This is a genomic window from Sporosarcina sp. resist, from assembly GCF_014302295.1.
Classification (GTDB): Bacteria; Bacillota; Bacilli; order Bacillales_A; family Planococcaceae; genus Sporosarcina; species Sporosarcina psychrophila.
In genome coordinates, this window is record NZ_CP060287.1 from 3,199,304 (window position 1) to 3,660,676 (window position 461,373).

Annotated in this window: 430 protein-coding genes, 6 pseudogenes and 1 other annotated feature (1 of these 437 running past the window's edge); of the genes and pseudogenes, 71 read left to right on the forward strand and 365 right to left on the reverse strand. The window is 40.7% G+C overall.

Going from position 1 to position 461,373, the window contains the following annotated elements; translation table 11 throughout:
• Positions 1-71, reverse strand: the beginning of a protein-coding gene (locus tag H7992_RS15750; RefSeq protein ID WP_187045212.1) for a helix-turn-helix domain-containing protein. Its footprint begins 2,026 nt before the window's first position; the window shows 71 of its 2,097 coding nt (coding positions 1-71); the start codon lies at positions 69-71; its stop codon lies beyond the left edge, outside the window.
• Positions 72-475: 404 nt separating this feature from the next.
• Here H7992_RS15750 and H7992_RS15755 point away from each other — a divergent pair, with 404 nt between their 5' ends.
• From H7992_RS15755 to nagE, 4 genes are all read left to right on the forward strand, one after another.
• On the forward strand, positions 476-739 hold the full coding sequence (locus H7992_RS15755; protein ID WP_067213988.1) for a YqhV family protein: 264 nt from the start codon (positions 476-478) through the stop codon (positions 737-739).
• 292 nt (positions 740-1,031) lie between these two features.
• On the forward strand, positions 1,032-1,514 hold the full coding sequence (locus H7992_RS15760; RefSeq protein WP_187045213.1) for a PTS sugar transporter subunit IIA: 483 nt from the start codon (positions 1,032-1,034) through the stop codon (positions 1,512-1,514).
• Positions 1,515-1,554: 40 nt separating this feature from the next.
• Positions 1,555-2,373 carry a PRD domain-containing protein gene (locus H7992_RS15765; protein WP_187045214.1) on the forward strand — a complete coding sequence of 273 codons (819 nt, stop codon included), beginning with the start codon at positions 1,555-1,557 and terminating at the stop codon, positions 2,371-2,373.
• Positions 2,374-2,448: 75 nt separating this feature from the next.
• Positions 2,449-3,909, forward strand: a complete 1,461-nt coding sequence (gene nagE / locus H7992_RS15770; protein WP_187045215.1) for an N-acetylglucosamine-specific PTS transporter subunit IIBC — start codon at positions 2,449-2,451, stop codon at positions 3,907-3,909.
• Positions 3,910-4,608: 699 nt separating this feature from the next.
• Here nagE and H7992_RS15775 read toward each other — a convergent pair.
• The 6 genes from H7992_RS15775 to H7992_RS15800 all read right to left on the reverse strand — a co-directional run bounded on the left by H7992_RS15775 (position 4,609) and on the right by H7992_RS15800 (position 12,108).
• Entirely contained in the window at positions 4,609-5,904 is a 1,296-nt protein-coding gene (locus H7992_RS15775) for a serine hydrolase domain-containing protein (protein WP_187047920.1), read from the reverse strand.
• A 304-nt stretch (positions 5,905-6,208) separates the two neighbouring features.
• Positions 6,209-7,222 (reverse strand): ABC transporter ATP-binding protein, encoded by a 1,014-nt coding sequence (locus tag H7992_RS15780; RefSeq protein WP_067213990.1) that lies wholly within the window; start codon positions 7,220-7,222, stop codon positions 6,209-6,211.
• Between the two features lie 5 nt (positions 7,223-7,227).
• Entirely contained in the window at positions 7,228-8,247 is a 1,020-nt protein-coding gene (locus H7992_RS15785; protein ID WP_187045216.1) for an ABC transporter ATP-binding protein, read from the reverse strand.
• 14 nt (positions 8,248-8,261) lie between these two features.
• Positions 8,262-9,263 (reverse strand): oligopeptide ABC transporter permease, encoded by a 1,002-nt coding sequence (gene opp3C / locus H7992_RS15790; protein WP_067213991.1) that lies wholly within the window; start codon positions 9,261-9,263, stop codon positions 8,262-8,264.
• A gap of 53 nt (positions 9,264-9,316) precedes the next feature.
• Positions 9,317-10,249, reverse strand: a complete 933-nt coding sequence (locus H7992_RS15795; protein ID WP_067210678.1) for an ABC transporter permease — start codon at positions 10,247-10,249, stop codon at positions 9,317-9,319.
• Between the two features lie 209 nt (positions 10,250-10,458).
• Positions 10,459-12,108 carry a peptide ABC transporter substrate-binding protein gene (locus tag H7992_RS15800; RefSeq protein ID WP_067210680.1) on the reverse strand — a complete coding sequence of 550 codons (1,650 nt, stop codon included), beginning with the start codon at positions 12,106-12,108 and terminating at the stop codon, positions 10,459-10,461.
• 134 nt (positions 12,109-12,242) lie between these two features.
• Here H7992_RS15800 and H7992_RS15805 point away from each other — a divergent pair, with 134 nt between their 5' ends.
• Complete coding sequence (locus H7992_RS15805) at positions 12,243-12,620, forward strand: DUF3899 domain-containing protein (RefSeq protein ID WP_187045218.1); 378 nt, start codon at positions 12,243-12,245, stop codon at positions 12,618-12,620.
• On the opposite strand, the gene H7992_RS15810 is transcribed toward H7992_RS15805, so the two are convergent.
• Entirely contained in the window at positions 12,605-13,531 is a 927-nt protein-coding gene (locus tag H7992_RS15810; protein WP_067210685.1) for a dipeptidase, read from the reverse strand. The two genes, H7992_RS15805 and H7992_RS15810, sit on opposite strands and share 16 nt — an antisense overlap.
• A gap of 343 nt (positions 13,532-13,874) precedes the next feature.
• Here H7992_RS15810 and H7992_RS15815 point away from each other — a divergent pair, with 343 nt between their 5' ends.
• Positions 13,875-14,444 carry a biotin transporter BioY gene (locus H7992_RS15815; RefSeq protein ID WP_067210688.1) on the forward strand — a complete coding sequence of 190 codons (570 nt, stop codon included), beginning with the start codon at positions 13,875-13,877 and terminating at the stop codon, positions 14,442-14,444.
• A 288-nt stretch (positions 14,445-14,732) separates the two neighbouring features.
• Positions 14,733-14,957, forward strand: coding sequence for a small, acid-soluble spore protein tlp (locus tag H7992_RS15820; RefSeq protein ID WP_067210690.1), 225 nt, complete (start codon positions 14,733-14,735; stop codon positions 14,955-14,957).
• 559 nt (positions 14,958-15,516) lie between these two features.
• Here the strand turns inward: H7992_RS15820 and H7992_RS15825 are convergent.
• The 5 genes and pseudogenes from H7992_RS15825 to H7992_RS15845 form a co-directional block, all read right to left on the reverse strand.
• On the reverse strand, positions 15,517-16,626 hold the full coding sequence (locus H7992_RS15825) for a GerAB/ArcD/ProY family transporter (protein ID WP_255428451.1): 1,110 nt from the start codon (positions 16,624-16,626) through the stop codon (positions 15,517-15,519).
• Positions 16,627-16,664: 38 nt separating this feature from the next.
• Positions 16,665-16,889, reverse strand: coding sequence for a hypothetical protein (locus H7992_RS15830; protein WP_187045220.1), 225 nt, complete (start codon positions 16,887-16,889; stop codon positions 16,665-16,667).
• Between the two features lie 6 nt (positions 16,890-16,895).
• Positions 16,896-18,083, reverse strand: coding sequence for a Ger(x)C family spore germination protein (locus H7992_RS15835; protein ID WP_067210697.1), 1,188 nt, complete (start codon positions 18,081-18,083; stop codon positions 16,896-16,898).
• 14 nt (positions 18,084-18,097) lie between these two features.
• Complete coding sequence (locus H7992_RS15840; RefSeq protein WP_067210700.1) at positions 18,098-19,705, reverse strand: spore germination protein; 1,608 nt, start codon at positions 19,703-19,705, stop codon at positions 18,098-18,100.
• A gap of 231 nt (positions 19,706-19,936) precedes the next feature.
• A pseudogene (locus H7992_RS15845) lies at positions 19,937-20,077 on the reverse strand (hypothetical protein); the annotation flags it as partial.
• 802 nt (positions 20,078-20,879) lie between these two features.
• Between H7992_RS15845 and H7992_RS15850 the strand changes: the two are divergent.
• Complete coding sequence (locus H7992_RS15850; RefSeq protein ID WP_187045222.1) at positions 20,880-21,542, forward strand: ribonuclease H family protein; 663 nt, start codon at positions 20,880-20,882, stop codon at positions 21,540-21,542.
• An 89-nt stretch (positions 21,543-21,631) separates the two neighbouring features.
• Here the strand turns inward: H7992_RS15850 and H7992_RS15855 are convergent, their stop codons facing one another.
• From H7992_RS15855 to xylF, 4 genes are all read right to left on the reverse strand, one after another.
• Positions 21,632-22,624: a Gfo/Idh/MocA family protein gene (locus H7992_RS15855; RefSeq protein WP_187045223.1), complete on the reverse strand. Its 993-nt coding sequence runs from the start codon at positions 22,622-22,624 to the stop codon at positions 21,632-21,634.
• A gap of 203 nt (positions 22,625-22,827) precedes the next feature.
• Positions 22,828-23,925: a sugar ABC transporter permease gene (locus H7992_RS15860; protein WP_187047921.1), complete on the reverse strand. Its 1,098-nt coding sequence runs from the start codon at positions 23,923-23,925 to the stop codon at positions 22,828-22,830.
• 68 nt (positions 23,926-23,993) lie between these two features.
• A complete protein-coding gene (locus H7992_RS15865) occupies positions 23,994-25,514 on the reverse strand; it encodes a xylose ABC transporter ATP-binding protein (protein ID WP_187045224.1) in 1,521 nt (506 codons plus the stop codon).
• A gap of 71 nt (positions 25,515-25,585) precedes the next feature.
• The gene (gene xylF / locus H7992_RS15870; protein WP_187045225.1) at positions 25,586-26,683 is read right to left on the reverse strand and encodes a D-xylose ABC transporter substrate-binding protein; all 1,098 of its coding nucleotides are present in this window, start codon (positions 26,681-26,683) and stop codon (positions 25,586-25,588) included.
• 413 nt (positions 26,684-27,096) lie between these two features.
• Here xylF and H7992_RS15875 point away from each other — a divergent pair, with 413 nt between their 5' ends.
• On the forward strand, positions 27,097-27,594 hold the full coding sequence (locus H7992_RS15875; protein WP_187045226.1) for a hypothetical protein: 498 nt from the start codon (positions 27,097-27,099) through the stop codon (positions 27,592-27,594).
• A 192-nt stretch (positions 27,595-27,786) separates the two neighbouring features.
• Entirely contained in the window at positions 27,787-28,848 is a 1,062-nt protein-coding gene (cobT, locus tag H7992_RS15880) for a nicotinate-nucleotide--dimethylbenzimidazole phosphoribosyltransferase (protein WP_370569890.1), read from the forward strand.
• A gap of 257 nt (positions 28,849-29,105) precedes the next feature.
• Here the strand turns inward: cobT and H7992_RS15885 are convergent, their stop codons facing one another.
• The 3 genes from H7992_RS15885 to H7992_RS15895 all read right to left on the reverse strand — a co-directional run bounded on the left by H7992_RS15885 (position 29,106) and on the right by H7992_RS15895 (position 32,760).
• Positions 29,106-29,606 (reverse strand): GNAT family N-acetyltransferase, encoded by a 501-nt coding sequence (locus H7992_RS15885; RefSeq protein ID WP_255428453.1) that lies wholly within the window; start codon positions 29,604-29,606, stop codon positions 29,106-29,108.
• A gap of 93 nt (positions 29,607-29,699) precedes the next feature.
• Positions 29,700-31,148 (reverse strand): DEAD/DEAH box helicase, encoded by a 1,449-nt coding sequence (locus H7992_RS15890; protein ID WP_187045228.1) that lies wholly within the window; start codon positions 31,146-31,148, stop codon positions 29,700-29,702.
• Positions 31,149-31,284: 136 nt separating this feature from the next.
• Positions 31,285-32,760, reverse strand: a complete 1,476-nt coding sequence (locus H7992_RS15895) for a protein adenylyltransferase SelO (protein ID WP_187047923.1) — start codon at positions 32,758-32,760, stop codon at positions 31,285-31,287.
• Between the two features lie 495 nt (positions 32,761-33,255).
• On the opposite strand from H7992_RS15895, the gene H7992_RS15900 reads away from it, so the two are divergent.
• Entirely contained in the window at positions 33,256-34,203 is a 948-nt protein-coding gene (locus tag H7992_RS15900; RefSeq protein WP_187045229.1) for a nucleoside hydrolase, read from the forward strand.
• Between the two features lie 12 nt (positions 34,204-34,215).
• On the opposite strand, the gene H7992_RS15905 is transcribed toward H7992_RS15900, so the two are convergent.
• The 3 genes from H7992_RS15905 to H7992_RS15915 are packed head-to-tail and all read right to left on the reverse strand — an operon-like array spanning position 34,216 to position 37,946.
• On the reverse strand, positions 34,216-35,340 hold the full coding sequence (locus H7992_RS15905; RefSeq protein ID WP_187045230.1) for a Ger(x)C family spore germination protein: 1,125 nt from the start codon (positions 35,338-35,340) through the stop codon (positions 34,216-34,218).
• A complete protein-coding gene (locus H7992_RS15910; RefSeq protein WP_187045231.1) occupies positions 35,337-36,449 on the reverse strand; it encodes a GerAB/ArcD/ProY family transporter in 1,113 nt (370 codons plus the stop codon). Before H7992_RS15910 ends, H7992_RS15905 begins: the two co-directional genes overlap by 4 nt.
• Complete coding sequence (locus H7992_RS15915) at positions 36,450-37,946, reverse strand: spore germination protein (RefSeq protein WP_255428454.1); 1,497 nt, start codon at positions 37,944-37,946, stop codon at positions 36,450-36,452.
• A gap of 149 nt (positions 37,947-38,095) precedes the next feature.
• Between H7992_RS15915 and H7992_RS15920 the strand changes: the two genes are divergently transcribed.
• Positions 38,096-38,278 carry a hypothetical protein gene (locus H7992_RS15920; protein ID WP_187045232.1) on the forward strand — a complete coding sequence of 61 codons (183 nt, stop codon included), beginning with the start codon at positions 38,096-38,098 and terminating at the stop codon, positions 38,276-38,278.
• Positions 38,279-38,552: 274 nt separating this feature from the next.
• On the forward strand, positions 38,553-39,173 hold the full coding sequence (locus H7992_RS15925) for a hypothetical protein (protein WP_187045233.1): 621 nt from the start codon (positions 38,553-38,555) through the stop codon (positions 39,171-39,173).
• 236 nt (positions 39,174-39,409) lie between these two features.
• Here the strand turns inward: H7992_RS15925 and H7992_RS15930 are convergent, their stop codons facing one another.
• From H7992_RS15930 to H7992_RS15955, 6 genes are all read right to left on the reverse strand, one after another.
• Positions 39,410-39,613 carry a hypothetical protein gene (locus tag H7992_RS15930; RefSeq protein ID WP_067210720.1) on the reverse strand — a complete coding sequence of 68 codons (204 nt, stop codon included), beginning with the start codon at positions 39,611-39,613 and terminating at the stop codon, positions 39,410-39,412.
• 18 nt (positions 39,614-39,631) lie between these two features.
• Entirely contained in the window at positions 39,632-41,089 is a 1,458-nt protein-coding gene (locus tag H7992_RS15935; protein ID WP_067210723.1) for an NCS1 family transporter, read from the reverse strand.
• A 310-nt stretch (positions 41,090-41,399) separates the two neighbouring features.
• On the reverse strand, positions 41,400-42,662 hold the full coding sequence (gene preA, locus H7992_RS15940) for an NAD-dependent dihydropyrimidine dehydrogenase subunit PreA (protein ID WP_187045234.1): 1,263 nt from the start codon (positions 42,660-42,662) through the stop codon (positions 41,400-41,402).
• A gap of 12 nt (positions 42,663-42,674) precedes the next feature.
• On the reverse strand, positions 42,675-44,018 hold the full coding sequence (locus H7992_RS15945; protein ID WP_255428455.1) for an NAD(P)-dependent oxidoreductase: 1,344 nt from the start codon (positions 44,016-44,018) through the stop codon (positions 42,675-42,677).
• Between the two features lie 28 nt (positions 44,019-44,046).
• On the reverse strand, positions 44,047-45,450 hold the full coding sequence (gene hydA, locus H7992_RS15950) for a dihydropyrimidinase (RefSeq protein ID WP_067210730.1): 1,404 nt from the start codon (positions 45,448-45,450) through the stop codon (positions 44,047-44,049).
• Between the two features lie 223 nt (positions 45,451-45,673).
• Entirely contained in the window at positions 45,674-46,921 is a 1,248-nt protein-coding gene (locus H7992_RS15955) for a Zn-dependent hydrolase (RefSeq protein ID WP_067210732.1), read from the reverse strand.
• A 194-nt stretch (positions 46,922-47,115) separates the two neighbouring features.
• Between H7992_RS15955 and H7992_RS15960 the strand changes: the two genes are divergently transcribed.
• From H7992_RS15960 to H7992_RS15975, 4 genes are all read left to right on the forward strand, one after another.
• Positions 47,116-48,285 (forward strand): PucR family transcriptional regulator, encoded by a 1,170-nt coding sequence (locus H7992_RS15960; RefSeq protein ID WP_187045235.1) that lies wholly within the window; start codon positions 47,116-47,118, stop codon positions 48,283-48,285.
• Between the two features lie 22 nt (positions 48,286-48,307).
• Entirely contained in the window at positions 48,308-49,858 is a 1,551-nt protein-coding gene (locus H7992_RS15965) for a PucR family transcriptional regulator (RefSeq protein WP_187045236.1), read from the forward strand.
• Positions 49,859-50,261: 403 nt separating this feature from the next.
• A complete protein-coding gene (locus H7992_RS15970; protein ID WP_187045237.1) occupies positions 50,262-51,623 on the forward strand; it encodes an aspartate aminotransferase family protein in 1,362 nt (453 codons plus the stop codon).
• A gap of 22 nt (positions 51,624-51,645) precedes the next feature.
• Complete coding sequence (locus H7992_RS15975) at positions 51,646-53,166, forward strand: CoA-acylating methylmalonate-semialdehyde dehydrogenase (RefSeq protein ID WP_187045238.1); 1,521 nt, start codon at positions 51,646-51,648, stop codon at positions 53,164-53,166.
• Positions 53,167-53,609: 443 nt separating this feature from the next.
• Here H7992_RS15975 and H7992_RS15980 read toward each other — a convergent pair whose 3' ends face one another.
• The 3 genes from H7992_RS15980 to H7992_RS15990 form a co-directional block, all read right to left on the reverse strand.
• Complete coding sequence (locus H7992_RS15980) at positions 53,610-54,908, reverse strand: MFS transporter (RefSeq protein WP_187045239.1); 1,299 nt, start codon at positions 54,906-54,908, stop codon at positions 53,610-53,612.
• A 396-nt stretch (positions 54,909-55,304) separates the two neighbouring features.
• Entirely contained in the window at positions 55,305-55,718 is a 414-nt protein-coding gene (locus H7992_RS15985; protein ID WP_187045240.1) for a universal stress protein, read from the reverse strand.
• 13 nt (positions 55,719-55,731) lie between these two features.
• On the reverse strand, positions 55,732-57,141 hold the full coding sequence (locus H7992_RS15990; RefSeq protein WP_187045241.1) for a SulP family inorganic anion transporter: 1,410 nt from the start codon (positions 57,139-57,141) through the stop codon (positions 55,732-55,734).
• A gap of 119 nt (positions 57,142-57,260) precedes the next feature.
• Here H7992_RS15990 and H7992_RS15995 point away from each other — a divergent pair, with 119 nt between their 5' ends.
• Positions 57,261-57,824, forward strand: a complete 564-nt coding sequence (locus H7992_RS15995) for a recombinase family protein (RefSeq protein WP_187045242.1) — start codon at positions 57,261-57,263, stop codon at positions 57,822-57,824.
• 383 nt (positions 57,825-58,207) lie between these two features.
• On the opposite strand, the gene H7992_RS24810 is transcribed toward H7992_RS15995, so the two are convergent.
• Positions 58,208-58,558, reverse strand: coding sequence for a hypothetical protein (locus tag H7992_RS24810; RefSeq protein WP_255428456.1), 351 nt, complete (start codon positions 58,556-58,558; stop codon positions 58,208-58,210).
• Positions 58,559-58,712: 154 nt separating this feature from the next.
• Here H7992_RS24810 and H7992_RS24815 point away from each other — a divergent pair, with 154 nt between their 5' ends.
• Entirely contained in the window at positions 58,713-58,961 is a 249-nt protein-coding gene (locus H7992_RS24815; protein WP_340742402.1) for a tyrosine-type recombinase/integrase, read from the forward strand.
• A gap of 245 nt (positions 58,962-59,206) precedes the next feature.
• Here H7992_RS24815 and H7992_RS16005 read toward each other — a convergent pair whose 3' ends face one another.
• Together H7992_RS16005 and H7992_RS16010 are read right to left on the reverse strand one after the other, a co-directional pair.
• Positions 59,207-59,545 (reverse strand): hypothetical protein, encoded by a 339-nt coding sequence (locus H7992_RS16005; RefSeq protein ID WP_187045243.1) that lies wholly within the window; start codon positions 59,543-59,545, stop codon positions 59,207-59,209.
• A 301-nt stretch (positions 59,546-59,846) separates the two neighbouring features.
• The gene (locus tag H7992_RS16010; RefSeq protein ID WP_187045244.1) at positions 59,847-60,398 is read right to left on the reverse strand and encodes a hypothetical protein; all 552 of its coding nucleotides are present in this window, start codon (positions 60,396-60,398) and stop codon (positions 59,847-59,849) included.
• A gap of 642 nt (positions 60,399-61,040) precedes the next feature.
• Here H7992_RS16010 and H7992_RS16015 point away from each other — a divergent pair.
• Positions 61,041-61,358, forward strand: a complete 318-nt coding sequence (locus tag H7992_RS16015) for a pPIWI-associating nuclease domain-containing protein (protein ID WP_187045245.1) — start codon at positions 61,041-61,043, stop codon at positions 61,356-61,358.
• Positions 61,359-61,513: 155 nt separating this feature from the next.
• Positions 61,514-63,304, forward strand: coding sequence for a DUF4365 domain-containing protein (locus H7992_RS16020; RefSeq protein ID WP_187045246.1), 1,791 nt, complete (start codon positions 61,514-61,516; stop codon positions 63,302-63,304).
• A 222-nt stretch (positions 63,305-63,526) separates the two neighbouring features.
• Here H7992_RS16020 and H7992_RS16025 read toward each other — a convergent pair whose 3' ends face one another.
• The 5 genes and pseudogenes from H7992_RS16025 to H7992_RS16045 all read right to left on the reverse strand — a co-directional run bounded on the left by H7992_RS16025 (position 63,527) and on the right by H7992_RS16045 (position 67,676).
• Complete coding sequence (locus H7992_RS16025; protein ID WP_187045247.1) at positions 63,527-63,811, reverse strand: hypothetical protein; 285 nt, start codon at positions 63,809-63,811, stop codon at positions 63,527-63,529.
• Complete coding sequence (locus H7992_RS16030) at positions 63,808-64,251, reverse strand: ATP-dependent DNA ligase (protein ID WP_187045248.1); 444 nt, start codon at positions 64,249-64,251, stop codon at positions 63,808-63,810. The genes H7992_RS16025 and H7992_RS16030 overlap by 4 nt, the downstream gene beginning before the upstream one ends.
• Positions 64,248-65,023 (reverse strand): annotated as a pseudogene (locus tag H7992_RS25125) (Ku protein). Before H7992_RS25125 ends, H7992_RS16030 begins: the two are co-directional and overlap by 4 nt.
• A gap of 40 nt (positions 65,024-65,063) precedes the next feature.
• Positions 65,064-66,485 (reverse strand): vWA domain-containing protein, encoded by a 1,422-nt coding sequence (locus H7992_RS16040; protein ID WP_187045249.1) that lies wholly within the window; start codon positions 66,483-66,485, stop codon positions 65,064-65,066.
• 15 nt (positions 66,486-66,500) lie between these two features.
• On the reverse strand, positions 66,501-67,676 hold the full coding sequence (locus H7992_RS16045; protein WP_187045250.1) for an AAA family ATPase: 1,176 nt from the start codon (positions 67,674-67,676) through the stop codon (positions 66,501-66,503).
• A 485-nt stretch (positions 67,677-68,161) separates the two neighbouring features.
• Between H7992_RS16045 and H7992_RS16050 the strand changes: the two genes are divergently transcribed.
• A complete protein-coding gene (locus tag H7992_RS16050; protein ID WP_187045251.1) occupies positions 68,162-68,758 on the forward strand; it encodes a hypothetical protein in 597 nt (198 codons plus the stop codon).
• A 260-nt stretch (positions 68,759-69,018) separates the two neighbouring features.
• Here H7992_RS16050 and H7992_RS16055 read toward each other — a convergent pair whose 3' ends face one another.
• The 12 genes from H7992_RS16055 to H7992_RS16110 form a co-directional block, all read right to left on the reverse strand.
• Positions 69,019-69,657, reverse strand: a complete 639-nt coding sequence (locus H7992_RS16055) for an O-methyltransferase (RefSeq protein WP_187045252.1) — start codon at positions 69,655-69,657, stop codon at positions 69,019-69,021.
• Complete coding sequence (locus H7992_RS16060) at positions 69,644-69,979, reverse strand: hypothetical protein (protein WP_187045253.1); 336 nt, start codon at positions 69,977-69,979, stop codon at positions 69,644-69,646. The genes H7992_RS16055 and H7992_RS16060 overlap by 14 nt, the downstream gene beginning before the upstream one ends.
• Positions 69,980-70,686: 707 nt before the next feature.
• Positions 70,687-71,118, reverse strand: a complete 432-nt coding sequence (locus H7992_RS16065; RefSeq protein ID WP_255428459.1) for a MarR family winged helix-turn-helix transcriptional regulator — start codon at positions 71,116-71,118, stop codon at positions 70,687-70,689.
• A gap of 14 nt (positions 71,119-71,132) precedes the next feature.
• Positions 71,133-71,612: a glutathione peroxidase gene (locus H7992_RS16070; protein WP_187045255.1), complete on the reverse strand. Its 480-nt coding sequence runs from the start codon at positions 71,610-71,612 to the stop codon at positions 71,133-71,135.
• Between the two features lie 13 nt (positions 71,613-71,625).
• On the reverse strand, positions 71,626-72,045 hold the full coding sequence (locus tag H7992_RS16075; protein WP_067210774.1) for an organic hydroperoxide resistance protein: 420 nt from the start codon (positions 72,043-72,045) through the stop codon (positions 71,626-71,628).
• Positions 72,046-72,384: 339 nt separating this feature from the next.
• Positions 72,385-74,991, reverse strand: coding sequence for a cation-translocating P-type ATPase (locus H7992_RS16080; protein WP_187045256.1), 2,607 nt, complete (start codon positions 74,989-74,991; stop codon positions 72,385-72,387).
• 681 nt (positions 74,992-75,672) lie between these two features.
• Positions 75,673-76,359, reverse strand: coding sequence for a VCBS repeat-containing protein (locus H7992_RS16085; RefSeq protein WP_255428460.1), 687 nt, complete (start codon positions 76,357-76,359; stop codon positions 75,673-75,675).
• Between the two features lie 110 nt (positions 76,360-76,469).
• On the reverse strand, positions 76,470-76,991 hold the full coding sequence (locus H7992_RS16090; protein ID WP_187045257.1) for a hypothetical protein: 522 nt from the start codon (positions 76,989-76,991) through the stop codon (positions 76,470-76,472).
• A 38-nt stretch (positions 76,992-77,029) separates the two neighbouring features.
• Positions 77,030-78,418, reverse strand: a complete 1,389-nt coding sequence (locus H7992_RS16095) for a plasmid pRiA4b ORF-3 family protein (RefSeq protein ID WP_187045258.1) — start codon at positions 78,416-78,418, stop codon at positions 77,030-77,032.
• A gap of 157 nt (positions 78,419-78,575) precedes the next feature.
• On the reverse strand, positions 78,576-79,358 hold the full coding sequence (locus H7992_RS16100; protein ID WP_187045259.1) for a YqhG family protein: 783 nt from the start codon (positions 79,356-79,358) through the stop codon (positions 78,576-78,578).
• Positions 79,359-79,392: 34 nt separating this feature from the next.
• Positions 79,393-80,925 carry a DEAD/DEAH box helicase gene (locus H7992_RS16105; protein ID WP_187045260.1) on the reverse strand — a complete coding sequence of 511 codons (1,533 nt, stop codon included), beginning with the start codon at positions 80,923-80,925 and terminating at the stop codon, positions 79,393-79,395.
• A gap of 241 nt (positions 80,926-81,166) precedes the next feature.
• Entirely contained in the window at positions 81,167-81,967 is an 801-nt protein-coding gene (locus H7992_RS16110; RefSeq protein ID WP_187045261.1) for a SurA N-terminal domain-containing protein, read from the reverse strand.
• A 1,017-nt stretch (positions 81,968-82,984) separates the two neighbouring features.
• On the opposite strand from H7992_RS16110, the gene H7992_RS16115 reads away from it, so the two are divergent.
• A complete protein-coding gene (locus H7992_RS16115) occupies positions 82,985-83,356 on the forward strand; it encodes a VOC family protein (protein WP_067210794.1) in 372 nt (123 codons plus the stop codon).
• Between the two features lie 274 nt (positions 83,357-83,630).
• Here H7992_RS16115 and H7992_RS16120 read toward each other — a convergent pair whose 3' ends face one another.
• From H7992_RS16120 to H7992_RS16270, 31 genes are all read right to left on the reverse strand, one after another.
• Positions 83,631-84,554, reverse strand: coding sequence for a 2-hydroxyacid dehydrogenase (locus H7992_RS16120; RefSeq protein WP_187047928.1), 924 nt, complete (start codon positions 84,552-84,554; stop codon positions 83,631-83,633).
• A gap of 750 nt (positions 84,555-85,304) precedes the next feature.
• Positions 85,305-86,306, reverse strand: coding sequence for an ABC transporter substrate-binding protein (locus tag H7992_RS16125; protein ID WP_187045262.1), 1,002 nt, complete (start codon positions 86,304-86,306; stop codon positions 85,305-85,307).
• 86 nt (positions 86,307-86,392) lie between these two features.
• Complete coding sequence (locus H7992_RS16130; RefSeq protein WP_067210805.1) at positions 86,393-87,451, reverse strand: NAD(P)/FAD-dependent oxidoreductase; 1,059 nt, start codon at positions 87,449-87,451, stop codon at positions 86,393-86,395.
• 295 nt (positions 87,452-87,746) lie between these two features.
• Positions 87,747-88,721, reverse strand: a complete 975-nt coding sequence (locus H7992_RS16135) for an iron-hydroxamate ABC transporter substrate-binding protein (protein ID WP_370570006.1) — start codon at positions 88,719-88,721, stop codon at positions 87,747-87,749.
• A 513-nt stretch (positions 88,722-89,234) separates the two neighbouring features.
• A complete protein-coding gene (locus H7992_RS16140) occupies positions 89,235-90,233 on the reverse strand; it encodes an ABC transporter substrate-binding protein (protein WP_187045263.1) in 999 nt (332 codons plus the stop codon).
• Positions 90,234-90,334: 101 nt separating this feature from the next.
• A complete protein-coding gene (locus H7992_RS16145; protein ID WP_187045264.1) occupies positions 90,335-91,930 on the reverse strand; it encodes an AraC family transcriptional regulator in 1,596 nt (531 codons plus the stop codon).
• A 561-nt stretch (positions 91,931-92,491) separates the two neighbouring features.
• Positions 92,492-94,207, reverse strand: a complete 1,716-nt coding sequence (locus H7992_RS16150; RefSeq protein ID WP_187045265.1) for an ABC transporter ATP-binding protein — start codon at positions 94,205-94,207, stop codon at positions 92,492-92,494.
• Between the two features lie 125 nt (positions 94,208-94,332).
• Entirely contained in the window at positions 94,333-95,319 is a 987-nt protein-coding gene (locus H7992_RS16155; protein ID WP_187045266.1) for an ABC transporter substrate-binding protein, read from the reverse strand.
• A gap of 126 nt (positions 95,320-95,445) precedes the next feature.
• On the reverse strand, positions 95,446-96,429 hold the full coding sequence (locus tag H7992_RS16160; protein WP_187045267.1) for an iron-hydroxamate ABC transporter substrate-binding protein: 984 nt from the start codon (positions 96,427-96,429) through the stop codon (positions 95,446-95,448).
• Between the two features lie 102 nt (positions 96,430-96,531).
• The gene (locus tag H7992_RS16165; RefSeq protein WP_370570007.1) at positions 96,532-97,551 is read right to left on the reverse strand and encodes a FecCD family ABC transporter permease; all 1,020 of its coding nucleotides are present in this window, start codon (positions 97,549-97,551) and stop codon (positions 96,532-96,534) included.
• A 14-nt stretch (positions 97,552-97,565) separates the two neighbouring features.
• Positions 97,566-98,621: a FecCD family ABC transporter permease gene (locus H7992_RS16170; protein ID WP_187045269.1), complete on the reverse strand. Its 1,056-nt coding sequence runs from the start codon at positions 98,619-98,621 to the stop codon at positions 97,566-97,568.
• A gap of 55 nt (positions 98,622-98,676) precedes the next feature.
• Positions 98,677-99,471: an ABC transporter ATP-binding protein gene (locus tag H7992_RS16175; protein ID WP_067210822.1), complete on the reverse strand. Its 795-nt coding sequence runs from the start codon at positions 99,469-99,471 to the stop codon at positions 98,677-98,679.
• Positions 99,472-100,349: 878 nt separating this feature from the next.
• Positions 100,350-100,574, reverse strand: coding sequence for a helix-turn-helix domain-containing protein (locus tag H7992_RS16180; protein WP_067210825.1), 225 nt, complete (start codon positions 100,572-100,574; stop codon positions 100,350-100,352).
• 10 nt (positions 100,575-100,584) lie between these two features.
• Positions 100,585-101,061, reverse strand: coding sequence for a DUF2975 domain-containing protein (locus H7992_RS16185; RefSeq protein WP_187045270.1), 477 nt, complete (start codon positions 101,059-101,061; stop codon positions 100,585-100,587).
• A 1,302-nt stretch (positions 101,062-102,363) separates the two neighbouring features.
• The gene (locus H7992_RS16190) at positions 102,364-102,582 is read right to left on the reverse strand and encodes a hypothetical protein (protein WP_187045271.1); all 219 of its coding nucleotides are present in this window, start codon (positions 102,580-102,582) and stop codon (positions 102,364-102,366) included.
• Between the two features lie 18 nt (positions 102,583-102,600).
• Positions 102,601-103,134, reverse strand: a complete 534-nt coding sequence (locus tag H7992_RS16195) for a hypothetical protein (protein ID WP_255428462.1) — start codon at positions 103,132-103,134, stop codon at positions 102,601-102,603.
• A 12-nt stretch (positions 103,135-103,146) separates the two neighbouring features.
• The gene (locus tag H7992_RS16200; protein WP_187045272.1) at positions 103,147-103,524 is read right to left on the reverse strand and encodes a hypothetical protein; all 378 of its coding nucleotides are present in this window, start codon (positions 103,522-103,524) and stop codon (positions 103,147-103,149) included.
• Positions 103,525-103,560: 36 nt separating this feature from the next.
• Complete coding sequence (locus H7992_RS16205; protein ID WP_187045273.1) at positions 103,561-104,016, reverse strand: hypothetical protein; 456 nt, start codon at positions 104,014-104,016, stop codon at positions 103,561-103,563.
• Positions 104,017-104,197: 181 nt separating this feature from the next.
• Entirely contained in the window at positions 104,198-104,632 is a 435-nt protein-coding gene (locus H7992_RS16210) for an SMI1/KNR4 family protein (RefSeq protein ID WP_187045274.1), read from the reverse strand.
• Positions 104,633-104,643: 11 nt separating this feature from the next.
• A complete protein-coding gene (locus tag H7992_RS16215) occupies positions 104,644-106,002 on the reverse strand; it encodes a T7SS effector LXG polymorphic toxin (protein ID WP_187045275.1) in 1,359 nt (452 codons plus the stop codon).
• 278 nt (positions 106,003-106,280) lie between these two features.
• The gene (locus H7992_RS16220; RefSeq protein WP_187045276.1) at positions 106,281-106,856 is read right to left on the reverse strand and encodes a suppressor of fused domain protein; all 576 of its coding nucleotides are present in this window, start codon (positions 106,854-106,856) and stop codon (positions 106,281-106,283) included.
• A gap of 29 nt (positions 106,857-106,885) precedes the next feature.
• Positions 106,886-107,089: an HNH/ENDO VII family nuclease gene (locus H7992_RS16225; RefSeq protein WP_187045277.1), complete on the reverse strand. Its 204-nt coding sequence runs from the start codon at positions 107,087-107,089 to the stop codon at positions 106,886-106,888.
• A 23-nt stretch (positions 107,090-107,112) separates the two neighbouring features.
• Entirely contained in the window at positions 107,113-107,640 is a 528-nt protein-coding gene (locus H7992_RS16230; RefSeq protein ID WP_187045278.1) for a hypothetical protein, read from the reverse strand.
• Entirely contained in the window at positions 107,615-108,268 is a 654-nt protein-coding gene (locus H7992_RS16235; protein WP_255428463.1) for a ribonuclease YeeF family protein, read from the reverse strand. The genes H7992_RS16230 and H7992_RS16235 overlap by 26 nt, the downstream gene beginning before the upstream one ends.
• A gap of 674 nt (positions 108,269-108,942) precedes the next feature.
• Positions 108,943-109,380, reverse strand: coding sequence for an SMI1/KNR4 family protein (locus tag H7992_RS16240; RefSeq protein WP_187045280.1), 438 nt, complete (start codon positions 109,378-109,380; stop codon positions 108,943-108,945).
• 4 nt (positions 109,381-109,384) lie between these two features.
• Entirely contained in the window at positions 109,385-109,657 is a 273-nt protein-coding gene (locus H7992_RS16245; protein WP_187045281.1) for a hypothetical protein, read from the reverse strand.
• Between the two features lie 508 nt (positions 109,658-110,165).
• A complete protein-coding gene (locus H7992_RS16250) occupies positions 110,166-110,669 on the reverse strand; it encodes an immunity protein YezG family protein (RefSeq protein WP_255428464.1) in 504 nt (167 codons plus the stop codon).
• A gap of 285 nt (positions 110,670-110,954) precedes the next feature.
• Positions 110,955-112,091 carry an ankyrin repeat domain-containing protein gene (locus H7992_RS16255; protein WP_067210848.1) on the reverse strand — a complete coding sequence of 379 codons (1,137 nt, stop codon included), beginning with the start codon at positions 112,089-112,091 and terminating at the stop codon, positions 110,955-110,957.
• Positions 112,092-112,098: 7 nt separating this feature from the next.
• Complete coding sequence (locus tag H7992_RS16260; RefSeq protein ID WP_187045282.1) at positions 112,099-113,664, reverse strand: T7SS effector LXG polymorphic toxin; 1,566 nt, start codon at positions 113,662-113,664, stop codon at positions 112,099-112,101.
• Entirely contained in the window at positions 113,664-113,966 is a 303-nt protein-coding gene (locus H7992_RS16265) for a YwqI/YxiC family protein (protein ID WP_067210851.1), read from the reverse strand. The genes H7992_RS16260 and H7992_RS16265 overlap by 1 nt, the downstream gene beginning before the upstream one ends.
• Before the next feature lie 20 nt (positions 113,967-113,986).
• The gene (locus H7992_RS16270; RefSeq protein ID WP_067210853.1) at positions 113,987-114,355 is read right to left on the reverse strand and encodes a YwqH-like family protein; all 369 of its coding nucleotides are present in this window, start codon (positions 114,353-114,355) and stop codon (positions 113,987-113,989) included.
• Between the two features lie 1,069 nt (positions 114,356-115,424).
• Between H7992_RS16270 and H7992_RS16275 the strand changes: the two genes are divergently transcribed.
• Entirely contained in the window at positions 115,425-115,979 is a 555-nt protein-coding gene (locus tag H7992_RS16275) for a DoxX family protein (protein WP_187045283.1), read from the forward strand.
• Between the two features lie 250 nt (positions 115,980-116,229).
• On the opposite strand, the gene cydC is transcribed toward H7992_RS16275, so the two are convergent.
• The 3 genes and pseudogenes from cydC to H7992_RS16290 all read right to left on the reverse strand — a co-directional run.
• A complete protein-coding gene (gene cydC / locus H7992_RS16280; RefSeq protein ID WP_187045284.1) occupies positions 116,230-117,957 on the reverse strand; it encodes a thiol reductant ABC exporter subunit CydC in 1,728 nt (575 codons plus the stop codon).
• Positions 117,954-119,684, reverse strand: coding sequence for a thiol reductant ABC exporter subunit CydD (cydD, locus tag H7992_RS16285; RefSeq protein ID WP_187045285.1), 1,731 nt, complete (start codon positions 119,682-119,684; stop codon positions 117,954-117,956). The genes cydC and cydD overlap by 4 nt, the downstream gene beginning before the upstream one ends.
• Before the next feature lie 329 nt (positions 119,685-120,013).
• Positions 120,014-120,303, reverse strand: a pseudogene (locus tag H7992_RS16290) (cytochrome ubiquinol oxidase subunit I); the annotation flags it as partial.
• A gap of 272 nt (positions 120,304-120,575) precedes the next feature.
• Between H7992_RS16290 and H7992_RS16295 the strand changes: the two are divergent.
• Positions 120,576-122,402: an ATP-binding protein gene (locus tag H7992_RS16295; protein ID WP_187045286.1), complete on the forward strand. Its 1,827-nt coding sequence runs from the start codon at positions 120,576-120,578 to the stop codon at positions 122,400-122,402.
• A 246-nt stretch (positions 122,403-122,648) separates the two neighbouring features.
• Here H7992_RS16295 and H7992_RS16300 read toward each other — a convergent pair whose 3' ends face one another.
• The 3 genes from H7992_RS16300 to H7992_RS16310 all read right to left on the reverse strand — a co-directional run bounded on the left by H7992_RS16300 (position 122,649) and on the right by H7992_RS16310 (position 127,481).
• Positions 122,649-124,385 carry a sulfate adenylyltransferase gene (locus tag H7992_RS16300; RefSeq protein ID WP_187045287.1) on the reverse strand — a complete coding sequence of 579 codons (1,737 nt, stop codon included), beginning with the start codon at positions 124,383-124,385 and terminating at the stop codon, positions 122,649-122,651.
• A 264-nt stretch (positions 124,386-124,649) separates the two neighbouring features.
• Positions 124,650-124,793 (reverse strand): 3D domain-containing protein, encoded by a 144-nt coding sequence (locus tag H7992_RS24835; RefSeq protein WP_340767547.1) that lies wholly within the window; start codon positions 124,791-124,793, stop codon positions 124,650-124,652.
• A 561-nt stretch (positions 124,794-125,354) separates the two neighbouring features.
• Complete coding sequence (locus tag H7992_RS16310; RefSeq protein WP_187045288.1) at positions 125,355-127,481, reverse strand: ATP-dependent Clp protease ATP-binding subunit; 2,127 nt, start codon at positions 127,479-127,481, stop codon at positions 125,355-125,357.
• A 308-nt stretch (positions 127,482-127,789) separates the two neighbouring features.
• On the opposite strand from H7992_RS16310, the gene H7992_RS16315 reads away from it, so the two are divergent.
• Positions 127,790-128,086: a DUF3219 family protein gene (locus H7992_RS16315; RefSeq protein ID WP_187045289.1), complete on the forward strand. Its 297-nt coding sequence runs from the start codon at positions 127,790-127,792 to the stop codon at positions 128,084-128,086.
• A 228-nt stretch (positions 128,087-128,314) separates the two neighbouring features.
• Here the strand turns inward: H7992_RS16315 and H7992_RS16320 are convergent, their stop codons facing one another.
• The 10 genes from H7992_RS16320 to H7992_RS16365 all read right to left on the reverse strand — a co-directional run bounded on the left by H7992_RS16320 (position 128,315) and on the right by H7992_RS16365 (position 140,946).
• Positions 128,315-129,493 (reverse strand): MalY/PatB family protein, encoded by a 1,179-nt coding sequence (locus H7992_RS16320; RefSeq protein ID WP_187045290.1) that lies wholly within the window; start codon positions 129,491-129,493, stop codon positions 128,315-128,317.
• Positions 129,494-130,015: 522 nt separating this feature from the next.
• Positions 130,016-130,660: a TVP38/TMEM64 family protein gene (locus H7992_RS16325; RefSeq protein ID WP_187045291.1), complete on the reverse strand. Its 645-nt coding sequence runs from the start codon at positions 130,658-130,660 to the stop codon at positions 130,016-130,018.
• A 363-nt stretch (positions 130,661-131,023) separates the two neighbouring features.
• Entirely contained in the window at positions 131,024-131,401 is a 378-nt protein-coding gene (locus H7992_RS16330) for a PH domain-containing protein (protein WP_187045292.1), read from the reverse strand.
• A 494-nt stretch (positions 131,402-131,895) separates the two neighbouring features.
• Positions 131,896-133,338 carry an S-layer homology domain-containing protein gene (locus tag H7992_RS16335; protein WP_187045293.1) on the reverse strand — a complete coding sequence of 481 codons (1,443 nt, stop codon included), beginning with the start codon at positions 133,336-133,338 and terminating at the stop codon, positions 131,896-131,898.
• A 458-nt stretch (positions 133,339-133,796) separates the two neighbouring features.
• Complete coding sequence (locus H7992_RS16340; RefSeq protein ID WP_187045294.1) at positions 133,797-135,161, reverse strand: S-layer homology domain-containing protein; 1,365 nt, start codon at positions 135,159-135,161, stop codon at positions 133,797-133,799.
• A 194-nt stretch (positions 135,162-135,355) separates the two neighbouring features.
• Positions 135,356-136,834 (reverse strand): S-layer homology domain-containing protein, encoded by a 1,479-nt coding sequence (locus H7992_RS16345; protein WP_187045295.1) that lies wholly within the window; start codon positions 136,832-136,834, stop codon positions 135,356-135,358.
• A gap of 203 nt (positions 136,835-137,037) precedes the next feature.
• A complete protein-coding gene (locus tag H7992_RS16350) occupies positions 137,038-138,111 on the reverse strand; it encodes a S26 family signal peptidase (RefSeq protein WP_187045296.1) in 1,074 nt (357 codons plus the stop codon).
• A complete protein-coding gene (locus H7992_RS16355) occupies positions 138,108-138,611 on the reverse strand; it encodes a sigma-70 family RNA polymerase sigma factor (protein ID WP_067210890.1) in 504 nt (167 codons plus the stop codon). Before H7992_RS16355 ends, H7992_RS16350 begins: the two co-directional genes overlap by 4 nt.
• 20 nt (positions 138,612-138,631) lie before the next feature.
• Complete coding sequence (locus H7992_RS16360; RefSeq protein ID WP_187045297.1) at positions 138,632-139,903, reverse strand: polysaccharide deacetylase family protein; 1,272 nt, start codon at positions 139,901-139,903, stop codon at positions 138,632-138,634.
• A gap of 332 nt (positions 139,904-140,235) precedes the next feature.
• On the reverse strand, positions 140,236-140,946 hold the full coding sequence (locus tag H7992_RS16365; RefSeq protein ID WP_187045298.1) for a LysM peptidoglycan-binding and 3D domain-containing protein: 711 nt from the start codon (positions 140,944-140,946) through the stop codon (positions 140,236-140,238).
• A 593-nt stretch (positions 140,947-141,539) separates the two neighbouring features.
• Between H7992_RS16365 and H7992_RS16370 the strand changes: the two genes are divergently transcribed.
• Positions 141,540-142,742: an AI-2E family transporter gene (locus H7992_RS16370; RefSeq protein ID WP_187045299.1), complete on the forward strand. Its 1,203-nt coding sequence runs from the start codon at positions 141,540-141,542 to the stop codon at positions 142,740-142,742.
• A 420-nt stretch (positions 142,743-143,162) separates the two neighbouring features.
• Here H7992_RS16370 and H7992_RS16375 read toward each other — a convergent pair whose 3' ends face one another.
• From H7992_RS16375 to H7992_RS16395, 5 genes are all read right to left on the reverse strand, one after another.
• A complete protein-coding gene (locus H7992_RS16375) occupies positions 143,163-143,489 on the reverse strand; it encodes an MmyB family transcriptional regulator (RefSeq protein ID WP_187045300.1) in 327 nt (108 codons plus the stop codon).
• 85 nt (positions 143,490-143,574) lie between these two features.
• A complete protein-coding gene (locus H7992_RS16380; RefSeq protein WP_025783429.1) occupies positions 143,575-143,775 on the reverse strand; it encodes a cold-shock protein in 201 nt (66 codons plus the stop codon).
• 248 nt (positions 143,776-144,023) lie between these two features.
• Positions 144,024-145,262, reverse strand: a complete 1,239-nt coding sequence (locus tag H7992_RS16385; RefSeq protein WP_187045301.1) for an NADH:flavin oxidoreductase/NADH oxidase family protein — start codon at positions 145,260-145,262, stop codon at positions 144,024-144,026.
• Between the two features lie 183 nt (positions 145,263-145,445).
• Positions 145,446-148,478: an efflux RND transporter permease subunit gene (locus tag H7992_RS16390; protein ID WP_187045302.1), complete on the reverse strand. Its 3,033-nt coding sequence runs from the start codon at positions 148,476-148,478 to the stop codon at positions 145,446-145,448.
• A gap of 401 nt (positions 148,479-148,879) precedes the next feature.
• A complete protein-coding gene (locus H7992_RS16395) occupies positions 148,880-149,728 on the reverse strand; it encodes a pyridoxamine kinase (protein ID WP_067214003.1) in 849 nt (282 codons plus the stop codon).
• A gap of 203 nt (positions 149,729-149,931) precedes the next feature.
• Between H7992_RS16395 and H7992_RS16400 the strand changes: the two genes are divergently transcribed.
• Positions 149,932-150,480 carry an ECF transporter S component gene (locus tag H7992_RS16400; protein WP_067210922.1) on the forward strand — a complete coding sequence of 183 codons (549 nt, stop codon included), beginning with the start codon at positions 149,932-149,934 and terminating at the stop codon, positions 150,478-150,480.
• A 103-nt stretch (positions 150,481-150,583) separates the two neighbouring features.
• On the opposite strand, the pseudogene H7992_RS16405 reads toward H7992_RS16400, so the two are convergent.
• Positions 150,584-151,971: pseudogene (locus H7992_RS16405) on the reverse strand (DHA2 family efflux MFS transporter permease subunit).
• A gap of 358 nt (positions 151,972-152,329) precedes the next feature.
• Here H7992_RS16405 and H7992_RS16410 point away from each other — a divergent pair.
• Complete coding sequence (locus H7992_RS16410; protein ID WP_067210925.1) at positions 152,330-153,346, forward strand: DUF2268 domain-containing putative Zn-dependent protease; 1,017 nt, start codon at positions 152,330-152,332, stop codon at positions 153,344-153,346.
• Between the two features lie 157 nt (positions 153,347-153,503).
• Here the strand turns inward: H7992_RS16410 and H7992_RS16415 are convergent, their stop codons facing one another.
• Positions 153,504-154,526, reverse strand: a complete 1,023-nt coding sequence (locus H7992_RS16415) for an IS1595-like element ISSpps1 family transposase (RefSeq protein WP_067210926.1) — start codon at positions 154,524-154,526, stop codon at positions 153,504-153,506.
• A 109-nt stretch (positions 154,527-154,635) separates the two neighbouring features.
• Between H7992_RS16415 and H7992_RS16420 the strand changes: the two genes are divergently transcribed.
• From H7992_RS16420 to H7992_RS16430, 3 genes are all read left to right on the forward strand, one after another.
• The gene (locus H7992_RS16420) at positions 154,636-155,175 is read left to right on the forward strand and encodes a TetR/AcrR family transcriptional regulator (protein WP_187045303.1); all 540 of its coding nucleotides are present in this window, start codon (positions 154,636-154,638) and stop codon (positions 155,173-155,175) included.
• A gap of 234 nt (positions 155,176-155,409) precedes the next feature.
• Positions 155,410-156,369 (forward strand): glycine-rich domain-containing protein, encoded by a 960-nt coding sequence (locus H7992_RS16425; protein ID WP_187045304.1) that lies wholly within the window; start codon positions 155,410-155,412, stop codon positions 156,367-156,369.
• A gap of 184 nt (positions 156,370-156,553) precedes the next feature.
• Entirely contained in the window at positions 156,554-157,252 is a 699-nt protein-coding gene (locus tag H7992_RS16430; protein WP_187045305.1) for an ankyrin repeat domain-containing protein, read from the forward strand.
• A gap of 897 nt (positions 157,253-158,149) precedes the next feature.
• On the opposite strand, the gene H7992_RS16435 is transcribed toward H7992_RS16430, so the two are convergent.
• Complete coding sequence (locus H7992_RS16435) at positions 158,150-158,680, reverse strand: DUF1572 family protein (protein ID WP_187045306.1); 531 nt, start codon at positions 158,678-158,680, stop codon at positions 158,150-158,152.
• A gap of 187 nt (positions 158,681-158,867) precedes the next feature.
• On the reverse strand, positions 158,868-159,239 hold the full coding sequence (locus H7992_RS16440) for a nuclear transport factor 2 family protein (protein WP_067210937.1): 372 nt from the start codon (positions 159,237-159,239) through the stop codon (positions 158,868-158,870).
• A 393-nt stretch (positions 159,240-159,632) separates the two neighbouring features.
• On the opposite strand from H7992_RS16440, the gene H7992_RS16445 reads away from it, so the two are divergent.
• Entirely contained in the window at positions 159,633-160,214 is a 582-nt protein-coding gene (locus H7992_RS16445; protein WP_187045307.1) for a protein-L-isoaspartate(D-aspartate) O-methyltransferase, read from the forward strand.
• 335 nt (positions 160,215-160,549) lie between these two features.
• Here H7992_RS16445 and H7992_RS16450 read toward each other — a convergent pair whose 3' ends face one another.
• From H7992_RS16450 to H7992_RS16460, 3 genes are all read right to left on the reverse strand, one after another.
• Positions 160,550-160,846 (reverse strand): SRPBCC family protein, encoded by a 297-nt coding sequence (locus tag H7992_RS16450; protein ID WP_370569892.1) that lies wholly within the window; start codon positions 160,844-160,846, stop codon positions 160,550-160,552.
• A gap of 317 nt (positions 160,847-161,163) precedes the next feature.
• A complete protein-coding gene (locus tag H7992_RS24840; protein WP_187045308.1) occupies positions 161,164-162,054 on the reverse strand; it encodes an NERD domain-containing protein in 891 nt (296 codons plus the stop codon).
• 18 nt (positions 162,055-162,072) lie between these two features.
• Positions 162,073-162,294 carry a hypothetical protein gene (locus H7992_RS16460; protein ID WP_187045309.1) on the reverse strand — a complete coding sequence of 74 codons (222 nt, stop codon included), beginning with the start codon at positions 162,292-162,294 and terminating at the stop codon, positions 162,073-162,075.
• A 236-nt stretch (positions 162,295-162,530) separates the two neighbouring features.
• On the opposite strand from H7992_RS16460, the gene H7992_RS16465 reads away from it, so the two are divergent.
• The 3 genes from H7992_RS16465 to H7992_RS16475 all read left to right on the forward strand — a co-directional run bounded on the left by H7992_RS16465 (position 162,531) and on the right by H7992_RS16475 (position 164,577).
• Complete coding sequence (locus H7992_RS16465) at positions 162,531-163,319, forward strand: helix-turn-helix domain-containing protein (RefSeq protein WP_187045310.1); 789 nt, start codon at positions 162,531-162,533, stop codon at positions 163,317-163,319.
• A 219-nt stretch (positions 163,320-163,538) separates the two neighbouring features.
• Positions 163,539-163,898, forward strand: coding sequence for a hypothetical protein (locus tag H7992_RS16470; RefSeq protein ID WP_187045311.1), 360 nt, complete (start codon positions 163,539-163,541; stop codon positions 163,896-163,898).
• A 223-nt stretch (positions 163,899-164,121) separates the two neighbouring features.
• Positions 164,122-164,577, forward strand: a complete 456-nt coding sequence (locus H7992_RS16475; RefSeq protein WP_187045312.1) for a YehR family lipoprotein — start codon at positions 164,122-164,124, stop codon at positions 164,575-164,577.
• 285 nt (positions 164,578-164,862) lie between these two features.
• On the opposite strand, the gene H7992_RS16480 is transcribed toward H7992_RS16475, so the two are convergent.
• On the reverse strand, positions 164,863-165,216 hold the full coding sequence (locus H7992_RS16480) for a hypothetical protein (RefSeq protein ID WP_187045313.1): 354 nt from the start codon (positions 165,214-165,216) through the stop codon (positions 164,863-164,865).
• Positions 165,217-165,637: 421 nt separating this feature from the next.
• Between H7992_RS16480 and H7992_RS16485 the strand changes: the two genes are divergently transcribed.
• From H7992_RS16485 to H7992_RS16495, 3 genes are all read left to right on the forward strand, one after another.
• On the forward strand, positions 165,638-165,922 hold the full coding sequence (locus tag H7992_RS16485; protein ID WP_187045314.1) for a nucleoside triphosphate pyrophosphohydrolase: 285 nt from the start codon (positions 165,638-165,640) through the stop codon (positions 165,920-165,922).
• Positions 165,923-166,172: 250 nt separating this feature from the next.
• Positions 166,173-166,514, forward strand: coding sequence for a transposase (locus H7992_RS16490; RefSeq protein ID WP_187045315.1), 342 nt, complete (start codon positions 166,173-166,175; stop codon positions 166,512-166,514).
• A 5-nt stretch (positions 166,515-166,519) separates the two neighbouring features.
• Positions 166,520-167,371, forward strand: a complete 852-nt coding sequence (locus H7992_RS16495) for an IS3 family transposase (protein ID WP_187045316.1) — start codon at positions 166,520-166,522, stop codon at positions 167,369-167,371.
• Between the two features lie 176 nt (positions 167,372-167,547).
• On the opposite strand, the gene H7992_RS16500 is transcribed toward H7992_RS16495, so the two are convergent.
• From H7992_RS16500 to H7992_RS16550, 11 genes are all read right to left on the reverse strand, one after another.
• Complete coding sequence (locus tag H7992_RS16500) at positions 167,548-168,402, reverse strand: Cof-type HAD-IIB family hydrolase (RefSeq protein ID WP_187045317.1); 855 nt, start codon at positions 168,400-168,402, stop codon at positions 167,548-167,550.
• A 72-nt stretch (positions 168,403-168,474) separates the two neighbouring features.
• Positions 168,475-169,344, reverse strand: coding sequence for a class II fructose-bisphosphate aldolase (locus tag H7992_RS16505; RefSeq protein ID WP_187045318.1), 870 nt, complete (start codon positions 169,342-169,344; stop codon positions 168,475-168,477).
• A 2-nt stretch (positions 169,345-169,346) separates the two neighbouring features.
• A complete protein-coding gene (locus H7992_RS16510; protein WP_255428465.1) occupies positions 169,347-169,814 on the reverse strand; it encodes a PTS sugar transporter subunit IIA in 468 nt (155 codons plus the stop codon).
• Between the two features lie 6 nt (positions 169,815-169,820).
• Positions 169,821-171,254, reverse strand: a complete 1,434-nt coding sequence (locus tag H7992_RS16515; protein ID WP_187045319.1) for a PTS fructose transporter subunit IIC — start codon at positions 171,252-171,254, stop codon at positions 169,821-169,823.
• A 5-nt stretch (positions 171,255-171,259) separates the two neighbouring features.
• Positions 171,260-172,180 (reverse strand): 1-phosphofructokinase, encoded by a 921-nt coding sequence (gene pfkB, locus H7992_RS16520; protein ID WP_187047933.1) that lies wholly within the window; start codon positions 172,178-172,180, stop codon positions 171,260-171,262.
• Between the two features lie 256 nt (positions 172,181-172,436).
• The gene (locus H7992_RS16525; protein ID WP_187045320.1) at positions 172,437-173,216 is read right to left on the reverse strand and encodes a MurR/RpiR family transcriptional regulator; all 780 of its coding nucleotides are present in this window, start codon (positions 173,214-173,216) and stop codon (positions 172,437-172,439) included.
• A gap of 112 nt (positions 173,217-173,328) precedes the next feature.
• On the reverse strand, positions 173,329-173,958 hold the full coding sequence (locus tag H7992_RS16530) for a hypothetical protein (RefSeq protein WP_187045321.1): 630 nt from the start codon (positions 173,956-173,958) through the stop codon (positions 173,329-173,331).
• Between the two features lie 115 nt (positions 173,959-174,073).
• The gene (locus H7992_RS16535) at positions 174,074-175,633 is read right to left on the reverse strand and encodes a PTS sugar transporter (RefSeq protein ID WP_187045322.1); all 1,560 of its coding nucleotides are present in this window, start codon (positions 175,631-175,633) and stop codon (positions 174,074-174,076) included.
• 336 nt (positions 175,634-175,969) lie between these two features.
• Positions 175,970-176,170, reverse strand: coding sequence for a hypothetical protein (locus tag H7992_RS16540; RefSeq protein WP_187045323.1), 201 nt, complete (start codon positions 176,168-176,170; stop codon positions 175,970-175,972).
• A gap of 14 nt (positions 176,171-176,184) precedes the next feature.
• Positions 176,185-177,555 carry an NAD(P)-binding domain-containing protein gene (locus H7992_RS16545; protein ID WP_187045324.1) on the reverse strand — a complete coding sequence of 457 codons (1,371 nt, stop codon included), beginning with the start codon at positions 177,553-177,555 and terminating at the stop codon, positions 176,185-176,187.
• 207 nt (positions 177,556-177,762) lie between these two features.
• Entirely contained in the window at positions 177,763-178,071 is a 309-nt protein-coding gene (locus H7992_RS16550; protein WP_187045325.1) for an ArsR/SmtB family transcription factor, read from the reverse strand.
• A 986-nt stretch (positions 178,072-179,057) separates the two neighbouring features.
• Between H7992_RS16550 and H7992_RS16555 the strand changes: the two genes are divergently transcribed.
• Both H7992_RS16555 and H7992_RS16560 read left to right on the forward strand, forming a co-directional pair.
• Positions 179,058-179,732, forward strand: a complete 675-nt coding sequence (locus H7992_RS16555) for a response regulator transcription factor (RefSeq protein WP_187045326.1) — start codon at positions 179,058-179,060, stop codon at positions 179,730-179,732.
• Positions 179,729-181,075: a HAMP domain-containing sensor histidine kinase gene (locus H7992_RS16560; protein ID WP_187045327.1), complete on the forward strand. Its 1,347-nt coding sequence runs from the start codon at positions 179,729-179,731 to the stop codon at positions 181,073-181,075. Before H7992_RS16555 ends, H7992_RS16560 begins: the two co-directional genes overlap by 4 nt.
• 65 nt (positions 181,076-181,140) lie before the next feature.
• Here the strand turns inward: H7992_RS16560 and H7992_RS16565 are convergent, their stop codons facing one another.
• Both H7992_RS16565 and H7992_RS16570 read right to left on the reverse strand, forming a co-directional pair.
• Positions 181,141-181,629: a GyrI-like domain-containing protein gene (locus H7992_RS16565; RefSeq protein ID WP_187045328.1), complete on the reverse strand. Its 489-nt coding sequence runs from the start codon at positions 181,627-181,629 to the stop codon at positions 181,141-181,143.
• Between the two features lie 63 nt (positions 181,630-181,692).
• Entirely contained in the window at positions 181,693-182,625 is a 933-nt protein-coding gene (locus H7992_RS16570) for a helix-turn-helix transcriptional regulator (RefSeq protein ID WP_187045329.1), read from the reverse strand.
• 139 nt (positions 182,626-182,764) lie between these two features.
• Here H7992_RS16570 and H7992_RS16575 point away from each other — a divergent pair, with 139 nt between their 5' ends.
• The 3 genes from H7992_RS16575 to H7992_RS16585 are packed head-to-tail and all read left to right on the forward strand — an operon-like array spanning position 182,765 to position 185,124.
• On the forward strand, positions 182,765-183,679 hold the full coding sequence (locus H7992_RS16575; protein WP_187045330.1) for an ABC transporter ATP-binding protein: 915 nt from the start codon (positions 182,765-182,767) through the stop codon (positions 183,677-183,679).
• Positions 183,679-184,389, forward strand: a complete 711-nt coding sequence (locus H7992_RS16580) for an ABC transporter permease (protein ID WP_187047934.1) — start codon at positions 183,679-183,681, stop codon at positions 184,387-184,389. Before H7992_RS16575 ends, H7992_RS16580 begins: the two co-directional genes overlap by 1 nt.
• The gene (locus tag H7992_RS16585) at positions 184,390-185,124 is read left to right on the forward strand and encodes an ABC transporter permease (protein ID WP_187045331.1); all 735 of its coding nucleotides are present in this window, start codon (positions 184,390-184,392) and stop codon (positions 185,122-185,124) included.
• 180 nt (positions 185,125-185,304) lie between these two features.
• Here H7992_RS16585 and H7992_RS16590 read toward each other — a convergent pair whose 3' ends face one another.
• Entirely contained in the window at positions 185,305-186,147 is an 843-nt protein-coding gene (locus H7992_RS16590; protein WP_187045332.1) for a YwqG family protein, read from the reverse strand.
• Between the two features lie 360 nt (positions 186,148-186,507).
• Positions 186,508-188,679, reverse strand: a complete 2,172-nt coding sequence (locus tag H7992_RS16595; protein ID WP_187047935.1) for a transglycosylase domain-containing protein — start codon at positions 188,677-188,679, stop codon at positions 186,508-186,510.
• Positions 188,680-189,169: 490 nt separating this feature from the next.
• On the opposite strand from H7992_RS16595, the gene H7992_RS16600 reads away from it, so the two are divergent.
• Positions 189,170-189,397, forward strand: a complete 228-nt coding sequence (locus H7992_RS16600; protein ID WP_187045333.1) for a helix-turn-helix transcriptional regulator — start codon at positions 189,170-189,172, stop codon at positions 189,395-189,397.
• Position 189,398: 1 nt separating this feature from the next.
• Positions 189,399-189,746 carry a DUF2178 domain-containing protein gene (locus H7992_RS16605; RefSeq protein ID WP_187045334.1) on the forward strand — a complete coding sequence of 116 codons (348 nt, stop codon included), beginning with the start codon at positions 189,399-189,401 and terminating at the stop codon, positions 189,744-189,746.
• A 114-nt stretch (positions 189,747-189,860) separates the two neighbouring features.
• Here the strand turns inward: H7992_RS16605 and H7992_RS16610 are convergent.
• Together H7992_RS16610 and H7992_RS16615 are read right to left on the reverse strand one after the other, a co-directional pair.
• A pseudogene (locus H7992_RS16610) lies at positions 189,861-190,093 on the reverse strand (polysaccharide deacetylase family protein); the annotation flags it as partial.
• Between the two features lie 159 nt (positions 190,094-190,252).
• Positions 190,253-190,732, reverse strand: coding sequence for a hypothetical protein (locus H7992_RS16615; RefSeq protein ID WP_187045335.1), 480 nt, complete (start codon positions 190,730-190,732; stop codon positions 190,253-190,255).
• Positions 190,733-190,997: 265 nt separating this feature from the next.
• Between H7992_RS16615 and H7992_RS16620 the strand changes: the two are divergent.
• Positions 190,998-191,966: pseudogene (locus H7992_RS16620) on the forward strand (NAD(P)-dependent alcohol dehydrogenase).
• Positions 191,967-192,390: 424 nt separating this feature from the next.
• Here the strand turns inward: H7992_RS16620 and H7992_RS16625 are convergent.
• The gene (locus tag H7992_RS16625; RefSeq protein ID WP_187045336.1) at positions 192,391-193,428 is read right to left on the reverse strand and encodes a serine hydrolase domain-containing protein; all 1,038 of its coding nucleotides are present in this window, start codon (positions 193,426-193,428) and stop codon (positions 192,391-192,393) included.
• A gap of 319 nt (positions 193,429-193,747) precedes the next feature.
• Here H7992_RS16625 and sspO point away from each other — a divergent pair, with 319 nt between their 5' ends.
• Positions 193,748-193,903, forward strand: a complete 156-nt coding sequence (sspO, locus tag H7992_RS16630; RefSeq protein ID WP_255428466.1) for a small acid-soluble spore protein SspO — start codon at positions 193,748-193,750, stop codon at positions 193,901-193,903.
• Between the two features lie 551 nt (positions 193,904-194,454).
• Here sspO and H7992_RS16635 read toward each other — a convergent pair.
• The 5 genes from H7992_RS16635 to H7992_RS16655 all read right to left on the reverse strand — a co-directional run bounded on the left by H7992_RS16635 (position 194,455) and on the right by H7992_RS16655 (position 199,019).
• Positions 194,455-195,450, reverse strand: a complete 996-nt coding sequence (locus H7992_RS16635; protein ID WP_187045338.1) for a DUF2268 domain-containing putative Zn-dependent protease — start codon at positions 195,448-195,450, stop codon at positions 194,455-194,457.
• Positions 195,451-196,282: 832 nt separating this feature from the next.
• A complete protein-coding gene (locus H7992_RS16640) occupies positions 196,283-196,723 on the reverse strand; it encodes an ASCH domain-containing protein (RefSeq protein ID WP_187045339.1) in 441 nt (146 codons plus the stop codon).
• A gap of 132 nt (positions 196,724-196,855) precedes the next feature.
• Positions 196,856-197,161 (reverse strand): hypothetical protein, encoded by a 306-nt coding sequence (locus H7992_RS16645; RefSeq protein WP_255428467.1) that lies wholly within the window; start codon positions 197,159-197,161, stop codon positions 196,856-196,858.
• 609 nt (positions 197,162-197,770) lie between these two features.
• A complete protein-coding gene (locus tag H7992_RS16650; protein ID WP_187045340.1) occupies positions 197,771-198,394 on the reverse strand; it encodes a DEAD/DEAH box helicase family protein in 624 nt (207 codons plus the stop codon).
• Positions 198,395-198,590: 196 nt separating this feature from the next.
• Complete coding sequence (locus tag H7992_RS16655) at positions 198,591-199,019, reverse strand: DUF4229 domain-containing protein (protein WP_187045341.1); 429 nt, start codon at positions 199,017-199,019, stop codon at positions 198,591-198,593.
• 440 nt (positions 199,020-199,459) lie between these two features.
• Here H7992_RS16655 and H7992_RS16660 point away from each other — a divergent pair, with 440 nt between their 5' ends.
• Complete coding sequence (locus tag H7992_RS16660; RefSeq protein WP_067211008.1) at positions 199,460-200,275, forward strand: STAS domain-containing protein; 816 nt, start codon at positions 199,460-199,462, stop codon at positions 200,273-200,275.
• 958 nt (positions 200,276-201,233) lie between these two features.
• Here H7992_RS16660 and H7992_RS16665 read toward each other — a convergent pair.
• From H7992_RS16665 to H7992_RS16710, 10 genes are all read right to left on the reverse strand, one after another.
• Complete coding sequence (locus H7992_RS16665; protein ID WP_067211010.1) at positions 201,234-202,586, reverse strand: gluconate:H+ symporter; 1,353 nt, start codon at positions 202,584-202,586, stop codon at positions 201,234-201,236.
• Between the two features lie 175 nt (positions 202,587-202,761).
• Positions 202,762-203,763 (reverse strand): LacI family DNA-binding transcriptional regulator, encoded by a 1,002-nt coding sequence (locus tag H7992_RS16670; protein ID WP_187045342.1) that lies wholly within the window; start codon positions 203,761-203,763, stop codon positions 202,762-202,764.
• Between the two features lie 32 nt (positions 203,764-203,795).
• The gene (locus tag H7992_RS16675; RefSeq protein ID WP_187045343.1) at positions 203,796-204,632 is read right to left on the reverse strand and encodes an SDR family oxidoreductase; all 837 of its coding nucleotides are present in this window, start codon (positions 204,630-204,632) and stop codon (positions 203,796-203,798) included.
• Positions 204,629-205,705, reverse strand: coding sequence for a mannonate dehydratase (gene uxuA / locus H7992_RS16680; protein ID WP_187045344.1), 1,077 nt, complete (start codon positions 205,703-205,705; stop codon positions 204,629-204,631). The genes H7992_RS16675 and uxuA overlap by 4 nt, the downstream gene beginning before the upstream one ends.
• A gap of 13 nt (positions 205,706-205,718) precedes the next feature.
• Positions 205,719-206,339: a bifunctional 2-keto-4-hydroxyglutarate aldolase/2-keto-3-deoxy-6-phosphogluconate aldolase gene (locus H7992_RS16685; RefSeq protein ID WP_187045345.1), complete on the reverse strand. Its 621-nt coding sequence runs from the start codon at positions 206,337-206,339 to the stop codon at positions 205,719-205,721.
• A gap of 15 nt (positions 206,340-206,354) precedes the next feature.
• Positions 206,355-207,374, reverse strand: coding sequence for a zinc-binding alcohol dehydrogenase family protein (locus tag H7992_RS16690; RefSeq protein ID WP_187045346.1), 1,020 nt, complete (start codon positions 207,372-207,374; stop codon positions 206,355-206,357).
• Positions 207,375-207,384: 10 nt separating this feature from the next.
• Positions 207,385-208,341, reverse strand: coding sequence for a sugar kinase (locus H7992_RS16695; protein ID WP_187045347.1), 957 nt, complete (start codon positions 208,339-208,341; stop codon positions 207,385-207,387).
• Between the two features lie 750 nt (positions 208,342-209,091).
• Positions 209,092-210,372 carry a cation:dicarboxylate symporter family transporter gene (locus tag H7992_RS16700; protein WP_067211029.1) on the reverse strand — a complete coding sequence of 427 codons (1,281 nt, stop codon included), beginning with the start codon at positions 210,370-210,372 and terminating at the stop codon, positions 209,092-209,094.
• Positions 210,373-210,554: 182 nt separating this feature from the next.
• Positions 210,555-211,445 (reverse strand): response regulator, encoded by an 891-nt coding sequence (locus H7992_RS16705; protein WP_067211031.1) that lies wholly within the window; start codon positions 211,443-211,445, stop codon positions 210,555-210,557.
• An 11-nt stretch (positions 211,446-211,456) separates the two neighbouring features.
• Positions 211,457-212,719 carry an ATP-binding protein gene (locus tag H7992_RS16710; protein WP_231885692.1) on the reverse strand — a complete coding sequence of 421 codons (1,263 nt, stop codon included), beginning with the start codon at positions 212,717-212,719 and terminating at the stop codon, positions 211,457-211,459.
• A gap of 174 nt (positions 212,720-212,893) precedes the next feature.
• On the opposite strand from H7992_RS16710, the gene H7992_RS16715 reads away from it, so the two are divergent.
• A complete protein-coding gene (locus H7992_RS16715; protein ID WP_187045348.1) occupies positions 212,894-213,166 on the forward strand; it encodes an alpha/beta-type small acid-soluble spore protein in 273 nt (90 codons plus the stop codon).
• Positions 213,167-213,203: 37 nt separating this feature from the next.
• The gene (locus H7992_RS16720; protein ID WP_187045349.1) at positions 213,204-213,362 is read left to right on the forward strand and encodes a hypothetical protein; all 159 of its coding nucleotides are present in this window, start codon (positions 213,204-213,206) and stop codon (positions 213,360-213,362) included.
• 99 nt (positions 213,363-213,461) lie between these two features.
• Here the strand turns inward: H7992_RS16720 and H7992_RS16725 are convergent, their stop codons facing one another.
• Together H7992_RS16725 and H7992_RS16730 are read right to left on the reverse strand one after the other, a co-directional pair.
• On the reverse strand, positions 213,462-213,713 hold the full coding sequence (locus H7992_RS16725) for a DUF3886 domain-containing protein (protein WP_067211039.1): 252 nt from the start codon (positions 213,711-213,713) through the stop codon (positions 213,462-213,464).
• 19 nt (positions 213,714-213,732) lie between these two features.
• Positions 213,733-214,917, reverse strand: coding sequence for an acetyl-CoA C-acetyltransferase (locus tag H7992_RS16730; protein WP_187045350.1), 1,185 nt, complete (start codon positions 214,915-214,917; stop codon positions 213,733-213,735).
• Positions 214,918-214,993: 76 nt separating this feature from the next.
• Between H7992_RS16730 and H7992_RS16735 the strand changes: the two genes are divergently transcribed.
• Both H7992_RS16735 and H7992_RS16740 read left to right on the forward strand, forming a co-directional pair.
• The gene (locus H7992_RS16735; RefSeq protein WP_187045351.1) at positions 214,994-215,896 is read left to right on the forward strand and encodes a hydroxymethylglutaryl-CoA lyase; all 903 of its coding nucleotides are present in this window, start codon (positions 214,994-214,996) and stop codon (positions 215,894-215,896) included.
• A 15-nt stretch (positions 215,897-215,911) separates the two neighbouring features.
• Entirely contained in the window at positions 215,912-216,838 is a 927-nt protein-coding gene (locus H7992_RS16740; RefSeq protein ID WP_067211046.1) for an alpha/beta hydrolase, read from the forward strand.
• Between the two features lie 748 nt (positions 216,839-217,586).
• On the opposite strand, the gene H7992_RS16745 is transcribed toward H7992_RS16740, so the two are convergent.
• The 6 genes from H7992_RS16745 to H7992_RS16770 all read right to left on the reverse strand — a co-directional run bounded on the left by H7992_RS16745 (position 217,587) and on the right by H7992_RS16770 (position 222,015).
• Entirely contained in the window at positions 217,587-217,829 is a 243-nt protein-coding gene (locus H7992_RS16745) for a YneF family protein (RefSeq protein WP_067211048.1), read from the reverse strand.
• 206 nt (positions 217,830-218,035) lie between these two features.
• Entirely contained in the window at positions 218,036-218,485 is a 450-nt protein-coding gene (sirA, locus tag H7992_RS16750; RefSeq protein ID WP_067211050.1) for a sporulation inhibitor of replication protein SirA, read from the reverse strand.
• 180 nt (positions 218,486-218,665) lie between these two features.
• Entirely contained in the window at positions 218,666-220,672 is a 2,007-nt protein-coding gene (gene tkt / locus H7992_RS16755; RefSeq protein ID WP_067211052.1) for a transketolase, read from the reverse strand.
• Positions 220,673-220,746: 74 nt separating this feature from the next.
• Positions 220,747-220,980 carry a DUF896 domain-containing protein gene (locus H7992_RS16760; protein ID WP_067211055.1) on the reverse strand — a complete coding sequence of 78 codons (234 nt, stop codon included), beginning with the start codon at positions 220,978-220,980 and terminating at the stop codon, positions 220,747-220,749.
• Between the two features lie 64 nt (positions 220,981-221,044).
• Positions 221,045-221,707 (reverse strand): YneB family resolvase-like protein, encoded by a 663-nt coding sequence (locus H7992_RS16765; protein ID WP_067211058.1) that lies wholly within the window; start codon positions 221,705-221,707, stop codon positions 221,045-221,047.
• Positions 221,704-222,015: a cell division suppressor protein YneA gene (locus tag H7992_RS16770; RefSeq protein WP_187045352.1), complete on the reverse strand. Its 312-nt coding sequence runs from the start codon at positions 222,013-222,015 to the stop codon at positions 221,704-221,706. Before H7992_RS16770 ends, H7992_RS16765 begins: the two co-directional genes overlap by 4 nt.
• Positions 222,016-222,216: 201 nt before the next feature.
• Here H7992_RS16770 and lexA point away from each other — a divergent pair, with 201 nt between their 5' ends.
• A complete protein-coding gene (gene lexA / locus H7992_RS16775; RefSeq protein WP_067211062.1) occupies positions 222,217-222,837 on the forward strand; it encodes a transcriptional repressor LexA in 621 nt (206 codons plus the stop codon).
• 329 nt (positions 222,838-223,166) lie between these two features.
• On the opposite strand, the gene H7992_RS16780 is transcribed toward lexA, so the two are convergent.
• Positions 223,167-224,429, reverse strand: a complete 1,263-nt coding sequence (locus tag H7992_RS16780) for a methionine gamma-lyase family protein (RefSeq protein WP_187045353.1) — start codon at positions 224,427-224,429, stop codon at positions 223,167-223,169.
• Positions 224,430-224,574: 145 nt separating this feature from the next.
• Here H7992_RS16780 and H7992_RS16785 point away from each other — a divergent pair, with 145 nt between their 5' ends.
• Entirely contained in the window at positions 224,575-225,174 is a 600-nt protein-coding gene (locus H7992_RS16785; protein ID WP_067211066.1) for a trimeric intracellular cation channel family protein, read from the forward strand.
• Positions 225,175-225,340: 166 nt separating this feature from the next.
• On the opposite strand, the gene hfq is transcribed toward H7992_RS16785, so the two are convergent.
• The 121 genes from hfq to H7992_RS17390 all read right to left on the reverse strand — a co-directional run bounded on the left by hfq (position 225,341) and on the right by H7992_RS17390 (position 352,520).
• On the reverse strand, positions 225,341-225,568 hold the full coding sequence (gene hfq / locus H7992_RS16790; protein ID WP_067211068.1) for an RNA chaperone Hfq: 228 nt from the start codon (positions 225,566-225,568) through the stop codon (positions 225,341-225,343).
• Between the two features lie 45 nt (positions 225,569-225,613).
• Positions 225,614-226,561, reverse strand: coding sequence for a tRNA (adenosine(37)-N6)-dimethylallyltransferase MiaA (gene miaA / locus H7992_RS16795; RefSeq protein WP_187045354.1), 948 nt, complete (start codon positions 226,559-226,561; stop codon positions 225,614-225,616).
• Positions 226,545-227,471, reverse strand: coding sequence for an alpha/beta fold hydrolase (locus tag H7992_RS16800; RefSeq protein ID WP_187045355.1), 927 nt, complete (start codon positions 227,469-227,471; stop codon positions 226,545-226,547). The genes miaA and H7992_RS16800 overlap by 17 nt, the downstream gene beginning before the upstream one ends.
• 235 nt (positions 227,472-227,706) lie before the next feature.
• Positions 227,707-229,530, reverse strand: a complete 1,824-nt coding sequence (gene mutL, locus H7992_RS16805) for a DNA mismatch repair endonuclease MutL (RefSeq protein WP_187047937.1) — start codon at positions 229,528-229,530, stop codon at positions 227,707-227,709.
• Positions 229,531-229,535: 5 nt separating this feature from the next.
• A complete protein-coding gene (gene mutS, locus H7992_RS16810; RefSeq protein ID WP_187045356.1) occupies positions 229,536-232,103 on the reverse strand; it encodes a DNA mismatch repair protein MutS in 2,568 nt (855 codons plus the stop codon).
• A 365-nt stretch (positions 232,104-232,468) separates the two neighbouring features.
• Entirely contained in the window at positions 232,469-233,035 is a 567-nt protein-coding gene (cotE, locus tag H7992_RS16815) for an outer spore coat protein CotE (RefSeq protein ID WP_231885693.1), read from the reverse strand.
• Between the two features lie 123 nt (positions 233,036-233,158).
• Positions 233,159-233,590 carry a YlbF/YmcA family competence regulator gene (locus tag H7992_RS16820; protein ID WP_067211076.1) on the reverse strand — a complete coding sequence of 144 codons (432 nt, stop codon included), beginning with the start codon at positions 233,588-233,590 and terminating at the stop codon, positions 233,159-233,161.
• Positions 233,590-235,131: a tRNA (N6-isopentenyl adenosine(37)-C2)-methylthiotransferase MiaB gene (gene miaB, locus H7992_RS16825; protein WP_187045357.1), complete on the reverse strand. Its 1,542-nt coding sequence runs from the start codon at positions 235,129-235,131 to the stop codon at positions 233,590-233,592. The genes H7992_RS16820 and miaB overlap by 1 nt, the downstream gene beginning before the upstream one ends.
• Before the next feature lie 410 nt (positions 235,132-235,541).
• Positions 235,542-235,814, reverse strand: coding sequence for a stage V sporulation protein S (locus tag H7992_RS16830; RefSeq protein WP_067211081.1), 273 nt, complete (start codon positions 235,812-235,814; stop codon positions 235,542-235,544).
• 86 nt (positions 235,815-235,900) lie between these two features.
• On the reverse strand, positions 235,901-236,698 hold the full coding sequence (locus H7992_RS16835; RefSeq protein WP_067214009.1) for a TIGR00282 family metallophosphoesterase: 798 nt from the start codon (positions 236,696-236,698) through the stop codon (positions 235,901-235,903).
• A gap of 64 nt (positions 236,699-236,762) precedes the next feature.
• Positions 236,763-238,322 carry a ribonuclease Y gene (gene rny, locus H7992_RS16840; RefSeq protein ID WP_187045358.1) on the reverse strand — a complete coding sequence of 520 codons (1,560 nt, stop codon included), beginning with the start codon at positions 238,320-238,322 and terminating at the stop codon, positions 236,763-236,765.
• A gap of 246 nt (positions 238,323-238,568) precedes the next feature.
• Positions 238,569-239,627 carry a recombinase RecA gene (gene recA / locus H7992_RS16845; RefSeq protein ID WP_067211085.1) on the reverse strand — a complete coding sequence of 353 codons (1,059 nt, stop codon included), beginning with the start codon at positions 239,625-239,627 and terminating at the stop codon, positions 238,569-238,571.
• A gap of 176 nt (positions 239,628-239,803) precedes the next feature.
• The gene (locus H7992_RS16850) at positions 239,804-241,057 is read right to left on the reverse strand and encodes a competence/damage-inducible protein A (protein WP_187045359.1); all 1,254 of its coding nucleotides are present in this window, start codon (positions 241,055-241,057) and stop codon (positions 239,804-239,806) included.
• Positions 241,058-241,071: 14 nt separating this feature from the next.
• Positions 241,072-241,650: a CDP-diacylglycerol--glycerol-3-phosphate 3-phosphatidyltransferase gene (gene pgsA, locus H7992_RS16855; RefSeq protein ID WP_067211090.1), complete on the reverse strand. Its 579-nt coding sequence runs from the start codon at positions 241,648-241,650 to the stop codon at positions 241,072-241,074.
• Positions 241,651-241,700: 50 nt separating this feature from the next.
• Complete coding sequence (locus H7992_RS16860) at positions 241,701-242,567, reverse strand: helix-turn-helix domain-containing protein (RefSeq protein ID WP_082786632.1); 867 nt, start codon at positions 242,565-242,567, stop codon at positions 241,701-241,703.
• Positions 242,568-242,583: 16 nt separating this feature from the next.
• Positions 242,584-243,381, reverse strand: coding sequence for a DUF3388 domain-containing protein (locus H7992_RS16865; RefSeq protein ID WP_067211096.1), 798 nt, complete (start codon positions 243,379-243,381; stop codon positions 242,584-242,586).
• A 285-nt stretch (positions 243,382-243,666) separates the two neighbouring features.
• Positions 243,667-244,401, reverse strand: coding sequence for an elongation factor P 5-aminopentanone reductase (gene ymfI / locus H7992_RS16870; RefSeq protein WP_067211097.1), 735 nt, complete (start codon positions 244,399-244,401; stop codon positions 243,667-243,669).
• A complete protein-coding gene (yfmH, locus tag H7992_RS16875) occupies positions 244,398-245,696 on the reverse strand; it encodes an EF-P 5-aminopentanol modification-associated protein YfmH (RefSeq protein ID WP_067214010.1) in 1,299 nt (432 codons plus the stop codon). The genes ymfI and yfmH overlap by 4 nt, the downstream gene beginning before the upstream one ends.
• A 2-nt stretch (positions 245,697-245,698) precedes the next feature.
• Positions 245,699-246,973 (reverse strand): EF-P 5-aminopentanol modification-associated protein YfmF, encoded by a 1,275-nt coding sequence (yfmF, locus tag H7992_RS16880; protein WP_187045360.1) that lies wholly within the window; start codon positions 246,971-246,973, stop codon positions 245,699-245,701.
• A 175-nt stretch (positions 246,974-247,148) separates the two neighbouring features.
• Complete coding sequence (locus tag H7992_RS16885) at positions 247,149-248,108, reverse strand: ABC transporter permease (protein WP_187045361.1); 960 nt, start codon at positions 248,106-248,108, stop codon at positions 247,149-247,151.
• A 1-nt stretch (position 248,109) separates the two neighbouring features.
• Positions 248,110-249,156 (reverse strand): ABC transporter permease, encoded by a 1,047-nt coding sequence (locus H7992_RS16890; RefSeq protein WP_187045362.1) that lies wholly within the window; start codon positions 249,154-249,156, stop codon positions 248,110-248,112.
• The gene (locus H7992_RS16895) at positions 249,146-250,702 is read right to left on the reverse strand and encodes an ABC transporter ATP-binding protein (RefSeq protein ID WP_187045363.1); all 1,557 of its coding nucleotides are present in this window, start codon (positions 250,700-250,702) and stop codon (positions 249,146-249,148) included. The genes H7992_RS16890 and H7992_RS16895 overlap by 11 nt, the downstream gene beginning before the upstream one ends.
• 365 nt (positions 250,703-251,067) lie before the next feature.
• Positions 251,068-252,138 carry a BMP family lipoprotein gene (locus tag H7992_RS16900; RefSeq protein ID WP_187045364.1) on the reverse strand — a complete coding sequence of 357 codons (1,071 nt, stop codon included), beginning with the start codon at positions 252,136-252,138 and terminating at the stop codon, positions 251,068-251,070.
• 48 nt (positions 252,139-252,186) lie between these two features.
• Positions 252,187-252,915: a GntR family transcriptional regulator gene (locus tag H7992_RS16905; protein ID WP_067211112.1), complete on the reverse strand. Its 729-nt coding sequence runs from the start codon at positions 252,913-252,915 to the stop codon at positions 252,187-252,189.
• Positions 252,916-253,079: 164 nt separating this feature from the next.
• Entirely contained in the window at positions 253,080-255,413 is a 2,334-nt protein-coding gene (locus tag H7992_RS16910) for an FtsK/SpoIIIE family DNA translocase (RefSeq protein ID WP_187045365.1), read from the reverse strand.
• Between the two features lie 209 nt (positions 255,414-255,622).
• The gene (locus tag H7992_RS16915; RefSeq protein ID WP_187045366.1) at positions 255,623-257,290 is read right to left on the reverse strand and encodes a ribonuclease J; all 1,668 of its coding nucleotides are present in this window, start codon (positions 257,288-257,290) and stop codon (positions 255,623-255,625) included.
• A 108-nt stretch (positions 257,291-257,398) separates the two neighbouring features.
• The gene (gene dapA / locus H7992_RS16920) at positions 257,399-258,289 is read right to left on the reverse strand and encodes a 4-hydroxy-tetrahydrodipicolinate synthase (RefSeq protein ID WP_187045367.1); all 891 of its coding nucleotides are present in this window, start codon (positions 258,287-258,289) and stop codon (positions 257,399-257,401) included.
• Between the two features lie 26 nt (positions 258,290-258,315).
• A complete protein-coding gene (locus H7992_RS16925; protein ID WP_067211122.1) occupies positions 258,316-259,341 on the reverse strand; it encodes an aspartate-semialdehyde dehydrogenase in 1,026 nt (341 codons plus the stop codon).
• A gap of 177 nt (positions 259,342-259,518) precedes the next feature.
• Entirely contained in the window at positions 259,519-260,109 is a 591-nt protein-coding gene (locus H7992_RS16930; protein WP_187045368.1) for a dipicolinate synthase subunit B, read from the reverse strand.
• Between the two features lie 12 nt (positions 260,110-260,121).
• Positions 260,122-260,895 carry a dipicolinate synthase gene (locus H7992_RS16935; protein ID WP_187045369.1) on the reverse strand — a complete coding sequence of 258 codons (774 nt, stop codon included), beginning with the start codon at positions 260,893-260,895 and terminating at the stop codon, positions 260,122-260,124.
• Positions 260,885-261,160, reverse strand: coding sequence for a YlmC/YmxH family sporulation protein (locus tag H7992_RS16940; protein ID WP_067211130.1), 276 nt, complete (start codon positions 261,158-261,160; stop codon positions 260,885-260,887). The genes H7992_RS16935 and H7992_RS16940 overlap by 11 nt, the downstream gene beginning before the upstream one ends.
• A 71-nt stretch (positions 261,161-261,231) precedes the next feature.
• Entirely contained in the window at positions 261,232-262,479 is a 1,248-nt protein-coding gene (locus tag H7992_RS16945) for a M16 family metallopeptidase (protein ID WP_187045370.1), read from the reverse strand.
• 279 nt (positions 262,480-262,758) lie between these two features.
• Entirely contained in the window at positions 262,759-264,876 is a 2,118-nt protein-coding gene (gene pnp / locus H7992_RS16950) for a polyribonucleotide nucleotidyltransferase (protein ID WP_067211135.1), read from the reverse strand.
• A gap of 474 nt (positions 264,877-265,350) precedes the next feature.
• Complete coding sequence (rpsO, locus tag H7992_RS16955; protein ID WP_067211137.1) at positions 265,351-265,620, reverse strand: 30S ribosomal protein S15; 270 nt, start codon at positions 265,618-265,620, stop codon at positions 265,351-265,353.
• A 129-nt stretch (positions 265,621-265,749) separates the two neighbouring features.
• Positions 265,750-266,697, reverse strand: a complete 948-nt coding sequence (locus H7992_RS16960; protein WP_187045371.1) for a bifunctional riboflavin kinase/FAD synthetase — start codon at positions 266,695-266,697, stop codon at positions 265,750-265,752.
• 12 nt (positions 266,698-266,709) lie between these two features.
• Positions 266,710-267,621, reverse strand: coding sequence for a tRNA pseudouridine(55) synthase TruB (gene truB / locus H7992_RS16965; RefSeq protein WP_187045372.1), 912 nt, complete (start codon positions 267,619-267,621; stop codon positions 266,710-266,712).
• 195 nt (positions 267,622-267,816) lie between these two features.
• Positions 267,817-268,179 (reverse strand): 30S ribosome-binding factor RbfA, encoded by a 363-nt coding sequence (gene rbfA / locus H7992_RS16970; protein WP_067211145.1) that lies wholly within the window; start codon positions 268,177-268,179, stop codon positions 267,817-267,819.
• Positions 268,180-268,201: 22 nt separating this feature from the next.
• Positions 268,202-268,432, reverse strand: a complete 231-nt coding sequence (locus tag H7992_RS16975) for a DUF503 domain-containing protein (RefSeq protein WP_370569893.1) — start codon at positions 268,430-268,432, stop codon at positions 268,202-268,204.
• 44 nt (positions 268,433-268,476) lie between these two features.
• Positions 268,477-270,918, reverse strand: coding sequence for a translation initiation factor IF-2 (infB, locus tag H7992_RS16980; RefSeq protein WP_187045373.1), 2,442 nt, complete (start codon positions 270,916-270,918; stop codon positions 268,477-268,479).
• On the reverse strand, positions 270,866-271,243 hold the full coding sequence (locus tag H7992_RS16985) for a YlxQ family RNA-binding protein (RefSeq protein WP_067211153.1): 378 nt from the start codon (positions 271,241-271,243) through the stop codon (positions 270,866-270,868). Before H7992_RS16985 ends, infB begins: the two co-directional genes overlap by 53 nt.
• Complete coding sequence (gene rnpM / locus H7992_RS16990) at positions 271,240-271,518, reverse strand: RNase P modulator RnpM (RefSeq protein WP_067211155.1); 279 nt, start codon at positions 271,516-271,518, stop codon at positions 271,240-271,242. Before rnpM ends, H7992_RS16985 begins: the two co-directional genes overlap by 4 nt.
• A gap of 19 nt (positions 271,519-271,537) precedes the next feature.
• A complete protein-coding gene (nusA, locus tag H7992_RS16995; protein WP_187045374.1) occupies positions 271,538-272,734 on the reverse strand; it encodes a transcription termination factor NusA in 1,197 nt (398 codons plus the stop codon).
• Positions 272,735-272,756: 22 nt separating this feature from the next.
• Positions 272,757-273,233 (reverse strand): ribosome maturation factor RimP, encoded by a 477-nt coding sequence (gene rimP / locus H7992_RS17000; protein ID WP_067211160.1) that lies wholly within the window; start codon positions 273,231-273,233, stop codon positions 272,757-272,759.
• A 368-nt stretch (positions 273,234-273,601) separates the two neighbouring features.
• Positions 273,602-277,924, reverse strand: coding sequence for a PolC-type DNA polymerase III (locus tag H7992_RS17005; protein ID WP_370569894.1), 4,323 nt, complete (start codon positions 277,922-277,924; stop codon positions 273,602-273,604).
• A gap of 214 nt (positions 277,925-278,138) precedes the next feature.
• Positions 278,139-279,845 (reverse strand): proline--tRNA ligase, encoded by a 1,707-nt coding sequence (locus H7992_RS17010; RefSeq protein ID WP_187045375.1) that lies wholly within the window; start codon positions 279,843-279,845, stop codon positions 278,139-278,141.
• A 180-nt stretch (positions 279,846-280,025) separates the two neighbouring features.
• Positions 280,026-281,285, reverse strand: a complete 1,260-nt coding sequence (gene rseP / locus H7992_RS17015; protein WP_187045376.1) for an RIP metalloprotease RseP — start codon at positions 281,283-281,285, stop codon at positions 280,026-280,028.
• A gap of 43 nt (positions 281,286-281,328) precedes the next feature.
• Positions 281,329-282,477, reverse strand: a complete 1,149-nt coding sequence (locus H7992_RS17020) for a 1-deoxy-D-xylulose-5-phosphate reductoisomerase (RefSeq protein WP_187045377.1) — start codon at positions 282,475-282,477, stop codon at positions 281,329-281,331.
• Between the two features lie 16 nt (positions 282,478-282,493).
• Positions 282,494-283,288 (reverse strand): phosphatidate cytidylyltransferase, encoded by a 795-nt coding sequence (locus tag H7992_RS17025; protein ID WP_187045378.1) that lies wholly within the window; start codon positions 283,286-283,288, stop codon positions 282,494-282,496.
• Complete coding sequence (locus tag H7992_RS17030; protein WP_187045379.1) at positions 283,285-284,079, reverse strand: undecaprenyl pyrophosphate synthase; 795 nt, start codon at positions 284,077-284,079, stop codon at positions 283,285-283,287. The genes H7992_RS17025 and H7992_RS17030 overlap by 4 nt, the downstream gene beginning before the upstream one ends.
• A 249-nt stretch (positions 284,080-284,328) precedes the next feature.
• Positions 284,329-284,886, reverse strand: a complete 558-nt coding sequence (gene frr, locus H7992_RS17035; RefSeq protein WP_067211177.1) for a ribosome recycling factor — start codon at positions 284,884-284,886, stop codon at positions 284,329-284,331.
• The gene (pyrH, locus tag H7992_RS17040; RefSeq protein WP_067211178.1) at positions 284,886-285,611 is read right to left on the reverse strand and encodes a UMP kinase; all 726 of its coding nucleotides are present in this window, start codon (positions 285,609-285,611) and stop codon (positions 284,886-284,888) included. The genes frr and pyrH overlap by 1 nt, the downstream gene beginning before the upstream one ends.
• 261 nt (positions 285,612-285,872) lie before the next feature.
• Entirely contained in the window at positions 285,873-286,757 is an 885-nt protein-coding gene (gene tsf, locus H7992_RS17045) for a translation elongation factor Ts (protein ID WP_067211181.1), read from the reverse strand.
• An 87-nt stretch (positions 286,758-286,844) separates the two neighbouring features.
• Positions 286,845-287,570: a 30S ribosomal protein S2 gene (gene rpsB, locus H7992_RS17050; protein ID WP_067211184.1), complete on the reverse strand. Its 726-nt coding sequence runs from the start codon at positions 287,568-287,570 to the stop codon at positions 286,845-286,847.
• 244 nt (positions 287,571-287,814) lie between these two features.
• A complete protein-coding gene (locus H7992_RS17055) occupies positions 287,815-288,315 on the reverse strand; it encodes a DUF6115 domain-containing protein (RefSeq protein ID WP_187045380.1) in 501 nt (166 codons plus the stop codon).
• Between the two features lie 5 nt (positions 288,316-288,320).
• Positions 288,321-288,626 carry an RNA polymerase subunit sigma gene (locus H7992_RS17060; RefSeq protein WP_187045381.1) on the reverse strand — a complete coding sequence of 102 codons (306 nt, stop codon included), beginning with the start codon at positions 288,624-288,626 and terminating at the stop codon, positions 288,321-288,323.
• Complete coding sequence (locus H7992_RS17065) at positions 288,623-289,405, reverse strand: FliA/WhiG family RNA polymerase sigma factor (RefSeq protein WP_187045382.1); 783 nt, start codon at positions 289,403-289,405, stop codon at positions 288,623-288,625. Before H7992_RS17065 ends, H7992_RS17060 begins: the two co-directional genes overlap by 4 nt.
• 131 nt (positions 289,406-289,536) lie before the next feature.
• Positions 289,537-290,031, reverse strand: a complete 495-nt coding sequence (locus tag H7992_RS17070; RefSeq protein ID WP_187045383.1) for a chemotaxis protein CheD — start codon at positions 290,029-290,031, stop codon at positions 289,537-289,539.
• A 1-nt stretch (position 290,032) separates the two neighbouring features.
• Entirely contained in the window at positions 290,033-290,665 is a 633-nt protein-coding gene (locus H7992_RS17075) for a chemotaxis protein CheC (protein WP_187045384.1), read from the reverse strand.
• Entirely contained in the window at positions 290,655-291,122 is a 468-nt protein-coding gene (locus tag H7992_RS17080) for a chemotaxis protein CheW (protein WP_187045385.1), read from the reverse strand. The genes H7992_RS17075 and H7992_RS17080 overlap by 11 nt, the downstream gene beginning before the upstream one ends.
• Positions 291,123-291,137: 15 nt before the next feature.
• Positions 291,138-293,177 carry a chemotaxis protein CheA gene (locus tag H7992_RS17085; RefSeq protein WP_187045386.1) on the reverse strand — a complete coding sequence of 680 codons (2,040 nt, stop codon included), beginning with the start codon at positions 293,175-293,177 and terminating at the stop codon, positions 291,138-291,140.
• Between the two features lie 13 nt (positions 293,178-293,190).
• The gene (locus H7992_RS17090) at positions 293,191-294,288 is read right to left on the reverse strand and encodes a protein-glutamate methylesterase/protein-glutamine glutaminase (protein ID WP_255428704.1); all 1,098 of its coding nucleotides are present in this window, start codon (positions 294,286-294,288) and stop codon (positions 293,191-293,193) included.
• A 52-nt stretch (positions 294,289-294,340) separates the two neighbouring features.
• Positions 294,341-295,210 carry a MinD/ParA family protein gene (locus tag H7992_RS17095; RefSeq protein WP_255428468.1) on the reverse strand — a complete coding sequence of 290 codons (870 nt, stop codon included), beginning with the start codon at positions 295,208-295,210 and terminating at the stop codon, positions 294,341-294,343.
• Complete coding sequence (gene flhF, locus H7992_RS17100) at positions 295,200-296,312, reverse strand: flagellar biosynthesis GTPase FlhF (RefSeq protein ID WP_187045388.1); 1,113 nt, start codon at positions 296,310-296,312, stop codon at positions 295,200-295,202. The genes H7992_RS17095 and flhF overlap by 11 nt, the downstream gene beginning before the upstream one ends.
• Positions 296,312-298,342, reverse strand: a complete 2,031-nt coding sequence (gene flhA, locus H7992_RS17105; RefSeq protein WP_187045389.1) for a flagellar biosynthesis protein FlhA — start codon at positions 298,340-298,342, stop codon at positions 296,312-296,314. Before flhA ends, flhF begins: the two co-directional genes overlap by 1 nt.
• 25 nt (positions 298,343-298,367) lie before the next feature.
• Entirely contained in the window at positions 298,368-299,450 is a 1,083-nt protein-coding gene (gene flhB / locus H7992_RS17110) for a flagellar biosynthesis protein FlhB (protein ID WP_187045390.1), read from the reverse strand.
• Between the two features lies 1 nt (position 299,451).
• Positions 299,452-300,228 carry a flagellar biosynthetic protein FliR gene (gene fliR, locus H7992_RS17115; RefSeq protein WP_187045391.1) on the reverse strand — a complete coding sequence of 259 codons (777 nt, stop codon included), beginning with the start codon at positions 300,226-300,228 and terminating at the stop codon, positions 299,452-299,454.
• A gap of 4 nt (positions 300,229-300,232) precedes the next feature.
• On the reverse strand, positions 300,233-300,502 hold the full coding sequence (fliQ, locus tag H7992_RS17120) for a flagellar biosynthesis protein FliQ (protein ID WP_187045392.1): 270 nt from the start codon (positions 300,500-300,502) through the stop codon (positions 300,233-300,235).
• A 12-nt stretch (positions 300,503-300,514) separates the two neighbouring features.
• Entirely contained in the window at positions 300,515-301,180 is a 666-nt protein-coding gene (gene fliP, locus H7992_RS17125) for a flagellar type III secretion system pore protein FliP (protein WP_067211217.1), read from the reverse strand.
• On the reverse strand, positions 301,173-301,877 hold the full coding sequence (locus H7992_RS17130) for a flagellar biosynthetic protein FliO (protein ID WP_187045393.1): 705 nt from the start codon (positions 301,875-301,877) through the stop codon (positions 301,173-301,175). Before H7992_RS17130 ends, fliP begins: the two co-directional genes overlap by 8 nt.
• Before the next feature lie 7 nt (positions 301,878-301,884).
• Positions 301,885-302,247 carry a response regulator gene (locus H7992_RS17135; protein WP_067211221.1) on the reverse strand — a complete coding sequence of 121 codons (363 nt, stop codon included), beginning with the start codon at positions 302,245-302,247 and terminating at the stop codon, positions 301,885-301,887.
• Between the two features lie 19 nt (positions 302,248-302,266).
• Positions 302,267-303,493: a flagellar motor switch phosphatase FliY gene (fliY, locus tag H7992_RS17140; protein WP_187047939.1), complete on the reverse strand. Its 1,227-nt coding sequence runs from the start codon at positions 303,491-303,493 to the stop codon at positions 302,267-302,269.
• Complete coding sequence (gene fliM / locus H7992_RS17145) at positions 303,486-304,484, reverse strand: flagellar motor switch protein FliM (protein ID WP_187045394.1); 999 nt, start codon at positions 304,482-304,484, stop codon at positions 303,486-303,488. Before fliM ends, fliY begins: the two co-directional genes overlap by 8 nt.
• Positions 304,485-304,600: 116 nt before the next feature.
• A complete protein-coding gene (fliL, locus tag H7992_RS17150) occupies positions 304,601-305,026 on the reverse strand; it encodes a flagellar basal body-associated protein FliL (protein ID WP_187045395.1) in 426 nt (141 codons plus the stop codon).
• The gene (locus tag H7992_RS17155) at positions 305,016-305,237 is read right to left on the reverse strand and encodes a flagellar FlbD family protein (RefSeq protein WP_187045396.1); all 222 of its coding nucleotides are present in this window, start codon (positions 305,235-305,237) and stop codon (positions 305,016-305,018) included. Before H7992_RS17155 ends, fliL begins: the two co-directional genes overlap by 11 nt.
• An 80-nt stretch (positions 305,238-305,317) precedes the next feature.
• On the reverse strand, positions 305,318-306,394 hold the full coding sequence (locus H7992_RS17160; RefSeq protein ID WP_187045397.1) for a flagellar hook-basal body complex protein: 1,077 nt from the start codon (positions 306,392-306,394) through the stop codon (positions 305,318-305,320).
• Between the two features lie 83 nt (positions 306,395-306,477).
• On the reverse strand, positions 306,478-306,858 hold the full coding sequence (locus H7992_RS17165; protein ID WP_187045398.1) for a TIGR02530 family flagellar biosynthesis protein: 381 nt from the start codon (positions 306,856-306,858) through the stop codon (positions 306,478-306,480).
• 4 nt (positions 306,859-306,862) lie between these two features.
• Positions 306,863-307,549 carry a flagellar hook assembly protein FlgD gene (gene flgD, locus H7992_RS17170; protein WP_187045399.1) on the reverse strand — a complete coding sequence of 229 codons (687 nt, stop codon included), beginning with the start codon at positions 307,547-307,549 and terminating at the stop codon, positions 306,863-306,865.
• A gap of 3 nt (positions 307,550-307,552) precedes the next feature.
• Entirely contained in the window at positions 307,553-308,869 is a 1,317-nt protein-coding gene (locus tag H7992_RS17175) for a flagellar hook-length control protein FliK (protein WP_187045400.1), read from the reverse strand.
• Between the two features lie 40 nt (positions 308,870-308,909).
• A complete protein-coding gene (locus tag H7992_RS17180) occupies positions 308,910-309,512 on the reverse strand; it encodes a MotE family protein (protein ID WP_187045401.1) in 603 nt (200 codons plus the stop codon).
• Positions 309,513-309,519: 7 nt separating this feature from the next.
• Entirely contained in the window at positions 309,520-309,969 is a 450-nt protein-coding gene (gene fliJ, locus H7992_RS17185) for a flagellar export protein FliJ (RefSeq protein WP_187045402.1), read from the reverse strand.
• Complete coding sequence (gene fliI, locus H7992_RS17190; RefSeq protein ID WP_187045403.1) at positions 309,966-311,297, reverse strand: flagellar protein export ATPase FliI; 1,332 nt, start codon at positions 311,295-311,297, stop codon at positions 309,966-309,968. The genes fliJ and fliI overlap by 4 nt, the downstream gene beginning before the upstream one ends.
• A gap of 2 nt (positions 311,298-311,299) precedes the next feature.
• The gene (gene fliH / locus H7992_RS17195) at positions 311,300-312,070 is read right to left on the reverse strand and encodes a flagellar assembly protein FliH (protein WP_255428469.1); all 771 of its coding nucleotides are present in this window, start codon (positions 312,068-312,070) and stop codon (positions 311,300-311,302) included.
• Positions 312,063-313,076: a flagellar motor switch protein FliG gene (gene fliG / locus H7992_RS17200; RefSeq protein ID WP_187045405.1), complete on the reverse strand. Its 1,014-nt coding sequence runs from the start codon at positions 313,074-313,076 to the stop codon at positions 312,063-312,065. Before fliG ends, fliH begins: the two co-directional genes overlap by 8 nt.
• Before the next feature lie 14 nt (positions 313,077-313,090).
• Positions 313,091-314,683 (reverse strand): flagellar basal-body MS-ring/collar protein FliF, encoded by a 1,593-nt coding sequence (gene fliF / locus H7992_RS17205; RefSeq protein WP_187045406.1) that lies wholly within the window; start codon positions 314,681-314,683, stop codon positions 313,091-313,093.
• Positions 314,684-314,742: 59 nt separating this feature from the next.
• The gene (fliE, locus tag H7992_RS17210) at positions 314,743-315,057 is read right to left on the reverse strand and encodes a flagellar hook-basal body complex protein FliE (RefSeq protein WP_187045407.1); all 315 of its coding nucleotides are present in this window, start codon (positions 315,055-315,057) and stop codon (positions 314,743-314,745) included.
• Between the two features lie 24 nt (positions 315,058-315,081).
• A complete protein-coding gene (gene flgC / locus H7992_RS17215; RefSeq protein ID WP_187045408.1) occupies positions 315,082-315,543 on the reverse strand; it encodes a flagellar basal body rod protein FlgC in 462 nt (153 codons plus the stop codon).
• A gap of 2 nt (positions 315,544-315,545) precedes the next feature.
• Complete coding sequence (gene flgB, locus H7992_RS17220) at positions 315,546-315,938, reverse strand: flagellar basal body rod protein FlgB (protein ID WP_187045409.1); 393 nt, start codon at positions 315,936-315,938, stop codon at positions 315,546-315,548.
• Between the two features lie 340 nt (positions 315,939-316,278).
• Positions 316,279-317,055: a GTP-sensing pleiotropic transcriptional regulator CodY gene (gene codY / locus H7992_RS17225; protein WP_067211258.1), complete on the reverse strand. Its 777-nt coding sequence runs from the start codon at positions 317,053-317,055 to the stop codon at positions 316,279-316,281.
• Between the two features lie 87 nt (positions 317,056-317,142).
• The gene (gene hslU, locus H7992_RS17230) at positions 317,143-318,543 is read right to left on the reverse strand and encodes an ATP-dependent protease ATPase subunit HslU (RefSeq protein WP_187045410.1); all 1,401 of its coding nucleotides are present in this window, start codon (positions 318,541-318,543) and stop codon (positions 317,143-317,145) included.
• The gene (gene hslV, locus H7992_RS17235; RefSeq protein ID WP_156476072.1) at positions 318,540-319,085 is read right to left on the reverse strand and encodes an ATP-dependent protease subunit HslV; all 546 of its coding nucleotides are present in this window, start codon (positions 319,083-319,085) and stop codon (positions 318,540-318,542) included. Before hslV ends, hslU begins: the two co-directional genes overlap by 4 nt.
• Positions 319,086-319,094: 9 nt before the next feature.
• Positions 319,095-319,994 carry a tyrosine recombinase XerC gene (gene xerC, locus H7992_RS17240; RefSeq protein ID WP_187045411.1) on the reverse strand — a complete coding sequence of 300 codons (900 nt, stop codon included), beginning with the start codon at positions 319,992-319,994 and terminating at the stop codon, positions 319,095-319,097.
• Positions 319,995-320,466: 472 nt separating this feature from the next.
• The gene (trmFO, locus tag H7992_RS17245) at positions 320,467-321,777 is read right to left on the reverse strand and encodes an FADH(2)-oxidizing methylenetetrahydrofolate--tRNA-(uracil(54)-C(5))-methyltransferase TrmFO (protein ID WP_067211268.1); all 1,311 of its coding nucleotides are present in this window, start codon (positions 321,775-321,777) and stop codon (positions 320,467-320,469) included.
• Positions 321,778-322,175: 398 nt separating this feature from the next.
• The gene (gene topA, locus H7992_RS17250; protein WP_187045412.1) at positions 322,176-324,251 is read right to left on the reverse strand and encodes a type I DNA topoisomerase; all 2,076 of its coding nucleotides are present in this window, start codon (positions 324,249-324,251) and stop codon (positions 322,176-322,178) included.
• Positions 324,252-324,643: 392 nt separating this feature from the next.
• Positions 324,644-325,531 (reverse strand): DNA-processing protein DprA, encoded by an 888-nt coding sequence (dprA, locus tag H7992_RS17255; protein WP_187045413.1) that lies wholly within the window; start codon positions 325,529-325,531, stop codon positions 324,644-324,646.
• A gap of 65 nt (positions 325,532-325,596) precedes the next feature.
• The gene (gene sucD, locus H7992_RS17260) at positions 325,597-326,499 is read right to left on the reverse strand and encodes a succinate--CoA ligase subunit alpha (RefSeq protein ID WP_067211276.1); all 903 of its coding nucleotides are present in this window, start codon (positions 326,497-326,499) and stop codon (positions 325,597-325,599) included.
• A gap of 18 nt (positions 326,500-326,517) precedes the next feature.
• Complete coding sequence (gene sucC, locus H7992_RS17265; RefSeq protein WP_187045414.1) at positions 326,518-327,678, reverse strand: ADP-forming succinate--CoA ligase subunit beta; 1,161 nt, start codon at positions 327,676-327,678, stop codon at positions 326,518-326,520.
• Positions 327,679-327,795: 117 nt separating this feature from the next.
• Complete coding sequence (locus tag H7992_RS17270) at positions 327,796-328,092, reverse strand: EscU/YscU/HrcU family type III secretion system export apparatus switch protein (RefSeq protein ID WP_067211281.1); 297 nt, start codon at positions 328,090-328,092, stop codon at positions 327,796-327,798.
• The gene (locus H7992_RS17275) at positions 328,089-330,089 is read right to left on the reverse strand and encodes a hypothetical protein (RefSeq protein WP_187045415.1); all 2,001 of its coding nucleotides are present in this window, start codon (positions 330,087-330,089) and stop codon (positions 328,089-328,091) included. Before H7992_RS17275 ends, H7992_RS17270 begins: the two co-directional genes overlap by 4 nt.
• Positions 330,089-330,877 (reverse strand): ribonuclease HII, encoded by a 789-nt coding sequence (locus H7992_RS17280; protein ID WP_370569898.1) that lies wholly within the window; start codon positions 330,875-330,877, stop codon positions 330,089-330,091. Before H7992_RS17280 ends, H7992_RS17275 begins: the two co-directional genes overlap by 1 nt.
• A gap of 124 nt (positions 330,878-331,001) precedes the next feature.
• Positions 331,002-331,865 carry a ribosome biogenesis GTPase YlqF gene (gene ylqF / locus H7992_RS17285; protein ID WP_187045417.1) on the reverse strand — a complete coding sequence of 288 codons (864 nt, stop codon included), beginning with the start codon at positions 331,863-331,865 and terminating at the stop codon, positions 331,002-331,004.
• 17 nt (positions 331,866-331,882) lie between these two features.
• Positions 331,883-332,443: a signal peptidase I gene (gene lepB / locus H7992_RS17290; protein WP_067211292.1), complete on the reverse strand. Its 561-nt coding sequence runs from the start codon at positions 332,441-332,443 to the stop codon at positions 331,883-331,885.
• A 95-nt stretch (positions 332,444-332,538) separates the two neighbouring features.
• Positions 332,539-332,883 (reverse strand): 50S ribosomal protein L19, encoded by a 345-nt coding sequence (gene rplS / locus H7992_RS17295; RefSeq protein WP_067211295.1) that lies wholly within the window; start codon positions 332,881-332,883, stop codon positions 332,539-332,541.
• 132 nt (positions 332,884-333,015) lie between these two features.
• On the reverse strand, positions 333,016-333,753 hold the full coding sequence (trmD, locus tag H7992_RS17300) for a tRNA (guanosine(37)-N1)-methyltransferase TrmD (protein ID WP_067214015.1): 738 nt from the start codon (positions 333,751-333,753) through the stop codon (positions 333,016-333,018).
• Positions 333,753-334,268, reverse strand: a complete 516-nt coding sequence (gene rimM, locus H7992_RS17305; RefSeq protein ID WP_067214014.1) for a ribosome maturation factor RimM — start codon at positions 334,266-334,268, stop codon at positions 333,753-333,755. The genes trmD and rimM overlap by 1 nt, the downstream gene beginning before the upstream one ends.
• 239 nt (positions 334,269-334,507) lie before the next feature.
• Positions 334,508-334,741 carry a KH domain-containing protein gene (locus H7992_RS17310; RefSeq protein ID WP_067211298.1) on the reverse strand — a complete coding sequence of 78 codons (234 nt, stop codon included), beginning with the start codon at positions 334,739-334,741 and terminating at the stop codon, positions 334,508-334,510.
• 15 nt (positions 334,742-334,756) lie between these two features.
• Positions 334,757-335,029: a 30S ribosomal protein S16 gene (gene rpsP / locus H7992_RS17315; protein ID WP_067211301.1), complete on the reverse strand. Its 273-nt coding sequence runs from the start codon at positions 335,027-335,029 to the stop codon at positions 334,757-334,759.
• 112 nt (positions 335,030-335,141) lie between these two features.
• On the reverse strand, positions 335,142-336,497 hold the full coding sequence (gene ffh, locus H7992_RS17320; RefSeq protein WP_187045418.1) for a signal recognition particle protein: 1,356 nt from the start codon (positions 336,495-336,497) through the stop codon (positions 335,142-335,144).
• A 12-nt stretch (positions 336,498-336,509) separates the two neighbouring features.
• A complete protein-coding gene (locus H7992_RS17325) occupies positions 336,510-336,845 on the reverse strand; it encodes a putative DNA-binding protein (RefSeq protein WP_067211307.1) in 336 nt (111 codons plus the stop codon).
• 99 nt (positions 336,846-336,944) lie between these two features.
• The gene (gene ftsY / locus H7992_RS17330; protein WP_067211310.1) at positions 336,945-337,937 is read right to left on the reverse strand and encodes a signal recognition particle-docking protein FtsY; all 993 of its coding nucleotides are present in this window, start codon (positions 337,935-337,937) and stop codon (positions 336,945-336,947) included.
• A 14-nt stretch (positions 337,938-337,951) separates the two neighbouring features.
• Positions 337,952-341,509: a chromosome segregation protein SMC gene (smc, locus tag H7992_RS17335; protein ID WP_187045419.1), complete on the reverse strand. Its 3,558-nt coding sequence runs from the start codon at positions 341,507-341,509 to the stop codon at positions 337,952-337,954.
• A gap of 2 nt (positions 341,510-341,511) precedes the next feature.
• Positions 341,512-342,279 carry a ribonuclease III gene (gene rnc, locus H7992_RS17340; RefSeq protein WP_067214016.1) on the reverse strand — a complete coding sequence of 256 codons (768 nt, stop codon included), beginning with the start codon at positions 342,277-342,279 and terminating at the stop codon, positions 341,512-341,514.
• Between the two features lie 146 nt (positions 342,280-342,425).
• Positions 342,426-342,662: an acyl carrier protein gene (locus H7992_RS17345; protein ID WP_067211315.1), complete on the reverse strand. Its 237-nt coding sequence runs from the start codon at positions 342,660-342,662 to the stop codon at positions 342,426-342,428.
• Positions 342,663-342,911: 249 nt separating this feature from the next.
• Positions 342,912-343,658 (reverse strand): 3-oxoacyl-[acyl-carrier-protein] reductase, encoded by a 747-nt coding sequence (fabG, locus tag H7992_RS17350; protein WP_067211318.1) that lies wholly within the window; start codon positions 343,656-343,658, stop codon positions 342,912-342,914.
• The gene (gene fabD, locus H7992_RS17355) at positions 343,658-344,602 is read right to left on the reverse strand and encodes an ACP S-malonyltransferase (protein WP_187045420.1); all 945 of its coding nucleotides are present in this window, start codon (positions 344,600-344,602) and stop codon (positions 343,658-343,660) included. Before fabD ends, fabG begins: the two co-directional genes overlap by 1 nt.
• On the reverse strand, positions 344,602-345,591 hold the full coding sequence (gene plsX, locus H7992_RS17360; RefSeq protein ID WP_067211322.1) for a phosphate acyltransferase PlsX: 990 nt from the start codon (positions 345,589-345,591) through the stop codon (positions 344,602-344,604). Before plsX ends, fabD begins: the two co-directional genes overlap by 1 nt.
• A complete protein-coding gene (gene fapR / locus H7992_RS17365) occupies positions 345,588-346,172 on the reverse strand; it encodes a transcription factor FapR (RefSeq protein WP_067211325.1) in 585 nt (194 codons plus the stop codon). Before fapR ends, plsX begins: the two co-directional genes overlap by 4 nt.
• A 532-nt stretch (positions 346,173-346,704) precedes the next feature.
• Positions 346,705-348,747: an ATP-dependent DNA helicase RecG gene (recG, locus tag H7992_RS17370; protein WP_187047940.1), complete on the reverse strand. Its 2,043-nt coding sequence runs from the start codon at positions 348,745-348,747 to the stop codon at positions 346,705-346,707.
• Positions 348,734-349,642 (reverse strand): L-serine ammonia-lyase, iron-sulfur-dependent, subunit alpha, encoded by a 909-nt coding sequence (gene sdaAA / locus H7992_RS17375; RefSeq protein WP_186671272.1) that lies wholly within the window; start codon positions 349,640-349,642, stop codon positions 348,734-348,736. Before sdaAA ends, recG begins: the two co-directional genes overlap by 14 nt.
• 28 nt (positions 349,643-349,670) lie before the next feature.
• Positions 349,671-350,333, reverse strand: a complete 663-nt coding sequence (gene sdaAB, locus H7992_RS17380) for an L-serine ammonia-lyase, iron-sulfur-dependent subunit beta (protein WP_187045421.1) — start codon at positions 350,331-350,333, stop codon at positions 349,671-349,673.
• A 138-nt stretch (positions 350,334-350,471) separates the two neighbouring features.
• Positions 350,472-352,139 (reverse strand): DAK2 domain-containing protein, encoded by a 1,668-nt coding sequence (locus H7992_RS17385; RefSeq protein ID WP_187045422.1) that lies wholly within the window; start codon positions 352,137-352,139, stop codon positions 350,472-350,474.
• 18 nt (positions 352,140-352,157) lie between these two features.
• Positions 352,158-352,520 carry an Asp23/Gls24 family envelope stress response protein gene (locus H7992_RS17390; protein WP_067211331.1) on the reverse strand — a complete coding sequence of 121 codons (363 nt, stop codon included), beginning with the start codon at positions 352,518-352,520 and terminating at the stop codon, positions 352,158-352,160.
• Between the two features lie 217 nt (positions 352,521-352,737).
• Between H7992_RS17390 and rpmB the strand changes: the two genes are divergently transcribed.
• Entirely contained in the window at positions 352,738-352,926 is a 189-nt protein-coding gene (gene rpmB, locus H7992_RS17395; RefSeq protein WP_067211334.1) for a 50S ribosomal protein L28, read from the forward strand.
• A 232-nt stretch (positions 352,927-353,158) separates the two neighbouring features.
• Here rpmB and H7992_RS17400 read toward each other — a convergent pair whose 3' ends face one another.
• The 12 genes from H7992_RS17400 to gmk form a co-directional block, all read right to left on the reverse strand.
• Complete coding sequence (locus tag H7992_RS17400; RefSeq protein WP_067211337.1) at positions 353,159-353,812, reverse strand: thiamine diphosphokinase; 654 nt, start codon at positions 353,810-353,812, stop codon at positions 353,159-353,161.
• Positions 353,809-354,477 carry a ribulose-phosphate 3-epimerase gene (gene rpe, locus H7992_RS17405; RefSeq protein WP_067214018.1) on the reverse strand — a complete coding sequence of 223 codons (669 nt, stop codon included), beginning with the start codon at positions 354,475-354,477 and terminating at the stop codon, positions 353,809-353,811. Before rpe ends, H7992_RS17400 begins: the two co-directional genes overlap by 4 nt.
• Complete coding sequence (gene rsgA / locus H7992_RS17410; protein ID WP_187045423.1) at positions 354,470-355,363, reverse strand: ribosome small subunit-dependent GTPase A; 894 nt, start codon at positions 355,361-355,363, stop codon at positions 354,470-354,472. The genes rpe and rsgA overlap by 8 nt, the downstream gene beginning before the upstream one ends.
• A gap of 28 nt (positions 355,364-355,391) precedes the next feature.
• The gene (gene pknB / locus H7992_RS17415) at positions 355,392-357,407 is read right to left on the reverse strand and encodes a Stk1 family PASTA domain-containing Ser/Thr kinase (protein WP_187045424.1); all 2,016 of its coding nucleotides are present in this window, start codon (positions 357,405-357,407) and stop codon (positions 355,392-355,394) included.
• The gene (locus H7992_RS17420) at positions 357,404-358,162 is read right to left on the reverse strand and encodes a Stp1/IreP family PP2C-type Ser/Thr phosphatase (RefSeq protein ID WP_067211345.1); all 759 of its coding nucleotides are present in this window, start codon (positions 358,160-358,162) and stop codon (positions 357,404-357,406) included. Before H7992_RS17420 ends, pknB begins: the two co-directional genes overlap by 4 nt.
• Positions 358,163-358,195: 33 nt before the next feature.
• Complete coding sequence (rsmB, locus tag H7992_RS17425; RefSeq protein WP_067211347.1) at positions 358,196-359,560, reverse strand: 16S rRNA (cytosine(967)-C(5))-methyltransferase RsmB; 1,365 nt, start codon at positions 359,558-359,560, stop codon at positions 358,196-358,198.
• Positions 359,557-360,498, reverse strand: a complete 942-nt coding sequence (gene fmt, locus H7992_RS17430; RefSeq protein WP_187045425.1) for a methionyl-tRNA formyltransferase — start codon at positions 360,496-360,498, stop codon at positions 359,557-359,559. The genes rsmB and fmt overlap by 4 nt, the downstream gene beginning before the upstream one ends.
• A complete protein-coding gene (def, locus tag H7992_RS17435) occupies positions 360,495-361,016 on the reverse strand; it encodes a peptide deformylase (RefSeq protein ID WP_067211352.1) in 522 nt (173 codons plus the stop codon). The genes fmt and def overlap by 4 nt, the downstream gene beginning before the upstream one ends.
• A 104-nt stretch (positions 361,017-361,120) precedes the next feature.
• Positions 361,121-363,532 (reverse strand): primosomal protein N', encoded by a 2,412-nt coding sequence (gene priA / locus H7992_RS17440; RefSeq protein WP_187045426.1) that lies wholly within the window; start codon positions 363,530-363,532, stop codon positions 361,121-361,123.
• Positions 363,522-364,739 (reverse strand): bifunctional phosphopantothenoylcysteine decarboxylase/phosphopantothenate--cysteine ligase CoaBC, encoded by a 1,218-nt coding sequence (coaBC, locus tag H7992_RS17445; RefSeq protein WP_187045427.1) that lies wholly within the window; start codon positions 364,737-364,739, stop codon positions 363,522-363,524. The genes priA and coaBC overlap by 11 nt, the downstream gene beginning before the upstream one ends.
• Before the next feature lie 253 nt (positions 364,740-364,992).
• Entirely contained in the window at positions 364,993-365,217 is a 225-nt protein-coding gene (rpoZ, locus tag H7992_RS17450) for a DNA-directed RNA polymerase subunit omega (protein ID WP_067211360.1), read from the reverse strand.
• Between the two features lie 3 nt (positions 365,218-365,220).
• A complete protein-coding gene (gene gmk / locus H7992_RS17455) occupies positions 365,221-365,838 on the reverse strand; it encodes a guanylate kinase (RefSeq protein ID WP_067211363.1) in 618 nt (205 codons plus the stop codon).
• A 157-nt stretch (positions 365,839-365,995) separates the two neighbouring features.
• Here gmk and H7992_RS17460 point away from each other — a divergent pair, with 157 nt between their 5' ends.
• Positions 365,996-367,687 carry an Rqc2 family fibronectin-binding protein gene (locus tag H7992_RS17460; RefSeq protein WP_067211365.1) on the forward strand — a complete coding sequence of 564 codons (1,692 nt, stop codon included), beginning with the start codon at positions 365,996-365,998 and terminating at the stop codon, positions 367,685-367,687.
• Positions 367,688-368,323: 636 nt separating this feature from the next.
• Here the strand turns inward: H7992_RS17460 and H7992_RS17465 are convergent.
• Positions 368,324-368,977, reverse strand: coding sequence for an XRE family transcriptional regulator (locus H7992_RS17465; protein ID WP_187045428.1), 654 nt, complete (start codon positions 368,975-368,977; stop codon positions 368,324-368,326).
• 156 nt (positions 368,978-369,133) lie between these two features.
• Here H7992_RS17465 and H7992_RS17470 point away from each other — a divergent pair, with 156 nt between their 5' ends.
• Positions 369,134-369,394 carry a helix-turn-helix transcriptional regulator gene (locus H7992_RS17470; protein ID WP_067211370.1) on the forward strand — a complete coding sequence of 87 codons (261 nt, stop codon included), beginning with the start codon at positions 369,134-369,136 and terminating at the stop codon, positions 369,392-369,394.
• A 725-nt stretch (positions 369,395-370,119) separates the two neighbouring features.
• On the opposite strand, the gene H7992_RS17475 is transcribed toward H7992_RS17470, so the two are convergent.
• The gene (locus tag H7992_RS17475; protein WP_187045429.1) at positions 370,120-370,350 is read right to left on the reverse strand and encodes a hypothetical protein; all 231 of its coding nucleotides are present in this window, start codon (positions 370,348-370,350) and stop codon (positions 370,120-370,122) included.
• A 609-nt stretch (positions 370,351-370,959) separates the two neighbouring features.
• Here H7992_RS17475 and H7992_RS17480 point away from each other — a divergent pair.
• The gene (locus H7992_RS17480; RefSeq protein WP_187045430.1) at positions 370,960-371,874 is read left to right on the forward strand and encodes a glycine betaine ABC transporter substrate-binding protein; all 915 of its coding nucleotides are present in this window, start codon (positions 370,960-370,962) and stop codon (positions 371,872-371,874) included.
• 144 nt (positions 371,875-372,018) lie between these two features.
• Entirely contained in the window at positions 372,019-372,696 is a 678-nt protein-coding gene (locus H7992_RS17485) for an MOSC domain-containing protein (RefSeq protein WP_187045431.1), read from the forward strand.
• A 704-nt stretch (positions 372,697-373,400) separates the two neighbouring features.
• Here H7992_RS17485 and H7992_RS17490 read toward each other — a convergent pair.
• The 54 genes from H7992_RS17490 to H7992_RS17755 all read right to left on the reverse strand — a co-directional run bounded on the left by H7992_RS17490 (position 373,401) and on the right by H7992_RS17755 (position 428,465).
• Positions 373,401-374,120, reverse strand: coding sequence for a KDGP aldolase (locus H7992_RS17490; RefSeq protein ID WP_067211384.1), 720 nt, complete (start codon positions 374,118-374,120; stop codon positions 373,401-373,403).
• Positions 374,120-375,229: a DgaE family pyridoxal phosphate-dependent ammonia lyase gene (locus H7992_RS17495; protein WP_187045432.1), complete on the reverse strand. Its 1,110-nt coding sequence runs from the start codon at positions 375,227-375,229 to the stop codon at positions 374,120-374,122. The genes H7992_RS17490 and H7992_RS17495 overlap by 1 nt, the downstream gene beginning before the upstream one ends.
• Before the next feature lie 10 nt (positions 375,230-375,239).
• On the reverse strand, positions 375,240-375,875 hold the full coding sequence (locus tag H7992_RS17500) for a DUF4310 family protein (protein ID WP_067214019.1): 636 nt from the start codon (positions 375,873-375,875) through the stop codon (positions 375,240-375,242).
• Between the two features lie 24 nt (positions 375,876-375,899).
• Entirely contained in the window at positions 375,900-376,685 is a 786-nt protein-coding gene (locus H7992_RS17505; RefSeq protein ID WP_067211390.1) for a DUF4311 domain-containing protein, read from the reverse strand.
• 13 nt (positions 376,686-376,698) lie between these two features.
• Complete coding sequence (locus H7992_RS17510) at positions 376,699-377,049, reverse strand: DUF4312 family protein (RefSeq protein ID WP_082786640.1); 351 nt, start codon at positions 377,047-377,049, stop codon at positions 376,699-376,701.
• Positions 377,050-377,053: 4 nt separating this feature from the next.
• Entirely contained in the window at positions 377,054-377,413 is a 360-nt protein-coding gene (locus H7992_RS17515; RefSeq protein WP_187045433.1) for an SFCGS family glycine-rich protein, read from the reverse strand.
• Positions 377,414-377,431: 18 nt separating this feature from the next.
• Entirely contained in the window at positions 377,432-377,770 is a 339-nt protein-coding gene (locus H7992_RS17520; protein WP_067211395.1) for a PRD domain-containing protein, read from the reverse strand.
• The gene (locus H7992_RS17525; RefSeq protein ID WP_187045434.1) at positions 377,727-378,881 is read right to left on the reverse strand and encodes an amidohydrolase/deacetylase family metallohydrolase; all 1,155 of its coding nucleotides are present in this window, start codon (positions 378,879-378,881) and stop codon (positions 377,727-377,729) included. Before H7992_RS17525 ends, H7992_RS17520 begins: the two co-directional genes overlap by 44 nt.
• Positions 378,882-378,895: 14 nt before the next feature.
• Positions 378,896-380,716, reverse strand: coding sequence for a BglG family transcription antiterminator (locus tag H7992_RS17530; RefSeq protein WP_187045435.1), 1,821 nt, complete (start codon positions 380,714-380,716; stop codon positions 378,896-378,898).
• A 705-nt stretch (positions 380,717-381,421) separates the two neighbouring features.
• Complete coding sequence (gene pyrE / locus H7992_RS17535; protein ID WP_187045436.1) at positions 381,422-382,051, reverse strand: orotate phosphoribosyltransferase; 630 nt, start codon at positions 382,049-382,051, stop codon at positions 381,422-381,424.
• A gap of 2 nt (positions 382,052-382,053) precedes the next feature.
• Positions 382,054-382,764, reverse strand: a complete 711-nt coding sequence (pyrF, locus tag H7992_RS17540) for an orotidine-5'-phosphate decarboxylase (RefSeq protein WP_187045437.1) — start codon at positions 382,762-382,764, stop codon at positions 382,054-382,056.
• A complete protein-coding gene (locus tag H7992_RS17545) occupies positions 382,761-383,675 on the reverse strand; it encodes a dihydroorotate dehydrogenase (RefSeq protein ID WP_067211409.1) in 915 nt (304 codons plus the stop codon). Before H7992_RS17545 ends, pyrF begins: the two co-directional genes overlap by 4 nt.
• A complete protein-coding gene (locus tag H7992_RS17550; protein WP_187045438.1) occupies positions 383,672-384,448 on the reverse strand; it encodes a dihydroorotate dehydrogenase electron transfer subunit in 777 nt (258 codons plus the stop codon). Before H7992_RS17550 ends, H7992_RS17545 begins: the two co-directional genes overlap by 4 nt.
• Positions 384,445-387,642, reverse strand: coding sequence for a carbamoyl-phosphate synthase large subunit (gene carB, locus H7992_RS17555; RefSeq protein ID WP_067211414.1), 3,198 nt, complete (start codon positions 387,640-387,642; stop codon positions 384,445-384,447). Before carB ends, H7992_RS17550 begins: the two co-directional genes overlap by 4 nt.
• Entirely contained in the window at positions 387,635-388,735 is a 1,101-nt protein-coding gene (locus H7992_RS17560) for a carbamoyl phosphate synthase small subunit (RefSeq protein WP_187047941.1), read from the reverse strand. Before H7992_RS17560 ends, carB begins: the two co-directional genes overlap by 8 nt.
• Positions 388,735-390,012 carry a dihydroorotase gene (locus H7992_RS17565; protein WP_187045439.1) on the reverse strand — a complete coding sequence of 426 codons (1,278 nt, stop codon included), beginning with the start codon at positions 390,010-390,012 and terminating at the stop codon, positions 388,735-388,737. Before H7992_RS17565 ends, H7992_RS17560 begins: the two co-directional genes overlap by 1 nt.
• Position 390,013: 1 nt before the next feature.
• Positions 390,014-390,892, reverse strand: a complete 879-nt coding sequence (locus tag H7992_RS17570) for an aspartate carbamoyltransferase catalytic subunit (protein ID WP_067211425.1) — start codon at positions 390,890-390,892, stop codon at positions 390,014-390,016.
• Positions 390,893-391,080: 188 nt separating this feature from the next.
• The gene (locus H7992_RS17575; protein ID WP_067211428.1) at positions 391,081-392,367 is read right to left on the reverse strand and encodes a uracil-xanthine permease family protein; all 1,287 of its coding nucleotides are present in this window, start codon (positions 392,365-392,367) and stop codon (positions 391,081-391,083) included.
• An 83-nt stretch (positions 392,368-392,450) separates the two neighbouring features.
• Positions 392,451-392,993, reverse strand: coding sequence for a bifunctional pyr operon transcriptional regulator/uracil phosphoribosyltransferase PyrR (gene pyrR / locus H7992_RS17580; protein ID WP_067211431.1), 543 nt, complete (start codon positions 392,991-392,993; stop codon positions 392,451-392,453).
• A gap of 429 nt (positions 392,994-393,422) precedes the next feature.
• Complete coding sequence (locus tag H7992_RS17585; RefSeq protein ID WP_067211434.1) at positions 393,423-394,349, reverse strand: RluA family pseudouridine synthase; 927 nt, start codon at positions 394,347-394,349, stop codon at positions 393,423-393,425.
• Positions 394,349-394,825, reverse strand: a complete 477-nt coding sequence (gene lspA, locus H7992_RS17590; RefSeq protein ID WP_067211436.1) for a signal peptidase II — start codon at positions 394,823-394,825, stop codon at positions 394,349-394,351. Before lspA ends, H7992_RS17585 begins: the two co-directional genes overlap by 1 nt.
• Before the next feature lie 368 nt (positions 394,826-395,193).
• Positions 395,194-397,956 (reverse strand): isoleucine--tRNA ligase, encoded by a 2,763-nt coding sequence (gene ileS / locus H7992_RS17595; protein ID WP_187045440.1) that lies wholly within the window; start codon positions 397,954-397,956, stop codon positions 395,194-395,196.
• A gap of 129 nt (positions 397,957-398,085) precedes the next feature.
• Positions 398,086-398,303, reverse strand: a binding site (T-box leader).
• Between the two features lie 52 nt (positions 398,304-398,355).
• Positions 398,356-398,865: a DivIVA domain-containing protein gene (locus tag H7992_RS17600; RefSeq protein WP_067211441.1), complete on the reverse strand. Its 510-nt coding sequence runs from the start codon at positions 398,863-398,865 to the stop codon at positions 398,356-398,358.
• Between the two features lie 90 nt (positions 398,866-398,955).
• Positions 398,956-399,732: a YlmH family RNA-binding protein gene (locus tag H7992_RS17605; RefSeq protein WP_187045441.1), complete on the reverse strand. Its 777-nt coding sequence runs from the start codon at positions 399,730-399,732 to the stop codon at positions 398,956-398,958.
• 54 nt (positions 399,733-399,786) lie between these two features.
• Positions 399,787-400,062 carry a YggT family protein gene (locus H7992_RS17610; protein ID WP_187045442.1) on the reverse strand — a complete coding sequence of 92 codons (276 nt, stop codon included), beginning with the start codon at positions 400,060-400,062 and terminating at the stop codon, positions 399,787-399,789.
• Between the two features lie 25 nt (positions 400,063-400,087).
• The gene (locus tag H7992_RS17615) at positions 400,088-400,537 is read right to left on the reverse strand and encodes a cell division protein SepF (protein ID WP_067211448.1); all 450 of its coding nucleotides are present in this window, start codon (positions 400,535-400,537) and stop codon (positions 400,088-400,090) included.
• Positions 400,534-401,226 (reverse strand): YggS family pyridoxal phosphate-dependent enzyme, encoded by a 693-nt coding sequence (locus H7992_RS17620; protein ID WP_187045443.1) that lies wholly within the window; start codon positions 401,224-401,226, stop codon positions 400,534-400,536. The genes H7992_RS17615 and H7992_RS17620 overlap by 4 nt, the downstream gene beginning before the upstream one ends.
• Positions 401,227-401,295: 69 nt before the next feature.
• Positions 401,296-401,541 (reverse strand): PRC-barrel domain-containing protein, encoded by a 246-nt coding sequence (locus H7992_RS17625; protein ID WP_067211451.1) that lies wholly within the window; start codon positions 401,539-401,541, stop codon positions 401,296-401,298.
• 82 nt (positions 401,542-401,623) lie between these two features.
• Complete coding sequence (gene sigG / locus H7992_RS17630; protein ID WP_067211453.1) at positions 401,624-402,403, reverse strand: RNA polymerase sporulation sigma factor SigG; 780 nt, start codon at positions 402,401-402,403, stop codon at positions 401,624-401,626.
• 94 nt (positions 402,404-402,497) lie between these two features.
• Positions 402,498-403,208: an RNA polymerase sporulation sigma factor SigE gene (gene sigE, locus H7992_RS17635; RefSeq protein ID WP_082786644.1), complete on the reverse strand. Its 711-nt coding sequence runs from the start codon at positions 403,206-403,208 to the stop codon at positions 402,498-402,500.
• The gene (locus tag H7992_RS17640) at positions 403,198-404,052 is read right to left on the reverse strand and encodes a sigma-E processing peptidase SpoIIGA (protein ID WP_067211455.1); all 855 of its coding nucleotides are present in this window, start codon (positions 404,050-404,052) and stop codon (positions 403,198-403,200) included. Before H7992_RS17640 ends, sigE begins: the two co-directional genes overlap by 11 nt.
• A 384-nt stretch (positions 404,053-404,436) precedes the next feature.
• Positions 404,437-405,615, reverse strand: a complete 1,179-nt coding sequence (ftsZ, locus tag H7992_RS17645) for a cell division protein FtsZ (RefSeq protein ID WP_067211458.1) — start codon at positions 405,613-405,615, stop codon at positions 404,437-404,439.
• A 41-nt stretch (positions 405,616-405,656) separates the two neighbouring features.
• Positions 405,657-406,940, reverse strand: a complete 1,284-nt coding sequence (gene ftsA / locus H7992_RS17650) for a cell division protein FtsA (protein WP_067211461.1) — start codon at positions 406,938-406,940, stop codon at positions 405,657-405,659.
• A gap of 97 nt (positions 406,941-407,037) precedes the next feature.
• Positions 407,038-407,406, reverse strand: coding sequence for a small basic family protein (locus H7992_RS17655; RefSeq protein ID WP_067211463.1), 369 nt, complete (start codon positions 407,404-407,406; stop codon positions 407,038-407,040).
• Between the two features lie 3 nt (positions 407,407-407,409).
• Positions 407,410-408,129: a DUF881 domain-containing protein gene (locus tag H7992_RS17660; RefSeq protein WP_067211465.1), complete on the reverse strand. Its 720-nt coding sequence runs from the start codon at positions 408,127-408,129 to the stop codon at positions 407,410-407,412.
• A 24-nt stretch (positions 408,130-408,153) separates the two neighbouring features.
• Complete coding sequence (locus tag H7992_RS17665) at positions 408,154-408,873, reverse strand: DUF881 domain-containing protein (RefSeq protein WP_067214023.1); 720 nt, start codon at positions 408,871-408,873, stop codon at positions 408,154-408,156.
• Entirely contained in the window at positions 408,857-409,648 is a 792-nt protein-coding gene (locus tag H7992_RS17670; protein WP_187045444.1) for a cell division protein FtsQ/DivIB, read from the reverse strand. The genes H7992_RS17665 and H7992_RS17670 overlap by 17 nt, the downstream gene beginning before the upstream one ends.
• Positions 409,649-409,663: 15 nt before the next feature.
• Positions 409,664-410,755 (reverse strand): putative lipid II flippase FtsW, encoded by a 1,092-nt coding sequence (ftsW, locus tag H7992_RS17675; protein WP_067211470.1) that lies wholly within the window; start codon positions 410,753-410,755, stop codon positions 409,664-409,666.
• A 199-nt stretch (positions 410,756-410,954) separates the two neighbouring features.
• Entirely contained in the window at positions 410,955-412,304 is a 1,350-nt protein-coding gene (murD, locus tag H7992_RS17680; RefSeq protein ID WP_187045445.1) for a UDP-N-acetylmuramoyl-L-alanine--D-glutamate ligase, read from the reverse strand.
• The gene (gene mraY / locus H7992_RS17685; RefSeq protein WP_067211472.1) at positions 412,305-413,276 is read right to left on the reverse strand and encodes a phospho-N-acetylmuramoyl-pentapeptide-transferase; all 972 of its coding nucleotides are present in this window, start codon (positions 413,274-413,276) and stop codon (positions 412,305-412,307) included.
• 70 nt (positions 413,277-413,346) lie between these two features.
• Positions 413,347-415,185 (reverse strand): penicillin-binding transpeptidase domain-containing protein, encoded by a 1,839-nt coding sequence (locus H7992_RS17690; protein ID WP_187047942.1) that lies wholly within the window; start codon positions 415,183-415,185, stop codon positions 413,347-413,349.
• A gap of 132 nt (positions 415,186-415,317) precedes the next feature.
• A complete protein-coding gene (locus H7992_RS17695; protein ID WP_255428470.1) occupies positions 415,318-417,519 on the reverse strand; it encodes a penicillin-binding protein in 2,202 nt (733 codons plus the stop codon).
• Complete coding sequence (gene ftsL, locus H7992_RS17700) at positions 417,516-417,887, reverse strand: cell division protein FtsL (RefSeq protein WP_067211479.1); 372 nt, start codon at positions 417,885-417,887, stop codon at positions 417,516-417,518. Before ftsL ends, H7992_RS17695 begins: the two co-directional genes overlap by 4 nt.
• A 16-nt stretch (positions 417,888-417,903) precedes the next feature.
• On the reverse strand, positions 417,904-418,836 hold the full coding sequence (rsmH, locus tag H7992_RS17705; RefSeq protein ID WP_187047944.1) for a 16S rRNA (cytosine(1402)-N(4))-methyltransferase RsmH: 933 nt from the start codon (positions 418,834-418,836) through the stop codon (positions 417,904-417,906).
• Positions 418,837-418,868: 32 nt separating this feature from the next.
• The gene (gene mraZ / locus H7992_RS17710; protein ID WP_067211481.1) at positions 418,869-419,300 is read right to left on the reverse strand and encodes a division/cell wall cluster transcriptional repressor MraZ; all 432 of its coding nucleotides are present in this window, start codon (positions 419,298-419,300) and stop codon (positions 418,869-418,871) included.
• Between the two features lie 192 nt (positions 419,301-419,492).
• Positions 419,493-421,109 (reverse strand): bacillithiol biosynthesis cysteine-adding enzyme BshC, encoded by a 1,617-nt coding sequence (bshC, locus tag H7992_RS17715; RefSeq protein WP_187045446.1) that lies wholly within the window; start codon positions 421,107-421,109, stop codon positions 419,493-419,495.
• Positions 421,110-421,204: 95 nt separating this feature from the next.
• Positions 421,205-421,594, reverse strand: coding sequence for a DUF3397 domain-containing protein (locus tag H7992_RS17720; RefSeq protein ID WP_187045447.1), 390 nt, complete (start codon positions 421,592-421,594; stop codon positions 421,205-421,207).
• Positions 421,591-422,493: a ketopantoate reductase family protein gene (locus H7992_RS17725; RefSeq protein WP_187045448.1), complete on the reverse strand. Its 903-nt coding sequence runs from the start codon at positions 422,491-422,493 to the stop codon at positions 421,591-421,593. The genes H7992_RS17720 and H7992_RS17725 overlap by 4 nt, the downstream gene beginning before the upstream one ends.
• A 228-nt stretch (positions 422,494-422,721) precedes the next feature.
• On the reverse strand, positions 422,722-424,272 hold the full coding sequence (locus H7992_RS17730) for an acyl-CoA carboxylase subunit beta (protein ID WP_187045449.1): 1,551 nt from the start codon (positions 424,270-424,272) through the stop codon (positions 422,722-422,724).
• A gap of 385 nt (positions 424,273-424,657) precedes the next feature.
• Positions 424,658-424,873 (reverse strand): biotin/lipoyl-binding carrier protein, encoded by a 216-nt coding sequence (locus tag H7992_RS17735; protein WP_067211496.1) that lies wholly within the window; start codon positions 424,871-424,873, stop codon positions 424,658-424,660.
• Positions 424,870-426,231: an acetyl-CoA carboxylase biotin carboxylase subunit gene (locus H7992_RS17740; protein WP_187045450.1), complete on the reverse strand. Its 1,362-nt coding sequence runs from the start codon at positions 426,229-426,231 to the stop codon at positions 424,870-424,872. Before H7992_RS17740 ends, H7992_RS17735 begins: the two co-directional genes overlap by 4 nt.
• Before the next feature lie 349 nt (positions 426,232-426,580).
• Positions 426,581-427,339: an enoyl-CoA hydratase/isomerase family protein gene (locus H7992_RS17745; RefSeq protein ID WP_187045451.1), complete on the reverse strand. Its 759-nt coding sequence runs from the start codon at positions 427,337-427,339 to the stop codon at positions 426,581-426,583.
• Positions 427,340-427,734: 395 nt separating this feature from the next.
• Positions 427,735-427,908 carry a 50S ribosomal protein L32 gene (gene rpmF / locus H7992_RS17750; protein ID WP_067211505.1) on the reverse strand — a complete coding sequence of 58 codons (174 nt, stop codon included), beginning with the start codon at positions 427,906-427,908 and terminating at the stop codon, positions 427,735-427,737.
• A gap of 23 nt (positions 427,909-427,931) precedes the next feature.
• Positions 427,932-428,465, reverse strand: a complete 534-nt coding sequence (locus tag H7992_RS17755; RefSeq protein WP_067211507.1) for a YceD family protein — start codon at positions 428,463-428,465, stop codon at positions 427,932-427,934.
• A gap of 117 nt (positions 428,466-428,582) precedes the next feature.
• Between H7992_RS17755 and H7992_RS17760 the strand changes: the two genes are divergently transcribed.
• Positions 428,583-429,812 (forward strand): nucleotidyltransferase, encoded by a 1,230-nt coding sequence (locus H7992_RS17760; protein ID WP_340740447.1) that lies wholly within the window; start codon positions 428,583-428,585, stop codon positions 429,810-429,812.
• Between the two features lie 145 nt (positions 429,813-429,957).
• Here the strand turns inward: H7992_RS17760 and H7992_RS17765 are convergent, their stop codons facing one another.
• A complete protein-coding gene (locus H7992_RS17765; protein WP_187045453.1) occupies positions 429,958-431,004 on the reverse strand; it encodes a SepM family pheromone-processing serine protease in 1,047 nt (348 codons plus the stop codon).
• A 129-nt stretch (positions 431,005-431,133) separates the two neighbouring features.
• On the opposite strand from H7992_RS17765, the gene H7992_RS17770 reads away from it, so the two are divergent.
• Entirely contained in the window at positions 431,134-432,054 is a 921-nt protein-coding gene (locus H7992_RS17770; protein ID WP_067211514.1) for a hypothetical protein, read from the forward strand.
• 49 nt (positions 432,055-432,103) lie between these two features.
• On the opposite strand, the gene coaD is transcribed toward H7992_RS17770, so the two are convergent.
• Genes coaD through H7992_RS17785 form a run of 3 tightly spaced genes read right to left on the reverse strand, consistent with a single transcriptional unit; the run spans position 432,104 to position 434,584 of the window.
• A complete protein-coding gene (gene coaD / locus H7992_RS17775) occupies positions 432,104-432,589 on the reverse strand; it encodes a pantetheine-phosphate adenylyltransferase (protein WP_067211517.1) in 486 nt (161 codons plus the stop codon).
• A gap of 10 nt (positions 432,590-432,599) precedes the next feature.
• The gene (gene rsmD, locus H7992_RS17780) at positions 432,600-433,148 is read right to left on the reverse strand and encodes a 16S rRNA (guanine(966)-N(2))-methyltransferase RsmD (RefSeq protein ID WP_187045454.1); all 549 of its coding nucleotides are present in this window, start codon (positions 433,146-433,148) and stop codon (positions 432,600-432,602) included.
• Positions 433,145-434,584 carry a hypothetical protein gene (locus H7992_RS17785; RefSeq protein ID WP_187045455.1) on the reverse strand — a complete coding sequence of 480 codons (1,440 nt, stop codon included), beginning with the start codon at positions 434,582-434,584 and terminating at the stop codon, positions 433,145-433,147. Before H7992_RS17785 ends, rsmD begins: the two co-directional genes overlap by 4 nt.
• 96 nt (positions 434,585-434,680) lie before the next feature.
• Between H7992_RS17785 and H7992_RS17790 the strand changes: the two genes are divergently transcribed.
• A complete protein-coding gene (locus tag H7992_RS17790) occupies positions 434,681-435,076 on the forward strand; it encodes a DUF7147 family protein (RefSeq protein ID WP_067211524.1) in 396 nt (131 codons plus the stop codon).
• A gap of 3 nt (positions 435,077-435,079) precedes the next feature.
• On the opposite strand, the gene H7992_RS17795 is transcribed toward H7992_RS17790, so the two are convergent.
• On the reverse strand, positions 435,080-435,352 hold the full coding sequence (locus H7992_RS17795; RefSeq protein ID WP_067211526.1) for a YlbG family protein: 273 nt from the start codon (positions 435,350-435,352) through the stop codon (positions 435,080-435,082).
• Between the two features lie 401 nt (positions 435,353-435,753).
• Here H7992_RS17795 and H7992_RS17800 point away from each other — a divergent pair, with 401 nt between their 5' ends.
• Complete coding sequence (locus H7992_RS17800; protein WP_187045456.1) at positions 435,754-436,665, forward strand: glycerophosphodiester phosphodiesterase family protein; 912 nt, start codon at positions 435,754-435,756, stop codon at positions 436,663-436,665.
• A 329-nt stretch (positions 436,666-436,994) separates the two neighbouring features.
• Here the strand turns inward: H7992_RS17800 and H7992_RS17805 are convergent, their stop codons facing one another.
• Positions 436,995-437,435 (reverse strand): YlbF/YmcA family competence regulator, encoded by a 441-nt coding sequence (locus H7992_RS17805; RefSeq protein WP_255428471.1) that lies wholly within the window; start codon positions 437,433-437,435, stop codon positions 436,995-436,997.
• Between the two features lie 57 nt (positions 437,436-437,492).
• Complete coding sequence (locus H7992_RS17810; protein ID WP_187045457.1) at positions 437,493-438,932, reverse strand: UDP-N-acetylmuramoyl-L-alanyl-D-glutamate--2,6-diaminopimelate ligase; 1,440 nt, start codon at positions 438,930-438,932, stop codon at positions 437,493-437,495.
• Between the two features lie 110 nt (positions 438,933-439,042).
• Here H7992_RS17810 and H7992_RS17815 point away from each other — a divergent pair, with 110 nt between their 5' ends.
• Positions 439,043-439,774: an amino acid kinase family protein gene (locus tag H7992_RS17815; RefSeq protein ID WP_067214025.1), complete on the forward strand. Its 732-nt coding sequence runs from the start codon at positions 439,043-439,045 to the stop codon at positions 439,772-439,774.
• Between the two features lie 13 nt (positions 439,775-439,787).
• On the opposite strand, the gene H7992_RS17820 is transcribed toward H7992_RS17815, so the two are convergent.
• A complete protein-coding gene (locus tag H7992_RS17820; RefSeq protein ID WP_187045458.1) occupies positions 439,788-440,858 on the reverse strand; it encodes a CAP domain-containing protein in 1,071 nt (356 codons plus the stop codon).
• 234 nt (positions 440,859-441,092) lie between these two features.
• Between H7992_RS17820 and H7992_RS17825 the strand changes: the two genes are divergently transcribed.
• Together H7992_RS17825 and ytvI are read left to right on the forward strand one after the other, a co-directional pair.
• On the forward strand, positions 441,093-441,458 hold the full coding sequence (locus tag H7992_RS17825; protein WP_067211539.1) for a YugN family protein: 366 nt from the start codon (positions 441,093-441,095) through the stop codon (positions 441,456-441,458).
• A gap of 135 nt (positions 441,459-441,593) precedes the next feature.
• On the forward strand, positions 441,594-442,652 hold the full coding sequence (gene ytvI, locus H7992_RS17830) for a sporulation integral membrane protein YtvI (RefSeq protein WP_187045459.1): 1,059 nt from the start codon (positions 441,594-441,596) through the stop codon (positions 442,650-442,652).
• A gap of 40 nt (positions 442,653-442,692) precedes the next feature.
• On the opposite strand, the gene H7992_RS17835 is transcribed toward ytvI, so the two are convergent.
• The 7 genes from H7992_RS17835 to cyoE all read right to left on the reverse strand — a co-directional run bounded on the left by H7992_RS17835 (position 442,693) and on the right by cyoE (position 449,606).
• Positions 442,693-443,154, reverse strand: coding sequence for a DUF420 domain-containing protein (locus H7992_RS17835; protein ID WP_067211545.1), 462 nt, complete (start codon positions 443,152-443,154; stop codon positions 442,693-442,695).
• 146 nt (positions 443,155-443,300) lie between these two features.
• Entirely contained in the window at positions 443,301-444,224 is a 924-nt protein-coding gene (gene ctaG / locus H7992_RS17840; protein WP_067211548.1) for a cytochrome c oxidase assembly factor CtaG, read from the reverse strand.
• 406 nt (positions 444,225-444,630) lie between these two features.
• Positions 444,631-444,978, reverse strand: a complete 348-nt coding sequence (locus H7992_RS17845) for a cytochrome C oxidase subunit IV family protein (protein ID WP_067211550.1) — start codon at positions 444,976-444,978, stop codon at positions 444,631-444,633.
• 1 nt (position 444,979) lies between these two features.
• Complete coding sequence (locus H7992_RS17850; RefSeq protein WP_067211552.1) at positions 444,980-445,606, reverse strand: cytochrome c oxidase subunit 3; 627 nt, start codon at positions 445,604-445,606, stop codon at positions 444,980-444,982.
• Entirely contained in the window at positions 445,606-447,480 is a 1,875-nt protein-coding gene (gene ctaD / locus H7992_RS17855) for a cytochrome c oxidase subunit I (protein WP_187045460.1), read from the reverse strand. Before ctaD ends, H7992_RS17850 begins: the two co-directional genes overlap by 1 nt.
• A gap of 34 nt (positions 447,481-447,514) precedes the next feature.
• Positions 447,515-448,588, reverse strand: coding sequence for a cytochrome c oxidase subunit II (coxB, locus tag H7992_RS17860; RefSeq protein ID WP_187045461.1), 1,074 nt, complete (start codon positions 448,586-448,588; stop codon positions 447,515-447,517).
• Positions 448,589-448,688: 100 nt separating this feature from the next.
• Positions 448,689-449,606 (reverse strand): heme o synthase, encoded by a 918-nt coding sequence (cyoE, locus tag H7992_RS17865; RefSeq protein WP_187045462.1) that lies wholly within the window; start codon positions 449,604-449,606, stop codon positions 448,689-448,691.
• Between the two features lie 325 nt (positions 449,607-449,931).
• Here cyoE and H7992_RS17870 point away from each other — a divergent pair, with 325 nt between their 5' ends.
• Positions 449,932-450,843 carry a COX15/CtaA family protein gene (locus H7992_RS17870; RefSeq protein WP_067214026.1) on the forward strand — a complete coding sequence of 304 codons (912 nt, stop codon included), beginning with the start codon at positions 449,932-449,934 and terminating at the stop codon, positions 450,841-450,843.
• 105 nt (positions 450,844-450,948) lie between these two features.
• On the opposite strand, the gene pyc is transcribed toward H7992_RS17870, so the two are convergent.
• The 3 genes from pyc to H7992_RS17885 form a co-directional block, all read right to left on the reverse strand.
• Positions 450,949-454,386, reverse strand: a complete 3,438-nt coding sequence (gene pyc / locus H7992_RS17875) for a pyruvate carboxylase (RefSeq protein WP_187045464.1) — start codon at positions 454,384-454,386, stop codon at positions 450,949-450,951.
• A gap of 18 nt (positions 454,387-454,404) precedes the next feature.
• Positions 454,405-455,568 carry an FtsW/RodA/SpoVE family cell cycle protein gene (locus tag H7992_RS17880; RefSeq protein WP_067211561.1) on the reverse strand — a complete coding sequence of 388 codons (1,164 nt, stop codon included), beginning with the start codon at positions 455,566-455,568 and terminating at the stop codon, positions 454,405-454,407.
• 62 nt (positions 455,569-455,630) lie between these two features.
• Positions 455,631-455,924, reverse strand: a complete 294-nt coding sequence (locus tag H7992_RS17885; RefSeq protein ID WP_067211564.1) for an Fpa/YlaN family protein — start codon at positions 455,922-455,924, stop codon at positions 455,631-455,633.
• Positions 455,925-456,320: 396 nt separating this feature from the next.
• Between H7992_RS17885 and H7992_RS17890 the strand changes: the two genes are divergently transcribed.
• Positions 456,321-456,821, forward strand: a complete 501-nt coding sequence (locus H7992_RS17890; protein WP_187045465.1) for a molybdopterin-binding protein — start codon at positions 456,321-456,323, stop codon at positions 456,819-456,821.
• A 13-nt stretch (positions 456,822-456,834) separates the two neighbouring features.
• On the forward strand, positions 456,835-457,038 hold the full coding sequence (locus H7992_RS17895; protein ID WP_067211571.1) for a YlaI family protein: 204 nt from the start codon (positions 456,835-456,837) through the stop codon (positions 457,036-457,038).
• Positions 457,039-457,141: 103 nt separating this feature from the next.
• On the opposite strand, the gene H7992_RS17900 is transcribed toward H7992_RS17895, so the two are convergent.
• The 3 genes from H7992_RS17900 to typA form a co-directional block, all read right to left on the reverse strand.
• Complete coding sequence (locus H7992_RS17900) at positions 457,142-457,279, reverse strand: hypothetical protein (protein WP_156476076.1); 138 nt, start codon at positions 457,277-457,279, stop codon at positions 457,142-457,144.
• Between the two features lie 572 nt (positions 457,280-457,851).
• Complete coding sequence (locus tag H7992_RS17905; protein WP_067211573.1) at positions 457,852-458,199, reverse strand: YlaH-like family protein; 348 nt, start codon at positions 458,197-458,199, stop codon at positions 457,852-457,854.
• A 169-nt stretch (positions 458,200-458,368) separates the two neighbouring features.
• Entirely contained in the window at positions 458,369-460,198 is a 1,830-nt protein-coding gene (gene typA, locus H7992_RS17910) for a translational GTPase TypA (RefSeq protein WP_067211576.1), read from the reverse strand.
• Positions 460,199-460,297: 99 nt separating this feature from the next.
• Between typA and H7992_RS17915 the strand changes: the two genes are divergently transcribed.
• Positions 460,298-460,483, forward strand: a complete 186-nt coding sequence (locus H7992_RS17915; protein ID WP_067211578.1) for a YlaF family protein — start codon at positions 460,298-460,300, stop codon at positions 460,481-460,483.
• A 66-nt stretch (positions 460,484-460,549) separates the two neighbouring features.
• Here the strand turns inward: H7992_RS17915 and H7992_RS17920 are convergent, their stop codons facing one another.
• Positions 460,550-461,344 (reverse strand): inositol monophosphatase family protein, encoded by a 795-nt coding sequence (locus tag H7992_RS17920; RefSeq protein WP_067211581.1) that lies wholly within the window; start codon positions 461,342-461,344, stop codon positions 460,550-460,552.
• Positions 461,345-461,373: the final 29 nt, after the last annotated feature.

Genomic DNA, 461,373 nt, shown 5'->3' on the forward strand with positions numbered 1-461,373 from the left:
CCAGATAAGGACTTATTTCTATTAGTTGAAGGAACAATGTCATCTATCTCAAACCCATTAAAATTTCTCAATTTGGAGACCCCCTAGCAAGCTAATTCTATTTAGCTTACCACAAAATATTTATTAATTCAGCATTTTCAAATTACCATTACTTTCTTTGCAAGAATCGCTCAGACTTCCAGCTTCATGAGTATATGTAATGTAAGCATTTTGATAGATAGGTACTAATTCTGATACTTGTCCAAGCCGAGAATATACACCTTATTACTTTGAAACATCCAGGGGTTCTTCAAAAAAACCTCTCTAATTCAAGGTGGTGAAAATAGAAAGATTCTAATCTCAGCCGTAAAGCCTGTCTAAGAGCTTTTCATATTTCTCTACTAATAGAAGGAAAGCAGACATACACTTTAGTAACTACGATAAGGGGCAGGCTAATATAGCTGGATAACAAAGGGTGGAGGCGTCTTATTCATTGATGGAAAAAGCACTTATTTTCATAATTTTATTGAGAATTTTATCAGGAAGTATTGATATTACAGCGGCAATGTTTATGTTTAAATTTAATGATTTAGAAAAAGCCTTTTATATCAACACCCTACTGGCCTTAGTAGGTCCATGTATTTTAATTATTACGACAGGAATAGCATTGGTTGGACTAACTGAAAAAATTTCATTCGTAAGGATGATTTGCCTCTTTGGCGGAATTTTACTCATCCTTATCAGCTTAAAATCTAAATAAAAAAAGCATAAGTCCCTTCGGTGAATAAACCAATAGGACTATAAGATTGCAACCTTGTAAAAAAAAGTTTATTTTTCTATTGCATTATAATTAATTAAATGTTATTATCCGAATAGAAGTTTAATAGCGGATCACATGTTACTGACTCGATCAGGCGTGGTGGTAAACTTAGAAGGTTTTTTTAAAATCTTCTTTTTTACCCCATGCCTTTTCTTGTTTGCTCGTTGTGATTGCACAATATAAATCGAGGGATACGAGCCCTACATCACCGACAATAAAGGAGTCCACAGACATGCTATCAAAATTATTCAAGAAGAGTAAATTACAGATATTCGCACCTATTAATGGAGAAATAATCCCACTTGACCAAGTTCCGGACCCAGTCTTTAGCCAAAAAATGTTGGGCGAAGGAGTCGCTATCATGCCAAAGCAGGGTAGTATTCATGCTCCTATAGAAGGAACTGTCATCTTAGTATCCGATACAAAGCACGCCATTGGCCTCCGTTCAAGTGATGGGACAGAAATTCTTATTCACGTCGGATTGGAAACGGTTTCATTAAAAGGAAATGGCTTTACAGTATTAGTCAAAGCAGGCGACGCAGTTTCAGTCGGTCAATCACTTATTGAAGTAGATTGGGATTATATTCGCGAACATGCAAAAAGCATTATAACACCCATCGTGATTACAAATAGTGCGGAACGGAATGTAAAGTGCGAAGTTGCAAAAGAAGGCATCATGGGAGAAACAGTGTTAATGACAATTTCCACTAAGTAATGCATGAGTATATCCAGTGAAAAGAAGGCGGTGACTTTCGATGAAAATAACAAAGATTCTCAATAATAACGCTGTCGTCGTACTAGATGGCCAGCATGAGAAGATTGCTGTTGGCACTGGGATTGCTTTTAATAAGAAACGCAACGATATTGTGAATGTCAAAAAAATCGAAAAGTTATTTGTTATGAGGGAGAATGACAAGTTACAGCAGCTTCTAAGTCGAATTCCAGAAGAGCATTTCACCATCTCAGAAGAAATTATTACATACGCAGAGGCGTATATGGGCACGAAATTAAACGAGCATATTCACATCGTCCTTACTGATCATCTGTCATTTGCAATCGAAAGAATTAGAGATGGTATTCATCTAAATAATAAGTTATTGCATGAAATAAAAATACTTTATAGAAGAGAATTTGAAATTGGGCTTTGGGCAATCCAACATATAAAAGAAAGATGTCAAGTGGACATGCCTGAGGATGAAGCCGCTTATATTGCCCTTCATATCCATACCATGAAACCGCAAGGAGGTGATTTGCATCAAACCGTAAGACAAACGGCGATTATTAGAGACATGGTCCAAACAATCAAGGAACACTTAATGATCACGATTGAAGAGGACGATATTTCTTATCATCGCCTAATTACGCATCTTCGCTCCACCCTAACAAGAATGAATCAGTATGGGCTTCACACGATGGATGAGGAAATGTTGGTCATGATTAAAAAGAAGTTTCCTCTTTCATATAATTGTGCAACCGAGGTTGCAAAGGAATTAGTTGTGTTACATGCAGTCGAGCTGCATGAACAAGAGTTGGGCTATATCGCACTTCATATTGAACGATTAAGAAAGCAATAAAGTCAACATGAGTCGTCATCATATATATTCTTCCGAACAAACTATCTAAAAACTATGAATAGGGGTGAGTTTAACATGATGAAATACCTTCAAAAGCTTGGCCGTTCTTTGATGTTACCTGTAGCTGTATTACCTGCTGCGGCAATTTTAATGGGGATCGGGTATTGGATTGACCATGATGGTTGGGGTTCAGGAAACGTATTAGCTGCCTTCTTAATCAAAGCCGGGTCTTCGATTCTCGACAGCCAAAATATGTCTATTCTTTTCGCAGTCGGGGTAGCACTGGGTATGTCCAAAGATAAGGATGGCTCTGCCGCGTTAAGTGGTTTGGTCGCTTTCCTCGTAACTACGACATTGCTATCAACAGATTCGGTAGCTATGTTACTTAGCACGGATATTGCTAATGTAAATCCTGCATTTGAAAAAATTGAAAACCAATTTATCGGGATATTGTCTGGAATTATCGCATCCATTATGTACAATCGTTTTAGTCATGTACAGTTACCGGATGCACTTGCCTTCTTTAGTGGAAAACGCTTAGTTCCCATTATGACAGCTGCCGCTATGTTAGTCGCTTCAGCAGCATTATTCTTTATCTGGCCTATTGTATACACAGCTTTAGTTAGTTTTGGTGAAGGTATTAGTGGATTAGGTGCTACTGGTGCAGGATTATACGGCTTCTTTAACCGACTATTGATCCCTACCGGATTACACCATGCATTGAACTCCGTATTTTGGTTTGATGTTGCTGGTATTAATGACATTGGTAACTTCTGGGCTGGAACAGGCACGAAGGGTGTTACCGGTATGTATCAGGCAGGTTTCTTCCCAATTATGATGTTTGGGCTACCAGCTGCAGCACTTGCAATGTATCATACAGCTAAAACAAAAAGAAAAAAACAAGCAGCATCTTTGATGTTAGCAGCAGGTTTCGCTGCATTCTTTACAGGTGTTACAGAACCACTTGAATTTGCATTTATGTTCTTGGCACCAGCTCTTTATGTTGTTCATGCTGCGTTAACAGGTTTATCGTTGTTTATTGCCGCTACTTTCCACTGGACAGCAGGATTTGGATTTAGTGCTGGTTTTGTCGATTTAGTCTTGAGTTTCAGATTACCACTTGCTAACCAACCCTATATGTTAATCGTTCAAGGTTTAGTCTTTGCAGTCATTTACTACTTCCTATTCCGTTTCTTAATCGTGAAATTCAACTTGAAAACACCAGGTAGAGAAGACGATGAGGATGTAGCAGATGAGGACGTAGACGGAGTAGCAAGTACTACAACAGGTAATAAATTCTCAGGCATGGCCGCTACGATTTTTGAGGGGTTAGGCGGAGACGCTAACGTAACTTCCGTTGACTACTGTGCAACACGCTTACGTGTAGAAGTAAAAGATATGAATGCGGTCAACCAAAAGAAAATTAAAGATACAGGCGTACCAGGGATAAACGTGGTAGGGCCACAAAGTATTCAAGTTATTGTTGGCACAAATGTACAATTCGTTGCGGATGAAATCGAAAAAATCCGCAAATGATAACATGCGATTATGAATGGACCAGGTCTCTGCAGACCTGGTCTTTTTGTATTTTAAAAACAACTATATATGTCGAACAAATGAATACGGCGTATACGCTTTACAAAGGCTTTTGGGTGGCCACTGAAAAAGCCCCACTACATAGAGCAAATTAGAATTCCTGCCAATACCGCTTCGACGCTTTGTGGATGCCTCCCGCGATAAGCCAGAAAGAAGACCACTTTCAGTCTCATCGCTCCGGCTACCACGAAGACGCACCTTCGCTGGATGGACTATGTGAGAAAGAGCATTTCGTTACCGGAATGAGACCTGCAATCTCTAGTGCGTCTTTCTTGAATTAAATCACTATCAAAAAATAATCACATTATAATCTCGGCATATACACTCCGAATCATAACTCTCTTCAATAATGAACAACGCTAGCGTAGGCGCGGCAAAGGTGTAGCCGAAGCCGTGATACTGGATGCGAAGCGCCAATCCAGGCTTAGGGCGAGAGGCATCCCCAAAGCGCCAAGCGTTCTACAATCCACTCCCCGAATTACACCTCTCTCATTATTGAGCGCCACAACAGATTCAATAGTATTTTTTAATTCAACATATATACTTATGAATACCTGTATAAATTGAGCGTATGCGCCTTACAAGAGGTAGCCGATGCGTGTTTGATGGAATATTTCACTATATACATACTCGCGATTACTACCTACTCTTTACTAGCATTCTTAGCCCAATAAATAGTGCCCATGCATCATTCTTTTCATCAATAAAGAACCGAATCGGCTTCTCGAGCGGCATAATTATTAGTGTTGTCTCGTTACTTGCGCGAAGTGTGTAGGTTTTATTATCAATTGTTGCCATGACGGTTTGATCTTCTAATGAAATATCAACTTGGGACCCTTCAGCTGATATATATGTCCCGAGTACACGCTGTTTTTGTTCTTTAGTCATTTCAAATTCAGGCTCTGTGTTTCTCTTTTGGTCGATTGGGATACCTAATGCAGTATTCACAGCCGCAAGCCAAATTGCGTCGGCACTTACACCGCTCATATTCGCTAAAACGACAGCAACAATTCCCTTTTCTGGAATGAAACCGAAATTAGAAGATACACCCGGCTGGCCTCCGCCATGTTCGACTAATGTAACCGCTGAGTAATTTGGAGTCGTTTGAAGGGCAAACCCATAAAAACTCTTGCCATTCGTTTGATGAACGGGTTGTGCCATTTGTGAAGTATACGCCCTACTGACAATATTCCTTTCAAGTACATCCACATAGATGTTTCCGTATTTCAACAAATCAACTACCGTCGACCGAATACCACCCCCAACGGCATAATTTCCTAACGTCGGCCACGGACATGCTACCGGCTTACCATCCTCCAGCACATATGGTGTTGTGACATTTTCAAAACTCTGTAATCCAAGAAGATTATATGTCGTTCTGGTCATTTGTAAGGGGTTTATAATTTGATTATTGATATATGCCTGATAATTTTCGCCAGTTATTTTTTCAATAATTGCGCCCAGTAAGAGAAACATATCATTGTTATAGCACATATATTCCCCAGGTTTCCCTACCCAGCTCCATGCTTTTTCGTTTAAATAATGAAGATGTTCATCGAATTTCGTGAGTTGTTCCTTTCGCTCCATTGTTGCAAGACCTGTTGTGTGAGAAAGGAGGTGACGTATTTTTATATCCTCCATATCGGCATAATCGACTAATTGAAATTCAGGAAGATGCTCGATCACCGTGTCTTCAACTTGTAAACGTCCTTCTTCTGCCAGTTTCATAATAGCAAGTGCGGTAAATGATTTTGTGATTGATGCGATTCCGAAAATCGTTTCTGGGGTGACCGGCTCATTCGTTTCAAAATTCCTTGTCCCAAATCCTCGCTCATAAATGGGTTGTCCGTTTTTCGAAAGTGCAACTGCAACACCCGGTATTTGTTCCTTTTCCATTACTTCCTCTATAAACTTTTCAAATTGTTCCCACTGCATCAATTGTATCAATCCCTTCGTAAGTTTATTGTTATTAAGTAGATAGGTAGTATTAGACAGGAAATGATTGTGTTAATAATAAGACTGTATAGGTTGAAATCTAGAACACCATTGAATCCGCTGCGGCAATCGGGGATGCCTCCCGCCATAAGCCAAGCAGCTTTGCTGCCAGTCTTAGGGCTTCGGCTACCCCTTTTAAGGCGCCTTCGCTTAATTAATTATAGATATTACATTTATAGGGATTATGCTAGTATATAACGTTATCTTAAACGATCTTTAGAAAACAAAAAAGTTGCCCTGCTAATCAGGACAACTCTACATTAATTGGAACTGCATCTTGTCGGGACATTACTTTTTCATCGTGCAAATGACAGGCGACATAGTGGCCCTTCTCTACTTCCATAAACGCCGGTTCAAGCTCCGCACAAACTTTCATCGCTTTCGGGCATCTCGTCCGGAACCTACATCCACTTGGAATGTCGATTGGACTAGGGACGTCACCTTTCAGGACAATTTGTTTTCTAGAGCGCTCCAGGTTCGGATCGGGCAATGGGATAGCTGAAAGTAGAGCCTCAGTATAAGGATGCAATGGTTTCTCATAAAGCGTTTCACTTTCCGTTAACTCCACAATTTTCCCTAAATACATAACTGCAATTCGGTCGCTTATGTATTTCACCATTGATAAATCATGCGCAATGAATAAAAAAGTAAGCTCTTTTTCTTTTTGGAGTTTCTTCAATAAGTTGACGATTTGGGCCTGTATCGATACATCCAGTGCAGCGATTGGTTCATCTGCGACAATAAATTCTGGCTCAACGGCCAATGCACGTGCAATACCGATACGTTGCCTTTGCCCTCCGCTGAATTCATGGGGATACCTTTGCGAATGTTTTTTGTTCAAGCCCACGAGCTCTAACAGCTCATTCACTTTTACTTCTCGTTCTTTCAATGATAACTCGGCTGAATGAATGACTAGCCCCTCTGAAATGATTTCCATAACAGTCATACGCGGATTCAATGAAGAATAGGGATCTTGGAAAATCATTTGCATATTGCGCTTCTTCTTTTTTTGCTCTTGTTTACCGCGTTTTGAATGGACTACTTCATTAGCAAAAAGAATTTGGCCACTCGAAGGCTCATAAATTTGAGTAATGGTTCTCCCGACTGTCGATTTCCCACATCCTGACTCACCAACAAGACCCAGCGTCTCCCCTCTTTTTATCGTAAAACTAATTCCATCAACGGCTTTTAATGTACTATTCTTATTAAGCTTGAAATGTTTTTTCAATTCTGTAACGACTAATAAATCTTCATTCATATTCATTATTTTACACTCCTAACTTTTTCCGGGACATGTTCGGCCGGCGTTCGCACATCTTGCAGCCAACATAAAACTGAGTGACTTTCACCAAGCTGCGTCGTTTCTGGATGGAAGTCATGACAGACCTTCATCGTATACGGACAACGGGCAGCAAATGGACAGCCTGTACCAAGTGTTGCTAAGTCTGGCGGTGAACCCGGAATAGGAATAAGTGGCTCGGATCGACTGGCATTCAAGTTAGGCATGGAATGAAGAAGTCCTAACGTATACGGGTGTTGTGGTTTATAAAAAATTTCATCTAGCGTCCCTTGCTCCACGATTTCACCCGCATACATGACAGCAACTCGATTAGCCATGTTTGCGACAACGCCAAGATCATGCGTAATTAAAACAATTGCCGTATCCATTTTTTCTTGCAAGTCCTTCATCAACCGCAGGATTTGCGCTTGAATTGTTACATCGAGAGCTGTTGTCGGCTCGTCAGCTATTAATACTTTGGGATTACAAGCAAGCGCCATTGCTATGACAACACGCTGCCTCATTCCACCTGAAAACTGATGCGGATATCCATCTAGGCGTTCTTCAGCATTCGGTATACCGACCATTTTAAGCATTTGAAATGCTCTTTGTTTGGCCTCTTTTTTTGTCATCTTCTGATGTTTTATGAGGCCCTCCATAATTTGTTTCCCGATTTTCATCGTCGGATTCAAGGAAGTCATTGGATCTTGGAACACCATTGATATTTCTGAGCCTCTTACCTTCTGCATATCACTTAACGATAGTTTTAAAAGATCCCGCCCCTCGTAAGTGATGTCCCCTTGTGGAATTAATGTATTATGCTTTGGTAAAAGACGCATAATTGATTTTGCGGTAACAGATTTCCCTGAACCTGATTCACCAACAATCGCCAACGTTTCACCTTTGTTTAACTTGAAATTCACACCTCTTACCGCCTTAACCGCACCTGTTTGGGTCTGGAAGGAAATGTGTAAGTTATTGACTGACAATATTTCTTCATTCATTAAAGACCCACTCCCTATTTTCTCATTTTCGGATCTAACGCATCACGTAATCCATCAGCGAGTAGATTGAAGCAAATCATAATCGTACTTATTACAAGTGCTGGGAATAGTAGCTTGTATGCGAAATACCTCATAGATTTATAGCCATCTTCAATTAACACACCAAGCGATGCTTGTGGCGCCTGCAATCCTAAGCCTATGAAACTTAAAAAGGCTTCGAAGAATATGGCTGTAGGAATTGTAAACATGATGGTAACGATAATCGGCCCCATTACGTTTGGCAATAAATGCCTCCAAATCAATCTAGAATTTGATGCACCGAGCGTTTGGGAGGCTAGGACAAATTCTTGACTTTTCAATTGCAAAATTTGTCCGCGTACAACACGTGCCATTCCTACCCACCCGGTTATCACCATCGCTAAAATAATGGACGTAATACCCGGTTCAAGAATGAGTATGAATAAGATAATGATAATCAAATTCGGTATTCCCATTAATACTTCAATTATTCGTTGCATAACATTATCTACTCTGCCTCCGTAGAAGGAGGAGATACCGCCATAAACGACACCAATAACTAAATCTAAAGCCGCAGCAACAAGCGCAATGAAGAGTGAGATTTGCGTTCCTTTCCATACCCTTGTCCATAAATCCCGGCCAAATTCATCTGTCCCGAACCAGTAATTTGCTTCTATATTTCTTTTTTCATAAACATCTACACCTTTTATATCTGTTCCATCAAAACCAAGCCACCCAAGTCCAGGGACTTTTGCAGGTAAATTAGAGTGAACCAAGTTTTGACTTCGGTACGTATGTTCATTCATTAAGGGACCTATTAGAGCCAAAATGATTAGCAATACGAGTAAAACCAGTGAAATAACTGCTCCCTTATTCTTAAATAATCGGTGGAATGCCTCTTGCCAAAATGAGACAGATGGCGAGTTGATGTCTTCCAGTTCCATTGGATCCAGCGGTGCGGGCACGAATAGATCAGCTGTAATTCCATCTGTATTCATTTTAAAGTTACCCGTAGATTTGCTTTGAATGGACGAATCTTTTTCGATTTTGTTCATGCCTGTCCCCCCTGTTTATAATCAATCCGAGGATCCAGAAGACCATATAAAATATCAACAATAAAGACAACGAATATGAACAACGCACTATAAAACAAGGTAATTCCCATAATTACGCTATAATCGAGGACCATAATTGACAATGTGAACTGTTCCCCGAGACCAGGTACTGAAAATATCTTTTCAATAACTAATGTTCCTGTCATGATCGATACCGCTAACGGACCGAGCATCGTAACAACAGGGATTAGCGCATTTCGAATGACATGTTTCGCCATAACCGTGGATTCGTGCAAGCCTTTTGCTCTTGCTGTCGTCACATAATCCTGTCCTAATACTTCGAGCATTTCACTTCGGATGAAACGTGCGACCGTTGCGATAACTGTTACTGAAAGTGCGAACGACGGTAAAATGGTACTCGCATAACTTTCCCATAAAGCAACAGGTAATAATTCATACTTCACCCCAATGAAGTATTGTAGCAATGCTGCAAAAACGAACGATGGGATAGACATCCCGAGTACTGCAAGTGTAACAGCACCATAGTCAAGAAGTGTATTATGTCGTAATGCAGAAATAATACCGAGTACTAGCCCTACAATCGTCCCAAATACAAGTGCTTGTAAACCAATGAGCGCAGAAGGGCCAATACGATTAACGATCATACTTTTTACAGTTCGACCTTCATATTGGAATGAATAGCCAAGATCGCCTTGTACTAAATTCCCTAAATAGCGAATGTATTGGATTGCTGCCGGTTGATCTAATCCATATTTGGCATTTAAAATAACGAGTTGCTTATCAGATAACTTTTCCGGGTTTGTAAACGGCGTTCCCGGAAGGAATTGCATAAGAAAGAACGTTGCTGTGATAATGATAAACAATGTAATAATCATAAACCCGAATCTTTTTACTATGTAGCGCTTCAAATCGGACACCCCAATTCCTTAAAAAGCTCTTGATTTTCCTTCTATAAATGTTGATATAAAATATCCCATTGAATTCGCTTCGGCTAACCCTTGTAAGGCGCCTTCGCTCAGATTAAATAGATATTCTTTTCTCAAGTTATTTATCAATCAGAAAACGAAGATGCTCCAGTTGGATACACCTTCGCTTATCTGTTGCTTAAATCATATGTTTATTCGATGTGAGCCCATTTGTAAGTGAATTCAGCACCCGTTGGATGTTTAGCTAAATCTTTGATTTTATCACGTACAAGAATTGCAGACCCTCGTTGATAAAGAGGCGCAACTGCTGCATCTTCTTCCAACAAAACCTTTTCAATACCAAGCAACATCTCGTAACGCTTGCTTAAATCCGTCTCACCGCGTGCATCATGAACTAATGCATCTAATTTTGGATTGCTATAATCCATACGGTTTGAAGAACTGCCTTTTACCCACATATCTAAATAGGTCATCGGGTCACTATAATCTGGTCCCCATGTAGAAAGAGAAAGTTCATAGTCGACTGCTTTTTCAATTTCAAGACGCTGAGCGAATGGTACAGCTTTAATATCAAGCTTAAATCCAGGAAGATTGTCTTCAAGCTGCGCTTGTAAGTACTCAGCTACTTTTTTCATTTCATCCGAGTCAGCAATATTGAGTGACACTGTCAATTCTGTTTGTCCAACTTCAGCTAAAGCTTTTTCCCATATTGCTTTTGCTTCTTCAGGAGTCCCTTTATTGAAGTCTCCATTTAACTCTCGGTAATCCTTATTCTCAGGCGAGAAGTAAAATCCTTCTCCAACTACTCCGTAAATTGGTGAAGAACCGTCTTTCAAAATAACATCTGTCAAACCTTGACGGTCAACTGCCATTCCAATCGCACGGCGAATTTCTGAATTCTTAAGCACTGGATGGTTGTGATTAAAGCGTAAGAAGACAATACCTGAGTCTTTTTCAACTTTAAAGTTTTTATCCTCAACATATTGGTCGATAAGTGCAGAAGTTAATTTGACGCGGTCAATTTTCTCTGTCTCATATAAATTCGCCCCGGCAGACGGGTCTTTAACGACAAATACATTTACCTCTTCAATTTTCACTGTTCCTGCATCCCAATAATCTTCATTTTTAACAAGTTTCCAGCTTTGTTCTTGTGACCAGTTATCAAGTTTGAATGGACCATTTGCTAAAATGTTGTCAGCTTCGAGTGCATACTGATCTCCAAGCTCTTCTACAAACTTTTGATTTTGCGGTAAGAATGTCGGGAATGCCAGTAATGTTTCAAATAATGGATTTGCACTTTCAAGTGTCACTTCAAGCGTTTTTTCTCCTGTTGCCTTAATACCAAGTTCTGCAGCATCCATTTCTTCGTTCATGATAGCTTCGGAATTCTTGATGCCTGCAGTAACAAGCATGTAATTATATGCACCAGCTTCTTTCATAACACGTTTCCACGCGTATTCAAAATCGGCAGCTGTTACAGGTTCGCCGTTGCTCCACTTCGCGTCTCTAATTGTAAATGTATGAACGATGCCATCTTCACTTTTCTCATGCTTCTCTGCGAGCGCGGGAACAGATTGGTTACTTTGATCCTGACGATACAGCCCCTCATTCACGTTATTCAAAACGTCAAATGCAATAGCGTCATGCGCTTTTGTTGAATCCAATGTTGGAATATCAGCCGTTGCACTCAAATTAAGTACTTGTGCAACCTTGCCGTCTGCTTCTTTTTCATCCTCTTTCTTGTCGTCTTTCTCTTCAGTTGATGAGCTGAAATTACAACCCGAAACAATCAAAGAAAAAATGGCCAAGAAAATTAAGCCTAACCATGTTTTTTTCTTCATTTCCCATTCCCCCCTTGTACTATTCTAGTAACTATATATAATTGTAAGTGCTTACAATCACAATAGCAATAATATTTTTAATTAATAGATATATCCCTATTAATCTATAAATAAGGTAGGAGTTGTTAACCTCTATGAAAAAGAAAAGCTTACTTCTTTCTTTTTGCATCACATCTTTCGTTATTTTATTCTCTACTGTATTTATGGCCCCAAAGTATATCATTATTTTACTTGATTTATTTTTCTATATCGGCATCATCATGTTACTAATCGGCAGTGTATTACTCATCATCCAAGATGGTTTTTTCACTAGATTTATCAACAACTCGAGACGTTTCTATTCAACCCTTAGCAAACGCGAGCAAGTTATACAGGACGTAGAAGGTAAAAACGGAGAAAACCCGAGTTATTTAAAACAGTTTCCCTTACTAGCCTATATTTTACCCCTCGGCGCTTTCTACTTATCACTCAGCTTGATTGGCTCTCTTATTACCGTTCAATTAGGACGATGATCCATAAAGTTTTGGTAGGCAAAACCTTTGACCGTCTCTTCACTGTATTTTTTTAGCAACTCATTTAGTAAATTCGGATGCATAGATGCATCTTCCAAATTAACAATCTTCGACGAGATACCATCGAAGTCTGAGCCTAACCCAATTTGTTTCTCTCCGCCTAAAGAACAGAAATGGTCAATATGTTCGATTAGGTCTGTTATCACAACTTCCCCTTGTTCCTTCACAAACGGCGGATTGTAGACAACATGGACGAGCCCATTTTTTTCAAACAGTGTTCTTGCCTGATCATCTGTCAGATTACGAACATGATTGCATAATGCTCTGGCATTCGAATGGCTCGCAATTGGATAGTTTGCTTCTTCCATGACATCCCAAAAAGCCTTTTCACACAAATGGGAGACATCGGTCAAAATTTTATGTTCATTATTGAAATGAACAATCTCTTTGCCAAACGACGTCAGTCCCGCTCCACGTGGTTCTCCCGCTCCGTCTGCTGCCAAGTTGGCATTATTCCAAGTAAGACCAATCGAATGGACTCCCAATTGATGAAGAATAGTTAGCTTTTGTAGATCGTTTCCGATTGCATCCACACCTTCAAGCGTCAACATCGCTCCAATTTCTCCGTCTTTTAACTGATCGAAATCGCTCCACTCCTTGATCAGTTTCATATTCGGATTGTTCCCAAGCACATCTGTATAGAAATAATGGATTTGATCTAAAGCAGCTTGAAATTTCTGATCTGACTTCATTTCCGGATACACGAATATAGCAAATGCTTGTACTTTTACTCCACCCTTTATTAGTTTTTCATAACTCGTATCGAGTTCCAAAGAATCTTGAAACTTCATTTCCCCTTTTGATTCATACAATCTAAGCAATACATCACAATGCAAGTCGATAATTTTCAATTTATTTGCCCCTTTCAGATACACAAATAGAATCAACAATTAGAACTATCTGTTAATAAAAATAGTAGCAAACAACTAGTTGGATTTCAACTTCATATTCGCAAAAATAAATCCATCACCTGTATAGTCCAAGTGATGAATTTCGAGTATCTATTCGATAAACAGTCATGAAGGTTTCACAACTCACACTAATCCCTTACAAAGGTACTGTATGTTTAGTCAATACCTAAACAATACATTTCATTTTAAAATAATCGTGTTGACGAAAGCAGTTGGGTTACTATACAATTAATGAGTCAACTATTATTATATTTCAGTTAACACAAAAGGGGATTTGCACACTATGACTGAGTCAAGTTACAAACTACGAATGATGATTATTTCAGCACTATTCGCAGCAATTATTGGTGTATTAGCGCAAGTTACAGTTCCATTACCACTTGTACCAATTACTGGACAAACGCTTGCCATCGGACTTGCTGCGACAATATTGGGCGCACGATATGGTACATTGTCAGTACTCATTTATTTATGCATGGGCGCAATAGGGATACCGGTATTCGCACAGATGTCTGGGGGTTTAGGGATTCTAGTCGGGCCAACTGGTGGGTATTTGATCGGGTTCATCCCAACTGCACTTATCATTGGCTTTTTTCTTGAAAAAACGAGTTTTACAGTTAAAAACGCAATCATCGCAAACGTAATCGGAATGTTTATTGCATTAACTTTTGGAACGGTTTGGTTAAAAGTCATTGCAAATCTTTCTTGGACCGCAGCATTTTCAGGTGGATTTGCACCGTTTCTTCTTGTTGGCTTCATTAAAGCGACACTGGCAGCATGGGCTGGCATTACTGTTAGAAATAGGTTGAAATCAACAAATCTAATATATGCATGGAACGCTGAAGTAAAATAAATCATACCGGATTCCAAAACGGCTAGTAATTGTTTTGGAATTTGGTATTTCACACTTTTCATCTGCTATCCAACCTACTTTCTACCCCAATAAAACTCTAGTAGATTAACGTCCCATTCCACTATTTCATACATATTCTAAACGCCAGATATGAGGATTCTTTGCCATACGGAAAATATCATTGTAGTAATCGTCTTCTTCCCGAGAACTGTAATCGACAAATAATTATTGTGAATTTGGGAACGCTATCTCTTGAAGGTTTTTAAAAAAGTTGAAGGAGGAAGTATAATGACTAACATCAAACCGAATGATTCAGATGACAATGTAAATAGGCTAAAGAAAACCATCAGTAATATGGAAGCAGCCGAAGCAGCGATGGAATTCGCCGAGGGGAAAGAACTTGCTGCAATCAAGGAGAAAAACGAGCGACGTAAAGAAAGCATTGAAGGATTACAAACTGAAATAAGTGCAGAAGAAGAATCACGAATTAACGGGTATAAAAAAAGAATGTAAGTATAGATTTAGGCGATATTGTGCCTAGTTGTGCATTTCTACTACGTATGTATGCTTCGCACAATTTCTTAGCTATATGTTTAGTATCGACAATAGAACCCACCATGCCTCTTACAATGCGGACCATGGTGGGTTATTTTTATATTGAATATTTTTCCACAGATAAAGCCTAGGACTATTCCTATACTGATTAATAATAATTGCCAGACAGACAATCGAGCAATTTATGTATCTAAATATATATAAATAAGTATCCTTCAATTATTACAACGTTTCAATTAACCGTTTCTCATCAAGTTCTGTCGATTTAACAACGGATTCAGTTATATAATAGTCCGATCTTGAATGGTAGAATTTTTACCATTAGATATCGTCGTGATCGTTCTATCATAAGGTCTGGTGCCCAGATTTTTTAAAAATAGTGAAACAAAAACCAGTACAAAATCAATTTAGTATACAAATATCTAAATATCAAATAAACGTACCCGCCTAACCAGAGTTGATCATCTTACCCCCTAGTAAAATACTTACGCTACAAATTTATTCGTTACGTATCTTGTTATTTTGTAACTTCTTTCTTCAAACCCTTCCTTCGTATTCCGTAAACGATAACTAACAATAAGGGAAATATAATTCCAACTACTAATGTAAGAGAATTTCCCGTCGTATTATCCCAATTCTGTTTATAGATAATATTAGGATATATAACAAGGGAAAGAACCACGGTAATTATCCCTATTGGCATTATTAAAGGGCGATAATCTTTCAAATTTAAAATTTGTGCAATCGCTAAAACAGTAGCGTAAAAATAAAGAATCATTTTAAAATAGAGAGAAAGAATCCATAGTAAAGCCATTAATACTTCAATTCTTTCTATGAAATTTCCAACATTAATTCTTTTGGCCAATTCATAGCTTGGATAAATTTCGTTCGCCGTTTTTCCTGCTCCTAACACAGAAATACTCAAAAATGTAATGAGAATAATAATAAGTCCACCAATTAAATTTCCAAGTAGAAAGGATTTTTTTGCATGTTTAACATCATTTACAAATGCGGGGAAAATCATTAATAAAACAATTGCATTTCCAGAAGACATAAGGACATAAAAGATGGAGGATTTGATCATCGTTTTCGGTTCTGCCTCAAACACAGGCTTTAGGTGGTCAACCTGGATATCGGGTGCAATTAAAACGGTAAATATAATAAAGATGATGATGAAAAAGGCACCAAAGATTTCTGCAGAACGTGCGATGGTCTCTAACCCAAGGTAAACGCCCATTACCACAACTCCAGCCATCAGAATATTAAGCGCTGACAAGGGCGTATTCGGCATGATATGGGTATTAAAAAAATTACCTGATTGAAATAAAAGAGTTGAAGCATAAAGAAGTGACATCATTGCAAATAAAACTGAAACGGCATTACCAATCAATTTTCCAAATACTTTTTCATTCATTTGAACATAGGTGAGGTGAGGAAACCAAAGTGCTATCGCGGTGAAAAGCCATACCACCAATAACCCGATTCCCGTACCAATTATAGCTGTAATCCAGGCATCTTGGTTCGTTTTTGCTGCTAAAACTGACGGAACTTCTAAGATGCTCGTCCCAATCGTAAAAAAGATAACTAACACTAGAAATTGATTTGAATTTATTTTAATATTATGCATCATTTCAACTCTTCACCCTCCTTACCTCTCTAATTCAACTAATGGAAGAGCGTTTCATTTATTGGTCTTAGAATGAAAGTTAGTAAGTCCATTGGATTTGGAATGGGTTTTCCTAATACTTGAGCAATCCCTAAGCCTGTCCCAATAGAAAGAAAGAGTAAAAAGACAACCAATTCTTTTTTATTTTTCTTTCGTAATAGGGATGGAACTTCAAACCGTACGATTGCCGCTACTATCAACAGGAGTCCAATAATTTTCAGCATGATTCTTTATTCCTCTAACTTTTGTAAGAATGAATTGCTTACTGTACCCGTATCACGTATTTTCATATCAACCTCAACGTTCACTGTTAATTCCGTAAACTCTTCATCCCACTGATTTTTAATTTTTTTCCATGTTTTCGGATTGGATCGATGAATAGCTTGTCCAAATCCAAAAATATCTGAATTATATTGTTTTTGTAGCGTTTCAATTGTTTGATGAACGATTTCCTTCAATTCTTTTTCATAACTTTTTTCTAACGCATCTATTGTTTTTGTGTCTTTCATATCGATGTGACATTCCACTTCTCCCACATTCCCCTCTACTTCGATAGTTACATTTACTTCAGGCTCCCCTTTGTTAATCTTTCCTTTCAATTCAGATTTAGAATTAATTACCTCTATCGAAACTTTCCCTTCCTCGGGACATGAAATTGATGCTACTGTCGATTTAACGGAGTCGATAATATAGTTATATCCCTTACTTTCACTTTCATTTAACCATCCCACTAGTTTATCTTGCCTAAATACCGCCAAATAATCATATTGAATTTGGGCAGCAGGCGTAATTGACTCCACATTCTGCTTGCTTGAACCTACTTCCTGATTTCCAAACACCTGAATACCCGTTAAAACTGCATCCTTTCCATCTGTTATAAAATCGCCTAACAGCTCATCTAATGTAACCCCTTTCGTCACAGCCCAGTTTTCCTCAGACGTTTTAAGCGTATTAAACATTTTATTTGCAGGTATGCTTTCAATCGGTGTTGTAACATTCAGTATTTCTGCAGCAGTCTTATCCTTTGCAACAACAACATAGAAATCTGACCTTAGTTCCCAATCTCTTGATAGTAAATCCAATGACTCACCTACACCTGCTTTAGCTAATTCCTCGCCAATCACAAGCATTCGAAGATGACCGGGATATATCTTTCTGGGTGAGTCGATTGTCATTTTTCGAAAGGCTTCAAATATTGTTTCACCGGTAGCTTGGAATAAGGTTACTGTTGAACGACCAGAACTTTGTTTCATGGATACTTCCGACGGTACAACTACTTGAGCAGTTAATTGAAATTCTTCATCCACTTTGTCAATTCCTAGCGCTAAAGTGATCGCAATCTCATTTAATTCCCTCCTGTCCCAACATCCCGTTAAAACAAGACTCAGAATTAGGAGCACAAAAGTATATTTTTTCATCGTTTAAGCTCCTTTTACTCCTCATTTTTTGGTGGCTTTGGTTTTGCAGAAGCTGAATCTTGTTGCCTAACTATATTTTGTTGATTGATAAGACGAGGTCGAGTAATCATTGCCCATCTAGGCAATCGAATAAATGTATCCTTTTGATCGGAAATATTAAATGGACCCAATGGAGACATGTAGGGAATGCCAAAAGAACGAATACTACATAAATGGAGTACGAGGGCAATTAAACCCACCATAATTCCAAATAAACCGAACGAGGCAGCTATTCCCATAAAACCAAAACGCAGTAATCTTACAGCAATCGCTATATCATAGGTTGGAGAAACAAAGCTCGCGATAGCAGTTATTGAAACAATAATTACCATCGCCGCAGAAATCACACCTGCTTCGACAGCTGCCGTCCCTATGACGAATGCACCTACAATAGACATGGCAGATCCAATCGATCGAGGCATTCTTACGCCTGCTTCACGTAATATTTCAAAGGTCAATTCCATTAGCAATGCTTCAAAGAATGCAGGAAATGGAACACCTTCTCGTTGGGCAGTCAGACTAATTAGCAGTGCTGGTGGCAGCATCGTCTGATGAAAAGTTGTGATTGCAATAAAAAACGCCGGCGCCAGCAAAGAAATACCAAAAGAGCCAAAACGAAGGAGTCGAATAAAACTCGAAATATCCGCACGTTGATAATAGTCCTCAGAAGACTGGAAAAATTGAATGAACAACGCAGGAACGATAAGTACAAATGGCGTTCCATCTACCAAAATGGCTATTCTTCCTTCCAGTAGTGCTGCAGCTACTACATCTGGGCGTTCTGTATTGAAAATAGTGGGAAAAGGTGAATGAGGTGAATCCTCAATTAATTCTTCGATATATCCACTTTCTAGAATTCCATCAATTTCGATATTATCCAAACGCAAATGGACTTCTTTCACTATTTTTTCATCTGCAACACCGTTGATGTACATCAACGCAATATCCGTTTTCGTCCGTGTTCCAATTACCTTAGACTCCACCCAAAGATTAGGATCTTTAAGTTTCCGTCGAACTAATGCCGTATTTACGCGTAAGTTTTCGGAGAATCCTTCACGAGGTCCTCTCACTACCGTTTGAGCAACTGGTTCCGTTACCCCACGCTCAATCCAGTGCTTATTTGAAATGACTAATCCTTGTGAATAGCCATCGATTAGTATTATTGTATCGCCCGACAAAAGACCATTATAAAGTACTTCAAAAGTAGTGAAATCTTTTATCTCTCCTACTGTCATGGAAAAATCTTTTAAAATGCTAATAATACTTTGCCCAGTTGACAACTTTACCTGTAATTCAATATCTTTAGTATCCAACATAAGTGTTTCTAAAATGAATTCTTGTAACGAAGTTGTATTTGTTAACCCATCAGTGTATATAATGCCCGCTTTAATGCTTCCTTCTTTTCCAATTCGAATTTCTCGAAAGACAATATCCGTACTTTTCCCAAGTGTATCTTTTAAGATTTGTATATTTTCCTGAAGACTAACTTTCAGACCATCTTTTTTATTTGGATCCACCATTTGACTTTGTGAGGGAACAGCTTTATTTGATTCGTTTGTTTTTTTCTTTTTAAAAAACCGCATACTCTCTGTCCCTCACTTTCTATTATGAATACGATTATATTCTGCTAATAAAAATTACATTATTCGGCGGGTCAAGTCCCTTTTATAGTATTCAGCATGAGCTATTTCTCTTTTTTTCATACGTTTGTTATGTCGTAGTCCATAGGTATTCTTGTAAGCTTAAACTAACTCCGTTGTGATTTTAAACCACTGCTTATCCATCAATACTTACTTTATTAGACAATAGACATTTCAGTTTCGCTGCAAAAAACACCTCGCATCTGGATGAGCGAATACCATCGCAGATACGCATACTTTGGATTCCACCAGCAATCCTTCTGTTAACTGCATGCCAATATCTTCAGGTCTTTTCAAATTAAATAACTTGGCTTGTTTCTAGTAAAATCACGTCACTTTCGCTTGTATCTAAAAATCATGTCTTACTTAAGAGAACCTATTTTCCCATGTGACAAGCAGCTTTTTCGTCGTAGGTCCAATTGCTCCAGCACAAAACTTGGCCACTGGTGTAATGATTTCTTCTGTATATTCCCTCACAAATTATAATCTCAGAAATTAATGTCATGTACTTTGTCTCCATGATGATAGTCATTCAACACAACTGGCTTTCCATCGAACGTAATCATTTAAATGAAATCGGAGCCCATTCCTAAATAACCTCGATGACTATTTTCAATAACCTCTCGATTGCTGATTAAATTCATTGCCAAATAAATTACACGTATATTGTACAGCATGCAAAATACGCTCCATACTATTGCGTGAGCAATCGAAACACCTCAGTATTATTTCTGTAGATGAAATAATACATGGGATTAATTTCGCCTTCTTTGCCACTACTATATTTGCGATTAGTAGTCTATTTGCCGAGATTTTGTTGGCCATTTAAATACGAAGAAAATCAAGAAATGGTTATCGGTAAAAATCACCTTAAGAGTTTCCACGTAAGAGGAGCAAAATAAGTAATTCACATATCTCAATACACATTAAAAAAACCAGACATTGAGCTGCCTGGTTTTCTTGCTATGCTCATGCAATTGTAGTGTCCCGCTTAGGTACCTAATAAATTGGGTCGTTTCATAAATATAGCCTGAATTGGGTATACTCATATTGTATCTGCATTTTTGAGAGAGATAGAAGATGAATACATAGACTTACTGATACAGGAGGATTAGCGATGAATATACTAATCGAATGGATTTACAAATCTCCAAAAGGAGCAGAAACCGTCTTCCGCTCCGAGGAGATGCCGGCAGCACAAGCCATACTAGTTGCGGAAGACTTGGCACGGACCGGACGTACCAAAAATGTACTATTCATTGACCAGTTCGACAGCACGTGGACGGTCAAAGAGATGAAAGGTTATTTGAAAGGAATTGAAACCGAACCACATAACATCACGGTTTATTTCGACGGCGGCTTCGATCTTACAACACGTAAATCAGGATTAGGCTGCGTCATCTATTATGAACAAAGCGGGAAATCGTATAGGTTACGGCAAAATGCACCTTCTGCCGAACTCTCATCGAATAACGAGGCAGAATATGCAGCACTCTACCTTGGCCTACAGGAGCTCGAGCATTTGAATGTCCATCATCTACCTGTCCGCTTCATCGGGGATTCACAGGTGGTCATCAACCAGCTGACCGGGGAATGGCCAGCGCTCGAAAATAATTTGTCCAACTGGGCAGACCGGATAGAAGATAAGCTGAAAGACCTCGGCATCCAACCAGAATACAAACTGGTACAGCGGAAATTAAATTCAGAAGCGGATCGGCTGGCAACACAAGCGCTGAATGGAGTCTCGATTACGGCCACGAGCGAAGTTACAGTGGATTAGTAAGTGTGGAAAATTAAGGTAAAATACATCTGTGCGACAAACAGTTATGATTGTCGCACAGCGTTTCTATAAGATTTCCAATAAATATGTTACTTCACTTCTACAAAGCTCCCTGTTCGAATTGATTGATAACAGGCCTCTATTACACGCATATTATTAATAGTAGATTGCCCAGTAATTACAGGACTCGTATTATTTAAAATAGCTGCGGAAAAGTGTTCAACTTCTAGTCGATAAATATCACCATATATTTTTTCTTCTCGGGTTATTCCACTTCCCTCTACAATAATAGAACCTATACCGCCACTCGTATCTGGACGAAAAGCCAATGGCACTTTAATAGTGCCTTTTGTCCCCACAATCTCATATTCATTTCTTTCAGTCATATCGAAGCTACAATCAAAAGTAGCAGTCAAGCCATTATCCAACTTTAAATATCCATAGGTGCTCATATCAACCCCTGATTTAGGATCAATTTCTGCAATAGCGTGTACTTCCACAGGTTCTGCACCTGATATATGGCGAATTACTTGGATAGAATAACAACCAACATCATATAGACTACCCCCGCCCATATCCTTTTCCATTCTAATATCATAGTCACGGTTTTTTAAATTAAAGGAGTGGCTTGATTTTATTAGTTTAAGATTACCGATTTCTCCGGAAGCTATAATTTCTTTCACCCGCTCATGTTGTGGATGCAACTGGTACATAAACCCTTCCATGAACTTCACTTTTTGCTCACGACATACTTCAACCATTTCGGCAGCCTCAATAGATGTTAGAGCTGCTGGCTTCTCGCAAAGTATGTGTTTACCTTGCCTCGCTGCCTTATACACCCACTCCTTATGTAAGTGATTCGGAAGAGGAATATAAACTGCATCTATTTCAGGATCATTCAGAAGCTCCTCATAACTTTCGTATGCTTTAGGTATATTTAGTGCAGATGCAATTGCATGTACTTTACTCCCTCGACTTGAAATTGCAACTACTTCTGCATTCCTCGCACGAAACATAGCAGGAATCACCTGTGTTTGAGCGATATTTGCCGTACTTAAAACTCCCCAACGAATTTTATCCATCGTAACATTCTCCATTACCAAATCTCAAAGTCTCTTCAATAGTCTTACCTGCCACTTTTTCCGCGGAGTTATTATGTTTATATGCAAGTGAATTAGCAGATTTTCGTCCTTCATATTTGATTTGATTGATATTTTTGAAATAAATTATGGAAAACTCCTCCAGAAAATTTATATTTTAAAAACTATATCACTATGATACTTCCTTACTTTTTACTAGCAATATCAATCCAGACAGCAACAATTAAGATTAACCCCTTAACGATGTATTGCCAGAACGTTTCAATATTCATCATACTCATCCCATTATCGATACTGGCCATAATTAATGCACCAATAAGGGCACCAACGACTTTCCCTTTACCACCCATTAAACTCGTTCCACCAATAACACATGCCGCAATTGCGTCAAGCTCATACATATTACCCGCATTTACTGTAGCCGCATTTAGTCGGCTTGTTAAAATCACACCTGCAACTCCTGCTAGCGCGCCCATTGATATAAAAACCCATAATGTATTTCGCTTAATGTTTATACCCGAAAGGGCTGCTGCTTCTGGGTTTCCACCGATTGCATAAACGTATCTACCAAACGCAGTTTTATTAGAAATAAAGATAAAGATAGCCGCTAATAAAACAACAATTAATATTGGCGTCGGAATCCCATGGTAACGATTTAACATATATGTAGCTAATAAAATGAAAAACGAATAGACTCCAATCTTGCCATAATCTATTAACTGCGTTGGAAGTAACAAGCCCATATCTTTTCTTTTAGATCGATTTCGAACCGTCCAAAAATACAACATTCCAATACTAACTAACGCTAATAAATAGCCTAGACCAAATGGGAAATAACTATTACTAATATCCTTAAAACTATTACTCATCGGGGCTATCGTTTGCCCTTTGCTTAATCCAATAAGGATACCACGGAAAATAAGCATTCCACCTAGCGTAACGATAAATGCTGGAACCGCTCTGTACGCAACCCACCATCCCTGCCATGCTCCCAAAATTGCACCAACTACAATCGCGGCAACGAAAACAGCAAAAGTATTCCAGTCGTACCAAACATGTAAAATCGCCGTAACACCACCGGTTAAACCTACTAAGGAACCGACAGATAAATCAATATGCCCCGCTACGATAATCAATGTCATTCCAATTGCTAAAACAGCAACTACAGACATTTGAGAGAATAAATTGGACAAATTACGTGAAGATAAAAATTCACCGCCAGTGAAAAAACCAAATATAACGGCAATTAACACCAGCGCAATAATAAGTGTGTACGCCTGCATATCCAGCTTAAAACTTAAACCTCTTTTTTCGTCAGTAACTGTATCAGTATCAGTAGTTGGTTGAGTGTTCACGATATCTTCCCTCCCGTTGCACAGGTCATAATTTTCTCTTGGGTTGCTTCTTCTCTTAAGAATTCCCCGGTAATTTCTCCTTCTGCCATCACAATAATTCTATCTGACATACCCAGCACTTCTGGTAGCTCAGATGAAATAATCACGATTCCAACCCCTTGATTTGCCAACTCATTTATTATTTTGTAAATTTCATACTTCGCCCCAACATCAATTCCTCTTGTCGGTTCATCCAAAATCAAAACTTTGGGATTAGTTAATAACCATTTACTAAGTACAACCTTTTGCTGATTACCACCACTTAATTGACCTACTAACGCTTCTAAATTCGGGGCTTTCAGATTCATTTCATATGTAATATCCCCGGCACTCTTCACTTCTAAAGCATTATCGATGACCTTTATTTTCATCATTTTATTCAAAGCAGCAAGCGTTGTATTTTTAGTAATATCCATTCCTAAAACTAGACCATAACGCTTTCTATCTTCAGAAACATATGCAAGCCCGTTCTTAATAGCATCTGCTGGGCTTTTTATATTCGTTTCTTGACCATCAATCAAAACTGTGCCCGTTCGATTGCCTTTTAATCCTCCAAACAAGCTGATAAATAGTTCCGTTCTACCAGCACCCATTAACCCGGAAAATCCAAGAATTTCACCTTTTTTAAGAGTAAATGAAACATTGTTGATCACTTTTTTCCCCACACTATTAGTAACAGAGTAGTCCTTTACGTCAACTATATTTTCACGGCTTATAGCACGAACTTCATATGGAAAAAGCTCAGTTAATTCGCGTCCTACCATCTTCGTAATAATTTTTTCCTCAGTTAGTTCTTCAATTGAATCTGTACTAACAGATTGCCCATCTCTTATTATCGTGACAGAATTCGCTAACGCCATCACCTCACCAAGCTTATGGGAAATATAGATGCAAGTAACTCCTTTTTTACGAAGGTCATTTAAAAGATTCATTAAAATGTCGACGTCGCTTTCCGTTAATGCCGCTGTTGGCTCATCTAATATAAGAATATCCGTTTTTCGAGTCAATGCCTTCGCAATTTCAATAAGCTGTTGTTTTCCAACTGTTAATTCTCTTACTTTTGTTTGAGGATCGACATCCAATCCTATATGATCTAACCACTTTTGGGCTTCTGCATAAATTTTATTCCAGTCAATAATTTTCGCTCTCATTAAGTCATGACTTAAAAATAAGTTTTCTGCGACTGTCATTTCCTCTACAAGTGCAAGCTCTTGATAAATTATTGCAACACCTGCGTTTTGAGATTCTTTAATTGACTTAAATTGCACATTTTCACCATTGATTAGGATTTCTCCGTCATATGTTCCTTGTGGATAAACTCCACTTAATATTTTCATTAAGGTCGATTTTCCAGCACCATTTTCACCACATAAAGCATGTATTTCTCCTTTACGCACAGAAAATGTAACATTATCTAGAGCACGAACACCTGGAAACTCTTTTGTAATTGCCTTCATTTGAAGCGCATAATTTCCCATTACAGATTATCACCTCTTAATATAGGTAAATTTAAAGGGGGACTCACTCCCCCACTTTCAATAAAGTTAACTTATGGTCGTGCTGGACGCTCGCTCTCTGGAACGTTTTTATAAACTTCGTCATACGTATGGAAACCATCCTTGATCACTGTATCAATGATATTTTCCTTACCCACTTTAATTGGATCAAGCTTAATAAAGGGCACATCAATTTTGCCGTTATTTACAGTCGAATCTGATGAGATTTTTTCTCCTTTTGCCAGTTGCACTGCCACTTCTGCAGATTTAATCGCAATCGCTTTAATAGGTTTATAAACTGTCATTGTTTGAATTCCTTCTGCAATACGTTGTACGCCAGCTAGATCGGCATCTTGCCCTGAGATAACTACTTTTCCAGCCAATTCTTGAGCATCCAGCGCCTGAATTGCTCCACCGGCTGTATTATCATTAGAAGCAACAATTGCATCAATATCATTTTTGTTCGCTGTTAAAGCATTTTCCATTATTTTTAGTGCCTCACTTGCATCCCAGCCCTTGGCCCATTGATCGCCGATAATTTGAATGTCACCACTATCAACAAGTGGTTGAATAATATTCATTTGTCCTTCTCTGAACATTTTGGCATTATTATCTGTTGGAGATCCGCCCATTAGGAAGTAATTCCCCTTAGAAACTTTTTCCACCAGGTATTCAGCCTGCATTTCACCTACTCGTACGTTATCAAAAGAAACATAGGCATCGACATCTGACCCATTCACTAGACGATCATAGGCTAATACAGGAATCCCTTCACTTTTGGCTTTGTCAACAACGGGTGATAAAGCATCCGAGTTAATCGCGATGATGACTAATACATCAATTTCTTGTGATAACATATTTTGAATTTGTGACAATTGTTTTTCCTCATCACCATTTGCAGATTGAACGATTACTTCTGCACCAAGTTCTTCGGCTTTCTCAACGAAGAAATCACGGTCATGTTGCCAACGTTCTAACGTCAAATCGGATACTGAAAGACCAATTTTGAGTTTTGAATCGGACTTTTCCGTTTTGCCAGGCTTACTACTACTCTCATTTCCACTACCTGCATCTTGACCACAAGCCGCCAATAAAAGCAGCACCAATAAAATAGAAAAGACATAATGTAACCCCTTACATTTACCAACCATAAACAAATCCCCCTTTTTCTAAATTGTCTAATAATAGACTGTATTGAAATACTACCACCACGAACTTAGTTTGTCTATTAGGTAAACTAAGATTATTGTATAACTCACTACAAATACCTTTTCTGCTATCCCCACTCATTGGATTGCATGAGGTTCTTCTTATTTGATGATTTGTAAGTTAAGCAAAAGGTATAATACATTTTTAATATCGTGAGAGCCATATATGTATATTCCGGATTGAATTACGAGCAAAAACAACCTCCCCATGGCCTGCTTCTATTGTTAATGAGTGCTCCAATTTTGATGAAAGTCATTATTCCCGGAAAATAAATTTCTGGAAATCGGGACAACTTGTAACACTTTCCAACAATTTTAATATATTAGTAATAGCTTATATAAAAGGAGGTGATAAAATGCGTGATTATAGAAACGAAGACAAATGTAAGTATTACCATGAATACGGATGTGAAGACAAGCGAAAAGATAAATGCAAATGTGACGACAAACGTAAAGATAAATGCAAATGTGAAGATAAACATAAAGATGATCATAGGTTAAAACCTATGGTATTATCAACAGGTGTATTGAATACGGTTGTTGGCCAAACTGCAGCTCATATTGAAGTAGCTAACCTTGATCCAACTAGAACCTTTCAAGTAAGGGTACAAGTTATCAATTGGAATAGTGGTGGTCCAGAAGTCCTACTCAATCAATTAGTGACTCTTTTACCGAATCAACACATCAACTTAAGTCAATTCGTTGAACCATTCCACTATGAAGTTAGAATCTTTCATCCTGGAAGTCCGAATGTTATTGCGAATACTTTTGCAATAAATGCAGGGACTTTCACTCTTCCTGGTTTAACCTTCAACCAAAAAGACCTTATGAAGTTAGATGTATCTTTCATTTAATTTCAAATTCCCCCAATAAATAACCCAGAAGCACCTCATGCTTTTGGGTTATTTTTCTATTACCTGTACATCTAAACATTCACAAGTGTTTCTTACACAGCATACTTCAAACTAGTATAATGGTTTACAAGACTGTTTTCACACGGTCCTATAGCCCCCTTACTAAAATCGAAAAGAGAGTTGGGACAAACAATGATGAATATAGACATACCTTTGTTGAATAAAGCAGCGGGAGAAAAAGCAACTTCTTACATAGCAACATTAACAAAACCTTTAGGTAGTTTGGGCAGGTTGGAAGAAATCGCAATTAGTCTGGCAGAAATGACAGGTAATTTGACTCTAGAGATTACACCACCAGGCATCATCGTATTTGCTGCCGATCATGGCATTGTAAAAGAAGGTGTTTCCGCTTATCCACAGGAAGTGACGCTCCAAATGGTAGCAAATATTGTAAATGGCGGAGCCGCTATCAATGTATTTGGTAGACAAATCGGTGCAAAATTCAAAGTCGTCGACGTAGGTGTAGCGGGAGATGTAACAGAGGTGCAAGTTATTCATAAGAAAATTCGTCAGGGCACTGGAAGCTTCCTCACCGAATTAGCAATGACACGAGAAGAAGCAGAAAAAGCGGTACTCATCGGTTATGAAGAAGGGATTCAGATTATAGAAAGTGGGATCAAATGTCTGATTATCGGTGAAGTCGGTATCGGCAACACGACAGCAAGTAGCGCTGTTCTAGCATCGATTACTGGTGCAGACCCCGCTGCAATTGTCGGATTTGGGACTGGTATTTCCACTGAACAGCATAATCGGAAAGTTGCGGTTGTTCGTGATGCAATCAGCTTACATCAGCCGAAACCGACGGATGCCATTGATATCCTGTCGAAAGTGGGCGGACTTGAAATGGCGGCAATGGCTGGTGCAATGCTCGCCGCTGCAGAAAAGCGGGTACCTATCCTTGTCGATGGTTTTATCTGTACGGTTTCCGCTTGTCTAGCTAAATTGATGGCTCCTACTGTAGTAGATTATATGATTTTATCGCATCAATCAGTAGAACCTGGACATACAACGGCAGTCAAACATTTGCAAAAAGAGCCGTTACTCCAACTAAATATGCGTCTCGGCGAAGGGACCGGTGCAGCCGTCGCTTTCCCGATTCTACAATCCGCAGTCAATATGATCAATGAGATGGCTACATTCGAAAATTCCGGTGTATCGGGCAAAGACGAGACAGAAGTGATAATGAATTCATAACAACGCAATATTCATAGAACAATTTTAAAACCTGACGCATAAGTGAATGGTGGTCAAAAAAATAGCAAAAACGCCAAGTTCACTCCGAACTTGGCGTTTTCATTAAATATATCTAGACATTCCCACAGTTACTCCCAACAAGCCAAGAACTGAAGAAGACCATCTCCTATAATTTTCGGATGCATATATATGCACTGATCAATCATGATCGTTTATACTTTCAAGTTCATTTGAAAAATATGACAGCATCCATGCAATTAACTTTCTATCCAAAAACGTCTAACCACCGTTCCATCTTCTTCAATAAAGCTCTTGTCTTCAATGCCGCCATTCTTCTCTATCGTTTTTGCTGATCCAATATTGTCTTCATTACAAGTTACCAGTACCCGATCGATTCCGAGTTCACCGCATTTCTTCAATGCCTCTGCAAGAATCCATGTCGCATAGCCTTTCCTTCTTTCCGCAGGTCTCACACCATACCCGATATGCCCGCCGACATTGTGTAAGTAATCTGTCAGATCGTGCCTGATGTCGACCATCGCTAATATCCGGTCATTATAACCCACCAAAAAATAATTCGTACTAGGCACCCATTTTCCGTCTCCGCTTTCTCGGATTTGCAGTGCTTCTAAATACGTTTCATAGTCCTCGTGACCAGCTACATTAAAACTGCTGGGCGTTATCCGGGATTCATCCCACTCTTTCATGTAATTTTCATGCTCGTTTTTCCATTCAATGGATGGTCTCACTAATCGCATAGCCATTTCCCCATTCCCTGTTTTTATAAGTTACCTGTTAAAGACTCAAAAACAAACAATTCATTCGCCGACTTAAATTTGCGGATTGCAGCTTCAAATGCTTTTAGCCTGGCTAACTTTTAATTTCTTTCCTTTGATTGTCGTTTCTTTCATTGCCTGCATAACTAATGAACCTTTGTCATTCAGAATATCAACATAAGTCAACTCATCCTGAATGGTAATAATACCGATATCATCTGCTGTTACTCCAGGAATCTTCGCAATCGTGCCAACAAAATCTACGGCTCGAAGCTTCTTCTTTTTTCCACCATTGAAATGGAGTTTCATGACATCCTTGTTTGGTTGCACATGTATAGTATTTTTGGTTTTCTGACGACCACTGACTTTTTCATCGAAAGCATTTTTTCCAACAGCTACTTTCTGCTGCGTCGGCGCTTCCAAAACAGGTATCTCAAAGCCAATGTATGCTTCAATTGCTTTAATGAGTTTGCTGTCATTTGGAGTTGCAAACGTAATTGCTTTTCCTTTATTACCAGCACGACCGGTTCTGCCAGTTCGATGAACATAGCTCTCTTTTTCCACGGGAACGTCAAAGTTGATGACAAGTGTTATTTTAGCTACATCAATTCCCCTTGCAGCTACATCGGTCGCCACAAGATAACGAAAATTCCCCATTTTGAAGCCTTCCATAACCGCAAATCGGTCCTCCTGTACAATTCCACCATGAATCTTTTCACAAGAATAGTTAGACCTTTCCAATTCCGCAAAAACTGTGTCAACTTGCCCCTTAGTTCTGCAGAAGATAATACAGCTATCTGGGTTTTCAACAACAGTAATGTTTTTCAGCAATGCCATTTTCCCTGCTTCTTTCACTTCAATTACGCTATGTTCAATTGTACTCGTCGTGACTCCCGTAGAAGCGATTTGAATAGATATAGGTTTTTTCATATAGGTATGGCAAAGATTCTCAACCTTTTTAGGCAACGTAGCGGAAAATACCATCGTTACTCTAGTAAGCGGAAGTTTTTGTATGATAGCTTCTACTTGGGCAACAAAACCCATAGTCAACATTTCATCAGCTTCATCTATAATCAAGTATTTTATTTCATCTACACAAAACGTTCCTCTCTCAATATGGTCCATCACACGCCCAGGAGTACCGACGACTATATGTGTTTTTTGTTCCAACTCTTCCTCTTGTTTATTAAAGGATTCTTTGCCGTAAACCGCTAGGGCTTTAATTCTTTTAAAACGCCCAATAGCTGTTACATCCTCTTGAACTTGAACAGCAAGCTCTCGAGTCGGCGTAAGAATTAATGCCTGTGGATTTTCCTTCTCCCAATCAATCATTTCGCAAAGAGGGATACCAAAAGATGCCGTCTTGCCACTGCCTGTTTGAGATTTCACGATGAGATCCTGATTTTCCAGTGCTCTCGGTATGACTTCACTTTGAACCTCCGTCGGCCTTTCAAATTTCAACAAGGCAAGTGCTCTTGTTATTTCATCGCTTAAATTATAATCCTCAAAACTTCTTTCATTCATATAAGTAACCTCATTTATTATTATTTGACCCCGTTTTTTTCTGATCAAGTGTAGTCATCCCTAAAATAAAATAATGCTACCCAATACATAAGGTAGCATTATTTTGTACTGCTAGCAAACCATGAAAAGCCAATTATTAAGTCCCACAAAATGTTTGGTAAGGCCTTGTTGATTGCGCGGGAAGTGTGGAATAATCATCCTTCCCAGGAGTGTACGCATACGGATTTGATAGAACTTCTAATAGCCTTTCCATCACACTGTAATCACCTTGATTCACCGCGGCTTCTAGCGCAGCTTCTACCCGATGGTTCCGTGGGATTAGTACAGGATTACTATCCCGCATTAACTGCTGTGAGCTGATCTTTGATTCTTGCTGTCTGCCTAGTCTTGACTGCCACAGTGCATACCAGTTGGTAAATTCCGGAGTCCCAAAAAGGACATTATCTTCTAAATTATCATACGTTAACGCGCGAAAAGTATTGGTAAAGTCAGCGCGATGTTTCTGCATTAGTCGAAGAAGGTCTTCAATAAAGGATTCATCCTGTTTCTCTTCATTAAATAGTCCTAGTTTCGCTCTCATTCCCGCGAGCCAATTCGCATGATAGTGCTCAGGGAAATCGGAAATGGCATCTTGCGCCAGTTTGGCACCCTCTGCATAATCTTCATGCAGTAATGGTATTAGGGTTTCAGCAAATCGCGCAAGATTCCACCCGACGATATTCGGCTGATTGCCGTAAGAGTAGCGACCTTGAATGTCAATGGAACTGAAGACCGTTGCTGGGTCATAGGTATCCATGAAGGCACACGGACCATAATCGATGGTCTCCCCACTTATCGTCATGTTATCGGTATTCATTACTCCATGGATAAAACCAACCATTTGCCATTGTGCAACCAAGGCGGCCTGACGCTTGATCACTCCCTGAAGCAACGCAAGATAGCGCCTTTCATCAGTTTCAACTTCAGGAAAATGGCGCTGTAGTGCGTAGTCGGCCAAAACTTGTAGTTCCTCATCCGTTCCCCATTTTGCAGCGTATTGAAAGGTTCCGAAGCGTAGATGACTGACGGCCACACGAGTCATAATGGCACCTGGAAGATCGGTTTCACGGATGATAAATTCACCGGTTGTCACTACTGCTAGACTTCGAGTAGTAGGAATACCAAGCGCATGCATGGCTTCACTGATGATGTATTCGCGTAACATTGGTCCAAGTGCCGCGCGACCATCTCCCCCGCGGGAATAGGGTGTTCGGCCCGAACCCTTAAGCTGAATATCAAACCGTTCACCTAAAGGGTTTATCTGTTCGCCAATTAACATAGCCCGGCCGTCCCCTAACATCGCAAAGTGCCCAAATTGATGGCCCGCATACGCTTGAGCAAGCGGCAAAGCGCCTTCAGGAATTCGATTCCCAGCAAGCACTGCCACTCCATCTTCGCTTTCCAACTCATGGACATCCAATCCCAAGGAAATTGCCAAGGAATCATTGAAAATGATCAACTTCGGTGACTGTACAGGGTTAGGACTGAGGTTTGTAAAAAATGATTTTGGCAGACGGGCATAACTATTATCTAAATTCCAGCCTGATTCTATTAGTTCTTTTCGGTTTGTCATCGTATCTTCTATCTTCCTTTCGTCTGTTTGCCTGATTTTTTTATATAAGACATAAATCACGGTATCCCTATCCATAAGGTAGTCCTTCGTAGTGTCTTCTTCTGTTAATTTAGTATACCCTTTCCACACGTTGGTAACTCCCTTAGTTTTTCGCTAACTATGCAGGGTGCACTAATGTGTTTCCCATAAGTGTCGTATACAATGACCGACAGCGTAACTACACCAACATTCTCAGTTCTTTATCATAGATTTTTGTCGTTTAGATGCGCGTGTATTTCAAGCATCACTCAATATTCACGCCACATTTTAACACGATATTTGAACCATCAGGTCAGTGTGATATACCCGGCCATTTCACCATAATATAGTATAAATGGATTTAACTGAAATCCCGTGTGGATAAGAACTTTCCTGCGACACATACTTTAGTAATACACAAATTGAGCACAGTTTTTTCAGTTCAGTAAATAATTACACTGAAAGAGGGGTATTCTATTGGCAAAAAAAGTTCTTTTATTTGGTGATATTGGAATAGATGACACAGTGGCCCTTATCTACGCCCACTTTAATGACGAGATTGATATCGTCGGAGTGGTAGCCGATTATGGGAATGTATCAAGAGAAGATGCAATGTCAAATATTCGCTATTTGTTTAACCTATTTAATTTCCCCAATAACATTCCAGTCATAAGTGGTGCAGAAATGCCGCTGACTGCCGAACTCCCCACCTACTATCCGGAAATCCATGGCGTACATGGTCTCGGACCCATAGTACCGGATGACTTTGAATTCGTGATAGAAAACTTCCTGGAGATTGTAAATATAATTAAAATGTATAAGGATGAGCTGATTATCGTAAATATTGGCCGCCTGACTTCACTTGCTACATTGTTTATTCTTTATAAAGAATTAATGGGCAACGTGAAGGAATTTTATATTATGGGGGGAGCATTCGGGGTACCTGGAAATGTAACACCTGTCGCGGAAGCAAACTTCCATGCAGATCCTGTAGCGGTGAAAATCGTCCTTTCTTATGCCAATAATGTCACAATAATACCTTTAAACGCAACACAAAAAGCAATTGTCACACCTGAAATGGTCGATTATATAGATCACTTTGGAAAAACCGCAATCTTTAAATCGTTAATGAACTTTTACACCGAATTTTATCAAGAACGGGATCCAACTCTTCAAGGAAGCCCCGTGCATGACGCACTTACACTGATGGCGGTCATACACCCTGAAATGTTCACGTTCAATTCGCGTTCTATCGAAATCGGGCAGCATTTGGAAGGACCTGCAAGGGGGCAAAGTATTGCTGATATACGGCCAGGTGACCAATTTTATGACAACGAAAAAAATCACCGCATTGCATTTGACTTGGACTACGAGACATTTTTCCACAACTTCCTGTCTGTCATGACAGGTAAACAGTCAAAATAAGGTGAGTACTAATCATTCAAAGACTCCACTTCTAAGCAGTGTAAAGTCAACATGGACGTTAACTTTCATTTCCTTGTACAACTCATCCCATTTCTCTTCCGTCAATTCAGAATGACGTACAGAGCTTCTATAATACTCACCAAAGCCATAAACATCCGAGCCAACGTTTTGGCAATAGGCAATTACCCTTGATATCTCACTCGACAGACTCTTACTGATCGCTTTTTCAAGTGTTTCCACTTTTTTAGAATTTCCAACATTAACGTTAGGTTTTATTTCTAATAATCTTGCTTGCACTGTAAGGTGTAGGTCAAATTCAGGAGTTTTTGAATTAACTAACTTCACATCTTTATGCGTTTTTATCGGATCGAATACCAGATTAATTTCATCAGGAGGATCCTTCAGTAAAGATGAAGGTAAATCATCCCCTTTAATTTTCAATTCATATACTCCAGCATGATAATCATCTCGACTTAACTTCACATAAAAGCTATCATCAACTGAAAGTTTACCTATCATTTTGTCCTTTTTAAATAAAGCGATTCCAGAAATTTCTATTAGCTCCTCATCTCTTCTTATAATAGGCATCGCTATGTCCCTGCCCATGAAATAATAATCTTTGGCTACGTCATGCAGAGTGGATGAAACCACTTGCTCACTTTTAATATTTTGCTCTACCAGCTTATAAATATGTTCCCCAATATCCTCTATATCTGGGTATTGGTATTCCAGTAAGGCTTTCGTTTCACCTTCAACAACTGCCATAATAATATCCCCACTCATTGCAGGATTTTTCAACAAATTTTCAATGTAATGACCAATACCTCCTTGGGTAAACTCTTCACCGAATAAGACCCCCCTCAATTGTCCGCTCATTATTTTTTCAGCAGCTCTGCGATTGATTTTTGCACGTGTCCCTTGACTTGTTTCGTTTTCAGCAGTAATAACTGCAACTTTACTTTCTAACTCTGTGCTCACTTGGCGAACAACCGCTGTAGTCTCTACGCCTTCCTCTTTACCTAAGTCATAGCCAATTAAAGTGACTAAACCTACCCTTTCAAGGAGTTTTGTTTCTGCACATCCTACCAAAGCAATGCAAAGAAATAGCAGTAGTAAAAAATAACGAAATTTTTTCATTCTATTTGCTCCTTACGTGATTTAAATTTCCTTTTCGCCACTGCTAAGACATACAAGATGATAGGATAAACAAAAACAATATAAAACGCCACCTGGCCAAAATAATTATTAAACGAATTTATTTGAGGTCGAGTTTTAAGCATTAAACTAACAATGAATATGATGAACGAGAATACCCAGACGAATTTATTCGTACTTACCTTTACTAGTCGTCTGGTTCCGCGAAAAGCAGCCCATAGAAATAGACAAAGATTCGGCAAAATAATCAACATCCAAAAACAAACCGCTATATACTCAAATCGTTCAATGAACGGAAATTTAACAATACTAAACAGAGACAAAGTCGCCCAAATTGTTTTAGTTAATTGTTCTCCGCTGAAATACGTTAGCGTAACCAACATGATGGCAAGGTAAATCAAGGTCGTCATGAGCAAACCAAGATGAATATGTTTTTTTGCATTCTTTTTATCCTTTACAAAGGGATAAATCACATATAATATTTCAAAACCAACAATTGTAAAGGTCATGGACTTTACACCTTTCAGTATTCCGCTCATATCGGCCTCTAAAATAGGAAGAAGACTTCTCAATTCCATATATTTCATTGGATAAGCCAACATGGGAAAAAGCCATATGGAAAGTACAAAACTAAAAAAAGAAACGCCCACAATTACCCGTAGACCGCCCGTAAACGTATAAATTACGATTAGCAGCAATGAAGCTGCTAAAAACCAAGTATTCAAATCCGGAAAAACCCATGTTTGAACGACCTCAATATAGTTTCTCAAAACAGAGAAAAAGGCACCTGAACAATAAAAAATATAAATGATATTTAATAAATTCCCTATCCATTTACCAAATACATCTTGATGAATACCGTATAAATCATTTGAACCGTATATTTCCAACGTTTTAAGCATGAAAATTGCGATAATATGCGTGGCGAGACCTGCGAGTAGTACAGAAATCCATGCATCATGTTTTGCATCCTGGTATATAATTCGTTGAAATCCCTGTATCCCGATTCCTATTTGAGCAGTATGAATGATGAAAAAAAGTAGAAAAGCGTTAATTGTATCAGTGGGACCAATTTGTATGGAATTTTTCACTTATTTCACCTTCTGTTCATTTTTCTCAGGATTTATCGGTTGCGGCTCATATTTATCTTCATCCTCCGGTCTGGTATTTGAAGGTCTCTTAAATGTAAACGGCAACGGCAACCTGACAAGACTATCCCGCCAATCAAGCAAGCGAGGAGGATAAAAAGGCGCTGTATACGGCGAACCTAGGCTTGTTTGACGCAAAAGGTGGATTAGGATAAAACAAAGCCCTAGCATAATGCCGTAAAATCCCCAAAGTCCTGCTAATACAATTAACGGAAATCGAATGATTCTGATGACATTACCCATCATGTAACTTGGTGTTGTGAAGGATGCCAATGCCCCTAAGGCGACAATAATAATTAAAATATTACTCGTAATCCCTGCTTGTACGGCTGCAGTTCCAATGACAATACCGCCAACAATACCAATGGTTTGACCAACCTTCGACGGTAATCTAACTCCAGCTTCTCTAAGTAGCTCAATAATGAGTTCTAAAAGTAGGGCTTCAAATAAAGGTGGGAAAGGAACCAATGCTCTTGATTCACTTAGCGGGACTAAAAGCGATTGCGGAATTACTTCATAATGAAATGTCAATGCTGCTACATATAAAGGGGATAAAAAAACAGATAAGACGACTGCACTAAATCTTAATAACCGGGTAAATGTAGCTATCTGCCATCGTAGATTTTGATCTTCCTGACTTTGGAAGAATTCAAGAAATGAGTGTGGGCAAACGATTGCAAGGGAACTTCCATCCACGATGACGCCCAATTTACCATTCAAAAGTTCAGCACAAAGCTTGTCCGGCCTTTCTGTTAGTAACATTTGTGGAAAAATCGATAATGAGTTGTCATCTATCAGTTGCTCAAGAATCGAGCTATCTAATACCGAATCAACATTAAGGTCGGCAATCCTTTGTCTTAGCGTGTTCACCATTTCATCGGAAGCAACGCCTTTAATGTATAACATCGCAATCGTTGTCTTCGATTGTTTTCCAATTTCTAATCCTTCATTGCAAAGGTTTGGATTTTTAATATACCTTCGAATCAAGGAAACATTTGTTGACAGACTTTCAGTAAACCCAACTTGGGCACCGATTACCTGGGATTCATTTTCCGGTGCTGATAATGCCCGTGATTCATTAGTGGAGATATTAGCCATTACAATTTGCGAGTAGCCTTCGACATGAATAAGTACCGTTCCATCCATCATTGCAATTACTGCTTCTCCTATTTCATTAGCCATTTTCACCTGCGCTATTGTCAGGGTGGATATTATATTTTCTGGTGATTCATTTGTATGCTTCAACAGGTCCTTAAGGATATGATTATTTAACGTCGGGACATCTACTAGGTTCTCTATATATATGAGCGTAAGATTCGGTAATATCGATTTAGTGATTAAATCAGATGAATTGTGAGTAGCATCTTTTATGGACTGAATAAAAATATCACCAGAAGTTGAAATCTGTATTTGTATTTCTTCTGTGTTTTCTTCAGCCACAACTGTTTCCTGTTTTTCTTTTGAAGATCGTTTGGACTTTTTGTTAAACAGTAGACTCACCTCATTTGTATCTTTGTCCCTATAATAGCCTTTTGAGGGAGAATCTATACCCTTCTTATGTCTTCAGTTAACGGGAAGAGATGGGGTTAATGGGGTTAATGGGGTTAATGGGGTTAATGGGGTTAATGGGGTTAATGGGGTTAATGGGGTTAATGGGGTTAATGGGGTTAATGGGGTTAATGAGGCGTACGCACTCTGTCTCCCCATTTTTCAAGGCGTTGTTTTTTCAAAGTATCCTGGAATTGGTCATTCCAATCAACCACAGTTATTAGCAGATTTGGAAATACTTCAGTCAAAAGAGCGTACGAATTCCCGTTCCACTTCCGTATATAAAATTTTCAGTTCATGTTCTCTAGCTATATTCACCAATGAAAATGCTTTTATGTTGAACACTCACTACTAAGTGGTAGTCTAGCAAAAACTACCTAAAACCAACCTCTATACCAATCCCTTCCAGACACTTCGTATTTCAACATAAAGGGTTCAGCTCTTCCCTCTGCGGGTATCACAAGTTGTGAAGCTTGTTTTACAGAAGGGGATATATATATGTTTGGACTCAAAGATTTACTGTCATTGATTACTTCAGCATTTATCATCTTGCCTCTTGTCATTTTTTTGAGGGAGTCTGGTTACTTTATTGTCAGTGGCATTTTCGGTGTTAAGAACCCAAGGTTGACCATTGGATCAGGTCCTCGGATTTTCAAAATCGGATTCTTTGATGTGCGAAAATATTATCATGTGTATAGTTGGTTTTCCTATGACTCGTTGAAAAGAAAAAATAATTTTGCATATATATGTGTTTACTTGGGACCGATTCTTTCCAATCTTGTATTTGCTGTTACTATAAATGCACTTCTAGCCAATGGGATGCTTCACGAGTATAGAACATTTTGGGAGCGATTTATTTTCTATGCGTTCTATTATGTACTTTTTGACGCCATTCCCATGATAACTGTAAACGGTAAGCCGAATAACGGAATGATTATTTATGAAATGCTACGGCATGGTAAACGAACCGACTACAATAACGAGCCTTTTATCCCAGCGACTAGCGACGTAGAAGAGCAATATCAGAAAGAAATGGAAGGTATTCAAGAACTGGACGAGGATAAAAAAAAGGCTAAACAAAGTATTATAAAGGAAATCCAAGACTTAAAGAAGAAATGAATGAATACACTCCTATCCCATCACGTGTATGAAATGTTTAACAAAAGAGGAAGTGAACCAAAACTTATTGGTGAACTTCCTCTTTCTTGGTTGCAACGTCATACATTTTCCACAAAGTTTATACCTTCATATTGGCCCCCCTTTGCTAATGAAGATCATTGTACAACTTTAAAACTCTATTCTAGTAAGTAATAGAATAGAGTTTTAACCGCATCATATTAAATTGACATGCCTTCTTACAACTGCGTTTGTTCTTGGAGCTTTGCCGCGAGATATTTACGCGCGTCGGCGGTCAGAATCTGCAACCGAACTTCTTCCTGCCGTTCAAACTCGACAAACATCCCGCTTAAATTTTCATACACATAATGGACTTTAAAGCCCCTATCTAAATAGTCATCTACTTTTTTCATTTCATCCATGCTTAGTAAATGATCAGACATACACACACCTCGCTTTTCTTATTCTTCACCTTTTGCTTCGATTTCTTGCACGACAATATCGTCCCAATCGTGACCAACTGTAATACCTAAATACTTGGCGTCACTAGGATCGTCAAGTTCGGCTTGCGGGTACTTTTTAAACCACCAATATTTCGCCAAGACATAGTACACGAGTGCCCCCACGAAAAAGCCCACCAATGAAGAATACGTTGGGAACATATTCGCTAAGACACCACCAATCACCCAAGCGATTAGCCCCGCTAAGTTAAAGCCATTCATATACTTATATTGGCCGTCTAACTCGTACAGATCTTTTACGTTCACACGACGTTTACGGATTAAATAATAATCGGCGAATAATATCCCCACAATTGCTGTTAAAATACCACCAATGATTAATAGCGCATTGACTAAGACGCCAAATAAGCTCCACGGCTGTGCTAAAATCCCAATAATTCCCGCAATGATAACCCCAGCCCAGAACGGTACTCTGGGTCCACCAATGTTTGAGAAAATCGTGGCCGCAGGAATCACGTTTGCGGACGTATTTGTCGACCATTGCGCTAACACAATCATCAGCAATAAAATTCCTAACGCAATTCCACTTGCACTTTGCTGCAAGGCATTTATCGGATCAGCAGATGCCACGGCCATATAACATACTGCACCAATGGCTACGATAAATGTGTTGGTAATCGGCATCACGATTAAAGAACCAACTAACTGTGTTTTATTGCGTTTGAACCAATTGCGCTCATTTTTTGGCGCTTTAAAGAAACGTGATAGTGTTGGCATATCAGCTGCTAACGTTGCCCAGAATCCCATGTTCGCCATCATCACGACCATGAAAGCAGTAAAAGCTGCCATCCCAGTCGTTGGTGATTCCACCCATGCCCACACGTCTTTCCCTTGTGCCGTTGCTTTATCGGCAAGCGTATAGTACATCCAGCACGATATTAAAATAATAACCGGCGCCGCAAAATCCGCAAAGCGCTCAATGGATTTAATGCCAAGCGATGTGTTAATTAACTGCAATGCCGCAAAAATAAGGAAACATAAAAACCAATTATTAAAGTCGAATAATAAATTCAAAATCCCATTGATGGCCATTGCACCAAAATAGGTGTTAAGACCGAACCAACAAGCCGCTGTCACCCCACGAACGAGCGATGGTATATGCGTGCCAATTGTACCAAATGGGGCACGCATATAAACCGGGAAGGACAAGCCGTGCTCAATACCAATATCACCGATTAATGTCATAAATACGCCAATTAAAACGGAACCTATCATTGTCGCTAAAATCACCATCGGCAATGGCAAACTTATAATAGCAGATCCGCCAATTGCAAAGGCGGCTAAGACGATGGCCATGCCTACCCAAATCACTGCAAAACCAAATGTCCCGATACTTCTTTTTTGATGTGTAACTGGAAGTAAATCTGGTGATTTTAAATAATCCCCACCATTCGCCATTCATGTCTCTCCCTTATAGTAGATTTCCAGTTAACAATGAAAAGCGGCTGGCGGCTGGAGCCTGGACACAATGAATAGCGGAAGGCGCCTTGATAGACCCGAAGAGCGCTGGATGACCTTAAGATAAAGGCGCTCTTTGCCCCTTTAACTTAGGACTGAAGCGACTCGAGCGGCTAGGCGCTTCAGTCTAGACACTGCTCCAAGTCTAAAAACGTATACTTTCTTACCTGCAAACAATTGACCTCTTTTTATGGCTCTACACCAAAATCTGTACTTGAGAGCATATTCCACTACTGGTGAACTTTACTTTTTAACGAGCAAAACTGCTGATTAGTGATTGACGGTCGTTCCAAGTCATTGGCGCAATAGAGGACATTCTTTCGACCATCGAAATCGCACCGTCTACTGGGCACACAATCGAGCATAAATTACAGCCTACACAATCTTCTTCACGCACCTTTAGCATCGGACGACCACTCTCTGTGTACATGTCAATACATTGATGTGACGTATCTTCACACGCAATATGGCATTTATTGCAATTAATACAGACATCATTATTAATTTCAGCAACAACTTTGTAGTTTAAATCTAAGTCACCCCAGTTAGAATAACGTTGTACCGACTGACCAACAATATCCATCACCGAGGCAATGCCCTTCTCATCCAGATAATTATTAAGACCGTCAATCATATCTTCGACAATACTAAACCCGTGGTGCATCGCTGCAGTACAAACTTGTACGCCTGTTGCACCCATCAGCAGAAATTCCGCAGCATCCTGCCAATTTGAAATCCCACCAATGCCTGAAATTGGTACATTGACGAAAGGATTTCGCGCACATTCTGCGACCATATTTAGTGAAATCGGTTTGACAGCAGGCCCACAATATCCGCCATGTGCCCCCTTCCCTCCAACATGTGGAACCGTATTCCATGAATCTAAATCGACACCCGCTAAGCTGTTAATCGTATTAATCATACTAACGGCATCTGCCCCGCCACGCACTGCCGCTTCCGCCGTCATCGTAATATCCGTAATGTTTGGCGTTAACTTGACGATAACAGGTGTACGTGCAACTTCCTTCGCCCAGTGCGTTTGCTTTTCAACCAATTCAGGGACTTGACCAGAAGCAGCCCCCATTCCTCGTTCTGCCATCCCATGTGGACAACCAAAATTAAGCTCAAGACCATCAACCCCGACAGCTTCTACTTTTTTAACAATCTCATGCCACTTTTCCTGCTGTGGCTCTACCATTAATGAAGCGATAATGGCATGATTAGGAAACCTTTTTTTCGTTTCAAGAATTTCCTGTAAATTAACCTCTAACGGACGATCTGTAATGAGCTCAATATTATTAAAGCCCGCTACTCTCTGTCCGTTAAAGCTGACAGCCGCAAAGCGCGATGAAACATTTAAAATTGGTTCACCCAATGTTTTCCAGACTGCGCCACCCCAGCCCGCTTCAAATGCACGTTGCACTTGATAGCCCGAATTAGTCGGTGGTGCAGATGCTAACCAAAATGGATTCGGTGATTTAATCCCCGCTAAGTCAATTCGTAAGTCCGCCATGCTCCATCCCCCCTATGCGATCTCGCTCGGTTTTCTTAAACGCTCATGAATGATGTAAGCAGCATCTTTACCTTGCTGTGCAGCTGTTACCACCATTGCTTCCCCTTGGCCATTACCAAACACGACATCTCCACAGGCAAACACTTTGTCATTCGATGTTTGCATAGTCGTTTCTTCAATGTCTACTACTCCATTCGTATGTTGTAATCCAAACGCTTCAATGAGTGAGACAAAGCGCGTTTGTCCAATTGCTTTAATGACCGCGTCCACCTCTATAACAAACTCAGACCCTTTGATTACTTCAGGTCGTTGCCTGCCGTCTACACCCGCCTCTCCAAGTTTCATCTTGACGCATTCAAGTCCCACTACTTTCCCTGCCTCATCACCGATAATTTGTTTCGGCGCTGTCAGCCACTTAAATCCAACGCCATCCTGCTTGGCAAATTCATATTCAAACTGATAGGCAGTCATCTCTTTTTCTGTTCTTCTATAGAGAATGTCTACCTGCTCCGCACCTAGTCGCACAGCACAGGTTGCACCATCGATAGCTGTGTTACCAGCACCGATGACCGCAACACGTTTACCGATTAAGTCTTCTGTCAGTGCACCCATTTTCGTGTGCTTTACAAACTCAATGGCATCATGAACGCCAGCTAGTTCCTCACCTTTAATGCCAAGATTAGGCACGGCCCCCATACCAACCGCTAAAATAACACTGTCATATTGCGCTAAAATTTCTGCAGCAGAAATATCCACGCCTACTGTTGTGTTTGTTTTAATGTCAACACCAAGCTTTACAACTTGCGCCACTTCCCAATCCACTACATCATTCGGTAATCGGAATGACACGATGCCGTAGTTGCCCAAGCCACCCGCCTTTGCTTCTGCTTCAAAAATTGTGACACTATAACCAAAGCGACTAAGCTCACGTGCTGCCGATAAACCAGCTGGACCAGCGCCAACGATCGCTACCTTTTGTCCATTTGATTGACCTTTTTTAAATAGCTCGACGTCTGATTCCATCGCCCAATCTGTTGCATAACGTTGCAAGTGCCCTATTTTAATAGGCTTTGTCGAGGAATTTAACACACATGCACCTTCACATAATTCCTCGGTCGGGCATACTCGCGCACAGCTTGCACCAATCGGGTTGGCCTCCATAATCGTCATGGCCGAACCTTTCATATTACTGGAAGCAATTTTCTTGATGAAATTCGGTATTTGAATACTTGTCGGACAAGCTGTAATGCAAGGTGCGTCATAGCAGTACAGACAACGATTAGCCTCTTCTTGTGCTTCATTTTTTGTCATCCTGCTAGTCATTTCCACAAAATTCCGTTCGAGTTGCGAAGTCATTGAAACATTCCTCCTCATGGATTGATGTTTACACGTTGATTGTTTGCGCGGTCGTCGGTTGTAGTGCACGCTTGATATATCGGCCACTGCCTAATGCTCCTACAAATTGTTTGTTTTTAATGACGTATTCTCCACGCACAAGTACACTGATTGGCTCTCCAGTCACTTCCCAGCCCTCATACGGGTTGTAGTCTACATTCATATGATGGGTATTCGCTGAAATTTCACGTTTTACCGTAGGATCAAAAATTACGATATCGGCGTCAGAACCAATAGCAATCGTTCCTTTTTGTGGATATAAGCCGAAAATTTTTGCGGCACTTGTCGAAATCATATCGACAAAGTCATAGATGGAAATTCGCCCTTTCGCCACACCTTCAGAAAATAAAATGCTGAAACGATCTTCGATAAACGGTCCACCATTTGGTATTTTAGAAAAGTCATTTAACCCTAATTGCTTTTTCCCGTTAAAGCTAAATGAACATTGGTCCGAACCAATTGTTTGCAGTTGCTTGGCTTTTAAAGCATTCCACAAATGCTCTTGATGATATTTCGGGCGAAGTGGCGGTGACCAAACATATTTCGCCCCCTCGAAGCCTGGCTGTGCTAACGCTGACTGATCGAGCGTTAAATAAGGTGGACATGTTTCGCCATACACGTCATAGCCCTTTTCACGTGCTGCGATAATTTCATCCAAAGCCTCTTTACACGTCACATGTACAACATACAGCTTGGCACCTGCGATATGCGCTAGTTCAATGGCCCGTTTCGTCGCCTCACCCTCTAATTCCGCGGGACGTGTCAGTGCGTGATAAATTGGCGCCGTCTGACCAGCTTGCTTCGCCTCCTCAACTAATTCATCGATGACTGAGCCATTTTCACAGTGCACCATGACAACAGCGCCAATGTCTTTTGCAATTTTAAAGGCTTTGAACAGCGTACGGTCTGTCGCCTGGAATTCTTTCGCGTAAGCCATGAACACCTTGACAGACGTAATCCCTTCCTGCTCTAGTAACAACGGTAACTCGGCCTCTGTTTCAGGCGTTAAATCACCAATCATTAAATGGAAACCGTAGTCAATGGCTGATTTGCCCTTTGCTTTTACATGCCACTTTGCCACAGCCGTCGCAAGTTTTTCTTCACCCGCAGATAAGCAAAAATCTAAAATGGTCGTCGTCCCACCAAATGCTGCCGCAACTGTTCCCGACTTCCAATCATCGTCTGTCACCGTGTTGTTGAACGGCATATCCAAATGCGTATGCGGATCAATTCCCCCAGGCATCACGTATTTACCCGTAGCATCTACAATTTCCGCTCCATAAGCTGATAAGTTTTTGCCGATTTGCACGATTTTGCCGTTCTCTATTAAAATATCTGCCTCATACATATCTGTTGCTGTCACAATGAGTCCACCTGTAATCACTTTTTTCACACTACCCTCACCCTTCGATTAATTAATGTAAAGTTTGTCAATATCCATTAATACGCTAGCTCTCCACCGTGGAGGGGAGGTTAATTTCCGTCCAGCTGGGGTCGTCCAACCTTCACTCCAATCAACCCGCATTCTAATGATATGCAGTTTAATCCAACGTCATCTCTAACTTTTAGTGATGAACCAATGTGCTAGCGAATTATAGTATTTCAACCTGCACTCATCATGAGTTAAGTGTGTATTTTTCGCCCATGCTGAACTTCTTTTGTAGTGTCAACACGGTTTCCAGTAACACGTCTGCCCCCTTTGCACAGTCTTCAAATGTTGTTTCTTCCTCCTCGCAATGACTTTTCCCCTTGATACTTGGAACAAAAATCATTGCCGATGGGATGAAGCTCGCGATATACTGTGCATCGTGCCCCGCCCCGCTGAACATACGTTGGAAGGAATAACCAAAGTCATGACATGATTTTTCCACTTCATTGCATATAGCTGCATCAAATAATACGGTCTCCCGCCCCCATAGCTTGACCGGGCTAATGTGGCAACCGCTTTCCTCTGAAGCTAGACCTTTCAATAGCTTTTCTACTTTGAGCATCACCGCTGGATTTTGATGACGCGAATCCATAGTAAACACTACTTCGTTCGGAATGACTGTATGAATATTAGGTGCCACGTGCATACGCCCAAATGTGAACACAAGCGCTTCGTCGATTTTACTTAGCTGCTCATGCAAAGATGAAATTATACGAGACGCCACAATCATCGGGTCTTTACGCATCGACATTGGCGTTGTGCCAGCGTGATTTGATTCACCTGTCACGGTAATTTCATAGCACACCATGCCTAAAACGCCTTCTACCACCCCAATGTCACGTTGCTTTGCTGCTAATACCGGTCCTTGTTCAATATGCAGCTCAATATATGCAAGGGCTTCTGTTAAGCGATTTCCTTGCTCCCCCGCGTAGCCACTCGCCTGTAATGCTTCTTGAAAAGTAATACCATTTTTATCGATAGATTCTAGCATTTTTTCTTTACTGAATTTTGAAGCAATGACACCGGAACTCATCATCGCCGGATCGAAGCGCGCACCTTCTTCATTCGTAAAATTCACAAGCATTAATGGGATCTCGAGCTCAATGTCGTTTTCCTTTAACGTTCGTATCGCCTCTATTGCGGTTAAAATACCTAAGACACCATCAAACCTGCCACCTTTTTCAACCGAATCTAAATGTGATCCCATTACGATGGGTGGGCACTCTTTTTTTCCTGGTAGAATCGCATAGATATTTGCCATATCGTCTACTTGAATGTCCATGCCTAACTCTATGCATATTTCACAAAAATAGTCTCTCGCTAATACATCCTCTTTTGAAAGGGACAAACGGGTTACGCCTCCATTGGCAGTTGCACCAAATTGACTAAATTGTTCAATTAACCCCTGTAATCTACTACTATTACATTTATACATATGCAAGTCCTCTCTTTCACAGTAATAAAATAGTGGTTGTTTACGAAAATTCTAAATTAATAGTTATAAATAAGTGGTTGTTTATGACAATCATAAAATAGAAACTATTTGGAAGATATGGATATAAAACTAAGAAAGTATGTGCAAGTGCACAATATTTATGGTACGTTATTTGTATAATAAGGGGGGCTGTTATGGGAACGATTGGCAAAATCCTAGAGGGGGCTCTATTCCCGATGCTGACATTAGTAGCTGGAGAAAGCGGTTTGTATCGAAAAGTTTCAGGTATTAACGTAGTAGAAAGCATTGATTTAATCACGTTTTGCCGACCAAATGAATTAGTTGTAACAACAGGCATTAACTTTCCACACCAAAATACATCCTTAGAACAACTCGTTAAACTGGCGTACACTAAAAAAATAGCTGGTATTATCGTGAATACGGGACCTTATATTCCTGACATTTCCGAATCGGTCATCTCGTTTGCCAATGAGCATGAATTGCCCGTTTTCCAAATGCCTTGGGACCGCCGTGTAGCCGACCTTTTAAAAATGACATTTCAATTTATCGCCACCCACGAGCAAGAACAATCCACCGAAGACCAAGTCCTTTACAACTTACTGTTTCATTACAAACAGCACGTCGATTCCACAAGGCAAAATTTAACCCAACTTGGATTTCCACAAGGCGCAGAATTGGCCATCATCACTTGTACAACAACAGATGCACGCAGTAGCATTGGCCGTTACGAGGTCCTCATTCAGTTCGCATTCCAAAATAGATATAAACGATTTTTAAGACTCAAGCACAAAAACCACCTCATCTTTCTCATCAATCGAACACAGATCACTACATCCAATAGTCCTTTCTCAAAAACAGTTGAAGACATCTACGACAAGATCACCCAGAAAAGCGGCAGCTTAAATGTCATCATCGGCAAAGGGAATTTTTATGAAGACTACGAAAACATCCATAAAAGCTACGAGGAATCACTCACTGTCATTCAATTAGCACAGTTGCACAACAACCGCTTCTTATACAAATATAAAGAAATTGGAGCCTATAAAATTATTATGGGTGTGCAAAACCGGACATTAATTGAATCTTTTAGCCAGGATATACTTGGACAACTTTATCGATATGATGATTTACACAACACCGATTACGTGTCATTTTTACGTATTTTCCTTGAAGAAAACGGCAGTACGAGTAAAATTAGTGAACGTCTATTCATTCATCGCAACACTGTCCTATATAAAATCAAAAAAGTTGAACTGCTATTAGATATAGACGCCACCAACCCTTTTACAAAAACCAATTTGTATATGGCCTTTTTAATAGAAGATGTGTTGACGCATCAATAATTATGCGTGATAGGAGGACACTATGAATGAATTTCCACTCACTATAGCAGATGTACTGACGAAAAAGTTATTCAGTAGCGCGAAGCTTCTTGCTGGTGCAGAGGGGCAACTCAATATCATCAAATGGGTGCATATCGTCGAAACTATGGATGCTGCCAAATTATTAAAGGGCAATGAATTAATTTTGACTACGGGTATTCATTTGAAAAACAATGATGATGACTTCCATCACTTTATTCACCAATTAATAGCATCCAAATCAGCTGGGCTGTGCATTGAGCTCGGTAGCGTCATTCAAGAAATTCCTGATTGCATACAGCAACTGGCGACGGACTACCAATTCCCTCTCATCATCTTTCATCAGGAGGTAGCCTTTGTCGAAATCACACAAGAAATACACAGTATCCTCATCAATCAGCAATATGGCATGGTGAAAAACCTAGAGAACTACGCACAGCAAATTAATAAATATACACTGACCGCCAACAATTACGAGCAAATTTTAATGCACCTCTATAAACATCTTGGCTTGCAGGTCATCTTTACATTTAATGGGCAAAAGCCTGTGTTTATTCCCAATATTCAGCAGGACAAGTATGATAAGATGCAACAACAGTCAAGCCCTGATTATGTGGAAAAACATGTTATTCGCTGTGAGGTGAATATTTTCAACCAATATTATGGGGAGGTTTGTTTGTTTTCCCCACAGCGCGTCGTCAATGAATACGATGCACTGATTTTAGATCGCACGGTTATTGCACTTTCACACTATTTATTGCGGGTTTTGTATAGCGAGGAAAAAAAGGCTGTGGAGGATCGTGAAGTTCTAGAGCAATGGCTGAATGGGTTATCCAATATGGAGGAATTGACGCATTTCCTGCAAGACCATCATGCAGATATCACAACAAGTAATTGGCTGGTCATGATTCTTCAAATCCACAAAAGCAAAAGCAGTGATTTAACGTACTATAAGCTGTTTACGCGCAATGTCTTAGTGAAGTTAGAATTCTATCCGTTTATCATAGAAAAGCAACAACAGCTTATTTTTATTTTAGCGAATATACATGCGCAAGAAACATATAAGCAACGTATCGAACAAGCCATTACACAAATCCATGACAATCAGCAAAAATATAAATATGGTGACTTTAAAACTTCAGTCGCTGTAGGAAAATACGTGACTCATTTCCAAGCTCTCAATACTAGCTTTCTAACAGCCAAAGACACCTTACACATTCGATGGAAAGATCCACAGCTTTCGTATTTTTACGAGGATTTACACCTCCATCATTTAATTTTGCAATTACAAAAAAATCCATATATTATGGACATGATGACCGAATATATACAGCCCGTTATTGACTATGACCGCAAGCATAGCAGTAAATTAGTCGAAACGTTAAAAGTATATTTACACACCAATGGTCAAAAAAAAGACACTGCCGAACGCCTGTTTATCGTTAGACAAACACTGTACCATCGTTTGGAAAAAATTGAGCAGTTGCTAGGCTCAGATTTTATGCAAACAGAAAAGCGATTAGCACTAGAGTTAATACTGTTTAGCGACAACTAACCATTCTCTTCACTCACCTTATGTGAAAAGCAACAGCCTATTTATTTTACATTGTGTATAATGCTATTTTCACCGAAAAATCGGATAATAGATTTATAGCATGACACTAGCGTCGCATTAATTCTACCCACTCGCTCTAAATACTCAAAATATTCGTTATTTTTTGCAAACTAAAAGTTCTTTTATAATGGATAAAGCCAGCTGGTACCCTTCCAAATCCAAATGAAAACGAACTTGTCGCACAAGTATAATTGTAAATAAAAACCAAATAGATGGAATCACCTCTATTGAAGTGTTTCCCTTTTTGGCTCTGAACTGTGAAATTTAATAGAGTGAATTTTCTGCCTGTATTTATGCAACGCTAGTGATAGCATGATGATAAATGAAGGAGTGATGATGCTCGATGACGAATTTAACGAGTCAAAATTGGCAAGTAAAAGATGAACAATATGTATGGCATTCCATGAAGCCCTACAACCCAAACGCGACGACAATCATTCAGAAATCGAAGGGCGCTTGGATAACGGACATTGATGGGAAACGTTATTTAGATGCCATGTCTGGTTTATGGTGTGTGAACGTTGGCTACGGGCGAGAGGAACTCGCCAAAGTCGCTTACGAGCAATTACTGGAAAATGCCTATACTCCTCTATCCGTTGGGCACATCCCTGCCATTCAACTGAGCGAAAAAATCAGCGAATTATTAGGCGATGATTATGTTGTGTTTTTCTCTAATAGTGGTTCAGAGGCGAATGAAGCCGCTTTCAAAATCGCACGTCAATACCATCAGCAAAAAGGTCATACAAATCGCACCAAATTTATTTCCCGCTATCGTGCCTACCACGGCAATACGATGGGGGCATTAGCGGCAACAGGGCAAGCACAACGTAAATATAAGTACGAACCGTTAGCACCTGGTTTCCTCCATGTTGCACCACCAGATGCCTACCGTGCAAACGAAGATCATATTACAGAGCCAACTGCCCTACCGTCTGTTCAGGCAATCGATAATGTCATGACTTGGGAATCATCCGAGACGATTGCCGGCGTAATACTTGAGCCTATTATTACCGGTGGAGGCGTGATTATGCCCCATGAGGACTATTTGCGTGGGGTAAAAGCAGTTTGTGAAAAGCATGGGGCCCTGCTCATTGTCGATGAAGTAATTTGCGGCTTCGGACGTACAGGCAAAGCATTTGGCTTCCAAAACTATGGCATTCAGCCGGATATTGTCACAATGGCAAAAGGCTTAACAAGTGCTTATATGCCGTTATCTGCTACAGCTGTGCGTCGCGAAATTTATGAGGCTTTCAATGGGAGTGAGGAGTACGACTTTTTCCGCCACGTCAACACATTCGGAGGTTCTCCAGCAGCTTGTGCAGTTGCCCTCAAAAATATCGAAATCATGGAAAATGAAAATTTATTTGCTCGCTCAGAAGAAATGGGCGCAATTATCCATGCGGAACTACAAGAACGCTTAAAGAATCATCCAAATGTCGGCAACATCCGCGGTAAAGGCTTACTGATTGGCATTGAGCTTGTGAGTGACAAAAACAGCAAAGCGCCACTTGATGTAACTGCTGTCAACAAAGTCATCGCTTTATGTAAAGAACAAGGGTTAATCATTGGGAAAAATGGTGTCACGGTTGCAGGCTTTAACAATACTTTAACACTCGCTCCACCACTGATTATTTCATTAGCAGAAAAAGATGTGATTGTTGAAAAACTTACGCACGCTTTAAATGAACTACTGCCAAAAGCGTAAAACACAAGGGGGAAATGAATGTATGGTAACAAATACAGAGGTAAAAGAACTAGGGCATTTTATTAATGGTGAAATCGTTGCAGGCACAAGTGGTCACTTCTCAGATGTTTTCAATCCGAGTTTAGGGGCAGTGATTGCACGCGTCCCTATTGCAACGAAAGAGGAAGTGCAAAGCGCAATTGCAACAGCTAAAGCAGCCTTTCCGGCATGGCGCGCCCTATCGATTGGCAAACGCGTTGAAATTGTCATGAAGTTTCGTCAATTGATGACCGCACGTATCGATACGCTCATCGACATCATTTGTATCGAAAGCGGGAAAACAATCGAGGATGCCAAGGGTGAAATCACACGTGGTTTAGAATCCGTCGACTTAGCCATCAATGCGCCTCACCTATTAAAAGGTGAGTACTCCGTCAATGTTGGTGGGAATATTAATGCTTATTCCGTAAAAGCACCACTTGGCGTTGTTGCAGCGATTTCCCCATTCAACTTTCCAGTGATGGTGCCACTTGCCATTACAACTATGGCGGTCGCAGTCGGCAATTCCGTCATTTTAAAGCCGTCCGAGCGCGTGCCCTGCTCCGCATTATTTTTATCGGAACTGTGGAAAGAAGCGGGTTTACCTGATGGTGTTTGGACAGTCATCAATGGCGACAAGGATGCGGTCAACGAGCTATTAGAAAACCCTGCTGTTGAAGCCATTTCGTTTGTCGGCTCCACAGCTGTCGCTGATTATATTTACACAACCGGTTCAAAATACGGCAAGCGCGTTACGGCATTAGGTGGCGGTAAAAACAATATGATTGTCATGCCAGATGCAGATTTAGAACAGGTCGCAAACGCATTTTTAGGCGCGGCCTATGGTGCCGCTTCCCAACGCTGTATGGCCATTTCCACAATCATTCCCGTCGGCGAAGAAACAGCGAATAAACTCGTCAAAGTATTGGCTGATAAAATCGCAAAATTAAAAGTAGGGCCATACACAGATTCAGACGTTGATTTTGGGCCTGTTATTACAAAGCAATCAATGGACGCGATCATTGGCTTTATCGACCGTAGCCTAGAAGAAGGTGCTACACTCGTATGCGATGGTCGCAATCCAGACATCGCTAAAAATTCCAATGGCTTCTATCTAGGTCCTACCTTATTAGATAACGTCAAACCTGGCATGGAGATTTATGAGCAAGAGGTATTTGGACCTGCTCGTAATGTCGTTCGGGTAGATACATTAGAGCAAGCAATCGACTTAATCAATGCACATGAGCTCGGTAACGGTGTCACAATTTTCACAAATAACGGAGCAGCCTCTCGCAAATTTATAACGGAGATTGACGTCGGCATGGTTGGGGTAAACGTGCCAATTCCAATTCCTGTTGGTTATCATAACTTTGGCGGTTGGAAACGCTCGAGATTCGGTGAGGGGCATATGTTTGGGCCTGACCAAGCCCGCTTCTTCACCAAGACTAAAACCATTTCAGAAAAGTGGTTTGAAGAGAACAGTGAATCCGCGTCAACATTTGCTTTTCCAAGTAACAACGACTGATGGTTCACGTAAAATAAACTACTATATATGTTGAACAAATGAATACCTATAGGAACTGAGTGAAGGCGCGTTACTAGGGGTAGCCAACCGAACAACGAAGAGTTCGGTTGGTATAATTTCTGCATTCTCCGCAGAAATTATACCGTTAATGCCAAGAGGCTATTCCATATAGTTTAAAGGATACCTCATCTGGCTAAGGGCTGGAGGCATCCCCGAGCGCCGTAACGGATTTGATGGGAGTCTTTATTTCAACTTATATAGTTACTCTTGGTAAATCAACAGAAGTGTTGATTTACACAAAAATAATACCGGAATCCCGCCGAGTTTTGGTCGATGGATTTCCGGTGTTTTCTATTCAATAGAATGAAGTGTAATTCTCTCATTTTTCTTTTCATATCACATGTGCTAACTGCTGCAGGATCATTATTTTCTTGCTTCTGTCATTAAGTTTTGTGATGTTCTTTTTTCTCTTTAAACCGTTTCCAAACAATAAGTGGTATCAAAAGTAACGAAAGGTACATGCCGAGAAAGCCTAAAACAGCATAGCTTGAGTAGGCAACAATGATTCCTGACAATATACTGCCTGCTGTTCCAGCTAAAGCAACCCACACATCAACAGAACCTTGTGTTTTTGCACGTGTTGTCATATCAGTTGAATCAATGATGATTGCTGTTCCGCTGATTAAGCCAAAATTCCATCCAAGGCCTAGCACTATTAGTGCAATCGTCAACCAGACGAGGGAATCACCTGGAGAAAAGGCTGCTAGTAATCCCGCAATTGATAACGTGACACCCGAAGCAATGACCATTACTGTACGACCGAATTTATCGACTAATAGACCTGTACCAAGCGATGGCAAATACATCGCCGCAATATGTAGACTGATCACCAATCCAACGACCGTCAGTCCAGATCCATGGTTTTGCATATGGATTGGGGTCATTGTCATGATCGCAACCATGACGAGATGAGACAAGACGAGAACCATCGCACCGACAAAAATACCGATTCGGTTTACTTTACTCTGTCGTGTTTTATTTACTGTTGTAGTATTTGAATCAACTTGTTTTTCCTGCTTTACCGCAATTGCTCTTGCAACTAGAAATGGATCAGGACGCAAATAGAAGAACAACGTTAGTCCAGCTACGAGGTACGCCGCCGCTGCTAATATGAATGGCCCCGCTAAAGCTGGTATACCTAGCGTCATTGCGAAGTTCCCCATCGGCGTCACTAAATTAGGTCCCGCCACCGCACCTATCGTAGTTGAAACCATTGCGATGCTAATGGCAGTCGCACGCTGCTTGTCACTAGCCAAATCTGTTCCGGCGTAACGCGCCTGTAGATTCGTCGAAGTCCCTGCACCATAAACAAATAGCGAAATAAATAATAACAACACATTGTCCATAGTCGTTGCGAAGATGACACCTATCGCACCGATTCCACCTGTGATGAACCCAAGTGACAATCCGTACCGACGACCAAAACGCTGCGAAATCCTGCCCACTAAGAACGCTGCAAGCGCAGATCCAAGTGTAAACAATGCAGCCGGCAACCCTGCAAAGCTTGCAGTTCCTAACATATCCCTAGCAATTAATGCCCCCACAGTAATCCCAGCTGCAAGTCCCGCCCCACCAAAAATCTGGGACATCACGACAACAAATAGCGACCGCTTATATAGCTTTTGTTGTGCTTCAATTGAATCTACATAGTGCGCTAGCCCTAACGAGTCTTTTTTTCTCATATGGAAATCCCCCTTTACCAACTCAAAGAAACCGATAGGACCAAATTTAAGGGTAGTCGTCTAACATACTATCCGTGACTTTATTTTAACACCCCCGTACACTACAAGGGATTTTTATAATAAATTACCTATTTACGTGATTCAATATCCCATTTGATGGTTTATTGTGCTATTAAAAAATCCCGCTTTGGTACGCATTATGAAATGGCGTAGCGGGTGAAGTTGTTATTTGTTTCTGCGCAGACACTTTATTATTGAGTACGGTACAGGAAGTTTTATTTTACCCATTAAAAAAGTATCTGTGTTACACAAATTTCAGTGTTCATTGTTGGACAGGCACTCTTTACACAATTTCTCACCAGTCACGCATCAGATAGCATTGGGAATGAAGGCCCTTTATTTAACAATCGTAATCGGACAATTTACATGCTTCATTACTTTGTGACTGACGCTGCCGATTATCATTTCTTGAAAAGTATTTAAGCCGCGACTTCCGATGACAAGGTGGTCAATTCCTTCTGAATTCACATACTTTATTATTTCTTGACTTGGATTCCCTTTCAACATGGTAGTCTTCGTCTTCACTCCGACATCTTTTGCTAGTTCTAAAATAGGATGCATTTTTTGCTCTCGTTTTAATGTTAAGCTCTCTGGACTTTGCGATAACAGCCGCTCATCTTTTGCCTTATTATAGTCCGAGACATAAATAACTTCTAACTGCGCATCAGGTAAGTAACGGACGATCGTAATAGCATGTTTTGCTGCACGTAAAGCATTTTCTGACCCATCAATTGCTACAGCAATCTTCATGTGAATTCCTCCCTTATGTTAATCGTTTGTACAATTGTTCACTTGAAGAATTTAACCCTTGAATCTGTACCTTCACACCTTTTTGCTCAAGCTTCTGTTTCACTTTATATATTGCACCGACTGCAGATTCATCCCACAGCTGACTGTTTTCAAAATTAATGACGATTTCATTTTCTGTAACATTGTCGAATGACTGAATAAATTTCGTAGTTGATGCAAAAAACAAAGGTCCTTTCACCTTATATCCATCCAAATCATGCGTTACTGTCACACGAGAAATTTTTGCAACAAAGAATAGCGCACTTAATATAACACCACTAACAACACCAATCGCTAAATTATGTGTATATAAAATAATCGCAATTGTAATGAGCATAACAAGTGATTCCGATTTAGGTGCTTGTTTCAAAAACTTAAACGAACCCCAATTAAATGTTGTAATACTAACCATAATCATCACCCCGACAAGAACGGGCATCGGAATTTTGATAACTATATCACCTAAAACGATAATTAAAAACAGTAGAAATACACCCGCGGTTAATGTTGATAAGCGTCCTCGTCCACCTGATTTAATATTGATGATTGATTGACCAATTAAAGCACAACCTGCCATCCCACCGAAAAAACCAGTGATAAAGTTGGCGATCCCTTGTCCACGTGCTTCTTTATTTTTATTACTCGACGTATCAGTCATATCATCCAATACTTGGGAAGTAAGTAATGATTCCAATAAACCAACAATCGATAAAGCCAAAGCATAAGGGAATATGATTTTTAACGTTTCAAAGTTAAGTGGAATATCTGGAAGGAAAAAAACCGGCAATGAATTTGGCATCGTCCCTAGATCACCAATCGTCTGTAACTTCACACCACTTATGAGCGCAATACAAGTCATAACGACAATCGCAACAAGAGGTGCAGGAATAGCCGTGAAAAATCGTGGAATCGCGTACACTAAAATTAATGTAACAATCGCAAATAGATAGGTCATACTATTTGAACCCAGTAAATAAGGCAATTGTGTAATGAAAATCATAATCCCTAGTGCATTCACAAATCCAAGCATGACGGAGTTTGGGATGAAGCGCATTAAATTCGCAACACCAAGTCCCCCGAGTATTAATTGAATAATTCCTGTTAAAATTGTGGCTGCAAGTACATATTGTAGACCATGATTTGCCATTAAGCTGACGAGCACTAAAGCCATTGCACCTGTCGCAGCTGAAATTAAACCAGGTCGGCCACCTACAAACGAAATAATGACCGCAATTGTAAATGAAGCATATAACGCGACACGGGGATCTACACCCACAATGAACGCAAAAGCCAATGCTTCAGGAATGAGTGCAAGTCCTACAACCATACCTGCTAAAAGATCGGCACGCATATTCCCAAACCACTGTTGTTTTAAAGTATACATACGGTTCCCCTTTCATGATGTCTAAAATTATAAAAAAGCTTATGCCAATGTTAGAATGTTAATATCATATCATTTTTAGTCCCATAAGGTAATACTTTTGGGAAGTTAGGAGCGAAAAAATGAAATACGGATATATCCGTCCGATTGTCTTGGATCAACATTGCGCCAACCAATTAAATGAACTTTTCATTGATACATTATGTAAAGAGACACATGGACTTGCCAGGAAAAGAACAGAGCTTGAACACTTATTAATGGCACTTAAAAAAGATGATGAACTATTCGTCCAAAATATTGTAGTATTAGCTGATTCCCTGCAGCAGCTTTTAGATATTTTACGACTAGCAGAACGAGATCAAATCGCCATTCACTTCCTCGATGAACAATTATCCAATCAAACAATACAAAAAGCTTCACTACTTCAAAGTGCTACTTTTTTCGCTGATTTACAATCTAAATTTCTAAGCCATTCTTCTACATTTACGCTACAAGCTGCTAAACAACAGGGTAAATCGATTGGTCGTCCACGAAAACCAGATGACAATTTACAACTGGCTTTTTCAATGTATGACAGTAAGAATTATACGTTATATGACATAAAAGAAGCGACTGGAATTAGTAAGTCTACTTTATATCGCTATTTGGATGATCGTTCTACATCGTTATCCGATGAGACAGAATAAAAGATATAAAACTAGATATGTTGCAATAAAGAATCCTACCAACAACGCTTGGCGCTAGGGGGTGCCTCCCAATTGGTCTTCTTTCTGGCTTATCGCGGGAGGCATCCACAAAGCGTCAAAGCGGTATTGGCAGGAATTCTAATTAGTTCTAAGTATTAGAACTTTTTCAACGACTTCCAAAAAGAGTGGAGCTCCTCGCCTCGCAATCTAGCCAAACCACTCAGGATGAATCCGGCCGGCATCTCCTACTTCTTTGGATCCGCTGACAAAGATGTATGTTTTTGACCGGGCGTACGTGGATTATAAGCCCTCGATCTCTTCACAGACGATGGCATCTTTTTCGTTTGTAGATTGAAGAAAAACGTCCGCTTTTAAAAACTATTTCACCATTTTATTGTTAGGTTATCACCAGCATGAAATATACTTGTGCCTTTGATATCAATAGTATTACCAGTTGTTTTTGATTTAGAAATAGCACTACTGAATTCATTTCCTTTTAATAGGAAACCTAACTCTTTTATTACTTTATGCGTCTCATTAATCTTATTCAGATCCCATACCATCACACTCTTAGATCCTGCATAGTATCGGTATATCAATTTATTTTTTGTTTCACCTCCTATTTTAATACTTACTGATTCGGTACCTACATTATACTCATATCCATTCCCAAACACAGCCTTAAACTCATCTCTCACACTATCCAGTGTCTTATTCACTATAGGAGCAGTCACAGGCGTTTTAACTACTGGAGGCGTAATAACAGGTGTAGTAACTACAAAACCCTTACCTTTTACCCTAGCATCTACCTTACTTATACCACTTTCTAATCACCTTTTCACTACGAATACAGGACGCGCTTATACCCCTTCGTATTTGTCACAATACGTGAAGAAAGAGATTACTAGCCTAGACCAATTGAACTTATCTGATCAAACGATGAAAGTCACACCTCACGTTTTTCGACATGTATTTGCGATCATATCAAAGATTAACCGAGGGGATATATACGACATTATGCGTTCTCTTGGTCACGAGAAGTTCGAAACAACAATGATCTATTTAGAGAAAATCTTCGAGAAAGAACGTCATGCGATTCATGCATGGAAGCCAGACATATTTGGGGATTATATCTAATTGACATAAAAAAACTCACGTAACAGGACTAAAACCGTAGTTTTAGAGCTGCTGCGCGAGGGTACTCCTCTTAAGTCGTCGTCACAAATCAAGACATATAAAAAGGGTTACAAGGGCTTCACATCGTGAGAAGCCCTTGTAACCCTTCAATTTCTACCACAAAGGTTCATCTTTATTACTTAACTTTAAGAATGGAAGAATACACAACACTCGGAAAAGGAAACTTTGGATAAACTCAGTTAATGCTATTTATCTGCACGTCTTCTCGCAAATGTAGATGGGGAAAATGAAACTTTATATTTGTCTTCAAGTTCTCCCCTTAATTTCTCTGTTAAATACATACCCTGTTTATTATGTTCTTCTTCTAGTTCAATCCCATTTGGAAATACTCCATCTTTATCCCAATCAATCCATTTGCCATATTTCCATACCCATTCCATTAATTCTGATTTCAACGCAAGTGAAATTGGAATATCTTCTATATCCAAGTTACATCCACATTGATTACACCATATAGGGTCGGCTCCTATATCTCCTTCGACTTTTAAGTCATGTACTTCTTTTTGTTTACATAAACATTTCATATTTTTTAGACTCCTTTCTAATATATTGGCCCAGTTAGTCCCCATGCTATTTTGAGAATTGCCGATTCTCCCTTATCACGCAAATAATTGTATGTATACTTAAGTGAAGGTTATTTCGTCAATCAAAACTACGATCCTTTGTCCGATATTCTGTTTAAAGGCGCGAAAACTTAGGATACAGCTTTGCAATCACTGTACCCGAAGTCTCCTAATCCAGCAACTAATATGAACAATTAACTAGTTGCTTTACTCTTATATTAGAGCAATCGTTTTATATGTGAACTCTTCTGTTATCTGAGAGCTATTTCACATCCCCAAACCATTCCCAGTTTTTACGTACCCAACTTGCTTTTGGTGCGGGCTGTAAATAAACTGTACTAACTTCATCTGTAGTTTTCTTAAGTAAGACAGCAGTTTGATTACCTCTATACCAAGTAATACGTTCCCCACTAAATTTATCTACATATTTCAAGCCTGAACTCAGACTTTTATCCATCATTTGCGCAGAAATCTTCCTAGTTACTGCTTGTTCAGCAGCATGTGCTGATACTCTAACTACATTACCGGCTGCGGTTCTTGCAACAAATGAAACCCCAAATCTAATAGTAACACCCACTAATAATGGAACAATAGGGAATATAAACTGCGGCTGTACTTCTGATTCCAAATTAATTCTAGGACCATTAAAACTTTCTGTGGGTAATTGATTTATATCATTTAATTCAACATTCAAGATTTTTTCTTGTGTGCTTTCTAAACTTTCAGCTGCAAAACCCGTTGTACCTCCAATTGTTGTAAATAGAAGGATACATGCTGTAACAATTGGTATTATTTTATATATTAGTTTTTTCAACTTAACCACTCCAATTTATTTTTTAGTGTTCAAAAATATTGCAATACGATTTTTCCACCTCGAGGTAATGCAATACTAACATGTAATTATACAGTAATCTACTAAAATAGTATTTTTTGTAGTTTTATGGTTTTTTTTGCTAATAATACTTATTCAATGACGACAATTTTCAAAGGTGACTTCCGTCATTTTATTATACGTAACTCAGCAGGATTTCCCACTAACTATGGAGGGGCTACATTAAGCGGAAGTGGGCAACTAACGGTTAGAAATAAAGCTCAACCACAGGTACGTCTATTCACTACGAATACAGGAAGCGCTAATTCCCCATCGTATTGAATGAATCACATGACGTTCTTTCACAAAGGTTTTCTCTAAATAGATCGTGACAATACGTGAAAAAAGAGATTGCGAAGCTGGAGCAGCCGAACCTATCAGAACAAACGGCGTACACAATGGCGCAGAATACATAATAACCCGCGGTAAAAGATTCTGTTACATGTATTTGTTAAACTGTTTTACTATTGACTATTAGGAACTAATTGGATGGACATAGTAATAATAAAATCTTAAACTATTTATTCCGATTACCCAATGCCTTAGTAAAAGAGTATACGAAGGAAAGGGAATCACTAAAAATCCTTGAGATGTGCGAAACAGGATTACGCTGTATTAAAGATTCGGAATGTGTCGAAGAATATAGAACATTCTACTATCATTTCGACGTTTATAAAGCGCTGCATAGTGACAGTAATTTTATTACTTGCTAATATTGCTGGCATAGTAGACGTTGAACATCAGTATGGTTCTAACCGTGATTTTAGAAATGGGGATGGGATAAGGATGAGTATGTCCCATCCATTCAATATCGAATTGCAAATTGATGTAATTACTCCTTTAGAAATAGATATTGAAATTGATGATATTAAAGTAGATAATTCAAGCTTCTATGATGAGTGAATTTAAAGGGGCAAACTCCATTATTGGAAGTTTTTGAGTACGCTTAAAACGTATACCCAGTGCATAGCCCCACCCCTATCCTCAAGTCCATTAGGTTCCTTCATGGATGAATGCCTTCGATAATATACATATTAATCATTAGAAAATGAGAATCAATGATTAAACTAGATAACAGTAGAATTGAACGTTTAGCTGTTCAGGCGATTGTAAATGAAGCTAATAGACCTGGTAATCATTTACTCCCAAATATCCCTATTGGGGACAAAGGAATTTCATTTGACGGAGATATTCAAGTATTTGAAAACGAGAATGAAACAATACAATCGCTATTAGGAAGAGTCCCTATACAAGTAAAAGGCACCCAAGTTAATAAGTTTACAGAAGGATTAATTTCATTTACTTTTTCAATGGAACACTATAAAAATTATTACCAAAATAATGGTGTTTTACTATTTGTCGTTGAAGTCCAGCAAGATGGAAGTACAAAAACCTTTTATAAGAACTTGTTGCCTCTCGAATTAAAAAAATTAATTACCCATTTCGGAGAAAATAAAAAGCAAAAAAGTCGAGTTGTTTACCTAAGAGAATTAGAGGAAACAAACATTCAAACTATCTGTGAAAACTTCCTTTCGGAAAGTCCTAAGCAATCAATTGGTCTAGGCGACTACTGTCCTATTGAAATAAATGAATTCGATTCATTTAGCTTTAAAAGTTTAACCTTTAATCCGAATAATATTTCAGATAATATATTCGAACATGACTTTTATATATATGGTACAAAAAAGGACTTCGACTACCCTATTGGATTTGGAGTAATTGGAAAAATGACTAGGGAAGGAAAAGAAGATTTCGAGGTTGATGGGGTACCTTTCAATTTCCACTTAAAAGTTGAAGAGCGGGAAAACTTTATAAAAGTAACGTTAGAAAATTCATTGGAAGTCATTTTTGATATTAATGACTCGGAACAACAAATTAAGTTTAATCTCTTTAATTTTCACTCCATTGCATCGCAACTAAAAGTACTTCCCTTCTTAGAGCTCATATTAGCTGGGAAAACCGTCAGTTTTAGAGGTGTTTTCATCGAAATGAATGACCTTGATACAAAAGAAATGATCGAAAACTCGAAACATAACTTTAAATTATTAAATGAGGTCAAGCCTGTTTTTGAAGAATTGAGTATTCCTAACGAAACAATTATAATTGGAAATATTAAGGACATCTATTTAAAGATCCAACTGATTGCAGATATATTTGTGAATCATGATTATTCGAGAATAAATAAAGAGAGTCTTGAAAAAGGGGGTCTACTAAACCTATATGTAGGTGATTTAAGAATACTCGTCTACTATAATCCAAATGAGAAAAAACTATTAATCAATGCATTCTCTGAAACTTATAGTAAGTTTGAAACAGTTTTGCACTTTTGGGAAACAGATGAAAGATTTGCAATTAGCCCATTTATATTTTTAACTTCGAATGAGCTAGAAACATGTGCTAATATCAACTTAAGAATAATTCAGGATTCCTTCATGGACCCTGTTAGGGTATTGAACAATGTGACCTTTCTATGGATAAATAAATTTTGTTTAAGTTGCATAACTTCTTATGATAATACACAAAATACACAGTTCCTTGAATTAGCAGAATATGTTTATATGCAATTGAAGGTAACTGAATTAGATGCGGATTATGAAATGCAAATTGAGATCAATGTACTCCAGGTTTATTATCGTTTGAATGGAAGTCTGAATAAAGAACAAATTGAAGTACTCATTAAAATGAAATACAGTGCAGAATTCCGCGAAAATATTGCAGCGATGTTTAGCTGTAACGTATTGTTAAATAGTAAAACCGAAGCGGAGCACTTCTTTAACCGCTTAACTATAGAAGAAAGAACAGATTACTTGGTGCTTCCAATATATCAATTATATCTAAATATGAATTAGAGTAAGTACGGTAATATTAGTAATTGATTTATAAAATGGTATTATTTAATATATTAGTTTTTTCAATTCAACCACTCCACCTCCAGTCGATACCTTGAATATATTGTAAATACCATGAACTGTAAATCTAATAAAAGTGATTAGGGCAAGGACTTATTGTCCTTGCCCTAATCACTTTTATTCTTATTTCACCTTAATTATTTGGGGTAATCGTAGTTTACCTCAACTTGTCCACCCCCGCGATTTAACCATAACGGAAAAAGGGGGAGCCAATGATTTTAACATCTGCCTTATCTCTTTGGTGAATCCAATAACAACGCTCCCCAAATAATCTCCCTCTGAACTATGTAACTGAACAGTTAGCGGCCCAAGCGTTACCTTCGTAACAACCACATCATGATAACTCCAATTAATGATTTTTCGCCAATCATCCGAACGGGTGCCAGGAATGTAAGGTGTCCCCAATCGCTTGGCAACCATGCCTTCCATTCTGTTTTCTTTCATCACGCAAAAAGTGCTGCCCCTTCGGTGTAAACGTAGGGAATTAAATTAATGTAAGGCGAATCAATTCCAGCTATACATTCTGTTAATATTGCTTTTCTTTCTTCGAGTGGGTAACGAATGACTGATTTATTTTTATATGAAAGAACATCAAATCCCATCAATGAGATTGATTGATTTTTATTTCCACCGAAGCGAGACATAGATCCTGCGAAGTCGTCGGGGGCATTCGTGCTGGGTGCAATAAACTCACCGTCTAATAAAACCTCTTGACCAACAAATATAAGCTCAGGGAAGCGACTGGTGGTTATTGTTCCATGACGAGTATATGAATGGTCATTTCCAACTAACAGCCGGATACCATCAAACTTCGGTTCGTATAACCATCCCTCATCAGAACGTACTTCCTCTTGAGACTCCAATAGCATAGGCTTAACTAACTTCATGCCCGCTTCTTTTGTTCCTCGATTGTTGCAATGCTTTTCTCCATTGCCTCCATTAAATTAATAACATTCGATGGTTGTTCTGCATTCTTAGGTATTTTACTCTTAAGCAATTTTACTAAGCGTTCACGATATTCGTCGTGGTATTTAGTCGGATCAAATTCTGCTGTTAGTTGTTCGATTAAAGATAATGCAATTTCTTTTTCTTTTGCAGTTAATTTGACGTTAGTGATTTGTGGAAGGTCAATTGTAGACCTAACTTCATCTGGGAAATGTAACGTCTCTAGAACTAGATGGTTATCAAGTACCCGTACAGCTGCAAGACGTTCCTTAGAACGTATCGTTATCTTTGCAATGCCAATCTTTTTCGACTTGGCTAACGATTCCCTTAACAATGCGTACGCTTTTGAACCGTTGCTATCTGCAGCCAAGTAATAAGTTTATCAAAATATACCGGATCAATTTCTTTCAACTTCACGAACTCTACAATTTCAACTGATTTTTCTTCTATATCACTCTTCAAGCCCTCTAATTCAGCATCTGTAATAACTACAAATCGGTCAGTCGCATACTCGTAGCGCTTCACAAGTGACTTGGAATCCACATCCTCGTTACAAATAGGACATACCTTTTCCTGTTTAATCGGTTTCTTACATTTATCATGAATCTGCCTTAGCTTAATCCCTTTATCCTCTGTTGCCGAGTGTAACTTTACTGGAATTGTAACTAGTCCAAACGAGATAAATCCTTTCCAAACAGTGTTCACATCAATCACCTCACTCCTACGCCTGATTCATTTGTTCAACATATATAGTTTATATTTCAAAAGCAGTAAAACTGCCTGCGTCATCAAAATCATAAACTTGAATAACCCTGTCTGAAAATTGTTCTACTATATGTATGCTGCTTCCGAGCACTAGGGAAAGAACGTTGAAATCCTTTTCTTTTTTCTTTTTGTTGAATTCTAGTAGAAATGAATCGTTTAAAGTGTCCTCACCATCCGTAACGAAAACCAAATCGGCTTGTTTAAACCGACTTTCATTGATTACATTCATCGCTTCATCAAGCGGAAGTGCAAAATTCGTACCCCCACCTAGAAAGGTTCGAGCCAAACTAACCATATCAGACCCTTTAATTTTCCCTTTTTCATATTTATGAATTTCTGTCAGAGTAGAGAATAATATTAAGCAAAAATCCCTTCGCTGCCTTCTCGCAATGGACATTAGGGTTAATATAAAACCTTTGGATTGTGTATCCAGTTTGTACATACTGCCTGACTGATCTAGACAAAGTACGATTGGCCCCTTCTCCAATACCTCACGCCCTTTCTGTTCATATTGCATGGTTTGGCCTTCCACAAAGCGACGAAGAAAATCGTTCTTCGATATTGGATGCATGTATAAGCCAAATTCCATCGGGAGTAACCTCTCGATATCGTTGCCTAACGTAACTCCCCTTCTTCCCATAGACTCTTTATGTATGGATTTCTGCTTTTTACGGGCTATCTGTTTGAATCTACCCGCCCACTCCGCTATTTCTTTCATCGTTTTATCAGAAGCCATTTTTTCAGCTAATGCTAGTTGGTCGCGTAAAGGAACCTTTTTTAATTCCGCATCACCACTCCCTGCACTACAGCCGCCAAGCAAAGACTTTAGACCGTCTTTCACTTGTTTTGTTTCTTGCATGGCTTGAGCCAATGCTTGTGAAAAGCTATGACTGTTATTTTGAAGCAACTGTTGCAATTTCTTATCAAATTTAGTCATCATTTCATTAAAAATCTCTTCTAACACCCGACTTCCACTTCCTGGATCTTCTTGCCAATCCTGCTCTTGAAGTCGCCTTTGCATTGCGTGAATTTCCTGAATCTGTTTTTGAAAGTCTTCATCTTCCTCTTTTTGGTCAGCCAGCCATTGATTCGTCTTTTCTCCGAATTTCACCGTGCCGATAGCTGACAATAAATCATTCAATCGGGTGAAGCTTCGGTAGTGTACAAAGGATTCATCCGCCATGATTCTGTCCATGAGTGTTTTATTCACCTTAAGTACACTGTCTACGTCCTTTGCCAAAATTTCTGGTTTCATCTTATATAAGGAAGCCCAAATATCAGCCAGCAATGGTTCGAACATTGGCAACGCACCTTCACCTCTTACCTTTTGAAGACCCAGAGACATGTCGAAAATTTCTTTGAAACGTCTTTTATCGTATGCGTCCGTATTCAAGACTGAACGATTCTTCATAAAGAATACCCCCTTTCACATATTAAAAAAGGTGCTGGTGGAGCCCCTCTTGTCATTTTGGGATTCAAAATACCACGGTTCTAAAATACTATCCAGGATTTCATGTTCCATCGAGGTCACTTTATCAAGTAATGGGCCAATATCAGCCTTCCGACTTTGATTGTTACTTTGGAGATTCTTCAAATCAGCCACTAAAGCTTTCATTTTTTGAGTTGCTTCCATTCCTGCTTCTGGCGAATGATCCTGCAGTATGGCGTAGAATACTTCATTTGCTTCATTTTGTATGGAGTAGAGGATCTGAGTAACAACATCTTGTGAATGGTTGCGAATAATGGAAGACACGGTATCTTTTTGATCCACCGTTTCCCAGAGTACATTTTCCAGGATGACAATATCATCTATCTTCACAACTTGCCTTTGGTTTATCAACGCCTTCGCTTGAAGGACTGAAAGCGACTGTTGAAACCGCCTGTCAGAAGGCCGAATTCCCTCGTCACGCAAATTAGTACGAATTTCCGAAAGAATTTCATACACTTCATCCGGTATTGTAACCCTGTCCGTCAAAAACTGGAGTTGAATCAATTCATCCATCGTCAAGGAAGGCATGGCCTGATTTTGACCGGTCCCCTTCATCATAGAAACAAAATTCGTATCATCCGCAATATAGTCTAGCTCGAACCGAAGTAAAAACCTGTCGAAAAGAGCTTCAAGCCCTTCTCCTTCTTCAGGATATTCGTTCGAAGCACCAATAACTGACATTAAAGGGACCTTTACTGGCGTTCCGTTATTATAGAAGAGTCTTTCGTTGATAAGCGTCAGTAAACTATTCAAGATTGCCGAGTTTGCTTTGAATATTTCGTCAAGGAAAACTAGATTAGCTTCTGGCATTTTAGTTGCTGTATTCCTCTTGTACACACCTTGTTCAAGGTCTTTTAACGACAACGGGCCAAAAACTTCTTCGGGTGTACTGAACCTTGTCAGCAACCATTGGAAGTATTCTGTTCCTTGTACGATTTTTGCTACCTCAAACGCCAATGCGGATTTCGCAGTTCCGGCAGGTCCAATCATGAGCATATGCTGTCTAGAGAGCAGAGCGACAAGAATCCCCTCAACTTCGTTCTCCCGTTCGAAAAACTTTGAATTGAGTGCCTGTCTGATTTCCTCTAATTTTTTAAAATTAGTAATTGTCATTTTATATAACTCCTAACTTTGGAATGTAATTAAAAAAGGTATTCGGCTTCAAATGCATCTTGCTTTCCTTTACAAAGAACATGTCGAATTTGCCTCTTAAAGATTCTTGTTCTACATAACAGTTTGATGGATACTCAGTCATTTTAATCATCCAATTACTATATTTTCACCATAGATGTCTTTGCACCAACTATTCTTATAGGTAACGTCATACTACTGTTGAGTAACTCATTCAGTTGGCGCTGGAAATCCGATGAATCATCCCATTTAAATAGAAGGCATCTGTCGGGAAATAAACAGCGCCTACAGTTTACAACGAGGGGTCTTCAATATCTGACAGTGGTATAGACAATGATTATCATATGAAAGGCAGTGACTGGCGCCAGTCACTGCCTTTCATAATAGTTAGAAAAATGAAACTTTTATAACATACTTTCCGTATAAGAAGTAGATAAAAAATAAAAAAAGAGGAGGTGGTTGAGACTATGTACCATAATAAATCACGTTCGAATCGTATTTCTTTCTTCATAGAGAAGGTCTTTCGAGGGAAGACTGGCGTTGTCATATCTGCAGCTCTTACATTCCTATTACTTGTAGGCTGCACTCAAGACGAACCACAAGACAAAAACATAGAACTTATTCAAGGCTATCTGGAGTATGAATTGACTACTCCAAATAAAGAAGCAATACAAGCACACAATGAACTGTGGAAGTGGGTTGAGAAACAGAACCAGGGGAGCGTACCATTCAGTAAAGAGTATAGCGCATATTTAAAGGATAGCTACGGACCTTATTTTTCCGAAAGTGGTTACGATAAATTAGTGAGAACTTATGTATTAATGTTCCACTTAGCGGCGGACAAATACGATTATCAGACAACTGTTAGTAAAATCGTTATAGAGCAAAATAAAGACACCCCAACGAATTATTACTTTACTGTTTATATTGAATATGAAAAAAAAGGGGAAGATAAAGTGGATGCAGAAATAACAGGGATAGCGATTCTTCGCCCAGGTGGAATAGAGGAGATTAAGTACCTTGGTGATAAGAAAATGTTGAGAACGCTTCTATCAGACGATTAAGAAGGAAAAGTAGATAATGAAATTTCAAAAGAAATCACCCAACTAATGGATGCTTATAGTTGTAGTTGATAAGTTGTCGTAAAGTGTCTATCATAACTCACAAAAAAATATATAAAAAGAGCGCTTATAGGGCGCCCTTTTTTAATGCTTTTATCGATGATAGTCTTCTCTTTAACGTTCTGAGTAAAGTACGATTTCCATTGTTATTTGTTTATTCCCCCAAAAGAGACCCCGTTAGTTATGTCACTGAAATTCTTCTGTTATCTCTTCACTCGTGAAATCGTCATCCCATCCCCGATTGGAATAAGAAGCGATTCCAATTTGGGATGATTTGCTACCGTTTCATTGAATGTTTTCATTAATTCTGTATAACGTTTTGGTTTCGCCTCCGGATCCACTACACTACCGCCAGCCAGTACGTTATCCGTCACGATTAACGCACCCGCCTCCGCAAGTCGAATGCAATAGTCTAAGTAATTTTCATAGTTTTCTTTATCTGCATCGATAAAGAAAAAATCAAATCGCTGCCCCTCGTCAACTAATCCTTCAAGGCTTTTCAAAGCTGGCCCCGTCCTATAAGATACTTGATCACCAAAGCCAGCCTTCGCTAAATTGCTAGCTGCTAACGTTGCATATCTCTCCTCTAATTCAAGGGAAGTTAATTTCCCTTCACTACCAAACCCTTTGGCAAGACAAATTCCACTATAGCCGCCAAGCGCCCCGATTTCCAGCACATTATTCGCCCCTGAAATGGCTGTCAGCATCGTAAGTAGCTTGCCAGAAGAAGGTGAAACCGATATGGCAGGCATACCGTTTCCTTCAATCGATGCAATCACCTCCTCCATCAGAGTATCTTGCTTCGTAAACACTGAATCGATATATCCGTTAATTTTTTTCATCCAACTCAATCCCTTCCTCATTAGCATCTACCATTGGCTTGCGATCCGACATTTCATCTACATTGATTTCAAATAGTTGAATAAACTCATTAATGATCATATCAATCGCTTTTAATTCACCGACTAAAATCGGCTGGATTGATAGAAACTCGGGTTGATCTAACTGTTGCATAATAGTTGAACGCTTCAGATGCATACGCTCTAAAAACGCAATTGCTCTTCCTCGACGAAAGGTTTTCGCACCACGCTGATGCACGCCCTCTTCCCCTCCGTGGCGTCTGCCGCGATGACGACCTTCTCCCTTGATATGTTCTTCTCTCATTTGTATTCTCCTCCCTTTGTATACATTTGTATACTCAGTGTTATTATCTTAATTGTATACAAACGTATACACACTGTCAATATTAAGTTGTTTGTGTTTATTATAGAAAATAGAGGCTTAGGACTGTTCTTAATCATTTCCCTTTGTTGAATGGATCAAGGCTCGTTAACTCATCGATTGTTATCTTCAGTAAATCTTTCCACATGTCAAATCCATCCCGTTTGGGTAAGCATGCTGTAAACTCTTTGATTTCAGAATTGCCTTGGAGCAGACGCTATATAGAAAGTGACAATGACTTAAATTCAAAACGATATGTTATAAAGATAGAGTAAGTAGTTATTCACTCGTTCCCAAAATCTTTAGCACTTCGTGTACCTGTACCTTCGGAAAGCGACGGATCAAAGACCACCATACAATTAACGAAAATAGCTGTTTAGGGGTGCGACTTTATCGCACCCCTAAACAGCTATAAATCCCGATAATGATGCAGTAGTCGTTCAATCCAAAGCGATCCGCAAGCACGTGTACATGGGGTGTCTAGTATTCACCGCAAAAGTAAGCAGTAATTTAATGGTTAAATTTAGTTGATTACTATTTGTACAATTAACTCTTTTACTTTCCCTAAAATATAGACTTAATATCACATCCATACCGCGCCAATGAATAATAAAAGGGTGAATGCTACTAAGGGACTGTCCTTCTACGCTTTACGCACCAGAGGAATTTGACCGTTCTTTCATTTTTTGATGCAGCTCATTCAGCCGCATCATCAGCTCATCATATTCAGACAAGCTGATGTTACAGAGTTGGATTTCTTCTGCGACTCGTTTCGTGATTGGCCCCTGATCGCGGTGCGCTTTTTCTTCTAAATAAATATACACTTTTCGTTCATCTTCTTGTGAGCGTTCTTTTCGTACCCAGCCGTTTTCCTGCATACGTTTAATCATCGGCGTCAGCGTTCCGGTTCCGAGGTCGAGTCGTGTACCAAGTTCTTTCATCGATACTTCATCTTTTTCCCATAACGCTAAAAGCACCAAGTATTGCGGATACGTCAAACCAAACGGCTGCAATACACTTGTATACAGCTTATTAAACTCTCCAGCCGTTTCGTATACAGCGAAACAAAGCTGGCTGTTCAATGACAGAAAATCCTTCATGATAAAATCTTGTTCAAATCTTCTTCGATTTTTCCAGGTTCAGTTTGCGGCGAATATCGCTTTACAACCTCTCCTTGTTGATTCACTAAAAACTTCGTAAAGTTCCACTTGATTTTTTTCGAAAACAACCCTTTTTTCTCTGTCGTTAAGTGTGTGAAAAGTGGATCCGCATCGTCACCGTTCACGTCAATTTTCGCAAAAATGGGGAACGTGACACCATAATTCACTTGGCAGAATTCTGTTGTTTCATTAATATCGTCAAACTCTTGATTATTAAACTGGTCGCAAGGAAATCCCAAAACCGTCAGCCCTTCATCTTTGTACTTTTCATAAAGCGACTGCAATCCGCCATACTGAGGGGTTAATCCACATTTACTAGCTGTATTTACAATAATTAGAGGCTTGCCTTCATATTCTTTCAGTGACGTGATTTCCCCATTTGTTTTTTTTACTTCAAAATCATAAACTGATACCATTTTAAGTCTCCTTTTAGTTAATCACTATTTCAACATCAACGTTACCATTGAGTGCTTTTGAGTACGGACAGTAGTGGTGCGCTTTATTCACATATTCTTCCGCGACGGAATGGTCAACGCCCTCAATTGTTACTTTGAGCTTGACGCCAAGTTTAACACCTTTATCTTCTTTATCTGGGTAAAGAGAAACAGTCGCTATTACTTCACTGCTTAAAAAGTCAACTTTCCCCTTCTCCAACTGTAACTCAAGCGCACTGTTAAAGCATGCGCTGTAACCTGCAGCAAATAGCTGCTCCGGATTCGTTGCAGTTGTGACATCGCCCCCTAGTGCTGCTGGTTTTGCAACATCCAAATTGAAAATATTGTCCGGTGAATAGACATACCCATCACGTCCGCCTGTGTTAATAATCGTCGTTTCATAAAGTGCTTTCATGTCAAAAACTCCTTTTTCTTTTATTTAAATCGCTCACAACTAAATCGTACACAATTTATATTAAAAATGCAAATATAATCTAATTTCTCTTTTTATTATTTCTACGTTGTGACACCCCATAGATAATTACCAAAAGAACAAAGCCTGTTTATGATGGAATTCGTCAGTGGATCGCTAATTCGGGGTTTTGAATGCTGAAGCATAAAAAAAATTAAAAATCCCTTTGGATACTAGTACCCAAAGGGATAAACCGCTGTAACTTTTAATAAACAGTACGACTTTATTTCAGATGTGTATGGTTTCTGACACTCATACAACTGGAGCCAGTTTATATTAGCATTATTTACTTCTTACGAATAACACTTTATACCACTGATTAACTAGAAACGGCATACAGGACAAGCAATAAATATAACCTAATTGTATCCCACTTAATGTTGCGACTTCAAACACACCCGTAAGCGATGGAACAAATAACACTAAATGTAAACATATAAAACCTATTAAAAATGCTAGCCAAGTATAGAGATTCGAAAACACACCTATTGTGAAGATCGATTCTTTAGATCTAGAATTGAAGCCATGTACTAATCTTGACAAACATAATGTTGCAAATGCCATTGTGCTTGCTGTTTGCGTATCCCCCGTTGACAATCCTATTCGAAAAGCAATGATCGTAGCTATAGCAATTAATAAGCCTTCAAGTATCACTTGAGTCGTAAATGTTTTATTTAATAATGGAGTGTGAATATCCCTTGGCTTGTCCTTCATTGTGTTTTTATTATGCGGCTCTAAACCTATTGCAATTGCCGGCAAACTATCGGTAAGTAAGTTAATAAATAATAGATGCACGGGTGCAAAAGGGACGGGTAAACCTAATACTGTTGCATATAAAACAACAAAAATAGCACCTGCATTCCCTGATAATAAAAATAGAATGGCGTTTTTAATATTCGTATAGAGGCTTCTTCCATTCGAAATAGCTTTGACAATCGTTGAAAAATTATCATCCGTTAAGATCATAGAGGATGCATCTTTCGCTACCTCAGTACCGGTTATCCCCATCGCCACACCGATATCGGCTTGTTTTAAGGCAGGACCATCATTGACACCATCTCCCGTCATCGCAACTACATTTCCTTTTTCCTGCCAAGCTTTAACGATGCGAATTTTATGCTCTGGTGTTACACGAGCATAGACAGAGAAATCTTGAACCTTTTCTTGTAGTTGTTGATCAGTTAATCCTTCAATTTCATGTCCTTCGATCGCTTCTGATGGATCGTTTAAAATACCAATTTGTTTGGCTATAGCAGTTGCTGTTATTTTATGGTCACCTGTAATCATAACTGGTTTAATACCTGCTTTTATACAGCTTTCAACCGCTGATTTTGACTCTTTTCTCGGAGGATCCATCATCGCTATTAATCCGACAAAAATTAAATCTTTTTCGACTTCGACATCGATTAGTTGATTTTTCGATATCTCTTTGTAAGCAATTGCAAGTACTCTTAAACCATTCATAGAAAAGTCACGATTCACTTCTTCAATTTTATTACGATGTTCATCCGTAATATAAAGTACACCTTCTGAGGTTTCAATTTTCGCAATTTTGGATAGAAGAACATCTATTGCTCCCTTTGTAATCAAAGTATAGCGCTGATTGAACTGATGTACTGTACTCATTAGCTTTCTGTCTGAATCAAAAGGTATTTCGGCCAGCCTTGGATAGTGATTTCTTACGATTAATTCGTCAAGATTGTACTGCTTCCCCAATTTCACAAGTGCAATTTCAGTTGGATCACCAATTTCTTTACCATCTCTTTCCAAGGCGTCATTACACAATAGTGCCTTTAAGATAAGATTTTTCTCAATCGCATTTTCTGTATGTAGTTCATCATGCGAAATGACTTTTTGATCAATATATACTTGTTGAACACTCATTTTGTTTTCCGTTAATGTTCCCGTTTTATCTGAACAAATAACGGAAATACTTCCCAGACTTTCAACAGCATAGAGTTTACGTATAATGGCATTTTCCTTCGCCATTTTTTGTGTCCCAAATGCCAGCACAATGGTAATAATCGAACTTAACGCTTCCGGAATTGCTGCAACCGCCAGCGAAACAGCAAACATAAACGAGTCTACTAACTCGCGTCCTCGAAAAAGATCAATAATGAAAATGGCTAAACAGATCATCGTAATTCCTAAAGCTAATTTTTCCCCAAAACGATCTAAATTTACTTGTAAAGGCGTTTTCTTCTCTTTCGCAGTATCCAGTAAATTTGCGATTTTCCCGATTTCCGTTTCCATACCAATGGATGTAACAATGACGGTACCACGTCCATTGGTGACAAAGCTTCCAGTGAACACCATATTCTTTTTATCGCCAATCGTTACACGATCTTCTTTGATGGGCGCAGTACTTTTCGCAACAGCCAATGATTCACCTGTTAGCGAACTTTCATTAATATGCAAATTATGGCTTTCTGCTAATCTGCCATCAGCACTTATATAGTCACCAGCCTCTAAATAGAGAAGATCTCCAACTACTATATCTTCTGAAGAAATCTCTACTATCTGTTTATCTCGCATCACTTTTGCAACTGGAGAGGTCAAAGCTTTCAGATTATCCAAAGACTGTTCTGCCTTCACATGCTGCACAGTGCCCAGGATTGCGTTTAAAATAACGACAATCATAATCACAATCGTGCTTTCTACTTCACCTAATAGAAATGAAATGAAAGCGGCAATCAATAATATAATGACTAATAAATCTTTAAACTGTCCAAAGAAAACGGAGAATGTACTTGTCCTTTTTCCTTCCAGCAATTCATTATAACCGTATACTTCTTGCCTATTTTGGACGTCATAATCGCTCAATCCTTGATTTGTCACGTCCAACATCTCCATGACTTCAACTGATGATTGTTGATGAAATTCTGACATTCGATTCCCCTTCCAGCGTAAATTTAGTAGACAATACAATAGCACTAAAGCCTAGAAGTGAAATCTCTATGAATTATATTCAGTAGAAAAAATACTTCTATTTAATAATCTTTCTGTTAGCAAATCTCGATTCCCGACGAGCAGACCTCTTATGGATTGTCCTATCTTACGTAGGGAGTGAATCCACTTGAATATATTCCAGAAAACAGCATTCGATAATAAGCTTTTCAATTTTGTCTCCAATCTACTCCACCTCCATAATACTCTACCAATACTATTCCTAGTTCTGTTCCAGTATGCTAATAATCGATATACAAATTAAGTTATTTATTGTATCGGTGAAAACATAAAATAGATTCACTATTACTCTTTAGTTGATTTTAATTATATTAGTTTGGTCCACAAAAAAATAACACCTGAATTCCACCGACGTTTGGTCAATGGATTTCAGGTGTTTTCTATTCTAAATACGGTACTTATTCACTAAACCAATCAGGTGTGGAAAATACAGTTTTGTTTGAAATATAGAATAGACAACTTTCTATAGGGATTGTAAATGCCCGAAGATGCAATTTTGCACGTTATACAATGCGTTCTTTGCTTACTAGTAGCAAAGAGTATACACGTACCGCCTAAATAGGTAATCATGTTATTCACTAATCATCAGGTGTGGAAGTGCTACTAATTTGTGCTTGGTATAGAAACAGCCAACCGATTAGAAATTAATTGAGTGTCTTTCCATGTCAAAAGGTTTTCAACATATCCTAATGTATCTGCATTTGTTGGTCCAATAATGCGCTGTAGGGCCAATAGATCATAATTGTAACTTTCGTTAGTTGTAATGATTGGATGTAAAGCTCCTAAGGCAAGAACTTCACCTTTTAACGGATTTTTTAGTAGTCCATTATCATCGTAATACTGTGCTAAATAATCATGGCCTTTGTTGCTGATATCTATGGTGAACAATAGGTTTTGCCGAGAACTTTCAACACGCACTTTATAGAAATCCTCATAATTTACTTGGAATGTGTATTTTTCATTGTAGCTATCGACATTAAAGAGTTCATGTAAACTGTTATTTCTAAAGGAATAGATATAAAAGATGCCATATCCCCCACTCCCACCCGTATCAATACTTACCATTATGTCAGGTACAAGATCGTTGTCAAAATCGCCAAGGAACAACCGTGCATTATATCCCGCGTTGTTTTTGAGATGTACGGTTGTACTTTTATAAGACTTTCCATCTTGAATAATAAGTGTAATATTGTCAGCAAAGATACCCGGTGGTCCAGCGACTTGACCATATAAATAAACCGTGTCTAGAATACCGTCTCCGTTTACATCTCCTGTCTTCAAGTCCAACAATGTACGATTCCCGTAAAACGCAATCCCTCCTGTTCAAATTCAATTGTTGTCCTTGCACTATATGCTGAAATTAGCTAGAGGATTTCCTTCCAGCAAAACGGAGCCCGACATTATGCTTCTATATCATTTAAGACTTCCAACGATTCCAACACATGATCTAGAAATTCTGAAATGTCACCCATATGTTCCTCGTTAATTTTAGATTTGAATTTCACTTCAATAAGGTTCTGGTAACTTGACGCTTCTTGTTCATACACGAAGCTTACTGTTTGCGTTAACTGAATATCAGTTTCCCAAATGATATTTAATGCTTGCTCAATTCGCTTGCATTGTACGGCTACATTTTGAACACGTTTGTTAAAGCGTACTACTAATAAACAACCTAGATTTTTACTAGGCAGCTCTAAAATCTCCCCTGCCAAATCTTTTACGGATGCCCGTAATACAATCTCTGCTGTCACATGGGGGTGATCTGCTAGCGTAAATTGAATAGCAAAATCTCGAGCCATAATGGCAAAATCCATTCGGTCGACCCGGTTAGTAATCATGATTTTTCGATCTACATTATCTAAATCATACACCTGATTTTCAAATGCTACTTTTAGATTTTCAAAAATTGTGGGATCATACAAATTGCTTCCTCCAAGTAACAACCGATTTTAGTTGTGCTTTATTTTCCGCAACATTTTTTATGTTTTTTCCCACTGCCACATGGGCAAGGTTCATTCCGGCCCGTTCTCCCACCCTCAATTACGCTAAATGGGGTGCTAGGTAGCGGCATTAAATGGTGTTTCTCCATTTGTGCAAGTTCATGAGGTGTATGACCTCTATTTTCCCAAATGCGCGTGGTGTTCGCAATCATGGTGATAACTTGCATATATTCATTCATTTGCTTCATATCTTTACATTTAAAACGCCCTAAAAAATTCTGCACTACTCCTTGGAAATTAACGTGCACACCTTGTAATTGACCGACCAATTCATCAATTTCATCTTTAATCATGAGCGTACTACCACCATAAAAGTCTTTCGCAAGCATATTTCCAAGCTTTTCTTGATGGCTTGTCTTTTCATAATATAAATCATCTGCGTAGCGCAGTAGCTCTTCTTTTGTAGGTACATAAAATGGATTTCCTATGGTTCCTTCTAAAAACGCAGAATAATTCTCGACATATTCAATGGCTTCATGGATCAATGCTCTCTTATGTGTAAACACACTTTCTTTCGCTAGCTGTTTTGCGGAATGAGTATCTGCTAACAGTGCCTGTAGTTCACTACTCGATACAGCTGGCTCATTTTGAGAATTATAAATCTCCAAAAACTTTGGATACTCAATCAATCCATATAAATTAGTACATGCTATAGCATACTGGACGATAAGGTTTTTGTTAGGCAGTAAGTCAGGATTTACCGACTTTGCACCGCGATATTTATCAGATAGCACATGATAATTTTCATGATCGATATATTGCCATTCGGTCTTTTTGTATTTCACATATTTTAAACGATCATTCAGCCAAGCAATGTCCAAAGGTAAGTAGAACTGCTCCTCCGCCCATGCATATGTGGATAAATAATCTGGATGTGTCGAATCTTGATACACTTCTAGAAAAGCTTCATATCCTGGGGGACCGCCAACATCCTCCGGTGGCGCCGTTCCTTCTCCATTAAGTAATGTGGGATAGCCAAAATAATAATCCTCTACTATTTCTTCAAGCTCCACAAGAATCCGCCAGTCGTCACCAAAATCATAGTTATAAATGAAATGACTGTGTTTTTCAAGATACGAATCGATTTTTATACTCGCTGGCTGCTTGACCGTTTTACCATAATAGGTCTTCCCTTTATAGTCGTCTAAAATCGATTCATTATTTGTGATAAAATAATCATCTATCTCCACTCCAAAGGTATGGTACGGCTCAAGTGTGCTTTGAAAATTTGTGACGTTCTGGATTGTTTCATGTAAACGGTTAAATGTCGCACCTGCGGGTAAAATAATGCGCCTCCAGATATGCGGCTTTATGTCTTCAAAGGAAAGTTTTAAAATATATGCTTTCATATGTCACCCTCGTCATTTATTTTCATCTAACGTTATGGCTACTACCTATTTTAACGTAATTAATCCACAACATCGAAGAAAAGACCTTTCGCATGTTCAGTAAACTTGCGAAAGGTCTTACCTATTTGGGATAGTTTCTCACAGAAATACTTCAAATTCATTTCAAATAAAATAATCCGCCATTGATGATGTCAATTTTAATTCTCGCTTCGTATTGTTGGTCCATCGCTTCTTTCTCAATCTCATAACAATCCGGTTTATTTTCCACCCCTTCATAGAAGTATTCTAATACCCTGCGATCCTTTTGCCATCTTAACTTCGCTTCTTCAGCCCATGTATGATCTGCTTTTTGTATAAAGTTGTCAATTATCCCATCCAATCGTTCGAGGGCACGAATGGGTTTGATAATATAGGGCAAATTAAAGGTGTTTTCTGACATAGCCGTATCTAAGTCCACTGTGCTTAACAATTCCTGAAACCCCTCTTTCACCTGGCCCGTCATTAAGTTTATACCTAACGAATAAAGAATTTCCTTCGTTTGATCGCTGTAATATGATATTTTATAATTAACAGCTAACCAAGGTGTTAATATGGTTTGCGTTCCAAGTTTATCTGCTACCCGTTCATACATCTGTACAAATGAACCCATCTCTTTTGTTGCTTCAAACAGTTGACTGAGCCGTGGGGAACCGAAGTGTATAACTTCCCCTTTAACGTCTTCAACAAGCCTGTTTTTATCAGTGATAAAAGTTAGTTGTGCTGGACTGGGCTCGCCATCTGTACTCTCTAAGTATTTCCAATAATATGGTCTATTCATAATTTTTTTATCCATATCAACCGTTAATTGAACGTTGATATAATGATCATTGTCATTTAATATTTGGCAATGGTTTTCATTAAAAAACTGCAGTAAATAACTGTGAATTTGTTGTGGGTACATGTACTTCCTCCTTCAATTCCCCAAGACTTTCACCTCAAATGGACTCTTTAAAAGCAGATAAAATATCATCCAACTCACCCACCACTTGTTCAAAGACCCCAATTTTAACATGAAGTAAATCCAGTATTTGGTCTTCGATTGTATTCTGAATGGCTAAATTATAAATATGAACGTCATGCTCTTGCCCTAACCGATGGACACGTCCAATGCGTTGCTCTAACTTCATGGGGTTCCAAGGTAAATCATAGTTAATGACGTGATGACAAAATTGTAGATTAATCCCTTCACTGCCGGATTCCGTCGCAATTAGCACCTGCGCTTGTTCTTTAAACAGCTGCTTCATCCACTCCCGTTTATTCTTGTTGAATTGTCCGTTAAAAGGGACGCTTGTGATTCCTTTTGACTGTAAATACCATTGCAAATAGGTTTGACTTGCTCGATATTCGGTAAAGAGTATAACCTTATCATTTGCCTGAGTAATAATTTCATAAGCTTTTTCTGCTTTTGAATTTATGTCTAGTCCCATCAACTTTTGAATAATTCCTTCCATATAAGAAATGTCTTCTGGTTTAATGCATTTTTGAAGCATGTTAGTTAACGTTAAGCATGTAGCTTCCTTACTGCTGCACATTTCCCTTTGCAGCGTTATCATAGAGAAGGCATCCGAAAAAACGGGACAAACATTTTTAAGTTCTGAAATCAGATCGTATACTTCTTGTTCTTCTTTCGTAAAATCAATCGGTATTATTTGAACACGACGATTTGTCCATTCAATTCCAGTATCCTGCCTTCTATTTCTTACCATCACTTGATTAACCAATTCTTTTAAATAATCGTCGTGTTCCACATTGTGCTTACTCGCGGAAAAAGACGATTGAAAGGTCTCGTAATTTCCTAAGTGCCCTGGTTTTAGTAATGAAATGAGATAGAAGAGTTCAAATACATCATTTTGAATTGGCGTGGCAGTCAACAACAAACAAAACTTTTTCTTTAAGTTTTGTACAAACTCATAATTTTTAGTTTTGTGGTTCTTTAATTTATGAGCTTCATCAATGATGATTAAATCATACTCTTGATCATAGATGTTTTCTTTATGCGGGCTTCTTTTTGCCATATCTATACTCATAACGACAATCGTACAATGGTTTAAATCGTAGTTTTTTTTATATTGCATCGCTGGAATATGAAATTTTTGGTTCAGTTCTTCAATCCATTGATTGACAAGTGATGCTGGAACCAAAATTAACGCCTTCTTCACAAGGCCTCTGATTAAATACTCTTTCAAGATCAAACCAGCTTCGATGGTTTTACCAAGTCCCACTTCATCTGCAAGAATCGCTTTTCCATTCATCCTTTCAATGACCGTTTCCGCCACTTTCAATTGATGGGCTAGGGGTGTAAGATTGGGTAAATATTTAGGTGATTGAAGGCCATTAAAATCTGTAATCAAGTTCGTTTTTACCGCCTCATAACTCATCCTATATAATGTCCAATTATCCCATGCCTCCCGATTCTCCAGTCGCTCTGTAAAGCCTTCTTTCCACTCAGACGACCTTTCAATTATCATAACCATCACCTCATTATCACTTTTTCTTTCTCATTAGGTTGTCCCAAAAAGAAGTTCCTATGTTTATTGAATTGAAGTTCGAATTTCAGACGTAATTTTTATTGAAAATTCAAAAAGACATGAAACGCTTAACCCTAAAGGTCAAACATTCCATGTCCTATTGTTTTATTCATAAAGGTTTCCGAAGTATACACCTGGTTCGTGAATCCTTTTTATCAGTACTTGTTTACACCTAAATGAGTTAAATTTTTAACTCTATTTTAGCATCTTCTTTTAGCTCTTCAACATGTTTAGCAAGTAACTTCTGTTGTTGTTCTTGATTAATCATTTCTTGGATTTGTTCACTTACTTCTTTAAGCGGTGGCATCTCTTGTCCCGCTTCTTTTGATGAAGACGCAGCTTGATCGTAGTATTCTTTAATTTCTTTATCCGATACTTTTTTCGCTGGAGCTATCTTATCTTGGTACTTTTTATAGATGATGGAATCTGCGATTTGTTCTTTCAATGTTTTTACATCCATGCTTTGAGCTTTGAGCGCTTTCTTCATTTCTTTTTCGCCGCCAAATTGCTTTTCAAATACTGAATACTCTTTATCAATTTCAGATGCAGATGCTTTTATTTCAGCTTCCTTTGCTTTTTGAAGAATCAATGCCTGATTAACAAGCATATCAAGTGCTTGCATTTTTACTTGTTCCGCTGATTCTTTGCTCGATGGGTCTTGTCCCACTTGTTGCATTTGACCTTGAATTGACGTCACCGCTGCATTATAGTTCTCACCTTTAAGTTCTTCCTTATTTACAACAGCCACAATCTTCTTGTCGTCCACTTGCTGTTCAGCTAGCTTCTCTTGCATCTCTTTTGCAGATGCTTGTTGCTCTTTTGTAGCTTCTGGTTCCTTAGTATCTTCTTGTTTAGTATCTTCTTGTTTGGTTTCTTCTTGAGGCTTTTTATCAGTTGCCGCTTTATCTTCGCCACCGCAAGCAGCTAAACTTAATGCTAGTGCACCTGCTATAAATGGAACTAGTACTTTTTTGATCTTCATATCATGTAAACCCCTCTCAAATCTGCCGCTCTTTATTTCTAAAGCTTAGTTTGTATCTTAACGAACATTCATCAAAAGATAAACCCATATCCCTCCACGACACCGAATTGTCACCTGCATGTCATTTAGCAATCACTACAAACGCCTATTAGACACAGATCTATCGAAATACTGTCATTGAATTATTACAAGGTCAAGTTACGTAAAGTTTGCACATTTTCAATCTAATTTGCTCTATTCAGTGGACTTTCGCTACAGAGTTAGAGTACACCTACTCCAGAAATTGGGGATTTAACTATATATGTTGGATTAAAGAGTCCCATTGAATCTGCTGTGGTGCTCAATAATGAGAGAGTTGTAATTCAGGGTGTGGATTGTAGAACGCTTGGCGCTTTGGGGATGTCTTACGGCTTCGGCAACCCCTTTGCCGCGCCTGCGCTAGGGTGTTCATTATCGAGAGAAATGTGATTTTGAGATGTATATGGAGAGACTTTAATGTGATTACTATTTCATACTAATTATAGTCAAGAAATCCGCAATCTGGGTTGCAGACTTCATCACAGCTAATGAAATGCGCTTTCTCACATAAACCATCCAGCGAAGGCGCGTCTTCGTGGTAGCCGGAGCGATAAGACTGAAAGCGTTCTTCTTTCTGGCTTATCGCGGGAGGCATCCACAAAGCGTCGAAGCGGTATTAGTGGTAATCCTAATTCATTCCAAATACTAAGGCTTTTTCAGTGGCCTCCCAAAAGCCCTTATAAAGCGCAAACGCCGTATTCATTTGTTCAACATATATAGCACAAAATAAAAACCATGAACATGAAGAAAAATACACACTAACAGTTACTGACACCATTCATCCTCTCCGGGTTGTGGTTGTGGTTGAAGCTGCCCCCATACTTCATATGGTGAATATTGTGTATTTCAAAGTACTCATTTATAATTAACTTATGCAAATTTTTACTTACCCATAAAAACTACAATCTGATTTTTTTCAAATTGTTAAGAGGAGGAAATATGAAACTAGGAGCATTCTCTTCAAGTCTAAGTGTAAAAGACATTCATAAATCAAAAGCATTTTACGAAAACCTGGGATTTCAAGTGTTTGGAGGGGATATAACCCACAACTGGCTTATTATGAAGAATGAAAGTTGCATAATAGGACTATTCCAAGGAATGTTTGAAAAAAACATTCTGACTTTTAATCCAGGCTGGAATGAAAATGCCGAAAATCTCGATTCGTTTACGGATATACGAGACCTTCAAAAACATCTTAAAGCAAAAGGAATTAAAATGTTGACTGAAGCAGATGAGTCAAGCGTAGGTCCTGCGAGTTTTACAATTGAAGATCCAGATGGGAATTCCATTCTTGTAGATCAACACGTTTAGTGAAGAGCTAATAACGTTTCAAGGAACTTTAGACTGATTTTATGACCACCCGTTTCACTTCTTATATAGACACTTAAAACGAAAAAGGATACATCGAATAATTATTTCTTAAGCTCAAAAAAACACTGGAAACCCATCTATGTTCTGCCGATGGATTTCCAGTGTTTTTTTCGGAACATCAGTAAAGTGAAATGATGATGTGTTCCTTTGTAAAGTAAATTCATTATGGGTTGAACTTTCAGGATGCTCCTCTTGCACACAACATACCCAAAATTTATTTTCCGACGGGATCTATTGGTTCTTTCCCCGTTAAAACAGCTACTAAATTCTCTGCCGCTCGCATCGCCATTGCCGCTTCCGTTCTCGCTGTAGCAGATCCGATGTGAGGGACTGTCACGACATTCGACATTTGAAGTAATGGATTAGTTGGATCCACAGGCTCTTTTTCGAATACATCCAGTCCTGCTCCATGAATTTCTCCGTTTTGCAAAGCATGAATAAGCGCTTGTTCATCGACAGTCTGACCGCGAGATATATTTATGAAAACAGCAGATTTCTTCATCAATTTGAATTCCTCTTTACCAATGATTTGGAACGTTTCAGGCGTAAGAGGTGTCATCAACACAATGTAGTCGGAACGTGTTAACAGTGAGGTCAAATCGCAATACTCCGCACCATACTTCTCTTCAGCTGCCTGTTTTCTATTCCGATTAAAATAAAGAACATCCATATTAAATCCGAATTTTGCTCTTCTCGCAATCGCTTCTCCAATTCGCCCCATCCCAATGATGCCTAACGTGGTACTATGTACATCTTTCCCATAGATTTCGCGATAATTTGTCGTCGGTTTCCAGCTTCCCTCTTTGACGAATCGATCCAACTCAGTGATACGTCTAGCTGTGGATAAAATGAGGGCAAATGCTAAATCTGCAACCGTTTCATCCAATACATATGGCGTATTGGTTCCAATTACATTTCGTTTAGTCATAGCGTCTACATCAAAATTATTGTAACCAACAGATACGTTACTAATGACTTTTAGGTGAGGGGCGTGATTCAGTAACTCCTCATCAATTCTTCCAACCATACTGCTACCCCCAGTATATAACCCTTCAACATCAGCAATTTCCTCTAACAGAATATCCCTCGGAGTTCGCCCATCGCCATGCCATTCACGAATATCACAATACTGAGCCATATAGTCTTTCACTTGGTCAGGTATTGAATATGTTGAATAAATTTTTGGTTTCACTTTTCATTCCCCCTACTATTCACTACCTTCTAACTCCATTGTGCCATAGTTTACAATCTTCGGCACGTGAAATTCCATAGTGTCAGTTTCCTTTGCAAGAATCTATCGTAACTATCTAAACTTTCATGATTTATTACTGTAGGTACCTACAATAGTTCGAATTATGATCGCAACTTCAGTAATTCTGCATCATCTCCGGAAAGTTTTGCCATGATAACTGCATTTTTCACTTGAATAGTGTAGGAACGCGACAGGCTACTAGCCACAATAAGACTCCTTAGTAAATATGTCATGAATAGGTAGTCGAAAGCGGGCCGAAAATAGTGCAGTGAAAATGAAGGTCATCAAGCCCCACTCACCAGTTTTTTATGCGAATAAATGGTTAACCAACAGACGTGATGTTGTAATAAAGAATCCTCCCAACAAAGCTTGGCCCCAGTAGACGTCTTCGCTGGACATTATATAGAATTAGTAGTTCAATTTATGTAGAATAGTCGCATGAACAAATTTATACACTATAATAATATCTATTCATCGATATATTTCCCATTTTAGATAAAAAGAACTGTCTTCCTAAGTCTGTAAAAAGACCGTAAAGACAGTTCCCTTTCTTCTTACGAATTAAAATGGCATTCAGAAGATTTTTTATATCACGTCTCGTTTAGACGTTGACCTCTCCTGCTTCTCTTTTCTCCGTTACTCAGACAAGAGTTTAATTGCTTCGTCTAATGATTTCTCGATTGCAATCGGAGCATATGTAAACCACGGATCATCACCAATATAATAGACATCATTATTTTTTACAGCGTCAATACTTTTCCACAAAGAACTTTCTTCGATTTGAGAAAGCATACTATCCTTCTGCTGTGTTTCTTCCCCATACGTTAACATGATAATTTTGTCCCCTGCATAATCCGGCAACTTCTCCATTGATATATCTTCGTAAACAAACTCTTCAAAATCAGGGTCTTTTGCCAGCTTTTCTTGAATGAACGAAGGCGGAGTTAATTGTAATGATCGATAAAGGACATGACCAATGTTTCGTGCGCCATAAAGTCTAAGTGTATCTTTCTCATATGTCATAAAAATCGATACGACTTGATCTTTACCTATTTTACCAGCAATTTTTTCTCTTCCTTCAGCAGCTTTATCATCTAATCTGGCGATCCACTCATCGGCTTCTTTCTCTTTACCCAAGACATTAGCTACCTCTTTAAATTGAGTGAAAACATCTCCATACATCCATGGAATGACAATCGTAGGCGCAATTTTACTTAGTTGCTCCACTTCTTCAGGATCTGCTGAAATAATTAAGTCCGGTGCCATTTCCAGCACTTTCTCGATGCTGAATGGACTTCCAAGGTCTTCTACCCCAGCTTGTAATTCGCCTAAATAGTTATTGTCCAATACATGTGTTGGTGCGCCAATCGGCTTCACACCAAGCGCAAGCATCGCATCTAAATATTGAGTCGTCACAACACGCTGTGGATTGACGGGGATCTCTACTTCTCTTCCGGTTACATCCTTATAGATTCTTGTAGATGTATTCATTTCTTTGCTTTCACTTGATTTTGCTTCTTTTTCAGATTGTTTTGTTTCAGAATCTGTTTTATTAGTTTCTTGTTCGCTACATCCCACCAGCGCTAAGGATAGAAGCGTTATTATAAATAATGTGTGAAATAATAGTTTTGGTTTCATCTTTTGTTACTCCTTTTTCCTCTGCAATTCAACGCTTCTCGATACTATTTTAGAAAGATACGCTGGTATGCCACTATTAAAATAAGTTAGTTTTTCACTGCATACAAATGTTTGACCAATTCACGATTTTTCTCTTTAAAGATGTCATTATGTGAAGAGACCATTCCGTGCCCATAAGCATCTGGCGCGATATATTGTTTCGCTTTATTCACAGCATTAGCCGCGTCCTGAAACGCCCCTGCTATTAAATGAAGCTTCCCTTCGTGATTCAAAATATCTCCTGCTGCAAAGAGCCCTGGTACAGATGTTTCACTCATGGGACTGCCTGCAACACTGTATTCATTCGCCATTTCTATATCTAACCCACTATTCGAAGTCAATTCTTTATCACGATCATAGCCATGATTAATAATCACTTCATCAACAGACAGCTGAATCAGATCTCCATCTTCTCCGTTAACTAACTCCACCTTCTCAATCGTTTCGTGGTCACTTGCTGCAATGAGTTTTTGGATTGATGTATTCAATAAGCACTCGACAGAACTATTGAATAGCTTCGATACTTCTGCCTCATGCCCTTTCAACATATCTTTCCGGTAAGTTAAATAGACTTTTTCCGCAATCGGTTCCAACTCATTCGCCCAGTCAACAGCGGCATTACCGCCTCCGGAAATCAATACGGTTTTCCCTTTAAAACGTGCAAGAGATTTCACTGTATAATGCAAATTTGCAACTTCAAAACGTTCTGCGCCTTCAATTTCTAATTTTGTTGGTTTCAAGATTCCCCCACCAACAGCTAAAATGACTGTTTTGGACAAATGCTTTTGGTTTGTAGATGTCTGAATAACAAAATTTCCATCCTCATTTTTGTTAATCGAAGTTACTTTTTCCCCTAATACAAGCTCGGGCTCAAAAGTTAATCCTTGCTGAATTACTTGTTCAATCAGTCGTTCTCCTGTAACCGGTGTGAGCCCGCCAATATCCCAAATCATTTTCTCCGGATAGACATGCACTTTTCCGCCCAAATAAGGTTGGAACTCGATGATCTTAGTTTTCATTTCCCTTAGACCACTATAAAAAGCGGAAAAAAGTCCCGCTGGGCCACCACCAATAATTGTTACATCATATAACTGTTCTGAATTCATCATCCATGCTCCTTTTTCATTTAGTCATTATGCAGCGCGAGAAAGCCAAACTAGTACCCAAAATACAATCTGTCGCCACGATATCTATTATCAATTTTCTTTATAGGCGAAATACCTTCTCTACGCCTAGCTAAACGTAAAAATTTACCTGAAATGATCTTTCCACATCTTTTTGATAATGATAATCATTCTCACTATTTAACAGTATAAATCATTGTGGAATCGTTTTCAATACTTAACTAACAATCACAACGATATTGTTAAAATACGCTCACGTAGCACTACCATGAAAAAATTACTTCGTTGGATTTTCAATCAGCATGTCTACAAACAAGTCTATTTGCTCATAAATCGCAATCGGATCGTATCGGTAATATGTATCAAAGTCGTTATAAAACACTCGATTATTCTTCATCGCATCCAATCCTTGCCAAACAGACGAATCCTTTAAGTTCTTTAAAGCCTCTCCTTTTTTCTCAGGATCGTAGGTTGTCAAAAACATATAGTCTGCGGCGTACTCTGGTAATACTTCCATTGACAGCTGGAGTGTTTGTTCTTCATTGTTGTTTTCATGTGGCATGTTAAGTTCCAACGCATTATACAGTGCTTGCCCCCCGCGTCCTGCATTGTCTCCAAAGATCCAAAGATCACCTTTGTCCGTTAATTCATAAATACCGAATGTTGCATCTGCATCAATAACGGCTGAAAGCTTTTCCCTTCCTTCTTTTGCTTTCTGGTCAAATTTGCTAATGAATTTATCTGCTTCCTCATGATTTCCGGTAATATCTGCAAACAATTTGATTGTTTCTTGAATATTTGTTGCCGTTCCATATGGAATATGAATTGTTGGTGCAATTTTCGAAAGTTGCTCGTAATTTTCATCATACATAACAACAATTAAATCAGGTTTTAGTTCTAATACCTTTTCAATATTCACTGGCGTTCCAATCTCGACGGCATCTTTTAATAAATCCTTAATAAATGGATTGTCAAAAGCTGTTGGCTCAACACCTACGACATTTGCGTCAACAGAAAGCAACTCTCCTCCGTAATAATCTGTAACAATTCGCAATGGCTTTGTCGGGATTTCAACGGTACCTCTTTCGGTCTCGAACGACCGAGTTTCTGCGGTTTGTTGCTCTACTTCTGCTTTTTCTGTCTCATTCTCTGTTTCTGAAGGTTTTGTCGTTGATTTATTACACGCAATTAGTATTGAAGCCAGCAAGAATAGCATTGCAGTCATGATCATTAATTTGTTTTTCTTCACAATCGGTTAACCCCTTTTCTAAATAACTTTTTTACTCAAGTTAATCAACACAAGTGAGAATGAGAATCATTTTCACTAACTAAGTGTATACGACAAAATCGAAAAATACAATAACTTATTTTCACGTCTGTTGATTAACCATTTATTCGCATAAAATACTAGGGAGTAGGGCTTGATGACCTTCATTTTCACTGCACTATTTTCGGCCCGCTTTCGACTAACTATTCGTGACAGATTTACTGTTGGGTCCTACTATGGCTAGAAGTCATTCAATCCGAAGCAATCGAAAAATGCAACTATACAAGTAGCGCCTAGTAGGAGATTATGTTATTCACTGGTTACTTTTAGTTAATAAACAGATGTGACTTATTTTATTAATCCTAAATAGACATCCATCAAATTCGATGTTGAAAAATAAAGAAGCCCTTATAAAGCCAACCTACTTTGAGTAATCAAATAATATCGCAAAGAAAAGATGCTCCTTAAGCCATACAACAGGCTGTGGAGCACCTTTTTCTATTTTTCTAAACTAGTGAGCCAAGTTACAAGCTCTTTTGTCTGAGCAAGGACAGCAATCGGATCATAATACCATGAACGTTCCTCTGGCCATACATAGAGGTGACCATTCTTGACCGCTGGCAGGCTGCCCCAAACAGGATCTGCTTCAAAATCGGCAACTGTTCGACTGTTGGAAGTCAAAATGATATAATCACCTGCGTAACTTTCTAACATTTCCGCCGAGAGTTCCGCCCATTGCTTCTCCATAATTTCATCGGCAATAACGCTAGGTGGTTTGCGTCCTAGTGCTTGGTAGACTGGCTGTCCGCCACGGCCGAAATTATCACCGTATACATATGTTGATTTGTCAATGTCCTCCATAATCGAGAAACTTGCATCTTTGCCGATAGCTGCATCAACCTTAGCTTTAGCGTCTGCAATTTGCTGGTCATAATTATTTAGCCAAACTTCTGCTTCCTTTTCTTTACCAAGTAGTTGACCGAAAAAGGTCAGTTCCTCGTGAGCATTTTTCAGATCACCATATGGAATAACGATTGTTGGAGCGATTTTGCTTAAAATCTCATAGCTCTCTCCATTTCCAGTAATAATAAGATCCGGGTTAAGGGCAAGAATACTTTCAGCAGACGGACTTCCGTAAACTCCAGTATCAGAAACACCCAAAAGTTCATCTTCATAATAATAGTTATTAATTGTCAGTTCCGGTGCTCCCACTGGAATAACATCTAAGGCAATCAGACTGCCAAGGTATTCCTCTGCTACAATACGTTGCGGTTTGACAGGAATTTCAATCTCTCCATTTACTGTAGCAATGGTTTTCGTAGTGCTGTTCGTGTTAGCTCCTGAATTTTGGTCCGATTCCACTTTATCGGCCGCTCCGCTATTTGAAGCTTTCTCTGTCGCTCCGCAAGCGGAAAGGACTATCAAGATTAGAAATAATACTAACGGAACAATTAGCCTCAGCCTCTGCCCCCAATGATGGTTTTCTTGTGTATACAACTTTAAATCCCCCTTAATTAATAATGATAATCATTATCACTTATAATATTAAGGGGTCTGGATAGAATTGTCTATGCACTAAAATGATCTAATCCCCTTCATTATTGTGATATTAGCACCCTCATAAGCTCATGCAACTGAGCTTGGGAGGACAGCGGGTCATAGCCATAAAACAAATCTGGCTGTTCAATTAAGTACATCCGATTTTGTTTGATTGCCTCCATCTTCAGCCAAGACTCTGACTGAAATAAGCGCTTCATTCGTTTCTTTGTCCCTGGATTTGAAGGTATCCCAGTAATAAAGATATGGTCAGCTGGGTGGTCTGCAATAGCTTCAATCTCTTCCTCTACAAACCCCCGTTGTTCAATACCATGCTTAAGCAAAGAGCCTGGAGGACGAAAGCCGATATCTTCATACAAGATTTGGCTTCCTCTTCCATGGCTACTATGAATGCTGTAAGCAGAACTTGTACCGATCTCCCACAATACTGCCGTTCCCCGTTTTCCAATCTGCTGGTCCAGTTTCTGATTAAAGGCCCATATTTGTTCATCGTAATGGGCGAGCCATTCCTCTACCTGCTGTTGTCTTTCTACAACGTCAGCAATGTGGCGAAATTGCTCTCTCCAGCTCATGTCCATGAAAGGAAGGCCAAGCACGGGAGCCAGCGGTAGAAGTTCTTTGCTCCCCTTCACAGTATAATAATCAATGATTAAATCAGGCCGAGTGGAAGCAATGGTGTTATAAAAAGAGGATGTACTTATTCCAAATTCATAGAGTTTTTGCAAGGGATTCACTGGATTTACACTTTCCATCCAGGAGGAATATACGCCTAGCTCTGGCGTGATACCTAATGCCAGTAAGCATGCAGTATGGTTACTATTAAGAGCAACCACACGTTTTTTCTTTTGATGATAGGCGGTAGGTGATAAACCGACCAATTGCTTAAATTTCCGACTTAAATAAGCACCTTCTTTATAGCCCACTTCCTGTGCCAATTTCTCTAGTTTTGGCATATCGTATAGCAGCCTATTCTGAGATGCACGAATCCGTAGCAAGGCAAGGTAATCACTGAAGGTTTGAGAAGTATGTCTGCGAAATGCACGCGAGAAATGTTCAGGGCTTACTTGTGCGATTGTTGCCATTTGCTCACGCGTCACATCCTCATGAAAATGTGTGTCTACATAATGAAGAACTTGTTCCATCCACGCGTTATTTTTCTGTTGTTGTCCCTCTAGTTCATCATATAGCACCGCTAATAGCTCAACGAATAATTGTTGAAATTGAAACGGTTTACGTTCACTTAGTTGTTTCGAAGCCCTTTCTAGCTCGGCCGTCAGACTTAATATGTTCAAAGAACAGTTCCGAAGAGGTTCAGGATGCTTTAATACATTCGGTTGAATACCATCAGACGTTAAGCAACGGTAGCTAATCAATGTCCCCTTAAAACTTGTATGCAATTGTGTAAACACCTTCAATTCATGGGAATTATGCCATAGCATTACACAACCACGTGACAATTCGTATTGCTGTTCTTGAAGATCTAGTAAACCGCTTCCATTTATAATAACGAGAATACAAGGGAATCGTGTCATTTCTTCATCAATACAAGGTAAAGAACCTTCCCAGTTAGCTATGCTTACAGGGTAATAATATGTATGAGATAATGAGATATTATGCTTAGATAAATGATTAGCCATCACTACATCCCCTCTTAATCACTTAATTTCCAACTAGTAACAGTACAATTGACTATACCTAAGTATCTCAATTATATAGAAATCATTTCCTCACATAAAATCACACATGTGCTGATTAACCAACAAAAACAGTAAATAACTGAACCAACACTAGGTGCTTCGTGTACAGTATAATTGGATCGCTTTTGGATTAAACGACCTCTATACGATTACCAAGATGTCTTGATGTGTAGGAATGCGAGTTCATCACATCCCTACACATTTTTTTGATAATCGTATGGTGTTTATTCATCCTTCGCGCTCCAAATGCATACGTACACAAAGTGCTAACGTTTTTCCGGACGAGAGAATAGCTGGGCTTCTAATCTGTGTAAAAGCCGCCAAAGATACAATTTTGGCGGCTGATGTCTTCTCCAGAGTCTTGTCTTTTTTATTTAAGAAAGAGTCTCTTTCTTATAGTCCATTGCATGATAAGATGCATACTCTTTTTTAAAAGTAAGTAAGGTACACACTGTAGAAAGTGCTAGAGTGTCATTTTCTTTCCATAGCTTGGGTTCTCTTTTACACACCAAATTGTGCTTCGTGTAGTCTATTATAAGCCCCTTTTAGATCGAGTAACTCTTGATGACTGCCTTGTTCTGTAATACCTTCCTCTGTCACAACAATTATCCGATCTGCATTTTTAATCGTTGCTAATCGATGTGCAATCACAAGTGTTGTACGCCCAATAGATAACTCAGTTAAGGCCTGTTGAATTGCGACCTCAGTTTCAGTATCAAGTGCTGATGTAGCTTCATCCAAAATGAGGATAGATGGATTTTTCAGGAACATTCGAGCTATAGATAGACGCTGTTTTTGTCCACCTGAAAGTTTAACACCACGCTCCCCTATCATCGTATCCATTCCTTCTGATTGAGAAAGAATAATATCTTCCAACTGAGCTCTTTTCGCCGCTTCCCATATCTCTTCTTCTGAAGCATCTAGATCGCCATATGCGATATTCTCTCGAATCGATCCGTCAAATAGAAATACATCTTGTTGAACAATTCCAATTTGGGCACGGAGAGAGGCAAGGGTCATTTTTCTAGTTTCAATTCCATCAATCAGTAAAGAACCTTCCTTTATATCGTAAAAACGAGGTAATAGACTACAAATCGTCGTTTTTCCAGCACCTGATGGTCCAACAAGGGCTACTGTTTCTCCAGCACGAATCGTTAAATTAATATGCTCCAACACATTATCTTTACCTTCATACCCAAACGATACGTCCTGGAACTTTATATTTCCTTCCAAATGTCCGACATCCATTGCATCCGGAGCATCTGCTACATCTGGCTCTGTATCTAGCATTTCAGTAAATCGCTTGAATCCAGCAATTCCTTTGGGATACATTTCAATAACACCATTGATTTGCTGAATCGGTCCTAAAAACACATTCGACAGTAGGATAAAGGCAAGGAACTCTCCGTACGTCATGTTTTTATTGATAACAAACCATGTTCCGCATAGTAGAACAAACAATGTGACAATTTTCATGAGAATATAGCTAATCGATGAATTCCAAGCCATAACACGATAAGCGATTAACTTTGAATCACGAAAACGAATGTTGTTTTTATTGAATTGAGCAATTTCATGATCTTCATTGGAAAATGCTTGAACAACGCGCATTCCACTCACATTATTTTCTACACGTGCATTAAAATCTGCAATATCCGTAAAGAAGCGGCTAAATGCTACAGACATTTTCTTACTGAAGTACAAAGAAAGACTAATAATAAGTGGAACAATAATAAAAGTGAGTACAGCTAATTCTGGGTTTATCGTGAACATAATTGCAAATGCACCAGTGAGTGTCATAAGTGCTATGAAGAAATCCTCCGGTCCATGATGCGCGATTTCACCAATATCCATTAAATCGTTTGTCATTCTAGAAACTAAATGACCTGTTTTATTATTATCAAAAAATCGGAACGATAACTTCTGTACATGCGTAAAGAGATCTTTTCGCATATCCGATTCTATATTAATGCCCAGCTTATGACCCCAGTAAGTGACAACATAATGGAGAGCTGCACTGATAATATAAATTCCAAGTAACGAGACACACCCCCATAGAATCCAGGTCCAGTTTGAGCTTGGTAATAAATCATCCACTACACGATGGACCGCTAGTGGAAAAGCTAACTCTAGTAATGCGGCAATGACTGCACAGGAAAAGTCCAAAATGAAAAGTTTTTTATATGGTTTATAATAAGAGAAAAAACGTTTTAGCAATAGGTATCACGTTCCTTACATTATTGTTTTTGTGTGGGGCCTTCATCAACTATTCACTTGGTGAAAATGTTAAGAGGCTAGGTCTGACATCAAGCCCCATACAGAACTAGCCTACCCTTTATGAATTATTTTTCGTTCTGTTTCTTAGCGACAAGCATATCCGCTACTTCTTCCGCTTGTGCTAACACAGCAATCGGATCATATGGCCAAAACCGTTTTCCATCAAGATAGAAAACATTATTCTTTTTGACTGCATCTACAGATTCCCAAACAGGATCCTCTTTATCTAACGTACCACCATGTGATTGATCGAAAAAGATATAATCACCAGCATAATCAGTCAGTACTTCAAAGGAAACTTGTTTGAATGTCTCCCCAGCATCTATTAACTCTGTTTTAATACGCTCCTGCGGAGTTAACTGAAGATGCTTGTAGATTGCTTGTCCGCCTCGATAAATGCCATCACCATAGATGTACGAGTCTTTACCGAATGCGCCGAAGATAGAAACTGTTTCTCCCGCTCCCATTACCGCCTTGACTTTATCTCTTTGTTGTTGAATTTTCTCATCAAAAGAAGTCAGCCATTCTTCTGCTTCTTTGCTTTTGCCTAGCATCTCCCCAATTGCTCTTACTTCCTCGTAAGCATCGCTATATGTTTCGTAGGGAATAATCACAGTAGGTGCCATTTTGGAAAACTTCTCAAATGTGTTTTTTTCAGAATCCGCACTAATAATCAAATCTGGATTTAAACCCAATATTGTTTCCACAGCACTCTCGCCGGTACTCTCAATACCAGTTATCAAATCCTGTATATGTACGTTCTCAAGATCTGTTTTTGTTGCACCAACAGGTTTTTCTCCAAGGATAAGTAGTGTAGGTAAATAGCTATCTACAACAATCCTTTTTGCGTTTGCCGGTATTTCAATATCGCCGTGAATTGTTTTAACAATTCTTGTTTCTGGTTGTTCACTTTCAGCCTTATCATTCTTTGCTTCTTCCGTACCTTTCTTAGTATCTGATGTTTGACTGCTCGAACTTCCACAAGCAGCAATCATTATAGTAAGTATAACGAGTAATAGACTAAAGATAAGTTGAGATTTATTCTTAAACATTGATATCCTCCTTATTGATAACGATTTTCATTCTCAATGACATATAAAAAAATATAGCCAACTACGTCAATTTTAACGTGTTATTGTTTAAAATTGGAGTTGATTATATTCTCTTCTATACGAGTTTTACTTGGTAAGTGATTCTACAACACCATCAATAATTTGAGTATTAGCAATCGGTCCTGAATATAACCAGCTAGTCTCAGCGGCATATTCATAAATATGTCCATTTTTCACGGCCGGTATATTTTTCCATACTGGATCCAGTAACATTTCTGCGCCATTTCCTTTATCACTATTAATCAAGAAGATATGATCTGCATCTAGTTCAGCTAATCGTTCTAAGGAAATCTCCGACCAATTTCCTGTAGCGGTGCTTGAAATTTCTTTGACCACATTTGGAGTTGAAAGACCAAGATCACCGTATAAGACAGCTCCACTGGATACATTTTCGCTAACTATAAAGAATGTATTATTAACGAGCCAAACAGCTGCAGCTGATTCAGAGCCAATCGAATCCTGTATAATCTTCTTTGAGTCCGTTGCTTTTTTCTCATATTCTTCTAATACCTGTTTTGCTTCATCCGTTTTCTCGAAAATCTCACCTACTTTTAATAATTTTTCGCGCCAATCACTGTTATTCTCTACTTCAAGCACATATGTAGGCGCAATTTTTGAATACTGCTCGTATTTCCCCCCCTCCACTGCTTCCGCAGAGCTCATAACGAGTAAATCCGGAGAAAAGCTTGTCACGACTTCAAATGGAAGGTCATATGGAATTGTCGGTACGTCTTTTAAATAGTCTTGTAAATAATTTTGAATCGATGCGCCGTCATTTACTGTCCACTGTGCAAGAGGCGTAATATCGAGTGCTACTAAATTATCTTCTAAATAAGAAGCAATAATACGCTCAGGTTTTGCAGGTATTGTCACTTCATGCCCCATTGCATCTGTTAGTATTCGTTCCGTTGAAAGCTCTTCAGCTGCCTGTTCTGTTTTGGTATCTTTGGTTTTGGCACCATTTTCACTAGTGTCGCCACACCCAACTAAAGTTAGTGATAGTGCTATAAAACTAGACATGATTACAGTTCTTTTTTTATTAGTTAACATCGATTCATTCTCCTACTATTCGTTTTTTTATCAAAGAAATAACAATTCTATAGAGTACAATAACTTCATAAGGATTTTTACACAGACGAAGGCTCAGATACATCAATCTTTCAAGCGTGACAATAGGTAAAGGAAGTATGGTGCCCCAATAACAGCGACGACAATTCCTGCTGGTATCTCTGATGGCTGTAGTATCCAACGACCAAGTGTATCCGCAACAAGGACTAACAACCCCCCGGTCAAAGCTGCAGCTGGTATTAAAAATTGATGTCTAGATCCGACTAGTTGACGTGCCAAATGAGGACCAATCAGCCCTACAAATCCGATACCACCACTAACTGACACGCTAGCTCCCGCTAATCCAACAGCTGCAGCAAGTAATATACGCCGCTCTTTTTCAATCGAGGCACCTAAGCCAGCTGCTGTTAAATCTCCTAAATTTAGTACGTTTAATACACGTGCTTTCGAAAATACAAATGGTATTAAAACGAGGATCCAGGGCAACAAGGACAGCACAAATTTCCAATTTGACCCCCAAATACTGCCCGCTAACCAAGTAGCAACAAATTGATAATTCTCTGGACTTAAGCGCAGTGTTAAAACAATCATGACCGAACTAATACCGGCCGCTACTGCCACACCCGTGAGCAGTAGCCGCATAGGTGAAATTCCCTCATGTCGTTTATAAGCTAACGAATAAATGATCACCGCTGTTATTCCTGCTCCTAAAAACGCTAAAACAGGAAGTAAAAAGACAGGTGTAGCTGTAGTTGATGGGAAAAATGATATAAATAGCATGACAGCTAGCCCAGCACCTGCGTTAATCCCCAATATGCCCGGATCCGCCAAAGCATTACGGGATATCCCTTGTAGCACACAGCCCGAAACTGCTAGTCCCATCCCTACCAATACTGCAATAACTATACGAGGTAATCGAAATTCAAATAGAATGAGGTGTTGCTTCTCCGTTCCAAACCCAAACAACGTTCGGATCACTTCAAGCGGTGTCAATTTAATAAAACCGGTATTCATGCTAATCATGAAAGCAACGACAATGAGCAATCCAAGAACACCGATAATCATCAGATTTTTAGTCTTTGCCCGATGTTGGTTCTTTGTCATATTAATCTTTTCTTTCATAGTTCTTTTCCTCCTTTTCGTGCAAGATACAGGAAGAACGGAACCCCAATTAAAGCAATCAATGCGCCAATTGGTGTTTCATATGGAGGATTAATCATTCGTGCTCCGAGATCCGCCAAAACTACTAAAAGACCACCCAGCACAATTGAACAAGGAATAATCCAACGATAATCATGACCAACTAGAAAACGAGTGAGATGAGGAACGATTAATCCAACAAAACCAACTGCCCCTACTACAGAAACAGCAGCTCCAGCTAGGATTAGCACAATAATCATCCCAACTAGTTTAATCGTCTTTGTTCGTTGTCCTAGTCCAATTGCTACTTCTTCTCCAAGGCTTAAGAGTGTGATTGAACGTGAAAGAATCAGTGCACCGATCATTGCAACGATAATCCATGGGGTCATGATTTGGAGATGAACCCATTTCGTTCCCGATACACCGCCAGCATACCAAAAGGCTAAATCTTGCCCAATACGGAAATAAAGGGCAACTCCTTCGCTAAGTGCTCCTAACAATGCGCTTACTGCAGCCCCAGCAAGGACAAGTCGCATTGAAGTCAAACCGCCTCGTGACATCGAGCCGACTCCATACACGATTCCAACACCTAGACCAGCACCTAAAAAGGAATACATGATTAAGTACATATATGGTAGGCCGGGCAAAAAAGCAAAACAGAGTGCCAGCATAAATGCAGCACCTGCATTTAAGCCCAAAAGACCGGAATCCGCTAGTGGATTCCGAGTCATCCCCTGCATAAGTGCACCAGCTACAGCAAAACACGATCCAACCATTGCAGCACCAAGAACGCGCGGCATGCGTATTTCTCGAATAATTTGATGCTGTGTTAGATCAGGATCAAAATGAAACACAGCCGTCCAAACAGTTGCTAACTTTATGTCTGCAGCTCCAAATGAAATGGATAGACCAATTGCAACAAGTAATGCAAACATACCTCCGAATAAAACAACAACAGCCACAATTGGATGTGAGTGTTTCTTAATTTCTGTTAGCTTTTCTATCTCGGCAGAAACCTCCGCTGAAGCAGACATACATTTTCCTCCCCAAAACGAACTTACAAGCGGCATACCTCATTGAGAAAAAGGTTTACCGTTCCTTCTGACACAATTGATACGATAGACAAATTGGATTTTCACTAAATGGACAAGTTGTTATCCTGGCGTCTATGTTAAATACAAGCTGTAAATTAGCGCAAGTCATCACCTCTTCTGGTGTCCCCTCTTTTACTAATGTGCCATCTTTCATGGCAATCAAATAATCAGAAAAACGGGATGCATGATTCAAATCGTGTAGAACCATGACGATTGTCCGGCCTTCCTCCTCATTAAGTCGCTGTAGGAGAAGTAGGATATCGAGTTGATGCGCTAAATCTAAATATGTAGTCGGTTCGTCGAGAATTAGAATTTCAGTGTCCTGCGCAAGCGCCATCGCAATCCACACGCGTTGCCTTTGTCCACCTGATAATGCTTCAACAGGGCGATCCTTAAACTCATTTAATCCGGTTACTTCAATCGCCCAGTAAATATACTCATAATCTTCCTTCTTTAATGAACCAAAGCCACTTTGGTGTGGGAAACGGCCATAGGAAACCAATTCAAATACAGTAAGTCCCCCTGGAGCGTTAGCTGACTGTGGCAAAATCGCCATCTTCTTGGCTACTTCTTTCGTTTCTAACTGATGGATTGCACGTCCATCAAGATAGACCGCACCGCTTTTCGTTTTCAATACGCGCGAAATCGCTTTCAATAAAGTAGATTTCCCACAGCCATTCGGACCAATGATCGTAGTTATCTTTTTTTCAGGAATAGACACACTTAATTCATCAATTATTAGTGTGCTTGAATAACCAATCGCAACTTGATCTACTGTAATAGCTGACATTTTCAGTACTTCCTTTCTATATGTAATCGTATCGATTGATTAAGGTTTCTTTCCTTCTTTTACTTTTCTAAGGATTAGTTATACGTTAAATTTAATTGATAACGATTATCACTCTCATTTATATATTAGATACTTTTTAGAAGATTGTCAACAGCTTACAGAAGTTAAAGTGAGATTAGTTTTTTTGTGCAGTATTTGATTGTAGTGGACCTTCAATAATCGCATCGTTACGGGAGGTGGAGGGCAACGTTGATTGTCTTAAATTTGGATTTTTTTTATAAATGAATACGGCGTATGCGCTTTACAAGGACTTTTGGGAGATCACTGAAAAAATCCCGATACTTAGAACTAATTAGAATTCCCGCCAATACCGCTTGGACGCTTTGTGGATGCCTCCCGCGATAAGCCAGAAAGAAGACCCCTTTCAGTCTTATCGCTCCGGCTACCACGAAGTCGCGCCTTCGCTGGATGGGTCTATGTGAGAAAGAGCATTTCATAATTTGTGATGAGCTCTGCAACCTGGAGTGCGTCTTTCTTGAATATAATTAATAACAACTAGTAATCACCTTATAATCTCAGCATGTACATCTCAAAATCACATTTCTCTCGATAATGAACACCCTAGCGAAGGCGCGGTAAAGACATCCCAAAGCGCAAAGCGTTCTACAATCCACACCCCGAATTACAACTCTCTCCTTATTGAGCGCCACAGCTTCAATGGGATTCTTTAATTCAACAAATATAGTATATTTTCTTTAATATAAATAAGGATAACCTTGCCGATATAGCAAGGTTATCCTTATTTAAATATATGCAATTACCATCAATTCGTCTATATGACGGTGACAGCGGGAGTCCTCCAGCGTCCAGAGGCTCTATCAATTAAGCATCGTGTCTTCATCACTTTTGTATTCTAAAACATCTCCAGGCTGACAGTCTAAAGCCTTACAAATCGCCTCTAAAGTCGATAGTCGAACCGCCTTTGCCTTTCCATTTTTCAATATAGAAAGATTAGCCATCGTAATTCCAACCCTCTCCGAAAGTTCCGTAACGCTCATTTTCCTTTTAGCCAGCATCACATCAATATTGATTATAATTGCCATCGTTATCACCTCAGACTATTAAGTCATTTTCCGATTTTATATCAATCGCTTCTTGTAAAAGTCTATGAAGAACAGCAGCGAATACTGCGATTACCATTGAAGCAAAGATAGGGACCATTCCAATTATTATGAGACCTGGGGCATCGTCTAGATCTGCTACGAGATAAACAAATGGCATAATTACAACATACAAACCACTGATTGACATTGCACAAAACTTGATTTTTTTCAGAGATTTGACAGACAGTTCAGAGAAAGATTGGTTCTTGTCAATATAGCTTAAAAGTTTAAATGCCTGATACAATGCAAAGAAAAACGGGATAACTGATACATACATGCCTATTAAAATGGGATATAGTATGTGGGCATAGTCTGGATCTACTGGATTATTAGTTAACCAAGGTAACCCGAATATGCACAAAGCAAGAACTGGGATTCCAATAAGAAATACAGCTATCTTTAAAAAGAGTGTTGAACCTTGTTTCATAAAAAAACACCTCACTTATTTATTATTAATTTTATTTTAGCACATATTTTATCGTTTAACAATAAACTATTATCATTTATTACCATATTTTTATCGTTGTATGAATATCCTTTTAATTTTAGACATAGATAAAAAGCATTTTTCATTACAAAGAAATGCTTTATAACTTAATGTATTCAATTTATAACTTGTTCAATCCAGTTGCCGCAAGAAACAAAAATGGATTTTACATTTTCTCTCGCTCATAAGTATCTTCCATATAGATCATTTTTAATTACTATATCTGTATATGCGCCTTTCTAATTTTCAACCATTACAAAATCGATATCCTGTAGTTTCAACTAACTTTTCTCGATACCAATCATTGGTTTGTTTAGATAACATGAAGCATGTGTAGCAATCCGCATATGTCTACTGTGTATATAACGTAAGCGTAAAATATAATCCACACTTATTTGGAAGTAGCTGATCAAAACATTAATATCTTCTGTATCTACATTGGCTAGTTGTTCAAACAGAATTGTGAGTTATGTAAAAAGGTCATGGAAAAATTGCATCTCCTCCTTGTCCTTTCAACGAGTCCTTCGACTGCGGTCTCGATTGCTTTCATTTCATTTTCCAAACGATTTAGCATGGTATTATTCCGCCGCAAGCCATCGTGGAAAGGGCCGGTTCTAATTACATTTACAATGAAATCATTTGAAGTTGGGTTTACTCGTAATCGGTGGATTACCCGTCCCCTTACCGCCAACGGTCCCCAAAGATTTTTTTTGGAGCTACTGCCTTCATGCCATGCTAACCGTTTAAAATCAACGACATTTTAGGTTATTGCGTTTATGATATCATTTTCGGTTTCAATGGCACATCCGTATTCACCAGAAACACTATAAGGATACACACAAAAAATCAGCCATTTGAACATATGGCTGATTATCGTACTAACTGTAGGAAAGTGCAATCTATGCTTTGAATTAATCCTGGTACGACAACCCAGTTTTTAACCAATAGTTTTATCCCTGAAAAGTCACACCATTTATTACAATTTGCGAGGCACGGAATGGGATATTTATGTTTATCATTTCAATATATGGCCCTAAAATGGCGTAGAATGACTCCCATTTACTATCAACTTATTCGTATTTACCATTCTGTTCTGAATAAAGGATACCTGTGTTAAAAAAATACCTGGTATTAACACAATTCGGAATTGTATCAGAACTAGGCGCCTTAATTTATCAAGCTTTTTTCTTAAAAGTAGTAATTCGTTTATTTTTTCATAAGTTGTTCAATAGGATTAAAAATTCACTTTTTCATTGATTCGATAATTTGTGAGGTACCACTGAATATGATATCACGCATAACCTCGCTATAATTAGAGTACTCAGTAATATTAGTCATAATTATATCTAGAGTTTGTTTGAATTTACCATCAATCATTATTGTAATACCCTCAACCTCTTGATCTGTTTCACCATTAATAAATTTCTCATTTAACAAATTTAGTTTATTGTCTTGTTCCAAAGGTATTTACCCCCTTTCCTAATTATCATTACTTTCCTCTTTCAGAAAATAGTTTTTGTTATTTATCATCCAGTACGTTTCTTCATCTGGAACCTTGTCTAAGAATTCTTTATACATTCCTGACCATCCTTCAGGAACATAGCTTTCAAAAGAAGCTGGTTCAGGAAAACAAGAGAGTAATATTTTATTATCAAAATCAACTAATAAGGCTGGCATAAACTCAAGGTAATTATTATTAACTCCTGTAATAGTCTCTTCCGAAATTAGTATTATATTTCTTAATTCACTTTTACTTACTTCAAATTCGCTTATCTCATTAAAAAAATCCTCAGCTGAGTTTTCATCTAACACAGCTATATTAAAACGATCTGAATAATCAATCTGATTGGTAGATTTATATCCCTTATTTAAAAATGCATTATCTAATTTAGTTAGGTCTAAAAACCAGTAATCTTTCTCAGTAACATACCATTTCCAACAACTTTTAAATAAGACGGCCACAATAATATTTTCACCGTACTCTATTTGTACTTTCAAAAAATCACCTTCCACAATTGAATTATCCTAATCATCAATATCTTTTATTATTCTACCATTCTTTCCATATTCCTCAATCCATTCAGACCATATAGGTGGAAATTCATATGAGTCACCTGGAGTAGACGGATCAACAGTTTTAGGTGCATTACCACCTTGATTTAATGGGTTTTTCTTATAACCTCTCTGTGGAATTGCAGTTTCTTTAACAAACTCATCAAGCCAATCAGGAATATCAAAAGCAACTATTTCTCCACCAGGGCGCTTTTCATTAAGGAAATATTTAGCGTGTTCAATATCTCCAGTACTTATATTAACATTAACGTCTTTCTGAATGCTGATACTTCCATCGTCTTTTTTGCTAATTCTCTTCATACTGGCCTTAGGAGTTGTTCTTCCTTGCACACGATAATACGTAATGTCTGTTCTAGTTCCCTGCCTTTAGCTTTCCCCGACTTTCAAAATATCACGCCCAGTACCCGCCAATTTCAGAGGCTTAAAAAACGTGAATAATGCTGCTTCCATCCTCTCGTTTGCACTTGCATCGGGACTCAGCATGGTACCAATATCTCCTAAGTAAAAGTCATATGTTGCCAGGCCATAAGGAGCGAATCCATCTATAGTTCCAGTACCATTTCCGCCTAAAACCTTACGCTTCCCCTCAAATGTCATCAAATATTCACCCGTATTAGGATCGATTGCGTAGTCATTCACGGGATTACCCACATGTTGTTCTTTTTCCATTGCGGCATAGAGTGCTTTCATTCTCTCGTCTTCAGACGTATTCGTCCCTACTAGATTGCCAAGTTCATTACCGGATCCTTGCCCGGCGTTTACACCGTCCGTTGTGTTAAATCCGTTTGAGTGTATTTTCCACCTGATTATCGTCCTTTTCATAAATTCTTTATTTATTGCTTATTCTTATCACCACAACCGTAACTTACCATTATACAAAAAACCTTGAAAGGCTATTGCCAATCAAGGAATGAGTATTATTATTGCCTTTTAATTCACGACTCAACTTATTATATTTATCTTTCAGTTACTGATAAAAACTATTTTCTTGGTTGCTAAAAAATTATTGTTCCTCATATAAACTGTCAAGAAATTCATTAAAATTGTTTGATAAAAAATACATATTTTCCATTTTATCATGTTCCTCATCATGAGCCCAATGAAATATTTGTCCAAAACACTCTTTACTTATTCCAATGCATATTTGATTTCCACTTGGGTCATCTGCTATTGGAATAAATCCTATTTCTAATATTTCATCAAAAATATCAAATTTCTTCTTTAAATTATCATACATACTACCAATTCCGTAAAAAATATTTAATATACTTTCTCCCAACTCATCAGATATTTTATAAATACCAGGATTGGGATATCCACCATTATATTCTAATAAAAAATCTCTATAATCTTTTGGTAAGTTTATATTTTGATTTTTCTCAAAAAACTCTAAGTTTCCGATAGATAGATTATCATGGGTTTTTTCAATATTTACCACGCTCTCACTCCTTATTCACTATTTTTACCATTAACTTTTGATTGTCCACCTATGTGTTTAAATTCATCATGAATATCTTTTTCTACAAGAATCATTGTTTCTCCATCTTGATGATGATGCCAAGTGTATCCTAAAGGAGGTCTCCTTATGTCGGAAATTGGAGGATCAGTATCTTTACTAAGTTTAGCTGCTTTATTTGCATTTTCAAAATCTTTTGGATTATTTTTAGGTGAATGAACTTCTATTTTTATCGACTCAACATTTGGATGCTTATAAGGTATAAAATCTGGATAGCCATCTGGATACCTTATTGATATACCAGTCTTATTAGTATATTTCCAAGTTCCGTCACTATCAACAGAGATATCCCCACCCTTTTTATACCACTTTTCAGGTATTGGTGAGTTCATCGGTTTATTCTTTAAAATCTCCTTGGTAAAGTCTTCTAAATCCAACTTACCTTTCCCCATCCCCTTATCAGTAGCCTTTTCAACTTTCTTAGGTCTTATCCACTTCACAATTGAAGACTTCCTAACAAGTCTAACACCCGCGTTACCCGCTTTTATCGCTGGCCCAAAAGGGGTAATCGAGGCCATGGACAGTCCCTTGGCCACATAGGAACTATCGGGATCCGTGATTGTTTTTAAGTCATCCAGGATTAAGAAGTTTGCTACTCCCAACCCGGCTTTATCAATGAGGCTCAGTTCTTTGGGGCCGTAATCCTTTGAAACACGAACGAGTCCTTGGTTCATCATGATGTATTCGCCTGTATGGGGATCGATTGGGTAGTCATTCACAGGATTAGCCACATGTTGTTCTTTTTCCATTGCGGCATAGAGTGCCTTCAATTGCTCATCTTCAGACGTATTCGCCCCTACTAGATTGCCAGGTTCATCACCGGATCCTTGTCCCCCATTTACGCCGTCCATCCCGGCTGTCCGTTGTGCTAAATCTGTCTGAAGTGTATTTTTCGCCGACAATGCTGCCCATTTATCCATCGAGAAGTCGATGGCCGTCCCACCGTCAGTGAACAATCCTTCGATATCAGAAATCCATGTTTCCATCGTCTTCAGGTCATTCTCTATCGCTATCAAAGCCCTCGTCTGGTTCGCATCAAATTCATACAAATCGGCAATCGTTCGATCCCGTTTCCTCCGCGCATCCCGAACCCCCTCCTGCACATCACTATCATTCAAATGTGGAAGGGCAACGATATCGGCGACCTGATTCATAATGTCGTTCGCTTCGTCGGTGAGACTGCTTGTCATTTGTGAAATTTCTGTAAGTCCGGCTTCAACTTCTCCTTCAAGGAATGTTTCACGGATGAACCCGTTCGCATTCGGTTCAAGTGCATCGAGTGCGTAATCCATTTATTGCAACTTTGCTTTTCTAATTGCATTTCACAAAAAGCCGCACACGGAATCGAAATTCTGTGTGCGGCTTGATTTTATTTATCCGCTAACAAGGCACCTAGTACTAACACAATTCGAAATTGTATCAGTTCCAGCATTTAAATTGTCACTTTATACAATTACATACGTCTGCCCACCGTCATAAGCTTTTGATTCAAAAATCAATTTGTTCAATCCCGAAACTGTTATACAAACCTTAAAAGGCAAAAGCCAATCAAGGTCAACAAACTAGAAAATCACAATATTGATTCTCGTTCTAGATCAAAAATATCTATTTTTCCCTTCCCAAATAATTCTTCTAATGAATCTGTTCCTTTATCTTGAGCAAATAAATACTCATTTCCAGATATTGGAACTGCGAGCAACCATGCAACTTTTTTGTTTGGAAAATCAATCGTCTTTAAGTCTTCCCACAAGAAAGGTGAAACAAATAGCATATGTTTCATCTCACTATTGGGATAATACATCTTTATTATATCTCGAAATACTTCACCATGGAAAACCGAAAATTTTGAATTTATAATACAAAAAGCACAAGTAGCCAATACATTAGAAAATTGTCCATACTCTGTTGCACTTGCTCCCACAATTTCTATTCGTAAAGGAGTTTCATCAACAGTAAATCCAATTGAATGGTTGGATAGTCCAATAGTCGAGTATGATGTTACACCATCAAAGGGTCTGTTTATCGTTGATAGCATATCAATGTTACTGACATTACTATCGTCCCAGAACTTCGAGACACTGGGTTTGCCACCTAAGGCATGTAAGGCTGACTTTGCAATTATTTTATTTTCATTAGAAATACTCATAGTAAACCTCCTTAAAACACTATTTAATCTTAATCTCCGAAATAATTGCCCGTCAAATCTTCACCTTTATGGCTTCTATTAGAAGAAGGTAGCTCAGGCCGATAGTGGTCTGGATTATTGTGTTCATCTAGAAACTCTTTTCTTGAAATTCCTCTTTCTTGTGCACTTTGTTGATGCTTTCTAAATTCGTATCCTGGTTTATGTCCCATTTCCCATGGTACTTCTTTATTCATTACTTTTACAGTACCTGGGTCTATTACTTTACCTTTAGCTTTGTCCCAAGCTTCATCCCTAACCCCTTTTCTATAACCAGACGGACAGCTATATGTCTTCTCAATCTTACCAGTACCCTTAGACTTATTTTCAACTGCAGAAGTCTTCTTAACGGAAAGATTCCCTTTATATTTGGATGGCTTAACTCCAGGGATGATAGCGAGCACCATTTTTCGAAGCCTTTACGGAAGATTGCATTCGGCTGGATATAATCCACAAATGCTAGCTTCGTACCTTCAAAATAGTTGTCGAGCTCACGAAAACCACCGTCATCGAATTCTTCTTCCACTTCTTTAACCACTTCGTATTGAATCGGCTTTCTTGTCCCAAGTTGGTATTCTTTTACAATCAAACCGTTTTCATAGATGTGGAATTTTAACAGATTGTAGCTTCCATAAGCTCCACGCTCGATTGTCTCGGTTCTTTTACTTTCAAGTGTCTGGAAGGCTCCTGCTTTGATTTCCGTGCCGATCAGATTATCCTGATTACTTTTCCCTAGGCCCCCCCGCAACCGCTGTGGCCTGTTGATCGATGGCTGTTTGCAATCCGCTGTTCAGTGTAATTGCCGCCCACTGTTTAGACTCAAAATGGACGCCGGTGAGTCCTTCTCTGAAGAGACTTTCGATATCTGCAAGCCATGTCTCCATGATGGAAAGGTCATTCTCTATCGCTATTAAAGCCCTCGTCTGGTTCGCATCAAATTCATACAAATCGGCAATCGTTTGATCCCGTTTTCTCCGCGCATCCCGCACCCCCTCCTGCACATCACTATCATTCAGATGTGGAAGGGCAACGATATCGGCGACCTGATTCATAATGTCGTTCGCTTCGTCGGTGAGACTGCTTGTCAGTTGTGAAATTTCTGTAAGTCCGGCTTCAACTTCTCCTTCAAGGAATGTTTCACGGATGAACCCGTTCGCATCCGGCTCCAATGCATCAAGTGCAGAATCCATTTGGGTGAGGACATTTACGTAAATGCTTTTGAATGTCATGAAAAACTGTAAGAACGGCAGCTGGCACTCCGCATAAAATGCACGGATTGCGTCACCACCTTGCCCTTTCAATGAGTCTTCCATCGCAACGAGTCCTTCGACTGCGGTCTCGATTGCTTTCATTTCATTTTCCAATCGATTTAGCATGGTATTATTCCGCCGCAAGCCATCGTGGAGAGGGCTGACATTTACTACTTTCATAGCGCCATCGGTATATATGAAAAAGGAATCTATCAAATACATAAATCTGTATCTTGTCTTTGATAGGTTCAAAGGCATTATTATTGTTGAATTTCTTATGAAGTTTAGTAATTTTATATGGAAATCTTTGTAGTTATATCCAGTTCATTTTTCATATTTACACTATCCTTGTAATTACATGGACTACCATCACCGGAAAAAATATGATTGTTATATAGTTTCACAATTGAATGAGTGACAGTTACCTGATGCTACTTAACCAGATTTCAGGTTAAGTTATGTCAACAAATTTATCTTTGATAGTTTGTTTCATTCTCTCTAGTTCCTCGTTAGTCGCCAGCTTTCTAAGTGTGTCTCCATATTCCTATTCACTTTTTTGTATTCTGGACAACAATTTTTACCACAAGACTAAAACCTCCTACTAGATTATTTGCCTGGAGGATAAATATCACCTTTAGCTAAATTCATAAGTCTGCTAACCTTTATAGGATTTAGATTAAAACATATAAGTATTTTAACCATAAAAACCTATGTAAATAAAAGACCTTGAAAGGTATTTAGCCAATCAAGGTTAACATTAAAATATTCTATTTTTTCTGATACCTCCCTACTTTTTAAGCCTACTCCTCAATTAAATCTATATAATATTCATTATCGTTGGAAAATTTCTTGAAAAAATCATCTAGCGACTCGGCTATCTGAATATCAAAATAAAATACCTGATTATTTACTTTTTGCAAATCTAATGATATATATACACCTTCGTTTACTTCAAAGAAAATAAGTTTATCTTCAGCATCATAAAGTTCATCGAGATCTGGGTCAAATTCAAAAATACCTTCTCTTAGTCTAAAATCCACTGCAGTCCCTGGTCCAAGTATCCTATTTATCGCATTTGTACTTTGACCTTTAATAAAACCATAACCAACTTCTAAATATAATTGTTTTAAATCATTTGGGAAACTGATACCCATCCTATGCTCAGCTTTTAAAATATCATCTTCAGGTACCTTATAGGTTTTATTTTCTAAATCATTTATAAGTTCGAATTCCGCCATATATTTACCTCCTTGGGAATAGTTTTCCTGATGGTGCTCCTTTTTCATGTCTGGGGTCGATTTCCGTACCTTCGAGATTGGCCTGATCACTGTTCTCTACTTCCACTACAAACGTAGAGGTTTGTTGATCGACGGCTGTTTTCAATCCACTTTTCAGTGTAATTGTCGCCCACTGTTTAGACACAAAATGGACGCAGGTGAGCCCTTCCTTGAAGAGTCTTCCGATATCTTCAAGCCATGTCTCCATGATGGAAAGGTCATTCTCTATCGTTATCAAAGCCCTCGTCTGGTTCGCATCAAAGTAAGCGCCAAATACTCCCCACCTTCTAACCTCTTTAGTGTTATGTGATAATCACATTAACATCAATGGTTAGGAGGTTTTTTCATGACAAGAGACGAACGGCGAGCCATGTGGCAGGTGCGGATTGACACATTTAAAGCGAGTGGTGAGTCCAGCGTCACGGCCTGGTGTGCTACAAATGATATCAGTGTCCAAAGTATATGCATGGCTTAAAAAAGAAGGGCATAAAACAGATACAGTAAGCACAGCTCATTTGATTAGGGGTTTCCGCTTTTTGAGCGAGTGTATCAAATGAAATCCACTCACAAGGGGATGTTGGCTGTGAAGTTCAATACCTTCTTTGCCGTCCGAATAAAGAGGTAAATATACTTTTCGACACGATTAAAGAAAATATCTTTAGGGTTGGGGAAGGCTGCGAAATGTGAGTTCAATATGAAAAAATCTTGACTGAGCGGTTAATATTCGTTCAATCAAGATTTTTTAATTATTGTTCGTTATCGTTTTCATTCTCTTTTTCTTCAATTGATTGTAAATACTTCCTTAAGAATTCTTGGTCGTCTTCATCCTCAGGTATACGCCCTAGGTACTTATACTTCCAAATAATTCGCCTTTCATATTCATCTGCTTCCGATAAATCCTCGTAGTCATAGTCAATCTTTAATTTACCTTCACCGTTAAAAATAAATGTGAGATTTGTCCAAGGTTCCTGGTTATTATTTTTAAATTCATACCAAAGTTTTTCTAAACCTTCTAGTAGTTTATACCACAAATCATCATAGACCTCTTCCCCTATATCAAAAAGCTGCGAGATATTATGGCTATGAATTGGAGAATCGTCGTTTTCTGGATAATAATAGAAGTATGCTTTACGTACATCTTCGTTTATTTCACCATATACAAATACTTTTGACCACTCTTCTGGGATCGTTTCGACCACTGTTTGAGCAATATCTTGGTAAATACTACTCAACTTATTTTCATCCATCATTATTTACCTCCTGGTTTATTTTTCAAGTCTGCAAACTCCCAGTCTTTATTCCCAATCTTATACCCTATTTTAAAACTATGAAGCCAACTTTATTCCTCCTCTGATGGATACCACGGATGCACAGACTCTACTGTTTTATCATGTGCCATATTTCTACCCACTTTACCTCCCCTGTATATACGTTTTTCCCCATGCAAAAACACCATCGACAAATGTACTTTTAAAAAATGTGACATTTATCAATGGTGTTTTATGTCACCTCAGTAATTCAGCATAGTCCAAGCATTATCCTTCCAAACCAACATTTTTTCTGTTTATATCAAGCACATCTGAAATACCAAACTCATCGAATTTCCCCATTAAAAAGTCATGCCCATTGTGTAATGCGATCTCTCTTTCTTCTTCATAAATAGGGAGTAACGTATAAAAATTAATTATTCTATTTTCCGTATCTAAAATACTACCCATATCTTCAGATTCACTTACCAAAATACATGATAACGCTGTAGTGGCTGCAAATGGCATTGGCGGTTCCCCATTTGGAAGAATAACCCCTTCACCTAACCAACCATCATATTTATGCGGAATGTGCGCAACCATTCTCAGCCACTTCAAAGGCCAATAATGATCTTTGTTCTTCATTTCCTCTTTACTGATTGGCGAATTTGCAGGTAATTTCAGGACTAATTCGGCGTACTTAAATTCCTCACTGCCTTCTGAATCATCCATTGCAACATCACTCATCCCAGTTGTCACAAGAGTTATATAATCATGTTCTTTCGATGGCAGTATCACTTGAACATTAACCGCTACCTTACTGCCAGGGATGATTTCACTGATTGTGTGATCAATAGGGCCAAACTGTTCAGTTATATAATCTAAAATCTCCGTTGTTTCATATTGCCTAGTATCCTTATATTCTTCTTTTTTATCGGGATCCAATAAATCAGCAATTACCTTTTGCCCACGTTCATGCGCAAATGCTAATGCACCCATATTTTTCATAGATTCTCCTGTGTACTTCACATGAATATCAATTCCATTTTCAATCAGAAGTTTTACAATATCTATATGTCCACCCAGAATTGCAGAAAATAAAGGATTCCTTTCTGGTTCGCTCACATCCAATTCAGCCCCACAGGACAATAAATATCTCACAATTTCAATGTGTCCATCTGAAGCCGCTTCATTAATTGCTCCACCACCAAGTATAGCACCGCGCCTATTTATGTCAGCACCTAACTCTATAAGTTTCTTGACTATTTCAAGCTTTCCATGTGTGGCTGCTACATGAAGAAAAGTTCCAAATGTTGTCACCAAATTCAAGAGTTCCATATCTGAACCAATTAACTCGACTACTCGTTCGACATTATTTTGCTTGATAGCTGTACGTATTTCTTTAGCTAGTTGTATAATTTCCATATTCCCACTATCTCCTTTGAGCGGCTATACGACCTAATCGTTCAAGTATTTGAACGATATCATCCCGGTCACCGCCACTATTTTCCACTTCTTTAATCTTATCTACAACATTTCGAAGTGCCGTAATATCATGTTGACCTTTTATATTTGGTGCCCAAGTCAAATTTTCAAGGCCGTAAATTGGGTCTATATCATATTCTCTTAATATTTCTTGTCCTTCCTTAACAAGCTCTTGTTGAGCTTTTCCATTACCTCTCTTAAATAGAATGTGATGTGCGTGGTGATTCTTCATTTCTTCTGGTGGATCATCTTTGTGTTTTTTCAAGAATTTACCGAAGTCGAAGTTATCGATGTTAACATCTTTGTCAGCATCGATAGTATCAATAGTTTCTCCATTATTACTCGATGCACCTTTACCCGTACCCTTACCCTTACCCTTACCAGTAACATTTTCAACTTTCTTAGGACTTATCCACTTCACAATTGAAGATTTTCTAACAAGTCTAATACCCGCGTTACCCGCTTTTATCGCTGGCCCAAAAGGGGTAATCGAGGCCATGGACAATCCCTTGGCCATGTAGGAACTATCGGGATCCGTGATTGTTTTTAAGTCATCCAGGATTAAGAAGTTAGCTACTCCCAACCCGGCTTTATCAATGAGGCTCAGTTCTTTGGGTCCGTAATCCTTTGAAACACGAACGAGTCCTTGGTTCATCATGATGTATTCGCCCGTATTCGGATCGATTGCGTAGTCATTCACAGGATTACCCACATGTTGTTCTTTTTCCATTGCGGCATAGAGTGCTTTCATCTGCTCATCTTCAGAAGTATTTGCCCCTACTAGATTGCCAGGTTCATCACCGGATCCTTGTCCCCCATTTACGCCGTCCATCCCGGCAGTTCGTTGTGCTAAATCTGTCTGAAGAGTATTTTTCGATGATAATGCTGCCCATTTATCCATCGGAAAGTCGATGGCCGTCACACCGTCAGTGAACAATCCTTCGATATCAGAAATCCATGTTTCCATCGTCTTCAGGTCATTCTCTATCGTTATTAAAGCCCTCGTCTGGTTCGCATCAAATTCATACAAATCGGCAATCGTATGATCCCGTTTCCTCCGTGCATCCCGAACCCCTTCCTGCACATCACTATCATTCAAATGTGGAAGGGCAACGATATCGGCGACCTGATTCATAATGTCGTTCGCTTCGTCGGTGAGACTGCTTGTCAGTTGTGAAATTTCTGTAAGTCCGGCTTCAACTTCTCCTTCAAGGAATGTTTCACGGATGAACCCGTTCGCATCCGGCTCCAATGCATCAAGTGCAGAATCCATTTGGGTGAGGACATTTACGTAAATGCTTTTGAATGTCATGAAAAACTGTAAGAACGGCTGGTGGCACTCCGCATAAAATGTACGGATTGCATCACCACCTTGCCCTTTCAATGAGTCTTCCATCGCAACGAGTCCTTCGACTGCGGTCTCGATTGCATTCATTTCATTTTCCAAACGATTCAGCATGGTATTATTCCGCCGCAAGCCATCGTGGAACGGGCTGACATCTACTACTTTCATTATAACATCGCCTGCTTCGGTCCGGATAATGTACTATGCACGACAGTCGCTATTTTTTCGTCTGATTCACGCATGAATTCAACGGAGCTAGTCGTTGTTTTACTATTCTCCATTAATACAGTTTGATAGTTCATCAAAAGCTGTTCCAGTTGAATCGACAACTTCGTCTGTTTAGTCACGACATCCATCGTATTTCCCGTAATCGGTAGTTCAGCTCTTGGAATGAGTGACTCCGTTTTGCTATTCATTTCCCTTAATTGGTTTTCAACTTCTCCATAGTCTATCTTCACTTCGGTCGACATGATAGTTATCTCCCCCGTTGTTAGTTGGAAGTTTTCACTTCTTCTTTTTCCCTTGCCGCTTCCTCGGCCAATAGACGCTCGATAGTCTGTTGAATGGAGGCAATTTCTGCTTGAAGTGAAGCAATTTTTGCTGCAATTGCACTATATACGTTTGCGAACTGGGCACCTGCAATCTCCAAAAAAGCTGTGTGAATTCCCCCTTCACGAATAGCTTGAAAATCAGTAGCATGTCTACCATGCCAAGTCGTGGGCGAAAGTTCTGGTTCCAAACATTTATGTTCATTCATAGTGAATTGCTGCTGTTTTTCGCTTAGTGAGGATTGACACGCATTCAGACGTGCAACCTCCCCTTCCTTCTTACTCAATAGTGCATAGTAATAGCCAAGCAATCCTCATTCCCCCTACCTTTTTTATTCACCTCACATTTACCCCCCAATGACTTATCGGTTACTCGCATCAAAGACACTGATTAATTCTAATATAAGGTTGTAAAATTTTTTCTACTAATCTTGCGTTGCAGCGCATTATGGAACATCATTAAATCTATTATCAATCTAGTAATAACTATCCATAATTAACTCACGCCAATTCTCCATTATATTGTTAATAAAGAATGATATGGTATTTATCCATTGATACTATAAATAGCATTCTAATCTCCCCTTTGTCAAAGACATCTAATATGACATAAAGTTTCCATAAGACTATTATCCCTCTATATATTGTCCCTCCAGAATATTTGGTTCTTAATCACACCTACTTATACCGTCTAAGTCTATGAAATCATGACTTATATAGTAGGTACTTCGAGGTATCTATTCTAATTCCGTGACTTAAGATCCGTTTTCATGCGTATTCAAAAAAATGCTAGCTACAAGTGGTAATTAATAGGGATTGGACGTTGTATCATGCCCAAGCAAAAACGTTAAAAAGAAACCAGTGTCAATATGCAGAAATCTCTAAAGCGAAAAGAAAAGGAAATCTCAGGGACGCCTGTGGAAGCACTGGTAACTTCAGAATGAGTAACTGAGTACGTTACTACTTTGCACAAGAGTAAAAATGACTGATTGACAGACCAAATCCAAATGTGGATCGAAAAAAAAGGCGAAACTACTATTCTGGGCGAACATTTCTAAAATAAGAAAAGCCAAAGGATCTCCAGATTAAGAGATCCTTTGGCGAAAATTGTTTAGTTGCACTGAATTTCAATATAGACAGTCAGGATATTTTGGGGTCATTTGATTCAAAATACCTATAATGTTGTGCGTCAATCAAATATGAAAGTTTGAACAATCTATTTTTTATTTGCCAACTATCTATTTAACATAATAGCGTATCTGACAACTAAACTGGATAAACTTGTCACACGTGCTATACTAAAAATAGTACTTAATACTTTTATCCTATCATTTATGCATAGTAACAATGAATAACTACATAAAATTATGAGGTGATGACATGGTTAAATTGCAGAATTCTCAGTTTGGAAAGAATGTTATTATCGAAGAAAATCCGCTTTCAAGATGGTTATTTTCTAACACGATATCTGCATGGATATGGTTAGTTTTAAGATTATACCTTGGTTATTCTTGGCTGATGGCTGGCATTGGAAAAGTTACTTCTGACGTATGGACAGGTGCTAATGCTGGTGTTGCAATTGAAGGATTTATGGGTGGTGCCCTTGCCAAATCTGAATCGGGGGACGTCGCAGGGTGGTATGCTTGGTTCCTAGAGAGCATCGTGATTCCAAACGCAACACCATTTTCTTATATGGTCGCTTGGGGTGAAGTGTTAATTGGACTTGGCTTAATCGTTGGACTCTTAACAGGAATTGCGGCTTTCTTTGGTGCACTTATGAATATGTCCTTCTTATTGGCAGGTACCGTGAGTACAAATCCCGTTATGTTTATAATTGCAGTATTCTTAATTATGGCCTGGAAAGTTGCTGGTTGGTATGGGCTAGATCGTTGGGTGTTGCCTCGCTTAGGAACACCATGGTCGTCAAACAAATGAATTGTATAAATTGGATGATATCCCAAGTTCTTTTACTTGGGGTATTTTTTTAACTGCCCTACTTGTTTTCTAAAAAGGACTGCCTGCGCCAGACACAAGCACGAAAAATTCACATAGTCGAGTAGTAATAAAAAAAGAATAAAAAACCACATAGATATTGATCAGTTTTGTACTCTTATACAATTGCATTGTATAAGAGTAGTTCCGCACACTGGTACCAAACACTATGGAGATTCCATTACGCCAAGTTTTAGTTTATAAGAAACACGCTCTGTTCAATTTGTTTCATTTCATAGAAGTACCCTTTTTTATCCATCAATTCTTCAAATGTTCCAGACTCAACAATGGTTCCATTGTCCATCACAATGATTTGATCCATCTCTTCTAATCCTGTTAAGCGATGGCTAACGACAATAACAGTATCCACTTTTGCTTTTTCAAATAAATAGCCCATAATATGTGCCTCGGTCAATGCATCAATGGATGACGTTGGCTCATCTAATAGCCATAGAGGCGAATTTCTGAGCAGAGCTCGGGAAATAGCGAGACGCTGTTTTTCTCCGCCTGAAAGATTCTCCCCTTTTTCTAATACTTTATCATCTAAGGTAAAGTGCCCAAGCTTCACCATTCCCAACATGTCTTCCATTTCTGTTTCACTTAATTCATCATTAGCAAGCAGTAAGTTATCTCGAATGGTGCCATAGAAAAAATGATTTTCTTGTAATACCACATTTGTATTCTCCCAAATACACTCCTGTGTTATCTGATCAATCGAATCATTGTTAAAACGAATCTGACCTTGGTTTACACTGTAGAACTTTAATAGCAACTGCAACAACGTCGATTTCCCAGAACCACTCGGACCGACTATAGCTGTTTTTGAACCCGTTGGAAACGCTGTCGTTACATTTGTTAACGTATTATGTGTTTCATCTGGAAAAGCAAAAGTTACATCCTTCATTTCAATTGAAGGAACGCCCTGTATAGTACGTTGTTCAAAACTTTCTTGTGGTTTCTCTTGTACAAAATCTTTACCAACGACTGCGGTAAGTCTTGACGCAGCTTGCCGACTCTCTTCTAAATAGCTTGGGAAAGCTGCCATAGAAGTTGTATTTTCAAAAACTGTCAATGAAACCATGACAAACATCGCAAGGTAAATCCCATCCAGTTGACCATCTGCCACTAAATAAGCGCCAACACCTAAAACAAGCAATGATATGAGAAGCGATAGAAACTTGTTAGCAGCCTGGCTGAACAAATTATGAATACTTTCACGTTCTTGTTCATCTAAGTAGGCATGTACAGATTGATGCAGTTCGCCTTCTTTTTCTTCTAGTTGTTGGTGTATTTTTAAATCACGAAAGCCATAAATAAATTCTGTCACTTTGGTAGACAATTCTCCGCGTCTCTGTCTCACCAGTCGATCCACTTTTCGCTGCGTTAAAGCAAAAATTGATGGAACAACAAAGGTAGTTACTATCAGACCGACGAATACGACCAATGCTACTTCTATTGAAAACAATGCTGTAAAAAAGATTGTACATAAAAATACTAATAGTAAAACAACCGGTGGGTAAAAAACGCGCAAAAAGAAATTTTGTAATGCCTCCACATCACCCACTACTCTAGCAAGAAGATCTCCGCTTCGATATTTCCGGAATATCGTTGGTGCTAATGGTTCTAACTGCTCGTAAAAGGAAACACGCATATTACTTAACATCGTAAATGTCCCTCTGTGAGAAAAATAACGTTCTCCGTAACGACTTAATGCTGATATAATCCCTAAAATTTTAACCGATGCAACGATAATCATTAAGGTATAAATTGAAGGTGTTAAAGCCGCCTTGGAGATCAAATACCCACTGGATGCAAATAAACTAACAGCTGTTATCCCAGATATAAATCCGCAGATAATAGAATAGAAAATATCCTTTTTTTCTACGAATAATATCTTGGTAACAAATCCTAAGTCCTTCATTTTGCAATCCCTCCTTGTTGAACAGACACCATGTCACGATACACTTCCACCGATTCCAGCAGTTCCTCATGTGTGCCAGTTGCTAAGAGTTCTCCGTTGTCCAAGAAAATAATCTTGTCGGCATTTTTAATCGTATGAAGCCTATGAGCAACTGTAATGACCGCTGAAGCTTTAGACAGTTCCTTAATAGATGCTTGCAAGATTTTCTCCGTCCGAAGATCGAGTCCAGTTGTGGGCTCATCAAACAGAATAACAGATGGACTTTTTAAGAATGCTCTCGCAATAGCTATTCTTTGTTTTTCTCCACCTGAAAGGTCTCTTCCTCCTTCACCAATAGCTGTATCATAGCCATGTTTAAGTGAATCGACCAACTCGGAAATTCCAGCCTTTTCAGCAGCTTGTACGATCTCCCCTCGAGTAGCATCCATACGTCCGCCAATCGCAATATTTTCCGCAATTGTTCCTGAAAATAAATAAGGGTTTTGTGAAATATAACTTAATCGATCAAACCAATCTTTCTCTTGAAAGTTTGACCTTGGTTTCCCATTGATAAGCATTTCTCCCTCTGAGACCGAAACAAGTCCGGCAATTACATTTAATAGGGTTGATTTCCCCGCGCCAGTTTTACCGACAATCGCTACTTGTTCATTTGGAACAATTTCTAGTTGAATGTTTTTTAATGTAAATGCATCTTCTCCATAAGTAAATCCCACACCACGCAGTTCAATTGTTAGTGGTACTTCTCTTTCCAAGCTTTCTACTCCCCATAAAACAGGTTTCTCTGTGTCACTTAGTTCATCTGCTAGCTTTTTAGCCGCCCCCATACTTCCCCTACCCGTATGAAAAGCACTACCTAAGTCTTTTAATTTCATGAAAAACTCTGGAGCCAATACCAACATGAAAAACGCGGTAAAAAACGTGATATTCTGAAACACAATTAAACTAAGGGCAAGTTCTAGGGCTATTATCCCCATACTTAGCATCGATATGAATTCTAATACTAAGGAATTTTGGAAAGCAATTTTAAGTACTTCCATCGTCGCATCACGAAAATCAATACTGCTTTTTCGTATCGTTTCTTTTTGTTCTTTGGAACGACCAAGCAATTTAAGAGTTGTCAATCCCTGTAACGTATCGAGGAACCCTCCTGAAAAAGCAGCCATTTTATCCAATTGGTCTTCGGTTTTGTCTTTTGTTTTGATACCAATAATTATCATGAAAACCGGAATAAAGGGTGCAGTGATTATAATAATCACTCCTGTGGATATATGTTGTGTCAAGATAACCACTAGAATGATGAGTGGAATGATAGTAGCTTGAATTACTTGTGGGATATAACCGCTAAAATAACTGTCAACTTCATCCACAGTATCCATCATTACACTTACTTTTTTACCAGACTGTCCTTGAAGTGATGATTGAATCGTATTTCCAGAAAACTTATTCAAAAGGTTTTTCCGAAGATTCCCTTTAACCTGTGAAGCCATTTTCACTCCAGTTCTCCCACTAAGATACTGAAGGATTGTTCTTGCGGAAAACGCGAAGAACAATCCTATCAACAGCGGTACAACATCAGAGAATGATGCATCTTTTATAAAGATACGATCCACAATTGCGACTAATAAATAACCCTGTCCAATAATTGCTACACCTGTTGTGACAGCAAAAATGACCAAGAGAACCAGCTTTCTTTTCTGTTCTAATGCTAATTCCTTAAGTCCTACCATCTCTCTACACCTCCCGAAAAACAAGCTAATTTAGCGAAGTATCCAAAGTTTATACACTGGCAGTAAGACCGCTACCTCCACGTTATATAACTTAAGGATATTTGTTTGGAATTACCGCCAGAAAGCTACTTATATCAGTGGAAGACGCAAGAATCCTCCACTACTAAAAGTTTCAATTTATTTTTCTTTTGAAACAAATCCATCTTTTGGTGAAGTCCAGAATGCACATACTATTGCTGTGAAGATTATGGTACATGGAGCTACAAAGATTAGAATGTCATGTAGCATTCATCTTACTCCTTTTCCCTGTTTTCTATTACATACTCTTTATCAAAGAAGAAAGAATATACTTCCAAAAACAGGGGTAGTGCTCCAGTCCTCCCTGCCAGTTTCATAAAATTTGACCAAAGTAATGAAAGCCGCAGTCCATTCATGGTTCCAGTTACAACACCGACCGAAACCCAGGCGCCCAGCGTTCGGCTATTAGAATATAATGTTCGTTATTTTTCTTAATTACCACTCAATGGGCTATCATGAGTGGAACACCAACCCATATCGTTGCGTAAATAATATAAAATGAATAGGTAAGAAATATTAATTTCCACCTTCTATACAACATCTTTTCCCAAGCTCCGCTTTGAGTAAATTATACAACCAAGGTACATTAATACTATTTTCAAGTCGTAGACCCATTTTAACTGTAATTGACTGTTAGTAGGTGGATATCTTGTGACAGAAACGACGATCATGTGACCGCGATTGGGCATTCTTTAGTTGTAAAAAAAAACACTTAAAATCCAGCTACTATTCTCTGATAATTATGACACCTACAGAAAAAAATGTTAAAATAACAGTTAGAATATAATTCACTACGAAAAGGGAGGGATATAGATGCCGAATTCTTATGTATCGCATGAAGATATGGGGCTGAATACCGGAAATGCATATGTTGAAAAAATTATTTTCAGTTTGACTAAAAGTGGAGCAATTCTAAATGCGAATAAAGATTTCTGTACTCTTTCGGTGGAAAAAATCCCTTCTATAATTGGTACATCTATGTATGAATTTGTTCATGAGGATGATCGGTTGTTATTCATTGAGCGAATTCTTGAATGCTGTGATGGAAATTTGATTCCGTTTACTTTCAGGTTCACTACTAGTAAAAGGGATGGCATGCCGTTTTATGTAAATGTATGCAGGTGGATTAATCAGAATGAAGTGCTTATACATGCCATACCGATTGTAGATACGTTCGCCTATACATCTGTTGAACGCTCGTTAATTGATAAAGAACTCACGGTATTTGACATTACAGATAAAGCTGCCATCAATACTGGTTTTGACGGGACTGTTATTGGTGTTAATGACGCTTATATTGAACTCTTTGGATGGACACGTGAAGAGCTAGAAGAGAAGAAAGCCTCAATGGTTCCTGATTTTCTTATGTACGAACTTATAGAAATTAAGGAACGACTCATTAAGGGCGAAAAAGTTGTTCGTTTGAACACAGTACGAATAACGAAAAATGGACTAATGCTTCCTGTTAACATCGTTTTATTGCCTTATTATGACAGCGTTGGAATGGTTCAAGGCGTTTTTGCGCTTTCGAGAAAGCTTGAGGAAACGCTAGAAATGAAATCGTTTGTTGAAAAGCAGTTGGCAAATATTTTGCAACAGGAAGTATTAATTAAAGATATTACGAGAAATTTGGAATTCGGAGTTTGCCAGTATGATGTTAAAAAGGGGATGTACCTTTACGTAAGCCCTGGAATAGAACAACTTGTCGGTATCTCCGTTTTAGACTTAATGAAAGATCCTACATTGTTTGTTTCAACATGTCATCCAGATGATAAAATTGAATTGTTTCGTTTTTTTGAGGAGTTATCTAAAGAAAGGACCGAAATTGAGTATCGCGTGCTAAATAAGGATGAAAAAGTTTGCTGGATTCGAACAAAGATTACCCCTGTTATTGATGGGGCGGGAGAAGTTGTAAGATATGTTTCAATTACTCAGGATATTTCTAAACTAAAAATGCAAGAGGAGCTTCTTAGAAAGTGGGACATGCTTAACATAGTTGGACAATTATCTGCCAGCTTTGCTCATCAAGTTAGAAATCCATTAACAACTATAAAAGGATTCATTCAATTATTTCCAATGGGGCCGGAAGATACGTTTGGTCCGATTATGACAGAAGAGCTTATTAAAATTGAAATGATTATAGAAGAATTTCTTCAACTTGCAAAACCGAGTAACGGAACAGGTTTTACAACTACCTCCATTTATAATGAAATAAACCGAACCATTTCATTGATGGAAAAAGAGGCAATACTTCATAATATTTCATTCAATATGAATCTTAATGATAAAGATCAATTCATTCATTGTGAACCGAAGCAAATTCAACAAGTGCTCATTAATTTAATAAGAAATTCGATAGATGCAATGCCAAACGGCGGAGAAATAACAATAGGGACAGTGGTCGAAGAAGGACAAGTCGTCAAAATTACACTTACCGATACTGGTATCGGAATACCAACAGAACGTCTCAATAAGCTTGGAGAACCATTCTATTCACTTAAGGAAAAAGGAACGGGTCTTGGCCTTATGGTTAGTTATAAAATTATTGAAAACCATCATGGATCTATTCAATTCAAGAGTAAAGAGGGTTATGGGACGACTGTAGAAATCACTCTTCCGTTAAGTGCCCCTGCGAATTGAAAATAATTAATACGGTTGACTATAGATTTAACAAGACTGACAGACTTTCATTCCTTTAAAAAGAGGTACTTGTGTCAGACCAAACGTGTTGTACATTAGCAAGATGATGCACAACACGAGTGGTCTCAGACACAAAGACGAATAATCCACATATTCGATTAATTATACGGAAAAACTAAGAAAACCGCACTATATGTTTTGATACGCTTTATAATTTCATATTTTCATATTTTATAGAAGTACAATTTACTTTTCCATATCCTCTTCTTTTGGTTCATCGCTGCCACGATAGCGATTATAAGGTAGAACATTCCAAGTTCTTTCTTGTAAATAATCTTCACTCAGCACTCTCGGAATGTCCGCAAGAATCTTTTTAGCGACATCAAGTTCACGTTGGGATTCTTCCTTATCCTGATACAAGAATTCATCGGAAGCGGTAGTTGGAGCTAGCGACACTTTCTCCTCCAAGTCCTGAATGACCATTTCTTGTTGAACGCGCATTGACTCCCGGGCATCTGCAATCCACTCCGGTTGCAAACCGCGATTGACATCACCGACGCAACTAAACTCATCAAAAATGTCCCGATAAATTTGGTCTGCATTGGTGCGGACATCCAAGTTCGCCGCTTCCAAATCAAGGTTAGTGAGTTGCTCCACTGTCAAAGGTGTATTGCGTTTTCGTCCACCGAGCCTTGTTCTTGTTAAATAGAAAGGGAATATGCTATTAAGTGTTTTGCCAACCGGTGAAATGGATCTTTCAAACTCATCAAGCCCTTTTGGCTGAACCCCCTGCATCGCAATACGAGCTGATTCAGGACGTACAATTTCCTTCGGTGGCATAATCCCATGACGAAGCATTTCTCGTATACCCGTACCAGAAATATTGATCCGATACTGTTCATCATGTGGACAGGACTGCCCTGTAGCAGGACTATCACAACGTGAGCAGTAAAAGACTTCATGATACAGCCGAACCTCGATCCCTAACTCTTCCGGTTTAAACTCGTCAAATATACTATGACTCGCGTACTTATCATAATAATCACCAATTCCCGCGTGATCTCGCCCGATGAGCGCATGCGTACATCCATAATTCTTCATAATTAAGGCATGTAAAACAGTCTCACGCGGCCCTGCAAAAATATACGTCACTCGCAAAGGTGCAAGAATGGAGCGACCTTTTGGATAATACGTATCTAAAACGCTTCGATAAGACAACATACGGTATTCATGACGTGTATACTCACGTTTGGCCATCTCAACTAAAGGTTGAAGAAGTAAGCCATCCAATTCTTCTAAAGCGTTCTTATGAATATACTCATGACCTCTATGCAAGGGATTGGCCCCTGTTATAAAACCTGCCGCAGTACGAAACTTCTTCTCCTCATAAAATATACGCCACGTATCTTTTGGTTCCAGTCGAAGTTTCTCAAATGGTCCCCAATCCATTCGCCGTAATAACCGAATAGGTCCACCTAAAGAGACATCCCCCATTCTTCTATAAATTGCATCTACCCCTGGATGATTACGATCGGTTGTACCAAAAAGGGCAGATGCACGTCGTTCCTTATCATACTGAAAAACATCTTCTATTTTCATAATAGCGACAGGTTCATTGTTTTCATCGGCAAGTGTGATCTCATCTCCAACTTTTAAGGACTTGACGATTTCCTTGTTCCTATTACCTATTGGAGCAAAGCTTAGCGGCGCCGGCCATATTACGCCACTTGTTAATCGCCCTTTCGAAAGAACAGAATTATAATCAGCTTCGTTCATAAAGCCTTCGTTGGGAGATAACACTCCTGTGGCAATCATTTCAAGCGTTATGGAAGCCTCCATGTCTACCATAATCGTTGGTAACTGCTTGGCCCTGACCAGCTCCTCTTCCCGCTCTGTTCCCGTCACAACCTTATCCACTAATTTGCCACCATGAGGCTGTTGTGGATAGTTCAAATACTTATTTTCCGCTACAACATTTACCATCTCATTTCCTCCCCCTTTAAATTGTTTGTCTATATATATTTAAAAATTCAGAACACTAACACCACTATAACCGCACACTCAAAATAAATCAAATACTCTGAAATTTGTGGTCATTTACTAAAGATACTACTATTTTACAGATTTAAATCACTTGCTAGAATAACTCTACGCAAAAAAAACACAGCCTTGTTACGCACAAGCTGAGTTGCATTCTTTTTTTTACTATTTCAGTCAAACTTCTAACTACTAGTTATTCCAAGTTTATCAATCCAGAATTTTAATTGTAACCGTTTTACGTCCCCAATTTAGTGCGTCTTGTTCATTTTCCATGAAGACATCAATTCTCTCACCCTTAATAGGACTACCAGTATCTCCCGCGATGACCTTTTTGTCAGGATTTGAACGCAAGTCAATACCGATGCAGTTAGAGAATTGCGTGCAGGAGGTAGCAATCGCGTGACACTATTCACCTCATTGATTTAATTGTCATAAAAAGAAGGGAACTGGAATATTAAAAGCAATTGGAACTATTGTATATCCATAGAATATCAGTACTTCAAAAGAGGAACTTGAAGCATTAAAAAGTCCATTGGGTACGGACAAGATTTGAGATGGTGTCGGATATGGCGAGTGCTACGCTAGGCACAGATATTGGTGGTTCTATTCGAATTCCCGTAACGGGTTCGAGTTAAGGTCACTTCTTAAGCTAATGAAGTGAAATTTAGTTGTTTGAGACAAAGCGTGCATGCATACGGTTCGTTTAACAGGCAACCATACAGTTGCTTCACTTGAACAATGTAGAATCGCGACAGACACCTATTTGCAACAGTATCACCGATAAGAGAGCTGTGAAAATGAAGGTCTTCAAGCCCAACTCGCCAGTGTTTTATGAAAATAAAAAAACTGTCAACCAAATCCGTTTGGTTGACAGTTTATTCATATCAAAGGGGTCCTATGTCAGGAATGAAGTTACACTTTGTTGACGACAATTTCTTCCTCCACGAGATCTACACGGACTTTTTCAACATGATCTTCTAAAATAAGATCTGTTAATGGATCTTCGATTTTATCTTGAATGACTCTGCGAAGTGGTCGGGCTCCGAATCGTTTATCATAGCCTAATTTGACCAATGCTTGTTTTGCTTCTTGGGAAATCGTGATGGCAATATTATTCTCTTCGATTGTTACTTGTAAATCAACAAGGATTAAGTCCACGATTTCCAGTAGATGTTCCTCTGTTAATTCGTTAAATGAAACAATTGCATCGAAACGATTGAGAAATTCAGGTTTGAAATAATCGCCCAGCATTTCGAGTTTTGTAACGGACTCATGTACTGTTTGATTGAAACCGACACTCACTTTTTTGTCACCTGTTCCAGCATTACTTGTCATAACAATGACCGTATCTTTGAAACTGACTGTCCGACCATGTGAATCTGTTAAGCGGCCATCCTCCATAATCTGAAGGAACATATTTTGAACGTCTGGATGCGCTTTTTCAATTTCGTCAAGGAGTAAAATTGAATACGGATTCCGGCGTACTTGTTCTGTTAATTGACCAGCTTCTTCATGCCCTATATAACCTGGAGGGGAGCCAATAATTTTAGACACAGCATGTTTCTCCATATATTCACTCATGTCGAGGCGTATTAACGTGTCACGTGAACCAAATAATTCTTCTGCCAGGACTTTTGTGATTTCTGTTTTACCAACACCCGTTGGGCCAACAAATAAGAAAGAGCCAATGGGACGATTTTTGGCTTTAAGTCCCGCACGGCTACGACGAATTGCTTTTGCGACTTTATCGACCGCCTCTTCTTGACCGATGACTTTTTTGCTGAGATTTTCCTGAAGACCTTTCATTTTCACTTGTTCTGCTGCTTGTAGTTTTGTCACAGGAATTCCTGTTTTCTCTTCGACAATTAACTCAATATCTGCAACAGAAACTTCTATTTTTTCCGCTTCCCCACTCTGTTTCGCTTCTTCCAATTGTTTACGTAATTGAATTTCCTCAAAACGTAAATTTGCCGCTTTTTCATAGTCTTCCACTTCTGCTGCTTGTTCTTTTTCTTGAATGATTTCGCCGAGACGCATACCAATTGAATCTAAATCTGAATTAGTGGTGACATGTGTAAGGTTTAAACGTGACCCGACTTCATCCATCAAGTCAATCGCTTTGTCCGGTAAAAAACGATCTTGAATATAGCGTTGTGATAAGGTAACAAAAGCTTGCACCGCTTCATCTGTATAGCGTACTTCATGGAAATTTTCGTAACGTCCTTTTAACCCGTTTAAGATTTTAATCGTATCTTCTGCAGATGGTTCCTTGACGATAATCGGTTGGAACCGACGTTCAAGTGCAGCATCTTTTTCGATTTGACGATATTCTTTCAATGTCGTTGCCCCAATGAGTTGCAAGCCCCCCCGTGCTAAGGCTGGCTTCAAAATATTGCCGGCATCCATTTGCGATCCTTCTGTTGAACCTGCACCAACGAGCAAGTGAATTTCATCAATGAATAAAATTACATCTGTTCGGGCTTGAAGTTCTTCAATTAGTTGTTTCATCCGCTCTTCAAACTGACCACGAATGCCCGTATTGGTAACAAGTGAAGCAACGTCTAATAAGTACACTTCTTTATTCAGTAGTTTCATCGGTACATCGCCTTCGAGGATTTTTACTGCGAGCCCCTCGGCGATTGCTGTTTTACCAACTCCAGGCTCACCTATTAGCACTGGGTTGTTTTTATTTCTTCTATTTAGCGTTTCGATGACACGTCTCACTTCTTGATCACGTCCGATGACCGGGTCAATCAGTCCTTTTCTTGCTTCGTCTGATATATTTTTACCAAGTTGGTCTAACAAACCGTTGCCGTGACCTTCTTCTGTTTGCTTTGTTTGAGTTTTTGCCTGTTGGCCACCGTTTGCTTTGAAAAAGTGATTCGCATTGTCACTAAATGACGGCATCTTGCCTGCCTGTAATTGACCTTGGATTTCTTGAAAGCACGTAAGACACATATTGATGTGCATACCTTGCTGATTCACTTGAAATCTTAAACTCATCGTCGCTTCGTTTTTACCACAATGTTGACACTGCATATTCGTTTCCTCCCTTTATCTTCATTTATCTATCCCGCTTGGCTTTGACTATATTTGATCTATGAATTTATTGTACACTGACCTTTTTTGACTTTCAAGAAACTTGCTTGATTGTCTTTGATTTCCCCAATGAATCCTCATGCCCAAACAGAGTTTCAACATTTGGGATTAGTATCGTATGAAGCTGGGCAACCGCAACAAGTCTAAATTGTGTATACCGAAAGTATGCGTGCTTACAAAACAATAATGTCTAGTGTATCATTGACATTTCAAGTCAATACCTAGAATTTGAAATAGGAGTGATCCTCTTGACCAGTACAATTATTTTAAATGACAAAGTAATTCATTTATGTAGTTATGAAGACGAAAAAGTAAATGGATTATATAAAGTTTCAGTTGAATTTAACGTAACAAGTGATGATTACCATGACATTACAACTTTACTTTACAATGGAACTTTTGACGTGAATATTCCTGAGCAAGACTTACTTTTTAGAGGAACGATTCATAATTATTCTACTTCCATTACAAATTTGTACGTAAAAGATCAAATCGGAAAGTTTAAATTGACTTTGTTAGAAGTGAGTCATAAAGAAGAGGAGTAGAATGGAGTTTAACGAGATTAAGCATATTTGTTCAGTTCCCGTTCTCTTTAAATAAAAATCGGTACCTATGCAACAAATAACAACGAACAATTCATACAATTACATAAGAATTTAAATGACACTAGATATTGAAAAAAATACCTAGCCCATGCCTAATAATCATGTAATTATAGTGGATTATCAGAATTGTTCCATGCATAGGTACCTGATATTTATTTTAGTCAGGATTTATAACAGCAATTGAATGATCGCTTCTTTCATTTGTTGAGCTGCTTTCTCTACTGTTGAGCGAGAGCAAGCAAGGTTCATACGGACAAATCCTTCGCCTCCAGGGCCAAAGACATACCCTTGATTTAAAGCGACTTTTGCTTTAGAGAGGAACAATTTTTCCAACTCTTCGGGCGTGAGTCCCAATTCCCGACAATCAATCCAAGCCAGATAAGTCGCTTCTAGTGGTAATACTTTTAATACGGGTAAATTGGATTTGAAATACTTCGTAATGAAGTGCAAATTTCCTTCAACATAGTCAAGAACTTCCTCCAGCCATTGTCCACCGTGATTATACGCGGCCTCTGTGGCAAGTGCACCAAATGAGTTCGACATAGTAACAGCGTATTTATCGCCTTCCATTACAAACTTCTCTCGTAGCGCTTTATTGGAAATTATGATATTCGATGTTTGTAAACCAGCAAGATTGAATGTTTTACTTGGTGCCGTACAAATGATGCTATTGTCAGCAAACTGTTCTGAAATAGCCGAAAATGGAATGTGTTTTCCAGGTTTGAATACAAGATCTTGATGAATTTCATCGGATACAACAAGGACTCCACGTTCCAGACAGATGTCACCGAGCCGTTTAAGTTCTGATTCCGTCCAAACACGGCCACCAGGATTTTGTGGATTACAAAGGAGAATCATTTTAACCGAAGAATCTATTTTTGAAATCAGATCTTCAAAGTCCATCTCAAATCTACCTTCATTGAACAGAAGTGGATTATATACGACCTGCCGATCATGATTTTGAATCGCTTTCATGAATGGATAATATACGGGCGGTTGAACAATGATTTTGTCACCTGGCTCACTAAAAGCTTGGACAATTAAATTTAAAGCGGTAACGACCCCTGGACTATGACAAATCCACTCTTTTTCTATTACCCAATTATGGTGGTCTTTCATCCAATCGATTATAGCTTCATAGTAGCTTGGCTTCCTCGTCGTATATCCAAAAATACCGTGTTCTGCTTGGGACTGGATTGCTTTGACTACTTCATCTGGAACTTTAAAATCCATATCCGCAACCCAAAGCGGAAGCAACTCTTTTTCACCGAACAATTCCTCTGTTGCATCCCATTTCACAGATGCAGTGTTCGAACGCTCAACTACTTTGTCAAAGTCGTATTTCATAAAAACCGCCCCTTCTTCTACTCATTTGAATTCAAATGCCCTAGTAAGTCTGACATTTTCTCTACTTAAAATTGGATTTCACTTCAAAGCTGTCTATTATGCAGCTCAGTACTAGCAGCTAGTCCTAGGACAAAAGTTGAACTTGAACCCGAAGCTGTCTATCCAAACCATATTTCGGATTGTTCCCTACAATGGTAACATAAGCGCAACTGTTAACATCGCACGAAACGCTTCCGAATCACTAAATTCGCCAATTCCTTTATCCACTATTCTCCTTGTTGGAGTAACGCGCCCGTTTGCTTAATAGCGATGCTTCATCTCTGATTGGTAGTTTTATACAAAATTGATGATAATTTGTTGTCAATCAACGAAACAAACTGATTAACTAGTTACATGATCTAATCGTTAAATAACAAGATTAAAAAAATCAGACAACATATCACTGTCTGATTTCTCGCTACTGACTTAACATTTTAAATTTGAACTATGAATCCCTATTTTATGGTTTAATTAAATTGTTTTTTAGTTCTTTTTTCGCAAAGTAACTTTTTTAAAATAGTAATATACAATGAATCCTGAAAGAATAATGATTCCAGTCACATATTCATTGAAACCTTGTGAAAGCAATCCTGCCTGAATAAGAGTATAAACAAAGAATATAGTAATATTTCCTAATGCTGTTGCGATAATAAAATATGGAAGTTGAATGGTACTAACACCTGAAACACCGTTAATGATACTTGTAGGAGCAAAAGGAAATATTCTTGCCCCAAATACATACCATAGTCCACTCTGTTCTACTTTACTAATATTGGACAAATTAACTTTTTTCAGTACAAAATCTTGAAGGACATATCGAATACTTAGAAATACAATTATCGCACAGAGAATGCTCGTTAATATGCTCCACACGATACCTAATTGAAAACCAAAAAGAGTATTATTTATCAAAATGACAAGGAAAAGTGGTATTACAGGAAATGTATTATGAACCAACATAATCATGAAGGTAATGAACAAAGTGAAAGCTTTATTATCTCCTAATATAGAAGTGATAGACTCTATATTTCCGGAGATAATACTGCGAAATAAATCGGTATTTAAATTAACGAAGAACAAGATCATAATTACGAGAAAAATAATTGTCGCTTTTTTCCCCCTGTTCAATAAGCTCACCCTTCCTCGAAAACAATGCTTTAATTTTATATTCATCCTAGTGTTGATCTACCGTCTGGAATAGAAGTCCAATATTAAAGGCAACCGTTGATTACGGCCACTTGTGACATCTTATTTACCAGTCCACTCCAAGGGATTTACCACGCCACGCCAAATGTATTTGCCAGTTGTGTAATGCAATGTAGAAGTACAGACCTTTGCAACAAATTTGTACAGTTATATGTTGACATTAAGAATCCACTCAACAATGCTCGGCGCTTTGGGATGCCTCCCGCAATAAGCCAGACAGATGGTAGTTAAGGAATGATACTAAACGCTTAATTGTATACATTGGATAGGTCCACATTATCAAGTTCATTTCAAAACATATTCTGCTAGCACGCTTTGTACTTTATAAACATTCAAGGATTTATTGAATTTCTTTTGAATTGGTACAGAACTCCCCGATAGCCAGATATTCAGTTCAGCCTCCAGATCAAACGTTCCTGCAGTTTCTATCGAGAAATGTACAATACTTTTGTACGGAATGGAATGATACTCAACTTTCTTTCCTGTGACGCCCTGTTTATCTACAAGAATTAGACGTTTATCCGTAAATATCAACAGATCTCTAATCAGTTTATATGCATGCTCTACCTTTTCAGTAAGTGCTAGTAAATCCTTCATTTCCTTCTCTACTTTGCTCACTTCAATTTCAGATACATTCCCCATTATGCCGTCAAAAATACTCATTATTATTCCTCCAATTCATAGTGTTTTCTAAGCCTCTATTAAAAGGTACCCAGTACTAATACATTATATAATTGCCTCGGGACCAGATTCGTTAAATTATTGAACCATTCTCCCACATTATAATACTCATCTGAATCAATTCATCCCGGTCAATCATTCGGACATCATTTCATTTCGCTAACATCAAAGACTGTTTCGTATATATTCTGTTAGCAACCACCCATGCAGCTCTAGCATTATACATCTTAATCGCTGGAATCACTTCCTGAATCAACTTTAACACCAACTGGCTTTAAAGAGGTAGCTCCGTGTCAGACACAATGACGAACACTTCACATTTTCAAGTAATTATGCACAAAGTAAAGAAAAACTCCATGGATGTTGATTTATTTTGCATTATTTAGAAATACTTGTATTTTTTTACTTATTAGGTACCTAAAATCTAAAACCCCTTAACCAATTTACATAGGCTAAGGGGTTTCAGTGGTTCAATATTAGTAATCTTCATTTTGTTTGGAAGCATTTACATTTATAATAGACCCCAGTTTGCGGACTTGTATGTCAAATCGATCAACAGCGGCTTTGCTGTTAGGGAAAACGATTTGCAGTTTGCCTTCCGATACACCGGTGATGTGGAATCTGTTGGAGTTTTTATCCCTCGAAATGATGGCAATCTTTTCGCCACCTTTTGGCATAACATATTCCCCAAATTGATCGGCCGTACCACCAAGATCGATTGTGAAAGTTGGTTTTTCTTCAAGCTTATGGACAGATAAATAAAAGGATGGCTTATAGACGGATGCAGCAACCGCATGGCGAGCTTTCTTTCCACTAGCGTATTGGACTGTCGCGATATATTCTCCCGGATCATCTATTGAAAAACACTCGGGAGCGGCGTGGAGAGGATGGTAATCACAAGATTTTAACTTAACTTCCTGTTGGATTATTTCACCTTCCATCGTGGCAAGTGAAATATTTTTCACCTGTTCTCCCGATGAGCTTAAGAGAACTTCAGTCGTAAGGATGTCTTCTGACTCTTCCAATGTAATTTTTAATTGTTCGTCTTCTTTCGTCACATGTACATAATACTTCCTATAGTCGTCATGCGAATCCACACCTGTTATAGGATCCCTTGTACTTCCCGTCATAGAAAGCGTGGTAGTACCTTCACGCATAGGAACAAGTTGAATTTCTTCCCAGTTGAACTTATCACTTGCAACCGTATGAATGATGTTGTCTTGGTCATGGTAGCTCGAGTATGAATAGATGGAATTCCAGCCATAGTCAGCTGCTTTAAGCGTAACGATTGACGCTTTCACTTTCTCCGCTTTTGTAATGAGTACTGCAGCCTGTGCTCTTGAAATCGGTGCATTGGGGCTGAATGTTGTTGGAGTGGTCCCTGATGTAATCCCCATTTTGTACAGAATGTTAATAGTCGTTTGGTGACTGGCCAAACGTTGGGTATCCGTGAATGGATTTTCACTACTACTGTAGTAATAGGGAGGAAAACCAAAAGCTTTTACAAGAATGGAAGCCATTTGCGCCCGAGTAATCGAATCATTCGGTCCGAATCGTCCATCCCCGTAGCCATTAATAACGTCTGCATTGGCAAGTGCTGCAATTGCACCATAACTCCACTGAGACGACGCCACATCCTTGAATTTAGGGTCTTTGACATTCTTCGTATCATACTTCAACAGCTTCGCGATAATGGCAGCTGCCTGTCCGCGTGTGATGGATGCGGCAGGCTTGAATGTACCATCCTCGTACCCACTTATGATGTTTCGATTTGCAAGTTCATAAACCGCACTCGCATAATGTTTGGTAGTCGGCACATCCGAAAAATCGCTTGAAATTTCCGCACTAGCCTGCGAGACTAACAAACTGCCTGCAATTGCAAGTGCCACCACAGTCAACTTTACCTTTTGGATGAACATTTTATCAACTCCTCTGGAATTTATTAATATAGTAAAAGAGGTACCCATGTCAGACAGAAAGACAAACAATTCACATTCCCATGTAATTTTACAAAGAATCGAGAATAACCGAATAGGTATTGATTTACTTTGTATTATTATAGAATTGAGTTGTCTTTACTGAATAGCTCTGCGCACGGGTACCTAAAATTGAGTGAATGGAAAACCAGATTTGTGTCTTTATATAGTAAGCGGTTGGTTGACGGCTTCTTTTTCTGGACAAATAACACCTGGTTTTCCGAATATTAAAGAGGTACCTGTGTCAGACAAAAAGACGAGTAATTTACACATGCAAGTAATTATGCAAAAATTAAAGAAAAATCGCATATGTGTTGATTTACTTTGCATTATTATAGAATTGTATTCTATTCCCTAAATAGTTTCGCGCACAGTTATCTAAAAATAGGGAAGTCTTTTTATCATTTCTTCAACGAATGTTTCTTCCCTTTCGTGTCTGTCACAATCAACTGCGTATCCGTCACTTCCATCCGTTTCCCAAGGATATTCGACAACTTGATTGTTTTTTTATCCAGTAAACTGTACTTGAAGACGCCTTTTTTATTGAAATAATACATCGTGGAGTGGTCATGCAGCACGGAGAGGAAATCGTCGCCCGCTTCCCGATACAGGTTTGGTTGGTTGTTTGACTCCTCGTAATAGTCATACGTCACGCGCGCATCAAAAGTAAATTCCTTCCTCTTATCGCTGCTGCCATCCATCGCTGTGGAATAAAGCGATAACGTAGTGTCCACAAAATCATCCGGACCAATGTAGGGTAGACCCCTACCTGTGTAGAAAATCCGATCATTCCAAACAAACACATTGCTCATCAGGCTCGGCTCTTTCATTTTCACCAAATCTTGTCCATCCGTCTTCATCTTCATCACAGCGTAAGCAAATGGCACTTCATCCGCTTCGGAAAATCCGCCGCTCCAGTAAGGGATATACAGCTCATCGTTATAAAGGACGAGCCGGGTATTATCATGCATGAAAATAACCGAGCCGAAATCCCATTGGCTCTTCGGTATATCCTCTCTTTTCAAAATCACTTCGCGTTTACCGGTTTCCTTATTTTCTTTGATAATAGAATAATTGTACTTTTGGTCCCGCTCAGTGAAATAGGTAAAGCTACCCTGTTCAACGGTTTTACCTTTTGTACTGACATAAGAATGGTAGTTGCTTAGTTTCATCTTATCATCCATGGCACGGACTAAAAATGCCGAAAACTGTGCACGCGTGACAGAGTCTGATGGCATATATTTGCCATTCGATCCGCCCGCGACGCGCTGTTTTGCGATTCCATTGATGTCCTGATAGGCCCAGTGTGACGGTGTGACGTCAATAAATGTTGCTTGCTTGTCGAGCGGCATGTCGAACGCGCGACGCAGGATCGCGGCCATTTGCGCGCGAGATGTTTTTTCACCAGGACGCATGTAGCCATTGTCGCCGCGGAGAATTCCTTTTTCATTCACCGTCGCCAGGATCTGATAATACGGTGATTTTTTGGATACGTCTTTGAATGCGACGGAGGTATTTTCCGTCAGTGGCATTTTTAATGCCTTGATGAGCATCGATGCGGCTTGCGACCGGGTGATTGGCTCATTCGGCTTGAATGTGCCATCCGGATAGCCGCCGATAATATTTCGGTCAGATAAATACATGATTTCATTTTTCGCCCAATGCTTACCCACGTCGGAAAACTGAATGGCAGCCTGTGCTTGGAATGGGGTCGCAGCGAAAATGAGCAGTAGAGCCGTCAATACGGCAGTCAGTTTACTTTTCAAAATGATAGAACCTCCTATTTTTTAACAAGGTGCCTGCGGAAAGAAATGATTCATTCCACAGGCACCTTAAATCCATACTGTTGGGTGGTTGGAAAACCACTATGGTATCTCCATATAAAAAGCGGTACCAGTGTCTAATACAGTTCGAAATTGTGATGGATGCTGGTACCCTAAATTCATTTATACTCCTTCCATCAGTGGTCCACGTAGACATCCTTGTACATACCAATATTCATAATAGGGCCTAATTGCTCTACATACACATTGATGCCTAGGAAATAATTGTCGGTATTGTCCGGGAACTTAATGGAGAATGAACCTGCTTTCTTGGCATCAGCGCGGAACAAGTTACTTTCTGGATCTCTTGTGACCACGGCAATCTGCTCGGCATCTTTTGGTAGTACATGCCTTCCTATCTTCCCATCTGCTCCCAAATTCAATGTCGTGGACGTCTTTTCCTCTAATATCCGCATGCTGAAATAAAAACTCGGAGCGGAACTTTCCACCACCATGCCATACCGTACTTCTTCTCCATCAGCAAAACGGACAGTGGCGATATACCGACCCGGTTTATCGATTCCGATACGGATATTATTATACTTGCCATCCTGATTGACCTCTTCAGCATCGTAGCAATCAGAGGGACTGTTCGAGAGACATTTGCTGAACTTCACGTTGTCAGACAGCTTCTTTCCATCCATCGTGGAGAGCGAAACGTTCTGGACTTGTTCTTTAACACTGATTATAGCTGGTGTAGTTAGAAAATCTTCGGTCTCTTCCAATGTCAACTTCAGCTCGCCATCGACTTCTTTGATATGCACATAATACTTTTGGTAGTATTTCTTATCCGGATTTCCCGAATACACTAAAGCGACACTAAATGTACCCGTCCCTTCTTGTAGCGGGACTAAGTGGATCTTATCCGCCGTACGGCTATTGGGTTTATCGCTTCCTACCACTGCATGGAACAAACCGGTGTCCTTATGATTGGAATCGAACATTTTAAACTGTTCCCACTTGTAGTCGCTTGCCCGCACCGTAACAATCGGCGCCTTCGCTTCCTCCGTCGCCTTCAGCATTTTAGCTGCTTGTCCTCTTGTAATGGACTCATTCGGGCTGAACCTGTCAGCAGATTTTCCTGTAGTAATGCCAAGTCTGTAGATGGTCAAAATATTCGGATCATGACCTGTCCCACGTTTCACATCTTCGAATGGACTTTTATACGACGTGAAGTCATAACGCGGCAAATCGAACGCTTTAACGAGAATCGAAGCCATCTGTCCACGTGTAATTGGATCGTTCGGACCATAACGTCCATCCCCATAGCCGCTGATGATGCTTTTTTCCGCCATAGCTGCAATGGCTTTGTAGTAGCCGTTCGCTTTCGGGACGTCTTTAAACCCTGGATCTTTCACTTTAGAGGTGTCCAACTTGATCATCTTCGCGATGATTGCGGCCGCCTGTCCTCTCGTGATAGAGTTTCCGGGTTTGAATGTGCCGTCCGGATAGCCTCCGATAATATTACGTTCCGCCAAATTATAGACTGCTTCTGCAAAATGTTTTGATGATGGTACGTCTGAAAATCGCTCTGTGCTTGCTGCAAACGTGCCGGATAAAGGCAAACCGCAAGCGAGCAATAGTGCGCCGAGTACCATAATAAGTTTCTTCCTCACTCGCATTCTTCCTTTCTATTCTAGTAGTAGTTTTTGATATAGAAGAAACTATTCGCTATTACCAATGTTTTTCAAACTAGCTGATGGAAAACCAGGTTGGTGTCTCTATATAGTGAGCGGTTGGTTGACGGCTACTTCTTCTGGACAGCTGCCAACCTGGTTTTCCGAAAAAATTACGGCGGGGTTCCCACACCCCTCCTTTGCTATTCTGCTATCACCCAACGATCTGAGCCTGCATCCTGCTTCATTGTAAACACCCGCTCCGCTACCCCTTCTCGCTCATATTGGTAGTGGATTTCAAGCTCATTCTCAGAAACAGGAGCCGTTTTCCGATAAGATGCCTCTAAAAAAAGTTCACCTAACCGGCTAATTTGTGTAAACGCAGGCGTTTCCGGCAAATTGCCGAAGCCCAACAGTTCGTCATACAAATACAAATCAAAATATTGCTCCGGTGTATATTCACCAGTAAGCTGTCCGGATAAATAATCCATATACATCGAATGGGTACGCTCTTCCGTTGCTATGCCTACAACTTCTCCATAAATTTTATGCACTGGGGTAATCGCTGCCCCCTGCACCGTTTTACTTGCTGGAAAATGGTTCACTAATAAATATTCGCGCGCATTCAACAGCTGGTCGTAACCTCCTACAATCGCGATTCCCTGTTTTTCATAACGATCCCTAATTTCAGATGGCAACGGTTTGCCGTTTATCTTCAACTGGCCGTTTTTCAGCACGACACGATCTCCCGGGACCGCAATCACCTCGTAGTAGGCATCCATATATGTCGGTAAATGGCTAGTCGTATTTGTCATCGTGCGTACAATGTCGCCCGCCTCATAGACAACCTCATCGAATAAATTCGCTTTGCGCTCAATGACCGTATGGAAAGCATCCGAACTCCCTCTTAATGAAAATTTTTCTTTATCCACATAATATAGACCGTCGACTTGATCAAAATTCGGAAGTGACGCAAATTCCTCATAATCAACTGCTGACAGTTGATTCTTCTTCTGCAGTGCCGAGATTTGCGCCAAATCATCCAGTGGATCATATGGGACGCCTGGCCCTTTATTTGAAGAAAGAAAATTCAGAGGGTCGATTGTGAGTATAAAAAACAGTGCAACTACAGGTATCGCCGCAGAGACAAATAGCACTTGCCAAGAAAACTTTTTAACCGGTGGCCGTACACGTTCATGTACACGCTGCTTTATCCGCCTTTCCTGCTTCGATGTATCGCCCATCATTTGATCGAGCTTACTTTTGAAATCACTCAATTGCTCTCTACCTCCCCGTCCTCTTCCTCAAAAAATTCCTTTAGCTGCTGCTTTGCCCTTCGCAGCCGAGTTTTTACGGTATTTTCATTCAGCTGCAGATAGTTTGCTATTTCCGCTATAGATTGCTCGTCATAATAAAATAATATTAAAGGCTCGCGGTATTTTAACGGAAGCTGGAAAAGATTTTTTTCAAGTGTGGCTAGCCGCTCCTGCTCCAACACTACTTCTTCTGCGCCTTTTGTCGAAACAAAGATTGTATCGAACAGTACATCTTTTTTATGCTTCCACGAGCGCAAATAATCTTTTGCTCGATTGGCTGTCATTTTCGTTAAATAGGTCTTCAAGGATGCCTCATTGCGAAACTGGTCACTCTTTTGAAAATACGTAATAAATACTTCTTGTACAACATCCTCGGCAGTCGACCAATTCTTCACATATAAATAAGCGATACGCACTAAATAACGCGAATGCTCATCGATTATTTGATCAATAGTACTCATTTACAAACCCTCGCCCTCTTCTACGGCCACGTCATGTCCCCCTCCACATACGCAACAAATTGCTCAAACGACTTTTTTTCTGTTATTCCATATCGGCATACTTCATAATTTGAAGTCTTCCTATTTGCATACCCTTCGGTCGTCGTAAAGCCAATCAGCACCCCTGCTTCTTTAGCCGCCGCGATGAAATCTTCATTATAATGCCCATACGGATAGGCTAATGAAAACGCTGCCGGCACTTGCTCAATATTTTGCTGTAAATCCAAAAGAATCTCTTCTTTTGAACGATCTAACGCAATACCTTCACCTGAAACCTTATTAAGTGAATGCAATTCATATGTATGTGCTTCGAACTGGAAAACATCCGCCAGCTCTTCTAAATCTGCAGCAGTAAAAAACTGCAGCGGACCTTCCGCATCAAACAGCTGCGCTCCCTGCGCCCGATCCGTACGTGAGGAAATAATGTGCTGAAGCGCACGAAACCCGTATTGCTTTAAAACGGGATATGCATACTCCTTCGTTGATAATAACCCGTCGTCGAATGTAATGAGCACTGCTTTGCTCGGTACAACAAGGCGCCCTTCCAAATAATCATACAGCTGATGTGCCGTCAGCGTCTCGAAATGATGATCCGCCAAGTACCCCATCTGCTGCTCAAATACTTCCAAGGAAATCGTACTATCCATCGTTCTCATCGACTCGCGAGGCAAAACCTGATGGTACACAAGTACCGGTAGACCCGTATCCATTGCAACGGACTGCTTAGAAATATATCCCGGTCGCTCTCCTATTATAAGGATATACCAATCCTCTTCCTCACGTATAATCGGATAGCGAAATCCTTCTTCCAACTCCAGTATAACGCTGCTCTGCAAATCAGCATCCTCGTAAACTGCCGTTTTTTGCAGCGTCTGAACCGCAGCCAACCGCTCCGTATGTACAACTGTCGAAAGCCTCTTTTTTTCAACCGTCGCCTGCCCCTTACGGACAAAGGCTGTCATATTTCCCAATCGAAGCTCATAATATGCCTCATCCTCACCTGTGATAGCAACGGGCTGATCCGCCTCCAACTCGCCAATCTGCGTCAAGGCCGCCCCTTTCATGTAAATCGGCTGACGTTCCTGCACTGTCAACACCCGTTCAAATACCCGCTTCGTGACAAACCGCTCCGCTTCCTTACCCTGCGCAAACACTCTTCCTTGCGATTCAACCAAAATCCATATCGCACCAATACTCATTATAAATACAATAAAGCAAACAACAAACGACAATTTACTGGAAATCTTCCTCATTCCTTTACCTCCACTGTCTATTAAGCAACGTACAGACGTAGGTTTTCAGAAAAAGTTTCAAAAGTTTTTAAAAAGTTTTTTAGGGATGGGAGAATCTATGCTGAAGCCGGCGACTGCACGCAAAGATGAGGATACTTCATAGGTTAATCCCTCATTTGAATTAGCTTTTGTATTTCTTGATAAATAAGTCCGTTTGTCATTTGTTTAGCCCATCGCCCGCAGGTATTTGAAGATACGCAAAAAACTCAGCCCTTTTTACGTACAAGGCTGAGTTGCATTCTTTTCTTTACAATTTCAGTAAAACTTCTAACTACCAGTAATCGGTAATAGTATCAATCTAGAACTTTAATCGTAACCGTTTTACGTCCCCAATTTAGTGCGTCTTGCTCATTTTCCATAAAGACATCAATTCTTTTCCCCTTAATAGAACTTCCAGTATCTCCCGCAATGGCTTCTCCGTATCCTTCAACCCACACGCGTGTTCCTAGCGGGATTATTGTAGGGTCAACCGCAATGACCTTTTTGTCAGGATTTGAACGCAAGTCAATACCCGATGCCGTTACACCCGAGCATCCTTCACAATAAGCGGTATACGCTGTTGCTGAAACTGTCATTTCATTAGTTGCTGAAGCAACAGCTTTCTTTATAACATTGTTAGTAGATGATTGTGCTGAAGCTGTTTTTGACCCTTCTACTACTAATTTTTCTCCTGGGCGGATGATATCACTTGAAATACCATTCTTATTCTTTAATTCATCCACTGAGAGGTTGTTATTTTTCGCGATTTCGAAAAGAGTATCACCCTTCACAACTACGTGTACTTCCATCTTATCTTCCACTTTTAGTTTTTGCGACGGATAGATACGAGTAGAATTTAATCCGTTCAAAGTTTGTAATTCTTCTACGCTTACATTAGCCTCTTGTGAAATAGACCATAATGTCTCTCCCGATTCTACCGTATGGACGCTAGATGCAGATGCTTGACCCGCCGCCCCTACTGATAATGTTGCTAGTGCTGCTAGTGCAATGATGTGTTTTTTCATGTGATGAATTTCCTCCCTTTCACTAACCTGCATTAGCATAACACCCGAAGATATCATAGCCGTTACAGAATTGTGTGCAGGAGATATCAATCGCGTGACACTATTCACCTCATTGATTTATTTGTAATATAAAGAGCGGGAGTGACTGGGTTTTAGTACGAAATTGAATGCAATCTATTAATGTATAAATATTACAAATAAGTGGGAATTATAATAGAAAGGGATTCTGTCTTCGAAAAAATCATTTGAACAAACTGATTTAGATGACACAGATATTGCAGTAACCTGATTTAAAGAGTGTTTAGTGATTGTTACCTATATAACAATCACTAAACACTTTTAAGCTTCACACTAAAAGTAAAGACAAACCGTATAGGTGTTGATTTACTTTATATTATTATAAAATTGTATTTTTTTACTGAATAGGCACCAAAAACTAAGTCGTACGACCAAGTAAATTTGCTAAGTCATCCGTGTTCAGTTCAATAAGGCGCAGGCTAAGAAAATTGCAAAAGTATTGTATTTCCAACGTAGTGAGTGACTGTCATGGTACAATGCGGTAAACAGTCATTGTGTAGTAGGAGGCATAGAACATGGAGCAAGAAAAAGACAAAGTTAGTGTTAAAAGTGCAGCTACTTGGTTTTGGAAATGGTTTTTAAATAATAAAGTTGTAACAATTTTATTGGTCTCATTATTGGTTTTGCTAAATCTCCTTGTATTTTCTAAAATCACGTATTTATTTAATCCAATCAAAGGATTTTTCAGTGTGATTGGTTTACCCATTTTAATGGCGGGTATTTTATTTTATTTGGTAAATCCTTTGATTGATTGGATGGAAAAAAAGAAAATCCCACGTATTGCTGGAATCGCGATTGTCTTTATGATTATTATTGGCTTGGTTGTGTGGGGGATTATCATACTAATTCCAATCATACGTGAGCAGACAATGAGTCTAATTGAAAACTGGCCAAATTATTGGGACAAGGTCATTGCTCAATTCGATAATTTATTGAGAAGTAATATATTTTCCCAATTACAGGTTCAATTGACCGATGTAAATCAAAGTATTATAAAATCTATTTCTGAGCAGGCAAACAGCGTCGTGAATTCAACCTTTTCCGGAATTGGTAGTGTGCTAGGAACAATGACTAATATTGTAATCGCACTTATTACAATGCCCATTATTTTGTTCTTTCTATTAAAAGATGGTCGAAATTTACCTTACTATACAATGAAACTCATTCCGACTAGGATGCGATTAAGTACATATAACTTATTAAAAGAAATCAATACGCAAATTAGTCAATATATCCGCGGCCAGTTATTGGTAGCTTTTTTTGTTGCATTAATGTTCTGGATTGGGTTTGCAATTATCGGTCTTGAATATGCAGTGTTACTAGCGATATTAGCTGGGGTATTAAATTTAGTGCCCTATTTAGGTTCTTTTCTGGCAATTATTCCAATCTTAATCATCGCATTAGTATCTTCACCCGGGATGCTTGTTAAAGTAATAATTGTTTTTGCCATTGAACAAACTCTTGAAGGACGGCTAATACAACCATTAATTTTAGGCAGTAATTTGAAAATACATCCAGTAACCATTATTGTAGTCTTGCTGACGGCTGGGAAATTATTTGGTATTCCTGGAGTGATTCTTGGTATTCCAGCGTATGCCGTAATGAAAGTGATTTTTGAGCATCTATTTATACGGTATCAGACATATTCTGGTTTATATGAGCAGGACTATAATCCCGCCCCAAAACCAAGCACACCTATTGGGAAAAGAAAAAAATGAGTGTCAGTGCAGGATGCTATACAGATCATCTATTATTTATTCATGCGACAAAATCATTTCTATTAACGAATAAAAGAGGTGCCTGTGTCAGACACAAAGAATAAAATTTACACATTCAAGTAATTATACAAAAAAGAACAGACATCCACAGATGTCTGTTCTTTTTTTAAAATATACTACTGAAATGCATTTTCGAAATTCATATTATGAATACGAGCAAACACACAGAACTGTTCGATCTTGTATTTTGAAGAAGTTTTCTAAACCTTCCCTATCCATACGAAAATCTGATTTTAGCCTTACGAAACAGCCTATTGAATGCAACATTTTTTCAAGTAAAATCATCGTGCATTGCATGTTCAAAGGAGATAGTTTGTTTCTAAGAAAGAACAGGAACATATTAGGTTAAATTATAAAAGGTTATGAAAGAGGAATATACATACACCAATTCAAATCTTCATCTTCGTCTACTCGTAAGGAAGAGTGAATTCGGTATTGTTTGATTTGGCCTTGATCATCTCCTATAGAAATAAAACTAACCTTCTTTTGCTCGATATGATGTTTTTCCCATAGGGATTTGAAGACCTGACTCTGTTCTTTTAGCTTTGCCAGAAGATCATTCAAAATCTCATCCTCTGGAAAACGATCATAAATACTTCTCCAGACAGCAACCGAATAGGCTGAAAATTCCTCTAAGTTTTGTATGCGATCTCGAAAATTCTTTTCTAAAAACAATAGTTGAATCAAATGCCGCTCATCATAGCAGGGTACCAAAAATTAATTTAAGCAAATAAAAAAAGACCCTACTTGTAGGGTCTTTTTCTAGCTATTATTAAGCTTTTTGAACGTTTGTAGCTTGTAGGCCACGTTGTCCTTGTTCAATTTCAAACGTTACACTTTGACCTTCGTCTAAAGATTTGAAACCTTCACTTTGGATTGCTGAGAAATGTACGAATACGTCCTCTCCTGCTTCACGCTCGATGAATCCAAAACCTTTTTCTGCATTAAACCACTTAACTGTACCTTGTTCCATAATTGTTGCCTCCTAGTGCGGATATCCACACAATGTGTTACTACCCTTGCTCAAATACTTAGACGAAAAACAAAATCTTTTCTCAATCTGAAAACGAACAAAAATAACTCTTTCTTAGAATAACAGATATATGTTAAAACAGCAAATGGTCCTGCTCTAAAAAGGGGTATCAGATACAAAGACGAACTACTTACACTTTTGAATAATTATACAAAAAAATAAAGAACTACACACCATAACGGTATCGTCTATGCTCTTCTTCTAAAGAAGACACTACGACCATTCCCTAGAAGATTTTGTATTAAAGATATCCAGACATTATGGTCGGGGTTTGGAGATTTAGATTTCCCCATTCTTGCTAACTGCTGTTCATACCAACCAATTTCTAACAAGGAAGCACTCTTGTCTATTCGTTTAATCCCCGTTCGGATTGGTTTTGCATGAACGGTTTCATAACTGCCATTAAAGATTCTATTTGCCAAGTCCGGCACTAAGGCAAAAGGTCTTGCAATTCCAACCATATCAATTTCTCCGTTCGCAATAGCTTCTTCCATGCCTTTTTGAGTACGAAAGCCGCCTGTGACTACTATTGGAGTAGTGATTAATGCCTGAGCCTTTTTTGCATAGTCTATAAAATACGCTTCTCTTTTTTTTGTAGTTTCTTTTACATCTACACCCATCATTATCGGATTCTCGTAATTCCCCCCAGAAATTTCAATGAGATCAATCCCTAATTCGGACATTTTCTGAAGAACTTCCATGGACTCGTCTTCAGTGAATCCACCCTTTTGAAAATCAGCTGAGTTAAGTTTAATACCGATTGGAAATGATCTCCCGACTTGTTTCCGGATTTCTTTATACGATTCTTCCAAAAACCTCATTCGATTTGCTAATGTTCCTCCCCATTCATCTGTTCGCTGATTGTGGTAAGGGGATAAAAACTGGTTGAAAAGGTATCCGTGTGCTGCATGGATTTGAACACCTGTAAAGCCTGCTTTTTTCGCAATTCTTGCCGCTTCTCCAAATCGGTTAATCAAGTCTTCAATTTCAGACACCTGAAGAGCACGTGGTTGGTTAAAGAATCGTTTTAAACCTCCTGTAAGAGGAACTGCACTTGGTGCTACAGGTTCTTTTGAAATCATTTTGGGTGATTGCTTCCCTGGATGATTAAGCTGCATCCAAAGGTGAGTCCCATTTTCAGTTCCCGCTTTCGCCCACTTCATTAACATCTTTAAATCACGTTCATCTTCCAAAGCAACGTTATTCGGCTCTCCTAAAGCATTTCGATCTATCATAACGTTACCTGTCATGACAATACCCGCACCCCCCTCAGCCCAGGTTTTATATAAAGTAACCAATGATTCACTTGGATTTTGATAAACCGTTCCCAACGCTTCACTCATGGCAGATTTAAAAATTCTATTCTTAATGATTGTTCCATTTGGAAGTGGTAGAGAAATACCCAAAACGGACTTTGATTGATTCATTTTTAGCATGTCTCCTTACTATTTCAGATATGTAGAAAACCCAAAGGTATTGATTTATTTTGTATTATCCAATTGTATTGTATACGCTGAATAGTGTCACGCAGGTGCCTAAAATTAAATAAGAAGCAAGAACGAACAATAATAACCAGACCAATAGCATTTAAGCTAAGGTCTGGTTTTTTATTATATGGAAATATCTTGTTCAGCAGCCTGACTAATTCGCTGTTTCTTAGACTTTCTAAAATAAAGCAATTCATATATACAAGGGATAACAATCAGAGTTAGCAGGGTCGCCATGGCTAACCCACCGATAACAACAATCGCGAGACTTTGTGATACTAAACTTCCCGTTTCTGCTTGTTTCACTAAAAGTGGAAGCATCGCACAGATAGTTGCAATCGCGGTCATGAAAATCGGTCTCATCCTTGTTGCGGTTGCTTCAACAAGCGCATCACGAATAATCATTTTTTGTTCATTTTGTTTTACTCGGTCTAAAAGTACAATCGCATTTGTTACGACGATACCAATTAGCATTAATGCTCCTAGAAGTGCCGTGATATCAACTGGTATTCCACTGATAAGAATTCCTAAAATGGCTCCTATTGCAGCTAGTGGTAGAGAGCAAAGAATAGCGATTGGCGCTTTGATTGACTTAAATGTGATAACCATTATTAAAAATACAATCCCGATGGAAACAAGCATAATGAGAAATAAATCTGTAAAATCATCTGCTTGTTGGCTACTTGATCCTCCAACTAGAACATCGACATTCTCCGGAAGATCTATGCCTTTTTTGTCATTGTTATCGCCGGAAATTTCTAGATTTACTGCCTTCGAAATTTCCGATAGCTTGGCTGGATCAACTGAAGCTGTTACTCGGAGGTAGGCATCCCCATCTTTATGGAACTGGTTAGTTGAACGCTCTTCACTTTGTAACTTAGCAATGGATGATACAGGGACAAGACCCGTATCAGTCATGACTGGTATATTTTCTATGTCTTCAGGTGTTTTTGTATCTAGGAGAGGTTCTAGAAATACAGTTTTTTGTTTATCATCTAAACTAATCGTTCCAATTGGTGTCTTATTTAACATCACTCCTAACTGTTGTGCAATTTGTTCGGTGTTTCCTTTTGTTGGGTCTACAACGAGGGAGTATACTGTTTTCTTTTCATCTTGATTGGTCGTAACTTCCTCTACGCCTTCAAGGATCTGTACTTTTTCTTTTATAGTAGTTGCCACATCTTCTAAATCTGCTAAATTATCACCTACTACATCAATGATAATATTCGTACTTGCTCCTCCCATCATAAAGGAAGAGGTAGTTACTTCTAAGAGGGCATCAGGATATTGATCTTTTTTCTTTTCCATTTCTTTTACGATGTGTTCTGTATCATTTTTATCTTCTAATAAAATACTGAAGGTTGCTTCAGTCTGTGATCCAACCCAGCCATATTGTGCCGCTTCAGCTGGAGAACCTACCTGTGAAAACACATGTTTTACTTCATCCATTTTTTGAATAGATGACTCCAGTTCCATTGTTTTTTCCTTTACTTTTTCAATTGGTGTATCATTCGGGTAACTTAGCGTGGTCAAGACATAGTCTGCAGAGGAGCTATCAACTGCACCTTTTGGGATAACAAAGTAAGTAGCGATGGATCCGATGAAAAGGAAGATGGAAATCGAGAAGACAATCCATTTATGGTTTAAGGACCATGTAACAACTTTCGGGAAACGAACGGCCGGCTTATGTTCAGGCAACTTTGTATTCTTCAATAATCCTGCACTCATTAACGGAACAACCGTTAATGCGACGAGCAGAGATGCGAGCAAAGAATAGGTAACCGTTAAAGCGAATGGTAAAAGGAATTCTTGAAGGCCCCCATTTAATAAGCTCATCGGTAAGAAAACGGCTACTGTTGTTAATGTAGAAGCAGTAATAGCGACTCCTACTTGTTTCGTTGCATCAATAATCATTTGGACGGAGAATTTCTCTGTTTGCATTTTGCGAAAAATATTTTCGATGACGACAATACTGTCGTCAACTAGACGCCCAACTGCAACAGCGACACCGCCAAGTGTTAAAATATTCAATGTCACCCCAGACCATGACAGTAGAAATAGTGTGAAGCAAAGGGATAAAGGAATCGATACAATGGTAATAAAGGTAGAACGGATATTTCGTAGGAAGAGCATAATGACAATCGCTGCAAATAGTGCGCCAAGGAGTACTTCTTTTATCATCGTGTGAACAGAATTTTCTACCAAATCAGCAGAGGATATATAAATAACAGATTCTTGCTGATTATACTTTTCATTGATTTCCTTTGTTACTTTTTCAATTTCTTTGCTAATAGTCACTGCATTGGATTGACTATCCTTTGTGATGCTAATATCTAAGCTATCCTTACCGTTGAAACGGCTAATGAAATTCGCATCTTTTGTTTCTTCAACCGTTGCAATATCCGCAAGCGTTAAATCAGGTGTAATCGTTAAACCTTTCAATTTTTCGATGCTTGTTAAATCACCTATTACTTTAATATTACTTGTTTTTCCATCGATCATCTTTTCACCGACAGCTACAGCAGTATTTTGACCTTGAAGAATCCCCATAACCGCTTGAAGAGAAATCTGATTTTCAGCTAATTTTCCATCATCAATCTTGACTGAAATGATGGAATCTGTAATCCCATAGACATCTACTTTGGAAACCCCTTTAATTTCTTGATAGAGAGATGGAAGTTTTTCACGTGCAAAATCCAGATTTTCGGTAGTCAAACCTTCATTAAAGCTGACGGCAATGTTAGCAATTGGAATCATAGAAGTATTTAGCTGTGAGATTGTCGGCTTGGAGAGATAGAGAGGCAAAGCTACATTACTTAACGCTTCTTGTACGTCCTGTTTGGCTTGTTTCATATCAGTTCCTGCCTCGAAGAACAGATCCACTTTTGAAAATCCATCTCCAGTTGTAGAGTAGACTGAGGTTTTACCATTTAATCCTGTAATTGCTCTTTCAATCGGGATGGTTACTTCGGATTCCATTGTTTTGGAGTCAGTTCCCTGACCCATGGAAATAATAGTGACTTGCGGATTATCGGCAGATGGTAAAAACTCCATAGGTAGTCTAAAATAACTGACGACGCCTATCACTATTATTAAAATGGTTAATGCAGCTACAGCGGCCCTGTTACCAAAAGCCCATTTGGTAAATATCGACATAGAAAGTCTCCTCCTAAAAACTAAAGTAATTCAAAAAATCAGACTTGAAAGTATATGCTCCCTTCCATCGTTTTAGTTGCATCTCTATTGTATAAAATAGGAATATATTCCACATTGAACCTTAGTATTATCCTTTTCTAAGACCTAAGGCGTAGCGATAATGGGTAGCAGGTTCTCGTTGAATTTCGAATAGTTTCAGAACCGGATACTTTAAATTAATGATGTGTGGAATAAAGCTTTTTATTACGCAAAAAGCAGTATACCTCCCTATTCCAAAGGAAGTATACTGCTCTTGTACGTATTGTTAAACCATATTGTAGGTCATGATAGATGACAGTCACACTTTCAATTTAGAAACGACTCCGAACATCGGCCGGAATTCCCAGGTAACTGTCAATCACCTAAAGCAACATTCGCAAAAATTGTTCGAAATTCACGCCTGCCTCGTTCGGAACTTGCTCTTTTGACGTAGCTTCAATCGCAGCGGCTAAAAATGCCTCCGCAAGCTTCATGGACTCCACTATGTCCTGTCCACGCATCATTCCACCCATTATGACCGATGCAAACAAATCACCAGTTCCCGAATAACTCTCACCATTATAGTCACGGATACTATAAAATGAGCGATTTGCATCGATATACATATTGCCTACATAGCGTTTGTTCGCATCTGCTGGCGGCGGATTCAAACCAGTAATTATGACGTTCGCCCCTGTTTCATGCTGTAGCTGATGGCCCGCCTCCTCTAGCACCTGAATATAATCTGACTCATTTTGATAGTTCTGTAGCTTCTCATACGACAACCCTGTAAGCAAGCAACACTCTGTAATATTTGGCGTAATAATGTCAGCGGACTTCACTAAATCCTTCATACGATCAAGTAACTCGCCTGTAAACATTTTATATACCTCGCCCGTATCGCCCATTACCGGATCGACAAGCAGCTTCGTTTCACTCGAATGAAACACGTGTAAAAACTGAAATATGTTATCAATTTGCTCTTTTCCTGTCACAAAGCCTGTATGTATGCCATCAAAGGTTGCACCAAGCTTTCTCCATTCCTCCACAAAATAGTCCATTTTTGACGTTAAATCCTCACAATAAAAGCTTGGATACCCAGTCTGCGCCGTTAAAATCGCAGTTGGCAATGGAACTGCCTGTACACCCATCACTGATAGCACAGGAATTGCAGCCGTTAACGAGCACTTCCCAAAAGATGACATATCCTGAATTACAGCAACTTTTTTAATCACATTCGCCACCTAACTAATCCTACTTGTACTCTCTTCATCGTATCATAATAATGCAGAGGCGAAAATGCACCAAAAACTATTAATTTACCGACAAAACAATCTGACCCTTTACACTTCAATGAAATTGACACTTTAACAATAGTCAGCTCTTTGCTAAAGTTAAAGCAACCAAAATATTCATTAAAGTGAGGAAGATGCAGATGCAAAATATACAAAAACAAGCCTATATAAAACCACGAACGAAAACATTTGATTTAGTCATTACCGCAATTTTAGCAGCACTTATTTTCACCGCAACATTGATTAATATTAAGTTACCATTCGGGCAAGGTGGACTGATTCACTTAGGGACATCTATGCTTTTCATGGCAGCGATTTTATTCGGTCCTAAAAAAGGGGCACTTGCTGGAGCAATCGGAATGGGCTTATTCGATATCTTAGGTGGCTGGGCAATTTGGGCACCAACGACAATTATCTCCCGCGCATTACAAGGCTTAATTGTCGGGAAAATCGCTTGGTCTAATGGCCATAGAGGCGACAATATGGGGTTAAACATTTTGGGAGCAGTTGTTTCAATGCCCGTGATGATTGCAGTGTACTATATCGGGCAAGCGATTATGTTCAAAAGCTGGATTGCTCCTATGGCATCAATTCCTGGAGACATCATCCAAAACGTTGTAGGTTTACTTATCGCGATTCCAGTATGTATCGCACTGAAAAAAACACCGTACTTCAAAAAGAAATTTTAAAACGTACAACAGAAGCACGCCATCTCGCTGTTTTGCTGACAGCATAGATGGCGTGCTTCTATTTTTCTAAAATACAATTCAAAACAGGTACCTAAAATTCACTTTAACTTGTCTTTTTCGGCGTGAACCATGTGATAATGAACACTATTATAGAGATAACAAACATATAGAAGTACGTGTTACTCGCCGCACTACTATAACCTGTCGTAGATTCTAAAGAAACATTCAATAATTGAATAGAATAAATCGTCATGATAACTGCTGTACCAATTGCTCCAGCTAGTTGGCGAATTGTGTTATTAATCGCCGATCCATGAGAGGCTAATTCTCTTGGTAATGCATTTAAAGCAGCTGTGTTTAACGGCATCGTAATAAACGCCAAACCAATACGTAATAAAATTGTACGAACTAAAATATATGCTGTTGTTGTTTCTGGTGATAAATCAATAACTGCATACATCGATATCGCAATTAAACCCGTTCCTAAAATGAATAAAGGTTTTGCCCCATATTTATCGAATAGCTTACCTGCTACTGGGGAATGCGTTGCATTGATAATAGCTCCCGGAAATAATAACAATCCTGCTTCAAGTGCTGTAAACCCTCGTCCATCCTGCAAATAAATCGGCAGTAATATTAAATCGGCATACATTAAAATTGTAATCGCAATATTAACTACTGTCGTCATAGTAAATATTTTGAATTTGAAGACATTTAAATTCAATAAAGGTTCAGGAGCCTTTATTTGTCGATGACAGAACCATATCGTTACAAGCAAACCTCCGACAATTGATGTAAGAACGATTAAATCATCCCACCCTCGGCTGCCTGCACTGCTAAAGCCAAAAAGAACGAATCCAACGCCAACAGTTGAGTAAATCACACTGACTATGTCGAGCTTTTCTTTTGACGACGTTTCAGCAACATTAACTAAATACTTACTTGCTATAATAATAATCAATGTTACGAAAGGAATCATGATGATAAATAACCATCGCCAAGATAAATACTCTAAAATAAATCCTGCTAATGTTGGTGCAATTGCTGGCGCAAAAATAATGGCGAAGCCAACATTCCCCATAATTGTGCCACGTTTTTCCGGAGGGTATAAATATACAATGACAGTCATCATTAATGGAATGATAATACCAGCACCCACAGCTTGAACCATTCTACCTGTTAATAGTACACCAAAATTATTCGCACATGCTGCGACAATAGAGCCGATTAGTAAAATAACAATGAGCTGATAAATAACTGACATGTTGAAAAACGTTTCATTAAGTAAGCTGTAATGGGTACTAACACACCGTTTACAAGCATAAAGCCTGTGGCTAACCATTGAATCGTTGCAGCATTCACATCAAAAACAACCATTAAATCACTAAATGCAACGTTTAACAATGTTTGATTTAATGTAGAAAAAAAGGTTCCTGATATCATGATGATAAGTAGCAATTTTTTAGTACTACTCGATATTTCATTTTGCATATAAAATCCCTCCCCATATAGTACCTGTTATCGACGAATTGTCTAAAAAACAGCATAGCAGAAGAAGAAAAAAACCCATATACAATCAGGTCATTTCTGTCGATTAGCAGAAAATTAAATATAAAAAGGCTATGTTAAAGGGAAAGGTTGATTAATCTTAAAACGGAATGAAGAACACACTTCACATAATTAAAAAATGTTTAACCTCAATTGGATATTTATGTTAAAATAAATCTAAAGATTGTGAATAAAAGTATTGCCACTAACGGAGCGGTTTAGTGAAAGAAGAGTTTCATGTATATAAATAAAAAAACCTTCCTTTTCTACATCTATCTAAAAAAGGACATGGGGGATTAGAATGAGACGTTTGATAAACTTTTCAATTTTGTTGTTAATGGTTATTTTTATATCTGGTTGTACAGAAGTTAAAGAACAAAACAAAGGAATACAAGAAGAGGAACATGAGAAAGTGGATGATGACAATACTCCTATTGAAACCACTTACTATTTTTCATATAAAGGACAGGAATTTAAGATTATATCATTTTTTGATGAAGTGTTGGAATACGCAAGAATAATTAGTGAGAAACCTGAACTTGATAAAAATGCTATCTATACAGAGCATGTTTTGGAACCATTTAAAGATAAATCCTCTCTTCATTATTTACAGTTAGGAGTAACAAAGAATGACCCTCTTAGACCAACTTCTCAAGTAGAACAACTGAAAAAAAATACAAATGAGCTACTTAAAAAACAAGAACAAATCAATCAATGGATTGAAGAAGCAATATTGGAATCAGCTGAGCTATTATCATCGGGTTCAAATACATCAATTTATCTATTTCCAGTTAATCCTGAAAACGGGTGGACGACGTATAGTCTGAATGGAGTGGGAGGCTTTGCTTATTTTGGTGATAACGTTTTACTAATGATTGACCCTACTGCATCAAAAGAAGTTATTAAATATGCCATGGCTCACGAATATCACCATACCGTCAATATGACTTTAAACGGCGAACAAAGTGTAAATAGCGTATTAGATTCAATAATTACAGAAGGGAAAGCAGATTCTTTTGCTACTACTCTCTATCCTGAGATAAGTCCTCCGTGGATACAAACTCTACCAGAGGATGTAGCAGCTAGGGTTTTAGATGAATTACGTATAAATGGTAATTCTACTGATTATAAAATTTACAATCGGTTTGTTTATGGTTACCCAGCTAAAGATATTCCACTATGGTCGAATTACAAAATAGGTTATCAAATCAATGAAAGCTTCATTGAAAATAACCCAGATAGTTCAATATTGGAATGGACAAAAACGAATGCAGAGGAAATAGTCAGTAAAAGTAAATATAAAGATAAAATATTTTAATAAAAATCCGAAGCCAAATCATTGATATGATAATTTTTACTATATGGATTAACAATCCTGATTCAACTGTCGAGGCTTTAGCAAAAAAACAGACACCAAAATACCGAGAGTTTGGATATATTTTTCAGGCTCTTTTTTATGTGCTTTATCATTCCATTTAGAATGCAAAGTTTCTCAGTCTCAACTTATCTGCGGTTTCCCAAGTTCCATGAACACTTGCCAAGATAAGCATTTGCTTTTTCTTGCTCAAATCACTTTCCATTTTTCTATTGTCGAGGAATTGAAACCACACTAAATACAGTTGTAAATACTTTGTAGAAACACCATTGAAGCGACTTATCCATTTCTTTAAACGGGAATGGTAATTATTAATATTATTGAGGTGGTATATGCCCTTCTTTACATATTCTTTCTTACTAGCGTTTATGATGATGTGTTCCACATCGTTAGTAGATGTGTAAGATTTGTAAGAATTGTGAGCATCGGAAATAAGCACCGTATCATTCTTAAAATGCGATGTAAGGGCGTTATCAATTTGTTCCATTAGAATTCTACCTGAACCGACTCGTTTTGAAAGGGTTGTTTTGTTTCGGTCTCTAGCTACTAATACACAGACTTGTTCATTAGAAATACCTCTTTTGGTAGCAGAACCGCCACGTTTTCTTGGTTTGCGATTCGGAATAACTCTTCGTCCTTTATAACTTTCTAAGAAGTATGTTTCATCTACCTCTACTATTCCTTCAAATATACCGATACTTTCTTTTGCAAGAGCAGACAACACTTTATGCCTCCAGTAAAAAGCAGTTACATGAGTGATGCCAATTTGAGAAGCTGTTTCACGAAGTGATTGACCATTCAACATACATTCAATAAATGGAATCCATTTGTGTGCCTTTTTCGAACGATACATAGGGGAATTGGTTAAATCACAACTTAATTTATGACAGTCTTTGCACTTATAACGTTGGCGACCGTCTCGCTTCCCGTAACGAACCACTGATGTACTTCCACAATGCCGGCAATGAAAACCGTGTGAAAACTTCCTTTCTCTCAATTCACCAATTAAAGCACCTTGTTGTGAGGATGAGGGCGAGAAATGACGAGTTAGATAATGTAAAATGTATTCTTTGTCCTTATCATTTAGAGAAGAAATATTACTTATTATGTTTGTTAAAGTCATTTAAATTGCCCCTTTTGTAAGATATACAGTCAGGATATTACAAAAGAGGTCAATTTATTCAAAATCAACCACTAACTTTAACATAGCCTATAAAAAAGGAATAATTTAAATGACTTTTAAAGAAGGTTCTCGTCCCATACGTACACAGGAAATGCTTAAGGAAGCCCTACTAACACTTTTACAAGAAGGTCACTTACTACACCAAATTTCTATCCAAAAATTAACAAAGAGAGCGAATTTGAACCGGACCACCTTTTATTTACACTATCAAAATATCAATGAGTTGAAGGAACATTTGGTAAGTGATATTTTACAAGTGCTAACTGACAAAATAGAAAACTTAACTTCCATTTTTGATAGGAATCGAAAAGAGCACTTGATACAGCTATTGGATTATCTTCTTGATCAAAGAAGTTACATACTTGCTTTAGTACAGTTTGAACAAGTTGAAAAACATTTACTTTTGTTGATGAAAGATTTAATAGTAACCCGCAGAAATCAATCTAAAATTAGTGGAAGAAAAATCATTGTAGATACAGATATTAAAGCTGCCTCTATTATTGGTGTCATTATATGGTGGTTAAAAGATGGCCTATACCTGGATTCAGCGTATATCGCAGAGCAAATTAATCCCATGAATCAATCTTAATTTTATTATCTATTAAAAATATGAAATGCCAAAACATTGATTGCACAACGTTTTGGCATTGATTTAGATTCTTGATAGCAACTTGCCATGGTACCTGTGTCAGTTATAAAGACCAACAATTAACACACCCGAATAAACAAACAAATGCATTTTATGGTAAAATTACTATAAATATAAATACTCTATAATCACTTCTTACACAATAGATCAGCATTACGTAAGGGGGAAAAGTAAATGGAACCATACTTGATATTTGTAGGAGTTTTTCTTGTATTTGTATGTCCAAACCTTTTTTTGATAATGAAGGGTCAACCATACTCCTATTCAAAGAAATTGACTGCTCCGCCATGGGCAGACAAAGAGACCAAACAACTTTTCAGACAATTCAATCGCGCCTGGTCAAGGAAGATAGAGAAAACTGTAAATGTGCGTGTAAAGAATAGAAATCGTACGCTAACAGATGCCGAACTGCGAGAACAGTGGTATGAACTCAAGAAATTTCTTTTGTTAGCAGGTATCTCAAAAAGACTTCCGATGTTTTCCAAAAAGGTAGACGATATTTGGCACTTCTTTTTAGAAGAAGAGCAGCTGTATAATCAATTCTGTTTAGATTTCATTGGTGAACAGATTGAACATCACCCTCATGAAAAACCAACACTTCTTCCAAATGAACGCGCTTGGTTCGACGTGTTATATCTTTCTTTTTTCAACGTTACTTCCCGCTCGCATCTATGGGGGAAATTCGCGCAAAAAAAGAAAGAACACGCAAAATGGATAGAGCGTATAGTGAATGATCCAAAAGACATAATTGAGTCGTTTGGGCGTCACTCATCCGATGCCGCCTCGACACATACATTGGCTACCTTTCTCAATTTCGCACGACAACAAGTGATGAAGTCAAATGGAAAGCGTGTTAAACGAAAAGACGGCTATTGGTATGGTGCCTCACTATTCGCCTTTTATGAGTATGAAACAATTCAAGTGAAGAAGAAAAAAGTGACCGGTGCTTTCGCAGACGGATCACCAGGCTTTGCAACCGACTTCGATTATAAAGAAGAATGGAACGAGATTGTCACCAATGTGAATTCGTTTGAAGTGGGAACAGACGCCGGAGCTATGCCAAGTGCTCCTTCGGATGGAGGGAGCTCTGACTCCGGGAGTAGTTGTAGCTCGTGTAGTGGGTGTTCTTCGTAAGAATAAGTAAGTGGAGGGCATCTGTGCTTGACACAAAGACAAATAATTAACACACGTGAATGACCATACAATAAAACCAGACATTCGCCAATTTGTCCGATCTTCATTCTATTATTATGTAATTGTAGCGAATGATCTGAGTAGCTCCACGTGCAGGTAATTGAAATTAAAAAAGGAGCACTTTATGAAGAAGTGGTTGATTATGCTGGCTGGAAGTATTCTTATTTTACAAGGTTGCGTTACAGGTGGGAAAGGTATACCTACCGAACAGAAAAGGGAGGAAAATACATTGAACCTAGAATTACTTAATGCGGTTGAACTTAAAGATACAAATAGCGTAAGTAGACTGATTACTAAAGGGGCAAATATAAACGTAAAGGATGAAAACGGTCGTACTGCCACTATGTTAGCTACGTATAATAATGACGTCGTCACGGCAAAAGCCTTAATTAAAGCCGGTGCAGACGTCAATATCCAAGATGACATGAAAAACAATCCTTTCTTGTATGCTGGCGCTGAGGGGTACTTGGACATTCTAAAGTTAACAATCGAGGCCGGTGCTGACCCCACTATTACCAACCGATATGGAGGAACTGCTCTCATCCCTGCCTCCGAACATGGATATCTCGATGTTATCAAGGAACTTCTTACTTCGACTGATATTGATGTTAATCATGTAAATAATCTCGGTTGGACAGCCTTAATGGAAGCAATCATTTTAAATAATGGAAACCAAGTACAACAGGAAACTGTACAATTACTTATAGATAACGGAGCAGATGTAACTATTCCTGATAAAAATAATGTCACCCCTCTACAACATGCACGAAAAAAAGGGTTTAAAGAGATTGAGCAAATATTAGTAGATAGTGGTGCTATGTAACAGTATTTTTTTATTTACTCATTAATGTTTATCGCAAAAATATTATTAACGATATAATTTCATCACCACAATTTACTTAATATAACAAACACCGCTAGGATAACTCTAGCGGTGTTTGTTGTTTTTAGCTCAATATACAGGTACCACCACTGGGCTAAAATTCATTTTATAACAGGGTCCATCGGTTCCTTCCCTGTTAAAACAGAAATGTAGATTAGGTAGTCGATTACGTAGGCCTCGCCAGATTCTCCAATCTTCCATACTAACAGATACTGGCTTCCCTTCGCTAAACCTATTATCTGGATGTAGATGATCTTGTTCATATTTAAAGTTTTTATTTGTCCAGTCAAGATTCAAGTAGTAAAGAACCTCTCCAACAACCCTACAACCTTTTTCCATGTTGAGTACATCTTCAATTTCACCATCTGTGACTCTCAAATTATTTATCTGGTCGAGCATTACAATAGTAATTTCATAAACAAAGTTATTGATGTTACTCTTTATCTGTTGCAGCTTATTTGTAGTGCCAGAACATTATCAATTGCTTTTTCTCTTGTAGTTTCATCTTAGAATCTTTCATTCAAGGATGTTTTTCATCTCAAATTGGGTTGGACTCAATCTTCCAATCTTTTCACTAAACCTACAAACTTCATCTGTAAGTAATTACTCTAAAAAGTGGGTATGTACAGTTCTGGGTTGTTTCTTTCAACTGTAAGAGTCACAATCTTATACACCATTTACCCCTCCGACATTATTTTCACACTACAAAGAATACAATCACACTATTCCATTAATTATGGATACTCATAAACTATTTGTATTTACTCACAGCAATAACATGAGAAAAACACCCTGCATTTCTGTAAGGCGTCATATCTCAGTAGTCCGCCTATACTTTCATTTCCCCTTCAGCATCCTTGCCAAGTACGCGTCAGATTCGCCCTTCGGAATGCTTAGACTCTTCCACTGCTCTCCTTTAATCTGTTTTCCAATGAACATGACTTGTCCAATATGGATAGCATAATGCGCCATTTGCCGCTCAATCGCATCTATGACGGAATGTGCCTGCCCGCGAATATGAATATTCTTTTCCAAGTCTTGCTCATGCAAGCTTTCCAGCGCATCAAAAAAAACGCACCAGCCATGTTCCCAATGAGCCATCAGCTGCGCCTTTAACAATCGTTTCGTTTCGAATTCCCCATCACGATTACGGTCCGGCTTTTCACCGTCCGTCGTCAGAAAATCCGTCCACCTCGAAACCATATTTCCACTTAAATGCAGAATAAGAATCGCGATGCTGTTTGAATCGTCGTTTGACGTCCAATGAAAATCATCCTCATTCAACTGGTCGAATGTTTTTTCACCTTGCCCTTTTAACCCGATGAACCGCTCTCGAACAACTCGTAAATATTCTGTTCCAATCGACATATGGTGTTCCCCCTCTAGTTCCAAAAATCAGTTCGCTGATGTATTCGATGATAACGTGTAAGAATATTTTCACCATTGCTTAAGGCTGAATAGCCAGAAACGCATAAATTCAAAAAGCACCTACGCCAACAAGTACAGGTTCAATATCGAGAGGCGGTTTCCGGCTGGATGTTGAATAACGAGGCCATCAAAACATCCCATTCTCGTTTGGTGAATCTTCCGGCACGGGTTGGCCAACATCCCACATTTCAACAATCTTGCCTTCATGAAAACTGAAAATATGGACAACCGCTGCCCCTAGGTCCTCCACCTTCTGTTTGATGTGGGAATAAACCATCACGTTTTCTCCCTCTTCAATCGTCTGCTTCACTTCGAGCGTTTTGTTTGGGCTGATACCGTCATTCTCTTCCATCGCTTGCTTAAGCGAATCCGCATCCCCCGGGAAATATGGATTATGATGGCGGAAATCTGGGCTTACGTATTTTTTATAGGCTTCGTCAATCTTTCCAGAGACGATAAGATGTAGAAAGTCCACTGCTTGGTCTTTATGTGGTTTCATGATTTTAACATCCTTTCCTGATATCACTTCTTGATCAGCATATTATTGGTATTCTATAAAATAGCCAAATATCCTTTTCCAATTGTTTTGAAGTACGCATGCAATCCACTTAATATGCGGTCAGTCGCTTTAGAAACATCATAAAAGTTTAAACATTCACGATAGCTTCTTGCACAACGTACCTAAAATCATGTAAATGATGGGTGCGTTTCTTCCCATTTTCCTAGTTTAATTCCAGAACCATAAAGTTGCCCATAATCCATCGAAATGTTCATATTTCACCTCGATCTATGTATTTATAGGTACCGTCCGCTTACCGTTGTTTACATATATTGATTATCGGTAATGATTAGTGTGCAATGTTAGTTACTATTAAACGAGGGAGCATGGACAATGACCAATCAAAACCAAGACATAATTACCTATTTTCAAAAACTGGACCGTAGATTTTTCATGGATGTGCACAAGGAATTCGCCTATATGGACGAAGCAATTCCGATTGGGCATGAACAAACCATTTCCCAGCCTTCCCTCGTACTCGAAATGACATTGGCCCTCGATTTGCAGCCTTATTCAAAAGTGCTGGAAATCGGAACGGGTTCCGGCTTCCAGACCGCCCTACTCGCCGCCTTCTCGAACTCCGTTTATTCAATCGAACGAATTGCGGCCTTGCATGAACGGGCAAAAGCAAGATTAGAAAAGGCCGGTTTCTCCAACATCCATTTCAAGCTGGATGACGGTAGCACCGGTTGGGAAGAACACGCTCCTTACAACCGGATTATGGTGACCGCCGCTGCTACCCAGGTGCCACGCGAACTCATAGACCAACTAGGTATCGGAGGGAAAATGATCATCCCAGTAGGAACACCCCTCCTACAGGAACTCTTGCTCTTGGAAAAAGATGAAGATGGAGAAATCCATACCACAGTGTTGGATGAAGTGAGGTTTGTCCCATTGAAAGGAAAATATGAATAGGTGACAGCACCTATCCCGTATCGGTTAAAAAATAAAACGCAAAAGAAGTACCTATGCCAGACAAAAAGACAAACAATTCAAATATTAAAGTAATAATAATAAAAGTAAAGAAAAATCGCATAGGTATTGAATTGAGTTGTATTTACTGAATCGATACCTAAAATTAAGATCAATTTGTATTTCGTCGCTTCAGCAATCCTTTTTACCTTTTGGGCATGACGGGCAATAAAATGGCTCATATACTTTTCCAAAAACAAATGATTAGCTGCTTTTCCTAAAATGCCAAAAGGGGATTTATATGAGAAAGTATCTATCATGCTCGTTTCTGTGCCCCATTAAATGAATTCATGTGTATGTTTAAAAGAATGAAAGGCTCCACGAACCATGGCATCGGTGAATCTGTATGGCTTCACCATTTCAATGACTTGAGACGTTAATTTCTGTTTCATCCCTAAATGGGTCGTCTCCCAAGTAACAAAATCGCCACGCTCCATCAATCCAAACGTAATTCCTTCAATAGCTATTTGTTTCGTCAGCAACGTTTTCCCCTCATGAACTTCAACAGTTCTTGCAAGATCGAAACAAACTTGGATGGGAGCGTGGATTGAAATTTCATGTCTGATGATTGGCATGATGTCACCCTTTTCTAGTCTACCAATATTGTGACGGTTCCTATGCGCAGTGTATTTATAACAATTTAATAGGAAGCCCGTCGATGATAGCTAGTATCGGATTTCAGGTTACATTTTATGCAATTAACCAGGTGTGTCAGCGTCTATTACAAATTTTCAAAAACCCTAGCATCCATTTCTGAATACCATGGCCTTAATCATTCATATGTAGTTCTAAACATCCATCCCCCAGCCATTAAAAGAGGTACACTGTGTCAGAAAAGACGAACAAATCACACATTCGATTAATTATACTAAAATCAAACACTCCGCCGATGCTAATCCAGATTCACACTCTCCGTATTCCGGCAATCAGGATAATTACTGCAACCGTAAAATTTTCCGAATCTACCTGTCTTCAAGGTCAACTCCCCATTACACTTCGGACAAGCAGTATATAATAGTGAGGCATCAGTCTTGGACATCTTTTTCGCACTGCTTGTATGTGAACGTGCCGTCTGCTTGGCATCTTTCGCTTTTCGAATCGATTGCATGTGCTCAGCCTTGAATAGTTTCCTGTCATTTTTATATAGAGCCAAAAGTTCCGCGAGCTTTTCATTGATCCCCTTCACGGTATCCTCACTAATGTGCTGCTCCTTGTACTGACTGATTGTTGTAATAAGATCAGGGAACTGTATGACATGTGCTGAGGTGAAACCCTTATTGAATTTAAAAGTAGAGTTTGATGAAAACGCGATGATGGAATAGACATCCTGCATTTCCTCTCGTCCTATGTAGGTAAGTAAAGCTTGAACATGACCATAATTTTGCCGGATTGGATTGTACATTTTTGTTTTCCGTTTATAAATAACTTGTGTCCAATATGGTTTAAATTCATCACCAAAAATCCAACCGCTGTAATGTTTTGTTTCGATGACAAACACGCCATACACAGAGGTCACAATATGATCTACTTGCGTCAGTCCCCGCTCACCATTCGGAATATAAACATCATGGAAGACAGTGTATGCATCCCCTAATTTCCGAAGCTTGGTCTTTACAACCCACTCCCCATAATTCCCTTTAATAACCGGCATTTTCCACTGCAGGATAATCCACAAAATCACGAATAGGACGACAACCGGAAATGCAGTTGATGTAATAAGCATCTTGAGTGTAATCAAAATCCCCTCATAAAATCCCGATATCATACTATTTTCTACATTCATAATATCCCCCCAAGTTAATCACTCAGTTGTCGGCATCCGCGTCAATGTATCTACTTTTCCAACTATTACAATAATATCATATAATACGAAAATAGTTCCATAAAAATAGGTACCCGTGTCAACCATAGGAATACCCAAGTCGAATCGCTTCGTCCCGTTTCCGGGTACGTTCTTCAAAAGTAATTTCAGCGTCCATGCCCTTTGGAATATGGGACGATACAGCTTTAATTTGTCCATCACCCAGACGTCCATCCCCTATTTTATTGTTAGGTGCACGAAACTTTCATGTTTATTTCGACAATCGGATTTGTTTTATGGTGAAAAGATCTGAATTGCGTTTGAATTGCGTGGTTTCCAGACAGCCATCATTAAAGCAATAGGCGTTTTCCCCAATTGCCGAATTAAAAACTTTTTTCACAAAAATGTCCCCTTTCCCCTACTTTTCTTCTATATAAAGAATAAAGGGGATATTCTTTATGACAACTTACCTATCTGAATACGCTCACTTCACAAACAAACACGATTTAGACGCAGCAACAAGACAACATGTACTTACGCACTGGAACGATATGAACCAAACCGAGCGGGCTGTTCTTGATATGATCCGTCGCTACTCCGTTAAATACGGCGCCGCCCACTTGAAGCACGAAACAATCGAAAAGGCCATTAAGAAATCCAATGCAACTGTTCGACGCGCCATTCGCAAATTAGAAAAGCTTGAAATTATCGAACGTATTCACTATATCCGCCCAGTCATGAGCGGTCTAGGCGCTAATATTTACGTCATTAAACCTACTAATGACCAGTCGAAATTGAACACCCCAGAGAATGACGAAAAGCCTTCTAGCAGTAAGTTTGAACCCGCTAATCTACAAACCGAAGCTTTTCTTTCTAAAGCGATAAAACCTAAAGACCTTAAAAGAACGTCTCCTACGGAAATTGTGCCTACTACACTTTTCAGTAAAATGAAATCTCTTCTTTCTTCAACGATCGGAGAAAGTAAATTAGCACGTAATTTTTACGGCGTCTACCGGAAACAGTCTCTGCAAATGCTGAAATTCAGTATTCACGAAGACAAAGGAGAACTGTTCGAGCAATTAGCCATGCATGCCCTTCGTATTGCGGTTCAAACAACCAAACAGAAAAAAGTCCGGAATCTGCCCGGTTATTATTCAGGTGTTTTGCGCGAACTCATCGGCAAGGCTTTATTCAGCGAGGCTTTCATGGATTATGATGTAGCCGTTGAGGGGTTTTTCTATCGATGAAATGATCGTGCGGGTTATTGTAAGGTGCCGAAACTTTCATGTTTATTTCAGCAAACATGAAGGTTTCATGGATAGAACGACTCAGAATTATGTTTGAATTGTGTGGTGCACAGGCAACCATCACTAACGCGCGCTATTTTGCATTATACAAGTGCTTTCAGTTTAAAAAGCACTTATTAAATGTTAAAATAAGTTAATTTGGTCTGAAGGAGAGCAATTGTGAATTTATTTATGAGGTACAGGGAAGCTAGGGTCAAAAAGTTCACCAACAAGAAGTTGTATGAACAGCTAACGCTGCTAAACAACGAAAAGTCACCGGACACCAGATCGATTATGGTCATTCTTTCGGAGATTGCCCATCGAGACCCTGCGGAGTATGAGGCGGGAAAAATCGAGGCAGAAGTGGAGAAGTCCAAGCGCCATACCGTCATGGAGACGACAGACATCCTCTACCTCGAAATCAAGTACCATGAGGATTATCTCGCCAAGACGGAATCCGGGACTGCCCCATACGAGCGCAAGCTCCGGTCGGCCATGCTTAAAATCGTCCAGAAGGAATTACGACGTCGTACATTCTAGGTTAGGCTATTGCTCTAAAAAAAAGGGAAAGTCCAATCATTTATTAGCCGTTCAGTTTTGATTTACTTTGCTTTGCATAAATTACACCCCGAAATAGCTAGTCAATTGGCTCTCTGCTTTGTTGATAATTCAATATCTTTCTTAATTATCAACATTGTAGTATGGTTAATAATGGTTTCCATAAATTTAAAATGTCGAAATCTGATTTAACAGGAGTGGACTAATGAAAAAATTAATAGGAATTATATCGATTGTAGGTCTCGTTATATTTTTAACAGCATGTAGCGGTGATAAGGAAGCAACCAGAACATTTGAGTTAGAGCATGATGGTATTATGACCACAATGATCTACACAGCTAAAGGAGATAAAGTTACCATGCAAACAACTGAAAATATTATTCAATATGACTTAGTTGGTCTTGCATCAAAAGATGAAGCAAAAGAACTTTTTGCTCCTATGATTGAACAATTTCAAAATATCGATGGATTGACGCATAAACTAGAATATGATGATTCAAAAGCAGTTGAAACTTTAGCGATAGATTATGAGGTTGTCAATTTCGAAGATGTCGAGAACCTACCGGGAATGTCCTTTAGCGAAGACCCTAAAGAAAAAGGCGTTAGCATGAAAAAATCTGTTGAACTACTAGAAAGTCAAGGTTTTGCAGAAGTTAAATAGATAAATAATCAACGCACTGGGATGTTTCAGTGCGTTTCCTTATGTTTTCAAAAAGTATATGACTGTAAACTTCTCGTTTCATCTCAACCTTTTACTTGCACTGTCTTGACTGTAAAACTTTTTTCCTTTCACTATAAAATTTCACATAACAGCAGATGTTCCATCAGTAAACTGCAGCTACGTTTTTTATAGTACAACTACTCGTAAAAGGACACTTAGAAAAAAAGAAAAGTAACGCTATAGTAGCACCACTCTTCCTAACTGTTTTTTCTGTTAGACTACCCTTTAATACAGACCTGTTCCTTTTAATTGCAGCAAGGTAGTGACAATATATCTTTTTCCAAGCTCCTCATCATCAAAATTCTTTTCGTAAGAGATATGGCCTCTTTCCTTAAAAAAGGTATACCATTTTCCTTCTTCCTTAAAATAATGGAAGCCTTCAACTAGCGTATCTTTGCTTGTTGACTCACTTTGTGGGAGGCCATGGATAGAAATATATTCATATACTTCTTCATAACTTACTGTAAAAACTTCGGAATATTTACGAGTCCTCATATCTTTCACACCTAATGTTTCACAAGCAAAGACTAATGCATTCCCATAAAGCAGAATCTGTACTTGGGTTTCTTTATCAACCAACTCACTCAACTCCTCTATCTATTTTTCAATATTTCTTCTTACATGCCGCCTGTGTACCGTACAACATCAACACAATTCATAATAGTACGCATTTTCCGATGAATACAATGACTCTTACGGTGTGGTTTTTGAAATTTTATTAGATACTGAAAATAAGTAGATTATTTTAATAGAAGGAAATTTGGGGGAATTCTCGAATAAACTTTTAGTATTAATCATAGCATGTCTTTCATTAATTGGAGAAATGATTGGGGAATGGATTGAGTGGATGGGGTTACGAATCTCCGAAGAATGTTGAGCTAATAGCCGATTAATCCATTCCATCTTCTTATCAATCCGATGCATCGCAAACAACATATGCCCAACCTCCTGTGTTCAGTTAATTAGTTCATATGACGATGAACACAAGGAAATGACTATAGTGCCAACCTACAACAAACAAGTCCGCGATCGCATTCCAGAAATCATTGAAAATTCTAACAGAAAATTCACATCTCGCTTATTAACTGATGCTGAATATAGCAGTGAGATTACTAAAATAATGCACGAGGAATTAGCAGAGTATAAAGCGACTGAGGCAAACGAAGATGCAGTCGAAGAACTTGAAAAAACACGTTTGGATAAAGCGAAGAAACGCGGTGGATTTGATGAGCGTATTTTTCTGATTGAAGTAGAAGATGACTGGGGTGCGGCTAATTACTTCTAACTTAATTGGTGAAATTATAGATCTAAAAAAGAGGTACCTGTGTCAGACACAAAGATGAGCAATTCACACGTTCAAATAATCATACAAAAAATAAAGAAAAACCGCATAGGTATTAATTTTTTTGTATTATTACACAATTGCACTATATTCACTGAATAGTGTCACGCACAGTGGTCGCCCCCCTTAAAACGGACAAAATAGGGTATAGAATATACAAAGCCTTATTATTCTATTTAAAGGAGAGGTTATTATGTATATCCGGAAAAAGTTAAAAAAGCGTCGTTCAACATTTGAAACAAAATTATATGCGGTTACACAAGTGATAGAGTTCAACCGAAACAAAAGGCTTGTTGCCGAAGAAATTGGCTTCAGTGTAAATTCAGTAATTAATTGGGTCAAAACCTTTGAACAGCACGGTGAGACTGGTCTTCAATCGAAAAACCCAGACTTACTATCAGATGATAGGATTGAATTAGAACGCCTACGTTGCTTTGAGACGAAATATTATCAACAACAAGAGGAGATTGAAATTCTAAAAAAGTTCCAGGTCTTTCTCAAGGAGAACGAAAACAAAAGTCATATGATGCCATAACTTCTTTGAGAAAGGAATATTCGGTTGAAAGACTTTGCAAGACACTTGGTGTATCAAAAAGTGGGTATTATGATTACATGAAGCGCCCACAACAAGGACCATCAGAACGCGATCTTCGAGATATTAAAGCTATAAAACGAACGTATAATAAGAGCAAAGGTACTTATGGTTGTAAACATATTGCAGGAGAACTTAAAGAAAGAGGCCATATTATAAACCATAAACGCGTGGCCAGATTAATGCATGAATTGAATTTAGCATCTAAGATAAGAAAGGCAAGAATCACTAGAGAAACAAGAACAAACCTTGTTGGCCATGTTTATCCAAATATATTAAATCGAAATTTTGATGTAGATTCTCCGAATCTAAAATGGGTTATGGACCTCACCGAAATCAAAGCAGAGGGCGCAAAACTGTTCATTTCAGCTATTGTTGATTTGTTCAATCGAGAACTAATTGCGCTGGCTGTTGGTTCCAGGCCGATTTATGAGCTAGTGGAAGCTACTATTCATATGGCAATGAACGAACGTGATCTTCAGTCAATGAAAGGCATTCTCTTCCATACCGATCAAGGAAGTGTCTTTACATCACTTCAGCACCATAAGAAATCAAAGGAACTTGGCTTTACGCCAAGTATGTCGAGAAAAGCAAACTGTTGGGACAACGCGGTCATTGAAAGTATCTTTTCTCACTTCAAAACCGAATTTGATTTTCATTATCCTTTGAATAATTATGCACAGGCTAAAATCGACTTACTGGCCTTCCGCAACTACTTTAACGATGAGAGAAGCCAAAAACGTTTAGGGTATAAGACACCTAAAGCCTTCTTGGAAGCGCACTTGTTACCTCAAAGCTAGTATTTAACTGCGTCCGATATATAGGGGGCAAACCACAGGTACCTAACATTATGCCTTACACACTGTACTGATGTAGTAGATATCAGCGATCTATCCGGAAAGTACCAGCGTAGACGCATTTCTCATGGTAGCCGAAGCGCGATCGATTGAGATTCTTTATTTCAATATATAAGGTATCAACTGAGAACATATTTCCGGAGTGCTTCGGCTACACCATTTTCATCATGATGGATTGTTATATACGTACTTTGCTTTTTAACCGCTTCTTCTGCATTTTCCATTGCAATGCTCGTTCCTGCAATTTCGAACATGGATAGATCATTCAAATTATCACCAATGGTAACCGTTTCTTTAATTGAAATTCCCAAGTAGTCCGCAAAAAATAGAAGTGCATTTCCTTTGCTTGTTTCTGGATGTCCAATTTCAAGTTTCGCTTTACCAGAAGTCGTAAGTGAAATATCTTCTCGTCCCATTAGTTTCCCCTGAAGATTTACCATTTTATTCATATCAAACGTGAGAACAAAGAGCTTGTACACCTCCAGTTCGGTGAATTCGATATTTTGAAAATCTGTAAAATACTGCAAACCATATTGATTGTATTGAATCTCAATTTCAGTAGTTATTTGTTCCAGCGAGAAATCAATCGCCTTCAATTGATTTCCTTCAATTTCTTTGTACAATAAATCCCTACCCTCTTGTAGGATAAAGACACCTTTATTCGTATAAATCTCAAAATAGAAGTGGTTTTTTTCCAGCAGTTCCTGCATTTCCGTCAAAACAATTGCCGGAATCACTAGGTTTTTAAGTGAATTTCCCTCATGGAAAACAACAGCCCCATTGCCAGTAATCATTGGACATTCTAGCCCAGCATTTTGCAGAATTCGTTTCGTGTCGTGTAGTGATCGTCCCGTAGCAATCGTGATCACATGCCCCTGCTCCTGCGCCTCATTAATCGCTTTTACATTCTCCCCACTAATCGTACTGTCTTTTGACAGCAATGTTCCATCTAAATCGATTGCAACTAATTTCATTTAAATCCCTTCCTTTTTAAATTACTAACAGACCTTCTCTAATAAGATGGGAGAAGGTCTGTTTAATGATTCTTATACGAATGCGGGAACGACTTTTCCTTCGCTTCCTACCATTCTAATTTTGGATTTCGCCATTTCTTTTGCAGCTTCTTTTGCTTTTTGTAAATATGCACGTGGGTCTAGCGCATCTGGATCATCAAGGAAATGTTGACGAATTGCCTCTGAATAAGCATTTTTTAATTCTGTCGATACATTTACTTTTGCCATTCCTAAAGATACACAGTGACGAACCTCTTCTTCAGGAATTGCTGAGCCACCATGCAGCACAAGCGGGACATCCACAAGTTCTGCAATCTTGGCGATACGATCAAAATCAATCTTAGGTTTACCCTTGTAAATACCATGAGCTGTGCCGATCGCTGGTGCTAACGTAGGTACGCCAGTCAGTTCAATAAATTGTTTGCACTCTTCAGGAACTGCTTTTTCTGCATCTTCTTCCGCAACAACAATGTCATCTTCCACGCCGCCTACTTTTCCAAGTTCAGCTTCCACATTCACTCCAAGTGATTTCGCAAGATCCATTACCTTTTTTGTTTCTGCGACATTCACTTCGAATGGATGCATAGATGCGTCTATCATAACTGATGTATAACCTGCGCGAATCGCTTCTTTGATCACTTCGAAATTTGTGCAATGGTCCAAATGTAAACCTGTAGGAATATTATAATACTCAGAAGCCGCTTTTGCGACCGCAACAATATTTTCTGCACCTAGAGATGTGACCGTGCCCACTGTCGTTTGCAAAATCACTGGAGATTTCAGTTCGGCCGCTGCCTCAAGCACCCAAAAAATGCTATCGAATGAGTGTACATTAAATGCAACAATTCCGTGCTTATCTTGTTTTGCTTTCTCAAGCATTGGTGTGGTAGATATAAGTGCCATTATTAATTTCCCCCGCTTTCCGTAAGTGTATTTCCAATTAGTTCAGCAAGAGACTCATTTGTTTTTGCATCCAACAATCCCTGTCGTTTATCCTCATTCATAAGCATACGTGATAAAGAAGCTAAAGCTTTCAAATGCGTTGTGCCCGCTGCCGTTTTCGGTATAAGAAGTGATAGGAAAAAGAACGCTGGTTGATCGTCAAATGATTCCCACTCAACTCCATTTTCAGTACGGACAATGACGATTGCAGGCTTTACTATCGCTTCCGCATGTGTGTGAGGAATTGCAAATCCGTCTTGGAATCCAGTTGTACTTTGCTGTTCACGGACATGTAACCCTTCTACCACTTCTTGTGCTGATGTAGCAATTCCATTTTGGACAGCAACATCTGCTATCGTTTTAAAAACTTCTGACTGGGATGTTGCATTCACGTTTAATTGAATGAATGATGGTTGAATCAAATTATTCATGATGAATCACTCCTCTACTGGTTTATTTCCAGCTAATTTTTTACGATATAATCCATAAAGTACTGCACCGACAAGTGAACCCACCAAGATGGAGAATACCCATTGGATAGCGCCTGTTACAACGGGAAGCACTAGGAATCCTCCGTGTGGCGCAGGGACTTGCACGCCGAACGTATACGTCAATACAGCTGCAATCGATGATCCAAGCATAATAATTGGAATAACGACGAGCGGATTTTTAGCTGCAAAGGGAATCGCTCCTTCTGTGATATGAGTTGATCCAAGAATAAAGTTAACTGCACCCGCATTTTGTTCTTCTTTTGTAAAGTATTTACGGAAAAATACAGTTGCAAAGGCAATAATAAGTGGCGGTGCAATACAGGCTGCTGATACACCAGCCATGAAGTAAAGATTTCCTTCCGCAAGCAGTGCGGTACCTGTTAGATAGGCTGCTTTGTTAAAGGGTCCACCCATGTCAAACCCAGACATAGCTCCTACTATAATACCAAGAATAAGTGGATTCGATGATTGAACAGATGCAAGGAAGTTTGTCATTCCTTCATTTAAACCGGCAACCGGTATAAGTAGTGGTGTCATGACAATACCAATCAGAAAAATACCAAGTACCGGATACAAGAAGATTGACTTTAATCCGTCAAGCGATTTCGGCATGCGCTTTAATAGTCTTTGTAGGAGGATAATTGTATATCCCGCTATAAAACCGGCAATAATTCCACCAAGGAAACCCGCCCCAGCTTGGTCCGCCAGTAGTCCTCCTATAAAACCAACCACCATACCAGGACGTTTCGCGATTGACTCAGCGATAAATGCAGCAAGAATTGGTACCATTAAACTGAAGCTCAATCCACCGATTTTCTTTAAAAATGCAGCGAATTCATTATACTGCTCGTGATCCGGATCTGCCGAATAAATCCCGAACAAGAATGATAGTGCTATTAACACGCCACCGCCTACAACGAACGGTAGCATATAAGACACACCATTCATAAGATCCTTATAAATTGAATGCACCCATTTACCGCTTCCTCTTGACCCAGTAGCTGAAGATTTCCTTACTGACGAGGACCCATATCCACCCATATCAGCACCGCTAACATAATGTATAGGCGCTTCTTCATTTACAATTTTAGTAATTAACTCTTCTGGTTTTCGTATCCCTTGGGCAACTGGAACTTCGATTAGCCGCTTGCCGTGGAAACGGTCTGTATCAACGTTTTTATCCGCTGCAACGATAACACCATCAGCTTCGCGAATATCTTCCTCTGTTAAATTGTTCTCAATTCCAACTTGGCCATGGGTTTCAATTTTAATATCAACACCCATTTTTTTAGCTGCAATTTTTAATGCTTCAGCCGCCATGAATGTATGGGCAATGCCTGTTGGACAACCAGTGGCGGCAACTATTTTCTTACGTGTCATATTATTCACCCCTTATAATTTGTAATGGTTACTTGTTTGAGAAGATCAGGTATATCTTTTAAATCACTAAGTCCTTTAGAAAATGCCGTCGAAGCTCCTACTGCAACCGCTTGTGAAAGTGCATCTCCAATCGTCCTATCTTGCAATCGCTTACCAATAAACGTCGCAAGCATCGAATCCCCTGAACAAGCCGTATTCACAACTTTTCCTTGCGGAGATGTGACTTTCAATAAATCATCCTGCGAAAAGTAAAGCGCACCGTTCTTTCCCCTTGATATAATTACTTGTTGCGCCCCTCGCTGTAAGAGCTCATTCCCACATTCGATTAGTCCCTCTTCTGAAAGCGGTTTCTTTTTTTTCAAAATGTCAGCAACTTCTTCTTCATTTGGTTTCAATAAAAAAGGTCTATATATTAATGTGTCAGCAACCGTATCTACACTTGTATCAAGAACTAATTGGATACCTTGTGTTTGACAAGTTTTGGCGATGTCAACGATGATTGAATCAGGTACACCTTTCGGTAAGCTGCCTGACAAAACAAGCATACTTCCTGTAGGTATCTCCTTAATTTTATTCAATAGAAGCTTCTGCTCCGCTAGCTGAATGACTGGTCCTTGATTTACTATTTTATATTCTTCAGTTGAGTTTATAAACACATTCACACGTGTAATGCCATCCACTTCAACAAAATCAGTTTGAATATCCATTTCACGAAGAGAATCCTCGATGTATTTACCAGTAAATCCAGCAATAAATCCTAACGCTACACTTTCAATCCCCAATCGCTTAAGCATGATTGATACGTTGACACCTTTTCCATTTGGTTGGTAATCTTCGTCGAACGTACGGTTTACACTATCCGGTATTAGCTCTTCAAGCTCGACATATAAATCAATCGCAGTATTCAAGGTACATGTGTATATCACGGTTTCACCTTCCTTCTGTTGTTGTTGAAACAAGTATCCCATACTCCATTATGAAAATGTTTTCAGAATATGTAAAAGTCTTTACGAAAAAACAAAAGTGCAAGCGCCTAGCCCCAGCAAGCCTGAAGCGACTCGGGGGCTAGGCGCTGGAGTTAAGAATTGAAATATCTATATCAAAAGTTCCTCACAAGTCAAGTATTTTATAATTTCCTGCAAAAAAAACTCTCCAACCCGAGTACGTTGGAAAGCCTTGAATTTAGCTATTCGTTCTTATCACATAAGCATCCAGCAGAATCCTCGCGATTACATTTAATGATAATCGGGATCTCACCTCATATTCAGGGAATAGCGATTGGTCACTTTTATAACCTAGTAGTGTTATATCAGATAGCTTACTCAGGGATGAATCGAGACTTGTTGTCAGGGAAATAGTCGTTACTTGTCTCATCCTTAAATTTTGACATGCTTCAACCAGTTCTGTAGTTTCCCCACTTAATGAAATGAAAATCGCAAGTTCATTCGTCTTTACCTTTTGAGATTTGATTCGAATAATATTCGGATCATCGTGATTCTCACAGGCCTTGTCCGTTAGCTGAAGTTTTATCATCATTTCGTTAGCAATCATTTCCGAGAAACCGCGGCCAAAAATATAAATTTTTTCTGCATCATGCATCTTTTGCACAGTATCCTCTATTTGACCAATACTTAGAAGCTGAATTGTTCTGAAAACCTCTTCTTCATTTTTCTTAATCGCTTTCTTGATATCCACATCGATATCATGGAGCTGATCATCATAATCAACCATCTTTTTATTTTGCATTAATCTATACTTAAAAGACGTATAGCCTTCATAACCAATTTTCTTCATTAACCTTACAATAGTAGCTGTGGAAACTGTAGCCCGTTCGCTAAGTGTAACAATAGACATCGTCGCAATTTCATCGATGTTTTGATGTATATATTCAAGTAAAAAACGTTCTGTCGCACTTAATAATGAATATGTGCTCGATGGAATATCAAATAATGGTTTATTCATAAATCTTACTCCTTTAAAGTAATTCTTATTCTATTTTATCATGCCTACCCCCTTTACCGTCGTTCTTGTAGCGCTAAAATTCAATAAGACACCCTTTTTGATCAATATCTATTCAAAATGGGTGTTCGTTATATTTAGTAGAAACCTCATATAGTCTAGTGTTATTTCCCACAACACTTCTTATCTTTCTTCCCGCCGCCACGTGGGCAAGGTTCATTTCGTCCCGTTTTGCCACCATCGATGACGGTAAATGGGGTGCAGGTGATACACTAAATGCTTTTGCCAACCGTCGTGTTTTAGTTGGAATTCCAAAAGTGTATAAATCATCTGGATGACCTATATATGCATCAACAGTCAAACCAAATTTATGTGCTTTCTTAACTAACTCTTTAAGATTTTCAAGATTAGACTTATGAGCGTGTAGACCATCTGCACCATTAACTGACATTATTTTAAAGTCTTCATCTTCTAATTCCACAAGTATTAGCTCCGTGAATCCTCCGGGAATTCCAATAGTAATGAAGGGATCGTTACCTACCGTATTTCTAACCCCTTTAACCACTTTCGCCATTTCCTTCAATTCAATCTCGTGTCTAATATTTTCTGATTCATGCATTGTAGTCACACCTTTATGCCCTCGGGCAAGTGCAACTGCCGGATGGTTTGGTTCGAGAAGTTTTACTCCAGAATCTACAACTGCCTTCGCCAAACGAGCATCATCACCAGTAATTCCAGTACTCAAAACAATGTTTGACCACCATGTTCCACTATTGCGTTCCATACCTTTAACATAGCATGTTTTTTTGATTCATATCTCCTCTAATCTTCTTCTAAATTCCTCCTATAAGATAAACTCCTTACGCTTTTTTTGTTTTTAATAATTTGTTCGCAAAAGTTGTGATTATAAATGCACAAAATAATGACGCCGACATAGCAGTAATTAATCCAAAGGAATTCGTTGAAGCAAATGGAGCTACAAAAGATGGTAAGTAAGCCGTTCCTCTAATGTCAAACATACCTACAATCATTCCACCAATCCCACCGGACAAAATTGCCCCTACAAAAACTACTTTACTTGAAAACATAAATGGATAGGCAGATTCAACGAAAGTTCCAAAACCTAGATTTATCATTAAACCTGGTGTTGCAATAGCTGCTTCGCTTTTATTCCTAGGGAAAAGAATATTCGCGAGATTAATCCCAGCCGCTACCATAACCAGGGCAACCATATCAACGGCACCTAAGAAACTAACGCCCGCTTGCTCCATCTCTAATAATACAATCGGCAAAATTGCGGCATGATATACCCCGGCTAATATTGCAGGCCATATCAATAATCCCGCAATTGCTCCAGCAAGTATAGGATTAAATGCTATCGTTAGCTCTATTAACAGTTTGATATAGTCTCCCGCGGCCAAAGCCAAAGGTCCTAAAATATAGTAAACTACCAAGCCAGATATTATACCTGAAAACCCACCAGCGACTATATTAACTGTAGTCATTGGAAAACGCCATTGTACACATTTCATAAATAAAAACTGTACTAATAGCCCTGCTCCTATACCTCCCAAAATCCCCCCAATAATACCTCCATCAATCGAAAGTACACCAGCTATTATTCCTGCAATAATCGACACTTCATCAAGATCTGAGACTTGCTTTGCAGCTATGGCCGCTAGAACTACCGGAAGTGCCTGTATTAAAATATCAAAAACATTACCTAATCCGGATAATATCGGAATCTTACTTAAGGCAAGAATTAAAGCCATTGAGATAAAAGCGGGAATAGAAGATATCATGATTCCACGAATATTGATTCTTCTTAATGGATTACCTCCTGCCTGCTCATTGTAATTTTCATTACTTTTCCCAAATGTAGGATGAAACTTAATACCCCAATGTTTGGATAATGAAAAAACGAACGATATTGCCCTAGTCCTGTTAGTTGTGCCTGTAGTGCCAGATGTAGATATCACATTAGCCCCTTTGGAGCTAACATTTGCCATTGCGGTTCCTCCAGTTCCCACAATAGGAATCTTCATTTCTACCGCAGCATTAATTGCATTTTTATTTGCATTTTCAGAATCAATACTCATTAGTATTAATCCGTCTATACCACCATTCCTAATTTGTCTGGCTATTTCTAAGTCCATCTTAGTTGCCTCTTGATTGGTATCTTTTAATGACCCATTGTAAATTATTTTAGGTTTTCCTTCTTCAAGAGTATACAAGGATGCTTTAGTATTATTTTTAGCCGCATCCATTGATACTTCTGCACCGACAAACTGTATTGCGCTAACATTAATACCTGCCGTATCACACTGTTTTAAAATATCTATTATTAATTTATCCGGGTATTTTCCCCCTAAATTATATAGATTCCCTCCGCTACTACCTAAAATGGCTATATTCTTCACAAACCCCAGTCCTCCCCCACTTCCAAATTCCCCAATGAATATGTTGTTCTAAGATGCAGAATGTACGTACATTTAATATAAGTACAACATAACCGGAATATTCTAATTTGTAAAACCAATTTTCGCATGAAACAAAAAAATAACTAGCCAATTCTAGTGAAAAGACCAAAAATACCCCTTGGATTATGCTTTAGTTGTTAAGTACTTACAAAACAAAAAAACATAACAAGGGGTACTTCCAATATGACAGACATTCCTAAAAAAACACAAAGGTATTTTCATAGGAATACTTAAATAGTTGCGCGGTGCACAGGCAGCCAACATCAACGACTAGCATCAATCTAAACTCAAAACTTTTACGGCATTAATATAACTTGCACCAGTTATTGGACCATATGTAGTTGGGTTTCCTGTTAAAAATCTTTCTACCATAAAGTGCTTTGCTTTTTCCAAGGTATAGTTTCTTGAATTCATGACCAGCGATATATATGCGCGAAAGTATTCTTCCGTCAAGTTACCTCCATGGTTTACGGTCATCGATAGCTCACTCTTTAACAGCTGTCGGTTGTAGCGTTGCAACAAGACTCATCTGTTATGTTCGTCGCAAGGTTTATACTGCATACCCCGGTCTCCGGCAAGTCCAGTTCCACGTTCTTCGCCGCTTCAAAATCACCTGTCAGATAGGCCACAACTGAGCGCACTTGTTCATACCCCGTCGCCATTAGGAAGGTAGGAGCGCGTCCATAACTCTTCATACCGACGATGTAAAAGTTCTTCTCCGGTTGTCTCAACTCCTCTTCACCATGAGGACGGACGGTCCCACAGCTGTGAAGATTCGGATCAATGAGTGGAGCAAGTGCTCCAACACTTTCTGTTGCTGCATCAATAGCTAGTCTTACTTCACTTAGGTAAGAAAAGTCTGGTCGGCTACCCGTATTGACGATCAGCTCATCCAGTCCTTCTATCGAATAACTTTCACCTTCTAATTCTCCATTCAGCTTCATTGACCCCTCTTTTTTCTCTACATTGTAGATTCTAAAAGGCGTGTACACCTGAACCTTGCCTGAATTCACTAATTGATGAATCCTTGTTCCAAGTTCACCACGTGCCTGCAGTGCATCTTTCTCTTTGCCACCGTATGCTTCTTCCACATTTTTTTTGCGAAGAATCCACGTAATTTTTAAATCTGAACGTTCTTCATTCAGCTTGGAAAGCTCCAGAATCGTATTGATTGCTGAATGACCGCCACCGATGACGGCAATTTTTTTTCCGATGAATCTTTCACGCTCTTTACTGTTCATGTTTGGAATACCATAATGTATTTGGTTTTCAAGAGACTTTTCTACTTCAGTCCAGACACCAGCAGAATTCACGGAATTCGGTTGCCCCCATGTTCCGGTCGCATCAATTACCGCTTTCGCTTCAATCTGCTCCATTACCCCTTGATTATTAACATATAACACAAAAGGAACGTTCTCCCTATTGGTTGACTTCATCTTATCAAGCCCTTTTTTACTTATGGAAATCACCTTAGTATTCAGCTGGATTGAAGGTTTAATTTGTGGTAATTCAGCTACTTGTAGTAGGTAATTTTCCACCAACTCTTTGCCAGTGGGCAGCTCATCATTGAAGGGCGCATCCCACCCTTGCTTATCAAGGAGTACTCTGGCTGCCTTATCAATATTATATTGCCATGGCGAAAACAACTGGACGTGGCCCCATTCTAGGACATGATGTCCTACGCTTGGCCCAGCTTCCAAAACGATGAATTTCTCTCCGGCGTTGGCTAGGTGCGCAGCAGCTGCTAATCCGATTGGTCCAGCTCCAATGACAGCAACCGGTAGTGAAGGGAACTCTTTTTTCTTACTTTTTATTTGAACAGGAAAGTTATCAGTTGAGCAACATGCAGTTTGACTTTTCATGTTCATTCCTCCTTTAGATTAAAACGTGTCAATTCTATTTCGACTTTGCTCTATATTTATTTCAATCGTTTAATTGAATTGACATAGCTTTAAGAATGATTTCATATTCCGAGCTGCTTTCTTTAGCTGCTACTCGGTCTACCGAGTAAGACAAAATCGGTTTGGTCGACATATACATCAAGTTTTTTTGATGTGTTGGGCAAATATTTATTCAGGATAAAATAGACAACAAAGATCCGGAGATAAAACCTTCTTTATCTCAGTCGGATTAGCTGAATAATAATTCCACTTCCCAACTCTCTCAACAGAAATAAAGTTAACATCTAATAGAATTTTTAGATGATAAGATAATTTGGATTGAGTCAATTCAAGTAGTCCACTCAAGTCGCAAACGCACGTTTTTCCTTCAGTTGATAAGATACGCATTATATAGAGCCTGTTGCGATCAGACAAAGCCTTAAATTTCTTCTCATAGTCAAGTAAAGTTGTATCGCAAACATCCAGCGGTTTTATCATACATAGACACTCCTACAAATCAATTTATTTTGATATGACATATATTAAAGTGAAACAAGGAAAACGTCAACTAATGAGTTCTACCATTCTACTAACACAGAGGTGTTGATTTACTTTCTATTATTATAGAATTGTATTGTAATTACTGAATAGTATGCGCACAATACTTGAAATTAAGCTCTATTTAATAGCAATATATAGTGAAATACTTTTTACAGTATCAATCAAACGATAGCCAGCATCCAGTGCTTGTTCCACTGCATTTTTTGCTTCTTCATCGGGAAATTTTTATAGCGTGGGGTTCTATAGTAATTATTTGAGCATCATTCACTTAACAACATCCATTAATCTATCATAAATCCCCTTCCATCAAGCCATTTGTGGAAGGGGATTTTCCCATGACCTTAGTTCACTGGCGGAAATGGATTTATTCATGAGGTTCTTTACGTTGTTCTGTAGTACATAACCAATTTCATTATCCAGAATATGTTCTAAAAAACGAGACGATGGTTCGTTATAGATAATCAATTTAATCCGCCACTTTTCACAAGAACCATCACCCTATAATTCCCATTTGCAATATAGTGCTAGCTAAGTCAATTGTCGTAGTTCAATAGTAACTTTATTAATTAACAGAATTTTACCACAGTTACCAACTCAACACGCATGAATGTTCGAATAATTCTTTTTTCTAGATTGGTTTATATTTGAGGTGTTCCCTTTTCATATGTCACATATATTATTAGCCCTTTATTGAAGTAAACTAAGGAAGGGCGAATCACACAGTTACTTCCATTCTTTACTTCCTCTTCAACCGCTCAAATGATTACCCCCCTGGAACAATCCGTCGATTTGAAGGCTATCGATAACCTCGGAAAATCCAATGCTTTATACATAGACGAGAATCCCATTATGATAGGATATAGTAAAGATGAGTAGTCACATTAGAAAGTTTTTCGGACCTCTTACATTGATAAAGGTGGGGAATGGTAGTGAAGGAAATATTATATATTGAAGATGATATAGAAATTGGTAGCATTGTTAAAGAGGACTTGGAGCAGCGTGGTTATTTGGTACGCTGGCTTACTTCCGGGGATGGGATGGAAGAAGCGTTTGGTAATACGGACTTAGTCATTTTAGACGTGATGCTTCCTGGGCTAGATGGGTTTACGGTAGGACTGCGACTGAAAAGCAATCATCCCGAGATTCCAATTCTGATGTTGTCGGCTCGGACCGCTGTGGATGATAAGTTACAAGGGCTACAGTTCGCAGATGACTATGTGACGAAACCGTTTCATCCTGAAGAGCTTGCTGCAAGAATTGAAGTGTTACTAAGAAGGAATCGACGGACGTTACCTGAAGAGATTCAGATTGGTCATTTAACGGTTAACATAATGGAAAACCGAATTTTAAAAGATAACGGTGAAGAAGTTTTGTTGACGGCCAAACAGCGTCAAATTTTCATGTATTTATTGGAACATCCAAATCAAATTTTGACAAAAGAACAGCTTTACGAGGCTGTATGGGGAGAATTTTATCTTGAAGGGGATAAGTCCTTGATGGTCCATATCCGCTACTTGAGAGAAAAGATTGAGAAAGAGCCAAGTTCGCCTAAAATTATCGAAACAATTCGTGGCCTCGGCTATAGGGTGAAACAATGAAAAAACTGCGAAAGTCATTATTGGCGCAGTATTTGTTAATCATTTTGGTTGCGATGATGATACTCCCTTTTTCCATGCCTGTTTTATCAATTATTTATTATAATAGTATCGAACAAGCTGAGTCTTCAGTTCGATACTATAATGGAACGGATTTAGAAGAAATGTGGATTGAAACAGCCAAAGGTTTATCAGGTGCTTCTGAACAGCAAATCCATCAAAGATTATCACAATTAAAAAATGTTTATCAAGAAGCATCTATGTATTGGGTTGATGATAGAGGCCAGACAAAAGATAAGTTTCCTGAATCGATTGCTGTACCCGACACATGGACAGCATTGGATGCCATTCATTTCATGAAAAAAAATCGTGGATACACAGTCGATCCATTTACCATTGTCGCCTTTATTGGGCATGAACAACAAGAAGGCTTTATGGTGTTACAAATCCCACGTCCGGATATGGTGAGTCCAAATGACAAATTAAGAGCAAAATATAATTATTTTTTCCCAGTGGCTCTTTTGTTTATATTTGCTCTATTTATATTAATTTCTACGCTCTTTTTTTATCGGATTCGAAAAAGACTACTTCATTTGCAAGAAGTGATGGCAACGCCTGAAGCGAATGGAATTCCAACGACTATTGAAGTGTCCAAACAAGACGAAATCGGCCGTCTTGAACACTCCTTCAATCGGATGGTTCAAGAACTAGAAATGAGTAGAATACGTGAGATGGAGGAAGAAGAGCTTAGAAAAGAACTCATTGCGAATCTATCGCATGATTTACGTACCCCCCTTACAACAATACGTGGGCACGCTTATCGTTTAAAGAAAGAACCACTCAGTACAAAGGGACAGGAGTCTCTAGACTTCATTGATGAAAAAGTAGGTTATATGGGCGAGCTTATTGAAAATCTACTCTCGTACACGTTGTTGACAACGGGAAAGTATCCGTACTATCCAGAAAATGTAGATATGGTTCGACTCGTTCGAAATTCATTTGCGGCCTGGTATCCTACCTTTGAAAATCTTCAGTTTGATATTGAGTTAACGATTCCGGATAAACGGTTGATGTGGGATGTCGATCCTCAGTGGGTCCACCGTGTTTTGGATAACCTGTTTCAAAATATTTACCGTCACGCGAAAAGCGGACAGTTTGTAGCGGTTCGAATTGAAAATGAAAAAATTGTGATTGAAGATCATGGGCCTGGAATGGGAGAGAGGTCGAGTCATAAAGGTGTTGGCATAGGACTCTCTATCGTTTCACTTATGCTAAAGGACATGCAGTTGGACTGGAATATTGAAACAAGCGAACACGGAACAATTATGACTATTCAACAGATTTAAAATGAAATAAAGCTTGTATCCATTTCCTTATTGTTAGGAAAGGTTACAAGCTTTTTAAATTTTTTTTATGCTTTAATGGCTATGTAAATGTCCACCAGTGCATTTTGTGGGTTCTGGCATCTTTCATCATATACCTCAAAATCACCCGTATACGTCCGCTCCACTTCCTCTTGTTCAAACCAGTTCCAAATATCTTGCCATAGTTTAATTACGATTTCTGAAATCGGTCCTTCTTCAGACGTAAATACCAGATATGTTGCAGCTGGTATTGTTTTAACAACGTAATCTTCTTGAATCTCGCTATGGTCACTTACTTCTAATCCAGCAGTTATACTATATTCTCCATTCACACCATCTATATAGTCTGAATACAGGCCATAAGTTACAAATGTATTGATAGGATTGGGAATCTCATTAAATAATTTTTGTCCATAATACCGTTCCCATAATCCCGCAATTTTCGCACCTGCTGTCATTTCATTAGCGTTTGTCGTCTTTACTGAAATACCTATAATAGTAAACCGGTCTTTCTTTTTTATTACTGGATTCATCATCTTTTTCTCCCCGCCTTTTTAGGTTTGTTTCAACTATATCAACCTAAACTTGACAGCAGTATGTCATATTGGTTTAATTGTTTTTTCGTATACATCAATGATGTGTCTTACCTTTTGTTGAATCTTTTCTCTTATATGAGCAGGCTCAAGCACCTCCACTTTGTCAGCAAAACTTAAGATAAACCCGTATAACCATTCATCTTCTGGTATTTCTATCTTCACAATGGATTGATTGGCCTCTATCGAATCCAAACCAAATAGCTCTTCAATTTTTAAGCGATAGTCTGGATGAAATGCCATTCTTAACGTGACCACCTTGCTCGGTGCATACCATGCCTTATCCCAGGGAAGTTCATCATTATTCACTTCTTTACGAATAAAAGATGTATTACACATCTCAAGATCCTTTATCCTCGCTAACTTAAATAGTCGGAACGTGTTCCTGAGAAGGCAATATCCATACACATACCAAATCCTCCCTTTTTGGATGAGCGTATGTGGCTCTATGGAGCGGAATGTGACGTTCCCCTCACTACTTGAATAAGAAAAACGGACACAAATTGTTGTCGTAATCGCGTTTTTTAGCAATGTTACCTTTTCTTTCAAACGAGCGTTTTGCCCCCACGGACTGTCATCTACGAATAGATAGTCGAAAGCTTGCTGTCCCTTCTTTTCCGCAAGTCCTTCTAATTTTTCTAATACCGCTTTAGCGGAAAGGTCTTCATGGGAAGTAAGTATGCTTTTTAAAGCAATCGAGATGGATGTGATCTCTTCCTCCGTAAGAATTTGCTTATCTATTCTGTAGCCTTCAAGCAGACCAATTCCACCATTTGCACCTTGATAACTAATAACGGGAATTCCTGCATTGCTGAGTGTATCAATATCCCTATAAACAGTACGAACAGACACATTAAAGAACTCAGCAAATTCTTGCGCTTTTACTTTTTTACGATTAATCAACATCATGGTCATTGTTAGTAACCTATCTATCTTCATTGGTTACCTCCATTTAAAAGTATTTGTATAATCATAAATTAGCTTATCAAAATATTCTTCTTCATTTTAAACGAAATTTAAACTTGATCACCCCCTCACTTTAACCTTCACACGGTAAGCTGTAAATGAGGTGAGAGAAATGAATGATTTTATTATTGAAACGAAGAAGCTGACGAAAAAGTTTGGCTCGACAAGAGTTGTTAATGATGTAGATTTGAAAGTGAAAAAGGGTGAGATTTATGGTTTTTTAGGGCCGAATGGTGCCGGAAAAACGACGACCATTCGAATGCTTCTCGGGCTTGCTCGACCGACAAAAGGCTCAATCCATATTTTCGGCAAGGATGTTAAAAAAGAAAAACTCTCCATCTTAAAAAAGGTTGGATCACTGGTCGAATATCCTTCTTATTATGGACATTTATCCGCCCGTGAAAATTTAGAAACGGTGCGCCTGTTATTGGACGTGCCAAAATCTAGAATTGATGAAGTCCTTTCAATCGTCCGTCTGACAAAGGATGCGAAACGACCTGTAAAAGGGTTCTCTTTAGGCATGAAGCAACGGCTTGGCATTGCGACTGCTTTACTTGGGAATCCTGAACTGCTCATTTTGGACGAGCCAACGAACGGACTGGATCCATCGGGAATTATTGAGATTCGTGAACTTATTAAAAGTATGCCAAAGGATCACGGGATTACGATTGTCCTATCGAGCCACTTACTTTCAGAAATCGACCAAATGGCGACACAAGTAGGCATTATTTCAAAAGGCCAAATGATTTTTCAAGATTCCATTTCGAAACTAAGAGAGCAGTCTACGAGCAAGATTAAGTTAACAATAAATGACGCGGAATCCGCTTGGAAGACATTATTGACACATGGGTATACTACGGATCTCGTTCACAATCAGCTTTCAATTGAAAATGGTTCAGATGAAAAAGTCGCTAAAATTGTGAAATCCCTCGTTCAAAACGATTATTCAATTTACAGAGTAGAAGAAGAGAAAAAATCATTGGAAGAAATCTTTTTAGAATTAACCGGACAGGAGGGCAGTTTGTGATGACGCGGATAATGGCCTCTGAGTTTCTTAAAATCAAGCGAAAAATGATCCTATTTCTCGTACTTCTTGGACCAATGGGGGTCATTGGCCTGGAAGCCGTCAATTTTGGAATACGGTATGATTGGCTCACAGAAGTTTACAAGGATGATTTATGGGTGGGGCTAATTGGTGAGGTTTCTATGTTATCTATCATCACGATTCTCATCGGCTTAACGATATTGACATCAATGATTGCCAATATTGAGCATCAGACAAATGCTTGGAAGCAACTCTTGGCATTGCCCATTTCAAAAACTCAAGTATTTACAGGTAAAGTGCTTCTGTCCATTTTCCTCCTTTTGATTTCTTGTTTCTTCTTAGCGGTTGGTACGATTGTACTTGGCATTGCATTAAAATTCGGCACGGATATACCGTTTCTATATTTACTCAAAATGTGTTTCTTTCCATGTCTTGCTGCCTTACCTTTTATCATTTTGCAAATTTGGTTGGCGATTACATTGAAAAATCAAGCCATTCCATTAACACTTGGAATTCTCGGTGCAATCATCTCTATGTATTCAATGAACTTTGCCGACTGGGTTCCATGGAAATGGCCGTTGTTAATGAATGAATGGGAAAAACCAATGTACTCGGTTTTTGCTGGCCTTGGAACGGGAATTCTACTTTATTTCATAAGTCTCCTAGATTTTAATCGAAAGGACGTGAAATAAATGGGGAAATTATTTCAATCTGAGTTTCTAAAGTTACGAAAGTCCTCGATATGGATGCTCATTTTCGTGAGTCCGATTTTATCGTTGTTGCTTGGGCTGAGTGAATTAAGTGAAATTCCAGTTTCCAAACAACACCAATGGACCGCAACGCTTGGTATGATGACAATTAGTCACGCTATTCTTTTTTTACCGTTATTAACTGGGATCTTTTCAAGTTTTGTTTGTCGATATGAGCATGTTGGAGGTGGGTGGAAGCAGCTTCTTTCACTTCCGGTTTCTAGAAAAAATGTGTATCTAGTGAAAATCCTTATTGTTAGCCTTCTGATTGCGGCCACACAAATCTTATTTATTATGGGTCTTTTCCTCATTGGATGGATAAAAGGATTCCCGGCTGACATTCCTTGGGGCACCATTTCCACAAGTGTCATCGGAGGATGGATTGCCTGCTTACCGTTAATCGCTTTACAAATGTTTGTATCTGTTGCATGGTCGAGCTTCGCCGCACCACTTGCAGTCAATGTGATTTTTACGATACCGAATATGTTGATTGTCAACTCAGAAAGGTTCGCTCCATACTATCCATGGGCACAACCATTTGAGATGATGATGTCCAATTCAGCTGAAAGTTTTGGTGCATTAAATGTTTCTCCTATCACGTTATTCACCGTAATTTTGGGAAGTTTTGTGCTTTTTTTAGGAACTGGCTTTGTTTACTTTTTGAGAAAGGAAGTATGAACGTTAGTGTCTGGCGTCCACATGAATGTTTTGACTGAAAAAGCGTATCCGAAAATTTAAAACAGAAAACCTCGAATGGGTCACTTTTTTTAAAGTGTCCACTATTCGAGGCTCAGTTCAAGACAGGATACTAGGCAATCCTTTTTACTTTGATATTATGTGAAGGGTAGTGCCCTCTACTCAATGACATTGAAGAGTAAACTTCGCTTTATCAAACTGTTTACTCTGAAGGTCGTTTTTATCGATACAAAAGTAAAGAATCCCAACATCGCCCCACATGACATCTAAATCATCATCACTATCCATTTGAAACAATAAAACCATTTCATTACGTTTCTGTTTGATTTCCTTCGAGTTCCAATTTATTTTCTCATCGTTATCATAATAAATAATTTCTTCAAACACGTTATTCTGTATGGCAAAAGGTTCTCCAAACATATAGTGCATTGGAGAAGCAATTGATCCACTGTACCTTTCTACTTGTTGCATCATACTCCCTCTGAAATCAAAGTAGTTATCTAATTCCTCTTCGTTCAATACTATCCCCGAAAACTCTTCCGGAAAGGATAATAATTCATTAAACATTGCTTTAAATACAGGCAATTGGAAATAATCTTCTGTCTTTTCGGGATATGGTGTGCGTGTTAACTCTTTTACATCTCCATCGAAATAAAGAACTTTGAAACAATTCTTATCTTCTTTATCAAATCCCCAAGGTTGATCTACTACATCATAAAAGAAATAGAGAATTCCTGTTTTCGGAAGTAGGTTTTCCTTATCAAAAGGGCTAGCTTCTCTTAGATTCAATTGTGCTAAAAATGATAGATATCCATTATGGTATTTGGGAAATGAAAAGTGAGCAGGTAAATCGGGTAAACCACCAAATTTAGAATGCCCTATTGGAATATCCGCCTCGTCTACTAGTTCTTTAACCATTCCAATAGATGAAGCTGTGATTTTCAATAGATCTTCTTTTTTATGGACAAGATTATATTCTTTTAATAACTTATCAATAACGTGCATAATGCATCTCCCCTTTAATGATTGTTATCCGTTCAACTTGATACAGCTGGGTCCTTGATTAGGTTTTATCATCTAGCCCATACTCTGCCATACAATATTCCGAAGCTCTCTTTGTCGACTAAAAATAGCCTCCAATAACTTCGTCACCTGGTAAAAAGCATCTATATCCAGATACTCTTCGCTCAGTGTGTTCCTCGCCATATCCCACGGACAAGTTGACGCCTTGTGTGCACTTCCATTCCTGCATCGAACGAGATTTTTTCAAGCAACTCGCTACCTTTGTTTCTTTAATCATAGAATTTTTTGGTTGATGCAATATTCCCCTAAACAAGAAGTCAAACAGTTCATACATTCAAATAATCATGTCTCACTCATTATCTTTATCCTTTTTGTCTCTGTCTCTGCCTCTGTCTTTATCCCTGTCTTTGTCTTTGTCTTTGTCTTTGTCTTTGTCCCTGTCCCTGTCCTGTCTTTGTCTTTATCTTTGTCCTTGTTTCTTTTGTCCTCCATATCCTTTTTATGTTCTTTGTCTCTGTCCTTCCCCTTATCTTTCTTATCCTCTTTATCCTTTTTGTTTTCTTTATCTTTCTTCTGCCCGTTTTCTTTCCTTTTACTTTGTTTCTTTTTCTTCTTTTCAACCAATGGCAAATTAAATTCCTTGTTAGGCAATTCACTTATGGATTTAGATACTATTTGTTGAAAGATTGTTGTCACTGTGACACCACTTGTTGCCGTCAAGTAATGGGCTTGATCCGTTTTATCATAGCCTAACCAAGTCGCACCAACGAGATCTGGCGTATATCCAACAAACCAGTGATCTTTTGAACCAGCTACACCAGGGAAAGGTAGTTGTGTAGTACCGGTTTTTCCAGCTACGTCTATTCCGGGTATCTGTGCATTTCTAGCTGTTCCGTTATCCACAACCCCTTTTAGCATATACGTCATCTTTTGAGCAACTTCCGGTTCTGTAACCTGCGAAGACTTGTCACTCCACTTACCAATTATTTTTCCTTCTGCATCCTTTATTTCTGATATAGCATGAGCTTGCATCATTATTCCATCGTTAGGAAATGCGGAAAAAGCCTGGGCCATTAACAAGGGTGACGTTCCTTGGTGCAAGCCACCCAATGCTAGCCCGAGATTATGATCTTCTTTTTCTAAAGGAATACCAAACCGTTCAACTGTACTAAAACCTTTTTCAATTCCGATTTCATTTAATAGCCAAACTGGAGGTATGTTATAAGAGTTTATTAGTGCATCATACAGTGTCACATGTCCGCGGTATCGTTTATCAATATTTTGTGGTTGGTAGCCATCTATATTGATTGGTTCATCAACCAGCATATCGTCAAAGTCATACCCCTGCTCCAATGCAGAAGTGTAAACAGCAAGCGGTTTTAACGCTGATCCGGGTTGCCTTACTAAATTTGTCGCATTATTAAAACGTTTGTACGTATAGTCTCCTCTTCCTCCAACTAACGCGCTAATCCCACCCGTTTTAGGATTAAGAAATACGGACCCACTTTGAATAAGTTGATCGGGCTTACTATCTGGAAAATTGTCTTCATTTTGATAGACCTCTTCCGTAGCGTCCTGAATAACAGGATTAAGTTCGGTATAAATGTGAAGTCCCCCAGACAACACTTCATTCTCAGTCAAACCGTACATATTTACTGCTTCCTCGATAAGATAGTCCACATAATACGGATATTTCCCTTTATAATCTATCGTCTCTTTATCCGTTAATACGATCGGTTGATCAAGGTTTTTATCCAAATCCTGCTGACTGATGTAGCCTTCGCTCTTCATTAACGACAGCACGATATTTCTTCGGTCAAGCGCTTTTCCCATGTTTTTATAGGGCGATAAGTTAGACGGAGCTTTGACTAGTCCAGCTAGTGTAGCTGATTCGTTTAATGTTAGTTCACTCACATCTTTACCAAAATAGACATGTGCTGCTCTCTGAATGCCCCATGCGCCTTCCCCAAAATAGATTTGATTTAGATAGCGTTCCATAATTTCATCTTTTGAGTATGTTCGTTCTATCTTCTTTGTGAATATAAGTTCTTTGAATTTACGCGTATAAGTAGTTTCTGATGTTAGAAATACATTTTTCGAGAGTTGTTGAGTAATTGTACTACCACCAGCAACCACTTCACCTTTAACTAGATTTTTCATGAATGCTTTAGTAATACCGAAGTAATTAATTCCGTTATGCTTATAAAAATGTTGGTCTTCTGTAGCGACGAAAGCTTCGATGAGTTCTGTTGGAATTTGATCCAAACTCACTCCTTCTATTTTCGAGTTAGACACTTTACTAGCTACCTCGCCATTTATATCGTAAATGTATGTAGGTCTTGGTTCAACGATGTCCAATTTACTAACATCGCTAAACGTTATTAAAATCGTAAATACCAATAGACCAAAAAAGATAATACCTATGAAGACGACTACTAGTCTACTGATGAGTTTTTTCGATTTAAACCATTCTTTACTTCTGCTTAATCGTGCTTGTTTATTCCTACGTTCCATTCTACTCAATCTAATACCACCTTCTACTTTATTGCCAAATAATTTAACACAAACTTTTGGCAACGCATACCTACCATCCAACACTAAACTAACTCCAATACGATATCAATAGTGTCATTGTCGCATTCGATACCAGGTATCACCACAAGTTGAAGAGCTCAAAGACAAACATTTTACACTTCTGAGTACTTATAAAAAAAATATAGTGAAAGTTTCATAGGCATTAATTTATTCGATAGTATGATTGCACCACTCTAAACGTTTTTTGAACCACTAAATATCATAAAATGCACCACCAAAAAACCATAAATTACACCAGATCGATATGTGAACCTGACGGAATCATGAATTTCGTCAGGTACTTTCTACAGTCTGGCTATTGTTAAATCAAAGTAATCCAAGCAAAAATAAAGGTATTGAACTATTTTGTATAAGTTTACTTTACTTTTATTAAAATCGAGTTTATAATTCAATTCAAGAGGTGATGGTCATGAAGAAAGATTTTGGGGATTCGATATCTAACAAGGTTTATGAATATCGTGTACTTGCCAGAATGTCTCAGCAAGAATTAGCTGAGAAAGTCGGTGTTTCCAAACAAACCATCTTCGTGATGGAAAAAGGAAATTATCTTCCGACTATGCTGTTGGCTTTTCGAATTGCCGATTTTTTTAGTGTTGATGTAAACGATATTTTTACTTATCTGAAAGGAAGTGATTAAATTGACAATTAAATCTACAGATATCTCTAATGCGATTTTTTCCCCTTTAAAGTCCTGGGCTGAACAATCTACGGGAAATTGGAATATTCTCATTGGAGTTGGTTTTTTACTGCTTATGGGTAGTGCGATTTTTACCTATGTATGTTATAAGAAGATTGGGCAAGACGACGAACGGACAAATAAAATCTTTTTGAAAAGCTGTTACTATATGCTCTTGGTAATTGTTCTATGTGACATAATTTTCCCAAACGAATATATGTGGAACATCTTTTTCTTGTTCAAATATACATTGGCATTTTTAGCTAGTGGAATTTACATGGCCGTCCAATATAAAAAGGATTTTTCATAAGGAAAGATCGAGGAGTGAGACTCATCCATGGATGGTGGATTAGACAATGCTGATAAATAGGCTATCTAAACGAAATGGAAATCCAATAGGTTTAAAAAATCTCCCTCTGAATTACAACGCAAAGAATTCGTTTTTCACTGTTGACTTGTATTTATCTAACAAAGGCAGAATTTGATCCACGTTCTTTGTCGGACCGTCATCAAATGTTAAAGCAACGACCTTTTTTCCGTTTCAACTTGGTATGTTAACTCTCCAAGTAATTGAAATGTTCTTAATTTCGTAACCTCAAACGCACCTGCGAATAAAAATAAAAATCCAATTCCAAAAAATAAAAAAATCTTTTTCATCTGTTTTTCCTTTCTTTCAAAACCTAATATATAACGCTTGTATTTTAGCATAATGTAACTTTATTGAAATAAACATGCTACTTTAGTTCAACAAGAAAATAGAATCATCTAAGTCGCTCAACGATTTTCAAGTAAAGCACTTGTTAGTTGAAGAAGGAATTATTTAACTTCCTCAATTTTAGAAACAGGAATTTCAATTTTTGTTCCTAATACATCATCAGAATCCAAGGATATATTAGCGATAGCTTCAAATTCATAAGTACCCGTCTTTAATTCAAGTTTTTCTATCCCTTTAAATTTTACTCTGTGAGGCTCATTTCGAATCAGTGTTGTTGTTAATAATGGTTGATTCATAGCACCAAAATATTCAAAACTACCATTTTGTTGATAAACATTAAAGAAAAAAATACTTCCACCATGATATATATCTTTTTCGGCTGCTTCTCCTATATAAGTAATTGTGGCATATACATTAAGGTCTTTTTCAACATTTATTGATACTTTGAAATCATCCACCTGTTTAGACTCATTGGCGATTTTCGGTTTACCACTTACATTTTCTTCATTGTTGTTATTTGTTACACAGCCAAATAGTCCGAAAATCAAAATTATAGAAACAACGATAAATAATCTTCTCATCGTTCCCACCCCCTTTTAGGATTAGACGGAATCCTAGTCGGTTTGTTTCATGCTTAATCATACTAACCTGCAAAATGGCCCGTTAGTTAAAGTGTAATCTCCACACACATTTCACTATCCATTATTCAAAATACTTCCAACCTAAAATATTTCAGTATCTTTCAACTTGTAATTCCATATTAATAATAACACTTTACTATCTCTCGTTTTGGGTCATTTATATCTTTGTAATACAAATAAATCTAAGGAAATTAGGGGAAGTTTTATGAAAGCTATCGTTTGTCACAAATATGGATCACCTGACGTACTTGAATTAAAAGAGATAGAAAAGCCTTTGCCTTTAGAGAATGAAGTACTGGTAAAAGTTCATGCAGCATCCTTGAACTTTGGTAACTTGGTTCTTTTGAAAGGCAAACCGTTCTTAGCTCGCTTTGCTTTCGGGCTACTGAGACCGAAATACGCTATACCGGGAGGTGACATAGCGGGTGTAGTTGAAGCTGTTGGCAAGAATGTTAAGCAGTTTCAACCAGGTGATGAGGTATTCGGTGACCTCTCTAGTAGTGGCTGGGGTGGTTTTGCTGAATATGTGTCTGTCCAGGAATTTGCTATAGCTTTAAAGCCAACCAACATCTCCTTCGAGCAAGCTGCTGCCTCACCTATGGGAAGTGTGACAGCCTTACAGGGACTACGTGATAAAGGAATGATTAAGGCAGGACAGAAGGTATTAATTTATGGCGCATCTGGAGGCGTCGGTACTTTCGCGGTACAAATAGCAAAATCATTCGGGGCTGAAGTAACAGGTGTATGCAGTACAAGAAATGTAGAAATAGTGCGTTCAATAGGTGCAGACCAAATCATTGATTATACAAAAGTGGATTTCACCCAAACAAAGGAGCGTTATGATTTGATTCTTGGTGTTAACGGGTCTAATTCCATTTCAGCTTATAAACGTGTATTAAAACCAAATGGGAATTTTGTTCACGTAGGTGGAGCCGAATCCCAAATGTTTCGATCTTTAGTTTTTGGACCTTTTATTTCAATGACTGGAAGTAAGTAAATAAGTAACCTTTTACAGAGAGCAAACCAAAATGATCTAATGTATGTAAAAGAATTACTTGAGACTGGCAAAGTAAAACCAATAATTGATAAACGGTATAAGTTAAGCGAAGTATCTGAAGCATTCAGATACTTCCTGGAAGGTCACGCTCAAGGTAAAGTTATACTTACTATATAATTATTATTAAAATGAAAAACTGACAATAACGAATCTAAATCATGGCTACTTATATAAAATAATTGGAACGCATAATTTTAGCCTATTAAAAATGTGCGTTCCAATTATTCCTTTTTCTTCAAACAAGGTGTTTATCTTTCTGAAGAAAGAATTAACCTCTCTTGCGGTAGATTGTGTTCCTCCCCCTCTCAGAACCGTGCTAAACCGACAAATCCGTACTACTTGACCTTCTACTGTCTCTACTGTCTCTACTATCATAACCTTTCCTCTTATGGCTTATCTAATTCAAATAGGACAAAAAACCTTCAGAATAAATCGGACTATTATTGTGGTCTAAATTTCCGTTGATGAACTACACAACTTCAGATATATGAGTTGGATTTGCTAAGGCTATCTGTATATTTTTCTACTATCTTAACGCTTTTCAAGACAAAAGAGACTTATATATTTCTCCAATAATACCTTCGAGTTGATGAACACCCAATTCTGCATTCGTCATTATGACCGCCCCTTTCCCTAAATAGGGAAAGGCCACCATCATACATTGAAAACCCACTCCCCAACCAAGTGATGTAATTTCTAGTTCTTTTTCAGAGCCTTCAAGAAACACACCTAATCCAGTCCAACTTTTACCTCTTTGTGGGGATATCATTTCTATTGCTAAACTTTCCGAAATGCCAACCTTGCTTTCACCTTTTACAGCCTTCATTAACTCAAGAACTAATTCAGCTAAATCCATAGAAGTTGTCCATAATCCAGAAGCTGCTGGATAAGGATATATAGGATATTTCCCATCTACTAATTCACCGTTTTTATTGTGACCACAAGAAAAATTTTGCCTATCCACTTCCAATACTGTTTTATTGAAATGGCTATTTTCCATACCTAATGGTTTAAATATTTGCTCTTTCATAACTTGATGAAACGGTTTTTTCGCAACATCTTCTATAAGTTGTTGAATAATACAGAAACCGGCATCCGAATAATGGAATTCACTTTCTGGTTCACACTTGACGTCAATTGGAGTTTTACAATAAAGTGTTTTCCCCTCTAATAATTCAACCATCGAAGGAACAGCTATTTTCGAGTTCAGTTCAGGAAAACTACCTTCAGGGTCTTTAATTCCAGATTGATGACTTAGTAAGTTCCTCAATGTCACTTTTTTATTTTTAGTAAAGTCATTTTTCGGTGTTTTCCACGTTTTAAGATTTTCATTCACATCATCATCTAAATTTAGAAGCCCGTCTTCTACTAGCTTCATTACAAGTATTCCTGTTAAGAACTTACTAATTGAACACGCACTAAAAATAGAATCTTCATTTGCTTTTCTATTGCTTTCCACTTCTAATAAGCCATAATTTTCTGTTCCACTAATTTCATCGCCCTCAAGCAATGTGATACTTAAACCTTGCACATTATAATGTTTCATCCGTTCTTGAATGTTAATGTTCTTTAATTTCACGATTATCCTCCTTTGTTAGTAGTATCAAATAAATCATAACACGAATGTACGTTCTTATATGTCTATTTGTAAAATAAATTTCTCTTCAACTATAATGCAATCTTATTTAAAAACCGGTAGACCATTTTCTATTTCTAATTAAAAATAAATCCCGTATCTTGCGCTTAGTTTGATCAGGATTGGAGGTTTTACCTGTTAACGCTATTCTAAGTAACTGCATTCGAAGAGATAATCATTTGCAAAACAATGACCGTAAGATTTAATAAAAATGCATACAATGGACACCTAGTGGCAAACTAAAATCATGGAGGTGTTTATAGTGAGTAACAGCCCGAAGAACAATTTAAGTGGTAACGTTAGTGATGAGCAAGCGGCTAAGAAGAATTTATCAAGGGAGTTTGATCATGAACTTGCAAACAAACCCTTGACACCGGCCGAGAGACATAATAATAAGAAAACGAAGAAGCGGCAATGAGCTAAAATGATGTAAGCCCGAATTTAAAAGAATTAGCGTACTTAATTCGAAAACACATTTACTATATACCGCTTATATCTGTAAAAGTTTCTTCAGGTATTCGTAGAGATCGAAACCGTTACTTTTGGCGGTTCTGCGATACTCAGACAGATGGCATTTTCTTTTCTCCAATACACCGCAAGGTATTAGGGAGAGCGCAATTATCTACAGTATCGCGGAGAATGCGAATGAAAATGGAATGCATCCGATGCGTATCCGACAGACGTAAAGCCTTGGACAAATTGATGCATTAGTCAGCGACATTACCTATTACGTGTATCGTCTTTAATATGTATCAAAATGATACAACAAGCCCCCCATCTATAGTAAGGTGGGGCTATTTGCCGCTTGCATTTATAATACAATCGCACAGTACAATCTCTATTCCGATGACAACGTATTATAATTTACACGTGAGGGGATTTTGCTGTCCGTTTTTTACTAAAGCCCCTTATAGTTGAATTAGGATTGTTAATCCAAACGGTAAAAGTCATATCTAAGACTTAGGATTTTTACTGAAAAATTCTTTCTTTGTATTTACTTCCCCTAATTATTTTATTAGCATCCAGTTTTGTCCATTCTATTATTGAACTATCAGGGTTGTTTTCAATGAAGCTTTCAGTGATTTGATAACCTATTTTGTAATTCGAGAATCTCGGAATATCTTTACGTGAATTACCGTTAACCAATTTATCGTAAATAATAAAATCCATAGATTCGCCATTTATGCTTAAAGCTTCTAACACTTTAACCTCTTCATCATTAGATAGTGGCTCTATCCAAATGACTTTTGTTTCAGGGTATAAAATACTTGCAAAGGAATCTGCTTTTCCTTCTATCAAGATTAAATCTAAAATATTATAATCGATTGGTATTCCATCATACAAAAAATTAACAGTATGATGATATTCGTGAGCCACCGTATACTTTACCGTTTCTTCTGAAACGGATGGGTCAATCATAAGCAAAAAATCACTTTCAGAAAATGTCATCCCACTCATTCCTCCCCCTGTATTAATGAGATGCCATTCCTCAGGATTAACTGGGAAAATATAAATATTTGTATCTTTACCTGGTAACAGTTCTGCCGATTTCAATATCGCTTCCTCTATCCACTTATTAATTTGACCTTGATTTCCAAGTAGCTCATTCGTCTTTTTTTCTAACTGTTCTATTTCCCAAGATGGTGATAGAGGGTCACCTAATGTTATATGATTAATAGACGATTGCCCTTTAAACGGTTCTAATACATACTCTGTATAGATAACTTTTTTATCAAGCTCAGGATTCTCACTAATTGTTCTTGCGTATTCCAATACTTCGTCGAAAAATGATATAATTTTAAACTCCTGTCCTTTATATGAAAAATGGTAAGTAGTTTCAATAGGAGTTTTAAAATCTTCCACTATCTCATGTTCCTCTTCCTTTATTACTTTGTTTTGTTCTTTAACATTTGTACAACCAGATATAAAAACAGCAGATAACAGAAAAATTATCAAACGTCTCATTCTACCCCTCCATATCCTTTTCTACGATGTAGAAAAGGTTTTTTAAATTTATATCCAACCAGCCCTTCTTTTACTAAACCGCCCCCGTTAGTGTAAGTGGTTTTATTCACAAACTCCAGATTCGTTTTTACATAAATATCCAATTTGAGTTAAACGGATTTTATTTATGTGAAGTGGGTTCTTCATACCATTTTAATTTTAATCAACCTTTTCCTTTAACATAGCCAAATTATACTATTTGATAATTGCAGTACTTGGATTCTTGGCATTTTGATTAATGTTTTACTCCGCATTTACAGGTGACTCGCAACTAATCAGTATTACCCGAATTGGAGCTATTTTATTATTTTTACAAATTAATTATTCGATTAGTTTAAAACCTAAAAGGAATTAATTATTGGGGATCTAGATAAGATTTGGCTTTCGAAATATCTCTTAAAATCAAGCATCAGTAAAAGTGTGCTTTTTATTTTTAATGATGCTTTTTTCCAAATTTTAGATTGCCAATCTATCTTTTCCGCTCCAAAACGCATCCTTTGCATACACACTACATTCCGGGTAAAAGAGAATGTTTGGCGATTGGAACGTGAAATTCCGGTCTATATACAAATTGAACAGCTTAAATGAACGTGTTATGAGCTGTCACTTCGAGAGATATTCCGCGCTTATTTATGTAAATGTTCCCTTATATAACTTAAAAACCCGACAAACTTCACATGAGGAGTTTGTTGGGTTTCGCGTTTACTTCATCCAATTTTCAAGAACTATTCAGTTGTTCCTAGTTAAATGACGACTGCACATTGTTCTGAAATCGCGCAGTTTGTTTTACTGGTTATTTTGGATATACTTTTTCAAACCGCTCACATACAACTAACATTTCTGGCGAGAATTCTTTATCATATTCTTTTAGTAATTCGGAAAAGAATTTTTCATGCGCTTCCCACCAAAACTGATAATCTCCTCCTCCTTCTGCTAAGGCGTAATCTTCTGCTACCTCATTCATCGGTACAACTTCGACGGATTGAATTTGAATGATTGCGGTAGGTTCATCTTGACCATTTAGAACAATATAATATTCGCCTGCTTGGGGTATAGCTTCTTTTTCTAACTCATATAACTCATATCCTGAAGTTGTCGCTGTCTTCTTTCCCTCTACAACTAAATCAGCTAACCAATCAGCTGAGGCTCCAAATTGAAATGCATCTTTATATTCCGTACCTTCCATATGATTTGCTCCACAAAAATCTTTCCAAAATTGTTTTACCTTATCCATAAATAATCTCCCTTTTCCCTAAAATTATTTCTTGTTCAGAAAAATGGCCCGGCTGTTGAATAAAAAACCCTGTACATTGTCGTAACTTATTTCAAATTCACATCTTTAATCTCCTAATTTCGGCTGTTTTCTCTAGTAGATATAACATCCGATTTCTTTCTGCATTCCTTCCCATTGTGCTTTATATTTGGATTTTGGAATGCCATAATACTGCTCATAGCGGCATATTTTACAAGAACAATGGACTTTTCCTTTGCTTAATGTCCCACGCACAGGCATGGACTCGCCCTCTCGTTGCAGAATATCTTTTAGAATCACCCATTTTCTTTGAATGACTCTCTCTCGCTGATAGCGAGTGTAGGCTTTGGAACGATTTTTCATTATTGGATCAGTTCCCTTGAGAAATCCAAGCTTGCAAAGCATGTCAAAGGGTGTCACAGCACGCCCTACAAGCTTGGTATTGAGCTGATCAACTGTCTTAATTTGATCATGGCTTAGTTCTTTTCATTATGTATTCAATGACAGTACACAGACGTAATCGGAACACATTATAAAAGCTGTTTATACGCAGTTACACTATACGGTAAATCGCACTGAAGTAGTTCTACTTGCAGATCTCCGTAGTGAGATTCTAGGAAGTTGAGACGCTATAAGTAAAGTTCATTTCCTCTCTGACTAACAACGAGTTGATTTGACCAAATACTAGTTGACCTTACTTTGTAAATTGAACTAAAATGTTCCTTAACTTTACTACGTTTGACACATATAAAAGTTCCAATTCTAAGTAAATTACCAAATTATAATTAACATAAATCCATTTCTGCTGACTGAACTATACTGTTACGTGAGTGCAATAAGAATTCGGATTTGTCAAATGAAATCAACCTGCAAACCACCGAATCGAACGCAGAACGACTTTACATATGCCATTCATACTTATATTCCTTATTCTTTAAAGTAGGTGACTATCCTTCTGAATAAAGAATTGACCTCTCTTACTAAACCATTTTCCCTACCACTGTGTGTAAAACTGGTACCCGCACCCAGTTAGTTCACGAAGTAAACCTGTTTTGCGTAGGACTCCCAATCTTTTTTATCGGTATTTATTTCAATTGTTGGAATGATTGAGTTTACAGCTTGATTTCTATACTCTTGTTGTTGTTCTAATAATAAATCACAAGCCATTTTCATTTCTTCTTCAGGTTTCCCTACCCATTCATTGGGATTCCTACTACTTATTCTTTGTTCTATGTTCTCTGGGGATACAGTTAGTAAGGCACATCTTGCTCCCATTTCAAACAACTCGACTTCTAATTGCTTAATTTCATCTAAAATAGTATGCGAGAATGCTACTCGATGATTTAAATGAAACCTTTCTAATATAAAGAATAAACCTTTTGAACGCTCGGATGATTGTCCAATTTTTCTTGACCAATCATTTAACTTTTTCAACATCATAACTCTTTCTGTTAAGAGTTGTAAGTGTTCCTCACGACCCAACCACTTTAATTCACCATCTACTTTGTGTAATATTTGCGAATAATGCTCACTAAGAATGACAACACTGCGTTCGGCATCATCACATGCCTGAAGTTTTTTCAGCGATTTCAAAACAGAAGTCTTTCCAGCATTCGAATAGCCTTCTAAGATTATCCCTCTAAATTTACTCATCTTCTCCCCCTTAATTAATGCTTTTTCTACTACAATAAAGGTTATAGAATTTTTTTACGCATCTTCAATTAAACTGCCACTTAGAAGATGGAGAAATCATCTAACAGAGCGAGATCCGGAATACATTAATTCTAATGTTGAACGTTAATGTTTGCGGAATGCAAATTAAATTGATATAACATCCGACCTGTTATCTCTAATTATTATGCGTTTCATCATGCATGAAATTAGTAGTATCCATGTTTTCGGGGTAACCGTATTCATATAAAATGACTCGATTCTTTTCGTAAACTTTATAAATATAGTCAACACTTTGTTCATTATCAAAAATCACTTTCACCTTTGTAGGCCTTATTTTTCTTCCTTCTTCTACAATTGTATCAATTGTCCATGTTTCATTCGGATATTTATCCTGAAGGTAAGTGTCAACTATTTCAATAGATTCTTCATATCTGTTCTGTAAGACTTGTTCTCGAATACCATAAAACACCCAGTAACCAATCAATATGGCAATGAATAATATGGAAATTACTATTCTGCCACGCTTTCTTAAAAAGATAGCAATTAGGAACAATACGAACAAAATAACTCCCAGTAAGAATCGTTCAAGTGCATAATCTCCCATCCATGTTGCCTCCTCTAAATAACCTACTTTTCAATCAGACGAAATATATATAAATCTGTTACATGTAATTCTTCAACTATGTTGTCCCAAACTTAATAATAGCACTTCTAGCAAACGGTCTTTTGCTGTCAATTGTTCAGTAGTCATCGAACTTCTCATCCTTATATACTTTGGATTAGCATTTTTGTAACTACTATTTCGGTGTCTGTCACACTGAATTATCCTGACAAGTGTTTATTGTGGTAAAATGGAGAGGTTGGAATAATTATGAAACCTCTAGTTACTAAGTTACGTTTATCCTGAAAAGGGTATTCGTTAAACAACACCAAATACTAGGAATAGAGTTGTCATTTCCTTCCCTACTGAAATATAAAAAGTTAGCATAACACAGGGAAACTTCTATAAGTGGCTACCCGAAATGAGAGAGGAATGGACAAATAATGCAATCAGTTGGAGTTTACATGGAGACAGAGAAATTAGCTCTCACGGACAAGTGTTTAAAACAAGCTATAGCTAAATTGCATTTACATTTGACAGAAGAGCAAATTGCAAAACACAAAGAGCTATTGACAGTTTTAATAAGCGAGTTTTCAAAAACACTTCTTTCAAGTAATGAAGAAATAGAGGATATGAATTTAGAATATGACATCGATAACTACTATTACAAAGATGGTACTTTACTTAAAGATACTATCGAAATAATAAGTACTTTTCGCCTGTCTCTTATGCAAGAAATTCAAAAAAAGGGGCTACTGGAGCAATATGATACAGAAGGAGTAGCTAAACTTTACGAGAAAATTACATTTGTTTTTGACGATGCAATTCGTAACACTACGAAAAAGTTTAATGAAAGTAATCAAAAAGTAATTAAAGCAATTGAAAAAGAAATTTTGCAACTAGCTGCACCCATTGTTCCAATTAGAGATGGTATTGCAATTTTGCCCCTAATTGGTGACTTTAGTGAAGAAAGATCGGCATACATTACAAATACCGTAATTCCGAAAGTAACAAAGTTAAATATCGAGTTGTTGGTAATTGATTTTTCAGGAATTCATGCGATTGATACCTATGTCGCTCAACATGTTTTTCAAATAATCGATATCTTAAAGTTGCTCGGAATTGAGACTGTTATTACAGGTGTAAGACCGCAATTAGCCATGACCACTGTAGAGCTAGGCATAAATACAAAGAACTTGAAAACCTATGGTAACGTTCAACAGTTCTTGGAGACGTTTGATAAAAAAGAACAAGTGTAAGTAGGTGAAAAAATCCACATCTCCCGGTTAATTGAAATTGGGTTATTCTTTTTACTCATTTAAATCAAAAGAAAAATCTTAACTGCATGAATCTGACTAAATATTTTCCGTATGAATACCTAAGAAACGGTAGCTGTGCTGGCAAGTAGTCGTGATAGTCACGATTGTTTCTACACAGCAACCATAAGTGCAAACCGCATGACAATCACTATCTTTACGATAAACGCATATTAATTTTCACTCTTTAGTCACCATCCTCTCCCCGAATACCAAATCATAGCAATCCCCATATAGAATGTAGATCTTGAATCTTTTTACTCGAAGGGTTTTTCAAAGATCTGTACACTTACCATAACTTTGCAAGTTTAAATATTTTTACTCAATGTGGTTTATCTTAATGCAACACGGGTATCCATAGACTACAAGGCGAAACTACCGAAGGATGAACCTTAGTAGACGAGTAACCTACAAGTGATTCCGACGATGAACTGCACAGCCTTGGCGGAAAATTTGCTTTGCTGACGATAGGTACACTTTTTTAAGAACCGTGTTATCAGGTTCCAATTCTAATGTGTTAACCAAGCAGTAAGCGTTACGTTTTTTGTGAAAGTGCAACTTGAAGACTGATTTCAAAAGGGCAGATCGCGTACCAACCATCTTGCGACTGCATGGCCGGAATGGCTAATTGAGTCAGCCCTATCAAACTGCACTGACGAGAGTTACATGATTATTCGTCAGAAAGAACAGTTTGTGTGATTAAAAAACTATCAAATTTTCCGAGTGCACCCCCTTTTTATCGGGGTATGGAAAAAGCATGATCCCCTTTGTATAAGGATCATGCTTTTTTCTTGTTTATGGAACTATCACTACCTGCAAAAAAACTGCCCGCAAAAGCTGAATGACATTCAGCCTTCCGGACAGTTCCTCTTTTTATATTCTTACTAATTTCATACCCCTCTTAAACAAATAAGCTTAGAAGTAAAACGAAACCGAGACCACTCACTGAAATAACAGTTTCTAGCACAGTCCAAGTTGCGAATGTTTCTTTCATCGTTAAGCCAAAGGACTCTTTAACAATCCAGAAACCAGTATCGTTAACGTGTGAAGCAATGATACTACCTGCACCTGTTGCTAATACCATTAATTCTAAATTGACATCTGTACCTGCCATCATTGGAATGACGAGTCCAGCTGTCGTTAATGCTGCAACCGTTGCCGATCCCTGTGCTACTCTTATAACAGCAGCAATCAGCCAAGCTAAAATTAACGGTGATATTGCACTACCTTCAAAAAGGACAGCGACATAATCGCCAACTCCACCATTGATCAATACTTGCTTAAGTGCGCCACCTGCACCAAGAATTAGTAACATCATACCAATAGCTCTGACTGCGTTTTCTGCTGATTCCATAAGCTGTTTCATTGGAATTTTCCGTGCGATACCCATTGTATAGATTGCCAGTAATACAGACAGCAACATAACAGTTGTTGGAGATCCAATCATTGTAACTAGGTCAAAAAACACGTTTTCTGTATCATTTGCATCTCTAGACAGTTTGACGATTGTTGAGAAAGCCATTAATATAACCGGGAATAATGCAGTGAAAGCACTGATACCGAATCCTGGTGTATCTTCTAGTTTAAATTGTTTTGTTTCACCTATCGAAGCAATACTACCGCTTGTACTATCTTTATCAAAAGCTTTTGGTACAAATTTTTTCGCGAATTTTGTGAATATAGGACCCGCGATAATGACGATTGGAATTGCAATTAGGAAACCGTAAAGCAATACCAATCCTACGTTTGCGCCGAATTCATTGGCAATAACTGTAGGACCTGGATGTGGCGGTAAAAATGCATGTGTAGCTGATAAAGCGGCCGACATTGGCAGTCCTAGGTATAAAAACGGTACTTTTATTTGCTTAGAAATTTGATAAACGATTGGAATTAATAATACTAGACCTACTTCAAAGAACAATGCAATCCCTAGTATAAATGAGGCCACTACAACAGCCCATTGGATATACTTCAATCCGAATTTTTCAATCAACGTCATTGCAATACGTTGAGCACCACCAGAATCGGCGATTAGCTTACCAAGAATCGCTCCTAATCCAAAGACTAATGCGATACTACCTAACGTTCCCCCCATGCCAGTTTCAATTGATTTAACAATCTCATTTATTGGCATACCTAAAGCTAAAGCGATTAAGAATGAAACAACCACTAATGAAATAAATGTATTTATATTAAATTTCATGATTAATATGAGTAAAACAATAATCCCTAAAGCGACAATTACTAATGGCATAACTTTCTCCCCCTGTTAATTACAGTGTTGGTATAGTTTTAAAAGATGTTCGCTACTATTCTAGAGTTCATCTCTATTTCTTTGAAATACAGCAATTGATGCTACTAATTGTGATTTTATGTACTAACCTGTTTTATCATAACTAGCAACGGTAATAACCTTTCGGCAGACTGCCTCAACAAGATCCTCTTGCAATTAACGTTGGTTGTAAACGATATACCTCAGGTTCCCCGTGTTCTTTTTCATTCATTTGCTTCATGAGTAATTTAACAGCTAGATTAGCCATTTCAATCATCGGCTGTGAAATGGTCGTAATTGAGGGTGTATAAAAACTAGCAAATGGCACGTCATCAATACCGATAACAGCTACATCTGCCGGGATTATTAAATTATGATTTTTTATATACTTCAGTACTTCCATGAGCACGAAATCATTCCCCGCCAATATGGCCTCTGGTGGAGCAACAAGCTCGAACAATTCATCAAGAGCCGATGATATGGCATCCGAGTCAGCTGTCTTCACATAGTCTGCGTTTACATTCAACTGATGACTCTCTAACGCTCTTTTATATCCTTGAATACGTTCAATTCGTGGACTTATATTTCTAATGATCGACGTAGTAACAATGGCAATCTTGCTGTAACCGCTTTCAGCGAAATGGTTAACAGCCAATTCTGCCGCTTTATCGTTATCGAGTAGAACAGTTTCAATCCCGAGATCCGCGATTGTCCTGTCCATAAAAACAAGTGGAAAACCAGATTTTTTCATTCTTTTGTATAAGTCGATATTTCCGCCTGTTGGAAATATGATAATCCCATCCACCTGTTTCGCCATAAGCATCTCGATATATTCCTTTTCTTTTTCCGGTTCATCATCCGCATTACAGACAATTATATGAAAACCATGTTCATAAAACTTGTTTTCAATCGCCCGGATAATATGAGTAGAGAACGAATGAAGTATATTTGCGACAATGACACCGACGGTAAAAGTAGACTTCTGCGTTAAACTGCGCGCTACTATGTTTGGACGATAATCCAATTCTTCGACTGCCAATTCAATTCGTTCTCGTGTAAGCTCACTCATATACTCATATCGTTTATTTAAAAATTGAGAAACTGTACTTTTAGATACCCCTGCTAATTTTGCTACATCCGCGATTGTTATGTTCTTCAAATGATCCAACTCCATTATCTAACTTTACACCATTATACACCGGAGTAAGCCATGAAGCCTCCATCTACTTGAATTGTTGTTCCTGTAACAAAACCAGAACACGATTCATCAACAAGAAACAGCATTGCACCAAGTAAATCTTCAGGTTTACCAAATCGTTTCATCGGTGTAGCTGCAATAATTTTAGTTGACCGTGCAGTATGGCTACCGTCTTCATTGAGCAGCAGACCACGATTTTGAGTTGTTAGGAAAAAACCAGGAGCAATCGCATTTACTCTCATCCCTGTTTCCGCGAAGTGAACAGCTAGCCACATCGTAAAATTATTGATAGATGCTTTTGCTGCACTGTACGCTGGTACTTTCGTCAATGGCGTATATGAACTCATTGATGAGAGATTCAATATAGAAGGTGTTTCTGATTTTAATAGTTCTTTTCCGAATACTTGTGTTGCCAAAAAAGTACCGGTAAAGTTTGTAGAAAACACTTCAGAAAAACCGTTTTCATCCAAATCGAAAAAAGTTTTACCCTCTTCTTGTTCATCATAGATCTCCGGATCGGTTATCGCATCAGTATGATTGCCACCTGCTCCGTTAATGAGCAAATCTACTTGGCCGAATTGTTTAACGGTTTCAACCCTTGCACGCTCCAATGATGCTCTATCCAGCACATCCGCCGCTAATGCAATGGCTGTACCTCCAGCTTCTTTAATGCTGTCAACGATTTTCTGACCTTTTTCAGCGTCGCGGTTTAGAATTACCACTTTAACACCTTGGCGCGCTAATTCACGCGCCATTTCTGAACATAAAACACCACTGCCACCTGTTATGACGGCTACCCGTCCATTTAGGTTGTTATGAATTGGAATCATGATTCACCATTCGCTTTTTTCATTTCATATGCGTCCCATAATCCTAATAAATACATGATGCCTAAAGCACGGTCATACAATCCGTAACCTGGTCGGCAAACTTCTCCCCAGATATGGCGACCATGGTCAGGTCTGACGTATCCATCGTAGTTCTGCCTATTGAGTTCTTCGACGACACCTTTTACGTCAATTGAGCCATCTTGCGTATAATGAGATGTTTCTACGAAATCACCGTTATCATAAATTTTCACATTACGGATATGCGAGAATGGAGCACGTGAAGCGTATTTCTTCGCGACTTGAACCATATCATTCTCCGGATTTGCGCCCATTGAGCCCGTACACATTGTAAATGCATTTGACTCGGAGTCAGAAATGGCAATCAGTCTTTCGTAACTTTCTGGACCTGTCATAATGCGTGGCAGACCGAAAATCGACCAAGGTGGATCATCCGGGTGAATCGCCATTTTTATGCCGCAAGCTTCTGCAACAGGTAAGATCTCTTTTAAGAAAATCTCAAGATTTGCCCAAAGTTTCTCTTCGTCCACTTGTTTGTATGCTTCGAAAAGATCTGTAATCTTATCCAATTTCTCCGGTTCCCAACCTGGAAGCGTCAGATCTGAAGCTTCACTTACCGTACGGATTAACTCTTTTGGATCAAGGCCGTCCACTTTTGCCTTTTCATAAAATAACGCCGTAGATCCGTCTTCTAGCGGATGGAACATTTCCGTACGTGTCCAGTCAAATATTGGCATGAAGTTGTAACAGATAACTTTAACACCGAACTCTGAAAGATTACGGATTGTCTCTTTATAATTTTCAATGTATTTAGCACGATCTTCATTGCCAATTTTGATAGCTTCATGAACGTTTACACTTTCAACAACATCCGAATGGAAACCGAATGATTTAATGTAATCGACTTCTTCTTTAATGTCTTCTTTTTTCCAAACTTCTCCGGCAGGCACTTGGTGCAATGCCCATACGATACCTTTTGTGCCAGGAATCTGCCTTATGTGGTCGAGTGTGACAGTGTCATTGTCTCTTCCATACCAACGAAATGTAATATTCATTATGCCACTCCTTTTATTGTGAAATTTTGTTTATATATTGTTTACTCAGTTCCACTACTGCTTCGTACCCACCCGTTTTGTATGCTTTATTCAAATCACTGCCGATTCCAACAGCAACTGCACCCGCAGCAAGCCACTCATTTATATTGTCCAGATTGATACCACCTGTTGGCATAATCTTCACTTGCGGTAATGGCCCGTTCACAGACTTAATGAATGACGGCTTAAAGTCGTTTGCAGGGAACAGTTTCAATACGTCACAACCTGATTCAAGCGCTTCCACCATTTCACGAATCGTCATACAACCTGGGAAATATGGAATGCCATAACGGTTGCAAATACGAGCCACGTCTTTATTGAAATGAGGACTTACGACGAACTTCGCACCAGCCAAAATGGCATGACGTGCGGTTTCGGGGTCTAAAACTGTTCCTGCCCCTAAAAGGATGTCCTCATATTGCAACTCTTCGAACACTTTTTGAATGTTTGGCGTCGTATACGTCAATTCAATTGCTCGAATACCACCTTCAGCAGCTGCTTTTGACAACTGGATGGCTTCCTCTGCATCACTTCCGCGAATGACCGCAACAACTTTAGATTCCGCTATTTGTGCATGAGTTTCAAACTTTGACATGATTGTTAGCCTCCCTTAGTCGAATACAATAACAGCTTTGCGAACTTTATCTGGATTATTCTCCACAAATGTAAATGCTTCTTGCACATCTTCAAGCGCAAATGTATGTGTGATTAATCCATCGTGACGAAGTTTTCCTGTGTTTAACAATTCAACAACTCTTGGCATTTGGTTCGTTTGCAATCTTGAACCAACAATGGTTATCTCTTTTTTCGTTATTAATAACTGTGGAATTTGAGCCGGTCTTTCATCGAAACCAAGGACAACAACCGTGCCAGCTGGCGAAACAACGTCAATCCCCAGTTCGAATGTCATCGGCAGACACACTGCATCAATGACGACGTTTGCTCCCTCGCCTTGCGTCCACTCTTTCACGCATTCTTTCACATCTTCCGACCCTACTTGAACTATCCTATCCGCTCCGTTTTCCCGTGCGAATGCCAAACGTTCTTCGCTTAAATCGGTCATCATAACAGATGCACCTTGTAGTTTGGCGAATTTCAAGATACAGATTCCGATCGGTCCTGCTCCTTGGATAAGAACAGTATCACCTTTCCCGACTTGACCTCTCCATGTCGCTTGAGCGCCGATTGTGTAAGGCTCCGCCATAACAGCTTCGTTCCAATCAAGCGTCGAATCGACTGCGTGGAGTTGCTTTTCAGGAAGAACGAAATACTCTCTCATCCCGCCGTCTTCATGCACGCCGAACACCGATAGCTGTTCACAGACATTCGGACGTCCTTTGCGGCATGCGTAACATTCGCCGCAGTAACTAATCGGTTCTACGACGACATGGTCTCCGACTTTAAGCGTTGTGACATCCACTCCCGTTTCCACCACTTCGCCCGTTACTTCATGCCCGACCACGCGCGGCAATGTCGCAAGCGGATTTGTTCCGTGGTAAATATGCATATCCGATCCACAAATCCCTACGCGCTTCGTTTTCACCAGTACATCCGTAGTAGAAACTAGTTTCGGTTGTTCGACTTCATTGATGACAAGGTCATACGCTTTCCTGACTTGAACAGCTTTCATCTTGTCCACCTCACCTTTCGATACCTTTTTCTTGTCGGATGAAGGGCAATACTTCTTCTAAGTAAGGAAGTCCTTCATTGTCCCCGGATACAGTTGTAACAAGAGCTCCGACGCCATTTGCCAATTCCAGTCTTTCTTGCGGAGAAAAACCATTCAAATATGCGTAGATATAACCTGCATCGTATCCATCACCTGCACCAACTGTGTCCACAGGATTGACTTTAAATGCTTCTTTTTCATACCAAGTACCATCCGTGAGAACTCTTGAACCGTTTGCACCATCTTTTATCACGAACTGATTTATTTGGAAACGCTTTGCACAGTCAATTAGTGCTTCATCTGAAGAATCTTCAAGAATTAGTTCGATTTCATCGAGTCCTGTCAAGAGAATATCTACATACGGGAATATTTGCATAAACGTCGCTCTTGCTTCTTCAATCGTCCACATTTTCAACCGTAGATTCGGATCAAATGAGACTGGAATTCCTGCTTCTTTTGCAATTTCAAGAACTTGTTTCACGATTTCAATATTTTTTGGATTTATCGATAAAAACACGCCGGTGAGATGAATCACATCAACTCCTTCAAACATGTCTTTCGTAATATCTTTTGGCTCCATTGTAAGCATAGGAGACTGATGACGATAATAAAACGTCTTGCCCGAACCGTCTTCTTGAATTTCTTTAAAGTTTAGCGAGGTAGGATACCCATCCATGAGTTCGACATTCGTCACATCGATGCCTTCACCACGCGCGAAATTGTAAATGACCCGTCCAAACTCGTCATTTCCTAAACGGCTCACCCATTTTGACTTAAGACCAAGACGAGAGCATCCAATTGCAAAATTCAATTCTGCCCCGCCCACTTTACGAGAAAAATTTGTTACAAATCGTAAAGGACCAGTATCTGCCGGATTCATCGTAATAAGGCCATCACCAAGTGTTAGAATACTAAAATTTGAAGACACATAATTCCTCCTTTATGCCAATTCGAGCTGCTATTAGTTCTATAATTAATTCAATAAAACGGTTTACTAAATCGGTTTAGTAAATTATACAATGAAAAGGCTTACATAATCAAGCATTAGTTTATGAAATCTAAAAACTCTCTTTCTTACTCCTAATTTTCAAGTGTTTTTTAGAGAATGCTATCTATAGATTCGTTCAGTTTATATTAGGTATTCATTTATTCAACATATAGTCGTAAAAAAGTTTTCTGTTTAAAGTGGTTTATCTTAATTTCACCCGGGTATAGGTAGATTACAAGGCGGAACTACCGGAGGATGACCCTTAGTAGACGAGTAACCTACAGGCGATTCTGACGATGAATTGCACAGCCTTGGCGGAAAATTTGCTTTGCTGGCGAGAGGTACACTTTTCAAGAACCGAGTGATTAGGTTCCAATCTCTATGTGTTTACTAAGCAGTAAGCGTTACGTTTTTTGTGGAAGTGCAACTTGAAGACTGACTTCAAAAAGCAGATCGCGTACCAACCATCTTGCGACTGCATCGCCGAAATGGCTAATTGAGTCAGCCCTATCAAACTGCACTGACGAGAGTTACATGATTATTCGTCAGAAAGAACAGTTTGTATGATTGAAAAAACTATCAAATTTTCCGAGTGCACCCCCTTTATTGGGGAATGGAAAAAAAGCATGGTCCTCTTAGTTTGAGGGCCATGCTTTTTTGTGTACTATAGTGTTTGGTATTGACGATTTCTTATTGGCTTACGCTAGGTTTACCAATTGTCGCCATGTATTCTTTTTCCATACCGCCATCAAATCGGCCTTCCCACTTGGACATTACAACGACTGCCAATGAGTTACCGATTACATTGACAACTGTTCTTGCCATATCTAGAATTCTGTCAATCCCAGCGATGAAGGCAAGTCCTTCAAGCGGAATTCCCACAGTTCCAAGCGTCGCGAGTAGTACAACGAAGGAAACGCCAGGTACACCCGCAATCCCTTTAGAAGTAACCATTAACACGACCATCAACGTAATTTGTTGCATAATACTTAATTCAATTCCATACATTTGTGCAATGAAGATCGCTGCAAGTGCTTGATAAAGTGTAGAGCCATCCAAGTTAAAGGAATAGCCTGTTGGGATGACAAAGGAAACAATGTCTTTCGGACATCCGAATTTCTCCATTTTCTCCATCACTTTTGGTAATACCGTTTCCGAACTTGATGTGGAATAAGCCAACAATAGCTCATCTTTCAAGACTTTGATAAGGTGGAAAACGCTTGTCCCGCACATTTTAGCAATAGCTCCTAGTACCACTATTACAAAGAACGCCATAACTGCGTACACCAGAACGAGTAATTTCCCGAGCGGAATTAAGGATTCTAGTCCAAATTTTGAAACCGTTACACCGATTAATGCAAACACACCAAATGGGGCAAATTTCATAATAAGATTCGTTACCCAGAACATCGCATCTGCGGTTCCCTGGAAGAAGGCAAGTATTGGCTCCCCTCTCTTACCAATTGCCGCAACACCTAAACCAAATAGGACAGAGAAGAAAATAATTGCGAGCATGTCACCCTCAGCCATCGACTGGATAATATTGCTCGGAACAATGTTCACGATAATATCCATAATGCCATTATTCGATACTTCTTCAGTTGTTTGTACGTATTGTGAAATATCCCCTTTTTCCATTGTAGAGATATCCAAACCGACACCTGGTTTAAATAGATTTGCTGCTAACAAACCAACAATAATCGCAACTGTTGTAACAATTTCAAAGTAAAGGAGTGTTTTACCACCGAGTTTACCTAATTTTTTCAAATCCCCTGTACCCGCAACCCCAACGATTAAAGTTGAAATAATAATGGGAACAACAATCATTTTAATCATCCGGATAAACATGTCCCCTATGGGTTGCAGATACTTTTCAACTGCAGGGTTGCCAAAGAAAACTGCTCCGACTGTAATTCCTAATATTAAACCTAGTAAAATTTGATACGCCAATGTAAATTTAAATTTTTTCATGTACCCACCTCTTTTCAAAATATGAAAACGCTTACGAATTCGTTTTTTAGAACTTGTAAGCAATTATATGTGGGCATTATAAAATCCGACAAAATCCGACATTTCGTTTTAATAGATTAGTTAAAACCTTCTTCGTAATGTAATAACTACAGTATTCTTCCTAATGAACTTAGTTTTGTACGTTAAGATTGATTGTGTTTTTCAACCGTATCAAAGTACATCACTTGAAGGAATTTCTTTATATTTATTTTCACTTTCGTTGATTCATTACTGTTTTGATCAATTTCTTTCATCCGTCGCCGTATTTCCTCAAATTCAAAATAGCGAGGCGCATAATATTCAAACTTCGGATTCATATAATCGATTGACCCTAATGAAGCCAAATTCGTGACTGCTGTTAGAATCGTTCTCCGGATTCGTTGTTCAATCGACTTACTTTCTTTCTTTATATCCTTGTTCTCTGTTGTATTTGAACTAGCTACAGCCTCATAAAGATCTTTCAATGAAGGAAATTGAGTGCTCGACTCTTTACGATTCATTAAAAACTCCATCATCAAAACCATATCCTCACTACCTGGTTCGCTGATAATACCTAACTCATTTAACAATGAATAAACAATTTCTTTTACGCTCTTCCTCTTCGGTAAAACTCCAGTTGAACCGATATGAGCTAATGATTCTCGAATAGACATTAACGAATTTTTCAGCCGGAACTGTTCTGACATTTTCCTTAGGATGCTCTGCACTTCAACACGATTAATTGGTTTATGTATAAAGAACTCAACACCTTTTTCATAAGCTTCCCCAACCATTTCCTTATTTACAATTTGAGAAATCATAATGAATTGGCCTTGGAATCCCAGTGTTCTTAAATGTTCCATCGTTTCGATTCCATCAAGTTCAGGCATTAATAAATCGATCAAGACAAAATCTGGGTTTGTTGAATGGACAAGTGAGAGTGATTTGACTCCGCTTTCCGCCTCACCAATGACAACACCTAATTCACCTTCCGTAATTATTTTCGCCAACATTTTTCGACTGGCCGTATCGTCATCTATAATAAAATAGCGCAACTTGATTCATCTCACTTTCTAATGTTCTTCGTTGGAATTCGGATTTGAAAAATCGTCTCTTCATCCAAAGACTCTACTTGAATTTGACCTTCAAGCGTTTGTATTATATGTTGCACATGAGACAAGCCGATTCCCGTTGCGGCAACGCCATGATTGTTAAATTTCGTCGTATAACCCGCTTCAAAAATAATTGGTAAATCCTCTTCTAAAATCCCTATTCCCGTGTCTTTTAGTATGAAATGGGTGTATGCCGCTTCTTCGTATACCGTTACTGTAATTTCGCCTTTCTGCTCAATGGATTCAACTGCGTTTGCGGTAAGGTTATTCAATAGTGCGAGCAACGGGATTTGTTGAGTCGTCTCGAAATCAACTGAAAGCGATAGTTGAAAAGCGATTTTTTTCCTAAGCAAAATACTATATTTATCATTTGCGGTAACAACCAAGCTTAGCACTTCCGAAAGTAAGAGGACATCATTTCTTTTTTCTGTAGATATACTGGAAATCCCAGAAAGAATCCGCTGCGTGTCTTTTTTCACTTCGTGTATTTCTTGCGTGATAAGCAATGCTTGCACGCTTAACTCTTGAAGATTTTCCTTTTTTAATTTCCGATACAACTCATGACTCGCTGCCGTGATTTGCTCAATATGGTCCAATGACTTTTGTAGATAAAGACTTTCCGCATATAAGTCTGCACCCACGCCAAGCATTTCTTGCATCTGTTTCTTTTGTTCCGATACCGTGATCATGCTATAAAGTCCCACTACAAAAAAACTGCGAAACAAAGCCGTCCCAGCTATTAATGCCCATTCACGAAAACCTAAATCCACATGCATTGACAATAAATAGCGCATAAGATGCTCCGCGCTATTTCCGATAAATTCAAAAAGGAGAGCCCATGCGCCCAAAAGTAATGGAAACGCTTTGTATGGTTCAATTTTAATAATGCTAAATCCGATTGCAAATAGCACATAATACAAAAATGCAGGCAGGTGATTTTGTAAACTTGCCCAAAATGAAATAGTCTCAGTCGTAAAATCGCCAATTAATCGGAAACAAACCACCGTGATCCCCGTGATAAGACCCGTTCGAATCAATGGAATAGAAGGACGAATAAGAATGAGTAAAAAGAACGTAATACTTCCTAATCCGAAACGGAAATTCTCCCCGTTGAAAGGAATCACTTTAATCTCGCTGGCAATCGCGGTCAATAAAGCAATTACAACGTAAGTGACACCAGTAGTTCCGATACTATTTTTAAGTTTAGTTATAGACAACATTAATTTCTCCTTTTATGTCCCATCACACGGTTTGTGTACGATTATTATCAACCAATTGATTGATAAATGAAAGAAGTGAAATTTGTTTACTTGCGAAAGAGTGTACTGAATTCGATTTGCAGTGTGTTTTCCTGTATTTTGGGGACACTACAGCTTACTGGAGGAGATAAAATGGCTAGCAATAATAGAATTTTGGTACCTGGTGCACGACAAGCGTTAGATCAGCTGAAAGCGGACGTCATGCAAGCCCAAGGCTACGACGTGGATAAATCTGCACCCAATAACGTGAAATTCGAAATTGCGGAGGAACTCGGCATTCCACTATCGAAGGGCTATAACGGAAAACTAACGTCGGAACAGGCGGGGAAAATCGGCGGATCGATTGGTGGAAATATGGTGAAAGAAATGGTGAGAATGGCGCAAGAGCAAATGGCAAAGAAATAAATCTAACGCTTGTCCCGTAACCCAAGGGGCAGCGTTTTTGTTTGTTGGACGGTTCGATGTAATGGTTGGACACTTTAACGCGTTCGTTGGATACTTCAGCTTAATGGTTGGAAACCACTACGTTCGTTGGACACTTCGGGATAATGGTTGGACACTTCAGCTTAATGGTTGGAAACCACCACGTTTGTTGGACTAGTTCGGCGTAATGGTTGGACACTCTACCGCTCTCGTTGGATAGTATGGGAACAAGACACCCCAAAAAAAGCACCAGCCAAATTGCAGCCGGTGCTACCATTTAAAACTTCGATCCAGTATCTCCGAACTCTTGGAGCAGTTCTCCAAAACTTTTATTTTTCTCACGTTCTTTGCGTTCAAGGCGAATTTGCTCTTGGCGTTCCTCTTCTTTCGTCTCTTCAGCAGCTGACAATGCCTTTTTTGCCGCTTTCAATTTTTCAAGAATATCATCATCAAGTGCATCGGAAAATACCGATCCTTCATTGTCTCTTTTTTTCGGCTGAGGTGCAGTTTGTTTACGTTTTTTCGCCATTCTTTTCACCTACTCTCGTTCATGATCGTGTAACAATCGTTGCGACTCCCTGTCCCCCACCTATGCATAGCGTAGCAAGTCCGGATTTCACATCACGACGTTTCATCTCGTGAAGAAGTGTAACTAGGATGCGTGCCCCACTAGCCCCGATTGGATGGCCAAGTGCTATTGCGCCGCCATTAACATTAAGTTTTGATGCGTCAAATTCAAGTTCTTTTCCGACCGCGATTGACTGGGCTGCAAATGCTTCGTTCGCTTCAATCAAATCAATTTCGGATAGTTGCATATTGGCTTTAGTGAGTGCTTTTTTAACGGCTTCCACAGGACCCAGACCCATAACTGAAGGATCGACGCCCGCATTACCATTCGCTACGATTGTTGCTAGTGGCGTCAAGCCAAGCTCGTCTGCTTTTTCTTTCGACATAATAACGAATGCTGCTGCACCGTCGTTAATACCTGAAGCATTTCCGGCTGTTACACTGCCATCTTTTTTGAATGCCGGTCGCAGTTTACCGAGCTTGTCTGCAGTTGTTCCGGCTTTGACGTATTCGTCTTGATCGAAAAGGATAGGATCGCCTTTTCGCTGCGGGATTTCAATCGTAACGATTTCTTCTGCGAAAGTTCCGGCTTCAATTGCTGCCGCCGCTTTTTGTTGTGATGCTGCCGAAAATGTATCTTGCTCTTCACGGGTAATTGAATATCGATCACAAAGATTTTCTGCTGTGATGCCCATATGATAATCATTGAATGCACACCAAAGTCCATCTGAAATCATACTGTCGATAATTTTTTGGTCCCCCATTTTAAAGCCTTCTCGGCCATTTTTCATTATGTATGGGGCTTGGCTCATGTTTTCCATACCGCCTGCGACAATAATATCCGCATCTCCTGCAATAATTGCTTGACGTGCAAGATGCACAGCTTTCAATCCAGAGCCACAAACTTTATTAATTGTCAGAGCAGGAACGGTTTCAGGTAGTCCCGCTTTCATTGCCGCTTGTCGCGCCGGATTTTGACCTAATCCAGCCTGCAGGACATTCCCCATGATTACTTCGTCAACGCTCTCTGGTGCCACCCCTGCACGTTTCAATGCCTCTTTAATAACTGTCGCCCCAAGATCTGTTGCCGGTATATCTTTCAATGAACCAAGGAACGATCCGATAGCAGAACGAACCGCACTGATGATTACGACTTCTTTCGACATTTCTTTTCCCCCATTCCCTTATTTAAGTTGCCTGTATATGCATCCCTTCATTACAATATACTAGAGGAGGGATGATATGTTCATTTTACCAAACAACGTCACAATAATCGAGGTTGGTCCACGCGATGGGCTACAAAACGAAAAGAAACATGTCAATGAAAATGATAAGCTAGCATTTATTGAGGCTTTACAAGGGGCAGGCATTCAAGAAATGGAGCTAACTTCGTTTGTATCACCGAAATGGGTGCCGCAAATGGCGGATGCAAAAACGATTGTAGAAAAGTCAAAAAAGGTCGGCAGGCAATTCGTCCTTGCACCGAATGACAAAGGTGCTGAGCTTGCAATTGAAGCTGGTGCGACCAGTATTGCCGTGTTCGTTGGGGTGAGCAATACATTTAACAAAAAAAACATTAACCGAACAACCGCTGAAAGCATCGATGCGCTTCAGCCCGTCTTTGCGAAATTAAAAATAAATGACGTTTTTATACGGGCTTGTATTTCAACTGCGTTTTATTGTCCGTATGAAGGGAAGATAGAGATAGAGGATGTCGTCGCACTTTGTAAACGATTTGTCGCCATGGGTGCGAACGAACTTAGTGTCGCCGATACGATTGGGAAGGCGAATCCCCGTGAAAGTTATGAGTTGTTCAAGACATTGAAAGAGGAATTTCCAGACGTACTGTTGACAGCTCATTTCCACGATACACGCAAAATGGCGATAGCAAATATTTTTGCTGCGCTACAAGCAGGTATCAACCGTTTTGATACGTCTGCAGGCGGCTTGGGTGGCTGTCCATTCGCACCTGGTGCAACAGGCAATGTTGCGACTGAAGATGTTGTCAACATGCTCGATACGCTCGGCATCGAAACCGGTGTCGATGTAAAAAAAGTTTGTCAAGCAGTCCAAGTGATTGCGCCGCATGTGTCACGGCCAATTGACACAGGAATGTACAGATTGTTTGAGAACGATCAACTGTAAAGGGAGTTGAGTGGGTTGAAACGGCGCGTTCTTTATATAACCGGTGTGATCTCTAGCATTGTTACAGCGTTACTGAGCATTTTCGGATTTCTCGCAACGAATAGACTGATGTTTTTGAAGTTGAAGGATTCCAACTTTATTTTAGAACGTGAAATTATTTCGAAACGGTTCGATGAACATTGGTATGAAACAGTGCGCAAAGACAATATGTGGATTGAGTCACCAAACGGTTATTTATTGAAAGCGGTCTTTCTGAAACCACTTGAAACGGCAAGAACGGTAATCATTTGTCACGGCGTAACGGAAAATAAAATCAATTCAATGAAATATGCCCGTCTTTTTGAACGTCTTGGATTTAATTCTGTCATTTATGATCATCGACGACATGGTGATTCAGGAGGAAGGACGACAAGTTTTGGATATTATGAAAAGATTGATTTACAGGTAATTGTCCGTGCGGTACGGGAACGAATTGGAAAGCGAGCATTGCTCGGCATCCACGGTGAATCAATGGGTGCTGCAACGACGATATTATATGCGGGAACCTTTAAGGATGAAGCAAATTTTCATATCGTCGATTGTCCGTTTTCTGATTTCTCCGAGCAGATTCTTCATATTTTACGGACAAATACACCTATACGATCATCAATGGCTCTACGTGTTGCCAACGTCTTTCTTAAAATGCGCGATGGCTACACCCTGAACCTTGTCTCTCCGCGAGAAGTCGTCAGAAACATTACTAAACCGGTTCTGTTCATCCACAGTTTGGAAGACGATTTCATCCTTCCCTATATGACAGAGGAATTGTACGAAGCAAAGCAAGGCGACAAAATGTTGAAACTTTTTAAAAAAGGTGCCCACGCCAAATCGTTCAATGATAATCCTGTGCAATACGAAAAAACAGTACAGGAATTTCTAGGACGGTTTAAATTTAGAGATTGAAGAAATAAACAAGTTATGAACCATTGAACTGTACCCCGAATTTCGGACACTTTGAAAAAAGACCCGAAATTCGGGGTTTTTGTTTAACTTTTTTTGCGTGACCAAACGTAAATACTTTGCTACCGATCATAAATGCCCCGCTATCAATCATATCCTATGCGAACCGATCATTAACTATCCACAGCCAATCATATCTTATGCCAACCGAGCATTAACGGCACACGACCGAGCATATCCCACGCCGACCGAGCATAAACTACTCACGACCGATCATATACCATACCAACCGAGCATTAACGACACACGACCAATCATATACCACGCCAACCGAGCATAAACGACACACGACCAACATATACCACGCCAACCGAACATAAACTACTCACGACCGATCATATCCCATACCAACCGAGCATTAACGACACTCGACCAATCATATGCCACGCCAACCGAGCATTAACGACACTCGACCGATCATATCCCACGCGGACCGAGCATAAACTACACACGACCGATCATACACCCGAGCGTTTACTTATCCTCAGTAGGAAATCAATATATTCCTAGACAACAAAAAACCATCTTTCCTGTCAAGCGTTCAACAGAAAAAATGGCTTATTAAGTGATCGGTAGAAAGTTTAAGTAATCCGAGTAAATTTCAGGTGAAAGATTAACCTATGTATAAAAATTTGCAGGCTTTCCTTTTCACTAATCCTTTACAACCCAATTAATAACGGGTATTACGTAATTACTTTTTAACCTTTTTATCTTTTTTGTCACTTACTTTGTTCATTTGGTTCATCATTTGATTGATTTTTTTCTGTGAGGGTTTTTGTCCCATTTGCATCATCATCATACGTAACATGTCTTCATTAATCGGTGGGTTATCTTTCAAATATTTCATCATATATTGACGTGCAATGAAAAATCCGAGGGCCACACCTGCTAATAGCGCGACGATGATCAAAACGATCCACCATACTGTAGTCATCCGCTATACCTCCTCTACTTCAGTTATTCGATTTTACTCTACCATGATGGATTATACAACATTGCACTAGTGAATAGCAATGGACCACAATTAAATATTCTAATCATCGCATAATAGCATTTCTTACTTCACACTATTTAAACAGACAAAATAGACCCTATTTTTGAGATTTGGGTCCTTTTTGTCCCTATCCTATAAATATCATGTCAAAGATATGCGGCTTCTTCATATGAACGAAAATCAGTCGTTTTGACCGGTTTCAGCCATCCCCATTCCCCGTGCCCATCCATAACAGCGAAGAAGCGATCTGCCGCCCCAGATAAGGCAACAAACAAATCTAAATCGAGCATGCGGGATCCGTCGCAAAAGACATTAAGCGAATACGATGATAACGAAATAAGAATGGATCCTTTGACGGGATGCGTCAGTTTGTATTCCCCATTTCGGGATTCAATCGACGTAAATCCTTCGCCAAGGTTTGCAATGATAGCCTCATCAATCATTTTCTCTTCAAGCCTGTCACATAAGTAATGGACTTCAGGCATACAATCATTATTCTGCTCATCTTCTTTTAATAGGTCATACAACAGCCGTTCACGTCCAATGACGAATGGCTGGTACATTTCTTTCACTTTATAAATTCCGTATGATCGCAATATCGCCACCCCCTAGAGATAATCCTACATGGTTTGATATAAAAAGGTTGTCATATTGCGGAATAGAACTGCACTATTATTGTCGGAAAAGATGGATAACTAAAAATTCTGTCAAGTAGTCTTGAAAAACAGTCCCGATTGCCAGAGTTTCTTCGGCGATCGGGACTGTTTCATTTATTTTTAGTTGTTGATTAACATTTTCACAGTTGCAAGAACATTGTCCTCTGTGAAGCCAAATTCTTTGATGACAGTATCTCCAGGTGCACTTGCTCCGAAAGTATCAATCGCAATGATCGCGCCTTCGTCACCAACATATTTATGCCACCCTAATGAAACACCCATTTCGATACCAAGACGTTTTTTTACGTCTTTCGGCAATACGCTTTGTTTGTATGCATCGTCTTGTTTCTCAAACAGGTCCCACGAAGGCATTGAAACAACAGTAACATCGATTCCTTCAGCTAATAGTTTCGCCTGTGAAGATACCGCTAAGCTAACTTCAGAACCGGTTGCAATTAAAATTGCGTCCGCTTGTTTTTTGCTTGCAGGGGATACGATGTAAGCTCCTTTTTTGACGCCTTCCATCGCAAGTTCAGCTGACTTCGGAAGGACAGTCAAGTTTTGACGAGACAATACTAGTGCAGTTGGCGAGTTCTTCGACGACACTGCAATATTCCAAGCAGCTGCAGTTTCGTTAGCGTCAGCCGGACGAATAACTGACAATCCAGGCATCGCACGAAGCGCAGCAAGTTGTTCAACTGGCTCATGTGTAGGACCGTCTTCACCAACAGCTACGCTGTCGTGTGTGAATACGTATGTGACAGGTATACCCATCAGAGATGAAAGTCGGATAGCGGGACGTACGTAGTCACTGAACACGAAGAACGTCCCACCGAATACATGTAATCCGCCGTGCAAAGTCATTCCGTTTAACGCTGTTCCCATTGCAAACTCACGAACACCGAACCAAATATTACGGCCGGAATAATCGGTAGCAAGGAAATCTCCTGCTCCCTTAATTGTCGTCTTGTTAGAACCTGCAAGGTCCGCACTTCCACCAAAGAACGAAGGAAGCTGTTTAGCAATCGCATTGATAGCGTCACCAGATGCAGAACGTGTCGCGTGGGATGAACCCGCTTCATACGTCGGCAAAGATTTTTCGAAGCCTTCAGGTAGTTTACGCTCGATTGCATCTTTCAATTGCTTCGCAAGGTCCGCATGTGTCGTTTCGTATTTTTCAAAAAGTTCGTTCCATTCCTGTTCTTTTTGCACGCCCAATTTCTCGGCAGATTCTTGGAATGTTTCATAGACGCCTTCAGGTACATGGAAATCTTCTTCGAACGTCCATTTATAATATTCTTTTGTCAATTTCATTTCATCTTCACCAAGTGGCATACCATGCGCATCTGATTTTCCAGATCTGTTTGGTGATCCGTATCCGATGACCGTTTTAACTTCGATCATTGTCGGACCACCGACATTGCCTTTAGCTTCTTCGATAGCTGATGAAACGTGGCCAATGTCGTTACCGTCTTCAACACGGATGTAATTCCAACCATATGATTCAAAGCGCTTACGAATATTTTCAGAGAAAGACATGTCAAGCTCGCCGTCTAGTGAAATATCATTGCTATCATATAGGACAATCAGTTTATTTAACTGCAAGTGACCTGCAAGTGAAATTGCTTCAGCAGCAACGCCTTCCATGAGATCGCCATCACCGCATAGAGCATATGTGTAGTGGTCGACAACGTCAAAACTTGGTTGATTGTACGTTGCAGCAAGGTGTTGTTCTGCCATTGCCATTCCGACTGCCATACCAATACCTTGTCCAAGTGGGCCAGTTGTTGCTTCGACACCGACTGTATGACCGTATTCGGGATGTCCCGGTGTTTTAGAGTTCCATTGTCTGAAGTTCTTGATTTCATCCATCGGAAGTCCATAACCACCAAGATGAAGAAGACTGTATAAAAGCATTGAGCCGTGTCCTGCGGAGAGAACGAAACGGTCACGGTTAAACCACTGTGGATTTGAAGGGTTGTGATGCATATGCTTCGTCCAAAGCGTATAGGCCATTGGAGCAGCCCCCATTGGTAAACCTGGGTGTCCAGAATTCGCTTTTTCGATTGCGTCAATAGAGAGCGTACGGATTGTGTTAATGGCTAGCTGATCAATTTGTTTAGTCATTGTGTACATCCTTCCCGTCATATGTAATTATCTACATATCTTAGTTTAGACAATTCGTGCAGTTAATGCAAAGCTCAGTTTAGATATTTTCCGCCACGGGCGTCTTTCACCTTATCAGGTGTCACATCATTGCCTTCAGTATCAAGAACTTTGACATTCTCAATTGTATTGCGCATTGATGAACGAAATGTCTCTAGATATTCTTTTCGCAGTTGTGTCTGTTCTTTGGCTTCTTCGACCGACAGACCTGCCGTCTTCGATTTTTTTGATAGTTCATTAATTCGTTTCATTTTATCAGCTGATAGCATATTATTTCCTCCATTATAGTTTATGACTACAAACGTATACAAAAAGAGCAGAAAGTGCAATAAATCAGCCTTCCTGCTCCACCTCATATTCTTTATACCTGCGATGCACGGTCGCTTTACTAATATCATGCCCGAGTCCTTTCAAGACACCAGTAATTTCTTCATAGGTTAGTCCTTTGTCCCTCAATGAAACGATTTCAGCTATCGGCACTTCAATCCGTTCACGACCGTCCACGTTACCCCTATTTTTCAAGTTACGCTCGGGTCGATAGCCCTCCCTTACTGCGCGTTTCATGCCCCTTTTGATTTTGGCGTTATGTAGTTTGCGCTGGTACTCTTCGACGATAGCTAAAATCTCAAGTAACATTGTATCCATTTCATTGAGTGCTATAGGTCCGCTATCATTATGTGAATAAATCGCCGTGTCCGTTTTTGCCAATAGATGTAAAACTGCCATCCTTGCATTTCCACGTCCAAGTCTTGTTTCGTCTTGGATTAGGATTGCATCGACTTCCTCGTCACGGATGTAATCCAGCAGACTTAGAAGCCCCTCACGGTCAATGTCAAAACCGCTATGCTTATCCATAAATGTCGCGACATGTTCGAGACCGAGTTCAGTTGCCAAGTCCACAAGCTCCTCTTCTTGCCTCACCAGTGACATTTCCTGCGTTTCTTTCTCAGTGCTCACCCGGCAATAGATGACACATCTTTTATAGTGCCCTGTCATCGATTAACACCCGCCAGTTGTGTATTGTTTTCCCCCACAGTCCGTACAGCAGGCAAAAGTAGATCCTCGCCTCTTTTTATTGTAGCAGATGATAGGTCATTCAATTTTATCACTTCTTTGATCCATTTATCTGTAGACATATTATCCGAGTGAAGATAAGCGAGACCCCAAAGCGTATCCCCTTCAGTAATTGTTATTTTCGTGACCATTTGTTCCTTCTCGTATTTACTTACACCTATAATTGCAAAAACCATACATAAAACGATAATAAGTACAACATAGCTATTTCTTTTAATAAAAGTCATCATTACTCCCCCTTACGAATACTTGTTCGGAATACTTGTTCTCATTATAGAAAAGGAAAATGAGTTTGTCAACACTTATTCGAACCTGTGTTTGCCATTTATACAAGAGACTGATATAATGAATCTATCGAAAAGACTAGATTGTCGGGAATTTATTTTACGACTTTCGGAAATTAGCAGAATATAAGGTGAGAGGTGAATAGGATGCAAAAAATTTCAAAAAGGCAGGAAGATATTTTGTCTTTCATTAAATCTGAAGTGAAGAAAAAAGGTTATCCACCATCCGTGAGAGAAATTGGCGAGGCTGTCGGTTTGGCATCAAGTTCGACTGTTCACGGGCATTTAGCGCGATTGGAAAGCAAAGGTTTCATTAGAAGAGACCCGACAAAACCGAGAGCAATTGAAGTACTCGATCCAGAAGGCTTAGAAACGTTGAAACCCGGCGTTCTTCACGTACCTCTTGTCGGTAAAGTTACGGCTGGTCTTCCAATTACAGCTATTGAAAATATCGAAGAGTACTTCCCACTACCTGAATCTTTTGGTACATCGGAAGACAATCTGTTCATGCTTGAAATAGTTGGTAACAGTATGATTGAGGCCGGAATTTTGAATGGCGACTATGTTGTCGTTAAACAACAACAGACAGCAAATAACGGCGAGATTGTCGTGGCAATGACCGAATACGATGAAGCTACAGTGAAACGTTTCTTTAAAGAAAAAGATTATTTCCGTCTGCAACCTGAGAATGCTTCAATGGATCCAATCATCCTTGATAACGTATCAATTCTAGGTAAGGTAGTTGGCGTTTATCGTATGATTCATTAATTCCAAATATGAAAAAAGGCTGTTTCCTTCGATTGAAGGAAACAGCCCTTTTTATTTGTAGCGTTGACGTGACAGTTCGGCGTTGCCATTACAGTTTTCCGCCTTGCCCTCACAGTTTCACTGATTGGCATTACAGTTCGGCGTTGCCATTACAGTTTTCCGCTTTGCCCTCACAGTTTCACTGATTGCCATGACAGTTCGGCGTTGCCATTACAGTTTTCCGCTTTGCCCTCACAGTTTCACTGATTGCCATGACAGTTCGGCGTTGCCATTACAGTTTTCCGCTTTGCCCTCACAGTTTCGCTGATTGCCGTGACAGTTCGTTACATTTAATTCCCGATTAAGTTTTCCTTAACTAGTTTACCGATTGAGGACAACACAGCTACTTTTACATGCTCGTACGTCAAGCCACCTTGGACATACGCCGTATAGGGCGGTCTGATGGGGCCGTCTGCCGTCAGTTCGATGCTGGAGCCTTGGATGAATGTCCCTGCCGCCATGATGACATCGTCGGTGTAGCCGGGCATATACGACGGCTCAGGGGCGTAGTGCGCATTGATAGGCGAGTTTTCTTGAATTGACCGACAGAACGCAATCATTTGATCGGCATTTTCAAAGGATACCGACTGAATTAGATCGGTTCTTTTTTCTGTGTAATGCGGCGATGTGTTGAGTCCGAAACTTTCTAGAAGTGCTGCGGTGAAAAGCGCTCCTTTTACGGCTTGACTGACAACATGTGGCGCTAGGAAAAATCCTTGGTACATTTCCCGCAGCGTATCCAGCGATGCCCCGGCTTCTGCCCCTAGACCTGGTGAAGTCATCCGGTATGCACACTTTTCAACGAGGTCTGCACGCCCAGCGATATAACCACCCGTTCTTGCGAGACCTCCACCTGGATTTTTGATCAGTGAACCTGCCATTAAGTCAACACCGACTTGAATCGGCTCGTGTTCCTCGACAAATTCGCCATAACAGTTGTCGACAAACACAACGAGGTCAGGATTGATGGCCTTCACTTTACGAACCATTTCACCAATTTCATCCACCATGAAAGATGGACGGTCTGAATAGCCTTTTGACCGCTGGATACCAATCATTTTCGTCTTACTGTGAATGTTTTTAGCGACTTCTTCAAAATCGACTGTACCATCTTCATTCAAATCGATATGTTTATAGGTGATGCCATAATCACGCAGTGAACCCGTGTCTTTCCCTTTTCCAGAAACAATGGAGTCCAATGTATCATAAGGTTTCCCTGTAATATAAAGGAGCTCATCACCTGGTCGCAGGATTCCGAAAAGACTGATTGAAATAGCATGTGTTCCAGATATAATTTGATTGCGTACTAGGCAATCTTCTGCTCCAAAAACGTCAGCGTATACTTGTTCCAATACATCTCGGCCCGCGTCATCATAGCCGTAACCTGTTGAACCAGTCAGGTGAAAATCGCTCACCGTATTTTTACGGAACGCAGCGAGTACTTTCCGTTGATTGTAAAAGGCAGTTTTTTCGATACCTTTGAAAAATGGTGCAAGTTTCTCTTCGATCGCTTCCGCATTCTCAAATAAAAGGTCGTCTTGTTTTGTAAACATAATTGGTATTCCTCATTTCATTAAATAGTCACTTCATTATCTTATCAGTCTGTCCGTAGAGGTCAACGTTTACAAGGTTTTCGTCATTGATTATTAATTGTTATCTGTTAGAATTCTTAAGGGTATATTGAATGGAGGAAATGAAGTGGCTTGGGATGTTTTTAGTTTTATCGGTACGGCAGCATTCGCTATCTCGGGCGCAATTGTTGCGATGGAAGAGGAATATGATATTTTTGGCGTTTATATATTGGGTATGGTCACTGCTTTTGGCGGTGGTGCAGTTCGTAATGTTTTAATAGGTGTGCCTGTCTCTGTATTATGGGATCAGCAATTCTTATTTTTTGTAGCAAGTATTTTGATAACCATTATTTTCTTTTTTTCTAGGTATCTTCTTTCACATTGGAATAGATGGGGTAATTACTTTGATGCAATCGGATTGGCTGCATTCGCCATTCAAGGCGCCATGCTTGCCATATCACTGAACATGTCAATTTATGCAGTTATGGTTGCAGCAGTTCTAACGGGAGCAGGTGGTGGTGTCATCCGTGACTTGCTCGCAGGAAGGAAGCCACTCGTCTTCAAACGGGACATCTACGCAGTGTGGGCTGCACTCGCCGGTCTTATAGTCGGCCTCGGGCTATTTAAGAGTGATCTGGCACTTTATGCGTTACTTGTGATGACAGCCGGTCTACGTATTTTCTCGCTTGTTTTCCAATGGAAATTGCCAAATGGAAAAATTCATTAAAACCAAAAGCGGAACGGGGATTTTACTCCCTGTTCCGCTTTTGGTTACGTCTAGACTTCAGCGCCTAGAGGCTCGGTCATAAGTCGGTCCAACTATGCGGCAAAGAACGCCGCTTCGTCGGCACGTCTTATGTCTGCCGCCTCTGAACAGGCGCTTCCGCTTTTGGTTATTCCGTTTCGTCTTTTAAAATTACCGGTTTCGTTGGGACATATGTGGAGATCGCATGTTTATAAATTAGTTGTTGCTTGCCGTCCGACTCAAGCAAGACGGTATAATTGTCATACGATTTAATAAGTCCTTTCAATTGAAATCCATTCAGTAAGAATACCGTTACAAATGTATTATTCTTTCGTAACGAGTTTAAAAACGTTTCTTGCATGTTAACCTGTTTCATACGCCGAATCCTCCAGTTGTCATAGCTATATTTCTAGTGCTCCACTTACTTTATTCGACCCGGATTATCGAAACCCTTCAAGATTGCCAAAATTCTATTTACAATTTCAGTAGTTCCCAATTCTGCATCGACCCAGCTGATGGCCAGTTTGTTGCGGAAATAGGTCATTTGCCGTTTTGCGTAGTTACGCGTATTTTTTTTAATTAATTCAACAGCGTCGTCTAGTAACAACTTCTCTTCGATATATTGATGAAGTTCTTTATAGCCAATCGCTTGTACAGATTGTACGCCACGAATTTCTTCATCCCATAATCGATTAGCCTCCTCTAGAAGACCTTTCTCCATCATTATGTCGACACGGAGACCAATCCGTTCATAGAGCACATCCCGGTCCATTTCAAGACCAACAATGAGATGGTCATAAAGAGATGCGTGTCCTGCGTCGTCTTCATGATCTTCCTTTGTTTTACCTGTAACTTCAATGATTTCAAGCGCTCGAACAAGCCGGCGATGATTATTCGGGTGAATTTTTTCAGCACTCACCGGGTCAAGCTCAACCAGTTTTTCATACAGATATGCGGCCCCTTTTTCAGCAAGTTCGTGCTCCAAGCGTTTCCTTACTTCTAGATCCGCCGCTTCTTCTGTAAAACGGAAATCGAACAGTACGGATTGAATGTATAATCCGGTACCCCCTACGATGATTGGAGTTTTTCCACGGCCCTGTATATCTTTTATCCACTTTCGTACATCCGTTTGGTACTCTGCAACAGAAAAAGGTTCATTCGGTTCTTTTACATCGAATAAATGATGCGGGATGCCATTCATCTCTTCTTCTGTGATTTTGGCTGTCCCGATATCAAGCCCTTTGTATACTTGCATCGCATCACCATTAATGACTTCCCCGCCAATTATTTTGGCAAGTTCAATACTTAACGACGTCTTTCCAGATGCTGTTGGTCCGACGATTGCGATTACTTCAGGATATTTGCTCATTTTTTTCAATCCAGTCATAAACGGTTTTGAATACGTGTTGACGGTTCTTTTCATGGAGCATTTCATGCCTGCCACCTTCGAACAAAAGTACCGTAACATCTTCTAGGCCCGCCTTATTGTATTGCTTTGCTACACTCCAAACCCCTTTTCCACTGTCACCTACCGGATCTTCACTCCCTGAAAAAAGGATAATAGGAAGTTTTTTAGGGATTTTATTTATTTCATCTATGTCATGGATTTCTCCAAGTCCTTTGAATAAATCCGCAAAAAAACGTGTGGTTGGGACTACTCCACAAGCGGGGTCAATCAAATATTTCTCAACAGCTTCAGTATCGGTAGAAAGCCAGTCAAATGGCGTTTTCGGTTGATGAACCGACTTATTGAAACCACCAAAAACGAGTTTGTTTAGGAAATTATCTGGCTGATCAAAACCGTTTTTCTTGCCGTGCAGATAAGCAACTGCCTGCCCTGCGAAGCGGCTTGCACCAGGGTCTCCGCCTGTCCCTGAAAGTATTGCCAGATCAACTTCACTGCCATGGAGTTGGACATATCTCCGTGCGACGAACGATCCCATACTATGACCGAACAGAACGAAACGCGGGGATGGATACTGCTCCCGAAGTTTCGAAATGACTTCGAAAGCATCCTGAACAACATGGTCAAATCCGTCCTCATCGGCAAAATGCCCTTTTATTCCGTTCATTTTAGCCGTCTTGCCATGTCCCCGGTGGTCGTGACCAGATACGATATATCCTTTCTCCACGAGATAGTATGCAAATTCTACATATCTGCCAATATGTTCGGACATGCCGTGAAGAAGATGGATATGTCCAATCGGATTACCTTCTGGTTTCATCACGATGGCATGAATTAAAAAACCATCTGACATTTCAAGTGTCGCTTCTCTCATTGGAATGCACCGTCCTTCGCTTTTGTCTCGATCAATATGAACATTTTGATAGGGAATATCGCGTTCCAGTCACGTTTCCGCAACATTTAGTACTGCAAATTACCTCTGTAGACCGGTTAGAGGTCTCTGACGCTAAGTTTCGAATCCTTGGGCTAGCGACTCAAACAATCCACGTGTACATGCATTCAGCACGATTACACAGGTAGTACGAATATATACTTCCTCAATCTGCTTTCTACATCACTCGTTTGAACATTTTTTCCAGTTCATACGTCGTGAAATGGATAAGCACTGGCCTGCCATGTGGACAAGTAAATGGATTGTCGACTGCAGATAGATCATTCAACAGCCTTTCCATATCTGCTAGTGTCAAATGGTGATTTGCTTTGATGGAGCGTTTACAACTCATCATAATGGCTGCTTCTTCACGCAATTTACCGATATCAATTTTTCGTGTAGTCAACACTTGCTCAATAATATCTTCGATGATAACCGTCTCTTCTCCTGTTGGAAACCAAGATGGATATTCTTTTACCGCATAGGAAGAAGGTCCAAACTCCTCTAGGAAGATACCGACTTCCTGCAACATACTCATGTTTTCCTCAATTTTCGTTTTCTCGTCTGCTGAGTAATGGAACATAAGAGGAATTAGTAACATTTGACGTTCTTCATTATCCGTCTCACTCAATTTATCCCTAAAAAACTCATACTTTATTCGTTCTTGGGCTGCATGCTGGTCAATCATGAAAAAACCGTCTTCATTTTGCGCAACAATATAGGTACCATGAACCTGTCCAACTGGCGCTAGAGCCGGGAATTTTTTATCTACTTCTTGTTGTTCAACTTCTTCTAGGGCAATCTGCGGTTCATTGACCATCCAAGGCGTTTGTTCAACGGGATCATTTTCAGGAAGATCATAAGACTCGTACGCTGGTTTTTCTAGTGGTTTCATTGACGGTGCTGACGGTGCTGCCACTGTTGTTGGCCTTTCTGTTCGGAATTGATTCCACATATTTACTTGTTCAGATTGATTTTTCTTGGCAGGTTCTTTTTTTATAGCGTCAGGAACGATTGTGTTTTTCCGAATAGCCTTCTGAATAGATTCTTTAATGAGCGCCAGTAACTCACCCTCTTTACTCATGCGGATATGTTGTTTGGAAGGATGCACATTGACGTCTGTCAAATAGGGATCCCCTTCAACGTTGATAACCGAGATTGGAGAGCGTCCTATCGGCAAATACGTATGGAATGCATCTAGAATTGCATGATTGATCGCATTGCTCTTCACCCATCTGCCATTGACGATTAACGTCATATAGTTTCTTGACGCACGTGTCATTTCGGGCAATGTTACATGACCTGAAACTTTGTAATCCGCATTCTCGCCCGCGAAGCTTACCATTTTACGGGCGACAGCTATACCGTAGATATCTGAAAGTACACGGCGTTGATCTCCGCTTCCTGCTGTCTGCAATAGTACTTGACTGTAATGCGAGAGTTTAAACGCAATTGTAGGATGGCTTAGTGCAAGTCGATTGACGAGATCGATTGTATGGCCCAGTTCTGTTTGAATTGTTTTCATATATTTTAGGCGTGCAGGCGTATTGAAAAACAATTGAGAAACAGTAATGTCCGTTCCTTTGCGGAATGCCGCATTATCATGTTTGACAAGTCGACCTCCGTCAATTTGGACTTCTGTGCCTTCTGTTTCTCCGTCAGAAGTCCACATAATTATCTTGGACACGGATGCAATACTCGCAAGTGCTTCTCCCCGGAACCCAAGCGTTCGAATTCGGAATAAATCATGGTCATTTGATATCTTACTTGTTGCATGCCGCTCAAACGCTTGAACAGCATCTTTTTTAGACATGCCATTGCCGTTATCTGTTACACGAATTGTCAGTAGACCGGCTTCCTCAAGTCCAATTTCAATCACAGTACTTTCTGCATCAATCGCATTTTCAACGAGCTCTTTCACGATGGAAGCAGGACGTTCGACGACTTCGCCCGCAGCGATTTTATTGGACAGCGTATCGTCCATCACTTTGATGATGTCTATCGGTCTCACCCTTTCTTAGGTCTGAGCTTTTCTTTCAATTCATGGATGTATTGCAGTGCCTGGAACGGTGTCATATTAAGTAGATCAGCATCGTTCAGATTAGTCAGCACATCTTGCTCTTCTGCCGACAAGGTAACCTGCTCATCGTGTTGAATATCAAAAAAGTTCAATTGCGTTGGTTCATCTTCATGAACCGTTCGTTTTTCCACATTTTCAAATGTAGTGAGTAATGTTTTTGCTCGGTTGAGAAGCGATTCGGGTAGACCTGCAAGATCCGCAACGTAAATTCCGTAACTTTTATCAGCCGGCCCCGCCATCACTTTATGGAGAAAGACGACTTTTCCATCCTGTTCCATTGCAGCGACATGAACATTTTCAAGTCGAGATAGTTCATTATCTAAATTGGTCAGCTCATGATAATGGGTAGAAAACAGTGTATTCGCTCCAATTTCATTGTGAATATGTTCCATCATCGCCTGCGCTAATGCCATACCATCATATGTTGAAGTACCGCGTCCGATTTCATCAAAAAGGAGAAGACTTTGTGCAGTTGCATTTGCGATTGCGAATTGAGATTCCATCATTTCCATCATAAACGTACTTTGTCCTGAAGCTAGGTCATCCGCTGCACCAATTCTTGTGAATATTTGATCGGTAACAGGAAGTGACGCCTGATCGCAAGGTACGTAGCAGCCAATCTGCGCCATCACGACAATGAGCGCTACTTGCCGCATGTATGTACTTTTACCGGACATATTTGGTCCCGTGATAAGCAACATATTCGCTTCATCAGTCAATTTGCAGTTATTAGGAACATAAAGAGAATGGTCAATCATCTTTTCAACGACCGGATGACGCCCGTTCTTGATTTCCAATGCTTTTCCAACGTGAAATACTGGTTTTACGTAGTTACGCTTTTCCGAAACCGCTGCGAATGAAAGAAGGACATCCAGTTCGCTTAAGACACTTGCAAGATGCTGAATATGCCTAATATGTGTTTTCATGGAATCCCGAACCTTACTGAATAACTGATACTCTAGCTCTAGTCCTCCCGCTTCCGCATTGAGGATAAGATCTTCCTTCTCTTTTAGCTCAGGAGTTATGTAACGTTCAGCATTCGCAAGCGTCTGCTTTCTTTCATATCGTTCCAAATCGGCAAGGTGGATATTGGATTTCGTAATCTCTATATAATAGCCGAATATTCTGTTGTATCCTATTTTTAACGATTTAATGCCTGTCCGCTCGCGTTCCTCGCGTTCAAGTTCTGCAAGCCACGCCTTACCATTTTTTGAAGCATCACGGTATTGGTCAAGTTTTTCATCGTAGCCATCCTTGATGATGCCGCCTTCTTTAACGGATAGTGGCGGATTTTCAGCAATTGATAGTTCAAGAATGTGTAGCGCTTCTTCGCAACCGTCAATTCGTTCGGAAAACTGATTTAGTAAGGGTCTTTCTGATTCATGAAGTGCTTTTTTGATGTTTGGGACACGACGGAGTGAGTTACGAAGTTGTGCAAGATCCCTTCCACTCGCACTTCCCATTGAAATTCGCCCAGCGAGTCTCTCTAAATCGTATACTTCTTTTAGGCTTGTCTTCAATTCATCCCGCAGAAAAAACTCTTCAATTAGTTCAGTTACTGCATCCAGTCGATTTTCAATGGCTCTTTTCTCAGCTAATGGCTGATGAATCCACATTTTTAATTTACGGGCGCCCATCGCTGTAACAGTCTCGTCAAGCAACCAGTAAAGCGTGCCATCCTTGCTACCATTGCGAATTGATTGGATGAGTTCCAGATTACGCATTGAATTGGCATCAATGGATAGTTTCGTTTGTTTCTGGATAAATTCGAATGGACGTATATGATCGAGTGCCGTTTTCTGTGTGCGCCTAACATAAGATACAAGCATGCTACATGCTTCCTTGACCTCGTTCGGAATTGCACCAAAAAGATTCTCCATTTCGAACTGTTCCTCGCCATACTCGATGGACAATACAATACTGCGTTTCGCCATGCTATCACTGAGAGCGAGATGCAGTCCTTCATCGACAACGACTTCTTTCATACCCAGTGCCTCAATTTCGGCAATCAGCGTCCGCTCGTCGCCTTCCACAGACTCCACTTTACCTTCACCAGTTGCTAGGTCAAGATAAGCGAGTGCATACTTATTGCCATCAATAATGTCAGCCGATCCGATGAAATGATTCGTGTTCGCATCAATTGTTTTTCCTTCGGTCATCGTACCAGGAGTAATAATTTTAACGACTTCCCTTTTGACGATGCCTTTTGCTTCTTTTGGATCTTCCGTCTGCTCACAAATAGCCACTTTATGCCCTTTTCGTACGAGCGTTTCTATATAACCTGCAGCCGCATGATAGGGTACACCGCACATCGGAATCCGATCTCGACTCCCAGAATCCCGACTGGTTAATGTAATTTCAAGAATTTGAGATGCTTCTTCCGCATCCGTGAAAAACAGTTCATAGAAATCGCCTAATCTAAAAAACAGAAAGGCATCTTTATGTTCCGATTTCACTTTTAAATATTGTTGGATCATTGGTGTGTGTGTTGTCATTTTTTAACCTCGCTACAAATTCTATTTTTTATTATTATAACAAACTTGGGCAACGAAGAGCCCAAGTTCTGCGTGATTTTTACGGTCTTCAAAAATCTAAGCAAATACCGGACAACGAAGAGTCCGGTATTTGTGTAATTGCAACTTCGTTAATTCAAATTGCAACATTTCGATTCTAACTGCAACTCCACCGTTCTAATTGCAACTTTTCGATTCTAACCGCAACTTCACCGCTCTAATGGCAACTTTGCAATTCTAATCTCAACTACACATTTATCATTATAAACTTCGGCTATGAATGGTGCGTACCTGCACACCCGCGAAATCCATCAAAAAGAAAAAAAGCCGGTAGTGTTTGCCGGCTCTCAAAATGACGATGATTCTCTACCTTGTTTCTGACTATGCCCTTGGTCACTGCCCCGCACTTGCGCTTGCTCATGTCCTGGACTGTGGTCATGATCATGTGATGATGATTCATCACGGAATGACCATTCCTCTTCAAAACTTTGTGGATGTACCGTAATACAGACTTTTGTTTCGCCAACAACTTCTGCCATCAATTCTCGTTCGATCGTAATACAGAACTTCTCACCACATTCCGAAATAACCGCTTCTGTACAGTTCGGATGCTGGATAACATCAACGATGACTTCTTCATGCCCAGATGTCGGTTCGTCTCGATAATGCAAACGAATCCGGTCCTTGTAAGGAATTGACTCTGTAAACACAGATGTCTTTGAATGTTCTTGATGGGAATACCAAACATTGACGTCGAACTTACCGGTAACTTCGATGAATTTACCGACCTTTTTCGCCTGATGTGTATGGTTGATGACCCAACATCCGAGTATACTCGTCGGACTATTTGGCGGCTTCAGTGTCACAGTCGTCTCAGTCCGCTTCTTCCCCTTGGCAATAACCGTCTTCGTCACGATCTGACGTAAATTTTTCAGTTCGATTCCTCCTCCATTCGCTTCAATCCATCTTATGCAACAGAAGCCCAGAGAGTGAGAAAAATCGGCAGGAAATATTTTCCCACCGATTGGTATACTTACTTATAGTTTTTCATATGTCGTATTTTTTATATAAGAACCCGTTTCTCCACGTCTTACATCGCCATCTGTCGCTTTGATGATTTCATCTGTGACAGTGTTTGCGATTGTGTTCGATACAAGTTGAAGTAAATCATTCACTTCGCCTTGTGATTGTTTAAATTCCTGAACAATAGGAACTTCGTCAATATCACCTTGGATTTTTTCGATTTTACCTTCAATGATACCCAACGCTCTTTCTTTTCCGTACTGTTGGAAATTGACTGCCTGCTTTTGCAATGATTTTAGACTTGCAATGTTTTCACGGATTTTTTGATTTTCATTAATTTGCTCTTCTGCCCGCTTGAAAAACTCCACTTGTTCTGTGTTCGCAATCATTACTGCGATCTCGCGTGCTTTTGCGATAATTTCATCTTTCGAATATAACTTTTCCATTATGACATCACCTTTTCCTTTTCTACTACGCCGATAAACTCACCGTCGAGTGACCATGTTTTGGCCTCTATTATTTTCACATTAACTATTTTACCAATTACAGATTGGGGTGCTTTGAAATTGACGAGTTTGCTCTTCTCCGTATATCCAGCGAGAACTTCCGGATTACGCTTACTTTCGCCTTCAACAAGTACCTCAACGATTTTACCTTTGTAAGGTTTCATCGCTTCTGCGGATAATTCATTGACGACTTTATTTAATCGCTGTAAACGCTCTTTTTTCACGTCCATCGGAATATTGTCAGCCATTTTTGCAGCCGGCGTGCCATCCCGTGGCGAATAAATGTACGTGTAAGCAATATCGAAACCAACTTCCCTGTACAAGGATACTGTCTCTTCGAATTGCTCGTCCGTTTCATTCGGGAATCCAACGATAATATCCGTCGTTAATGTAACGTTCGGTATCGCTTTCTTAATTTTCCCCACGAGCTCAAGATAATGTTCACGTGAATATTTTCGCGCCATAATTTTCAAAATGTCGCTGGAACCCGATTGAACGGGAAGGTGAATATGATCAACTAGATTGCCGCCCTTCGCCAGCACTTCGATTAGATGGTCATCGAAATCACGGGGATGGCTAGTTGTGAAACGGATTCTCGGTATGTCGATTTTGCTTAAATCATCCATTAAATCGCCAAAACGATAACTCGTCTCGTCAAAATCTTTTCCGTACGCGTTAACGTTCTGACCAAGCAACGTAATTTCCTTATAGCCCTCTGCCGCTAACTGCCGTACTTCCTGGATAATATCTTGCGGACGTCTGCTTCGTTCCTTGCCCCTCGTGTATGGCACGATGCAATACGTACAAAACTTGTCGCAGCCATACATAATGTTTACCCAAGCCTTAATGTTTCCGTGACGGACTTTTGGAAGGTTCTCAATAATATCACCTTCTTTTGACCACACTTCTATGACCATTTCTTTTGATAAATAGGCCTCATTTAAAATATGGGGTAACCTGTGGATGTTATGTGTTCCGAAAATCATATCAACCTGATCATACTTTTTAAGAATTTTATTAACAACTGATTCTTCTTGCGACATACAACCACATACGCCGATTAAGACGTCAGGATTTCTTCTTTTCAACGATTGTAAATGACCTAGCTCCCCAAACACTTTGTTTTCGGCATTTTCACGAATGGCACATGTATTGAGCAACACGACATTCGCATCCTCAACGGTGTCTGTCGGTTCATATCCAAGGCCTATTAAAATACCAGCAATCACTTCTGTGTCATGTTCATTCATTTGGCAACCATATGTCCGTATATAAAACTTCCGATTCGCCCCCATCTCACGGAAACGCTCGTCAATTTCAAAGTTATCGTAGTAAGCGATTTCTTCTTTGCCACGTTTTTTAGCGTCTTTCAAAGAAGGCGGTGTGTAGGCAGTCTGAAAATAGTGGCTATAGTCCTTGTCAGCAGTTTTTGCTAGTTTCGGCTTCACTAGTCCTTCATTCAATCGCTGTTCCTCGTTCATTTAACTTGTCCCCTTTCATACAAAGCCTTGGGAATTTTAACGTATGATTACATTATACTTAATTGTTGACCACCTGTACAAGAAGTCAAAGCTTTGTCGGTTGTTTGTCACAGTTATGAAAAGCGGAAGGCGCCGTTTTAGACGCGACAGGCATAAGACGGAACGGCGAAGCGGCGTTCTTTGCCGCATAGCTGGGCTGGCTTTCAAGGAACCCAGCCTAAGTGCGCCGCGTCCTGCGGCAACAGCTGCGTGACTCACATCCTGTTAGCCTCCGAGCGTCTTGCGCCTGAAGCCTAGACACCATTCAAAGCTAAAAACTTAGTCTTATCTTCAAAAAAGAACTTTCTCTCGTGATACAACTAAAAGACCACAGGAAATTAACTTATCCTGTGGTCCTGACTCTTTCTAATTTACATATTACGCTGTCGTTTTTCAACAAGTAATTTCAATGCCGTACGTCCTTCACCGTTAATCTCGATATCAGTGAAAGCGGGTGCACAGATGAGATCTCCGCCACTTGGAGCGACGAATCCACGTGCAATTGCAATTGCCTTTATTGCCTGATTTAAGGCACCAGCACCTACTGCCTGCATTTCTGCGTATCCCTGGTCCCGGATAACTGCAACGAGTGCTCCTGCAACAGAATTCGGATTCGAGCGAGATGATACTTTCAATGGGTTCAACATGATTCCTCCTTATTTTTCGGTGTCTATGGATCGGAAATCTCCATAAACCATCCTATGATTCGGAGGTGATGTTTAGACGCATGTCAGCCTTTGAATGTACGGTCAGCATTGATGGCAACACGTTCAACTCTGATAGCTTTTCCTGTTTCATCATCTAATACTGCAAAGAGTCCGTTCAATTGGGTACGTCCTGATTTAGGAACTTCAAAACGAACTGGTAAATTCGTACGGAAACGATAGATGACGTCTTCTTTTTTCATACCCAGGATTTCATCGTAAGGGCCCGTCATGCCGGCGTCAGTTAAATAGGCTGTTCCACCTGGCAGAATGCGGTCATCCGCTGTTTGGACATGCGTGTGCGTTCCTACAACAACAGATGCCTTCCCATCAAGATGCCAACCCATTGCGATTTTTTCACTTGTCGCTTCGGCGTGGAAATCAACGAAGACAAGCGGAGAAATCTCTCTTGCTTCCGCTACCAATTCCTCTGCCTTTTCAAACGGATCGCCGTGCGGAGGTAAAAATGTCCGGCCATGCAAATTGATGATAGATAATGTCACACCATTACGTGAAATTGTCGTCATCCCTTTACCAGGTGCTTCATCTGAAAAGTTCGCAGGACGGATAAGGTAATCTGTATCATCGATAAAATCGTAAATCTCTTTTTGGTCCCATGTATGATTACCCATTGTTACAACATCTACTCCAGCACGGAGCAGGTCATCGAATATCGCTTTTGTGATTCCTCTCCCGGCTGCTGCATTTTCCCCGTTCGCAATAATAACATCAGGGTTATACTTCCTTTTGAGTCGTGGTAAATAGTCAAATACCATATCTCGTCCTAGCGATCCTACAATATCACCTATAAATAATACTCTCATAAAATAATCTCTCCCAATAGAAAAAGAGGCTCCCGGACCGAAATGCACGGAAACCCCCTTTTCTTTATTTTGCGTATTCGACCGCCCGTGTCTCACGGATGACCGTTACTTTAATATGTCCTGGATAATCGAGCTCTTCTTCAATCCGTTTCCGGATATCTCGTGCTAGACGATGGGCTGTAATATCATCGATTTGGTCTGGGCGGACAATAATTCGAACTTCGCGTCCTGCCTGGATGGCAAATGATTTCTCCACACCGTCGTACGATTCAGAAATCTCTTCAAGTTTTTTCAGTCTGCGGATATAATTTTCAAGCGTTTCACTGCGCGCTCCTGGTCTTGCAGCGGATAATGCATCTGCTGCTGCAACCAATACGGCAATGACTGATGTCGCTTCAGTATCCCCATGATGGGATGCGATACTGTTAATAACAACAGGATGTTCTTTGTATTTCGTTGCAAGTTCAACACCAATTTCAACGTGACTTCCTTCTACTTCATGGTCAATCGCTTTTCCGATATCATGAAGGAGTCCAGCACGTCGTGCAAGCGTAACATCTTCTCCAAGTTCTGCCGCCAATAAACCTGCTAGATAAGCAACTTCTGTTGAATGCTTCAAGACGTTTTGGCCATAACTTGTGCGAAAACGCAATCTTCCGATGATTTTAATAAGATCTGGGTGTAGATTATGAATGCCAATATCGAAAGTTGTCTGTTCTCCAGTTTCGCGGATGAGTTCATCCACTTCACGTCTCGATTTATCAACCATCTCTTCAATGCGTGCTGGGTGAATTCGTCCATCTTGTACAAGTTTCTCTAATGCAAGTCGTGCAGTTTCCCGACGTACCGGATCAAAGCCTGACAAGATGACCGCTTCTGGAGTATCGTCGATTATTAGGTCAATTCCTGTCAACGTTTCGAGTGTTCGGATATTACGTCCTTCACGACCGATAATACGGCCCTTCATTTCATCGTTCGGTAGATTAACTACCGACACAGTCGTTTCAGCAACGTGGTCTGCTGCAAAACGTTGTAAAGCGATGGAAAGGATTTCACGCGATTTTTTATCCGATTCCTCTTTTGCTCGTTGCTCTGACTCTTTTGTCATTACAGCGATATCTGTAGCAAGTTCTTTCTCCACTTCACTAAGGATGAGCCTTTTCGCCTCATCACGTGTCAGTGATGATATCTTTTCAAGTTCAGTTTTCTGAACCGAAACAAGTTCTTCCGCTTTTTGTTCCATCTGTTCGATATGCTGTTGTCTTCCGGTAAGCGCTTCTTCTTTGCGCTCCAGACCTGCGTCTCTTTTATTGAGAGCTTCATCTTTACGGTCATGATTTTCTTCCCGTTGCAAAAGACGGTTTTCTTGTTTTTGCAGTTCCGCCCTTCGTTCACGGATCTCTGATTCCGCTTCAATTCTCAGTTTGTGAGTTTCATCCTTCGCTTCTAGTAGTGCCTCTTTTTTAAGAGCATCCGCTTCACGCTTCGCCTCTTCGACGATTTGTTCTGCCGTAAATTTGGCACCACTCACTTTTGAATCGTTCACTTTCTTATTAAAGAAATAGGTAACAACGGCACCAACGAGCAGACCGAGCAAAGCGGAGATAATCAATCCTAATGACATCCAGGTCACCTCCTCTTGCTATTCTTTTCATTTTCAGTCGGCTCATATATCAACGTACAACATACTGCCAAATTCATTTCAATGGAATGAAATTATACAATTCTAATTGTATCTATGTAAATTTGACATGTCAAGGATACACAGGTCTTTGAGACACATTATTCTTGGAATAATAATAGTTTTTTCGGAGAATATATAAAAACCGATCACGCCCTACTAAGAGGACGAATCGGCTTTTTGTTTAACTTATTCTTCACCAAGTAGCAGTTCCAACTCTTCGTCTTCGTCTACTTCATGAGCACCAATCACATAGTTTGAGCTTGCAAGTCCATATGATTCACGAATTTTGTTGGCGATTTCCGAACGGATATCCGGGTTTTCTTTCAAGAATTGTTTCGAATTCTCTCGTCCCTGTCCGAGTCGTTCTCCTTCATAGGAATACCAAGATCCACTTTTCTGGACAACTTCGGCTTCGGCACCAAGGTCGATAATTTCTCCTTCTCGGGAAATTCCTTCTCCGTACATAATATCAACTTCCGCTGTTTTAAACGGAGGTGCAACTTTATTTTTCACAACGCGGATTCGTGTTTTATTTCCCACTATGTCATTGCCTTGTTTAATCGCTTCTCCACGTCTTACATCTAGGCGTACTGAAGAGTAGAATTTCAATGCGCGCCCGCCTGGAGTTACTTCAGGGCTTCCGAACATAACGCCGACTTTTTCACGGATTTGGTTAATGAATATCGCGATTGTGTTTGACTTATTAATGGCGCCGGAAAGTTTGCGCAATGCTTGTGACATAAGACGGGCTTGTAACCCGATATGCGAATCTCCCATCTCGCCTTCAATCTCTGCTTTAGGTACAAGCGCAGCAACGGAGTCCACGACAAATATATCAACTGCCCCGCTCCGTACAAGCGCTTCAGCGATTTCAAGCGCTTGCTCTCCCGTGTCAGGCTGAGAAAGTAATAATTCATCGATATTAACGCCTAACTTACGCGCATAAATCGGATCGAGCGCATGTTCAGCATCGATGAATGCAGCAGTTCCTCCAGCTGCTTGTACTTCTGCAATGGCATGAAGGGCAACAGTCGTTTTACCAGAACTTTCAGGTCCGTATATTTCAATGACACGGCCGCGTGGATATCCGCCTATGCCGAGTGCAGCATCAAGTGCAAGGGAGCCCGTAGAAGAAGTTTCAACTTCCAGGTTTGTTTTTTCACCCAGTTTCATAATAGATCCTTTACCAAACTGCTTTTCTATTTGTTTTAACGCCATTTCTAAGGCGGCTTTACGATCGCTCAATTTATTTCCTCCCTCAAGGTAATGTTTCTGTTTTTCTTACTACCTCTAGTATACTCCTTTAATGAGAAATACTCAATCAAAAAGCGAACATTTATTCGATTAATTTTCTCGAATTAAATATATAAGTGAGAATACCTGGGTGTTTAACATTTTTAATTGAGAAAACGGCTTAAATCTTAACTTTGGCCTTCTTTTGTAGTTAGGTGTTTAATCAGATAATAGAGCGCAAATCTTGCTGCTCTGAGACGGTTTGCGTTTCTTGAACCCGATAGTAACAACTTAAATGTCTCTGTCTCTGCATCTGTAGAAGTGATACCAATCCACACAGTGCCGACTGGCTTCCCATCATGTGGATCTGGGCCAGCCGCACCTGTTAAACCAATTCCAATATCCGATTTGAACGTTCGTTTCACGTTTTCCGCAAGGGCAGCCGCGCATTCTGCACTGACGACACCATACTCCGCAAGTAGGGACTGCTCAATACCAAGTTGTTCTACTTTCGATTTCTCATTGTAGACGACAATGCCACCTTCTAGTGACGAACTAATCCCTGGTTCACCGGCCAGTTCTGCCATAAATAGACCTGCCGTCAGACTTTCCGCAGCAGCTAGTGTCCAACCGTTTCGAATGAGAAGTTCTGCAGCTTTGGATGCCAATGTATCATCATCAGTTCCGTAGATGTAGTCTCCAACTAGTAAACGTATCTCCTCTTCTATTGGCGAAATCAGCTTCAACGCTGCATCGGTCGTTTTTGCTTTTGCAGTGAGGCGCAATGTGACCGCGTCAGCTGTTGCCAGCGGCGCAACTGTCGGATTCGTTTGTTTTTCCAAAATAGATTGAATCCGGTGTTCAAGCTCCGCCTCCCCAATACCGTAAAACTTCAGAACTCGCGATGTGATAACTTCCTGTTTGCCAGTAACACCTAACAAATAAGGAATCGCCTCATCCGTAAACATCGGCTCCATTTCATGCGGTGGACCTGGGAGAAGGATATAGCGTACTTCATCCTTTTCAACAGCCATTCCGGGTGCCATTCCTTTTCGGTTTGCTAAGACTTTCGCGCCTTTAAACACTAGTGCCTGTTTCTTATTATTCTCCGTCATAACCCTACCGCTACGTTTGAAATATTGCTGAATATAAAGAAGTGCCTCGTCATCGCTGACTAATGTTGTACCGATATGTTTCACGATGGTTTCTTTTGTCATGTCATCTTTCGTCGGTCCAAGTCCGCCTGTAAAGATTAGAATATCTGCACGTTTCATTGCAATTTCAATCACTTCATCCAAACGATCCGGGTTGTCGCCCACGACCGTCTGATAATGAACATCGATACCAATTTCTGCGAGTTTTAACGAAATGAATTTAGCGTTCGTATTCGTAATTTGTCCAAGTAATAACTCTGAGCCAATTGCAATAATTTCTGCCTTCATAGCTACTCATCCCCTTACATTGAATCAACCAGTACACGTCTGTTTTTATAGAAGTAATCGAAACCTGACCAAATTGTAAAGAAGAGCGCGATGTAAAGCATGATGACACCGAATGGTACACCAATCGACTCGAAAAATATATTATTCAACAACAGCGAAGTAATGGCTAAGATTTGTGCCACCGTTTTAATTTTCCCGAGCTGGTTGGCCGCTACGACTTCCCCGCCGCCTGCAAGGATAAGCCTAAGACCCGTCACAGCGAATTCCCGGCTAATAATAATGATGACAATCCATGACGGTGCTATTCCAAGTTCAACAAGTATGATCAAAGCAGCAGAAACAAGCAATTTGTCCGCCAGCGGATCCAAAAATTTCCCCATATTGGTAACAAGATTATTTTTCCGAGCGATATACCCATCAAGCCAATCTGTTATAGATGCAATAATAAAAATAAGTCCACCGATTAAATGTTCTTTCATCATTTCTGTACCAGCGATAGTTATAGTGCCCAATTTAAAATCAACCAGCATGAAAACCATAAAAACTGGAATGAGCAGAACGCGTGATACGGTTATTTTGTTTGGCAAATTCATAAAATACACCTTTCCTTTCAAAGAAAATAGTCATCTAAAGTAGATGACTATTACTCTTTCTTGTATTCAATCATAATATTTTGTGGAACAGTATCCTGTGGTGGCACACCGTATTCAAGTAACACACCGTTGACATATATTTCTGTAGACTTAGGACGCCCAACACGGATTCGTACAGAATCGGTAGCCGTCACATCAAATTCAATCGATTCCCCTGCTACCATAATACGTGCAGGTGTCATCCATTCTTTTCCGGAATTATCTTTTACACCAATCCAAGATCCCCCGGTTAAACGGATTTCAAGTTTGAACGATTCTGCTCCAGTTAGTCCGTACACTGATGTTTCTCCGCTTGCGCTTTCAAAAGCTAAAGTCTGTTCCGGTTTTTCCGGTTCTACCTCTTCCTCCACAGGCTTTTCTTCTACTTTTTCCGTGTCTTTCTTAGGAGGAGTTGGTTTACTATTTTCCATTATTACCGGTTGATTCGTTTCGACGCCATTCACATCATCTTTCTTGCCAGATGACCCTTGATAGAGGGTCCAAATAACAACCACTATAACGATAATAAATAAAGCGACGATGATTTTCGGCATCATTTCATTTAACTGATCATTATTTCTTAAACCTCTTTTACGTGTCAATGTCGACGAAGCACGCTGACCCGCCTCTTCCTCGGATGGCACTTCAGGAGACGTATTTTTATACATAGATAGCATTTCATCAGAATCTAGACCTACTGCCTCTGCATATTGTTTGATGAATGCCCGTACATAAAAAGATCCAGGCATCATGCTGTAATCTTCATTTTCGATACCGGAGAGGTACCGTTTCTGTATTTTCGTTATTGACTGTAAATCATCCAATGTAAATCCTTTAGCCATTCTCGCCTGCTTGAGACGATCACCTAATCCGGTCACCAAAAACACCTGCCTATCAGAAGTTGAATAAACCCGATCCATCCGTTATTCCATGGTCGGACATCATATGGTTTTTTTCCATCATTTCATATGTAATTTCTTGATCTGGTTCTGTTCTTAATTCAATAATATAATCAAAGTCTTCAATACTGTATTCCGAATGCTGAACAAACATATCCGGATGCTCCACAACTTTTATAGAGGGCATTCGCATCATTTCCCTGACAAGTTGCATGTGACGTTCGTCCTCCGCCTTACGCGTAACGATACCGTCCAAGATGAAAATATTATCTTTTGAAAACTCATCGCCCGCTAAGTTTTTCCGCAACGTTTGCTTAATCATCGTCGACGAAAGGAATATCCACTTTTTATTAGCACAAACACTTGCCGCTACGACTGATTCCGTCTTCCCTACTCGTGGCATCCCGCGAACACCAATCAATTTATGGCCTTCCTGTTTGAATATTTCAGCCATGAAATCAACAAGAATCCCAAGGTCATTTCGAAGGAAACGGAACGTTTTCCTTTCGTCTGCATCACGCTGTATATAACGTCCGTGCCTGACCGCTAGAATATCGCGCAACTTTGGCTCACGGATTTTTATTACATGAATCGTTTCCATCGTCTCGGCGATTTGTTCAAAACGCGCTATCTGGTCGTCGTTGTCAGTTCGTAGCAGCATTCCACGATGTCCGCCATCAACACCATTAATTGTAACAATGTTCACGCGCAACATTCCGAGCAACGACGAAATATCACCCAGAAGGCCAGGCCGGTTAACCTGAATTTCATATTCAAGATACCATTCACCCATCAGACACACACTCCTTTGTCCTTTTTTTTGAACACGCACTACTATATGACGCACAAGAAGTAATATAGTTCTATGATAGCTGATTAAATGCATTATGAAAAGGAAAAAGGGGATTGTTTTAATCCCCTTCCCCAATCAATTACATTGCGTACAAATTTTGAATTGCGCTTGCATGCCTCCATGATGCAGGTATGCTACGGGGAGGGATTGAACTACATCCCCCCTTGTTGCCTTTCCACGCACTTCAAAATTCGTGCTATCACCGGAGGCTTAAACTGAATTAAGTTAAATATACCAGCCGCCGTTCACTTTCATAATTTCACCTGTCATATAATCCGCCTTGCCGCTTAACAGGAAATTAACTGCTTCAGCGACATGTGCTGGTGTCCCGGAACTCATAAGTGGTATTTCATCGATAACCATCTGTCGTTCATCTAATGGTATGTCACTATTCATTCGCGTTTCTATCCACCCAGGTGCCACAGCGTTGACGCGTATTCCTGAAAAGGCGGCTTCTTTCGCGTATGCTTTCACAAATGCGTGTTGCGCCCCCTTCACAGCGGAGTACATCACTTCTCCTGCCGCCCCCGTATTACCCCATATCGAGCCAATCATGACAACGTACGATTGCTCAAACTTGCGTAATTGTGGAGATACCAGACTTATAAATCGTGCGGGGTTTTGTACATGGACTTTCCATAGTGCATCCATGTCTTCAGTGCTTGTTTCCGTCAACAGTTTCATCATCGATTGCCCATTTGCAACAACAACAGCACTAATAGTACGAACTTGTTGGACGAGTAATTCTGCTCCATCTTGTGCACTGAAATCTGCTTGGACTGTTTTAAAACTCAATTGCGGATAGGTCATACTCAGTTCCTGCTTCAAAAGAGTAGCATGTGCAGCATTTTCATTGTAATGAAGGAATAGCGACCAGCCTGCAGCCGCTAATGTTCGACTAATCGCATCGCCTATTCCACCTGATGCACCAAGTACAACGCAGTATTTCTGTTCCGTCATTCTGCCTTATCAGCTGGAACAATTGAATAGACCGTATAACCGCTTTCATCCGAAAACGTTTGGAATGCATCTTTCAAGTTTTCGAGCGTTAATTTCTCAAGTGTTGGAACAACATCGAACAAATTCATGTTGTTAAACGTATAGCGAGTAAACTGGTTGGCGATAAACTCCGGAGAATTCAAAGAACGCATGAATTGACCAATTTTCTTTTTCCTCATTCGATTAAGTTCCAAGTCCGTGATTGGCCATGTTTCAACGGTGTTTTTCACAGTTGTTCGGATTGCTTTTTCGAGTTGTTCCGGCTGGTCTGTATCAGAACCAATCATTGCGAAACCGAAGCCATTCTCCATTGTAAAATCATAAGAAAACGACTCATCAATAAGTCCATCATTATACGTTTCTGTATAGAATTCGGATGATCTGCCAAACAGGATATCCAGAACTAGACCCGCTGAAAGTTCCTGAATGAGCATCTCTTCTCCATCAATATCTGTATTAGTACATTTCATACCAATATTCAATTTCGGCTTCGATACGTCCATTGCAAGCTTCCGCTCAGTGATTGCTGCGGTATCCTTTTCAGTAGGGAAACTACGTACAATTTCTGCAGGATCATCGAATGTTTTTGCATCTTGATTTTTCTTGATGAATGCCATCATCTCTTCCGGATCAACAGCACCTACAACGAAAAGCACCATGTTGGACGGATGATAGAACGTTTCATAGCATTCATACAAATAGTCCGCCGTGATATCTTGAATCGATGCGACCGTACCAGCGATATCAATTTTCACGGGATGTTCATGAAACAGGTTTTCGATCGTACCGAAATAGAGACGCCAATCCGGCTGATCATCATACATCGTTATTTCCTGGGCAATAATACCCTTCTCTTTATCAACAGTCTTTTCCGTGAAGTACGGCTCCTGTACAAAATCAAGAAGAATTTCAGTATTGTCATATAATTTATCCGTAGCAGAGAACAAATAAGCAGTTCGTGTGAATGATGTAAACGCATTGGCAGATGCACCGTGCACACTAAACTTTTGGAATACGTCCCCATCTTCTTTTTCGAACATTTTATGCTCTAGGAAATGGGCAATGCCATCAGGAACTGTCACTTCCTCTGTTTTTCCACGCGGGATAAATGTCCGGTCGATTGAACCATATTTAGTCGTGAACGTCACGAATGTTTTCGAAAATCCACGTTTCGGTAAAATATAGACGTCCAAACCATTGTCGAGTTTTTCATTATATAATGTTTCCTGTAAATTATCGAAGTGAATATTCTTCATCATTAATTAGCCTCCTTGCCCGATAACAGATAGACGATTTCTAGTTTAATTTCAGATGCCATATTTTTAACATCGTCTTTTGTAACGGATTCCCAGCCTGCAATGATTGTATCTGCTGTGAAATTTTCATCCAGCTCTTTGTATTGATCAAATACTTCAATCTGTCCTCTTGCAGAATCAAACGCACTTTTAATACCGTTAGCAAGTAAGGCTTTTGTCTGTTCCATTTCAAGGTCTGTAATTTCACCTTGTTGAAGTGCAGTAAGTTGTTCACTAATAAGTTTTACGGCTTTTTCTTCCAGTTCAGCATCAATTCCCGCCATTACATAGAGAAGTCCATAATGCGAAGAATAGGAACTAGATGCGTAATACGCCATGCTTTCTTTTTCACGGACGTTAATGAAAAGCTTACTATGCGCAAAACCGCCGAAAACTCCGTTTGTCATTTGCATTTTCGCATAATCAGGGTGACGGAATGTAACTGGAGTGGTGAAGCCTAAATGGAGTTTTCCTTGTTTCATGTCTTGTTTTTCGCGAACATGACGGACTTCCCTTTCTTGAGTCGCCGTTTGTTGTGTAGCAGTTTGACGTTCATGCACTTTACGGCTATTGAATGTTAATAGTGACCTGATTTTTTCTGTCATTTCATCTTCGTCAATGTCACCGACAACGTAGATATCAATTTCATCTTCGTTTAGCATACTTTCGTATGCTGCAAATAGGTCTGCAGATGTAAGTGCATCTACATCCTCTTCCGTTCCATATGACGGTGCAGATGCGGCGCTATCGGGACGTAATAATTCAAGCATACGCTTTTGAGCATAACGTGTCTTGTCATCGTAAAGCGAACGAATTCGCTCTTTCACTGACCTTTTTTCACGGTTAACAACTGTTTCATCGAACTGTCCGTCCACGACATTCGGGTCAAAAATGACTGTTTTGATCAAGCTTAGTACTTCTTCAAGCACGCCACCTTCAGATAGATATTCGTCATTTACACATTCAGCTGATAGAGACACGATATGCGTTTCTCCACGTTTTCCAGCATCTGTGTACAATACTGTTCCGTATAATTCATCTAACGCATTGCGGAACTCAGTTTGTGACCTGTATCGACCGTTAGATTCTTCTAAAATATTCGCCAATACTGCGCGAGGAGCCGATTTCTTTTCATCAAGAGCCGTTTTCCACTTGACCGAGAAATTGACAGTTTTGAACTGTTCTGACTTGCGGATATATAATGTGACGCCCTCTTGTAGCTCAACTTTTTTGAACATATAAACACCTCTGTTTTAGTTAATATGCGGAATCCTCACTTCACTATACATTCCATAAGTCAAAAGATGCAAATAAACTAGCGGATGCATCGTAACTTATATGAAATATCGTATGCTGAAGGCCCAAAAATGCCCCTAAGTCCAACGTAACAGACTATCGGGGCATTTTCACTTTTTAACGATTTCCTTTGATATACGGTTGTCCACTCGCTTTTGGTGCATTTGCTCTTCCAATGAATCCTGCTAGCGCAAGAATGGTTAATGCATACGGCAAAATGTGGAAATAAACAGCCGGAACATTTTCCAAGTACGATATGCTTGATGAACTGATAGCAAGTGCTTGTGCGAAACCAAAGAACAATGCAGCTCCCATTGCACCAATCGGATGCCATTTACCAAAGATCATTGCAGCAAGTGCCATGAATCCTTGTCCGTTAATTGTCGCATGACTGAAATCATTCGTCATTGTTTGAGAATAGATAGCGCCACCAATACCAGCAAGACCACCTGAAATGATAACCGCAATATAGCGAATTTTAGTTACGTTGATGCCCATTGTATCAGCAGCCATCGGGTGTTCCCCAACCGACCTTAGACGAAGACCAAATGGTGTTTTATAAATGATGAACCAAGCTAAAAAAGCAAGGCCAATTGCCAATATCGATGAACCATAAATCCCAGTGAAAAACATTGGTCCGATAACCGGAATGTCATGTAAAATTGGAACGTTGAAACGCGGAATGCTTTGTTGGATGAAATCCGTCTGTCCTTTGTCAAAAATCATTTTTACAGAGAACAAAGCAATAGCAATCCCTAGCATGTTAATGGCAACCCCTGATACTACTTGGTCAGCACGGAATGTAATCGATGCGACCGCGTGCATAATGGAGAAGATTGCGGAAACAACCATTGCTACAAGTAAGGCAAGCCATGGTGTCCAAGAACCAAATGTATCGGCATAAGTTAGATTGAATATAATACCGATAAAAGCACCCATTACCATGAGTCCTTCAAGCCCAATGTTAACTACACCTGCACGTTCCGAGTACACGCCTCCGATTGCAGTGAAAATAAGAGGGGCAGCGTATGAAATGGTTAACGGAATGATGAAATAAATTATCTCAAGAAAACTCATATCATTTTGCCTCCTTTTTCTTTTTCATCTTGCTAAGAAGAACACGGATGATATAGCCCGATGCAACAAAGAATATGATAAGTGCAATTACAATTGAAACAATTTCAACTGGCACCCCTGCCTCATTCGGCATATTTCCGGCTCCGTATTTTAACGAACCAAACAAGGATGCCCCGAAGATAACACCTATTGGCGTATTAGCACCTAATAGTGCAACTGCAATCCCGTCAAACCCAATACCTGTGAATGCACTACGCGTCACCATATTACCAAATGTCCCAAGAGCTTCCATCGCTCCTCCAAGCCCTGCAAAAGCGCCAGAAACAACCATTGAAAGAATAATGTTCTTTTTCACATTCATTCCCGCATATTGAGAAGCATGGTCGTTAAATCCGACCGATTTTAGCTCATATCCAGTTTTCGTTTTCTCCAAAATGAACCACATAACTGCAACCATCGCCAGTGCGACAAAGATTCCGTAGTGCAATGTAGAGAAGTCAGTTAGATTAGATAAGAATTCTGAACGTAACGATGCCGTCTGGTGGATTTTTTCTGTCTTATATCCACCTTCAGAAACCGCTTTTATCAACGCATTTACTGTATGAAGTGCGATGTAGTTCATCATTATTGTAACAATAACTTCGTGTACATGAAGCGTTGCTTTTAAAATACCTGGAATCAGTCCCCATAGTGCTCCTGCTAATGCTGCTGCAATAAGGGCAAGTGGTAAGTGGATAAATTTCGGTAATTCAAATGCCATACCGACATATGCCGCTGCAAACCAACCAACAATCAATTGTCCTTCTACCCCAATATTGAAAAGCCCTGAACGGAATGCAAATGCAACCGCAAGACCCGCTAGTATATAAGGGCTTATTTGCCTGATTGTTTCTCCGATAGAATACATATCCCCGAAGATCCCTTTCCATAACGCGATATAGCCAGCAACCGGATCGTATCCGCTGAACCACATTACGGCTGCTCCCACTAACAATCCCAAAATAATCGAGATGATGGGTACCAGTATATTTACAAACCTATTCGACATGGTTATCATCACCTTCTTTCAGCGTAACAGCGCCCTTGTCCCTGGAGTGTCCTGCCATAAGAAGGCCGAGTTGCTGCTCTGTTGTTTCCGTTGGAATAACTGTATCAACGATTTCTCCGTCATAAATAACTGCAATTCGGTCAGAAACGTTCATGACCTCATCTAGTTCAAATGAAATGAGAAGAACTGCTTTTCCATTATCACGTTGTTCAATTAACTTTTTATGAATGAATTCAATTGCACCAACATCAAGACCACGTGTTGGAAGTGCTGCAATCAGTAATTCCGGGTTACGATCTACTTCTCGTCCAATAATAAGTTTTTGCTGATTACCGCCTGAAAGCGAACGGACTAACTCATGCTCACCTTGTGTCCGCACGTCAAACATGTCGATGATTTCTTTTGCTTTCTTAGATACGAGTTTATAATTCATAATGCCTTTTTTGGATAAAGGTTCTTTGTAATACGTTTGCAACGCCACATTATAGCCAACAGTGAAATCGAGAACAAGGCCATGCTTATGGCGGTCTTGCGGAATATGACCGAGACCGGATTCTGTTATTTCACGTGGCTTTTTCCCAGTTACATCCTTTGAATCTATGAAAATTTTTCCACTTTTCACTTTACGAAGACCCGCGATTGCCTCAATCAATTCTGACTGTCCATTGCCGTCAATTCCCGCGATTCCTACGATTTCACCTTTACGAACGGATAGATTTAACCCTTTCACTTTCGGTATACCGCGATAATCTTCAACAACTAGGTTTTCTACATGGAGAACTTCTTCGGCCGGATAGGACGGCCCTTTTTCCGTTTTAAATGTTACTTGACGTCCTACCATCAATGTTGCTAGCTCTTCCGGATTTGTTTCTGAAGTAATAACTGTTCCAATCCCTTTACCTTTGCGGATAACCGTCACCCGATCGGAGACATCCATTATTTCCTGAAGTTTGTGTGTGATGATGATAATCGATTTTCCTTCTTCAATCAGTTTCTTCATAATTGAAATTAATTCCGTGATTTCTTGCGGTGTCAAAGATGCAGTCGGTTCATCGAAAATAAGAATTTCTGCTCCACGATAAAGCGTTTTCAAAATTTCTACCCGCTGTTGCATACCGACCGATATATCTTCGATTTTTGCATAAGGATCTACATCAAGTCCATATAATTGCGAAATCTCGGCCACTTTTTTTGCAGCGTCTTTAACGTTGATCATGCCCATTTTTTTCGGTTCATTACCCAGAATAATATTTTCAGTGACAGTTAGATTTTCAACAAGCATGAAATGTTGGTGAACCATTCCGATCCCCAATCTGTTCGCGACGTTCGGATCTGTAATAGCCGTCGCTGTTCCTCGTACCCGAATTTCTCCACCTTCAGGCTGGTAAAGCCCAAACAGCACATTCATTAACGTAGATTTCCCTGCTCCGTTCTCGCCTAATAAAGCATGGATTTCACCTTTTTCAAGCTGAAGCGTAATATCGTCGTTCGCAACAAAATTACCGAACTCTTTTCGAATATTCAACATTTCAATAACATATTCCACTGGGTCCACTCCCTCGCGTCTGCGTATGTAAGAATCAATCACGCCTCGGTGTGATTGCGTCAAGATTTTGAATTGAGCTTTTAACTCTCTACAAAATCTGTGACATCCGCCGGAGGCTTTGGGTTACAATTCAGCAGGGGTTTGAACCCCCACTGAATTGTAGGCTTCGTTTGCATTCATCTCACCATTTATAGAAGTGGGAGACTTCTGTTGCTGACACTTCGCTTTCAGTACAAAAAAATTGCTGAATGAAGTTAAATTAACAGAAGAAAAGAAACCTCGAACGGCATCTTTTCTTCTAGTAATTTAAAGGAGAATCATGGAGACCGAAATAAATCGGCCTTCATGATTGCTTATTTCTTTTATTATTTTTTAGCTCTGAATTCTGGAACTTCGATTTCACCGTCGGCAATTTGCTTAGTGAATTTTTCAACTTCGTCTAATACATCTTGTGGAATTGCTCCGTGCGAATCAGCAAGTGCAATACCGTTGTCAGCAAGACCGAAAGTTGTTACTTCACCGCCAGGGAATTCGCCTTTAGCAGCTAGATCCGCCGTGTTTTTAACTGCAATGTCAACACGTTTAAGCATTGAAGTCAATGTAATGTTATCGTCGCCTACTTTACCTTCATCGTATTGGTCAGAGTCAACGCCGATTACCCATACATATGCATCTGGATCTGCTTTTTTACGTTCTTTAGCTTCAGAGAATACACCATTACCAGAACCGCCGGCAGCGTGGAAAATAATATCTACGCCTGAAGAGTACATACGGTTTGCTGTTGCTTTACCAAGTTCAGCTTTTGCAAAGTCGCCTGTATACTGTACATCCACTTTTATTTCAGGTTTCACTGCAGCAACACCTGCAATGAATCCAGCTTCAAAACGTTCGATAACGGGAATTTCCATACCGCCGACAAAACCGATTTTATCGGATTTCGTCATACGAGCAGCTGCAACACCCGCAAGGAATGCGCCTTCTTGCTCTTTGAACATAAGACTTGCTACGTTTGGAAGGTCAGAAACCTCGTCAACAAGTGCGAAATTGTTGTCAGGACGTTGTGTTGCAACTTCCTCGATTGACTCTTTCAAAAGGAAACCAATTCCATAGATTAGATCAAAATCACGTTGAACTAGTTTGTTTAAGTTTGGTAGGTATTCAGCGTCTTCTTTTGATTGTAAATAATCAAAACCGCCATCGCCTTTTGTATAGTTATTCTCTTTGCCGTATTCTTTAATTCCTGCCCAAGCAGATTGGTTGAACGATTTGTCGTCAACACCGCCTGTATCAGTTACCATTGCGATTGAAAAAGTATCTTCTTTCGAACCGTTTGTAGAACCTTCTTTGTCTTTCGCTTTATCCGTTCCGCATGCACCAAGTAGTGTGCCTGCAGCTAGAACCACCGATAAAGCTAAACCAAATTTACGTTTGCCCATTGTTGGAACCCCCTTGTTTTCTTCATATTAGTAGGACGTATTAACGTCTTATACCCTTTTGCGTACTACGTGGAAGCTGAATTTATCAGCTCGAAAATAATTTTTCGAGTAGAGGACCATTTCGCCTTCCTCACTGTAATGATGTTGCCGGAGGACAAGGAGTGGAACGTCAATCCCACACCTCAGGATGGACGATGCTTCATCATCGTATCCAACAGGTTCAATGTGCGCCACAGCTTGAACAATACGGATTGTACCTGACTTTTCGATTGCGTCGAATAGGGAATTATTCAATAACTCGTCCGTTCCAGACGAAAGATTTTTTGAAAGAACCTTATCAATACAATAGACGACCGGGTCGCCGTCCGCAGTCCTTACTCTTTTAATTGTAACTAGACGCTCATCTTCACTACATCCGAACTTTGCGATACTTTCATCACATGGTATCGTCTCTAAAACGTCCATAAAAATCGTTCCTGGCTCCATCCCCGCATCACGAATCATAGAAGAAACACTGGTTAAGTTTTCAATGCCAGATGAAAACAATGGTTTTGGTTTAACGAATGTTCCAACACCATGTTTACGGACAATGACTTTATCCTCCTCTAATACACGAAGTGCTTCACGGAGTGTTGCACGGCTGACACCCAACGTACGAGCGAGTTCAAATTCCGAAGGGAACCGCTCATTCTCTTTGAATATTCCCGATTCAATGTCCTTTTTCAGACGTTCAATCACCTGGACATATAGATGCCTTTGGTCCGCCTTTACCATCATTACATCTCCCCCTCAACGAGGTCAGACCTCTGATGTTAAACGTCACTACTAATCATCCATACTATATCACTTTCGTCATATAAAATAAACAATACTTCGAAAAATATTATCAATGTGTTCTTTTGATGTGCTCAAATATACCTATTCTGCCATTCTTTTCAGGATTAAATATCCGTTTCGTCCTTACTCATTAGCACTTGACGCGGTTTACTGCCTTCAGGTGGTCCTACAATCCCCCGCATCTCCATCTGATCTACAATGCGTGCGGCTCTCGAATAGCCGACCCTGAAACGACGCTGCAATAAGGAGACGGAAGCTGTCTGCATGTCCGTCACAAGTTGAACTGCTTCATCGTAATAGTCATCCGTTTCTTCATGTGGTGCTACTTCTTCTATTTCTGTTGGAATCATTTCTTCTTGATATTGAGCTTTCTGCTGCTCAATAACAAAATCGACAACTGCCTCAACTTCTGCATCCGTCACGAACGCCCCTTGAATCCGGACCGGTTTTGCGACACCCGCCGGAAGGAACAGCATGTCCCCCCTACCAAGTAGTTTTTCCGCACCGCCGCCATCCAAAATTGTTCTTGAATCGATTGACGATGACACTGCAAATGCAATCCTAGATGGGATGTTCGCTTTTATGATGCCCGTTATAACGTCAACACTCGGTCGTTGTGTCGCAATGATCAAGTGAATCCCAGCAGCACGGGCCATTTGTGCGAGCCGTGTGATTGAATCTTCCACATCGCTGGAGGCGACCATCATGAGGTCCGCGAGCTCATCCACAATAACGACGATGTACGGCATGCGTGGATGCTTTTCCTCATTCTCTTCGTTCCAGACTTCGATATGTTCATTGTATCCTTCAATATTTCTAGTTCCTGTGTGAGAAAACAATTCGTAACGTCTTTCCATCTCAGAAACAACTTTCTTCAGTGCTTGAGATGCTTTCCGTGGATCCGTGACGACCGGGGCAAGCAAGTGTGGAACACCGTTATAGACATTGAGCTCAACCATTTTAGGATCGATCATCATCATTTTCACTTCATGCGGTTTTGCACGCATTAAGATACTGACAATAATGCCGTTGATACATACACTTTTACCACTACCTGTTGAACCGGCAATCAGAACGTGCGGCATCTTATTCAATTCTGCCAGCATCGCCTGTCCTGTTACGTCACGCCCTAGTGAAATCATTAATTTTGAATCAGGACGATTATTCTCTTTTGCTTCAATGACTTCCCTCAGACTGACAACAGCAACCGAACTGTTTGGGACTTCGATACCGATTGCAGACTTCCCTGGAATCGGGGCTTCGATACGAATTCCACTTGCTGCTAGTGCAAGTGCTATGTCGTCAGCGAGGCTCACGATACGGCTTACTTTGACGCCCGTATCCGGTAACACTTCATACTTCGTGACAGCCGGTCCAAGATGCACCTCAGTAACCTTCGCTTTCACGCCGAAACTAAGGAAAGTTCGTTCAAGTTTTTGCGCATTCGCCTGAATCGAATTGTACTCTTCCGATTGATCGATAATGGGCGTTTGTTTCAGTAATGACGGTGGAGGCAAGATGTAAGATTCATTCTCCTCTTCTCCTGTGACACCTGTGTAAGCATTGACTTCTACGGCAACTTCCTGTTGTTCTTGTAGTTGCCCTTCTTCTACAACTGCCGCCTGCTCGTCCTCAACAGGCTTATCTCTCCTTTCACTAAAGGCCGAAATGATTGGTTGTGATACAACCTCTTCGATTTCCGGTTGGAGCGGAGGTAGATTTTGCACAGCTTGTTCATCAGCTGTATTAGCTTTTCTCTTCGAGCGAGTCGTTCTTGATTCGCTCGAAGATTTTTTAACTGCTGATCCTTTTTTGGGAATTGAATCTTTCATCGATTTAAGTAGTTTCGGGAAATGTTCGGCTGCATATGGAACAAGCGCTTTGCCCGTTAAGAGAACAATACCGATTAAAAACAATAAAATACCTGCAACTGTTGCCCCAGCCGAGTCAAACAACGAGTAGAACATGGCAAATAGAATTGCCCCCGTCATTCCTCCCCCGAGCGCTCCACTCCTTGATGTGATGCCATCATTTGTGATAAGCACTTTCCATGTTTCTTTAAGCGCCGAATTCGACATAAGAACACGGCTTTCATACAGTTCCTTGAACAAATGGACATGACTAAACAGAACAAAACTTGCCAGGATGAATAAACATCCTCCTACAACACGGTTTCTCCAACCGCCTACCTTCTGTTTTATCATGAACATAAGTGCCTGAACAATGAGCAAGAGTGGGATCGCAACATGCCAGTTACCGAAAATAAATCTAGACAAAGAAGAGAGGCCTCTCCCAGCAATTCCGAATTCAAATATAATGATGATGGCAAGACCAATCATCACCAAGCCCATCACTTCATAGATCAACGGATGCAAATCGGATGACTTCTTTTTCTGCGCGGTTGATTTCTTTTTCTTCTTACTTGATTTTCTAGCCATGTATTTATGGTACCTCCTTTTCAAAAAAAGGGTTTCCCGCCGGTCAGACGGCAAGGAAACCCTTTGTAGCATTATTATCGATTCTATATACTCTGAAATAAAGATTTCCTTCTACCCGTTTCCGCGCTCAGGGATGCCTTGTAAGGCACCTTTGCTCAGTTTATACAGGTGTGAAAGTATTCATATGTTCAATAAATATAGTTGTTGTATTAGTATTCCATAATTATAGGAATAATCATTGGTCTTCTTTTCGTTTGCTGATACAGATACGAACTAAGTGTATCGCGTATCTCTTGTTTAATGTTTGTCCATTCGAACGTCTCTTTATTCACATACTTCTCAACAATTTTTCTGACAAGATTTGCAGACTCTTCAAGAAGCTCTTCGGATTCACGTACATAGACGAATCCACGAGAGACGATTTCCGGTCCTGCAGCGATGCGTTTCTGTTTACGGTTTAGTGTGACAACAACTGTAAAGATCCCATCCTGTGAAAGTAGTTTACGATCACGGAGAACGATATTTCCAACGTCCCCTACCCCAATTCCGTCAATCAGAATATTACCTGCTTGAACTCGTCCACTCATGCGCATTTTATTGTTTTTATATTCGACAATGTCGCCTTTATCTGCAATAAATATTTGTGATTTCTGAAGTCCTGTCTCCTGTGCAAGTTTGGAATGCGCAATAAGCATCCGATACTCGCCTTGGATTGGAACGAAATAGCTAGGTTGCATTAAGTTCAGCATCAATTTCAAATCTTCCGAACTACCATGCCCTGAAACGTGGACATTCTTACTTGAAGTAAGAACATTTGCACCAGCTTTTGCAAGATCATTCATTGTCTGGAACATCGAAACTTCCATTCCAGGAGATGGTGTAAACGTAATAAGAACTGTATCTGTTTCTTTGATACGTAAGTCTCTATGCTGTTTACGTACAATTTTCTCAAGCGCATCAAGCGGCTCGCCTTGGTTACCTGTCACGATAATAACAACTCTATCATCATCATACTTCTCGATTTCTTTGACTGGGATGACAATGTCATCTTCAATCGTTAAATAACCGAGTTTCATGCCGACTTCGAAGTAACTTTCTAGACTCTTCCCAACGACTGCCACCTTTTTACCTGTTTCCAATGCCGTATCGAATACTTGCTGAATACGGATAAAATTCGACGCATAAAGCGCGACAAGAATTCTACCTTCTGCTCCGTGGAACGTTTTAGATAGACTTTTTTCAATAACCGACTCAGATGTCGTATAACCGGGACGCTCTGCTTCGGAAGAATCCGACATTAGGATGAAGACACCTTCTTCACCAAGTGCCGCCATTTTCGCAATGTCGGGACGGTACTTCCCTTTAGCAGACTGATCGAATTTGAATTCTCCAGTATGGACAATTGCCCCTTCACTTGTATGGAATACGATTCCGAGTGAATCTGGTATGCTGTGTGTCGTATGGAAGAATGTTACGTACGTACCTTTAAAATTCATTCGGCTTTTGTTCGTCACTTCAAAAAACTTAACGTTCGAGGGTGCCGGCATTTCTTTCAAATGTTCTTTCGCCAATGCGATTGTCAATTTTGAACCATAGACAGGTGCTTGTACTTTTTGCAGAAGATAGGAAATCGAGCCGATTGCATCCTCATGACCGTGCGTCAGGAAAATCCCTTTTACGCGGTCTTTGTTTTCTTCAATATAACTTATATCTGGAATGACGATGTCAATTCCAAGCATTTCTCCTTCAGGGAACATAAGCCCCGCGTCAACGATGAACAGTTCGTCATCAACTTCGACCACGTACATTGCTTTCCCGATTTCTCCAACTCCACCGAGTGGAATGATTTTAATTAGTTCATTTTTTGTTTTTGTCACTTTGTTTCCTCCTATTAATAATTCCCGTCCATAACGACTATATTTCATTATACGGGACTGAAGCTATCTGTACAAACAAAAAAAGCCGGTAATTGATACCGGCTCCGATTAATTGAAAATATGAAGGTTTTTTCTATAGTTTTTCCAGACGTTATCAAAGGGTTCATCATTGCCTTCGAGCGCGACCAACGGCAATCTAACTCCCCCAGTTTCAACACCCAGTTTTTCTAGCGCGTATTTCACCATCACTGGGTTGGGAGCAGTAAAAATCGCACGGAATAAAGGTAGCAACGCTCTATGCATCGCCCCAGCTTGTTCTGTTCGCCCATCTTTGAATGCAGCAATCATCTGCTGCATTTCATTGCCTGCAACGTGAGAAGCGACCGACACGATACCTTTTCCACCTATCGCCAAGGTCGGTAATGCCAATGAGTCGTCCCCGCTATAAACTGAAAATCCCTCATCCGTCCCTGAAATAATGTCCACCATCTGCTCCAGGTTTCCACTCGCTTCTTTTACTGCTCGGATATTTGTTATTTTCGATAAAGCGATGAGCGTTTCAGGAAGCATGTTGACAGCTGAGCGCCCCGGAATATTATACAACATCACTGGTAGGCTAGTTTCACCTGCGACATGCGCGAAGTGGGCGTACATTCCTTTTTGATCAGGTTTGTTGTAGTAAGGTGCAACGAGCATAATACCGTCAGCCCCAACCCGTTCCGCCATCCGTGTAAGCTTGACGGTTTCCTTTGTAGAAAACGTACCAGTCCCCGCGATGACTGGTATGCGCTTGTTTACTTCTTTTATCGTGAACGTAAAAAGTGCTTCCTTCTCTTCTACGGAAAGCGTAGGAGATTCACCAGTCGTACCACATACGACCAATGAATCACTCCCATTCGCAATCAGGTGTTCAATCAGTTTGGCAGTTTTGTCGTAGTCAATGTCTCCCGTTGATGAAAAAGGGGTGACCATTGCAGTCGATACGCGTCCAAGCTCCATTGTTATCAGCCCTTTACTTTGTTTTATTAGTTAAGCAGAGTTTCTGCGATTTGCACCGAATTAAGTGCCGCCCCTTTTAGGAGATTGTCCGATACAATCCACAGATGGAATCCAGCCGGGTGTTCTGGGTCTTTTCTTATACGGCCCACAAACACTTCGTCTTTTCCTTCTGCAAATAATGGCATCGGATACAATTGTTTAGATGGATCGTCTTGGACGACGACGCCTGGTGCATTTTCAAGTAGAGCGTGAAGTTCTTCTACAGAAACTCCCTCTTTACCAATTTCAATATAAACCGACTCAGAATGCCCTGTTACGACAGGTAGACGTACACATGTCGCTGACACGGACAATTTCTGATCACCAAATATTTTTTTGGTTTCATTCATCATTTTGAGCTCTTCAAGTGTATATCCTGAAGCATCGAAGGCATCAATTTGAGGAATCGCATTGAATGCGATTGGATAATGCCGTTCTGCTGAAGCAGATGGTAAAATAGCTGCTTCTATTTTCGAGCGGTTTTCAAACTGCAAACTTTGACTTTCCAACTCTTCAATTGCTTCAGAACCGGCACCTGATACTGCCTGATACGTTGAAACAATAATTCGATCCAATCCAAACTTCTCACGAATCGGTTGCAGCGCAGTCACCATTTGAATCGTCGAACAGTTTGGGTTGGCAATGATTCCTGTATGTCCGCTTAAAGCTCCCGCGTTCACTTCAGGAACAACTAACGGAATGTCTTCTATCATCCGGAATGCGCTCGTATTATCAATGACGACCGCTCCTCTTTTTACTGCTTCATGTGCAAACTTTTCTGAAATAGATCCGCCCGCACTGAAAAATGCGATGTCAATGCCTTCGAATGATTCTGGAACCGTTTCTTCAACAATATATTTATGGCCACCTGCCGTAATTTCTGCACCTGCAGATCGCTTAGAGGCTAGTAGCTTAATTGATTGGACTGGAAAATTACGTTCAAGTAATTTTTCAAGAATTTTTGTACCCACAGCTCCCGTAGCACCGACTATTGCAACATTAACCTTTTTCATCTCTATCTCCCTTTCAGCTTATACGGATGCATAAATAATCAGGACATGCATTTTTTATACTGTTTCCCAAATTGCTACAAAAAACAGCATGATTAACATAAATACTTCTGTCCCTTACATCGTTAGCAGTTCATTGGAGGAATTATATCATATATCCGATTATTCTGCTCTGTATTTTTATTTTTTGTCATGAATAATTAATAACGGTTGAAGTTGTCTTTTTTCAAGAGCTGCAGCTGTAGCAGGTACCATAAGCGTGAAATCGGAGATAAGTGAATTTGGTTTTTTTACTGGATCATCTTGCCCAAAAGGGATGAAAAACACATTTTTCATATTGAGTAGCTTCATGAGGTTCATTGCGTTTAAGCCAAGTGCATCGTTTGTTGAAATACCTATAAGTACTGGACTTTCATTCCGTAACGTAGCTTTTGCAGCCATTAAGACAGGTGAATCTGTTGCCGCGTTAGCAAATCTGCTCATGGAATTCCCAGTCATCGGTGCGATAACCATACAATCGACAGGAGTTTTCGGTCCGAATGGTTCAGCTCCTACAATTGTAGAGATAACTTTTTCACCCGTTGCGGCTTCAATTCGTGCAATCCATTCTTCCCCAGTTCCGAAACGCGTTGCGGCTGTCAAAACAGAGTGAGTGATAACGGGCACAACGGTTGCTCCCGCGTCTTTTAGCGCATCAATGACTGGTATAATTTCCTCATACGTACAATGTGACGCCGTAATCCCAAGGCCTATCCTCTTTCCCTTTAGCATCGTGTTCCCCTTTCATCTTCTATACATTCTCTCGAGCGCATCCGCCAAAGCGATTGCTGCATCTACAGGAAAGTGTTTTCCCGGTAATCCGAGGAGTACTGTATAGTATTCAGATGAAAGTTGCGCCTTTAGGCAGCCCGGGGCTGACGCAAGGTCATAAATGTGCAGTCTGGGGTTCTCAGTAGCCACAAGCCATTTTGCGGGAATCGTGTTAATCAGCATTCCCTCTTTCATTGCCCAATCGTCCGTTAACTGCTCCGTCTTATATCCGTGGTAACAAGCTTCACCAATCTGAGCTTCAGACCTAGCAACGACAGTCACAACAGCCCCTAAAGATGCCAATGCATGTGCTGTCGCCTTACCAACCTTGCCGAAGCCCGCCACGGAGAAAGGAGTCCCTGAAATGCACCGTTTTGTGCGCGCATAGTATTCATGGATGAATCCCTCGGCAGTCAGCTTCGCATTTTGCCAGATGAATTGCTCTTCTTTTAGATAGTAATGGAGTGACAATCCTGCCTCTCTTAGAGGCTTCAGCCATGGTTCCGAGGCGACTCCTGTATAGAGTTCCGTTCCCTCTTCTAGCAATAAAGGAGGAATTTCGTTTTTCATTTGTAAAATCGGGAAAACAATTTGCCTTGGCGAATAGTTCGCAATCACTTCACCAAGTTCATCCGAATAATGATCGGTTCCAATGTGTTGAGTGGCAAATCCTCTTTCAAACATGATGTCGCTGCAAGCCGCCAATCTGCTGTCCGTCCCTATGAAGAGCCAGTTATTATCTTTCATCGCTAGCCAACTCATCCATACTATGCGTTTTTCCGAATAGAATACGATGTTCTCCAATCAAGACAATTTCGTGCCAAGGTATGAATTCATCCGAAGGTTCTTGACGGTTCTTGAATGAAAACCGACCGAACTTCTTCTTTATTTCAAATCCGATAATATCCCCTGTTCTCCCGTTAAAAATAAGGTCGGTATCCGCCAAATAACCATAGCGGACCCCGTCCTCAACTTGAATAAGCTCCTTCTGAGCAAGTTCTGAAAGTAGCATCGTCATTCCCCTTTCCTTCGTCTCCATCCATCATATGAGATGAGCACGGGAAAACTGACTAACGCTAGCAATCATCTATTAAATTCTTTTAGAACATCCTTTGGGGCGATGATGGATGTTGCCCGTTGCCCACTAAAGATGTCGTTTGCCATTCTATAGACCTGATTTAATTCGATATTATCGATAAGAGCTACAACTTCATCGACTGATTTATGCTCCTCTAAAATGAGTTCATTTTTACCGTTGCGGTGCATCCTTGCTTCTGAACTTTCAAGACCTAGCAGGAACCCGCCTTTTAACTGCTCTTTCGCATTATGCAATTCGTTTTCTGTAACGCCTGCCGTCAATATCGATTGAATTACTTCATCAATCGTATCGGACAATTCTCTGAGATTCTCTGGGGAAGTTCCACCGTATATCATGAATGCACCCGTCGTTTTATACGCGGAGAAATAGGAATGAATTGAGTAGGCCAAACCACGTTCTTCACGGACTTCCTGAAATAGTCGCGAGGACATCGAGCCGCCTATTATGCTATCTAACACAATCAACTCTGGAATTCGTTTATCGTCTACAGTAAGCCCTGTAAAGCCAAGACAGATATGGGCTTGTTCAATATCTTTTTCTTTCAGCGTAATACCGCCGTGGAATTCAGGTAACGCTACTGGTGTCGCCCGTTCAATCTTCTCGTCCTTTTTGAATGAACCGAATTGAACTTCAATCAGCTGTATTAATCGATTGTCATAGTTGCCAGCTACTGAAATAACAACTTGATCAGGCGTATACGTGCGACCCATGAAGTCATCTATCATTTTGCGGTTGAACGTATTGATTGTCGATTCATCACCGAGAACTGGTTTACCAATCGGTTGTTCTGGAAACATAACGCTCCATAACCGTTCGTCTACATCATCATCCGGTGCATCTTCGACTGCTGCAATTTCATCAAGGACAATCGACTTTTCTTTCTCAATTTCTGCTTCATCAAACGTCGAATTGAAAAACATATCCGTTAAGATGGATAGCGCGCGAGGTGCCTGGTGTCCGAGTACCGTCGTGTAATAACAAGTCATCTCTTTCGATGTGAAGGCGTTAACGTCTCCGCCAATCCGATCAAATTCCTCTGCTATCGTGCGCGCACTTCGTGATGGCGTTCCTTTAAAGAGCATATGTTCAATAAAATGAGCGATTCCAGCTTCTGATTCCATCTCATCTCCTGAACCTGCACCTACCCATATCCCTAATGCAACCGAGCGTACATGCGGCATTTTTTCATGGACGATTCTGACGCCATTTCGGCATACTTGTGTTTCTATCATTCTTGGAATCCCCCTTTTAAACTCTATTCTATTTTTATAGTATATTTGATGGATGAAGAAAAGCGCAAGCGGACCGAGTTAGAGAACTCAGCTTAAGTTCACCACAAGAGGAAGGCAGTCTAAAGTCGCCGCGTCCTGCGACAACAAGGAGGGATGCAGTTCAATCCCTCCCGATTGACTTATGACCCGAGCGTGTGGTCGCTAGAGACTGGACAATGAAGAAAAAGCCCCTCATCTTCACTTGAAGAGGGGCTTTCCATTCTAGTGCTGTATGTCGATTCAGCTATTCGCTTTTTCAGCTGCTTCTTTTTCTTCAAGAATGACAATTTTTCTAGACAAGTTAACGCGTCCTTGGTTATCAACTTCAGTTACTTTTACGAACATTTCATCGCCCATTTTCAAGACATCTTCAACCACTTTAGTCCGCTCTTCTGCAATTTCAGAAACGTGGAGCAGTCCGTCTTTACCTGGGAATAGTTCAAGGAAGGCACCGAATTTCTCAATGCGTTTCACTTTCGCCATATAGTATTCGCCAACTTTTGCTTCGCGAACGATATTCTCAATCATCGCTTTCGCTTTGGTATTCATTTCATTGTTTGGAGAAGAGATATAAATCGTACCATCTTGTTCAGTATCGATTTTAACATTCGTCTCTTCGATGATCTTGTTGATGACTTTTCCGCCTGGCCCAATTACGTCACGAATCTTGTCTGGATTGATTTTGATAACGATAATTTTCGGAGCATATTCTGAAAGCTCTTCACGCGGTCCTGAAATTGCTGTGATCATATGGTTTAAAATTTTCAAGCGACCTACTTTTGCTTGTGTCAATGCTTCTTCCAAGATTTCACGTGAAAGACCATCGATTTTAATATCCATTTGAAGCGCAGTGATTCCTTTGTCAGTTCCTGCTACTTTGAAGTCCATATCGCCAAGATGATCTTCCATCCCTTGAATATCGGAAAGAACAGAGTAGTTGTCCCCTTTTTTCACAAGACCCATTGCGATACCCGCAACTGGAGCTTTAAGTGGAACACCCGCATCTAACATGGCCATTGTTGACGCACAGATCGATGCTTGTGAAGATGAACCGTTTGACTCGAGTACTTCAGCTACTAGACGAATTGTGTACGGGAAATCAGTATCATTCGGGATAACCGCTGATAATGCGCGTTCCCCAAGTGCACCGTGCCCAATTTCACGACGTCCTGGTCCACGGATTGGACCCGTTTCACCAACACTGAAGTTCGGGAAGTTATAATGGTGCATGAAACGTTTTGTTTCTTCAAGACCAAGACCATCGATGATTTGTACTTCACCAAGGGCTCCAAGTGTACAAACACTAAGCGCTTGCGTTTGTCCGCGAGTAAAGAGACCTGAACCGTGCGTACGTGGCAAGATGCCTACTTCAGATGCAAGTGGACGAATTTCGTCAAGGCCACGGCCATCAGGACGGATTTTTTCATCCGTAATAAGGCGACGTACTTCTTCTTTAACCATATAATCCAAAACGCCTTTTACTTGTTTCATCGTCGCATCGTCCGCTTCGTTTTCTTTGTAGCGTTCGATTACTTCGTTTTTCACTGCATTGATAGCATCTTCACGCGCATGCTTCTCAACAGTTTGGATTGCATTAACAAGATCGGTTTCACAGCTATTTTTAATATCGGACATAATTGTTTCATCCAATGTGAATAGTGCAACTTCCGTTTTCGCTTTGCCGACTTCAGCAATGATTTTTTCTTGGAATTCAATCAGTTTAATGATTTCACCGTGTCCGAACATAATTGCTTCAAGAATGATATCTTCCGCAACTTCTTGTGCGCCTGCTTCAACCATGTTGATCGCATCTTTCGTACCAGCGACAACAAGGTCAAGTTCACTCTTCTCCAATTGTGCCGGTGTTGGGTTAACGATGAATTTCCCGTCGATTAATCCAATTTGAATACCAGCGATTGGTCCTTCGAAAGGAATGTCAGAAATCGACAATGCAAGTGAAGAACCGAGCATTGCTGCCATTTCAGATGAACAATCTTGATCAACTGACATAACAAGTGAAATAACTTGTACATCATTGCGGAACCCGTCTGCGAATAAAGGACGGATTGGACGGTCGATTAGTCGGCTCGTTAAGACCGCTTTTTCTGATGGACGTCCTTCACGTTTAATGAAGCCACCTGGAATTTTCCCAACAGCATACATGCGTTCTTCATAATTCACTGTAAGAGGGAAGAAATCTAATCCTCGTGAATTTTTAGAAGATGTTGCAGTTGAAAGTACTGTTGTTTCCCCGTAGCGTACAAGTACTGCTCCGTTAGCTTGTTTAGCAAGTTGTCCCGTTTCAATTGTCAACGGTCGTCCTGCCCAATCTAGTGTATAAACTTTTTTCTCGGTCATAATTGAACCCCTCTCCATATCCCAGCCTCGACTGTATACGTGTATGTACTTAGTAGTAGTGTAAGTGATAGCGCTCAGTGAACACAAGTTTTTATCATCATTAACCGTCATCATGGCACATTTGTACAGTATACCACTTTATTGTGGTTTCTAGTATAGAATGGGCGAAATTAGTGGTGTTATGGACTTTTTTGTAGGAAATGAAACACGGAAGTAAAGGACATAAAGAATTCCTGCAATCTGCCTCGCCGCCAGTCTTAGGGCGGGAGACTGCCACCTACTAATACAACGCCACTGTGAATGCATAAGCATGTCGTAGTGCTTTATGTTCAAAGTAAAGGCATTGACATGGTTTTTTACGAGTAAGTTCATGGCGAGCATAATAGGGCCCATGGCGGTCATAACGAGTTAAACGCAATTAAAAATACGCACAAAAAAAAGCGGGCACGAGGCCCACTTTCGATAGTCATCTTATTAACGGCGAAGGCCGAGTTTAGCAATAAGATCACGGTAACGCTGAACTTCATTGTCTCGTAAGTATCTCAAAAGTCTTTTACGAGTTCCGATCATTTTGTAAAGACCACGACGTGAGTGGTTGTCTTTCTTATGAAGACGGAAATGTTCTGTCAGGTTATTGATCTCTTCTGTAAGGACAGCGATTTGTACATCTGCTGATCCAGTATCAGTATCATGAATTTTGTATTCACTGATCAATTCATTTTTACGTTCTTGTGTGATAGCCATCTTCTTCACCTCCATATAGTAAGATATCCCCGGTTCCCGAGCAAGCGTTGGTGATTCGCGATGCCAAGGAATGGTTTGTGCACATTGGCACGTATTTATAGTACCACGCCTATTTTGGAAATGCAACAATCATCCTCGTACTGCTAGAATCTCTTGTGCGCTTTTTTTGTCTTTGGCGATCTGTTCGACAAGCAGATCAATGGAACCGAATTTTTGCTCAGGACGGATATGTCCCACCCAGTCTACAAATGCTTCTTTACCATAGAGATCTCCGGTAAAATCGAGTACATGCACTTCTACGACGGCCTGTCTATCACTTGGATCATGGAACGTCGGTTTAACGCCAACATTACACACACCTTCATATGTTTGTTCATCCACAGTAAAACGCACTGCATAGACGCCATTTGCAGGCAACACTGTACTTTTCTCTGGCATAACGTTGGCAGTGGGGAATCCGAGCAGCCTTCCTCTTTTCTCGCCGTCAACGACTATACCCACTGTCCGGAAAGGTCTTCCAAGAAGCAATTCTGTCTCTTCAACATTACCTTTAGACAAAAGCTCACGAATCCGTGTTGAGGAAATCTTTTGCTCATTATCTGTTACTTTTTCAATAACAGTTGTACCGAATGCCCCGTCTGACAAAGCAGCCATCTGCTCCATGGTGCCCGCGCCCTTCGAACCGAATGTAAAATCAAACCCTGCAGTAACATGCAAAACATGTAGTTCCTTCAAGAAAATATCCACGAATTGCTTAGGCGAAAGCGAAGCAAGTGCCCAGTCAAACGTTACGATGAACAAAGCATCGATCCCCATTGCACTAAGTAGCCTAGCTTTTTCCTTATACTGCGTAATATAACCTACCTTATTTTCACCATCACCAAATAGATGAGAGGGATGCGGATCGAATGTCATAACAGCCGAGCGGATACCTAGTTCTTCGGCCTTTCTTTTCGCTTCGTTGATCACTGTCTGATGACCTCTATGCAAGCCGTCAAAGAAACCAATCGCAAGGGAGTAATTCGCATCATCGTCAATCGTAATTGTTTCTGGATAATGCAATTTGTAGATGTCCATTAGTATCGCCCCTTACCTGTTCAATGGAAACATCTTTTCAGGCTTCATAAGACCAAGCTTGGTAGGATGCTTCCTGTATACTGCAAGTGCCTTGCCTTCATTCATAAACACGAGTGCCTCTTCCGTGTCCAGCAGTGGATGCTCCGGCAACACTTGTCCATTTTCTACTTTCTCCAGAAGCTCCTCAGGGATTTCAATCGCAGTAAAATCACTTAGTGCATCTTCAAGCGGACGAAGTATCGAGGCTATTTGCCCTTCTTCTTGAAGAGCCCTCACTTCATCCAATGTACGGCAATCGTCCTGCACGTACGTTCCTGACGATGTACGGACTAATGCGGCCATATGCGCCGGGAAACCCAGTTGCTCCCCTATTTGGACTGCAAGCGTGCGGATGTACGTTCCTTTGCCGCAAGCAACTCGGATGCGGAATGAAACTGTTTCACCTTCATACCATTGTACAGGATCCAACAATTCGATTTCACGAATGAACACTTTCCGTTCAGGCCTTTCAACTTCAATGCCTTTTCGAGCATATTCATATAACTTTTTACCATTCACTTTTACAGCAGAATACATCGGTGGAATTTGGACGATTTCGCCTGTCAATTTGGCGAGCGCTGCTTCAATTTCCGTTCGTGTAATATGTTTTGGTGATAAATCCGAAGCTACGACTGCTCCATCCGCATCTTCCGTTTCAGTTGCAGTCCCAATGGATACAACCGCAATATATTCTTTGCCAGAATCTGTTATATATTCAGCGACCTTTGTTGCCTGTCCTAGACAAATCGGCAATACGCCCTCTACGCTTGGATCAAGTGTACCGGTATGTCCCACTTTTTTCGTACCGAGAATCTTCCGCAACTTGAATACACAATCATGCGAAGTCATTCCTTTTTCCTTCCACAGGGGAAGTATTCCATTCATACACGCCACCACCTTCACAATTCTTACTATATGTAAAAAGGAGGAAGCCGGAAAGTCCTTGTGGACACCGACTTCCTCCTTTTTGTTCTGGCTAGACTCCGGGTACCAGATGCTAGGGTCATAAATCAGTCCAGCTCTGCGGATAGTACCCCGCGACGCTGGCCCGCTTTATGCCCGTCGTATCTTAGCGGCACCCTACTCTTTTTCTACTTCATTGTCTTCGTTTTTCACCTGTTTAAGAAGTGATTCGATTCGAGTTCCGTATGCAACGGAAGTATCATATTCGAACTTAAGTTCGGGTGTTATCCGAAGCCTGATTCGCTGGCCGATTTCAGTACGAATATATCCTTTCGCCTGATTCAGCCCTCTTAGTGTATCCTTTTTTTCCGAATCTTTTCCAAGAACGGAAATGTAAATCGTTGCATGTTGAAGATCACCAGTCACCTCGACATCAGTTACTGTAACAAAACCGATTCGTGGATCTTTAATTTTTTGACCGATGATTTCACCAAGCTCTTTTTTCATCTGCTCTGCAACACGATTAGCACGCATTGTCATGGATGGTCACCCCAATCCCGTTTTAATAATAGTCGAGCGTTAAGTTGGACAATTCCCATTCTGGATTTGACTCCAAAAGTCGGATTGCCCGCCTAACCTCACGCTCAGCTGCATCTTTTGATGAGGCAACAGCAACAAGAGCGATTGTTGTTCGTTGCCACAGATCCTGATGATCTAGTTCTGAGATGGAGACATTATAGTCATTTTTGACTCTGTCCGTCATCCGTTTTAAAACAGACCGCTTCTCTTTCAATGAAGCCGCCTCCGGAATGAAGAATGAACATTCCGCATAGACAATCATACTCGTTTAATTTCTTCCATGATGAAGGCTTCGATAACGTCGTCTACATGTATATCGTCAAAGTTTTTGATTGTAATACCACATTCATAGCCTTTTGCTACTTCTTTTGCATCGTCTTTAAAGCGTTTCAATGTATCTATTTCGCCTTCGAAGATGACGATGTTGTCGCGAACGATACGAACGCTTGAATCACGAGTAATCTTACCGCTCGTCACATAGCTTCCCGCAATCGTTCCGATTTTAGACACTTTAATTGTTTCGCGTACTTCAACTTGGCCGATAACTTTTTCTTCGTATTCAGGGTCAAGCATACCCTTCATTGCCAATTCGATTTCTTCAATCACTTTATAGATGACACGGTGTTGTCTGATTTCAACGCCTTCTTCTTCAGCCGCGCGTTTCGCGTTGACATCTGGACGAACGTTGAATCCAATAACGATAGCATTTGATGCAGCAGCAAGTGAAATATCAGATTCATTAATCGCGCCAGCACCTGTGTGGATGATTTTAACGTTGACGCCTTCAACTTCAATTTTCATAAGTGAAGATGCCATCGCTTCAACCGTACCTTGTACGTCTGCTTTTACGATTAAGTTCAATTCTTTGATTTCGCCTTGTTTCATATGATCAAACAAGTTATCAAGTGTTACACGTGTTTTCTCAACGCGTTGATCTTGCAGCGCTTCACCAGCTCTAGTTTCCCCGATTTGGCGTGCTGTTTTCTCGTCTTCAAAGACAACAAAACGATCTCCAGCTTGAGGTACATCGCTTAACCCTGTAATTTCAATCGGTGTAGATGGGCCAGCTTCTTTCACGCGGCGTCCAATGTCACTTACCATCGCACGTACACGACCGTATGTGTTACCAACTACGATTGGATCACCTACACGAAGCGTTCCGTCTTGTACAAGAAGCGTTGCAACAGCACCGCGACCTTTATCAAGAGAAGCTTCAATAACACTTCCGCGTGCGCGTATGTTTGGATCAGCTTTTAGTTCAGCGACTTCGGCAACAAGAAGAACCATTTCAATCAACTGGTCAATTCCTTCGCCTTTTAATGCTGAGATTGGTACGAAAATTGCATCTCCGCCCCATGCTTCAGCAACAAGTCCTTGGTCTGTTAATTCTTGCATAACACGGTCTGGATTTGCAGAAGGCTTATCCATCTTATTCACTGCAACGATAATCGGAACTTCAGCCGCTTTCGCATGGTTGATTGCTTCGATTGTTTGTGGCATAACACCATCATCCGCTGCTACAACAAGAATCGTAATATCAGTCACTTTCGCACCGCGTGCACGCATCGTTGTGAACGCCGCGTGACCTGGTGTATCAAGGAATGTTATTTTCTTGCCCTTTTCTTCGATTTGGTAGGCACCAATATGCTGTGTGATACCGCCCGCTTCGCCTTGTGTAACTTTCGTATTACGAATCGAGTCTAGAAGTGTCGTTTTACCGTGGTCAACATGCCCCATGATTGTAACGACTGGAGGACGTTCAATTGAAGCAATAGCTGTTTCTTCATGCTCCTCAAAGTACGTTTCAAGATCAGTTACATCGATACGAATTTCTTCTTCTACTTCAACTTCATAATCTGCGCAGATGAGTTCAATCGCATCTTTGTCCAATTCTTGGTTGATTGTAGCCATGATACCAAGCATGAAGAGTTTTTTGATGATTCCAGACGGTTCCCGGCCTAGTTTGTTCGCTAGTTCAGCAACTGACAGTGATTCGTAGAAAGTGATTTTTTCCGGTAACGGTTTTTCCACTTTTGGAATCGGGTTCGCTGGACGATATCTTCTACGCCCTTGGTTTATACCACGTGCTGGTGGACGTCCACCGCGACCGCCACCTGGACGACTTGGACCTCCGCCACCTGGGCGTCCGCCTTGTCCACTTGGTGCGCCTTGTGCTGGACGGTTGCCACCTGTTGAACCTTGCGCTGGGCGATTGCCGCCTGTTGAACTTTGTGCTGGACGGTTGCCACCTGTTGAGCTTTGTGATGGGCGATTGCCACCTGTTGAGCTTTGTGATGGACGGTTGCCACCTGTTGAACTTTGTGCTGGACGGTTGCCACCTGTTGAGCTTTGTGATGGACGGTTGCCGCCTGTTGAGCTTTGTGATGGGCGATTGCCGCCTGTTGATCCTTGTGATGGGCGATTGCCGCCTGTTGAGCCTTGCGCTGGGCGATTGCCGCCTGTCGAACCTTGTGATGGTTTTGGAGCCATTTTTTGTTCAGCACCCTTCGTTTCTACTTTTGGCGCACTTGGTTTAGTGACATTGCCACTGAATTTACTATTCAGCTTTGTAATCGAATCATTATCTAATGTCGACATATGATTTGTAACACTTACATTTATCTTTCCAAGCTCATCAATAACTTCTTTACTCGTCCGATTCACTTGTTTCGCGTATTCGTGTACTCGTATTTTCGTCATTAGTCCACCCCCGGTTATATTCGTTGAGTAGCCCGGACACCTTTTTAGCAAAACCGCTGTCCGTTAGCGCAAGCACCACTCGCGACTCTTTTCCAACTGCATGTCCAAGCTCTTCTCGAGTCCCGAAAACATGCTTCTCAACGTTGTAAAATGCACTTTTATCAGTTAATTTCTTCAATGTATTTTTAGATGCGTCTTCTGAAATAATTACAAGACGCGCTTTGCCGGCACGAATTTCCCGAACAACCAAATCTTCACCCATTATAAGCATTCTTGCCCGCGCCGCCATGCCAAGCATTTGATAAATCTTTTTCGGATCTGTCATTTTAATGCCTCCCGGCGGATCGCGTGGAGAAGATCCTCAAATACCTGTTCAGGTACGGCCGTTCCAAGTTGACTTTCAATCGATCTGTTACGGCGCGCGGATTCAACTGCTTCTTCGGATTTTGACACATATGTCCCGCGGCCTGATTTCTTGCCAGTGAGATCGACTGAAACTTCCCCTTCTTTCGGGCGGACGATGCGAATCATTTCCTTTTTGGGAAACATATTGCCTGTCGCCGCACATTTACGCAAAGGAATTTTTTTCATGTTTGTCATGTGTGCTCAACCTTTCCTCTCAGTCTTCGTTTTCCGTATCCGTATACAGATCGATTGTTTCAGTTCCAACGTCTTCTGTTACTTCATCTTCAACGAAGTACGGGTCGCTTTCGTTCGCGTCCCCATCCAACTGGACTTGTTCTATGATTAACGCACTAGTGGCTGACGGATAAATCCCAAGTTCGCGTGCATCCGTTTCGCTCTTAATGTCGATTTTCCAACCAGTCATCTTGGCAGCAAGTCTAGCGTTTTGACCACGTTTCCCGATAGCAAGTGACAATTGATAGTCAGGTACAACAACCGTTGTCGATCGATCTTCTTCATTTACCTGAACGTCAATTACTTTTGAAGGACTCAGTGCATTTGCTACGAATATAGCTGGATCCTCTGACCATTCGACGATATCGATTTTCTCGCCATTTAGTTCATTTGAAATCGATTGAACCCGTGCACCTCTTGCGCCTACACATGAACCAACCGGATCTACTGCATCATTATTCGTATGAACTGAAATTTTAGAACGATCTCCCGCTTCTCGTGCAATCGATTTGATTTCAACGATACCTTCAAAGATTTCAGGAACCTCAACTTCAAACAGTCTGCGAAGAAGTCCTGGATGTGTTCTTGATACGAACACTTGCGGACCACGTGATGTACGTTCAACTTTTGTAATATAGACTTTGATACGATCATGGGGTTGATACTTTTCTGTCGGGATCTGTTCCCCTACTGGTAAAACAGCTTCGACTTTCCCAAGACCAACATACAAATTTCGTGCGTCAAGGCGTTCAACAATACCGTTGACGATATCATCTTCCCTATCGACGTACTCTTCATAGATGATGCCACGTTCCGCTTCCCTCACACGCTGCGTAACAACTTGCTTCGCAGTTTGTGCTGCAACACGACCAAAGTCGCGTGGCGTCACTTCTTCTTCAACAACATCTTCAAGTTCATAAGATGGGTTGATTTTATGTGCATCTTCAAGACTGATTTGTAGACGCTCATCTTCGACTTCTTCGACAACGTCTTTTCTTGAATAAACTTTCATTGTTCCTTTATCAAGGTTCAAGTCAACGCGCACATTTTGTGCCTGATTAAAATTGCGTTTATATGCGGTTACAAGTGCCGCTTCGATTGCTTCCACTAATACGTCCCTAGAAATACCTTTTTGCTTTTCTAAGGCTGTCAATGCATCGAGTAGATCACTACTCATGTTAATCACTCCTACTATTCAATTATGCGGAAAAGTCGATTGCCAAACGGGCAAGTGCGATTTTATCCAGTTCGATTACAACTTTTATTTTTCTAGTCTTAATGCGCATTTCAACTTCAGCGCCTTCAGGACCATATGCCAATAAATAACCTTCGAACTCTTTCATATCTTTAATGGCTTCGTACGTTTTAATGAATACGAACTGTCCAATCGCTTTTTGAAAATCTTCTTCCTTCTTCAACGGACGCTCTGCGCCTGGTGAAGACACTTCAAGAAAGTAGTTTTGCGGAATTGGATCAGTACGGTCAAGCTCTTCACTCAACTTTTCACTAACTTGAGAGCACTGATCAATATCGATGCTTCCGTTAGGTGTATCAATATAGACCCGTAAAAACCAGTCTCTTCCTTCTTTAACGAACTCTACATCGACAAGTTCCAATTCTAGTTCCTCTACAATTGGACCGGCGATTTTTGCGACTTCTTCCGTAATATTACTCATCTTAGCCCTCCCGAAATATTAATCAAATACGCCTCGGCGTATTTGCGCCAAGATTAGGTAGATTTAATTCACTACAAAATCTGTGGCATCCGCCGGAGGCTCTAACTTTATTTGATGAAAGCCTGAACTTCTACCAAATAAAATTAAAAAACAGTACAGAACAACAGAAAAGAGCGGGAAATCCCACTCTTTTTGCGCAAGACTATTACAAAAGTTGTTCCCATCATACCATACGATATTTGCTGGTGCAAACAAACCGAACAAGAAGAGTTCGGTTTGTTTGCATAATTCCAGCTTCCTTTGCGGGGATTATACAATAGATGTTAAACAACGCTACATATTGTATTTCGAAAAACCCAGCAAAAATCCTAGAAGAGGGACAGCTGATTCGCATCAGGCATACCTTCCAAACAACCTAATGCGTCCATATACTCGACAATTGTCTTCGAAACACGGCCGCGCTGTTGGAAATCTTCTTTCGAAAGAAATTCTCCGTCTTTCCTTGCTTCAACAATTGAATTCGCAACGTTCGTTCCAAGAGAAGGAACTGAATTAAATGGCGGAATCAGTGTATCGCCTTCAATAAGGAATGTTGTTGCGTCGGATTTATACAAATCTGGTCTTGCCAATGAAATACCGCGCTCCCACATTTCCAGCGCAATTTCAAGTACCGTGAGCAAGCTCTTTTCTTTCGGCGTTGCATCAAGCCCTTTTGCATTAATCTCTTTAACTTGCGCTCTAACCGACGCAGACCCCTTCGTCATCGTCAGTAGATCGAAGTCCGTTGCCCGTATTGTGAAGTATGTTGCATAGTACAGAATTGGATGATGCACTTTGAAGTATGCGATGCGTAGCGCCATCAATACATAGGCAGCTGCGTGTGCTTTCGGGAACATGTATTTAATCTTTTTACAAGATTCAATGTACCAGTTAGGTACGCTTTGAGCTTTCATTTCCGCTTCAAACTCCGGTGTCAACCCGCGGCCTTTACGGACAAATTCCATAATCTGAAAGGCCATCGACGGATCTAGCCCTTGATAGATCAGGTACACCATAATATCATCACGACAACCAATAACGTCTTTCAATTCGCAAGTTTTGTTCTGAATCAATTCCTGGGCGTTGCCGAGCCAAACGTCCGTACCATGAGACAATCCGGAAATTTGAATCAGTTCCGAAAACGTCGATGGCTTCGTTTCTTCAAGCATCTGCCGTACGAATCTTGTCCCAAACTCAGGCACACCAAGCGTACCCGTCTTACAACCGATTTGCTCCGGAGTGACGCCAAGCGAAGTTGTACCGCTGAATAATTCCATGACGCCTTTATCATCCGGTGGAATCGTAAGTGGATCAATGCCGGATAAATCCTGCAACATTTTAATCATTGTCGGATCATCATGACCAAGAATATCGAGTTTCAACAAGTTATTGTCAATGGAATGGAAGTCAAAATGAGTCGTCTTCCAACTCGAATTCAAATCATTCGCCGGAAACTGAATGGGTGTAAAATCGAATATATCCATATCATCCGGAACAACGATAATTCCGCCGGGATGCTGCCCCGTATTCCGTTTAACGCCTGAACAACCTTGTACCAGTCGATCAATTTCAGCGCCACGGAAGTTCAAATTATTATCATTCATATAGCCGCGTACATAGCCATAGGCGGTCTTCTCAGCGACTGTTCCAATCGTCCCTGCACGATAAACAAAATCTTCACCGAACAGTTCCTTCGTATAATTATGAGCATGTGCTTGATAATCACCACTGAAGTTGAGGTCAATATCGGGAACTTTATCCCCGTTAAATCCAAGGAAAGTTTCAAACGGGATATCCTGACCATCTTTTTTGAACGGCGTTTCGCATGTTGGGCACATTTTGTCTGGAAGATCGTAGCCAGAACTGACAGATCCATCATCGAAAAACTCGGCTACCTTACAGGTCGGACAAATATAATGTGGCGGCATTGGATTTACTTCGGTGATTTCCATCATCGTAGCAACAAGCGACGAACCGACAGACCCCCGAGACCCAACCAGATACCCTTCATCTAGCGATTTCTTCACGAGTTTATGCGAAATAAGGTAGATAACCGCAAAGCCGTGACCAATAATCGATTTTAGTTCTTTTTCAATACGTGCTTCGATGATTTCCGGCAATTGCTCACCATAGATTCCGTGCGCCATCGAATACGTCAGTTCACGTACTTCTTCATCCGCACCTTCGATTGTAGGGGTATAAAGATCATCTTTGATTGGCTTTACGTTACCGATTCTTTCTAAAATTGCATGCGGGTTGTCGATGACTATTTCTTCCGCGACTTCTTGACCTAGAAACGCAAACTCTTCCAGCATCTCATCCGTCGTCCGGAATTGGACCGCCGGTAGCGAATGCCTGTTCATCGGATTGGCTCCACCTTGTGATCTGACAAGTACTTGGCGGAATGTTGCATCCGTTTCATCAATGTAATGGACATTTCCAGTTGCACAAACGGGTAAACCAACCTTTTTTCCAAGCTTGATTAGTTTCCGCATTATGTCTTCCATATTCCACTCATCGCGAATCAATTCAAGTTCAAGCAAATGCGAATAAACTGGTTTGGGATGGACTTCAAGGTAATCATAAAACTTCGCAATTTCCTCTACTTCTTCCATCGGTTTCTGCATAAGCCCCTCGAACACTTCACCTTTATCACAACCAGAGCCAACAAGCAGCCCTTTACGGTATTTAACTAGCAATGAACGCGGAATACGCGGAATACGGTAGAAATAATCCATATGTGAGTACGAAACAAGTTTGAACAGGTTTTTCAATCCTTCATCATCCACCGCTAAAAGTGTACAATGCGATGGACGGGACCGTTTATAGACGTCACCTTCACCAATATGGCGGTTAAAGTCATCCAAGTATTCGATGCCTTTGCTTTCCGCATCTTTTAACAAACGAAGGAACAGATGTGCAGTCGCTTCGGTATCATAGATTGCTCGGTGAGCCTGAGTCAGTTCGATTCCGAACTTTTTCGCTAACGTACCAAGCCTGTGATTACCCATTTCTGGGTACAAGAAGCGGGCCAGTTCGAGCGTATCGATAACCGGATAGGCCGCGGCTTCCAAGTCCGCCTTTTTACATGCTTGATAAAAGAAGCCCATATCGAATTTCGCATTATGGGCAACAAGAATCGAATCGCCAATAAATTCGACGAAATCTTTCGTGACATCCTCAATTTCCGGTGCATTTTTTACCATTTCGTCGGTAATTCCCGTCAATCTGGTCGTTGTCGATGATAGCGGATGATGCGGATTTGAGAATCTTTCGAACGTCTCAATAATCTCACCATTTTTCACTCTGACTGCAGCCAGCTCGATGATTCTGTCATACACAGCGGAAAGTCCTGTCGTCTCAACGTCAAATACTACAAATGAATCATCTTCAAGCTTTCTATGCTGTTCATCAAAAACGATAGGCACTCCGTCATCCACTAGATTTGCTTCTAGTCCGAAAATGACTTTCACACCATGTTTTTTTCCAGCGTTATACGCCTCTGGAAATGATTGAACGTTCGCGTGATCTGTAATTGCGATTGCGGGGTGTCCCCATTTCGCCGCTTGTTCAACAAGTGCAGATGCAGATACAACGGCATCCATCTGACTCATCGTCGTGTGTGCATGCAGTTCAATCCGTTTTCGGTCCTTCGGCGCCTTGTCTTGTCTGATAATAGGAGACACTTCCATAACGTCTTGAGCCATCATAATAAGATCCCGTACGAACGTATCGTTTTGGATACCGCCGCGGGCTCGAATCCATGTCCCTTTTTTCAGCGCCTTCATCATTTCCGCATCTTCGTTATCACGCGAGAACATTTTAACAAGAATTGAATCCGTGTAATCTGTTACTTTAATCGTCAACAGTGAGCGTCCACTCCGCAGTTCACGAACATCCGTATCAAACACATAGCCTTCTATTGTCACGCGACGTTCTTCGTCCTGAATTTGCTGAATTTCGAGCATAGGCTCATCTGGTTTAATTGGCGTTCCGAGACGGAATGGTCCAGATACAGTGCCACTTTCTTTCTGGGATGTTTCCCTTAGTTTTAAATCTTCAAGCGCTTTTTTACCATACGCTTCCTCTTCCGCTAGCCGTTGCGCCATAAATGCTTCACGGGCAGCTTCCGCTCCGCTATCTTCATCTGTCAATTTGAAATCGACGACAGGCCGCGGAAATCCGAATGATGTATACACATCCGTGATGAGTCCAGCATATTTGCCTTTCATCATTTGTAGTTCCAAATCATTCGTACAAGAAAGCGTCATTTTACCACCCGTCATGACCGGCTTTTGTCCAATAAGAAGTTCTCTGATTGGCGGAGACATATCACTCAACTCTTCGATGATAAATGGCCAATAATCCGTTAGTAATTGCCCATCTACTTCCTGGTTTCTGGATGTAATATGAAGCTTAACCCTCGCAATTGCCGCAAATGTTTTATTGATACGTTGCGAAAACACTGTATAGACATCTACTGGTAATGGCTTGTCGAGCGTTAAATTAAATTGCCACACTCTTGATTTTCGGTGAATGTTCACACGGTTAAGTTCCGCATGTTCAAAGTGAATGACATATTGATCATCTGTCATCTCGATTTGTTGCAGCAAGATATATAGTTTATTTATAGCGTCCATAAGCCTCTCCAATCCTTCATCAGTAAGAAAAGCGCAAGGCGCCGTCTGGACGCGACAGGCATAAGTCGATCCAGGGACGTGGCGCTCTTTGCCACATAGCTAGATTGCTTATGACCGAGCGGCTGGCGCCTGGAGCTAGACACTGTTCTAGGTCAAAAAACACATTCTTTCTTAATCTTTCGAAAAAGAAGGGAAGTACCGACATGCGGCCTTCCCTTCTCAATAGTTATTCAGCTGTGAAAAATGCTTGTAACTTTTCAGTTAGTTCTTCTTTTTGCCATTCAGCAGTTTCCCCGGTTTGTCTGAATTTGATTTCGACAATTCCTTCTGAAGCTCTTTTCCCGATTGTAATGCGAATCGGTAGACCAATTAAATCTGAATCTGCGAATTTAACGCCTGCACGTTCAGGACGATCATCATACAGGACATCATATCTGTAAGATTTTAGAACACTATATAATTCGTCAGCCAATTCTTTCTGACTTTCATCTTTAAGATTTACGGCAATTAGATGGACATCAAATGGCGCAATCTTCTTCGGCCATTTCAATCCGTACTCATCATTGAACTGTTCCGCGACAGCTGCAAGTATACGTGATACGCCAATGCCATAACAGCCCATGATGTACGGTTTCGATCTGCCGTTTTCATCAAGGAATGTTCCGCCCATCGGTTCACTATATGTCGTACCTAATTTGAATATATGTCCAAGTTCAATTCCTTTGGCAAACTTAATGGTACCCTTGCCATCCGGAGACGCGTCTCCTTCGAGGATGAAACGAAGATCTTCATAGCGATCCACAGCAAAATCACGTTCTGGATTGACATTTGTCAAATGGAAACCGTCTTCGTTTGCTCCGCATACACCGTTGACGATTGATGCGACTGAGTGATCTGCAATCACTTTAAGATCAAGAGGAAGTTTAACTGGCCCGATTGAACCAACCCCACAAGAAAGAAGCTCAGTAACATCACCTTCAGCTGCGAACTCAACTTCTGAGGCACCAAGTACATTTTTCAACTTAATATCATTGATTTCATGATCTCCACGACAAAGGACTGCGATTAGCTCATCATCTGCTTTGAAGATAAGTGTCTTAATAAGACGAGTTGCATCGACATTCAGGTATGAAGCAACTTCGCTGATTGTTTTTTGATCAGGCGTTGCGACTTTTTCTACTTCCCGCAATGCTTCATCCAGTTTTTCATAGTTGACATTCACTTCAGCCATTTCAATGTTAGCTGCATATGAGGAAGAATCACTATATGCAATTGTATCTTCACCAATGTCAGACAGCGCCATGAATTCATGTGTATCTGTACCACCGATTGATCCACCGTCTGCCATAACTGCACGGAAATCAAGCCCAAGCCTTGTAAAGATATTCGTATAGGCTTGCATCATTTCCTGGTATTTCTCATCAAGACTTTCTTCCGTCGCATGGAAGGAATACGCATCTTTCATGATGAATTCGCGTCCTCGCAGAAGTCCGAAACGTGGACGCTGTTCATCCCTGAACTTCGTCTGTATTTGGAACATTGTCAGTGGTAGCTTCTTATAAGATTTCACTTCATCGCGAACAAGTGAAGTAATTACTTCTTCATGAGTCGCACCGAGGGCGAATTCCCTTTTATGCCGATCAGTCATTCTGAATAGCTCAGGACCATATGAGTACCATCTGCCAGTTTCCTGCCACAGTTCCGCTTGTTGCATAGCAGGCATAAATACTTCTACAGCTTCGACTGCTTCCATCTCTTCACGGATAATTGTCTCGACTTTTTGAAGTACTTTCTTTCCCAAAGGTAGGAATGAATAAATTCCACTTGTATTTTGTCGGATAAAACCTGCGCGTAAAAGTAATTGATGTGATTTTACATCGGCATCAGAAGGTACTTCACGCATCGTAGGTATGAATGTTCGCGATTGTTTCATCTATGTTCCCACCTTAAGTATTGTTTTTGGAATTCCTTGGTATATAGGTCAATATAAAGAATCCCATTTAATTCGCTACGGCGCTCAGAGATACGTGCCGACCTAAGCCAAGTTGCATCGGTTCTGTCGATAAAGGCACTACAGCGCTTGTCGGGGCTAAACGGCGCCTTGCGCTTTTCTTTAAAAGAAAAAGCGCTGTATATCATTCCAGGTTACTATAAGCATAAGTAACATCAACAGAACAATCCCTACAAAATGGACCATTCCTTCTTTTTGTTTGGCGATTGGCTTACCACGAATTGCTTCAAACAGGAAGAATAATAACCTTCCGCCGTCAAGTGCTGGCAATGGCAACAAGTTCATAATCCCCAGGTTAATGCTTAAAATTGCCGCCCAGTTCATGAGACTATATATACCGTGCTGCGCCACTTCCCCAGTAGCTTGGTAAATACCTACAGGACCTGATAAGGCGTCGAATGACAATTGACCTGTTACGAGCATTCCGAGTAATTCGGCAATTCTTTTAAACCATACAATTGTTTCTTCTACCCCATACTGAACTGCTTTTAACGGACCTTTCACTACTGGGCTTGTATACTTCACGCCAATCTGGCCGTATTCTTTACCTTTTTCTTCAAGTGTCTTTGGTACAACATCCATCATCACCGAATCACCGTTACGATCCACTTCAAGCTGGAGCAGTACACCGGGACTATTTTGAATGATTTCAGCAAACTCCTGCCATGTTTCGATGGGTTTGCCATCGACCACTTTAACGAAGTCTCCATCTTTCATACCAGCAACCTGTGCAGGATCACCGCTAACCACGTTTGTAATAACGGGTTCATATGTCGGTACACCTTGTAACAGTCCGATCGTAAGGAATATGAAAAACGCCAGAATAAAGTTAAACAATGGACCTGCAAAGATAGTCATCGCTCGACCGCCAAGAGACTTCGATTCGAATTGGCGATCATACGGGGCAATAAGTGTTTTCTGCCCCTTCTCATAGATAACCGCTTTTCTAGATACATTGTAACGGACAAGCTGCCCTTCTTCATCATAGCCTTCGATGAATAGTTCCTTTTCCAAATCAGATGACTCGGTTTCAAGGAATAGAACGTCAGGATTCGCAACATTGCGGTTCAAGTAAATCTTTTCAACTTCATTCGCAGCATTAATTAATAGACCTACACGATAACCAGCCTGTAATGCAACCGTATCAAAGTCTTCTCCTGCCATCCGGACATAACCACCAAGCGGCAGAAGTCTAACTGTATATAACGTTTCACCTTTTTGAATACCAATAATTTTAGGGCCGAATCCTATTGCGAATTCACGCACCATGATTCCAGCCTTTTTCGCAAACAAGAAATGTCCTAGTTCATGAAAAAAGACCAAAGTACCGAATACGATTATAAACGAAATAACGGTTTCCATGAAAAACCACCTTCACTGACCTCTTTGGCCGTTTCTAAAAAACTCATTCTACCATAGCATACACCATTTTTCGAGTAAGCGAATCTGTTTCCAAAATTGCTTCAAGACTCGGAGTTAGAATTGTTCGATGCGCCTCCATTACCCGTTCAATGATGTCTTCAATTTGCACAAATGGAATACGACCATTCATAAACAACGCTACAGCCACTTCATTTGCAGCATTCATGGCAGCTGGCATTGTACCACCTTCTTTACCAGCAGCATATGCAAGTCCCAACGCCTTAAAACGAACTAGATCCATTTTCTCAAAATGCAACATTCCAATTTCTTCGAGACGAAGCGGTTTCGCGTTTTGCATCGGAATCCGATCTGGATAGGTCAAAGCATATTGGATAGGTACGCGCATATCTGGTGAACCAAGTTGTGCCATGACACTTGTGTCTTCGAACTCGATCATCGAATGGATGATACTTTCCTTATGAAGCAAACAATCAATTTTTTCATAAGGCATTGCAAAAAGATGGTGTGCCTCAATCACTTCAAGCCCCTTGTTCAACATGGTCGCCGAGTCGATTGTTAATTTATTGCCCATTGACCAATTAGGATGCGCAAGAGCCTGTTCAAGCGTCACGTTTGAAAGTTCTGCCCGGGTAAGATCCCTGAAACTTCCGCCTGAAGCCGTCAAAATGAGCCTAGAAATACGTTTCGGATCTTCACCGTTCAACGCTTGGAAAAGTGCTGAATGCTCACTATCCACGGGTAAAATCGGAACACCGTATTTACGGGCTTCGCTCATAACGATTTCTCCTGCTGCGACAAGTGTTTCCTTATTGGCAATAGCGATAGTTATCCCAGCGCGGATTGCTTCAAGTGTTGGTTTAAGTCCAACACTGCCGATGACGGCATTAAGCAATATATCAGCACCCGTACGTGCCGCAACTTCAACAAGGCCTTCATCTCCGTAAACAAATTCGATAGCGGGAAATTCTGTTTTCAGCATTTCGGCATCTTCACATCTTATTACAGATATCATTTGTGGATGATGCGCTGAAGCAATTTCCCTTACACTATCGATATTCAAACCAGCTGAAAAAGATACGAGCTTAAATTTATCGGGGTTGGAACCAATGATATCCAGTGTCTGTATACCGATGGAGCCTGTAGCCCCTAGTAGACTTATTTTCTTTGTCATGTAGACACCCTTTCCCTTATCCTACAAAGTGTAGAAAATGAAGTAATGGCAGTACAAAAAGGAGACTATCGAACCTGTCTAGAATCCCACCATGACCTGGCAGGAGCTTTCCTGAATCCTTCACTTCATAATGCCTTTTTAGTGCCGATTCGACAAGGTCGCCCAATTGCCCGACAATCGATGCAATAATCGTCACAACAATAAGTATGATATATGTAGAAGCAATAGGGAAGTAGATTTGGAAGATGCAAGCAAAAACAACAGCTGACAATACACCGCCTACAAAACCTTCCACTGTCTTGTTCGGGGAGATCTCCGGCCACAATTTACGCTTACCTATTTTTCTACCTGTGAAATAGGCACCGGAATCCGTAACCCAAATTACCATCAAAGCATATACGACATATTCGATTCCGAATAATCTCGTTTCAATCAAATAATAAAACCCAATTCCGACATACAACACACCCAACACAGAAAAAGCTGCATGATCGAACGTAAATCGATTTTTAACAACAACTGTATAAATCAATAGCATAAGGACAATAGCAAATGTCATTTCGATTTTTGTATAACCAACCATTTCGAAGACGGTGCCGCTCCAATTGGCAGGCATAAGTAATATTGCAAGCGCAACCCATGTCAAAATACCTTCAATTGAAATTAATTGAATGTCCCTCATCCGTAAAAGTTCATATAACCCAATTGTTGCAATTGCATAAACTGCAATCGTGAAGGGCAACCCACCTATTACAACTAGTGGAACGAAAAAGATAAGCGCAACGATTGCCGTTAGTATCCTCTGTTTCAAACGTCTCCATTCCCTTCTACACTACCAAAACGTCTATTTCGCAATTGGAATTCTTCAATCGCATTCAGCATGCATATTTCATCAAAATCTGGCCACAACACGTCTGTAAAAGAAAGCTCGGCATATGCGAGCTGCCATAGCATGAAATTGGACAACCTGACTTCGCCGCTTGTGCGGATCAGTAAATCTGGTTCCGGTAAATGAGCGGTCATTAAATGGGATCCAATTAGTGACTCATCAATATCTTCAGGATTAATTGAGCCGTCCGCTACCAGTGCCACTATTTCTTTGACAGATTCGACAAGTTCAAGCCTGCTGCCGTAATTCATGGCAAAGTTCAATGTTAAACCGTCATTGTGCTTTGTTTCTTCAATTGCTTTACTAATTGCTTTTTTCGTATGTTCAGGCAACATATCAAAGTTTCCAATCATTTCAACCTTCACGTTTTGCTCAATTAGTTCGGGGAGGTAGGTACTAAGAAACTCTCCTGGAAGTTTCATCAAGAAATCTATTTCTAGTTTCGGTCGTTTCCAATTTTCCGTTGAGAAGGCGTAAAGTGTAAGTACTTTTACACCAAGGTCATTTGCAATACGTGTTATTACACGAACCTTTTTCATCCCTTCATGATGACCTGCAATTCTTGGTAAATTACGCCGTTTCGCCCATCTGCCGTTGCCATCCATAATAATCGCCACGTGGGCAGGGATATGCTTGCTTTTAACAGTTGTCATTCGGTCCGAAATTGAACTAGCTGCCACCACAGTTTTTTTCCCAAATATTTTTTCCAGCATATCGTTTCCTCCACTCAGCTACTATCAGAGCAAGTACATACTCTATCGTAACAAATTAGACGGTTAATTTCATTTTTTATTGCTGTTCATAAAGAACAAATGCGGAAACGCCTGTTCAGGGGCGTTGGTGTCTCGACGTGGAATAGCACCTTTCACGAATTATCCACAAGCCAAGAACTTTATAATTTCCTAAGCAAAGAAAAAGACGTCCTGAAATAAGGACGTCTCGGAATATAGAAAGTTCTTCTATCAGATTTCCATGATTTCGTTTTCTTTATCTTTTGCAATTTCATCGATTCTCACGATTTGTGAATCCGTCAACTTTTGGATTTCTTCACCATAACGGTGTAGTTCATCCTCAGTAATTGAACTACTTTTTTCAAGTTTCTTGAAATCTTCATTCGCATCACGACGAACATTACGTATCGCTATTTTTGCTTCCTCTGCTTCTTTTTTCACAGATTTCACAAGTTCTTTTCGGCGATCTTCTGTCAATGCTGGAACAGCAAGGCGGATAACGCTACCATCATTAGAAGGTGTAATTCCGATATCCGATTTCATGATTGCCTTTTCAATATCAGCAAGTATTGTCTTGTCATAGGGTTGAATGACAAGCAGACGTGCCTCAGGTACTGAAATACCAGCCATCTGTGATATTGGAGTAGGAGCACCGTAATACTCAACAGTTAATCTGTCCAGCATTGCAGCGCTTGCACGTCCTGCACGAATAGAAGCTAGTTCTCTCGTATATCCACCAATTGCTTTTTCCATACGATCTTTCGCTTGATCCATTACTTCGTTAGCCATTATAAATTCCTCCTGACGACCGTCCCGATCGATTCACCTAGGACAGCTCTCTTAATATTTCCATTTTCCATAATAGAGAATACTACGAGTGGGATATCGTTGTCCATACATAGAGTTGAAGCCGTTGAATCCATTACTTCAAGCCCTTGGTTAATGACATCCAAAAACGATAGTTCTAAGTATTTAACTGCATTCTTATCTTTAGCCGGGTCAGCTGAATAAACGCCGTCCACATTGTTTTTCGCCATAAGAATGACGTCCGCTTCAATTTCAGCTGCGCGGAGCGCTGCTGTCGTATCAGTTGAGAAATACGGATTCCCCGTACCTGCTGCAAAAATGACGACACGTTTCTTTTCAAGATGGCGGATTGCTTTGCGGCGTATGTATGGTTCCGCAACTTGTCTCATTTCAATTGATGAAGAGACACGAGTTTCAACGCCAATTTTCTCAAGTGAATCTTGTAGAGCAAGGGAATTCATAACCGTAGCGAGCATGCCCATGTAATCTGCTGTCGCACGATCCATTCCCATTTCACTGCCAACTTTACCGCGCCAAATATTTCCGCCTCCGACAACAACGGCAACTTCGACATCTAGGTCAACAACTTCTTTCACTTGTATTGCAACGTTTTTAATAACTTCTGGCGATAGACCGAAACCTTGATCACCAGCAAGTGCTTCTCCGCTTAATTTCAAGACGATACGTTTATATTTTGGATTGCTCATTTGTATCCTCCATCTATTCTTTTTTCTTAAGAAAAGCACAAGCGCCTATTATAAATGAACGCAGCCTGTAGAGGCCCACGACATGCATAAGAAGGGCCGGTGACGTGGCGTTCTTTGCACACATAGCCGGACTGGCTTATGCCCCAATCTCCTAGGCGCCTGGAGCTAGACACTGTTCCATGTTGAAAAACTTATACTTTCTTAGCTCTTGAAAAATGGGGAACACACGCATGTGTTCCCCATTTGTTAGTCTATAACGGCTCAGTTACCTTTAACTTGGCTCATAACTTCATCTGCGAAGTTATCTTCAGGTTTTTCAATACCTTCACCAACTGCATAACGGATAAATTCTTTCAATGTACCGCCAGTTGATTTCACGAAATCGCCAACTTTTTGATCGGAATTTTTAACAAATGCCTGATCAAGTACACAAATATCTTCGAAGTATTTACCGATACGGCCTTCAACCATTTTCGCAACGATGTTTTCTGGTTTACCTTCGTTAAGCGCTTGTTCTGTAAGGATTTTACGTTCGTGCTCAACTTCTTCAGCAGAAACTTGGTCACGTGAAACGTATTTCGGATTCAATGCTGCAATGTGCATTGCAACGTCTTTTGCTGCATCTGAATCTGTTGAACCTTCAACAATAGTAAGGACACTGATTCGTCCACCCATGTGCAAATATGGTCCGAAAGCATCGTTATCTGTTTTCGTACGAATTTCATAACGACGAAGTGTAATTTTCTCACCAATTTTAGCAACAGTGTTTGAAATATGATCCGCTACTGACAATCCGTTTGGCAATGTAGATGCAACTGCCTCTTCGACTGTAGCAGGCTTTGTAGCAAGAAGGTGTACAGCAAGATCGTTTACAAGTGTTTGGAAACCTTCATTTTTAGCTACGAAATCAGTTTCTGCGTTCACTTCAAGAATAATTGCTTCGTTACCGTCAACATGAATATACGTTGTACCGTCTGCAGCAATACGATCCGCTTTCTTAGCAGAACTAGAAAGACCTTTTTCACGTAGGAAATCAATTGCCGCTTCCATGTCACCGTTTGTTTCTGTTAACGCTTTTTTACAGTCCATCATACCTGTACCTGTTTTTTCCCGTAATTCCTTAACCATTTGCGCTGTAATTTTCATTTTTTTCCATTCCTCCTATTTATGCCATCAATTCCGAAAAAAGACGATAAGGGTATAAGCCGCTTATCGTCTTTTCATTTACTGGATTTACTCTGCAGCTACAGTTTCTTCTTGAGTCGCTTCTTCGTCTTCGCCTTGTCTTGATTCAAGCAAAGCATCAGCCATTTTGCTAGTCAATAGACGTACTGCGCGAATTGCATCATCATTCGCAGGAATGATGTAGTCAATTTCGTCTGGATCACAGTTCGTGTCAACGATTCCAACTAGTGGAATGTTCAATTTGATTGCTTCAGCAACCGCGATGCGTTCTTTGCGTGGGTCAACAACGAACATAACATCCGGAATTGCTTTCATATCACGGATTCCGCCAAGGAATTTCACAAGACGTTCGTGTTGTTTCTTAAGTTGTCCAACTTCTTTTTTAGGAAGTACGTCAAATGTACCGTCTTCTTCCATTTTCTCGATTTGTTTCATACGTGCAACACGTTTTTGGATTGTGCCAAAGTTTGTAAGTGTTCCACCAAGCCAGCGTTGGTTAATATAATACATTCCAGCGCGTTCAGCTTCTTCTTTAATTGCATCTTGTGCTTGTTTTTTAGTACCGACGAATAGAACTTTACCGCCATCAGCACCAACTTGACGCATGAATGCGTAAGCTTCTTCAAGTTTTTTCACCGTTTTTTGTAGATCGATGATGTAGATTCCGTTACGTTCCACGAAGATGAATTTCTTCATTTTCGGGTTCCAGCGGCGTGTTTGGTGACCGAAGTGTACTCCGGCTTCAAGCAGTTGTTTCATTGAGATAACTGACATTTTGTATTCCTCCTGTTTTGGTTTAATTCCCTCCGTGCACCTCATCCGCCAAAACGACCTCTCGGCACCATTCCTGACGTCCGTCCACGTGTGTAGTATTACCATTCGATAATATACCATATGATTATCTTTATTGCAACCTTCATAGTTTATATTGAAGAATCCTATTAAATTCACGTCGACTGCCCTTGTAAGGCACCTTCGTTTAGTTTATATAGGTATTCATTTGTTTAACATATATACTTTATCTGAATTTCAAGATTAACTCTATCTCTGTACGCCCTTTGCCTAGTTGCTTAGCAATTTCTTCTATGGACTGCCCCGCGTCGTACAGTCTAATTACCTGTGTTCTTGCATCCTCGGCTTCAACTGGCGCCTTAGACTCCTCAGTGGCCTGTCCTGCTGACTTATAAGACTTGAGAGCAAGATTAACTGGCATTTTAGGTATGCTGGCACGTATTACGGGCCGAACTTCTTCAGAAGCCGCAGGTTCTTGTGAAGCACTTACAGTTGTTTTTTTGAAGTCAGGTTGTTGAGCATGGACTGTAAGCTGTTCAATTAAGCGCTCATTCTCGTCTTTCAACTCCGACAAGTATGCGACAATCGAATTATCCATTTCAGTCATAAGCTTGCGCTGTTTTTTTTCGAGATCATCAAACTTCGTAACTTTAGTGTAAAGCAAAGCTAGGAAGTAAAAACTTATTATTTGTATGATGAATAGAAACACTAAAAAAATCGTTATCATCGTCATTAGCCTGTAAAGTCAACAAACGCACCTTTATAGGGGTGTATCGTCTTCTTTTCCTCTTCATTTTGTTGGTGGTCTCCGTTTTGCAACTCTCCTTGATTATGTTCCTGTCGATGTCCGTCTGCCGCCGCCTTCGCTGCCTCTTCCGATTCCAAGACAGTTTCTTTGCCTTTTAACGCTTGCCGTTCCATAAGTGAATTGGCATGATCTAAGTTTAATTGGGTTTGTTGGTGCTTTTGTTCTGCGATTTTTCCCGCATCGAAGGTCTTGGGTATCGCAATTTGCAGTTCAATCCCCTTCAAACTCATAAGATCCCTCCATCAACAATTTCAGTTGCTAATAATTTGCGAAGTTTGAATAGCGCTTTCGAGTGAATTTGAGAAATACGCGACGTAGATAAACCTAAAATCTCACCGATTTCTGTAAGAGTCATTTCTTCTGTATAAAAAAAGCTCAATACAAGCTGTTCATTTTTATTTAGTTCATTGATTTTAGTAATCAAGTCACCAATCAATTCAGTCATCATAGTCTTCTGCTCAGGAGTCTTTGTACCTTCATCCTTTATGATAAACGACTTTTGTCCTTCATCGTCATCGTCATTGACTTTCTCATCAATAGAAAGGACGTTTGAAAAATAATGTTCATGGACAGTCTGATATACCTGATCTACACTTATTCCCATGTGCTCAGCAATTTCTTCTGGTGTAGCATGACGTTGCAACTTCTGCTCAAGCTTCATAATTTCTTCTTCTTGTTTTTTGGATTTCTCCCTAGAAGAACGCGGTAACCAATCTTCTTTCCGCAAGCCATCGATAATGGTTCCACGGATACGAAAAGATGCATACGTATCAAATTTCAAATCCCTACTTGGATCGAATTTCGTTAAGGCGTCAAATAGACCGTGAAGTCCTAGACTCATTATGTCATCACGCGAAACGTTACGTGGCAGTCCAGAGCTAATTCGTTGCACATGATAGCTGACAAGCGGCGTGTACTTACGGACAAGTATGTCTCCTGCTTCGGGATCACGATTACGAATCCACAGGTCCCAACATACGGCTTCCTCCATCAAATCCTGTTTCGACATCGAATCCCTCACTTTCAATGGTGATTCCGTCATAGTTACTAATATTATAGCAAAGAAACACGAAAAAAGGCGACTGAACTGACCAGCCGCCGTACTTAATTGTCCAGTGAACGAATTCATCCGCTCTTTTTTCAGATTTCTTTTGTCCCTAAGTTTACTGTACGGATGTTCAGTATAGATTCTGTAGGATTAAATTCAATTGTACGGCCGCTCGAGCCACCTGTGTCTTCAGCAATAATTGGGATAGACAATCGTTTCAATTCTTGTTTAACGGCTTCAACATTTCGCGGACCAATGCGAATCGTGTCGCTTGAACCGAATTGAAACATTTGTGAACCACCCGCAATTTTCGCCTTCAAAGCCATCGGTCTGACACCTTCCGCCTTGAGCAATTCCATCAACGCGTAAATACCGGTATCCGCAAACTTAGCGACATTAATGCGATCCGATTTACCAAGACTGGAATCCGGAAGCATGATATGTACCATTCCCGCAATCTTTTTACGCTCATCGTAGAGCACAATTCCGACACATGAACCCAGACCTGAAGTTCTAATTGTCATCGGCTCTTTGACGATATTCATATCCGCAATTCCTACCCGAATTACCTCACTCAAAATCACCATCTCACATTACACCTAGTGAACGGAAAATTGTAACGTAAGATGAAGGGTCCGGAAGCAGGAAAAAGTGACCGTCTACACTTGAAATTCCTTCCTCACTTTCCTCACGAATCTGCGTGTCAATAACGATGACTTCATCGCTATAATGAGATACTTCAATCAGTCCGAAACTGACGATTGCACCAACCATGTCGACACTTAACGAAGGTACTGTAGGATAAATTTTCAAGCCTGTAAAATCGGACAGAGCGGACAAGTAAGAACCCGAAAGAATATTGCCTAGTTCCTGCATCGCAGATACTCCTATTTCAGGTAGATTAGGAGAGGAAAAATCGAATGTCTCGTCCCCAATCAATCTTCTAATGAAGTGATTTGCTGATTCCACAGGAAGAACGAAAAACATACTGCCGGACAAATCCCCCTCAATTCGAAGGAAGATTCCAGCAACTATTTTTTCGGCACCACCAGCAAGGTCAAACATCTCATCGAATGATACTAGTTTGACATTTGGAACATGCATATCGATTTTACGATTAAGCAGTTGTGACAATGAAGTCGCCGCATGCGCAGCTCCAATATTCCCCACTTCTTTTAATACATCAAGATGCATGTCCGTAATCGCGTTGTCAGAGTTCATCTGATATCACCCGCTTCACGGGCTCGAGAACTTTATCTAGATTTAGCATAACAAGAAGATGTTTATCCACTTTAGCGACACCAGAGATGAAGTCTGATTCGATGGAACCGACGACTTCCGGTTGTGGCTCGATTGCATTTACTGGAATGTCGAGTACATCATTCGCAGCATCTACAATCAGCCCTACATCATATTCGTCTAGTGTGACAATAATTATTCTTGTACTGTCATCCATCTCTTTTGAAGTGAGGCCAAACCGCTCACGCAAGTCGACAATTGGCGTAACGATCCCTCTAAGGTTAATAACTCCCTTAACATAGGCTGGCGTTTTGGGAACCCGAGTAATCGAAAGCACTTTTTCGATTGACTGAACGATATCAACACCGATGGCATATTCCATATCCAACAATTGAAAAACAATTACTTTCATTTCTTTTTGATTGAGTTTGTCAGTCATATTTTTCACCCCCGCTTATTTAATCAATGCGTTGCAATCGACAATGAGTGCAACTTGTCCATTTCCAAGAATCGTTGCACCGGATATCGCGAATACACTTTGCAAATAATTACCAAGCGACTTCAACACAATTTCCTGTTGCCCGATGAATGAATCGACAACCAGTCCCGCTAATCTTTCGCCTTTACGGACAATGACTACAGACTGATAGCCATCCGATTCACTATTTTGTTCTGGTATTTCGAAAATTTCCGTCAAATTTAATAGTGGTATGATATTGCCACGGAAATCGATAACTTGTTGGTTATGTGCATTCATAATTTCAGAAGTCTGAATGATAGCCGTCTCAATGATTGATGACAACGGTATCGCAAACACTTCTTTTTTCAATTCTACTAGCATAACAGAAATGATCGATAGCGTTAATGGAAGTTGGACTTGGAATAAGGAACCTTGTCCTTCTTTTGATTCGATTGACATAAACCCGCCGAGTGATTCGATGGTATTTTTCACGACATCTAACCCTACGCCACGCCCAGATACATCCGAAATTTTTTCAGCTGTCGAGAAGCCAGATGCCAGAATGAGTTCAGCTACTTGACGGTCCGTCAGTGTTGCAGCTGTTTCTTTTGTAACAATGCCACTTTTAATTGCTTTTGCAAGGACACGTTCACGATTAACACCGGCTCCATCGTCTTCAAGCTCTATAAATACATGATTACCCGAATGATAGGCACGTAAAGTTACAGTACCTTCTTCTGGCTTCCCTTTGGCAACACGCTCAGCTGGACTTTCGATACCGTGATCCAGTGCATTACGAATCAAGTGAACAAGAGGATCCCCGATTTCGTCAATAACTGTTCGATCAAGTTCAGTTTCAGCTCCAATGATTTCGAGTTCAACTTTCTTGTTAAGATCACGTGCCAACTGCCTAACCATTTTAGGGAAACGATTGAATACTGTCTCAACTGGTATCATGCGCATGTTCAAGATGATGCTTTGCAAATCACCAGATACACGCGTAATCCGCTCGACCGTTTCATTCAATTCTGGGTTATGGATTTCACTTGCGATTGATTGAAGTCTCCCCCGATCAATAATCAGCTCTTCAAACAGATTCATGAGAACATCCAGTCTATCAATATTCACACGAATTGTTTTATTACCGGATTGTACACCTGAGTTCCGTTTTCCTTTTTGCTCAGTTGAACCGTTTTTAGCATCTGCATCGATAATAGTAGGCGTAATCGATTCTGTCTCTTTAGCAGACGCGTCATCGTTATCACGTTTCAAGTAATCAGTTGTAACAGGTATGACAGACACGCTTTCAATTTCGGACACTTTCAATACTTTGGCTTTCAAGACATCCGCATCTTCTTTTGTAATAAGCGCCACTGTAAACGTTTCGTTAAAGTCTTCATTTTCAAGCCGTTCTACTTTCGGCTCAGTTTTAATGATTTCGCCGGATTTTTCCAGTATTTCAAATACCATATACACCCTTGCTGCTTTCAATAAACAATCGTCTCGTAGTTTCACATTAATTTCAAATGCGCTAAAGCCTTGCTCAAATGATTGACTAAGGACAGTCATTTCGTACCCATCATAACGAAGTGAATCTTCATGGCTTACTTTATCTTCTAGTACAACAGCTGCTGCAGTTTCAGCTACCACCGCCCCACCAACTTCAATCCTGTTCAATGACTCTACAAGTTTGGTTACATCTTTTTTACCTGTTCCACCTGAGGCGATATCCATCACCATCTCTTCAAGGTAATCGACAGCTTGAAAAACGACATCCAAAATTTCAGCTGTAACACGAATTTTCGAATTACGGATTGCATCCAATACATTTTCCATCATATGTGTAAGATCGGCGATGTCTTCATACCCCATTGTTGCCGACATCCCTTTCAACGTATGAGCGGACCGGAATACTTCATTTACAATGGCAAGATCTAGCGGGTTTTTCTCGAGTTCCAACAGATGTTCGTTGCACGCTTGTAGATGCTCCTTGCTCTCATCTATAAACATTTCCAAGTATTGATTTGTATCCATCGTGACGCCTCCTTCAAGACTTTATAATGCCAATAATCGATTCTGAAATATCGTGTAAGTCAACGATCTCATCGGCAAAACCAGCTTCTTTTATTGCTTTTGGCATGCCATATACGACTGATGTCTTTGCCGATTCTGCAATAGTAATTGTTTTTCCATTTTTCCGTAGCACTTCCATACCATTTTTCCCGTCATACCCCATGCCTGTCATGATAACAGTCAAAAAGTTCAACTCCGTATTCTCGGCAGCTGACTCCAGCAGAACATCAACGGATGGGCGATGTCCCGCACGTGGGGGATCCACAGCGTCTAGACGGACATAGTAGTACATGCCCTTTTTCATCATTTTAAGATGTTTGCCGCCCGGTGCAATATAGGCAGTACCATTTTCAAACAACTCGCCATCTTCTGCTTCTTTTACATGAATATCACAAAGACCGTCCAGTCTATCTGCAAGGGATTTTGTAAAACCTGGAGGCATATGTTGAACAACCAGAATTGGAACACCGATTAATGCGGGTATACCCGTCAGCACTTCCTGCAGTGCCCTAGGTCCCCCTGTCGATGTGCCTATTATAACAAATGTTTTACCTGTTTTGGGAATCTTATTTTGAGACACATTCGTTAACTGACTCCGATTAGGAATAAAGGTAGGTATTTCAACGGCTTTATCAACCGATTTAGTGGTTGATTTTGAAATAATTGGCTGCGTAAAACGTCGGCCCGTAATCTTTCTTGTCAACGTAGACAGCTGTACCCCTGAAGCGGCAATAACTTTCCCTAGAATCTCCTCCTTTACCTCGTGGAGATTCAAGGATATTGCCCCACCCGGCTTCGCGACGAAGTCAACTGCACCATATTCCATAGCGAGCATCGTATTTTCTGCTCCAGTTTTCGTTGTGCTTGACAACATGACAATCGGCACTGGATGGCTCGACATAATTTCTTTTAACGCTTCGAGACCATCCATAATTGGCATTTCTACATCCAAGGTCACAACGTCTGGTTTCAAACTTTTCACCTTTTCGACAGCCTCTTTACCATTACGTGCAGTACCAACTACTTCAATTTCGGGATGGCCCGATAGGAAATCGGATATGAGCTTACGCATAAATGCCGAATCATCCACAACCAACACTTTCTTACGATTGCCTGTATTCAAATCATCCACGCCCTTTCGCGAATATACTCCTCATTTTGCTTAGGAACCCTTCTCCTTGATTGAACTCTTCTTCAGAACTCGGACTGACAAACGTCTCAGCAATTGCCATCATTCTTTTGGATATAGGTGCCTTTGGATATAGTAGTATAAATGGCTCCTGTGCAAGCACTGCCTTGTGAACTACTGGATCTTCAGGCAGGAAGCCAAGAATCTTAGTCTCTTTCCCTAGGAACTTACGCATAGCATATTGAAGTCTCGTTACAGCATCATTGCCATCATCACCCTTTGAAACACGGTTACTGACAATACTGAATACCTTTTCCGGGTCTTGCAGGCAAATGAATTTCATCATGGAGTAGGCGTCAGTGATGGATGTTGGTTCAGTTGTCGAAATGACAATAATTTCATCGACAGCAACAATCAATTCGATTGAACGTTGCGTTGCCCCCGCTCCCATATCAAACAAGATGAAATCATATCCTTGTTGTAAATATTCGAACGCTTTGATTAGTCTATCGAACATAGCTGCCGACCATTCCATCACCATATCCAGCCCAGAACCCCCAGAAATGAACGACAAACCTCCAGGTGCTTCATTTACCACTTCATCAATTTCTTTTTTATTAAGTAAATAGTCTGTCAAACTATTCCGCGGGGCCATACCAAGAAGAATGTGGATGTTGCCCATTCCAATGTCCATATCAATGATAATTACTTTCTTACCTTTAGCTAATAGGGCGTGGGCGAAATTTGTTGAGAAATTCGATTTCCCAACACCGCCTTTACCACTGACAATGGCAATCGATTTTGACAGTTTACCTTGGGACTTCAGCATCTTGAGCCTAAGTGTTTCCGCCTGATCACGCATCATAAGCATCCTTTACTAACAAGGAAATCAGTTTCATGCTATCTGCCTCAGTAATATCTTCTGGAACTTCCTGACCATCCGTGTAATACGCAGTTCCGATACCATAGTCCTTCATCAGATTAAACATTGGACCAATTGATCCGGTCTCATCCATTTTTGTGAATATGAACTTTTCAACTGAAAATGATTTGAACTGTTCAATGATTACCCGCATGTCTTCTTCTTTAGACGTCATTGAGAGAACTAGATATGATTCCATATCTAGTGAAAAATCGATTAGACGCGTCAAATCTTCTACAAACTTAGCTTCTTTATAATTTCGACCTGCCGTATCAATAAATATCAAATCACGGTCAGCCAGTCTCTCGATTGCTTGTTCGAAATCCTTGCTGTTATATGCAATTTCCACAGGAGCTTGCAACAAGTTCGCATATGTACGAAGTTGTTCAATAGCTGCTATTCGATACGTATCAGTTGTGATAAAACCGATTTTCTTCTTTTTTTCAAGAAGCGCCCGTGCAGCAATTTTGGCAATAGTTGTGGTCTTTCCAACTCCTGTTGGTCCAAGAACATTTATGAATTTTTTATTGAAAGAAATGCCCCCAAACGGTAAATCTCCGATTTCTCGTTCAAGAAATTGTTTCACAATAAGAAGTTGCTCTTCATTTGTGAAATCTTTTTTCTCCGCTCTCATCCTGCCGTAAAGATTCTCCCCTAACTCAGTGATGAAATTTACGGACAGACCCTGTTTTTCAAGATGTGCAAGTAGCGGTTTCACGTCATCAGGGAAACGAGAATGAGTAGCAGCTTGTTGCATATCTTTCAACATTTTTTTCATTTCGTTCATTTCTTTTTTTAGTTCTATTGATGTATCGTCTTCTTGTACCGGGCGTGAAGAAATAATAGAAGAAGCTGTTTCTTCTATTTTCGAAACCGGCTCATCAAAACCCGCAACAACTTCTACAGATTTCTTTTTATATAAACCTAGGAACCCTTTTGATTTAACAACAGTTGAACTAAGGATGAGCGCATCATCACCAAAGTCCATACGAACTTTTTTCATGGCTTCTACCATTGTTTCCGCTGTATATTTTTTCATTTTCATCAGATATCCACCACCCCAACACTTTGGACTTCAATTGAAGCCTCAAGTTCATTGTAAGATAATACTGGAATTTGAGGGAAGTATCGTTCCGTTATTTGTCTCAAATACATACGGATTGCAGGCGTACATAGGACAACCGGTGATTGGTCCATCAATGCGACACGTTCTACTTCCCCTGCAATCGACTCGAGAATTTCCTGGGAATGTTGCGGGTCAAGGGATAAATAATTGCCTTGTTCCGTTTGTTGGATACTATCCGCAATCATTTTCTCAACTTTGCCAGAGACGGTTAACACTTTAAGCGATTGACCAGCAGATGCATACTGATTTGTAATTTGCCTTGCAAGGGCCTGTCTAGCATACTCTGTTAAAACGTCGACATCTGATGTATATTTCGAATAATCCGCAAGTGTTTCAAAGATGATTGGCAAGTTCCGTACCGAAACATGCTCGTTCAGCAACTTCGCAAGTACTTTTTGAATTTCACCAATCGATAACGGTGTAGGCGTGAGCTCGTCGACAAGAATCGGGAATGTTTCACGCACATGATCGACCAGTTGTTTTGTTTCTTGACGGCCAATCAAATCTGCAGCATTCGCACGAATCACTTCTGTCAGATGCGTAGAAACAACACTCGGCGGGTCAACAACCGTATATCCGAGAATCTCTGCATCTTCTTTGACGTCTTCCGTTATCCATTTAGCTGGAAGACCGAATGATGGCTCGATTGTATCAATCCCTTCAATCGAATCGTCCCCGCCCGGACTCATTGCTAGGTAATGATCAAGAAGTAATTCCCCTCTTGCTAATTCACTTCCCTTAATCTTGATCCTATACTCATTTGGTTGTAACTGGATGTTATCCCTAATACGAACAACCGGGATAACGAGACCCAGCTCAATTGCCAGCTGTCTACGAATCATAACGACACGGTCGAGTAAATCCCCCCCCTGCGTCGCGTCAACGAGCGGAATAAGCCCATAGCCAAACTCGAATTCGATTGGATCTACATTTAACAGATTGACAATATTTTCTGGACTTTTTAGACCTTCCGTTTCAAGATCTTCTTCCATCTCCAATAATTCCTTAGGATCTTCTTCGACCTTGTTAGACATTATATAGGCGGCTACTGCAAGTGTAATCGCGATTGGAAGTGTAAATATGTCATTAATTGGTGTAGCAAGACCTAGTAATAGCACTGTTACAGCTGCGACGTAAAGAAGTTTAGGTTGTCCAAGAAGCTGGTTTGTTATATCAGAACCAAGATTCCCTTTAGACGCGGCACGAGTAACAACTATACCTGTTGCAGTTGAGATAAGAAGGGCTGGTATTTGCGAAACGATACCATCACCGACCGTCAATTGTGAGAAGAGAATAGCAGCTTCTGCGAATGGCAGACCCATTTGAGCTACCCCAATTATCATACCAACAAGCAAGTTGATAATAACGATAATAATACCGGCAATTGCATCTCCTTTAACGAACTTTGTTGCCCCATCCATTGCTCCATAAAAGTCGGCTTCATTACTTACTTTTTCACGTCTCGTTCGTGCTTCTGTTTCAGAAATCATACCGGCGTTCAAGTCAGCATCGATACTCATCTGTTTCCCTGGCATTGCATCGAGCGTAAAACGGGCAGCAACTTCAGAAACCCTTTCCGCACCTTTTGTAATGACGATAAACTGAATAATGACAAGGATGACGAAGATAACGAGACCGACGACGATATTTCCTCCCGTAACAAAAGTACCGAACGTTTCAACAACTCCACCCGCATCTCCGTTTGACAAGATTGCCCGAGTCGTTGAAACGTTAAGGCCCAAACGGAAAAGTGTAAGCAAAAGTAATAAGGTAGGAAAAATTGAAAACTGTAACGCTTCCTGCATGTTCATGGCTGTTAAAAGAACTAAAAGTCCAAGTGTAATATTTATAATTATCAAGAAACTTAAAAGCCATGGTGGAAGCGGGATGACAAGCATCGCAACGATCATGATTACCGCCGCGAGTACTCCTATATCTCTGAATTGCATGTCATCCCTACTCTCTTATATTTAATCAAATTTTACGTTGAATTCTGTATACATACGCAAGTATTTCAGCTATTGCTTTGAAGAACTCTTCAGGAATCCTTCCTCCAATTTCAACATCGTCATAGAGTGCTCTGGCGAGTGGCCGGTTTTCTACCATGACAATGTTGTTTTCAGCGGCAATCAATTTAATCTTTTGAGCAACAAAATCGACACCTTTTGCGACAACGATGGGCGCATCCATATCCCCGTCCTTATACTTCAGTGCAATCGCATAGTGGGTCGGGTTCGTGATTACGACATCTGCATTGGGCACTTCCTGCATCATGCGTCGCATAGCCATTTCACGTTGGCGCTGCTTAATTTTGGATTTTATAAGCGGATCCCCTTCGGAGTTTTTATATTCATCCTTAATATCCTGTTTGGACATCCGAAGATTTTTTTCATAGTCATATTTTTGATACATAAAGTCTAGAATTGAAATGAATAACAAGACAAATGCTGCCGTTATTCCCATCAATGCGGCAAGTTGCCCGACCGTCGTTAATATATCCCAGGGGCTTTTAAATGCCAGTCCTAGTACTTTATCAATATTCGACATGAGGATAAGTGTTGTAGTTGTTCCGATAAATGAAATTTTCAGTACAGACTTCATTAATTCTACAATGGCACGGATCGAAAAAATCCGCTTAAGCCCTTTGATTGGATCTATTTTCTTCAAATCCATTTTCAATGGTTCAGCAGTAAGAAGCAAACCGAATTGAAATAGATTCCCAGCCACTCCTGCAACAACCGCTACAAGCATGACAGGCAATAGAAGAAATGCCATTTGAACTAAGACATCTCCATAAATGAGCATTGCCTGGTCCTCATCTAGATTGGATATAGGTATATATTCAGTGAATGCTTGATGGAAAAACACGAAAAAGCGATCCCTCATAAATCCTGCAGCAAAAGACAGGAATAGGAACACGGAAAGTAGCAGGATTGCACTTGTAACGTCCTGACTTTTTAAAACCTGACCTTTTTTTCGAGAATCTTGACGTTTTTTCGGAGTGGCTTTTTCAGTCTTTTCCCCTGCGAAGAATTGCAGATCAAGCCGCAATATCATACTAGCCACCTCCAAGAATTAACATCAAGTCCCTCATACTAATAATCATTACTTCAAATAATTTCTTCATCATTTGGACCATAACACCCATCATAATAAACAGAACGATAAAACTAACCCCAATCTTGATTGGGAACCCTACAACGAAAATATTTAATTGTGGCACTGCTCTTGCAGTGATCCCAAGTGCTAAATCGACGAGGAATAATGTCGCAACGATTGGAATTGACATTTGGAAGGCGATTGCAAATGAGGTTGCAAAAGTCCGAATGACAAAATCGGCTAGTCCCTCTTGACCAAAAGCCGGCCATAGTTGGTCTGCTGGGATGAATTGGTAGCTATAATAAATTCCATCCAAGAGCATATGATGGCCGTTTAACGCCAGTAATAAGAGGATGGCCAACGAGTTGAAAAATTGACCAAGAAGTGGAGATTGCGCTCCAGTTTGCGGATCAATAACGTTCGCAATCGCAAACCCCATTTGAAAATCGATAAAACCTCCGGCAATTTGAATGGCAGACATGACGATGAACGCGATGATTCCAATGAATAATCCTGTCATTGCCTCTTTCACGACTAATAAAAGATACGCCCCATTAATCTCCAGCACAGGCATGTCGACTGTATAGACCATCGACCAGGCAAGTAAGGCACCAAAAATGATGCGCTGAGTCGTCGGTATTGCGCGATAAGAAAATAGTGGCAATGTAACAAAAAAAGCAGTGACACGAGTCAAAATAAGTAAGTATGCAGCTAATGAAGGGACTAATTCTTCCATTTAATCACCCGATATACCGTCCAAGGTTCTCAAAGATATCAGCTGCAAACGTTGTTACCCTTGCTAGCATCCATGGACCGAAAATGACAATCCCAACTAACACAGAAACAATTTTAGGCACGAATGCTAGTGTCTGTTCCTGAATCTGCGTGGTTGCCTGGAAAATACTCACGGAAAGCCCTGTCACAAGTGCAAGGATAAGGAGTGGGCCCGAAGTCAAAAGAATGACCCAGATTGCACGCTCTGCTATCTCTATGACTAATTCCTGTGTCATTCAAAACCCCTCCTAAAAACTTTGCAACAATGATTTGATAATGAGATACCATCCATCAACAAGGACGAACAGTAATATTTTAAACGGTAACGAGATCATGACTGGCGGTAACATCATCATCCCCATCGACATAAGAATACTCGCTACAATCATATCGATAACTAAAAATGGTATGAAGATCATAAAACCCATTTGGAAGGCGGTTTTAATTTCACTCAAAGCAAATGCGGGAACTAACATCGTCAGTGAGATGTCTTCTAGTGATTCAGGTCGATCCGCTTTATTGTAGCGAAGGAATAACTCCAAATCCTTCTGTCGAGTATGCTTACTCATAAATTCTTTGAGTGGGATACTTCCCTTTTCATAGGCTTCTTCAAGCGAAATCTCGTCCGCAAATAGCGGAGTAAGAGCCTGATCATTCACTTGCTGAAACGTTGGGGCCATGATGAAAAACGTCAGAAACAGTGCTAGTCCAACAATTACCTGGTTTGGAGGCATTTGTTGCGTTGCCAGTGCCGTTCTAACGAATGACAGAACGATGACAATCCTTGCAAAAGAAGTCATTAAAATTAGAATAGCTGGCGCTAAGGACAAGACAGTCAGAAGTAACATCATTTTGATAGATGTCGATACATTTGACGGATCACTGTCTGAAAAAAACTGAGCAATATCATTCATCGCGGTTGCGCTCCTTTTCTGTCAACCGGCTGATATGCGGTTTTCTCTCTTCTTTCATCTCCTCAAGCCTTGTTTGAAAAACAGTACTGAAATCGGATGACTCTTCCGTTTTCATATTCGAGTCACTTTTCGATTTACCCGTTACTTTAGCAAGAATCCGATTGAGCATCCCGGATACTATCTCCGTATTATTATCACCCGCGTAGAATTCTACTAGTTTGTCAATTTCATCAGGATCCGTAATTTCTTTTAACAATCGGATATCGTCTCCAACCCCAATAAGGTAATAGGATTCTCCTATGACGACCAGTTGAATCGATTTATGCTGTCCGAGCGAAATACCACCCATGTTTTTCATAAGTCGATTTTTATCGTAGAGCTTATTTTTCCGATTAACGAACTTCAATAGACCAAATAATAATCCAAGGACGAACACTAAAGCGAATAACGTTTTTATGTAGTCCCCTGCAGAAGAACCGACGTCCGCATTGTCCGTAGTAAGGTCATCAGCGGGCGGTGTTAATTTGTCCTCATCAGTGTCGGCATCCTTTTCCGAGTCCTTGTTAAACAAATCGGACACCGATTTGTTCGGATCAACGTCGGTGTCTGCATGAACGGATGCGTACGGCAATTGGGTTACTAGGAAGATAATCAGTATGAAAGCTGACAAGTACTTTTGTACATTCGTTGATTTCATCCCCCGATTATCCTAATGCTTTTTCGATTGCTTCAACAACACGATCTGCCTGGAATGGTTTGACGATAAAGTCTTTTGCACCAGCTTGAATCGCATCGATTACCATTGCCTGCTGCCCCATTGCTGAACACATGATGATCTTCGCTGCAGGGTCTTTTTCTTTAATCGCTTTTAAAGCTGCAATACCATCCATTTCTGGCATTGTAATATCCATTGTGACAAGATCAGGTTTTAAATCAAAATATTTTTCAATAGCTTGTACACCATCTGCTGCCTCGCCAACTACTTCAAAATTGTTCTTTGTCAAAATATCTTTTATCATCATTCGCATGAAAGCTGCATCGTCTACTATTAAAATACGTCTACTCATTGTCATTACCCCCGTTAAATTATCTTAAATTGTTTAAACGTTCTACTTGGCTTAAAATATCTGTGATTCGTACTCCGAAGTTTTCGTCGATAACGACAACTTCTCCTTTTGCGATATGGCGATTGTTTACTAAAATATCAACCGGTTCTCCCGCAAGTTTGTCCAATTCAATAATGGAACCACTCGACATTTCCAAAATTTCCTTCACCGAACGCTTTGTTCTGCCAAGTTCAACCGTTACTTGCAAAGGTATATCAAGGAGCATATTCAAATTGTTGGACTCTGACTTGTTTAAAGACGGACTTTCAAAGTTAGCAAACTGTGCTTGCTGAACTTGTACCTGCGGTTGTTGCGGACGCATTTGCATCTGCTGTTGTGGTACTGGCTGTCCGTATTGTGTGTCATAAGCAGGTTGCTGCATCCCTTGTCCAAAACCATTTTGTTCGTACGACTGCTGTTGCACTTGTTGTTGCTGTGCTGGTTGTTGGACTGGAGAGGGTTGCTGTTCTGTTGGTCGAGCCATCTCGGCAACTGCCGCAGTTTCCTCCTCTGCATCGCCACCCATGAGAGAGGCAACTAATTTCTTCCCAAATCCTAGTGGAAGTAATTGCATAATGTTTGAATCGATAAGATCGCCTACTTTAAGCGAAAACGATACTTTTATCAATAAATCATCTTCAGGAATAAGATCCCGCCCTTTGTTTTCAAGAACATCCATCAGGTCGATAGTTGGCGGTGAAATATCGACTTTCTTATTGAACAAGGTCGACATCGAAGTAGCAGCGGAACCCATCATTTGATTCATCGCTTCTTGAACAGCACTTAAATGAATTTCACCAAGATCCATATTCGGATTTAAACCATCCCCGCCCAACATAAGATCCGCAATGATTGCCGCATCACTTTGTTTAATAACGAGTAAGTTCATACCGCTAAGTCCTACTGTATAGTCGACCTTAATGGCAACGTATGGATGGATGAATTCTTCTTCCAAGGCATCCTTATCGACAACCGAAATAGTGGGTGTCGTTATGTCGACTTTTTGTCCGAGCAATGCAGATAATGCTGTTGCTGAACTTCCGAAAGAGATATTACCAATTTCACCAAGTGCATCTTTTTCCATATCATCCAAATAATCTGATGTTACTATTTCTTTTGAGCTAGAATCCCCGGGCTCATCGCTCGACAAAGGTTCCCCACGTAATAATGCTTCAATTTCTTCCTGTGAAAGGATATTATCACTCATCATCTTCATCCCCTCCGATCTTTGTATCAATTATCTGTACAGCCATCTGGTTTTTCAAATGCCCCGGCTGTGCTGTGAATTTCGGTATGTCACCGATTTTTATGACGAGTGGATCGTCAATCTTACAATTTAGCTTTACGACATCTCCCATTTGAAGATAGAGGAAATCCTCAATCGTCATTTCTGCATTGCCAAGTTCGGCGATAACAGACAAAGGAGCTTGTTTTAAACGTTTTTCAATAACCATACTTTGCTCTGCCGTGGGTTCTTTCTTGTTAGTCTGCATCCAATAACGTACCGATAAGTTGGGAACGATTGGTTCAAGAACGACGTGCGGAATACAGATATTGATCATTCCACTTGATTCTCCGATGATAATATTGAACGAGATAACTACGACCGTCTCATTCGGTGATATCATTTGAAGGAACTGCGGATTGACTTCAATCTCCGTTAGGAATGGATCAATATCAATGATCCCCGACCATGCTTCGCGTAAATTATCAAAAGAACGTTCGAATAAACTTGTCATGATTTTCAATTCAATTTCAGTCAAATTATCAACTTTACCTGGACTTTCTCCGACTCCTCCCATCATGCGATCGAGCATCGTATAAGCAATGTTCGGGTTCACTTCCATTAGGATATTGCCGTCTAACGGTGGAACTTCAAATATATTAATTAAGGTCATATTCGGAATAGAACGTATAAATTCCTCAAAAGGAATTTGATCGACCGAAGCTACACTGATTTGGACATACGTTCGCAACTGTGCTGAAAAATATGTCGTTAATAGTCTTGCAAAGTTTTCGTGGATCCTGGTCAAACTGCGTATCTGATCTTTGGAAAATCGAAGGGCACGTTTAAAATCATACACTTTTACTTTCCGGGTCTCATCTTCTTTTTTCATGTCTTCTGCAGACATTTCCCCTGTTGAAATCGCAGACAATAATGCATCGATTTCACTTTGGGATAATATATCCCCGGCCATATGGTCACCTCCCGGTATCTGACTCTAGTGAAACTAATTGCCTATATTGGTTAAAATACAGTGTCCCATTGAATTCGCTGGGTTCAAATAGGTGTTCATTTGTTCAACTTAACTAGTTATTGAATAATATACGAAACGATGTAGATCTTTTGGATTTCCCCATTTTGCATAAGAGGGTTAAGATGTGCTATCAAGGCATCCTCGAAAGCCTGTTTTCCGGCTTTCCCCTCAAGGTCTTGCGCCGTCATCTCGGAAAGTTCCTGGATAACAATATTTTTCACTTGGAAATCCCTTTTCGCCAGTTCTTCTCCTGCTAACTTATTATCTGTTTGGATTTTCAACGTGATTTTGATAAATTGTCGGTTGCCAAGATTTGTTGTGATTTCTTCAATGTCCACGGAAGATTCAACAATTTCATCAATTGTTGGCTCTTTTGCTTCATCGTCTTTGTTCAGTTGCATAACAAGAATGAGTCCAACTACGCCGATAAGCGTGATGCAAACTAGTATAATAAGGGATACCGTCAATACTTTATTCTTCATCTTCTTCACCTCGTATATGCGGATTGGATAATAACTGGACCGCCTTATAAAATTCGATGATACGGCTGTTTACCTCGTCAGCCGTATCAAAGACAACATATTTCGTTCCTGTCGTAAGGGTAATCGTCGTGTCAGGAAATGACTCGACTTTCTCAATGTACAATGCGTTCAATGTAAACTCGGTTTTGTTTAGACGCGTAACTCGTATCATATGTAAGGGGCCGGGCACAGAGCCGGCCCGACCCTCCTTTTCTAGTGAAGCTATGTTAGGTTAAATAAGTTGTGAATTACTTATCGTTTCAAGTTTACAAGTTCTTGTAAGATTTCATCTGATGTCGTTATGATACGTGTATTTGCTTGGAAACCACGTTGTGCGACAATCATTTCAGTGAATTCTTCAGCAAGGTCGACGTTGGACATTTCTAGGAAACCAGATTCTAATTTACCAAACCCTTGATCTAGACCAAAGCCAACTGTTGAATCTCCGGAGTTTGCTGACACTCGGAAATAGTTACCGCCTACCTTATCGAGTCCACCTGGGTTCGAGAATTTTGCGATTTGAAGTTTACCAGCGACTTGAAGTACAGCTTTATTTTCCCCTACCACCTTATCGTAAACAGCTTTTGCAGTATCATAATTACCTTGTGCTGTTACAAGGGCAGCTTCCGCATTAGTTACATTACCTGGGACAACCGGGTTCGCTTCTTGAGCTGCTTTCAAATTATCTTTTGCAGTTTTTAAGAGAGCCTCAGAATTACCAGTTACAAAAGCTTGTTCAGCCGTTGATACTTTCGTTTTACCTGATGTCGTTGTATCAACAAAATAAACAGTCCCATCTTGCCCTACAGACATTGAAGATGCTGTTTTAGGAATTTGGATTTTTCCAACGGTTTGACCAGTGGAAGGGATTCCCATTTCTCCATCGGGTGGAGTAGAAGTACCGCCTGGTTTCCCCTGCACTCCCTGAATATATCTTCCCTCTCCATCGACTAAGTCGCCGGTACTGTCCATATAAAAATTACCTGCTCTTGTGTACAATATTTCATTACCATTCATCGCTTGGAAAAATCCATCTCCAGCAACCGCAAGATCCAATGTATTCCCTGTAAATTGCGTAGACCCACCCGTATGAAGCGTATCAATTGCAGCAATTTGTGAGCCCAGTCCTACTTGTTTCGGGTTGACCCCACCACGACTATCTCCAGGACCTGATGCACCCGCCACTGTTTGTGATATCAAATCTTTAAAGATTGTACGACCTTTTTTGAAGCCGTATGTGTTAACGTTTGCGATATTGTTACCAATAACGTCTAGTTTTGTTTGGAAGTTTCGTAGACCTGAGATACCTGAATACATTGAGCGTAACATAAATATTTTCCCCTTTCGATTTTAAAAATGTAACCGCATCTATCAGTCAGCGGCTGTTGGCATCCATAAAGGTCCTGCCGAGTTTAACTAAGCACAATTGTGCCGTCGATATTTGTAAATAATTGATCTTTTGCTTCTAGGCGATCCATTGCTGTAATAACAGTTGAATTCTTTGCACTAACGATGAGTGCTGCTTGGTCCATCAAAACGAGCGATTCTTTGATACCCTTTAACTTTGCCTCGTTCACCTTTTCAGTGACATGCGCCCATTCAGCATCCGATATATGGATGTTTCGTTCTGCTAAACGTTCCGATGCGTGTTTGCTTATTTTAAGTTCAACAGGCTGTATTGCTATATTTAAATGTTCAAGAAATGATTGTTTCGGGCTTTGCGTCGGTTTGACTGGTTGTCCTTGGTGTATAAGTGATTGCGATGGAATTCGATGTAAATTTAATTTATCCATATCATCATTCCGTCGTTTCTTCTTTTTCGCTTATTGAGGTGAATTTCTTGCCTTCAATCCGAGTTCCGTCTTCTAAAATATATTGAAGTTTTCCATCTTTATTCGCAACAGATACTACTTTACCTTGTTTCTCTTCTTCGCCGTCCATGTAACCAACGAACTTGCCGATAAGCATACTTGCTTCAACAAGACTATTTGTTCCGCCCGAACCAGACATCACTTCCGAAATATTGCCTGGAGTCAATTCTTTCCCGTCATCCATAATGAATGTTACAGAGCCATTATCATATTTCACTGACACGATACGATTGGTTCCTTCATCTACAACGGGTTTTCCATCCACATCTACAACCGCATTGCCGTTATCATCTATCTTCAGTTTATGCCAACGAACTTCTTTACCTGCAAAACTGTTGTATTGAATCAATTGCGACTGATTTTGTGCTTCGGCGAATTTATCAAATGACTTCGATAAGTTCATCGTCTGTTCAAGTGCCGAGAACTGAGCCATTTGTGCGATAAATTCGTTATCTTTCATCGGATTTGTCGGGTCCTGGTTTTGTAATTGGGCGATGAGTAACTTCATGAAATCATCTTTACCCATAACTCCATCGCCAGTTTTACGCTCATCCCGCTTTTTATTGACTAAATAATCCGTTCCTGAAATCGCTTTTTGTCCTTCAATTGCCATTCGTTATACCCCCAAATCAATCATATACTCCTGGAACGTCATTTCTTCTTCATCGTTTTGTTCATGTTGCTCTTCTGTTTCTTGTCCTTCTTTTCTGAAGTGCTGATTAAACGCTTGGTCTCGATCGTTTTTGGTTGTATCTTGCAATGTTTGAGAAACGTCGATTCGTTCTACTTGCAGATTTTGTTGAAGGAATGCGCTTCTAAGCTGATGTAACTGACTTTCTAACATCTCTTTACCGAGTGCAGTGGATGCAAGAATCCGTGCTGTCATGATGCCATTTACCTGTAGCAATTCAATGCGAACTTGCCCCAGATGTTCTGGGTATAGTTTGATTAGCAGGCGGTTCGTTCCGTCCGCTTGACCGAAATTCGAACGTCTGAAAATAGTTTGCATTTCTTTGATCAATGCTTCATTTCGTGCGTTCGTACGATTTTCCACTTCAGTAAGTGTAAGTTCACCTTTAGCTGTTACCACAGTACCAAAAGCACTACTGACAACTTGTTGCAATGCATCTTTTGAACTCACTGTTGCAGGCGATGATTCTGAACCTTTTTCCGTAGTTCCATCATCCGTCATTGTTCGCCCGGAATCTGCTGGAACGACAAATCGTATGACATTTTTCGACTCCATCAATTGTACCATGCCATTCTTCGCAGAACTGCTAGAATTAAGGACATTTTCGAAACGTTCATCCGTCGTTGCAAGATAGCCTTGTAGTGTAAAAACTTGCTGTTCCTGCTTCAAAAGCAAATCGGTTTTCGGCGCGGTAAGTTCTGCTGTTTTAAGCAACGTCAATAATTCGATTGCCTGTTGTTTCGGTATTTCGCCTTTCCCTTCAAGCGCATCTGTCAATTGAGCAAAAAACTGTGGAGCCACTTTATCAATGGCGTTCAATACAGTCCAAAAGTCATTCGTATTGGCTACTGCTGACAGTTCCTCTTGGTCAAGACCTGCTTGTTCTAATAGTTGAAGCAAGCTTTCAATTAGTCGTTTCGGTTCAAGATCAAGTAATCTTGCAAGCTCTTCCAGATTACCTAGATTAGAAATCGAGTCTAATTTACTCTCGCCATCTGTTAGGTCTTTAATAGCAGTACCGAGCTCTTCAATAGAAGTTGCATTAAAAATTGCCATTATTGATTCATCGGTTATCCCGCCGACAGTCAGTTCCTGTATAGGAGCGACAGTTAATGAGGCATTTCCAGCGATACTGCTGAAAACCGAACCAAATGAATTTGTTGCTGGCTGACCTAACTGCACATTATTCGACGAAGTTTGCACGTTCATTCCAGCCATTGCTTGTAATGATGCGATGTTCACTTATTCACCTCCCTTCAAAACTAGCTGTATAAAGTCCCAATTACTTGGTCATCATCGTCGTATATTTCGCCGCATCTTCTGGCGACATTTTTTCCAGAATAGAAGCAAGTGTAGCTGATTTCAAGTTCGTCAAAATTCTTATTGCTTCTGCATCGCTCATTTTCGTAATAACAGGCGCAGAAGACTTTGCTGACATTTGCTCAAACGTCGTTACGATTTCATTAAAGTTCCGTTTGGAGTCATCTTTATCACGCACCAGCACCGCAATTTCATCAAGGAGTTTCTCTTGTTCAATGAGCAATTTTTCATTTTCAGTAGCTGATTTATCGAGATCCTGCTGAACCTTGAATAGTTGGGCTTCTTTCTCTTGAATTTCCGCCTGCATCGTCACGACTCGTTCTTCAAGGACGAGATCACCCATAACGGGATCTTCTTCTTTCTTTTCTGTGATGAATGGTAATTTACCAGACAACTCTTTCGCCTTGTCGAATACATTGACATCTGCAAATTTCGCAATGATTAGAACGAGTGCCGTTGTGAATAACAGTGGAATAAGTACCCAAAGTAAAAGTTTTTGGAAGGTGCCGCTTTTCCCCTCTTGTTCTACTTTAGTTATTTGTTCTGTTTGTTTAGCCTTTTTCACCACATTATCACCTATTTTCTCTTCTTCGGAACTTCAGCGTCGACAATTCATCGAGCTGAATCGCTTCTAGCTGTTCCATTTCAGCGCGATGATGTTCACGATCTTTTTCTTTCATTTTTTCGAATTTTCTAACTTCCAACGTTTTTTCCAAAAGTTTATTCTCATACCAATTCATTTTTGAGCGAGCCTGCATGACTTGTTGTTGTACCACTGTAATTCTTTTCTCTAAGCTGCTAATGAACCGAGCATAATAATGAATTTCATTAACCGAAAAACCGACCGCCATCTTGACCTGTTGTTCGGTGAGCGTATCTTCTTTCTTTTTCAGCAAGTCATACAGTTTAGTCGCAACTGTTTCGAATGCCTCAACTGATCCTTTAAATTCCACTTCAGTTTCGGTTTTTTCTTGTTCACGAAAAGTCAGCACCTTTTCAAAGCGATAATTATAAGGCTTCATACGTTCCCGCCTCCACCACCGAGTGATACGAGCTCAGCAATACTGTCCTCAATTGAAATGTTATCTTTGAAACCTTGTTTTAAAAAATTTGTAATAAGTGGTTCAAACTCAATTGCTTGATCAATTTCTTTAGATGTCCCGCGTTTATAGGCTCCGATATTAATCAGATCTTCGGATTTATTGTAGGTGTAATAAAGTTCGCGCAATCTTTCTGCTGCTTTTACGTGCTCTGGATCCGCAATATGATTCATGAGCCGGCTAACGCTTTTCAATACGTTGATTGCAGGATATTGTCCTTTGTTCGCAAGTGTCCGATCGAGTACAATGTGTCCGTCCAGGATTCCCCTAACTGCATCAGCAATTGGCTCATTCATATCATCGCCATCTACAAGTACTGTATAGAATGCCGTAATGGATCCATGCTCATTGGTGCCCGTACGTTCCAGTAATTTTGGCAAGATAGCAAAGACAGAAGGGGTATAACCGCGTGTAGCAGGTGGTTCTCCGACAGCCAGTCCTATTTCCCGCTGTGCCATCGCTACCCGTGTGACAGAGTCCATCATAAGCATGACGTTCATGCCCTTATCTCTGTAATACTCAGCAATTGCTGTTGCGGTAAACGCTCCTTTAATACGCATAAGCGCAGGTTGGTCCGATGTTGTAGCAACAACAATCGACCTGCTCATGCCTTCAGGTCCAAGATCACGTTCGATGAATTCACGGACTTCACGGCCACGCTCACCTATCAGTGCTATGACATTCAAATCGGCTGTCGTATTGCGAGCAATCATACCGAGCAAAGTACTTTTTCCAACACCAGATCCCGCGAAAATTCCGACTCGCTGACCTTTTCCGACTGTCAACATGCCATCAATCGCCTTGACACCCACCGCAAGCTTTTCGCTGATCGGTGGACGGGTAAGGGCATTAGGAGGGTCTTGTTCTGTTCTAACAGTTGTCAACCCTCTCGGAAGGATGCTGTTATCGATTGGGTTCCCCATCGAATCAAGTACTTTTCCTACTAAATTCATACCTACTTTGATTTCAAGCGGTTTCCCCAAACTTTCAACAAGGCACCCGCTAGATATATCACGGATATTTGTATAAGGCATCAGAATGACGATTTCTTCCTTAAATCCTACAACTTCTGCTTTAATAATCGAGTCGGCCTTGCCTGTATTATTTAAATGGATATGGCAGACATCACCGATTGAACTTTCAGGTCCTTGTGACTCAATCATCAAACCTACAACGCGGACAACACGTCCAAGCTTTTTAAAAGTCTTTACTTTTGGAATGACCGCAATTAAGTCCTCTGCTTTTTTCATCGTCAATCACCACTTTCCATGATACCGATGAGTTTCTCCCTTAGTTCATTCAACTGTTCGTCAATGCTGACAACAATCCGCCCATGATTTGTTTCGATATAGCACTCGTTTGATTCAAAATCATCATTTGCAAAAATAAGGAATGGCACATTCGGCGGGAAAATCGATGCAAGTTCAGAACGATTATCGGACACAAGTTCGAAATAATCGAGAGAAACATACAATTTAATCTCTTTCATTTCACGTGTTTCTTTTAAGGCTCTTTTAACAACTGATAAATAAACTTCCTTATCATCTTGAAGTACTTGTCCAATAATCTGCTCTGTAGAAAGCATTGCAAGATCGAGAATGATGCGCTCCTGGCTTACAAGATATTGACGCGCATTTTCAATGGATAACTCCGTCGTTTCATTTGCAGTACTAATAGAAGCTGCCATATCCGATAATGACTTATTACGCCCCTCTTCGTAGCCGACTTGAAACCCTTCATCATATGCTTGTTGCTGAAGTACTGTTTTTTCATTCTGCCAGGCTGCTTGCATCGATAAGATATCTTCAGTGGCGGTTTGTCTCAGTCGTTCGATTGCCTCTTTTTCCTGCTCATTTATCGTATTGGCCTCTTTCAACATGCGGTCCCGTTCAATAAGTATGGAATCTAAGGACAAACTCACTTCCGCGTCGACTTCTTGCGAAACATAAAGGCTTCGAATGGAGATTTCTTTCGTTTCCCCTTCTTCCAATATTGTATTGAATGAACGAAATACGTTAGACAATGATGTCATCTCCTCCACCACGAGCGATTATGATTTCACCCGATTCTTCCAATCTACGAATCGTGCTTACAATACGAGATTGGGCCTCTTCGACATCTTTCAATCGTACAGGTCCCATGACTTGCATCTCTTCTTGGAACGATTCCGCCATCCGCTGAGACATATTCCTGAACAAGACTTCTTTCACTTCTTCACTAGAAACTTTCAGTGAAAGGATTAAATCTTCATTTTCACAGTCGCGAATAATACGCTGAATTGAACGGTTGTCCAATGTAACAATATCTTCGAAGACAAACATACGTTTCCGAATTTCTTCTGCGAGTTCCGGATCTTGAATTTCAAGTGCATCAAGAATCGTTTTCTCTGTTGTTCTGTCAACTCCATTAAGCACTTCGACGACTGCATCCACGCCACCCGTTTCCGTGTGATCCTGCGTTACTGTTGAAGATAGTTTCCGCTCAAGTACCGCTTCGATTTCACTGATGACCTCTGGTGAAGTCGAGTCCATCGTCGCAATTCTTCTCGCGATATCTGCCTGCATCTCTTGTGGCAATGCCGATAAAATCAGTCCAGCCTGTTCTGCCTCTAAGTAAGACAAGATAAGCGCAATTGTTTGCGGATGTTCGTTTTGAATGAAATTCAGAATTTGTGATGGATCTGCACGTCTTGCAAAATCGAAAGGTCGCACTTGTAAGGAAGATGTTAAGCGATTGATAATTGCTTGCGCATGATCTTTACCAAGCGCTTTTTCAAGTATCGTTTTCGCGTAACCAATACCGCCTTGCGAGATATAATCCTGAGCAAGTGCAATGTTATGAAACTCTTCGATAATTTCTTCTTTCACGGATGCCTCAACTTTTTTGACACCTGAAATTTCAAGCGTTAGGCGCTCAATTTCGTCTTCATTCAAATGCTTATAAATTGCTGCTGATACTTCCGGACCGAGGGAAATGAGCAGAAGTGCTGCTTTTTGTTTTCCTGTCATCCCTTTTTCTTTCTTAACCACAGTTCATCCCTCCGTCATTCCTCGGCTATCCATGTACGCAATAGTTTGGCAAATTCTTCTGGTTTGTCTTTTGCCATCTTCTCGAGTTGTTTCCTCCGGACAGTTCCTTCTGTTTCAAGTTCATTATTAATATCATCTACATCAAATGTTGCAAGTTGTTCTTCCATAATCAGTTCTTCTTCTAGCTCTTCCGCTTTTCGACGATTCCTAATGAACATAAACACAAGAATACCGATAATAAGAAGAAGTACACCACCAATTACGTAAATCCACCACGGAATTGTAGACGTCGGCACAGAGAAGTCATCCACTTTACCATTAAAAGGCTGTACAGAAACGGCGATTTTGTCATTCAGTTCCGCCACCGTTAACGCTCCAGCTGCCTCTTTGTCAATAGATGTACGAATGATTGTCTCAAGTATGCGCTGGACATCATCTTGCATTCCCGGTGGCATTGATGTTGGATCGTCTGCAGTTGGTGGTTCAACCATTACCTGGATTCCGATATCACGAATCTTATAAGGGCTTTCAACAATTTCTTTACGAATACGGTTCACTTCATTGTTAACCGTTTCTTCGATTTTTTCATAATCACCGTTTGAAAATGTCCCTTCCACGTAGCCAGTCCCATTATCTGTAGGGTCCTCTCCTGCAGGAGTCCCGCCCGCGACTGGGCCATTTCCTGTAAACGATTCAGTAAGACGCTGTACGCTAAGCGCAATTCCTTCCATACTCTCTTCGTCGACAGGCAATACAAGATTCTCTTCTCTGTTTTCAAGTTGGAAGTCAATATCTGTTGTGACTGAGACAACAATTTTATCTTGCCCCATCATTGTTCCAAGCATCATCTGTACTTGGCGTTGCAAATCACGTTCGATTGTTTTTTTGAGGGTCATTTGATCCGTAATGCTAGGTCCATATGCATTATCGGTAGCCTTCAAGTCAAAGTACTCGGAGTACTGGTTCATGATGACAATATCATCGGTCGACAGATTCGGTATACTTTTCGATATTAGATTATAAAGTGCAGTAATCTGTGGTTCAGTGAACTGGTGTCCCGCATCGGTTTTCAACATAATCGACGCACTTGCCTGTTGCGTACTCTCATTCAAGAAAACACTCTCTGTCGGCAATGTGACCATTACTTTCGCATCTTTCACGCCTTCGATTCCTTTAATCAGGTTCGCAAGTTCAGTTTGCATAGAAGCAAGCTTAATCATATTGAACTCATTGTCAGTCGTTCCAAATCCTGCATTTTCTGCAAAGAACGAGTAATCAATCATTCCTGAATTCGGAAAACCTTCTGCCGCAAGGGACACTAGTAATGAGTCTACGCTGTCCCTCGGCACTAAGATTGATGTGCCACCTGGCGCAACCTTGCTTTTAACCCCTTGAGCATCAAGCTGTTCTTTAATGCGTCCGATTTCAGCGCGAGATACCTCCGAATAGAGCGGCACATATTCCGTTCTAGATAGAAAGAATGTTAAGAAAGCGGCGATTAAAATAATGGCGATTGTAGATCCAATATAAGTACCTTTTTGTTTTTTTGTACGACTCGACCAAAACGTTTGTAAATCCGCCCTGATTTTCGTCACTCTTTCATTCATTGTAATCCCCCGGTCAGCTTACGTAATTCAATAATGGACAACTTATATGTCGCGTAAAATCAAACAGGCATCCGGATGATTTCTTGATACGCTTCAATTACTTTATTTCGAACTTCCATCGTTGCATTTAACGCAATCGACGCCTTTTGTGCTGTAATCATGACATCATGAAGTTCGACATCTCCGCCACGCACTAATTTTTCCGTCATCATATCTGATTCTGATTGTTTATTATTAACTTCTTGAATCGCATCTTTTAAAAAGGTTCCGAAACTTTGTTGCGCTTCATATGGTGTTGGAGTTGGTTTCATTTGATTTTCCATATTAAGCACACCTGCTGATTGCACAGGATTAAAAATAGACTGTATAGCCATTAAGGTAACATCCTTCCAGTATCATTATTTGCCGATTTCAAGAGCTTTCATAAGCATTGATTTATTAGCATTAATCACAGTTACATTTGCTTCGTAAGAACGTGTAGCGGACATCAGGTCGATCATTTCTCGCAACGGATCAACATTTGGCATTGAAACATATCCTTCATCATTTGCATCTGGATGAGAAGGATCAAAGACAAGTTTAAATGGCGTTTCGGTATCTTCTTTAATCCTAGAAACCGTAACGCCATTTCCTGCTGAACCTTTTATTTGTTTACCCATCGAAGCATTTAACATCGATGAAAATTGCCCTTCTCGTGGTTGGAATGTAACCGATTTGCGGCGATAGGGTTGCCATTCACCGTCAACCATCTTCCCGCGCGTTGTATCGACGTTAGCCATATTGGATGAAATAACATCCATCCGCATACGTTGCGCAGTCAATGCAGATGCGGATGTATTCAAGCTATGGAATATCGTCAATGTCAGCGACCTCCTTTAATAACATTTTGTAGCGTATTGAACTTTCCGTTAATACGATCGACAACTGCGTTATAGTAAATTTGATTGGCCGCAAGATCTGCCTGTTCCTTATCCATATCCACGCCATTTCCATCTTGGCGATAACGTAGATTCGAGTAATTAAAAACACCGGGATGCGTCGTACTAGACTTAAAATTGATATGCCTCTGGTCTGTTTTATAAGCTTTTAACGAATTCGCTTGCACATCTGAAAAAACTTCTTTAAAACTGACATTTTTCGCTTTATAATTTGGCGTGTCGATATTTGCTATATTCTGTGAAATTGTTTTCCCTTTTGTTGCAGAATAATCTAACCCGCGCTCCAATTGTGTTATCGTCGATCCAAACAAATTCATTGTTTCCACCTCTTGTTCCCTCTATTGGTGAATCAAAATAGTATTCATTTTACATTACTAATCTAGTACTCTTTTCACATACTTCTATTGTAGCGGATTTTGTTGATTCTTGTCTATATTAGAAGAGTAATATCTATTAGTCCAAAACAACCTTTTTTCGAGTGGGTTAATTATATAACTAAGATATTTAGTTCCAAAGTCACCATTTTTCCATTAATTCTATATATCCCCTCCTGTTGTCAGTTAATTCCTTTCATTCCTTTTATTCCGGTTTAAATTTATAATAAAAAAGGCACTTCTTCCTAAACTCAGAAGAAGTGCCTTTTTACCTAATACATACTTATGATTTTTGTTTTTCAAGTTCTTCAAGGAATTTATTATTAAGGACCTTGATATATGTCCCTTTCATTCCTAGGGAACGAGATTCGATAACGCCAGCACTTTCTAGTTTACGAAGTGCATTTACGATTACAGAACGTGTAATACCTACACGGTCTGCAATTTTAGATGCGACTAGTAGACCTTCATTACCATCAAGCTCATGGAAAATGTGCTCAATCGCTTCGTGTTCACTATAAGAAAGGGAATTGATAGCCATTTGAACAACTGCTTTACTACGTGCTTCGATTTCAATTTTCTCTGATTTCTCACGTAAAATTTCCATCCCGACAACAGTAGCACCGTATTCCGCAAGGATCAAATCATCATCCTGGAAATCTTCTTTAAGTCTAGCCAAGATTAGTGTACCAAGACGTTCACCGCCACCAACGATTGGAACAATTGTTGTTAAGCCGTCTTTGAAGAGTTCACGATTTTCAACTGGAAAGACTGTGTGTGAACTGTATACATCCAGATTTGAAGATGTTTCTCTTACTTCAAACAAACGATTTGTATATTCCTCAGGGAATTTACGATCAACGAACATTTGCTTCATGCGTTCGTTTTCGATTTGGTGGTGTATTTCTAAACCAAGTAATTTCCCTTTTCTGCTTACGATAAATGCATTACAGTCGATAACAGAACTAAGCTTCTCAGCCATTTCCTTAAAGTTTACAGGTTTTCCTGCCGATTCTTGTAGCATTGCGTTAATTTCACGTGTTTTTGATAATAAATTCATTTGTTTTTTTCCTCCTCATAATAGTTGCTTAGCGTTTAGTGAATATTCTAAAGGTTTTTAATCATTAAATAAACTAAAACGTTTCAATTAAAGTATAAAATGTGATAAATCTTTATTTTTCGCGATATCTTTCAGCTTTTCATCGACATACGCGGGTGTTATTTTAATCGTTGCCGGTCCGATATCAGCCGCTTCATACGATAGTTCTTCGAGTAATTTCTCCAAGATAGTATGTAGACGCCTTGCACCGATATTCTCCGTATCATCATTCACTTCAAATGCAATTTCAGCAAGTCGGCTAATTGCTTCGTCAGTAAAATCCAAAACAACATTTTCCGTATTGAGCAATTTTTCATATTGACGGATAAGAGAAAAATCAGGCTCTTTTAAAATACGTTCAAAGTCATTCTTCGTCAGCTTTTCAAGTTCGACCCGAATTGGAAAGCGTCCTTGCAGTTCCGGAATAATATCGGAGGGTTTTGACATATGGAACGCCCCTGCCGCAATAAACAAAATGAAATCGGTCTTTACTGTACCGTACTTAGTCGAAACAGTCGAGCCTTCAACGATTGGTAATATATCCCGCTGAACGCCTTCCCGTGAAACATCTGCTGACGAACCACTTCCGCCCCGACTAGCAATTTTGTCCATTTCATCAATGAAGATGATACCTGACTGCTCTGTAAGCTCGATTGCTCGTCTTGAGATTTCATCATGATCAATCAGCTTGTCAGCCTCTTCCGCTTCAAGTGCGATGCGGGCATCCTTTACTTTCATTTTGCGCTTGACTGTCTTTTTCGGCATAAGAGAAGAAAATGCGTCTTGCATATTCGCACCCATCTGTTCCATACCCGACCCTTGTAAAGCGTCAAACATAGATGGCTGCTGTGCAGTAACTTCTACAGTGACCATTTGTTCTTCAAGTTCCCCCGCTTTGAGGCTTGTCGCAATCTCAGAGCGTTTACGCTTCACTTCGGCTACTTCTGCATAATCAGGTTCTTCCTGCTCTGCTTTTTGGCCAAACAACATTTCAAACGGGTTTTGCATACTGCCCATTTTCTTTTTTTCAGGAACAAGTAATTCGATTAGTCGTTCTTCTGCAAGAATAACCGCATGCCCTTTCACAGCTTCACGCTGCTCTTCCCGAACAATTCGAACGCCCGCTTCTGTTAAATCTCTTATCATCGACTCGACATCACGGCCTACATAACCTACTTCTGTAAACTTCGTCGCTTCCACTTTAAGGAATGGAGCATTTACTAGCTTAGCGATTCTTCTCGCGATTTCAGTTTTCCCGACACCTGTCGGGCCAATCATAAGTATGTTTTTCGGTATGATTTCACTTTTCTCGTCATCAGAAAGCAGACTTCTTCTGTACCTGTTACGAATGGCTACAGCCACTGCACGCTTGGCTTTGTCTTGACCGATAATATATCTATCGAGATGTGCAGTCAATTCCTTGGGTGTCAGCTCTTGTCTCTTTATCATTCGAGTACCTCCACAATAATATGATCATTTGTGAAAACGCATATTTCTGCAGCCGTCTCTAGTGCCGCTTGGGCAATTTCTGCTGCAGTGAGCGAATGCCCACTGTACTTTTTCAAAGCCCGGCCAGCCGCAAGTGCGTAATGGCCACCTGAACCGATTGCCAAAACACCATCATCCGGTTCAATTACTTCTCCTGTTCCAGACACGAGTAACAAACGCTCGTTATCCATTACAAGGAGCATCGCCTCAAGTTTCCGTAGAATCCGGTCACCACGCCATTCTTTCGCAAGTTCAACAGAAGCCCTTTGAAGGTTGCCATTGTACTCTGTCAGTTTGGCTTCGAACAATTCGAATAGCGTAAAAGCGTCCGCTACCGATCCCGCAAAACCTGCCAGTACTTTACCACCAAAAATTCGGCGGACTTTTTTTGCCGTATGTTTCATGACGACTGCATTTCCTACCGTCACTTGCCCATCGCCTGACATGGCACAAGACCCTTCATGGCGAATGGCAAAGATTGTCGTTGCATGGAATTCCATCAGATCATCCTCCTATGCTCGCGGATGCGTATTCATATATGTTTTCCTTAAATGCTCTTTTGTTATATGTGTATACACTTGCGTTGAAGATAAGTGACTGTGTCCAAGTAGCTCCTGAACGGTTCTCATGTCGGCGCCCCCCGCCAAAAGGTGGGTGGCAAAAGAGTGGCGAATCATATGTGGATAGATTTTAGAGTGAAGTGATGCGCGTTCCATCATCATGCTTAAGATATGGCGCACACCTCGATCAGTCAGTGGGTCTCCCCGCAAATTGACGAACAGCATGTCGTGCTCTTTCTGTTTCATCAAATTCAGTCTACTTTTCTCACGATAAGCATCCAGTGCAGATTGCGCAAAACTACCGAATGGTACATATCGTTCCTTACGTCCTTTTCCCATTACCAAAACAATGCCAAGGTGATCATCGATATCATGCGTTTTGACAGCAGTCAGCTCGCTGACCCGCATGCCGGTTGCGTAGAGTAATTCAAGGAGTGCATAATCACGCAAAGACTTTCTATCTTCCCCCTTACAGGATGAAAATAAGGACTCCATTTCCTCTTCATAAAAAAAAGCCGGAAGTCTTTCTTCCTTCTTCGGGTGATGGAGAGAACGAAATGCGCTATCACTAATGTCATACCTGTCATTTGAAAATTTAAAAAAGGAACGGATAGAAGATATTTTTCTAGAAATCGATGCTCTCGATAAACCCAAGTCATACAGTTCAGTAGCATAAAGTCTTGCTTCAGGGTAAGTCACATCGTTCAAATCTGTAATTCCTTCGACTTCCAGGAACGACAGAAATGCATCAACATCTTTTTCATACTCTGATACTGTGTGATATGAATAGTTCTTTTCTAAGCGTACGTACGAAATGTATTCATCACGGATGATAGAAGGTTGTACTGTCATACACTTCATCCTCCCTGAATAAAAAGCCTTTAAGTTATTAAAGTATTTCGAGTCATTTGAATAATAACACATTATTTACGAAACGTCATAGTAAAGCGAGTTGACTAATAGCCGAAAGAAAGCGACTAATCCAGAAATTCAAAAGTCATCCACGATTCACTATACAATACATGTTGATCCTACGGCAACTATCAATAGCCAAGAAGTCTGACCTCTTTCAATTTGTTCATGTTCCTGACACAATTTGTTCATATACAGAGCAAAAGCACTGTAATCTAGACGTCAATTCTCTTATTCGCAACTTATCCATCGTACTAGATTTTATAATTTCCAATATAAATTGAAATGAATAATTCCTTGTAAGGCACCTTCGCTTAGTTTATATAGGTATTCATGGCCAACGTAATTTAGACAATTAAAAGGAGAAGGCTTGGAATACATCCCTAGCCTTCTCCTTTTAATATCAAATTATTCAAGATAGTGATACTAACTGAAACTCACTAATCGCTTTAAGTGCACGTTCTGCATGCTTCTCAGCACGTTCCAATTTGGTCCTAACGCGTTTACCAAGTTCCGGGAAAAGACCAAAATTGATATTCATGGGCTGGAAGTTCTGCGGATTGGCTTCAGTGACATATCGCGCCATGCTCCCGAGTGCTGTTTCGTGCGGGAAAAGGATTAATTCTTTACCAAGTGCCAGATTGGCGGCGTTAATGCCGGCTATTAAGCCCGAACCTGCCGATTCAACATACCCTTCTACACCAGTCATCTGTCCTGCGAAAAATACATTGGAGTTTGCCTTTAACTGATAAGTCGCATCAAGCACACGTGGTGAGTTAATAAATGTGTTACGATGCATGACACCATAGCGGACGATTTCAACGTTTTCAAGACCCGGGATAAGCCTGATTACTTCCTTTTGCGCGCCCCATTTCATATGCGTTTGAAACCCTACGATGTTGAATAGAGTACCAGCAGCATCATCTTGACGAAGCTGAATGACTGCTTTTGCAAGTTTTCCTGTTACCGGATGTTCGAGTCCAACTGGTTTAAGTGCGCCGAATAACAAAGTCTGTGCTCCGCGCTGGGCAACCACTTCCACCGGCATACATCCTTCGAAGTAGATTTCTTTTTCGAACTCTTTAAGGGGTACAATTTCTGCCGCCACAAGCGCATTATAGAATCGTTCAAATTCTTCCTCATTCATTGGGCAGTTTAAATAGGCTGCTTCGCCTTTATCATAACGAGATTTTAAATAGACTTTGTCCATATCAATGGAGTCTTTTTCTATAATTGGTGCTGCAGCATCATAGAAATATAAATATTCCTCGCCTGTCAGTTTACGAATTTGTTCAGCAAGTGCCGGTGATGTCAGCGGACCCGTCGCAATAATCGTAATGCCTTCCGGTAGTTCCGTCACTTCTTCATTTATAATTTCGATAAGTGGATGGTTTCGAATCGTGTCGGTAACATGGCCAGCGAACTCGTGGCGGTCGACTGCCAATGCCCCTCCAGCAGGAACCGCACAAGCGTCAGCTGCTCGAATAATGAGAGAGTCGAGCATCCTCATTTCTTCTTTGATAATTCCAACTGCATTCGTCAAATTGTTCGCGCGCAACGAGTTACTGCACACGAGCTCAGCAAATTTGTCTGTATGATGCGCAGGCGTCTGTTTTACCGGTCGCATTTCATATAAACGTACGTTTACTCCACGGCTAGCAATTTGCCATGCAGCCTCACTCCCAGCGAGGCCAGCACCTATCACATTTACGATGGGTGTCATCCCGTCACCTTCTCTCTAATGTTCTTGTTGTCTAGGCTTCAGCGCCTAGCCCCTCAAGTCACTTCAGTCTTGCTGATAAAGGCAAAGTACACCTTTATCACAAGCTCTCCAGCGCTTTTCGGGGCTGAACAGGCGCTTCCGCTTTTCTCATTGTCCAGACTCCAGCGCCTAGGGGCTAGGGTCATAAGCCAGCCCAGCTATGCGGCAAAGTACGCCGCGTCGCCGGTCCGTCTTATGCCTGTCGCCCCTGACCAGGCGCTTCCGCTTTTCTCTGTTGTCCAGACTCCGGGCGCCAGATGCTCGGGTCATAAGTCGTTTCGGCTGCGCGGCAAAGTACGCCACTTCGCCAAACCGCCTTATGCCTGCCGCATCTAGGCGGCGCCCTCCGCTTTTCTTTTTTACTGCGTATCTTCTTTATAATCACATTCTGTACATTGAATCTGTACACCTTTTTTCAGTTTCTTTTCAACTAGCGTGCTTTCGCATTTCGGACATGGTCTTGTAATTGGCTTATCCCATGAAACGTATTCACATTCCGGATATCTGTCACAGCCATAAAATATACGTTTTGTCTTACTTTTCCGTTCGACGACTTGTCCTTCTTTACATGTTGGACAAGTCACACCGATTGGTTTGATAATAGCTTTCGTATTGCGGCAATCCGGAAAATCGGAACAAGCCATGAACTTGCCGTATCGACCCAATTTATAGACCATAGGAGAACCGCATTTCTCACAGTCTTCGCCAGCTGGTTCATCTTTGATTTCTATTTTTTCCATCTCTGCATCTGCGATTTGCACATGCTTCTCAAAATCGCCATAGAAGTTATCAATAACCTTCTTCCATTTAATCAGACCATGCTCCACATTATCAAGTTCTTTTTCCATTTGAGCTGTAAACTCAAGGTCGATAATATTAGGGAAGTATTGATCTACGGCCTGGTGAACAATACCGCCAAGTTCTGTCGGAAGGAATCTTTTCGCATCGAGGACGACATAACCTCGTTTTTGGATTGTGTCGAGCGTCGGTGCGTATGTTGATGGACGACCTATTCCCTGCTCCTCAAGCGTCTTGACCAATCTCGCTTCCGAAAACCTCGGTGGCGGCTGGGTAAAGTGCTGTTTGGGATCGATTTCACTAAACTTCACTTGTTCGCCTTCTTCAAGCGGCGGGAGGATACGGTCTTTCTCCTCTTCTTTATCATCATCACCTTCAACATACACTTTCATGAACCCTTGGAATTTAACTTGCGAACCATTCGCCCTGAAGCGAACATCACCATTCACAAGATCGACCGCAACCGTATCGAGTACCGCTGGCGCCATTTGACTGGCGACGAGTCGTTCCCATATGAGTTTATAAAGCCGTAGTTGATCCCGTGACAATACTGTTTTCATAGCTGCAGGTGGTCGCATAACAGATGTCGGGCGTACTGCCTCGTGTGCGTCCTGCGTTTTTGCGGTACTGCTTTTAGCTGCCGGCTTTGATGTCGCTACAAATTCTTGCCCATACATTGTTTCGATGAATGATCTTGCTTCCTCTTTTGCGCTATCGGCAATTCGAGTCGAATCAGTTCTCATGTACGTAATTAGACCAACTTGACCTTCTTTACCAAGGTTGATCCCTTCATAAAGCTGTTGGGCAAGCATCATTGTTTTTTTCGCTCGGAAGTTTAGCTTTCGTGCCGCTTCCTGTTGCAAAGATGAAGTGGTGAACGGCAATGCTGGATTTCGTTTGCGTTCTTTTTTAACCACATTCGCAATATCGAATGTATCTCCGCTTAACCGGCTTAAGATTTCATCGACCTGTTGTTTGTCTGTAAGTTTTACTTTTTTCTTCGAATCGCCAAAGAAATCCGCTTCGAATATTGTATCGTCTTTTTCGAATTGACCGGAGATGCTCCAGTATTCTTCAGGAACGAATGCATTGATTTCATTTTCTCTGTCGATAATCATGCGAAGTGCAACGGATTGAACCCGGCCAGCGGATAACCCTTTTTTCACTTTTTTCCAAAGTATAGGGCTGATGTTGTAGCCTACAAGTCGATCTAAAATGCGGCGTGCTTGTTGAGCATCGACACGATCCATATCGATTGGACGTGGATTCTTAAATGATTCTTTAATTGCTTCTTTTGTTATTTCATTGAAAACAACTCGACAATCTGATTCGATATCTACGCCAAGCTGGTTTGCCAAATGCCATGCAATCGCTTCCCCTTCTCTGTCGGGGTCAGCTGCGAGAAAGATTTTTTTAGCTTTTTTAGCTTCTTTTTTCAAGTCTTGAAGAATTGGGCCTTTGCCGCGAATCGTAATGTATTTCGGTTCGAAATCATTTTCGGTATCTACGCCCATCTGACTTCGTGGAAGATCACGTAAATGCCCGAGTGATGCACGCACTTTATATTTTTTTCCGAGATAGCGTTCAATCGTTTTTGCCTTTGCGGGCGATTCCACAATTACTAGGTAGTCTGCCATTAAGTGTATGCCTCCTTAAAGAGGTTTTGTATTTATTCATCAAAAGAGGTAGTTCAAAAAGTCCGGACTTGCACAGGACATGCTGACTTCTGTGTTACCGCAGGACGCGGAGTCTTTAACAGAAGTTCATTAATAGCTGTCGAAGAGCTGCTCGAAGCGGATCACGCGGCTGTTGCCACAGGACGTGGCGATCTTAGGCTGCGTTATTGTCAGCTTGCTCTTCCGCTCCTCACATATAAACAACATACGCTGCGGTGCTCGAAGGCTACGCTTCCAATTACTCCTCGGCTTTTTTGTCCTTCCTTTTGAACTTTAACCCAAAAGAATATCTGTTGCAAAATGTATACCAGTTTTAAGATTAAAGCAACCTTTTCAATGAAAAAGAGTTTTATTCATCCATTGAAAACGAGTGATTCGACGATTTGGAACCCGTTCCATACCGGTCTTGCACCTTCATCTATCAACCTATTTGGACCAGCTGATAACAGTGATGTGACTGGCCCGGGAACTGCATAGATATCTTTCCCGTGATCAAGTGCATGTTCGACCGTACTCATCGTTCCACTTTTATCTGCCGATTCGGTGACAACGACCGCATCTGACAACCCGCTTATGATACGATTGCGCATCGGAAAAGTCCAACGTTCCGGGTTTACATATGGTGGGTATTCTGTAATTAGAAGATGATTTAGTGCTATTCTTTCGGCGAGTGCACGATTCTCTTTCGGGTAAAGATGGAAAAATCCATGCCCAAGTACTGCAATTGTTTTACCGCCGTATTTAAGTGCTGCTATATGCGCCATCGTGTCGGCTCCCGTTGCTAATCCCGATACGATAATAGCTCCATTTTCTACAAGTGGAGGTACAATAAGCGACATCACTTCTCGTGAATAAACAGTTGCTTTCCGGGCTCCAATAATAGCCACTTTAAATTGTTTCGCGAGTAATGTGTGGTCCCCTTTTGCATAGAGAACTGCCGGAGGATCAATAAGTACGTGTAACTGGTCAGGATATAAGGGATTGGTGAACGGGATTGGGGTGATTGCATTCCGCTCATATAACGCTTCGTAGGGGGTGTCTGCGTTACGGTCTAGACTGTCTTTCAATTGACTCGCTTTTGACACAGAGATGTTTAGGATATGAGCAAGTTCAACCGCCTTGTAAACATATAACTTTTCAAGATTGGGGTCTATCTCGTAAAGTCTGTTTAATCTGTTCAAAGGCACCGGAAATACATAGTGGAGCGCTAGTAATCGCCTTTCGGCATCTGACAGTACCATCGAATCCCTCCTTTTTAAGTAAAAAAAAGATGCAGCGCATAAACTAGCACGCTGCATCTTTCATATTAATGTGTTTTACACTTTTCGTATAGACCTTTTTCTTTAATTACTTTAATTAATGTTTCGCCGATAACAGATGGCGTGTCCGCAACTTCAACGCCTGCAGCGTTAAGTGCTTTGATTTTCTCAGCAGCTGTTCCTTTACCGCCGGAAATGATGGCACCAGCATGGCCCATACGTTTTCCTTCAGGAGCTGTTTGACCACCGATAAAGCCAACAACAGGCTTCGTCATGTTCGCTTGAATCCACGCAGCTGCTTCTTCTTCACCAGTTCCACCGATTTCACCGATCATAACTACTGCATATGTCTCAGGATCTTCGTTGAATTCTTTTAGTACATCGATGAAGTTTGTTCCATTAACTGGGTCTCCGCCGATACCAACAGAAGTTGACTGTCCGATTCCAGCGTTCGTCAATTGAAGAACTGCTTCATACGTCAGTGTACCTGAACGTGAAACAACGCCTACATGGCCTTTTGTATTAATGTAGCCAGGCATGATGCCGATTTTACATTCGTCTGCAGTGATAACACCCGGACAGTTTGGACCGACAAGACGTGTTTTCTTGCCTTCCATGTAGCGCTTAACTTTGACCATATCAAGTACTGGGATATGTTCTGTAATACAGATTGTCATGTCAAGTTCTGCTTCTACTGCTTCAAGGATTGCATCTGCAGCAAATGGAGCTGGAACATAAATAACTGATACGTTTGCGCCTGTTGCTTTTACAGCTTCTTCAACTGTGTTGAAAACAGGAACACCCGCCGCTTCAGTTCCACCTTTACCAGGTGTAACTCCGCCAACAATTTTCGTTCCGTACTCTAGCATTTGTTCTGTATGGAAAAGTGCTGTAGCACCTGTAATTCCTTGTACGATAACTTTTGTATCTTTGTTAATAAAAATACTCATCGTTTGTCCCTGCCTTTCTTAACCTACTAGTTCTACAATCTTTTTAGCACCGTCTGCCATCGTGTCAGCAGCGATGATGTTCAAACCTGATTCATTCAATAGTGCTTTACCTAAGTCGACGTTTGTACCTTCCAAACGAACAACAAGTGGTACTTGTAGACCTACTTCTTTAGATGCAGCAATAACACCTTCAGCAATAACGTCACACTTCATAATACCACCGAAAATGTTGACGAAAATCCCTTTGACATTTGAGTCAGAAAGGATGATTTTGAACGCTTCTGTAACTTTTTCAGCCGTTGCACTACCACCAACGTCAAGGAAGTTAGCAGGTGAACCACCGAAGTAGTTAATCGTATCCATTGTAGCCATTGCAAGACCTGCACCGTTAACCATACAACCAACGTTTCCGTCAAGAGAAATATAGCTTAGGTCAAATTTTGAAGCTTCGATTTCTTTTGGATCTTCTTCATCATAGTCGCGAAGTGCTTGGATATCTTTATGACGGTATAGTGCACTGTCGTCAAAGTTGAATTTCGCGTCAAGAGCAAGTACATCGTCACCAGCTGTTACAACTAGTGGGTTAATTTCAACAATAGATGCGTCTTTTTCTACGAACACTTGGTAAAGTCCAAGCATGAATTTCGCTGCTTTGTTTACAAGGTGCGTAGGGATGTTCATGTTATATGCCATGCGGCGTGCTTGGAATCCAGTCAAACCAACAACTGGGTCGATGACTTCTTTGAAAATCTTTTCAGGTGTTGCTTCCGCAACTTCCTCGATGTCCATTCCGCCTTCTTCAGAACCCATAAGTGTTACACGGTCTGTTGCACTGTCAAGGACAAGTCCAAGATAGTATTCTTTTTTGATATCAGAACCTTCTTCGATAAGAAGACGTTTGATCTCTTTACCTTCTGGGCCTGTTTGGTGAGTCACAAGTGTCTTACCAATCAATTCTTTAGCATAAGCACGAACTTCATCAAGATTTTTTGCAATCTTAACGCCGCCCGCTTTCCCACGTCCACCCGCGTGGATTTGTGCTTTAACTACGATAATGTCTGTACCTAGTTCCTTTGCAGCTTTTACTGCTTCCTCAGGAGAGAAAGCAACAAGACCGTTAGAAACTGCTACACCATATTCTCTTAGTAGCTGTTTGCCTTGATATTCATGGATATTCATCTTACATCCTCCATTCGTACTTCTAAGCTATTTAATTTACTGCCTTATCCATTGTAGTAAACATGTCAAACAATGTCCACAATTGAATTCCAAATGTAGAAATTTGTCGAATCTATTTCAAACTTTCATTTTTCGTTTTGCTCCATGTTCGCGGTCAATCTGATAAATGTAGGCAAATACTTCGGATACTGCTTTGTACAATTCTTCTGGAATTGATTCGTTAACGTTTAGTTGCCCTAAAATTTCAACGAGGCTTGGATCTTCCTGAATGGGAATATTATTCGCCTTTGCTTTTTCCAATATATTTTCGGCGATTTTCCCTTTCCCTTTCGCGACTACTTTTGGAGCACCTGCCGAAAACGGTTCATACGAAAGGGCGACCGCCTCTTTTCGAGTATGACGTTCTTCTGTCATATGCGGAAGTCAACTCCTTGCCCATCAATTTTCATTGTTTTCTTCTGTTTCTGCACGTTTTTTTCTTCCTCGATAAAATTCTTAAAGAAAACCCCTGACAATTTATAGCCCGTCGACTCGAGTCCCACTTTCAATCTCTCCTGAAGAGACCCTCCTCCAATCGACTTAAGCGTCTCATCTGCATTAAAGATGGTCACCATTACGACCCTATTCTGGACTTGCATATCGATAATCGTCTTGTTAATAGAGTCGAGTTCGAGATAAAAAAGAATTCGTGCATAGTCAGCATCTATTTTTCCATCTTTTTGCATTTGTCCATTCCACTGCAATGTCGCATCGATACGCTTGCCAAAAAACTCAAGTGGAACTTGCATAATCAGTTGATGTTGCACACCGTTTTCCCCCGACTGGAGTAACTGCCCATTCATCCTCGTAACGACTGTTTCTGCAGCATCACGGAGAGCCACCGAGACAGATGGATCATGCATCAGAGCCAGTAGCTGCGGTTTCAACATTTCCGCAAGACGTCCGAAATCAGGTTCTTTTCCGAGTAACCCCGCCTCATAATTGAGCCCGAATGAACGTATGACCGTTTGTAGCGCATCTTTCAACGCTTTTCCATCAATCATCGAAGCAACGGCGACTTCTGCTGCCTGCACCGTTTTCTGGATAGCTGGGTTACCAGATCGTTCCGCCCTTTGCAGTAGTACCGCTAACTTCTCAGTCCCTTGCTGACCGAGTAGGGTGAGTAATTGTTCTTTATGCCCCTCCGCTAAGGTACTAGTTTGGAAAGGGGTTACGGCTGCATTTTCTGCCGTTATCCGCGTATATGCCTGACTGAATTCCTGAACAAACTTCGTTGGCGATTGTGCAATTGGTTGTGCATTTACGGCTCGATCAATCATTGCCGTGAGCACCGTTTTCTGCTGTGCATTTGTCCCCGGATCGGATGAAATTAACGTTTTCAAGTTTTCCAACGGGACTTTCTGTTGAGCTGGCGGAGCTTCTCCAATCTGCTTGAGCATTGACAGCACCTGCTGCACAATCGGTGTTGACGCTAAAGGAGCTTGAGGCTGAATGGCGGCCTGTCTATTCATAGTTGTGACGGGAACGTCCTGCGGTCCTGCCAGGACTGATTGCGATGCAGTTAAGGCATTACTTGGTCGTGCAACGCCTTCTCCTGAAATCAATGAAGCGAGCACTTGCGGCAAGTTTGCAAGAGATGTCCGTTCCGGTAAAACACCCGCACTTTTCAACATTTGCAGGGTAGCAAAACGGTCTTCTCCAGGCGCGGAACGATCCAATAACGTGAGGATAGATTGGCCTAGTAGCGCTCCTCCTGTCACCTGGGCAAACGGCTTGGCCATCTTCTCTAGCGCAGATAAAATCGCATCTTTGACCTGCGACGTAACCGTGTTATCCAGGGCCAACGCATTTCGCAACGAAGTCAAAACACTATGCAACCCTTCTTTTGTTTCGACTCCTAAAAGTGACCGAAAGATATTCTCAGTAAGCGGCAATTTCAGCTCAATCATCTTCTGAAGTGACGCGAGTGCTTCATTGCGCGCGGCTGGCGGTACGCCTTTTAATAACGTTTCCGCCTCCAGCAAACTATCCCGCGTCATCGGAATTTTATTCTTCATGACGAACGCCAACAATGCTTGCATTTCTGGCGTCTTTGGCAATTGCATTGCATCCATTAATCCGCCGAGTTGCCGCGCCTGCCCTTCTGTAGCTTGAAGGGGTCCTGAAATGATCTTCAGTTGCAATTCTGGCTTAACTGCATTTACTTGAAAGTAGTAGGAGTCACCCGCTCTCATCGGAATTTCCAATTTAGCGAATACCTTTTGTCCACCAATTTGGACTTCAGCCATTTGGCCGGGATAAAGCTGCTTAATCTGCCCATGGACCATTTGACCTTCATTCAAGACAAGCGGCCTATTTGGGACTGCGCCCGCCGCCTGACTTGCCGATACTGCCGCAGCAGGAAAATTCATCAGTTCTTCCTCCCTCCGTCCAACATTGATTTAACAGGTTCGAAAGTTGTACGGTGATGTTCACACGGTCCATGTTTTTGAAGCGCTAGAACATGTTCCCCAGTCCCATATCCCGCGTTTTTCTTGAAATTATACATAGGAAAGTCGTTATGTAAATTATCCATAATGGCATCTCTCGTTGTTTTTGCAATAATCGATGCAGCCGCCACAGCTAAACTCAACGCATCACCTTTAATGACTGATTCTGTAGGACAGTTTACAGCGAGTTTCATGGCATCCACGATTACGAAATCAGGATTGACAGTAAGTCCCTCTACCGCCTGTTCCATCGAATCCCTTGTTGCGGCGTAAATATTCATATCATCAATCATATGGGCTGATTGGATATGCGCTGAATAAGCGATAGCGACGCTTTTTATCTGTTCCGCAAGCCGTTCTCGTTCTGCCTTTGATATAGCCTTTGAATCATCCAGTCCAATAAGTTCCGGCGTTTCGCGTGGCAGAATAACCGCTGCGGTGACCACAGGACCCGCTAACGGTCCTCTCCCCGCCTCATCCACCCCAGCGATCAACGCACCTTCAAACGGCGCGTACGACCTATCAAACGCTTCTTTCAGCATATGATTATGTTCTATGGCTTTCCGCTTTTCATACTGGCGCTTCCAGCGACTAAGTGCATTTTGCACGCCTGTTCTTGAATCCTGCTCCAGCACTTCCATCCAAGACTCCGGTTCTTTAACATGTGTCAGCCGTTCCGTAATTTCCTTTATCGTTTTCAATCTGATCACTCTCCAGTAACAGTCGACTTATCGATCCATCTCTTTATTAGTATATCGGCTATCTTTGTCACTTTTCGACTCCCATAAAAGAAAAGGCCGATTGCCGCGGAATTAATTCCGTGCCGGCATCGGCCTAGTCATTTTGTGATTGTTGTGATGTGAAGTCAAATGTCAGTTTACCAAGGTATTCATTACGAATATCACGGACAACCAACTCTGCCACTTTGTCATAATCGACTTCTCCACCGACAGCATACACTTTACGAAGTGAACCAATCTTTTCAAAAATCGGAAGGATTTCGTCGCCGACGGTTGTTAATCCATATCTGTCTGTCAGCCGAGCTGGATAATTCGCCTCGAGGAAACGAAGGCCATACACTGCCAAGTCTTCCATATTTACAATTTTATCCTTAATAGCGCCTGTCAGTGCAAGCTTAAAGCCAATTTCTTTATCCTCGAATTTAGGCCACAGAATACCTGGCGTATCTAAAAGTTCAAGCTCTTTTTCATATTTAATCCACTGTTGAGCTTTTGTAACGCCAGGCGTATTACCTGTTTTCGCAATATTTTTCTTGGCAAGTCTGTTAATAAGTGTCGATTTCCCAACGTTTGGAATTCCCACTATCATCGCACGCATGGCGCCCGGACGAATGCCTCTTGAACGCATTCTTTCCAACTTCGGCTCCAAAATCTCTTTCGCAGCTTTTATAACAGTCTGAAGCCCTCTACCTTCAAATGAATTGATGGCAACTGCACGCATTCCTTGCGCTTCAAAATAACGGATCCAGCGCGCTGTTTCCGTTTCATCCGCAAGGTCCATCTTGTTCAGTATAAGAAGTCTTGGTTTTTGATGAATGACTTCGTCAATCATCGGATTTCTAGAAGATAGCGGAAGCCTAGCATCGATTAATTCAAAAACGATGTCAACAAGCTTCAGTTTTTCGGTTACTTCTCGGCGAGCTTTCGCCATATGTCCGGGAAACCATTGAATTGTCATGTTGTTAGTTCCTCCCGTCAGTTAATAATTCCAAAATCTTTAATCGGCCAGAAAACGACTTTTGTACTACCAATGATTTCATCGATGGCAACAGCTCCAATATGCCTGGAGTCTTTACTCTTTCTTCTGTTATCCCCCATGACAAACACATGATCTGCCGGGACTGTCGTGCTTTGGATTTTCTCTTCAAGTGTGAAATCTTCAGTCAGCGGACTGTCTGCCACTTCCGATTTGTATTGATCGAGATAAGGCTCTTCGAACGGTTTTCCATTGACGTATAAAACGTCATCCCGGTATTCTACTTCGTCGCCAGGAAGTCCAATTACCCTTTTTATGTAATCTTTCTCTTCAGGTGCATGAAACACAACGACATCAAACCGTTTTGGTTCTCCAATTGTATAACCAATTTTATTAACAATCATTCGATCGCCATTCTCAAGTGTTGGCATCATCGAAACACCATCGACAACGATCGGTGTAAAGAGGAAAACTCGGATGATTGCTGCAAGGCCGAATGCGATTAAAAGCGCCTTGACCCATTCCCATGTTTCGTTTTTCTTCTTCTTTTCATCATTCATTGGCAAGGCCTCCTGCTTACTACTGTTCTTATTGTACAGTCTATTTATTTTTGAGGCAAAAAGAAAGGAGGCCGTTTGTGGGCCTCCTGCATTTTTTATCGAAGTTCTTTGATACGTGCAGCTTTTCCGCGCAGACTGCGAAGGTAGTACAATTTCGCACGACGTACTTTACCACGACGAATTACTTCAAGTAGTGTGATTTTTGGTGTGTGTACAGGGAATGTACGCTCAACACCTACACCGTTGGAGATTTTACGAACCGTGAATGATTCACTGATTCCGCCTCCACGACGTGATATAACAATTCCTTCAAATAGCTGAATACGCTCGCGCGTTCCCTCTACGATTTTCACGTGCAAACGAACTGTATCTCCTGCACGGAAAGCTGGATGATCAGAACGAAGCTGATCTTTTGTGATTGCTGCAATAATTTGTTGCATAGTTAATCTCTCCCTATCCTCAGGTGCTCTTACACTTCTTGCCTTTGCAGCGGAACATCTGTCAGTATGTACTTACATAGAAGCACATAGTAGATAGTACCACAAATCACAAGTCGTTGCAAGGTCATCTACTTATTTGTTTTCTCGCTTTAATTGATGAAGGAACTTGCGTTGATGCTCAGTAAGCGGTGCATCTTTCAGCAAATCTTTTCTGCGTTCGAACGTCCGGAGCAATGACTGCTGTTCACGCCATTTATCGATTTCTGCATGATTGCCGGATAACAATACATCCGGTACTTCCATCCCATTAAAATTAGATGGGCGTGTGTATTGCGGATGTTCAAGCAATCCTGTCGAAAATGAATCGAGCACAGGTGAATCAGCATTGCCAAGGACATTCGGCAACAACCGGACAACACTGTCAATCACAGCCATTGCAGCGATCTCTCCACCCGTTAGGACGAAGTCGCCAATGGATAACTCGTCCGTGACAAGATACTGGCGTATACGCTCGTCATAGCCCTCATAATGGCCGCATATGAACACGACATGTTCTTCAGAAGAAAGCTCTTCCGCTTTCTTCTGTGTAAATGTTTCTCCCTGAGGACACATCAAAATGACACGTGGTGGTTTTTCAAGCCCTTCAGATATAGCTTCGACTGCTGCAAAGAGCGGTTCAGGTTTAAGGACCATACCCGCGCCTCCGCCATAAGGATAATCGTCAACTTTACGATGCTTGCTTGTAGAATAATCACGAAAATCGGTGACACCAAATGTGACTGCACCGTTCGCCTGCGCCTTTTTCATGATCGAGGAATGAAGAACACCTTCGAACATTTCCGGAAACAGTGAAAGGACATCGATTTTCATCATGAAAGAAGTCCTTCCATCGGATCAATGATGATTTTCTTACCAGCTATATCGACTTCTTTAACGATGTCTTCGATATAAGGAATGTAGTGAGGCTTACCTTTTTCAGGCGTTACCGTCCACACATCATTCGCACCGGTTTCAAGAATTTCAGTCACTTCACCTAGTTCGATACCTTCAGTCGTGAACACTGTACAACCAACGATTTCGTGGTAGTAGAATTCGTTTTCGTCCAAATCGCCAAGTTGGTTTTCCGGTATCATGAAAATACCGTTGCGATACTTTTCAACATCGTTAAGATTTGGATGATTTTCAAATGTTAACAAGTCAAAGGTCTTGTGCTGACGATGACTTGCTACAGTTAAGTAAATAGGTGTCTTGCTGTCCGGCATGAACAAGGCAAGCTTGTTTCCGACCGTATAGCGTTCTTCCGGGAAATGAGTACGCGAGATAACGCGGACTTCTCCACGGATACCGTGCGTATTAACAATTGTACCAACGTTAAACCATTGCATAAAAATCACACCTTCCTTTATTTTAAATAATAATAACTTATATATGCCGAAATAAAGAATTCCATTGAATCCGCTACGGCGCTCGGGGATGCCTCCCGCCATAAGCCAAGCAGCTTCGCTACCAGGCTAATGGCTACGGCTACCCCATTGAGGAGCCTACGCTCAGTTAATATAGGCATTCATGTGTTCAACTTAAATAGACAAAAAAGGAAGGAACATAGGCTCCCTCCTTTTCTGTATCAATCTATAATATCGATATAAACCTTCTTGCCGTGGTGACTGCCTGCTGCTGAATAAACAATGGTGCGTATCGCTTTCGCAACACGTCCCTGCTTTCCGATAACTTTTCCCATATCTTCGGGATTTACGGATAATTTATAGATGACACGATTATCATGTTCATCCATTGCAATCCGAACATCCTCTGGATAATCGACTAACGGTTTAACGATTGTCTCAATCAGCTGCTTCATGTACACCCCTCCTGATTACTTACCGAGTTTAGCGTTATGGTATTTTTCCATGATGCCTTTGTCGGAAAACAGGTTACGGACAGTATCAGATGGTTTCGCACCCTCTTGAAGCCATTTAAGAGCTAGCTCTTCATTGATTTTTACTTCAGCTGGTTTTGTAAGCGGGTTGTAAGTACCAACCGTTTCGATTTGACGACCATCACGTGGTGAACGTGAATCTGCTACTACAATACGATAGAAAGGAGTTTTCTTTGCTCCCATACGTTTAAGACGAATTTTTACTGACATTTTTACTTGCACCTCCGAATAGTTTCACACAAGATAGTATATTATCAAGCTTTCTGTTGTTTGTAAAGTGTTTTTTCTTAACACCTTGAATTTCTTTCGAAAATCCAGGATTTTATTTAAAAAACGAATCCAATCCAGGCATTTTCATCTTCTTTCTACCTTTTTGTTGCATGCCGGTCATTTGTTTAACCATTTTTTTCATGTCTTCGAATTGCTTTAATAGCCGATTGACATCTTGAATGGTTGTTCCTGACCCTTTTGCAATTCGCTTGCGACGATTTGCATTGATGATCTCAGGTGTATTGCGCTCCGCCGTAGTCATCGATTGGATTACCGCTTCAACGCGTCCCATTTGGCCTTCGTCAACTTTAGCATTTTCGAGACCTTTGATTTTATTGGCACCGGGCATCATTTTCAAAATTTCGTCGAGTGGCCCCATCTTCTTGACTTGCTGAAGCTGATCAAGGAAGTCATCGAGCGTAAATGATTGCGTCCGGAACTTCTCTTCAAGTTCCTTCGACTTCTCTTCATCGACATTCTCCTGTGCTTTTTCAATAAGAGACATGACATCGCCCATACCAAGAATTCGGGATGCCATACGTTCCGGATGAAACGGTTCCAGTGCATCCATCTTCTCGCCCATCCCGACAAACTTAATCGGTTTGTCTGTAACAGCTCGGATAGAAAGCGCCGCTCCGCCTCGAGTATCCCCGTCAAGTTTAGTCAGGATAACGCCTGTTATTCCGACAGTATCATCGAAACTTTTAGCGACATTTACAGCATCCTGCCCAGTCATTGCATCAACGACAAGGAATACTTCGTCCGGTGTACTAAGGTCCCGAATATCCTTCAGTTCCTGCATCAGTACTTCGTCAACATGTAGCCTTCCAGCTGTATCAATGATAACGACATCATGATGTTCTTTCTCCGCCTCTGCAAGCGCCTGGCGTACAATTTCAACAGGTGAAATGTCAGTTCCCAGTGCGAACACAGGCATTGTCAATTGCTTACCGAGTGTTTCCAACTGCTGAATCGCAGCGGGTCTGTAAACGTCTGCCGCGACAAGTAGCGGCTTTTTATTGTGCCGTTTGCGAAGTACGCTTGCCAGTTTCCCCGTGGTTGTCGTTTTACCCGCACCTTGCAGACCGACCATCATAATGACAGTAGGTGATTTTCGTGAAAACTGGATTGGGTTCTGCTCGCCGCCCATCAGATTCGTTAGTTCATCTTTAACAATTTTAACAACCTGTTGACCGGGAGTTAGACTCTTCATGACGTCATGTCCGACTGCACGTTCACTTACTGTTTTGACAAACTCTTTGACAACTTTCAAGTTAACATCGGCTTCAATAAGCGCAAAACGTACTTCACGCATCATTTCCTTGACATCAGCTTCGTCAATCTTACCTTTGCCCCTAATTTTCTGTAGCGTCCCTTGCAGGCGCTGGGCTAATCCTTCAAATGCCATGCACAGAGCCTCCTACTCATGATTTCTTAACGCACTTAACAATTCTTTGATTGTTTCCGATTTTTTATCTGTATCGGTTATGAGCTGCTCAAGATAATCTACAATTTCTGCTCGCTTCTGGAATTCTGAAAATAAATTCAACTTCATTTCATAATCTTCGAGCATCGCTTCCGTCCGGCGAACATTGTCATAGACAGCCTGACGCGATACGCCGTATTCACCAGCAATCTCACCGAGTGAAAGATCTTCTAAATAGTAAAGTTGCATATAAAGTCTTTGTTTATCAGTCAAAAGTGACTGATAAAAATCAAAGAGGAAGTTAATGCGTGTCGTTTTTGCAAGCGTCATACGCTTTGCCTCCCCGCTATGTTCTTCCTAAGTCATCATAGTATGACAACCTCGTACTGTCAAGTCATTTTACTTGTCTGTGTCAAAAAGCGCAAACACCTAGACATTATCTTCTTGTTCAAGTCCATCCGCAAATAGGCCGTAGACATACTTTTCTGGATCAAACGGTTGTAGATCATCCACACCTTCACCGAGTCCAACGAATTTAACTGGGATATTTAACTTTTTCCTAATAGCAAGTACGATACCACCTTTTGCTGTGCCATCAAGCTTCGTCAAGACGATACCTGTAACATTCGTCGCTTCTTTGAATGTCTCCGCTTGGATCAATGCGTTTTGCCCCGTTGTTGCATCGAGCGCTAAGAGTACTTCATGCGGTGCGCCTTCTACTTCTTTACTGATAACCCGGTGCACTTTTTGAAGTTCATTCATCAGATTCACTTTATTTTGAAGCCTTCCCGCGGTATCACAAATAAGAACGTCCACTTTGCGGTTTTTTGCAGCACGGATTGCGTCGTACATGACTGCAGCAGGGTCAGACCCTTCCGATTGACGGATTACTTCTACTCCAGCACGTTCACCCCAGACGACAAGTTGATCGATAGCACCAGCACGGAATGTGTCGCCGGCCGCAAGCATAACCGTCTTGCCTTCTGCCATAAGTCGCGCTGCCAACTTCCCAATTGTCGTCGTTTTTCCAACGCCATTAACGCCTACCATTAAGATAACAGTTAGACCGTCTTCTTGAATACGCAGTTCGTTGTCGAGTTCTTCGCCAGCTTGGTAGATTTCAACCAGTTTTTCAGAAATAACTGATTGAATGCCCGCTGTATCTTTAATATTTTTTCGCTGTACTTCAACTTTAAGTAAATCGATGAGCTCCATGACTGTTTCAAAACCGACATCGGCCTGTAACAGTAGCTCTTCCAATTCCTCAAAGAATTCTTCGTCAATTACTCTGAAACGCGCAACAAGATCATTCACTTTGGATGTGAACTGATCTCGCGTTTTTGATAAACCATCTTTAAATTTCTCTGTTACTGCTTCGTTTGTACCCGTGATTTTTTCCTTGAGTTTCTTAAAAAAAGACAATTATAGTCACTCCTTTACATGATTGCTTCTTCCGGCACCTCGGAAATTTTAACCGAAATAACCCTGGACACGCCTGATTCCTGCATCGTGATTCCATAGAGCACATCCGCACCTTCCATCGTACCCTTCCGATGTGTAATAACGATGAATTGTGTCTTCTCCGAAAACTTCTTCAGGTATTTACTGTAGCGTATGACATTCGCTTCGTCGAGCGCGGCTTCGACTTCATCAAGAATACAAAAAGGTACTGGTCGTACTTCGATGATTGAAAATAACAACGAAATCGCAGTTAACGCACGTTCTCCACCTGATAAAAGGCTTAAACTTTGCAGCTTTTTCCCTGGCGGACGTGCGACAATTTCCACACCAGTTTCAAGTAAATTGTCAGGTTGCGTAAGTATCAAATCCGCCTCACCGCCCCCAAACATTTCCTTAAACACATGTCGGAAGCGGTTCTGGACAGCATTGAATGTCGTCAAAAAACGCGTTGTCATTTCAGCGTCCATCTCACTCATCGCTTCGTGAAGTGTCGTTTTCGCTTCTAATAAATCATTCCGCTGTTCATCCAAAAAGAGATGACGTTCAGATACTTCTTCAAACTCCACAATAGCTCCGGGATTAACGGGTCCCAAAACTGCCAGTTGACGTTTTAAAGATTCAACTTTTTCTCTGGTCTTCACTTCATCAAAATCGTCCGCAATAATTCCATCCGCAAACAATCCATATTCAGTTAGAAGCTGCTGCGTGACCGCTTCATATTTCACTTCGAGACGTGATAGCACGATAGAGACCGCATTCAATGCAGAGATTGTTTCTCCCGTACTACCTCGAAGTTTTTGAAGCGTTGCACTTTTCTCTTCAAGTAAATTTGCAAGCTTTGTGCGGATTTCCCTGTCTGTCATAATCGATTTCTCGATTAATTTCTTGTCAGCAGATGCCCTTTCAATCTCCATTGCGATTTGTTCCGCACTCAACTCTCCACCATTTTCATTACCAGTGAAATACTGCATTTCATCACGCAAGGCAGTCAATTTAACTTTTGCTTGAGCAGATGCATCTTCCATTTCGTCGATTGTCACTTGCAGGTGTGCTTTCTGTTCACGCAAAACAGCTATGCATTCTCGAAGCTCATTGTATCGACTTGTTAATGTAGCCTCTTCGTTCCTCCGATTAGTAGCTAGACGTTCAAGCGACTCCACTTTGGATTGAATTGCTTCTAGCTCACTTTTCACGCGTTTATGATTTTGATGTAATGCTGCTTTCTTTTCTAACAATTCCGATCCAGTATTCTCGACACCGCGTCTTCCCAACTCAGTCGATGCTATCTCTGATTCCACCGATTTAATGGCGATATCAGTTTCACGAATGCCGGATTCCGCTGCTGCAATTTCAATTTGCAGACTGTCCGTTAGTTTACGTAACTGATCCACTTCGTATATCTGCTTGGCAACGCCCATTTTCGTGTCGCCTATTTTCTTAGTAGCGGACTCAATTGAATCAGCCATACGAGTTAGTTGCAGCTGTAACGTTTCGAGTTCAGCTTTTCTTGTGAAGACGGATGCCTGTCCTTTGACTCCACCACCTGTAAGTGAACCACCAGCATTCACAACATCCCCGTCAAGCGTCACGACACGGAAACGATAGCCGAGTATCCCCGCAATGGCGGATGCCCCTACGAGCGTTTTTGCGACAATCGTATTACCAAGTAAGTTTTCAGTGATAAGTGCATATGTAGCATCAGTCTGTACAAGACGATCGGCAGTTCCGATGTATTCGGGATGCAGTTCAACCGAGCGCAATGCTGCTGGTTGAATTTTCCGGGATTTCATCACATCTCTCGGCAGGAATGTTGCCCTTCCAGCGTTCTTCGCTTTTAAGTAGCCGATTGCTTTTCTCGCTTCCGGTTCAGTTGCCGTCACGATATGTTGCATCGCACCGCCAAGCGCTGTTTCCACCGCTTTTATATACTCTTTTTCAACGGAAATAAGTTCTGCGACTGCACCGTCAATTCCGGCTAGTTTTCCTGACTTTTTCGCAACAAGAATCTCTTTTACACCTGAATAGAAACCTGAGAAATCCGCTTCCATACTTTCAAGTGCACGAACTCTACCATGCATTTCATGTTGCTTGTTAAGTGCCTTTTGCATGAGTTCCTGCTGTGAAGCGAGTTCATCTTCAGTCTTCCGCAACGCCTTTGACAATTCACGATAGGCCGAATCCGATTCCTTCAATTTCCGTTTCAAGACAGTCAACGAATTCGCTTTCACAGATTTTTCCTGTGTAAGTTTTTCATAGCGTTCCTGCAAAATAGATGTCTGAAGTATAATTTTTTCGGATGAAGACTGCTCCCCTTGAAGACGCTCTTCCGCGTGCTTCAAGTCGTTGCGGATCGTCGCTTCCTCGTTCAACCTGTCAATATAAGCTGATTTCAATTCATCTATTTCTTTTTCCGTCTCTTTGACAGAGCGTTTCAGTATGTGAGAAATACCATCCATCTCAACTTTTGTTTTTTCGTATTCTATTTCTGACTGTTGCTGCTTTTCACGGGCCGCACCAAGTTTTTCTGAAAGTGTTGCCAACTCAGTTTCGGTATTAGCAAGTTCAAATCGAGACCTTTCAATTAACTGGTCAGCATTGCGACGTTTTTCAAGTGATAAAAGACGTCTTCCTTCCCACTTTTCTGTCTCTGCACTTGTGACTACAAGTTTTTTTTGTAACGCATCCAATTGTTCGTCCATTTTCGCAAGTTCTTTCTTCGCAAATTCGGACGCTTCTTCAGCTTTCCTTGATTCAGCCTCAAGTAAAATCTTCTTCTCCTGAAACTTTTCGGCTTCTTGCGATCTTTTCAAAATTTCATTGCGGAGATTTCCCGCGTCAAAGGTCAGCAGAGACACATCCGCTTCACGCGTCTCTTCCGAAAGCACTTTATGTTTTTTAGCAGCTTCTGCACTATTCCGTAACGGCTCAATTCTCGATTCAAGCTCTTTTAAAATATCAAGCACACGGTCAAGATTGTCTTCCGTCTCAAATAATTTGTGCTCCGCTTTCTTTTTCCTCGTTCTGTACTTCAGAACTCCCGCCGCTTCGTCAAAAATGCTTCGTCTGTCTTCAGGGCGGCTATTTAAAATTTCATCTACGCGCCCTTGAGAAATCATTGAAAATGCTTCTTTCCCAAGTCCAGAATCCATGAACACATCATTGATATCTTTCAGCCGGCACTGTTGGCCGTTTAATAAATAAGCGCTCTCCCCTGATCGGAAAACGCGCCTGCTGACACTTACTTCCGTATAGTCGAGTGGAAAAAGACCTTTACTATTATCAAGAATAAGCGTCACCTCTGCAAAATTAAGTGATTTACGTGAATCACTCCCCGCAAAGATGACATCTTCCATTTTAGAACCACGGAGCGATTTCGCCGATTGTTCGCCAAGAACCCAACGAATAGCATCTGTAATATTACTTTTTCCACTTCCATTTGGACCAACTACAGCTGTAACACCAGGGACAAAATCAATCGCAATCCGTTCAGCGAATGATTTGAATCCCATAATTTCAAGTCTTTTCAAAAACACGATTAATTCTCTCCTTCAGCCTGCCGACTCTTTAAATCTTGAATTGCATGGCGGGCTGCTTCTTGCTCGGCCTCTTTTTTTGATTTACCGAGACCAGTTCCAAGTTGTTCATCGCCAAGTCGCACGACAGTTACGAAACTTTTCGCATGAGCAGGACCTTTCTCTTCAACGATTTCATACTGCAATTGACCATTATTCGTCTGTTGAACGATTTCCTGAAGACGGCTTTTATAATCCATCACATGCGAAAAAGCACCGACACTAATTTTAGGGAAGACGACTTTTTCAAGGAATGGGATAACCGCCTCCATCCCTTGATCTATGTACAGAGCGCCTATAAACGCCTCAAATACGTCAGCGAGTAATGCAGGGCGCATTCGTCCACCCGTCTGCTCCTCCCCTTTCCCAAGCAGGATAAAGCGACCTAACCCAAGTTCGTTAGAAAACTTCACAAGGGACGGTTCGCAAACAATCGCAGCCCTTAGTTTCGTAAGTTCCCCTTCAGTCATATTAGGCTCTGTCGAATAAAGGAATCGGGACACACCTAACTCAAGAACCGCGTCACCTAAAAATTCCAATCTCTCATTATCCGTGAAATTTTTTCTCCGATGCTCATTCACATAAGATGAATGTGTAAATGCATTATACAGTAGTGATTTGTTTTTGAAATGGACGTCCAATTCATTTTGTAAGTCATCGAATTTGTTTCGAATCGCTACGGGTAAAAGCGCAATTGTTTTTTTTCCTTTGAAGTTGTTTGTATGGGTCATCATCGATTCTGCCTTTCGGTACATAATGTTTATAATTTTACCCTTTTCAACGCCACAGTGCAAAAAAAGTTTGCTATAAACCCGAAAAGAGACGCTTTCAATCCTTTCAAGTAGAAAGGATGAAAGAGTCTCAATCAGAATAGCAATTAGTTCACTTTCGTTTCGATATGCGAAACTGCGTCACCGACAGTTGCAATCTTTTCAGCTTCATCATCGGAAATTTCCATTTCGAACTCATCTTCTAATTCCATTACTAATTCTACGACGTCCAATGAATCGGCGCCTAGATCATCACGGAAAGAAGCTTCCATTTTAACTTCACTTTCATCGACGCCAAGGCGGTCGACAATTACTTTAGTTACACGTTCAAGTACTGTTGACAAATTTGTCACCTCCTCTCAAGAAAAGTGGAAGCGCCTCAATGAACACAGCCTAAGTTCGCCACGTCGTGTGGCAATGGCTGCGTGACCTACAATCCTGTAGGCCCGCGACAGGCATAAGACGGGCCAGCGAAGCAACGTTCTTTGCTACATAGCTGGACTGACTTATGACCCGAGCCTCTAGGCGCTGGAACTGGACAATAAGAAAAGCATAGGCGCTAGAGCAGACACCAAAGCGCTTTAACACCTCTATTACATTACCATACCACCATCAACATGAATCGTTTGACCCGTAATATAGACTGCATCCTCCGATAATAAGAACAGAACAGTACGTGCGACATCTTCAGGTCTGCCAAGTTTACCTAGCGGAATAACCGATAGCATTTGATTCTTCACTTCTTCGCTCAATGCATCCGTCATATCCGTCGTAATGAAACCAGGCGCTACTGCGTTTACATTAATGTTGCGTGAAGCGAGTTCTTTTGCCGCCGTCTTTGTAAAACCGATGACGCCAGCTTTTGCTGCTACATAGTTTGCTTGTCCAGGATTTCCAGAAACACCGACAATCGATGCAACGTTGACGATTCTTCCTGCACGTTGTCTCATCATTTGGCGAGTGACGCCTTTTGTACAAAGAAAAACACCTTTTAAATTGATATTAATGACATCGTCCCATTCGTCTTCTTTCATACGCATGAGCAAATTGTCTCTCGTAATACCTGCATTATTGACAAGGATATCAATAGATCCAAACATTTCCAAAGTTTTATCGACCATGTTTTTAACACCGTCAGCATCGGATACGTCTGCCTGAATAGCGAACGCTTCTCCTCCGGATTCTGTAATCAACTTAACGACGTCATCCGCTTTATCCTTACTTCCGCTGTAGTTGACAGCAACTCGTGCGCCTTCTTTAGCAAGAAGTAGTGCTATTTCACGGCCAATTCCACGTGATGCTCCCGTGACAATTGCGGATTTACCATCAAATCTACCCATTACGACCACCCTTTCGAAGCTTCGATTACCGTTTGCAATGTCTCTTCATCATAGACTGGGAATACCGTTACACTCCGGTCAATCTTTTTAACGAGGCCACTTAGTACTTTTCCTGGACCACATTCGATGAAATGAGTAACACCGAGGTCAAGCAATGTACGTACTGAATCTTCCCAAAGTACCGGGGAATAAAGTTGTTCGACGAGGAAGCCTTTTATATCAACACGATCAGTAACGATCGCAGCATTCACATTAGCAACAACTGGAATGGATGCATCCTTCATCTCGACCTCATCAAGTGCAGCCCGCAGTTTTTCTGCCGCCGGCTGCATAAGTGAAGAGTGAAAAGGTCCACTTACATCCAGTGGAATCGCTCTTTTCGCGCCCGCTTCTTTCAATTGGACACACGCTTTCTCGACGCCTGCTTTCGTACCGGAAATAACGATTTGTCCCGGACAATTCAAGTTGGCCGGTTGGACAGCGAAACCATCTGCTGTAATAGCATCTGTGACTTCTTTTAACTTCTGCCCATCGAGCCCAAGAATTGCCGCCATTGCCCCTTCACCAGCAGGCACCGCTTCATTCATGTACAAGCCCCGCTTATGAACGACCGACACTCCGTCTTCAAATGACATTACACCCGAGGCAACGAGTGCCGTATATTCCCCAAGACTATGTCCTGCCGTAAAGTCTGGCGTAACGCCTTCGTCTATCAATCGCGAAGCAATCATCGATCCGACGGTAAGTAGTGCTGGCTGTGCATTGTATGTCAGCGTCAGTTCATCTTGAGGTCCTTCTAGAATTAATTGACTAAGTTGAAAATCAAGTACACGGTCTGCCTGTTCTAAGAATTGCTTACTTTTGTCATGCGTTTCCGCGAACTCTTTTCCCATGCCAGCTGATTGTGAACCTTGTCCTGGGAAAATGAATGCAATCTTTGTCATCAATTTTCCACCTTTCTTATCGTTTCACGAATTGTTCCACAAACATCATATTCCACCATCGTTCTCGCTTGCCGAACGGCGTTCAATATAGCATTCGCATTTGAAGAACCATGTGCTTTTATAACAGGCGAATTCAAACCAAATAAACCCGCCCCACCATACTCTGTGTAATCCATTTTGTTTTTCAGTCCACGCAAATCGTCTTTCACAAGTGCTGCAGACAGTTTTGACTTCAATGAAGCGCTATACACTTCTTTCAACATAGAGAAGAAAGCAGATGCAGTCCCTTCCAGCGTTTTCAGAACCATATTACCCGTGAAGCCATCTGTAATGACGACGTCCGCCACGCCAGTCAATAGATCACGCGACTCAACGTTGCCGATAAAATTAATGGGCGCTTTCGAAAGCAAGTCAAAAGCAGCCTTTGTCAATTCATTCCCTTTTCCTTCTTCGGTTCCGATATTTAATAAGCCGATGCGTGGATTTTCAAGCCCCCGCACCTTTGTGGCGTAGATACTTCCCATAACCGCATATTGTTCAAGATGAGATGGTTTCGCATCCGAATTTGCACCAAGGTCCAGCATGACAAATCCTTTTCCATCGATCGTCGGAAGTGTAGGTGCTAAGGCAGGTCTCTCAATACCATCAATCCTACCTACGATGAATAGACCTGCCGCCATTAAAGCACCTGTATTACCAGCAGAGACGCAAGCTGAAGCTTCGCCATCTTTAACAGCTTGAGCCATCCTTACCATTGACGCATCTTTTTTCCGGCGGATAGCACGAACCGGCTCATCGTCTGGTTCAATTTTCTCTGTACAGTGAATCACTTTAAGGCGGGCATGCTCCTTCAAGAAAGGTGCCATCGCCTGTTCATCACCATAAATATGTATGTTTATATCTTCGAACTCAGCGAGACTTTTAAGCGCACCGGCAATAATTTCACCAGGCGCATGATCTCCGCCCATTCCATCTACAGCTATGATCATTTTAATTCCCCCTGCTTCCTATCAGTCGTCCGGTACATGTGAAATTCGCCAGTGAATACCGTTTCGTCATTGACCGTCGATGCGACCATGACTAATGTCCGCTTTTCTCCCAGACTTTCTTTCTTCACTTCTGCACGTGCAACAACTCTATCGCCAGCTCTCACCGGTTTCAAAAAGTCAATGGTCGACTTCACAGTCAAAGCAAGATCATCATTCATAACTGCAACAGCAAGTGAGTTTGCCTGGGCAAACAGATGATGTCCACGCGCAATTCCATTACGCTGGAAGACATGATCTTCAGTCACATCAAATATCGACAGCGCCCTCTTATCGAGTTCCATATCGATGATATCCCCAAAGACTTCATCGGAGTGAAGAGACTTCACTTCCTCTTTCATCGTTCGAGACGCAACCGTTTTCAAACGTTCCCGCAGTTCGGGAATTCCGCGCTCTAGCCTGTCCAAACGTATCGTCTGGACACTTACAGTAAAATGTTCCGACAATTCTTCATCTGTCAGGAATGGATTTTCTTCAAGCAACTTTCCAAGCAGTCGTTGCCTTTCCTTTTTAGGCATTCTCAATCGGTTCACCTTCCGGATTAGCACTTGGTACTAATAGCAGTATATAAAAATAGAAAAAAGAAAGCAAGCACAGAAATGCGGAGACGACCGTTTAGATGCGACAGGCATAAGACGATTTGGCGGAGCGGCGCCCTTTGCCGCACAGCCGAAGCGGCTTATGACCCGAGCATCTGGGAGTCGAAGCTAGACAGCGTAGAAAAGCAGAAGGCTTCGTTTAACCCCGAAAAGCGCTGGAGGACTTATGGAAAAAGGCGCCCTTTGCCTTTATCCATAAGTCTGAAGCGTCTCGAGTGGTTAGGCGCTGAAGCTGGACAGCACAGAAATGCGGAAGGCGTCGTTTAGCCCCGAAAAGCGCTGGAAGTCCACAGGAAAAAGGCGTACTTTGCCTTTATCCTGTGGACTGGAGCGACTCGAGGGGCTGACGCCTGTAGCTAGACAGCACAGAAATGCGGAGACGACCGTTTTTAAGGAACGCAGCCTAAGTTCGCCACGTCCTGTGGCGACAGCTGCATGACCTACATCCTGTAGACCCTCAATCAATCCTATCGCCACTAAGAGCACCCGACTCTTCAAGATGTGATCGAAGAATCGCGTATTCCTGATCTTCCCAAAAGTGACGCGACTCTAATAGTTGTTCCGCGTCTTTCCTTGCCGTTTCGAGCGCCCTATAATCGTGGACGGGATCTGCTACTTTAAACTCAGGCATACCGCTTTGCTTTTTCCCAAAGAAATCGCCGGCACCTCTTAGTTCGAGGTCCTTTTCTGCTAAAACAAATCCATCATTCGTTTCTGTCATCGTTTGCATCCGCTCTTTTCCCTCTTCGGTTTTGGGATCAGCAAGCAGAACGCAATAGGATTGCTCGGCGCCCCGACCTACTCGCCCCCTCAGCTGATGGAGTTGAGCAAGTCCAAAGCGCGTCGCGTCGTAAATAAGCATGAACGTCGCATTTGGTACGTTGACTCCGACTTCAACGACAGTCGTCGACACTAGAACATCGATTTTACCTTCACTGAAATCGCGCATGATGGCATCTTTATCGTCCGAATGAAGACGGCCATGCATGAGACCGACTGTGTATTTACCACTAAAATGAGTCGAAAGCTGACTATGGACATCCACTGCATTTTGGACATCTAATTTGTCGGATTCCTCGATTAATGGACAAATAACATATGCCTGACGTCCGGCACTTAATTCATTTTCCATCTTCCGTAAAACTGGAAGAAGGGAATCCTCTTTCAACCAATGTGTTTCAATAAGTTTTCGGCCAGCCGGCAACTCATCGAGTATGGAGACATCCATTTCACCAAAAGCAGTAATAGCAAGCGTTCGTGGAATCGGAGTTGCAGTCATGAATAGAACATCAGGATTCAATCCTTTATCCCGTAAAACGCGCCGTTGTTCGACACCGAAACGATGCTGTTCATCCGTAATAACCAACCCAGGATTTTTAAAGATGACATCAGGTTGAATGAGGGCGTGCGTGCCGATAAGCAAATCCACTTCACCTGATTCAAGTTTTTCAAGCAAATCTCTTCTCGCCTTCGCCTTTGTAGATCCAGCGAGGAAAGCAACTGTAATGCCGTGCGGTTCAAGCCATTCTGCAAGCGTAGATGCGTGCTGTTCGGCAAGGATTTCTGTAGGTGCCATAAGGGCCCCCTGAAATCCTGCCGTGATAGCAGCATACAAAGCGATTGCCGCTACGACTGTCTTTCCGGAACCAACATCTCCCTGAAGGAGACGGTTCATCCTAGTCGGACTTTTTAGTTCCCCACATAATTCATTGACAACCCGCTTTTGAGCCCCTGTCAATTCAAATGGCAATGCAGCGATGAAAGTCTTCACTTTGGCAAGGTCATAGTCGATAGCTACGCCTTTCTCCGCTTCTTTTCGTGCTTTCTTCATGCCCAGCATCTTCAGCTGGAACATGAGCAGTTCCTCATAGACAAAACGTCTTCTCGCATGTTTCACATCAGCAGGGCTTGTTGGAAAATGAATCATCTCAAGTCCATTTCCGATGGCTGGCAATCGATACATTTCACGAATATCAGCGGGTAGTGATTCTGCGTGCTGACCGACAGCTGCATCCAATGCACTTCGCATGAAGCGCCGAAATGTCTTCTGATGCATAACACCTTTCAAACTGTATACCGGCTCAAAATCAGCTTGATCTGTTTTTGGGCCGTCCTTGAAGTTGCTTACATTGATTACTTGCCTGCCCCGATCCCATTTCCCAGTAACTGTGACAATCGTCCCAAGTGACAAACGCTCTTTTAAGTAATGTTGATTGAAAAAAACCGCCTTCACAAGATGCCTTCCGGCAAGAAGACGGATTTGTAAACGGGATCTATTTTTCCCCAAGAAAAGAATGGAAGGCTCACTTTCGACCCTTCCTTCAATTGTGACTCGTTCATTATGCGGGGTTTCAGTCAAATCTTTTAACCTGAAGTCTTCATGACGGTACGGGAACGTCATGAAGAGGTCTTGAAGCGTTGAAACTCCAAGTGCCTCAAGCTGTTCGCCGGCCGCTTTTCCGACTCCTTTTATCGTCGTTACAGAATCATGAATTGACAGTGTCACTATCTACCTTATCCTTACCAAATATCTTCGCTTCAAGCGCTTTTCCGGTTGGCGTAGCAGCCAATCCGCCTTTAGCTGTTTCCCGTAACGCTGAAGGCATAGACTTACCTATTTTATGCATTGCTTCAATTACTTCATCTGTAGGAATACGGCTAACGACGCCTGCTAGTGCCATATCTGCTCCAACGAGTGCCTTTGCCGCTCCCATTGCATTCCGTTTCACACATGGTACTTCAACAAGTCCAGCAACCGGATCACAGACAAGACCTAACATATTCTTCATAACGATAGAAAATGCTTCTGCACTTTGTTGTGGAGTCCCGCCCGCCATTTCAACAATTGCAGCGGCTGCCATTGAACCTGCTGAACCTGTTTCCGCTTGGCATCCACCCGCTGCGCCTGATATCGATGCATTATTCGCAACGACAAACCCGAAAGCACCAGACGTAAATAAATAATTAATCATTTGTTCCCGTGTAGGATTCAATTTATTTTTCACCGCAAACAAAGTACCAGGTACGATTCCTGCTGCACCCGCTGTTGGCGTTGCACAAATCGTCCCCATTGCTGCGTTTACTTCATTCGTAGCGACTGCCTTACTGACAGCATCCATAACCACATCGCCGCAAAGAGATTTGCCTGATGCCATATATTTTTGAATAAGAACCGCATCGCCACCCGTAAGACCGGATGCTGAATGCACACCCTGCAATCCTCTTTCTACCGCCTTTTCCATCACCGTTAAGTTATTGTCCATCTGCGCGATGATTTCTTCTCTTGTACGTTTTGTTATAAGAATTTCTTGTTCAATCATGATTTCTGAAATAGGCTTGTTCTGCGACTCTGCAAGTGCAACAAGCTCTTTAACGTTACTAAATAAAACGTCCATCTATGTTTGCCTCCTATTTTACAGTTCTTTAGTTTGCCAATGTCGAAACTTGCGTTACATTCGGCAATGATTCCAACTCATTTATCAGTGCTGCGTCGATCATTTGATCAACTTCAATCACCATAAGGGCCATATCCCCTTTTTCTTTTCGGTCAACTTCCATATGTGCAATATTTATATTTAGTTTTGCAATTGCGTTGGAAACGCTTGCAATAACACCTGAACGGTCATTATGAACGATGAGAAGTGCGGGGTAATGCCCCGATAATCTAAGCGGGAATCCGTTAAGTTCAACAACTTCCATCGTTCCGCCACCTATAGAAATTCCAGTCAGCTCCATAACGCCCTCACTGTCCCCAATTACAAGACGGGCCGTGTTCGGATGTACCGCCTCTTCCTCTTCAGGAATAAATTCAAAAGTCAATCCAAGTTTCTCTGCATCAGCAAACGCAGACTTTATACGCTCATCGAATGTATCATAATCTAATAATCCACCAATAATTGCTACATCCGTACCGTGTCCTTTATACGTTTCTGCAAAAGAACCATAAAGATGAACCCGAGCCCATTCCGGCTGTCTGCCAAACAGTGTTCGTGCGACACGGCCGATTCTTGCAGCGCCGGCAGTATGTGAAGATGATGGCCCTATCATAACTGGTCCAATTATATCGAAAACTGATCTGAATTTCATAAACGCTACCCCCTCTTAATAAGCACGTACTGTTATTCATTTTACATGAGTTTTGCTTTAAAGACAAAAGATGTTGTTCCTTGTCGACGCAAGTAAAAAGCAGTGCGGCTTTTTACAGGCGCACTGCTCGTTACTAGTTTATTCAACTGAAATGATATAGGGATACAATGGTTGTTTTCCGTTATAAAGTTCAACTTCTGCGTGATCAAAGTTATCCTCTACATAACTTACGATTGCAGAAGCATCTTTCTCGCTAATGTCTTCACCATAAATAATTGTAACAATTTCATCATCTTCATCAATGATCGAGTTCAATAGTGTTTGCATGACATTTTCAAGTGAAGGCGCAGATGTAATAATCTTACCACCTGAAATACCCATGAAGTCGTCTTTTGTAATTTCCACCCCGTCAATCGATGTATCTCTTACTGCATGTGTAACTTGTCCCGTTTTCACGAACGATGCAGCCTCTGTCATCGCTGCGACGTTTACACTCACTTCCGCTTCCGGATTGAATGCAAGTATAGCAGCAAGTCCTTCGGGTACTGTTTTTGTAGGAACGACAGCTGCTTCAATACCGATCACATCGGCCGCTTGCTGTGCTGCCATAATGATGTTTTTGTTGTTAGGTAAAATGAGCACTCGTTCAGCACCGACTGCCTCAATTGCCTTGACAATATCTTCTGTCGATGGATTCATCGTCTGCCCGCCTTCAATAATGGCAGAGGCACCTACGCTTTTCAGTAATTCAGAAATACCTGCTCCCATAGCAACTGTTACGACCGCGTATGGATGTTTTACAACTTCTTTTTTCGCCGCATTTTGTACCGAATAATTTTCTCCGACGATTTCGAGATGCTGCTGACGCATATTTTCAATTTTAATTTTAATAAGGGAACCGAATTTCTGCCCGTAACTAAGTGCGTCACCCGGTTCTTCTGTATGGATATGTACTTTCGCAACTTCATCATCAGAAATAACAAGTAAAGAATCACCGAATTGACTCAATCCTTGGCGGAATTCGGATTCATCGTATGGACTCGTTTGCAGTTTATCATCCTCGAACTTAACCATGAATTCCGTGCAATATCCGAATTCAATGTCTGCCGTATTCATGAACCCTTGGACGCTGCGATGATGTTCCGCACTCACTAAGTCGTCCATGGAATCGACGATAGTTCTTGCTGGTAGTTCTTCACCTTTTAAGCATGCCAAGAAGCCTTCGTATACATAAACGAGACCTTGTCCACCACTATCAACAACTCCAACTTCCTTCAATACAGCTAATAAATCCGGTGTCCGCTCAAGTGATGCTTGTGCTTCTTTCACTATAGCTTCCATTACTTCAATAATGTCATCTGTAGTCGCAGCTTTTTCTACTCCGATAGTAGAGGCATCTTTTGCGACGGTTAAAATTGTTCCTTCAACAGGTTTCATAACCGCTTTATAGGCCGTTTCAACGCCATACTTCAAGGCACCTGCAAATTGTCCTCCATTGACAGTCGCTTCATTTTCAATCGCTTTCCCGAAACCACGGAATAACTGTGAAAGAATAACGCCGGAATTACCGCGCGCGCCCATCAGCAATCCTTTCGATAACGCTTGTGCAGTTTGACCGATATGGGTAACCGCATTTTCTTCAGTTTCCTTCGCTCCTGAAGTCATCGATAAATTCATATTCGTACCTGTATCACCATCAGGTACCGGAAAAACATTTAGTGAATCGACATAATCGGCATTTTGATAAAGATGATGTGCACCCAACTTTATCATTTCCGCAAATTTCAAACCATCTATGGTCTTCATAGAAATTATTTCCTCCTCTTACAGGTTCGTCACTCGGACTCCCTGGACAAAAATATTAACAGATTTCACAGTCATGCCGACTGTCTTTTTCAATGTATACTTCACTTTTGATTGTACTTGGTAGGCGACTTCTGAAATTTTAGTACCATATCCAACAATGATATACATATCGATATGCGTATCATCGCCAAGATTACGAACGATGACTCCCCGCGTGAAATTTTCTTTCCCTAGGATTTCAGTAAGGCCATCTCTTATCTGATGCCTTGAAGCCATTCCGACAATCCCATAACACTCGATAGCCGCCTCACCAACCACTTGGGTAATGACGTCATTCGTAATATCGATTTTGCCGTATTCATTCTTTACTTCGATTGACATGTGTAATACCCCCTGGATCCTTTTTCACTAACCCCATTGTACTATACCTGTTATAATAATAAAAGAAAGCGATTCTATGACTTTTAAACGTGTAAAGGCTTTTACCTTGAAAGATGTCACAAAAAAGGTTGCAACACGTTTACGCATATGATACATTATTATGGTATGCGAATAAAGAAGTAAATCACTTAATCAACATTCGCAAGGAGGTACTATTATGTCTAAAGAATGTGTTATTACAGGACGCAAAGCCCGTACAGGCAATGCACGCTCCCACGCAATGAACGCAACTCGTCGTTCATGGGGTGCGAACCTTCAAAAAGTCCGAATTCTCGTTAACGGTAAACCTAAACGTGTATGGGTCTCTGCTAGAGCCCTTAAATCAGGTAAAGTTCAACGTGTGTAAAGGACTGTAATTAAAGTTTAAGCGCCTTGGTATTTAAACTTTAAAGAAAATAAAACGCCGGGCTGAATTTCTTCAGCCCGACGTTTTTTCTTTTTTCCTTTTTTTATTCTTGGTGTTGCTCGCAGTAGCTTTCGGTGAATCATCCTTCTGGAAAACAACCATACACTTCCTTACAACTCCACTCACAAATTTCGGCATTGTGAAAGTATAAACTCGCAATTCCCCACTCCTTTCAGGAATCTGAACTCCTTACCATTAAGCATATGCCCTCATGGAACGATATAGTACAGACTTCTTCAGCCAGTTCATTACTTGTAAATAACGTCATGCCAGTTTCGAGCGTAGCATCTACCATTTCGAATTTGAAACCGGTAAGTGTAAGTCCACTAACTACCCCATTGAATGAAAAAAATGATATGTATTTAAAACGATCATCCGACGTCACTTGATAACTTCCAGGTGTAAGTATAAAAAGTTCATTCGTCCCATTACGAATCGAGAATGACGTATCGTTATGAGCTATTTGAAGCCGGTACAGAAGATGAAGGGCTGATTCCATATGATCCAGCCTCCCTCCTGTAACTCCCGTCAAAATGACACACTCTGGCCCGTAGGAAAGAGCACGATCTACTGCAAGTTCCGTATCAGTCTCATTTTTTTCCGAACGAAATCGTCCTATTATGCGGACTGCGGCGGCTATCTCATCGTATTCACTTTTCGAAACCGAATCAAAATCCCCCACTGCTTCAAGAGGAACAATACCTCTTTGCAACAAGTGAAGTGCACCTCTATCCGCTCCGATGAACACCGTATCTTTATGATGAAATTCCGTCAAGTCAGCTATTTCTGAATCGGGCCCGCCCGCACAAACGACTGCATACTTCATTTTCTTAGCGCACCTTCACCAGCAGCTTTTATCCGGCGTAAAGCTTCTGCACGATCAGGTGCATTGTAGATAGCTGATCCTGCAACTAAGATTGTAGCACCCGCTTCCACACACGGGATAATCGTTTCTTCATTAATGCCGCCATCGATTTCAATTTCAATCGGAAGTCCTCGCTCACGAATAATATCGGCTAGCTGTTTCACTTTCGGAACGACTGAATGAAGAAACTTCTGGCCACCGAATCCGGGATTGATTGTCATGATTAGGACTAAGTCAATTTCATCTAGAACATGAAGAATCGTTTCAATCGGTGTATGCGGATTCAAAACAACGCCCGATTTCACCCCGTGAGACTTAATCAGTTGCAATGTGCCGTGCAAATGAGGGCATGCCTCTACATGAACCGTAATATAATCAGCTCCGGCTTTTGCAAATTGTTCAATATACAGGTTTGGATTTTCAATCATTAAATGGACATCCAGCGGCAACTTCGTTACTGGTCGAAGTGCCTCAACAACAATCGCTCCCATTGTAATGTTCGGAACGAAATGTCCGTCCATGACATCGATATGGATTAGTGCAGCGCCCGCTGCTTCCACTTCTTTTACTTCTTCGGCAAGCTTTGAAAAGTCTGCTGCTAAAATTGAAGGTGCAATTTTAATCATGTTTTTCATACCTCGGCTTTCGGTCAAGTATTTCTTGCATGAACTGCAAGTAGTGATCATAGCGATGACGTGGAATTTCTCCAGTCTCTACCAACTCTTTTACTGCACACTTTGGTTCTTTCAAGTGCAAGCAACCTCTGAATCTACAGTTTGGCGCAACTTCATCCATATCTACAAAGTAATGAGACAATTCTTCTTTTTCGATATGATCGAATTCGAGAGAGCTGAAGCCTGGGGTATCCGCGACAAGACCACCTGATATCTCAAGCAACTCAACATGTCGCGTTGTATGTTTTCCGCGTCCAAGCGCTTCTGATATTACCCCTGTTTTCAATTCAAGCACAGGCAATACCGTGTTCAACAACGTTGATTTACCAACACCTGATTGCCCGGCAAGAACTGTAGTCTTGCCTTCAAAATAAGGTTTCAATAAGTCAGTCAGTTGAGGATCGTCAATAAAAGTCTCTATAACATCATAACCGATTTTCTTATAATACGCCGCTGATTCAGCTACCATTTTCAGTTCATCAGCATTCGCAAGATCCTTTTTCGTTAGGCAGATAATTGGTTTTACGTCGAACGATTCGACGACAACCAAAAACCTGTCTAATAGATAAAGGCTGAATGCCGGTTCCACTATGGAGAATACAAGCAACGCCTGGTGAACATTCGAGATTGGCGGACGGACAAGTTCATTGAACCGCTCATGGACTTCAGTGACTGTTGCATCATTATCTTCAACACGTACATAGGTCACGAAATCTCCAACCAGCGGATGAATACCACGGTTTCTAAATACTCCACGTCCTCGACATTGAATGATTTCTCCGTCATTTTCTACATAATAATACCCGCTGATTGCTTTTCTGATTTGTCCTTCTGGCATTCTTTCACCCCTTCTAATTAGAGTCACTCTAATTGACCAATTCTGCAATGATAGGTTTTGAATCGCGCGTAACCTTATATGACCCAGTCTGTCCTTCTTCCAAGTTAAATGAAATTGATCTTTCCGTCGTTTCTGTGATTGAAAACTCATCAAAAACATCCGTTATCTTATTATTTTTGTCTTGAATGTAAATTTTAATAAGTTGTGGGACTGGAGCAGGCTGTTCCACTACTCCCGAGTTGTCTCCATCATCCTCTCCATCACCTTCGTCACCATCTTCATCGCTAGGACTAGGGCTAGGCTCAATCACTTCAGGTACATACTCAATTGTCACCTTTTTGACAACGAACTTATCGGGTTTTTTCTCTGGACCTTTTGATACGACGACTTCGACTTTCCCACCTTTTACAATTTCTGTTTTCCCATTTGGTGTTTGCGAAATGACACTACCTTTAGGCACTGTTGAAGAATAATCTTCTCTCACTGTATTTATAGTTAAACCTGATGACTCTTCATAATCTTCCAGCCGGTCCTTGTCATATCCTCTTAGATCGTCAAGAATTTGCTTTTCTTGGCCTTTACTAACAGTAAACAGTAAATCGGTTTCACTGAGAATTACTTCCCCTGAATCTGGTTCTTGTCCAATGATTGTACCCTCTGGTTTATCAGAAAACTCTTCTATAGAATCAATCGACTTAAAAAGTGTATCGTCTAAAGAAGCCATAACTTTATCGGCATTTTCGCCAATATAATCGGCTAAGGTGCTTTTTTCTTTACCGGTACTAATATACAAGGTGATCTCGGAGTCAACACCCCGTTTCTTCCCTGCCTCGGGTATCGTTTTAATGGCTTCCCCTTCATCAACATCATCGGATTGCTGTTCCTCAGTTACAACCGTATTAAAGCCTGTGCTAGAGAGCACATCCCTAGCCTCCGTTTCTTCCATTCCAGCCACAGTCGGAATAACAGCCTTTTTAGGGCCAAATATACCTGGAATAAGGGACAACAAAAGTATCAGGATTGCAATGCCAGCAATTCCACCAACAATGAATGGCCATTTCTTGCGTTTTTTCGGTGGTGTTGGCGACGGGGATTGTTCAATTGTTACTGGTTCGATCTTCTTAGTCGCTTCAACGCTATCAAATTTTGTAGTTTCACTAACGATTGGTATCGCGCGCGTGCGGTCATCATCGAACACAATTGCGAATCTCTTCTCATTTGCCCGTTCGGGTGACAGTACAGTTAGCAAATCATCATACATTTCATCTGCTGAATCATATCGATATGTAGCATCTTTCATAGTCGCCTTCAAAATAACATTTTCTAAACTTTGTGGAATTGAAGGGAATACCATTCTTACTGAGGGCGTCTCTTCTTGTAAATGCTTCAATGCAATCGCAACTGCAGTATCCGCTGTAAATGGCAATTCACCTGACAGTAATTCGTAAAGTACGATGCCTAATGAATAGATATCAGACTTTTTTGTCGCCATTCCGCCACGTGCTTGTTCGGGTGACAAGTAGTGAACCGTCCCAATGACTGAATTCGTTTTTGTATGTGCTGTTGCACTAAGTGCCATCGCGATACCAAAATCAGTAATTTTAACATTCTCATCCGAATCCATTAAAATATTCTGCGGTTTAACATCACGATGGACGATTCCATTATGATGAGCATTCGCAATTGCAGATACAATCTGTTGCATAATCGGCAAAGCTTGCTTAGGCGTCAAGGCCCCATTATCTTGGATAAACTTCTTCAAGGTTTGTCCTTCGATATATTCCATCACCAGGTAATGCAGTTCACCCTCTTCGCCCACATCGAATATATCAACAATGTGCGGGTGCGTCAGACTCGTTGCGGAAAGTGCTTCTCGTTTAAACCTTCTTTTCAATGCCTCTTCATTCGCAAAATCATAATTAAGAACCTTAATGGCAACATCGCGGTCCAGGATGACGTCATGTGCTAGATATACTTTTGACATGCCGCCGTCACCAATATTCCTTACAATTTCATAACGTCCACCTATTCTTGATCCAATCATGGATTAGTCGCCTCCACTTCAGTCGAGTCGATTAGAATTACGGAGATATTGTCTTCCCCGCCCATCTTGTTCGCTAAATCCACAAGTTCTTCCGTCTTTTCATGCAACGTAGCGTTTGATAGAACTATTTCACTCATCGATTGTTGACTTACTTTATTGCTCAGACCGTCTGTACAAATAAGCATATACATGCCCTCTTCTAACTCAAGCGAATAAAGATCGGGTACAATCGTTTTTTCAGAACCAACTGCTTTCATAATCCAGTTTCGTTGTGGATGAACTGCTGCCTCTTCCAAGGTAATTTCCCCACTGTCAAGAAGTGCATTTACGTAGGAATGGTCTCGTGTTACTTGCCGCACACCTTTCCCATCGATTGCGTAGACACGGCTATCACCAGTATGCGAAATAAGACAAGAACGTCCACGAATGAGAGCTACTTCAAGCGTCGTTCCCATTCCCTTATACGCTTCATTTTCGTTTGCATGTTTGTAAAGTATGTCATTTGCGAGAATGACCGCTTCCTGCAGCCACTGCGCCAACTTATCTTCTGCTTCAAACGTCGAACTATCAAGTTTCATGAATTGCTCGCCAATTACTCTGACTGCTGTCGAACTCGCGTAATCCCCCCCAAGGTGGCCACCCATACCGTCCGCTATCACGGCAAGCATAACGCCCTTTGGAAGTGTGTATACAGCCGCACTGTCTTCGTTGACCGTTCGTTTCTTGCCGATATCCGTCAAGACTTCAAATTGCAACGTCCATCCCACCTTTTGCCTCGAATTCTTAGCTCACTTACTTTTTTTCCGGAAAGCAGCAACAAAAAAGCCATCGCTGCCAAAGTGTTGCGGAAGTACTTGAAGCGTGTTATCTTCAATCGCCAATTTCTCGTTTCCAGTTAGTTGCGGTAAAGGGATTTTCTCCATATCCGTATGACGCACAAGGAATCGTTCAACCATTCCCTGGTTTTCGGCATACTCCACTGTACACGTACTATAGACAATAACCCCGTCAGATTTAATCAATTCACGAGCAGTATCTAGAAGGTCTGATTGTATCGACGTCAACGCATCGAAATCAGCTTGTGTTTTATTGTACTTAATTTCAGGCTTTCTACGGATGACACCAAGACCGCTACAAGGTGCGTCGACAAGAATACGATCGAATGAGGACAACTCGTATAGCTCAGTCAATTTCCTGCTGTCTCCACTCAATGCTTTGATTGACGTTAAGCCAAGGCGAGTCGCATTTGCTTCAATAAGTTTCAGTTTATGTTCATGTAAATCATGTGCAAAAACTTCACCTTTATCGTTCATTTTTTCAGCGATGTGGGTTGTTTTCCCACCAGGTGCCGCACACATATCGAGTACTTTCATACCTGGCGATAAATCAAGAGCAAGAACAGGTAGCATCGAACTTTCGTCTTGAATAGTGATAAGTCCTTTTTTATAGGCTTGCGTATTTGCAGGATTGCCACTATCTGAAATGATGCACTCCGGTACAACTTCGCCTTTTCTTACTTCAACACCTTCTGATTCGAGTAAAGCAATGACTTCGTCTGGCGTTGTTTTTGCTGTATTGACACGAATTGTCATCGCTGCTGGATGATTATTTTCATGTGCCATAATGGCCGCGTCTTCTTCACCAAATTGTTCATTCCAACGCTTAATCAACCATTCCGGATGACTCGTTTCGATAGAAGTTTTCAACGTACCATCTTGCATTTCATCAAGTGAACGGACACCTTTACGCAACACGGAGCGAAGAATACCATTTACAGTTGGTGCTATCCGTTTATGACCGCGTCTTTTCGCAATTTCAACTGCTTCGTGAACAACAGCATGCGGTGGGATTTTTGTTAAATAAACGATTTGATATAACGATAACCGAAGAAGCTCTCGAACCCAGCCATCCAATTTACCACGGACAAACGGCTCAAGATAATAATCGAGTGTCATGCGGTGTTGAAGTGTGCCATACGTCAATTCCGTTAACAAGCCACGATCTTTCGTTTCTATACCATACTTTTCAATTGTTCTATGCAGCAATAGATTGCTATAAGCTTGATGATCATTTATTTCCATCAATATTGAAAGAGCAGCGTCTCGGACGTTGCCATTCCATATTTTCTTTTTCGGTCTAGTATTTATATTCATTCAAAACGGTCCCCCTTACTCCATTTAGATCCGGTTCCGCGAATAAATTCACCCGCCGGCATCCGTTTTTTCCCGGCTGGTTGAAGATCCGTAAGTGCAACAGCGATGTCATCGCCCGCTTTTACAATAATACGATCACTATCGATTGCAATAATCGTTCCTGGTAACGCACTGTCAGTTGTATGGATTTTCTCACTCCACCAAATCTTGACGTTTTCACCTTGGAATGCGGTGTATGCAACTGGCCAAGGATGAAGTCCACGGATTTTATCGTAGATTGCCTTTCCACCTTTAGACCAGTCAATCCGTTCTTGTTCACGGGAGATGTTACGCGCGAACGTCACGAGTGATTCGTCTTGAACTGTTTGTTTATTTGTTTCGTTTAAAATAGAAGGCAATGTCTCTTTCAGTAGTGCCGTCCCTGCCACAGATAACGCAGTGAACATACTTCCTGTGTGATCCGTATCAGAAATAGGCACAATCACTTGTGAAATAATATCGCCTGCATCAAGTTTTTCGACCATATACATGATTGTGACGCCCGTTTCTGTTTCGCCATCCATGATTGCCTGGTGAATCGGCGCACCACCGCGATATTTAGGTAGTAAGGATGCGTGTACATTAATGCAACCGAGCCGAGGGACTTCTAGCAGTTCCTTCGGTAAAATCTGGCCAAATGCTGCAGTCACGATTAAATCTGGTTTAAGCGCAATAATTTCCTCAAGTTCAGCAGAACCTCTCAGTTTTTCAGGTTGAATAATCGGCAGTCCAAGCCGTAGTGCTTCAACTTTTACTGGAGGTGGTGTTAAGACCCTCTTTCGCCCGACTGGTCTGTCCGGCTGAGTGACAACTGCCACGATAGTATGCCCTTCATCAAAGAGCATTGTGAGGACAGATACCGAAAACTCTGGTGTTCCCATAAAGACAATCTTCGTCATTTCAGCTCACCCCCACCGCTTTCCCCTACTATCTCTGCTTCTTCTGTTTCTTCTAATTCAGACGGATCAACAACACGAATGATTTTCGAATCAAATAATACGCCATTTAAATGATCGATTTCATGAAGAATCGCACGTGCTTCATAATCTTCTGCTTCTAATTCATAAAGTGCGCCATTGCGTTCTTGCGCTTCAATGCGTACGAAAAATGGTCTTTCTACTTCGCCGAATAAATCCGGAAAACTTAGACAACCTTCTACTTCTATTTCGGATCCTCCGGTTGCTGTTACAACAGGATTGACCATCTCAATAACGTCTTGCCCTTCGCCCATATCGACAATCGCGACACGCACTGCTTCGCCAATTTGTGGTGCAGCGATTCCTATGCCATCCGCCGCCACCATTGTGTCGTACATATCATCTAGCAGTTTTGAAAGCTTCTTATCAAATTTCACTACTTCTTTACATTGTTGTTGAAGAACCGGAGCCGGATGCTTCACAATTTCACGTATTGCCAAATCTATTCCTCTTTTCTGTCTTGTTATCTAAGATGTAATTTAACCTTGTACTGCGGATTGGGGGCTGACATGGATATTTCACGTCCAGACTCCAGCGCTTTTGTTTAGTATATTGACGCCGGTTCTACATCAACGGTCATTATCAGTCCTGATTTAATCCAGTCCGTCCGGTAATACTTAATGAGCTGCTGCAGCGTTTCTGTCAACTTCGGCTCTTTTTTGTATTTTATCAAACATTGGTAGCGATATCTATTGTTCACTCGACTGATAGCGGAAGCAGTTGGTCCGATGACGACTGTGCCTGCAGATAAGTTCTGTTTTAAGTAGCGTGCTCCCTTTTCTGCAAAGTCAGCTACTTTCAATAAATCCTCGTGCGTAAACTGAACAAGCGTGACGAAATAGAAGGGGGGATAGCCATATTGTCTTCTGGCCGCCATTTCCATCGTATAAAAAGGCTCATAATGCTGTGCTTTCGCTAATTCGATTGCGTAATGTTCAGGGGAATAAGTCTGGATGAAAACCTCTCCAGGCAATTCGTGACGTCCAGCTCGTCCACTTACTTGCGTCATTAGTTGAAAGGTTTTTTCAGCGGCACGGAAATCAGCTAAATGGAGTGTTGTATCTGCGGCAAGCACACCGACAAGTGTAATATTCGGGAAATCTAGCCCTTTCGCAATCATTTGCGTCCCTAGTAGGATATCCGCCTGTCCTTCACTGAACTGTCTAAGAAGCCGCTCGTGTGAACCTTTTTGCCTCGTTGTATCGACATCCATTCGAAGGACACGTGCTGTAGGAAACAGTTTCGCAATTTCTTCTTGCGCTTTTTGGGTCCCTGTTCCGAAAAACCGGATATGTTCACTTTTACATTCCGGACAAACGAGCGGCACTCGTTCTTCATGACCGCAATAATGGCATTTTAACTGTTCGTGTGCACGATGATAGGTCAACGAAATATCACAATTTGGGCATTCAACGACAGTACCGCAATCCCGGCAGAGTACAAAAGATGAAAAGCCTCGCTTATTCAGAAACAGCACGATTTGCTCTCTTTTTTCCAATCGGATACGGACCGCTTCCGCAAGCGGCAATGAAAACATCGAACGATTTCCGGTTTTCAATTCCTCTCGCATATCAACGACTGTTACTGTTGGCAGGGCCTGATCTTTTGGTCGTTTCGTTAGTGTAAGCATGGTATATACACCTTTTGATGCACGTGCATATGATTCCAGTGACGGCGTTGCACTTCCTAAAATAACAGGACAATTGTAATACTCCGCGCGTTTAATCGCAACGTCCCTTGCATGATAGCGCGGTGTATCATCTTGCTTGTACGTCGATTCATGCTCTTCATCGAGAATGATAATACCAATATTTTCAAACGGGGCAAATATCGCCGACCTTGCACCAATGACGACTTTTACTTCCCCCCGTTTTATCTTCCGCCATTCATCGTATTTCTCACCGGCAGACAAGGCGCTGTGCATAACTGCAACGAGCGAACCAAAACGCTCTTTGAAGCGCGACGTCATTTGCGGGGTTAATGATATCTCTGGGACAAGGACGATTGCTTCTTTGCCTTTATCCAAAACGCGTTTAATGGCACGTAAATACACTTCTGTTTTTCCACTTCCTGTAACGCCATGAAGTAGGAATGTTTCTGCCTTTTGATTGTCTTCGGATATTGCTATATGATCAAGTGCAATTTGCTGTTCGTCTGTCAAGACTTCGGGTATCGCTGTATCTTTCAATTGAGGCGCATCAGGTTCACGGTACACTTCAGCAAGTTCTTCGAAGGCTGCTCCTCTTTCAATGACAGTTTTCAGCACAGCCGGTTGAATTCCCGACTGTTCCATCAGTTGTTTTGCACTGATCGTTTTCCCTGCATGCTCCAACATCCAGCGAAGTAATTCAGCTTGTTTTTTCGCATTGGAGTGACTAGAGTCAAGCAAAGTTTGCAGTGTTACCTCATCTGCCATTCGAATCATCCGTACTTTTTTCACAGCAGTTTGCTGCCCTACGGCCGTATCGACCGTGACAATTCCTTCTGAAACATACTTTTTTAACATTTTCATCAATTCTGCTGAATCTACTTCTTTCAACTGAATCCGTTTCCTGCCCGCAAGAAAAGCTTTAAAATCAGCGTCTTCAATTCGTTCCGGTTCTTCGACAATGATGAACTTTTCATATTTTGCACGCATCGCAGCAGGTAACATCACTTGGAGGGCATCAATTTCATATGACAACGTCTCAACCGCGAGCCAGCGCGATAATTCGAGCAGTTCACTAGAAATGACCGGATCCAAATCAATAAGTTCATCAATCGGTTTAATTTTGCCGAGTGCAAGCTCACTTTCGTCCTTCAACATTGTTACGTAACCAAGCACTTTCCTGGGTCCAAACGGAACTTTCACTCTGGTTCCAGGCTCAATCACAGATTCCAATGCTTCTGGAACGAGGTAATCAAACGGCCTGTCGATTGGATAAGCCGCTACATCTACAATGACTTCAGCGATCATTTAGTTGATCACTTTCTTCTTTAATAATTGTTTCCAGCAATAGAATGGCGAGTTCTTTTTTCGGCATTGCTCGGAATGGCATATGTGATCCGTTTTTCGAAAGAAGTGTGACAACGTTTGTATCCTTCCCGAATCCAGCATCCGGATCAGTCACGTCGTTGACGATAATATAATCAAGGTTTTTACTTTCTAGTTTGCCTATGCCATAACCTACTGCATTTTCAGTTTCAGCAGCAAAGCCAACAAGGATTTGTTTCGTTTTCATTGAACCGATTGTTTTCAAGATATCAGTTGTTCGTTCAAGTTCAATAACAGAGTCCCCTACTTGTTTCTTCATCTTTTGGGGCTGAATCTCTCTCGGGCGATAATCCGCTACAGCAGCTGCTTTGATAACGATTGCCGCATCATCGAATTGTGTTCGGACGGCTTCAAACATCTCTGCCGCACTTTCAATATCAATGACTGTTACTCCCGCTGGCTTGTCCAATCCAACAGGTCCCGAAATAAGGACAGTCTCAGCGCCGAGTTTAACTGCTGCTTCTGCCATCGCATAGCCCATCTTGCCACTTGAAAAATTCGATACATATCGTACCGGATCAATCCGTTCACGTGTTGGACCTGCCGTGATCACAACTTTCTTTCCTGAAAGCGGAAGATATTTGGACGTTGTGAACCGTTCTGTTATCAGTTCTACAATCTTTTCGGGTTCTTCCAATCGACCTTTTCCTACATAACCGCATGCCAAAAAGCCTTCAGAGGGCTCGATGAATTTATAGCCATCTTCGTGCAGCGTAGTAATATTTCGTATAACTGCTTTATTCTCATACATATGGACATTCATTGCAGGTGCAATCCAGACCTCAGCCTGAGTAGCTAAGAGTGTAGTCGTTACCATATCGTCAGCAATCCCATTCGCGAGTTTACCAATTACATTTGCTGTGGCTGGAGCAACTACGACAAGATCAGCCCAATCTGCCAAATCAATATGTGCAATCACACGGGATTTTTTTTCATCGAACGTATCGAAAAAAACATCGTTTCGTGACATCGCCTGAAATGTAAGTGGTGTGACAAATTCCTTTGCCGATTCAGTCATTATGACCTTTACGTCCGCTCCTGCCTGAGACAACTTACTTACAAGTGCAACAGCTTTATAGACCGCGATTCCGCCAGTTACACAAAGGAGGATTTTTTTATTCAACAACATGATCTCATCCCTTCTAAAATGACAAACTCCCAAAGAAAAACTCGTTTCTAAGGGAGTATCACGTTTATTTATTATGATATGAAAAGCGTAAGGAGCCGGTTAGATGCGACAGGCATAAGACGGACCGGCGAAGCGGCGTAATTTGCCGCGTAGCTGGGCTGACTTATGTCCCGAGCGTCTGGCGACTGAAGCCTAGACACCATTTCGAATCGAAAATCCCACTGTCTATTAAGTACAAAGATAGCTGGACTTATTAAACTTCGTCTTCGTAGACGATTGAATCGTCCGATTTCTTTTTAGAAAGTACACCGGCTGCCACTTCTTCAAGTGCTTTACCGACATTCTTGTTAGAGACATAAGAAGTAAGAAGCTTATTGCCCTCTTCTTGCATTTGACGCGCACGTTTTGAAGCGAGTGTTACAAGTGTGTATTTCGAGTCGATTTTTTCTTTTAGAGAATCGATTGATGGAGTTAACATTGATTATTCCCCTTTCAGCATACCTAGATAGATTTTTTCTACACGTTCTCTGCGGCAATGTTCGGCAGTGACAATGGCATTGATGCGATCGCAAGCGTTTGTCACTTCGTCGTTTTCTACGACATAATCGTACAAGTTCATCATTTCAAGTTCTTCACGCGCTTTCAAAATACGTGTTGCAATGACATCCGCTTCTTCAGTACCTCTTCCTACAAGTCTGTCTTCGAGTTCAGATAAACTTGGCGGTGCAAGGAAAATGAATAATCCGTCTGGAACTTTGGCACGCACTTGTGCCGCTCCGACAACCTCGATTTCGAGGAATACGTCTCTCCCAGCGTCAAGCGTTGCATTAACATAATCAAGCGGAGTACCGTAATAATTGCCTACGTATTCAGCATATTCAAGAAGTCTATCTTCTTCAACCAACTGTTCGAATTCAGCCCGCGATTTGAAAAAATAATCGGAGCCATCCACTTCACCTTCGCGTGGACTTCTCGTCGTCATTGAAATCGAGTATTCATAATTCGTATCAGGTTGTGTAAAAAGCTCTTTTCGAACCGTCCCTTTGCCCACACCCGAAGGTCCAGATAGAACAATTAGAAGCCCACGTTGTTTGTACATGCAATCCCTCTTCTTATCTAATCTAATTTTACAGTGGAGCTTCAGCACAATCATGCCGGCTCCGATCGTTATCGATCGAAACAATCTGTTCATATTATACCATATATGCTTGTTGTAGTGCTAAAATAGGGAAAAACGATTTGAAAGAGGAATCCTAATGGCATTTGATGGTTTATTCACAACGGCTATGGTGCAGGAGCTACAAGTCTTGAAAAATGGACGTATCTCCAAAATCCATCAGCCGAACGCACAAGAAGTCGTATTTCTAATCCGTGCAGACGGTAAAAATCAAAAACTACTTATTTCAATTCACTCGGCGTATTCACGTATTCAGTTGACAGAAGAAGCGATTACAAATCCTTCTGAACCGCCTATGTTTTGCATGGTTCTTCGTAAACACTTAGAAGGTGGGTCGATTACTTCCATCGGCCAATTCGGGACGGATAGGATTATCACGATTGACGTGAAGGCGAAAAATGAAATTGGTGATGATATTAACAGACGATTGTATGTCGAAATCATGGGCAGGCACAGTAACTTGCTGCTTGTAGATCCCGACCGCGACATCATCGTTGATAGTATGAAACACTTGCCACCATCGGTAAATAGTTACCGAACAATATTACCGGGTCAACCTTTCATACCAGCTCCTCCGCAGGATAAAACAGATCCATTTGCGGTAACTGAAGAACAATTTAACGGGTTGCTACCAGAGTTAGAAAGTGCCCGTGAAGTTGTCCAACGATTTTCAGGCTTTTCACCAGTTAATGCGGAGGAATTATTATACCGCTTAAAAAATGCTCCAGAAGCGAATAAATTCATCGTTTTCACATCACTCCTTGGATCATTCAAAGGAATAGCTAGCACACCAAATATTTCGGAAATTGGTACAAAAACCGTATTTTCAGCGACAGCGCTAACACATTCCGATAAGACGATTGCGGAATACAAGACGCTGGGTGATTTGCTGGATAAAGTGTATTTCGCTCGTGCTGAAAGAGAACGTGTGAAGTCACAAGCCGCGGACTTAGAGCGTTGGCTCGACAATGAAGTTGCTAAACTGAATTTGAAAGTGAAGAAACTCGTAAAAGAAAGAGAAGCCGCTGGAAAGCTAGATACATTCCAACTTTATGGAGAATTACTTACTGCCAATAGTTATGCCATTGAAAAAGGTGCAACGGAAGCAATTGTCGCCAACTATTACGAGGAAGGGACAACTGTAACCATACCGCTTGATCCTAGAAAATCACCAATTGATAACGCGCAACGGTTTTATTCTAGGTATTCCAAAGCGAAAACAGCACTTATCATGATTGCTGAACAGCTTGAAAAAACGGCAGAAGATATCGCCTACTTTGAAATGATTAAACAGCAAGTGTTACAAGCATCCCCTATAGACATCGCAGAAATACGTGAAGAGTTGGCGGAACTTGGTTTTCTGAAGGCCCGCAAGTCGAAAAAGAAACTGAAACCGAAAAAACCAGTACCTGAAACATATGTATCATCTACTGGTGTGAAAATTTCAGTGGGCAAGAACAATAAGCAAAATGACTATTTAACATTTAAAATTGCATCCCGGGAACAAACTTGGCTCCATACTAAGGATATCCCTGGATCACACGTTGTCATACACGAGGCGGATCCAGACGAAGAGACAATTCGTGAAGCGGCTATCCTTTCTGCTTATTTCAGCAAAGCCCGCGGATCATCAGCAGTACCTGTTGACTACACAGAAGTCAGGCATGTGAAAAAGCCGAACGGATCTAAGCCTGGATTTGTTATTTATTTTGAACAAAGGACTATATTAGTTACGCCAGATGAGGATATTGTTATGAAACTACGAAAATAACTTCTAACGGCACCTCTTGCTTAAAATCCAGCAGACTTCTGTTGATTAACCATTTATTCACATGAAATACGGGTGAGTAAGGCTTTGGAAAACCCGTTTTCACTGGATCATTTTCGGTTCGATTTCGGCGAACTAATCACGACACTCTTAACTAGAGACATGTGTGGCTAGTTGCCTGTCGCGTCCCTACAATAGTTCGAGCGAAAAATGCGGTTATGCTTGAAAGAAACGAATAGATGACTTTCTATAGAGAGTGTAAGTGCCCGAAGATGCAATTTCGGGCACTCTAGTACTTTGTACAATGCATTCCTTGCTTACCTTTAGCAAAGAGTATACATGTAATCATGTGATACCTTATAGAAAGCGGCACTTCTTTACTAGTAAAAAGAGAAACCCTAAAGAATGTTTCAGCCGCCAAAATTGTATCTTTGGCGGCTTTTATCCAGGTAGATGCCCCTCTAATATAAAATGCTATTCCACATGGATATCATAATTGTGGAATAGCATTTTTTTGTTTCAAGAAAGTTATTTCAACTTTTTATTATACCCAAATTAAGTAAGTATACGTTTTTCAACATTATGTATTTTCTAGTCTCCAGCACTTTTCTAGTATTCTTTTAAAAAATTGCATCCACACTAAACGGATACACCATACCAAATTATTTTAGCAATTATCTCTAAGCCACTCTCCGCTTTGAAAGGGACTATACAATCATGAAAGCTTTTATTTGTTGATTCCGGACTCAATACAATCACTTGTTGCTGTTCAATTCTTCTATAGCGCCTGACGGCATATTCATTCCCAAAACAGTAAACGGCTATATCACCATTTTCCAGTTTATCTCGTCCAATTTGTAAAGCAACGATGGGAGACCCATCAGGAAATAACAAATTCATACTTTCTCCATTTACTTTAAATGCTATTAGATCTTCGTCTTTCGAGTGCTCCCCTAAGAAACTGACAGGTAGCTTTATAAATTCAATCTCATCACATTCGATACCATCTGTAAGTGAGAGAACACCTGCCGAAATGCTTGGTAAGCACGGAATATTTACCGTCTCTGCAATAGGATAAGCGTTTTCTTTAAAGAAATATTCCATTGGGACGTCAAAGTAATGCGCCAATTGTTGTAAAGCTCCAGCCCTTGGAAATTTATTTCCCTTTTCCCATTCTGAGATTGTTGCTTGGCTCATCCCAATCGCTTCGGCAAGTTCCACCATCGTTATTTTATTTCTTTCCCTCAATCGCTTCAAACGTCTGGAAAATAAGCCTTGTACCAGATTGGTCATGAATAGAACCTCCATTTACTTCTCATACTGATTGTACATCATTTCGGAAGTAATCTGTTTTAATACAAAAAAAGCATGTGGTAACTATCCCCATGCAAGTTCTCTTGTTATATCACTTTTAGTAATATATAATTATGTGAATAAGGGGTGAATTATGTGATATCTGAAAATGGAGTGCCATTTTACCTCATCCAAACACTTCATTCTTTACGATTGAAATATGGGATGAATTCTATTGATCTCGCCGAAAGAATAGGAGTCAGCCTAACTACATACGAAGAGTGGGAAAAAGATTCTTCTGCCATCTCGTTTAATCATATGTTGAAGCTAGAAGAAGTATTTCAAATGCCCTCGAAGTATATTTATTTCGGTAAAGATATAACTTTAAGTAATCCTGAGAGAACGAATAGAAAGTAAAGCAAATTATATTACCAACTGTAACATATTCCATTGTCCTATGTTCAAAGATAACTGTAAAAGAAGTTACTTTATACTAGTTTTCATTGAATACAAAAATCGTTACACATTTCAGAGAGGTGTTGTTCTGATAGGATGACCAATTTAGATTCTACACTTGACATTGAGTTAGTCATTTCAAAAATTTCGTCCGACCAATCAAAGTCGTTTCAAACGACTTTAAAGGATTTCCAGACGTTATTAAATGAAGATAAATTAGAAGATTCTATTCTGAAAAATGTCTCCTCTATTTATTATGTATTAGAAAAATTACATAAAGAAAAGAAAATTCATAGACGAGAATTCAACCAACGTACTAAATCCTTAATTAATATTATCCTACTTGCGAAAGATATAAACGCAAATAATATACGTATAAGTAAGTCTTGAATTGCCAAGACTTGCTATCAGTATAGAACAATGCTTTTAATTAATCTAGATGAAGTCTTAGTTATAGATCTATGTAAAAGATGCTATTCCACGATGGTGACATCCATCACGGAATAGCATCTTTTATATTATAGACGACTACTTTTCGGCACGACTATTGATTAACCATTTTCTTACACGAATCACCTATAAGAAAAACATACAAGTCTACATTTGCACTTGTACATTTCTGACTAACCTTGGTTAATCAACACATATTTTTTCTGGGGTAATCCCCCATAAGAACTCACACCAATTTACTCTGGTGCTTTTTCACTTTTATCGATTCGGTTGTAATCAGACAGTTGAATCACTCGAACATCGCGGGTATTCAACTCGTGGTAAATCCCTCTGCTATCCCGGAACGAAATGTAGCGATCTCGCTCGCTTTGGATTAGTTCTTCTGCTCTTTCTTGGGACTCCATATAAATAAACCTTCTGATATAATGCTCTTCATCAAAAAAGTAAGTTATTTTGAATTCTTTCATGCCATAAACTTCCTGAAATGCGTAAGCGCTCTAGTTCTCTAATGGCCACATCATTCTTCCGTTAATATTCTCCTTTCATTCTAAAAACTCAGCCTATCCATTTCCTTTCGCACCTATTCTTCAACCTCAGAAAGGCAATCTTCAAAAAAGTGTACACAAAACTATGTTACACTTAATTTGGGTACTAAATGGCTGATGATAAACAATCCAGATCATTAGGGAAGGTCAGCACTTACGTTTATCTGCGGTCTATACATATTTCTATTTTTCGGGGAGGGTTATCACTTACTATAAATAGACCTATTACAAAGCAGTATAAACTGCCTGATATGAGAGGAGTTATAGATTTATCGGACATGAAATGCGGGCTTATATGACAGTAATTAAATTGAATGAAGCAAACATCATCAGACTCTAGTAAAATTCCCCATATACTAGCGAATTCTTTATCCTATGCTTTTATAAAGAATTGCTTTCTCTGTCATTCTTCTTTAATGAGGGCGTAACGCCCCCCACTTCTGGCTATTCATACATATATCCATTGTGCTTATTTATGCCCTATTCATTTTTAATCCGGATAATCGGAAAAATTGAGGAGGAACTAAGAACATGACACTTTTAAAAAAGATAACTGGATTTGGAACAGCTGCACTTTTGGCATTCGGACTTGCAGCATGCAACAGTGATGATGCAAAAAACGACGATGAGCAAACATCAGGAACAAAAACAACGGCCGGTGACTCTGTTGACCACACAATTACAGGGATTGATCCCGGTTCAGGACATATGGAATTAACGGCGAGAGCACTTAAAGAATATGATCTGACAGATTGGAATCTCACTTCGGGCTCTGGTGCCGCGATGACAGCTGCTTTGAAAAGAGCTTATGATAAAGAAGAACCAATTATCATAACAGCTTGGAGTCCGCACTGGATGTTTCTAAAATTCGACTTAAAATATTTAGAGGATCCTAAACTAGTCTATGGTGATTCTGAAGAAATTCATTCAATTACTCGAATGGGAATGAAAGATGACTTCCCTGAAGCTTACACGATTTTCCAACGCTTCAACTGGGACATAGAGGATATGAGCGAAATTATGGTCGCGATTGAAGATGGGGTAAAGCCTGAAGAAGCAGCCCAAACATGGATTGACGACAATCAAGACAAAGTAGCAGAGTGGACAGATGGCGTGGCTAACGTGGATGGAGATACCCTCAAGCTCGTCTATGCGCCCTGGGATAGTGAAATCGCAAGTCATAATATGATGAAACTTGTTCTTGAAGATAAGGGTTATAAAGTCGAATTATCGATGGTAGAACCAGGTCCAATGTTCTCAGCTATCGCTGATGGAAGTGCAGATGCAACATTCGCTGCTTGGTTACCTATCACCCACAAAACCTATCTAGATAAATTTGATGGTAAATTCGAAGATGTTGGTATTAATATGGTGAACGTCAAACAGGGACTAGCTGTACCAACCTATATGGAAGATATCAATTCCATTGATGATTTAAAGAAATAATTCCAGAAAAACAGCCCATTGCTTTTAGCGATGGGCTGTTTTCATAAAATGTTTTGACAACTGATTTTTGCTGTGGTTTGATTGTAGAATAGATGGGCAATTAAACTTGTTTTCACTCCTTATAGAAAGTAGGTATATACCTAAATGACAACTTTTAGTGCTGAATTAAAAAACTTATCAATCGGATTACCGAAAAAAATGAAATATGGTACTGATAAAGAAATGGATACTGGCATCTGCAAAGAAACGATTGAGGAGGTCTTTTTAACAAAAGATGGCTTTAGAGGAGATGGTGTAGCAGACCTTCGACATCATGGGGGGCTTGACCGCGCAGTTTGTGTCTATCCGCATGAGCATTATTCGCTCTGGGAACAGGAGTTTAACAAGCCCCTACCAAGTTCGGCTTTCGGGGAGAATATAACAGTCACCAATATGTTGGAGCAAAACGTTCATACTGGTGACATTTTCCGTCTTGGAGATGCTGTTATTCAAATAACGCAAGGCAGAATTCCATGTAGCACGATTACAAAGAGAACCGATATGCCTCCCCTTCTTAAAAGAATGGTGGAAACCGGGTTCACAGGTTATTTATGTCGTGTTTTAGAAGAAGGCTCTGTACGAAAAGATTCGACAATTACATTAGTAGAATCTCATCCAAAACAAGTGTCCATCCTTTTTGCGAACCAGATTTATTTTCATCATCCAAAGGATATTGAAGGCATCAAAAAAGTGTTGGACGTTCAAGAATTGGCACACGATTGGCGTGAGCGATTGACCAAACGATTGGAGCAATTAACAAATCCATATATGTTGAACAAATGAATACGGCGTATGCGCTTTACAAGGGCTTTTGAAAGGCCACTGAAAAAGCCCTTGTAATTGGAATGAATTAGGATTCCCACTAATACCGCTTCGACGCTTTGTGGATGCCTCCCGCGATAAGCCAGAAAGAAGACCACTTGGGAGGGATTGAACTGTATCCCTCCTTGTTCTTATCGCTCCGGCTACCACGAAGACGCGCCTGCGCTAGATTGTCTATGTGAGAAAGAGCTTTTCATTATCTACGATGAAATCTGCAACCTAGAGTGTGTCTTTCTTGAATAGAATTAGTATCAAAAAGTAATCACATTATAATCTCTGCATATAAATCTCAAAATCACATTTCTCTCGATAATGAACAACCTAGCGCAGGCGTGGAAAAGGGGTCGTCGAAGCTGTAAGGCATTCCCAAAGCGCTAAGCGTTCTACAATCCACCCCCCGAATTAATACTCTCTCCTTATTGAGCGCCACAGTAAATTTAGTGGGATTCTTTAATTCAATATATATAGTCTAAAATTTTTTGCATATTCTTATATAGGTTACTAGCAAAACAGCTATTCCACTTGGATTTCACCAACGTGGAATAGCTGTTTTTCATTTCATTAATCCAACTCTTAATTCTCCATGTCAATCAAATAATTTTCTGATTGCTTCTTCAGTGTTCTCGACCAGTCTAGTAGAGAGACTCGGATTGATGCCGGCATTGTCACCAAGTCATCTCAATCAATTGCTTCATCGCAGAAGGTTTGGTATCGCCAGTTTCTTTATCGATTATAGATGTGTATAAATGTGGAATTACGGTTTCTGCACCATTGTCCAGACATGTTTGTACGATTACATGGACGTTGTCTAACGTAATACCACCTGTTGGTTCAATGATTTTAATGCCCGCTTTTACTGCTGCTTGCGTCATTGCTGCTAATTCCTCAAGACCCTTTTCACCTTCGATTGGATATAATTTGATAGAAGGAATCCCGAGCTCAGCAATCATAGCTGCCACAAGTTCACATGATACCTTCTCTCGGTATGCCGAACTAGCTGGACCCGTGGAAATATACACTTGACCAGGCATGCCAGTTGGTTCGACCAAAGAGTTGATCACGGGAACATTTTCTGTAGTTTGTTCCATTCTTCCAAGCGTATAACCCGATGCCGGGAATACTTGGTTAATATGATCTGGTAAAGTTGCCACAGATACATTCGCAACTTTTCTCCACATATTAGGATCACCCGCACCTAATCCCACTGAAACACGGATATTATTATCCTTGAATTCTTTTACTAACTCGATAGCAGCCTCTTCTGTCGGGAAGTTCTTGACCATGACTCCTACTAATACGCGATCACCCGCAATTTCCACAAGCTCCAGTGCATTATTCAAATCCTTGGCTAGCACGTTAAAAACGACTTGATGTTTAAATGACATTATTCCACTCCTTGAGCTAGAACTAGTTTGATTGTTTTTACTATGATATCTTCTTGCCCTTTAAGCAAGGGTCTTGGATCGACAGATAATATTCCGATGTTCACATAATGATGGCGTAAAAAAATAGCCGGATTTCCTGACTCGAGTGCGTGTAGCAAATCCTCTGCATCCATGCCCGCTTCTTTACTATCCACTTCAATAGTTGCACGGTAAATATCCCTGCCTGCTTCATCCTGTTTGACTGAGCATGTCAATCCAGAAACACCATTTAAATCATTACAGAGTTTCTTCATTCTACTAAGCTGCCCCTCTACATCTGTAGCTTTACCGGCATATTGCTTAAGTGCTACGATCAAACCGGCCATTCCTTCTTTTCCAATTTTCATCGGACGACCAATTCCTTTATATTGCTTCCGGCATGCTTCCATTAATTCTTTTCTCCCACAAATGAATCCTGATGTTGGCCCTTCCAATGCTTTACCACCACTATATATCACGATGTCTGCACCCATCGCAATATATAGTTTGAAATCCTCTTCAGCTGCAGCATCGATAATAAATGGAATGTGATGCTTCTTCGCAATTTCTATCATAGTTTCAATTGGTTGCATCCCTTTTTGAATAGCATGATGAGATTTAATGTACATCAGTGCAGCAGTATTTTCATTGATTGCTTCCTCAATATGCTGTGCTTCCACTTTGTTTGCTTGACCGACTTCAACCACCTGCCCGCCGCCCAAACTGATCATTTGTGCAATGCTGGCCCCAAAATGAATTTGCTGTCCTTTTTGAACGATGACTTGGTTTTTCAACCCATCTGAATTTGGTAGTCTTTCAATATGTGTCAGATTTTTACCCGCGATAACGGCTGCAGTACTAATCGCAATCCCAGCCGCTGCACCGCTCGTTGGACAGCCATCCTCAGCACCTGTTACTTCAGCAATAACAGTCCCTGTAAGCTCCATGATTTCATCAATGTCTACATAATCTTGAGAGGCTTCTTTAAGTGTTTGCGCAACTTCCTCACTTACGGCTGATGCACCAAGAGCTGTCATTTTTCCGCTTGCATTAATAACTTGTTTTAATCCTAATCGCTTAAAAACACTCATCTTGTTCACCTCAGTCTAATGGTATTGGGAAAAATGCCCCTAAAAGCATTGCTCCTAAAATTGCTCCGCCTACAATAGGCTTCTTTCCCGCGTAAAAAATTGCTGCTCCAACAACGGCACCAACACCAATTGGAATAGATGCAGATGCAGCGGAAATGATAATCAATGGTCCTAAGAATCTTCCTGAAGCATTCCCCGCTCCCATCATGACATCTGCTCCAAAAGTGGAGTTAGATTGCCCTACTGTAAGTTTACGAACCATAATGACAACATACCCGATTGCAAGCCCTAAAATAGCGCCAGTAAGCAAAGCTAACCCAAAATTTTCAATTGGTGCGGTAATTCCGGAAGCCAGAAGTAATGCAGGTACACCAATTCCAAGTCCCGTTTGAATTGCACCACCTATATCTAAAATCCCAACAAGCGAACCCTCCAAAATGCGTGCAAATAGAAAACTTGCCCCAAATGCTGCCGCTACACCATAGCCACCACCTTGCATTCCTACTTCAAGCATCGCAACAATCGCAACATCATTAAACGCCCCAATTTTATAAACGTAGTACATATGGGTGCCCGCAAATACTCCGGATGACAATAGGGCTACAAAAATCGGAAATGACCAATCGGCATACCAAAAACTTTTCATATTAATTTCATTGTTATCCCCCACTTACTTCACCTCATATCCAATTAGTTTGTGTAGATTGATTAACCATTCAGGCGCTTCAAGATTAAATCCTTGAAGGAACTGAATATCGAATCCACGGAAAAACCCACTAAATATAAACAATAAAATTACAGAAACCATAAGTGTCTTTGTAACTTTATTCCAACCACCGTCATCTACGCCTTTTCCGATTAAAATTCCCAGCACGACACCAGGCACGGCATTTCCCATGACCATATGTGCAGCTCCGCCGAAAATCGTTCCCCAGATTCCCGATCGCTTACCAGAATCCAAAGCTGCCAACCAGAAGATAACCGGCATGACAGGATTGATGAGCAAATTTGCTGCTGGAACCAATACTTTTAACGCAATTGCTTGCAATGACTCTGGAATTGCAGAGGCCGTCGAATTCAAGAATGTTACAACAAGTACCCCGATAATTGCTCCTGCAATTGCCATTTTCTTTGGATTATGCAGTGTATCTTCTGGACGTTTTCCTTTTCTCATTAACACAGCTGCCGCCCAGTTTGGAATAATCCGATGGTCGACGTCTTGCGTGAATGCACCAGCGCCTACAGAAGATGCCCATGCATTAAAGAAGAATCCTAAACCGAATGAAAAGTGTGATGCTGCGTCCCCTGCACAAGCATTTAACTCTCCCAACGTTCGAAATGCGCCCATTCCTTGTGATTTGGGAGCGTGAAACATCCGAGCCGCACCGGCGCCTACGCCGAAACCTACAAATCCTCCAATGATGATAGACTTAAAAATAATCGTAAGTAATTCCATAGTTTATCCCCCTTTATTTCAAGAAATTATTACCCATGATTTGACCCTTCAAACTGTTTCCTTGTTCAACTGTTTCAAATCGAATTTCTTCTACATCCAACAGGAATAATTCCACATCTACATCTAGCACAACCCTGTATTTACTTCTTTTGCGTGGTGCAAAAACGAATAAAAAGCGCTCAATATACGACGTTTCCATCGCTTCTACTACATCAACATTTACAGGCTCAATCCGAATAATCATATTTCCCTTATAGTCTTTCATTACTTTTTTCTGAATATTCCCTAGTGCCGTATTCAGTGCCCTTTCTTTCGAATCCCCTTTGCCCTCAATACGGACCTTTGTTTCAATAATTTTTTTCATGAAATCAGCTCCTTAGTTTTATGAATTCTTCTGTAAGTCTTCTTCCCAATTCTTCCGAATCATTAAAGCCAAAACCAAGAACTGTTTTTCCCTCTCTTAACGCTGTTAGTCCTTCTTCAACGGAAAGCATGCCATAGCGTGCTGGATATCCATATTTTGACTGCGCCGTAATAGCCCCTGCTCCCCCACTACCACAAAAAGAGATACCCATATCCGCCTTCACTTCATTCATCATATCGCCCAGTTTCATATCGGCAGCCATTCCACTGATAACGATTGCCTTGCCCCCTGCTGCCTCCACGCCTTTTCCTACATTTTGCCCTTTTCCTAAACGATCGCCAATCACAACAATAATTTCACTCATAACTTATTCCCCCTATTTTCAATTTAATTTTGCAGATTCAAAGTGGATTGATAAAAGATACTTTTCATCATCATGCAAATTGCTAAGTTGTTTGCAAATGTCACTTGCCATTCCAATGGAATCTTGTGTAACCTCACTAAATATTTCTTTTTCAAGCGCTGGAATCGCTTCCATATTTATTGAGCGATAAACCATACCGGAAATGTGTGAAACAAATGAAAGCCACTGCGTTTCTGTCATAATAATTTTTTTAGTCGTTAAAACTTTTTTTGAATAAGTTAATACTTCTATACATAACTCTGAATTCCCGCTTTTATTGATTATCTCGCGCTCTTTTGGAATTTGTTGATTCATCATGGTACACTACCTTCCCATTTCTCAATACCATATATGGTTTAAGTATTTGCTTTGCTTCTAGTTCTACTCCCTCTGAATCTATTAAGATCGTTCGTTGTTTAATAATCTTGAAAATCGTAATATCGGCTTTGGTTCCTAGTGCTAGCGTACCTATATCACTTGCCCCAAGTGCATTTGCTGCTCCCAATGTGACCGACTTCACTACTTCAATTAAAGGGATTCCAAGTTCCAATAGCTTGGTCATCGTAGTCATCAAGCTACAAACAGGGCTTTGATAGTTTTTAATATATATATCGGTACTGGTCGTAAACGAATCGTCATATTGCTCTCTGAATTTCATCATAGTTTCATAGCTAAAGCTAGAGGTACCATGTCCGACATCGAATAATACGCCCCTCTTTAAAGCATCCAACGCTTCTGGAATTAGTTCACCTTCTGCATTCATAATCCCATGTTTTTTTCCATGAAATGCATGTGTCACGATGTCTCCTTTACTTAAGAGAGGGAAAATGTCTTGTAAATTGGGAGGTGGGTTCCCAATGTGGACCATGATTGGAACACTTAAACGGTCCGCTAGCATACGCGCATGTTGAAGAGGTTTAATCCCACTATTTTTAACAACACTCCCACTCATTCTTGCCTTCAATCCAACAATGCTTGGTTCCTTTTTAAAAATTTCTTCTGCTTCTTCTATACTCATTAAATCTTCCATATTTGCAAGTTCAGCAAGACCGCTAGTTAAGCCCTTTCTCGCAATATTAAGGAATGAAAGAACCTTCGTTTGACTAGGTTCAACCACCTTCTCCTTAAAAGCCGCATAATCTGAATATCCGGCACTACCTGCATCGACTACTGTTGTAACGCCTTGCTCAATGCCCACTAAATCAGCATCGATCCCAAGTTCGGTGTGTCCAGTAAAAATATGAACATGCATATCGATGAAGCCTGGTGAAACATAGCATCCTTCGGCATTGATATATGTTACATTTGCAGAACTACTATCTTGTGGCTCCACGAGTAATCCATTTCGTACTGCAATTTCCTTTATTTCAATCGTGTCTTGTTGAGGATCAATGACATAACCATTTTTTATGATGATTTCTTCTGGCACAAAAACACCCCCAGCTATTTTAAATAATGCAGGATTGCAATGATTTCAGCTTTGTGTGTTTGCAAATCATGCACATCTAAAATTTCTTTGATCTTTTGAATATCCTCTTTGTCATAAGAATGATTGCTAGAACTTGAATAATTGTCGTATTGTTTATCGAAATAAAAGCGATGAACCATTAAAAAAATATGCAGCATGAGTGCCTGCTTCTTGGTAACTCCTATTTCATCGGTAAAAGCTAACTGGATTTCTTGATTAATCTCAAAACCCTTTAAGATAATTTCTTGACTGATGAATTCAGTATCTTGACTACCGATTGTTTCCTCGGTACTTTCCAACAAGTTATTAAATTGAAAGTTTTTATAACGCAGTAACTCCTGCACCTTACGTTTGATGGTTTCGATATCCCTTTTACTTGGCAGCGGGTCCACAATTACTAACGGAAGATCTGTTTCAATTGGAAAGACACTAATAATGAAATCGACTTTTTGCTGGATGCAAATTTCATCCACTTCCATAATCGAACAATTTTTAACGATTTCAATATCATAAATTTCTCTTTCGACTCGATTTTTAATAAGACGCGCCACGCCTCTTCCAGTAGAACAAACATATAAAGTACGAATTTTACCTTTTTGATTAAACTTCTTTTCAAAAGAGACAATGAAATGGAGCACGATTAACGATATAAAAGAATCCGGCACTGAAATTTTTAGAGGCGCAAGGTATATTTGGCACGCTTTTCTGATAGTTGAGAATAGAACTGAATAGTTTTTCTTTAATTCTTTGGTGAATGGATTAATTTCTGTGAAATTGATTTCCCCTTTTTGAAAACGTAGAGAAAGGTGAGCAAAAAGATTATTATATAGTTTTGGATCCTTATGATAATGAATCCCTTGTATATCACTGACATATTGGATTATTTCTTTTGTGACCTTGACGATGTCGATTTGATTAAGCGTGTTATCCCTATCTCCTGTAATATAGCGGTATTCCTCTTCAAACAAAGGATACTGCATTTGTTCATACACCTTCTCCATTAGCTGAACCGTTAAATTAGGATAATCAGCTTTCTTTATAATCCGATAGTCTTTCATCGTAAATCCAGCGTTCATTCGAGTAATCGAGATTGTCATTCTAAACAAAATCCTTAGTACATCTGATTCATGAAGTACGTGTTTAGGTTGAGAAGCAAATAACCGAGCCATCTGCTTCTCAACGATTTTATACAAAGGAAGTATGTCGGCAAATAGCATAGGTCCTTCAATTAATAAATCTCGACAGGTTACGCCACTCATAATTTTATAGATTTCATTATTTGTCAAATCAGCATGGATCAAATGCTCAAACAGCAACCTTAGCGATAGTTCGTCTCCTATTAATTTATAACCCGTTCCGTGCTTTCTTTCTAATTCTATTTTCCAAGGTTGAAGCAATTCATCTATTTGTTTAATATCATTCAAAGATGTATTTCTACTTACATCAAGCCGCTCGGAAAAAGTAGATGCAGTTATGTAGTCAGTGTTCACCAGCATATATAAAACCATTTTCCCTACTCTAGCCTCCTGATTCAGATAGACATCATTTCGCTCAATTTCCGGCAGGGTATGGATGATGGCCAATCGTTTTTCCTCACTACAATCAATCCAAATCCCTTTATTTGACTGTGAAAATAACTCTATCTCCCGGGTATTGAGCCAACCTTTCACATCTTCTAGGTCATATTTAATCATTCGTGTACTCACATTAAATTCTTCTGACAAATCCTTTAGATAGACAGAACCACTAGTTTCTAGAAGCTTCACCAATAACCGAAACGCTCTTATGTTAAGCAATCCCAACACCACCCTATAGTTGTTCGGGTTTCTTCTGTATCTCCGGAGCATTTAGGTTTTTCTATTACAGAAACCGACAATGAAACAAAAGCGCTGAAGTCTAGACGAGGAATCGCTTCTTTTAAATGGTTTCCACAGCGCAAGACTTTATAGCTCTCTAACCAGACACAAAATAATTTCGTTTGATCCGACTCCGGAGAGGGTCTTGAATCAACAATTCTTTACTAACCCAACTTTAAACTTTTTATCAATTCAGTTAAAGACAAAATCCTTTCCACCTAAATAGGGAAGGATTTTGGAGCCTTAGAAAGTCATGCACCTCCAACCTACACAATACTAGCTGCTAAACGTCAAAATCCCCTCATCCGTAACAAACATAAATGATTTCTGTAGTTTGCGCTATTCGCGACAAGCTGTTCTAATCGCGTTAAATGTTAATGGGTACGATAATTAAAAAAAGCTATTCCACATGGATTTCACCGTGGAATAGCTTTTTTGTTGGCTTAGGAAACTATTTAATCATGCATTGTGAGTAAACTGCAACATAGAGATTTCACATCCAAACTCCAGCGCCTAGAGGCTCGGGGTCGACAGGATATGGGTCATGCAGTTCGGGAGGGATTGGACTTCATCCCTCCTTGTTGCCACAGGAAGTGCCGCATTTAGGCAGCATTCATTTATAACAGACGCTTGCCCTTTTGTAGTTTATTTCAACAAACCAGCCTTCAATTTCCCGTGCCACTCAAGTAAACTAGCCATTGACTCTTCATTGATAGCCCCTTTTTCTTGTGCGACTTCAGCAAGTGCACCAAAATCAGTCAGGCTTTTGTAAGTCAGTCCTGCAGATGCGAATGTTTCATCTGCACTTTGCAGTTCATATGTAAAGATAGAAACAATACCAGTCACGTCAATTCCTTCAGAACGCAGTGCTTCTGCCGCATTTAAGCTACTACCGCCCGTTGAGATTAAATCTTCGATAATAACCGCTTTATCAGTATCAAGTATTTTCCCCTCGATTTGACGGCTTCGGCCATGTTCTTTCGCTTTCGAACGGATATACACCATCGGTAATCCAAGAATGTCCGCAACCCAAGCCGCGTGAGGGATTCCAGCTGTAGCCGTACCAGCTATGACAGTTGTTTCAGGATAATTTTCACGAATCAATCCTGCTAGGCCTTCCGCAATCTTTTTCCGTCCAACCGGATCTGACATCGTCAATCGGTTATCGCAGTAGATAGGGGACTCAATGCCTGATGCCCATGTAAACGGTTCTTCAGGACTTAATTCAACTGCACCAACATGTAACAGGATTTCAGCAACTTCTTTTTTCACCATTGTTATTCCGTCCCCTTCCAAAGTGCATGAATGTGTTCGTACGCTGCTCGCGGATCCGTTGCCCCCGTAATTGCTCGCCCGACTACGATATGTGTCGAACCTGCTAGACGCGCTTCTTCAGGTGTTGCAATCCGTTTTTGATCATGTGCTCCGCCATCTGCAAGGCGTATACCAGGTGTCACTTTGAAGAAGGGTTTTCCGCAAACATCTGCGATCGCAGTTGCTTCATGGACAGAACAAACGACACCATCAAGACCCGCTTCTTTCGTCAGCTTAGCATAATGAAGGACAGATTCTTGTAGCCCAACACCGATCAACTGCTCTTCACGAACTTGACGCTCGTCTGTAGACGTCAGTTGTGTAACACCGATGAGTGACGGCCGTGATAATCCGGTTGGTGTCCCTTTATCCAATCCTTCAAGAGCCGCCTCCATCATTGTCTTTCCTCCAGCTGCATGAACATTCACAAGGTCAACACCAAATCCCGCAAGCACTTCCATCGCAGATTTCACTGTGTTTGGAATATCATGCAATTTCAAATCTAGGAATACATCATAACCTTGTTCTTTTAACCGAGCCACAATCGCGGGCCCTGCTTTATAATAAAGTTGCATGCCCACTTTGACATTGACGTCTCCATCAAAAGCACGCAGGAAGTCGAATGTCTTTTCAGCCGAATCAAAATCGAGTGCTATAATCGGGGATGTTTTCATAGACGATGACTCCTCCCTATCAGTTCAGAAATATGATGAATGCCAAGCTCGTCCAACTTAGCTGGCAATTGTTCAATGATTTGCGGACAAATAAATGGATTGACGAAGTTCGCTGTTCCTACCGCGACAGCACTTGCACCCGCAGATATAAAGTCGATAATGTCAGCCGTTTCTGTCACGCCACCCATTCCAATAATCGGAATATTGACCGCTTTACTTACTTCATAGACCATCCGAATCGCAACTGGTTTAACAGCAGGACCAGACAAGCCGCCTGTCCCATTTGCAATAACGGGTCGGCCGGTTTTCTGATCAAGACGCATACCAATCAGTGTGTTTATCATCGTTATGCCATCTGCTCCGCCTGCTTCAACCGCCTGTGCAATTGCCACGATGTCAGTGACATTTGGAGATAGTTTGACATACACCGGAACTGAAGACACTTCTTTTACCGCTCTCGTCAGCTCTTTGGCGATTTCAGGATCTGTTCCAAAAGTAATGCCTCCCGCTTTGACGTTCGGACAAGAAATATTCAGCTCAAGTGCTTTAACATTTGGTGCTTGAGATACGGCTTTCGCCACTTCCACGTAGTCAGCTGTTTCTGTACCGGCAACGTTTGCAATAATTGGCACATCAAATTGTTCAAGCCAAGGCAACTCGCCTTCCAATACGCCTTTTAGACCCGGATTTTGCAGGCCGATTGCATTTAGCATACCGGATGCCGTTTCTGCAACACGCGGTGTCGGATTGCCGAGCCTCGTTTCAAGTGTTGTCGCTTTGATCATAATTGCGCCAAGCAGTGACAAATCATACAGTTGGCCATATTCTTTACCGAATCCGAAACAACCGGACGCAGGCATAATTGGGTTCTTTAATGATAAACCTGGTAATTCAATCGATAGTCTATTCATATTGCCACCACCCCTGCTGGGAATACTGGACCATCTGAGCATACTTTAATATAGGCTTTTTCCGATCCTTCCGTTGTTTGACAAACACATGCGAAACAAGCGCCAATACCGCAACCCATCCGTTGTTCGAATGACAGAAAGCCTTTTTTCCCTGCGTACATTTTTTCAATCGCTTCAAGCATAGGCATTGGACCGCAGCTGTAATACGTTGCAAAGTCATTGCCAAGTTCCGCCATGACAGTAGTCACGAAACCTGCCGTTCCTTGTGAACCGTCAACAGTTACGATATGTGTTTCACCGAGTTTACTGAACTCTTCTTCGTAAAACACGACATCCTTTGATTGGAATCCTAAGACATGCGTGCATTTCACGCCCTTCGCCGTCAATTGCTTCGACAGCTCATACAATGGTGGTACACCGATTCCTCCGCCAATTAAAATGGCCGTTTCTCCAGTTGCCGTTTCTTCAACAGGAAAACCATTCCCTAGCGGACCAAGTACATCAACTTCATCGCCCGCACGTTTCTGTGAAAGGATGGTAGTCCCCCGACCTTCCGCGCGATAAATAATGGTCATTTCGCCAGCCTCTTGATCAATCGAAGCGATTGAAATTGGACGTCTTAATAGTGGTTCAAACGAGTCTGACACACGAATATGGACAAACTGGCCTGGGGAAGTAATTTCCCCGACCAATTTACCGTTTAACTTCATTTCGAAAATATTATGGGCAATTTGCTGTTGTGAAGTAACCGTCATTCGATCTTGGATGATCATATAGTTTCCTCCACTTTCCCCATTTCCTCAGTTTGGAATGTCATTGATTCGATAACGCGTAGCATTGCATCTGCCGTATCAAGTGAAGTGAAGCAAGGAATGCCATTTTCAACTGATTCGCGACGAATTCTAAAGCCATCACGTTCAGGTTGTTTTCCTTTTGTCAGTGTATTGATAACAATTTGTGCTTCCCCTTTTTGAATAACATCCAGAAGTGTTGGACCTTCAGAACCAATTTTACCGATTGTCTTCACGCGGATACCTGCGTCCTCTAGAACAGAAGCCGTGCCTCCAGTCGCTAAAATTCGGTAACCAATAGCTGTAAAGCGTTTAGCGATGCTGACCATCTCTTCTTTATCCTTGTCAGAAACAGTCATTATCACAGAACCGTATTCTTTTATTTCCATACCCGCTGCAACAAGGCCTTTATACAATGCTTTTTCGAGCGTAGTATCTTTTCCCATTACTTCTCCTGTCGATTTCATTTCAGGTCCAAGCGTTATATCTACTCGACGCAATTTCGCAAATGAGAAGACTGGTACTTTAACGTAGACGCCTGATGGTGCCTGAGCAAGTCCATTTTTATACCCTTGTTCGATAATTGATTGACCTAGAATGGCTTTTGTCGCAATGTTTGCCATCGGAATGTTCGTGATTTTACTTAAGAATGGAACCGTACGACTTGATCGTGGATTTACTTCGATGACGTAGACTTGCCCTTCTGAGATGACGAACTGGATATTGAGAAGACCTACAATTCCAAGTCCTTTTGCAAGGCGTGTCGTATAATCAGCGATTGTCTCCATCTGAGAAGCCGATAAATTTTGTGGAGGGAACACGGCAATCGAGTCACCCGAGTGAACGCCTGCACGTTCAATATGTTCCATAATGCCTGGGATCAATACATTTTCTCCATCGCATATGCCATCGACTTCGATTTCAGTTCCTGTCAGGTAGCGATCGACAAGTATAGGATGATCTGGGCTTGCTTCAACTGCGTGCTCCATGTAATAAAGAAGTTCTTCTTCATGGTAGACAATTTCCATCGCACGTCCACCAAGTACATAAGAAGGTCTAACGAGTACAGGATAACCGATTTCATTGGCAATCGCGACAGCTTCTGGTACTGAAACAGCTGTTTTTCCTAAAGGCTGAGGAATTCCGATTTCACGCAATGCACTTTCAAACTTATTACGGTTTTCCGCACGGTCAATATCTTCTAGAGATGTTCCTAAAATTTTCACGCCGCGCGCTTCGAGGCCAGCCGCTAGGTTGATGGCTGTTTGTCCACCGAATTGAACGATAACGCCTTCAGGCTGTTCTAGGTCAACAATGTGCATAACATCTTCGATTGTCAGAGGTTCAAAGTATAATTTGTCCGAAATCGAGAAGTCTGTTGACACCGTTTCAGGGTTGTTGTTGATGATGATCGCTTCGTAACCAGCTTCTTGAATTGCCCATACAGAGTGGACCGTCGCATAGTCGAACTCGACGCCCTGTCCGATACGAATCGGGCCAGAACCTAGAACGATAACACTTTTCTTCTCTGTTTTAATGGATTCATTTTCATCTTCATACGTGCCGTAAAAGTACGGTGTATCCGATTCAAATTCGCCTGCACATGTATCCACCTTTTTATAGACTGGAATAAGGCCATGCTCTTTTCGCCAATCGTAAATCACACGCTCATCTGTACTCCATAGTTCTGCAACTGTTACGTCAGAGAAGCCCATACGTTTTGCAGTGCGCAACGTTTCATAGTCAAACGGATTCGCTTTTAAGACTAGTTCAAACTGAACGATTTTCTGGAACTTGCGTAAGAAAAAGGCGTCGATTTGACTCCATTCGTGAATCGTCTCAACTGTCGCGCCTCTACGGAATGCTTCGCCGATGAAGAACAAACGCTCATCGCCTGCACGACGGATACGTTTTTCAATCCATTCGTCTGTCATTGTCGAACCATTTTTCAACGATAAGCCAAATTGTCCTGTTTCAAGTGAGCGAACTGCTTTCAAAATGGACTCTTCAAATGTACGACCGATTGCCATTACTTCGCCTGTCGCTTTCATTTGTGTACCCAAGTTCCGTTTAGCAGATTCGAATTTATCAAATGGCCAGCGCGGGATTTTCGTCACGATGTAATCGAGTGTCGGTTCGAAACAAGCATATGTTGTACCTGTGACCGGGTTCATCATTTCATCAAGCGTGAGTCCGACCGCTATTTTTGCAGCGATTTTTGCAATTGGATATCCCGTCGCTTTCGACGCAAGTGCAGATGACCGACTCACACGTGGATTCACTTCAATGATGTAATAGTTAAAGCTGTATGGATCGAGCGCAAGTTGGACATTACATCCGCCTTCGATTTTCAGTGCACGAACAATTTTCAATGACACATTCCTCAGCATCTGATTTTCTCGGTCTGTCATCGTTTGACATGGGGCCGCGACGATTGAATCACCTGTATGGATTCCAACAGCATCAACGTTTTCCATATTACAAACTATAATTGCGTTGTCCGCTGAATCTCGTATCACTTCATATTCAATTTCCTTGTAGCCAGCAATCGACTTTTCTAACAGACATTGTGTGACGGGGCTGTATTTCAAGCCACCTGTGACGATTTCATCAAGGTCTTTATCGTTATAGCAAATTCCTCCGCCAGTTCCACCCATTGTAAATGCAGGACGAACGATAACTGGGTAACCGATTCTTTCGACAAGTGTATAGGCCTCTTCAAGGTTGTGGATAATATCGCTATCTGGAACAGGTTCACCTAGTTCATTCATCAGCGTGCGAAATAGGTCACGGTCTTCCGCTTGGTGAATTGCATTGAGCTTTGTTCCAAGAATTTCAACGCCAAGTTCATCCAAAATACCTGATTCGTGCAGTTCAATCGCCATGTTCAGACCCGTTTGACCACCCAGTGTAGGAAGAAGTGCATCCGGGCGCTCTTTTCGGATAATGCGGCTAATAAACTCAAGTGTAAGTGGTTCAATGTATACTTTGTCTGCAATTTCCGTATCCGTCATAATGGTTGCTGGGTTGGAGTTAATGAGAATGACGCGATAGCCTTCTTCTCTCAACGAAAGACACGCTTGTGTTCCGGCATAGTCGAACTCTGCCGCCTGGCCAATGACAATCGGGCCTGACCCGATAACTAATATAGTTTCAATATCTGTACGTTTAGGCATTGAAATTCCCCTCTCGGCTGCTTGTTTTCATTATATCCATGAATCGGTCAAACAGATGTTTCGAATCTTCTGGTCCTGGTGATGCTTCCGGATGAAACTGTACGGAAAACGCTTCGTATTTCGTGCTTTTCACACCTTCAACTGAGCCGTCATTAAGTGCTTTGTGTGTCACTTCAAGATTTGTACCTGCAAGTGATTCTTCATCTACTGAGTAGCCATGGCATTGTGAAGTTAATTCCGTCCTACCTGTAGCCAAATCTTTTACGGGATGATTGCCACCCATATGACTATTTTTCAATTTCACTGTGCGTGCTCCACAAGCAAGGGCAAACAGCTGATGGCCAAGCCCTATCCCGAACATTGGGGCTTTTCCTAGCAACTCTTTAATCACTTCAACTGTACCTTCAACATCCATCGGATTGCCCGGTCCATTTGACAACACAATGCCATCTGGTGATAAAGAAAGAATTTCTTTCGTTGTTGTATTATATGGAACGACAATAACGTCACAATCTCTCTCATTTAATTCACGTAAAATACCATGTTTCATACCATAGTCGATAAGGATGATTCGCTCTCCGCGACCTGGACTTGGATAAGGTTTTTGTGTCGAAACGCGTGCAACAAGATCTGTCGGTAAGACGTAAGAAGCGACATGCGCAACCGTTTCTTGCACGTTTACTTCTTCTCCTGCAGAAGTCAAAATCCCTTTTAGTGCCCCTTTGTCGCGTAGCAACCGTGTTAGTTTACGTGTATCGATTCCTTGAATTCCAGGAATGCCCTTCATCGTCAACAGTTCGCAAAGCGTCATGCCGCTTCGGAAGTTCGATGGCTCGTCCGCTAGTTCACGAACGACTAAGCCGCTTGCTGCTGGTTCAATTGATTCGTAATCGTCTCGGTTAATGCCATAGTTACCGATAAGCGGGTAGGTCATCACAATGATTTGTCCAGCTCCCGAAGGATTGGAAATGGTTTCCTGATAGCCCGTCATCCCAGTTGTGAATACTGTTTCACCGATTGAAGCCTCGTCGGAACCAAAAGCGATTCCTTCAAAAATTGTGCCGTCTTCTAAAATAAGCATTCTTTTTTTCATCATTGTCCATCCTCCCAAACTACTTTTCCACTGAAAATCGTTTTAACTGGCCATCCTGTGCATGTCAAACCGTCAAATGGTGTGTTCTTACCTTTAGATACAAATGTTGTGCGATCTATTTTTGCTTCTTTGTTCAAATCAAGTAATACTAAATCCGCAGTGGCTCCAACTTCAATTTTACCGTATGGTAAGCCGAATACATCCGCTGGTTTTTTCGTCATCCAATCGATGAGCTGCTGCAATGTCCATGTTCCTTTTTTAACAAAGTTCGTATAAAGGAGTGGGAACGCTGTTTCAAAACCAGTAATGCCGAATGGTGCTTTTGCAAAACCGACTGCTTTCTCTTCCGCAGTATGCGGTGCGTGATCTGTTGCTATGAAATCCAGTGTGCCGTCGAGCAATCCTTCGCGTAGTGCTGCGAGATCTTCTGTTCCGCGAAGTGGCGGATTCATTTTCCAATCGGCATCATCGCCTGGAATATCATCTTCCGACAGTAGAAGATGATGCGGACTTACTTCAGCAGTCACATGGACCCCCGCTTTCTTCGCGTCACGGATTACTCGAACCGACTCTTTCGTGCTGACGTGGCAAACATGATAATGAGCGCCTGCCGCTTCAGCTAATAAAATATCCCGAGCGATATGGACCGATTCTGCTATAGAAGGAATTCCTGGAAGTCCCAGTTCCTTATTACGTTTGCCTTCATGCATAGCACCACCGTAGATAAGCGTATTATCTTCACAGTGTGCAACAATCGGCATACCGATTTTAGCTGCTTCCTGCATCGCTTCGTACATCATTCCAGCCTGTTGTATACCAACACCATCATCCGTAAATGCGAAAGCTCCGTGTTCTTTTAGTTCTGCGAGATTCGTCCGTTCTTTACCGGCTTCCCGAATTGTAATAGATGCGTATGGAAGGACACGGATTAAGGACTTCTGTGCGATTAAGTCATTGACAAATGTCAGATTTTCTTTTGTATCCGGTACAGGCCGTGTATTTGGCATTGCACAGATAGTTGTGTAACCGCCTTTTGCTGCTGCCAATGTTCCGCTTTCGATTGTCTCTTTATGCTCTCCGCCCGGTTCACGAAGATGCACGTGGACATCTATGAAGCCGGGTGCTAGTAAAAGTCCTTTGCCGTCGATTACTTCAGCGTGTTCTACTGGTAACTGCTTACCGATTTCCGTAATTTTATCACCCGTTACTTTTACATCTGCTGTGACAAGTTCCCCGTCACCGTTTAGCATCTGAACCCCTTGAATAAGTTTCTGCATGTCAATTCCTCCCTTTCAATACTGCTTCTAATACGGCCATCCGTATGTATACACCATTTTCCATTTGTTTGAAAATCCGTGATTTCGGACATTCGATTAAGGTATCTGCTATTTCCACACCTCGGTTAAATGGTCCGGGATGCATGATGATTGCATTTTCTTTCATTAGCTGCTCGCGGGCTTCTGTCAGGCCGTATCTTTCATGATAACTTTCACCAGCAAAGTTTATTTCTGCCTCATGTCTTTCATGTTGAACCCGTAGCAGCATAACCACATCACTGTTTTTAATCACTTCATCCCACGAATCCACACTGTTGAATTCGCCTGCCCATTCAGCCGGGCAAAGGAATGTCACGTTTGCGCCAAGCTTCGTCAGAGCATCGGCATTGGACCGTGCAACTCGGCTATGTGTGATATCCCCTGTAATCAGTACGTTCAATCCTTGAAATGAACCAAACTCTTCTTTAATTGTGAATAAATCCAGCAGTGATTGAGTCGGATGCTGACCTGAACCGTCTCCTCCATTAATGATAGAAACTGACGTTCTACCAATCAACTGCTCATAGTAACCATCTTCGGGATGACGGATAACAAGTGCATCGACACCTATTGCTTCGAGCGTTTTGACTGTGTCATAAAGCGTTTCTCCTTTTAATGTACTAGAGAAGCTGGATTCGAATGGTAATACATCAAGTCCGAGTTTCCGTTGTGCCATTTCAAAACTCATTTTCGTTCGTGTACTCGGTTCAAAAAATAAGTTACTGACACTATATTTCCCGGGCAATTCTCGGACTCCACGTTTTTTGAATGTATCAGCACGATCAAGGATTGCCATAATTTCTTCTTCAGTCAGGTGTTTCATCGAAACAAGATGCTGCATCTGGTTTGTCCTCCTTTTATTGAAAAGCTTAATGGCCTGGGTGCTGAAGCCTAGACATATTGAAAAACGAGCCTTCCCGATAAACGGAAAGGCTCGTTAGGTATGACAATCCAAACCCTACACTTATTGTGCAGAATGGGTGTCAAACGAACCTTTCCCTGACTCTCGGAACAGTGTTAAAAGGTTTTCTATTCTTTTTCGTCAACTAGACTTTCATTTGTTCTCCCCGGCAGGACCAAGTTGAGTATCACACCGATAATTGCCGCTAGGGCCATTCCTTCAATTTGGAAAGTATCACTAAATTCGATGCTCGCCCCCCCGATTCCAATGACTAGAATGACTGAGGCGATGACAAGATTACGCTGGCTGCCAAAATCAATTTTGTGATCCACGAGCATGCGCAAGCCAGATGAAGCAATAATTCCGAACAAGAGAATTGAAACCCCGCCGAGCACTGCCGTCGGAATCGTCGCAATCAATGCCATCACTTTTCCTAAGAAGGAGAAGGCTATGGCGAAAACAGCAGCTCCTAAAATGACATAGACACTGTAAACTCGAGTAAGCGCAAGAACACCGATATTTTCACCGTATGTCGTTTTAGGTGGACCTCCTACAAGACCACTTATGAGTGTTCCAAGTCCATCACCTAGTAATGAGCGGTTCAATCCTGGATTTTTTATGTAATCTCTTCCAACGATTCGTCCAAGGACAAGTTGATGGCCGATATGCTCCGATATTGTGACAATTGCTATTGGCACCATAAGAAAGAGCAGTGTAGGTGTAATGACGAAATCATAATCCACACCTGGAATTAACATTTCCGGAAATTCAAACCACTTTGCTTCCATAACTTTTGTAAAATCTAAGATCCCGATGAAAGCCGAGTAAATGTAACCGACGATGATGCCGATTAGGATTGGCATTAAGCTAATGATTCCCTTGAAAAACATGAGGCAGATGATAGCAGCTGCTAGCGTAACAAGTGCAGCCGAGAAATGAAGCAGGTTATATACCTTTTCATCTCCAACTTGGATGGTACTTGCCATGCTGATTGCAGTTGGTGAAAGTGCCAGTCCAATTACGATGATGACAGGCGCTACAACAATCGGTGGCAAAACTTTCATGATCCAATTGTAGCCCGTTTTCCAAATGAGCAATGAAATAATTCCGTAGACAAGTGCCACAAACATGCTTCCTATCATCGCACTGCCAATTCCACCCGTTTGAGTTGCGACTTGTATCGGGATAATGAAGGCGAAAGATGAGCCTAAGTACGCCGGCACTTGGAATCGTGTAACAAGGATAAAGACGATTGTTGCAATACCACTTGTCAGAAGGGCGATTGCCGGACTTAATCCGACGAGCTGAGGTACTAATATTGTTGCTCCAAACATGGCAAACATATGTTGTAAACTAAGGATAATCCACCTAGCTGGTGCCGGTTTTTCATGCACATCTAACACTTTTTCATCCATTGCCAATACCCCCGTGCGGATTACTTTATTTTGTATTCATATTATGTTGAGATAAAGAATCCCCTTATAAGGCACCTTCGCTACTATTTAGAATGAATCGACACGCTATCTTTGCCATCTGTTTCTTCTACACTCACGACGACTCGCTCATCACTTGAAGTTGGGATGTTTTTACCGACGAAGTCTGGTCGTATTGGCAATTCACGGTGACCACGGTCAACAAGTACTGCTAGTTGGATTGATGCTGGTCTTCCAAGGTCCATAACTGCATCCATCGCTGCCCGAACTGTTCTACCTGTATAGAGAACGTCGTCTACCAAAATTACTTTCATATCTGTCACGTCATGCTTGATGTCTACCTGCTGAACAAGCGGTTCATTGTTACTATGTTTCAACGTGAGGTCATCCCTATATAGTGTGATATCAAGTTCACCGGCTTTAATCGGTTTTCCTTCGATAAGTTCAATCTTTTCAGCAAGTCTTTTCGCTAAGAAAGCACCGCGTGTTTTGATGCCGACAAGAATACAAGCGTCAATTCCTTTGTTGCGTTCAATTATTTCGTGTGCAATTCGGGTAACCGCCCTGCCAATTGCCTGTTCATCTAGAATATTTGCTTTTTCCGTCATTTCAACATCCTCCATTTCCTTGTTTACTTCTGTCTTTCGGTCAAATGCCTTCCAGGAGCCGATTAGCTTGGATATTCTCCTATATGAAAAGCGTAAGGCGCCGTCAAGTGAACACAGCCTAAGGTCGCCACATCGTGTGGCAACGTCTGCGTGACCTACATCCTGTAGGCCCGCGACAGGCATAAGGCGGATCGGCGAAGCGGCGTTCTTTGCCGTGTAGCTGGTCTGACTTATGACCCGAGAGTCTGGCGCCTGTTGCTAGACATAAAAAACCCTCCCGGCCTAGGATGGCGGGAGGGTATACGTGCAGAAATAAATGTACATAGAAACTGCGCGCAGCAGTTTGACTGTACTTCCGTGCAACCTTCCCAGCCTCTCTGGACTGATGTTAAAGGTATCGCTATTCAATTGCTTCGTTCAGTATACAATTTACTCTTCTGTTTTGTCAACGCTTTTCCTAACTTCATCAACCAAGTCTTTAAAGTCTTCAGGTAGAGGACTGTTGAATTCCAAGTACTCACCTGTTACGGGATGATCAAAACCGAGCGTACCTGCATGCAATACTTGTCCATTAAATTGAAGTGTTTTTTTCGGTCCATATTTCGGATCTCCAACAAGTGGATAACCAATATATTTCATATGCACCCGAATTTGATGCGTTCTGCCTGTTTCTAATCTGCATTCGACAAGCGTATAATCCCCGAACCGTTCGATTACTTTGAAGTGCGTTACCGCATGCCTTCCTTTATCAACGATAGCCATATTTTGTCGTTCCCGTTGATCACGGCCGATTGGCGCGTCAATTGTTCCATTATCATGTGGTATATGGCCATGGACAAGTGCAGTATAAACACGCGTTACTGACCTGTTCACAAGCTGGTCTACTAACGATACATGTGCCTTATCATTTTTCGCGACCATCAAAAGCCCTGACGTATCTTTATCAATACGATGGACAATCCCTGGGCGCACCACTCCGTTAATACCTGAAAGGTCCGTGCAGTGGTGCATAAGACCATTTACGACCGTTCCTGATGGATGACCTGGCGCAGGATGAACAACCATGCCACGCGCTTTATTGACAACGAGTACGTCCTTATCTTCATAGACGATATCGAGATTTAATTCCTCAGCAACCATGTCAAGCACTTCCAGTTCAGGTTCTTCCACCGTCACTATATCTCCCAGTCTTACTTTATAATTAGGTTTCACTTGAATTCCGCTTACTAGAACAAGGCTGTCTTTCAGCCATGATTGAATTTGCGTACGTGACCATTCAGGATTGACTGCAGACAAAGCTTTGTCTATTCGGCTTCCTTTGTGTTCTTCAGTTATTTCAATTTCTATTTTTTCCATTACGACACCTTTTTCTTGTTCTTTTTTTCATCCATAATAATATGAATGATGATCATAATCACACCGACCGTTAACGCTGCATCTGCAACATTAAAGATTGGAAAATCGTAGTTGATAACCGGGATTGTGACATCGACAAAATCGACAACTTCCTTGCGCCACAGACGATCGATAAAATTACCAATCGCACCACCAAGAAGAAACATTAAACTGAATCCAAAGAGCGGTTGCCCTTTCGCTTCTTTATGGAAGAAATAAATAATACCAATTGCAACGGCAACTGTGACAATATAAAATAACCACATTTGTCCTTCAAGCATACCCCAAGCGGCTCCCTTGTTGCGATGAGAAAGAAGCCCTAAATAAGGATCTGCAATGCTAATTTTTTCGCCGAGCTCCATGTTTTTAACGACTAGCCATTTCGTAAACTGATCCAAAATAATGACGAATGCCGCTAATCCGTAATAAATGAACAATCCAAATACCCCCGTCCGACAGATTACGTTCCATTTTACCACATCGACACCTATATGAGCGCGTTTCAACGCTAAATGAGTAATATAAGAAAAGCGCAAGGCGCCGTTTAGCCCCGACAAGCGCTGGAAGTCTTGATGATAAAGGCGTACTATGCCTTTTCAGCAAGAATGAAGCGAAAGGAAGGCAGTCTAAAGTCGCGACTTCCTGTCGCAAAGACTGCATGACCCCCTTCGTGGGGGCCTAGGGGCTGGCGTCTGGAGTCTAGACACAGATCCATGTAAAAAAACTTATGCTTTCTTACCTTTTAAAAAGCCGCTGCAACCAGTCTTATATAAAGACAGCAGCAGCGGCTTACAGTTTGATAATTTTACGAATAATGCACTTTTACAACTTCTGCACAACGTGTACATAGTGTAGGATGTGTTTCGTCTGAGCCGATTGTTTCAGAAATCGTCCAGCAACGCTCACATTTTTCGCCATCTGCATTTTCAACAAGAACACTTACAGCATCCAGTTTCAAAGTACCTTCCGGCATGTTAGCGATATCTCCTTCAGCAAACTTCGATACGATAAAGAATTGTGCGAAGTCAATATCATCCGCTGCGAATACATCTGCCAGTTTTTCAGGGACAGCAACCGTTACTTTCGCTTCAAGCGATTTCCCGATAATTTTACTATTACGCGCTTCTTCCAGTGCCTTCAAAACATCGTCACGAACAAGCATCAATGTTGCGAAACGCTCACGCAATGCCTGTGCTTCTTGTCCAAGATCTTGTGCTTCTGGCATATCCGTCAGCTGAATACTTTCTTCGGTCTTGTGCTCGATAAATGCCCACATTTCATCTGTCGTATGCGGCACAATAGGTGTTAACAATTTCAACAGCGTAATCAGCGTTTCATACATCACTGTTTGCATCGCACGACGATGTGGATGATCTGCACCTTCGATGTAAACAACGTCTTTGGCGATATCTAGGTAGAACGAGCTTAATTCACCTGTACAGAAGTTATTCACCGCATGATAAACACCAGCGAATTCGTAGTTTTCATAAGCTTCACGCACTTCTTTGATCAAATCCTGTAGTCTCACATAGACAAATTTGTCTACTGTACGAAGATTTTCAAATGCCACAGCATCTGTAGCCGGATTGAAATCTGATGTATTGCCGTGTAGGAAACGCAGTGTGTTACGAATTTTTCTATATACTTCAGAAACTTGCTTGAAGTTAGAATCAGAAACCCGTACATCCGCTGTGTAATCAACAGATGATACCCACAGGCGAAGAATGTCTGCACCAAGCTGGTTCATTACTTTTGCGGGAATGATTACGTTCCCGATTGATTTACTCATTTTACGTCCTTCTCCGTCAAGAGTGAAACCATGGCTTAGCAAGCCTTTATATGGTGCATGGCCATTGATGGCAACACTTGTCGTGAGTGATGAGTTAAACCATCCACGGTATTGGTCAGATCCTTCAAGATACAGGTCCGCCGGGTAAACGAGATCATCCCGTTCTACTAGCACACCTTGGTGTGTTGAGCCTGAATCGAACCAAACGTCCATGATGTCCGTCTCTTTTGTAAACTCTCCGTTCGGACTGCCTTCGTGGGTGAAACCTTCTGGCAGTAAATCTTTTGCTTCTCGTTCGAACCAGACATTCGATCCGTTTTCACGGAACAATTCCGAAACGTTGGCAATTGTTTCATCTGTAATGATTGGTTCACCGTTTTCAGCGTAAAACACTGGAATTGGAACCCCCCATACACGCTGACGTGAAATACACCAGTCACCACGGTCGCGAACCATGTTATACAATCTTGTTTCGCCCCATGAAGGTGTGAATTTCGTCTTTTTAATAGCATCAAGTAATTCCGTACGGAACGACTCAATTGAAGCAAACCATTGTGCAGTCGCGCGGTAAATAACCGGTTTTTTCGTGCGCCAATCATGTGGATACGAGTGAGTGATGAATGATAATTTCTTAAGCGCGCCCACTTTGTCGAGTGCCTCTGTAACTGCTTTATTTGCATCTTCATAAAACAGACCTTCGAAGCCTGGCGCTTCATCAGTCATAACACCGCGATCATCGATAGGAGAAAGAGCATCAATACCATATGATTTAGACACGTAGAAGTCATCTTCCCCGTGGCCTGGAGCTGTATGGACACATCCAGTACCCGCTTCGGCTGTAACATGATCACCGAGCATAACAAGCGAATCGCGGTCATACAATGGGTGCTTCGCAACAACACGGTCGAGTTCAGAACCTTTCAGTTCACGCTCAACAACATGGTCTTCCCAACCAAGTTCTTCTGCGACAAACGTAAGTAAATCTTTAGCGATAAGGAATTTCTCTTCTCCCGCTTTAACAATAACGTATTCAAATTCCGGATGGACAGAAATCCCAAGGTTTGCAGGAATCGTCCATGGAGTTGTCGTCCAGATTAAGAAGTTAACATCTTCATCAATTACGCCAAGTCCATCTTTCACAGGGAAACTAACATAGATAGATGGTGATTTCTTATCCTGGTACTCGATTTCCGCCTCAGCAAGTGCAGATTCACTTGATGGTGACCAATAAACTGGTTTCAATCCTTTATAGATATATCCTTTTTTAGCCATTTCACCAAACACTTGAATTTGACGCGCCTCAAAAGCTGGTTTTAGCGTGATATATGGATTATCCCAATCGCCACGTACACCAATCCGTTTGAACTGGCTACGCTGATTGTCAATCTGACCAAGCGCATATTCCTCACACATTTTTCGGAATTCTGCTACTGACATTTCTTTTCTTTTTACGCCTTTGTTCACTAATGCCTGTTCAATCGGCAGTCCATGTGTATCCCAGCCTGGAACGTATGGCGCGTGGAAACCTGTCATTGATTTGTGGCGGACAATCATATCTTTCAATACTTTGTTCATGGCGTGACCCATATGAAGATCACCATTCGCATATGGAGGACCATCGTGTAATACGAAGAACGGGCGACCCGCAGTTCGTTCCTGTACTTTTTTATAAATGTCCATCTCTGCCCATTTTTCTTGCAGTAATGGCTCTTTGTTAGGTAAGTTACCTCTCATCGGGAATTCTGTTTTCGGCATAAGTAATGTATCTTTGTACTCCATGTTTTTTCCTCCTTTAAAATAGAAAAGCGCAAAAGGATCGCAGCCTTCGCCACGTCCTGTGGCAAAGACCCCATACCTACATCCTGTAGACACAAGGCACAGGCAAAAATAAAAAAATCCCCACCCCTAAAAAGGGACGAAGAATTATTCTCGCGTTACCACCCTACTTGTAGCAAACGAATTTGCTACCACTCAGACACCATAACGGGGTGTTTCCGGGATCACGTAAATCATTCCGCAATCCGGCTCGAGAGTGATTTTCATTTCCAATCCGTTGACCGGGCTTCCACCGCCCCCGGCTCGCTATTCTCAGATTTGGAAGGTACTTTCTCTTTCAACGCCTGTTCTAAATATATGCCTATAAGTATATGTGTGAATTAAGACTAAAGTCAAGTTTCCTTATGAATCCAGGTCGGCTGCCATTTCTAAACGTTCCGCATCGATTTCGTACTCAAGTAAAACGTCCCAATCATCTGACTGAATCAGATCAAGTTGCGCTTCAATGAGCATTTTGAAACGTGTACGGAAAACCTTGGACTGTTTCTTAAGATCTTCAATTTCCACAGAAATTCTACGCGCGCGGGAAAGTGCCTCATTGACAATTCGATCCGCATTTTTTTCTGCTTCCTTGACAATCAATTTCGATTCTTTCATAGAGTTGCGACGAACGTCTTCCGCAGCTTCCTGAGCGATAAGAATCGATTTTTGTAGCGTTTGCTCGATTGAGTTAAAATGGGAGACCTGTTCTTCTGATTGTTTCAAATTGCTTTTCAATGTTTTGTTTTCTTCAAGTATATTTTCAAAATCTTTCATGATTTGTTCCAAAAACTCATTTACTTCATCTTCATCATATCCACGAAACTTATTGGCAAATTCTTTATTATGTATATCAAGTGGTGATAAAGCCATTTAAAGCATCTCCCCTTTAACTTATTCATTCTCTATTATACATGTTAAGGCATCAGATAACAGTTCTTTTTCAAACTATTATCTGACAAGTCATTCTAATTTCCCAACAATTAGCCGAATCTTATCTTTACGCGTTCTTCCTTCAATTGCGATCACTTTAAAACGGCCAGAACCTCTAATTGATATCATATCTGACTCTTGAAGTTCAAATGCAGGCTGATCTCTAACAGCCCAATTCACTTTCACTTTTTCCCCATGCACAAGCGTCGCCGCTTTTTGGCGTGGAATAGTTACTAATGCCGCTGTTACTACGTCGAGTCGTAATGAACTAACGATATGCATTTCTTCTGTCCATGTATCTGTCGTGACTATCCAGTCTTCCGGACGATTACTTTCTTCAACCGTCACTTTCGCTTTCCCAATCGATAAAAAATTAGCCGTCATATAATCCTTTAACTCATCTGCGACTGCAAACTGGACTTGATCATCAACCACTCGGATGTCCCCGAATTTCGAACGGTCAATGCCTAATGACATCATCGAGCCCAGGATGTCCTTGTGATCAAGTTTCAAAAACTTAGAAGCATACTTCACATCAAAAATAGCTATTCGATAATCGACTGGTTCTGGTACATAATAATCTGGATAGATAAGAACTCTTCGTCTTTCCGCTTCCGGAAAAGCTCCGTACAATCCGACCAATAGCATCGAACTGCCCGCAAGAGATTCTACAATGCGCTGCTGCCTAGGATCCAAGAATCCTGTTAGTTTTGGTGAATAAGTATCTTCCACTTCACGTATCCAGCCAATCGCCATTTCGATGAAAGGCTGTTCATCTTTTCTGAAATGCTGCAGTATAGTTTCCATTTCTCCGGCTCCTTATAGAAAAATCCTCACATAAGTGAGGACGACGTAATCATTTTATAACAACATCAAAAATATTGCTGTAACGCCATCAGAGATAAACCTTAACGCAAATATACCAACGATTGGTGATATATCAATCATTCCAAGAGGTGGAATGAATTTTCTGAAAAACCCTAAATAAGGCTCGGTAATCTTCCCAAGTATTATACCAAACTTAGTCTCACGAGAAGCAGGTATCCATGACATTAGTATATAGATAATAAGAAGTATTGAGTAAATCGATATTGCTCCTGTTATTCCTTGATAAATTAACCCTAAAATATTTTCCATTCTGTTGGTACACCTCATTCAATTTCTATCGTTCAAAATAATCGGAGATTGCACCAGCAACTTCCACATTCTCCGGCACGCAAAGGAAAATATCAGTGCCAATTCGCTGGATGTCTCCTCCAAGCGCATAAACAGTACCGCTTAGGAAATCGACAATTCGAATTCCTTGATCACGCTCAATTCGCTGTAAATTCACAACAACTGCACGCTTATTTTTCAAGTGCTCAGAAATGTCTTGCGCCTCAGCATAGACACGGGGCTCAATAAGAATAACTTTGGAAGACTTCTGGACACTTTGCAAGCTGACAACCGTTGCTGACTGTTGTGGTTCGCCTGCTACTTGCTTCCTCATTGGTGCTCTGCTGCGTGGCTGCTCCTGCGCAGGACGCTGTTCTTCCCGGCGTGGCTGTTCTTGTACTTCTTTTTCTTCGTCGTCTAGGTAAAACCATTTCTCAAACTTGTTTTTAATGCTCATACGTCTCCCTCGCTTTCTGCTCCGACAAGTGCAGTCCCGATTCTTACATGAGTTGCACCTTCTTCAATAGCGATAATGAAATCATTTGACATTCCCATGGACAATTGAGTACAAGGTGCATGTGGCAATTTTTTTGCCGAGATGCCGTCTCGAAGTTCCCTTAACGAGCGGAATACGGAACGAATCTCATCCATATTCTTTGTGAAAGGAGCCATTGTCATTAAACCTATAATTCGAATTTTATCATAAGCCGCCACATCTTCAATAAAGCAATCAAGTTCAGCTGATGTTACACCTGATTTACTTGATTCACCGGAAACATTCACTTGAATGAAACAATCAACAACATGATTGGAACGCTTATGAATTTCCTTAACCAAACTCATTCGATCAACAGAATGTAAATAGTCAATTCGATTGATGATTTCTTTCACTTTTCTGCTTTGAACATTACCGATGAAATGCCAGATGGCACCACTTTGTATCGTTTCCTGTTTCCCTAGTAGGCCTTCAGGTCGATTTTCGCCAAGATGTCGGATGTTTTCTTCCAGCACCGCAGATGTTCTTGCTGTCGAAACTTCCTTCGTAACAGCAACGACCGTAATTTCAGATCTGTTTCGACCTACGCGGTCACAAGTTGCTTGTATATCTTGTTCGATTTTTTGTATTCGTTGCTGTAGATTTCCCATTATAATCACTACTTTTCCTCAATCTTTCACTTCATTGTACCAACCTAGGCTGAACATATCAATAATGAATCATTTTTCTGCATTCTTTTTGCCCACAAGCACAATATCTTTACCGATTGTTGTAATCTCTTTAAGATTGACCTTTTTCGTATCCTTGTCTTTTGTATCAAAAAAACTGTTCCGTTCTCCACCACCTACGTGCAAGGATTCAACTTTTCCAGTTACAGTGTCAATTGTTGCATCCTGGACGAATCCAAGGAACGTTCCTTTAGTAGCGTCGATAACTTCTTTTTTTTGTATTTCTGAAAACCTCATAAAATCCCTCCTTACAATGAATATATGCACATAGGCACGAGAAAAAACGCAATGCAGTTAGCGCATTGCGTTACATTTATCATTATTGTTCCATCCCTTCCCGAATGGTTTGAACTGCACTCTTCTCCAATCGGGAAATCTGGGCTTGTGAAATGCCTAGTTCCTTAGCGATTTCGGTCTGCGTTTGTCCCAAATAAAAACGTTTTGAAAGAATTGATTGTTGTCTTTCATCCATACTAGATACAGTTTCTTTAACAGATACATACGTCAGCCACCGTTCTTCTGAAACCGTTTTGTCCTGTATTTGATCCATCATAAATACTGGATCACCGCCGTCCCCGTTCATAGGCTCATGAAGGGACATTGGATCTTGAATTGCATCAAGGGCAAAGAGAATATCATCGGCGGGTATACCTGTTGCTTCAGACAAATCCGATATTCGCGGTTCTCTTTGATTATCATTAATGAACTGCTCTTTCGCTCTTATTGCCTTATAAGCGGTATCTCGAAGTGATCTTGATACTCGTATTGAATGATGATCACGTAGATGTCTTTTAATTTCTCCAATAATCATCGGGACTGCGTATGTTGAAAATCTGACATTATGTTTCAAATCGAAGTTGTCAATTGATTTAAGCAAGCCGATACATCCGACTTGAAATAAATCATCCGCTTGTTCCCCCCTGTATGCGAATCTTTGGACCAGACTTAGGACGAGACGCAAATTGCCAATGACGAGCTCTTCCCTTGCTGCATGATCTCCGCTCTGTAACCTGATAAACGTTGCTTTCATCACGTCGTTTGTGAGTAACGGCAATTCGGACGTATCGATTCCACAAATTTCAACTCTTGTACGCACCATTAGCTTTTCCTCCGCATTCTGTAGATGACTGTACAAGATAGTCTGTCCGCAGTCGTCCAGAATATGCGGAAATTCGCATCGCCAATTTCACCCATTATGCAATCGGATGATTCAAGCTTTCACGCAGTTCCGAGATGATTTTTTTTTCGAGCCGTGAAATATAGGATTGAGAAATCCCAAGCAGTTCTGCTACTTCTTTCTGTGTCATTTCCTCTTGTCCCGTCAAACCGAAACGGCATTCCATAATATAACGCTCTCGTTCATCGAGACTCGTAATTGCTTCAATCATATGCTGGCGCTCGATTTTTCTTTCGACATCATCAATGATAATATGCTCATCTGTGCCAAGAATATCCGATAATAGTAATTCATTACCGTCCGCATCTGAATTTAACGGTTCATCAAAAGAAATCTCAGATCGTGTTTTGTTTGTTTTTCGAAGATGCATTAGAATCTCATTTTCAATACAGCGGGATGCATATGTGGCTAATTTGATGTTTTTGTCGGTCTTAAAAGTTTCGATTGCCTTTATAAGTCCGATTGCACCTATACTGATAAGATCTTCAATATGTGTATTTGTGTTATCAAAACGACGTGCAATGTAAACAACAAGACGAAGGTTTTTTTCAATTAGTCTGTCACGCGCGTTCATATCGCCTTCCATAAATGCTTGGATTGTTATTGCTTCTTCTTCCCGGGTCAACGGCTTTGGAAGGGACTCATGACCTCCGATATAGTATGTGCCGCTTTTCCTTTTAAAAAAGCTAGTGATTATCGACATCCATTTTCTAAATTTATACAGCATAAGCAGTTCCCCTCTCCCCGTTTAATGACTCCATTGCGGATACATGCAAGATTGCTCCCGCACCGTCCGGATAACGACGATCATTCTTTGTCACTACAATATAACCAGGTTGCAGCACGTTCCCTTCTCCTAAAACCCATTGCTTGAATCGAAAACCAACTGCCCAAGACTGTCCTTGCACCGTTACTAACCGAATCAGCCTTATTTGTTTGTGATAGCCCTCAGGAAACTCCGACATTGAAGGTGTTCCTTGAGGATTCCAAGCAAGCAAAGGCTTCATCAAATCTTCCGGTATATGCTTTTCCAGCACCTTTAACGAAACAAAATGGACTGGAGAACCAGACAATGGCTCCGTGCAACCGTTACCCGAATCGACGAATACATCAACCTCTACTTCAGCATCCCAAATAGAGAGAACTGAAGAAGCACGAAGCTCGGAAACATGGCGTGCAGTTCTGACATCAAGCCATTTTTTCCTCATGAAATAAAGAGAAATGTATGCGACAACTGCATAGGCAAGAACTGTAAACGCTGAACTGGACATATGGATGCGATATTGAAAAGCCGTTAGTAAACCACCAGCAAATACCGCCCCTATCAAAACCATTGTCGCAGATTTTTTCCACAGCTCAAAAGCCTTTCCAAAAGCGCAAACAGTCATGCAAATAAAAGATAAAACCAAAACACTCACCGATGATGGAAAAATAACGACAGGCATCGCACCCGCAAAAGAGGCGAACAATAATCGTCCGCGGGCGGCTTGTACGTTTCCTACTTTGTTGGCGAATGAAAGAATTGCATAATTAAATAGCATATTCACTCCTACAATGAGTTCCCCATACATAAGCCGCCCTCCCTGACAACAACGATAGCACCTATGGCGTAAAATGTTTGTCGGAACTAGGGGCAGACAAAAAAAAGAAATCGACAGGATTCGATTTTAGATATCGAGCGTTTTAGTTAGTTGAATGAAGCGATATAATCGGTTGGTCGGGGTATATGATTGGTTGGCCTGTTATATGATTGGTTAGACATGCTTTTTGATTGGTTGGCACGTTATATGATCGGCTAGACATGCTTTTTGATCGGTTCGCTCGTAATATGATCGGGCAGCATGCCAACAATAATCAAACATCACCTAATTCACTTCATAGCTAACTAAACGTAAAAAAAGCTTTCCAGAAAGCGCGGTTGCACTTTTTGGAAAGCTTTTAGTCTTACATCATTATTAACGACGACGATTGCGTAAAAACGTCGGAATATCGAGCGTGTCATCTTGTTGATTACCTTGAGGTTGGCGTGTTGGTTCCGGTTGTTGGAACTGTGGCGCTTCCTCTCTGCTACGCTCACGTGTTGGTGGCTGTTGAGTTGGCGGTTGCTGCTCACGCGTTGGCGGTTGTGTACGACTTGCACCGAAGCCCGGGCTTCTTGCAGGACGAGATACGGTAAGCTGCTCTTCGCTGAAGCCTGTTGCAATGACTGTTACGATAATTTCATCCTTCAAGTTGTCATTGATGACAGAACCGAAAATCATATTCACATCTTCATCTGAAGCTGAAGCAACGATATCTGCAGCTTCCTGTACTTCGAATAGGCTCAAGTTTGAACCGCCTGTGATATTCATAAGTACACCTTTTGCACCGTCGATTGACGTTTCGAGTAGTGGGCTTGAAATGGCTTTTTTCGCCGCTTCAGCCGCACGATTTTCTCCCGTAGACATCCCGATTCCCATAAGAGCAGAGCCTTTATTGGACATGATTGTCTTAACGTCTGCAAAGTCTAAGTTGATAAGTCCAGGTACAGCGATCAAGTCGGAAATACCTTGAACCCCTTGACGTAGCACATTATCGGCTTCACGGAAAGCTTCGAGCATTGGCGTATTTTTATCTACAATTTCAAGCAATTTATCATTTGGTATGACGATTAGTGTATCCACAGATTCTTTCATAGATGTTATACCGCCGATTGCCTGTGTCTGGCGTTTTCGTCCTTCAAAAGTGAACGGCCTAGTAACAACACCAACAGTCAGTGCACCCAAATCTTTCGCAATTTGTGCGATGACTGGAGCAGCCCCAGTACCTGTTCCACCGCCCATACCTGCAGTAACGAACACCATATCAGATCCGCGCAATGCTTCTTCGATTTGTTCTCTGCTTTCTTCGGCAGCTTTTTTACCAACTTCCGGATTCGCACCTGCCCCAAGTCCGCGTGTCAATTTGCCACCTATTTGTAACTTCACTTCAGCAGTCGAAAGGTTTAGTGCCTGAGCATCTGTATTAACTGCGATAAATTCCACACCTTGCACACCATGTTCAATCATTCTATTTACAGCATTATTACCGCCACCGCCTACACCAATTACTTTGATGACTGCTAACGCGTCAACATTCGTATCGAATTCTAGCATCGTCTCTCCTCCTAGTCCATTTCATACAGTTGTTCATTGAATCATTCGAAGAAATTGTCAAAGACTTTCTTTGCTTTATCTAAAATACCAGGTTTCTTTTCTTTGTTCCGGTCTACTGACTTTTTCTTGTTGACCGGAGCCGGCGTATGATTATCAGAAGCCGAAACTGTCGCTGACTCAGGGACATGACCAAAATAAGAATCTTGCATATGTGCATAGCGTATAAGTCCTACCGCAGTTGCATACATCGGTTCTCTTACCCCGATATACTCTGGTGTATGAATACGGACCCTTGTTTTCAACACATGTCTTGCTAATTGTAGGATACCATCCATCTTCGTTATACCACCGGTCAATACGACTCCACCTGGTAAATCATGTACGCCCATGCGGTACAGCTCTTCCAGAACGAGATCAAAAAGTTCTTCAAGCCGAACACCGATAATTTCCGATATGTATCTTTGGCTGTACTGATCTTTTGAATCAGCACCAATGACAGGTACTTCAAACAATTCATCATCCGATGCATCATCTGAGAAAGCATGTCCATACTGATGCTTAATTTTTCTTGCCTGTTCAGTTGGCGTTTTCAAAATAATTGAAAGATCTTTTGTAATATGATCCCCGCCAACTGGTATGACTGCTGTCGCCATGAATCGGTTTTCGCCAAAAATGGAGACTGTGGTAGAACCACCACCGATATCAATAAATGCACTGCCGTGATTCTTTTCATCATTCGTCAGAGCAAACGTACCGGCAGCAAGCGGTTGCAAGTAGATTTCTTGGATTACAAGACCTGCTCGTTCCACGCAGCGTAGTATATTATGAATAAGTGTTTTTGATGTAGTAATAAGCGTTCCGTCCATTTCAAGCCGGACACCGATCATTCCCCTTGGATCCGTTATTTCATCATAATCGTCAACAATAAATTGTTTCGGAATGATGTTAACGATTTCCCGATCAGGTGGAACTGACATGACCTGCGCTGATTTCATAACCCGATCGAGGTCGTCATCAGTAATTTCACGATTTTCCGAGTTAACTGCAACAACTCCTTTGACGTCCTGTAACGAAACGCCATTTGCAGGAATGCCCAGAATGACTTCACGGATTTGCATCCCTATCATTCTTTCGGCCTGGTCAACCGCTTTTCGGATAGATTGGACAGTTGCATCAATATCGATGATTGTCCCTTTCCGAATTCCCGCAGATTGAACATTGCCAACTCCGATAACGTGCAAGGATCCGCCATCCACTTCACCTACTAACACCTTAACTGACGAAGAACCTATATCAAGTGATACATATAATTCTGATTGGCTCAATTACTGGCACCTCCCAAATCAACTCTTAACTCCCATTCTATTGCATTGGGAGTACATTGTCTAAATATTTTCGACATCTCTTATTCAAACCCCTTCATTAATGTGCATTTGTGTTGGTAACTTTCCCTCGCTCTGCCCATTTAACAAGCAAAATCCTTCTAATAACGGCGATATTTTGGAATAACCTTACACCGAATGCAAAAATTGCCGCAAGATATAAATCGACTCCTAGATGCACTCCTAAAAATGCCAGTGCGGCCGCCAGTACTATGTTAAAGAAGAATCCAGATACAAACACCTTATCATCGTATACTTGCTGTAAATGAGCCCTGATGCCCCCGAATAGCGTATCAAGGGCAGCCAGTACAGCAATTGATAAGTAATTTTCATATACCTGTGGAATTTGAATGTCTGATAATAGACCCATCGAAATTCCGAGTACAAGACCAAGTAATGGTAACCACATAAGTCATTCCCCTTTCGGCAATTCCTCTAAAAACTGATTTTCCAGCCTTTCTGGATAACCGCGGATTTCCACCGCCATTTCTGGTTTTCCAACTTCAAGGATTAAATCATCCAGATAAAAGTCATCGTGAATCGCCGAGGCTACTAAATAATTGTATACTTTTTCACTGTCTGCAAAGGTCGGAGAAATGATTTTCATGGAAAAGGGCGGTGTTGAAACATTCAACCCATTCACAGTGGTCATTCCATTAATATCTCTGATGGAGCTCAGTATCGTATATCGTTTGCCATCAATTTCAAAAATGAGGCCTTTAAAACGATTCAACTCATTGACAAAACGAGTGAGTAGATCTGGAGATATTCCGGTGATTGGTACACCGAAGGCCACACTTTCAGCAGCTGGCCGAACTTTGATAATAATGCCCGGTCCTTCAACGTCAGTAACACCCGCTTGCCGATAGAGCTTGTCCACTGTTTGGGTTAGCGCCCTCCCAGTGTTTTCTATATTTAACGATTTGTATGTGAGTATCGTCTTGTCCAACTCCCGAATTTCAGAAAGCAATTCAGAGTGGAACTGCTTTTCACTTGCCAGGTCTTGACGGATTGCCCAAATGTCCCTCGTATCTCGTTCTTCTGGGTTTTTCATCGAATTGAATTGGATGGCAGTCATAAACCCGACAAGGAGCAAGATCAGCGTGAATCTCCAATGTATTGTTTTTCTCACCCGTCCAACCCCCTACACCAATACTCAACTCTCATTGCGCAAAGCCGACAGCCTAATATCCTTTGATTGTTCTGTAGTGACCACGATATTATCCCTGATCAGGCTGTCGATCACACCACCTTTTAAATGTAAGGCTGAAGAAAGAACGTCCATATCACCAATCGCCTCTATAACAAATGGCGCCGGATAAGTTCTTCCATCAACCGTAATGACTGGTCCTGTGCATTTTATATAAGAGTTTGATGTAATTCGTTGTCCATTTATCGCTAATCCTTGCGCTCCTGAAATCCTTAATTCATTGACGACCCGAAGTATATGACTTTCATGAACAATATAATCATTCGGGTTCTGTTCAACAGGATCATAATCGGCATCTTTCAAAGTAACTTTGAGACCTTGTCCGATAGCAGGGATTGCACCAAGCAGCAAGCGAAGATTTTTCGCCTCATCAACGAGACTGGCATGATCCTTCTCCCCCATGGAGAAAGAACGTTCATACTCACGTATCTCTTCCTGCTTGGCGGCGATTTCATCGGTCAGTTCCTTATTTCGTTCCTGCTGACTGATTAGTCCTTCTCGGTAATCCTCTTCCTTGTTAAATGCAGGCGATTGAGTACTATCGTTCTCCTGGTTTATGCCGAGGGTTCGATATGAAAACGCGAGGATGAAACCCAGCACAAGAAAGACAACTGAAAAAAGAATACTTCTTCCCCTCTTTTTGTATGCATCATTCACCTTCTTCATCAATCGGCTCTTCCTCCTCCTCTACTAACCCGTATACCTTACTAAAAGGAGTGAAAAACGTCCCAACTTCCATATCTATTACACCTTTTTCATAACTGTTCAATTGGGCTGTTACATCTGGATAATAGGCCATTTTTTCAGCAAACGTTGAGATGAATGCGCGGACCTCGAATCCATCGTCCATATAGACCGTAATACTATCCGAATCCTTTTCATCCCCTGCAACAATAATTTCTGAAATCAGGTGATAGACAGTGTCGTCCAGTTTCAGCAACTGTGCTGTTATCCGCTTCAGTGTATCAGGGTTTTTGAAATTATTTAAGACAGGCGATTCAGCCTCAGGCAACAACATACCGGTTGGGAACGTTTCCCCACTTTCTAACAGTAAACTATATTGTCCCCCGTCTTCAAGGTAGGCAATCGTCTTCCATTCGGTAATTACGATTTCAATATTCCTAAACCATTCCCGTGACACCGATACCTTTTGTACGCCTTCAATTTTCTCCATAGATTCTTCGATGTCACCGGTACTGAAGCTCCAAAGAGAGTTGTCTATTGTTAAACCACTTTTTTCTTCATAAAATGCCTGCTCATGTAGAACGGCACCGCTAACCTTAATCGTCTCTAGCTTACTAAGGGGTGATTGAAAATAAAGGATAGCTAGGAGTGCAACAACAAACACAGTCAACATGAACAGGAATTTTTTATTTGTTTTTCTGCGACGCTTTTCCCGCAAGGATGGAATTCGCTCTTCGATGTCAATGACTTTGTCCATTTTGCCCCTCCTCTATCAACTCGTTTTTTTGCCCACTGTAAAATGCATGATGGTCCCTGCCGCTATCCACGTCGTCATCAAAGATGAGCCGCCATAGCTTATAAAAGGCAATGTGACGCCCGTTACAGGCAAAAGCCCTGATACCACGCCGACATTCAAAAATGTTTGAAAAATGATCATTGAACCCATGCCTGCAACCATCAGAAATGCATATCGTCCTTTCGTTCTGATTGCGATTCCGAAAGTTGATGCCAATAAAACGGTAAACAGCAACAATACCAACGTCGCCCCAATGAATCCTGATTCTTCCGCGATAATCGAAAAAATAAAGTCATTTTGTGGTTCGGGCAAATAGAGATACTTCTGACGGCTATTGCCGTAACCATGACCAACCAATCCTCCGGGCGCAATCGCAAACAACGACTGAATTCCTTGAAAGCCCTTACCAAGAGGATCACTCCATGGGTCGATATACGATTTGATGCGATCCAATCTGTAAGGCGCCGCGGCAATTAATGCAACAAAAGCACCTATTCCAGCAAAACCAAGAAATGCGAAAAATTTTAGTGGGTATCCTGCAATGAATAGAATAACGAACGCAGAGACAATCATAATAACAGCGGAACCAAGATCGGGTTGCAACATGATAAGAGCAGCAGGTAGCAGAATCAGTCCAAAGTGGCTAAACTGAAAAATACCTTTTCCTTGAATTTTGTCCAAGCTGCACGCCAGTTTCCCAATAAGTGCAACTTTGACGAACTCGGCTGGTTGAATACTGAACGGGCCAAGTGCAATCCAGCTTTGTGATCCGTTCCGCATTGCGCCAACCCCCGGAATAAGGACAGCAACGAGTAACAAGATTGTCATCCAATATACAAATGTCCATGTTTTCGGACTCGATGTCAGAGGGCTTTTCATAATTACAAGTGCAATGCCGATTGACACCGCCATATAAATTGCTTGTTTCACGATAAACGGAGAGGAGTCGGCATAATGCACCGCCCCCCAATACGAACCGGCGGAATGGACAAAAGCCAATCCGATGAATGATAGCGCTACGGCAGAAACGATAAATGACGTTTTCAACTTAGCTTCCAGTGAACGCATCCTTCCGCAAATTTGCTGAATCAACTAAATGACTATATAGATATGTTGAAATAAAGAATCCTACCAACAACGCTTGGCGCTAGGGGATGCCTCCCACAATAAGCCGGACCGAAAATCACTGGCAGTCTTATTGCTTCGACTCCCCCTGTAAGGCGCCTACGCTAGTTTATATACCGTATTTAACGAACACCGGTGAGACTTATAGTTCCATAACCGCTTCTATAAACTGATCGCCCCTGGCTTCGAAACTTGGGTACTGATCCCAACTGGCACAGGCGGGTGAAAGCAGGATAATATCTCCCGCTACAGTAAGCGGATAAGCTTTTCGCACAGCGTCCTGTACATCTTCTGCCATCATAATGATTTCGATACCGCATGACGCTGCAAATTCCGCAAACTTCCCGGCTGTTTCTCCCACAGCGACGACTGCTTTTACATCACTCATGTAGGGGCGCAACTCTTCAAATGACTGGCCTCGATCCAATCCACCAGCAATTAGAATAGTCGGTACATCAAACGCAGCTAATGCACTTTTCGTAGCTAGCGTATTCGTTGCTTTTGAGTCATTGTAAAACTTCCGGCCTTGTAATTCCTTAACGAATTGCATCCGGTGCCGAACACCAGTAAAGGAACTTAACACGCTCTCAATTGCTTTTTTGTCACAACCTAAAAGAATTGCTGCCGCAGTTGCAGCAAGAATGTTTTCAAGATTATGTTGTCCCGGCAACTTTATGACGGATCGCAATACATAAGGTTTCCCATTCCAGTATATTTGCTCATCATCAGCCGATATACCGTTTTCTTTCATTCCAGTCAAAGAAAAAGGAACTTTCACAGCAGATGAACGAGCAGCATACTTTCGAAGTTTCGGCTGATCATCGTTATATATAAAGTAATCTTCTGCTGTTTGATTTTTTGTGATGCCATATTTTGCCACCGCGTACGCTTCAGAAGTTCCATGATAATCGAGATGTGCATCATACAAATTCGTCCAAATGGCTATTTTAGGTTGGAACGTATCGATCCCCATTAGTTGAAAGGACGAGGCCTCAAGGACGATGATGTTGTCTTGCGTAGCTTTTTCGGCAACAGTACAAGAGACCGTCCCAATATTTCCCGCGATTAGTGGGTGCTTATTGCCAATATTAAGCATATGGTACAGCAACGTTGTTGTTGTTGTTTTACCGTTCGATCCTGTAATCCCTACAATTGGTGCTTCACTTATCCTAGAAGCAAGTTCAATTTCTGTCCACACCGGAATTCCTTTGCCGATTGCTTCCACAATAACTGAATTACTGTAGGGGATGCCTGGATTTTTCACAACGATGTCATATCCAGCGTCAAGAATATCAGCAGGATGACCACCACATATAACACGGATACCTTTCGAGCGAAGCCCTGCCGCTTCTTCATTACCTGCTTCAGGTGATGCATCATTAACCGTTACATGAGCACCAGATACATGTAATAGCGATGATGCAGCGCAGCCACTCTTCGCCAGACCCAGAACAAGTATTTTCATTCCGTTAAACTGATTGGCATTTTTCACTTACAACACCTCCAACAAGACAGGGACTATTGCCGCCAAAAACGCGACTCCCCAAAAAACAATAACAATTTTCCACTCGGACCAACCCGATAATTCAAAATGATGGTGAATCGGACTCATTTTAAATACCCGTTTACCCGTCGTTTTGAAACTAATGACTTGGATAATAACAGAAAGCGTTTCAATGACATAAACAATTCCAATGATGACAAGTAGGAATTCTTGTTTAATCAAAACCGAAATCATCGCGAGTGCCCCACCTAGTGCTAAGGATCCTGTATCCCCCATGAAAACTTTTGCAGGCTTGACATTGAAAACTAAAAAACCAAGCATTGCTCCTGTAACTACAAAGGCAAAGACCGCAATATCATGTTGTCCGTATATAAGAGCATGAACTCCAAATGCGGCAAAAGCGATAGATGATGTCCCCGCAACAAGTCCATCCAATCCATCAGATAGATTTACTGCATTGGAAAATCCGACAAGCCAAAAAACGAGGAATGCAACATAGAATACACCAAGCTCAATTTCAAATTCTGTGAAAGGAATTTGTACCGCAGTATCGAACGGTCCTAACTTCAAAAGGAAGAATGCAGCAACCGCAACGATAATTTGGCCAATCAGCTTTTGAATAGATGTCAGCCCAAGATTCCTTTTCAAGACGACGATTATAAAATCATCTAGAAAACCGATGATGCCAAAACCTACAAGAACGAGTAACAAGACAATCGTCTGTGTCGTCAGCACGTCATATATGTACGAAAGGGCAAGCGTCGAAATGATAATTGAACCGATGAAAATAAGCCCGCCCATCGTAGGTGTACCTGCCTTTTTCTGATGGGCTTTGGGACCTTCCTCACGGATACTCTGCCCAAACTTCAATCTCCTAAGGGCTGGAATAATAACAAATCCCAATAATGTTGAAATGATAAACGCGACCACAATGGCCGTCAATGTAGTGACAAGTGTCATAATATTTTTCTCCTTCTAACTTCTGATGCAGCAACTTATTTGCGCTGTACCAGACTTTGCATTTAAATGGTTATTCAGTGTAAACGTGAATAACATCATCAACCGTGATTAATGTTTCAGCTACAGGTAACTGGTATTTCACTTGTTCCCCGGAACCGTGCCATTCGATACGATACGTATACAATTGGCTAGTGATTTTCCCTTTTGTCATTCCTGTCAGATCCGGGACCCGATGTGTTAATGAATCGCCCCATCTATATTCTTTTTCAATTTGCCCTTCCCTACTCGTAATGCCAGCTAGCGGGGCAATTTCTTCAATGATTCGACCTACTATAGGCGCTGCTATGACGCCTCCGAACTGAATGGAGTTTTTCGGACTATCAATTGCAATATAGACGAGTAACTCGGGATCATCTGCTGGTGCAAACCCGATAAACGAAACGATATAATCACCGTCTTTATAAACACCATCGACAACCTTTTGTGCGGTACCAGTCTTTCCGCCAACACGCAGTCCATCTGTAAACGCATTACGGCCCGAACCATTTGCAACAACCGATTCTAGCGCTTCCCTTACTTGCTTAGATGTTTCCTCACTGATTACCTGTCGCTGCATTTCCGGACCAAATGATTGAAGTGTCTTTCCCTTATCATCTGTAATTTCCTTCACGATATACGGACGATAAAGATAACCGCCATTTATCGCTGCTGCAACTGCTTGAACTTGCTGAATCGGTGTCACTGAAATCCCTTGACCAAATGCGGTTGTTGCTTGTTCGACAGGTCCAAATTTTTTTTCAGAAAAAAGAATCCCTTTTGATTCGCCTGCAATTCCTGATCCTGTTGATTCTCCAAAACCGAAGTCCTTGATATATTTGCTTAACTTTTTCGGCCCTAATCGCTGCCCGATTTCAACAAATCCCGGGTTGCATGAATTTTCAACGACTTCGAGAAAAGTCTGATCCTTATGTCCTTCTCTTTTCCAACAACGTAATCTAGCTTTTCCAATCATTACATAACCTGGATCATAAAAATGCTCTTTATGAAGATCAATGACCTTTTCTTCAAGTCCCGCGGCAAGCGTTAGAATTTTGAATGTCGAACCCGGCTCGAAAGTCATCCAAACAGGTAAGTTACGATTGTAAATGCTTGGGTCTACGTTTTGATATTCCGCAGGGTGAAAAGTCGGTGCGGAGGCAATCGACAGCAATTCGCCTGTTTTAGGGTTCATGACAATCGCCAGTGCTTGAGTGGCATCATACTTTTCCATCGCCTGCAACATTTCACGCTCAACAATCTCCTGCATACGTAAATCGATTGTCAACTCAACAGACGCACCTTTGTCCCCGGTTTTAAAACCGTCGTCCACATGCGGAAGCGGAATTCCTTTAGCATCCGTATATAATCGAATCCTATCGCCCGTTCCTTTTAGAATTTCATCGTATGCGTATTCAATGCCTGCCAATCCATTACCATCATAACCCGTAAAACCTACCAATCTTGATAGTAGCTCTCCGTTCGGATAATGCCTTGCGAAATCAACGCCTGTATATAATCCATCTATTTGCAGGAGGGCTATTTCATCCGCCTGCTCTTTGGTAATATTTTTTCCTTCAGGCGCTATTTTAACCATAACTTCTCTTTTTGCCATTTTCTCTTCTAGCTTGGCTGCATCTACATTTAGAATACTTGCAAGCGCAGTCGCTGCACTTTTCACTTCTCGATTTTGAGATGGCATGAAATAAAGTGTCGGCGCCAATCTATTGCCGACAATCAAATCCCCATTTCGATCAACAATATCCCCGCGTACTCCACCGAATGGGATTTCACGATCCCAGTTCGCTTCCGCGCGACCTTTCAGCAATTCATGGTCAATGATTTGTACATGGAATAACTTTGCAACGACCATCCCTAGACAGATTAGAAATATGACAAATACTGCTCGTAACCTTTTTTTAGATTGCAATTGTATAAACGTCCGCAGCGGTTACACACCTCTCGTTTTTCTATCAACGTATGATGTGACATGGACGGCTATTCGTTAGCCACCTACAACGTCCTCTTCCTCGGTGTCTTCCTCTACGGGTTTATAGATTTCTGATGGCGACTGCAACTTAATGACAACTGGCTCTTCTAGCCCGATTACAGACCCTTTTGACAGGCTTTGCTCAGTTACATAGCCATCTCCGTTAAGCCGTAAATCAAGCCCAGATAACATTTTATACGAAAGCACCATTTTTTTCGACCATCCAGTAAAGTCAGGCAATGCGGTTACACCTTTTGTATGCAATAGGACGACCGAGCCTTCTACGAGTTTCGTACCGGCATATGGATATTGTATATCGATTTCCCCACCCTCACCAATGATTTCAGGGACAAGGCCGTCTTCTTGCAATTTTACAATTGCATCGGCCGAATCTTTCCCTGTGTAGTCACTAATGACAGTCGGCTCAACTATGTCTTCTCCACTCGGCACAATATTCATATAGCGCAAACTGTTATCCATAATAGAGGTGAACAGTTTCGAAACCGGATCAGAACCGATTTCTCCTGCTTTCAGCTTCGGCTGCTGGACAATCACATATGTTAGTAACTGGGGATCTTCTGCAGGTGCCATACCGAGAAATGAGTACAAATAATTTCCGTGTCCAGCTAAATAGCCATTACCCGATGGATTCGGAATTTCGGCAGTACCTGTTTTACCGCCTACTGTATAGCCATTAAGAGCAAATTTTTTACCGGTTCCATACTTAGAGGTAACTGTCGAAGCAAGTAATTCCCTTACTTCTTTTGCTGTTTTGGCTGAAACTGGTCTTCCTTGTTCCTCCGGCTTCTGATCTTTTATGATTTCCCCCGTATTCGGATCGGTAATTTTATCGATCACATAAGGTTTCATCATGACACCTTCATTAGCGATTGCTGTTGCTGCTTGCATCATCTGCATTAGTGTGACCGTTGATCCTTGACCAAAAGCAGTTGTCAATCTTTCGATTGGATACGTATCTAAAATTCTTCCTGGTGCTTCATTCGGTAAATCAATTCCAGTCTTTTCTCCAAATCCAAACTTCCGTAAATACTCAATATATGTTTTATCACCCATCCGTTCCAGTAAATAAGCCATCGAGACGTTCGAAGACCTTTGGAAACCTTCAAGGAATGAAATGTAGCCCCAGCCTGTAATATTATGGTCGCGTATTGTTCGATCATAAAGTGTATACTGTCCCGATTTAAAGAAGTCGGTTGGAACCCACTTTTTTTCTTCAATCGCCGCAGCAACTGTAAACATTTTAGTCGTAGAGCCCGGTTCGATTGTCGTTTCTACAGCCTGATTCAACCAGTTCTCCGTAAGCCCTTCACGGGTAGATGGGTGAAATGCAGGACGCTGACTCATTGCTAATATTTTGCCCGTTTTTGGATCCGCTACTACAGCGAGTATTTTTTTGGGTGAATATTCGCTTTCAACACGATTCATTGCATCTTCCATGAAGTTTTGAATGGTCTTGTCGAGAGTCAACTGAATTTCATAACCGTCTTTGGCAGCGACAATTGCTTCTTCTGCTTTCGGTAACATGAAACCGAAGCCATCTGATTTGAAATCTACTTTGCCGTCAGTGCCATTTAACTCTTTATTATAGGTTTTCTCCAAACCCATTTTCCCAACAGTAGTTACATTTCTTTCACTATCTTCTTCTTTCATCGCAAAGCCAATTAAATACGATGCAAAAACGCCATTCGGATAATATCTTGTTTGGTCTTCAATGAAAAGGAGTCCAGGTAGTTTCTGCTTTTTAATCGCCATAACCGTTTCGTGATTAATATCACGGCCAGCCTTCCCGAATTCCACTTGATATGTTTCTGCTTTCACATTTGTCAGGCGAGATACAATTGCATCTTTTTCAAGTGGTAAATATTCGGCAAGTACTTCTGCAGTTTTTTCAATATCAGTGATATGCAACGGTTTTTTCGAGCCTTTGCTTGCATCTTTACTCAATACGGCAATGAGCCGGTAACTCAACGTATCGGAGGCGATTAGCTCTCCGTTACGATCGACAATCGTCCCCCGATCCGCTTTCAATACCGATTCTCTTGCGTATTTCGACTCTGCAAGCGTCGCCATCACTTTTCCTTCCGCTTGTCCTGTTGCTTGAATGAATAATATTCTTCCAAACAAAAGGAAAAAGAGCCCTCCGTATACCAAAAACATCAGAAAGGCTCCCCATTGGAATCGAAACTTTTTTTTCATTGTCCAGGCACAACCTTTACGTTGTTCTCGTTTGGATTCAGGCCAAGTTCCTTCGCTTTCTTCCATATCCGATCATATGTAGACTTTTCTTTCACTTGGATGGACAATTCCATATTTTGTTTTGTTGTTTCTGAAACATCCTTTCCAAGCAACTGCACTTCCCTGTTTGTATCATTAATCTGTGCTTGTGTATGTAAAATCATTGTTGAGAATAGGACAAGGATTGTTGCAAACAGCACGAACAGGAATTTCTCCCCGGCAGAAAAGACTTTTCGAGAAGGTCGTATTTGAGGCTGTTTTCTTGGAACTACTGGTGTTTCAAGTTCACGTATAGCTGACGTCTGGAATTTTCTTTGTTCTAATGCCATTCACACATTTCCCCTTTCACTTCTTTTCAACGATTCTGAGTTTAGCGGATCTTGCCCGCTTATTCTCTTCTATCTCTTTTTCACCGGGAACAATTGGTTTTCGAGTCACTAGCTTCAATATAGGCTCCATGCCTTCCGGTATTACTGGCAAGTTCGGTGGAAGATCCGGTAAAGAGGATGCTTCTTTAAATATCGTTTTACATAGCCTGTCCTCTAATGAATGGAATGTAATGACGCTAATACGTCCTCCAGGATTAAGCAATGTAATCGCATCCGTTAAAGAGTCCTCAGCTGCACCAAGTTCATCGTTCACAGCGATTCGAATTGCTTGGAATACTCTTTTCGCGGGATGCCCGCCCGTCCGTCTTGTTGCCGCTGGGATGCTTAGCTTGATCAGTTCAGCAAGTTCAGCAGTGGTTTCGATTGGAGATTGCTGTCTTACTTCTTCAACTTTACGCGCAACTCTTTTCGAGAACTTTTCTTCGCCATAACGGAAAAAGATACGTACCAAATCTTCATACGGCCAGTCATTCACAACATCATGTGCGGTTAATAGCGCATCCGTATCCATGCGCATGTCAAGTGGCGCATCCAAATTATAGCTAAATCCTCGTTCAGCTGTATCAAGCTGTGGTGATGAAACACCTAAGTCATAAAGAATACCATCTACTGCAGAAATCCCTATTTTCTCCAATTCAGATTTCAAGTTTCTGAAATTCGAATGGACAAACGTTACTTGAGGGAGATAATCCTTCAATCTCTCTTTTGCAACTTCAATCGCCGTTATATCTTGATCAAAGCAGATAAGTCTGCCCTCTGGCGATAATTTCTTAGCTATTTCTATACTGTGACCGGCTCCACCTAAAGTGCAATCGACATAGATGCCATCATTTTTTATATTTAGGCCTTCGACGGCTTCATAAAGTAAAACTGTTGTATGGTTAAAAATCGGAACCGCCCACTTTCAAAAATTCATTTTGTTTAAAAATCAAAGTCAATAATGTTTTCTGCAATTTCATTGAACGATTGTTCAGATTCATCATAATAGGCATCCCACAATGCTTTAGACCAGATTTCAATACGGCCTGAAACTCCAATTACGACACAATCTTTTTCAACCTTTGCATATTGGAGTAATGATGCCGGAATATTGATGCGACCTTGCTTGTCCAGTTCAACCTCCGTTGCCCCAGAAAAGAAAAATCTTGCAAATGCACGAGCATCTTTTTTCGTCACGGGTAAAGCCTTAAGCTTTTCCTCGAGACGCTTCCATTCATCCATCGGGTAACCGAAGAGACAATTGTCCAGGCCGCGAGTCAATACAAAGCCCTCACCTAAATGTTCCCGAAATTTCGAAGGAACAATCAAGCGACCTTTCATATCGACAGTATGCTGATATTCGCCCATGAACATACTCTTCACCCCACTATATGAAGTTAATGTACCACATCCCCCCACATTCCTCCACCTGTTTCCTAACATTTATGCTCTTTTAACGTGAAAATGTGTCAATAGTACTTGTTTCAGTGAGATTTTTCTGAATATAAAGAAAGACACCCTCGCAGCACGAACTGTGCTTGCAAGAGTGTCTTTCTAGTTCACCACTTATAAATAGATGATTTTGTGGGTCCCGTCCATTACAAATGGTAATCCTAAAATATCCCGGATAAGGGTTGGTCCATAACTATTCAAATAAGTGTACGGAGTGTAAAGTCGTTCTTGCAACACACCTTCTGGAAACAATTCCCCTTCCAGTATGCCAAATGTGCGAAGTTCAGCGTCATGCTTCAACAATACTGCTTCTTCCGCTTTTCCTTTAAGATAATCCAACTGCTTTGTATGGAAACGAAGATTTTTTTCGAGCAATTCTTGCATCATAGGTCCTTGTTGCTCAGTAAATTCAGCAATTTTTTCATACTGCTGACCCAATATCTTCTCCGTTTCATCCACAACCGAATCGAAACGTTCATCCTGTAACCCACTAGCGAATTGCTCCCGCGCAGTAAATACCGCTCCCGACATGACATCATCAAACGTGAAGTTTTTTTCGTCTAATGCATGCTTCACTTGTGGTGTTACCAATGTCATGGACATTCTCGGTACAATAATCGGCATTTTCATATCTAGATGATGGAACGCCTCTTTCAAGACTGCCCAATAAGCAATTTCTCCAGGCCCTCCAACGAATGCAAGTACCGGGAAGACCATGTCTTGCATCAGCGGTCTTGTCGCGACATTATTACTCAATAGCCAAGGTTCTTCTTGAGCGATTCTAAGCATCTCGGCTTTCGAAAACCGGAGGCCTGAGCTTTCATTGACGAAAAAACCATCTTTTCTTGAAAGTAGAACTCGACCCGTGTCATGAATGTAGAAGAGATTCGCCGCATCCAATTCAGCACCCATCGGAGAACCAAAACCTTTTTCTGCAAACAATTCTTCTTTTTTCGAAATGACTTCAGCAAGCTGCTCAGATTCTTCAATTAGATGAACAAAATAGGATTTTTCTAGCTCCCGTAACTGTTTGGATGCTGAATCTATGAACAATAGACCTTCTTCTTTGAAAAGACCGTTCATGAGCCTAACAAAAAACTGTGTAAACGACTTTTCATGCTCCACCGCACCAAGGACTTCATCCAACAAGTCTTTTGTATATGCCGTTTCACCAAACTTGCCAAAAATGTCTTTCACTAACGATTTCATCACCTGTTTGTCATACTGCGCATCGGATGCCATCAGCTTCAGTATGAAGTTCCCACGGTATTGATGTTTCGTTGCGCGGCCTTCCATTTCCGTATAGACGTGATTAATTTCATTCAAGTCATGATCCTCACCTGCGACCCAAAACACTGGAACAACAGGCACACCAAGTTTCTCCCTTTGCCTTTTCGCAAGTAAGATAACTGATATTGCTTTGTGAACAGAGTATAAGGGTCCCGTTAAAATACCCGCTTGCTGTCCTCCAACTACGGCAACTGCATTTTCCGCAAGTTCTTCAATATGCGTATTAGCATTCGCTGATATTCCAAAGGGTTCCATGAATGAACGGATTGTTTCTGCAAGCTGACGCCTTTCAAACGTACGACCTGCGAGTTCCTTTAGCCTAGCGGGATAAGAGCTTTCTTCATTTTCATAATCAAAAAAAGTATGTAGAAATTCTTTATCGTTATTGTACGATTGCATCACTTTATTTTTTTCTTGTAATGCTAATGATTCTAATTCCATTATTCATGCCCCTTTGTAACTATCGGTATGAACAGAGTATAACATTTCAAGCTACAGGATTGAAAAATATACGCTTACACAATAAACACCGATACCTATCTTACATATTCGACGATCTTCATTACCATACCGGTAATGAAAAGAATGACATAGGCGGCCAATAAAACGAGAAAGTAAAATCGCCATGTTTTTCGCAAGAGCCGAGCAATTTGGAATTCCTTCACTTTGCTGCGCTCAATGAAGGCATAGACAATCGCAATGATGATTGCAATCCCTATTATGTAAACCCATATTCCTTGTCCAAATATCGCTTGTGATACGACATAGACCGCTATAAATAGCAACGGAGTCGTGACGTCCGCGGCAAGCCCAAGGATGGACGCTGGAGCTTTACCCATCTTCCGCATAACAACCATGAAGGCAATCGTCACAATGAACGGAAACAAAATGATCATCCCTAGAAAAGCAGCAACCACTTCATTCATAGCTTCGCCCCTTTCCACTCAACGGCAAACAACATCTGTTCATATGTCGTAAGAAACGGTAACGACTTGTTACGTCCATTTGCTTTTCGAATTACAGCAGTAACAATCGTCTCGATTTCCATCGGTCGGCCAGCCAAACGATCCACTAGCATCGACGAGCGATTGCGTGCAGTTTTTCTACAGACATCCGCTACGTCTTCGTACGAGAGAATCGACTGCATTTCTGGAAACGCATCTAGCAGTTCTTCATACAAGGCATTGAAAAGTGTGAGGCAATAATCGTTTGTAAGCAACTCACCATTCTCCACCTTGAGAATGGCTGTCAATGGATTGATCATGCAATTAATCAGTACTTTTCGCAGAAGGATCTGTTCCGCATCTGAATGACGCCTTATTGGAAATATGTCCGAATGTACCTGTCCAATTAAATCGAATAGGCTGTCGTCACCGTGGGCAGTTGCAATTGTTACCATCCCAACCCCATTATGTGAGACAGTACGGTCATCTATCCGGCGCGCTCCATGCTCGACAGTCGCAAATGCAACATGCGGAAATTCACAACTCTTCACCAATTCCAAATGCCCGATGCCATTCTGGACGAACAGGACAGGATTGATTATATGTGTTTCCTGCATTTCTGAAAGGAGATCACGGAGACCTGCATATTTGACCGCCACAACCCAAAGCGCGGTAGCCGATAGATTTCGGATATCCGTCGTCGCATGCACACGCAATACGTCTGTAGTATTGTCTTGATTAATGCGTTGAATTCCTTTTGCTCGAATTAGTTCAGCTTGCTCTTCTCTTCTCACGTAGAACGTCACGTCTATTCCAGCCTCGGACAAAAATGACCCAAGCAGTAGTCCAATTGAGCCTGCACCAGCAATGATTACCTCCATACGTTATCCCTCCTTTCAAATGAAAAGCGCAAAGCGCCGTTCAGCCCCGACAGGCATAAGATGGTTTGCGAGGAGGCGCACTTCAGCCACCACAGCAAAACGATTTATGACCCAAGGGGGTGGCGCCTGGAGCTAGACACTGTTCCGTATCAAAAATCGTACACTTATTTTTCTTTAATTGAAAAGGCCCACCTGAACTTCAGTGGACCTTTTTTGTTCTATACTCGATTATACAGGATAAACTGGATGTTTTCTTGGTGGTTGTGGAACATCTTTTGTACTGTAGAAACGATATCTATCCGCAAGCATACCTCTTAAGCTTGATGGTGCTACAATTTCATCAATAATCAGTTCAGATGCCATCTTATAAATATCAATTTCTTCTTTGTATTCCTTATGTTTTTCCTGAACAAACGCAATCCGCTCTTTTGGATCTTCAATCGCTTCGATTTTATTCGAATAGACTGCATTTACTGCTGCTTCAGGTCCCATAACCGCAATTTGAGCAGTCGGTAACGCGATACAGACATCCGGCTCAAACGCTGGACCTGCCATCGCATACAGTCCAGCTCCATAAGCTTTCCGGACAATAACTGATATTTTCGGAACAGTCGCTGAACTCATCGCCATAATTAATTTCGCGCCGTGGCGAATAATTCCTGCACGCTCAACTTTCGTTCCAATCATAAAGCCCGGAACGTCGGCAAGGAATAGCAGAGGAATAGAGAATGCATCACAAAGATTAATGAATTTCGTTGCTTTGTCTGCAGAATCCACAAACAAAACTCCACCTTTTACTTTCGGTTGATTGGCAATGATACCAACCGGTTGTCCTTCGATTCTAGCCAAACCTGTAATAATTTCACCGGCAAATAATTTCTTAACGTCAAAGTAACTGCCCTCATCAATTAATGCGTCAATCGCTTCATACATATCAAATGGCGCGTTTTGGTTTTCCGGAATGATTGCTTCAAGCGTTCGGCCTACTTTCGCCTCCACCGTTTCTTTTAAAGCGGGTTTTTCTGTAAAGTTCGCAGGGAAATATGCTAGATAACGACGCGCTTCCGCAATCGCTTCTTCTTCATTCGCCGCAAGGACATCGCCGCAACCACTCACTGAACAATGCATGCGGGCACCGCCCATTTCTTCCAGTGTTACTTTTTCACCGATTACTTTTTCGGCCATACGCGGTGAACCTAAATACATCGACGCATTGCCCTCTACCATAATAACGATATCGCAAAATGCGGGTATGTACGCACCACCTGCAGCGGAAGGACCGAATAGAACACAAATTTGCGGGATGAAACCCGATAACCTCACTTGATTGTGGAATATCTTCCCTGCACCGCGACGGTTTGGGAACATGTCAAGCTGATCTGTAATACGAGCTCCCGCTGAATCGACAAGATATAGCATTGGTACACGGTTCTTCTCTGCAATTTCCTGAATACGAATAATCTTCTCAACCGTACGGGCTCCCCATGACCCTGCCTTCACCGTTGAATCATTCGCCATCACACAAACCGTCTGGCCGTTCACTTTCCCCATCGCCGTAACGACACCATCCGCCGGTAAATCCCCTGCTTCACAATTGGCAAACCTACCGTCTTCTGTATATTCCCCGTCATCGAAAAGAAGTTCCAATCGATCTCGGACGAAAAGTTTGTTCTGCTCTTTCAACTTTTCGTGATATTTTGGATGGCCCCCTGCAAAAATCCCTTGCAATTTCGCTTCAAGTTTTTCATTGTAAGCCGTCTGTTGTGTTATTTTAGTCATTTATAAAACCCCTTTCATCAACCATTTTCCCGCATTCCCTTATGTCTAGCTCCAGCGCCTAGCCCCTCGAGTCGCTTCAGTCCTTAAGTTAAAGGCAAAAAGCGCCTTTATCTTTAGGCCTTCCAGCGCTTTTCGGGTCTACCAAGGCGCTTACGCTTTTCTATGTCTAGCTCCAGCGGCCAGATGCTCGGGTCATAAGCCAGCCCAACTACGCGACAAAGAACACCGCTTCGCCGTTCCGTCTTATGCCTGTCGCGGGCCTACAGGATGTAGGTCACGCAGCCGTCGCCACACGATGTGGCGAATTTAGGCTGTGTTCATTGAAGGCCGCCTCCACTTTTCTATGTGTCTAGACTCCAGCGTCTACCAAGGCGCTTACGCTTTTCTAGATTTCGATTGTAGCTAGAACGTCTTCTTCGTTAACGAAATCGCCGACTTGTACATTAATCGTTGCTACTTTTCCAGCCGATTCCGCTTCAACCGGAATTTCCATTTTCATCGATTCGAGTACGATGATAACTTGTCCCGCTGTTACTTCTTCCCCTACCGCTGCGTTCACTGTAAACACTGTACCTGCCATCGTTGCTTTTAATGCTGTCATTTTATTGTTTCCTCCTTTTGTTTTGCGCTCCATGTGTTTAAAACCGCTGTCGAATAGTCACCTGTAAGGAATTCCTCGGATTTCAGAAAATTATTGAATAGCGGTATATTCGTTTTCAAACCTTCAATTTCTACTTTTGAAAGGAAAGCTGCCGATTTTTGAATCGCTTCTTCCCGAGTTGTTGCGTGGACAATTACTTTTGAGATGAGTGGATCATAGAAAGGCGTCACTTTCCCACCCTCAACATATCCTGAGTCAATACGGATTCCCGTAGTATCTCCCCAATCAAGTTTATTAATTGTCCCCGGTGATGGCAAGAATTTAACCGGATCTTCCGCGTAAATACGGAATTCAATTGCATGGCCTGTCGACTTGATGCTCGTTTGGTCTATCACAGGAAGCTTATTGCCGTTCGCAATTTCAAGTTGCCATTCGACAAGGTCAAACCCAGTCACTTCTTCAGTCACCGGATGTTCAACTTGAAGTCTAGTATTCATTTCCAAAAAGTAGTGTTCATTATTTTCATCGACAATAAATTCGACCGTTCCTGCATTTTTATAAGAAACCGCTTTTGCTGCATCAACTGCCGCTTTATAAAGACGATGGCGCGCTTCTTCCGGCAAGTGTGGTGAAGGTGATTCCTCAATCACTTTTTGGTTACGTCGTTGTACCGAACAATTACGTTCAAACAAATGGACAACATTTCCGAAGTTGTCTCCGAAAATCTGCACCTCGATATGACGGGCATTCGTTATGAATTTTTCAAGGAAAACAACATCATCCCCAAAATATGCTTTCGCTCGATTCTTTACGGATTGGAATTGTTGACTGAGCGCTTGCTCATCTTCACAACGAATCATACCGATCCCACCGCCGCCAGCACTCGCTTTCAGCATGATCGGATAACCGATCTCAACTGCTGCACGCACGGCATCTTCCAAAGAAGTAATTCCTTCATCAGTTCCAGGTACGACCGGCACCCCTGCCGCTTTCATCGTTACACGTGAACCGATTTTGTCACCCATCTTATCAATTGTATCTGCATCAGGCCCTATGAATTGGATTCCCGCAGCTTGTACTTTACGTACAAATTCTGCATTTTCAGAAAGAAGCCCGTACCCCGGATGAATGCCATCTACTCCCGCACGAACCGCAATTTCGATTATATCATCCGCTTTTAAATAGGATTGTTGAACTTGTGCAGGTCCTAGCAAGAACGCCTCGTCCGCTTCTTTCACGAACGGCATGTCTGCGTCTGCTTCAGAATAGACAGCGACAGTGGCAATACCTAGACGTTTACAAGTCTTTATGATTCTAAGAGCGATTTCCCCACGATTCGCAATCAGTATTTTATCCATATTAATCCCCCAAACAATTTGATGTGTATTTCTCCATCCTTCTCTAGTTTATACGATGAATGAAAGCGATTTCAACCTTTGTCTGAAAAAAACATCTTTTCATGCCATTTCAACTAGTCAATTTCCGGAAGTTTTAACTTCAAAATGGTTTTGTGCGATTAAAAAGTCGTGGCGGTCATAATACGGCTGATGCCAAGCATAATAGGGCTCATGCCGGTCATAACAAGATGGACGGTCCCAATCAAAGCAAAAAACGCCTTATAACTAAGGGACAATACTTAACTTATTTAATTCAATTAAAAAAACCGTTGCACATGCATAGGACATGTACAGCGGTCTTTGAAACAATTTATTTTTTCGATAAAAACTGCGCCACTTCTTCATGGTGTGCATCACTTCCCCAAAGAATTGAACATTGACGCGACTCTTCAATCATTCGGTCACGAATAAAATCAGCTGTCCATTTCCGAATAGCAATCGTTTTATACGCTCGATGGACAGCCGGATGATGCGCGGACATTTTGGCAAGAAACCGTTGAAGCCCGTTTTCAGCAGTGCCCTCATAAGTTTCAGTTGCCCAACCCGCTTCAAACATTTCATCAGCCGTATGCACCCCAGCTTCAGACAGTAGGCGCAACACACGGTCATGCTTGCCATCTTTTTCAAATAGCAGCGTAGCACCGCCCCAACCCGTAGTAATAGCAAGTGTCCCTTGAATGAAACCAGCCTTTGCTGTGGATGACATGACCCTGTAATCACAAGCAGTAGCAATTTCACAACCACCACCTACGGCAGCACCATTGATGAGCGCAATGACAGGCATCGGTAGCGTAGCAACCCGGTATAATAGGCCCGCCATTCTGCTTAGCATTGGATATGCCTCATCGGCCGTACGTAAGGCATGAAATTCAGATAAATCTCCACCCGAACAGAATGCCCGATCTCCCGCACCCGTAATGACGGCATATGCGACTTCTTCATTATTTTCAATACGATTTAGAAATTGTTCGAGGCCATCCATAACCGTATAGTTAATGGCGTTGCGCATTTCAGGACGGTCAATTGTAAAAGTAGCAATTCCATTTTCGATAGCAATTGTGTAAGACATGTCCATTCCCCCCATTGTGTGTATAATTTGAATAAAGATTTCCTTCAAATACGCTTCGGCACTCCGGGGTGCCTGCAGCTTTTCTTACTGTCTAGCTGCAGGCGTCAGCCCCTCGAGTCGCTTCAGTCCACAGGAAAAGGCAAAGAGCGCCTTTTTCCTGTGGACTTCCAGCGCTTGTCGGGGCTAAACGACGCCTTCCGCTTTTCTTGTTGTCCAGCTACAGCGGCCAGATGCTCGGGTCATAAGCCGGCCCGGCTGCGCGGCAAAGGACACGCCGCTTCGCCGATCCGTCTTATGCCTGTCGCATCTAAGCGGCCGCTTCCGCTTTTCTTGGGTATAGAAAAAAGGCCACCGTGAGCCATGGTCTCACGGTAGCCTTCATAGGCAAATCTTACTTATTCGCCTACAACTTCTTTTCCTTTGTAATGACCGCATGATTTACAAATGCGGTGAGCCAATTTGATTTCGCCACAGTTAGTACAAGTAGTCATTCCCGGTACTTGCAATTTATAATGCGTACGGCGCTTGTTTTTAACTGTTTTGGATGTTCTTCTTTTTGGTACAGCCATCTGGGGCACCTCCTTACGTTCGCCTATTCGTCCTTGGATTCAAAGAACTTTGCCAAATCGGCAAGTCTAGGATCCACTTTCGTTTCCAGTTCCTTACGGAGCCTGGCATTGTACACCTCGTCAGTCGCGTATGACCAGCCTTTTCCTTCAGCCTCTTGCATATCATCAGCATTCTCGCTAAAAATTTGAAGCGGCACTTCAAGGAGGACGAGCTCCTCAAATACAGGGGTCGGATCGACTACCTCACCCACAACAGGATGAATTTCATCATCTGATGCGAGAACTTCTTCATCCCAGCTGAACTGTTCGTCAGCTTCGATTACGAATGGTAATTCGACGTCTTCCCATGTTCGTGAACAGGGTAATGTCAACGTACCTTCGAGCCGGAATCGGCATATCAATTTCTTGGAGCTGATTGTACAACTTCCGGTCACTCGGACAGGCGTAATATTCCGGATTTCCGGATTCCGTTTTTTCACGGATTCAAGGTCGACAGCTTCGTCAAGCGGCATCGCACCTTGTCTGTATCTCTGCAATTGATGGATTGACCATTTCATGTCTATCACCTCAAGACAACAATGTTGATTATATAATGGGCGAAAAGGGATGTCAAGATATTTTCTTGTCACTTCGTCAGCCGCATAGGTATAATTAATATTCATTGTAGCAAAGGAGTGTCGAATTTGAAAGCTTCAGGAATTATCGTCGAATATAACCCGTTTCACAACGGGCATCTTTATCACGCGATACAAGCAAAAATAACAACTGGCGCGGATGTTGTTATTGCCGTCATGAGCGGTAATTTCCTACAACGGGGGGAACCTGCATTTGTTGATAAATGGTCCCGGGCAAACATGGCCTTGAAAAACGGTGTGGACATCGTTTTGGAGCTTCCTTATGCATTCGCGACATCTAATGCCCCATCCTTCGCCAGAGGTGCTATTCAGCTACTGGACGCTGCTCAGTGCAGTGCTTTCTGCTTCGGTAGCGAAGATGGTGAAGTTAACTCTTTCGAAAGAAGTCTTCTTCTTCTCCAACAAGCCGGCGACAATTATGAACAAACTGTGAAAGATGCTGTCAGCCGGGGACTCAGTTATCCAAAAGCGTTGAATGAGGCTTACACCATGGCCGCCAATTCCTCAACAATCGAAGGACCACTTGCTGATCTCTCGAAACCGAACAACATTTTAGGTTTTCATTATATGGAAGCTGCTAGGAATATTGACTCCGAAATGAAAGCCGTCACAATCCCGCGCATTGTCGCCCAGTACCATGACGACGCTGTAGCAGGTAACCCAATTGCAAGTGCAACCGGCATCAGAAAATCCTTTTTTGAATCAGAGACGCTCGGAACGATTACAGACTTCATGCCAGATACAGCACTCGAACTTCTACACGATTGGCAAGCGGAAAATCAATCTTTTGGAAACTGGCCGACTTTCTATCCCCAGCTCCGTTTCACAATTTTACGGGAAGGACCAAAACGACTTGCGATGATTGCAGACGTAACGGAAGGAATTGAGAATCTGTTGTACCGCGCGGCAGCCGATAACGGCACATTTGAAGGCTTCATGAAGGACGTGAAATCCAAAAGGTACACTTGGACCCGACTTCAGCGCATGTTTACTCATATATTTACCGGGTTTACGTACGATATACGGAGCAGTATGAAAACTCCTTCCTATCTACGATTACTTGGAATGACATCTGCCGGAAGATTATATTTGAATGAACATAAAAAAAGGCTGAAGCTTCCTCTAATTAGCAAAGCAGCCGCCTTTTCAAATCCTTCACTTGATTTCGATATCCACGCAGCGGATATGTACGCACTCGGTATCGGAAACGGCACTTCTAGTTCCCGAATCGGTGTTGATTACAATACACACCCAATTATCATTCAGTGAAGATGTTAGTTTGAGATAAAGATTCCGTTCAACTCCGCTTCGGTGCTCGGGGATGGCTTCGGCTACCCCTGTAAGGCGCCTTCGCTAAATTTACATGGCAGTTACTGGCACCACACACTGCATAGAAAAGACCACACCAAACAACCTACTTCTTTTCCAACGTCGCTAAATAATCAAGTGCATCATCTACAGTTTCCACCGGCACGATTTTCATTTTTGTGCCGATTTTCTCTGCCATCTTTACAGCTTCTTCGTAATTAGTCAGTATTCCAGGATTTGCCGCCCTTACTTCATCAGGTAAATCATCTGCTGGTGCGAAGAATATTTCCACGTCTTGGCGGGAAGCAGCAATCACTTTAAAGTCCGCGCCCCCAATTCTTCCGACGGTTCCATCCTCCAACATTTCTCCAGTTCCAGCAATGTTATATCCTTTTGTGAGGTCTTCATCAAGCAACTGGTTCATAATTTCAAGCGTGAACATCAGACCCGCAGATGGTCCACCTATATTCGATGTTTTGAAATCGACTTCTGGATCAGTCGTGAGTGTTCGATCCTCTTCAAAACGTACGCCAAGTCCTGCCCGTCCATCACTATCAGGTATCTCTTTCAAGACAAGTGTTACATCGAGCTTCTTGTCATCCCTATCCAACGAAATCTTTACTTCATCACCCAATTTCTTATCTCCAATAAGCGTAAAGAATTGTCCTGATTCTTTCAACTCCACACCGTCAATCACACGAATCTTGTCTCCAAGTTCCAAGATACCGTCGGCCGCGCCTCCTTCGAGGACCATCATGACAAATACACCATCGTACTGGATATCAACAGGAATACCCGCTTTTTCAAATGCAACTGTAATTGCATTGAACTGTGAACCAGTCATGAGTTTCTTCTGTCGAATATTATATTCCTTGTCATTTTCTCCATCTCTTCTTACATTTTCAGCAGGGAGAAGCTTCTTCTTATCGGTGAATTTCGATAAAACATAAGAAGCTGGTGTCGCTTTTGAAACGGAAATCGTCATAAGACTGAATGTCCCAATATCGTTGTTATCTCCGCCTACCACTTCAACGAGTGGATCCAAGTCATAAGCTCCTCCTGGCTGCGATATATAAGAATCGAGCGGGTAAATGAACAAAATGGCTATGATAACAAGCAAAACACCTATCATACTGAATCGTTTCTTTCTCATTTTAGGACCACCTCCGTTAATAGCCTGTACTTTCTTTACATATATATAAGTGTAGCACCAAAAAAAGACTGACAAAAGATTTATACCTAATTTTTTCGTCATGCTTGGAAATCGAAAGGAGCCGAGTGCGTGGTCAACGGAATACATGCACGCCTTTATCATATGATAAATCTTTCAGTCGTTTGGGGACTTATCATTCTGTTCATTTTACAGCCAAGCGTTGCACATGCCGGAGCCGAAGCTGGCGCACAGTTATTTATCCATGCACTGCTTCCTTATTTACTGCCCTATATCATATTGACACAATGGCTTTTAAAAATGCCCAATCGTACACAGAAAGTACCGAAGTGGAGGCGTTTTTTGAAAGCATATGTACTCGGATCATTTGGCGGATTCCCGGTCGGTGCCGTAACAGTGACCGAAATGATGAAAAACGGTGAATTATCTCAGAAGCAAAGCGGCCTACTTCTAGCTGCATGCCATGCACCCGGGCCGATGTTTATCATCGGCTTCGTTGGAACAGAACTATTCGGAAATGTAAGTTCAGGGTGGAAGTTACTTGCGGCCATCCACATCGCGAATATTTTATTCTTTTTACTTGCAGTAGCTTTTCTGCACCGCGAAAGCGAAATAGAAACACCTCTTTCACAACCTCAAAAGAAAGTAAAAGGGGTGCCACTTCTAGACGCTATCAAGGAAAGTTCGACAATCATTATTCTTGTCGCAACCACGGTCATTTTCTTTTCCTCTCTCGGAACCGTGCTGTCAACAGTTTTCACTTCGGCATTCACTGTGGAGATGGGGATTTCGAAAACAATTGCCTTAGCCATTTTCGAAATGACATCAGGTGTTCAATCAGCAACAGATCACTTTTACGGCTTGCCGTTTTTCCCTTTTCTTATCGCTGCAATCATTTCCATGAACGGATTGAGTATCCATATGCAAGTTTTTGTCATCGCAAAGACCTGCAAAATCTCGATGACCCCTTACGTAATCGGACGAATTTGGAGCATCATTGTCGTTCCGGTAATCTTCTACCTTATTTATTAATATAAAATGGTTATGATGAAAGTTTAATTTCATCATAACCATTTAACAATCATCGAGTTTGATATTTCTTTTTCAACGCCTCTTCAACTTGCATTGGCACAAGTCCTGAGATTTCACCGCTGTACTTTGCCACTTCTTTGACAATACTCGAACTGAGGAACGAATACTGATTGTTCGTCATGATGAAAAATGTCTCGATACTCTCATCGAGAAACCTGTTCATAGACGTAATTTGCATTTCATACTCAAAATCGGAAACGGCACGCAATCCGCGAACAATTACAGATGCCCCTACACTCTTGGCATAATCAACGAGCAATCCAGAAGACGACTCCACTTTCACATTCGGAAACACAGACGTCACCTCTTCAATAAGCGCCATACGCTCTTCGACAGTAAACAGTGAGTTTTTTGAGGAGTTATTCATCACAGCAACTCTGACGTCACCGAAAACCCTCGCTGCTCTCTTGATAATATCTAGATGCCCATTCGTTAACGGGTCAAAACTTCCGGGTACAACTGCAATTTTCGACATTATTGAAACCTCATTTCTCATAAATAGATACAGCGCTATTTCCATACACTGAACTTTTTATCTTATAATAACTGCCGTACGCTTCTGGTAATTCCAATTGCTTTTCATGCTCACAAACGATGACAGCGTTTTCAGTCAGAAGGTCTGCTTCTACAAATTCAAGTGCCAAATTATAAAATGCTGTTTCCGCATACGGGGGATCGATAAAAAGAAGTTTTGCTTTCTTCCCTTCCGCTTGCAAAACTTTAACCGCATTTCTAGCATCCGCACGCTTGATATGTAATTCTTCCGTAAATCGGCATTTTTCCGCGTTCGCTTTAATAATCGCACACGCTTTCACATTTTTTTCAAAGAGGAATGCCTCATCGATCCCTCTTGATAAAGCTTCAAGGGAAAGAGATCCGCTGCCCCCAAACAATTCTACGGCAATTCCACCATCAAAGTAAGGCCCGATTATATTGAATACGGACTCTTTCACTTTATCAGATGTCGGGCGTGTATCCGTTCCCTGTAAAGATTTCAAGGGAATACCTTTTCTAGTTCCTGCAACAACTCTCACTTGTCGCCCTCCTCTACCAGTGTTGACATTCTGATGATATCAATCGTATCTGCCGTTTTCTCGATACTTAAAAGGAACAACCGTTTAAACCAACTCTCTTCAAAATATAAATCACCTTCCAGTACTTCGAATGGCATAGTTACAACATCGTATTTTTGTTCATTATAAACATAGAATAGTTCTTTCCTAGGAAATCTAAATTTCCTAATGCCATTTTCAATGTAAATAGACCGCGCATTCGTCTTGATGGTATAGCCCGCAAGGTTTAAAATTCTCTTCGCTGGATACAGGGTCTTTCCATCCTTCAATAGAATTCGAATATCTGTAGTGCTAGTGCCATCAAACTTTATTTCCCGTGGATCTTCGATAAGAAACGGATGAGCAGTTGTATCATCATGAATATTTTTCGTGAAGTAAGATGTCTTAAAGCCAGTTATCTCTCCGGCTATCGCGTCCAAAACAGATGCATTAAGCTCTTGCCCTGTCATATTATTCAACACTTTTTTGAATTCCCCAAGTTCCTCTACTGTAATTGATTCAGTAAGAACTTGATAAGCTTTACGTGATTTCCCGAGTCCTATTGGCGTTTCTCCTAGAATCGAAGCTACCAGTTCGGCCGTCATGCGTTCGTTTTCGGGTATTGTAAAACGCGCATACATACTTTCCCTTAGCAATCGAACCGATACTTTATCCACATCCGCATTTTTTGAAACGATAAACCGGGTAGCATTTACAGCCTGACGTGTATCATCAATTACAATCGTTGAATGATTGGCATCAATTGCTTTAAGTACGTTATCCACTTCCCCAAGTTGCTCAGTATTGCCGCTTTCCCCAAATACCGAGAGCCTATCCCCAGCATAGAGCACAGGCAAATTATTCCGCTGCCAATAAAGTTCCTTGACTTCTCCCTTGCCACGGAATAATGAATAATTGATGTTCGTCATTTTTTTAGTACCCACTCGCTCCAAACCATTTACCCATAATCCACCAACCCCTGTTTCATCAGTCATATGGAATAATGTGTACGAGGCAGAAGAAGCATGTAGTGTAGCGAACGGTTCGTTGAATAGAGCTGTTTGTTTTAGAGGTCCTTTTTTGGGTATTTCATACGAAATGGATTGTCGTCCATTCTCCCCTTCAAGAAAAGCGATAGAATTCTCATCCATTCGATTGCAGGATGTTGCGTCCGCAAGATAACAAGAACGATTGGTGCTGGCTTTTGGCCAAACAATTTCATACCGCATGTCCAATAAGCCACTGAAATGCTGGCGGATATGAAGAGCATCGGGACGATTTACCACTTCAATCTCTTGGGTGAACTTTACAACGCTAGGCTCTTTACTGTCTGCGCCTACCGCTTGATAATAATGCATATAAATTAGAAGACCGTTCACAATCAGTAAAAGAAACATAGTCCTTACGATAAATTTCAAATCCTATACCCCCTAGGACGAATTGATGAATGCACCTTGGCGCTCACAATGGTATGATAAGTCTAGATTTACGTATTTAGAAAGGTAGTGTTATGTATGATATTAAATCAACGATTCATAGAGCTTGGCGAAGGATATGGAGATGTTTATGAACTATGCGAATTAATCAAGTCGAATAGCGACCGCCTGCATAGGACGTTCATCTTATCCTCAGAAACACCTTCAGGTCATGCACTGTCACTCGCGGCAGCCTTCGAACCTGCAAATGACGGTAAGTTCATGCCTATTTACATTTGCCGGGAAGGAATTATCCAGCAGAATACCATCAAATCAAAAAGAAGGCTACTTTTTGAGGAAACAGCAGAGAAAGTTGGGAGCACGCCAGCAGTTATCGAGTTGAAAAACTCTTCAGTATTTGCGGAAACTGAGTTGTTTTATCAATACACAATTGGTATTCTGCGTATCAACAAGCTGCTCCCTCCATTAAGATAGTTCTTATAACCCGGTTTTATAATCATATTCTTTCGCTTTATCCGGTTTGGCATTTTCGTATTCCGTTTTCACAAATGGGCGGTAGGACGGCAAAACCTTTTTTACAGATGGAAGACGTTCTATTTTCCCCATGACCGTATCGACATCTTCCATATTGCAATAAAGGACAACATACTTCATTGTGCGTGATATATAATGGACATGACCGTATTTTCGAAATGACTTTGCTTGTTTTAAATGATGAAGATAGACAATAATACCTTGACGATCGATCATAGATTTCCCCTCTTTTCCTAACCCATACAATACCATAGGACTGAAAAGCCCTGCAACAATAGAAATGCAGAAGGCGTCGTGTAGCCCCGACAAGCGCTGGAGGGCCACAGGAAAAAGGCGTTCTTTGCCTTTATCCTGGGGACTGAAGCGACTCGAGGGGCTGACGCCTGAAGCTGGACAATAAGAAAAGCGGAAGGCGCCCGCTAGATGCGACAAGTAGGTGGGATGCAGTTCAATCCCACCCTGCTGGAGGACTTGAATATAAGGCGCTCTTTGCCTTTATATTCAAGAAGGAAGGCGGAAGACGCCTGAATCTGGACACTGAATATTGCTGACAACGTCAATATTTTGCCCTATAATGGGAAAAATAGAGCTGATTCTTAAGGAGGCATCTAAACTAAATGGGTAGAAAAACAAATGTGGTCCTTACAGTAGGTGCGGCAGGAGTTGCCGCGTGGGCAGCTTCCAAAGTTGTCGCAAAACCGGTACCACGTGAAGGTAAAAAAGCACTCGATTTCGATAATCCAGTCATTCTTGCCCACCGAGGTGGACTAGCAGAGGCTCCTGAGAATACATTGGCCGCATTTTCAAAATCGGCCGAGCTTGGCGTACATGGTTTTGCAGTTGATATCCGGTTAACAAAAGACGAGGAAATCATTGTTTTTCACGATGAATTTGCAGATCGAACAACAGATTTCTCTGGAAGAATTGCCGACTATAGCCTTAGCGAATTGAAAATGGCTGATGCAGGTTATCAATTTGAAGATGAGGATGGAAATCATTCTTACCGTGGAAAAAACGTAGAAATTATTACCCTTCGTGAACTAATACAGAAGTTTCCGCATATGCTAATTGTTATTAATCTAAAAGATTCTCCTGATACATACGAAGGTAGCTTGATTCCTTCCAAACTTTGGAGACTTCTTGAAGAGCTGGGTGCTGAAGACTGTGTCGCAGTAACAAGCTCATATGATGAACAGACCGACAGATTTAACTTGTACGCACAAAACAAAGTTGCAACCGGTGCGGGTGATAACGAAGTAAAAAGAGCATACGCCTCTTTTACAAGCATGTTCGGTCATCTTTATAGTCCACGTGCAGACTTGTTCAGAATTCCAGAAAAACTGGGCGTATTTTCTCTCGGCACTGAAAGTTTCATGAAGTTTCTTACCCAAATTAATATTCCAGTTTATTTTGAAGGTGTGAATGATAAAGAGTCGTTCGTTAAACTTTTACATGTTGGAGCAGCTGGTTTCATCACAGACAGACCGACCGTCGCGATGAAAATTGTCCAAGATAACGTAGGCGATTAAACAAAAAACAGGTTGCATCCATGTCGACTTTCCGACATGGATGCAACCTGTTTTTTTATGTCTAGACTCCCTAAGCTAGATGGCACTTACGTTTTTGTTTTTGCTTAGGAATTTATAAATTCTCGGACTGTGGATAACCTGCGAAAGATGATGTTTTACGTCTAGACTCCAGCACCTAGAGGCTCGGGGGCCTGCAGGATGCAGGTCATGCAGTTGTTGCGACACGACGTCGCGAACTTAGACTGCCTTCCTTTACCCGTCTTATGCCTGTCGCCTCTGAACACGCGCTTACGCTTTTGTTTTTGTCTAGCTTCAGCGCTTTTCTTTCTTTAAGCCGAACATGAACAGCCTCCGCCGGTGCCGCAACTTCCTCCGCAAGATGAGTCGGAAAAGAATGCACTGCCAGCCGGAACTATTACTTCATCCGAAACCGATTTAGCGATAATTGAACCAATTTCGTCAAATATAAATTGAACGTCATTCTCAGCCAATCGAAGAGCCGCAACCCGTTCGTTCATATCAAGCTCACGTTTTTGTACGCGGATGCTTTTCATTACTATATTATGATCCGGATGGTATCTTCCGAATCGTTGAACTTCTTCATAACGTTCCTTCATTGCCGTGAACTCTTGAATCGACTTCACAAGTTCTTTGTCTGAATAGACATCATCATGGGCTTTGCGGTATTCAGCCACCGCTTCAGAAGAGAGCAACATTGCCGTTAAGTCTTCTGCATCTTCAATGATGGTGATCCATTCGTCTGTCATCATAGAATGATCCCCTCCAATCATCCATTTATCATAACAGAAGAGATGGTAAACTTGCATCTATTCCATATTTATTTCTTTAATATCCAAAAACGTTTTTTCAGAAAGAGCACGTGCTGCTTCTTCGAGATCAGAAAATGGTATCAGACCATCAGCCGTGTGCTGCGATTTTTCATGACCTTTTCCAGCAATTAGGACGATATCACCCGGCGCCGCGCAAAAAATCGCTTTTCGTATTGCATATTTCCGATCTAGTTCGGCTTCAATCGCCGAACATTCACCTCCGAAACCCTCCATAATATCCGAAATAATTGCTTTAGGATCTTCATTTCTTGGATTATCTGATGTAACAATGACAATTGAAGAATACAGGACAGCGAGTTCACCCATCTCAGCTCTTTTTCCTTTATCTCGTTGGCCGCCGCACCCAAAGACTGTAATTAGTCTCCCATAACACGAATTGGATAGCGTTTGCAGTACCGCTTCGAGCGCATCTGGCGTATGAGCATAATCTACGTAAACTTTTACACCATCGCGCTCTAGTTGCTGCAATCTACCTTCTGGAAGCTGTAACAGTTCGCAGTGCAGCAAAATATCATCTAAGTAATAGCCAAGGACAAGAAGTGCACTAATTGCCGCTAATGTGTTCATCCGGTTATAATGACCCAGTATATCAGGATTCATTTTTAGTTCTGGGACTTGGACGTCTGCTGACGAATTCGTCCCAAAATAAACCAGTGGAACAGTTGCATTTTGAACCATTTTCACACATTCTTTATCATCATTGTTAACAATGAATGTTTTCGCCATTTGAATTAAACGCTTTTTCGCATTTATATAAGCAAACTTTCCACCATGTTCTTCGTAATGATCAGTCCCAATATTCAATAGTATTCCAATATCGATATCACAATGATCTAAACGATTCGAAGACAATCCAAGTGATGATGCTTCAAGAACAATATGACTAACATTTTCATCAACACATTTCTTTAATAAAGGATGGAGGTATTCCGCGGGTAATGTTGTCATTTTGGGGCATTCATAATCAATCTTAACGCCATCGATAAAAATGCCTGTCGTACCGATAACAGCCACCCGATTTCCAAATTTGCTTAATAACTGACCGATGAAATGTGTAACTGTCGTTTTTCCATTTGTTCCAGTCACCGCAATCATTTTCATTCTTTTGGCAGGATTACCAACTAATTGCGCACTTGCATGAGACATGAACTTTGTGCAATCCGAAACCGTAATGACAACAACATCAGCTGGTATTTCTGTCAAATTCGTTCTATCAATAACAATAGCTGCAGCACCTTGTTCAATCGCTTTTCTAATATACTTCACACCGTCGCTTTGATTACCTTTCCTGGCTACAAACACGCATCCTTTCTTTACCCGTGAAGAATCTTCGGTTATTCCCGTGACAACAGTCCTGAGTTCCCCACCACTGACTGTACAAGGCCAGTCTTTTATAAGCTCCGTTAAAAACAGCACCACTCTCCCCTTCCCGAACATTTTTCTGTGAAAATGAATATATTGAGAGCGAACATACTTTATCGTATGAAAAGAACTCAATGAACGTCACGAAGAAAGTTGGGAGCCTTATGATCATCCAGAAATTCGGTGGAGTAGCAATGAAAAATGAAGAAATGAGATTGAATTGCATTAACCATATAAAAGATGGACTAAATGAGTTTGGCGATGTCGTTGTTGTCGTATCTGCTATTGGTCGCTACGGCGATCCTTATTCGACGGACAGCCTTCTTCAGCTTACGGATGCTTTTTCATCTTCAGCAGCCGCAAGCGACCTTGCAGTGTCCTGTGGCGAACTCATCGCTGCCGCAGTTATATCAGCCGAACTAACACGAGCAGGTGTCCCCAACATTGTCCTGCATGGCATTAAGGCTGGTATAATGACTGTTGGAGAATTTGGGGATGCTACGATTGACCACATCGACCCTGCGTCCATTGCTGAAAACCTTAAACAAACCCGTTGTATTATTATTCCAGGCTTTCAAGGGATCGATAACAACGGGCATGTCATGACACTTGGGAGAGGTGGCAGCGACTTGTCTGCAATCGCGCTTGCAGGAGCACTCCAAGCGTCCCATGTAGAGTTTTTTAAAGATGTACCTGGCGTTATGACTCATGATCCGCGCAAAGTGGAGAACCCCCGTAAACTGGACCTGCTGAAGTTGGACGATTTCATACCACTTCTAGATTGTGAAAGGCCAATCATTCAAAAACGGGCTGCATTACATGCAAAAAAAACGGCGACACCTCTTTATATAAGAGGTGTCGCCAGTACGGAGACAGGAACTTGGATTATTCCTTGAGCAGCAATGAACTTCATTGCTGCCTTTTTTCTTCTGCAAGCTCACGAATCATAACCTGTGTATAATATTTTCCATATGCACCTGTCCCTAGATGTGTGACTTCCTTTTCAAGCAAGACATCACGGTGCGCGGGAGAATTAAGCCAACCATGGACTGCCTCAATTGCATCCACATAGTTGAAAGCAATATTTTCCCGTGCTTTACGATGTTCAATTTCTGCCTCTTTTAACCTATCCGCAAGATTACCGGTCACAGGAGATTCATGGGAAAAGTAATTTTCAAGCGCCATATCCTCACTATGTTTTCGTGCTACAACAGCAAGATCGTAATCACTCAAAAGTTCATTCAATTCATGGTTTTTCCTATAAATATTAGTTAAACTGAAGATTTGACGCTCCATTGCACGATCTACTTCCATCTGCATTGTTGACGATGGCCGATCCGCACTAACGATTTCCCCCATATAAGCCATGTCATAGGGCTGGTGCAGAATTAGTGTAATTGGATCAATAAAACGTATCGCTTCCAAATCCCCATCCACACCGTCGATATAAAGCTGCGCATAGACATTCTCATATTCAATAAGCAGCCTATTATTCACATCATCCCCGTTCAATGTAAATGTATAGATACTTTCTCCAATTTGTACAGCCACTTCTGACTCCACAATCGTAAATCGATAGATGTCTTTCACATCCTGCCCAATCTCAAAAGGCTCAATATCGGAGGATAAATCTGCAGTATAAACTTGATTTACTTTTCCTTCCCAAACGCCTACCATTAACTGTTGATCTTTATCGTATATCCACCAATCGTAACCATAGTCTGAGGGTTCAATTCGATCTGGCTTACCCAACTGCTCAAATAGACTGTCTACACTCTTACCGACAAACAGGGACAGGCCCGATTCAGGCCGTGCAGCTTGCGGTAGCGGTAAACCATCCCCACTTCCAGGCACTGGGATCGCCGTCCCATGTTTCACAGGCGACTCAAGCGGTTTATTTTCTTTCACTCGATCATCCATAATATAAAATATCAAAAGGACGATGATGAGTAGAATTATTATTTTCCAAAGTGCTTTCATTTTTCGACCTACTTTCTTGAGTATAAAGTTTAGTCAGTTCTTATAAGGATAATACTACTAAATGATTTCTTCTTTCATTATACTTCGTCTATCTGTGAAAAATGTTAAGTATTATCTTATTTATTAAATCATACGTTTGTTGACACAATGTTGTCATTGCAACTGCTGGTGATTTGTTCTATTATAAATAGGTATAGGGAATTGGCTCAACGATATATAAGGAGGATATAAACTATGTATATTGAAGATACAGGCATTGAAAATATTGTTACTGACTTATCAATACTTGATGAAATCATGTTAAAACACGACCTTGTCCGCGCAGGTCAATGGGACTACGAACGCGCAACATTTGATAAGAAATATATGATCAAAGAAGGCACGTTTTATTTGCGCGTATTCAGTTATACAACTGATGGCGATGTTGATACACGCCAAGCGACTATGATCCTTAAAAAACCAGTTGTCGGCAAGCATTACTATCCACATGGCGTTGAATACGGCGAAGGGGAACATTTCCCTGAAAGCCTTGTCAAAGACTGTGTTGCAACACTAAAAGCAGTAAGCGAAGCACTACAGCCTTATAATCTTAAAAAATAACTATGTAATAACCGCCGGAGAACTCAATGTTCTCTGGTTTTTTTTATGTTTATTTACCTTTTTACTTTTCCCGACTAATCAATTGCCCATATTTTGGCTATAATTGAAAGAGTGAATAGTTTGGGGGAATAACCATTGGCAAAATGGCTTACAACACGAAACATTAGTATCATACTCATTATAATTTTTATTACTATAACTTTCATCTTTATCATTCCGATATCAATACCAATCATTTTTGCACTTCTTACGGCTTTACTGATTGACCCAATCGTTAGACTTACCGAAAAAAAGTTTAAATGGAGTCGAAAAACGTCGGTCATTTCAGTGTTCATTTTTATCCTAGTTATTTTAGCTTTGTTCTTCTATTATGCAGTCACTCAGTTAGTGGGTAAAATCATACATTTCACAAAGGTAGCACCTGACTATTTCAATTCGCTATCCGGCGTCTGGATTGATGCGCAAAGCAAATTATTCCAATTTACATCTGGAATGCCAAAAGATGTTGTCACTGCAATACAGAAAGAATTCAAAAACATATTCGAAACTATTCAAGAATCAATTCTGGGTTTACTCAGTTACGATAAGATTATGGCTCTAATGACTGAAGTTCCAAATTTCCTTGTCAACTTGAGTGTTTATATCATCGTACTTTTCTTATTTATGCTCGAATTACCTGAATTAAAGAAAATGTTATTTAGACACTTGACTACTTCTACGGCAGAAAAAGCACGGTTCATAATCGCTAAACTAAATTCTGCTTTTTTCGGTTTTATGAAAGCACAGTTTATTGTCAGTTTTATTATTCTTGGAGTTGCTTTTGTCGGACTGTTTTTAATTACACCTAAATATGCACTCATCATGTCCCTCACAATTTGGATTATCGATCTAATCCCCATCCTCGGATCAGTTATTGTCCTTGCGCCCTGGTCACTTTATCAGTTCATCAGCGGCGATATCGCAACAGGAACGAAACTTGCGATTTTGGCAGCAATCTTACTCATCATACGAAGTACAATCGAACCTAAAGTGATGGGATCTCAAATCGGCTTATCACCGCTCCCCACACTAATCGCTATGTTTCTTGGACTGAAGCTATTCGGCTTCCTCGGATTATTTATTGGACCATTAGCTGTCATTCTCTTTACAACAGCCCGTGAAGCCGGAATCTTCAAAATCAATTTCAGGATTTAAACAAAAACGCTTTCACATATTCGTGAAAGCGTTTTGTTCATTAAAAACCAAGTATTGCTTTAAACATTGACGTTACTTCCCCACCCTTATAAAAAACATAAAGAAGTAAATAAACAGCAACACCTGTTATTGCTGTGAAGAACCAAATAACACTCGTGATTGGACCAAGCTTCCGATGTCTGACCAAATTATTCTTCAATCCTGCATTAATCGTCACCACACCAAATACTGCTCCTGTTGTCGCAAGTATTATGTGGAAAATAAGGAAAATCGTATAATAGATTTTCAAATTCTCCGGACCGCCAAACGACGTATTACCAACCAATATAGTTCTCGAAACGTAAATGATTAAAAAAAGAATTGCTGATACCGCGGCTGCCAGCATCGTTTTCTTATGCGCTTCAATTTTCCTTTTACGAATTAAGTTCCATCCTATTGCAACTAGTACTGCTGATAAAACAATAAAAAACGTACTTATTGTAGGTAGAAAGGGCAGATTCATTCATTATTCCCCCGATTTGTAAAGTTTCCCTATATCTGTATATGTTGAATTAAATAATCCCATTGAATCTGTTGGCGACAGAAGGCTCCCCTTAAAAGGTGCCTTCGCTGTTTATATAAGTATTAAGATTTTCAACTTATAGCCTATTATCTATATAACGTCATTTTTTGACGTTCCAATAACGCGTTGGCAGTAATTTCTTCTGCATTGTCCTGCTCTTCTCTATGCCATTTAATAAAAATACTACCTAGGACACCAACATAAATGATTTCTTGGAACACTTTCATAATAATTCCACCAAGTTGCTGATCAACTAATGTAGGCATATTGGTAAATAATTCAGGACCTGAAATGCCTAAGCCCGCTAATCCTGAAAGTGTACTTGCGGGCACACAAAGCGCCATTGCCCGTAACCAAGATTCGCCAGATTTATATGTTTCATAAACAGGTACATCTACGAAAATGATAAGGGAACATGCAGGAGTGATCAATATTGCACTTAAAATAATATAACCTATTTTTTTCAAGCCATGAAGCTTCGGCTGTCCCTTCAGCGTATTAATGATTGGCCACCAGAAAAACACCGCCGCAACAAATAACGTGATAGTAAAAATTGTGTGCAATGGAGCACTTAATTTCACATTATCTAAAATAAGTGGAATATGGTAAACGGAAAACATACCACAGAATACCAATAGACTGAGAATCGGTTTAGTAAAGAAAGTTATTATGCGGTCAAGAATCCCAATATCAAAAACTTTTTTCCACATCCAGTTAGGAATCCCCATCATGATTAATGGAGCAACCACAAGCAATAGAACCGCCATTTGAACCATGTGAATTGAAAATAAGATATGTCCAAGTAAATCTACAGGTGAACCTTTGACAACATAAAGTATAACCATCCCGGACATGAATAAGATTATTTGTTTTCTTGTAACGGGATACGTATCCTGAAATCGATGACGCATTTTAGTCGTCAATAATAAATATAAGGCCATACCAAGTATGATAATTAGTAAGAACCACGGACTCCACAAAGCTCGGAATCCAAATATACTTAAAGGCATTGCCATCGCTCCCTTTTTTAAAGTCTTTCTTTATTATAAAACTAATAGCGGTGTAACTCAATGTACGAACTATGACAATTGATAAGAAAAGTGCAAGGCGCCGTCCAGCCCTAACAGGCAGATATGAAAAGGAAGGCAGTCTAAGAGCTCCCCGTGTTGTCTTAAACGGCTTCTTGACTACCTCCTCACTTGGGCAACGAGGAGGTAGTCAAGAAGCTACCAAGGAGGAATGAACGGCTTATGATCTAGGAGGAAACGCAGCCTAAGTGCGCCACTTTCTGAGGGCCTCCGGGCGGTTGGAGCTAGACACTGTTCCATGTTGAAAAACTTATACTTTCTAAGCTTTTAAAAAAAGAAAAAGCCTATGGAGAATAAAATCTTCCATAGGCTTTCTCGTCTATTGATATTACCACCAAACAATTGCTACAAACGTTAACACAACAATGAATCCAAAAATGGCTCCCGTATACATGAACATTTGTGGAATACCATGTCCTTTTTCATTCATGTGCATGAAGTAATACAACTGTAAGCCAACTTGCACAGCTGCAAAAAGCAGAAGCGTTGGGATAATCAAATACTTAGAAAATCCAGCTACGTCAGCTTGATAAGCCATAACCATTGAAAATGACATAATCGTTAAGAAAATCATAAGCGAGAACATCATAATCTGACCGCGCATTGACTTACGTGCGCGTCTTTGACCTAAGTTAAATTCAGCTGGTGACTTTTTATAAACTTGAACGTCCGACATATTAACCTATCACTCCCATCAAGTAGACTACAGTGAAGATGAATACCCAAACAACATCGATAAAGTGCCAGTATAACGAGAATGTATAGTACTTAGGCGCGTTATACAAGTTCAGTCCGCGCTTGGAGTTACGGAAGATGAGTAGCGTAAGCCAGACAAGTCCGATCGCTACGTGGAAACCGTGCGTACCAACAAGCGTATAGAATGCAGAACTAAATGCACTGTTATCAAATGTAAAGCCTAAATGTATATAGTGTACAAACTCATACACTTCGAGCGCAAGGAAACCAAGCCCAAGGAATGCAGTAATGACAAGCCATAGCTGCATTTTCTTGAAATCGTAGTTTTTCAAATGATACATCGCGTATACACTCGTCAAAGATGAAGTTAATAAAAGCAACGTCATGACGAAGACAAGCGGTAATTCAAAAAGCCCTTGTGTCGAAAATTCAAATCCACTTGGTCCTTTGTTCTTTAAAGCAAGATAGGTCGCAAAAAGCGTTGCGAACAAGATTGTCTCTCCGCCAAGGAACAGCCAGAATCCAACAAATTTATTCTTTGCCTCTAACGTTGCTTTTTCCGGATGATCAGGCCACGTCTCAGGGGTGAATTTTTTATTCAAATCCATTATTTTTGTCCCCCTTTACGTTTCATATCTCTTAAGATGTCTTCTTTCTTAACATAGAAGCCAAGATCGTCTTTCAATGAACGCATTGCCATAGAAGCGAAAGTCCATATAAGACCAATTACTAGAACTGCCATTCCCCATGATTCCTCAGTACGGAACATTGCTCCAAATCCTGCAATGAACAGACCTAAACTTAACATGAATGGAATGAAAGAACCGTTCGGCATATGGATATCTTGAACAGGTTCAGCCGGAGTAATTCCCGACAGATTACCTTCCATTTTTTCGATGTACACTGTATCAAGACCACGTACAAGTGGAGTCTGCGCAAAGTTATAGAATGGCGGTGGAGATTCAATCGCCCATTCTAGCGTACGCCCGTCACCCCAAGGGTCATTTGCTACACGTACGTTTTTAATTGAAGTTACGATAATGTTATAAACCATAATCGTAATCCCAATAGCCATTAATAGTGCACCTACAGAACTAATTAAGTTTGCTGAGTTCCAACCTTGACCATCCATGTATGTAAATACACGGCGCGGCATTCCCCAGAAGCCTAACCAGTGCTGAATTAGGAATGTTAAATGGAAACCGATGAAGAAGAACCAAAATGTAACTTTACCAAGTGCTTCATTTAGCATTGTACCGAACATCTTCGGCCAATATAGATGCGTACCCGCAAGTATACCGAATACAGTACCACCAACTATTACATAGTGGAAGTGAGCAACAACAAAGTATGTGTCATGCAATTGGTAATCAAGTGGTGCAGTACCTAGCATAACACCCGTAACTCCACCCATAACAAACGTTGGGATGAAGCTCAACGCCCAAAGCATTGGTGTTGTTACTTTAATACTTCCGCCCCATATGGTGAGCAACCAGTTAAATATCTTAACCCCAGTCGGTATGGCAATAGCCATCGTCGCTACAGAGAAGATCGCGTTTGCTGTTGGCCCAAGACCAACTGTAAACATATGGTGAGCCCAAACCATGAAGCCTAGGAATCCAATAAGGACGGTAGCAAATACCATCGCTGAATAACCAAATAGTCTTTTTCGAGAGAAAATTGTGAAGATCTCCGAGAAAATACCGAATGCCGGTAAAATCAGAATATATACTTCAGGATGACCAAATATCCAGAATATATGCTCCCATATTATGGTATTACCACCCATCACAGGATCGAAGAAGTTAGCACCAAACATTCTTTCAAATGTCAGAAGGAAAAGTCCTACTGTAAGTGGTGGGAATGCGAACAGAATCATAGCTGACGCAACGAACGTAGTCCATGTGAATAATGGCATACGCATATACGTCATCCCTGGTGCACGCATATTGATAATCGTTACGAGGAAGTTAATCCCCCCTAATAACGTACCACCACCGGCTATTTGAAGTCCTATTGCATAAAAATCAACACCATGTCCTTCAGATGCCATTGCAAGTGATGCGTAAGATGTCCAACCTGCATCAGGAACTTGACCAAAGAACCATGATACGTTTAAGAATACTCCACCGAAGAAGAACATCCAAAAACCTAGTGAGTTAAGAAATGGGAATGCTACATCACGCGCTCCAATTTGGAGTGGCATAATGGCGTTCATAAATCCAATTAATATAGGCATGGCCGCCAAGAAAATCATCGTCGTTCCGTGCATCGTAATAATTTGGTTAAATATTCCCGCACTGACGAGATCGTTGTTTGGCGTTAAAAGTTGCAAACGAATGATCATTGCTTCTATACCGCCGACTATGAAGAAGAATCCTCCACCTAGGAGATAAAGGATACCGATCTTCTTATGGTCAACTGTTGTAAGCCAATCCCATAGCGTTGCGCCAAAACCTCTTTTTTGAGCAACTGAACTCAATTTGTTTACCTCCTCTTCAAATTCACGTTAATAGTTATTTTTCTACTGAAAGTCCCATGAGGTACTCAGCAATTGAATTTATTTCCTCGTTAGAAAGTTGTTCACCGAATGACGGCATCAAGTTTCCTGGCTTTTGTTTCTGAGTGTCTGAAATCCACTCAACCAAATCATCTTGCGTGTGATCCATAAATCCAGCAACACGATTACGGTCACCAAATGACGCTAGGTTTGGTCCAGCCTTATCTCCGCCTTCACCGACTGCAGATGTCGCATGACATGCAATACAACTTTGTTGGAATAATTCTTCACCTTGACCAGCTGCAGCAACATCTGTTGTTTCTTCACCAGTTGCTTGCATTGCTGTAACCCATTTGTCGAATTCAGCACGCGGTAATGATTTTACTTTGAAATCCATAAGTGCGTGTGATGGACCACAAAGCTCCGCACACTTCCCGTAAAACACTCCGTCTTGCACATCTTTCGATTCTTTATCAAACGTTAAATAAAATTTGTTTACGTTTTCAACGTTTGTATCGAGTTTTCCTCCGATTGCCGGAATCCAGAAGGAGTGCTTAACATCTGCCGCAAGGAGGTTGAAATATACTTTTTCTCCAGTTGGTACAACAAGTTCTTGCGCTGTAACAATTCCGAGATTAGGATATTCAAATTCCCACCAGTATAACTTAGCCGTAACATCTACGACCAGATTTTCTGACTCGCCATCCTCATTGACTTCATTCATCGCACTGACATCGCTTAGTTTATATGTGTAATAAACTGTAGGGACCGCTAGAAGTAAAACAAGGAGAACAGGAATAATCGTCCATACAAGTTCTAATGTATGGCTTCCTTCAACTTCTTTAGGAACAAAGTCCTCACCCAGTTTCGAGCGTCTGAAACGAACAATTGCAACTACATAAATAATCACTACTACTAGAATAACCAGTAACATGATTCCTGATGATAACATCAGCAATTTGAATTGATCTTTCCCGACTTGACCAGCCGGAAGAAGTGTGGATAGCCCTTCCTGACCACATCCCGCTAGAAACACGGTAAGAGCTGCTAATAAAGAAAAAAGACGCCACTTTTTGAGTCCTTTCATCATCGCTTAATGATACCTCTCTTTCTAAAAAAATGTTTTTCTTCTTGTGAGGACTGCTGACCTCTTTATATGAATTCCTATGCAAAGAAAGAATTCCAATATGTTAGATGAATATCGAGAAGATAATCATGGCCACAAAAAGGATCGTCATGTAATTCAATGAATAGATGAACATACCCGTTGCCCATTTTATATCATCTTTCGCATTAAATCCTTTAAGTGCTAAATACAGCCACCCTATATTCAATGCGCTCGCAAGTACTAAGAAGCCTACCCCTAGCTCAGTAAGTAGAAACGGCAATGGAAATAAAAACAGTACCCATACCAACATCGATTTCTTCGTTCTTGCAAAACCTTTTACAACAGGTAGCATTGGAATATTTGCTGCACGGTATTCGTCTGTCCGACGCATCGCCAGCGCATAAAAATGCGGCGGTTGCCAAACAAACATAATCAGGAATAGCGCCAAGGCACCTGCACCAAGTGCTGGTTCAACCGCAGCCCATCCGATTAAAGGCGGAATTGCTCCCGAAACACTTCCAACTACTGTATTAGCTACGTGCCTACGTTTCGACCACATCGAATAGAGTACAACATAACTGAAGATACCTGCAAGTCCCCAAAGACCAGCTGCTATAGAAGCAGAAAACAATAGCACTTCGCCTACTACGATGAAAGTCAGCGCAAGTGTCAATACAGCCGGTGCCTTGAATCGCCCGGTAACTGTTGGTCTGGACTTTGTTCTCGTCATGACTGGATCAATATCACGATCAATCAAGTTGTTCAGTGCCGCAGATCCAGCAATTATCAATCCCGATCCGAGAAGAGCATAGACAAGCAAATCTATATTATGTAGAAAGTTTTTACCAGTGAACTGAAAAGCAAGAAATAGTCCCGTAAAAGTTGTGATCATGTTCGAATTAACAATGCCGATTTTAATGAGCGCAAGGAAGTCCTTATAAAGAGACACCGTCACTACATTCGATTCGACAGGTGTGGAAATTGTATGACCGTTTGACAAGTTACCCCTCCTTCCAAAGTTGTGAGCGTTAACCGCTACAGTTAACTATAGCGAAATTCGGGTAGTATTTCTATACATATACAAAATTTCTACCGAATTCCTTGAAATATCGACACATTTATTACTCAACACCCTCTATAGTAAATCATTTCGATGGGTCTTTTGTGAAGTTAAAGCGTCTTCTTTATGAACAATTTGTGAAAAGGACCATTACTGAGGCATTTTCAGCCAATCTTCGTTGTCTTTTTACTTATTTTTCGTTATCATCAAAAAAGCAGGGACCTTTTATACAATGGTCATCAATAAAAAAGTAGGTGTCATTTTTTTGAAATCTAATAGATATTTAAAATGGTTCGCTGTCGCATCGACAATAGGCATGCTTTTAATCTTACTTGGAGGGGCGCTTGTTACAAAAACCGATAGCGGCATGGGCTGCGGCAGACATTGGCCAGGATGTAACGGGCAACTTATTCCCGATGAGATTACCGCAGAAGTACTTATTGAATTTTCACATCGGCTGGTAACTGGGTCTGTGGGAATCTTGATTGTCATATTAGCTGTCTGGTCATGGAAATCAATAGGACATATAAGGGAAACAAAATTCTTAGCAATCGCGGCCGTATTCTTCCTTATATTACAGGCATTGATTGGTGCCGCTCAAGTATTATGGGGTCAAGGTGATTTCATACTCGCGCTTCATTTTGGTATTTCTCTTTTAAGCTTTGCATCAGTCCTTCTATTAACCCTTCTCATATTTGAAGTGGATCGAAAGTTTGATGCAGATAAGTTACAAATAGGTAAACGGTTGAAATGGCATACAATAGGCGTATCCGTTTACTCTTACTTTGTAGTTTATACTGGAGCACTCGTCCGTCATACAGAGTCTGGTCTTGCCTGCCTGGACTGGCCACTATGCCAGAACGCGGCATTCGCCCTTCCGCGTAACATGTTCGAGTGGGTTCAGATGGGTCACCGTACTGCCGCGGCATTTATTTTCGTCTGGTTATTAATCATCATGATCCATGCACTTCGTCATTACAAAAATCAACGCGTCATCTATTGGGGCTGGAGTATCGCATTTATACTTGTCGCACTCCAAGCAACAACAGGAATGTTGGTTGTTTTGACTAGACTAAACCTTTATATTGCTTTGCTTCATTCATTATTCATCACGTTGTTATTCGGTTTGTTAACGTACATGATTCTACTTGTATCAAGAAGTAAACTATCAAAATGAGTAGTAAGGACCAGCCCTTGGCCAGTCCTTACTACTTGTCTACCCAACTTATTAACAAAAATAACAAGAGCACCCGAATATAATTCGAGTGCTCTTGTTTTTATGTTAGTGCTCCAGTTCAACGAGCAAATCACCTGTAGCTATCGATTCTCCTGCAGCCACATATATTTCTTTTACTATACCATCGAAAGGTGCTTGTATCGTTGTCTCCATTTTCATAGCTTCTGTGATGAGCAAATGTTCTCCTCTTTTCACTTTCGCTCCCTTTGAGACTGCAACTTTCAAAACAGTTCCCGGCATAGTAGCAGCAATATGCGCAGCATTTGAGGTATCCGCTTTTTGTTTCCTAACTGCGACGGACTCTACACTCATATCTTCAATAATCACTTCACGCGGCTGTCCGTTCAATTCGAAATAGATGACTCTTGTTGCATCCGATTGCGGTTCGCTAATCGACACTAGCTTAACAATCAACGTTTTCCCTTTTTCAATCTCTACTTCGATTTCCTCGCCGAGACGCATCCCATATAGGAATTCAGGTGTATCAATAACAGATACATCACCGAACTGCTTATTCGTTTGCGAATATTCTTCGAAAACTTTCGGATAAAGGGCATAAGAAAGTACTTCATGGCTAGTAACTGGACGTTCCAATTTCACATTCAATTCATCCCGTAGCTTTTCAAAATTGACATCTTCCAATAGTTCTCCAGGACGTACAGTAATCGCTTGGCGTTCTTTTAAAATGATTTTTTGAAGTTCTTCTGGGAATCCACCATATGGTTGGCCGATATATCCTTCGAAAAACTCAATAACTGATTCCGGGAAGTCGATGGACTTTCCGCGTACAAGGACTGACTTTTCGTCAAGTTCGTTCTGTACCATAAACAAGGCCATATCGCCAACAACCTTCGATGAAGGTGTCACTTTCACAACATCTCCGAATAACAGATTAACGCGAGAATACATGCTCTTCACTTCTTCCCAGCGCTCACCTAGACCTACCGCTTTCGCTTGTTGCTGTAAGTTTGAATACTGGCCACCAGGCATTTCATGTACATAGATTTCCGAATGCGGACTCATCATGCCACTTTCAAAGTGCTGATAATACTTCCGAACATCTTCCCAGTAGTACGATAAGTCTTCAAGTGATTTCACGTTTGCACGTACATTGCGTTTACCGCCTTGCAGCGCGTAGTGTAGCGAACTTGCCGACGGTTGTGAAGTTAGACCTGCCATTGATCCTAAAGCCGTATCAACGATGTCTACGCCAGCCTCAATCGCTTTGGCGTACATATAGATACCGTTTCCACTCGTATCATGCGAATGTAGGTGAATTGGAATGTCCACTGTTGCTTTCAATTCAGAAACTAGTCGATAAGCCGCCTCCGGTTTTAAAAGACCTGCCATATCTTTGATAGCAAGGATGTGGGCTCCAGCTGATTCAAGATCTTTTGCCATCTCTTTATAATAATTAACCGTATATTTCGCTCGGGAATCGTCAAGAATATCTCCTGTATAACAAATTGCCGCTTCGGCAACTTTCCCCGCATCCCGTGTTGCATCAATTGCAACTTCCATGCCTTTAATCCAGTTCAAGCTGTCGAAAATACGGAAGACATCAATCCCAGCATCCGCTGACTTTTTAACAAACTCACGGATGACATTGTCAGGATAATTTGTATAACCTACGGCATTTGCACCGCGGAATAGCATTTGGAAAAGTACATTTGGAATTTGTTCTCGCAGTTTTAACAGCCTGTCCCAAGGATCTTCTTTCAGGAACCTATAAGCAACATCGAATGTTGCTCCGCCCCACATTTCATAAGAAAACAGGTCAGGCATCAGTCTTGCCGATTCAGCCGCAATTGACGTCATATCGGAAGTACGCACCCGTGTAGCCAACAATGATTGATGTGCATCGCGGAATGTTGTATCTGTCAAAAGTACATCGTCTTGCTCTTTAATCCATTTGATAAGCCCTTCAGCACCACGTTCGTCCAAAATTTGTTTTGTACCCGGTTTTGGCGGTGTAAGAAGGTCAATTATCGGTTTTCTTACAGGATGTAGAACCGGCTTAGATTGTTTACCGATTCCCGGGAATCCATTAACAGTCACATTACCAATATAATTCAACATTTTCGTCCCACGGTCTTTGCGGTTCGGGAACAGGAATAATTCAGGTGTTGAATCAATAAAACTCGTATTATAGTTACCTGTTAAGAAGTTTTTGTGCTTCACAACATTCTCAAGAAACGGGATATTTGTTTTGATGCCACGAATCCGGAATTCCTGTAAATTCCTGTCCATTTTGGAAGCAGCTTCACGGAAAGTCATACCCCATGTAGATACTTTAACAAGTAATGAATCATAGTACGGCGTGATGATAGCCCCTTGGAAACCGTTCCCCGCGTCAAGACGAACACCGAATCCTCCACCCGATCGGTAAACCGATAATTTACCAGTATCCGGCATGAAATCATTCAATGGATCCTCCGTTGTCACACGGGATTGGATTGCATATCCAAATAACGGAATCTTGTCTTGTGTTGGAATACCTGTTTCAGTAGCGTGAAGGTTTTTCCCGTCTGCAATATGAATTTGCGCGTGGACGATATCGATACCCGTCACCATTTCAGTAATTGTATGCTCAACTTGAATACGTGGATTTACCTCGATGAAATAAAATCGGCCATCCGATACGAGAAATTCTACGGTTCCCGCATTTTTATAATTAACATTTCGCATCACCTTTACTGCCGCATCGCAAATTGCTTCCCGTAATCCGTCTTCAAGTGAAATCGAGGGTGCTATTTCGACGACTTTCTGATGGCGACGCTGAATTGAGCAATCCCGCTCGAATAGATGAATGACATTGCCATATGTATCTCCAAGTATTTGTACCTCGATATGTTTTGGTTTATCGATGTATTTCTCGACATACACTTCATCAGATCCGAATGCAGATTTCGCTTCTGACCGCGCACGTTCAAAAGCCTCGTTGACTTCTTCCGCAGAATTCACAATCCTCATTCCGCGTCCTCCACCACCAAGAGATGCTTTAATGATGACAGGATAACCATTCGATTCGCCAAACATTGCGACTTCTCCGACTGTAGAAACCGGACCGTCACTACCTGGAATCACTGGAATTCCCGCTTTAACAGCCTGCTCACGTGCTTTTACTTTATCCCCAAACATATCCAGTTGCTTTGAACTTGGGCCGATGAAAATAATTCCTTCTTCTTCTAAACGCCTTGCAAATTCTGTGTTTTCAGCAAGAAATCCATAACCAGGATGGATCGCGTTCGCCCCACAATCTTTCGCTATCGCGATAATCCCTTCGATATCGAGATAAGCATCAATCGGCTTCTTACCTTCTCCTACTAGATAAGACTCATCTGCCTTGTAACGATGGAATGACCCACTATCTTCCGCTGAATAAATCCCCACCGTCGGTATATTCAATTCGGTACAAGCGCGAAAAACTCGTATTGCTATTTCTCCACGGTTGGCTACAAGAATTTTCTTAATCTGTTCCATCACAAGGCACTTCCTTTTCTAATTGTTTTTTTCATATTTTACGAACATTGAGACATTCGTTAATATTCCTAAAGCTAAAGATAACAGAATAACAGATGTACCGCCATAGCTAATAAACGGCAAAGTAACTCCTGTAAGCGGTATCAACCCCGTCAGGCCACCCAAATTAACGAATGTTTGAATTCCTATCATACTTCCAATTCCCGCCGCAAGCATGCGCGCATGGGGATCTTTTGCCTGAAGCGCAATAGATAAAGCCCTTAAGACGATGAAACCGAGTCCCCCTATTACGATAATAGCACCAAGAAGGCCTAATTCTTCTGAAATCACCGCCATAATGACATCTGTTTGCGGCTCTGGTAAGTAGCCCATTTTTTGAATAGAGTTACCAAGACCTCTCCCTTGCAAACCTCCAGAACCAATGGCAATATAGCCGTTCGCAATCTGATAGCCAGACCCTTGGATATAATCGAATGGGTTCAGGAATGATAGTATACGGCCAGCCCTACCTGGGGTCATAATCGATTCCCATTTGAAATAAAGGACAAGCGCAGCAAAGACAAGACCCACAGAAATTATCCCGCTAATTTTCATAAAGGTTCTTTTTTTAATACCGCTTGCTGCTAGGACCGAAAGTGCTGTGATGATTATAATGAACGAGCCTCCGATATCAGTCTCGAGCATAATGGAACCCACTGCTAATACTAAAATGACCACGGGCGGTAATATTGACTGGTTAATATTATCGATTGTGCCAGACTCATATTTTTTTGCAAAAACTCCTGAAAAATAGACAATTAAGACCAATTTCGCAACTTCTGAGGGTTGTAGATTACCAAAAGGCGTTTTTATCCAACTAGTGGCTCCAACATGATCACCTGTACCAACGAAATGGACCAGAAACAACAGAAATAGCATACCTATTACAGCAAAAATCATCAATTTTTTCCGTTTATAATTCTTGTACGGAAAAAAAGCCGCCAAAAAGAAAGCGGGAATGGCAAGTTTTAAATTTAACAACTGTTTTTGATAAAAAGAATCTGCCGGAAGATCATACCTACCTACCGCTACAACCATACTTGAACTGTATATCATGACAAGTCCGAACAGACAAAGTAACAGGTAGACAAAAAACAGTGGGAAATCAAAATAGCGGAATAGCTTTTTAGTATATGTTTTCATAGGGTTACCTCTTTTTCATTAAACAAAAAACTCAAACCATTATGTCAGTTTGAGTTTTCGGCTTATTTTCTCGTATATACTTCATGCAACACTGTCATTTCTTTCTCAAGTAAAGAAAGAATTTCATTGCCTTTCGGACGGTCAATCAAACCTAGCTTTACAGCAAAGTCAATTTCACGAGACAAGCCATACATTTGTGTATCCAACACTTCTTCATAGAGTGGGCACTGCGGCATCGTCAAATGGTCCATCTGTACTTTTATAAGTTGACCAATCTTATCAGCATCAGCTTGAAGTTGCTTCAATGCCTTTTCCTGATACGTTTCCTTATTCGTTTCCTGCAATTCTATATCCATGAGGACGCCCCCATCAAACTTTTATTTCTTAATGGTTATTATCAATAAATTGTATCTTTCAGAACAGGAAAAAGCAAGCGTTTTCCCTTTGGCGTTTTACAAAACAAAAATACAAGTGCTTGTAACAGATGAACGAAGCCTAAATGCGCCACTCCCTGTAGCAACAGTACATAACCTATATTCTTCTCAAACAAAAAATGCCGCCTCTTCAGCCCTTCTTATTGCCAGAGTCGCTATGGACTGATGTTAGGTAGTATTATCTTTATGTTACAACTTATCTATAGGACAAAATTCTCTAGTTTCCTAAGCCATCGAAAAGCAAAAGCTTTTCCTTGAGACATCAAAGCGTTATACTAGAAACAAAAGATAATTTAATTCAAGTAGGGGGATATTCATTTGGAATCAATAATTCCGATTAAAGGAAATGTACGTCATGTCATCACACTTGACCCGACCGTGTGGATTTTCGATGATCGTCGCGTTGATTTGAAAACGTACTTTACAGAAAGTCACATCGAAAAAGATGAACTAGAAGAATATAAAAGAGCTATGGGGAAACATTGGTCCCGTGAAATAATGGAAGGCGCAACGTTCCCGCCTACCCTGGAAACAGAAAAAAAGTTTGAAAAACGAAAAGTCCTTACTGGAACATACGGCATCCAATTGCGTCACTTTTTAAAAATCGCGGAGCCTGCCGAAAATGCACGAACATTAGCATTTGAAACATCAGACGGCGAAAGTCACTCATTCCCACTTACGAAAGTCGATGATATCATTTTCAAATTCAGCGACGAGGGTAAGCCGCTACTTGAGGGCGGGCCCGTGCATGTTGTCTTCAAAGACGGTTCGAACAATGATAATCCGATTCGCAACGTCATTGCGATCCGAGTTGACTGAAGGAGGATTTCCAATGCGTGTAAAATGTGTCATCTGTGACAACGTCGGGCAACTTCCAGACGATTTGCCACTAGCAAAAACACTCCGGAATCGCCCTATCCATACGTATATGTGTCAGGAATGTAATAATCGGATTGCCGAAAAAACGATTGCACGAATCGCGACTGGGAATTTCATTTTCTACCGAAGTTCCCAGTCAATCGAAAAAGATTTCTGAGAAAAGCGTAAGGCGCCTGAAGCCTAGACACTGTTCCGTGTCGAAAACTTATACATTCTTACACATGTGTTGATTAACCAAAGTTAACCACAAAATAACTTAGTCAAATACTAGGCGTCCCGAGTACAGTTGCTTTGGATTGAACAACTCCTATACCAGTACCGAGATATCTTAATGTGTAGGGATGCGACTTCGTCGCATCCCTACACATTTTTTCGGTAATCGTATGAGTGTCCTTCATCCGTCGCGCTCCAAATGCATAAGTACACGTAGTGCTGAAGCTTTTTGGGACAAAAGAATAGCTAGCTTCTTATCTGGATAAAGGCCGCCAAAGATACAATTTTGGCGGCTGATGCTTTCTCTATGGTTCTTTCTTTTTTATTTTAAAGAAGTGTCACTTTCTATAAGGCATCACATGATTACATGAATAATCTTTGCTAAAAGTAAGTAAGGAACGCGTTGTACGACGGGCAAGAGTGCCCGAAATTGTATCTTCGGGCACCTACACTCTATATAGAAAGTCATCTATTCTTTTCTTTCAAAGCAGCTACATTTTTCACTTGAACTTTGTAGGAACGCGACAGGCAACTATTCGCAACAGAATTACTGAAAAAAGTGTGGCTAGAAGTGACGGATTCACTTCTAGCCACACTAGGGTCCCTCGGTAAAGGTGTCGTGATTATTCAGCCGAAAGCGAACCGGAAACGATCCAATGAAAATGGATTTCCCCAAGCACTACTCACCAGTATTTGATACAAATAGATAGTTAATCAACAGAAGTGACTTTCTTATATTCTAAAAAAGAAGACTCCATCAGATGATGGAGTCTTCTTTTTTCTCTTTATACTCATTCATCCTGCGCACTCGGTAGATAATTAAAATAAGAGCCGCCACGATGAGAGCCTCCACGATCGGGAGGAAAAAGCCAAGAAACGTCAAAATTAGACAGCCGATAAACAAGAAGGCATAGATCAGCAAAGTCTGTAAAGGCCTCAGTTTTCTAGCAAATCCCAGTTTATAAACAATTGCCGACATGAGGAAGACGAGGGCAAAAAGTACATAACCGGCAGCCGTATAGGAAGGCATCACTTCGTATATAAAGCGTGCAATACCCGACATCTTTCCGAATACGAACTCTGTATCGCCAACACTAGCACTCATTCAACACATTCCCTTCTGTAAAGCTTTTCTATAGGTCGGAATAGAATAATCCCGTCACTGTTAAAGGACCTCAGAAAGCCGCACCTGACCTATCAGTCGACTAGCCCTGTATGAGGTAAGGCACTCAAGATGCTTTCTTTTACTAAGATCACTTATGTTTAAACAGCGATTATTTCTTTTTCTGAACACGTTCGCGTTCGTTTTTATCAAGTATCTTCTTACGAAGTCTGATCGATACTGGCGTCACTTCACAATACTCGTCATCACCCAGATATTGTAACGCTTCTTCAAGCGACATAATACGTGGTTTTTTAGTTGTAACTGTTTGGTCTTTAGAAGCTGAACGTACGTTTGTCGCTTGTTTAGCTTTTGTTAAGTTGATTGTCAAATCGCTTTCGCGCGTATTTTCACCAACAACCATCCCAGCATAGATTTCAGTTCCAGCACCAACGAACATAATACCGCGGTCTTCTAGCTGCATGATGCTGTAAGGCGTAGCTGTACCGTTCTCCATTGAAACAAGAACACCGTTTCTGCGGCCGCCGACTTTACCTTTTGCCATTGGCTGGTAAGAATCAAACGTATGGTTCATAATTCCGTAACCTCTTGTCAATGTAAGGAATTCAGTTGAATAACCAATCAATCCACGCGCAGGTACATTGAATATTAGACGAACTTGTCCATTACCATTGTTGATCATATCAAGCATTTCGCCTTTACGCTCACCAATCGACTCGATAATAGAGCCTGTATGCTCTTCAGGAATATCAATTTGTAAACGTTCGATAGGCTCACAACGAACACCATCTACTTCTTTCACGATTACTGTTGGTTTCGAAACTTGCAATTCAAATCCTTCACGGCGCATGTTTTCAATAAGAATAGAAAGGTGAAGCTCTCCGCGTCCTGAAACAGTCCATGCATCAGGCGAATCAGTTGGATCTACACGAAGAGATACATCTGTTTGCAATTGTGATTGAAGGCGTTCGTCAATTTTTCTTGACGTTACCCATTTACCTTCTTTACCTGCAAACGGGCTATTGTTTACAAGGAATGTCATTTGTAACGTTGGTTCGTCAATGAACAACTCTGGAAGTGCTTCCAGATGATCTGCCGGACAAATTGTTTCACTAACGTCAATGTTCTCCATTCCAGATACCGCAACAAGATCTCCTGCGAAAGCTTCTTGGATATCAACGCGTTTCAAACCAAGGAATCCAGACATTTTCGTAACACGATAGTTTTTGACAGTACCATCACGTTTTATAACGGCAACCGACTGTCCGACTTGCATCGTTCCACGGAAAATCCGTCCGATACCGATACGGCCAACATAATCGCTGTAATCAAGAAGTGATACTTGGAACTGTAAAGGCTCGTCTCTATTATCGATTGGAGCAGGGATATGTTCTAGAATTGCGTCATATAGTACACGCAACGTTTCTTCTTGTGTTGAAACGTCTGGTGATAAGCTTGCAGTACCGTTGAATCCTGATGCATAAATAACTGGGAATTCAAGTTGTTCATCATTCGCATCAAGTTCGATGAATAATTCAAGAACTTCATCAACTACTTCTTCCGGGCGTGCAAATTCACGGTCAATTTTATTAACGACAACGATTGGTTTCAAGTTCTGCTCAAGCGCTTTTTTCAGTACGAAACGCGTTTGTGGCATACACCCTTCGTATGAGTCGACAACAAGAATTACACCATCTACCATTTTCAAGATACGTTCCACTTCTCCGCCGAAATCTGCGTGACCTGGTGTATCCAAAATGTTGATTTTTGTATCTTTATATTCAATTGCTGTATTCTTTGCAAGAATCGTAATTCCGCGTTCACGTTCAATTTCATTTGAGTCCATTGCACGATCATCTACTTGTTCGTTAGAACGGAAGATTCCCGATTGTTTTAAAAGTTGATCGACAAGCGTCGTTTTTCCGTGGTCGACGTGGGCGATAATTGCTATGTTACGTAAGTCACTTCTAAGTTTAGTCATGATTTCACTCCATTATTCTTTTTTCGGTTGATTAACTGTGTTATTATAGCACATGTAAAGATAATTCGAAAACATTTAATTGTAGATGGAGGTATTTTTTTGAAAAACATCAAATGGATTTTCGTTTTTTACTCCATTGCCGCTATCGCTTCAATGTGTGCAATCGGCGTTGCAGTCGGTATGAGCAGCCCCACGATTGCGATTGTAGCCATCGTTGCATTGATTCTAATTATGGGTAACGGATTTAAAACGAAAAAGAAATATAGAGAACAAGGCCTACTTTAATAACATTCTTTTCAGATGTGACGTTTCATGGTAATCGTAGTATTCGATGCCTGTAACGTCCTTTTTTTATTGTTTTAGGTCAATATAGTTTGTCACAATATCTTGATGCAATCCAGGCCTCGCGACTATAAATGTATCCTGCCCAAGAAGGTGCGGGAAATCCCCTTTCATGTTTGTTGCAACTGCACCGACCTCCTGCGCAATAACAATGCCCCCAGCAACATCCCATGGCGACAGCCTCATAGACATGTATGCATCCAGCCTACCTGAAGAGACATACGCCAACTCGAGCGCTGCCGAGCCATATGATCTTGTCCCTCTACACGTTCTAATCAGTTCAATAATTTTTTCGTTGTCAACGAAGTGATTCGGAGCCACCCAACTGGCATTAATACCAATAACGGCTTCTTCTAGTGGTGTAATCTCCAATTGCGGTAGCCGTTCATCATTGAAATAAGCCCCTTCATCTTTAGCAGCATGATAAAAATCATCGCGCATTACATCATAAATATAACCAAGCATACCGACGCCTTCTGCATATATTCCGAGAGAGATGGCAAAGTTCCGTTTTTGGTGGATGAAATTCATCGTTCCGTCAATTGGGTCAAGCATCCAAACGACCCCATCAAGCGTCTGAACAACATCGCCAAATCCTTCTTCACCGAGAATCTTATGGTCAGGAAAATCTCTTTTAATCCTGCTGATGAAGAATTGTTCGATTTCTTTATCAATATTTGTCACAAGGTCATTCGCACTCGATTTTGTATCGATATCGATTTGATTGAAAAAAGACACGCGAATTTTATGACCCGCTTCTTTTATCAACGACTTTGCATAACGATCAATAATTCCCCACTTCATAAAGCCACCCCTTCCAAACGACTATCTAT

Bases quoted from the DNA above. Each gene is read 5' to 3' on its own strand.
- H7992_RS16005 (WP_187045243.1), bottom strand. From the start codon at position 59,545: ATGAAATGTTTATGTAAACAAAAAGAAGTACATGACTTAAAAGTCGAA.
- H7992_RS16040 (WP_187045249.1), bottom strand. From the start codon at position 66,485: ATGAAGAATCGTTCAGTCTTGAATACGGACGCATACGATAAAAGACGT.
- H7992_RS17730 (WP_187045449.1), bottom strand. From the start codon at position 424,272: ATGACTAAAATAACACAACAGACGGCTTACAATGAAAAACTTGAAGCG.
- H7992_RS17670 (WP_187045444.1), bottom strand. From the start codon at position 409,648: ATGGACAAAGTCATTGACATCGAAGAGCGAATTCCATCCTTGCGGGAA.
- H7992_RS15885 (WP_255428453.1), bottom strand. From the start codon at position 29,606: ATGCGATTAGTGAGACCATCCATTGAATGGAAAAACGAGCATGAAAAT.
- fliJ (WP_187045402.1), bottom strand. From the start codon at position 309,969: ATGAAGCCTTATAATTATCGCTTTGAAAAGGTGCTGACTTTTCGTGAA.
- nagE (WP_187045215.1), top strand. From the start codon at position 2,449: ATGATGAAATACCTTCAAAAGCTTGGCCGTTCTTTGATGTTACCTGTA.
- typA (WP_067211576.1), bottom strand. From the start codon at position 460,198: ATGACTAAACTTAGAAGTGACTTACGTAACATAGCAATTATCGCCCAC.
- H7992_RS17485 (WP_187045431.1), top strand. From the start codon at position 372,019: ATGACAACTTTTAGTGCTGAATTAAAAAACTTATCAATCGGATTACCG.
- uxuA (WP_187045344.1), bottom strand. From the start codon at position 205,705: ATGAATATTACATTTCGTTGGTATGGAAGAGACAATGACACTGTCACA.
- H7992_RS15960 (WP_187045235.1), top strand. From the start codon at position 47,116: ATGGGAACGATTGGCAAAATCCTAGAGGGGGCTCTATTCCCGATGCTG.
- H7992_RS16445 (WP_187045307.1), top strand. From the start codon at position 159,633: ATGACCAATCAAAACCAAGACATAATTACCTATTTTCAAAAACTGGAC.
- H7992_RS17610 (WP_187045442.1), bottom strand. From the start codon at position 400,062: ATGGAAAATATTTTAGGGTTAATTTATCAAGGAATAACAGGAGCAATA.
- H7992_RS16430 (WP_187045305.1), top strand. From the start codon at position 156,554: ATGAAGAAGTGGTTGATTATGCTGGCTGGAAGTATTCTTATTTTACAA.
- rpmB (WP_067211334.1), top strand. From the start codon at position 352,738: ATGTCTAAAGAATGTGTTATTACAGGACGCAAAGCCCGTACAGGCAAT.
- H7992_RS16180 (WP_067210825.1), bottom strand. From the start codon at position 100,574: ATGGCAATTATAATCAATATTGATGTGATGCTGGCTAAAAGGAAAATG.
- H7992_RS17725 (WP_187045448.1), bottom strand. From the start codon at position 422,493: ATGGAGGTAATCATTGCTGGTGCAGGCTCAATTGGACTACTGCTTGGG.
- H7992_RS15980 (WP_187045239.1), bottom strand. From the start codon at position 54,908: ATGAGAAAAAAAGACTCGTTAGGGCTAGCGCACTATGTAGATTCAATT.
- H7992_RS17640 (WP_067211455.1), bottom strand. From the start codon at position 404,052: ATGTATGGGGAACTCATTGTAGGAGTGAATATGCTATTTAATTATGCA.
- coxB (WP_187045461.1), bottom strand. From the start codon at position 448,588: ATGATGAAAGGACTCAAAAAGTGGCGTCTTTTTTCTTTATTAGCAGCT.
- flhB (WP_187045390.1), bottom strand. From the start codon at position 299,450: ATGATATTGCGGCTTGATCTGCAATTCTTCGCAGGGGAAAAGACTGAA.
- fliM (WP_187045394.1), bottom strand. From the start codon at position 304,484: ATGGCCGGGGATATATTATCCCAAAGTGAAATCGATGCATTATTGTCT.
- H7992_RS15970 (WP_187045237.1), top strand. From the start codon at position 50,262: ATGACGAATTTAACGAGTCAAAATTGGCAAGTAAAAGATGAACAATAT.
- fliP (WP_067211217.1), bottom strand. From the start codon at position 301,180: ATGAATGATATTGCTCAGTTTTTTTCAGACAGTGATCCGTCAAATGTA.
- H7992_RS17665 (WP_067214023.1), bottom strand. From the start codon at position 408,873: ATGAAGAAGGTGAATGATGCATACAAAAAGAGGGGAAGAAGTATTCTT.
- H7992_RS16770 (WP_187045352.1), bottom strand. From the start codon at position 222,015: ATGATGACTTTTATTAAAAGAAATAGCTATGTTGTACTTATTATCGTT.
- fmt (WP_187045425.1), bottom strand. From the start codon at position 360,498: ATGACGAAGATTGTCTTTATGGGAACACCAGAGTTTTCGGTATCTGTC.
- H7992_RS16450 (WP_370569892.1), bottom strand. From the start codon at position 160,846: ATGCCAATCATCAGACATGAAATTTCAATCCACGCTCCCATCCAAGTT.
- H7992_RS17165 (WP_187045398.1), bottom strand. From the start codon at position 306,858: ATGGATAAATTAAATTTACATCGAATTCCATCGCAATCACTTATACAC.
- H7992_RS17020 (WP_187045377.1), bottom strand. From the start codon at position 282,477: ATGACAAAGAAAATAAGTCTACTAGGGGCTACAGGCTCCATCGGTATA.
- H7992_RS16255 (WP_067210848.1), bottom strand. From the start codon at position 112,091: ATGGAAATTATACAACTAGCTAAAGAAATACGTACAGCTATCAAGCAA.
- H7992_RS17055 (WP_187045380.1), bottom strand. From the start codon at position 288,315: ATGATAACGATTTTTTTAGTGTTTCTATTCATCATACAAATAATAAGT.
- H7992_RS17030 (WP_187045379.1), bottom strand. From the start codon at position 284,079: ATGCTGGAAAAAATATTTGGGAAAAAAACTGTGGTGGCAGCTAGTTCA.
- rpoZ (WP_067211360.1), bottom strand. From the start codon at position 365,217: ATGTTAACTCCATCAATCGATTCTCTAAAAGAAAAAATCGACTCGAAA.
- H7992_RS15935 (WP_067210723.1), bottom strand. From the start codon at position 41,089: ATGGCGAATGGTGGGGATTATTTAAAATCACCAGATTTACTTCCAGTT.
- H7992_RS16205 (WP_187045273.1), bottom strand. From the start codon at position 104,016: ATGAAAAGGACGATAATCAGGTGGAAAATACACTCAAACGGATTTAAC.
- H7992_RS16310 (WP_187045288.1), bottom strand. From the start codon at position 127,481: ATGCAGTGTCAACATTGTGGTAAAAACGAAGCGACGATGAGTTTAAGA.
- H7992_RS16370 (WP_187045299.1), top strand. From the start codon at position 141,540: ATGGAGCAAGAAAAAGACAAAGTTAGTGTTAAAAGTGCAGCTACTTGG.
- hslU (WP_187045410.1), bottom strand. From the start codon at position 318,543: ATGATAAAGAGACAAGAGCTGACACCCAAGGAATTGACTGCACATCTC.
- H7992_RS16820 (WP_067211076.1), bottom strand. From the start codon at position 233,590: ATGGAAAAGTTATATTCGAAAGATGAAATTATCGCAAAAGCACGCGAG.
- H7992_RS16155 (WP_187045266.1), bottom strand. From the start codon at position 95,319: ATGTTTAAGAATAAATCTCAACTTATCTTTAGTCTATTACTCGTTATA.
- H7992_RS16360 (WP_187045297.1), bottom strand. From the start codon at position 139,903: ATGAGGAAGATTTCCAGTAAATTGTCGTTTGTTGTTTGCTTTATTGTA.
- H7992_RS16780 (WP_187045353.1), bottom strand. From the start codon at position 224,429: ATGTTTACAAAACAAGACGACCTTTTATTTGAGAATGCGGAAGCGATC.
- H7992_RS16685 (WP_187045345.1), bottom strand. From the start codon at position 206,339: ATGTCAAAGTTTGAAACTCATGCACAAATAGCGGAATCTAAAGTTGTT.
- rsgA (WP_187045423.1), bottom strand. From the start codon at position 355,363: ATGCCAGAAGGACAAATCAGAAAAGCAATCAGCGGGTATTATTATGTA.
- pknB (WP_187045424.1), bottom strand. From the start codon at position 357,407: ATGATTGGATCAAGAATAGGTGGACGTTATGAAATTGTAAGGAATATT.
- H7992_RS16510 (WP_255428465.1), bottom strand. From the start codon at position 169,814: ATGAATAATTTGATTCAACCATCATTCATTCAATTAAACGTGAATGCA.
- rimP (WP_067211160.1), bottom strand. From the start codon at position 273,233: ATGAGTAATATTACGGAAGAAGTCGCAAAAATCGCCGGTCCAATTGTA.
- H7992_RS17310 (WP_067211298.1), bottom strand. From the start codon at position 334,741: ATGAAGCAGCTGATTGAGACAATCGTTAAACCGTTAGTCGATTATCCA.
- H7992_RS17620 (WP_187045443.1), bottom strand. From the start codon at position 401,226: ATGGGAAATCTACAGCAACGAATACAAAAAATCGAACAAGATATACAA.
- H7992_RS16435 (WP_187045306.1), bottom strand. From the start codon at position 158,680: ATGTCGATTGGAACAGAATATTTACGAGTTGTTCGAGAGCGGTTCATC.
- cydC (WP_187045284.1), bottom strand. From the start codon at position 117,957: ATGAAGGACTTAGGATTTGTTACCAAGATATTATTCGTAGAAAAAAAG.
- H7992_RS15985 (WP_187045240.1), bottom strand. From the start codon at position 55,718: ATGAAGATTGCTGTAGCAATTGATGGGTCAGAAAATGCTTTACGTGCA.
- H7992_RS16800 (WP_187045355.1), bottom strand. From the start codon at position 227,471: ATGAGAGAAGCGACACTTGAAATGTCAGATGGTTTTTTAATTCATGCC.
- H7992_RS16655 (WP_187045341.1), bottom strand. From the start codon at position 199,019: ATGGGAGATTATGCACTTGAACGATTCTTACTGGGAGTTATTTTGTTC.
- H7992_RS17270 (WP_067211281.1), bottom strand. From the start codon at position 328,092: ATGACAGAAGAACGTCATACTCGAAAAGAGGCGGTCGCCCTTTCGTAT.
- H7992_RS15830 (WP_187045220.1), bottom strand. From the start codon at position 16,889: ATGCTGAAAATTATTGGACTCCTGTTGATAGTAGCGGCAATCGTACGG.
- H7992_RS15840 (WP_067210700.1), bottom strand. From the start codon at position 19,705: ATGCGGTTTTTTAAAAAGAAAAAAACAAACGAATCAAATAAAGCTGTT.
- fliY (WP_187047939.1), bottom strand. From the start codon at position 303,493: ATGAGTGATAATATCCTTTCACAGGAAGAAATTGAAGCATTATTACGT.
- H7992_RS15930 (WP_067210720.1), bottom strand. From the start codon at position 39,613: ATGTCTGATCATTTACTAAGCATGGATGAAATGAAAAAAGTAGATGAC.
- H7992_RS16575 (WP_187045330.1), top strand. From the start codon at position 182,765: ATGAATGATTTTATTATTGAAACGAAGAAGCTGACGAAAAAGTTTGGC.
- rimM (WP_067214014.1), bottom strand. From the start codon at position 334,268: ATGCAATGGTTTAACGTTGGTACAATTGTTAATACGCACGGTATCCGT.
- flhF (WP_187045388.1), bottom strand. From the start codon at position 296,312: ATGAAAATGAAAAAATATACAGCGGAAACAATGGTAGAAGCCATGAAA.
- H7992_RS16020 (WP_187045246.1), top strand. From the start codon at position 61,514: ATGATTAAACTAGATAACAGTAGAATTGAACGTTTAGCTGTTCAGGCG.
- H7992_RS16985 (WP_067211153.1), bottom strand. From the start codon at position 271,243: ATGACAGATCCGAAAAAGATTTATCAAATGCTTGGCATGGCGGCGCGG.
- H7992_RS17390 (WP_067211331.1), bottom strand. From the start codon at position 352,520: ATGTCAATCGAAGTAAAGAATGAATACGGCAAAATCGATATTACGAAT.
- H7992_RS17820 (WP_187045458.1), bottom strand. From the start codon at position 440,858: ATGAAAGCACTTTGGAAAATAATAATTCTACTCATCATCGTCCTTTTG.
- H7992_RS16850 (WP_187045359.1), bottom strand. From the start codon at position 241,057: ATGAAGGCAGAAATTATTGCAATTGGCTCAGAGTTATTACTTGGACAA.
- H7992_RS17560 (WP_187047941.1), bottom strand. From the start codon at position 388,735: ATGAAAAAAAGAATGCTTATTTTAGAAGACGGCACAATTTTTGAAGGA.
- ftsZ (WP_067211458.1), bottom strand. From the start codon at position 405,615: ATGCTAGAATTCGATACGAATGTTGACGCGTTAGCAGTCATCAAAGTA.
- H7992_RS17695 (WP_255428470.1), bottom strand. From the start codon at position 417,519: ATGAAAAAAAAGTTTCGATTCCAATGGGGAGCCTTTCTGATGTTTTTG.
- H7992_RS17060 (WP_187045381.1), bottom strand. From the start codon at position 288,626: ATGAGTTTGAAGGGGATTGAACTGCAAATTGCGATACCCAAGACCTTC.
- ffh (WP_187045418.1), bottom strand. From the start codon at position 336,497: ATGGCATTTGAAGGATTAGCCCAGCGCCTGCAAGGGACGCTACAGAAA.
- H7992_RS17065 (WP_187045382.1), bottom strand. From the start codon at position 289,405: ATGTCGAAACAGGATTTGATGGAGGAAGCCGTATGTTGGGACCTGTGG.
- H7992_RS16355 (WP_067210890.1), bottom strand. From the start codon at position 138,611: ATGAGTACTATTGATCAAATAATCGATGAGCATTCGCGTTATTTAGTG.
- H7992_RS15990 (WP_187045241.1), bottom strand. From the start codon at position 57,141: ATGTATACTTTAAAACAACAGTGGTTTGGGAATATGCGTGCCGATCTT.
- H7992_RS16640 (WP_187045339.1), bottom strand. From the start codon at position 196,723: ATGGATAAGGTAAAACAATTTTGGAAAGATTTTTGTGGAGCAAATCAT.
- H7992_RS16110 (WP_187045261.1), bottom strand. From the start codon at position 81,967: ATGAAGATCAAAAAAGTACTAGTTCCATTTATAGCAGGTGCACTAGCA.
- H7992_RS17480 (WP_187045430.1), top strand. From the start codon at position 370,960: ATGACACTTTTAAAAAAGATAACTGGATTTGGAACAGCTGCACTTTTG.
- H7992_RS15865 (WP_187045224.1), bottom strand. From the start codon at position 25,514: ATGGGAAATTATGCGCTTCAAATGAAGGCAATTACAAAAGAGTTTCCA.
- H7992_RS16465 (WP_187045310.1), top strand. From the start codon at position 162,531: ATGACAACTTACCTATCTGAATACGCTCACTTCACAAACAAACACGAT.
- ctaG (WP_067211548.1), bottom strand. From the start codon at position 444,224: ATGCCTTTAAGTATATTTGGATTCCGAGCTTTGTGGAGTCCGTGGTTC.
- H7992_RS17515 (WP_187045433.1), bottom strand. From the start codon at position 377,413: ATGAGTGAAATTATTGTTGTGATTGGCGATCGTTTAGGAAAAGGGCAA.
- H7992_RS17735 (WP_067211496.1), bottom strand. From the start codon at position 424,873: ATGACAGCATTAAAAGCAACGATGGCAGGTACAGTGTTTACAGTGAAC.
- pyrR (WP_067211431.1), bottom strand. From the start codon at position 392,993: ATGACGGAAAAAGCAAATATTCTAGATGAACAGGCAATTGGCAGGGCG.
- cydD (WP_187045285.1), bottom strand. From the start codon at position 119,684: ATGGTAGGACTTAAGGAATTAGCATTAGAACAGAAAAGAAAGCTGGTT.
- H7992_RS16320 (WP_187045290.1), bottom strand. From the start codon at position 129,493: ATGAAATACGACTTTGACAAAGTAGTTGAGCGTTCGAACACTGCATCT.
- ileS (WP_187045440.1), bottom strand. From the start codon at position 397,956: ATGGAGTACAAAGATACATTACTTATGCCGAAAACAGAATTCCCGATG.
- H7992_RS17740 (WP_187045450.1), bottom strand. From the start codon at position 426,231: ATGGATAAAATACTGATTGCGAATCGTGGGGAAATCGCTCTTAGAATC.
- H7992_RS17835 (WP_067211545.1), bottom strand. From the start codon at position 443,154: ATGAATCTGCCCTTTCTACCTACAATAAGTACGTTTTTTATTGTTTTA.
- H7992_RS17905 (WP_067211573.1), bottom strand. From the start codon at position 458,199: ATGAGTGCTAGTGTTGGCGATACAGAGTTCGTATTCGGAAAGATGTCG.
- xerC (WP_187045411.1), bottom strand. From the start codon at position 319,994: ATGACAGTACAACCTTCTATCATCCGTGATGAATACATTTCGTACGTA.
- carB (WP_067211414.1), bottom strand. From the start codon at position 387,642: ATGCCTAAACGTACAGATATTGAAACTATATTAGTTATCGGGTCAGGC.
- H7992_RS17155 (WP_187045396.1), bottom strand. From the start codon at position 305,237: ATGATACGAGTTACGCGTCTAAACAAAACCGAGTTTACATTGAACGCA.
- H7992_RS16555 (WP_187045326.1), top strand. From the start codon at position 179,058: ATGGTAGTGAAGGAAATATTATATATTGAAGATGATATAGAAATTGGT.
- H7992_RS17475 (WP_187045429.1), bottom strand. From the start codon at position 370,350: ATGAAAGAATTCAAAATAACTTACTTTTTTGATGAAGAGCATTATATC.
- H7992_RS16570 (WP_187045329.1), bottom strand. From the start codon at position 182,625: ATGAAGATAGATAGGTTACTAACAATGACCATGATGTTGATTAATCGT.
- H7992_RS16240 (WP_187045280.1), bottom strand. From the start codon at position 109,380: ATGGCGGAATTCGAACTTATAAATGATTTAGAAAATAAAACCTATAAG.
- H7992_RS16930 (WP_187045368.1), bottom strand. From the start codon at position 260,109: ATGCTAAAGGGAAAGAGGATAGGCCTTGGGATTACGGCGTCACATTGT.
- fliR (WP_187045391.1), bottom strand. From the start codon at position 300,228: ATGGAAGAATTAGTCCCTTCATTAGCTGCATACTTACTTATTTTGACT.
- H7992_RS16900 (WP_187045364.1), bottom strand. From the start codon at position 252,138: ATGGGCAAACGTAAATTTGGTTTAGCTTTATCGGTGGTTCTAGCTGCA.
- pyrE (WP_187045436.1), bottom strand. From the start codon at position 382,051: ATGGTGAAAAAAGAAGTTGCTGAAATCCTGTTACATGTTGGTGCAGTT.
- H7992_RS16525 (WP_187045320.1), bottom strand. From the start codon at position 173,216: ATGAATAAACCATTATTTGATATTCCATCGAGCACATATTCATTATTA.
- rny (WP_187045358.1), bottom strand. From the start codon at position 238,322: ATGTCATTAGGATTGATTATCTCCGCTTTGCTCGGTCTGCTCGTTGGT.
- H7992_RS16260 (WP_187045282.1), bottom strand. From the start codon at position 113,664: ATGAAAGTAGTAGATGTCAGCCCGTTCCACGATGGCTTGCGGCGGAAT.
- mutS (WP_187045356.1), bottom strand. From the start codon at position 232,103: ATGACAACACACACACCAATGATCCAACAATATTTAAAAGTGAAATCG.
- H7992_RS16865 (WP_067211096.1), bottom strand. From the start codon at position 243,381: ATGGGTGAATGGTATCTTGAATATGAAATTCAGGTTAACCGGCCTGGC.
- H7992_RS17010 (WP_187045375.1), bottom strand. From the start codon at position 279,845: ATGAAACAATCGCGAACATTCATACCTACGATGCGTGAAGTACCTTCT.
- coaD (WP_067211517.1), bottom strand. From the start codon at position 432,589: ATGTCGAAAATTGCAGTTGTACCCGGAAGTTTTGACCCGTTAACGAAT.
- H7992_RS17325 (WP_067211307.1), bottom strand. From the start codon at position 336,845: ATGACGCTTGCAAAAACGACACGCATTAACTTCCTCTTTGATTTTTAT.
- H7992_RS17625 (WP_067211451.1), bottom strand. From the start codon at position 401,541: ATGAGGTTTTCAGAAATACAAAAAAAAGAAGTTATCGACGCTACTAAA.
- cobT (WP_370569890.1), top strand. From the start codon at position 27,787: ATGATGAATATAGACATACCTTTGTTGAATAAAGCAGCGGGAGAAAAA.
- preA (WP_187045234.1), bottom strand. From the start codon at position 42,662: ATGGCGGACTTACGAATTGACTTAGCGGGGATTAAATCACCGAATCCA.
- H7992_RS16595 (WP_187047935.1), bottom strand. From the start codon at position 188,679: ATGGAACGTAGGAATAAACAAGCACGATTAAGCAGAAGTAAAGAATGG.
- H7992_RS17400 (WP_067211337.1), bottom strand. From the start codon at position 353,812: ATGAAGTATGCAGTCGTTTGTGCGGGCGGGCCCGATTCAGAAATAGCT.
- H7992_RS16235 (WP_255428463.1), bottom strand. From the start codon at position 108,268: ATGCTAAATCGATTGGAAAATGAAATGAAAGCAATCGAGACCGCAGTC.
- pyrF (WP_187045437.1), bottom strand. From the start codon at position 382,764: ATGAAAACATCCCCGATTATAGCACTCGATTTTGATTCGGCTGAAAAG.
- H7992_RS17090 (WP_255428704.1), bottom strand. From the start codon at position 294,288: ATGCGTAAGCTCATATCCGATTTCCTATCGGGCCATCCCGAAATTGAA.
- H7992_RS15890 (WP_187045228.1), bottom strand. From the start codon at position 31,148: ATGAATGAAAGAAGTTTTGAGGATTATAATTTAAGCGATGAAATAACA.
- H7992_RS17795 (WP_067211526.1), bottom strand. From the start codon at position 435,352: ATGATCGATCGTCAAGGTATTATTGTCTATCTTCATCATTTAAAACAA.
- H7992_RS16600 (WP_187045333.1), top strand. From the start codon at position 189,170: ATGAAGAAAGATTTTGGGGATTCGATATCTAACAAGGTTTATGAATAT.
- H7992_RS16145 (WP_187045264.1), bottom strand. From the start codon at position 91,930: ATGGCTAATCATTTATCTAAGCATAATATCTCATTATCTCATACATAT.
- H7992_RS17505 (WP_067211390.1), bottom strand. From the start codon at position 376,685: ATGGAATTACTTACGATTATTTTTAAGTCTATCATCATTGGAGGATTT.
- H7992_RS16515 (WP_187045319.1), bottom strand. From the start codon at position 171,254: ATGACACGTAAGAAAATAGTTGCCGCCACTGGTTGTCCAACAGGCATT.
- H7992_RS16055 (WP_187045252.1), bottom strand. From the start codon at position 69,657: ATGAAAAAAATTAACGGATATATCGATTCAGTGTTTACGAAGCAAGAT.
- H7992_RS17805 (WP_255428471.1), bottom strand. From the start codon at position 437,435: ATGATGACAGACGAATGGATCACCATCATTGAAGATGCAGAAGACTTA.
- H7992_RS15820 (WP_067210690.1), top strand. From the start codon at position 14,733: ATGACTAACATCAAACCGAATGATTCAGATGACAATGTAAATAGGCTA.
- H7992_RS16185 (WP_187045270.1), bottom strand. From the start codon at position 101,061: ATGAAACAAGGTTCAACACTCTTTTTAAAGATAGCTGTATTTCTTATT.
- rplS (WP_067211295.1), bottom strand. From the start codon at position 332,883: ATGCAACAAATTATTGCAGCAATCACAAAAGATCAGCTTCGTTCTGAT.
- H7992_RS16935 (WP_187045369.1), bottom strand. From the start codon at position 260,895: ATGAAAGATAATAACTGGCTCTTCATAGGGACGGACAGCAGATTGGCG.
- H7992_RS16890 (WP_187045362.1), bottom strand. From the start codon at position 249,156: ATGTCGAATAGGTTTGTAAATATACTGGTACCCATCATCTCGATTATT.
- H7992_RS16300 (WP_187045287.1), bottom strand. From the start codon at position 124,385: ATGGTAAATGTTGTAGCGGAAAATAAGTATTTGAACTATCCACAACAG.
- H7992_RS17655 (WP_067211463.1), bottom strand. From the start codon at position 407,406: ATGTGGTTACCATTACTTGGTCTTGTACTCGGAATTTCGATGGGTCTA.
- H7992_RS17130 (WP_187045393.1), bottom strand. From the start codon at position 301,877: ATGAAATCAACGAATGTACAAAAGTACTTGTCAGCTTTCATACTGATT.
- H7992_RS16105 (WP_187045260.1), bottom strand. From the start codon at position 80,925: ATGATAATTGAAAGGTCGTCTGAGTGGAAAGAAGGCTTTACAGAGCGA.
- H7992_RS15895 (WP_187047923.1), bottom strand. From the start codon at position 32,760: ATGACAAACCGAAAAGAACTAATAGAATCAGGCTGGAATTTAGATAAT.
- trmD (WP_067214015.1), bottom strand. From the start codon at position 333,753: ATGAAAATCGATGTCCTTTCACTGTTTCCGGAAATGTTCGAAGGTGTT.
- H7992_RS17615 (WP_067211448.1), bottom strand. From the start codon at position 400,537: ATGAGCATTAAAAACAAGTTTGAGAAATGGTTTTACCTAGACGACGAA.
- H7992_RS17490 (WP_067211384.1), bottom strand. From the start codon at position 374,120: ATGTCATTTAAACATCAAGTCGTTTTTAACGTGCTAGCCAAGGATTTG.
- H7992_RS15760 (WP_187045213.1), top strand. From the start codon at position 1,032: ATGCTATCAAAATTATTCAAGAAGAGTAAATTACAGATATTCGCACCT.
- hfq (WP_067211068.1), bottom strand. From the start codon at position 225,568: ATGAAACAGGTTAACATGCAAGAAACGTTTTTAAACTCGTTACGAAAG.
- H7992_RS17920 (WP_067211581.1), bottom strand. From the start codon at position 461,344: ATGAAGTGGGGAATTATTGATCGTTATGCAAAGTCGTTGATAAAAGAA.
- H7992_RS15905 (WP_187045230.1), bottom strand. From the start codon at position 35,340: ATGAAAAAATTTCGTTATTTTTTACTACTGCTATTTCTTTGCATTGCT.
- H7992_RS24840 (WP_187045308.1), bottom strand. From the start codon at position 162,054: ATGAATGTAGAAAATAGTATGATATCGGGATTTTATGAGGGGATTTTG.
- H7992_RS16410 (WP_067210925.1), top strand. From the start codon at position 152,330: ATGAGACGTTTGATAAACTTTTCAATTTTGTTGTTAATGGTTATTTTT.
- codY (WP_067211258.1), bottom strand. From the start codon at position 317,055: ATGAATTTATTATCAAAAACACGTGAAATTAACGCAATGCTACAAGAA.
- fliE (WP_187045407.1), bottom strand. From the start codon at position 315,057: ATGGCTATACAGTCTATTTTTAATCCTGTGCAATCAGCAGGTGTGCTT.
- H7992_RS16585 (WP_187045331.1), top strand. From the start codon at position 184,390: ATGGGGAAATTATTTCAATCTGAGTTTCTAAAGTTACGAAAGTCCTCG.
- ftsL (WP_067211479.1), bottom strand. From the start codon at position 417,887: ATGGCATTAGAACAAAGAAAATTCCAGACGTCAGCTATACGTGAACTT.
- H7992_RS15860 (WP_187047921.1), bottom strand. From the start codon at position 23,925: ATGCAGGCGTACACACTTATTATTGCGCTGGTGTTAATTGCCGTTATA.
- H7992_RS17900 (WP_156476076.1), bottom strand. From the start codon at position 457,279: ATGAAGGACACTCATACGATTACCGAAAAAATGTGTAGGGATGCGACG.
- tkt (WP_067211052.1), bottom strand. From the start codon at position 220,672: ATGACTAAACAAATTGATCAGCTAGCCATTAACACAATCCGTACGCTC.
- bshC (WP_187045446.1), bottom strand. From the start codon at position 421,109: ATGGAATTAGAATCATTAGCATTACAAGAAAAAAATAAAGTGATGCAA.
- H7992_RS17520 (WP_067211395.1), bottom strand. From the start codon at position 377,770: ATGATGAATCAACAAATTCCAAAAGAGCGCGAGATAATCAATAAAAGC.
- H7992_RS17460 (WP_067211365.1), top strand. From the start codon at position 365,996: ATGGCATTTGATGGTTTATTCACAACGGCTATGGTGCAGGAGCTACAA.
- H7992_RS16330 (WP_187045292.1), bottom strand. From the start codon at position 131,401: ATGAGTATTTTTGACGGCATAATGGGGAATGTATCTGAAATTGAAGTG.
- gmk (WP_067211363.1), bottom strand. From the start codon at position 365,838: ATGTACAAACAACGTGGGCTTCTAATTGTTCTATCTGGACCTTCGGGT.
- sdaAA (WP_186671272.1), bottom strand. From the start codon at position 349,642: ATGGACGTTTTATTTAGTAACGTTAAAGAGCTTGTTGCACTTGCAGAG.
- rpmF (WP_067211505.1), bottom strand. From the start codon at position 427,908: ATGGCTGTACCAAAAAGAAGAACATCCAAAACAGTTAAAAACAAGCGC.
- H7992_RS16125 (WP_187045262.1), bottom strand. From the start codon at position 86,306: ATGAAACCAAAACTATTATTTCACACATTATTTATAATAACGCTTCTA.
- H7992_RS16765 (WP_067211058.1), bottom strand. From the start codon at position 221,707: ATGACAGGGCACTATAAAAGATGTGTCATCTATTGCCGGGTGAGCACT.
- H7992_RS15780 (WP_067213990.1), bottom strand. From the start codon at position 7,222: ATGAATGAAGATTTATTAGTCGTTACAGAATTGAAAAAACATTTCAAG.
- mraZ (WP_067211481.1), bottom strand. From the start codon at position 419,300: ATGTTCATGGGCGAATATCAGCATACTGTCGATATGAAAGGTCGCTTG.
- H7992_RS16175 (WP_067210822.1), bottom strand. From the start codon at position 99,471: ATGTCAGCTATTACAGTAGATCAAGTTGCGATTGGTTATTCAAGCACA.
- rpsP (WP_067211301.1), bottom strand. From the start codon at position 335,029: ATGTCAGTAAAAATTCGTCTTAAACGTATGGGAGCAAAGAAAACTCCT.
- sigE (WP_082786644.1), bottom strand. From the start codon at position 403,208: ATGCTGTATAAATTTAGAAAATGGATGTCGATAATCACTAGCTTTTTT.
- H7992_RS15925 (WP_187045233.1), top strand. From the start codon at position 38,553: ATGTTTGGACTCAAAGATTTACTGTCATTGATTACTTCAGCATTTATC.
- priA (WP_187045426.1), bottom strand. From the start codon at position 363,532: ATGATCGCTGAAGTCATTGTAGATGTAGCGGCTTATCCAATCGACAGG.
- H7992_RS17600 (WP_067211441.1), bottom strand. From the start codon at position 398,865: ATGGCTTTATCACCACTTGATATACATAATAAAGAATTTGCCAATAAG.
- truB (WP_187045372.1), bottom strand. From the start codon at position 267,621: ATGAATGGAATACTTCCCCTGTGGAAGGAAAAAGGAATGACTTCGCAT.
- rseP (WP_187045376.1), bottom strand. From the start codon at position 281,285: ATGGAAACCGTTATTTCGTTTATAATCGTATTCGGTACTTTGGTCTTT.
- H7992_RS16735 (WP_187045351.1), top strand. From the start codon at position 214,994: ATGTTCATTTTACCAAACAACGTCACAATAATCGAGGTTGGTCCACGC.
- pgsA (WP_067211090.1), bottom strand. From the start codon at position 241,650: ATGAATTTGCCAAACAAAATAACCGTATCACGCGTTCTGCTCATTCCA.
- rbfA (WP_067211145.1), bottom strand. From the start codon at position 268,179: ATGACAATGCGTGCTAATCGTGTTGCAGAGCAGATGAAAAAAGAGCTT.
- flgB (WP_187045409.1), bottom strand. From the start codon at position 315,938: ATGAATTTGTTTGGATCGACGATAACACAATTGGAGCGCGGGTTAGAT.
- H7992_RS16220 (WP_187045276.1), bottom strand. From the start codon at position 106,856: ATGAGTATTTCTAATGAAAATAAAATAATTGCAAAGTCAGCCTTACAT.
- rpsO (WP_067211137.1), bottom strand. From the start codon at position 265,620: ATGGCTATCACACAAGAACGTAAAAATGAATTGATCAGTGAATACAAA.
- H7992_RS16070 (WP_187045255.1), bottom strand. From the start codon at position 71,612: ATGGTATCAGTTTATGATTTTGAAGTAAAAAAAACAAATGGGGAAATC.
- opp3C (WP_067213991.1), bottom strand. From the start codon at position 9,263: ATGAATACAGATGGAATTACAGCTGATCTATTCGTGCCCGCACCGCTG.
- dprA (WP_187045413.1), bottom strand. From the start codon at position 325,531: ATGGTACTGTCAGATGCCGAAAGGCGATTACTAGCGCTCCACTATGTA.
- H7992_RS17085 (WP_187045386.1), bottom strand. From the start codon at position 293,177: ATGGATACAAATCAATACTTGGAAATGTTTATAGATGAGAGCAAGGAG.
- fliF (WP_187045406.1), bottom strand. From the start codon at position 314,683: ATGAATGAAAGAGTGACGAAAATCAGGGCGGATTTACAAACGTTTTGG.
- H7992_RS16390 (WP_187045302.1), bottom strand. From the start codon at position 148,478: ATGTCGATATTTACCAAATGGGCTTTTGGTAACAGGGCCGCTGTAGCT.
- H7992_RS15875 (WP_187045226.1), top strand. From the start codon at position 27,097: ATGCGTGATTATAGAAACGAAGACAAATGTAAGTATTACCATGAATAC.
- H7992_RS16725 (WP_067211039.1), bottom strand. From the start codon at position 213,713: ATGGCGAAAAAACGTAAACAAACTGCACCTCAGCCGAAAAAAAGAGAC.
- H7992_RS17585 (WP_067211434.1), bottom strand. From the start codon at position 394,349: ATGGAAAAAATAGAAATTGAAATAACTGAAGAACACAAAGGAAGCCGA.
- H7992_RS16415 (WP_067210926.1), bottom strand. From the start codon at position 154,526: ATGACTTTAACAAACATAATAAGTAATATTTCTTCTCTAAATGATAAG.
- H7992_RS16120 (WP_187047928.1), bottom strand. From the start codon at position 84,554: ATGGCTCAGTATTGTGATATTCGTGAATGGCATGGCGATGGGCGAACT.
- trmFO (WP_067211268.1), bottom strand. From the start codon at position 321,777: ATGACACCCATCGTAAATGTGATAGGTGCTGGCCTCGCTGGGAGTGAG.
- yfmH (WP_067214010.1), bottom strand. From the start codon at position 245,696: ATGAAGAATATTCACTTCGATAATTTACAGGAAACATTATATAATGAA.
- rnpM (WP_067211155.1), bottom strand. From the start codon at position 271,518: ATGACAAACATGAAAAAAATTCCTTTGCGTAAATGTGCGGCGACAGGC.
- H7992_RS16560 (WP_187045327.1), top strand. From the start codon at position 179,729: ATGAAAAAACTGCGAAAGTCATTATTGGCGCAGTATTTGTTAATCATT.
- H7992_RS15835 (WP_067210697.1), bottom strand. From the start codon at position 18,083: ATGAAAAAATATACTTTTGTGCTCCTAATTCTGAGTCTTGTTTTAACG.
- H7992_RS16760 (WP_067211055.1), bottom strand. From the start codon at position 220,980: ATGCTATCAGCTGATAAAATGAAACGAATTAATGAACTATCAAAAAAA.
- H7992_RS16590 (WP_187045332.1), bottom strand. From the start codon at position 186,147: ATGCACGTTATTGATAAGTTATTAAAAGAATATAATCTTGTCCATAAA.
- H7992_RS16635 (WP_187045338.1), bottom strand. From the start codon at position 195,450: ATGAGACGTTTGATAATTTTTCTGTTATCTGCTGTTTTTATATCTGGT.
- H7992_RS17565 (WP_187045439.1), bottom strand. From the start codon at position 390,012: ATGCAGAAACTTATTCAAGGGGTTCAGATGCTAAACGGTGACGGGGAA.
- H7992_RS16730 (WP_187045350.1), bottom strand. From the start codon at position 214,917: ATGTCGAAAGAAGTCGTAATCATCAGTGCGGTTCGTTCTGCTATCGGA.
- H7992_RS17880 (WP_067211561.1), bottom strand. From the start codon at position 455,568: ATGAAAACATATACTAAAAAGCTATTCCGCTATTTTGATTTCCCACTG.
- H7992_RS16060 (WP_187045253.1), bottom strand. From the start codon at position 69,979: ATGAGAGAAGAACATATCAAGGGAGAAGGTCGTCATCGCGGCAGACGC.
- H7992_RS16045 (WP_187045250.1), bottom strand. From the start codon at position 67,676: ATGACAATTACTAATTTTAAAAAATTAGAGGAAATCAGACAGGCACTC.
- H7992_RS16420 (WP_187045303.1), top strand. From the start codon at position 154,636: ATGACTTTTAAAGAAGGTTCTCGTCCCATACGTACACAGGAAATGCTT.
- H7992_RS15775 (WP_187047920.1), bottom strand. From the start codon at position 5,904: ATGCAGTGGGAACAATTTGAAAAGTTTATAGAGGAAGTAATGGAAAAG.
- H7992_RS16440 (WP_067210937.1), bottom strand. From the start codon at position 159,239: ATGAAACCACATAAAGACCAAGCAGTGGACTTTCTACATCTTATCGTC.
- fliI (WP_187045403.1), bottom strand. From the start codon at position 311,297: ATGAAAAAAGCAGAGGACTTAATTGCGGTCATTCCAAAAGTAAAGACT.
- H7992_RS17080 (WP_187045385.1), bottom strand. From the start codon at position 291,122: ATGACTGACAAACTCAATCAAAAAGAAATGAAAGTAATTGTTTTTCAA.
- H7992_RS17075 (WP_187045384.1), bottom strand. From the start codon at position 290,665: ATGAACTCTGACAACGCGATTACGGACATGCATCTTGATGTATTAAAA.
- H7992_RS16550 (WP_187045325.1), bottom strand. From the start codon at position 178,071: ATGATAAAACCGCTGGATGTTTGCGATACAACTTTACTTGACTATGAG.
- H7992_RS15765 (WP_187045214.1), top strand. From the start codon at position 1,555: ATGAAAATAACAAAGATTCTCAATAATAACGCTGTCGTCGTACTAGAT.
- H7992_RS15800 (WP_067210680.1), bottom strand. From the start codon at position 12,108: ATGAAGAAAAAAACATGGTTAGGCTTAATTTTCTTGGCCATTTTTTCT.
- fliQ (WP_187045392.1), bottom strand. From the start codon at position 300,502: ATGACACAGGAATTAGTCATAGAGATAGCAGAGCGTGCAATCTGGGTC.
- H7992_RS15825 (WP_255428451.1), bottom strand. From the start codon at position 16,626: ATGCATAATATTAAAATAAATTCAAATCAATTTCTAGTGTTAGTTATC.
- H7992_RS15755 (WP_067213988.1), top strand. From the start codon at position 476: ATGGAAAAAGCACTTATTTTCATAATTTTATTGAGAATTTTATCAGGA.
- H7992_RS17550 (WP_187045438.1), bottom strand. From the start codon at position 384,448: ATGATCATCCAAGATCGAATGACGGTTACTTCACAACAGCAAATTGCC.
- H7992_RS16545 (WP_187045324.1), bottom strand. From the start codon at position 177,555: ATGAAAAGTCAAACTGCATGTTGCTCAACTGATAACTTTCCTGTTCAA.
- H7992_RS15975 (WP_187045238.1), top strand. From the start codon at position 51,646: ATGGTAACAAATACAGAGGTAAAAGAACTAGGGCATTTTATTAATGGT.
- H7992_RS16225 (WP_187045277.1), bottom strand. From the start codon at position 107,089: ATGAATAAAGAAGTACCATGGGAAATGGGACATAAACCAGGATACGAA.
- miaA (WP_187045354.1), bottom strand. From the start codon at position 226,561: ATGAGCAAATATCCTGAAGTAATCGCAATCGTCGGACCAACAGCATCT.
- xylF (WP_187045225.1), bottom strand. From the start codon at position 26,683: ATGGTTGGTAAATGTAAGGGGTTACATTATGTCTTTTCTATTTTATTG.
- infB (WP_187045373.1), bottom strand. From the start codon at position 270,918: ATGACGAAAATACGAGTACACGAATACGCGAAACAAGTGAATCGGACG.
- H7992_RS16115 (WP_067210794.1), top strand. From the start codon at position 82,985: ATGAAACTAGGAGCATTCTCTTCAAGTCTAAGTGTAAAAGACATTCAT.
- H7992_RS15920 (WP_187045232.1), top strand. From the start codon at position 38,096: ATGGGGTTAATGGGGTTAATGGGGTTAATGGGGTTAATGGGGTTAATG.
- H7992_RS16215 (WP_187045275.1), bottom strand. From the start codon at position 106,002: ATGGATTACGCACTCGATGCACTTGAACCGAATGCGAACGGGTTCATC.
- yfmF (WP_187045360.1), bottom strand. From the start codon at position 246,973: ATGTTCAAAAAAGTTGAGCTACAAGAGGGCGTCACATTATATATCCGC.
- pyc (WP_187045464.1), bottom strand. From the start codon at position 454,386: ATGGAACAGATTAAGAAAATTCTTGTAGCCAACCGTGGAGAAATAGCA.
- rnc (WP_067214016.1), bottom strand. From the start codon at position 342,279: ATGACCCATACAAACAACTTCAAAGGAAAAAAAACAATTGCGCTTTTA.
- H7992_RS16905 (WP_067211112.1), bottom strand. From the start codon at position 252,915: ATGATGGTAAAGGCGGACCAAAGGCATCTATATGTCCAGGTGATTGAA.
- H7992_RS16365 (WP_187045298.1), bottom strand. From the start codon at position 140,946: ATGAAAAAACACATCATTGCACTAGCAGCACTAGCAACATTATCAGTA.
- H7992_RS15785 (WP_187045216.1), bottom strand. From the start codon at position 8,247: ATGAATGAAGAAATATTGTCAGTCAATAACTTACACATTTCCTTCCAG.
- frr (WP_067211177.1), bottom strand. From the start codon at position 284,886: ATGGCTAACGAAGTAATGGATCAAGCGAAAGATCGTATGGAAAAAGCA.
- nusA (WP_187045374.1), bottom strand. From the start codon at position 272,734: ATGAGTAGTGATCTACTCGATGCATTGACAGCCTTAGAAAAGCAAAAA.
- H7992_RS16835 (WP_067214009.1), bottom strand. From the start codon at position 236,698: ATGAGAGTATTATTTATAGGTGATATTGTAGGATCGCTAGGACGAGAT.
- H7992_RS17885 (WP_067211564.1), bottom strand. From the start codon at position 455,924: ATGGATATAGAATTGCAGGAAACGAATAAGGAAACGTATCAGGAAAAG.
- H7992_RS15805 (WP_187045218.1), top strand. From the start codon at position 12,243: ATGAAAAAGAAAAGCTTACTTCTTTCTTTTTGCATCACATCTTTCGTT.
- H7992_RS15945 (WP_255428455.1), bottom strand. From the start codon at position 44,018: ATGACTTCGCAACTCGAACGGAATTTTGTGGAAATGACTAGCAGGATG.
- ylqF (WP_187045417.1), bottom strand. From the start codon at position 331,865: ATGACAATTCAATGGTTTCCCGGACATATGGCGAAAGCTCGCCGAGAA.
- H7992_RS17495 (WP_187045432.1), bottom strand. From the start codon at position 375,229: ATGAGTGTTTTTAAGCGATTAGGATTAAAACAAGTTATTAATGCAAGC.
- H7992_RS16910 (WP_187045365.1), bottom strand. From the start codon at position 255,413: ATGGCTAGAAAATCAAGTAAGAAGAAAAAGAAATCAACCGCGCAGAAA.
- H7992_RS16505 (WP_187045318.1), bottom strand. From the start codon at position 169,344: ATGGCACTTATATCTACCACACCAATGCTTGAGAAAGCAAAACAAGAT.
- sucD (WP_067211276.1), bottom strand. From the start codon at position 326,499: ATGAGTATTTTTATTAACAAAGATACAAAAGTTATCGTACAAGGAATT.
- ftsW (WP_067211470.1), bottom strand. From the start codon at position 410,755: ATGCGTTCACTGGAAGCTAAGTTGAAAACGTCATTTATCGTTTCTGCC.
- H7992_RS16960 (WP_187045371.1), bottom strand. From the start codon at position 266,697: ATGGACATCTACAAATTGCATTATCCAGAAACAATTACGATTGACGAT.
- H7992_RS16745 (WP_067211048.1), bottom strand. From the start codon at position 217,829: ATGACTACAGTATGGTGGATCGTTTTGATCATCGTCGCGCTATTAGCA.
- topA (WP_187045412.1), bottom strand. From the start codon at position 324,251: ATGGCAGACTACCTAGTAATTGTGGAATCGCCCGCAAAGGCAAAAACG.
- H7992_RS16250 (WP_255428464.1), bottom strand. From the start codon at position 110,669: ATGATGGATGAAAATAAGTTGAGTAGTATTTACCAAGATATTGCTCAA.
- pnp (WP_067211135.1), bottom strand. From the start codon at position 264,876: ATGACCGAGAAAAAAGTTTATACACTAGATTGGGCAGGACGACCGTTG.
- H7992_RS16385 (WP_187045301.1), bottom strand. From the start codon at position 145,262: ATGAATCAATCAAAGTCCGTTTTGGGTATTTCTCTACCACTTCCAAAT.
- H7992_RS15965 (WP_187045236.1), top strand. From the start codon at position 48,308: ATGAATGAATTTCCACTCACTATAGCAGATGTACTGACGAAAAAGTTA.
- H7992_RS15995 (WP_187045242.1), top strand. From the start codon at position 57,261: ATGAAATACGGATATATCCGTCCGATTGTCTTGGATCAACATTGCGCC.
- H7992_RS16170 (WP_187045269.1), bottom strand. From the start codon at position 98,621: ATGTCTGCTTCAGCGGAGGTTTCTGCCGAGATAGAAAAGCTAACAGAA.
- H7992_RS16265 (WP_067210851.1), bottom strand. From the start codon at position 113,966: ATGTCGACCGAAGTGAAGATAGACTATGGAGAAGTTGAAAACCAATTA.
- sigG (WP_067211453.1), bottom strand. From the start codon at position 402,403: ATGGTGCGTACAAGAGTTGAAATTTGTGGAATCGATACGTCCGAATTG.
- H7992_RS16295 (WP_187045286.1), top strand. From the start codon at position 120,576: ATGCCGAATTCTTATGTATCGCATGAAGATATGGGGCTGAATACCGGA.
- H7992_RS16130 (WP_067210805.1), bottom strand. From the start codon at position 87,451: ATGAATTCAGAACAGTTATATGATGTAACAATTATTGGTGGTGGCCCA.
- H7992_RS16080 (WP_187045256.1), bottom strand. From the start codon at position 74,991: ATGTCAGAATTTCATCAACAATCATCAGTTGAAGTCATGGAGATGTTG.
- H7992_RS17845 (WP_067211550.1), bottom strand. From the start codon at position 444,978: ATGTCGGACGTTCAAGTTTATAAAAAGTCACCAGCTGAATTTAACTTA.
- dapA (WP_187045367.1), bottom strand. From the start codon at position 258,289: ATGGAGCTTGGACGCGTATCGACTGCAATGGTCACCCCTTTTTCATCA.
- H7992_RS16095 (WP_187045258.1), bottom strand. From the start codon at position 78,418: ATGAAAGCATATATTTTAAAACTTTCCTTTGAAGACATAAAGCCGCAT.
- fabG (WP_067211318.1), bottom strand. From the start codon at position 343,658: ATGGGTAGATTTGATGGTAAATCCGCAATTGTCACGGGAGCATCACGT.
- H7992_RS17765 (WP_187045453.1), bottom strand. From the start codon at position 431,004: ATGAGAAAGAAACGATTCAGTATGATAGGTGTTTTGCTTGTTATCATA.
- flgD (WP_187045399.1), bottom strand. From the start codon at position 307,549: ATGGCAATTGAAGGACAAAAAGCGATTTCAGGAACGGATTATTTAGTC.
- sdaAB (WP_187045421.1), bottom strand. From the start codon at position 350,333: ATGAAATTCAGATCAGTTTTCGATATAATTGGACCAGTTATGATAGGG.
- H7992_RS16500 (WP_187045317.1), bottom strand. From the start codon at position 168,402: ATGAAATTAGTTGCAATCGATTTAGATGGAACATTGCTGTCAAAAGAC.
- H7992_RS16540 (WP_187045323.1), bottom strand. From the start codon at position 176,170: ATGACCGTAAACCATGGAGGTAACTTGACGGAAGAATACTTTCGCGCA.
- H7992_RS16580 (WP_187047934.1), top strand. From the start codon at position 183,679: ATGACGCGGATAATGGCCTCTGAGTTTCTTAAAATCAAGCGAAAAATG.
- rpe (WP_067214018.1), bottom strand. From the start codon at position 354,477: ATGATTAAAATTGCACCTTCAATTTTAGCAGCAGACTTTTCAAAGCTT.
- H7992_RS17465 (WP_187045428.1), bottom strand. From the start codon at position 368,977: ATGACCAATCTGGTACAAGGCTTATTTTCCAGACGTTTGAAGCGATTG.
- H7992_RS16100 (WP_187045259.1), bottom strand. From the start codon at position 79,358: ATGTACCCACAACAAATTCACAGTTATTTACTGCAGTTTTTTAATGAA.
- H7992_RS17745 (WP_187045451.1), bottom strand. From the start codon at position 427,339: ATGTCTTACACAATTGCTATCGAAAATGGAATTGCTACTTTTACAATT.
- H7992_RS16275 (WP_187045283.1), top strand. From the start codon at position 115,425: ATGGTTAAATTGCAGAATTCTCAGTTTGGAAAGAATGTTATTATCGAA.
- H7992_RS17790 (WP_067211524.1), top strand. From the start codon at position 434,681: ATGATATTAAATCAACGATTCATAGAGCTTGGCGAAGGATATGGAGAT.
- H7992_RS16030 (WP_187045248.1), bottom strand. From the start codon at position 64,251: ATGAAGTTAGTTAAGCCTATGCTATTGGAGTCTCAAGAGGAAGTACGT.
- H7992_RS16380 (WP_025783429.1), bottom strand. From the start codon at position 143,775: ATGGAACAAGGTACAGTTAAGTGGTTTAATGCAGAAAAAGGTTTTGGA.
- H7992_RS16335 (WP_187045293.1), bottom strand. From the start codon at position 133,338: ATGTTCATCCAAAAGGTAAAGTTGACTGTGGTGGCACTTGCAATTGCA.
- H7992_RS17135 (WP_067211221.1), bottom strand. From the start codon at position 302,247: ATGAGTAGACGTATTTTAATAGTAGACGATGCAGCTTTCATGCGAATG.
- H7992_RS17800 (WP_187045456.1), top strand. From the start codon at position 435,754: ATGGGTAGAAAAACAAATGTGGTCCTTACAGTAGGTGCGGCAGGAGTT.
- coaBC (WP_187045427.1), bottom strand. From the start codon at position 364,739: ATGTTGTTGAATAAAAAAATCCTCCTTTGTGTAACTGGCGGAATCGCG.
- pyrH (WP_067211178.1), bottom strand. From the start codon at position 285,611: ATGAGCAATCCAAAATATAAACGTATCGTCTTGAAATTAAGCGGAGAA.
- H7992_RS17755 (WP_067211507.1), bottom strand. From the start codon at position 428,465: ATGAAATGGTCAATCCATCAATTGCAGAGATACAGACAAGGTGCGATG.
- H7992_RS16940 (WP_067211130.1), bottom strand. From the start codon at position 261,160: ATGCTACTTTCAGAACTTGCTCAGAAGGAGCTTATTCAAGTTGAGGAC.
- plsX (WP_067211322.1), bottom strand. From the start codon at position 345,591: ATGATCATAGCTGTAGATGGAATGGGCGGAGATCATGCGCCTGGTGAA.
- H7992_RS16565 (WP_187045328.1), bottom strand. From the start codon at position 181,629: ATGATGAATCCAGTAATAAAAAAGAAAGACCGGTTTACTATTATAGGT.
- H7992_RS16160 (WP_187045267.1), bottom strand. From the start codon at position 96,429: ATGTTAACTAATAAAAAAAGAACTGTAATCATGTCTAGTTTTATAGCA.
- H7992_RS16165 (WP_370570007.1), bottom strand. From the start codon at position 97,551: ATGACAAAGAACCAACATCGGGCAAAGACTAAAAATCTGATGATTATC.
- H7992_RS15855 (WP_187045223.1), bottom strand. From the start codon at position 22,624: ATGGATAAAATTCGTTGGGGAGTTTTAAGTACGGCAAATATCGCTCAA.
- H7992_RS17720 (WP_187045447.1), bottom strand. From the start codon at position 421,594: ATGAATGAAGTGGTTGCTGCTTTTCTAGGGATGATCATTTTGTTTCCG.
- lepB (WP_067211292.1), bottom strand. From the start codon at position 332,443: ATGAATGATGAAAAGAAGAAGAAAAACGAAACATGGGAATGGGTCAAG.
- H7992_RS16400 (WP_067210922.1), top strand. From the start codon at position 149,932: ATGCAAAATATACAAAAACAAGCCTATATAAAACCACGAACGAAAACA.
- H7992_RS16490 (WP_187045315.1), top strand. From the start codon at position 166,173: ATGTATATCCGGAAAAAGTTAAAAAAGCGTCGTTCAACATTTGAAACA.
- H7992_RS16945 (WP_187045370.1), bottom strand. From the start codon at position 262,479: ATGATAGAAACACAAGTATGCCGAAATGGCGTCAGAATCGTCCATGAA.
- H7992_RS16425 (WP_187045304.1), top strand. From the start codon at position 155,410: ATGGAACCATACTTGATATTTGTAGGAGTTTTTCTTGTATTTGTATGT.
- H7992_RS17570 (WP_067211425.1), bottom strand. From the start codon at position 390,892: ATGCAGCATCTTGTTTCGATGAAACACCTGACTGAAGAAGAAATTATG.
- ymfI (WP_067211097.1), bottom strand. From the start codon at position 244,401: ATGACGGAACAGAAATACTGCGTTGTACTTGGTGCATCAGGTGGAATA.
- H7992_RS16050 (WP_187045251.1), top strand. From the start codon at position 68,162: ATGTACCATAATAAATCACGTTCGAATCGTATTTCTTTCTTCATAGAG.
- H7992_RS16885 (WP_187045361.1), bottom strand. From the start codon at position 248,108: ATGAGTTTTCTTGAGATAATTTATTTCATCATTCCGTTAACCATTTCA.
- H7992_RS17850 (WP_067211552.1), bottom strand. From the start codon at position 445,606: ATGGATTTGAATAAAAAATTCACCCCTGAGACGTGGCCTGATCATCCG.
- H7992_RS17545 (WP_067211409.1), bottom strand. From the start codon at position 383,675: ATGAATAGACTATCGATTGAATTACCAGGTTTATCATTAAAGAACCCA.
- H7992_RS16925 (WP_067211122.1), bottom strand. From the start codon at position 259,341: ATGAAAAAGGTTAATGTTGCAATAGTCGGTGCTACGGGAGCTGTGGGT.
- H7992_RS16660 (WP_067211008.1), top strand. From the start codon at position 199,460: ATGCAATCAGTTGGAGTTTACATGGAGACAGAGAAATTAGCTCTCACG.
- H7992_RS16665 (WP_067211010.1), bottom strand. From the start codon at position 202,586: ATGCCATTAGTAATTGTCGCTTTAGGGATTATTGTTTTACTCATATTA.
- H7992_RS17575 (WP_067211428.1), bottom strand. From the start codon at position 392,367: ATGGATGAAAAAGTGTTAGATGTGCATGAAAAACCGGCACCAGCTAGG.
- H7992_RS16615 (WP_187045335.1), bottom strand. From the start codon at position 190,732: ATGAGAAGATTATTTATCGTTGTTTCTATAATTTTGATTTTCGGACTA.
- H7992_RS17160 (WP_187045397.1), bottom strand. From the start codon at position 306,394: ATGTTACGCTCAATGTATTCAGGTATCTCAGGTCTACGAAACTTCCAA.
- H7992_RS17690 (WP_187047942.1), bottom strand. From the start codon at position 415,185: ATGGTCGTTGCAAAGTTATTCCATGTACAAATCATTGACCATGAATTG.
- H7992_RS16700 (WP_067211029.1), bottom strand. From the start codon at position 210,372: ATGAAAAAATTTAAATTTACATTGGCGTATCAAATTTTACTAGGTTTA.
- H7992_RS17815 (WP_067214025.1), top strand. From the start codon at position 439,043: ATGATCATCCAGAAATTCGGTGGAGTAGCAATGAAAAATGAAGAAATG.
- H7992_RS15850 (WP_187045222.1), top strand. From the start codon at position 20,880: ATGAATATACTAATCGAATGGATTTACAAATCTCCAAAAGGAGCAGAA.
- H7992_RS15815 (WP_067210688.1), top strand. From the start codon at position 13,875: ATGACTGAGTCAAGTTACAAACTACGAATGATGATTATTTCAGCACTA.
- H7992_RS17070 (WP_187045383.1), bottom strand. From the start codon at position 290,031: ATGGTGATTTTGAGTGAGGTAATTCGGGTAGGAATTGCGGATATGAAT.
- rsmB (WP_067211347.1), bottom strand. From the start codon at position 359,560: ATGAATATAAATACTAGACCGAAAAAGAAAATATGGAATGGCAACGTC.
- H7992_RS16075 (WP_067210774.1), bottom strand. From the start codon at position 72,045: ATGAAAGCACTTTATGAAACGACGATTATTAACACAGGCGGACGTGAT.
- H7992_RS17895 (WP_067211571.1), top strand. From the start codon at position 456,835: ATGCGTGTAAAATGTGTCATCTGTGACAACGTCGGGCAACTTCCAGAC.
- H7992_RS16715 (WP_187045348.1), top strand. From the start codon at position 212,894: ATGGCTAGCAATAATAGAATTTTGGTACCTGGTGCACGACAAGCGTTA.
- miaB (WP_187045357.1), bottom strand. From the start codon at position 235,131: ATGAACGAGGAACAGCGATTGAATGAAGGACTAGTGAAGCCGAAACTA.
- sucC (WP_187045414.1), bottom strand. From the start codon at position 327,678: ATGAATATCCATGAATATCAAGGCAAACAGCTACTAAGAGAATATGGT.
- H7992_RS16690 (WP_187045346.1), bottom strand. From the start codon at position 207,374: ATGAAAGCTGTTCAAGTCAGGAAAGCGTATGACCTTGTCATCAATGAA.
- H7992_RS17605 (WP_187045441.1), bottom strand. From the start codon at position 399,732: ATGGAAACTATACTGCAGCATTTCAGAAAAGATGAACAGCCTTTCATC.
- H7992_RS16675 (WP_187045343.1), bottom strand. From the start codon at position 204,632: ATGATTCCAATTCATAACAACCTAAATGGACGGGTAGCCGTCATAACA.
- lexA (WP_067211062.1), top strand. From the start codon at position 222,217: ATGCAAAAAATTTCAAAAAGGCAGGAAGATATTTTGTCTTTCATTAAA.
- tsf (WP_067211181.1), bottom strand. From the start codon at position 286,757: ATGAAAATTACAGCGCAAATGGTTAAGGAATTACGGGAAAAAACAGGT.
- H7992_RS15955 (WP_067210732.1), bottom strand. From the start codon at position 46,921: ATGTATAAATGTAATAGTAGTAGATTACAGGGGTTAATTGAACAATTT.
- fabD (WP_187045420.1), bottom strand. From the start codon at position 344,602: ATGACAAAGATTGCATTCATTTTCCCAGGACAAGGTTCACAATCAGCT.
- H7992_RS17275 (WP_187045415.1), bottom strand. From the start codon at position 330,089: ATGAATTTTCCTGCTGCGGCAGTATCGGCAAGTCAGGCGGCGGGCGCA.
- mraY (WP_067211472.1), bottom strand. From the start codon at position 413,276: ATGACACTTGTCACTACATTGACGGCCATTGTGGTCGCGTTTATCATT.
- rpsB (WP_067211184.1), bottom strand. From the start codon at position 287,570: ATGTCAGTTATCTCAATGAAACAACTGCTTGAAGCCGGAGTACACTTC.
- H7992_RS16475 (WP_187045312.1), top strand. From the start codon at position 164,122: ATGAAAAAATTAATAGGAATTATATCGATTGTAGGTCTCGTTATATTT.
- fliL (WP_187045395.1), bottom strand. From the start codon at position 305,026: ATGAAGAATAAAGTATTGACGGTATCCCTTATTATACTAGTTTGCATC.
- flhA (WP_187045389.1), bottom strand. From the start codon at position 298,342: ATGCAATTCAGAGATATAGGAGTACTCGCGGCGGTAATCATGATCGTT.
- H7992_RS16650 (WP_187045340.1), bottom strand. From the start codon at position 198,394: ATGAGTAAATTTAGAGGGATAATCTTAGAAGGCTATTCGAATGCTGGA.
- H7992_RS17500 (WP_067214019.1), bottom strand. From the start codon at position 375,875: ATGAAAAGTTTTTGGTATGCCGATTGGTCATTTCCGATTTTTGTAGCC.
- H7992_RS17510 (WP_082786640.1), bottom strand. From the start codon at position 377,049: ATGAAAAAAATTATTGAAACAAAGGTCCGTATTGAGGGCAAAGGGGAT.
- H7992_RS17095 (WP_255428468.1), bottom strand. From the start codon at position 295,210: ATGATGCGTGATCAGGCGGAAACACTTAGGCTCAAGATGCTGAAGTCC.
- H7992_RS17825 (WP_067211539.1), top strand. From the start codon at position 441,093: ATGTATATTGAAGATACAGGCATTGAAAATATTGTTACTGACTTATCA.
- H7992_RS17385 (WP_187045422.1), bottom strand. From the start codon at position 352,139: ATGAAGACCATAGATGGTTTGAAATTTGCGGAAATGATAAAGTTGGGT.